426 protein-coding genes, 4 tRNA genes, 1 other RNA gene, 1 pseudogene, 5 riboswitches and 1 other annotated feature (2 of these 438 cut by a window edge) are annotated in these 461,373 nt (G+C 56.9%); of the genes and pseudogenes, 300 read left to right on the top strand and 132 right to left on the bottom strand.

Features of this window, described 5'->3' with window-relative positions:
* From SELSP_RS07370 to SELSP_RS07150, 45 genes are all read left to right on the top strand, one after another.
* Positions 1-11,141 carry the 3' portion of an autotransporter outer membrane beta-barrel domain-containing protein gene (locus tag SELSP_RS07370; protein WP_013740882.1) on the top strand. The gene continues 2,179 nt to the left of window position 1, outside the view, so the window shows 11,141 of its 13,320 coding nt (coding positions 2,180-13,320); its start codon lies beyond the left edge, outside the window; it ends in the stop codon at positions 11,139-11,141.
* A gap of 151 nt (positions 11,142-11,292) precedes the next feature.
* Positions 11,293-12,297 carry a phosphatase domain-containing putative toxin gene (locus tag SELSP_RS07365; RefSeq protein WP_006191794.1) on the top strand — a complete coding sequence of 335 codons (1,005 nt, stop codon included), beginning with the start codon at positions 11,293-11,295 and terminating at the stop codon, positions 12,295-12,297.
* A gap of 172 nt (positions 12,298-12,469) precedes the next feature.
* Complete coding sequence (locus SELSP_RS07360) at positions 12,470-13,495, top strand: branched-chain amino acid aminotransferase (protein WP_006191798.1); 1,026 nt, start codon at positions 12,470-12,472, stop codon at positions 13,493-13,495.
* 78 nt (positions 13,496-13,573) lie between these two features.
* A complete protein-coding gene (locus SELSP_RS07355) occupies positions 13,574-14,509 on the top strand; it encodes a DUF1848 domain-containing protein (protein WP_006191800.1) in 936 nt (311 codons plus the stop codon).
* Between the two features lie 68 nt (positions 14,510-14,577).
* The gene (locus SELSP_RS07350) at positions 14,578-15,348 is read left to right on the top strand and encodes a Fic family protein (protein ID WP_013740881.1); all 771 of its coding nucleotides are present in this window, start codon (positions 14,578-14,580) and stop codon (positions 15,346-15,348) included.
* A 102-nt stretch (positions 15,349-15,450) separates the two neighbouring features.
* On the top strand, positions 15,451-16,173 hold the full coding sequence (locus SELSP_RS07345; protein ID WP_013740880.1) for an MBL fold metallo-hydrolase: 723 nt from the start codon (positions 15,451-15,453) through the stop codon (positions 16,171-16,173).
* Complete coding sequence (locus SELSP_RS07340) at positions 16,170-16,748, top strand: peptidylprolyl isomerase (protein WP_006191808.1); 579 nt, start codon at positions 16,170-16,172, stop codon at positions 16,746-16,748. Before SELSP_RS07345 ends, SELSP_RS07340 begins: the two co-directional genes overlap by 4 nt.
* A 1-nt stretch (position 16,749) precedes the next feature.
* Complete coding sequence (locus SELSP_RS07335; RefSeq protein ID WP_211204957.1) at positions 16,750-17,058, top strand: GIY-YIG nuclease family protein; 309 nt, start codon at positions 16,750-16,752, stop codon at positions 17,056-17,058.
* A gap of 144 nt (positions 17,059-17,202) precedes the next feature.
* The gene (gene greA, locus SELSP_RS07330; protein ID WP_006191814.1) at positions 17,203-17,673 is read left to right on the top strand and encodes a transcription elongation factor GreA; all 471 of its coding nucleotides are present in this window, start codon (positions 17,203-17,205) and stop codon (positions 17,671-17,673) included.
* Between the two features lie 85 nt (positions 17,674-17,758).
* A complete protein-coding gene (gene lysS, locus SELSP_RS07325; RefSeq protein ID WP_407635839.1) occupies positions 17,759-19,240 on the top strand; it encodes a lysine--tRNA ligase in 1,482 nt (493 codons plus the stop codon).
* 45 nt (positions 19,241-19,285) lie between these two features.
* Entirely contained in the window at positions 19,286-19,525 is a 240-nt protein-coding gene (locus tag SELSP_RS07320; RefSeq protein WP_006191821.1) for a hypothetical protein, read from the top strand.
* Between the two features lie 465 nt (positions 19,526-19,990).
* Positions 19,991-20,359, top strand: coding sequence for a YlxM family DNA-binding protein (gene ylxM / locus SELSP_RS07315; protein ID WP_006191825.1), 369 nt, complete (start codon positions 19,991-19,993; stop codon positions 20,357-20,359).
* Complete coding sequence (gene ffh, locus SELSP_RS07310; RefSeq protein WP_006191827.1) at positions 20,349-21,719, top strand: signal recognition particle protein; 1,371 nt, start codon at positions 20,349-20,351, stop codon at positions 21,717-21,719. Before ylxM ends, ffh begins: the two co-directional genes overlap by 11 nt.
* Positions 21,720-21,794: 75 nt before the next feature.
* Positions 21,795-22,070 (top strand): 30S ribosomal protein S16, encoded by a 276-nt coding sequence (rpsP, locus tag SELSP_RS07305; RefSeq protein ID WP_006191829.1) that lies wholly within the window; start codon positions 21,795-21,797, stop codon positions 22,068-22,070.
* Positions 22,071-22,140: 70 nt separating this feature from the next.
* Positions 22,141-22,368 carry a KH domain-containing protein gene (locus tag SELSP_RS07300; RefSeq protein ID WP_006191831.1) on the top strand — a complete coding sequence of 76 codons (228 nt, stop codon included), beginning with the start codon at positions 22,141-22,143 and terminating at the stop codon, positions 22,366-22,368.
* Between the two features lie 112 nt (positions 22,369-22,480).
* Entirely contained in the window at positions 22,481-22,888 is a 408-nt protein-coding gene (locus tag SELSP_RS07295) for a YlqD family protein (RefSeq protein ID WP_006191833.1), read from the top strand.
* A complete protein-coding gene (gene rimM / locus SELSP_RS07290; protein ID WP_006191835.1) occupies positions 22,881-23,390 on the top strand; it encodes a ribosome maturation factor RimM in 510 nt (169 codons plus the stop codon). Before SELSP_RS07295 ends, rimM begins: the two co-directional genes overlap by 8 nt.
* Entirely contained in the window at positions 23,380-24,135 is a 756-nt protein-coding gene (trmD, locus tag SELSP_RS07285; protein WP_006191837.1) for a tRNA (guanosine(37)-N1)-methyltransferase TrmD, read from the top strand. Before rimM ends, trmD begins: the two co-directional genes overlap by 11 nt.
* A 90-nt stretch (positions 24,136-24,225) precedes the next feature.
* A complete protein-coding gene (locus SELSP_RS07280) occupies positions 24,226-24,828 on the top strand; it encodes a 3D domain-containing protein (protein ID WP_013740876.1) in 603 nt (200 codons plus the stop codon).
* Positions 24,829-24,938: 110 nt separating this feature from the next.
* Positions 24,939-27,347 carry a replication restart helicase PriA gene (gene priA / locus SELSP_RS07275; RefSeq protein WP_013740875.1) on the top strand — a complete coding sequence of 803 codons (2,409 nt, stop codon included), beginning with the start codon at positions 24,939-24,941 and terminating at the stop codon, positions 27,345-27,347.
* Positions 27,348-27,546: 199 nt separating this feature from the next.
* The gene (locus SELSP_RS07270) at positions 27,547-28,323 is read left to right on the top strand and encodes an isoprenyl transferase (RefSeq protein ID WP_006191847.1); all 777 of its coding nucleotides are present in this window, start codon (positions 27,547-27,549) and stop codon (positions 28,321-28,323) included.
* Between the two features lie 39 nt (positions 28,324-28,362).
* Positions 28,363-29,193 carry a phosphatidate cytidylyltransferase gene (locus tag SELSP_RS07265; RefSeq protein WP_013740874.1) on the top strand — a complete coding sequence of 277 codons (831 nt, stop codon included), beginning with the start codon at positions 28,363-28,365 and terminating at the stop codon, positions 29,191-29,193.
* 3 nt (positions 29,194-29,196) lie between these two features.
* Complete coding sequence (locus tag SELSP_RS07260) at positions 29,197-30,354, top strand: 1-deoxy-D-xylulose-5-phosphate reductoisomerase (protein ID WP_006191851.1); 1,158 nt, start codon at positions 29,197-29,199, stop codon at positions 30,352-30,354.
* A gap of 1 nt (position 30,355) precedes the next feature.
* Positions 30,356-31,393, top strand: a complete 1,038-nt coding sequence (gene rseP, locus SELSP_RS07255) for an RIP metalloprotease RseP (RefSeq protein WP_006191854.1) — start codon at positions 30,356-30,358, stop codon at positions 31,391-31,393.
* Positions 31,394-31,422: 29 nt separating this feature from the next.
* Positions 31,423-32,490 carry a flavodoxin-dependent (E)-4-hydroxy-3-methylbut-2-enyl-diphosphate synthase gene (gene ispG, locus SELSP_RS07250; protein ID WP_006191855.1) on the top strand — a complete coding sequence of 356 codons (1,068 nt, stop codon included), beginning with the start codon at positions 31,423-31,425 and terminating at the stop codon, positions 32,488-32,490.
* A gap of 92 nt (positions 32,491-32,582) precedes the next feature.
* Positions 32,583-34,289: a proline--tRNA ligase gene (locus tag SELSP_RS07245; protein ID WP_013740873.1), complete on the top strand. Its 1,707-nt coding sequence runs from the start codon at positions 32,583-32,585 to the stop codon at positions 34,287-34,289.
* A gap of 93 nt (positions 34,290-34,382) precedes the next feature.
* Complete coding sequence (locus SELSP_RS07240; RefSeq protein ID WP_006191858.1) at positions 34,383-34,604, top strand: DUF5348 domain-containing protein; 222 nt, start codon at positions 34,383-34,385, stop codon at positions 34,602-34,604.
* Positions 34,605-34,619: 15 nt separating this feature from the next.
* Positions 34,620-35,570, top strand: coding sequence for a patatin-like phospholipase family protein (locus SELSP_RS07235; RefSeq protein ID WP_013740872.1), 951 nt, complete (start codon positions 34,620-34,622; stop codon positions 35,568-35,570).
* 60 nt (positions 35,571-35,630) lie between these two features.
* Positions 35,631-36,656, top strand: coding sequence for a cupin domain-containing protein (locus tag SELSP_RS07230; RefSeq protein ID WP_006191863.1), 1,026 nt, complete (start codon positions 35,631-35,633; stop codon positions 36,654-36,656).
* Positions 36,649-37,131 carry a DUF697 domain-containing protein gene (locus SELSP_RS07225; protein ID WP_006191867.1) on the top strand — a complete coding sequence of 161 codons (483 nt, stop codon included), beginning with the start codon at positions 36,649-36,651 and terminating at the stop codon, positions 37,129-37,131. Before SELSP_RS07230 ends, SELSP_RS07225 begins: the two co-directional genes overlap by 8 nt.
* A 76-nt stretch (positions 37,132-37,207) precedes the next feature.
* Positions 37,208-37,651, top strand: a complete 444-nt coding sequence (locus SELSP_RS07220; protein ID WP_013740871.1) for a DUF1934 domain-containing protein — start codon at positions 37,208-37,210, stop codon at positions 37,649-37,651.
* 36 nt (positions 37,652-37,687) lie between these two features.
* Positions 37,688-39,343 carry an arginine--tRNA ligase gene (argS, locus tag SELSP_RS07215; protein ID WP_006191873.1) on the top strand — a complete coding sequence of 552 codons (1,656 nt, stop codon included), beginning with the start codon at positions 37,688-37,690 and terminating at the stop codon, positions 39,341-39,343.
* Between the two features lie 16 nt (positions 39,344-39,359).
* The gene (gene rpoE / locus SELSP_RS07210) at positions 39,360-39,701 is read left to right on the top strand and encodes a DNA-directed RNA polymerase subunit delta (protein ID WP_006191875.1); all 342 of its coding nucleotides are present in this window, start codon (positions 39,360-39,362) and stop codon (positions 39,699-39,701) included.
* A 98-nt stretch (positions 39,702-39,799) separates the two neighbouring features.
* Entirely contained in the window at positions 39,800-41,404 is a 1,605-nt protein-coding gene (locus SELSP_RS07205; protein WP_009645692.1) for a CTP synthase, read from the top strand.
* Positions 41,401-42,882, top strand: a complete 1,482-nt coding sequence (locus tag SELSP_RS07200; protein WP_006191878.1) for a protein O-GlcNAcase — start codon at positions 41,401-41,403, stop codon at positions 42,880-42,882. Before SELSP_RS07205 ends, SELSP_RS07200 begins: the two co-directional genes overlap by 4 nt.
* 91 nt (positions 42,883-42,973) lie before the next feature.
* Positions 42,974-43,486 carry a nitroreductase family protein gene (locus SELSP_RS07195; protein ID WP_013740870.1) on the top strand — a complete coding sequence of 171 codons (513 nt, stop codon included), beginning with the start codon at positions 42,974-42,976 and terminating at the stop codon, positions 43,484-43,486.
* A gap of 82 nt (positions 43,487-43,568) precedes the next feature.
* The gene (locus SELSP_RS07190; RefSeq protein WP_006191884.1) at positions 43,569-44,042 is read left to right on the top strand and encodes a MazG nucleotide pyrophosphohydrolase domain-containing protein; all 474 of its coding nucleotides are present in this window, start codon (positions 43,569-43,571) and stop codon (positions 44,040-44,042) included.
* 81 nt (positions 44,043-44,123) lie between these two features.
* Positions 44,124-44,295: riboswitch (cobalamin riboswitch) on the top strand.
* Positions 44,296-44,477: 182 nt separating this feature from the next.
* Entirely contained in the window at positions 44,478-46,067 is a 1,590-nt protein-coding gene (locus SELSP_RS07185) for an ABC transporter substrate-binding protein (RefSeq protein WP_006191888.1), read from the top strand.
* Positions 46,068-47,054: an ABC transporter permease gene (locus SELSP_RS07180; RefSeq protein WP_006191891.1), complete on the top strand. Its 987-nt coding sequence runs from the start codon at positions 46,068-46,070 to the stop codon at positions 47,052-47,054.
* A complete protein-coding gene (locus SELSP_RS07175; protein WP_006191893.1) occupies positions 47,051-47,899 on the top strand; it encodes an ABC transporter permease in 849 nt (282 codons plus the stop codon). The genes SELSP_RS07180 and SELSP_RS07175 overlap by 4 nt, the downstream gene beginning before the upstream one ends.
* 8 nt (positions 47,900-47,907) lie before the next feature.
* On the top strand, positions 47,908-48,726 hold the full coding sequence (locus SELSP_RS07170) for an ATP-binding cassette domain-containing protein (protein WP_006191896.1): 819 nt from the start codon (positions 47,908-47,910) through the stop codon (positions 48,724-48,726).
* Between the two features lies 1 nt (position 48,727).
* A complete protein-coding gene (locus tag SELSP_RS07165; RefSeq protein ID WP_006191898.1) occupies positions 48,728-49,333 on the top strand; it encodes an ABC transporter ATP-binding protein in 606 nt (201 codons plus the stop codon).
* Between the two features lie 232 nt (positions 49,334-49,565).
* Positions 49,566-50,717 (top strand): amidohydrolase, encoded by a 1,152-nt coding sequence (locus SELSP_RS07160; protein ID WP_013740868.1) that lies wholly within the window; start codon positions 49,566-49,568, stop codon positions 50,715-50,717.
* Positions 50,718-50,780: 63 nt separating this feature from the next.
* On the top strand, positions 50,781-53,405 hold the full coding sequence (locus SELSP_RS07155) for a heavy metal translocating P-type ATPase (RefSeq protein WP_006191906.1): 2,625 nt from the start codon (positions 50,781-50,783) through the stop codon (positions 53,403-53,405).
* 236 nt (positions 53,406-53,641) lie between these two features.
* Positions 53,642-53,819, top strand: a riboswitch (cobalamin riboswitch).
* 378 nt (positions 53,820-54,197) lie between these two features.
* The gene (locus SELSP_RS07150; RefSeq protein ID WP_006191909.1) at positions 54,198-55,196 is read left to right on the top strand and encodes a sirohydrochlorin cobaltochelatase; all 999 of its coding nucleotides are present in this window, start codon (positions 54,198-54,200) and stop codon (positions 55,194-55,196) included.
* Positions 55,197-55,264: 68 nt separating this feature from the next.
* Here SELSP_RS07150 and SELSP_RS07145 read toward each other — a convergent pair whose 3' ends face one another.
* From SELSP_RS07145 to SELSP_RS07135, 3 genes are read right to left on the bottom strand one after another with little or no spacing between them, the layout of a single operon-like run.
* Positions 55,265-55,657 (bottom strand): hypothetical protein, encoded by a 393-nt coding sequence (locus SELSP_RS07145; protein WP_006191910.1) that lies wholly within the window; start codon positions 55,655-55,657, stop codon positions 55,265-55,267.
* Positions 55,658-55,681: 24 nt separating this feature from the next.
* Positions 55,682-55,870, bottom strand: coding sequence for a hypothetical protein (locus SELSP_RS07140; RefSeq protein ID WP_006191911.1), 189 nt, complete (start codon positions 55,868-55,870; stop codon positions 55,682-55,684).
* Positions 55,864-56,232, bottom strand: a complete 369-nt coding sequence (locus SELSP_RS07135) for a type II toxin-antitoxin system RelE/ParE family toxin (protein WP_006191912.1) — start codon at positions 56,230-56,232, stop codon at positions 55,864-55,866. The genes SELSP_RS07140 and SELSP_RS07135 overlap by 7 nt, the downstream gene beginning before the upstream one ends.
* A 221-nt stretch (positions 56,233-56,453) precedes the next feature.
* On the opposite strand from SELSP_RS07135, the gene clpB reads away from it, so the two are divergent.
* The 15 genes from clpB (at position 56,454) to SELSP_RS07060 (ending at position 74,615) form a co-directional block, all read left to right on the top strand.
* The gene (gene clpB / locus SELSP_RS07130) at positions 56,454-59,027 is read left to right on the top strand and encodes an ATP-dependent chaperone ClpB (protein WP_006191917.1); all 2,574 of its coding nucleotides are present in this window, start codon (positions 56,454-56,456) and stop codon (positions 59,025-59,027) included.
* A 248-nt stretch (positions 59,028-59,275) separates the two neighbouring features.
* Positions 59,276-60,550: an HD-GYP domain-containing protein gene (locus tag SELSP_RS07125; protein WP_071585609.1), complete on the top strand. Its 1,275-nt coding sequence runs from the start codon at positions 59,276-59,278 to the stop codon at positions 60,548-60,550.
* 178 nt (positions 60,551-60,728) lie between these two features.
* Positions 60,729-61,901 carry an HD-GYP domain-containing protein gene (locus SELSP_RS07120; protein WP_155813665.1) on the top strand — a complete coding sequence of 391 codons (1,173 nt, stop codon included), beginning with the start codon at positions 60,729-60,731 and terminating at the stop codon, positions 61,899-61,901.
* Positions 61,902-61,991: 90 nt separating this feature from the next.
* Complete coding sequence (locus tag SELSP_RS07115; protein ID WP_006191924.1) at positions 61,992-63,365, top strand: HD-GYP domain-containing protein; 1,374 nt, start codon at positions 61,992-61,994, stop codon at positions 63,363-63,365.
* 156 nt (positions 63,366-63,521) lie between these two features.
* A complete protein-coding gene (locus tag SELSP_RS07110; protein WP_013740864.1) occupies positions 63,522-63,935 on the top strand; it encodes a DUF4418 family protein in 414 nt (137 codons plus the stop codon).
* Positions 63,932-65,122 carry an ABC transporter permease gene (locus SELSP_RS07105; RefSeq protein ID WP_006191929.1) on the top strand — a complete coding sequence of 397 codons (1,191 nt, stop codon included), beginning with the start codon at positions 63,932-63,934 and terminating at the stop codon, positions 65,120-65,122. The genes SELSP_RS07110 and SELSP_RS07105 overlap by 4 nt, the downstream gene beginning before the upstream one ends.
* Positions 65,122-65,790 (top strand): ABC transporter ATP-binding protein, encoded by a 669-nt coding sequence (locus tag SELSP_RS07100; RefSeq protein WP_006191933.1) that lies wholly within the window; start codon positions 65,122-65,124, stop codon positions 65,788-65,790. The genes SELSP_RS07105 and SELSP_RS07100 overlap by 1 nt, the downstream gene beginning before the upstream one ends.
* A gap of 379 nt (positions 65,791-66,169) precedes the next feature.
* Complete coding sequence (ftsH, locus tag SELSP_RS07095) at positions 66,170-68,161, top strand: ATP-dependent zinc metalloprotease FtsH (protein WP_013740863.1); 1,992 nt, start codon at positions 66,170-66,172, stop codon at positions 68,159-68,161.
* A gap of 80 nt (positions 68,162-68,241) precedes the next feature.
* Entirely contained in the window at positions 68,242-69,222 is a 981-nt protein-coding gene (locus SELSP_RS07090; RefSeq protein ID WP_013740862.1) for a biotin--[acetyl-CoA-carboxylase] ligase, read from the top strand.
* 61 nt (positions 69,223-69,283) lie between these two features.
* Entirely contained in the window at positions 69,284-70,054 is a 771-nt protein-coding gene (locus tag SELSP_RS07085) for a type III pantothenate kinase (protein ID WP_006191940.1), read from the top strand.
* Positions 70,051-71,007, top strand: a complete 957-nt coding sequence (gene dusB, locus SELSP_RS07080) for a tRNA dihydrouridine synthase DusB (protein WP_006191942.1) — start codon at positions 70,051-70,053, stop codon at positions 71,005-71,007. Before SELSP_RS07085 ends, dusB begins: the two co-directional genes overlap by 4 nt.
* A 23-nt stretch (positions 71,008-71,030) precedes the next feature.
* Positions 71,031-72,428: an aminopeptidase gene (locus SELSP_RS07075; RefSeq protein WP_006191944.1), complete on the top strand. Its 1,398-nt coding sequence runs from the start codon at positions 71,031-71,033 to the stop codon at positions 72,426-72,428.
* A gap of 6 nt (positions 72,429-72,434) precedes the next feature.
* A complete protein-coding gene (locus SELSP_RS07070) occupies positions 72,435-73,604 on the top strand; it encodes a cation diffusion facilitator family transporter (RefSeq protein WP_006191947.1) in 1,170 nt (389 codons plus the stop codon).
* Positions 73,605-73,792: 188 nt separating this feature from the next.
* Positions 73,793-74,422, top strand: coding sequence for a hypothetical protein (locus SELSP_RS07065; protein ID WP_006191949.1), 630 nt, complete (start codon positions 73,793-73,795; stop codon positions 74,420-74,422).
* Positions 74,423-74,524: 102 nt separating this feature from the next.
* Positions 74,525-74,615 (top strand) — tRNA-Ser (locus SELSP_RS07060).
* An 87-nt stretch (positions 74,616-74,702) separates the two neighbouring features.
* Here the strand turns inward: SELSP_RS07060 and SELSP_RS07055 are convergent.
* Positions 74,703-76,376: a DUF4127 family protein gene (locus SELSP_RS07055; RefSeq protein ID WP_006191952.1), complete on the bottom strand. Its 1,674-nt coding sequence runs from the start codon at positions 76,374-76,376 to the stop codon at positions 74,703-74,705.
* 113 nt (positions 76,377-76,489) lie between these two features.
* Here SELSP_RS07055 and rsmD point away from each other — a divergent pair, with 113 nt between their 5' ends.
* From rsmD to SELSP_RS06995, 12 genes are all read left to right on the top strand, one after another.
* Positions 76,490-77,062 (top strand): 16S rRNA (guanine(966)-N(2))-methyltransferase RsmD, encoded by a 573-nt coding sequence (rsmD, locus tag SELSP_RS07050; protein ID WP_006191955.1) that lies wholly within the window; start codon positions 76,490-76,492, stop codon positions 77,060-77,062.
* Positions 77,062-77,550: a pantetheine-phosphate adenylyltransferase gene (coaD, locus tag SELSP_RS07045; RefSeq protein ID WP_006191957.1), complete on the top strand. Its 489-nt coding sequence runs from the start codon at positions 77,062-77,064 to the stop codon at positions 77,548-77,550. The genes rsmD and coaD overlap by 1 nt, the downstream gene beginning before the upstream one ends.
* A gap of 51 nt (positions 77,551-77,601) precedes the next feature.
* Positions 77,602-78,087 carry an ATP synthase subunit B family protein gene (locus SELSP_RS07040; protein ID WP_013740861.1) on the top strand — a complete coding sequence of 162 codons (486 nt, stop codon included), beginning with the start codon at positions 77,602-77,604 and terminating at the stop codon, positions 78,085-78,087.
* Between the two features lie 43 nt (positions 78,088-78,130).
* Positions 78,131-78,874 (top strand): nickel pincer cofactor biosynthesis protein LarB, encoded by a 744-nt coding sequence (larB, locus tag SELSP_RS07035; RefSeq protein WP_006191962.1) that lies wholly within the window; start codon positions 78,131-78,133, stop codon positions 78,872-78,874.
* Between the two features lie 3 nt (positions 78,875-78,877).
* Positions 78,878-80,152, top strand: coding sequence for a nickel pincer cofactor biosynthesis protein LarC (gene larC, locus SELSP_RS07030; RefSeq protein ID WP_013740859.1), 1,275 nt, complete (start codon positions 78,878-78,880; stop codon positions 80,150-80,152).
* Positions 80,149-80,985, top strand: a complete 837-nt coding sequence (larE, locus tag SELSP_RS07025; RefSeq protein WP_006191968.1) for an ATP-dependent sacrificial sulfur transferase LarE — start codon at positions 80,149-80,151, stop codon at positions 80,983-80,985. The genes larC and larE overlap by 4 nt, the downstream gene beginning before the upstream one ends.
* Positions 80,986-81,199: 214 nt before the next feature.
* Positions 81,200-82,744 (top strand): ribonuclease Y, encoded by a 1,545-nt coding sequence (gene rny / locus SELSP_RS07020; protein ID WP_006191971.1) that lies wholly within the window; start codon positions 81,200-81,202, stop codon positions 82,742-82,744.
* A 105-nt stretch (positions 82,745-82,849) separates the two neighbouring features.
* Positions 82,850-83,380 (top strand): hypothetical protein, encoded by a 531-nt coding sequence (locus tag SELSP_RS07015; protein WP_009646514.1) that lies wholly within the window; start codon positions 82,850-82,852, stop codon positions 83,378-83,380.
* 139 nt (positions 83,381-83,519) lie between these two features.
* Positions 83,520-84,296, top strand: coding sequence for a TIGR00282 family metallophosphoesterase (locus tag SELSP_RS07010; RefSeq protein WP_013740856.1), 777 nt, complete (start codon positions 83,520-83,522; stop codon positions 84,294-84,296).
* Between the two features lie 177 nt (positions 84,297-84,473).
* Complete coding sequence (locus SELSP_RS07005; RefSeq protein ID WP_009646475.1) at positions 84,474-84,734, top strand: stage V sporulation protein S; 261 nt, start codon at positions 84,474-84,476, stop codon at positions 84,732-84,734.
* 37 nt (positions 84,735-84,771) lie between these two features.
* Positions 84,772-85,602, top strand: coding sequence for a PHP domain-containing protein (locus tag SELSP_RS07000; RefSeq protein WP_009646380.1), 831 nt, complete (start codon positions 84,772-84,774; stop codon positions 85,600-85,602).
* A gap of 80 nt (positions 85,603-85,682) precedes the next feature.
* Entirely contained in the window at positions 85,683-86,516 is an 834-nt protein-coding gene (locus SELSP_RS06995; protein ID WP_006191978.1) for an Asp23/Gls24 family envelope stress response protein, read from the top strand.
* 70 nt (positions 86,517-86,586) lie between these two features.
* Here the strand turns inward: SELSP_RS06995 and SELSP_RS06990 are convergent, their stop codons facing one another.
* Entirely contained in the window at positions 86,587-87,102 is a 516-nt protein-coding gene (locus SELSP_RS06990; RefSeq protein WP_006191981.1) for a DNA-deoxyinosine glycosylase, read from the bottom strand.
* A gap of 497 nt (positions 87,103-87,599) precedes the next feature.
* Here SELSP_RS06990 and SELSP_RS06985 point away from each other — a divergent pair, with 497 nt between their 5' ends.
* From SELSP_RS06985 to trpS, 10 genes are all read left to right on the top strand, one after another.
* On the top strand, positions 87,600-88,001 hold the full coding sequence (locus SELSP_RS06985) for a hypothetical protein (RefSeq protein WP_006191986.1): 402 nt from the start codon (positions 87,600-87,602) through the stop codon (positions 87,999-88,001).
* A 146-nt stretch (positions 88,002-88,147) separates the two neighbouring features.
* Positions 88,148-88,324, top strand: a riboswitch (cobalamin riboswitch).
* Positions 88,325-88,504: 180 nt separating this feature from the next.
* The gene (locus SELSP_RS06980) at positions 88,505-89,488 is read left to right on the top strand and encodes an ABC transporter substrate-binding protein (protein ID WP_013740855.1); all 984 of its coding nucleotides are present in this window, start codon (positions 88,505-88,507) and stop codon (positions 89,486-89,488) included.
* 36 nt (positions 89,489-89,524) lie between these two features.
* Complete coding sequence (locus SELSP_RS06975; RefSeq protein ID WP_006191989.1) at positions 89,525-90,163, top strand: MotA/TolQ/ExbB proton channel family protein; 639 nt, start codon at positions 89,525-89,527, stop codon at positions 90,161-90,163.
* Entirely contained in the window at positions 90,160-90,573 is a 414-nt protein-coding gene (locus tag SELSP_RS06970) for an ExbD/TolR family protein (RefSeq protein ID WP_006191990.1), read from the top strand. Before SELSP_RS06975 ends, SELSP_RS06970 begins: the two co-directional genes overlap by 4 nt.
* Before the next feature lie 3 nt (positions 90,574-90,576).
* Positions 90,577-91,302, top strand: coding sequence for an energy transducer TonB (locus SELSP_RS06965; RefSeq protein ID WP_006191993.1), 726 nt, complete (start codon positions 90,577-90,579; stop codon positions 91,300-91,302).
* Positions 91,303-91,306: 4 nt separating this feature from the next.
* Positions 91,307-93,349, top strand: a complete 2,043-nt coding sequence (locus SELSP_RS06960) for a TonB-dependent receptor plug domain-containing protein (protein WP_006191994.1) — start codon at positions 91,307-91,309, stop codon at positions 93,347-93,349.
* A 136-nt stretch (positions 93,350-93,485) separates the two neighbouring features.
* Positions 93,486-93,992, top strand: coding sequence for a hypothetical protein (locus tag SELSP_RS06955; protein ID WP_006191996.1), 507 nt, complete (start codon positions 93,486-93,488; stop codon positions 93,990-93,992).
* An 86-nt stretch (positions 93,993-94,078) separates the two neighbouring features.
* Entirely contained in the window at positions 94,079-94,381 is a 303-nt protein-coding gene (locus SELSP_RS06950) for a hypothetical protein (RefSeq protein WP_006191998.1), read from the top strand.
* Between the two features lies 1 nt (position 94,382).
* Positions 94,383-95,168: a HesA/MoeB/ThiF family protein gene (locus SELSP_RS06945; protein WP_006191999.1), complete on the top strand. Its 786-nt coding sequence runs from the start codon at positions 94,383-94,385 to the stop codon at positions 95,166-95,168.
* Positions 95,169-95,542: 374 nt separating this feature from the next.
* Entirely contained in the window at positions 95,543-96,634 is a 1,092-nt protein-coding gene (gene trpS, locus SELSP_RS06940) for a tryptophan--tRNA ligase (protein WP_006192008.1), read from the top strand.
* Between the two features lie 16 nt (positions 96,635-96,650).
* On the opposite strand, the gene SELSP_RS06935 is transcribed toward trpS, so the two are convergent.
* Positions 96,651-96,881: a type II toxin-antitoxin system MqsA family antitoxin gene (locus tag SELSP_RS06935; RefSeq protein ID WP_006192010.1), complete on the bottom strand. Its 231-nt coding sequence runs from the start codon at positions 96,879-96,881 to the stop codon at positions 96,651-96,653.
* A gap of 221 nt (positions 96,882-97,102) precedes the next feature.
* Positions 97,103-97,340: a binding site (T-box leader), on the top strand.
* Between the two features lie 47 nt (positions 97,341-97,387).
* On the opposite strand from SELSP_RS06935, the gene SELSP_RS06930 reads away from it, so the two are divergent.
* The 3 genes from SELSP_RS06930 to dtd all read left to right on the top strand — a co-directional run bounded on the left by SELSP_RS06930 (position 97,388) and on the right by dtd (position 100,536).
* On the top strand, positions 97,388-99,058 hold the full coding sequence (locus SELSP_RS06930) for a 2-isopropylmalate synthase (RefSeq protein ID WP_006192013.1): 1,671 nt from the start codon (positions 97,388-97,390) through the stop codon (positions 99,056-99,058).
* Positions 99,055-100,011 (top strand): alpha/beta hydrolase, encoded by a 957-nt coding sequence (locus tag SELSP_RS06925; RefSeq protein ID WP_006192014.1) that lies wholly within the window; start codon positions 99,055-99,057, stop codon positions 100,009-100,011. Before SELSP_RS06930 ends, SELSP_RS06925 begins: the two co-directional genes overlap by 4 nt.
* Before the next feature lie 87 nt (positions 100,012-100,098).
* A complete protein-coding gene (dtd, locus tag SELSP_RS06920) occupies positions 100,099-100,536 on the top strand; it encodes a D-aminoacyl-tRNA deacylase (protein WP_006192015.1) in 438 nt (145 codons plus the stop codon).
* Between the two features lie 64 nt (positions 100,537-100,600).
* Here dtd and SELSP_RS06915 read toward each other — a convergent pair whose 3' ends face one another.
* Positions 100,601-101,368 (bottom strand): DUF4931 domain-containing protein, encoded by a 768-nt coding sequence (locus SELSP_RS06915; protein WP_006192017.1) that lies wholly within the window; start codon positions 101,366-101,368, stop codon positions 100,601-100,603.
* 201 nt (positions 101,369-101,569) lie between these two features.
* On the opposite strand from SELSP_RS06915, the gene SELSP_RS06910 reads away from it, so the two are divergent.
* The 3 genes from SELSP_RS06910 (at position 101,570) to SELSP_RS06900 (ending at position 104,316) form a co-directional block, all read left to right on the top strand.
* A complete protein-coding gene (locus tag SELSP_RS06910; protein WP_006192019.1) occupies positions 101,570-103,237 on the top strand; it encodes a putative polysaccharide biosynthesis protein in 1,668 nt (555 codons plus the stop codon).
* Positions 103,234-104,106 carry a diacylglycerol/lipid kinase family protein gene (locus SELSP_RS06905; protein WP_006192027.1) on the top strand — a complete coding sequence of 291 codons (873 nt, stop codon included), beginning with the start codon at positions 103,234-103,236 and terminating at the stop codon, positions 104,104-104,106. Before SELSP_RS06910 ends, SELSP_RS06905 begins: the two co-directional genes overlap by 4 nt.
* A gap of 123 nt (positions 104,107-104,229) precedes the next feature.
* A tRNA-Leu gene (locus SELSP_RS06900) sits at positions 104,230-104,316 on the top strand.
* Between the two features lie 88 nt (positions 104,317-104,404).
* Here SELSP_RS06900 and SELSP_RS06895 read toward each other — a convergent pair.
* The 6 genes from SELSP_RS06895 to SELSP_RS06870 form a co-directional block, all read right to left on the bottom strand.
* Complete coding sequence (locus tag SELSP_RS06895) at positions 104,405-105,511, bottom strand: tyrosine-type recombinase/integrase (RefSeq protein ID WP_006192028.1); 1,107 nt, start codon at positions 105,509-105,511, stop codon at positions 104,405-104,407.
* A gap of 242 nt (positions 105,512-105,753) precedes the next feature.
* Complete coding sequence (locus tag SELSP_RS06890; protein ID WP_006192029.1) at positions 105,754-106,650, bottom strand: type II toxin-antitoxin system PemK/MazF family toxin; 897 nt, start codon at positions 106,648-106,650, stop codon at positions 105,754-105,756.
* 216 nt (positions 106,651-106,866) lie between these two features.
* Positions 106,867-107,811, bottom strand: a complete 945-nt coding sequence (locus SELSP_RS06885) for a hypothetical protein (RefSeq protein WP_013740853.1) — start codon at positions 107,809-107,811, stop codon at positions 106,867-106,869.
* A gap of 48 nt (positions 107,812-107,859) precedes the next feature.
* Positions 107,860-108,300, bottom strand: coding sequence for an ImmA/IrrE family metallo-endopeptidase (locus tag SELSP_RS06880; protein WP_013740852.1), 441 nt, complete (start codon positions 108,298-108,300; stop codon positions 107,860-107,862).
* A gap of 138 nt (positions 108,301-108,438) precedes the next feature.
* Positions 108,439-109,236, bottom strand: a complete 798-nt coding sequence (locus tag SELSP_RS06875) for a type II toxin-antitoxin system PemK/MazF family toxin (RefSeq protein ID WP_006192033.1) — start codon at positions 109,234-109,236, stop codon at positions 108,439-108,441.
* A gap of 28 nt (positions 109,237-109,264) precedes the next feature.
* A complete protein-coding gene (locus tag SELSP_RS06870) occupies positions 109,265-109,672 on the bottom strand; it encodes a helix-turn-helix domain-containing protein (protein WP_006192035.1) in 408 nt (135 codons plus the stop codon).
* A 142-nt stretch (positions 109,673-109,814) separates the two neighbouring features.
* Here SELSP_RS06870 and SELSP_RS11990 point away from each other — a divergent pair, with 142 nt between their 5' ends.
* Positions 109,815-110,033, top strand: a complete 219-nt coding sequence (locus SELSP_RS11990; protein ID WP_211204958.1) for a helix-turn-helix transcriptional regulator — start codon at positions 109,815-109,817, stop codon at positions 110,031-110,033.
* Between the two features lie 72 nt (positions 110,034-110,105).
* The gene (locus tag SELSP_RS12275; RefSeq protein WP_006192037.1) at positions 110,106-110,261 is read left to right on the top strand and encodes a hypothetical protein; all 156 of its coding nucleotides are present in this window, start codon (positions 110,106-110,108) and stop codon (positions 110,259-110,261) included.
* On the opposite strand, the gene SELSP_RS06865 is transcribed toward SELSP_RS12275, so the two are convergent.
* Positions 110,258-110,437, bottom strand: a complete 180-nt coding sequence (locus SELSP_RS06865; RefSeq protein ID WP_013740851.1) for a hypothetical protein — start codon at positions 110,435-110,437, stop codon at positions 110,258-110,260. The genes SELSP_RS12275 and SELSP_RS06865 overlap by 4 nt on opposite strands.
* An 82-nt stretch (positions 110,438-110,519) precedes the next feature.
* On the opposite strand from SELSP_RS06865, the gene SELSP_RS06860 reads away from it, so the two are divergent.
* The 15 genes from SELSP_RS06860 (at position 110,520) to SELSP_RS06785 (ending at position 119,270) form a co-directional block, all read left to right on the top strand.
* On the top strand, positions 110,520-110,783 hold the full coding sequence (locus tag SELSP_RS06860; protein WP_006192039.1) for a hypothetical protein: 264 nt from the start codon (positions 110,520-110,522) through the stop codon (positions 110,781-110,783).
* Positions 110,784-110,853: 70 nt separating this feature from the next.
* Positions 110,854-111,330 (top strand): hypothetical protein, encoded by a 477-nt coding sequence (locus SELSP_RS06855; RefSeq protein WP_006192040.1) that lies wholly within the window; start codon positions 110,854-110,856, stop codon positions 111,328-111,330.
* Between the two features lie 4 nt (positions 111,331-111,334).
* Positions 111,335-111,649 (top strand): excisionase, encoded by a 315-nt coding sequence (locus SELSP_RS06850; RefSeq protein WP_006192044.1) that lies wholly within the window; start codon positions 111,335-111,337, stop codon positions 111,647-111,649.
* Positions 111,646-111,957 (top strand): LysM peptidoglycan-binding domain-containing protein, encoded by a 312-nt coding sequence (locus tag SELSP_RS06845; protein ID WP_006192046.1) that lies wholly within the window; start codon positions 111,646-111,648, stop codon positions 111,955-111,957. The genes SELSP_RS06850 and SELSP_RS06845 overlap by 4 nt, the downstream gene beginning before the upstream one ends.
* Positions 111,958-111,971: 14 nt before the next feature.
* Positions 111,972-112,139, top strand: coding sequence for a hypothetical protein (locus SELSP_RS06840; protein ID WP_232362325.1), 168 nt, complete (start codon positions 111,972-111,974; stop codon positions 112,137-112,139).
* A gap of 115 nt (positions 112,140-112,254) precedes the next feature.
* Positions 112,255-113,190 (top strand): YqaJ viral recombinase family nuclease, encoded by a 936-nt coding sequence (locus SELSP_RS06835; RefSeq protein WP_006192048.1) that lies wholly within the window; start codon positions 112,255-112,257, stop codon positions 113,188-113,190.
* A gap of 25 nt (positions 113,191-113,215) precedes the next feature.
* Complete coding sequence (locus tag SELSP_RS06830; RefSeq protein ID WP_006192049.1) at positions 113,216-114,127, top strand: recombinase RecT; 912 nt, start codon at positions 113,216-113,218, stop codon at positions 114,125-114,127.
* A 72-nt stretch (positions 114,128-114,199) separates the two neighbouring features.
* Positions 114,200-114,763 (top strand): hypothetical protein, encoded by a 564-nt coding sequence (locus SELSP_RS06825; protein WP_006192051.1) that lies wholly within the window; start codon positions 114,200-114,202, stop codon positions 114,761-114,763.
* A gap of 4 nt (positions 114,764-114,767) precedes the next feature.
* Entirely contained in the window at positions 114,768-115,913 is a 1,146-nt protein-coding gene (locus tag SELSP_RS06820) for a phage replisome organizer N-terminal domain-containing protein (RefSeq protein WP_006192052.1), read from the top strand.
* Entirely contained in the window at positions 115,876-116,640 is a 765-nt protein-coding gene (locus SELSP_RS06815; protein ID WP_006192053.1) for an ATP-binding protein, read from the top strand. Before SELSP_RS06820 ends, SELSP_RS06815 begins: the two co-directional genes overlap by 38 nt.
* Positions 116,637-116,972, top strand: a complete 336-nt coding sequence (locus SELSP_RS06810; protein WP_006192054.1) for a DUF4406 domain-containing protein — start codon at positions 116,637-116,639, stop codon at positions 116,970-116,972. The genes SELSP_RS06815 and SELSP_RS06810 overlap by 4 nt, the downstream gene beginning before the upstream one ends.
* Positions 116,969-117,370, top strand: a complete 402-nt coding sequence (locus tag SELSP_RS06805; protein ID WP_006192055.1) for a single-stranded DNA-binding protein — start codon at positions 116,969-116,971, stop codon at positions 117,368-117,370. The genes SELSP_RS06810 and SELSP_RS06805 overlap by 4 nt, the downstream gene beginning before the upstream one ends.
* Positions 117,367-117,789 carry a RusA family crossover junction endodeoxyribonuclease gene (locus tag SELSP_RS06800; protein WP_006192056.1) on the top strand — a complete coding sequence of 141 codons (423 nt, stop codon included), beginning with the start codon at positions 117,367-117,369 and terminating at the stop codon, positions 117,787-117,789. Before SELSP_RS06805 ends, SELSP_RS06800 begins: the two co-directional genes overlap by 4 nt.
* 72 nt (positions 117,790-117,861) lie before the next feature.
* Entirely contained in the window at positions 117,862-118,371 is a 510-nt protein-coding gene (locus SELSP_RS06795) for a hypothetical protein (RefSeq protein ID WP_006192057.1), read from the top strand.
* 248 nt (positions 118,372-118,619) lie between these two features.
* Entirely contained in the window at positions 118,620-119,270 is a 651-nt protein-coding gene (locus SELSP_RS06785) for a phage minor head protein (RefSeq protein WP_232362326.1), read from the top strand.
* A gap of 56 nt (positions 119,271-119,326) precedes the next feature.
* Here SELSP_RS06785 and SELSP_RS06780 read toward each other — a convergent pair whose 3' ends face one another.
* Positions 119,327-119,950 carry a helix-turn-helix domain-containing protein gene (locus SELSP_RS06780; protein WP_013740850.1) on the bottom strand — a complete coding sequence of 208 codons (624 nt, stop codon included), beginning with the start codon at positions 119,948-119,950 and terminating at the stop codon, positions 119,327-119,329.
* 122 nt (positions 119,951-120,072) lie between these two features.
* Between SELSP_RS06780 and SELSP_RS06775 the strand changes: the two genes are divergently transcribed.
* The 37 genes from SELSP_RS06775 to SELSP_RS12185 all read left to right on the top strand — a co-directional run bounded on the left by SELSP_RS06775 (position 120,073) and on the right by SELSP_RS12185 (position 146,336).
* Positions 120,073-120,270, top strand: a complete 198-nt coding sequence (locus SELSP_RS06775; protein WP_013740849.1) for a hypothetical protein — start codon at positions 120,073-120,075, stop codon at positions 120,268-120,270.
* A 107-nt stretch (positions 120,271-120,377) separates the two neighbouring features.
* Positions 120,378-121,121 carry a BRO-N domain-containing protein gene (locus SELSP_RS06770; protein ID WP_006192064.1) on the top strand — a complete coding sequence of 248 codons (744 nt, stop codon included), beginning with the start codon at positions 120,378-120,380 and terminating at the stop codon, positions 121,119-121,121.
* A 2-nt stretch (positions 121,122-121,123) separates the two neighbouring features.
* Positions 121,124-121,312: a hypothetical protein gene (locus tag SELSP_RS06765; RefSeq protein WP_006192066.1), complete on the top strand. Its 189-nt coding sequence runs from the start codon at positions 121,124-121,126 to the stop codon at positions 121,310-121,312.
* Between the two features lie 79 nt (positions 121,313-121,391).
* The gene (locus SELSP_RS12485; protein ID WP_006192068.1) at positions 121,392-121,862 is read left to right on the top strand and encodes a hypothetical protein; all 471 of its coding nucleotides are present in this window, start codon (positions 121,392-121,394) and stop codon (positions 121,860-121,862) included.
* Complete coding sequence (locus tag SELSP_RS06755; RefSeq protein ID WP_006192070.1) at positions 121,862-123,112, top strand: PBSX family phage terminase large subunit; 1,251 nt, start codon at positions 121,862-121,864, stop codon at positions 123,110-123,112. The genes SELSP_RS12485 and SELSP_RS06755 overlap by 1 nt, the downstream gene beginning before the upstream one ends.
* The gene (locus SELSP_RS06750; protein ID WP_013740847.1) at positions 123,109-124,977 is read left to right on the top strand and encodes a phage portal protein; all 1,869 of its coding nucleotides are present in this window, start codon (positions 123,109-123,111) and stop codon (positions 124,975-124,977) included. Before SELSP_RS06755 ends, SELSP_RS06750 begins: the two co-directional genes overlap by 4 nt.
* Entirely contained in the window at positions 124,949-125,152 is a 204-nt protein-coding gene (locus SELSP_RS06745; RefSeq protein ID WP_327219986.1) for a CPCC family cysteine-rich protein, read from the top strand. Before SELSP_RS06750 ends, SELSP_RS06745 begins: the two co-directional genes overlap by 29 nt.
* A 57-nt stretch (positions 125,153-125,209) precedes the next feature.
* A complete protein-coding gene (locus SELSP_RS06740) occupies positions 125,210-126,073 on the top strand; it encodes a phage head morphogenesis protein (protein WP_006192074.1) in 864 nt (287 codons plus the stop codon).
* Between the two features lie 10 nt (positions 126,074-126,083).
* Positions 126,084-126,578, top strand: a complete 495-nt coding sequence (locus SELSP_RS06735; protein WP_006192076.1) for a hypothetical protein — start codon at positions 126,084-126,086, stop codon at positions 126,576-126,578.
* Between the two features lie 56 nt (positions 126,579-126,634).
* Positions 126,635-127,888 (top strand): DUF2213 domain-containing protein, encoded by a 1,254-nt coding sequence (locus SELSP_RS06730; protein ID WP_013740845.1) that lies wholly within the window; start codon positions 126,635-126,637, stop codon positions 127,886-127,888.
* Entirely contained in the window at positions 127,889-128,407 is a 519-nt protein-coding gene (locus SELSP_RS06725; protein ID WP_006192079.1) for a structural cement protein Gp24, read from the top strand. It abuts the gene before it with no gap.
* Positions 128,408-128,422: 15 nt separating this feature from the next.
* On the top strand, positions 128,423-129,439 hold the full coding sequence (locus SELSP_RS06720; protein ID WP_006192081.1) for a DUF2184 domain-containing protein: 1,017 nt from the start codon (positions 128,423-128,425) through the stop codon (positions 129,437-129,439).
* 11 nt (positions 129,440-129,450) lie between these two features.
* Entirely contained in the window at positions 129,451-129,705 is a 255-nt protein-coding gene (locus tag SELSP_RS06715) for a hypothetical protein (RefSeq protein ID WP_006192082.1), read from the top strand.
* A 3-nt stretch (positions 129,706-129,708) separates the two neighbouring features.
* A complete protein-coding gene (locus SELSP_RS06710; protein WP_006192083.1) occupies positions 129,709-130,185 on the top strand; it encodes a DUF4054 domain-containing protein in 477 nt (158 codons plus the stop codon).
* A gap of 44 nt (positions 130,186-130,229) precedes the next feature.
* Entirely contained in the window at positions 130,230-130,760 is a 531-nt protein-coding gene (locus SELSP_RS06705) for a phage virion morphogenesis protein (RefSeq protein ID WP_232362327.1), read from the top strand.
* Between the two features lie 4 nt (positions 130,761-130,764).
* The gene (locus SELSP_RS06700; protein WP_006192087.1) at positions 130,765-131,133 is read left to right on the top strand and encodes a hypothetical protein; all 369 of its coding nucleotides are present in this window, start codon (positions 130,765-130,767) and stop codon (positions 131,131-131,133) included.
* Positions 131,130-131,657, top strand: a complete 528-nt coding sequence (locus SELSP_RS06695; RefSeq protein WP_006192088.1) for a phage neck terminator protein — start codon at positions 131,130-131,132, stop codon at positions 131,655-131,657. The genes SELSP_RS06700 and SELSP_RS06695 overlap by 4 nt, the downstream gene beginning before the upstream one ends.
* A gap of 12 nt (positions 131,658-131,669) precedes the next feature.
* Positions 131,670-132,806, top strand: coding sequence for a DUF3383 family protein (locus SELSP_RS06690; RefSeq protein ID WP_006192089.1), 1,137 nt, complete (start codon positions 131,670-131,672; stop codon positions 132,804-132,806).
* Between the two features lie 18 nt (positions 132,807-132,824).
* On the top strand, positions 132,825-133,265 hold the full coding sequence (locus tag SELSP_RS06685; protein ID WP_006192090.1) for a DUF3277 family protein: 441 nt from the start codon (positions 132,825-132,827) through the stop codon (positions 133,263-133,265).
* Positions 133,266-133,279: 14 nt separating this feature from the next.
* Positions 133,280-133,738, top strand: a complete 459-nt coding sequence (locus SELSP_RS06680; protein ID WP_013740843.1) for a phage tail assembly chaperone — start codon at positions 133,280-133,282, stop codon at positions 133,736-133,738.
* Positions 133,739-133,746: 8 nt separating this feature from the next.
* On the top strand, positions 133,747-133,911 hold the full coding sequence (locus SELSP_RS12625; protein WP_006192092.1) for a DUF6889 family protein: 165 nt from the start codon (positions 133,747-133,749) through the stop codon (positions 133,909-133,911).
* Positions 133,908-136,823 (top strand): phage tail tip lysozyme, encoded by a 2,916-nt coding sequence (locus SELSP_RS06675; RefSeq protein WP_006192093.1) that lies wholly within the window; start codon positions 133,908-133,910, stop codon positions 136,821-136,823. The genes SELSP_RS12625 and SELSP_RS06675 overlap by 4 nt, the downstream gene beginning before the upstream one ends.
* A gap of 12 nt (positions 136,824-136,835) precedes the next feature.
* Positions 136,836-137,633, top strand: coding sequence for a phage baseplate protein (locus SELSP_RS06670; protein ID WP_006192095.1), 798 nt, complete (start codon positions 136,836-136,838; stop codon positions 137,631-137,633).
* A gap of 12 nt (positions 137,634-137,645) precedes the next feature.
* The gene (locus tag SELSP_RS06665; protein ID WP_006192097.1) at positions 137,646-137,972 is read left to right on the top strand and encodes a phage baseplate plug family protein; all 327 of its coding nucleotides are present in this window, start codon (positions 137,646-137,648) and stop codon (positions 137,970-137,972) included.
* A complete protein-coding gene (locus SELSP_RS06660) occupies positions 137,962-139,065 on the top strand; it encodes a hypothetical protein (RefSeq protein WP_006192099.1) in 1,104 nt (367 codons plus the stop codon). Before SELSP_RS06665 ends, SELSP_RS06660 begins: the two co-directional genes overlap by 11 nt.
* A gap of 9 nt (positions 139,066-139,074) precedes the next feature.
* Positions 139,075-139,626, top strand: a complete 552-nt coding sequence (locus SELSP_RS06655) for a Gp138 family membrane-puncturing spike protein (RefSeq protein ID WP_013740841.1) — start codon at positions 139,075-139,077, stop codon at positions 139,624-139,626.
* A gap of 16 nt (positions 139,627-139,642) precedes the next feature.
* Positions 139,643-139,963, top strand: a complete 321-nt coding sequence (locus SELSP_RS11980; RefSeq protein ID WP_013740840.1) for a PAAR domain-containing protein — start codon at positions 139,643-139,645, stop codon at positions 139,961-139,963.
* A gap of 2 nt (positions 139,964-139,965) precedes the next feature.
* Positions 139,966-140,313 carry a hypothetical protein gene (locus SELSP_RS06650; RefSeq protein WP_013740839.1) on the top strand — a complete coding sequence of 116 codons (348 nt, stop codon included), beginning with the start codon at positions 139,966-139,968 and terminating at the stop codon, positions 140,311-140,313.
* 2 nt (positions 140,314-140,315) lie between these two features.
* The gene (locus SELSP_RS06645; RefSeq protein ID WP_013740838.1) at positions 140,316-141,482 is read left to right on the top strand and encodes a baseplate J/gp47 family protein; all 1,167 of its coding nucleotides are present in this window, start codon (positions 140,316-140,318) and stop codon (positions 141,480-141,482) included.
* The gene (locus SELSP_RS06640) at positions 141,482-142,126 is read left to right on the top strand and encodes a DUF2612 domain-containing protein (RefSeq protein ID WP_006192106.1); all 645 of its coding nucleotides are present in this window, start codon (positions 141,482-141,484) and stop codon (positions 142,124-142,126) included. Before SELSP_RS06645 ends, SELSP_RS06640 begins: the two co-directional genes overlap by 1 nt.
* A gap of 11 nt (positions 142,127-142,137) precedes the next feature.
* Entirely contained in the window at positions 142,138-143,565 is a 1,428-nt protein-coding gene (locus SELSP_RS06635) for a gp53-like domain-containing protein (protein ID WP_006192107.1), read from the top strand.
* 46 nt (positions 143,566-143,611) lie between these two features.
* Positions 143,612-144,004 (top strand): hypothetical protein, encoded by a 393-nt coding sequence (locus SELSP_RS06630; RefSeq protein WP_006192108.1) that lies wholly within the window; start codon positions 143,612-143,614, stop codon positions 144,002-144,004.
* The gene (locus SELSP_RS06625; RefSeq protein WP_006192109.1) at positions 144,001-144,156 is read left to right on the top strand and encodes a CD1375 family protein; all 156 of its coding nucleotides are present in this window, start codon (positions 144,001-144,003) and stop codon (positions 144,154-144,156) included. Before SELSP_RS06630 ends, SELSP_RS06625 begins: the two co-directional genes overlap by 4 nt.
* A gap of 71 nt (positions 144,157-144,227) precedes the next feature.
* Positions 144,228-144,773, top strand: coding sequence for a phage holin family protein (locus SELSP_RS06620; RefSeq protein ID WP_006192110.1), 546 nt, complete (start codon positions 144,228-144,230; stop codon positions 144,771-144,773).
* Positions 144,770-145,324: an N-acetylmuramoyl-L-alanine amidase family protein gene (locus SELSP_RS06615; RefSeq protein WP_006192111.1), complete on the top strand. Its 555-nt coding sequence runs from the start codon at positions 144,770-144,772 to the stop codon at positions 145,322-145,324. Before SELSP_RS06620 ends, SELSP_RS06615 begins: the two co-directional genes overlap by 4 nt.
* A 151-nt stretch (positions 145,325-145,475) precedes the next feature.
* Entirely contained in the window at positions 145,476-146,114 is a 639-nt protein-coding gene (locus tag SELSP_RS06610; RefSeq protein ID WP_006192112.1) for a hypothetical protein, read from the top strand.
* Positions 146,115-146,215: 101 nt separating this feature from the next.
* Positions 146,216-146,336, top strand: a tRNA-OTHER gene (locus SELSP_RS12185).
* Between the two features lie 101 nt (positions 146,337-146,437).
* On the opposite strand, the gene SELSP_RS06605 is transcribed toward SELSP_RS12185, so the two are convergent.
* Positions 146,438-147,190 carry a TVP38/TMEM64 family protein gene (locus tag SELSP_RS06605; RefSeq protein WP_013740837.1) on the bottom strand — a complete coding sequence of 251 codons (753 nt, stop codon included), beginning with the start codon at positions 147,188-147,190 and terminating at the stop codon, positions 146,438-146,440.
* 236 nt (positions 147,191-147,426) lie between these two features.
* On the opposite strand from SELSP_RS06605, the gene tig reads away from it, so the two are divergent.
* The 22 genes from tig to SELSP_RS06495 all read left to right on the top strand — a co-directional run bounded on the left by tig (position 147,427) and on the right by SELSP_RS06495 (position 175,821).
* A complete protein-coding gene (gene tig / locus SELSP_RS06600) occupies positions 147,427-148,716 on the top strand; it encodes a trigger factor (protein ID WP_006192117.1) in 1,290 nt (429 codons plus the stop codon).
* Between the two features lie 61 nt (positions 148,717-148,777).
* Positions 148,778-149,386: an ATP-dependent Clp endopeptidase proteolytic subunit ClpP gene (gene clpP / locus SELSP_RS06595; RefSeq protein ID WP_174261621.1), complete on the top strand. Its 609-nt coding sequence runs from the start codon at positions 148,778-148,780 to the stop codon at positions 149,384-149,386.
* Positions 149,387-149,397: 11 nt separating this feature from the next.
* A complete protein-coding gene (gene clpX, locus SELSP_RS06590) occupies positions 149,398-150,675 on the top strand; it encodes an ATP-dependent Clp protease ATP-binding subunit ClpX (protein ID WP_006192120.1) in 1,278 nt (425 codons plus the stop codon).
* Positions 150,676-150,738: 63 nt separating this feature from the next.
* Complete coding sequence (gene lon, locus SELSP_RS06585; protein WP_006192122.1) at positions 150,739-153,072, top strand: endopeptidase La; 2,334 nt, start codon at positions 150,739-150,741, stop codon at positions 153,070-153,072.
* A complete protein-coding gene (yihA, locus tag SELSP_RS06580) occupies positions 153,062-153,685 on the top strand; it encodes a ribosome biogenesis GTP-binding protein YihA/YsxC (RefSeq protein WP_006192124.1) in 624 nt (207 codons plus the stop codon). The genes lon and yihA overlap by 11 nt, the downstream gene beginning before the upstream one ends.
* 49 nt (positions 153,686-153,734) lie before the next feature.
* On the top strand, positions 153,735-154,187 hold the full coding sequence (gene ahbA, locus SELSP_RS06575) for a siroheme decarboxylase subunit alpha (protein ID WP_006192125.1): 453 nt from the start codon (positions 153,735-153,737) through the stop codon (positions 154,185-154,187).
* Between the two features lie 12 nt (positions 154,188-154,199).
* A complete protein-coding gene (gene ahbB, locus SELSP_RS06570) occupies positions 154,200-154,694 on the top strand; it encodes a siroheme decarboxylase subunit beta (RefSeq protein WP_006192126.1) in 495 nt (164 codons plus the stop codon).
* Positions 154,694-155,878: a pyridoxal phosphate-dependent aminotransferase gene (locus SELSP_RS06565; protein WP_006192128.1), complete on the top strand. Its 1,185-nt coding sequence runs from the start codon at positions 154,694-154,696 to the stop codon at positions 155,876-155,878. Before ahbB ends, SELSP_RS06565 begins: the two co-directional genes overlap by 1 nt.
* Before the next feature lie 180 nt (positions 155,879-156,058).
* Positions 156,059-157,306, top strand: coding sequence for a diphosphate--fructose-6-phosphate 1-phosphotransferase (gene pfp / locus SELSP_RS06560; protein ID WP_006192130.1), 1,248 nt, complete (start codon positions 156,059-156,061; stop codon positions 157,304-157,306).
* Positions 157,307-157,517: 211 nt separating this feature from the next.
* Positions 157,518-158,204, top strand: coding sequence for a cell division ATP-binding protein FtsE (gene ftsE, locus SELSP_RS06555; protein ID WP_013740836.1), 687 nt, complete (start codon positions 157,518-157,520; stop codon positions 158,202-158,204).
* Entirely contained in the window at positions 158,194-159,081 is an 888-nt protein-coding gene (gene ftsX, locus SELSP_RS06550) for a permease-like cell division protein FtsX (RefSeq protein ID WP_006192137.1), read from the top strand. The genes ftsE and ftsX overlap by 11 nt, the downstream gene beginning before the upstream one ends.
* Positions 159,082-159,093: 12 nt before the next feature.
* Positions 159,094-160,239, top strand: a complete 1,146-nt coding sequence (locus tag SELSP_RS06545; RefSeq protein WP_006192138.1) for a murein hydrolase activator EnvC family protein — start codon at positions 159,094-159,096, stop codon at positions 160,237-160,239.
* 15 nt (positions 160,240-160,254) lie between these two features.
* A complete protein-coding gene (locus SELSP_RS06540; RefSeq protein WP_013740835.1) occupies positions 160,255-161,424 on the top strand; it encodes a S41 family peptidase in 1,170 nt (389 codons plus the stop codon).
* A 23-nt stretch (positions 161,425-161,447) separates the two neighbouring features.
* A complete protein-coding gene (locus SELSP_RS06535; RefSeq protein ID WP_006192141.1) occupies positions 161,448-161,699 on the top strand; it encodes a type II toxin-antitoxin system RelB/DinJ family antitoxin in 252 nt (83 codons plus the stop codon).
* A 2-nt stretch (positions 161,700-161,701) separates the two neighbouring features.
* Positions 161,702-161,965, top strand: a complete 264-nt coding sequence (locus tag SELSP_RS06530) for a Txe/YoeB family addiction module toxin (protein WP_006192143.1) — start codon at positions 161,702-161,704, stop codon at positions 161,963-161,965.
* Between the two features lie 203 nt (positions 161,966-162,168).
* Complete coding sequence (locus SELSP_RS06525; RefSeq protein ID WP_006192145.1) at positions 162,169-164,196, top strand: OPT family oligopeptide transporter; 2,028 nt, start codon at positions 162,169-162,171, stop codon at positions 164,194-164,196.
* Positions 164,197-164,309: 113 nt separating this feature from the next.
* Positions 164,310-165,170, top strand: a complete 861-nt coding sequence (locus tag SELSP_RS06520; protein WP_037367529.1) for an RpnC/YadD family protein — start codon at positions 164,310-164,312, stop codon at positions 165,168-165,170.
* A gap of 284 nt (positions 165,171-165,454) precedes the next feature.
* A complete protein-coding gene (locus tag SELSP_RS06515) occupies positions 165,455-170,335 on the top strand; it encodes a TonB-dependent receptor domain-containing protein (protein ID WP_006192148.1) in 4,881 nt (1,626 codons plus the stop codon).
* A 302-nt stretch (positions 170,336-170,637) separates the two neighbouring features.
* The gene (gene ileS / locus SELSP_RS06510; protein WP_037367532.1) at positions 170,638-173,754 is read left to right on the top strand and encodes an isoleucine--tRNA ligase; all 3,117 of its coding nucleotides are present in this window, start codon (positions 170,638-170,640) and stop codon (positions 173,752-173,754) included.
* A gap of 19 nt (positions 173,755-173,773) precedes the next feature.
* Positions 173,774-174,190 carry a tRNA (N6-threonylcarbamoyladenosine(37)-N6)-methyltransferase TrmO gene (gene tsaA / locus SELSP_RS06505; RefSeq protein WP_006192152.1) on the top strand — a complete coding sequence of 139 codons (417 nt, stop codon included), beginning with the start codon at positions 173,774-173,776 and terminating at the stop codon, positions 174,188-174,190.
* Between the two features lie 52 nt (positions 174,191-174,242).
* Complete coding sequence (locus SELSP_RS06500; protein ID WP_006192154.1) at positions 174,243-174,593, top strand: Hpt domain-containing protein; 351 nt, start codon at positions 174,243-174,245, stop codon at positions 174,591-174,593.
* 166 nt (positions 174,594-174,759) lie between these two features.
* A complete protein-coding gene (locus tag SELSP_RS06495; RefSeq protein ID WP_037367535.1) occupies positions 174,760-175,821 on the top strand; it encodes an HD-GYP domain-containing protein in 1,062 nt (353 codons plus the stop codon).
* 78 nt (positions 175,822-175,899) lie between these two features.
* On the opposite strand, the gene SELSP_RS06490 is transcribed toward SELSP_RS06495, so the two are convergent.
* Both SELSP_RS06490 and SELSP_RS06485 read right to left on the bottom strand, forming a co-directional pair.
* Positions 175,900-176,880, bottom strand: a complete 981-nt coding sequence (locus SELSP_RS06490) for a site-specific integrase (protein WP_013740834.1) — start codon at positions 176,878-176,880, stop codon at positions 175,900-175,902.
* 167 nt (positions 176,881-177,047) lie between these two features.
* Positions 177,048-177,932 carry a metal ABC transporter substrate-binding protein gene (locus tag SELSP_RS06485; protein WP_037367536.1) on the bottom strand — a complete coding sequence of 295 codons (885 nt, stop codon included), beginning with the start codon at positions 177,930-177,932 and terminating at the stop codon, positions 177,048-177,050.
* Between the two features lie 410 nt (positions 177,933-178,342).
* Between SELSP_RS06485 and pheS the strand changes: the two genes are divergently transcribed.
* The 7 genes from pheS (at position 178,343) to SELSP_RS06450 (ending at position 184,427) form a co-directional block, all read left to right on the top strand.
* Entirely contained in the window at positions 178,343-179,371 is a 1,029-nt protein-coding gene (gene pheS, locus SELSP_RS06480; protein WP_006192162.1) for a phenylalanine--tRNA ligase subunit alpha, read from the top strand.
* A gap of 17 nt (positions 179,372-179,388) precedes the next feature.
* Entirely contained in the window at positions 179,389-181,821 is a 2,433-nt protein-coding gene (gene pheT / locus SELSP_RS06475; RefSeq protein ID WP_006192163.1) for a phenylalanine--tRNA ligase subunit beta, read from the top strand.
* 19 nt (positions 181,822-181,840) lie between these two features.
* Positions 181,841-182,092, top strand: coding sequence for a cell division protein ZapA (locus tag SELSP_RS06470; protein WP_006192164.1), 252 nt, complete (start codon positions 181,841-181,843; stop codon positions 182,090-182,092).
* Positions 182,093-182,325: 233 nt separating this feature from the next.
* Complete coding sequence (infC, locus tag SELSP_RS06465; RefSeq protein ID WP_049781183.1) at positions 182,326-182,856, top strand: translation initiation factor IF-3; 531 nt, start codon at positions 182,326-182,328, stop codon at positions 182,854-182,856.
* A gap of 2 nt (positions 182,857-182,858) precedes the next feature.
* Positions 182,859-183,053 (top strand): 50S ribosomal protein L35, encoded by a 195-nt coding sequence (gene rpmI, locus SELSP_RS06460; RefSeq protein WP_006192168.1) that lies wholly within the window; start codon positions 182,859-182,861, stop codon positions 183,051-183,053.
* 31 nt (positions 183,054-183,084) lie between these two features.
* Positions 183,085-183,438: a 50S ribosomal protein L20 gene (gene rplT / locus SELSP_RS06455; RefSeq protein ID WP_006192170.1), complete on the top strand. Its 354-nt coding sequence runs from the start codon at positions 183,085-183,087 to the stop codon at positions 183,436-183,438.
* Positions 183,439-183,554: 116 nt separating this feature from the next.
* Positions 183,555-184,427: a TrmH family RNA methyltransferase gene (locus SELSP_RS06450; protein ID WP_006192172.1), complete on the top strand. Its 873-nt coding sequence runs from the start codon at positions 183,555-183,557 to the stop codon at positions 184,425-184,427.
* On the opposite strand, the gene SELSP_RS06445 is transcribed toward SELSP_RS06450, so the two are convergent.
* A complete protein-coding gene (locus SELSP_RS06445; RefSeq protein WP_006192173.1) occupies positions 184,415-185,116 on the bottom strand; it encodes a thiamine diphosphokinase in 702 nt (233 codons plus the stop codon). The two genes, SELSP_RS06450 and SELSP_RS06445, sit on opposite strands and share 13 nt — an antisense overlap.
* Positions 185,117-185,224: 108 nt before the next feature.
* Here SELSP_RS06445 and SELSP_RS06440 point away from each other — a divergent pair, with 108 nt between their 5' ends.
* The 4 genes from SELSP_RS06440 to dut all read left to right on the top strand — a co-directional run bounded on the left by SELSP_RS06440 (position 185,225) and on the right by dut (position 187,586).
* Positions 185,225-185,902, top strand: a complete 678-nt coding sequence (locus SELSP_RS06440; protein ID WP_006192175.1) for a metal-dependent hydrolase — start codon at positions 185,225-185,227, stop codon at positions 185,900-185,902.
* The gene (gene miaA / locus SELSP_RS06435; RefSeq protein WP_006192177.1) at positions 185,899-186,858 is read left to right on the top strand and encodes a tRNA (adenosine(37)-N6)-dimethylallyltransferase MiaA; all 960 of its coding nucleotides are present in this window, start codon (positions 185,899-185,901) and stop codon (positions 186,856-186,858) included. The genes SELSP_RS06440 and miaA overlap by 4 nt, the downstream gene beginning before the upstream one ends.
* Positions 186,827-187,060 carry an RNA chaperone Hfq gene (hfq, locus tag SELSP_RS06430; protein ID WP_013740831.1) on the top strand — a complete coding sequence of 78 codons (234 nt, stop codon included), beginning with the start codon at positions 186,827-186,829 and terminating at the stop codon, positions 187,058-187,060. Before miaA ends, hfq begins: the two co-directional genes overlap by 32 nt.
* A gap of 70 nt (positions 187,061-187,130) precedes the next feature.
* Positions 187,131-187,586: a dUTP diphosphatase gene (gene dut, locus SELSP_RS06425; RefSeq protein WP_013740830.1), complete on the top strand. Its 456-nt coding sequence runs from the start codon at positions 187,131-187,133 to the stop codon at positions 187,584-187,586.
* A gap of 12 nt (positions 187,587-187,598) precedes the next feature.
* Here dut and SELSP_RS06420 read toward each other — a convergent pair whose 3' ends face one another.
* Positions 187,599-189,356, bottom strand: a complete 1,758-nt coding sequence (locus tag SELSP_RS06420; RefSeq protein ID WP_013740829.1) for an Rqc2 family fibronectin-binding protein — start codon at positions 189,354-189,356, stop codon at positions 187,599-187,601.
* 168 nt (positions 189,357-189,524) lie between these two features.
* Between SELSP_RS06420 and SELSP_RS06415 the strand changes: the two genes are divergently transcribed.
* From SELSP_RS06415 to ssrA, 17 genes are all read left to right on the top strand, one after another.
* Positions 189,525-190,562: an ABC transporter substrate-binding protein gene (locus SELSP_RS06415; RefSeq protein WP_006192182.1), complete on the top strand. Its 1,038-nt coding sequence runs from the start codon at positions 189,525-189,527 to the stop codon at positions 190,560-190,562.
* A 79-nt stretch (positions 190,563-190,641) separates the two neighbouring features.
* Complete coding sequence (gene rimO, locus SELSP_RS06410; RefSeq protein WP_006192183.1) at positions 190,642-191,970, top strand: 30S ribosomal protein S12 methylthiotransferase RimO; 1,329 nt, start codon at positions 190,642-190,644, stop codon at positions 191,968-191,970.
* Between the two features lie 77 nt (positions 191,971-192,047).
* A complete protein-coding gene (locus SELSP_RS06405) occupies positions 192,048-192,542 on the top strand; it encodes a CinA family protein (RefSeq protein ID WP_006192184.1) in 495 nt (164 codons plus the stop codon).
* Positions 192,543-192,706: 164 nt separating this feature from the next.
* A complete protein-coding gene (locus tag SELSP_RS06400; protein ID WP_006192185.1) occupies positions 192,707-193,309 on the top strand; it encodes a hypothetical protein in 603 nt (200 codons plus the stop codon).
* A 113-nt stretch (positions 193,310-193,422) separates the two neighbouring features.
* The gene (gene htpG / locus SELSP_RS06395) at positions 193,423-195,378 is read left to right on the top strand and encodes a molecular chaperone HtpG (protein WP_006192187.1); all 1,956 of its coding nucleotides are present in this window, start codon (positions 193,423-193,425) and stop codon (positions 195,376-195,378) included.
* A 225-nt stretch (positions 195,379-195,603) separates the two neighbouring features.
* Positions 195,604-196,461, top strand: a complete 858-nt coding sequence (locus SELSP_RS06390) for an Rpn family recombination-promoting nuclease/putative transposase (protein WP_006192189.1) — start codon at positions 195,604-195,606, stop codon at positions 196,459-196,461.
* Between the two features lie 158 nt (positions 196,462-196,619).
* The gene (speD, locus tag SELSP_RS06385) at positions 196,620-197,393 is read left to right on the top strand and encodes an adenosylmethionine decarboxylase (RefSeq protein ID WP_006192191.1); all 774 of its coding nucleotides are present in this window, start codon (positions 196,620-196,622) and stop codon (positions 197,391-197,393) included.
* A 41-nt stretch (positions 197,394-197,434) separates the two neighbouring features.
* Positions 197,435-198,898 carry an aminotransferase class I/II-fold pyridoxal phosphate-dependent enzyme gene (locus SELSP_RS06380; protein WP_013740827.1) on the top strand — a complete coding sequence of 488 codons (1,464 nt, stop codon included), beginning with the start codon at positions 197,435-197,437 and terminating at the stop codon, positions 198,896-198,898.
* Between the two features lie 2 nt (positions 198,899-198,900).
* Positions 198,901-199,755: a polyamine aminopropyltransferase gene (gene speE, locus SELSP_RS06375; RefSeq protein WP_006192194.1), complete on the top strand. Its 855-nt coding sequence runs from the start codon at positions 198,901-198,903 to the stop codon at positions 199,753-199,755.
* Positions 199,742-200,623, top strand: coding sequence for an agmatinase (gene speB, locus SELSP_RS06370; protein WP_013740826.1), 882 nt, complete (start codon positions 199,742-199,744; stop codon positions 200,621-200,623). The genes speE and speB overlap by 14 nt, the downstream gene beginning before the upstream one ends.
* 43 nt (positions 200,624-200,666) lie before the next feature.
* On the top strand, positions 200,667-201,866 hold the full coding sequence (locus SELSP_RS06365) for a saccharopine dehydrogenase family protein (protein ID WP_006192197.1): 1,200 nt from the start codon (positions 200,667-200,669) through the stop codon (positions 201,864-201,866).
* Complete coding sequence (gene nspC / locus SELSP_RS06360) at positions 201,866-203,029, top strand: carboxynorspermidine decarboxylase (RefSeq protein ID WP_006192198.1); 1,164 nt, start codon at positions 201,866-201,868, stop codon at positions 203,027-203,029. The genes SELSP_RS06365 and nspC overlap by 1 nt, the downstream gene beginning before the upstream one ends.
* 139 nt (positions 203,030-203,168) lie before the next feature.
* Positions 203,169-204,515, top strand: a complete 1,347-nt coding sequence (locus SELSP_RS06355; protein WP_006192199.1) for an MFS transporter — start codon at positions 203,169-203,171, stop codon at positions 204,513-204,515.
* Positions 204,516-204,518: 3 nt separating this feature from the next.
* Positions 204,519-204,908: a fluoride efflux transporter CrcB gene (gene crcB, locus SELSP_RS06350; protein WP_006192201.1), complete on the top strand. Its 390-nt coding sequence runs from the start codon at positions 204,519-204,521 to the stop codon at positions 204,906-204,908.
* A gap of 112 nt (positions 204,909-205,020) precedes the next feature.
* The gene (locus tag SELSP_RS06345) at positions 205,021-205,761 is read left to right on the top strand and encodes an alpha/beta hydrolase-fold protein (RefSeq protein ID WP_013740825.1); all 741 of its coding nucleotides are present in this window, start codon (positions 205,021-205,023) and stop codon (positions 205,759-205,761) included.
* A 76-nt stretch (positions 205,762-205,837) separates the two neighbouring features.
* Entirely contained in the window at positions 205,838-206,791 is a 954-nt protein-coding gene (locus SELSP_RS06340; protein WP_006192203.1) for a serine O-acetyltransferase, read from the top strand.
* 164 nt (positions 206,792-206,955) lie between these two features.
* Positions 206,956-207,308: a transfer-messenger RNA gene (ssrA, locus tag SELSP_RS11975) on the top strand.
* Between the two features lie 140 nt (positions 207,309-207,448).
* On the opposite strand, the gene SELSP_RS06335 is transcribed toward ssrA, so the two are convergent.
* A complete protein-coding gene (locus tag SELSP_RS06335; RefSeq protein WP_006192206.1) occupies positions 207,449-209,698 on the bottom strand; it encodes an EAL domain-containing protein in 2,250 nt (749 codons plus the stop codon).
* A 269-nt stretch (positions 209,699-209,967) separates the two neighbouring features.
* On the opposite strand from SELSP_RS06335, the gene SELSP_RS06330 reads away from it, so the two are divergent.
* The 29 genes from SELSP_RS06330 to gatB all read left to right on the top strand — a co-directional run bounded on the left by SELSP_RS06330 (position 209,968) and on the right by gatB (position 241,280).
* The gene (locus SELSP_RS06330) at positions 209,968-213,363 is read left to right on the top strand and encodes a DNA polymerase III subunit alpha (protein ID WP_013740824.1); all 3,396 of its coding nucleotides are present in this window, start codon (positions 209,968-209,970) and stop codon (positions 213,361-213,363) included.
* Between the two features lie 20 nt (positions 213,364-213,383).
* Complete coding sequence (locus tag SELSP_RS06325; RefSeq protein ID WP_006192211.1) at positions 213,384-213,575, top strand: hypothetical protein; 192 nt, start codon at positions 213,384-213,386, stop codon at positions 213,573-213,575.
* Positions 213,576-213,627: 52 nt separating this feature from the next.
* A complete protein-coding gene (locus tag SELSP_RS06320) occupies positions 213,628-214,356 on the top strand; it encodes a pseudouridine synthase (protein WP_006192212.1) in 729 nt (242 codons plus the stop codon).
* Positions 214,353-215,615: a BaiN/RdsA family NAD(P)/FAD-dependent oxidoreductase gene (locus tag SELSP_RS06315; RefSeq protein WP_006192213.1), complete on the top strand. Its 1,263-nt coding sequence runs from the start codon at positions 214,353-214,355 to the stop codon at positions 215,613-215,615. Before SELSP_RS06320 ends, SELSP_RS06315 begins: the two co-directional genes overlap by 4 nt.
* 27 nt (positions 215,616-215,642) lie before the next feature.
* Positions 215,643-216,947 carry a 3-phosphoshikimate 1-carboxyvinyltransferase gene (gene aroA / locus SELSP_RS06310; protein ID WP_174261611.1) on the top strand — a complete coding sequence of 435 codons (1,305 nt, stop codon included), beginning with the start codon at positions 215,643-215,645 and terminating at the stop codon, positions 216,945-216,947.
* An 8-nt stretch (positions 216,948-216,955) separates the two neighbouring features.
* On the top strand, positions 216,956-217,621 hold the full coding sequence (gene cmk / locus SELSP_RS06305) for a (d)CMP kinase (protein WP_006192215.1): 666 nt from the start codon (positions 216,956-216,958) through the stop codon (positions 217,619-217,621).
* Positions 217,618-218,223 (top strand): lysophospholipid acyltransferase family protein, encoded by a 606-nt coding sequence (locus tag SELSP_RS06300; RefSeq protein WP_006192216.1) that lies wholly within the window; start codon positions 217,618-217,620, stop codon positions 218,221-218,223. Before cmk ends, SELSP_RS06300 begins: the two co-directional genes overlap by 4 nt.
* Before the next feature lie 83 nt (positions 218,224-218,306).
* Positions 218,307-219,137, top strand: coding sequence for a 4-hydroxy-3-methylbut-2-enyl diphosphate reductase (gene ispH / locus SELSP_RS06295; protein ID WP_006192218.1), 831 nt, complete (start codon positions 218,307-218,309; stop codon positions 219,135-219,137).
* Complete coding sequence (gene rpsA, locus SELSP_RS06290; protein WP_006192219.1) at positions 219,134-220,255, top strand: 30S ribosomal protein S1; 1,122 nt, start codon at positions 219,134-219,136, stop codon at positions 220,253-220,255. The genes ispH and rpsA overlap by 4 nt, the downstream gene beginning before the upstream one ends.
* A 110-nt stretch (positions 220,256-220,365) precedes the next feature.
* Positions 220,366-221,778: a DUF512 domain-containing protein gene (locus SELSP_RS06285; RefSeq protein ID WP_006192221.1), complete on the top strand. Its 1,413-nt coding sequence runs from the start codon at positions 220,366-220,368 to the stop codon at positions 221,776-221,778.
* The gene (der, locus tag SELSP_RS06280) at positions 221,775-223,103 is read left to right on the top strand and encodes a ribosome biogenesis GTPase Der (RefSeq protein WP_006192223.1); all 1,329 of its coding nucleotides are present in this window, start codon (positions 221,775-221,777) and stop codon (positions 223,101-223,103) included. Before SELSP_RS06285 ends, der begins: the two co-directional genes overlap by 4 nt.
* Complete coding sequence (gene plsY / locus SELSP_RS06275) at positions 223,100-223,690, top strand: glycerol-3-phosphate 1-O-acyltransferase PlsY (protein ID WP_006192224.1); 591 nt, start codon at positions 223,100-223,102, stop codon at positions 223,688-223,690. Before der ends, plsY begins: the two co-directional genes overlap by 4 nt.
* A 111-nt stretch (positions 223,691-223,801) precedes the next feature.
* A complete protein-coding gene (locus SELSP_RS06270; protein ID WP_006192226.1) occupies positions 223,802-224,275 on the top strand; it encodes an ACT domain-containing protein in 474 nt (157 codons plus the stop codon).
* On the top strand, positions 224,272-225,594 hold the full coding sequence (locus SELSP_RS06265; protein ID WP_006192227.1) for a homoserine dehydrogenase: 1,323 nt from the start codon (positions 224,272-224,274) through the stop codon (positions 225,592-225,594). Before SELSP_RS06270 ends, SELSP_RS06265 begins: the two co-directional genes overlap by 4 nt.
* Complete coding sequence (gene thrB / locus SELSP_RS06260) at positions 225,588-226,511, top strand: homoserine kinase (protein ID WP_006192229.1); 924 nt, start codon at positions 225,588-225,590, stop codon at positions 226,509-226,511. The genes SELSP_RS06265 and thrB overlap by 7 nt, the downstream gene beginning before the upstream one ends.
* Before the next feature lie 34 nt (positions 226,512-226,545).
* On the top strand, positions 226,546-227,772 hold the full coding sequence (locus SELSP_RS06255; RefSeq protein ID WP_006192232.1) for an HD domain-containing protein: 1,227 nt from the start codon (positions 226,546-226,548) through the stop codon (positions 227,770-227,772).
* A gap of 142 nt (positions 227,773-227,914) precedes the next feature.
* Complete coding sequence (locus SELSP_RS06250) at positions 227,915-228,454, top strand: gamma carbonic anhydrase family protein (protein WP_006192234.1); 540 nt, start codon at positions 227,915-227,917, stop codon at positions 228,452-228,454.
* Between the two features lie 14 nt (positions 228,455-228,468).
* Positions 228,469-228,888, top strand: coding sequence for a nucleoside-diphosphate kinase (ndk, locus tag SELSP_RS06245; protein ID WP_013740821.1), 420 nt, complete (start codon positions 228,469-228,471; stop codon positions 228,886-228,888).
* A 52-nt stretch (positions 228,889-228,940) separates the two neighbouring features.
* Positions 228,941-229,441, top strand: a complete 501-nt coding sequence (locus tag SELSP_RS06240) for a cob(I)yrinic acid a,c-diamide adenosyltransferase (RefSeq protein ID WP_006192236.1) — start codon at positions 228,941-228,943, stop codon at positions 229,439-229,441.
* 151 nt (positions 229,442-229,592) lie between these two features.
* Positions 229,593-231,671: an elongation factor G gene (fusA, locus tag SELSP_RS06235; RefSeq protein WP_006192238.1), complete on the top strand. Its 2,079-nt coding sequence runs from the start codon at positions 229,593-229,595 to the stop codon at positions 231,669-231,671.
* An 85-nt stretch (positions 231,672-231,756) separates the two neighbouring features.
* Complete coding sequence (gene ilvN, locus SELSP_RS06230) at positions 231,757-232,287, top strand: acetolactate synthase small subunit (RefSeq protein ID WP_006192239.1); 531 nt, start codon at positions 231,757-231,759, stop codon at positions 232,285-232,287.
* Positions 232,268-233,281: a ketol-acid reductoisomerase gene (ilvC, locus tag SELSP_RS06225; protein WP_006192240.1), complete on the top strand. Its 1,014-nt coding sequence runs from the start codon at positions 232,268-232,270 to the stop codon at positions 233,279-233,281. Before ilvN ends, ilvC begins: the two co-directional genes overlap by 20 nt.
* Positions 233,282-233,383: 102 nt before the next feature.
* Positions 233,384-234,646: a 3-isopropylmalate dehydratase large subunit gene (gene leuC / locus SELSP_RS06220; protein WP_006192241.1), complete on the top strand. Its 1,263-nt coding sequence runs from the start codon at positions 233,384-233,386 to the stop codon at positions 234,644-234,646.
* Position 234,647: 1 nt separating this feature from the next.
* The gene (locus SELSP_RS06215) at positions 234,648-235,142 is read left to right on the top strand and encodes a 3-isopropylmalate dehydratase small subunit (protein ID WP_006192243.1); all 495 of its coding nucleotides are present in this window, start codon (positions 234,648-234,650) and stop codon (positions 235,140-235,142) included.
* Positions 235,142-236,209 carry a 3-isopropylmalate dehydrogenase gene (leuB, locus tag SELSP_RS06210; protein WP_006192245.1) on the top strand — a complete coding sequence of 356 codons (1,068 nt, stop codon included), beginning with the start codon at positions 235,142-235,144 and terminating at the stop codon, positions 236,207-236,209. Before SELSP_RS06215 ends, leuB begins: the two co-directional genes overlap by 1 nt.
* 27 nt (positions 236,210-236,236) lie before the next feature.
* On the top strand, positions 236,237-237,898 hold the full coding sequence (gene ilvB, locus SELSP_RS06205) for a biosynthetic-type acetolactate synthase large subunit (protein ID WP_006192246.1): 1,662 nt from the start codon (positions 236,237-236,239) through the stop codon (positions 237,896-237,898).
* Between the two features lie 170 nt (positions 237,899-238,068).
* The gene (gene gatC, locus SELSP_RS06200) at positions 238,069-238,359 is read left to right on the top strand and encodes an Asp-tRNA(Asn)/Glu-tRNA(Gln) amidotransferase subunit GatC (protein ID WP_013740820.1); all 291 of its coding nucleotides are present in this window, start codon (positions 238,069-238,071) and stop codon (positions 238,357-238,359) included.
* A 12-nt stretch (positions 238,360-238,371) separates the two neighbouring features.
* Entirely contained in the window at positions 238,372-239,844 is a 1,473-nt protein-coding gene (gene gatA / locus SELSP_RS06195; protein WP_006192251.1) for an Asp-tRNA(Asn)/Glu-tRNA(Gln) amidotransferase subunit GatA, read from the top strand.
* Complete coding sequence (gatB, locus tag SELSP_RS06190) at positions 239,841-241,280, top strand: Asp-tRNA(Asn)/Glu-tRNA(Gln) amidotransferase subunit GatB (protein WP_006192253.1); 1,440 nt, start codon at positions 239,841-239,843, stop codon at positions 241,278-241,280. Before gatA ends, gatB begins: the two co-directional genes overlap by 4 nt.
* A 59-nt stretch (positions 241,281-241,339) precedes the next feature.
* Here gatB and rlmD read toward each other — a convergent pair whose 3' ends face one another.
* Positions 241,340-242,716, bottom strand: coding sequence for a 23S rRNA (uracil(1939)-C(5))-methyltransferase RlmD (gene rlmD / locus SELSP_RS06185; RefSeq protein WP_013740819.1), 1,377 nt, complete (start codon positions 242,714-242,716; stop codon positions 241,340-241,342).
* Between the two features lie 38 nt (positions 242,717-242,754).
* Positions 242,755-243,429 (bottom strand): HAD family hydrolase, encoded by a 675-nt coding sequence (locus tag SELSP_RS06180; RefSeq protein ID WP_013740818.1) that lies wholly within the window; start codon positions 243,427-243,429, stop codon positions 242,755-242,757.
* Positions 243,430-243,775: 346 nt separating this feature from the next.
* On the opposite strand from SELSP_RS06180, the gene SELSP_RS06175 reads away from it, so the two are divergent.
* The 4 genes from SELSP_RS06175 to SELSP_RS12335 are packed head-to-tail and all read left to right on the top strand — an operon-like array spanning position 243,776 to position 245,519.
* Positions 243,776-243,967: a glycosyltransferase gene (locus tag SELSP_RS06175; protein ID WP_006192260.1), complete on the top strand. Its 192-nt coding sequence runs from the start codon at positions 243,776-243,778 to the stop codon at positions 243,965-243,967.
* A complete protein-coding gene (locus SELSP_RS06170; protein WP_155813666.1) occupies positions 243,946-244,308 on the top strand; it encodes a hypothetical protein in 363 nt (120 codons plus the stop codon). The genes SELSP_RS06175 and SELSP_RS06170 overlap by 22 nt, the downstream gene beginning before the upstream one ends.
* Before the next feature lie 3 nt (positions 244,309-244,311).
* Positions 244,312-244,911: an HAD-IB family phosphatase gene (locus SELSP_RS12340; protein WP_006192262.1), complete on the top strand. Its 600-nt coding sequence runs from the start codon at positions 244,312-244,314 to the stop codon at positions 244,909-244,911.
* Positions 244,884-245,519, top strand: coding sequence for an NTP transferase domain-containing protein (locus SELSP_RS12335; RefSeq protein WP_013740816.1), 636 nt, complete (start codon positions 244,884-244,886; stop codon positions 245,517-245,519). Before SELSP_RS12340 ends, SELSP_RS12335 begins: the two co-directional genes overlap by 28 nt.
* 91 nt (positions 245,520-245,610) lie before the next feature.
* Here SELSP_RS12335 and mutY read toward each other — a convergent pair whose 3' ends face one another.
* Together mutY and SELSP_RS06150 are read right to left on the bottom strand one after the other, a co-directional pair.
* Positions 245,611-246,825, bottom strand: coding sequence for an A/G-specific adenine glycosylase (mutY, locus tag SELSP_RS06155; protein ID WP_006192264.1), 1,215 nt, complete (start codon positions 246,823-246,825; stop codon positions 245,611-245,613).
* Positions 246,826-246,879: 54 nt separating this feature from the next.
* A complete protein-coding gene (locus tag SELSP_RS06150; RefSeq protein WP_013740815.1) occupies positions 246,880-247,275 on the bottom strand; it encodes a C-GCAxxG-C-C family protein in 396 nt (131 codons plus the stop codon).
* A gap of 390 nt (positions 247,276-247,665) precedes the next feature.
* On the opposite strand from SELSP_RS06150, the gene pth reads away from it, so the two are divergent.
* The 27 genes from pth to SELSP_RS06015 all read left to right on the top strand — a co-directional run bounded on the left by pth (position 247,666) and on the right by SELSP_RS06015 (position 288,748).
* A complete protein-coding gene (gene pth / locus SELSP_RS06145; protein WP_006192266.1) occupies positions 247,666-248,322 on the top strand; it encodes an aminoacyl-tRNA hydrolase in 657 nt (218 codons plus the stop codon).
* On the top strand, positions 248,319-249,557 hold the full coding sequence (locus SELSP_RS06140) for a radical SAM protein (protein WP_006192268.1): 1,239 nt from the start codon (positions 248,319-248,321) through the stop codon (positions 249,555-249,557). Before pth ends, SELSP_RS06140 begins: the two co-directional genes overlap by 4 nt.
* Positions 249,558-249,639: 82 nt before the next feature.
* A riboswitch (cobalamin riboswitch) is annotated at positions 249,640-249,818 on the top strand.
* 167 nt (positions 249,819-249,985) lie between these two features.
* Positions 249,986-251,962 (top strand): TonB-dependent receptor plug domain-containing protein, encoded by a 1,977-nt coding sequence (locus tag SELSP_RS06135; RefSeq protein WP_006192269.1) that lies wholly within the window; start codon positions 249,986-249,988, stop codon positions 251,960-251,962.
* The gene (locus SELSP_RS06130; RefSeq protein ID WP_006192271.1) at positions 251,946-252,944 is read left to right on the top strand and encodes an ABC transporter substrate-binding protein; all 999 of its coding nucleotides are present in this window, start codon (positions 251,946-251,948) and stop codon (positions 252,942-252,944) included. The genes SELSP_RS06135 and SELSP_RS06130 overlap by 17 nt, the downstream gene beginning before the upstream one ends.
* 36 nt (positions 252,945-252,980) lie before the next feature.
* Positions 252,981-254,027 carry a radical SAM/SPASM domain-containing protein gene (locus SELSP_RS06125; RefSeq protein WP_006192272.1) on the top strand — a complete coding sequence of 349 codons (1,047 nt, stop codon included), beginning with the start codon at positions 252,981-252,983 and terminating at the stop codon, positions 254,025-254,027.
* Positions 254,017-255,027 (top strand): ABC transporter substrate-binding protein, encoded by a 1,011-nt coding sequence (locus tag SELSP_RS06120; protein ID WP_006192274.1) that lies wholly within the window; start codon positions 254,017-254,019, stop codon positions 255,025-255,027. Before SELSP_RS06125 ends, SELSP_RS06120 begins: the two co-directional genes overlap by 11 nt.
* Before the next feature lie 47 nt (positions 255,028-255,074).
* On the top strand, positions 255,075-256,094 hold the full coding sequence (locus SELSP_RS06115) for an ATP-binding protein (protein WP_013740812.1): 1,020 nt from the start codon (positions 255,075-255,077) through the stop codon (positions 256,092-256,094).
* A 10-nt stretch (positions 256,095-256,104) separates the two neighbouring features.
* Positions 256,105-258,051 carry a VWA domain-containing protein gene (locus tag SELSP_RS06110; RefSeq protein WP_013740811.1) on the top strand — a complete coding sequence of 649 codons (1,947 nt, stop codon included), beginning with the start codon at positions 256,105-256,107 and terminating at the stop codon, positions 258,049-258,051.
* A 27-nt stretch (positions 258,052-258,078) separates the two neighbouring features.
* Positions 258,079-259,191 (top strand): adenosylcobinamide amidohydrolase, encoded by a 1,113-nt coding sequence (locus SELSP_RS06105; protein WP_013740810.1) that lies wholly within the window; start codon positions 258,079-258,081, stop codon positions 259,189-259,191.
* Positions 259,192-259,218: 27 nt separating this feature from the next.
* Positions 259,219-262,911: a cobaltochelatase subunit CobN gene (gene cobN / locus SELSP_RS06100; RefSeq protein ID WP_006192282.1), complete on the top strand. Its 3,693-nt coding sequence runs from the start codon at positions 259,219-259,221 to the stop codon at positions 262,909-262,911.
* A complete protein-coding gene (locus tag SELSP_RS06095; protein ID WP_013740809.1) occupies positions 262,904-263,905 on the top strand; it encodes an ABC transporter substrate-binding protein in 1,002 nt (333 codons plus the stop codon). The genes cobN and SELSP_RS06095 overlap by 8 nt, the downstream gene beginning before the upstream one ends.
* A 26-nt stretch (positions 263,906-263,931) precedes the next feature.
* Complete coding sequence (locus SELSP_RS06090) at positions 263,932-264,744, top strand: nucleotide-binding protein (protein WP_006192285.1); 813 nt, start codon at positions 263,932-263,934, stop codon at positions 264,742-264,744.
* The gene (locus SELSP_RS06085) at positions 264,734-266,035 is read left to right on the top strand and encodes a nitrogenase component 1 (protein ID WP_013740808.1); all 1,302 of its coding nucleotides are present in this window, start codon (positions 264,734-264,736) and stop codon (positions 266,033-266,035) included. The genes SELSP_RS06090 and SELSP_RS06085 overlap by 11 nt, the downstream gene beginning before the upstream one ends.
* On the top strand, positions 266,028-267,302 hold the full coding sequence (locus SELSP_RS06080) for a nitrogenase component 1 (protein WP_006192289.1): 1,275 nt from the start codon (positions 266,028-266,030) through the stop codon (positions 267,300-267,302). The genes SELSP_RS06085 and SELSP_RS06080 overlap by 8 nt, the downstream gene beginning before the upstream one ends.
* A 106-nt stretch (positions 267,303-267,408) precedes the next feature.
* Positions 267,409-268,242 (top strand): ABC transporter ATP-binding protein, encoded by an 834-nt coding sequence (locus SELSP_RS06075; protein WP_006192292.1) that lies wholly within the window; start codon positions 267,409-267,411, stop codon positions 268,240-268,242.
* Positions 268,239-269,279 (top strand): FecCD family ABC transporter permease, encoded by a 1,041-nt coding sequence (locus tag SELSP_RS06070; RefSeq protein ID WP_006192293.1) that lies wholly within the window; start codon positions 268,239-268,241, stop codon positions 269,277-269,279. Before SELSP_RS06075 ends, SELSP_RS06070 begins: the two co-directional genes overlap by 4 nt.
* A 103-nt stretch (positions 269,280-269,382) precedes the next feature.
* Entirely contained in the window at positions 269,383-269,829 is a 447-nt protein-coding gene (locus SELSP_RS06065; protein WP_006192295.1) for an Hsp20 family protein, read from the top strand.
* Positions 269,830-270,031: 202 nt separating this feature from the next.
* Positions 270,032-270,820, top strand: a complete 789-nt coding sequence (locus SELSP_RS06060) for a CheR family methyltransferase (protein ID WP_006192297.1) — start codon at positions 270,032-270,034, stop codon at positions 270,818-270,820.
* Positions 270,821-270,856: 36 nt separating this feature from the next.
* Positions 270,857-271,825 carry a phenylacetate--CoA ligase family protein gene (locus SELSP_RS06055; protein WP_006192299.1) on the top strand — a complete coding sequence of 323 codons (969 nt, stop codon included), beginning with the start codon at positions 270,857-270,859 and terminating at the stop codon, positions 271,823-271,825.
* Between the two features lie 86 nt (positions 271,826-271,911).
* The gene (addB, locus tag SELSP_RS06050) at positions 271,912-275,346 is read left to right on the top strand and encodes a helicase-exonuclease AddAB subunit AddB (RefSeq protein ID WP_013740806.1); all 3,435 of its coding nucleotides are present in this window, start codon (positions 271,912-271,914) and stop codon (positions 275,344-275,346) included.
* On the top strand, positions 275,343-279,098 hold the full coding sequence (gene addA / locus SELSP_RS06045) for a helicase-exonuclease AddAB subunit AddA (protein WP_006192302.1): 3,756 nt from the start codon (positions 275,343-275,345) through the stop codon (positions 279,096-279,098). Before addB ends, addA begins: the two co-directional genes overlap by 4 nt.
* A gap of 461 nt (positions 279,099-279,559) precedes the next feature.
* Positions 279,560-284,344 carry a TonB-dependent receptor domain-containing protein gene (locus SELSP_RS06040; RefSeq protein WP_013740805.1) on the top strand — a complete coding sequence of 1,595 codons (4,785 nt, stop codon included), beginning with the start codon at positions 279,560-279,562 and terminating at the stop codon, positions 284,342-284,344.
* Between the two features lie 123 nt (positions 284,345-284,467).
* On the top strand, positions 284,468-285,400 hold the full coding sequence (locus SELSP_RS06035; protein WP_006192310.1) for an RpnC/YadD family protein: 933 nt from the start codon (positions 284,468-284,470) through the stop codon (positions 285,398-285,400).
* Positions 285,401-285,574: 174 nt separating this feature from the next.
* Positions 285,575-286,285: an energy-coupling factor transporter transmembrane component T gene (locus SELSP_RS06030; RefSeq protein WP_013740804.1), complete on the top strand. Its 711-nt coding sequence runs from the start codon at positions 285,575-285,577 to the stop codon at positions 286,283-286,285.
* A gap of 10 nt (positions 286,286-286,295) precedes the next feature.
* Positions 286,296-287,780 carry an ABC transporter ATP-binding protein gene (locus tag SELSP_RS06025; RefSeq protein ID WP_006192313.1) on the top strand — a complete coding sequence of 495 codons (1,485 nt, stop codon included), beginning with the start codon at positions 286,296-286,298 and terminating at the stop codon, positions 287,778-287,780.
* 22 nt (positions 287,781-287,802) lie between these two features.
* Positions 287,803-288,381, top strand: coding sequence for an MptD family putative ECF transporter S component (locus SELSP_RS06020; protein WP_006192314.1), 579 nt, complete (start codon positions 287,803-287,805; stop codon positions 288,379-288,381).
* Between the two features lie 148 nt (positions 288,382-288,529).
* Entirely contained in the window at positions 288,530-288,748 is a 219-nt protein-coding gene (locus SELSP_RS06015; RefSeq protein WP_006192315.1) for a hypothetical protein, read from the top strand.
* A 183-nt stretch (positions 288,749-288,931) separates the two neighbouring features.
* Here SELSP_RS06015 and SELSP_RS06010 read toward each other — a convergent pair whose 3' ends face one another.
* The 3 genes from SELSP_RS06010 to SELSP_RS06000 all read right to left on the bottom strand — a co-directional run bounded on the left by SELSP_RS06010 (position 288,932) and on the right by SELSP_RS06000 (position 291,963).
* Positions 288,932-289,819 (bottom strand): fructose bisphosphate aldolase, encoded by an 888-nt coding sequence (locus SELSP_RS06010; RefSeq protein WP_006192316.1) that lies wholly within the window; start codon positions 289,817-289,819, stop codon positions 288,932-288,934.
* Between the two features lie 180 nt (positions 289,820-289,999).
* Positions 290,000-290,989, bottom strand: coding sequence for a class II fructose-1,6-bisphosphate aldolase (fba, locus tag SELSP_RS06005; protein ID WP_006192319.1), 990 nt, complete (start codon positions 290,987-290,989; stop codon positions 290,000-290,002).
* A gap of 68 nt (positions 290,990-291,057) precedes the next feature.
* A complete protein-coding gene (locus SELSP_RS06000; RefSeq protein ID WP_013740803.1) occupies positions 291,058-291,963 on the bottom strand; it encodes an RluA family pseudouridine synthase in 906 nt (301 codons plus the stop codon).
* 216 nt (positions 291,964-292,179) lie between these two features.
* Between SELSP_RS06000 and SELSP_RS05995 the strand changes: the two genes are divergently transcribed.
* Together SELSP_RS05995 and SELSP_RS05990 are read left to right on the top strand one after the other, a co-directional pair.
* Positions 292,180-293,409, top strand: a complete 1,230-nt coding sequence (locus tag SELSP_RS05995) for an aspartate kinase (RefSeq protein WP_006192323.1) — start codon at positions 292,180-292,182, stop codon at positions 293,407-293,409.
* An 88-nt stretch (positions 293,410-293,497) separates the two neighbouring features.
* Positions 293,498-294,742: a pyridoxal phosphate-dependent aminotransferase gene (locus tag SELSP_RS05990; RefSeq protein ID WP_006192325.1), complete on the top strand. Its 1,245-nt coding sequence runs from the start codon at positions 293,498-293,500 to the stop codon at positions 294,740-294,742.
* A 63-nt stretch (positions 294,743-294,805) separates the two neighbouring features.
* On the opposite strand, the gene tkt is transcribed toward SELSP_RS05990, so the two are convergent.
* Both tkt and SELSP_RS05980 read right to left on the bottom strand, forming a co-directional pair.
* Positions 294,806-296,797: a transketolase gene (gene tkt, locus SELSP_RS05985; protein WP_006192326.1), complete on the bottom strand. Its 1,992-nt coding sequence runs from the start codon at positions 296,795-296,797 to the stop codon at positions 294,806-294,808.
* A 116-nt stretch (positions 296,798-296,913) separates the two neighbouring features.
* On the bottom strand, positions 296,914-297,795 hold the full coding sequence (locus SELSP_RS05980; protein WP_006192327.1) for a DMT family transporter: 882 nt from the start codon (positions 297,793-297,795) through the stop codon (positions 296,914-296,916).
* Between the two features lie 266 nt (positions 297,796-298,061).
* Between SELSP_RS05980 and SELSP_RS05975 the strand changes: the two genes are divergently transcribed.
* From SELSP_RS05975 to SELSP_RS05930, 10 genes are all read left to right on the top strand, one after another.
* Positions 298,062-299,003 (top strand): 2-hydroxyacid dehydrogenase, encoded by a 942-nt coding sequence (locus tag SELSP_RS05975; protein WP_006192328.1) that lies wholly within the window; start codon positions 298,062-298,064, stop codon positions 299,001-299,003.
* A 94-nt stretch (positions 299,004-299,097) separates the two neighbouring features.
* Positions 299,098-300,162, top strand: coding sequence for a DNA polymerase III subunit delta (gene holA / locus SELSP_RS05970; RefSeq protein WP_013740802.1), 1,065 nt, complete (start codon positions 299,098-299,100; stop codon positions 300,160-300,162).
* Positions 300,163-300,367: 205 nt separating this feature from the next.
* Entirely contained in the window at positions 300,368-301,024 is a 657-nt protein-coding gene (locus tag SELSP_RS05965) for a hypothetical protein (RefSeq protein ID WP_006192331.1), read from the top strand.
* Positions 301,024-301,932: a YitT family protein gene (locus tag SELSP_RS05960; protein ID WP_006192332.1), complete on the top strand. Its 909-nt coding sequence runs from the start codon at positions 301,024-301,026 to the stop codon at positions 301,930-301,932. The genes SELSP_RS05965 and SELSP_RS05960 overlap by 1 nt, the downstream gene beginning before the upstream one ends.
* Before the next feature lie 127 nt (positions 301,933-302,059).
* Positions 302,060-304,588, top strand: coding sequence for a preprotein translocase subunit SecA (gene secA, locus SELSP_RS05955; RefSeq protein WP_006192334.1), 2,529 nt, complete (start codon positions 302,060-302,062; stop codon positions 304,586-304,588).
* Between the two features lie 83 nt (positions 304,589-304,671).
* Positions 304,672-305,779, top strand: a protein-coding gene (prfB, locus tag SELSP_RS05950; protein WP_013740801.1) for a peptide chain release factor 2 whose coding sequence is annotated in 2 segments (ribosomal slippage) — positions 304,672-304,740 and positions 304,742-305,779 — 1,107 coding nt in all. Because the reading frame shifts where the segments join, the coding sequence is not laid out codon by codon here.
* A gap of 16 nt (positions 305,780-305,795) precedes the next feature.
* Complete coding sequence (locus SELSP_RS05945; protein WP_013740800.1) at positions 305,796-306,491, top strand: LmeA family phospholipid-binding protein; 696 nt, start codon at positions 305,796-305,798, stop codon at positions 306,489-306,491.
* Between the two features lie 5 nt (positions 306,492-306,496).
* Positions 306,497-308,551 (top strand): DUF5693 family protein, encoded by a 2,055-nt coding sequence (locus tag SELSP_RS05940; protein WP_006192337.1) that lies wholly within the window; start codon positions 306,497-306,499, stop codon positions 308,549-308,551.
* Positions 308,548-309,666, top strand: a complete 1,119-nt coding sequence (gene csaB, locus SELSP_RS05935; RefSeq protein WP_006192338.1) for a polysaccharide pyruvyl transferase CsaB — start codon at positions 308,548-308,550, stop codon at positions 309,664-309,666. The genes SELSP_RS05940 and csaB overlap by 4 nt, the downstream gene beginning before the upstream one ends.
* Before the next feature lie 177 nt (positions 309,667-309,843).
* The gene (locus SELSP_RS05930) at positions 309,844-310,224 is read left to right on the top strand and encodes a universal stress protein (RefSeq protein ID WP_006192339.1); all 381 of its coding nucleotides are present in this window, start codon (positions 309,844-309,846) and stop codon (positions 310,222-310,224) included.
* Positions 310,225-310,330: 106 nt separating this feature from the next.
* On the opposite strand, the gene SELSP_RS05925 is transcribed toward SELSP_RS05930, so the two are convergent.
* From SELSP_RS05925 to SELSP_RS05910, 4 genes are all read right to left on the bottom strand, one after another.
* Complete coding sequence (locus tag SELSP_RS05925; RefSeq protein WP_006192340.1) at positions 310,331-311,176, bottom strand: deoxyribonuclease IV; 846 nt, start codon at positions 311,174-311,176, stop codon at positions 310,331-310,333.
* Between the two features lie 34 nt (positions 311,177-311,210).
* Complete coding sequence (lgt, locus tag SELSP_RS05920) at positions 311,211-312,026, bottom strand: prolipoprotein diacylglyceryl transferase (RefSeq protein ID WP_006192341.1); 816 nt, start codon at positions 312,024-312,026, stop codon at positions 311,211-311,213.
* Positions 312,027-312,161: 135 nt separating this feature from the next.
* A complete protein-coding gene (locus tag SELSP_RS05915) occupies positions 312,162-313,010 on the bottom strand; it encodes a polysaccharide deacetylase family protein (protein WP_006192342.1) in 849 nt (282 codons plus the stop codon).
* 435 nt (positions 313,011-313,445) lie between these two features.
* Complete coding sequence (locus SELSP_RS05910) at positions 313,446-314,354, bottom strand: hypothetical protein (RefSeq protein WP_006192345.1); 909 nt, start codon at positions 314,352-314,354, stop codon at positions 313,446-313,448.
* 220 nt (positions 314,355-314,574) lie between these two features.
* Between SELSP_RS05910 and alaS the strand changes: the two genes are divergently transcribed.
* From alaS to SELSP_RS05880, 6 genes are all read left to right on the top strand, one after another.
* Positions 314,575-317,190, top strand: coding sequence for an alanine--tRNA ligase (gene alaS, locus SELSP_RS05905; protein ID WP_006192346.1), 2,616 nt, complete (start codon positions 314,575-314,577; stop codon positions 317,188-317,190).
* A 98-nt stretch (positions 317,191-317,288) separates the two neighbouring features.
* Positions 317,289-318,275 carry an HlyD family secretion protein gene (locus SELSP_RS05900; protein ID WP_013740798.1) on the top strand — a complete coding sequence of 329 codons (987 nt, stop codon included), beginning with the start codon at positions 317,289-317,291 and terminating at the stop codon, positions 318,273-318,275.
* A 25-nt stretch (positions 318,276-318,300) separates the two neighbouring features.
* On the top strand, positions 318,301-319,053 hold the full coding sequence (gene surE, locus SELSP_RS05895; protein WP_013740797.1) for a 5'/3'-nucleotidase SurE: 753 nt from the start codon (positions 318,301-318,303) through the stop codon (positions 319,051-319,053).
* A gap of 44 nt (positions 319,054-319,097) precedes the next feature.
* Positions 319,098-320,339 (top strand): adenosylhomocysteinase, encoded by a 1,242-nt coding sequence (locus SELSP_RS05890; protein ID WP_006192349.1) that lies wholly within the window; start codon positions 319,098-319,100, stop codon positions 320,337-320,339.
* Positions 320,340-320,354: 15 nt separating this feature from the next.
* A complete protein-coding gene (locus tag SELSP_RS05885; RefSeq protein WP_006192350.1) occupies positions 320,355-321,635 on the top strand; it encodes an amidohydrolase in 1,281 nt (426 codons plus the stop codon).
* A gap of 170 nt (positions 321,636-321,805) precedes the next feature.
* Complete coding sequence (locus tag SELSP_RS05880; protein WP_006192351.1) at positions 321,806-324,454, top strand: DNA translocase FtsK; 2,649 nt, start codon at positions 321,806-321,808, stop codon at positions 324,452-324,454.
* 183 nt (positions 324,455-324,637) lie between these two features.
* On the opposite strand, the gene SELSP_RS05875 is transcribed toward SELSP_RS05880, so the two are convergent.
* On the bottom strand, positions 324,638-325,123 hold the full coding sequence (locus tag SELSP_RS05875; RefSeq protein WP_006192352.1) for a DUF7004 family protein: 486 nt from the start codon (positions 325,121-325,123) through the stop codon (positions 324,638-324,640).
* 70 nt (positions 325,124-325,193) lie between these two features.
* A complete protein-coding gene (locus SELSP_RS05870) occupies positions 325,194-326,822 on the bottom strand; it encodes an SGNH/GDSL hydrolase family protein (RefSeq protein WP_006192353.1) in 1,629 nt (542 codons plus the stop codon).
* A 118-nt stretch (positions 326,823-326,940) separates the two neighbouring features.
* Between SELSP_RS05870 and cobO the strand changes: the two genes are divergently transcribed.
* The 18 genes from cobO (at position 326,941) to SELSP_RS05780 (ending at position 343,128) form a co-directional block, all read left to right on the top strand.
* Positions 326,941-327,480 carry a cob(I)yrinic acid a,c-diamide adenosyltransferase gene (cobO, locus tag SELSP_RS05865; RefSeq protein WP_006192354.1) on the top strand — a complete coding sequence of 180 codons (540 nt, stop codon included), beginning with the start codon at positions 326,941-326,943 and terminating at the stop codon, positions 327,478-327,480.
* Positions 327,481-327,576: 96 nt separating this feature from the next.
* Positions 327,577-329,229 (top strand): dihydroxy-acid dehydratase, encoded by a 1,653-nt coding sequence (gene ilvD / locus SELSP_RS05860; RefSeq protein ID WP_013740794.1) that lies wholly within the window; start codon positions 327,577-327,579, stop codon positions 329,227-329,229.
* A 15-nt stretch (positions 329,230-329,244) separates the two neighbouring features.
* Positions 329,245-329,727 (top strand): tRNA (cytidine(34)-2'-O)-methyltransferase, encoded by a 483-nt coding sequence (locus SELSP_RS05855; protein WP_006192356.1) that lies wholly within the window; start codon positions 329,245-329,247, stop codon positions 329,725-329,727.
* 63 nt (positions 329,728-329,790) lie between these two features.
* The gene (gene murB / locus SELSP_RS05850; protein ID WP_006192357.1) at positions 329,791-330,714 is read left to right on the top strand and encodes a UDP-N-acetylmuramate dehydrogenase; all 924 of its coding nucleotides are present in this window, start codon (positions 329,791-329,793) and stop codon (positions 330,712-330,714) included.
* A 175-nt stretch (positions 330,715-330,889) separates the two neighbouring features.
* Positions 330,890-331,342 carry a ribosome maturation factor RimP gene (locus SELSP_RS05845; RefSeq protein WP_006192359.1) on the top strand — a complete coding sequence of 151 codons (453 nt, stop codon included), beginning with the start codon at positions 330,890-330,892 and terminating at the stop codon, positions 331,340-331,342.
* Between the two features lie 18 nt (positions 331,343-331,360).
* On the top strand, positions 331,361-332,503 hold the full coding sequence (nusA, locus tag SELSP_RS05840) for a transcription termination factor NusA (protein WP_006192360.1): 1,143 nt from the start codon (positions 331,361-331,363) through the stop codon (positions 332,501-332,503).
* Position 332,504: 1 nt separating this feature from the next.
* A complete protein-coding gene (gene rnpM / locus SELSP_RS05835; protein ID WP_006192361.1) occupies positions 332,505-332,795 on the top strand; it encodes an RNase P modulator RnpM in 291 nt (96 codons plus the stop codon).
* Positions 332,796-332,814: 19 nt separating this feature from the next.
* A complete protein-coding gene (gene infB / locus SELSP_RS05830) occupies positions 332,815-335,271 on the top strand; it encodes a translation initiation factor IF-2 (protein ID WP_013740793.1) in 2,457 nt (818 codons plus the stop codon).
* Between the two features lie 15 nt (positions 335,272-335,286).
* On the top strand, positions 335,287-335,646 hold the full coding sequence (rbfA, locus tag SELSP_RS05825) for a 30S ribosome-binding factor RbfA (RefSeq protein WP_006192363.1): 360 nt from the start codon (positions 335,287-335,289) through the stop codon (positions 335,644-335,646).
* A gap of 5 nt (positions 335,647-335,651) precedes the next feature.
* Entirely contained in the window at positions 335,652-336,608 is a 957-nt protein-coding gene (locus SELSP_RS05820) for a DHH family phosphoesterase (RefSeq protein WP_006192364.1), read from the top strand.
* Positions 336,608-337,489 (top strand): tRNA pseudouridine(55) synthase TruB, encoded by an 882-nt coding sequence (truB, locus tag SELSP_RS05815; protein ID WP_006192365.1) that lies wholly within the window; start codon positions 336,608-336,610, stop codon positions 337,487-337,489. Before SELSP_RS05820 ends, truB begins: the two co-directional genes overlap by 1 nt.
* 29 nt (positions 337,490-337,518) lie before the next feature.
* The gene (locus SELSP_RS05810) at positions 337,519-338,484 is read left to right on the top strand and encodes a bifunctional riboflavin kinase/FAD synthetase (RefSeq protein WP_006192366.1); all 966 of its coding nucleotides are present in this window, start codon (positions 337,519-337,521) and stop codon (positions 338,482-338,484) included.
* A complete protein-coding gene (locus SELSP_RS05805) occupies positions 338,465-339,220 on the top strand; it encodes a WecB/TagA/CpsF family glycosyltransferase (RefSeq protein WP_006192367.1) in 756 nt (251 codons plus the stop codon). The genes SELSP_RS05810 and SELSP_RS05805 overlap by 20 nt, the downstream gene beginning before the upstream one ends.
* Before the next feature lie 95 nt (positions 339,221-339,315).
* On the top strand, positions 339,316-339,969 hold the full coding sequence (locus SELSP_RS05800) for a phosphatidylserine decarboxylase family protein (protein WP_009645926.1): 654 nt from the start codon (positions 339,316-339,318) through the stop codon (positions 339,967-339,969).
* Entirely contained in the window at positions 339,954-340,655 is a 702-nt protein-coding gene (pssA, locus tag SELSP_RS05795; protein ID WP_006192369.1) for a CDP-diacylglycerol--serine O-phosphatidyltransferase, read from the top strand. Before SELSP_RS05800 ends, pssA begins: the two co-directional genes overlap by 16 nt.
* Positions 340,656-340,692: 37 nt before the next feature.
* Positions 340,693-341,964 (top strand): glycosyltransferase family 2 protein, encoded by a 1,272-nt coding sequence (locus tag SELSP_RS05790; RefSeq protein ID WP_006192370.1) that lies wholly within the window; start codon positions 340,693-340,695, stop codon positions 341,962-341,964.
* A 56-nt stretch (positions 341,965-342,020) separates the two neighbouring features.
* Complete coding sequence (gene queD / locus SELSP_RS05785; RefSeq protein ID WP_006192371.1) at positions 342,021-342,398, top strand: 6-carboxytetrahydropterin synthase QueD; 378 nt, start codon at positions 342,021-342,023, stop codon at positions 342,396-342,398.
* 4 nt (positions 342,399-342,402) lie between these two features.
* Positions 342,403-343,128 (top strand): 7-carboxy-7-deazaguanine synthase QueE, encoded by a 726-nt coding sequence (locus SELSP_RS05780; RefSeq protein ID WP_006192372.1) that lies wholly within the window; start codon positions 342,403-342,405, stop codon positions 343,126-343,128.
* A 23-nt stretch (positions 343,129-343,151) separates the two neighbouring features.
* Here SELSP_RS05780 and SELSP_RS05775 read toward each other — a convergent pair whose 3' ends face one another.
* The 48 genes from SELSP_RS05775 to SELSP_RS05540 all read right to left on the bottom strand — a co-directional run bounded on the left by SELSP_RS05775 (position 343,152) and on the right by SELSP_RS05540 (position 399,757).
* Positions 343,152-343,943, bottom strand: a complete 792-nt coding sequence (locus SELSP_RS05775) for a tRNA 2-thiocytidine biosynthesis TtcA family protein (protein ID WP_006192373.1) — start codon at positions 343,941-343,943, stop codon at positions 343,152-343,154.
* Between the two features lie 94 nt (positions 343,944-344,037).
* Positions 344,038-346,047 (bottom strand): NAD-dependent DNA ligase LigA, encoded by a 2,010-nt coding sequence (gene ligA, locus SELSP_RS05770; protein ID WP_006192374.1) that lies wholly within the window; start codon positions 346,045-346,047, stop codon positions 344,038-344,040.
* A gap of 7 nt (positions 346,048-346,054) precedes the next feature.
* Entirely contained in the window at positions 346,055-348,322 is a 2,268-nt protein-coding gene (gene pcrA, locus SELSP_RS05765) for a DNA helicase PcrA (RefSeq protein ID WP_013740792.1), read from the bottom strand.
* Between the two features lie 102 nt (positions 348,323-348,424).
* Entirely contained in the window at positions 348,425-350,074 is a 1,650-nt protein-coding gene (locus tag SELSP_RS05760; protein WP_013740791.1) for a putative manganese-dependent inorganic diphosphatase, read from the bottom strand.
* Positions 350,075-350,169: 95 nt separating this feature from the next.
* Positions 350,170-350,805 (bottom strand): SagB/ThcOx family dehydrogenase, encoded by a 636-nt coding sequence (locus SELSP_RS05755; RefSeq protein ID WP_006192377.1) that lies wholly within the window; start codon positions 350,803-350,805, stop codon positions 350,170-350,172.
* A complete protein-coding gene (hisIE, locus tag SELSP_RS05750; protein WP_006192378.1) occupies positions 350,798-351,505 on the bottom strand; it encodes a bifunctional phosphoribosyl-AMP cyclohydrolase/phosphoribosyl-ATP diphosphatase HisIE in 708 nt (235 codons plus the stop codon). The genes SELSP_RS05755 and hisIE overlap by 8 nt, the downstream gene beginning before the upstream one ends.
* Positions 351,502-352,260 (bottom strand): imidazole glycerol phosphate synthase subunit HisF, encoded by a 759-nt coding sequence (gene hisF / locus SELSP_RS05745; RefSeq protein WP_006192379.1) that lies wholly within the window; start codon positions 352,258-352,260, stop codon positions 351,502-351,504. Before hisF ends, hisIE begins: the two co-directional genes overlap by 4 nt.
* A gap of 1 nt (position 352,261) precedes the next feature.
* A complete protein-coding gene (gene hisA, locus SELSP_RS05740) occupies positions 352,262-352,993 on the bottom strand; it encodes a 1-(5-phosphoribosyl)-5-[(5-phosphoribosylamino)methylideneamino]imidazole-4-carboxamide isomerase (RefSeq protein WP_006192380.1) in 732 nt (243 codons plus the stop codon).
* 11 nt (positions 352,994-353,004) lie between these two features.
* Positions 353,005-353,625 (bottom strand): imidazole glycerol phosphate synthase subunit HisH, encoded by a 621-nt coding sequence (gene hisH, locus SELSP_RS05735; RefSeq protein ID WP_006192381.1) that lies wholly within the window; start codon positions 353,623-353,625, stop codon positions 353,005-353,007.
* Between the two features lie 10 nt (positions 353,626-353,635).
* Complete coding sequence (gene hisB, locus SELSP_RS05730) at positions 353,636-354,220, bottom strand: imidazoleglycerol-phosphate dehydratase HisB (RefSeq protein ID WP_006192382.1); 585 nt, start codon at positions 354,218-354,220, stop codon at positions 353,636-353,638.
* A 1-nt stretch (position 354,221) separates the two neighbouring features.
* Positions 354,222-355,571 (bottom strand): histidinol dehydrogenase, encoded by a 1,350-nt coding sequence (hisD, locus tag SELSP_RS05725; protein ID WP_006192383.1) that lies wholly within the window; start codon positions 355,569-355,571, stop codon positions 354,222-354,224.
* Complete coding sequence (gene hisG / locus SELSP_RS05720) at positions 355,568-356,236, bottom strand: ATP phosphoribosyltransferase (protein ID WP_006192384.1); 669 nt, start codon at positions 356,234-356,236, stop codon at positions 355,568-355,570. The genes hisD and hisG overlap by 4 nt, the downstream gene beginning before the upstream one ends.
* 90 nt (positions 356,237-356,326) lie before the next feature.
* A complete protein-coding gene (locus SELSP_RS05715) occupies positions 356,327-356,851 on the bottom strand; it encodes an HD domain-containing protein (protein ID WP_013740790.1) in 525 nt (174 codons plus the stop codon).
* Positions 356,848-358,032 carry an ATP phosphoribosyltransferase regulatory subunit gene (gene hisZ, locus SELSP_RS05710; RefSeq protein WP_013740789.1) on the bottom strand — a complete coding sequence of 395 codons (1,185 nt, stop codon included), beginning with the start codon at positions 358,030-358,032 and terminating at the stop codon, positions 356,848-356,850. The genes SELSP_RS05715 and hisZ overlap by 4 nt, the downstream gene beginning before the upstream one ends.
* Entirely contained in the window at positions 358,019-358,357 is a 339-nt protein-coding gene (locus SELSP_RS05705; RefSeq protein ID WP_013740788.1) for a YerC/YecD family TrpR-related protein, read from the bottom strand. Before SELSP_RS05705 ends, hisZ begins: the two co-directional genes overlap by 14 nt.
* A gap of 174 nt (positions 358,358-358,531) precedes the next feature.
* The gene (locus SELSP_RS05700) at positions 358,532-359,815 is read right to left on the bottom strand and encodes an S-layer homology domain-containing protein (RefSeq protein ID WP_006192389.1); all 1,284 of its coding nucleotides are present in this window, start codon (positions 359,813-359,815) and stop codon (positions 358,532-358,534) included.
* Between the two features lie 39 nt (positions 359,816-359,854).
* Complete coding sequence (locus tag SELSP_RS05695; protein ID WP_013740787.1) at positions 359,855-361,186, bottom strand: MATE family efflux transporter; 1,332 nt, start codon at positions 361,184-361,186, stop codon at positions 359,855-359,857.
* Positions 361,187-361,325: 139 nt separating this feature from the next.
* On the bottom strand, positions 361,326-362,306 hold the full coding sequence (locus tag SELSP_RS05690; protein ID WP_006192391.1) for an ABC transporter ATP-binding protein: 981 nt from the start codon (positions 362,304-362,306) through the stop codon (positions 361,326-361,328).
* Positions 362,296-363,084: an ABC transporter ATP-binding protein gene (locus SELSP_RS05685; protein WP_006192392.1), complete on the bottom strand. Its 789-nt coding sequence runs from the start codon at positions 363,082-363,084 to the stop codon at positions 362,296-362,298. The genes SELSP_RS05690 and SELSP_RS05685 overlap by 11 nt, the downstream gene beginning before the upstream one ends.
* A gap of 18 nt (positions 363,085-363,102) precedes the next feature.
* Entirely contained in the window at positions 363,103-364,662 is a 1,560-nt protein-coding gene (locus SELSP_RS05680) for an ABC transporter substrate-binding protein (RefSeq protein ID WP_006192393.1), read from the bottom strand.
* A 41-nt stretch (positions 364,663-364,703) separates the two neighbouring features.
* Entirely contained in the window at positions 364,704-365,516 is an 813-nt protein-coding gene (gene nikC, locus SELSP_RS05675) for a nickel transporter permease (RefSeq protein WP_006192394.1), read from the bottom strand.
* Complete coding sequence (gene nikB, locus SELSP_RS05670) at positions 365,513-366,457, bottom strand: nickel ABC transporter permease (protein ID WP_013740786.1); 945 nt, start codon at positions 366,455-366,457, stop codon at positions 365,513-365,515. The genes nikC and nikB overlap by 4 nt, the downstream gene beginning before the upstream one ends.
* A 229-nt stretch (positions 366,458-366,686) precedes the next feature.
* A riboswitch (cobalamin riboswitch) is annotated at positions 366,687-366,936 on the bottom strand.
* 113 nt (positions 366,937-367,049) lie between these two features.
* Positions 367,050-368,051, bottom strand: a complete 1,002-nt coding sequence (locus SELSP_RS05665; protein ID WP_006192398.1) for a lysylphosphatidylglycerol synthase transmembrane domain-containing protein — start codon at positions 368,049-368,051, stop codon at positions 367,050-367,052.
* Positions 368,052-368,090: 39 nt separating this feature from the next.
* A complete protein-coding gene (gene folE2 / locus SELSP_RS05660; RefSeq protein ID WP_071585614.1) occupies positions 368,091-368,909 on the bottom strand; it encodes a GTP cyclohydrolase FolE2 in 819 nt (272 codons plus the stop codon).
* A gap of 10 nt (positions 368,910-368,919) precedes the next feature.
* Positions 368,920-369,594, bottom strand: coding sequence for a 7-cyano-7-deazaguanine synthase QueC (gene queC / locus SELSP_RS05655; protein ID WP_006192400.1), 675 nt, complete (start codon positions 369,592-369,594; stop codon positions 368,920-368,922).
* 17 nt (positions 369,595-369,611) lie between these two features.
* The gene (gene rpe / locus SELSP_RS05650) at positions 369,612-370,256 is read right to left on the bottom strand and encodes a ribulose-phosphate 3-epimerase (protein ID WP_006192401.1); all 645 of its coding nucleotides are present in this window, start codon (positions 370,254-370,256) and stop codon (positions 369,612-369,614) included.
* Complete coding sequence (rsgA, locus tag SELSP_RS05645; RefSeq protein ID WP_037367476.1) at positions 370,253-371,137, bottom strand: ribosome small subunit-dependent GTPase A; 885 nt, start codon at positions 371,135-371,137, stop codon at positions 370,253-370,255. The genes rpe and rsgA overlap by 4 nt, the downstream gene beginning before the upstream one ends.
* Before the next feature lie 21 nt (positions 371,138-371,158).
* Positions 371,159-372,940, bottom strand: coding sequence for a Stk1 family PASTA domain-containing Ser/Thr kinase (pknB, locus tag SELSP_RS05640; protein WP_006192403.1), 1,782 nt, complete (start codon positions 372,938-372,940; stop codon positions 371,159-371,161).
* Positions 372,941-372,951: 11 nt separating this feature from the next.
* The gene (locus SELSP_RS05635) at positions 372,952-374,346 is read right to left on the bottom strand and encodes a peptidoglycan D,D-transpeptidase FtsI family protein (RefSeq protein WP_006192404.1); all 1,395 of its coding nucleotides are present in this window, start codon (positions 374,344-374,346) and stop codon (positions 372,952-372,954) included.
* On the bottom strand, positions 374,339-375,592 hold the full coding sequence (locus SELSP_RS05630) for an FtsW/RodA/SpoVE family cell cycle protein (protein WP_006192405.1): 1,254 nt from the start codon (positions 375,590-375,592) through the stop codon (positions 374,339-374,341). The genes SELSP_RS05635 and SELSP_RS05630 overlap by 8 nt, the downstream gene beginning before the upstream one ends.
* Positions 375,579-376,298 carry a Stp1/IreP family PP2C-type Ser/Thr phosphatase gene (locus SELSP_RS05625; protein ID WP_006192406.1) on the bottom strand — a complete coding sequence of 240 codons (720 nt, stop codon included), beginning with the start codon at positions 376,296-376,298 and terminating at the stop codon, positions 375,579-375,581. Before SELSP_RS05625 ends, SELSP_RS05630 begins: the two co-directional genes overlap by 14 nt.
* Complete coding sequence (locus SELSP_RS05620; protein ID WP_006192407.1) at positions 376,295-376,747, bottom strand: FHA domain-containing protein; 453 nt, start codon at positions 376,745-376,747, stop codon at positions 376,295-376,297. Before SELSP_RS05620 ends, SELSP_RS05625 begins: the two co-directional genes overlap by 4 nt.
* Positions 376,748-377,500 carry a DUF3662 and FHA domain-containing protein gene (locus SELSP_RS05615; RefSeq protein WP_006192408.1) on the bottom strand — a complete coding sequence of 251 codons (753 nt, stop codon included), beginning with the start codon at positions 377,498-377,500 and terminating at the stop codon, positions 376,748-376,750. It abuts the gene before it with no gap.
* A 15-nt stretch (positions 377,501-377,515) separates the two neighbouring features.
* The gene (rlmN, locus tag SELSP_RS05610; RefSeq protein ID WP_006192409.1) at positions 377,516-378,568 is read right to left on the bottom strand and encodes a 23S rRNA (adenine(2503)-C(2))-methyltransferase RlmN; all 1,053 of its coding nucleotides are present in this window, start codon (positions 378,566-378,568) and stop codon (positions 377,516-377,518) included.
* Between the two features lie 4 nt (positions 378,569-378,572).
* Positions 378,573-379,904, bottom strand: coding sequence for a 16S rRNA (cytosine(967)-C(5))-methyltransferase RsmB (rsmB, locus tag SELSP_RS05605; RefSeq protein WP_006192410.1), 1,332 nt, complete (start codon positions 379,902-379,904; stop codon positions 378,573-378,575).
* Positions 379,905-379,913: 9 nt separating this feature from the next.
* Positions 379,914-380,744 carry a DUF116 domain-containing protein gene (locus SELSP_RS05600; RefSeq protein WP_009645200.1) on the bottom strand — a complete coding sequence of 277 codons (831 nt, stop codon included), beginning with the start codon at positions 380,742-380,744 and terminating at the stop codon, positions 379,914-379,916.
* Between the two features lie 33 nt (positions 380,745-380,777).
* Positions 380,778-381,719, bottom strand: coding sequence for a methionyl-tRNA formyltransferase (gene fmt / locus SELSP_RS05595; protein ID WP_006192412.1), 942 nt, complete (start codon positions 381,717-381,719; stop codon positions 380,778-380,780).
* Positions 381,716-382,183, bottom strand: a complete 468-nt coding sequence (def, locus tag SELSP_RS05590; protein WP_006192413.1) for a peptide deformylase — start codon at positions 382,181-382,183, stop codon at positions 381,716-381,718. The genes fmt and def overlap by 4 nt, the downstream gene beginning before the upstream one ends.
* 50 nt (positions 382,184-382,233) lie before the next feature.
* Positions 382,234-383,046 (bottom strand): amidohydrolase family protein, encoded by an 813-nt coding sequence (locus SELSP_RS05585; RefSeq protein WP_013740782.1) that lies wholly within the window; start codon positions 383,044-383,046, stop codon positions 382,234-382,236.
* A gap of 120 nt (positions 383,047-383,166) precedes the next feature.
* Positions 383,167-383,958 carry a class I SAM-dependent methyltransferase gene (locus SELSP_RS05580; protein WP_006192415.1) on the bottom strand — a complete coding sequence of 264 codons (792 nt, stop codon included), beginning with the start codon at positions 383,956-383,958 and terminating at the stop codon, positions 383,167-383,169.
* 8 nt (positions 383,959-383,966) lie between these two features.
* Positions 383,967-385,889 (bottom strand): DNA mismatch repair endonuclease MutL, encoded by a 1,923-nt coding sequence (gene mutL, locus SELSP_RS05575; RefSeq protein ID WP_006192416.1) that lies wholly within the window; start codon positions 385,887-385,889, stop codon positions 383,967-383,969.
* Positions 385,886-388,471, bottom strand: coding sequence for a DNA mismatch repair protein MutS (gene mutS / locus SELSP_RS05570; RefSeq protein ID WP_006192417.1), 2,586 nt, complete (start codon positions 388,469-388,471; stop codon positions 385,886-385,888). The genes mutL and mutS overlap by 4 nt, the downstream gene beginning before the upstream one ends.
* A 55-nt stretch (positions 388,472-388,526) precedes the next feature.
* Positions 388,527-389,861 carry a tRNA (N6-isopentenyl adenosine(37)-C2)-methylthiotransferase MiaB gene (miaB, locus tag SELSP_RS05565; RefSeq protein WP_006192418.1) on the bottom strand — a complete coding sequence of 445 codons (1,335 nt, stop codon included), beginning with the start codon at positions 389,859-389,861 and terminating at the stop codon, positions 388,527-388,529.
* A gap of 120 nt (positions 389,862-389,981) precedes the next feature.
* The gene (locus SELSP_RS05560) at positions 389,982-393,749 is read right to left on the bottom strand and encodes a PolC-type DNA polymerase III (protein WP_006192419.1); all 3,768 of its coding nucleotides are present in this window, start codon (positions 393,747-393,749) and stop codon (positions 389,982-389,984) included.
* Between the two features lie 9 nt (positions 393,750-393,758).
* The gene (locus SELSP_RS05555) at positions 393,759-394,388 is read right to left on the bottom strand and encodes a lytic transglycosylase domain-containing protein (protein ID WP_013740780.1); all 630 of its coding nucleotides are present in this window, start codon (positions 394,386-394,388) and stop codon (positions 393,759-393,761) included.
* 32 nt (positions 394,389-394,420) lie between these two features.
* On the bottom strand, positions 394,421-395,854 hold the full coding sequence (gene mutM, locus SELSP_RS05550) for a bifunctional DNA-formamidopyrimidine glycosylase/DNA-(apurinic or apyrimidinic site) lyase (protein WP_006192421.1): 1,434 nt from the start codon (positions 395,852-395,854) through the stop codon (positions 394,421-394,423).
* 13 nt (positions 395,855-395,867) lie between these two features.
* Entirely contained in the window at positions 395,868-398,471 is a 2,604-nt protein-coding gene (gene polA / locus SELSP_RS05545) for a DNA polymerase I (RefSeq protein ID WP_006192422.1), read from the bottom strand.
* Positions 398,472-398,527: 56 nt separating this feature from the next.
* Positions 398,528-399,757 carry a L,D-transpeptidase family protein gene (locus SELSP_RS05540; RefSeq protein WP_013740778.1) on the bottom strand — a complete coding sequence of 410 codons (1,230 nt, stop codon included), beginning with the start codon at positions 399,755-399,757 and terminating at the stop codon, positions 398,528-398,530.
* Between the two features lie 199 nt (positions 399,758-399,956).
* Between SELSP_RS05540 and SELSP_RS05535 the strand changes: the two genes are divergently transcribed.
* The 4 genes from SELSP_RS05535 (at position 399,957) to SELSP_RS05515 (ending at position 404,480) form a co-directional block, all read left to right on the top strand.
* Complete coding sequence (locus SELSP_RS05535; RefSeq protein ID WP_013740777.1) at positions 399,957-400,553, top strand: hypothetical protein; 597 nt, start codon at positions 399,957-399,959, stop codon at positions 400,551-400,553.
* A gap of 488 nt (positions 400,554-401,041) precedes the next feature.
* Positions 401,042-401,947, top strand: a complete 906-nt coding sequence (gene murQ, locus SELSP_RS05525) for an N-acetylmuramic acid 6-phosphate etherase (RefSeq protein WP_006192426.1) — start codon at positions 401,042-401,044, stop codon at positions 401,945-401,947.
* Positions 401,944-403,377, top strand: coding sequence for a PTS transporter subunit EIIC (locus SELSP_RS05520; RefSeq protein WP_006192427.1), 1,434 nt, complete (start codon positions 401,944-401,946; stop codon positions 403,375-403,377). Before murQ ends, SELSP_RS05520 begins: the two co-directional genes overlap by 4 nt.
* A 17-nt stretch (positions 403,378-403,394) precedes the next feature.
* On the top strand, positions 403,395-404,480 hold the full coding sequence (locus tag SELSP_RS05515) for a DUF871 domain-containing protein (RefSeq protein WP_013740776.1): 1,086 nt from the start codon (positions 403,395-403,397) through the stop codon (positions 404,478-404,480).
* A gap of 146 nt (positions 404,481-404,626) precedes the next feature.
* On the opposite strand, the gene SELSP_RS05510 is transcribed toward SELSP_RS05515, so the two are convergent.
* From SELSP_RS05510 to SELSP_RS05340, 35 genes are all read right to left on the bottom strand, one after another.
* Complete coding sequence (locus tag SELSP_RS05510; RefSeq protein WP_006192429.1) at positions 404,627-405,262, bottom strand: epoxyqueuosine reductase QueH; 636 nt, start codon at positions 405,260-405,262, stop codon at positions 404,627-404,629.
* Positions 405,259-406,263 carry a Holliday junction branch migration DNA helicase RuvB gene (gene ruvB / locus SELSP_RS05505; protein ID WP_407635838.1) on the bottom strand — a complete coding sequence of 335 codons (1,005 nt, stop codon included), beginning with the start codon at positions 406,261-406,263 and terminating at the stop codon, positions 405,259-405,261. The genes SELSP_RS05510 and ruvB overlap by 4 nt, the downstream gene beginning before the upstream one ends.
* Positions 406,264-406,287: 24 nt before the next feature.
* A complete protein-coding gene (gene ruvA, locus SELSP_RS05500) occupies positions 406,288-406,893 on the bottom strand; it encodes a Holliday junction branch migration protein RuvA (protein WP_006192431.1) in 606 nt (201 codons plus the stop codon).
* Positions 406,894-406,948: 55 nt separating this feature from the next.
* The gene (gene ruvC / locus SELSP_RS05495; protein WP_006192432.1) at positions 406,949-407,443 is read right to left on the bottom strand and encodes a crossover junction endodeoxyribonuclease RuvC; all 495 of its coding nucleotides are present in this window, start codon (positions 407,441-407,443) and stop codon (positions 406,949-406,951) included.
* Positions 407,444-407,487: 44 nt separating this feature from the next.
* The gene (locus SELSP_RS05490) at positions 407,488-408,219 is read right to left on the bottom strand and encodes a YebC/PmpR family DNA-binding transcriptional regulator (protein WP_006192433.1); all 732 of its coding nucleotides are present in this window, start codon (positions 408,217-408,219) and stop codon (positions 407,488-407,490) included.
* 43 nt (positions 408,220-408,262) lie between these two features.
* Positions 408,263-409,483: a tyrosine--tRNA ligase gene (gene tyrS, locus SELSP_RS05485; protein ID WP_013740775.1), complete on the bottom strand. Its 1,221-nt coding sequence runs from the start codon at positions 409,481-409,483 to the stop codon at positions 408,263-408,265.
* Positions 409,484-409,520: 37 nt separating this feature from the next.
* Positions 409,521-411,701 (bottom strand): transglycosylase domain-containing protein, encoded by a 2,181-nt coding sequence (locus SELSP_RS05480; protein WP_006192435.1) that lies wholly within the window; start codon positions 411,699-411,701, stop codon positions 409,521-409,523.
* Between the two features lie 90 nt (positions 411,702-411,791).
* Positions 411,792-414,167 (bottom strand): endonuclease MutS2, encoded by a 2,376-nt coding sequence (locus SELSP_RS05475; protein WP_006192436.1) that lies wholly within the window; start codon positions 414,165-414,167, stop codon positions 411,792-411,794.
* Positions 414,168-414,183: 16 nt separating this feature from the next.
* Positions 414,184-416,670, bottom strand: a complete 2,487-nt coding sequence (locus SELSP_RS05470) for a DUF3656 domain-containing U32 family peptidase (RefSeq protein ID WP_006192437.1) — start codon at positions 416,668-416,670, stop codon at positions 414,184-414,186.
* Complete coding sequence (scpB, locus tag SELSP_RS05465; protein ID WP_006192438.1) at positions 416,663-417,331, bottom strand: SMC-Scp complex subunit ScpB; 669 nt, start codon at positions 417,329-417,331, stop codon at positions 416,663-416,665. The genes SELSP_RS05470 and scpB overlap by 8 nt, the downstream gene beginning before the upstream one ends.
* Entirely contained in the window at positions 417,331-418,053 is a 723-nt protein-coding gene (locus tag SELSP_RS05460) for a segregation and condensation protein A (RefSeq protein WP_006192439.1), read from the bottom strand. Before SELSP_RS05460 ends, scpB begins: the two co-directional genes overlap by 1 nt.
* Positions 418,054-418,062: 9 nt before the next feature.
* Positions 418,063-418,689 (bottom strand): site-2 protease family protein, encoded by a 627-nt coding sequence (locus SELSP_RS05455; protein WP_006192440.1) that lies wholly within the window; start codon positions 418,687-418,689, stop codon positions 418,063-418,065.
* 13 nt (positions 418,690-418,702) lie between these two features.
* Positions 418,703-419,251, bottom strand: coding sequence for an NUDIX domain-containing protein (locus SELSP_RS05450; RefSeq protein ID WP_006192441.1), 549 nt, complete (start codon positions 419,249-419,251; stop codon positions 418,703-418,705).
* A gap of 10 nt (positions 419,252-419,261) precedes the next feature.
* Positions 419,262-420,977 (bottom strand): DNA repair protein RecN, encoded by a 1,716-nt coding sequence (recN, locus tag SELSP_RS05445; RefSeq protein WP_006192442.1) that lies wholly within the window; start codon positions 420,975-420,977, stop codon positions 419,262-419,264.
* A gap of 10 nt (positions 420,978-420,987) precedes the next feature.
* On the bottom strand, positions 420,988-421,443 hold the full coding sequence (gene argR / locus SELSP_RS05440) for an arginine repressor (RefSeq protein ID WP_006192443.1): 456 nt from the start codon (positions 421,441-421,443) through the stop codon (positions 420,988-420,990).
* A gap of 35 nt (positions 421,444-421,478) precedes the next feature.
* The gene (locus SELSP_RS05435; protein WP_006192444.1) at positions 421,479-422,330 is read right to left on the bottom strand and encodes an NAD(+)/NADH kinase; all 852 of its coding nucleotides are present in this window, start codon (positions 422,328-422,330) and stop codon (positions 421,479-421,481) included.
* Positions 422,331-422,341: 11 nt separating this feature from the next.
* The gene (locus tag SELSP_RS05430; RefSeq protein ID WP_006192445.1) at positions 422,342-423,157 is read right to left on the bottom strand and encodes a TlyA family RNA methyltransferase; all 816 of its coding nucleotides are present in this window, start codon (positions 423,155-423,157) and stop codon (positions 422,342-422,344) included.
* On the bottom strand, positions 423,138-425,036 hold the full coding sequence (gene dxs, locus SELSP_RS05425; RefSeq protein ID WP_013740774.1) for a 1-deoxy-D-xylulose-5-phosphate synthase: 1,899 nt from the start codon (positions 425,034-425,036) through the stop codon (positions 423,138-423,140). The genes SELSP_RS05430 and dxs overlap by 20 nt, the downstream gene beginning before the upstream one ends.
* Before the next feature lie 11 nt (positions 425,037-425,047).
* On the bottom strand, positions 425,048-425,935 hold the full coding sequence (locus SELSP_RS05420; RefSeq protein WP_006192447.1) for a polyprenyl synthetase family protein: 888 nt from the start codon (positions 425,933-425,935) through the stop codon (positions 425,048-425,050).
* Positions 425,919-426,170 (bottom strand): exodeoxyribonuclease VII small subunit, encoded by a 252-nt coding sequence (gene xseB, locus SELSP_RS05415; protein WP_013740773.1) that lies wholly within the window; start codon positions 426,168-426,170, stop codon positions 425,919-425,921. The genes SELSP_RS05420 and xseB overlap by 17 nt, the downstream gene beginning before the upstream one ends.
* On the bottom strand, positions 426,170-427,372 hold the full coding sequence (gene xseA / locus SELSP_RS05410) for an exodeoxyribonuclease VII large subunit (RefSeq protein WP_013740772.1): 1,203 nt from the start codon (positions 427,370-427,372) through the stop codon (positions 426,170-426,172). The genes xseB and xseA overlap by 1 nt, the downstream gene beginning before the upstream one ends.
* A gap of 67 nt (positions 427,373-427,439) precedes the next feature.
* Positions 427,440-427,862: a transcription antitermination factor NusB gene (nusB, locus tag SELSP_RS05405; RefSeq protein ID WP_013740771.1), complete on the bottom strand. Its 423-nt coding sequence runs from the start codon at positions 427,860-427,862 to the stop codon at positions 427,440-427,442.
* Positions 427,863-427,928: 66 nt separating this feature from the next.
* The gene (locus SELSP_RS05400; RefSeq protein ID WP_006192451.1) at positions 427,929-428,216 is read right to left on the bottom strand and encodes a DUF2273 domain-containing protein; all 288 of its coding nucleotides are present in this window, start codon (positions 428,214-428,216) and stop codon (positions 427,929-427,931) included.
* Positions 428,217-428,230: 14 nt separating this feature from the next.
* Positions 428,231-428,809: an alkaline shock response membrane anchor protein AmaP gene (gene amaP, locus SELSP_RS05395; RefSeq protein WP_006192452.1), complete on the bottom strand. Its 579-nt coding sequence runs from the start codon at positions 428,807-428,809 to the stop codon at positions 428,231-428,233.
* Positions 428,810-428,826: 17 nt separating this feature from the next.
* A complete protein-coding gene (locus SELSP_RS05390) occupies positions 428,827-429,222 on the bottom strand; it encodes an Asp23/Gls24 family envelope stress response protein (protein ID WP_006192453.1) in 396 nt (131 codons plus the stop codon).
* Between the two features lie 102 nt (positions 429,223-429,324).
* The gene (gene efp, locus SELSP_RS05385) at positions 429,325-429,882 is read right to left on the bottom strand and encodes an elongation factor P (RefSeq protein ID WP_006192454.1); all 558 of its coding nucleotides are present in this window, start codon (positions 429,880-429,882) and stop codon (positions 429,325-429,327) included.
* Between the two features lie 18 nt (positions 429,883-429,900).
* Positions 429,901-430,986 carry a M24 family metallopeptidase gene (locus tag SELSP_RS05380; protein WP_006192455.1) on the bottom strand — a complete coding sequence of 362 codons (1,086 nt, stop codon included), beginning with the start codon at positions 430,984-430,986 and terminating at the stop codon, positions 429,901-429,903.
* Positions 430,983-431,441, bottom strand: a complete 459-nt coding sequence (gene aroQ / locus SELSP_RS05375; protein WP_013740770.1) for a type II 3-dehydroquinate dehydratase — start codon at positions 431,439-431,441, stop codon at positions 430,983-430,985. The genes SELSP_RS05380 and aroQ overlap by 4 nt, the downstream gene beginning before the upstream one ends.
* A gap of 28 nt (positions 431,442-431,469) precedes the next feature.
* A complete protein-coding gene (locus SELSP_RS05370) occupies positions 431,470-431,760 on the bottom strand; it encodes an acylphosphatase (RefSeq protein ID WP_006192457.1) in 291 nt (96 codons plus the stop codon).
* Positions 431,757-432,983 carry a peptidase U32 family protein gene (locus SELSP_RS05365; RefSeq protein ID WP_013740769.1) on the bottom strand — a complete coding sequence of 409 codons (1,227 nt, stop codon included), beginning with the start codon at positions 432,981-432,983 and terminating at the stop codon, positions 431,757-431,759. Before SELSP_RS05365 ends, SELSP_RS05370 begins: the two co-directional genes overlap by 4 nt.
* A 51-nt stretch (positions 432,984-433,034) precedes the next feature.
* Positions 433,035-434,282, bottom strand: coding sequence for an endolytic transglycosylase MltG (gene mltG, locus SELSP_RS05360; protein ID WP_013740768.1), 1,248 nt, complete (start codon positions 434,280-434,282; stop codon positions 433,035-433,037).
* 597 nt (positions 434,283-434,879) lie between these two features.
* Positions 434,880-436,076 carry a helix-turn-helix domain-containing protein gene (locus SELSP_RS05355; protein ID WP_006193208.1) on the bottom strand — a complete coding sequence of 399 codons (1,197 nt, stop codon included), beginning with the start codon at positions 436,074-436,076 and terminating at the stop codon, positions 434,880-434,882.
* A gap of 96 nt (positions 436,077-436,172) precedes the next feature.
* Complete coding sequence (locus SELSP_RS05350) at positions 436,173-436,568, bottom strand: hypothetical protein (protein WP_006190507.1); 396 nt, start codon at positions 436,566-436,568, stop codon at positions 436,173-436,175.
* A 680-nt stretch (positions 436,569-437,248) separates the two neighbouring features.
* A complete protein-coding gene (locus SELSP_RS12270) occupies positions 437,249-437,740 on the bottom strand; it encodes a hypothetical protein (RefSeq protein WP_169311128.1) in 492 nt (163 codons plus the stop codon).
* A gap of 56 nt (positions 437,741-437,796) precedes the next feature.
* Positions 437,797-438,021, bottom strand: coding sequence for a hypothetical protein (locus SELSP_RS05340; RefSeq protein WP_006190514.1), 225 nt, complete (start codon positions 438,019-438,021; stop codon positions 437,797-437,799).
* Positions 438,022-438,708: 687 nt separating this feature from the next.
* Between SELSP_RS05340 and SELSP_RS05335 the strand changes: the two genes are divergently transcribed.
* Together SELSP_RS05335 and SELSP_RS12575 are read left to right on the top strand one after the other, a co-directional pair.
* Complete coding sequence (locus SELSP_RS05335) at positions 438,709-439,110, top strand: hypothetical protein (RefSeq protein ID WP_232362306.1); 402 nt, start codon at positions 438,709-438,711, stop codon at positions 439,108-439,110.
* A pseudogene (locus tag SELSP_RS12575) lies at positions 439,055-439,171 on the top strand (hypothetical protein); the annotation flags it as partial. The gene SELSP_RS05335 and the pseudogene SELSP_RS12575, both read left to right, overlap by 56 nt.
* Here SELSP_RS12575 and SELSP_RS12470 read toward each other — a convergent pair.
* From SELSP_RS12470 to dapB, 6 genes are all read right to left on the bottom strand, one after another.
* Positions 439,146-439,322 (bottom strand): hypothetical protein, encoded by a 177-nt coding sequence (locus SELSP_RS12470; RefSeq protein ID WP_013740765.1) that lies wholly within the window; start codon positions 439,320-439,322, stop codon positions 439,146-439,148. The pseudogene SELSP_RS12575 and the gene SELSP_RS12470 sit on opposite strands and share 26 nt — an antisense overlap.
* A 174-nt stretch (positions 439,323-439,496) precedes the next feature.
* Entirely contained in the window at positions 439,497-439,835 is a 339-nt protein-coding gene (locus tag SELSP_RS05330; RefSeq protein ID WP_006190522.1) for a DUF1292 domain-containing protein, read from the bottom strand.
* A 10-nt stretch (positions 439,836-439,845) separates the two neighbouring features.
* Positions 439,846-440,295: a Holliday junction resolvase RuvX gene (ruvX, locus tag SELSP_RS05325; RefSeq protein WP_006190525.1), complete on the bottom strand. Its 450-nt coding sequence runs from the start codon at positions 440,293-440,295 to the stop codon at positions 439,846-439,848.
* Complete coding sequence (locus tag SELSP_RS05320; protein WP_006190529.1) at positions 440,292-440,555, bottom strand: IreB family regulatory phosphoprotein; 264 nt, start codon at positions 440,553-440,555, stop codon at positions 440,292-440,294. The genes ruvX and SELSP_RS05320 overlap by 4 nt, the downstream gene beginning before the upstream one ends.
* A gap of 42 nt (positions 440,556-440,597) precedes the next feature.
* On the bottom strand, positions 440,598-441,632 hold the full coding sequence (locus tag SELSP_RS05315; protein ID WP_006190530.1) for an aspartate-semialdehyde dehydrogenase: 1,035 nt from the start codon (positions 441,630-441,632) through the stop codon (positions 440,598-440,600).
* A 33-nt stretch (positions 441,633-441,665) separates the two neighbouring features.
* Positions 441,666-442,457 carry a 4-hydroxy-tetrahydrodipicolinate reductase gene (gene dapB, locus SELSP_RS05310; RefSeq protein WP_013740764.1) on the bottom strand — a complete coding sequence of 264 codons (792 nt, stop codon included), beginning with the start codon at positions 442,455-442,457 and terminating at the stop codon, positions 441,666-441,668.
* Between the two features lie 433 nt (positions 442,458-442,890).
* On the opposite strand from dapB, the gene tnpA reads away from it, so the two are divergent.
* Entirely contained in the window at positions 442,891-443,352 is a 462-nt protein-coding gene (gene tnpA, locus SELSP_RS05305; protein ID WP_006193881.1) for an IS200/IS605 family transposase, read from the top strand.
* 161 nt (positions 443,353-443,513) lie between these two features.
* Here the strand turns inward: tnpA and SELSP_RS05300 are convergent, their stop codons facing one another.
* Complete coding sequence (locus tag SELSP_RS05300; protein ID WP_006190780.1) at positions 443,514-446,660, bottom strand: two-partner secretion domain-containing protein; 3,147 nt, start codon at positions 446,658-446,660, stop codon at positions 443,514-443,516.
* Positions 446,661-446,676: 16 nt separating this feature from the next.
* Positions 446,677-448,128, bottom strand: a complete 1,452-nt coding sequence (locus tag SELSP_RS05295) for a ShlB/FhaC/HecB family hemolysin secretion/activation protein (protein WP_013740763.1) — start codon at positions 448,126-448,128, stop codon at positions 446,677-446,679.
* Positions 448,129-448,434: 306 nt separating this feature from the next.
* Here SELSP_RS05295 and SELSP_RS05290 point away from each other — a divergent pair.
* A tRNA-Pro gene (locus SELSP_RS05290) sits at positions 448,435-448,511 on the top strand.
* 149 nt (positions 448,512-448,660) lie between these two features.
* Here the strand turns inward: SELSP_RS05290 and SELSP_RS05285 are convergent.
* Positions 448,661-449,455 (bottom strand): 5'-methylthioadenosine/S-adenosylhomocysteine nucleosidase, encoded by a 795-nt coding sequence (locus SELSP_RS05285; protein ID WP_013740762.1) that lies wholly within the window; start codon positions 449,453-449,455, stop codon positions 448,661-448,663.
* A gap of 136 nt (positions 449,456-449,591) precedes the next feature.
* Here SELSP_RS05285 and speD (SELSP_RS05280) point away from each other — a divergent pair, with 136 nt between their 5' ends.
* Positions 449,592-450,059 carry an adenosylmethionine decarboxylase gene (gene speD / locus SELSP_RS05280; protein ID WP_006190788.1) on the top strand — a complete coding sequence of 156 codons (468 nt, stop codon included), beginning with the start codon at positions 449,592-449,594 and terminating at the stop codon, positions 450,057-450,059.
* A 37-nt stretch (positions 450,060-450,096) separates the two neighbouring features.
* On the opposite strand, the gene SELSP_RS05275 is transcribed toward speD (SELSP_RS05280), so the two are convergent.
* The 4 genes from SELSP_RS05275 to SELSP_RS05260 are packed head-to-tail and all read right to left on the bottom strand — an operon-like array spanning position 450,097 to position 458,461.
* Positions 450,097-451,635 carry a tetratricopeptide repeat protein gene (locus SELSP_RS05275; RefSeq protein ID WP_013740761.1) on the bottom strand — a complete coding sequence of 513 codons (1,539 nt, stop codon included), beginning with the start codon at positions 451,633-451,635 and terminating at the stop codon, positions 450,097-450,099.
* Positions 451,636-451,653: 18 nt separating this feature from the next.
* On the bottom strand, positions 451,654-452,949 hold the full coding sequence (locus SELSP_RS05270; protein ID WP_006190791.1) for a DUF445 family protein: 1,296 nt from the start codon (positions 452,947-452,949) through the stop codon (positions 451,654-451,656).
* Positions 452,949-454,190: a DUF445 domain-containing protein gene (locus SELSP_RS05265; RefSeq protein WP_006190792.1), complete on the bottom strand. Its 1,242-nt coding sequence runs from the start codon at positions 454,188-454,190 to the stop codon at positions 452,949-452,951. The genes SELSP_RS05270 and SELSP_RS05265 overlap by 1 nt, the downstream gene beginning before the upstream one ends.
* A gap of 17 nt (positions 454,191-454,207) precedes the next feature.
* Positions 454,208-458,461, bottom strand: a complete 4,254-nt coding sequence (locus SELSP_RS05260) for a 2-hydroxyacyl-CoA dehydratase (RefSeq protein ID WP_006190793.1) — start codon at positions 458,459-458,461, stop codon at positions 454,208-454,210.
* Between the two features lie 364 nt (positions 458,462-458,825).
* On the opposite strand from SELSP_RS05260, the gene SELSP_RS05255 reads away from it, so the two are divergent.
* The 3 genes in view from SELSP_RS05255 to SELSP_RS05245 are tightly spaced (at most 21 nt apart) and all read left to right on the top strand, a layout consistent with a single transcriptional unit that may run on beyond the window.
* Positions 458,826-459,779: a magnesium transporter CorA family protein gene (locus SELSP_RS05255; RefSeq protein WP_006190797.1), complete on the top strand. Its 954-nt coding sequence runs from the start codon at positions 458,826-458,828 to the stop codon at positions 459,777-459,779.
* Between the two features lie 21 nt (positions 459,780-459,800).
* The gene (locus tag SELSP_RS05250) at positions 459,801-460,031 is read left to right on the top strand and encodes a hypothetical protein (RefSeq protein ID WP_006190798.1); all 231 of its coding nucleotides are present in this window, start codon (positions 459,801-459,803) and stop codon (positions 460,029-460,031) included.
* Positions 460,032-460,042: 11 nt separating this feature from the next.
* Positions 460,043-461,373, top strand: the 5' portion of a protein-coding gene (locus tag SELSP_RS05245) for an MATE family efflux transporter (protein ID WP_037367376.1). It continues 166 nt past the right edge of the window; only the first 1,331 of its 1,497 coding nucleotides appear in the window; it begins with the start codon at positions 460,043-460,045; its stop codon lies off the right edge, out of view.

The following is a 461,373-nucleotide window of genomic DNA, read 5'->3' as shown; positions in this document are numbered from 1 at the left end:
CCGTTCAAGCATTTGATTGGGACAAGATCAGCGTGGGCGATGCCTCGACATGGGGAAATAGTGGTGCGGCATCCAAGCGGGTCATTCTGTATGATGGTTCGACCATCACCTTGAATAACTATGGGCCATCCACTTCTAATGGGATAAGTGCGGATGGCAACTCCGAATATGGCGTCACAACGAATACAGGTACTCCAGGAGCAGTGGGGACGCCTGTTACTGCTACGCAGATCTACTTTGACCGCAACCAGTTTCAAAACGCAAAAGTGACGTATGATACGGATGCGTCGTCGCCAACGCTGCCGCCGGCAGGCGGTTTATATGGGGGTGCGATTTACGCGGGAACGTCCACGCTGGGCAATACGACGAGAAATAACACTCTTACGGTGGATGGACGCGATATCAATGGGCGCATCCTGTATGGCGGTTATACGCAATCGACGAGCGGCGATTCGACGGGCAACGAAGTCATCCTGAAGGATACGGTGTCAAGTTCGACTCATGCGACTATTTATGGTGGATGGTCGGAAAAGAACAATGCGACGGGCAATACGGTCACGTTGACCGGAGCGGCTGGTGGAAATACGAACTATTATCTGAGCGTTTACGGAGGCGGCGGAAACGGCAGCGGCAAGAATCATGTGACGGGAAATCTCCTGCAGGTGAAGGGCAAGGGGAATGAGGTCTATAATGTCGGAAACTTTGAAAAGATGAAGTTCGTCCTTGATACTACCGTTGCAGCAGGAGATACGATGCTTCGTGGTATCAATGCCGTTCAAGCATTTGATTGGGACAAGATCAGCGTGGGCGATGCCTCGACATGGGGAAACGGCAGTGTGGGATCGAAACGCATCGTTCTTTATACGGGTTCCACACTCACTTTGGATAATTATGGAACGTCTTCCTCCAATGGAGTGAGCGGCAACTTCGAATATGGCATTACGACGAATACAAGTACACCTGGGGCGGTTGGAACTGTCAGTGCCTCGGAAATCTACTTTGATCGAAACCAGTTTCAAAATGCAAAGGTGACGTATGATACGAAGCCGTCTTCGCCTGCATTGCCAGCGCCTAGCGTTTTGTATGGGGCCGGTATTTACGCTGGGACATCCACGCTGGGCAATACGACGAAAAATAACACCCTTACGGTGGATGGACGAAATATCAATGGGCGCACGCTGTATGGCGGTTATACGCAATCGACGAGTGGAGATTCGACAGGCAACGAAGTCATCCTGAAGGATACGGTGTCAAGTTCGGGTCATGCGACTGTTTATGGCGGATGGTCGGAAAAGAACAATGCGACGGACAATACGGTCACGTTGACCGGAGCGGCTGGTGGAAATACGAACTATTATCTGAGCGTTTACGGAGGCGGCGGAACAGGCAGCGGCAAAGATTACGTGACGGGAAACCTCCTGCAGGTGAAGGGCAAGGGGAACGAGGTCTATAATGTCAGGAACTTTGAAAAGATGAAGTTCGTCCTTGATTCTAATATTGCATCGGGAGATACGATGCTTCGTGGTATCAATACTACTCAGAATTTTGATTGGAACAAGATTGCTGTCAAAGGCATCACGTCGTGGGCGCCGGCTCTATCTGCTCATGGAGTCAACATTCCGACACTCACGCTCTACACGGGGGCAGGTTTCACACTGACCAACTATGCTCCGACCCTTGTCGGTACCGCAGGTGACTACGAATTTGGCAAGAAGGCGAATGTGACGGGTACGGGTACGGTGTCTGCTTCCGTCCTCACACTCGACGGCAACCGTTTCCAGAATGCCACGGAAACGCCGACGACGAGCAGCAGTACCGACATCCATGCGGGTATCTCTATCTATGGCAATACGACGAACCACAATACGCTGAATCTCAAAAAGAATGGTTCGACGCCTCTTACTTTCACCACGGCGCGTGCCGGCTATACGAAGGCTTTGAATGGCGGCTCGGATTTCAATACGCTCAATCTCCTTGACGGCGCTTCTGTAACGACGGGCTATGCAGGCTATACCGAAGGTCGGAATCTGCTTCTTCATCCGACGGATGAAGATGATCCGACAGCTGTCGACACCACGAAGAACGCCGATGCGAAGAACAATACCGTCAATATCAAGGGCGGCACGCTCAATGCGGGTGGCAAGCTCTATGGCGGATACATCGCGACGAATGCCGCACTTACGCCGCCGAACAATGTGTCGGCGGGCAACGCCTCGGGCAATACGATCAACATCGAGAGCGGCACGTTCGGCGGCAGCAACGAAATCTACGGTGGCTACACGAACGGTACGGGCAAGGCGACGGGCAACACCATCAATCTTGGCAAGAGTGATGGATCTTTGACGTCGACCACCCTGCAGAACGTCTTCCTCTATGGCGGCGCGGCGAGCGGCACGACGAACGACGTCTTTACGGACAACCTGCTCAATGTCAATGCGAAGGGATTGACGGTGCGCAACATCAAGAACTTTGGCAAGATGAAGTTCAACCTCGGCGGCATGGGGACAATCGCTCAGACCGATCAGCTCCTCACGCTCAGCGGCGGTGCGACGAATGGCCTCGATTGGGCGGGCGTCGAGGTCGTGCCCGGCAGCTATCATCCGTTTACACCGAGCACATACAACGCACGTCTCTTCACGGCGCTGCACAACGGCTCGGGCATCAGCTTCACGAAGGGCACGACAGACACCTACCTGCCGATCGGAGCCAAGGAGAAGATCGTCGGCGACTTCGAATACATCATCGACACGGCGACCGGCTCGGTTTCCGCGCAGGACGTCTACGTCGACGGCTTCCGCTTCCGCAATCATACGGCGACGTACAACGAGACGTCCGCACATGCGGAGGCATGGGCGGGGCGCACGGCGAGTGGCCAGACCGTCACGGACAACAAGCTCATCGTCACAGGCGGCACGCTCAATACGGCGGCTTACGGTGGACTCGTTGAGAACAAGAAGCATAAGACCGACGGCACGTTCCAGGATGCGGGCGATGCCAAGAAGAACGAGCTTGAAGTCGCGGGCGGCACGGTTGCCAATGCCTATGGCGCAAAAGTCATGACGGCTGCCGGCGAGGCCGAGGAAAATAGTGTCAAGATCACGGGCGGCACGGTCAACAATGCCTATGGCGTCGATCTCGCCCAAGCGACGAATACGAAAAATGCGAGAAAGAACAAGGCCGAGGTTGCGAACGGCAGCTTGAGCGGCTCTCTTTATGGTGCCCATACGGCGGGAAGCGGCTCTCTTTCGGAGAGCGAAGTCAAGGTCTCGGGCGGCACTATTGCAGGTTCCGTCTACGGCAGCGATGTCGCGACGGGCGCGGGAAACGCCACGGGCAGCAAGATCACGCTGACGGGCGGCACGATTACAGGCGATGTCTACGGCGGCAAGACTGCCGGCACGGGCGCGGCGACGGGCCATACGCTGAACCTCAATGGTGGCACCGTCGGTGGCAATGTCTACGGCGGACACGCGGCATCGGGCGCTACGACGGGCAACACCGTCAACCTCGGTGACGGCACGACGAATGCCGTCACCACCGTCACGGGCACGATCTCGGGCGGCAGCGGGACGACGGATACGGACAATGTTCTCAATGTCAATACCAATGCTACGGCGGGCAACATCGCCAATTTTGGCATGGTCAAATTCAACTTCAACGCGACCTTCAACCAGGCGAACCCCATGCTGAACCTCGTCGGCGGCGCGGTGACGAACTTCGACTGGAGCAAGTTCAAGCATACGGGCAACGCGCCGAGCGGGCAGTCCGTCCTCCTGCAGAACATGACGGGCATCAACGTCGACCACTACACGGGCGCGAAAGAAATCTCCTCGACCGGCACGCACGAATACACCATCGACACCGACACCAACACGGCGACGGCGAAGCAGATCCTCTACGGCGGTTACCAGTTCAAGGATGCCAATACGACACCGACGACAGGAAGTGCTCTGGCAGACATCTGGGCCGGCCGCTCCGTCATCGGCAACACGACAACGAACAACACGCTCACGATCAACGGCACGACGCATCGTGACGCCTACGGCGGCTGGACGGCAGGCACGGGTACGACGGCTGCGGCGAAGAACGACAGTACGGGAAACACCGTCAACCTCAAGGCAGGTACGGTGCGCACCATCTACGGCGGTTTCACCTCCGTGCAGACGGGAAGCGCCACGGGCAACAAGGTCACGATCTCGGGCGGCGCCGTCACGGGCGCAGGCTACGGCAAAGTCTACGGCGGCTACCTCTCCTATGCCTCGGCGACGGGAAGCGCCACAGGCAACACCGTGACCATCACGGGCGGCTCGATGACCGACGTCTACGGCGGCTTCACGAATGGCACGGGCGTGACCACGGGCAACACCGTCAACCTCGGCACGGCGACGAACGCCGTCGCCTCAGGCACGACGATCGGCACGATTTACGGCGGCAGCAAACCGACCGCCACGAACAACACGCTCAACGTCTACGACTCCGTGACCGCGGGCAACATTGCCAATTTTGACACGGTCAACTTCAAGGCGACGAGCAGCCACATCCAGACAGGCGACACCCTCCTGACCCTGAACGGTGGCGCGACGAGTCTCGACTGGAAGAAACTCCACGTCGACAACCTCGACAGCCTCAATGCAAGCGCCACGAGTGACACGATCTTGACGCTCATGCACCATACGGCGAACAACATCAACCTTGCGAACTACAGCACGACAGGAACGCGCGGCCGTATCCATTCGTCGGACTACGAAGCCGACATCATGACCGACGGCAACAGCGTGACGACCCAAAACATCTACCTCAGAGGATATCGCTTCCAGAACAACACGACGACTTATGCAGGCGGCACGGCCACGGACGCATGGGGCGGACGCTCGCGCATCGGCAACAAGGTGCAGAACAACAAGTTGACCTTGACGGGCGGCAGTGCGACGCTTGTCGCGCGCGGCGGACTCGTCTCGAACACCGAGTTGGATGCCCACGGCAACCCCAAGACCACGGGCGACGCCGAAAAGAACAGCCTTATCCTCAACACGGGCGCGAACACTCTCAACGCCTACGGTGCTGAGGTGCGCACGAAATCGGGCAGCGCGACGGAAAACACCGCCACACTCAATGCCGGCACAGTCAACGGCAATCTCTACGGCGCATCGCTGAGCGCTACGGGCGCGACGGGAAGCGCGACGAAGAACAAGGTCGAACTCCAAGGCGGCTCCGTCACAGGAAGCGTCTACGGCAGCCACATCGCTGACGGCGCGGCGACGGGCAGTGCGACAGCGAGCACCGTCACCGTCACGGGCGGCACGGTATCGGGCGACATCTACGGCGGTTTCACGAACGGCTCAGGTGCGACGACGGGCAACACCGTCGACCTCGGCGACGGCACGAACATCGGCGCGATCTCTGTCACGGGCACGATCCATGGCGGCAATAAGGCGGACGCTTCGGGCAACACCCTGGACGTCAAGACCAATGCCCAGGCGGGCAACATCAAGAACTTTGAAAGCGTCAAGCTCACCTTGAAGAGCAGTGCCTTCAACCCCGCGAATGCTCTCCTGCGACTCACGGGAGGTGCACAGACGACGGAGCTCGACTGGTCGAAGCTCGAAGTCGACACGACGGCTCTTGCCGCTGCGCCGAAGAGCTACGAAGCCTACCGCGTCAAGCTCATGGAGAACGCAAACGGCATCAGCTTCATGAAAGGCGCGACGAACACCTACGCCTCGCACGGCGCAAAAGAGAGAACCCAGGGCGACCTCGAGTACGTCATCGACACGGACAACCATACGGCGAACGCCGCGAATTCTATCGATCTTGAAGCATACCAATTCCAGAACAAGCAAAATGCCGCTTTCACGGCGGCGGACGGCACGAAAGCCGAAGCATGGGGCGGCCGCACGAAGGTCGGCAACAAGGTGCAGAACAACAAGCTGACCGTCTCGGGCGGCACGCTCACGCAGGCGGCTTACGGCGGCCTTGCCGAAAACTTCAAGCGCGACGATCACGGCAACCTCAAGACCACGGGCGATGCCGAAAAGAACAGCCTCATCCTCAACGCGGGTGCGAACACCCTCAACGCCTACGGCGCCCAGGTGCGCACGAAATCGGGAAGCGCGACAGAAAACACCGCCACGCTCAACGCAGGCACGGTCAACGGTAGCCTCTACGGCGCATCGCTGAGTGCTGCAGGCGCAACGGGAAGCGCGACGAAGAACAAGGTCGAGATCAAGGGCGGCACCGTCACAGGAAGCGTCTACGGCAGCCACATTGCCGACGGCGCGGCGACGGGCAGTGCGACAGCGAGCACCGTCACCGTTACGGGCGGTACGGTATCGGGCGACATCTACGCAGGCTTCACGAACGGCTCGGGCAAGACCACGGGCAACACCGTCAACCTCGGCGACGGCGAGCACAATCTCGCCGCAGGCACGAACATCGCGGGCACGGTTTTCGGTGGCAACAAGGCGGATGTGACAGACAACACCTTGAACATCAACACGAACGCGCAGGCCGGCAACATCAAGAACTTTGATCATCTGAACTTCAACCTTAACAGCCATGCGCTCACGCAGAGTACGCCCGTACTGCGTCTCAATTCGGGTGCGACAGGGAACCTCGACTGGAGGAAGCTCGACGTCAACGCCGAGAAGTTCAACGCGCCGATCAAGACATACGAAGCATACAATCTCGTCCTCATGGAGAATGCGAACGGCATCAGCTTCCAGCAGGGTGCGACGAACACCTATACGGCGTCGGGTGGTGTCAAGAGCACGACGAGCGGCGATTTCGAGTTCACGATCGACACGGCGAACCATACGGCATCGTCGACGCAGGTCATGGCCGCGGGCTTCAAGTTCAAGAACCATGCGGCGACGTACAACGAAATTTCCGCGCACAATGAAGCCTGGGCGGGACGCACGAACATTGGCAACAAGGTCGAGAAGAACACGCTCACCGTCTCGGGCGGCACGATCACGACGGCAGCCTACGGCGGCCTCGTCATCAACAACAAGCCCTCCGCTACGACGGGAGACGCCGAGAAGAACGCCGTCAACATCACGGGCGGCACCGTCGCCAACGCCTACGGTGCCCAGGTGCGCACGAAGGCAGGAAGTGCCTCGGAGAACACCGCCAAGATTTCGGGCGGCACGGTCAGCCACGTCTACGGTGCGTCGCTTACGGCTGCAGGTGCGACGGGAAGCGCCTTGAAGAGCCGAGTCGATGTCACAGGCGGCGCGGTCACGGGAGACGTCTACGGCGGGCAGATCGCCGATACAGGTGCGATGGGAAGCGTCACGGAAAGCCAGGTCAACCTCACGGGCGGCAGCGTGGGCGGCAGCGTCTACGGCGGCCGCACGAACGGCAGCGGCTTCGTCAAGGACAACATCGTCAACATCACGGGCGGCACGCTGCACGACGTTTACGGCGGTTTCGCGCAGGCAGGTAAGGCGACGGGCAATACCGTCAACCTCGGCACGGCGACGAATGCCGTCGCCGCAGGCACGAGCGTCGGCACGATCTGGGGAGGCAACAGCGGCGCTGCAGGCAACACCCTGAACGTCAACAGCCGCCAGGCAAATGCCGCAGACGTCAAGAATTTCGAAAACGTCAACTTCGATGCCGCGCACAACGTCAGCCACGGCGATACCCTGCTGAGACTGACGAATGGGGCGAACACATCGATCGACTGGTCGAAAATGAAGCTCAAGAACCTCGACGCCGTCACGGCAAGCCCCACGACGAACCATATCCTGACGCTCGTCGACAGTGTGAACGACGTCACATTCACGAACTATGATGCAGCGCGTGCCAGGGAGACCAAGAGGGATGGCGATTACGAATACGTCCTCAACACCGACAATGAGACGGCGACGGCGAAAAAGGTCGAAGTCATCGGCTACCGCTTCGCCAACAACCATCCCGTTTACAGCACGGGTGCGAATACGGAAGCATGGGGCGGCCGCACGAAGGTCGGCAACAAAGTCGAGAAGAACTCGCTCAAGGTCATGGGCGGCAGCCTTACGACGGCAGCCTACGGCGGCCTCGTGCAGAACCTTGAAGCCGGAAGCGGCGCGGGCGGCTACAAGACCAACGGCGATGCAGCAGAAAACACGCTCGAACTTCATGCCGGCGCGACCGTAGTTGACGGCTACGGTGCAGATGTCCGCGCACAGGCAGGCAACGCCACGGGCAACACCGTCGACCTCAAGGGCGCGACCGTCACAGGAAACCTCTACGCAGGCGCGCTCACGCACGCCTCGGCAAGCGGCGCCGCTACGGGCAACAAGGTCAACCTCTACAGCGGCACGGTCGCAGGTGACGTCTACGCAGGCTTCGCCGCCGGCTCCGGCACGACCACGGGCAACACAATCACCATTGGCGACGGCACGCACGATGCGAACGTGCACGTCACGGGCAAGCTCTACGGCGGCAACAAGTCGGCGACGGACAACGCCCTCGACATCAAGAGCAAGGGCGCCGCAGTCGGCAGCCTCGCCGGCTTCTCAAAAATCAAGTTCAACCTTGGTTCGAGCGTTGCCGACGGCGATACCGTGCTGACGCTCAACGAGAATACGACGCTTGACTACAGCACCGTTGAGAAGCCGACCGGCGGCAGTGTATCCGCATGGCTCGGCAACGTCATGCAGAAGAAGGCACACCTCTTCCAGATGGCAGCAGGCAAGACGCTCACCCTGAACGGCTATGCGCCGGCTACGGGCAGCGAGCGTGCAGGCGATGTCGAATACAGCCTCGTCACCGACAACAACGCTGCGGCCACCACGAGCGGCAGCCTTGACCTCTCGGCCTACAAATGGCAGAATGCCGACGTGAAGATCACGAGTGCCGTCCCCGATGCCTTCGGCGGAAAGACCGTCTATGGCACGAGCGGCGAGACCAAGAACAACAAGCTCACGCTCAAGACCGGTGCCGCCGTCACGAACGCCATCGCGGGCGACACGCAGACAGCGAACGGCACGGCGGAAGGGAACACCCTGACCGTCGAAGCCGGGACCGCGACGAACGCCCTCGGCGCGAAGACGAAGGCAGGCAAGGCCGTCAAGAACAAGGCCGTCCTCCAGGGCGGTTCCGTCACGAACCTCAAGGGCGCTGAGAGCACGAGCGGAGAAGCGGAAGAGAATACCGCCATCCTCCAAGGCGGCACAGCAGCCGATGTCGTCGGCGCACAAGCCGCAGGCGACGCGACGGAAAACAAGGCCGTCATCAAGGCGGGTGCCGTCACGGGCAGCCTCAAGGGCGCAAAGAGCGCCGCCAAGGCGAACAAGAACACCGTCGAGATCGAGGGCGGCAACGTCAGCGGCACCAAGATCATGGGCGCAGAAGCCAAGGACGCAGCCGAAGAGAACGTCGTCACCATCAAGGCGGCGACATCGAACGCCTCGACCGAGATCACGGGCGCACATTCCACGCACGGCAATGCCGCGAAGAATATTGTCAACGTGAATGCAGCCGTCTCCGGCACTCTCGTCGGTGGTTCTGCCGGGGTGAGCGACGCCACGGACAACGTCCTCAACATCAACGCGAACGTCACCGGCGACGTCTTCGGTGCGCGTGCACATCACGCTTCTCTCAGGAATACCGTCAACATCAAGGACGGCGTCACCGTCACAGGAAACGTCACGGGAGGCGCTTGCCTCAACGCCAATGAGAACACCATCAACATTGGCCGAGGTTCGACCGTCACAGGCAATGTTATCGGCGGAAACGGCTCCGTCGAAAATAAGAACAACATCATCAACCTCAAGGGAGGCACCGTCACCGGCGACATCATCGGCGGCGCAGGAGCATCCGCCGATAACAATACGCTCGCCGTCTATCACGACGAAGCGCACACTAGCCGGGCGCATGACTTCGACAAGATCAAGAACCTCCACTTCTACCTCGGTGAGAGCATCGCCAACGAGAACCCGACGCTCCTGCAGCTCGGCGTCGCAAACAAGGATATCCGCGGCGTTGATGTCGGTGTCGGCGTGATGGGACTTGCGCATGGCCTCAAGGTCAACGACGTCATCAGCCTCATGAAGGTCAACGGCGGAACGCTTACGACCGATGCGGACGGCGCCGTGCCGCCTGCGCCTGCGACGCTCATCAATCACGTCGAAGCCATGCATGGCGTATCGCTCCTCTACGGTTTCGACCTCATGAAGCGCGGCTCGGGCGAACTCATCGCCACTGTCACCAAGGCAGCCATCAGCGATCAGGCGAAATCCTTCGTCGAGACGAGGGCCGGCATGACCGACTTCATCAATCGCGGTGCGGATCTTTTGACCACGAGCGGCATGAGCGCCATCCGGAAAGGAGCTGAAAGCAACAAGGAAAAGGGCAAGTACGACCTCTGGGCCGTCATGAGCCGCGGTAGCATGAGCGTCGAAAGCGGCTCGCAGATCGATACCACGGGCTGGAATCTCAGCCTCGGCTGGGCGAAGGAACTCCGGAAGAAGGACGCGGCGATCGTCGTCAGCCCCTTCATCGAATACGGCAAGGGAAGCTACGACTCCCATCTCGACGACGGCACGCACGGCAGCGGCAAACTCAGCTACCTCGGCGCGGGAGTCCTCGCAAGGATGGAGAAGGAAGACGGCCTCTGGCTGCAGGGAACACTCCATGCAGGACGCGCGAAGAGCGACTACACGGGCAGCATCTCCGCCGGCACCGTATCGAACTACGACAGCTCCGACACCTATGTCGCAGCCGAGCTGAGCGTCGGCAAGACGATGAAGCTCAAGGGCGGTGACAAGCTCGACGCCTCGCTGCGCTACCTGTGGTCGTACCAGAGCGGCGGTGACGTCGCCATCAAGACGGGCAAGTACAACGACGTCTATGACTTTGCGGCGGTCAACTCGCACCGCCTGCGCCTCGGCACGAGGTACAGCCACAAGGAAAGCGAGGGCAACGAACTCTACGCCGGACTCTACTGGGAGTACGAATTCAGTGGCAAGGCGTGCGCGAGCTTCATGGGCTACGAAGCGCCCAGCCCGAGCCTCAGGGGCGGTAGCGCCCTTCTGGAACTCGGCTGGAGGTTCCAGCCGAAGGATTCGCGCGTCAGCTACGATCTGAATCTTTCCGGTTGGCAGGGCAAGCGCGAAGGCGTCACGGGGAGCGCCCATGTGAACTGGGCGTTCTGAGGAATGGACATGGAATAGAAGAATGAGGCGGGGCGGCTGCAAGGCCGCCCTGCTTTTTCATGCGGGCATCGTGCGTCGCACTTCGGTGACGGGGAGAGGGTTTGCACGTATGGTATAATAGGAACATGGAAAAGAAGGGAGATATGAAGAAATGCAGAGGAAAATGTGGATGAGTCTTTGCGCCGCAGTGCTTCTTGTCTTGGGAGCGATGTTTGGCATGGCGGGTCGCGCGTCTGCGGCGGATGCGCCGCCGCGCATGCGCAATGCCGGCTATATCTGGCGCATCGATGCCGATGATGTGCGGGGACTGCCGCGCAACTTCCGCACGATGGAGGACGAGTTCCATGCTCCTTACAAGAAGGACATGGACGATTCCTATGTGCCGACGCGCGAGGGGCTTGAGCGTCTCCATGCATCGGGCAGCGGAGAGTTTTCTGCGAGCGGCTTGCAGTCCTTGTTGGAAGCGCTTGCCGAGAAGACGCAGATGCCGATCTGCATCGTCGACCTGCGCGAGGAGTCGCACGGTTTCTTCGACGGAATCGCGGTCAGCTGGTACGGTGAGCACGATTGGGGCAACGTGGGCTTGACGCAGGAAGAGGCGCTCGCCGACGAGGCAGAGCGCATCCATGGCGCGGCAGGGCAGATGACGGCGGTTGCGCATCTCGGCGGGGAGAAGAATCCCCTCGATGAGCACGAGATCTTCGTGGAAGAGGCGCAGACGGAGAAGGAGCTTGTCGAGGCCGCAGGGCTTCGCTACAAGCGCATTGCGGCGACCGATCATATATGGCCCTCGCCCGCTGCTGTCGACGAATTTGTGCAGTTTTACAAGAGCATGCCCGAGGACGTTTGGCTGCACTTCCATTGCCAGGCGGGCGAGGGACGCACGACGGAATTTCTCGCGATGTACGACATCTTGAAGAATCCTGCGGTGCCCTTGCAGGACATCCTTTATCGTCAATGTTTGCTGGGCGGCAGCTATGTCGCGCATGTAGAGCCTGAGGGTTCGACGTATTGGAAAGTACCATACTATGCGGAAAAGGCGAAGCACATCGCACTTTTTTACCGCTATGTGCAGGAGAACGAGGGGGCGGGCTTCGCTGTCTCGTGGTCGGATTGGCTTCTGGCGCATGAGTCAGATGACGATGCCGATGAATAACTTTTGAAAAAGGGATTGACGGCGCAAAGAGTTCGATGTACTATATATTTTGCAGGATTACAGAAGGATGACTGTGACAGGGAATGGAGATTCCTCCTGAGGAAACAGATGTCTTTTTGCTGATTCGGAAATGTGTGCCTTTTCTTGTGGCACGAACTTGGGAGGAATCATCATGGAGAAGAAGGATATCGATTGGAGCAGCTTGGACTTTTCCTATCATGTGACGGAACAGCGCTACGTTGCCAATTATAAGAACGGCGCTTGGGATGAGGGCGGACTCACGGGCGACGACAAAATCGTATTGAGCGAGGATGCGGGCGTCCTGCAGTATTCGCAGTCGGTTTTCGAGGGACTCAAGGCGTACACGACGGAGGACGGCAGGACGGTCTGCTTCCGTCCCGATCTCAACGCGCACCGCATGTACGAGTCGGCGCAGTATCTTGAGATGCCGCCGTTCCCCGAGGACAGATTCCTCGATGCCGTGCGTCAGGTCGTCAAGGCGAATGAGGCTTGGGTGCCGCCTTACGGCAGCGGCGCGACGCTCTACATCCGTCCCTACATGTTCGGCTCAAGCCCCGTCATCGGCGTTGCACCGGCAGACGAGTACCAGTTCCGCATTTTCGTCACGCCCGTTGGCCCGTACTTCAAGGGCGGAGCGAAGCCCATTACGGTCAAGGTCAGTGACTTCGACCGCGCCGCGCCGCACGGCACGGGTCACATCAAGGCGGGGCTCAACTACGCGATGAGCCTGCACGCTATCATGACGGCGCATCGCGAGGGCTTTGCCGAGAACATCTACCTCGATGCGGCGACGCGCACGAAGGTCGAGGAGACGGGCGGAGCGAACATCATCTTCGTCGATGCGGACGGCAATCTCGTCGTGCCGAAGTCGCCGAGCATCCTGCCGTCGATCACGCGCCGCTCCATTACCTATGTCGCCGAGCATTATCTCGGCCTCAAGGTGGATGAACGCGAAGTGCTGTTCTCTGAAGTGCCGAACTTCAAGGAATGCGGCCTCTGCGGTACGGCGGCCGTCATCTCGCCCGTCGGCAAGATCAACGACCACGGCAGGGAGATCTGCTTTGCGAGCGGCATGGAGAAGATGGGTCCCATCACTCAGAAACTCTACGACACCTTGACAGGCATTCAGATGGGTCATATCGAAGCGCCCGAGGGTTGGATTTACGAGATCAAATAAGCCTTGTGCGAGGGGCGTATACGAGAAGCCGGGCGGGAGTCTTCCCCGTCCGGCTTCTTTGCGGGAAGGGGGAGAGCCATGATTTTGAATACGGGAAGCCGCACGGACATCCCTGCCTTTTATGCCGAGTGGTTCGTGCGGCGCCTGCGCGAAGGATTCGTCATGGCGCGAAGCCCCTATGATCCGCAGCGTATCACGCGCTATGTTCTCGATCCCGCCGTCGTTGATCTCATCGTTTTCTGCACGAAGAATCCCGCGCCGCTTCTCGCGTACAAGGACGCACTCGCATCCTTTCGCCAGTTCTGGGGTGTGACGATCACGCCCTACGGAAAGGATGTCGAGCCGGAGACGCCACCCGTCGAGGCGGCGATCGAGAGCCTTGCCGCCTTGTCGCGCATTGTTGGCAGACGCGCCGTGCATTGGCGCTATGATCCCGTATTCATTACAGAGAAGTACACGCTCGACTTTCACAGGCGGGCGTTTCGTCGCATGGCAGAGAAACTGTCGGGAACGACAGAGAACTGTGTCGTGAGCTTCGTCGATCTCTATAAGAAGACGCAGCGCAATTTTCCCTCTTTGCGCGAGGTCAGCGCAGAAGAGCGTCTCGCGCTCGGTGAGACCTTCGCGGCAGTTGGGCGGGAGTTCGGCATCAAGGTGCGCACCTGCCTCGAAGGGGACGATCTCGCGCCCTTCGGCATCGACACGCAGGGCTGCATGACGCAGGCTGTCCTCGAAGAAGCCGTCGGCTGCCGCTTCCATATTCCGCGGACGTCGGCGGCGAGAAAGGGCTGTGCGTGCCTCCTCGGCAACGACATCGGCGTTTACAATACCTGCGCCCACTTCTGCCGCTACTGCTATGCAAACGCGAGCGTCGCCGCCGTCAGAAAGAACCGCACCCGCCACGACCCCGCCTCGCCGCTCCTCGTCGGTCATGCAGAGCCGGGCGACATCGTGCAGGATGCAAGGCAGGTTTCGTATGTGGTGAAGAATGAGCAGCTGGGATTATTCGAGTGAGACGTGCGTTGCATGGGCGAAAGTATGGTATAATCATGGGGAAGGAAGTGAGCGCACGAGGCATGTGTATGGACAAATACGATGAAATTCTCTTGGCATGGCGGAATCTGAATATCAGGAATGTCGCCGAGCTTGAGGCGGCGCTCAATGGCTATGTCGTTCAGTTTGCTTATCATTCGGGGAAAATGGAAAATCCCAATATCACGTACCATGATACGCGCGAGATCTTCGATCACGATGGCGTCACGAATTTTACGGGAGATGTTCGGACGATCTTTGAGATACGCAATGCCAAAGATGCCAGCAATCTTGTTCTGGACGCCTTTGCCCGAAAAACGTCCTTGACGCCGGAGTTCATCTTGGAGCTTCATCACGAACTGACGAAGAATACGTACGATCCGCGCAGATGGCAGGTTGGTGAACGGCCGGGTGCTTTCAAGAAGCATGATTATGTCACGGGGAGATATGAGGTCGGCAGTGCACCGGAAGATGTGCAGACAGAGCTTGCAGATTTGCTTGATGAGATTCATCAGGATACGATTCGCACGAATGAAAATATTTTTACGGCCGCAGCCTACCTTCATGCGAGGTTTGAGAACATCCATCCTTTCGCAGACGGCAACGGTCGTGTCGGTCGACTGGTCATGAATTATTTCCTGCTGCGGAACAATCATCCGCCAATCGTTATTCATGAGGAGGATCGGAAACTCTACTACCAATCTCTCGAAGCCTTTGACGTCAAAGAAGAGATCGCCCCGCTCAAGCTCTTTTTGAAAGCGGAGCTTGTCAAGACATGGGATCGTCCGCGATTTTTGCGCCATGCGCATGTATCACGGTGAATGAGGGGAAAACTAGGGGAACGGGTGCAGAAGAGCAAAGATTTGTCTTTTCCCGTATTCTTCTGCTATAATGATACAGGCACTTCTGGAAGGAGGCAGCTTTTGGAGATTGCATATTTATTGAACAGCGGCTTTGCCGTGCGGCTTTCGCGCACTTTGCTCGTCTTTGACGACTACCTCGATCCCGCACAGGCGGTCGGGAGTCTCTTGACGGGGGCGGAGCACGTGTATTTCTTTGTGTCGCACGCGCATTTCGATCACTTCGACGCGCATATCCTCGACTATGCGTCCTCGGTCACGCGCTACGTCATGGCGGCGGAGATTCGGCGCACGAAGCGCGGCAAGCGGTTTCCCGAGGAAAAGACGGTGTATCTTGAAAACTACAGCTGCTATGAAGAAGAGGGGCTTCGCGTCGATACGTTTGACTCGACGGACACGGGCACATCGTTTCTCGTGGAGGTCGAGGGCAGGCGCATCTTCCATGCGGGGGACTTTAACTGGTGGCATTGGAAGGGCGATACGGAGGAGAACAACAAGTTTGCACGAAACGGCTTCATGAAGCAGATGAAGAAGCTTGACGGACTGACTGCCGACATCGCATTCTTCCCTGTCGATGGGCGGCTTGAGGAGTTCGCCGACATCGGCGCGAAGGAGTTCTGCGCACGCACGAACATCAAGGCGCTCGTGACGATGCACAGCGTCGGCTATCCGGCGTGGCATCCGGCGGCGGACTTCTTCGCCGAGGGGCGTGCCGTGCCGTATTGGACGCCGCTGGATGCGGGGGAGAGGCGGCGCTGGACGGCGGAAGGAGGATTCACACGATGAAGAAGGCTCTCGTTTTTTTGCTGGCGACGTTCGTCCTCTTTACGACGGGCTGCTCGGCAGCAGGCATGAATGACAAGGATAAAGGAGCGAAAAAAATGACAAATCCCATTGCAGTTTTTGAGACGAATCATGGCACGTTTGAAATCGAGCTTTTCGAGGACAAGGCGCCGATCACCGTGAAGAATTTCATCGACCTTGCGGAGAAGGGATTCTACGACGGACTGATCTTCCACCGCGTGATCGACGGCTTCATGATCCAGGGCGGCGATCCGAACGGCATGGGCACGGGCGGTCCCGGCTACACGATTCCTGATGAGTTCCATAAGGATCTGAAGCATGACAGCGAGGGCGTGCTGTCGATGGCGAACGCAGGGCCGAATACGGGCGGCTCGCAGTTCTTCATCACGCTCGCGGCGACGCCGTGGCTCGACGGGCATCATTCGGTCTTTGGCAAGGTCGTCAAGGGCATGGATGTCGTGCGCGAGATCGGCAAGGTTGACACGGATTTCCAAGACAAGCCGCTCGCGAAGGTCGTCATGGAAAAGGTCACGATTCGCCGTGAGGAAAAAGAGTGAGGTGAAGGCGTTCACTTACATCCTCGTCTGTGCAGACGGTACGCTCTACACGGGATGGACGAACGACTTGGAGAAACGCCTTGCCGCGCACAATGCGGGCAGGGGCGCGAAGTATACGAGGAGCCGCCGTCCCGTGCGGCTCTTTTACTATGAGGAGTTCGCGGAAAAGTGCGAGGCGCAGCGCCGCGAGTGCGAGATCAAGCGACTGCCGCGTGAAAAGAAGATCGCGCTTGCCGCGCATTTGCCGCAGGCGGGGCTTGACGTCGCGCTTTCGGCTGAAGCGGGGATTTTTAGCCGCGGCCTTCATTGACAAGGTGCGGCTTGCTACCTATAATGATAGGATATACGGGGCAGTATCAGACGGCGCTTCTTCCTGCGGGATGGCCGGGCACGGAACGTGCCTGGCGAGCCTACTCGCGGAGGAGTGCCAAGTGCCGGGAAAAGGGGAATTTTGATGGCAGAAAAGCGTGTAATGTTGACGGAAGAGGGCTACAAAAAGCTGCAGGAGAAGCTCGACTATTTGAAGAGCGTGCGGCGCATCGAGGTATCGGAGCGACTCAAGGCGGCGATCGCGCTCGGCGATCTCTCGGAAAACTCGGAGTACGACGACGCAAAGAATGAGCAGGCGTTCCTTGAGGGCGAGATTCTCGATCTTGAGGCGAAGATAAGAAACAGCGACATCATCCAGGGCGGCGCATCTTCCGACACCGTGCAGATGGGAAGCACCGTCGTCGTCAAGGACGTTGAGTTCGATGAGCAGGAGACGTATACGCTCGTCGGCTCGGCAGAGGCAGATCCGACGGAGTTCAAGATCTCGAATGAGTCGCCCGTGGGCGCAGCGATTATCGGCAAGAAGGTCGGCGACCGCGTCGACGTTCATGCGCCGGCAGGAATCATTCAGTACGAGGTTGTAGAAATCAAGTAAGCAAGAGATATATGAGTTAGGAGAGGAAATATTGGCTGAGAACAAGCAGCAGGACGCGACGCAGAAGGAAGATCTGAACGATCTTATGCGCGTGCGCCGCGAGAAGATGGAGAAGTTCCGCGAGATGGGCGTTGCGCCCTTTGGGCATCGCTACGAGGTCACGCGCCATGCGGACGAACTGCTCGCAGAATTCGCCTCGCTCGGCGAGGAGGCGGAGAGCGAGACAGAGGTCAGCATCGCCGGGCGTTTGATGGCAATCCGCGGTCATGGCAAGGCGAGCTTCGCCGTGCTCATGGATCTTTCGGGCAAGATTCAGATTTATTTCAAACTTGATGTTCTGGGCGAGGAAAAGTACAAGGAGTTTAAGCTCCTGGACATTGGCGACATCATCGGCGTTCGAGGCGTCGTCTTCCGCACGCGGCGCGGCGAGCTCACGGTGCGCGTCGATGACTTCACGCTTCTCTCTAAGTCGCTGCGCCCGCTTCCCGAAAAGTTTCACGGGCTGAAGGATGTGGAAATGCGCTACCGCCAGCGCTACGTCGATCTCATCATGAATCCTGAGGTCAAGGATACGTTCATCGCGCGCACGAAGATCATCCAGTCGATTCGCCGCTACCTCGACGAGCGCGGCTTCCTCGAAGTGGAGACGCCTGTGATGTCGACGATTGCGGGCGGCGCGGCGGCGCGTCCCTTCGTGACGTATCACAACGCGCTCGACATGAAGCTTTACCTGCGCATTGCGACGGAGCTGAATCTCAAAAGGCTCATCGTCGGCGGCTTGGAGCGCGTCTACGAAATCGGGCGCATTTTCCGCAACGAGGGCATCGACGTGCGCCACAACCCTGAGTTCACATCCATTGAGATTTATCAGGCGTATGCCGACTACAACGATCTCATGGACGTGACGGAGGGGATATGCTGCCAGGCCGCGAAGGACGTGCTCGGTACGACGGCGCTGACCTACGAGGGTACGGAGATCGACCTCTCGAAGATTCGCCGCATCAGCATGAACGACGCCGTGAAAGAAGCGACGGGCAAGGACTTCATGAGCGCCCAAACCGTCGAAGAGGCGCGTGCCATGGCGGATGCGATCGGCGTCGCCTACGAGGAGAAGCACGGCATCGGCGGCATCTTGAATGAGGCGTTCGAGGCGAAGGTCGAAGAGTCCTTGATCCAGCCGACGTTCATCACGGGTCATCCGACGGAGATCTCGCCCTTGGCGAAGCGCAATCCCGAAGATCCGCGCATCACCGATCGCTTCGAGTTCTACGTCTACGGGCGCGAACTTGCGAACGGCTTCACGGAGCTCAACGATCCGATCGATCAGAAGGAGCGCTTCCTTGAGCAGGTGAAGCAGCGCGAAGCTGGCGACGACGAGGCGCACCCGATGGACAGCGACTTCATCACGGCTATGGAATACGGCTTGCCGCCGACGGGCGGCCTCGGCATCGGCATCGATCGTCTCGTGATGCTCCTGACGGACAGCTCGTCGATCCGCGACGTGCTCTTCTTCCCGCACATGCGTCCTGAGGCCGCATCGCGTGCGCAGGAGAGTGCGGCCGAGTAACAGAGCGAAGTGCAGACGTTTTCACAAAGAAAGAAGGCTGATTGCATGAATATGAACGGGGTGCCGGAAGTCTCTTCGCGTCCGCTGAAGATGCGTTCGCAGGCGGAGGTCAAGGCGCAGTACGAGGTGAAGATCAAGAAGTACAACGAGCTGATGCAGGCGCAGGGCGACCACCGCGAGCAGCGCATGGAACTGTATGCGGAGATCAAGCTGCTCGGCTGGGTTCTCGGCAAGAAGGAAAAAGCGGTCATCGACGACCTCGGTTCGCATCACATCAATCGCTGAATGGAAAATATGAGATAAAGCATAAGGGACTGTTGTGCGCAAGACGTGCAGCAGTCCTCTTGTTTTCAAGGTGTTTGCGAAGATTCACAGTGTCCGATTTCGTTTTACTATGAAAGTCCAAGAAGTCAAGCCCGAAGGGCGCAGACTGATTGGGTAACTTTCATTAAGGGCGGCGCACAATGTCCACAAAGTGGACGTTTGTGCGTGTAGTTTACTATGAAAGTCCAAGAAGTCAAGCCCGAAGGGCGCAGACTGATTGGGTAACTTTCATTAAGGGCGGCGCACAATGTCCACAAAGTGGACGTTTGTGCGTGTAGTTTACAATTAACCACAGAAAAATCTTATCTGTCTGCCAAGGAAAAAACTTGACAGGACGCTTCGCCTTGCTTATAATAGCCTAGTCGGGGGAGATCCCCTGCGCATGTCCGTTTTGGAAACGTGCCTTGCAGGAAGGCGGGTGGAGTGATGCTCGAAAGACTCTTTCATCTGGCGGAACTGTTCGACATGTACGGCATGCTGCTCACGGAAAAGCAGCGGCGCTGTCTGGAACTTCATCTCTTCGGCGATTTCTCCCTCGCGGAGGTCGGCGAAGCGGTCGGAGTTTCGCGGCAGGCCGCTTACGATATCATTCATCGATCGGAGCAGGCGCTGGAAGGCTACGAAGAAAAGCTCGGCCTCTTGCGGCGTCTTGCCAAAGAGCACGAGGAACTTGCGGCGATCGGCGAGGCGATTCGCAAGCTGCGCACGGAAGAGAACGATGCCGCCATAGAGGCGGTCTTGCAGCGGATTTCGCGTCTTTTAGGGGCGCAGCGGGAGGTACAGCATGATTTTTGAAAGCTTGGCGGATCGCCTGCAGCAGACGTTTAAAAAGCTGCGCGGACATGGCAAGCTGACGGAGGACGACGTAAACGAGGCGATGCGCGAGGTGCGCATGGCGCTCCTCGAAGCCGACGTCAATTTCAAGGTCGTCAAGGATTTCATCAAGAAGGTGAAGGAGCGCGCCGTCGGGCAGGATGTGCTCGATACCTTGACGCCGGCGCAGGTCGTCATCAAGATTGTCGACGAGGAGCTCACGGAACTCATGGGAGGCACGCAGAGCCGCCTCAATATCTCGTCTGTGCCGCCGACCGTCATCATGATGGCGGGACTTCAGGGCGCAGGCAAGACGACCTCGGCGGGAAAGCTCGGCCTTTCTCTCAAGAAGCAGGGGAAGAAGCCTTTGCTTGTCGCAGCCGATATCTATCGACCTGCGGCCGTCAAGCAGCTCCAGGTGTTGGGCGAGCAGCTTGGCATCCCCGTCTTTTCCATGCCGCAGGGCACGGATGCCGTGACGATTGCCAGAAGTTCGATCGATCATGCGCGTTCGCACATCAACGATGTCGTGATCATTGATACGGCGGGTCGTCTGCACATTGATGAGAAGCTCATGCAGGAGCTTAAGGACATCAAGGCGGACGTCAAGCCGCACGAGATCCTGCTCGTCGTCGATGCCATGACGGGTCAGGATGCCGTGAACGTGGCCGAGAGCTTCAACGAGGGGCTGGGCATCGACGGCGTCGTCTTGACGAAGCTCGACGGCGACGCCCGAGGCGGTGCGGCGCTGTCGGTCAAGGCGGTCACGGGCTGCCCGATCAAGTTCGTCGGCATGGGCGAGAAGCTTGAAGCGCTCGAGCCTTTCCATCCCGATCGCATGGCATCGCGCATCCTCGGCATGGGCGACGTTCTCTCCCTCATCGAGAAGGCACAGTCCACGTTCGATGCGGAAGAAGCCAAGAAGATGGAGAAGAAGCTGCGCAAGGCGGACTTCACGCTCGACGATTTCCTCGCGCAGATGCAGAAGGTACGAAAGCTCGGCTCCTTTGAGCAAATCCTCGGCATGATTCCGGGTATGGGCGGGCTCAAGAAGCAGCTGCAGGGACAGGACATCGACCTCAACGGCAAGGAAGTGCGCCGCATCGAGGCGATCATCAAGTCCATGACGCCGAAGGAACGCGCGGACATCTCCATCATCAACGGCAGCCGCCGCAAGCGCATCGCGCTCGGCAGTGGCACGCGCGTACAGGATGTGAACAAGCTCTTGAAGCAGTTCAACGAAATGAAAAAGATGATGAAGCAGGTCAAGAAGATGCAGGGAGGCAAGAAGGGCAAGGGATTCCCCGGCCTCGGCGGCATGAAGCTGCCGTTCATGCACTGATCGGCTCATGGAAGATTCGTCGGCTGCGATGCGTCGCGGCTGACAAAAAAATTATCCTTTAAAGGAGGTGAAAACATGGCAGTAAAGATTCGTTTGACCCGCATGGGCGCGAAGAAGAACCCGTTCTACCGCATCGTCGTGGCGGATTCCCGCTCGCCGCGCGACGGTCGCTTCATCGAGATTCTCGGCAACTACGACTCCACGAAGGAGCCGGCCGTCATCAATGTCGATGAAGACAAGGCCATCGATTGGATGAGCAAGGGCGCACAGCCGACGGATACCGTCCGCTCCCTTTTCAGCAAGAAGGGCATCATGGCGAAGTTCGATGAGAAGAAGCGCTCGAAGAACTGATCGAGACGAGGCGACGGAGACGGCGTGAAAAGCCGCCTCCCGCAGCTTCTCTTGAGAAAAGAGGATCAGCATGAAGGAAGTCGTTGAAATCATCGCCAAGGCGTTGGTCGATCATCCCGAAGACGTCGTTGTCGACGAAAAACAGGAAGACCGCATGACATTGATCGAGCTTCATGTCGCTTCGGACGATATGGGAAAGGTGATCGGCAAGCAGGGCAGGATTGCGAAGGCGATCCGCACGGTTGCCAAGGCCGCCGGTACCCGCGAGAACAAAAAAGTCAAGGTCGACATCAATTAGTGAACTACGCGGCAGCATTCCCTTCCGGGGGTTCTTGCCGCTATTTCTTTAGGCGCACGGATGAGGTGACGGTGTTGCCTCTATCAGTTGCGCTCGATGAAGGAGAGAGAATATGGACAGCATTCAGGTGAAGGTTCCTTGCACGGTCAAGGCGAAGCTGACAGAAAAGCTCAAGAAGCGCATCATTGACGAGCTGGAAGACAGTCTGCAGAAGGTCGATCTCGAACTGCAGCAGATGGGCATCGAGGAGAAGCGCATCGTCTCTGAGGCGGCACAGCAGGACATCCAGCGTGCGCAGGCGGCGCGTCAGCACTTCGCCATCGAGCGTCAAAAGCGCATGGATTTCAAGGAGCAGGCACAAGCGAAGCTCGAAGAGACGAAGAAGCTCGCCATCGGCGCCGAAATCGTGCAGGGCACGCTGGAGCGCACGGCGGAGCTGAAGATCGGCTCGAACATGCGCGAGCTTATGAACGTCGAAGTCCTCGTCGAGGACGACAAGGTCGTTGCGATCCGTGGCTGACGGGCGCGTCGTCATAGGCAAGGCGGGTGCACCGCACGGCCTTCGGGGCGAAGTGCGCGTGATACCGCTGACGGATTTTCCTGAGCGCTTCGAGTCCCTGCGCGAGGTCTTCATCGGCGAGCGCGTTTTCCACGTCGAACACGTTCACTACCATCGCCAGTTCGTGCTGCTGACGCTCGCTGAATGCACGTCGCGCGAGGCGGCGGCAAAATTGACGGGCGAGCTTCTGCGTGTCGCGCGGGAAGATGCTGCGCCTCTCGCTGAGGGCGAGTTCTACACGTTCGACATCATAGGACTCGCAGTGCTCGATATGGCAGGGGAAAGGCTTGGAGAGGTCACGAACGTCCTCAAGACGGGCAGCAATGACGTCTATGTGGTGAAGAAGACCGACGGCGCGGAATTGCTCGTGCCGGCACTGAAGAAGGTCGTGCGCGAGATCGACATCGCCGGAGGATTTTTGCGTGTCGACTTGCAGGAAGAGTTGGAAGACCGTGCGGATTGACATCGTGACGCTCTTTCCCGCGATGTTTGAGGCGGTGTTCGGTGAGAGCATCATCAAGCGCGCGAGGGAGAAGGGGCTGCTCGACATACGTCTGACGCAGCTGCGGGACTTTGCCTTTGACAAGCACAGGCAGGTCGATGATTCGCCCTTCGGCGGCGGCAGCGGCATGGTCTTGAAGCCTGAGCCGATGTTTCGCGCCGTGCGCTCGATCGTGGCGAACAGTGCTTTGAGGCGGCGGCGCATCGTGCTTCTGTGCCCGAGCGGCGAGACGTTCACCCAGGCGAAGGCGAAGGAACTGGCGAAAGAGGAGCAGCTGATCTTCCTCTCGGGGCATTACGAGGGATTCGATGCACGCATCCATGCGCATCTGGCGGATGAGGCGATCTCCATCGGCGATTTCGTGCTGACGGGCGGCGAACTGCCCGCGATGGTCGTCGTCGACGCCGTGGCGCGCATGATCCCGGGCGTCCTCGGTTCGGAGGAGTCTGCGCCGACGGATTCTTTCTACGATGGCCTCTTGGAGTTCCCGCAGTACACAAGGCCGCGCATCTTCGAGGGAATGGAAGTGCCCGAGGTTCTTCTGTCCGGCGATCATGCGAAGATTCGCGCCTGGCGTCGCGAGGAATCGCTGCGCATCACGCGCGAGAGGCGACCCGAGCTTTTGAAGGGCGCGCAGCTGACGGAGCGAGAGAAAGCCTATTTGGCGAATCTTATGACGCAAGAAGAGAATTGTGAGAAAGATTAGTCGGGGCTAAAGGAAAACTTTGACGGAATATCGTTTTTTTGCTATAATAGTCCTCGTAGGAAAATCGGCTTTTCTGTGAGGTGGCGTCTATTGAGAAAAACGGTGATTTTTTCGACCATCCTTTGCATTTGTCTGCTCTTGTCGAGCGCCGCAGCCTTTGCCGGCGGCTTCCTTGTCAAGGAGGGCATGCGGGGCGACAGCGTGCGTGCCGTGCAGAAGCTGCTGATCGGGCGCGGCTATCTTGCGGAGGGGGAAGACGACGGCGTATGCGGCAAGAAGACGGTGACTGCCATCACGAAGTTCCAGCAGGAGAACGGCTTGGAGGTTGACGGCATCTGCGGACAGATGACGTACAGGGCGCTCTCGGGCGGTGAGGAGCCGCCTGTCATTGCGACTCCTGCAAGCCGCGGCGGCGGTCGTTCGCTGCTCGTGTCGGCGTCGGCATACAGCCGCTTCGATCCAGGTCTTTCAAATCATACGGCAAGCGGAACCTTGGTGAGAAAAGGTGTGATCGCTGTCGATCCTGCGGTCATACCGATGGGCACGCGCGTCTTTATTCCGGGATACGGCGAAGCGGTGGCCGAGGACATCGGCTCGGCGATTCGCGGCAATACGATCGACATCGCCTTTGAGACCGCAGAAGAAGCGATTCAGTTCGGCCGCAAGACCATCGAGATCTTCATCATGGATTGAGAAGGGCGTTTGCTGTTTTTGCAGCATGATGGCGGCAGAGCATCGGAAAGCCAGGCTTTCGGCGCGAAAGATTCGCGCCGGAAGCCTTTTTCTTGTGGGAGGAGAGTATTTTGCGAAGGGCGGAAGTCTTTGTCAATATTCCCGTGAAGAGCATAGCGAAGGCGTACAGCTATGCCGTGCCTGACGAGCTGTCTTTCCTTGCGGCGGGCTGGCGCGTATTTGTGCCTTTCGGCGGGCGCAGGGTCGAGGGCTTCGTCGTCGCTGTTCGGGAGAATGAAGGGGAGCGGACAGACTACGAGCTGAAGCCGATCCTCTCTGTTGTCGACGAAGAGGCATGGTTTACGTCCGAGATGCTGGAAACGGCACGTCGGATCGCGGACTTCTACCTGTGCTCGCCCGCTGAGGCGATGCGGCTCTTCATGCCGGGCAAGAGCGGCTTGAAGATCGAGGTCGAATATGAGGCAAAAGAGGGGGAAGAGCCGCCTTTGACGGGAGCGGCGCAGCAGGTCTTCCGTTCTCTCCGTGAAAATGGCGTCATGCAGCTTTCTGCTTTTCGCAAGGCGCTTCCTGCGCTTGCCGCCGAGATTCCCGCCCTCTTGGAAAAGCTCGTGCAGCAGAAATATGTGCGAAAGCTCTATCGGGCGCAGCAGCGCGACAAGGCGCGTTATGAGAATATCCTGTCGCTCGCGCGTCCGCTCGATGAGGCTGTGCTCGCCCGCTATCGAAGGCGGCGTGCACAGAAGCGTCTGTTGGAGCTTCTTGCCGCAGAGGGGGAAAAGACGGATGCCACCCTGCGCGAGGCAGGATTTTCCGCCGCTGTCCTTCGCGCGGTGCTCGAAGAGGGCGATGTGAAGAGCGAGAAGCGGCGCGCTCTGCGCGACAGCTACGGCGATGTGACGGGCGTCGGGGCGATGGTCGACCTGACGGCGGAGCAGAGGACGGCTGTCGATGCCGTGCTTCCCTACATCGGGCGGCGCGAGCATCGCGGCTTCCTCTTGCAGGGCGTGACGGGAAGCGGCAAGACGCAGGTCTATATCGAGACGGCGGCGGCCGCGCGCAGGGAAGGGCGCAGGGTCATCGTGCTCGTGCCCGAAATCGCCCTGACGAGCCAGATCGTCCTCGCCTTCAAGGGATCTTTTCCCGAGGACATCGTCGTCATGCACAGCCAGCTTTCTCTTGCCGAGCGAAACGACGCGATCTTCCGCGTGCGGCGCGGGGAGGCGGGCATCGTCATCGGTGCACGCTCGGCGCTCTTTACGCCCATCGAGGACGTCGGACTCATCATCCTCGACGAGGAGCAGGATATGTCCTACAAGCAGGACGAGGCGCCGCGCTACCATGCGCGTCCCATCGCCGAGGTCATGGCGAAGCTGCATCGCGCCGTACTGCTTTTGGGCAGCGCTACGCCGTCTCTTGAGACTTCGTACCGCGCGCGCTGCGGCGAGTTTACGCTCCTTTCTATGCCGGAGCGCATCGGTGCGAGACCACTCGCGCATGTCGAATGTGTAGACATGCGCGAGGAACTGCATCGCGGCAATCGCACGATCATCTCCGCACCTCTGCGTCAACTCATCGAGGAAACGATGGCGAAGAAGGAGCAGATGATCCTCATGCTGAACCGCCGCGGCTTCTCGACCTTCGTCATGTGCCGTTCGTGCGGCGCTGTCGTCAAATGTCCTTCCTGCTCGCTGCCGCTCGTCTATCATCGAAGCGGCAAGCTCCTGTGCCATCACTGTGACATCGAGCAGGCCGTGCCGCTCCTGTGCCCCGAATGTTCGAGTCCCTACATCAAATACTTTGGCTCGGGCACGGAAAAGCTGGAAGCGGAACTCAAGGCGCTCGTGCCGACAGCACGCGTCGTGCGCATGGACAGGGATACGACGGCGCGAAAGCTCGCGCACCAAGAAATCCTCACAGCGTTTCGCGAGAAGAGGTACGACATCCTGCTCGGCACGCAGATGGTCGCCAAGGGGCATGACATCCCGGGCGTTACGGCGGTCGGCATCCTCAGCGCCGATGCGAGCCTAAACATGCCTGACTTTCGCGCGGCAGAGCGCTGCTTCATGCTCATCACGCAGACGGCGGGCCGCGCAGGCAGGGGCGAGGCTGCGGGACAAGTCGTCGTGCAGTGCTACAGCCCCGAGCACTATGCGGTGCAGGCGGCGCTCAAGCAGGATTACGAGGCCTTTTACCGCGAGGAGATTGCCATACGCGAGCAGCTCTTTTACCCGCCGTTCAGCCGCCTCGTCAAGCTCATCGTGCAGCATGGGGAAGAGGAGGCGGCGCGTCAGGAAGCGTGCCGCATCCAGGAGAATTTCCTCGTTGCCTTCGCAGGCAGGGAAGGGCAGCAGATCATTGGCCCTGCGCCCGCTCTGATCGCCCAGTTTCGCGGCATCCATCGCTTCGTGCTTCTCATCAAGACGGCGGATCTCGCCGCAGTGAGGGAGTTCCTGCGCGGCGAGGGACTGGATAAGAGGAACGATGTGCTCATCGACGTCGATCCGATCATGACGATGTGAGGTGCATACCGGAGTACAGGAATATGATTTTTTTTGATGGTTCATTGTGGAATTTGTGCCGTCGCTGCTCGTGTCTATTCGCTATAAGCTGCTAAATATACTATGGATATGATCTTGCTTCCATGCTATAATGACTGATGAAGTATTTGCGGCAAAAGGTGAGCGTGAGGAAGACCCATGACTGGTAAGGGGAGCGTATATGTGGAAGAAGATTTTTGGCAAGTCCGCAACACAAAAGAATGAAGTGACTCCCGTCGATATCGAGCGCTCGCGCCTGCCGCGCCATGTTGCCGTCATCATGGACGGCAACGGACGCTGGGCGAAGGGGCAGGGATTCTTGCGCACGGTCGGTCATCGCGCGGGTGTAGATACGCTGCATGATATTTTGGATACAGCGATCGATTTGAAGCTGGAAGTTCTGACGGTCTATGCGTTTTCCACGGAAAACTGGAAGCGGCCGCACGACGAGGTCGACTTCCTCATGCGGCTCTTTTCCGAGTATCTCGATAAGGAAGAAAGGGAGATGCACGAGAAGAATGTGCGCATCCGCTTCATCGGGCGCGTCGATGAATTGACGCCCGAGCTGATTCGGCGCGTGCGCCATGCCGAAGAACTGATGAAGAACAATACGGGCGTGCACTTCTGCGTCGCCGTCAACTACGGCGGGCAGGACGAGATCTGCCGTGCCGTGCAGGGGTTGGCTGGGAAGGTACAGGCGGGGGAACTTTCGCCGGAGGAAATCACGCCGGAGCTTTTTCAGGCATCGCTTGATACGAAGGAATTGCCGCCCGTTGACCTTGTGATCCGCACGAGCGGCGACATGCGTCTGAGCAACTTCCTGTTGTGGCAGGCGGCGTATGCGGAGTTCTGGTTCACGGAAACGAATTGGCCGGATTTCAAGCCTGAATGCTTCATGGAAGCGCTTCGCGACTATGCGAGCCGCGAGCGGCGCTTCGGTGGAATCAAGGAAAAATAAGAGGAAATAAGGGGATCGCCCAACAAAGAGGTGCTTGACTTGCTTACAAGAATTATCACGGGCGTTGTCGGCATAGCGCTCGCAGCCTTCGTCATCATGCAGGGAGGTTGGCTCTATGCCGTTTTTGCCATTGTGCTTTCGTTCGTTGCATGGCACGAGTACGCGTCGGCGTTCGATCATTTGGGAAAGCCTCTCGCGAGACTTGTCGGCTTCATCGCTATCTCGCTCTTCGGCACTGCCGCCTGGCTGTGGGGAAGCGCGTGGCTCGTCGCAATCGCAACGTTTGCTGCGCTCCTCGTTTTTGCCGAGGCTGTCTTTCGCCATGAAACTTTTGCCGTCGATCAGGCGTGCTTTTCCATCGCCGGCATCGTCTACGTCGGCTTCTCTTTCGCGCATCTGATCCTGCTGCGCTTCCTGGCGCAGGATGTTGTTCTCGCAACGCCCGCCGGCGATATGACGCTCGGCTGCGCGTTCCTTTGGATCATGTTCCTCGGCACATGGTCGAGCGATACGTTCGCTTACTTCGCCGGCTCGTTCTTCGGCAGGCGCAAACTGTGCCCCGCCATCAGTCCGAAGAAGACGGTCGAAGGATTTCTTGGCGGCCTTGTCGGCACGACGGCAGTCGTCGCCGCGCTTGGCTGTGCTCTTGGCTTTTCCGTGCCGTTGATGGCGCTGCTCGGCGTGCTTCTTGCGCTCACAGCGACGGTCGGAGATCTCGCTGAATCCGTCATCAAGCGCTATGCGGGCGTCAAGGATTCGGGGCGGCTCATCCCGGGGCACGGCGGCGTCCTTGACCGCTTCGACAGCGTGATGTTCACCGCGCCCTTTGTCTATTATTTTATTCAAGTCTTCGGCTTGGCAGGAGTTTGATGTATGAAGAATATTGCAATCTTGGGTTCTACGGGTTCGATTGGACGCCAGACGGTTGATGTGGCGCTTGCACATCCGGAGCTTTTTAGTGTTTCCGTGCTCGCAGCGAACGCGAGCGACGAATTGTTGGAGAAGCAGATCGAAGCGCTCTCCCCTGAGCTTGCCGTGCTTGCCGACGAGGCGGCGGCGGCGAGGCTCAAGGCGCGGTACGGCGGCAAGACGCGCATAGAAGGCGGCCGCGACGCCTTCATCGAGGCGGCGGCATATCCGGCGGCGGACATCGTCGTCACGAGCATGATGGGGTTTGCGGGGCTTGCACCGACGATGAAGGCGCTCGAAGCGAAGAAGGACATCGCGCTAGCGAACAAGGAGACGCTCGTCGTCGCGGGCGAACTCGTCATGGCGAAGGCGCGTGAGATGGGCGCGGCGATCCTGCCCGTCGACAGCGAGCACTCGGCGCTCTTTCAGTGCCTGCAGGGCGAGGAGGCGAGATGCGTCGAGCGCATCATTCTCACGGCTTCGGGCGGCCCCTTCCGAGGAAAGACGCAGGACACGCTCAAGAAGGCGACGGTCGAGGAGTGCCTTGCGCATCCGACGTGGCAGATGGGGCAGAAGATCACGATCGACTCTGCTACGCTCGTCAATAAGGGGCTTGAGGTCATTGAGGCGCATTGGCTCTACGATGTGTCATACGATGCGATCGAGGTCGTCGTCCATCCTGAGAGCATCATCCATTCGATGGTTGGCTTTACGGATGGCGCCGTCATGGCACAGATCGGACCGGCCGATATGCGCCTGCCGATCCAGTACGCGCTGACGTATCCGAAGCGCCAGTCTTCGTCTTTCGAGCGGCTGGACTTTTCCAAGCTCGCGCATCTTTCTTTTGAAAAGCCCGACACGGCGACGTTTCGCGGACTTCCTCTCGCCTACGAGGCGGGGCGTGCAGGCGGCACGATGCCGTGCATCATGAACGCAGCGAACGAGGTGGCCGTCGCGGCATTTCTGGCGGGGAAAATCCGCTTCCTCGACATCTATGCGATCATCGAGCGCACGATGGAGAAGTGCGGCGTGCAGAAGGCGCCGACGCTGGACGATCTCTTTGCCGCCGATGATGAAGCGCGGCGCGTGGCGCAGGGCTTCCTGCAGAAAATAGGGGGTTGAGATGGTCGTAACGCTTCTAGCATCCATTTTCGTCTTCGGCATCCTCGTCCTCGTGCATGAGGTCGGGCATTTCGTGGCGGCGAAGCTCACGGATATGCGCGTCGACCGCTTCGCGATCGGCTTCGGACCGAGGATCGTCAAGTACACGCACGGCGAGACGGAATACTCGCTGCGTGCGCTTCCGCTGGGCGGCTTCAACGATATCGCGGGCATGGACGCCGCGAACAATACGGCGGGTGAGCGCGGCTATTGCGCGAAGTCGATTCCCGCACGCATGATCGTCATACTTGCCGGCTCTTTCATGAACCTTGTCCTGCCGATCTTCCTTTTCTTCGGCATCTTCTTTTTCGCCGGCGTTTCTACGCCTTCGAGCGAGCCTGTGCTCGGTACGGTGGTCGCGGGGCATCCTGCCGCCAGTGCGGGACTCCTTGCGGGCGACCGCATCGTCGCTATTGAGGGTGCGCCCGTGAACTCGTGGCAGGACATCACGAGCCTCATCAAGGACGCGGACGGCAAGGTTCTGCACGTCGAGTACGAACGTGCGGGCGAGCGTCAGACGACGAGCGTCATTCCTGCCTACAACGCGCAGGAGAAGCGCTCGCTCATCGGCGTCAGTTCGTCCGTCACGACGCGTATGCCGGGCTTCTTCGAAGCCGCCGAGCTTGCCGTCACGCGCACGGGCACGACGCTCATGATGATGCTCTCGATGCTCGGGCAGATGGTCACAGGCGCACAGCAGGCCGATCTCGCGGGGCCCATCGGTGTCGCGCAGATCGCAGGAGAGGCGGCGCAGATCGGCGTCGTGCCGCTTTTGAGTCTCACGGCTCTCTTGAGCCTCAATCTCGCGATCATCAACTTGTTCCCGATTCCGGCGCTCGACGGCGGTCACTTCCTGACGCTCGTCGTCGAGGCCGTGCGCGGCAAGCCCCTTTCGGCGAAGGCGATGCACTACGCGCAGATGTTCGGTGTATCGCTTCTCGTGCTCTTGATGCTCTACGCGACGAAGAATGACATCATGCGCATCTTCGTTGGCGGCTGATATTTTTGTTGAAAAAAGAAGGGTAGACCATGCAGATGAAGATCACGCGGCAGATCCATATCGGCGCAGTCGCCATCGGCGGCGGTGCTCCCGTCTCCGTGCAGTCCATGACGAATACGAAGACGCAGGACGCACAGGCGACGGTTCGCCAGATCGAGGCGCTCGCGGCTGCAGGCTGCGACATCGTGCGCCTCGCCGTGCCCGACAAGGAAGCGGCGGCGAATATCGGCAAGATCAAGGCGCAAACGAAGGTGCCGCTCGTTGCCGACATCCATTTTGACTATCGCTTGGCACTTCAGGCCATCGAGCAGGGCATTGACGCGCTCCGGCTCAATCCCGGCAATATCGGCGGAGCGGAGAACGTGCGCCGCGTCGCTGAGGCGGCAAAGGCTCGCGGCATACCGATCCGCATCGGTGTCAATGCAGGCTCGCTGGACAAGCGCCTTCTGGCAAAGTACGGCGGCATCACGGCGGAAGCTCTCGTAGAATCCGCACTGGAGCATGTGCGCCTGTTGGAGGAGCAGGATTTTCATGATATGAAAATCTCGCTCAAGGCGCATGACGTACCCTTGACGCTCGCGGCATATCGCCTGATGAGCGAGAGATGCGACTATCCTTTGCATCTCGGCATCACGGAGGCGGGCACTGTGCGCTCGGGCATCATCAAATCGGCGGTCGGCATAGGTGCACTTCTCGCTGAAGGAATCGGCGACACCCTGCGCGTATCTTTGACGGGCGACCCTATAGTCGAGGTGCGTGTCGCGCGAGAGATCTTGAAGTCCCTGGGGCTTAGGGATTATGGCCCGACGCTGATCTCCTGTCCGACGTGCGGCAGGACGGCCATCGACCTTCCTTCGATTGCCGAGCGCGTGGAGGAAAGGCTCAGCGGCATCGCGCGGCCCATCCACGTCGCCGTCATGGGCTGCGTCGTCAACGGCCCGGGCGAAGCGCGCGGTGCCGATGTCGGCATCGCGGGGGGCAAGGGCGTCGGTCTTGTCTTCAGAAAGGGCGAGGTCGTGCGACAGGTCAAGGAAGAAGAACTGGTCGAAGAACTGTTCCGCGAGATTGACAGTATCTTGGAGGAAGAGCAGGCTTGAGTAAAAGCGTCCGCTTGCCTTGAGCGGCAAAGCGCTTTCATAGACGGGGATGCGGCGAACGAAGCGCACGCCCTAAGAGGAGGAAGTTTTCATTGCTTACATCGAAGTTATACGCGCCGACGCTGCGCGAGGTGCCTTCCGACGCTGAGATCACGAGCCATCGTCTCATGCTGCGTGCGGGAATGATCCGCAAGGCGGCGGGCGGCGTCTATACGTATCTGCCTCTGGCGTGGCGCACGATAAAGAAGATCGAGCAGATCATCCGCGAGGAGATGGATGCGGCGGGCGGACAGGAGCTGTGCATGCCGATCATGCAGCCGGCGGAGATCTGGCAGGAGTCGGGGCGTTGGAGCGTATTCGGGCAGGAGATGTTCCGCCTGAAGGACTGCCACGGCCGTGAATTCTGTCTCGGCCCGACGCACGAGGAGATGATCACGACGCTCGTGCGCGATGAGGTGCGCTCCTACAAGCAGCTGCCGCTCCTTCTGTATCAGATTCAGAACAAGTATCGCGACGAGATTCGTCCGCGCTTCGGACTCATGCGCAGCCGCGAGTTCATCATGAAGGATCTCTATTCCTTCGATAAGGACGAGGCGGGAGCCGACATTTCCTACAAGAAAATGTACGACGCCTATACGAATGTCTTCACGCGCTGCGGACTGAAGTTCCGCCCCGTCGAGGCGGACGCGGGTGCGATCGGCGGCAATCACACGCACGAGTTCACGGTGCTCGCTGCCGCCGGCGAGTCAGAAATTGCGTGCTGCACGGCGTGCGACTATGCGGCGAACGTGGAAAAGGCAGAGCTTCTTCCCATCGACGCATCCGAAGAAGAGGCGCAGCCTTTGAAGAAGGTCGAGACGCCTGCCTGCAAGACCATCGAGCTTGTTGCCGACTTCCTGCGCGTGCCGCTCGAAAGGACGATCAAGGCGGTCGCCTTCCAAGATGAAAATGATGCCCTCGTGCTCGCTTTCGTGCGCGGCGACCATGAAGTCAACGATGTGAAGCTGCAGAATGCCGTAGGGGCGCTTGAACTGCGCATGGCGGATGAGGCGGCGATTTCGGCAGCGGGCGGTGTCGCGGGCTTCATGAGTCCCATCGGCATCAAGAAGGGCACGAAGATCGTCGTCGACAGCACGGTCATGAAGATGAAGAATGCCGTTGCGGGTGCGAACGAGGTTGACGTGCATTATACGGGTGTGAATCCCGTGCGCGATTTCACGGATGTCCTCACCGCAGATATCCGCTTGATGGCGGCGGGCGATCCTTGCCCGCATTGCGGTGCGCCCGTTGAGATCACGCGAGGCATCGAGGCGGGACAGGTCTTCAAGCTCGGCACGAAGTACAGCGAGGCGCTCGGCGCGACCTTCCTTGATGAGAACGGCAAGGAGAAGGCGCTCTTCATGGGCTGCTACGGCATCGGCGTCGGCAGAACGATGGCGGCGGCCATCGAGCAGCATAACGATGAGCACGGCATCATCTGGCCGCGTGCCATTGCGCCCTACGAGGTCGTCGTCGTTCCCGTCAATGCGAAGGCATCCGAGCAGCTGGCGCTTGCCGAAGAGGTGTATGAGATGCTTCTGGCCGCGGGTGTCGATGCGATTCTTGACGACCGCAAGGATCGCGCGGGCGTGAAGTTCAAAGATGCCGACCTCATCGGCTATCCGCTGCGCATCACGATCGGACCGAAAGCCTTGGAAGAGGGCAAGATCGAGCTGAAGGTGCGCCGCTCGGGCGAGAGCTGCGATTGCACGAAGGCGGAGTGCTTGGCGAAGGTACAGGAGCTTTTGAAAGATCTTTGAGTTTTTAGGAAGCGCAGATGTGTGAAGATGGGCGACTGAATTTATTAGTGCTTCTTTGATATGGGAGACTGCTGAGAAAGGAGTGGGAGCATCATGGAAGGAGAAATCCTCTGGAAGAAGGATCATTACGCCATACGTTACTTCGAGGATGGCGATGAACATCTGCAGTCGCTGGCATTGGGCGATGAGATCGAAGTCCTCGTCAACGACGCATGGAAAAAGGTGAAGGTGGAGGCGAAGAACGGCGAGTCGGTTCTCGTCGGCGTCGGCTATGGCGACGGCATCGGCTGCCAGGCGCGTTTTGAGAAGAAGTAGCCGGAGGCGATGAGTATGGAGAAGATGGGCATAGTGTTCGCCGGCGGTAACGGCAACAGCGCTTATCAGATGGGCGCATGGAAGGCGCTGCGCAGCTACGAGCTTGAATCTTCCGTCAGCGTCGTCTCCGGAACGTCTTTCGGTGCGCTGAACGCCATGATGTTCGCGAGCGACGGCTACGAGAAGGCGGAAGTCATGTGGCAGAATGCCGCGAAGCTCAAGATTTCCAACGTGCCGATCACGAAGCTCAAGGAGATCTACGACATCATCGTGACGAGCGGGCTTTCCGGCGTATCGTTCGAGCAGTTTCTCGCACTTTTCGGGCATGGTCTTTTCGATGAAAAGAGCTTCGCTGCGTTCTTGGAAGAGCATCTGGATCTTTCCAAGGTGCGTGAAAGCATCGAGCACATCTTTATCGGAGCAACGAAGTTTCCGACGGTCGAGCCTTCTTACTACGATATCCTGCGCTATCCGGAGAAGATGCGCAAGGTTCTTCTGACTGCGGCGAATGCTTTGCCGATCCTCTACTCGCAGCTGCGCTTTTCCAACGGCGTCGTGCTCTGGGAGGGAAGCTTCACCGATCTTTCTCCGCTCCTGCCCGTCTACGAGGCGGGCGTGCGGCTGATATTCGTGCTGCACCTGTCGCAGAGGAGCACTGTGCAGAAGAACCTTTATCCCGACGCGAAGATTTACGAGCTTTTTCCGCGCCCCGATTTCTCCGATCGCCCGGGCTGTGTCGATTTCACGCGTCTCGCTGTCGAAAAGCGCATGAAGGAAGGCTACGGCGATATGGTCGACTTGATTCAGAAGCTCATGAAGGAGGGCGTCGTAAGCTGTCCCATCGGTGATAAGATCAAGGAGGTCAAGGCGAAGGAAGGGGACTTCCTCAAGCAGGCGAAACGGACGGAGGATCGCGAAGCCGAGCGAAAGCGCAGTGAGATCATGGAACTTTTGACGGAAAAATGAGGCGGGCGGCGCTTTTCTGCTGCCGCTTTTCTTTTGAATTTGTGTGAAAGGTGGAGGCGCATGCGGTATGGAAGGGCTGTGGTCTGGCTTCTGACGGGAATCTTGGCAGGGATGTCACCGACGGTGCAGACGGTTGAGGCGGCGGAGGCGGCGGCTCAGTCGAAACCTCCGGCTTCGTCCGCCGCCCAAGGTGCGGACGGCAAGACGAATACTGCGGGGACGGCGATGGATGAGGCGGCGTGGGAAGCCGCCTTGGCTGCAGGCGCGACGGTCAGCGCCGTGCATGGGACGGTGACGCCGGATCCAGCTGCAGCGCAGGCGGCGCCGGATGCTGCGCCAGCGGCAAATGCGGGCGTAGCTCAAGCGGAGCGTCCTGCTGAGTCACCGACAACAAATGAAACGTCTGATGCAGCGCAGACGGCGCTGACGCCCGATGGAGGCGCAGCGATGCAGCAGGTGCAGTCTGCGCAGCAGATGCAGCAGGAAAGCACGGCCGTACAGATGACGCCGCCCGAGGTTCAGGCAGCAAAGACGACGGCAGTTCCGAATGCGGCAGCACGCGTGCAGGAAATCATGCAGAAGTTCCGACTCTCGGGCAATCCGCGAAGCGGCGCCTACAGCTGGGTCTACACGTCGCCGACGTGGACGGCGGAAGCCATCAGCCGCCCGGCGGCGGGCAGCAGTTACTTCCTGCTCGCCGGCTCGGAAAACCTGCGCTTCCAGTCCTTTGACTGCGATGAAGTATGGTACTTTCATGAAGGCTGCGGCATGAGGCTGACGGTGCTCGGCGCCGACGGCACGGTGCGCACATTCGAGCTTGGCGTGGGCGGCGCGGCTATGCCGATGGTTCTGATTCCCAGGGGACAGATCTTCGCGGCGGAGAACGTGGACTCTGCGGGTTACAGCTTCATCAGCTGCATGACGATTCCTGCCTTGGAGACGGCGGGAATCCGCGTCTGGCAGCGTGAGGAGCTTCTGGCAAAATATCCGCAGGCGAAGGAAGCGATCGAGCGCTACACCGATGCGCCGTGGGGAGCGGCTCGGACGCAGGAAACGGCACAGGCGGGAGGCGATATTCATGGCTGAAATGGTGCGCATGGAAACTTTGGAAGAGATTCGCGAAGGCTGCCATAAGAGCGTCAAGCGGTATGCCGTGCTGGGCGCGGCGAATGCGGTCAATCCGATTCCAGGACTCGACATCGGCGTTGATGCGGGACTCTGCCTGCGCATGATGGCGGATATGCGTGCGCGTTTCGGATTGTCGAAGGAAGCCGAGAGCAAGCTGCGCCACTACGATGTCCTCGTGCCGCTCGTTAAGAAGGTGTTCGACTTCGCGACGAAGGAGGGCGTGATGATCGTTTTGAAAAGCTTCGGCAAGCGCTACCTCGGCAAGACGACGGCGAAGTATGTGCCCTTCATCGGGCAGGGAATCGCAGCGGCTGCCGGGTATGGCATGATGCGCTGGTTCGCACGCCAGTACATCGAGGACTGCTACGAGCTTGCACGCTTGGCGCGTGAGAATGCGGTCACGATCGATGCGGAGGCGAAAGTACTTCCTTAGTCTTATGGAAAAAGGCTGGCAGACATGGTAGCCTTTATACTTGGATTTAGGAATCGACGGGAAGAGGAGAGACAGCGTGAACAGGGTGATCGTAAAAGTCACGGGAGAGCAGAAGGATGCGGCAGGCGATGTCAGCCGCATAGAGATGACGGCCATGGGCGAGCATTACTTTCGCAACGGCAAGCACTACATCATCTATGAGGACACATCCCTTGCCGAAGGCGCGCCCGCCTCGACGATGCTCAAGGTTGCGGCGGATTCCCTGACGCTGACGCGGCGCGGCGCCGTCGAGCAGAAGCAGTGCTTCTCGCCAGAGAGCGAGAGCCGCAGCCGCTACCGCACGCCCTTCGGCGATCTCGATCTTTGCGTTGCGACGCAGCGTCTTGATATCGCTTACGGCTCCGTCTCAGGTCGGATCGACGTCTCCTACGACATGCACATCAACGGCGAATGGCAGTCGGCGAACGAACTGCACATCGAGGTTGAGGTGGACGCATCGGAACGGCAGAAGCTGAACTGAGACGCCTTTTTCACGGAGAAGATTAGGAGGATTTTTTTGGACATCAAGGAACAGTTGAGCGCAGCCATTCGTCAGGCGGCGGAACAGGCGATCGCCGACGGCGTGTTTCCGGCAGGAGAGCTTGCCGACATCCTGCTCGAAGTGCCGCCGGACAAGAAGTTTGGTGATTTTGCAACGAACTTTGCCATGCAGTCGGCGCGCGTCTTTCGCATGAATCCGAAGAAGATTGCCGAGGAGCTTGTGTCGCGCATCGAGGGCGACTGGCTCGATCATGCGGAGATCGCAGGGCCGGGTTTCATCAATTTCTACCTCAAGGGCAATGTGCTCTATGATCTGCTTCGCCATATATACGAAGGGGGCGAGGCGTGTTTCAACCTGCCGCAGAAAGATACGGCGCGCATCATGGTCGAATATGTGAGCGCGAATCCGACAGGCCTGCTGCACGTCGGGCACGGACGCGGCGCAGCGGTCGGCAGCGCCCTCGTCAATCTCCTGCGAGCGGCCGGCTATCCCGTTCACAGCGAATACTACATCAACGACGCGGGCAATCAGATCGACAACCTCGCGGCATCGGTCAACGCGCGCTACTTGGAACTGCTGGGCAAGGAGACGGCCTTTCCTGAAAACGGCTACCACGGCGCGGACATCATCGACACGGCGAAGCGCATCGTGGAAGCGGACGGCGAGAAGTATCTCTCGCTGAGCGAGGAACAGCGTCTCGCCGCTTTCAAGGAAATCGCTCTGAAGGAAAAGCTTGCACAGCTGAAGGAGGATCTCGCCGCGTTCAACGTGACGTTCGACGAATGGTTCAGCGAACGCACGCTCCATCCCGAGGCCGTGCGCGACGCTTGTCAGACGCTCAAGGAGAAGGGAAAGGTCTACGACAAGGACGGCGCCCTGTGGCTGCGCTCGACGGATTACGGTGACGACAAGGATCGCGTCGTCATACGTGACAACGGCGTGCCGACGTACCTTGCAGCAGATATCGCCTACCATCGGAACAAGTTAGAGCGCGGCTTCGGCCATCTCATCAACATCTGGGGAGCCGATCATCACGGCTATGTCTGCCGCGTCAAGGCGGCGCTCGCGGCGCTTGGCTATGCGCCCGAGCAGCTGGAAGTGCTCCTCCTGCAGATGGTCAGCCTGTATCGCGGCGGCGAACTCGTGAAGATGTCGAAGCGCACGGGCGAGAGCGTGACGCTTGAAGAACTCATCGAGGAGGTCGGTACGGACGCGGCGCGCTACTTCTTCCTCATGCGCTCACTGGACAGCCAGCTCGACTTCGACCTCGACCTTGCGAAGTCGCATTCCAACGAGAATCCCGTCTACTATATCCAGTATGCGCATGCACGCATTTCGAGCATCTTCCGCCAGGCGGCCGACGCTGGAATCGAGACGGGCGGCGCACCCGAGTTTTCGCGGCTCATCGATGAGACGGAAATCGCCCTGATCAAGAAGATCGAGGAATATGCGGAAGAGATCGAGCGTGCGGCGAGAGAGCGTGCGCCGCACCGCATCGCGCGTTTCGCTTACGATACGGCGGGGCTGTTCCACAGCTTTTACAACAAGTGCCGCATCGTAGGCGTGGAGCCGGCACTCTCGGGCGCACGCTTGGCGCTTGTGGCGGTCGCGAGGAATGTCCTGCGCCATGCGCTGGGAATTCTTGGCATTTCCGCGCCGGAGAAGATGTGACAGGAAGCAGGAGGTCATGATTTTGGAAAATACGGATTACGCGAAGCGCTCGGAGACGGATGTGGCGCATGATATTTTGAGTGAAAAGAACGAAGCGATGTACTACAAGGATCTCGTTCTGGAGGTCATCGACAAGAAGCGAAAGCCTGTGCAGTCGCTTTCTCATGCGATTTCGGAGGTTTACACGCTGATCAATATGGACAGCCGTTTCCACTACGAGGGAGAGGGGAAATGGGGACTGACGGAGTGGAATCCGCCTGAAGTGAAGCGCACGCACGCCTCGCGCACGGGCGCTTCTTCCAGCCCCAAGACGTCGCGCCGCCGCGAAAAGCTCTTGGAGGGCATACAGGAGGAATAAGGCTTTTGTGGATGCAGCTTGGCAGAGCATTTGGCCGAGACTGCAGGTGAAGTCGGTCTTTTTCGCAGGATATGCCGGAAACAGGGCAGGAGGAAAAAATGGCAAAGTATATTTTCGTTACGGGCGGCGTCGTTTCGTCCCTCGGCAAGGGTATCACGGCTGCTTCCTTGGGGCGGCTCTTGAAGAATCGCGGCATCAAGGTCACGATCCAGAAGTTCGATCCGTATATCAACATCGACCCCGGCACGATGAGTCCATATCAGCACGGCGAGGTGTTCGTCACGGACGATGGTGCGGAGACGGATCTCGATCTCGGACACTATGAGCGTTTCATCGATATCAACCTCACGAAAAACTCCAATATCACGGCGGGCAAGGTCTACAACAACGTGCTGACGAAGGAACGGCGCGGCGATTATCTGGGCAAGACGGTGCAGGTCATCCCGCACATCACGAATGAGATCAAGCAGCGCGTCTACGATGTTGCGGCCGCTGACGGCGCCGACGTCGTCATCACGGAAATCGGCGGCACGGTAGGCGATATTGAGAGTCTGCCGTTTCTCGAAGCGATCCGCCAAGTCAAGAAAGAGGTTGGACGCTACGATGTGCTCTACATTCATGTGACGCTCGTGCCGTACATCGCGGCGGCGGGCGAACTGAAGACGAAGCCGACGCAGCACAGCGTCAAGGAACTTCGCGGCATCGGCATTCAGCCCGACATCCTTGTCTGCCGCGCGGAAAAAGAAATTTCGAGCGATATGAAGGAAAAGCTTGCTCTCTTCTGCGATGTGGACAAGAGCGCCGTCATTGAAAACCTCACGGCGCCGACGATTTACGAGGTTCCTCTGATGATGGCGAAGGAAGGCCTCGACAAGATTGTGCTCGAAAAGCTCCACATGGATTACAGCCCCGCGAACATGGAAGAGTGGGAGAAGATGGTCTTCAAGATCAAGCATCCCGCGAAGAAGGTCAAGGTCGCCGTTGTCGGCAAGTATGTGGATCTGCCCGACGCCTACATGTCGGTGACGGAGGCGCTGCACCATGCGGGCATCGCGAACGATACGGACGTCAAGATCGCTTGGGTCAATTCGGAGGCAATCGAGGCGGCGGACGTCGAGCTCAGCGAGGTCTTTGCAGGGTGCAAGGGAATACTCGTTCCGGGTGGCTTTGGCGACCGCGGCGTCGAGGGCAAGATTCGCGCCGTGCAGTACGCGCGTGAGAACGCGATTCCGTTCCTCGGACTGTGCCTCGGCATGCAGTGCGCCGTCATTGAGTTTGCGCGTCACGTCTGCGGCATGACAGACGCCCATTCGACGGAATTCAATCACGAGACGAAGCATCCCGTCATCGACCTCATGCTCTCGCAGAAGGACGTCGAGGACAAGGGAGGTACAATGCGCTTGGGGACTTATCCGTGCAAGCTTCGGGAAGGCTCGAAGAGCCTTGCCGCTTACGCGGAGGAAGAAATCAACGAGCGCCATCGCCACCGCTACGAGTTCAATAACGATTTTCGTGCCGAGCTTGAGCGTGCGGGGCTTGCCGTCGCGGGAACGCTGCCCGACGACAGCCTCGTCGAGATCGTCGAGGTCAAGAACCATCCGTGGTTTGTCGGCTCGCAGTTCCACCCCGAGCTGAAATCGCGTCCGAACCATCCGCATCCGCTGTTTCGTGATTTCGTGAAGGCGGCTCTTGAAGTGAAATGAGAATCTTCCTGACATTGCTCTTGGCGGCGCTTTTCTGCAGCGCCGCCCTTTTTTCGGAAAACGCTGCATTCGCCTCGACACTGGGGGAAAATGCACGGACGGCATCAGGGCGAAGGCCGGAGAGCGGCATCGTCGAAGGATTCTACGGCCGACCGTGGACGGAGGCCGAGCGGCGCATGATGCTGCACTTCTTGGGCGAGCACGGCATGAATCTCTACGTCTACGCGCCGAAGGACGATCCGTACCATCGCGAGAAGTGGCGTGAGCCGTATCCGCCGCAGGAGATGCTCGCACTGAAGCGCCTTGCCGCTGAGGCGCGGACTGCGGGCGTGGAGTTGGTCTTCGCTGTATCGCCGGGGCTTGACCAGCGCTTTTCGGGTTGGGCAGGCGAGGCGGATGAAAAGGCTATGCTGCGAAAGCTGGAATCTGTTCATGCGATGGGCGTTGAGCGCTTCGCCATATTCTTCGACGACATCGAGCACAAGGACGGCAGGGCGCAGGCGCTTTTCGTGAATCGCCTGAACGAGGAACTTCTGACGCGCCGCCTTACAGAGAAGCCGCTGCTCGTCGTGCCGACGGAATATTTCCTGCAGGATATGAAGACTGCCGGCGTGGCGAAGTCCTACACGCGCGAATTTGCCGCGCAGCTCGATGACGATATCGTCGTTCTGTTCACGGGAGAAGGCGTCGTGCCCGAAGGCATAAGCGCCGAAGATATGACGGAGGCCGAGCGCCTTTATGGACGGCCGCTCGGCATCTGGTGGAACTATCCCGTGACAGACTACTTGCCGGGAAAACTCGCGCTTGGCCCCGTACAGGGATTGGATGAAGCTGTGGCGGAGCGTGCGCCCATGTTCTTGATGAACCCGATGGAAAAGCCCTATCTTTCGCGCATCGCCTTGGCGACGGGCGCGAAATGGCTCTCTTCGCCCGACGCGTATGATGCGGAAAGAGCTTGGCATACCGCCATCCGTGAGCAATACGGCGGCTTGGCGGGAGCGATGGAACTTTTCGCGCTTCATTCGCGCCGCATGGAAAAGGATTGGGCACATACGGGCGCACTCGATGCGCCTTTGCTGAAAGAGCAGATGGAAGCTTTCTGGCAAAAGGTGGAGCGTGGGGAAAGGGCCGACAAGGAAGCGGAAGCTCTCGCAAAGGAATTTCATCGCCTGAAGCGTGCTGCCAAGCAGTTGAAGGAGAAGCTTCCACCGGAAACTCTTGCCGAATGCCTGCTGCAGCTCCAGCTCTTCGCTCAATATGCGGAGTCGGCGGAAACGTCCCTCGCGATGGTGAAAGCGCGACGCGAAGGACGCTTTGCGCACGAGACGGCGCTTTATCAAAAAATCAAGGACGTTCCAACAGAGCAGCAAAAAAAGGAAGAACCGCGTCTCTCCGAGCAGGTGCTCGCAGATTTTATTGCGAGGGCGAAATCGTGGCATGAAATGCAGGAGCATGGCGTAGGACGGAGGGACAACTAGTCGATCGGTCTGCGCCTTGATCTCTTGGGAGGTTATGCTAGAATATATTAAAGATGTATGGATGTGCATTTTCGTAGAGGAGGAGTTCTTTATGTCGTTTCTTGATTTGGCGAAAAAGCGCTATTCTTGCCGCAAGCTTTCGGCGCAGCCTGTGGAGGAGGAGAAGCTGCAAAAGATTTTGGAGGCGGGGAATCTCGCACCGACCGCCCACAACAATCAGCCGCTTCATATCTGGCTTCTTGAGAGCGCTGAGGCGATGGAGAAGGTTTCACAGACGACATCCTTCATCTTCGGCGCACCCGTCGCCTTTGTTGTGGGCAGCAAGGCGGATGATGCTTGGGTACGTCCCTTTGACAAGAAAAACTTCGCCGATGTCGATGCGAGCATTGTGGCGACGCATATGATGCTGGCGATTGAAGACTTGGGACTTGGGACGACGTGGGTCGCGCATTTCGATGCGCCGAAGCTCAAGGAGCTTTTCCCTGAGATGGAGGACTATGAGCTTGTGGCGATCTTCCCCGTCGGCTATCCAGCCGAAGATGCAAAGCCTTCGGCGCGTCATGCGGAGCGAGTAGGTATTGAGATGCTTGCGGATTGGCTTTGAGAGATCGCTGTTGCCCCGCTGCACGCATGTTGCGGCGGGGTTTTCCTTATGGAGCGGATTTTGTTGAATGCGAGGAGGACTTATGACATACGTTGATCAATTGCAGGATATTGTGCGCACGCTGCGCTCCGAACATGGCTGCCCATGGGATCGGAAGCAGACGCATGAGAGCATCAAGCCAGGCTGCATAGAGGAAGCGGTCGAGGTGCTCTGCGGCATCAATATCCTGAAGGAGACAGGAAGGGCGGAAAACCTGCGTGAGGAGCTTGGAGATCTTCTGCTGCAAGTGATCTTTCATGCGCAGCTTGCCGAAGAAGAGGGACTGTTCACGTTGGAGGATGTGGCAAAGGCTGCCGCAGAGAAGATGGTGCGCCGCCATCCGCACGTGTTCGGCAAGCCGGTCAAGGATGCGTCAGGCAAGCCACTGACGGAATGGAAGGAAATCAAGGCATGGGAGAAGTCCGGTCGAGAGTGGGAAGAGGACTACCTGCCCGATGCCTTTGCGGAGGCTGTGCAGCTTTTGCAGAAGGCGAAGGAGCGCAAGAAATTGCAGTAGAACTAGGCGCATGAGCGGTTTGGTTTCTCAACGCCCATTGACACCCTATTTATTCTATGATAGGCTGAATCCGAAAGTAACTTCATATTTTGCCGATCGGGTGCGCATAGCGCTCAATAGAGAAGCAGGTGAAAGACCTGTGCTGTCCCGCAGCTGTAATGCAGAGTCGACCTCATGATGCCACTGGGAAACTGGGAAGGCGAGGAAGATGAGGATGCAGAGCCAGAAGAACTGCCCGCTCGGAGCGCTGTTATTATTCCTGCGAGAGACAGGAAGGCGTGGCTTGTGTTTCGTGCGCCTTTTTGCTCTTTAGCAAAGAGGCTTTTTATATGTCTGGACGAAAGCGATGGAAGGAGGTGGATGGAAGGCGTAGAATGATGGAGCATCTACAGGAAGAGATATTATGAGTATTCAGTGTTATGGATGCGAGGAGGCATGAAAGTGAAGAAGTTTTGTATGTTTCTGCTGGCGGCGATGATGATTCTCACCGTCGGCTGCGGAGGCGCGGATCAGGCGAAAAACGAGCGCGCAGAGAAGGGTGAAATCGTGATCTCGGTCGGCAAGTATATGGTAGGCGAGGGCTTCGATCCGACGATGGGATGGGGGCTCTGGGGACCGGATCCGTTCCACAGCGCATTGATGGGACATGATGAAAAGAATCAGCTCATCAAGGAGCTGGCTACAAACGTTGAGCGTTCAGAGGACGGGCTGAAATATACCTTTACGATCCGGGATGATGCGAAATTCTCTGACGGTCAGCCGCTGACGGCAGAGGATGTCGTCTTTACCTACGAAACGGCGAAGAAGGCGGCCAGCGCCGTGGATCTGACCGCGATGGAGTCGGTGCGCGCCCTGTCCCCGACGCAGGTGGAGTTCAAGCTGTCACGCCCGTGGTCTGTTTTCCTCGAAACGGCGGCCTCCCTCGGCATTGTGCCGAAGCACGCCTATAAAGAAGGGTATGCGACGGCACCGGTCGGCAGCGGTCCCTGGAAGGTCGTCTCGTTCCAAAAGGAACAGCAGCTTGTGATGGAGCCGAACGAATATTATTACGGAGAAAAGCCGAAGCTGAAAAAGGTGACGGCGCTGAATCTGGGTGATGATGCTGTGCTTGCAGCAGCGCAGTCCGGACAGGTCGATCTCGTCTTTGCACCGCCCGAATTTGCTGAGGCAAGCGTGCCGAATATGAAATTGGTAGTGATGGACAGCATTGACAGCTTCTGCGTCAATATGCCGCAGGAGTCGGAGCATGACGAAAACGGCATGCTGGTCGGCAACAATGTGACGAGCGATCCTGCCATCCGCCAAGCACTGAACATCGGCATCGACCGCAAGACGATCATCGAGAATGCGCTCGGCGGCTTCGGAAAGCCGACGATGAATTTTGCAGAAGCTCTTTCTTGGGCGAATAACGATTTGCAGGAATCGGACAACCGCGTGGACGAAGCAGTGAAGATTCTTGAGGCTGCGGGCTGGGTGGATACGGACGGCGACGGCATTCGCGAGAAGAACGGGCAGAAGGCGGAATTCGTCATCAATGGCCGTTCCAATGACCTGCAGCGTTACAATACAGCGGTGGCGCTTGCACAGGATGCGAAGAAGCTCGGCATCAACATTATCGCAAAGTCGACGCCGTGGTCGGAGGCCCGCAAGATAGCGCGCAACATCCCGACGGTATGGGCGATTGGCGACTATACGCCGCAAGCAATCTACAATTATTTCCATTCCTCGCAGGTCGGGGTGAATGTCATCAACAACTCTGCCATGTATCGCAATCCGACGGTCACTGCGCATATCGATCGGGCACTTGCCGCTGCGACCGATGAGGAGATGCTGCGCGAGTTCCGTGCGGCACAGTGGGATGGCGTGACGGGGCCGAAGGTCGATATCCCTTATCTTTGGATTGCGACGGTTCAGGTGCCGTATTTCGTCAATAATCAGCTCGATCTCGGTCAGCTGCGTGTGGGTGAGCGCGGACAGGGCATGGGGATCCTTATAACACTTGACGAATGGCAGTGGAAGAAGTAAATGGATAAGAGAATCGTCTGCTTTCTTGGGGGCAATCTGTTTCGGCTTGTGCTCCTCCTGGCTGCGGTGAGCGTCATCAGTTTTATACTGCTCGCCAATTCGCCCATCGATCCCATCGACGCGTACTTCATCAATAAGGCGGCATCAGCGGAACAGCATGCGCTCATTGCCTCTTATTGGGGCTTTGACAAGCCGCCGCTCGAACGCTTCCTGCTTTGGGCGGGGAATATTCTGCATGGTGATTTCGGCACATCGTTCATCTATCGCGCCCCTGTACTCGAAGTCATCGGAGAAAAGTTTCGCCTTACGCTTCTCTTGATGATGACGGCGTGGACGCTGTCGGGCGCAATCGGCTTTGTTCTGGGCGTGCTCGCGGGAATGTACCGCGACAGCCGCCTGGACAAGGCAATTCAGGGATTTTCCCTTCTGTGCGTCTCCGTGCCGGTATTCTGGCTCGGACTCCTGTTCCTCATGCTCTTCGCGGTCAAGCTGCAGTGGTTTCCGCTCGCGCTTGCCGCTCCCATCGGAAAGCTGCATGAGGAGGTTACGCTGGCAGAGCAGATCCATCATCTGATTTTGCCGGCACTGACGCTCAGCGTCACGGGGATTTCTTCCATCACGCTGCAGACGCGCGAAAAGATGATCGAGGTGATGGGGACGAACTACATGCTCTTTGCCGAGGCGCGCGGCGAGAATCTTTGGCAGCGCGTGCGGCGGCATGGTTTGCGTAACATCCTGCTGCCTGCGATCACCTTGCAGTTCGCGTCCTTCAATGAGCTGTTTGGCGGCGCCATTCTCGCGGAGACGGTGTTCTCCTACCCGGGACTGGGCAGTACGGTCACGCTGGCGGGGCTGCGCGGCGATCTTGCACTGCTGCTCGGCATTGCAGTCTTCAGTGCAATCTTTATCTTTGTCGGTAATCTCATCGCCAACATTCTATATGGGATTGTGGATCCGCAGCTGCGCGAGGGGAGGGGGATGTCATGAACAAGGCGCTTCCCCTCGCGCAAAGCGGTCTGAGTGTCCGTCAGCGCCGACTCATCTTTGCCGTGTTTGCGATCCTGTTCATTTTGGGACTGCTCCTCTGGGGTACAACGATGGATGAGAGTTCCTATGCGGTCGACTTCGGGCAGAAAAATCTTGCGCCGTCCGTCCTTCATCCGTTCGGTACGGACAACATGGGGCGCGACATGTTTCTGCGCTCCGTCAAGGGCATGTCGATCAGTCTGCAGATCGGTTTTGCCGCCGCGTTTTTCAGCTCCTGCATCGCGCTCCTCCTCGGAACGTTGTCGGCGGCATTCGGCGGCAAGGTGGATCGCTTCGTTCTTTGGCTCGTCGATCTCTGCATGGGAATTCCGCACATCCTCCTCATCCTCATGATTTCGGTGATGATGGGCGGCGGAATCCTCGGCGTATCCATCGGCGTCATCGTCACGCATTGGCCGCGTTTGACGCGTGTCATCCGTGCGGAAGTCATGCAGCTGCGCTCGCAGCCCTATGTTCTGGCGGCACGTCAGTATGGCTGCTCGTGGTTTTCCATCGCGCGCCGGCACTTCGTGCCGCATGTTGCACCGCAGTACATCATCGGGCTTGTTTTGCTCTTTCCGCATGCGATCATGCATGAGGCAGCCATCAGCTTCCTCGGCTACGGCCTGCCGCTCGATATGCCGGCGATCGGCATCATCCTGGCGGAGTCCATGCGCTATCTGGCGCTCGGCATGTGGTGGCTGGCATTTTTCCCGGGCTTCTTGCTGCTGCTCGTCGTTCTGATTTTTGATCGTCTCGGCGAAGCACTGCGCGATATTCTCGACCCACAGTCCGGACAGGAATAGGAGGCTTTATGGGACAAGAACTTCTCGAAGTAAAGAATCTGTCCGTGTCGTTTCGCATGTATCAGAGCGCACTGAAGCATACACTGGTGGCAGGGATGTACGATGTCAATCTGTGCCTGGGTGCAGGAGAAATCCTTGCCGTCGTCGGCGCAAGCGGTTCGGGCAAGAGCCTTTTGGCGCATGCCCTGCTCGGCATCCTTCCGTACAACGCCGTGACGAGCGGCGAGATGATCTATCGCGGGACCGTGCTTGATGCGGCGCGTCAGGAAGAGCTGCGCGGACGGGAGCTGGCGTTGATCCCGCAGTCTGTGACACACCTCGACCCGCTCATGCGCGTCGGCAAAGAGGTATGCGGGCTCTACGGTTCGCCTGTCGATATGGCGGCGACCTTCCGGCGTCTGCATTTGGAGGAAAAGGTTCAGCGCCTGTATCCGTTTCAGCTTTCGGGCGGCATGGCGCGGCGCGTCCTCTTTTCGACAGCGGTTATCACGGACGCCGCTCTCATCATCGCGGATGAACCGACGCCTGGCATGGATATCAAGAGCGCCGTCGAGGCATTGCAGCTTCTGCGCGAGCTTGCCGATGCGGGAAAGGGCATTCTGCTCATCACGCACGACATCGATCTCGCCGTCGAAGTTGCCGACACGGTTGCCGTTTTCTATGAAGGCCGAACCGTGGACAGGGTTCCGGCCGCTGCATTTTGCGGCGACGGCAGCGATCTGCAGCATCCCTATACACAGGCGCTTTATCATGCCCTGCCGCAGAACAGTTTCAAGGTCTATTCGGCGCAAGAGGTGCGGCAGATGACGGAAGCGGGAGGTGCATGAGATGCTCGATGTGAAGAATCTCTCCTATCGCTATGGGATGAACGCTCCCGTTCTGCAGAATATATCTTTGCATATTGCAGACGGGGAGCGGCTCGCTCTTTTAGGATCAAGCGGGCGCGGCAAGAGCACGCTCGCGCTGCTCCTTGCAGGCTATCTGCCGCTGCAGGAAGGGTCTATTGCATTGGACGGTGCAGCCTTGCCGAAGGGCGGTTACAATCCCATCCAGCTCATCTATCAGCATCCGGAAAAGGCGATGGATCCGCGCTGGAAGGTGAAGGATTCCCTGAGCGAAGCATGGGATGTGCCGGATGAACTCCTCAGGGCGATCGGCGCCGAGCTTGATTGGCTCACACGCTGGCCGAACGAGCTCTCGGGCGGTCAGCTGCAGCGGCTGTCGATTCTGCGCGCGCTCAGTCCCAAGACGCGCGTGCTCATCGCCGACGAGATCACGGCAAGCCTTGATCCCATCACACAGGCGCAGATCTGGTCGGTCATCTTACAGGAAGTCGAAAGACATGATATGATCCTCATTGCTATCACGCACAACGAGGCATTAGCGCGGCGCATTTGCACGCGCCTGGTGCATGTCGATGATCTGCAGGCATGAATGAAAAACGGCATCTGTCCTTGACGGGTGCCGGTTTTTCTTCATGCCCCAAAAATTTGCTGCATGTGCAGATTATTTTGCTGCAGAAACTGTAGGTCTGTGCCGTGTGTGGATTTTTTTGATGTCTTTAGATGATACAGCGGGACGAGAAGATTTGTTGACAAAATGGGGCAGTCACTATATAATACCATATAATATACTAAACATATATGAATTAGAGAGGCAAAACATTATGTCAGCTATCGAAAACATCGAAGCATATATCGAGGAAGAATTTCAGTGGTTTCACCGCCATCCGGAGCTTTCCTATGAAGAAGTGGAAACGACGAAGCGCATCCGTGCTTCCTTGGAACGTGCGGGCATACGCATTCTCAAATTACCGCTTTCGACAGGAATTGTTGCGGAAGTGGGCGAGGGTGAGCCTGTCGTTGCCTTGCGTGCCGATATCGACGCCCTGCCCATCGAAGAGCAGACAGATTTGCCGTATCGCTCGGAGAATGAGGGACGCATGCACGCCTGCGGGCATGATTTTCATACAGCATCCGTTCTCGGTGCGGCGCTTCTGCTCAAAAAGCGCGAGATGGAGCTGAAAGGGCGCGTGCGCCTGTTCTTCCAGCCAGCAGAGGAGGCGCCGGGCGGGGCTAAGGTACTCATGGAGGCAGGAGCCCTGCGCGATGTACAGGCAATTTTCGGACTCCACGCGTCGCCCCTTTTGACGGTTGGCACGGTCGGCATATCGGAAGGTGCTGTCACGGCGGCAGTCGACCGCTTCGTATTTCGCTTCATCGGCAAGGGGACGCATGCCGCGCATCCGCAGCGCGGCATCGATCCGATTCCTTTGGCGGCGGGATTCATCCAAGCGGTGCAGACCGTCGTCGCGCGCAACCTTCATCCGTTTTCGGCAGGGCTTGTGAGCGTCACGCATGTCGCCGCGGGCAATACGTGGAACGTCATCCCTGAAGAAGCGCTCGTCGAAGGAACGACGCGCAGCATGGATGGAGAAGAACGCGCCTTGATTCGTAAGCGCGTCTGTGCTTTGGCCGAAGGTCTGGCACAGGCGCATGGCGCTGAGGTGGTGACGGATTGGTACGAAGGGCCGCCGGCGACGGCGAACGATGTTTTTTGGACATCGTTTTCCAAGCGGGTGGCAGAGGCGTGTGATTTGCAGGTTGTGTCTGCTCCGAAATCCTTGGGCGGTGAGGACTTTGCCTTCTATCAGGAGAACGTGCCGGGCTGTTTCGTGCTGGTTGGAACGGGATTGTCCGCTGCCATCCACAATCCGAGCTTTCGCGTAGACCCCGCTGCGCTCGCGCCGACGGCGCATTATCTAGCGGAACTTGTGCAAAGTGCGTTAAAGAAAGTGGGAAATGAAATTTGTTCTTGACAAACATCGCATCGACGTATATTCTGTTCAAATAGTCATAGGAAACGAGGAGGTGTTTTTCTTATGACGGAAAATGAAAAGTATCAGATCACGGGCATGTCGTGCGCGGCGTGCAGTGCGCGTGTTGACAAGGCGGTTCGTCATCTGGCGGGCGTGCGGGAGGTGTCTGTGAACCTTCTGACGAATTCGATGCTCGTAAGTTACGATGCGCCGCTGACGTCGGAGATGATCTGCGCCGCTGTCGAGCATGCGGGCTACGGCGCGAGCCTTGCTGCCGGCAAGGGGGCAGGACGGGCAAAGGATATGCGAGAAGAGCGAGAGGCGCTTGAAGATCATGAGACGCCGAAGATTCTGCGCCGCTTTATCGTGTCGCTCGTGCTCCTCGTGCCGCTTCTCTACGTTTCGATGGGGCACATGCTTCTTGCGCTTCCCATTCCGCAGGCGATGGAGAACAATGCGCTCGTCATCGGCCTTTACGAGCTTCTTCTCGCTGTCGCCGTCATGATCGTCAATCAGAAATTCTTCATCAACGGCTTTCGCAATATCTTTTCGGGCGGCGTGAACATGGATACGCTCGTAGCTCTTGGCAGTGCGGCGGGCTTCGTTTACAGTACGGGAAATCTCTTCTCCATGCTTCTCGCGGCGCGAGCCGGCGACTGGCAGAGCGTCGCTGCGGGCGGCATGGATTTCTACTTTGAGACGTCCGCGATGATCTTGACGCTCATCACGGTGGGCAAGTGGCTGGAAAGCCGCAGCAAGGGCAAGACGACGAATGCCATCAAGGGGCTCATGGATCTTGCACCCAAGACGGCGCGACTCGTAAGGGACGGCGAGGAGGTCGTTGTCGCCGCTTCGGAGGTCGCCGTCGGCGACGTCTTTCTCGTACTGCCGGGCGAGAGCTTCCCCGTCGACGGCAAGGTGCTCGAAGGCGAGAGCGCCGTCAATGAGGCGGCGCTGACGGGCGAGAGCCTGCCTGTGGACAAGGCGCCGGGCAGTCTCGTGAGCGCCGCCACGATCAATCAGAACGGCGCTTTGACCTGCGAAGCGCGGCGCGTCGGCGAGGACACGACGCTGCAGCAGATCATCGAGATGGTGCAGAACGCCGCCGCTTCAAAGGCGGAGATCTCGAAGCTCGCTGACAAAGTGTCGGGCGTATTCGTTCCCGTCGTCATTGTTTTGGCTCTTGCTACGGGCGCTCTTTGGTTGCTTCTGGGCGAGACGGCGAGCTTCGCTCTCGCGCGTGCCGTCAGCGTGCTCGTCATCAGCTGCCCCTGCGCCCTAGGACTTGCTACTCCGGTCGCCATCATGGTCGGCAGCGGCAAGGGAGCGAAGAACGGCATTCTCTTCAAGACGGCGGCTGCTTTGGAGGCGACTGGCAAGGCAGACTTCGTTGTGCTCGACAAGACGGGCACAATAACGGAAGGCAAGCCGCGCGTGACGGATCTCATGCCTGCTGCAGGTGTAGGAGAAGAAGAGCTTCTTTGCGTGGCGACCGCCTTGGAGGCGCAGAGTGAACATCCACTTGCCGTTGCCGTTCGACGCGAGGCAGAAGAGCGCGGCATTTCTTTCTCGAAGGTGCAGGATTTCCAGGCACTGCCCGGGCATGGCGTCACGGGCACGGCGGAGCTTTCGGGTGAACGTCGAGAGGTGATCGGCGGCAGCATGGCGCTGATGAAGGAGAAAGGGCTTCTGACAGCGGACATGAAGGCGGCGGCGGAAAAGCTCGCGTCGGAGGGAAAGACGCCGCTTTTCTTCGCCGCTGCGGATCGCTTGCTCGGCATCATCGCCGTCGCTGACGCCTTGAAGCCGGATAGCCGCGAGGCGATCGAGGAACTTCTGCGCATGGGCGTGCAGCCCGTCATGCTGACGGGAGACAACCGCCGTACGGCGAACGCGGTCGGCGTGAAGCTCGGCCTTTCTGCCATCGTCGCTGACGTTCTGCCCGACGGCAAGGAAGAGGTCGTGCGCCGTCTGCAGGAGAGCGGCAGGACGGTCATGGTAGGAGACGGCATCAATGACGCGCCCGCTTTGACGCGTGCCGATGTCGGCATCGCCATCGGTGCGGGCGCTGACATTGCCATGGATGCTGCCGACGTCGTCCTCATGAAGTCGTCGCTCAGGGACGTCGTCGCGGCCATTCGCCTTTCGCGGCAGGTCATCCGCAACATCAAGGAAAATCTCTTCTGGGCGTTTTTCTACAATGTCATCGGCATACCGCTGGCGGCAGGCCTTTGGCTGCCCGTGTTCGGCATCGTATTGAGTCCGATGTTCGGCGCGGCGGCGATGAGCCTTTCAAGCTTCTGTGTCGTGATGAATGCTCTGCGGCTGAACTTTTTTGACGTTTATGACGATAGGAAAGATAAGCGCAAGGTTTTGCGTGAACTGCCCGGCTTCCTTTTGCAGAAGGAAGCAGAAGCAGAAGCGGGAGCGGAAGAAGCTGCACAAATGCAGGCAGATGAAAAATTGGAGGCAAGTGTAATGAAAAAGACGATTTCTATCGAAGGTATGATGTGCGGCCACTGCGTCGCCCATGTGACGAAGGCTTTGGAAGGCATGAACGGCGTGGAAAAGGCGGAAGTCAGCCTGGAAAACAAGAATGCCGTCGTCACCTTGAGCGCCGACGTTTCAGACAAGGCTCTTTCGGCGACGATTGTCGATGCAGGCTACGAGGTTGTCGGTATCAGCTGACGGATGGTTTGCGCGTGTGCGCCTTCTCTGCAATGGGGGAGGCGCATTCGTTTCTTACCCGGGTTTCGCGCAGCAAAAACATTCCGCAAGGCTTGAAAACATTGGAGCTATGGCAACGGTGCATTGCAATAGCAAGGTTGATTGTAATAGCAAATCGGATAGTTTTCATAAAAGGTGTTGACAAGGGACGCGCATAGTGCTACCATAATACATGAAGTTCATGAGAACATAAAAACTTCATATCGATTGGGTTAGGTGTCGCAAGACTTAATAGGGAATCCGGTCAATGCCGGAGCGGTCCCGCCACTGTAACAGCGAGCGAATCTGCATAATGTCACTGGGGAGTTTTCCTTGGGAAGGCGCAGAGTAGCGATGACCTGGAGCCAGGAGAACTGCCTAGCTGACAATCACCGTTTGACCTGCGAGTGATGGGGAAGGGGATTATTGCGCAACGCAATGAATCCCGGCTGAAGGCCGGGTTTTCTTTTGTAGTGCCTCCCCTCCGAAACCCCTTCCCCTTCGCGGGCAAAGGGGATCCATTTCGGCGGAGAGTTTTCCCTGCGGCTTGGGCTACAGGGGAAAGCATTGCTCATATATTATTTCCGATCCAGTTCTCTTTTGCTGCTCTGCAGCAGCTCCGTGTGTGGAGACACGGAGCTTCCTTTTTCAAGACCGGTTTTTGTCTCGATGACTTGACATCGGGCGCAAAGCCTGCCATAATTTTTGAGGAGCACTCTTTGATGGGTGTTTCCCCATGTGCTTATGTTCTGATTTTCAAAGGAGAGATATTGAATGAAAAGGAATTTCAAGAAGATGCTGGCCATGTCGCTTGCGTGTGGCGCTGTCTTTGGCTTGGGGGCACCTTCCGTGGACGCGGCTTACATGCTGAATCCTGAAGTTACGGATGCGACTCCCGCGCTTCTTGAGGCATCGGAAATCGGTGCTTTGAAGTACGACAATCCCAAGATGCAGAACCTCCCGAACAAGGATGCCATCCTCGTCATGAGTTTCGGTACGACCTTCAAGGATTCGCGCGAGAAGACGATCGAGGCGACGGTCAAGGCGATTCAGGCAGCTCATCCGAATGTGAAGGTCGAGTTGGCGTTCACTTCGCATATCATCGTGGATCGTATCAAGGCCAAAGAAGGGCTTGATATTCCGACACCGGAAGCGGCGCTGAAGCAGCTCAAGAAGGATGGCTATACGCGCATTGCGCTGTGCTCGCTCGATGTTGTTCCGGGTATGGAATATGCCTACGACAAGGCGATCTTCAACGAGTACAAGGACAGCTTCAAGAGGATGACGCTCGGCACGTCGCTCATCTACTGGCAGGGTCAGGAAGAGCAGCGCGATGATGTCAAGGAAGCGCTCTCGGCGCTTTCAACGCAGTTCCCTGAGGTTGCTGATAATGAAGCTATCCTCATCATGGCGCATGGAACGCCGCATCCGGCAAATGCCTACTACAGCGTCATTCAGTCGGGGATCAACCGCATGCAGCTCAAGAACACCTACATCTACACGGTTGAGGGCTGGCCGGGCCTGGAGGATATCATTCCTGAGCTCAAGGCGAAGGGCATTAAGTCCGTCACGCTCATGCCGCTGATGATGGTTGCTGGCGATCATGCGAACAACGATATGGCTGGTAACGAGCCGGATTCGCACAAGTCCATCCTCATGAAGGAGGGCTTCAAGGTCAACACGTACATTCATGGCATTGGTGAAAACGGGCTCATCCGCGGTCTCTTCGTTGATCGTGCGAATGAAGCATGGGATATGCTCCAGTCCAAGTAAGAAAAACAACGATACATCTTCTTTCTATAAGAAAACGCCGCTCGGCTTGGTCGAGCGGCGTTTTTGCATCAGATATGGAAGAAATTCATCATCTTCATCGCGAGCTTCTTCGGTTCGGCGTCCTTGTTGCGCAGCAGGTAGGCGAGAGATCCGGCAAAGAAGAAGGCGGAGATGGGGACGAAGCGCCGTCCCTTCCTGAAGTTCGCCCAGACGAGGAGCTTCTGGAAAAGCGTCTCGATGTCCGTGCGTGTGCCGCCGTATCTCTTCATGATGCGCCGCAGCCGCCAGTCCGATGTGCAGTAGGCATAGATCGCGTCGATGAGTGCAGGGTCTTCGAGATGGTCGATGTACTCGTTGATGAGTGAGTTGACGAGCGTCGAACGTTTGAGCGAGCGGCGCATCTGCAGAATGAAGAGGGCGGTGAGAAGGCCGAGGGATATGAGGAGAATTGTGTTCAGCATATAGATTCCTCGCGTGTGTTCGGACTATACAGGAATGACAGTTCGGCTCTTGCGCGGTGGGTGCGGGGCGTTTGAAGCCACTGGCTTTTCGGTATGGGCGGGTGCGTCCTGTCGTGCAAGCTGCTCCTGATACCAGCCTTCGAGCGCATCGTATTCGCGCTTGAAGGCTGGGTCTTTGAGCTGCTCTTCAAGGTAGTCGTTCAAAGTTAACATGATAGATTCCTCCTCTGGTAGTCAAGACGATATGCTTTGGCACGTTCGATTTCTTCAATAGGGGTCTTTTGCGTTTTTTTAATGAATCCGTTTGTTACAATGGCAGTATTGCCGACAATGAAAAAGTAGAGGACTCGCGATATGTTGCCAGCAAATGTGGTGCGAAGTTCCATGATGCCATCCGTAAGCTCTTTAGAATCGGGAGCACGCAGCAAGTATCCTTTCGCTTCGAGCAGTTTTAATGAGCGGATGACTTTGGCGCGCATCTTATCGTCTAAAGTATCGAGAAAATTTGCGACGGGAGAAGAACCGTCGGCTTTTTGATAAAATATAACATTCATTGTCGAATCCTCTGGCCTCATGGAATTGCTTTGAAAGTGTCATTCCTGTCTTTACTATACCATAAACTGTTCTCGACATAAAGTCTGACCGACGGCATATTCTCTTGAAAAGAATTGGTCAAAAGGTCAAAAACTATTTGACTTTTTGACTTTTAGCGTTATAATAAGAAGTAGCAAGGCGAGGTGAAAGAGGCTTTGTTGTTTCTTAGGGAATCATCATTGATATATAGGAGGAAGAAATTATGGGTGAAGAAAGATATACGGAGAAGGCTTTGGCGGCGATGCAGACGGCGCAGCAGGCGGCGGCCATGCGCTATCAGCAGGAAATCACGTCGGCGCATATGCTCTATGCGCTCGTGCAGGAGCCGGAGGGACTGCTTGCAACGATCTTCGAGGACTGCGGCACGGATCCGACGATGCTGCGCGCGCGGCTGGAACAGGAGCTCAGCAAGCTGCCGAGCGTCAAGGGGCAGGATCGTCTGACGATGGGCATGGACATGGTGCGCGTCATCGGCAGGGCGCAGGAATATGCGAAGAGCATGAAGGATGACTACATCAGTACGGAACATCTGCTGCTCGGCGTTGCCGCTGACGGCAGCAATGAGGTGCAGGAGATCTGCCGCCAGTTCGGCCTTACGAAGAGCAGCGTCATGAATGCCGTCAAGAAGAACCGCAAGCAGAACGTCACGAGCGGCAATCCTGAGGAGGGCTACAAGTCGCTCGAAAAGTACGGGCGTGACCTCACGGATGCGGCGAAGAAGGGCAAGATCGATCCCGTGATCGGCCGCGATGAGGAGATTCGCCGTACGATTGAGATCCTGACGCGCCGCACGAAGAACAACCCTGTGCTCATCGGTGAGCCGGGCGTCGGCAAGACGGCGATCGTCGAGGGGCTTGCACGCCGCATCGTCGCGGGCGATGTGCCGGAATCTTTGAAGAATAAGACGCTCTACTCACTCGATATGGGCTCTCTCGTCGCAGGCGCAAAGTTCCGCGGGGAGTTCGAGGAGCGTTTGAAGGCGGTTTTGAATGAGATCGCGAAGTCGGACGGGCAAATTCTGCTCTTCATCGACGAGGTGCATACGGTCGTCGGTGCGGGTGCGGCTGAGGGCGCGATGGACGCAGGCAATCTCTTGAAGCCGATGCTTGCACGCGGCGAGCTGCGCTGCATCGGCGCGACGACCTTGAGCGAGTATCGCAAGTACATCGAGAAGGACGCGGCTCTTGAGCGCCGCTTCCAGCCGGTCATGGTCAGCGAGCCGACGGTCGAGGACACGATCTCGATCCTGCGCGGCATCAAGGAGCGTTACGAGGTGCATCACGGCGTGCGTATCCGCGACAACGCGCTCCTGGCGGCGGCGACGCTCTCCGACCGTTACATTTCGGACAGATTCCTGCCCGATAAGGCGATCGACCTCGTCGACGAGGCAGCGGCGAAGCTGCGCACGGAGATCGAGTCGATGCCGCAGCCGTTGGATGAGGCGCGGCGCAAGATCATGCAGCTTGAGATCGCCGAGCAGGCGCTGAAGAAGGAGACGGACGACGCCTCGAAGGAGAAGCTCGCGCATGTGACCGAGGAGAAGGAGGAGCTGCAGAAGAAGGAAAAGGAACTCAAGGACAAGTGGGAGGCAGAAAAGCAGGCGATCCTGCGCGTGCGTGCCGTCAAGAAGGAGATCGATCAGGTTAAGAACGAGATGGAGCTTGCCGAGCGCGACTACGACTTGAGCCGCCTGTCCGAGCTTCGCTACGGTAAGCTGCCGACCTTGGAGAAGCAGCTCAAGGAAGAAGAGGACGCCTTGGCGAAGAAGGCGGAGGACGATCATCTGCTCAAGGAGGAAGTCAGCGAGGAGGACATCGCTGAGGTCGTGAGCCGCTGGACGGGCATTCCCGTCTCGAAGATGCTCACGGGCGAGCGCGAGAAGCTCCTGCGACTCGAAGATGTGCTGCATGAGCGCGTCGTTGGACAGGACGAAGCCGTGCGCGTCGTCAGCGAGGCAATCCTGCGGGCGCGTGCGGGCATCAAGGATCCGAACCGCCCAATCGGCTCGTTCATCTTCCTCGGCCCGACGGGCGTCGGCAAGACGGAACTGGCGAAGACCTTGGCGGAGGCGCTTTTCGACGATGACCGCAGCATGATCCGCATCGACATGTCGGAGTACATGGAGAAGCATTCCGTCGCGAGGCTCATCGGAGCGCCTCCGGGCTACGTCGGCTACGAGGAGGGCGGTCAGCTCACGGAAGCCGTGCGCCGTCGCCCCTACAGCGTCATCTTGCTCGACGAGATCGAAAAGGCACATCGCGACGTGTTCAACGTGCTCCTGCAGATCTTGGACGACGGTCGCCTGACGGACGGCAAGGGGCGCGTCGTGAACTTCAAGAACACCGTCATCATCATGACGAGCAACCTTGGCTCGCACGAGATTTTGAACAAGGACTTCGAGGAAGCGCAGACGGCAGTCAAGGAGCTTCTGAAAGAGTACTTCCGTCCGGAGTTCTTGAACCGCGTCGACGATATCGTCGTGTTCAAGGGTCTCGCGCGTGAGCAGGTCAAGGCGATTGCCAAGCTCCTGCTGGAGAGCCTTTCCAAGCGTCTCCAGCACCAGGTGGGCATCACGCTCTCGTGGACGGAGGATGCCTTGGAACTGCTGGCGAACCAGGGATTCGAGCCGAACTTCGGTGCACGTCCGCTGCGCCGCCTGATTTCGCACAAGGTGGAAACGGCACTGTCGAAGGAGATTATCAAGGGCGAAGCGAAGGAAGGAGATGTCGTCGAGATTGGCGCAGAAGGCGGCGAGTTCACGTTCAAGACGCTCTGAGGAAAAGCAGAAAGCTGCATAAGCGGGTAAAGATGGGAGACGAATGCCTCCCATCTTTTTTTATGGCAAGCTCTTTTATGAAGGAAAACCGATCTTAGATAAGATAAGAAAAAAATAAAATTTGAAAAAAGTATAGCATTTAGTCCTAGGCGGTGTTATAATAGGACAAACAAACTAGTGAGGTGCGAAGAAGGGATGAGTTTATCGTGAAGCTGAAAAAGTATCCAGTAAGTCAGTTGCAGGAAGGAATGGTTATTGGCAGAGGCATTTATGAAGAGGATATGACGGTCATTTTGTCGGAGGGAACGGTTCTTGATCGTCAGATGATTTCTTTACTGGAAAGCCGCGACGTATACTTCGTTCATGTGCGTGATGATATCGCGCCTGTGCCTCCTGTGCATCAGGTTGACAATGTGAAAATCGCTCTGGCAGATGTGGCGGCGGCCTTGGGCGGCTCGCGGGCAAAGTCCGGCAGAGCTCTCTTGCCCACGCTGAACATCGTGCCTGAAGCGTCTTCTCCCGACAAGGACGCCGCCTTGGCGGAATTCATGCGGGAGGTGGCGGACACCGTTGCCGTGAAGCCTGTGATTCGTCGGAGGACTGCCCGTTCTGTCGTGCAGACGGGGATTGCCCCGCAAAAGGACGCTTCTCTTGAGTCTGCTTATGTGAGCCAGTACAAGGATCTTTGTCTTAATCTCTCGATGCTTTACGAAACGACGCGCACGAGCGGGCACATCGACAAGGCGGCGGTGGAGATCCTAGCGCAGCAGGTTCTGCCGCTTTGCTCAAGCGCCAAGGCGATGACGCACATTTACAATGTGAGGATGAAGGGCGACTACGCGCTTCATCACAGCGTGCGCGTCGCCATTCTCGCAGGTCTCATGGGGCAATGGCTAAAGATGATGCAGCGCGATCGGCTGCGCCTCGTCATGGCGGCGCTCCTTCTTGATATTGGCTCCACACGCATAGCGCCGGGGTTTCTTAAAAAGGTGGGCGGCTATACGAAGGAGGATCGTGTCCTCATGCAGAAGCACACGCGCCTCGGTCATGCGCTCGTCATGAACTCGGCATTTGCTTCAGACGCGCAGATTGCTGGGGCAGTGCTGCAGCATCATGAGCGAAACGACGGCTCGGGTTATCCGGATGCCGTAAAGAAGGAGCAGATCTGCGACTTTGCACGCATCCTTGCCGTTCTCGACAGTTACGATGCGATGACTTCGAGACGCTCCTACGCCAAGAGGCGTTCGCCCTTCGATGTCTTTTCTGCGTTGTCCGATGAATTTGTCGCAAACCATCTCGATGCGGCTTATGGCCTGCCGTTCATCCGCCACGTCTGCAATTCGCTGAACGGCAACTGGGTCAAACTCACGAACGGCGAGACGGGCAAGATCGTCTACATCGATGAGTCGCGGCTTGATGCATTGCCGATCGTGCAGACGATGGACGGCGCCTTTGTCGACCTCAATACGCTGAGCAGCATACGCATCGAGTCCATGCTCGCGAGCGAAGAGATGACACATTGACTGGTTTCCTGCGCGCCCTGTTATCTGGCGAAAACAGTAGCATTCAGAAAGGAATCATGATATAATCTAATGCGACGATTGTAGGGATTTTTGGGCGGAGAAAGAAAGGCAGTCGGATACCATCGGACGCGGACGTTTCGATGACGTGCTCGACTGCCTCGCCATGGAAGGGTGCAGGATGATGTTGAAGAAGTGTTCCATCGGCCGCCTGCGGGAAGGCATGATTCTTGGACGGGATGTATACAAGGACGATATGACGATCCTTTTGGGCGAAGGAACGGTGCTCACGTCCAAGATGCTCGATTCCCTCGCCGATCACGACATCTTTTCCGTGTATATTCAGGCGGAGGACGAGGAGGAAGCGATCTCGGCGGCAAACCCGCCGTTGCTCGGGGAAGATGAGGAGCGGGGCGAGATTCCTGCCGAGGCAGCTGAGGAGATGCCTGCGAAGGTTGTGCCGAAGAAGGAGAGGCTTCAGGATGATTCCTATGTGCGGCAATATGACGAAGTTTTTGCTTTGTTGAAGAAGTTCTATGCCGACACGAGGACGGCCTCGCGCATTGATGCGGAGGCTGCTCGCTCGCTGACGCGGAAGTTTCTGCCGTTGTGCGAAAGCGCGAAGGCGATCGTGCAGATTTATAATATGGAAACAGAAGAGGATTATCGCCTTCACCATAGCATGCACATTGCCATTCTTGCAGGACTTATGGGGCAATTCCTCAAACTGCGCGCGTCGGAGAGGGAACGTCTGATTATGGCGGCCTTTCTCCTAGACATCGGCACGACGCGCATCGCGCTGGAGTTCCTTGAGATACAGGGATATTACAGCGATGCGGAGCGCAGGCTCATGCAGAAGCATGTACGCTTGGGTCAGGAACTTCTTGCTCGGTCTGCGTTTGGGACGGATGAGCAGATTGTCGGCGCTGTGCTGCAGCATCATGAGAGAAACGATGGCTCGGGCTATCCGGCAGGACTGAAGAAAGAGCAGATATGCGGCTTTGCCCGCATCCTTGCCATTGTGGACATCTTTGATGCGATGGCTTCCAATCGTGCTTATAAGAGAAAGCGGTCGCCTTTTGATGTGTTCAAAATTCTTGCCGATGACATCTTGAAAGGCCGCTTGGATACGGAATACGGCGTCTCGTTCATCCGTCATATCGGTCAAGCCTTGAATGGCTGTTGGGTCAGGCTCAGTGACGGAGGTGTGGGCAAGATCGTCTATATCGATGAATCGCGTCTCGATGCGTTGCCGGTCGTTCAGACAATGGAAGGGGACTTCCTTGATCTGAACACGAATGGCAATATCAAAATCGTGTCCTTGCTGACGAGTGAGGAAGTGCAGGGAGCATGACGGGTCTTTTTCGTTGTTTTGGAAAAATTGCTGGGGAATGGATGAGAGAAGTCCCTCGATTTGCAATGGTTCGCAAGGGAGTGCAAGTGGATGTTGAAGAAGTATCCCGTTGACCAGTTGGAAGCGGGCATGGTCATTGGGCGAACGGTATATGCTGAGGATATGTCCGTCCTCTTGGGCGAGGGGACAGTGCTCGATGAGCAGCGAATCGAATATCTCGATCAGAGGGGGATTGTTTTCGTCCGTATTTTGATGCCCGATTCGGATGAAGTGATTGCTGACGCCGAGCCTCCGCAGGCGAAGAAAGAGAAGGCGATTCCGAACGCGCAGGAACAGACGGCCATGGAGGTGGTGGCTGCTGCAGAAACCGCGAAGAAGGAAGCGTTGGCCAAACTCAAAGCGCGCGCGACTGAGCGGGCGGCACAGACGAAGGAAGAGCCGAAGGAAGCGGGGGTGCGCGATGATGTGCCTTTGCCGGACGCAGCGGCGGAAGAGAAGCCGGACAACCGACCAACCTCGAAGTCGGGCATTGTGCTGCGCGAAACTTCTGTGCTCGAAGCGGCGTACATCGAGCAGTATGAGGCGTGCTTTGAGGAATTGCAGGGCTTTTTCAGTTCGGTGCGTGCAACAGGCCGCATCAATACGGCAGAGGCGGAGGCGATTTCACGCAACTTTGCGCCGCTTTCCTCAAGCGCGAAAGCAGTCACGCACATTTACAATATGGAAACCATTGGCGAGTACCAACTGCATCACACGATGCGCGTCGCGGTTCTAGCCGGACTCATGGCGCAGTGGCTCAAGATGTCGGCGCAGGAAAAGCAGCGATTGATTTTGGCGGCATTCCTCATGGATATTGGCTATACTTCGTTCGCACCGAACTTTCTCAGGAAGATTGCGCGCTATACACCCGAGGAGCGACGACTCATGCAGAAACATGCGCGTCTGGGTTACGACATCGTCTCACGCTCCTCACTGCAGCTTGACAAGCAGGTCGTGGAGGCTGTTCTGCAGCACCATGAGCGCAATGACGGATCGGGCTATCCGCAAAAGATGAAGAAGGACGGAATTTGCAGATTCGCGCGAATTCTCGCCATTCTGGACACCTACGATGCGATGGCGTCGCGCCGTTACTATGCGAAAAGGCGTTCTCCCTTCGAGGTCTTTTCCGTTATTTCGGACGAGTGTATTGCGGGACGACTGGATGCGGAGTATGGCATCGCTTTCATCCGCAACTTTTCCAGTACGCTTAACGGCAATTGGGTCAAGCTTTCCAACGGCGAGGTGGCGAAGATCGTCTACATCGACGGCTCGCGCATGAATGCGCTTCCCGTTGTGCAGACGCTAGATGGACAGTTCGTCGACCTCAATACGATGCTGAGCATCAAGGTTGAATATCTTTTGGCGAGTCCTGAGGCGGAAAAAAAGGAAGGTGCCGCAAAGGAAACGGCGGCAGGCGGCATGTAAATATGATGATATGCTCTATTGAAGGGCGCTCCCGAACGGAAGTATGATTCTGTTCGGGAGATTTTTTTGCAGAACCGTAAGAGAATTATTCTTGAAAATAATTATCGACTTTGCTATGATGGGAGAAATGTTTTGCAGAAGAAAGGGGAGGTTCCCTTGGAAAAGAAGTGGAGGTTCAAGATCACGGACATCCTGCTCTTGCTCGCAAGCGGTGCGTTTCTCGTCGGCATGCGCACGTTTCTCGCGCCTTGTGCGCAGCAGGCGGATGGCAGGTGGATGGTGTGCCACTGGGCGGGCGAGGCGCTCACGGGTGTTGCTGCAGTGCTCTTTGTCATCTCGCTGCTGCACGCTTTGATTCCTCGCGCCCAAATCAAGATGGGGCTGTCTCTGGCGATGATTCCTGCAGCGGCGTTGGCGTTCCTCCTGCCGGGAACAATGATCGATCTTTGCATGATGGAGACGATGCGCTGCCATACGGTGATGCAGCCTGCGGCCAGGGCGATTTCCGTCGTGTTGATCTTGCTCGCCTGCCTGGATGTTTATTGCTATCGGAAGGGGGATGACCGATGAGCTTCGCACGCTTTCTTGCCGTGCGGAACTGCCGCAGGAATCCTTCGCGCACCGCCGCGCTGGGGCTGGTGGCAGCGCTGCTCGCCTTGGCGCTCTTCGGCGGTTCGCTCGTCGTCTTGAGTTTGCAGAATGGCCTGAATCGCTTTCAGGAGCGTCTGGGCGCGGACATTCTCGTTCTGCCCAAGGCGGCGCAGGCGGACGGCGGCCTGGAAGGCGTGCTCGTGCAGGGAAAGCCGCTTCAGTTCTACATGGAAGCCTCGCGACTTGCAGAAATCGCGTCCCTGCCTGGCGTCGAGCGCGCCGCGCCGCAGTTTTTCCTGACGTCGGCAAATGCTGGTTGCTGCTCCGTAGCGGTGCAGCTGATCGGCTTCGATCCGGCGACGGACTTCACGATCCGGCCGTGGCTTCTGGAGAGCTATGCGGGTGACGTTGGCTATGGTGACATCCTCTGCGGCAGCGGCATCTCCGTGCCCGCAGACAGGCGGCTGAAGTTTTACAATGTGCCGTGCCGCGTCGTCGGCCGCCTGAGTCCGACGGGAACGGGCATGGATATGGCGGTCTACGCGAATATGGAGACGATCCGCGCCATGATGAAGAATGCGGCGGAGTTGGATTTCGCATCGTTTCAGGGCGTCGATCCCGAGCAGGCGATTTCCGCCGTGCTCGTCAAGACCGCGCCCGACTTCAGCCCCGAGGCCGTGGCGCAGGCGATTTCCGCTGCCTATCCCGATCTCGCGGCGCGGCCTGCGCACGGCATGGTTCGGAGCGTGGAGGCGGGACTGGGCGGTGTCACGGGGACGGTCGGCATCCTGCTCTTCGTGGTATGGCTGCTGTGCATCGGACTTCTGGCGCTCGCCTTCCGACTGGTGTTCGCGGAGAGACGCGGGGAGTTTGCCGTGCTCCTCATCAGCGGCGCAAGGAGAGGCGTGCTCGCGCGAATCGTCCTCGCCGAAGCCCTTATCGTGTCCTCTCTTGGCGCGGCGGGCGGCGTCCTTGCGGGCGCTTTCGTGCTGCTGCCTTTTGCCGCACTCTTGAAGGACAGCTTTGCGCGGCCGTACCTTCTGCCCGACGCTTCGGGCATCGCTCTTTTGGCGGCAGGGGCTTTTTGCGTCTCCGTTCTTTCCGCCGCGCTCGCGGCGCTTTGGACGGTGCGGCGCATGGATGTGACACTGCGGGAGGATATGTGATGGAACTTCGAGCAGAAAAGATCAGCCGGGATTTCCTGCGGCCGAGTGCGCCGCAGGGCTTCTTCATGGCGGTCGAGAAAACGGACTTTTCGCTGCGTGCGGGTGCCTTGATCGCTATCACGGGACGCTCGGGCAGCGGCAAGAGCACGCTTTTGAAAATGTTGGCAGGCCTCATGGAGCCGGGCACGGGACGCGTGCTCTTAGATGATACGGACATCTACCGACTGGAAGAGGCGGAGCTTGCCCGGCTGCGCAATCGGCAGATCGGCCTCGCGCCTCAGACGCTCATGGCGCTCTCCAGCTTGACGGTGCAGGAGAACGTGCTGCTGCCGTGCTCGCTCTACGGCGAGGCGCGAGAGGCGAAGCCGCGCGCCGAACAGCTCATGGAGCGGCTCGGCATCGCGCATCTCAGGTGCGCCGATCCGACGGAGCTTTCGGGCGGCGAGCTGCGCCGCTTGACGTTGGCTCGCGCCTTGGTGCGCGACAGCGCTGTCCTGCTGCTCGACGAGCCGACAGGCGATCTCGACGACGAAAATACGCGCCTCGTCCTCACGCTGCTGCGCGAAGAGGCGGCGCGCGGCAAGGCAGTCCTTCTCGTGACGCATGAGCGTGAGGCTGCGGACTACGCCGATCGCCTCTATCGCATGGAATCGGGAAGATTGGCGTAAATTTGCCCCATCGTGAAATATTCGAATATCGTGCGAAAGGGTTTGTATAACACCTGTTTTAATGCTATAATGAAACGCTGTAGAGGTTTTTTGTTATGTGAGTCAAAAGGCGCTTTCGTCGCCTTTTGCTGAAACATGATATGGGGATTTTGGCGAAATGCCGTGAGTTTCCGGCGTTTCCTTAAGGAAACACTGATAGATTCAGCCCCCCATCTTCACACATCTGCACTGTCCTCTCGTCGTCAACAAATCCTCGACGTAGCACCGCTACGCCTACGGTTTGTCTCCTAGATAGGAACAGCGCATCTGTGCAAATCTGGGCGACTTCATTTTATCAGCGTTTCCTTAAAGCATTGTTTTGGAACAGGAGGATGACCGATTGAATAAACTTTTTCGCAGTGTGGTGTTCTATCTGCTGATCATCTTGATCGCCATCTCCGCGATTGACTATTTTCAGACGCGTGAGGTGGTGACGAATGAGGTCAACTATTCGGATTTTCTGCAGCAGGTGCAAAATGGTGAGGTCGCGAAGGTCACGCTTGAGCACAACGTTGTCAAGGGTACGCTGACGGACGGCACGGAGTTTTTGACGATCACGCCCGATGCGCCGAATCAGGATACGAACTTCCTCAAGACCCTGCAGGAGAAGAATGTCGAGATCAAGGCGGAGCGCCCGGCGGAAACGCCGTGGTGGTCGACGATGTTCTCTTCGATCCTGCCGATCCTTCTCTTGATCGGCGTCTGGTTCTTCATCATGCAGCAGACGCAGGGCGGCGGCGGCCGCGTGATGTCTTTTGGCAAGAGCCGTGCGCGCATGACGGCGAGCGACAAGATGAAGGTCACGTTCGAGGATGTGGCGGGCGCAGACGAGGCGAAGCAGGAGCTTGAGGAGGTCGTTGAATTCCTCAAGCATCCGAAGAAGTTCAACGACCTCGGCGCACGCATCCCGAAGGGCGTGCTGCTCTACGGCCCTCCTGGCACGGGCAAGACGCTGCTCGCACGCGCCGTTGCAGGCGAGGCGGGCGTGCCGTTCTTCACGATCAGCGGCTCGGATTTCGTCGAGATGTTCGTCGGCGTCGGCGCCTCGCGCGTGCGCGATCTCTTCGATCAGGCGAAGAAGAACGCGCCGTGCATCGTCTTCATCGACGAGATCGACGCCGTCGGCCGCCAGCGCGGCGCGGGCGTCGGCGGCGGTCACGACGAGCGCGAGCAGACGCTCAATCAGCTTCTCGTCGAGATGGACGGCTTCGCGGCCAATGAAGGCATCATCATCATGGCGGCGACGAACCGCCCCGACATCCTTGATCCCGCGCTTCTGCGCCCCGGCCGCTTCGACCGCCAGATCGTCGTCGACAAGCCCGATGTGCGCGGCAGGCTCGCGATCCTGAAGGTTCACTCGAAGGGCAAGCCTCTGACGGGTGATGTCGACCTCGACATCCTCGCGCGGCGCACGCCGGGCTTCACGGGCGCGGATCTGTCGAACCTCGTGAACGAGGCGGCGCTCCTGACAGCGCGGCGCGACAAGAAGCGCATCGGCATGAACGAGCTGGAAGAGTCCATCGAGCGCGTCATGGCGGGGCCTGAGCGCCGATCGAAGGTCATGACGGACAAGGAGAAGGAATTGACGGCGTATCACGAGGGCGGTCATACGCTCGTCGGTATGCTCCTGCCGAACGCCGACCCCGTGCACAAGGTCACGATCATTCCGCGCGGCAGGGCGGGCGGCTACACGCTGATGCTGCCCAAGGAGGATCGCTCCTATGCGACGCGCTCGGAACTCATGGACAAGCTCAAGGTCGCGATGGGCGGACGCGTCGCCGAAGAGGTCGTCTTGAAGGAGATTTCGACGGGCGCTTCGCAGGACATCCAGCATGCGTCGCGCATCGTGCGCAGCATGATCACGCAGTACGGTATGAGTGACGTCTTGGGGCCGATTTCCTACGGAGAGAGTGCCGAGCATCAGGTGTTCTTGGGACGTGATCTCAATCATCAGAGGAACTACTCGGAAGAGGTCGCGAGCGAGATCGACAAGGAGGTGCGCCGCTACATCGATGAGGCGTACGAAGCGTGCCGCAAGATCATCATCGACAACCGCGACAAGCTCGACCTCATCGCACAGGCTCTGATCGAGCGTGAAACGCTCGAAGCTTCCGAGCTGGAGGAACTCGTCGAGACGGGAAAGATCACGGAAAAGGACAAGAAGCCCGAAGAGGATGTGAACGAACCCGACGATCACGACGGCGTGATCCTTGAGCCTCTGCACCGTCCTGCGGACGCCGATCTTAGAAAGCCGGTGGAAGAGGCGGCGGAGGAAGAAGTGGAAGTGAAGGAAGTCGCGCCCAAGCTCAATGTGACGCGGCATGACGGATAGGAGAAGTCGGGAGGACGCCCGCACTTCAAAGACAGAGGGCTGTTTCCAGGAAACAGCCCTTTTCGTCAGGAGGGATGATTTTGCGCTCCAGGATTTTAGAGCTTTTGCGCAAGGCGGGCGAAGAGTATATGTCAGGCGAGGAGATCGCCAAGAGGCTCGGCGTTTCGCGCACCGCCGTCTGGAAGCACATCAAGGAGCTTCGCGAGGCTGGCTATGGGATCAAGAGTCGGTCGAGAAGCGGCTACGCCTTGGAGGAGACGCCCGACTGCCTGTTGCCTGGGGAGATCAAGAACGGCCTTAGGACACGCTTCATCGCCAAGGACATCGTCTTTTTTGAAGAGATCGATTCGACGAATCAAGTGGCGAAGCAGCTCGCACAAAAGGGCGCAGCGGCGGGTACCGTCGTCGTGGCGGAGTCGCAGGGCAAGGGGCGCGGACGCTTGGAGCGTTCGTACTTCTCGCCTGCGGGCAAGGGCATCTGGTTTTCAGTGATCCTGCGCCCGCACATCCTGCCGCAGGAAGCGCCGAAGTGCACGCTTCTTGCCGCCGTCGCTGTGGCGATGGCGATGAAGCGGTTTGGCCTTCAGGCAGAGATCAAGTGGCCGAACGACATCCTGCACGAGGGGAAGAAACTCACGGGCATCCTGACGGAGATGAGCGCCGAGATCGACCGCATCAATTACATCGTCATCGGCACGGGCATCAATGTCAATATGGAGGAGGAGGAGTTCCCCGAGGAACTGCGCGACAAGGCGACGTCGCTTTCCATCATGAAGGGGGAGAGATTGCCGCGCGTCGCCTTCTTCCAAGCGGTTCTCGAAGCGCTCGACGAGCTTTGCATCGTGCTGGAAGAAGACGGATTCGCGCCCATCATCGCGCGCTGGCGCGAGTACGCCGTGACGCTCGGGCAGGAGGTTCACGTCATCGGCGCCATAGGCAAGGACAGCTTCGACGGCAGAGCGGTCGACATCGATGAAGAGGGTGCGCTGCTCGTTGAGGCGGAGGGCGGCGTGCGCCGCGTGCTCGCGGGCGACGTGTCGATTCGCCCGAAGAAGGCGTAGATCATGGGGAATGTGCCTTTTCTAGCCTGCCTAGGGGCAGCGCAGTCTGGGAGGATGGAGAATGTTACTTGTTTTTGACATAGGAAACAGCAATATCGTGATGGGCACCTACGAGGGGAAGAAGCTCCTGCGCCATTGGCGTATCTCGACGGACAGGCAGAAGACGGGCGACGAGTATGGCATGCTCATCAACAACCTCTTCGCGTATCAGAACATCCGCATGGAGCAGGTGAGGTCGATCATCATATCGTCCGTCGTGCCGCCTCTGATGGTGCCGATGATCAAGATGTGCGAGCGCTACTTCCACATCCATCCGCTCGTCGTGGGGCCGGGAATCAAGACGGGCTTTCGCATTTCCTATGAGAATCCGCGCGAGATCGGCGCCGACCGCATCGTCAACGTCGCAGGTGCTTTCGAGCAGTACGGCGGGCCCTTGATTGTCATCGACATCGGCACGGCGACGACCTTCGATGTCGTCGCGCCGAACGGCGACTTCCTCGGCGGCGTCATCGCGCCGGGGCTGTCGAGTTCTGCGGACGCGCTCTTCCAGCGTGCCGCGAGATTGCCGCGCATCGAGCTGGTGACGCCGAAGCGCATCATCAGCCGCAACACGGTCAGCGGTATGCAGGCTGGCATCATCTACGGCTACGTCGGGCAGATCGACGAGATCGTGCGCCGCATGAAGAAGGAGATGGGCTACGACGAGATCAAGGTCATCGCGACGGGCGGCTACGCACGCATGGTTTCACGCGAATCGAAGACGATTGACAAGATCGATCATTTCCTGACGCTCACGGGACTTCGCGTCCTCTATGAGAGGAACGCTGAATGAGGCTCGGCAGGCTCGATTTTCCCGTGCCCGTCTTTCTTGCACCGATGGCGGGCGTGACGGACATGGCGTACCGCATTCTCGTTCACGAGATGGGCTGCCCGCTCGTCTACACGGAGATGGTCAGCACGAACGGCATCAACTACCGAAACGAGCGCACGCTCAAAATGCTTCAGACCGATCCGCGCGAGCGTCCTCTGGCCATGCAGCTTTTTGGCAATGAGCCGGAAGCCGTGGCGCGTGCCGCCGCCTATGTCGAGAGCCTCGGCGTCGCCGACGTCATCGACTTTAACATGGGATGTCCCGCGCCGAAGATCGTCAAGAACGGCGAGGGATCGGCGCTGCTCCTCGATCCTGTGCGTGCCGAGCGCATCTTGAAGGCATTGAAGCGTGCTGTCAAACTGCCCGTGACGGTGAAGATCCGAAAGGGCTGGGACGCGGCGCACGTCAACGCGGTGGAGATTGCCGTGCGCGCCGAAGCGGCGGGCGTTGACGCCATCGCCGTGCACGGCAGGACGCGCGAGCAGTTCTACAGCGGCGAGGCGGATTGGGCAATCATCCACGCCGTGAAGGAGCGTGTCGCCATTCCCGTCATCGCGAACGGCGATGTCCGAAGCGTCGTCGATCTCGTGCGCATCTTCGAGGTGACGGATGCCGACGGCGTGATGGTCGGCAGAGCCGCGCAGGGGAATCCGTGGATCTTTCGTGAGATGGCGGGCTTCTTGCGCACGGGCGAGGTCGCTGCGCCGCCGACGGCCTCCGAGCGGCGTGCGCTCATCCTGCGCCACCTCGACATGCTGCTCGAAACGAAGGGCGACTACGTTGGGCCGCGCGAGATGCGAAAGCATGCGACGTGGTATACGCGCGGCATGAAGAACGGTGCGCGTCTCAGAGAGCTCTTCAATCGCGCGGAAACGAGAGCGGATTTCGCCGCGATCTTGGAAAATTTGGCATAAGGCGTTTATAGAAAGGTGATATTATGGCTGAAACGAAGGACAAGAAGAAGGAACTGCCTTGGAGTGCGTACTCCGAAGCTGAGAAAAAGGAACTTGAGACGCTTTCCAAAGGCTACATCGAGTTTTTGACGAAGTGCAAGACGGAGCGCGAGAGCGTGCGCGAGATCATCCGACAGGCGCAGGCGGCAGGCTATGAGGATCTTGAAGAAATCGTGCGTTCCGGAAGGAAGATCGCACCTGGCGCGAAGGTTTACTGCGCCTACATGAAGAAAGCGATCGCGCTCTTTCATGTAGGCACGGAGCCGCTGGAAAACGGCCTGGCGATTCTCGGCGCGCACATCGACACCTGCCGCCTCGACGTGAAGCAGAACCCGCTCTACGAGGACAGCGGCCTCGCTTACCTCGATACGCATTACTACGGCGGCATCAAGAAGTACCAGTGGGTTACGGTGCCGCTCGCGCTGCACGGCGTCGTCGTCAAAAAGGACGGCACGGTGCTCGACGTCGTCATCGGCGAGGCGGCATCGGAGCCGACCTTCTGCGTGACGGATCTCCTCGTGCACCTGTCGCAGGAACAGCTCAAGAAGTCGGCGGACAAGGTCGTCGAGGGCGAAAAGCTCGATGTGCTCGTCGGCACCTTGCCGCTCGCCGGGGAGGAAAAGGAGGCTGTGCAGAAGAATGTGCTCCGTCTGCTGCAGGAAAAGTACGGCATCGAGGAAGACGACTTCCTGTCGGCGGAGCTTTCCTTCGTGCCCGCAGGTGCGGCGCGCGAGATGGGCTTCGACCGCAGCATGATCCTCGGCTACGGGCAGGACGACCGCGTATGCTCCTACACATCGCTCGCTGCCATGCTTGAGACGAAGCCCTCGAAGCGCACGGCGTGCTGCCTGCTCGTCGATAAGGAGGAGATCGGCAGCGTTGGCGCGACGGGCATGCGCTCGCACTTCTTCGAGAACATGCTCGCCGAACTCATGAATGCGCTCGGCCAATATTCGGAACTTGCCGTGCGCCGTGCGCTCGCCTCGTCCAAGATGCTCTCGTCCGACGTTTCCTCGGGCTATGACGCGCTCTACGCCGAGGCCTTCGACAAGCGCAACGTCGCCTACCTCGGGCGCGGCATGGTTTTCAACAAGTTTACGGGTTCGCGCGGCAAGTCCGGCTCGAATGACGCGAATGCCGAATATCTGGGCGAACTTCGTGCCATGCTCGATGCGCGCGGCGTGCGCTACCAGTCCGCCGAACTCGGCAAGGTCGACCTCGGCGGCGGCGGCACGATCGCCTACATCATGGCGCTCTACGGTATGCAGGTCATCGACAGCGGCGTCGCGGTGCTTTCGATGCATGCGCCGTGGGAAGTCACGAGCAAGGTCGACGTCTACGAAGTGAAGAAAGGGTACGCCGCGTTTCTCGCGGAGGCATAAAGCGGCATGTACGAAGTTCTTTTCCGCCGTTTCGTCAAGAACCATGACAAGACAGCGCTGCCCGAGGTGCGCTTTGCCTACGGGAACTTGAGCGGCCGCGTCGGCATCGCAGTCAATTTCCTCCTCAGCGCCGTCAAACTTGCGCTCGGCCTCATGAGCGGCGCCGTCTCCGTCGTCGCCGACGCCGTGCACAACCTCGCCGATGCAGCGGCGTCCATTGCGACGCTCCTGGGCTTTCGTCTCGCGGCGAAGCCGGCGGATGCCGAGCATCCCTTTGGGCACGGCAGGGTCGAGTACATTGCGGGCTTCTGCATCGCGGGGCTGATCCTTCTGATCGGCTTCAAGCTATTGGAAGCTTCCGTCGAGAAGATCCTCGCGCCAGAACCGCCCGAGGTGAGCGTTTCGATGCTCGTGATCCTCACGGCGTCCATCGCACTGCAGCTTTGGCTCGGCCGCTTCAACAAGACGATCGGCGAGCGCATTGACTCGGCGGCGATCCGTGCGGCGGCGGCGGACAGTCTGAACGACTGCATCGCGACCGTCGTCGTCGTCGCCAGCCTTGCGTTCCATTATGCGACGGGAATCGACATCGACGGCTGGGCGGGCGTCCTCGTCGCGCTCTTCATTCTGCACAGCGGCTGGGAGGCGGCGCGCGACACGCTGCAGCCGCTCCTCGGGCAGCCGCCCGATCCCGCGCTCGTCGAGGGAATTGAGAAGACGGTGCTCAAGCACCGCGCGATCACAGGCGTGCATGACATCATCATCCACGACTACGGCCCGGGGCGCATCTTCGCTTCGGTACACGCCGAGGTGCCTGCTTCGATGGACTTCCTCAAAGCGCACGAGATCATCGACGGAGTCGAAGAACTTCTGCGCAGGAAGTATCACATCATCGTGACCGTCCACATGGATCCCGTCGTCACGGACAATCCCGAGGCTGAGCGTGCACGCGCGGAGGTGGAGGCCATCATGCACGAGAACAAGCTGGGCGAATCCATCCATGACTTCCGCATGACGACGGCGAAGGGCGGCGGCAAGAAACTCATCTTTGACGTCGAGGTCGCGCCCGAATGCAAGATGACGAACGAAGATGTGCGTTTCTTCCTCGCGCGGGCAATCGAGGAACGTCATCCCGCCTACCATCCTGTGATTCGCGTCGACCGCTTCTTCTGCTGAGCAAAGACCTTTCCTTTAGGAACTGCCGATAAATTCAGCCTCCCATCTTCAAAGATCCGGGCGATCTCGACTTATCCGCGTTTCCTTAAAATTTGGGTGGTTTAGGCAAAGAAGCAGGAGTTTAAGCCTTGATGAAGAATAAAAATATTTGGTGTAGGCAATCATTTTGAAATCAGGAGGCAGAAAATATGAAAAAATTCCTTGCTGCTGCGCTTTTCGCGTGTTCGCTCTTCTTGGCGGCGCCGCAGGCGCACGCATATTCCGAGCTGGATCTCCTTGAGGGGAACTGGTACGACGACAACGGCAATCTCTTTGCCATCGTGCGCGACGGCAGGCTCAATACCTTCCGCATGGATATGATCACGATGGCGGGCAGCCCCGGCAATTTTGCTGCAGCCGTGCAGGTGCAGGAACCGAACGGCTTCCGCAACGTGCCCGTCGAATATTCCAATGCGGCGGCAAACGACAAGGAGAAGAACAACCCGTTCTTCCGTCCGACGGTGCACTTGAACGGCGTCAATGTCCACAAGGAATGGTTTCAAGTCCCCGACAGCGCCTATGATTACCTTGACGGTCATTGGTACGACGCGGATAATAATCTCGTCGCCTTTTTTAGGAGCGGCACGTTCAACACCTATCCGATGACGTTCCTGAGTTTCTATGGCGTAGGAAACCACTTCGACAGCATCTTCAAGATCAACGACCACGGCACGGAGAAATATTTCGCGCTGTCTTTGCATCCGACGACTGCCGGCATGAGGATCTCCATCCGCATGTTGGGTGTCGATGATTGGTCGTATGCCTCTTTGCATCAGTAAAAAGGCAAAATTTCGGTTGACAAGGCGGCATGGGTCTGTTATTATATCTTATGTCGCCAGCTTGCGGACAGATTTTTCGTAGCTTGCGCGTCAATCGCATACGGAGTGGTACTCAAGAGGCTGAAGAGGACGGTTTGCTAAATCGTTAGTGTGGGCAACTGCAGCGGAGGTTCGAATCCTCTCCACTCCGCCATTGAAAAATATAACCGCCGATTTTGTTCGGCGGTTTTTTCATGTCCGTGGGATTTGACATCTTATGCAGAATCGTTCCGTTGAATCGTCACTGCACGGCGATGAAGGGCGTCGTTTCCAGATAAATCTCGAAGGTGCGCGGCCATGGGAAGCTCATGTCGGTTTGGAGATCATAGACGGTGAGTTCGGCACTTTCGCCGCCGGGCAGATGGATACGGAAGGGGCGGCGGCAGGCTTTCGTACTCTTGAAGGTCTGCAGGCGATCGCTCATCGCTTTTCGGAGCATCGCAGTCGCCGCGAGGTAGTCGCGTTCCAAGTCGAGGTCGTAGACGTTTTTTGTGCCGTTTTTCTTGAGGTTCGTATTGACGAGAGTGATGACGTCTTTGAGGTAGAAATAGTCTTCCAAGAAACGATTGTTGAGCAGTTTGAGATTCGCTGCGTGAAGTGCGAGAACTTCATCTCGCGTCGCCGCCTTTTCGCGTACGGCGGTAAAAATCGCTGCCTGCGAGAGCGCTGTGCCGACGGAGTTGCTCGCCGTGTTCCAACCGGCATAGGAGCGAAGTCCTTCGATGGGAGCGCCGCGCTCGATGAGGAGCGGCAGCAGCGTTTCCTCGGCTGCGAAGTGGCGGCTGAGGTCTACGAGAGCGACGGGCGTGCCCGAGGCGAGGTATCTTTCGATGCGCTCGACGCTTTTTCGGCGCGAGGAGAGGGTTTCTTCTGAGCCTGCGCTGATGAAGAGTACGAAGTCGGCGCTCGCGGCGGACGCCGTACATTCGCCGCCGAAAACTGCGATTTTTTCCCGCGCCGTTTCGCGCAGGGAAATCGCCATGAAGGGCAGGATTTCGTCGGGTGCTGATTCGTCATTCCAATCGAGAAATATCTGCGGACGGTGACCGCTTTTGGAGGCAGAGATGACAGCGAGGAGCGTCAGCGCGAGTTCGTCTGCGCCGTGGACGATGGCGGCTTTTTCCTTTGGAATTTGTTCTTCAATGAGAAAAGCCTGCAGATGGCGCTTCTCGATGTTGGGGATGCTGTACTTTTCGCCGTCGTCCTGTCCGATGAGGAGTCGTTCCAGTGTTCCTTCCTTGACAAGTTCGATGAGGGCACGGGAGAGGTGTTCGTTTTGCTCGAAGAGCGCGAGGTACTGCGCGAGGCTTGCAGGGTTGATTTTTTCTTCCAGCTCCTGCATCTTCGCCGCGTCCTCGGGATCGCCGCAGAGCGCATAGTGATCGGCGAGGCGCGAGTAGGCGAGGAGGTACTTGTTGTCGTAGTAGTCGTCGATGCTCGCGGGCGGAATCATGCGCGGCAGGATGGAGAAGGCGTAGAGGGGAACCGTCGGATGTGCGGCGTGCAGTTCGCGCAGGTAGGCGATGAAGGCTTCGATTTCGTCGGGCGATTTGTCCGCCTCACGCGCCGCGAGCAAACCGCCGTAGAGAAGCTGGTCGATGGAGATGATGGCGGCGTCGCTCTGCGCCAGATTTTCGCGCAGCCACTTCTGCGCCTCCTTCGTTTCGCCCGGCATCGTGTAGTAGTCCTGCATCTCGTAGGGCAGGGCGGCAATCTCTGTGCCCGCGACATCGGCGGCGTCGAGCACGAGTTGGCGGCACGGCGGTCTGCCGTCGAGCGGCACAAGCACGATGCGACCCGTCTTTTCACGAACGGCGTTGAGCGGTGTGCCGCCGTAAGAAGGGCGCAGGAAAGCGTGGAAGAGCGAAAGGACGCAGAGCGCGAGGACGGCGAGATACAGCAGTCGCTTTTTCAAGGAAGTTCCTCCTAAGACAATTCGATTTTTCAATATTATAGCATAGCGCGGTTCACGAAACGAAAAAAATATGATAGAATATAAAATGTTATGCTTGACTTCGAGGTGGGATTATGCGTATCATCACGGGCACGGCGCGTGGCTGTCGCCTGAAGACGCCCAAGGGCGAGGCGACGCGGCCGACGGCTGACCGCATCAAGGAATCGCTTTTCAACATCCTCGGTCGGCGCGTCGAAGCGGCGCACGTGCTCGATCTCTTTGCGGGGACGGGGGCGCTCGGGCTGGAGGCTTTGAGCCGCGGCGCGGCGTCGGCGCTCTTTGTCGATGAGAGGACGGCTTCTCTGATCGAGGAGAATGCCGCCAAGACGCGGCTTTTGGAGCGCGCCGAGGTCGTGTGCGCCGACGTCCTGCGCATCTTGACGCGCCTCGGCGGCGCGGGGCGTTCCTTCAACTTGATTTTCTGCGATCCGCCATACCGGCAGGGGCTTTGGGAGAAGGTTCTTTCCTCTGTGGATAGAGAAGGACTGCTCGCGCCCGGCGGCTGCATGATCGTGGAGCACGGTGCGGAGGAAGAAGCGCTTCCGGCGCTCGAAAACCTTCGTTGCGTGCGTGAGGAGAGGTATGGAAAGACGACGCGACTGCGCTTTTTTTGCGTGGTCGGTGAAGATCGAGGAGGCGAGTCTTGATGATCAAGGCTGTATGCTCGGGGAGCTTCGACCCTGTGACGAACGGTCATGTCGATATTTTCGAGCGAGCGAGCCGCATGTTTGATGAGCTTATCGTGGGTGTTTTCCACAACATCCGAAAGACGCCGTTCTTCACGGTGGAGGAGCGTTTGGAACTTCTGGCAGAGGCGACGCGCCATATCCCGAACCTGCGCGTCGGTGCATTCGAAGGGCTGCTGCCCGAATACATGCGCGAGGTTGGAGCGACCGTCATCGTGCGCGGCCTGCGCTCCGTCACGGACTACGAGTATGAGCAAAAGCAGGAGCAGATGCTCAAGTACATCGCGCCCGACATCGAGACGGTGTTTTTGCTCACCGATCCGCGCTATTCCTTCGTCAGTTCCTCGGGCGTGCGGGAAATTGCAAATTTTCACGGGCGCGTGACAGGACTTGTACCCGAGTGTGTAGAATTAGCTATAAATAGGCGTTTTGAAGAGGCAGCTCATTGAAGGAAGATGTTTCCTCATATCAATATTTTTGAAAAGAAGGCGGGCAGAAATATGGCTGTAAAAAATATTTTAGATTCCATAGAAAACCTTGTTGTCGAGTCGAGGCGCATGCCTTTGATGAATAAGAGCCTCATCGACGAGACGGATCTCATCCACCTCGTCGACGAGCTGCGCCGCGAATTGCCTTTGGAACTGCAGAAGGCGGAGCGGGTCATGCAGGAGCGTCAGGAGATCCTCGACCGTGCGAACGACGAAGCGGCGGCACTCATCGAGAAGGCGAAGAAGTACGCGGCGGAGCTTGTCGACAAGAACGAGATCGTCATGCAGGCGGAGGAGAAGGCCAAGGCGATCATGCAGCAGACGAAGGAGCAGGAGCGCGAGATCATGGAAAAGACCATGGCGAATGCAAAGCAGCTCAGGGACGATGCTGACCAATATGCGAACCAGGTCTTTGATCATCTGATCGGCAACCTCGGCAACGCGCTGCAGGTCGTGCAGCAGGCAAAGGACGATCTGAACCACGGCCCCAGAGGCTGACGAACGGAGAAGAAGGCGCTGTGCAAGACAGCGCCTTTTGTCTATGCGACGGAGAGAAGCCGCAGATTTTCCTGCGAGGCTTTCTGTGCAGGAAAATCCATGCTATGAGGTGAGATTCGTGGAGCAGAAGGAATTGGGCTTCGCCGCTGTCGATACGGGTCGCGAGAAGCGTCAAGGATTTGCCGAGGTCGTCTACGGCGCGGGCAAGACGGCGGAGCAGATCGCCGAGATTTTGAAGACGCTGCTCGCCGAGAGCGAGGGCAACGTCATGGCGACGCGCGTCGACGCACAAAAGGCGCGGGCGGTGCTTGCCGCCTTGCCTGAGGCGCACTACGATGAAGTTTCGCGCATCGTTTACGTCGAGCGCAAGGCGCAATGCGAGGATGCAGCGCACCGCATCCTCGTCCTCACGGCGGGCACGAGCGACATCCCCGTCGCCGAGGAAGCTGTGCTGACGGCAAGGCTCATGGGAAACGACGTCAGAACGATCTACGATGTCGGCGTTGCGGGCATCCATCGCCTGCTCGCCCATAAGGAGGAACTTATGTCGGCGAACGTCGTCATTGTCGTCGCCGGCATGGAGGGGGCGCTCGCGAGCGTCGTCGGCGGTCTCGTCGCGCGGCCCGTCATCGCCGTGCCGACGAGCGTGGGCTACGGCGCATCGTTCCATGGGCTGACGGCGCTTCTTTCCATGCTCAATTCGTGTGCGACGGGCGTCGCCGTCGTGAACATCGACAATGGCTTCGGTGCGGGTGCGATGGCGAGCCGCATCAATCAGACGAGGTGAAATATGAGAGCGATATATTTGGATTGTTTTTCAGGACTGAGCGGCAACATGCTGCTCGGTGCGTTCCTTGCGGCGGGAATGCCGCTGGAAACGCTGGAAGCCGAGCTGCGCCGCCTGCCGATGGCGGAAGAGTTTCGTTTGAAGGTCAGTTCCGTGAAGAAGAACGGCATCGCCGCGACGTATGTCGACGTCGAGCTTTTGGGCGAAGGTCATGAACACGAACACGCGCATGAGCATAGCTGCGAGCATGACCATGGCCATGCAAATGAAGGAGCTGTGCCTTTGCATGAGCACAGCCATGAACACCATCACCGCACGATGCGCGATGTGCGTGCGATTCTTGAACGCTCGTCGCTTTCTGCTGAAGTCAAGGAGACGAGTCTCAAGATTTTCGGCGTTCTCGCGCAGGCGGAGGGCAAGGTGCACGGCATGATGCCGGAGGACGTGCATTTCCATGAGGTCGGCGCTGTCGATTCCATCGTCGACATCGTGGGAACAGCGATCTGCCTCGACTATCTTGAAATCGAGAAGATCTTTGTTTCCCGTGTGAATACGGGAAGCGGCACCGTGCATACGCAGCACGGGCTTATGATGGTGCCCGCGCCCGCGACGGCGGAACTACTGCGCCTTTTCCCCACCTACCATGAAGGCGCGGCGAAGGAATTGACGACGCCGACGGGTGCCGCCGTTCTCGCCGCACTCGCTGAGTTCTCCGATCATGTGCCCACAGATCTTCTGACAGAGTGCATTGCCTACGGTGCGGGCACATGGGATCTCGAACTGCCGAACGTCGTGCGGCTCTATATCGGCGAGTGCAAGGGCGGCGGCAAGCGCGATCTCTCGCTCATTGAGACGAATATCGACGACATGGACGCGCAGCTCTTCGGCTATGTGAGCGAGCGCCTCTTCGCCCTCGGTGCGCTCGACGTCTGGACGACGCCCATCTACATGAAGAAGAATCGCCCGGCGCACATGCTGTCTGTCCTCGTGGCGGAAGACAAGAAGGCGCAGTGCCTTTCTCTGCTCTTTTCGGAGACGACGAGCATCGGCATGCGCGTGCTGCACGTCGATGAGCGCGTCGAGGCTGTGCGCCATACAGCGCTCGTCGATACGCCGCACGGCAAGGTGCGCTGCAAGGTCAGCGCCTACGGCGGCAAGATTGTCTCACTCTCGCCCGAGTATGACGACTGCCGTGAGATTGCTGCGCGTGAGGGCATTCCTCTGAAGCGCGTGCGCCAAGAAGCGCTCGACGATCTGCGCGAGCGGCTTGGCGAATGATGGAAAAGGAAAAGGAAAAGGAAAGGGAAAAGGAGGAAACACTCTCCTACCTGCTGCAGTCCTACGGCTCTGCCGCCGTCGCCCTGTCGGGCGGCGTCGACAGCGCCGTTCTGCTCATGGCGGCGGTGCGCACGCTCGGCGCGGCGCATGTCGCCGCCGTCACCGCTGCGTCCGAGCTTTTGGCTGAGGGGGAGCTAGAGGACGCGAAGCGATGCGCATCTCTTGCGGGCGTTCCCCTGACGATTCTGCCGGCGGACGACCTCGCCTCGCCCGACGTCGCAAGGAACGACGAGCGCCGCTGCTACTACTGCAAGAAGCGCCGCTTTGAAATGCTGATCGCATGGGCAAAGGAACATGGCTTCCGACGCGTTCTCGATGGCACGAATGCTGATGATGCGGGAGACTATCGCCCGGGACTCGCCGCGATAGAAGAGCTTGCCCCTTTCGTCGCCTCGCCATTGAAGGAAGCGCGGTGGACGAAGTGCGACATACGCGAAGCGGCGAAAGCGTGGGGCGTCCCCGTGTGGTCGAAGCCCAGTGCCGCTTGTCTCGCCTCGCGCGTCGAGTATGGTGTCGAGTTGACGAGAGAGCGCCTTCGTGCGGTGGAAGTCGCAGAAAATGCCCTGCGCCGTTACATTCATGGTCAACTTCGCGTGCGCTGCCACGACAGACTCGCACGCATCGAGATCGAGCCGGCCGAGTTCGATGTTTTCTGGCGGCATCGGGAAGAGGTGGAAGATGCTGTACGGTCGGCAGGCTTCACCTATGTGACGCTCGATCTTCGCGGCTACCGCATGGGCAGTCAGAATGAAGGTCTGGATATGGATTCTTAGGGAGTGTATCGCGTCAAAAAGAGGGATTTTCCTGCCGGATTTGTGGGATTTTTCTCTGATGACAGCGTTGAACCTAGGACTTTGGAGGATATTCTTGACAGGACATGGGAAACAGCATACAATAGGAAAGTATAGTTTTTAGCCACATACGAAAAACATATCATAGAAGGAAGAGTCAAAGAAGAGTCTTGGCGAATCCTGAACGACCTAGGAGGTGTTAGTTATCATTGAGATAGTTTTGGCGGTCATCCTCTCGTTGGTCGCCGGCGTGGGCGGCGGTTATCTGCTGCGCAAGAGAGCTGCGGAGGCGCAGATCGGCTCTGCCGAAGATGAGGCGAGGCGGATCGTTGCCGAGGCGGAGGCCAAGGGCGAGTCCAAGAAGAAAGAGGCTTTGCTTGAGGCGAAGGAGGATATTCATCGGCTCCGCCAGGAGCTTGATCGCGATACAAAGGATCGGCGCAGTGAGCTGCAGCGGCAGGAACGCCGCATTGTGCAGAAGGAAGAGAATCTCGACCGCAAGCTCGATTCCTTGGAGAAGAAGGAAGAAGTCCTCTTGAGCAAGGAAGCGAAGATCGACCGCACGCGCGCGTCCATCAATGAGCTTCGCGACAAGCAGAAGGAAGAGCTGGAGCGCATTTCGAGCCTGACGGCGGAGGAAGCGCGCACGATGCTCCTGACGGAGGCGGAAGAAGAGCTCAAGCACGAGAAGGCTCTGATGATCAAGGATTACGAGCAGCAGGCGAAGGATGAGGCGGACAAGCGTGCGCGCGACATCGTTTCACTTGCCATCCAGCGCTGTGCTGCCGATCAGGTGGCGGAGACGACGGTTTCCGTGGTCTCGTTGCCGAACGATGAGATGAAAGGTCGCATCATCGGACGCGAGGGGCGCAACATCCGCACGCTTGAGACGCTGACAGGAATCGACTTTATCATCGACGATACGCCCGAGGCTGTCATCCTTTCGGGTTTCGACCCGGTGCGTCGCGAAGTGGCTCGCATCGCACTGGAGAAGCTCGTGACAGATGGGCGCATCCATCCGGCGCGCATCGAGGAGATGGTCGAGAAGGCAAAGCGTGAGGTTGACCAACGCATCAAGGAAGCGGGCGAGCAGGCGACGTTTGAAACGGGCGTACACGGGCTTCATCCCGAGCTTGTGAAGCTCCTCGGACGTCTGCGCTATCGCACGAGCTACGGACAGAACGTGCTCAACCACTCGATCGAGGTCGCTCATCTCGCTGGCGTCATGGCATCGGAGATCGGCGCTGACGTGATGCTCGCAAAGCGCAGCGGTTTGCTGCACGATGTGGGAAAGGCGGTTGATCACGAGGTCGAGGGATCGCATGTGACGATCGGCGCCGATCTTGCGAAGAAGTACCGCGAGCACAAGGACGTGATCAACGCCATCCATGCGCATCACGGCGATGTGGAGCCGACGACGGTCGAAGCCGTGCTTGTCGCGGCGGCGGACGCCGTGTCGGCGGCAAGGCCGGGCGCGCGCCGCGAGAGTCTGGAAGCGTATCTGAAGCGTCTGACACGTCTCGAAGAGATCGCCGAGTCGTTCGATGGCGTCGACAGTTGCTTCGCCATCCAGGCGGGGCGTGAAGTGCGCGTGATGGTCAAGCCCGAGAAGGTCGACGATACGGCATCGGTAGCGCTCGCGCACGACATCGTGAAGAAGATCGAGTCGGAGCTTGAATATCCGGGTCAGATCAAGGCGACGATCATTCGCGAAACGCGCGTTGTTGATTACGCCAAATAGTTGTATAATAGGGGTGTTGGGAGGATGCTTCTCAGCACCCTTGGTTTTTAGAAAGCGCGGCGCAAGGCGTACCGCGAGTATTCTGGCTGTGATTAGGGAAACGAGGTGTTTGCTTTGGGCAGATTCATGACAAGTGCGAAGAAGCCGAACAAGGATGGGATCAATCTGTTGGTGTCCATTCTCGTCTGTTATCCGGAGATCGGCATGGTGAGCTATGAACCGGAAAAGGAGGCTCTGTACTTCTCCTTCACCCTGACGAAGGTTCCTCCGCGGCAGGAATTCGAGGAGACGGCGGCGTTTCTTGAGGAAAGTATTCTCACATACCACGACCTTGAAGGGTTGATTCCGGGGGAGATTGATTTTTCCCTCGAAGGGCAGGGGAATACGGCGTTCTTTCGTGTCCTGCGCGATGTCCGCACGCTTTCCCGTGGCGAGATCGCCCTTCTGGCAGACCTCATGTACGAACGCTTCGGCGACGCACTCGTTTCCGATGAGACGCGCGACGGCTACGAGGAGGACAACTTCCTGCGCGAGGAGGCGATCGACCATATCATCGGCAGCCTCAAGGGCAGTCGCATGTCTGACCGCATGATCGGCATCCGCGAGGAAGGCCGCGTTATGGTGTTCAATAAGTAAGCCGTCCGGCAAAAAGAAAATATGACGCAAGCGGCAGGAGTGCCGCTTGTCGTTTGTTGAAGGCGCGTGAGTACGAGAACGTGTCCACAAGATTCGTGCCCGTGGGGAAGACCTCGGGCGCACGAGAGGTGGTTATGTTTTGAGAGTCATGCTGGTTGGAGATGTTTGCGGCAGAGCGGGCAGGGAGGCGTTCAGTCGCTTCACACCGGGAATCCGCAAGGAAAAGGCGGTGGACATCGTCATCGTCAACGGGGAAAATTCTGCGGGGGGCAAGGGGTTTACGCGCAAGTCGCTCGATGCGCTCTACCATGGGGGCGCCGACGTCGTGACGTCGGGCAATCATGTCTGGGACAAGAAGGACGTTTTGGAGTTCATCGACGACGAGCCTTTTCTCATCCGCCCCGCCAATTACCCAGACGGAGCGCCGGGGAAAGGCTATTGCATCTATCCCCATCGCGCGAAGAACATCGCCGTCATCAATATGTCCGGCCGCGTCTTCATGCCCGACATGGATTGTCCGTTTCAAAAGATCGAGGGAATCCTGCGCGAGATTCGTGACGAGGCGGACGTCATCTTTCTCGATTTCCATGCGGAGGCGACTTCGGAGAAGGCTGCGATGGGCTGGTATCTCGACGGACGCGTCAATGCCGTCGTCGGCACGCATACGCATGTGCAGACGGCGGATGAGCGCCTTCTGCCGGGTGGTACCGCCTATATCACGGATCTCGGCATGACGGGGCCGTGGGACTCGGTGCTCGGCGTGCGCGTCGACCGCGTGCTGGAGAAGTTTACGACGTGCCGCCCCGTGCGCTTTGAGGTGGCGGAAGGTCCTGTCGTCTACAGTGCCGTGATCGTCGAGGTGGACGATGCGACGAATCGGACGCTATCCATCGAGCGCATCATGAAGAAGGGCTAGAAAAGTGCGGATAAAATGAAGATGGGCGGCTGAATTTATCCGTGCTTCCTTGTCAGCAGGATTTTTCTTTTTTGTATAGAATACATGGAGAGATAAGTTGTACGGTTCTTCTGATAATGAATGAAAAATCTGAATCGGCAGAAAGACGCTGCAGGGATTTTGGGAGGGAAGGCGATCATGGAAGTCTTGAAGGTTTCAGCGAGGTCGAATCCGAACGCTGTCGCGGGGGCTTTGGCCGGAGTCATTCGGGAATCAGGCGCGGCCGAGATGCAGGCGGTCGGTGCAGGCGCCCTGAATCAGGCCGTCAAGGCAATCGCCATCGCGCGCGGCTTTGTCGCGCCGCACGGCATCGATCTCGTCTGTGTTCCTGCTTTCGCCGATATCGAGATCGACGGCGAGGAGCGCACGGCGATCAAGCTCATCGTGGAGCCGCGTTGAGGGCTTTGCATGGGTTCAGCAAGGGAGTGAGGTTCCAGTGTCCAGCGATCTGCATACGCATACGTCATATTCCGACGGAAAGATGACGCCCGAGGAACTTGTGGCGGCGGCGAAGGAAGCGGGGCTTCGCTACATCGCAATCACGGATCATGATACCGTGGACGGCGTCACGCATCTTTATGAGGAAGGGCTTTTGCCTGCGAAGGGCATCGGCATCATACCGGGCATTGAGTTCAGCGCCCATCATGAAAAACGGGAAATCCATATCCTCGGCTACAATGTCGACATCTATCGCCGCGATCTCCTCGACCGTCTGAACGATGTGGGAGAGGCGCGTTGGAGTCGCTTCGCTGAGATGGTGGAGAAGCTGCAGGAGCTTGGCTACGGCATTACGGAAACGGATGTGCTGAAGGTAGCAGGCACGAGCAAATCCATCAGCCGCTCGCACATCGGACGGGCGCTCGTGCTCAAGGGCTGTTTTTCCAGCGTGCGCGAGGCGTTTGACGCCGTGCTTTCCAAAGGTCGTCCCGCTTATGTCTCACACTATCGCTTAGAGCCGGAAGAAATCGTCGCGCTGATCAAGAATGCGGGCGGTACGCCCGTCCTCGCTCATCCGAAACTTGTCGGCGACGACGCGCTCGTAGAGCATGTGCTCGACCTCGGCATCGAGGGCATCGAGGCGTTTTATCCGCAGCACGATACGGTCGATACGCAGCGCTATCTCGGTATGGCAGAGCGCCGTCATCTGCTCGTGACGGGCGGCTCGGACTTCCACGGCTTTGCTTCGCGCTATCCGCAGGAACTCGGCATCTTCACGGTGGAGGATTCGTTCGCGGAGAAGCTGTATAAGCCGAGAATGAACCTTTAGAGAGGTCGAGTTTCCTTTTTGTAAGGATTTCGCAGGAAATTCCCTCGCTTTAGTTTCTTAAAGAAGCAGGAGAGAAAGATATGGACGTCATAGCATTCGTAGGCCCGAGCGGCACAGGCAAGAGCCACCGCGCCTTGCTCGTGGCGCATCAGCATCAGGCGGACGCTATCATTGATGATGGCATCCTGATCAAGGACGGCAAGATTGTCGCCGGCTCTTCCGCCAAGATGGAGAAGAGCAAAATCATGGCGGTGCGCCGTGCCATCTTCACGCTTCCCGGACATGCGGAAGAAGTGCGCTCTGCTATCGCCGAGTGCAGGCCGCATCGCATCCTCGTTCTCGGGACTTCCGAGAACATGGTCTACAAGATCGCGCGCATACTGAAGCTGCCGACGATCGAACAGATCATCCACATCGAAGACATCGCGACGCAGCGTGAGATGCAGAAAGCGCGGGACAGCCGACTGAAGCAGGGCAAGCACATCATACCCGTTCCGACGATCGAGCTGAAGCCTCATGCTTCGGGCTTTCTCATCGATCCCATCCAGTCCTTTTTCCGCCGCAACCGCACGCGCCGCCGCAAACTCGGCGAGAAGTCCATCGTGCGCCCGGTATTCAGCTATTATGGCAAGCTCATTATCGACGATCTGGCAATCCGCGAGATGGTCGTGCGCATCGTACGTGAGAAGGAATACATTTCGAAGGTCGGTTCTGTGCGCGTGCGCCACGTCTGGAAGGGCGACGAGGATCGCGGCCTTGAGATTTCCTGTTCTGTCGTGCTGACCTACGGCAGCCATATTCCTACACTCATCAAGGAGACACAGCAGCGTGTGAGAACGAAGGTCGAATACATGACGGGGCTTTTCGTGCGCGAGGTCGACATCATGGTGCAGGCGCTTTATATCGAAGCGTAAGCTGTACGCACAACATTCGTTTTGTGGACGCTGTGCGCCGCCTGCTCATCGAGAAGAAAAGGCGCTCCCCTTACTCTTCGAGGGGGAGCGCCTTTTTCCATACTTTTGCGAGATCGTCGAAGCGCCAGCGCGCGTTGGCGGCGCTCGTCGAGGGCAGTGCATGAAAGGTGAGATCGTCGCGTTTTAGAAGTGGCTTGTTGGCACGGCGAAAAGTATCGGCCGATTTGCCGCCGTTCAGGCAGAAGGTGGAGAGGCGCGGATAATGCGCGAGGAGCGCGGTGAAGTCGTTGGGCTTTGCCGCGCGAATCGCTGAGTCCAAGCTGCCTTCGCGCTCGCACGAGGCGATGGAGTCCCAAAGCGCGATATGGTGGCGGAGCAGCATCTGAAGCCGTGCCGCATAGTCCTGCGGCGGCTCACCGCCCTCCAACAGATACGCCATGAGCCGCCAGAAGCGATTCTGCGGGTAGGCGTAGTATTGCTGCGCCCTGAGCGACGCCGCGCCCGGCATCGAGCCGAGAATGATATGCGTGCAGTTTGCGTCGATGCTCGGAGGAAAGCCGACGCAGGTGAAGGGAGAAGCGGGCATGAGCAGGACTCCTTTGCAGTGGAATTTGACGAATCTGCCTTTACGTCGTATAATAAGCGTAGAAAGGGTGCTACTGGTAACGGTCAGCCCGAGACAGTTTTAAAGGATTGAGAATCCCCGCCTAACTTTTGTCGGAGCAGGCGGGGATTCTTACGCTTTTAACGCTACGATGCAAATCGTAACGAGAAACACCAACGATAAAAAATCGTACAGGGTTATAAGCAGCGCCCTGCTGAGCCGTCCAAGAAGCAAGTCCAAAGGGCGCGGCTGATTGGCAAACGGCTCGTATGCGAAAACGTCCCAAGAATGCAAGCGCAAAGCGCGCCGCATGATTGGCTGACGTTGACCGCCAAGGAGGGCTAAGAATCGACCGCCACCGTTGTAGTAGCACCGTCTATATTATAGCACACATCCAATATTCATGGGAAGATTCCCGAAAAGGAAGCGCCTTAAGGAATTCTCCGATTCTTTCGACATAGAAATTGGAGGTGTTTTCTATGAACATGATCGAGAAACTTGGCGGACATGGCCTCGCATCTGCTGTAGGCGCGGTGCACAAGAAGAAGTCCGAGGCGGCACAGGATGCTTTTTCCGCCATCCTGCGGCAGATGGAAACGGGCGGCGGTGCGCCTCGCGGCGAAAATTCTGGCGATAAGAACGAGGAAGAAACGACGACCGTGACGAAGGTGATGGCAGACGGTTCCGTGCTCGTCACCGTCTATCGTGGGACGGAAATCATTTCGGAGAACAAGACGAAGGCAACGACTGCCGAGAAGGATTCAACGGTCATCAGCACGAGGACAGAGCACATTGGGGGCGTGAAAGAAGCTGAGTTGAACGGTCGAACTGGTGCTGCGAGCGGAGCGAGTGCAGCGATGCTTCTGCAGTCGTTGGGCTGAGGATAGCTTTCATAAGAGACGAAGCGAAGGGGCTGCCAAAAGGCAGCCCCTTGTCGTTCTCGCCGAAGTGCATTGACAAGCCATAAGTTTTGCGGTAGCATAGGCGGTGAATCAGTGTATTCATAATTTCATGAAGGACAGCGGAAAATCTCCGCTGTGGAGCAGGTACCCGCAAGGGTTTAAAAGAAAATCCGGATATGCCGGAGCGGTCCCGCCACTGTGAGGGGAGCGAAGCTGCAAGGATGTCACTGGGGCGTTGTCCTGGGAAGGCGCAGCCGAGCGATGAACCGAGCCAGGAGAACTGCCTGCTTGACAATCACCGTTTGACCTGCGATCGATGGGAAGGGGATTCTTCTGTGCCTGTGTGCGCCTTCGTGCCGCTGCAGGAGGGAGCTTTTCTCTTCGAGGGAGGAAGGCTCTTTTTTATGGATGATTTTCCTCGCAGAAAGTTGGATTTCACCGCTATCGAAGCTCTGTCACAGGCGGTGGGAGGAGGAAAGGGTTTGAAGAAAAGTTTCTTTGTCCTAGTCATAGTCGTCGTTTGCCTGCTGCTGACGGCGTGCCGTACAGCGCCGGAGGCGGCGCAAGGCGGTGCGGGAAGCTATACGGTCACGGACAGCCAAGGGACGGTCGTCACCGTGCCGGCAAAGCCGCATCGCATCGTCACGCTTTCGATGAGCACGGACGAGGTCATGCTCGGTCTCGTGCCGCCCGAGGATATGGCGGCGGTAAACGGCCTCCTCGATGACCCCGTAAGTTCGAATGTTGTGGAGCTTGCGAAGAAGGTGGAAAAGCGCGTCGGCAATCCGACAGTGGAAGAACTCGTCGCACTCTCGCCCGATCTCGTCATCGTGCCTGACTGGGGGGATCTCGCCATCGTGCCGTCGCTTCGTGAAGCGGGGCTTACCGTCGTCGTCTGCAAGGGCGCGAGGAATCTCGCCGAGATCAAGGAGACGATCGTGCTTCTCGCACAGGCGGCAGGCGTGTCCGAGCGCGGGGAGAAGCTCCTTGCGATGATGGACGAGCATCTCAAAGGCATAGAGAAGAAGGTCAGCGCCATCCCCGAGAGCGAGCGCAAGACCGTCGTCTTGATTTCCTTGATGTCGGGTTATGGCGGCATCGGCTCCAGCTTTGACGACGCCTGCCGTTATGCGGGCGTGAAGAACGGCAGGTCGGCGCTCGGCATCCGCGACGGGCAAGTCATGACGAAGGAGCAGCTCGTCGAGATCAATCCAGACATCCTCTTCGTACCGACGTACAATGACCATGGGAAATTCGACGTCGACAAGTTCCGCAAGGAATACTTCGACGACCCATCCCTGCAAACGGTCAAGGCCATCCGCGAGCATCGCCTCGAAGAACCGACGGAAGCCTACATCTACAACTGTTCGCAGGACTTCGTGCTCGGCGTGCAGGAAATCGCCTATTGCGCATACGGAGACGCCTTCGCCCAAGGGCGTGAAGAGCATCTCTCGGCGGTGGAATAGAAGAGTACTTTTATGTAATTTCAGGAGGATTTTTTCATGGACGCAATTATGACAGGCATAGAGTTTTTCCACAAGGGCGGCTCCATCATGTATGTACTGCTCCTTTGCTCGATCTTCGTCGTGACGATCGGCATCGAGCGTGCGATGTACTTTTCGCGCATGGACACAGGACGCGCCTTTACGCGGGAGTTTTATCAGTGCATGGCGAACGATGATTTTGCGGGGGCGAGGAAACTTGCCGAAGATCATCGCGGGGCGCTTGCCAACATTCTTTTCGGGGCGATGAAGCTCGTAAAGAAGGATTCGTCTCGCGTCTCCTCCTACATGGAGATTCAGTCGGGCATCGTGCTGTCGAAGCTTAGGAAGCGTCTCTATTATTTGAGCGTCATCGTGACGATGGCGCCGCTTCTGGGACTTCTCGGCACGATCAGCGGCATGATCTCGGCATTTTCCGTGTTCAACCTTCAGTCGGGACAGGCGACGGCGATCACGGGCGGCGTCGGCGAGGCTTTGATCGCGACTGCCATGGGGCTTTGTGTCGCCATCATCGCACTCTCCGTGCACGCGTACTTCACGCAGCGCATTGAGAGCATTGTGACGGATATGGAGCAGTGCTTCTCACTTGTCGAGGGTGCGAAGGATGCGCTTTCTTCCAATGAGGGGGCGGCGCGATGAGGCTCAGGGACAGGAGGGGCTTCGACAAGCCCGAGATCATCATCATCCCGATGATTGACATCATGTTCTTCCTTCTCGTCTTCTTCATGCTCAGCACGCTCTACATGGTGAATCTCAAGACTGTCGACGTCAATATGCCGAAGGCGGCAAACGTGGAAACGCAGATGCGCGTGACTTATGTCGTCACGATGAAGAAGGACGGCAGCCTTTTCCTTGAGGATCAGCCCATCGCGGAAAAGACGCTTCTTGAGCGCGCCAAGGCGGAGAATGCGAGAAACGGCAACTTCTCCCTCGTGCTGCGCGCCGACCAGGACATTGACTATGGCATGGTCTATGCGCTCCTCGACAAGTTCAAGGGGGCGGGCATCACGCGTTTCGGACTTGCCGGCGAAAGTGCAGGGGGCAAGTGACGTATGGAGAATACGAGAGATAAGTACAAGGCTCTCCTCGCGTCTCTCGGTGTGCATCTCATCATCTTTTTTATCGCGGCGGCTGTCGGCGTCTTTTCCATGGCGACGATGAAAGAGAAGAGCGATAACGTCGAGGTCGTCATCTATGACGAGGCGCAGGATGAGGGAAGCGAAGGCGGCGGCTCGCCGCCGCAGGTAGAAGCGGCGCCGGCCGTCGACGAGGTCGTGATACCCGACAAGACTTTGCCTCCGATCGATCAGAAGCCTCCCGAAGAGTCGGATAAGCCGAGTCAGAAGCGAGAAGCGCGTGCGGGCAATCCACTGGGACAAGGCGGTGAAGGAAAAGGCGTCGGCACGGGCATCGGCGATGGCAAGGGGCCGGGCACGGGCGGCACGGGGACGGGAGTCAGCCAGTCTGAGCCACCGCCTGAGCCGCCGCCCCCGCCACCTCCTCCGCCGCCCAAGGAGCGCATCGAGGCGAGCCTTCGCTCGGAAGCGCGACCTGACTATCCTCCTGATCTCATCGAGGAAGATGTCGAAGGCAGCGTTACGATCAAGATCTTCGTTGCGTCCGACGGCTCGATCGAAGATGTCGCCGTCATCTCGTCCTCGGGCTACGCCGAGATGGACAGTGCGGCGGTAGCGGCAGGCTACCGCTTCACGTTCAATCCCGGTGACGGCGGTGCGCGCGGCGTCTGGACGAAGACGTTTCATTTCCGTTTGAATTGAATTTATGAAAGAAGGATATATTTTGCAAAGCGAGAAGAAGAAGATGCTCACACTCGCCATCGCGGCTGCATTTATGGCGACATCCGCCCCCGCTTGGGCGGCGCAAATGCCGCAGCAGACGAGTGAGGCAGCAAAGGAAGAGTCTTCTGCTGCGCCAGTGGCAGCGGCAGAAGACGATCATGCGCTCGAAGATACCGTCGTGACGGCGACGCGCCGCGAAAAGCGCGACATTGACGTGCCGGCGGCAACCGTGGTCATCACAGGCGAGGCCATCAAGGAGAGCGGCGCCGCCGATGCGGCGGACGCGCTCGCCAAGGTCAACGGCTTCGCCTACAAATCCTTCGGCCCTTCCGGTGCTTCGATGGGAACGATGAACAACGAGCTGAACGTGCGCGGCTTCAAGAGCGGCACGCTCGTACTCATGAATGGCAGTCCCATCTCATGGCGCGGCAAGTACAACCTCGACCAGATCCCTGCCGACCAAATCGAGCGCATCGAGGTCGTCAAAGGCTCGGGATCCGTCCTCTACGGCAGCGAAGCGATGAGCGGCATCGTGAACATCATCACGAAGAAGGGCGCGAGCAATGCGGCGCATGTCGGCTTCGGCAATTTCGGACAGCGCCAGTACGGTGTGAGCGCAGGCGACGAGCGCTTCGGCGTCTACTACAATTACGACAAGTGGGGGCATCTGAACGGCCTTGCCGAGACAGATGTCATATCTGCGAAGTTCAACGGCTCGACGCGCACCGACTTGCGCGATGTGGAGAAGACGAGCGCGGGATTGACATATCATATCAATCCTCAGCTTGATTTCCTCTTCGGCTATTACAAGACGGAAGCGACCTATCTGCGCTTCGTCGACCGCGTGGATCGAACCTCCTCGGGCGTGCGCCTCGGCGACCCGTTCCATGCACGCACCTACACGACGGAGCAATACGTGAGTCAGCTCAATTACCATGATCATGCGTGGAAGGGCAGCCTCTACTTCAATACGGGGACGGTGGAAGCTAAGGGGCCGACAGAGATTTCGCGCACGGGTGCGAAAACGCCCGGCGATTGGTACAACACGCGTGAGCGCAATACGACGTACGGCGTCGATCTGCAGCGCACATGGAAGCCCGATCCGAAGGCGACCGCCGTACTCGGATTCAGTTTGGAACACGAACTCTACAAGGCGCTCCCTGCGCCGTCGACGAAGAACCCCGCGAGCTATATGCGCAACAACTGGGGCGTGTTCGGACAATGGGAGCAGAAGTTCACAGAGCGCGACACGGGCATCTTCGGCATGCGCGAGACGTGGACGACAGCGGCGATGCGCGATGAGAACTACCATAATTTCAGCGCTTCCGGTCAGTGGCTGCACAAGCTCGACCACGAAAACAGCCTCTATCTTTCCGTCAGCCAGTCCTTCGTCATGCCGAAGTTCGCGCAGATGTATGGTGCGAGCAGCCGACTCGTGCCCGCGCCGGATTTGAAGCCGCAGACGGGTGTTACCTACGAGATTGGCTGGAAGGCGAAGCACGCAGGGCATACATGGAAGGCGGCGCTCTTTCACATGGACGTGAAGGACAACATCACGGCGACATGGAAACCGCGGGATAATAGGTATCAATACACGAATGAAGATTTTCGCAACACGGGACTGGAACTTTCGTGCGAGACGCAAGGAAAGCACGGCTTTTCGTGGAACTGGGGAGTCACATGGCAGAACCCCGAGACGAAGGGCAGCAAGGGCACGGATTGGGAACGCACCTTTGGCAAGCTGCAGCTTACGGGCGGCGTTCTCTACAAGAGGGGCAAGTGGAGCTCGTCGCTCACAGGCTCTTACCTTGCAGGCCGCGTGCAGTCGCCTTCGAGCGAGCCGTCCTATGCGTGCAAGCCGTACTTCCTCACGAGTTGGAGCACGGCGTACCGTCCCGACGATAGAAGCGAGATACGCCTGACCGTGGAAAACGTGCTCGACCGCGCGGATGTGACTTCGCATACGGGTGCGAACTACCGCGTTGCGCCGACGAACTTCATGCTGAGCTGCAACTATACATTTTGAGGAGAGTTTCTGATTTCCCCGTGGATAGAGTGACTGGAAAAGGTACGGCAGAAAAACTTTGGGGAGGTGAAGCATAGGCACAGAAAAACGTAGATTGGCTGTTTTTACTGTTGTATAGGAGAAGGAGTGTATTTTCGTGAAGTTGAAAAAGATTGCCGCAAGTTTGCTGCTGGGCGCGACGCTCGCCGCTGGGAGCGCCGTATGCGGCGCGGAAGGGCTCGATTGGATCACGCCGCAGGACATGTCGCTCGGCGGCGTAGAGCCGGGGATGTCGCTCGACTATGTGGAGAGCATCTACGGACCAATGAAAGACGTGCAGTCGCATTACGTCGATCATCTCTTCGGCTATGGCGACACCGTGAAGATCGTGCCCTCGGCGGACGGCATGAGCGTGAAGTCCGTCCTCGTCAAGGGAAACAACGGCTGGGCGACGCCCGCAGGCGTGACCGTCGGCATGGACGCCTCGATCCTGCAGAAGATTTACGGCACGGGTGCAGTCGACTCGACGAAGCATAAGAAACACCGTATGCCGGGCTACGACTACTACACGTATTGGCAGACAGACAATCCGTTTCACTATCTGACCTTCGGCGTCAAGAATGGCAAGATCGCCTTCATCAAGGTCGGTTTGATGCAGAAATAAGATATGGAGATCCGCATAGAGATCTCGAAAAAATCGCTTGATGATGCCGTCGTTATTTCGCATCGTTTGTAAGGGAGGAACCCATCATGATGGAAAAGGAATGGTTGCTGAACAATCCACATCTGACGGCGGAAAAGATGAGCCCGATTGAGGAGCGCATCCCTGCGGCTCGCGCGGAGGTGCATGAAGGTCTTTCGCGTGCGAAAGGCATCCTCGGGGAAGAGGGCTACAAGAAGTACCTCGCGCCGCTGCAGAATCTCGCGAAGAGCGGCACGACGCTCCTCGTCACGGTGCGCACAGCGCGTGAGCGCACGATGCTCGTGAAGGAGTGCCTGCCTGCTTTGAAGGAAGCCTTCGGTGCAAACGTCGTCAAGGTCGTTGCCGTCTGATATGGGCGATGAGGAAATGCACACGCAGCAGTTGACGCAGGAAGAGCGCGAGCGGTATTCGCGCCAGATGCTGCTTGCGGGCGTTGGCGAGGCGGGGCAGCAGAAGCTTCTCGCCTCGAAGGTTTTGATTGTAGGCGCGGGCGGGCTTGGCTCGCCTGCGGCGATGTATCTCGTGGCATCGGGCGTCGGCGAGATCGGCGTTGCCGACGATGATGACGTCGACATCTCCAATTTGCAGCGCCAGATAGCGCATCGGTCAGCGGATGTTGGCAGGAAGAAGGCGGATTCGATGGCGAGAGCGCTTGCCGCGCTTAATCCCGCTGTGCGCGTTAACGTCTATCGGGAGAGATTCTCTGAGGACAATGCTGAGGATATTCTCTGTGATCGCAGCTATGATTTCGTTCTCGACTGCACAGATAATTTCCTTGCAAAGTTTCTCATCAATGACGCCTGCGTGCGTCTGCATAAGCCTTTTTCTCATGCGGGAATCACGGGATTCAGCGGGCAGATCATGACCGTCCTGCCAGGAGAAAGCCCGTGCTATCGCTGCATTTTTGAGGATGTGCCCGAAGAGGGAAGTGTGCCGACGAGCCGCGAAATCGGCGTTTTGGGCGCAGCGGTAGGCGTCATGGGATCTTTGCAGGCGGTCGAAGCCGTCAAGTATATTCTGGGCATCGGGGATCTTCTTGTCGGGCGATTGCTGATTTACGACGCGCTGACGATGAAGTTTCGTGAGGTGGAATTGCCAAAGCGGAATGAATCGTGCACGGCATGCAGGAACGCTTGATTGTGAAGAGATGAAGGAAAATATCGCAAGGCAGAGCGAGACGGCGAATGTACATGGCGATGTGCATTCGCCGCCTCGCTCACTTCTCTTCGGGCTTGACCTCTTGGATTTTCATAGTAAGCTATACGCACAAACGTCCACTTTGTGGACATTGTGCGCCGCCCTTACATGAAAAAGCCAATCGCTCTGCGCCCTTCGGGCTTGACCTCTTGGATTTTCATAGTAAACTACACGCACAAACGTCCACTTCGTGGACATTGTGCGCCGCCCTTACATGAAAAAGCCAATCGTTCTGCGCCCTTCGGGCTTGACCTCTTGGATTTTCATAGTAGAATAAGTAGTGACTTGTAAATCAAAGGAAAAGAGGCTTTCGCATGAAGAAAATCATATTGACAGGCGACCGTCCTACGGGGCGGCTTCATCTCGGACATTACGTCGGCTCGCTCAAGCGGCGCGTTGAGCTGCAGAATTCGGGCGAGTACGATGAAATATACATCATGATCGCCGATGCGCAGGCATTGACCGACAATATGGACAATCCTGAGAAGATTCGTCAGAATATCATCGAAGTCGCGCTCGACTACATGGCATGCGGACTTGATCCGGCGAAGACCGTGATGTTCGTGCAGTCCGAAGTGCCGCAGCTCTTCGAGATGACGGCTTACTATATGAATCTCGTGACGGTTTCGCGCCTGCAGCGCAATCCGACGGTCAAGGCGGAGATTCAGATGCGCAACTTTGAGACGAGCATCCCCGTGGGATTTTTCACCTATCCGATCAGCCAGGCGGCAGACATCACGGCGTTTCAGGCGACGACCGTCCCTGTGGGCGAGGATCAGGAGCCGATGTTGGAGCAGACGCGCGAAATCGTGCGCAAGTTCAACGAGGTCTACGGCGAAACCCTCGTCGAGCCGCAGAGCCTGCTCGCCTCGCAGAAGGCGGCGATGCGTCTTCCCGGCACGGACGGCAAGGCGAAGATGTCAAAGTCTCTTGGCAACGGCATCTACATCTCCGATTCGGCGGCGGAGGTGAAAAAGAAGGTCATGTCGATGTACACCGACCCCGACCATATCCGCGTCGAAGATCCCGGCAAGATCGAGGGCAATACGGTCTTCACCTATCTCGACGTCTTCTCGCGTTCCGAGCATTTCGAGAAGTTCCTGCCCGAGTACGAGAATCTCGACGCCTTGAAGGCGCACTACAGCCGCGGCGGCCTCGGCGACGTCAAGGTCAAGAAGTTCCTCATCGCGGTATTGGAAGATGAGCTGGCGCCGATCCGCGCACGCCGCAAGGAGCTTGAAAAAGACATCCGCGCTGTCTACGCCGTGCTCGCCGAAGGCAGCGAAAAAGCGCGCAAAAAAGCCGCCGCAACGCTCGAAGCGATGAAGGCGGCGATGAAGATCAACTATTTCCAAGACGAGGAATTGATTGCTGAGCAGGTAAAGCGGTTTACAAGCGAGGCGTAAGGGAAAAAAAGTTTTGTCATGCGGCGGTTTGATAATTCACGATGACGATTTCCGTCATGTTGTGGCGGACGTCTTGCGCAATGCGGAAAAGCTGCTGCATGACTTCAGTCGAGTAATAAGTTTCGCCGCATTGCTCGCAGATTTGTGAAGGGACATTGCGAATTACGATGACACAGTTTTCAAGATCGACCGTGAAAGTGGAGAAACCATCTTTTGTCGTTCCCTTGCAAAAAGTACAGTTTTTCATGTGAAGCCTTCCTCTTGACAAAGACGCCGAATTTCTTCAATTTTTATTTCGTCCATGTGCGGTTCTTCCTGTCTAGGTTAATATGTGCTTTTTTTCAGTATAGCACCTTTCTGTTTAATATAGAAGAGCGGTTATTGAAGATGCGTCCGAAGTGCTAGGAGGAATTTTCTTCTTGCACAGTGACAACATATATGCTATCCTATAGAGCATAACTTCAAATTGCAAATGCGTTGCAGAGGAATAGTAGGCGTCGTGGAATGGATAGAGAGCCGCTGGTTGGTGGAAAGCGGAGAGGAAGCGCCGTCGAACTCGCCTTGAAGCAGCTCGCTGAAACCGACATGGAGTAGGCGGAGCCGGTGCCTGACCGTTAGAGCAGGAGGATATGATGGTATCCGTTAAAGTGCGCGCTTCGGCGCGAAATTGAGTGGTAACACGTAAGCATTGCCTTTCGTCTCTTTGGGGATGAAAGGCTTTTTTTATGAAGAGGCATGTAGGAGGCGTTATTTATGAAGAATTTCACAAAGTACGAGAAGCAGTATTTTCTGCCGCCTGAGATAGATTTGAGCTGGCTCAAGAAGGAGCATCCGACGAAGGCGCCGACGTGGTGCAGCGTCGATCTGCGCGACGGCAATCAGGCGCTGATCATTCCGATGAGTTTGGAGGAGAAGCTGGAATTTTACAAGATGCTCGTGAAGATCGGTTTCAAGGAGATCGAGGTGGGCTTTCCCGCAGCGTCCGATACGGAGTTTGCGTTCCTGCGCCGCCTCGTAGAGGACGATCTGATCCCCGACGACGTGACGGTGCAGGTTTTGACGCAGGCGCGTGAGCATATCATCAAGAAGACGTTCGAAGCGCTCGACGGCGTGAAGAACGCCATCGTCCACGTCTACAATTCGACGTCGGTGCCGCAGCGCGAGCAGGTGTTTCACAAGTCAAAGGAAGAGGTCAAGGAGATTGCCGTCGAGGGAGCGAACCTCCTCGCGGAGCTTACGGCGAAGGCGGGCGCTGACTACCGCTTCGAGTATTCGCCCGAGAGCTTCACGGGCACGGAGCCGGAGTATGCGCTTGAAGTCTGCAACGCCGTGCTCGACGTCTGGCAGCCGAAGCCGGAGCGCCCTGCCATCATCAACATCCCCGTGACGGTGCAGCTTTCGATGCCGCACGTCTACGGTATGCAGGTCGCCTATATTTCGCAGAATCTCAAGTACCGCGACGCCGTCCGACTGTCCCTGCATCCGCACAACGACCGCGGCTGCGGCGTGGCGGATTCGGAGCTGGGCATCTTGGCGGGCGCGGAGCGCATCGAGGGCACGCTTTTCGGCAACGGTGAGCGCACGGGCAACGCGGACATCGTGACGCTTGCCATGAACCTCTTCGCGCTCGGCGTCGATCCCGAGCTGGACTTTTCCAACATGCCCGAGCTTGTCGAGCTTTACGAGCGCGTGACGCGCATGAGCGTCCACGCGCGTCAGCCGTATGCGGGCGAGCTGGTCTTCGCCGCTTTCTCCGGCTCGCATCAGGACGCGATCGCCAAGGGCATGAAGTGGCGCGAGGAGAAGCAGCCGAAGTTCTGGAATGTGCCGTACCTTTATATCGATCCGAAAGATGTCGGGCGCGAGTACGACGGCGACGTCATCCGCATCAACAGCCAGTCGGGCAAGGGCGGCGTCGGCTATCTCTTGGAGCAGAAATTCGGGCTTGATTTGCCGAAGAAGATGCGCGAAGATCTCAGCTATTTCGTCAAGGGCGTTTCCGATCGCGGACACAAGGAGCTTCTGCCCGAAGAGGTGCATGAGCTTTTCCAGAAGGAGTACGTCAATGTCGATGCGCCTGTGCGGCTCGTCGATTTCCTGCTGCGCAAGGCGCCGGATGGCATACGCGCGGGCGAGGTGCACATGGAAATCGAGGGCAAGCCCGTGACGTACCAGGCGCGCGGCAACGGCCGCCTCGACGCCATCAGCAACGCCTTGCAGGAAAATCTTGGCATTTCCTATAAAAATCTGACGTACAGCGAGCACGCGCTTGAAATCGGCTCAACTTCGCGCGCGATGGCATACATCGGCATTACGGCGGAGAACGGCAAGGTCACATGGGGGGCAGGAATGGATACGGACATCATCACGGCATCGGCAATGGCGCTCGTCAGCGCCATCAACCGCATGAAAGCGGGAAAATGAGGACACTTGCGACCATCGTCCTCACAAGTATCGTGACGACGTTTTTGCTCGCGGCGCTCTCTGCAGGCGCTTTCGTCTATGTTGTCGACGGCTACTTCGTCGACCTCGCCTTGGAGCGCGGCAGCGGCGGCGATCCGTTGGCGCCGCCCGTCATCGCCGCGAGTCTTTCCGACCCCAATGTCCATCTGCCGGAGAAGCCTGAGGCGAAGAGCGAGGATTGGACGCTTCGCTCCTTTGACGGACTGCATCTTGCGGCGACACACTTTTCGCCCGCTGCACCGAGTCATCGCTGGGTCGTGCTGCTGCACGGCTACGGGCGCAGTCAGGCAGATGCGTGGGATTATGCCGAAGCGTACATCGAGCACGGCTATCATGTCCTGACACCGGATTTGCGCGCTTCGGGCAAGAGCGAGGGCAAATATGTGACGATGGGAACGTTTGAAAGCCGTGATGTTGTCGCATGGGTTTCGCGCATCGCCGAGGTTGACCCTGCAGCGCGTGTTGTGCTGCACGGCGTTTCCATGGGAGGGGCGACGGCGCTTCTCGCGGCAGGGCGGGACGATGTGCCGCAGAACCTTGTCGCCGTTATCGAGGACTCGGGCTATACGAGTGCTGAAGATATGTTCGTGCGCAAGATGGAGAGCTTCAACCTGCCGGCATCCGTCATCATGCGCGGCATGGATTACATGAGCCGCGAGAAGACGGGCGCTGCGCTCTCTGACGCCTCGGCGCTCGACGCCGTGTGCCGCATGAAGGCGCCGACGCTCTTCATCCACGGCACGTCCGACCTGCTCGTACCTTACAGCATGATGCAGGAATTGGCGGCGGCGTCGAGCGCACCGCAGAAGGAAGTGCTGACGGTCGAGGGCGCGTGGCATGCGGCGGCGAAGGCGAAGGATCCGGAGAATTACTACCGCCATGTATTCGCCTTTGCCGATCGCTGGACGAATTGAGATTTGGACGGCGGGCGCTGCTTAGACTTTCGGCTTTGCGGGTGTTTTGCTGTTGGCGCGGTTTTTGCTGTAGGAAGGAATGAGTTTATGCGGGCAGTCGTGACGAGGGTGAAGGAGGCCGCCGTCTCCATTGACGGCGCAGTGACGGGCGAGATCAAAGAGGGCTTCCTCGTCCTTCTGGGCGTGGGGCCGGCAGACGGGGAAGAAGAGGCGAAGCGCCTCGCAGAAAAAATCTGCCGTACGCGCGTCTTTTCTGACGCGGCGGGCAAGATGAATCTCGCGCTCGAAGATGTCGGCGGCGCGCTCCTCGTCGTCTCGCAGTTCACGCTCTACGCCGACCTTTCGAGCCGCCGCCCGGGCTTTTCCAAAGCCGCGAAGCCCGCGATTGCCGAGCCGCTCTACGAGAGTTTCATGGCGCATTGCCGCGCTCTGGGATTTCGCGTCGAGCACGGCAGTTTCGGCGCAGATATGCAGGTCACATCGGTCAATGACGGGCCTGTGACGCTGCTTTTTGATACGGAGTGAGGAAAGCCCGCAGTTTGTCGGAACTGCGGGCTTTCCCTTTTGCAATCGCTGTCGTTTTCGTTTGCTACTTTTCGCTGAAATAGATTTTCCGTACATTGTTTCGCAAATCCTCCAAGTTGCTCGGGCGAAAGCGGATGTTGTAGCCGATGAAGAGGGGGGAGGTAGCGAATCTCGGCATGATTTTGGCGCGCAGGACACCCCGCTCCTGGTAAAAGAAGATGTTGTAACTGTTGCATCGCTTGTTGAAGTGGTGCATGAGATAGTCGACGGCAATCTGTATGTCGTCGGCTACGGTGTCCAGGGGTTCGTTCGTCTTGGGCACGACATTGAATTCGCTGAAGCCGATGCGCGGGCATGTCGCGATGTTGAAGTCGACGTCGTTTTTCTCGTGTATGGTCAGCCCCTCGAATTCCAAGGGGTCGAAGGTCAGGTTTTCGTTGAGCGAGTGGAAGCCGACGATCTGCATGTGGGGGTGACGCAGCGTACCGCCCGAGAGAGGGCCGAAATTCTTGAAGAAGATGACGGTCTCGTACTTTCCTGAATTCTGCATCTTTTGCCAGTGATGCACGCCGAAACGAATGAGGCGGTGCATGTGCTCGGCGGAATAGTCGGGCATGTCGGAGTGACAGACTTTGCTCTCGATGAGAACGAACTGGTCGGCGTCTTCGATGACGTTGTACTTGTTCTTGAGCAGCACGAGGTCGCCGTCCGTATCGACGATGCCCGAGAGATTTTCGCGGTCACAGAAAGGACACGGAGCGGTCTTGTTGATGATGTTTTCCGGCTTCTTCTTGCCGAGCGTCGTATTGAAACCGATGAGATTGATTTCCATAGAGAAGACACCTCAAGTTTTGTAACAAAATCGACCTAGTATATTTCCGGCAGAAATGGTATAATTCCTACGTTGAGCCTTAGGGTGCAGAAGATGCATCATTCCCCTTATTATATAGAAATTCGTACATTTTTGCAAAGCGGCTTTTCCATATCTCGGATTGCAGGGAAGAATCGACGAGGGGAATTGGGCAGTTAGGCGGTGTTTCGTATCAGCAGTCAAAAATCTACAGGCAAGAGCAAGGCGGAGAGTTTCCTCAAGGGAACTTTGATCTTGACGGTGGCAAGCTTCGTCGTGAAGGTCATCGGTTCCTTGAATTGGATTTTCGTTTCGCGCATCTTGGGCGGCGAGGGCATCGGGCTTTATCAGATGGCTTTCCCGATTTATTTTTTCGCCATGAGCATTTCGCAGGCGGGTGTGCCTGTCGCCATATCGATCATCACGGCGGAGCGCGTCGCCTTGAAGGACGTTTTCGGCGCACGGCGCGTATTCCGCATATCGATGACCTTGATGGTTTTTACGGGGCTTTTGTTTTCCCTTTTGACGTACTTTGGCGCAGGTTGGCTCATCGAGTGGCAGTTCATTCGTGATCCGCGCGCCTATATGGCAGTCGTGGCGCTCTCGCCGACGATTTTCTTCGTGACCTTGCTTGCAAGCTCGCGCGGCTATCTGCAAGGCTGGCAGCGCATGACGCCGACGGCGGTTTCGCAGATCGTCGAGCAGATCTTTCGCGTGCTCACGATGGTGCTCTTCGCGAGCCTTCTACTGCCGATGGGACTCGACTATGCGGCGGCGGGCGCGAGCCTCGGCGCGTTTGCCGGTGCTATCGGCGGACTTCTCGTGCTCGTCTACTATCATTGGAAGCTCGACAAGGACATCGAGCGTGAGTACGGCCCGAATCTTGCGCCGCCACAGGGGGAAGCGCCAGCGCCTCTCGGGGCGATCGTCCGACGCATCTTCTCACTCGCCCTGCCCGTGTCGGCGGCGAGCATCATGCTGCCGATCGTGTCGAACCTCGACCTTCTGATCGTGCCGCAGCGTCTTGAGGTCGCGGGCTATACGGTGCCGCAGGCGACGGAGCTGTTCGGCTACCTCACGGGCATGGCGGTGCCGCTCGTCAACCTCGCGACAATCCTCACGGCGTCCTTGGCGGTGAGCATCGTGCCGGCGATTTCGGAGGCGCGAGCTTTGAAGGACACGCAGCGCGTCTACAATCAAACGGCGGCCGCCGTGCGCATATCGAACTTCGTTTGCTTCCCTGCATTCGTCGTCGTGTTCGTGCTCGCGACGCCGATCTCGACGCTCATTTACAATGCGCCGGGCGCGGGTCCCGCCGTGCTCGTCTCGTCGTTTTCCATCGTGCTCCTCGGCCTGCATCAGGTGTCGACGGCGGTTCTGCAAGGACTCGGGCATCCGAAGATCCCGATGATCAACATGATTCTTGCCGCTGCCGTCAAGGTCGCCCTCAACTGGATTTTGACGGCGATCCCTTGGCTCGGCATCATGGGCGCAGCTTGGGCGACGGCGGCGGATATGGGGGTTGCCGCTGTCATCAACCTTTACTTCATCGGGCGTTACATCGGCTATCGCATGGAGCTGCTGCAGCTCTTTAAGACGATGGCGGCGGCTGCCTTCATGGCGGGCGCTGTGTATCTCTTCTACAGCTTTGTCATGAGTACGCTCGCCGTCAATGCCGTGGCGACCTTCGGCTCGGTGTTCGTCGGCGTCATCGTCTACGTCGCGGCGCTGATTCTCGTGCGCGGACTGCTCGAAGAGGATATGGCGCGCATTCCGTTCATCGGCTCTTTGAGCATTCGTTTTTTGCGCCGCATTGGCATTTTCCGCAGCGTTGAGGGGGCGAAGGGATGAGAAAGTTTCTGCTGATCTATAATCCTGTCTCGGGCAATGCATCGTTTAAGCAGCGGCTCGATGAAATGATCTGGCGCTTCCAGAAACTTGGTTGCATGCTTGTCCTCTACCGCACGGATCGCGAGCTTACGAATCTCGCGCTCTATGTGCGGGAATCCGAGGCCGAGGGGGTGCTTGTCGCGGGCGGCGACGGCACGGTGCATGAGGTCGTCAACGTGATCGTGCGTGAAAAACTTGCGGTTCCCCTGGCGATCATTGGCAGCGGCACGTCGAACGATTTTGCGACGTACCTCGGTCTTGCAGATGGCTTGGAAGCCTATATCGAACGCATCCTTGCGCACAAGACGATGCGCGTTGATCTCGGGCGCATCGGGGAAGAATACTTCATCAATGTTGCGAGCGCCGGCGTCATGACGAATATCGCGCATGAGGTCGATGTGCGACTGAAGAACACGCTGGGCAAGATGGCGTACTACCTGAAGGGCATCAGTGAACTGCCGAAGTTCCGGTCGGTGAAGTTTTCCATCGAGGCGGACGGCGAGATGCGTGAGGAGGAGGGCTTCCTCTTCGTCATCGCCAACAGCGGCATCGTCGGCAGTTTCAACAACGTGGCAGCGCACGCGAGCATCGATGACGGCAAGTTCGATTTGCTGCTCGTGAAGAAGTGCAGTCTGCCGGAACTCGTCGCTCTGACGGCGGAGATCGTTTCGGGCAGGGGAATTTCGGAGAAGAACGTGCTGTATTTGCAGGCGAGCGAGTTTCGCATCGCGGCGGATGCACCCCTTTTGAGCGATGTGGACGGCGAGCAAGGGCCGCCTCTTCCCATGCACGTCGAGGTTGTGCCGCGTGCGATCGAGCTTTTCATCTGAAGTTTGTGAAGCGTGCATTCGTAACCGTAAATCCGCAACGCGGCAGCCGCTCAAAAACTCTTGACGCTCCTATTGACAAAACCACAAGAGAATGGTATCATTTCTTCTGTTACCGCATCATGTGCCGAAGTGGCGGAATTGGCAGACGCACTTGACTCAAAATCAAGCGTAGTTCCCTACGTGCCGGTTCGAGTCCGGCCTTCGGCACCATAGAGATTTCAAGGTTTCCGAGTATTTTGCTCGGAAGCCTTTTTCTGTTCTATTTTTATTTTTGACATCATTTTTGACATCATGGGATTTATCGGCCGTATTTCTCTTCACACTTGATTACTTTCTCGGTGACACCCTCCTGCATCTGCTCCGTATTATGCACATATCGATCCATGGTGAAGGAGGCTGATGCGTGACCGAGACGCACCTGTATCTTCTTCGCGCTGATCTCCTGCTCTGCGAGGAGCGTAGCGTGTGTATGGCGGAAGGAATGGAAGCGGAGGTTGGCGGGGAGCTGCAGCCGCTTCTTGAGGTCGGCGAAGAGATGTGTCACAGCGGTCAATGTGATTGGCTGCGTCTCGTCGCGCAGAGAGCGGAAAATGTAGCTGTCCTTTGTGAGAGGGACACCCTGTCGCAGGAGGATCGCCATGAGCGTCTTCCTCCACGCGAGGAGATTCTGCACGGCAGCAGGGGAGAGCGTGACCGTGCGGGCGCTGTATGCCGTCTTTGTTGTGCCCTCGTACTCCTCGGCTGCACGTTTGCGTGCCTTTGAGACGCGGATCGTCGCTGCCTTTTCGTCAAAATCCGACCAGCGCAGCGCGACGATCTCACCCCGACGCAGGCCTGTATCCCAGGCGAACTTAAAGAGATGCTCGGCCTGTGATCCGCGGATCGCGTCAAGGAGCGCGTGATAGATCTCCGGTGTGACAATCCCCGCAGTCGTCGTCTTGTGCTTCGGCTTACGGATGTACTCCATCGGGTTGTTCTCGATCAGCTGCTCGAATTTTGCCGTCCGAAAGATTGACTGGAGCAGCGTATAGACTGCCTGCCTCGTCCGATCGCCAGCGATCTGTGCAAGGACATGCTTCAGCAGGGCGGGCTTTACATCGGAGATCTTCATGGTCGGCGGGATTTGCGGAAGGATGTGGCGATTGAGAAAGCCCTGATAGGTGGAGAGCGTCGATGCCTCGAGTTTATCCACGTCGCGCTTCATGGCAAGGAACTCGTCGGCGAAGCGGTGGAACGTCTCGACCTGCAGGAAGTCCGAGATGTTCGCATTCATGATGCGCCGCCGCTCAGCCTCAAGTTCCTGCAGCGTGTAGGCGTAGAAATAACGCCGTACCTTCTCGCCCGTGATCGGGTTCTCAAGAATGACGCTCGACTGATAGCGTCCGTCTTTGCGTTTGCTGGGCATAATAAAACACCTCCGAAGATTCGTTGTGGAATAATCCCCGAAGGTGTGATATACTTTGTCTTGATTACGGCAGGTACATCTCCTCGGGGATTACTTGTATCGTCGCTCATCGTGTTGGCGCACGGTGGGCGGTTTTTATTTGGAAAATGAAAGAGGCGTCAGCTATTGCCAACGCCTCTTTGGATAGAAAACTGAACCCTTACGGGTAAGATACTTACATTATAGCAGGTATATAGTTTCTGTCAAGGCGTTATGCGCTTATTTAATTTTTTGAGAACCTGAGCAAATTTTACAGAATCCATGTAGAGACGTGGTTCATTTGAGGTTTTGGGCTTCTCTATACGAATTTTACTGATATATCGTATTTGATTCATGACCACTTGGCAACCCTTTTTATACCCGTGTATTGCGCCAATACCAAGATCAACATTTACGGGATGCGCATGCTGCCCTCTTGTCTGATCGTAGGAGCTGATCGGCGCGACGAGGATCACACCGGAGCGCGGATTGTTGCCCTTCTCCAGCACAACAGCATAGTGCCGACCACCGAACTCGCCGCCCACATTGAATCCGAAATCTACGAGGATAATCTCTCTTTGCTTATATGCCTTCAGTGAACGTGGTGAGAATGTGTCCTCCCGTTGCAGATATATCGCCCATTTTGTAATCCAGTCGATGAGAATCAGGGCTTTCTTGATCGGCTTCTTTATAAGGACTTCCTTGAATGCTTGAAAAGCAATAGCCGATTGCCGTTCTTTTGTTCTTCGCATCGTAACGGATGCCTCGAGGAGTGGAGATACAAACGCTGAGAAATCGAGAACCTCCGCACGCATCTCTGGGGAAAGATCTTTTAGTGTGACCGTCGTACCATTTTGTGTAGTCACATGAATCAGTGAGAATATCACATGAATCGTTTTCTCAATATTAGCATCAATGATAGCGATGGCGTTATCATAGTTTGTGTCAAAAGAGGATATACCATCATGCGTAACAATCATTTTCTCTAAAGCGGTTCTTGTCTGTTTGAAAATTTGTGGGTTTGCTGCATAGACCTTTGATATTCGTACAAAATAGGTACTGAAATCAGTATCTGCTTTGATCTCGACATGTTTATGAACAGAAATCTTTACCTCTTGCATAGTATCGCCTCTTCCTTATATATATACCATCTTCAACTCAATAAGCTCCTCTGGCACCCCGACAGATCGTGCGAGTTGGTATACAGTACATTCTGGATACTCTCGCAGCAGATCGTCAGGGAGAAGAAGCTCGACAGTACCTCGAAAACTCCATATTGAGTAAAACCTACTCTCATAGAGCTCTTGAGCGTTAATGCCATAGAGAGGATCCAAAGATCAATCGTCGGTATCAGCATCATCGTCGGAAATCATCTCTTGATCACTTGCTTCCGGTAAAGCTGGCTTATTTATATCTGTCAGTAGATTCTCGATATGTGAGATCATTTCATTCGTCTTGTTGCGTTCTTCTGTGGGTGCGGCAAGCGATGGATAAATTCTGACACCTGCGTTGAATAGTTTTATTATATTTTCGAGATTGCGCGACAACTTAGCTTCTGACTCTGCATCGAGATCGAGTTCCTGATTTTTATTAATACACTGTATTGCAGAAACACACAAGGAATGATGTACATCTTTGAGGTCACATAACATCTTATTTTTAAGATTGATCTTCTCAAGATCTGCTTTCGTATGCTGAATCTTCAAGTAGGAATTGTAAATATCATATATTCCGTCAACGATTATATTGACTATTTTCATAGCCGATACAGGGACGAGTAGGTACAGCCATGAAGAGCCTGCCTCTACACCATAAAACTTGACAGAGCCACATTCTTTAAGTTTCGGGGACGAAAAAAGCACATCAAAAAATGCCGAAAAATCTTTTGCAAGTAGCCCTATTTCGGACAGGCCGATTTCAACAGGTAATTTTATAGAAATAGTGTTTTCTACCTCCTGCGGGAGAATAGATTCAGCTAATTCTAAAATAGCATCACACTTTATTGAAATCTTTTCCAGGCGTGAATAAAACCCTCTAAAGTCGTCCTCCTTAACAACCACCATGTCTGAGGTATATATAGCAGCTAGTTTAGGGAAGTCGTTATATAGACTGATTATATGAGGCTCTAAACTCGGAATTTTTTTCAAATTATGTAGGTATGTTAATACTGTGTGCATGTTATTGACTTCAAGCATGTTATTGTCTGAATGATATCTATCTGTCCGTATAGATAGAATTGGTCGATTTTCTGTAATGATTTTTCTTACTTCGCTCAGTCGCATAATAGATCTTCCTCTCTATCAAAATACATTTCTGATCCACAGTGCTCCCTACCAAACCTGTGTATCAATAAACCTTCCCAATAACAGATGTACCTCGCGGGGATCAGGGCGGCGTTGGTTGATGATGCACGTCACCTCGTCGCTGTCTATGTCGGTCGAGTACGCGAGTAGATGAGCGGCGTACTCGTTCGCTTCGCTTTCAAGACGGCTGGAAACGTAGAATGTTCGGTCGGGATGAAGATAATAGCCGTATCCTGCGTGCAGACGTGCGTGTCCGAGTTCGTGACATACTGTCACTTTCTCCGCTGCGTAGCAGAGTTCGTCATTCAATACAATATATTTTCGTCGCAGTACGTTTACCAGAAATCCTCGTATATCATCGGGCAGAGGAAGCCGTACGACCGTTATGCCGAGATCGCTCGCAAGTTGGAACGGGTTTCCCGTGCGGTATTTGTTGACGAGATTCTTGACACGGAGCGGAATGTTCATCGGCTTCACCTCTTTTGCGGTGGTGATTATAGATAACAAAAAGACCTCTGCCGAAGCAGAAGCCTTTTTGTGTTACACCGTAACATTTCTCGTATTATTTGGGAGTCAAGCCCAATCTGTACACATATATTACACGTTTTAGAATGGTTTGTCAAGGCGTTCTGCTTCTATGTAATTTTGGTGAATCATTTTGCATATGTCAGACATGATGTCAGGTGGAATACAAATATCATATAGATGGTCGTTCCTCTTCGTCGGCGTAATGATTCGTTGCTTGCTGACCGTAACAATTTGATGCGTATCAACGATCGAACCCTTGTTCATCTTTTCGGCAAAAGCGATAAGAGGATCTATTCGCCGATGCAGTTTCTGTTCAAACGCTTTCAAGAACACGGGGAGTTGTTTCAACTGTGTTTGTTCGTCCATAGATGAAAGTTTATGAACGCTATCAAGAATATCATGCAGCACAGGAGAGCCGAAGGATATGTCAAGCTGCTTTGCCGCTTTCAGGATAATCAGTTGTGAAATGGGGATTGGCAGTTCGTATTCCCAAGGCTTAACACCTTGCTCTATATGGCGCAGCTTTTTGGAAATCATAGGAACAATCGTTATAAGCCCGTCCTTCTTTCGATTGTCATTATCGAGGACAATACCGTAATGAGGACCGCCAAGCTCATGCCCAATGCGAAACCCGAGATTGATAAACACAATTTGTCCGCGTTGAAACCGAGGAAGATAGGAAGCGTTGAATGTTCTTTCATTTCGGATGAACGTAAGGTATTGCTTCAACCACATAATGAATTTTACAGAGAGATCATAATTATTACGAATCATATCTTTTAGATACGCTGCGTAGTCATGAAAGACTTCGCGGCGATATCGCCTGAAATCCTCTTTATTTGATATGTCGCGTAGGTGCTTCTTGCTAAAACTCATACGATATTCCCTCCCTGTGTCTTGTGGGTCAATCCTTCTTCCGCTTATTTTGCCTTTTCGCATCCCAAAAGACGAACTCAAGAGCATTACGCAGCTTTTGTTGATCCTCTTCACTGAGGTTGTATGTATCGCCATCAAACATGACTTCCGTCTTGTTGAGAAACTTCGCGAGATCGTTCAGGTCGCGTTTGGAGTGGGGGGAGGTGGTGTCATAATGATCTGGTGGAGTGGTTGACTGTTCTTCATTGCGTACTAATGCAGATAAAGAAGTACCGGTTGCCTTTGCGATTAACTCCAATGTTGAAAGGCTCGGATTATACCTATCTTTTTCAATATCTCCGATATAGGAGCGAGATAATCTTGTTTTTTTAGCAAGTTCCATTTGTGTCAATCCGGCAGCTTTTCGTGCTTCTTTGATTTTCTCGCCAATGCTCATTACTCCACCTCTTTATGTGCGGTCATTCCGTCTTTTTTCATTATATAATATTTTTGACGGAAATGCTATTGACAAAATGACGGAAATACACTAGAATCTATATAGACGGAAATACAAGTAAATAAAAAGGGGGGTGATGTACGTGAGACAAATCGAAACCGTCATTAAGGAGGCTAGGAAAGAATCTGGAATGACGCAGTATCAAATTGCTGATGCCGTAGGAGTCTCAAGAGCATATTATGCGGATGTTGAGCGAGGACGCTATACTCCAAGCCTTAAGTTGCTTTTGCGTCTTTCTGTACTCCTCAACATTGATCTTAATTTTTTAAAGCAAAATGACGGAAATACAAGCACTTGTTGAGCGGATAGAGAACCCACCCCAACGAGCACTGCAAGGAGGAAGCCGTGAGCGGGACAGAGAGGAGGTGAGGAGATGGAGCGTTCTGAAAAAGTCGCCATGATGGAGACATTCACAGAGCTGACGCGTGACCTCATTCAGCTGATGAAGGAAGAGAAGGATATTCAAGCAATCAACCCCGACCTCATCCGTGAGATTAGGGAGAATGTCCGGGAAATATTAGATTTTTAGGGGTTCTTCACGGTCTCCATAATCTGCCTGTAGGCATCGCAGATTGTTTTGATTTTGTGGGCATTTGCTTCGTCGATTGCTTCGAGGTCACTATTTGGACTAGTGTTCTCGAATGTCAGAATCTCTTTGTTCAGAAGAGTTGTGAGGATTGTTGTTGTGGTTTCTTTGATGTCCATTGTAACTTCTCCCTTCATTCCCGGACATTCAAAGTCATTGTACCACGGCAGGGATGGAGCAACAACGGAGGAGGTGAGTTAATTGCCAAAAGAAGATTACGGCGAACTGGGAAACCAGTTAGCTCATGCAAAGACCAAAGAGGAGTTTGTTGCGATCGGAATGCAGCTGTTTCAAACGCCGGCATTCAAGAAAAAACAGGAAGATGTGCTCTCTAAGGAGTGGGAGCGTCGTCAAAACAAAGGGGGCACGAAGCACCGTCGAAAGAAACACCTTATACTTCTGTTCTGGTTGATGGGCGCTGTTCTGATTGTTTCGTTTATTTGTCTGAGTCTGTTGCATATGTGAGGAACGCGTAGCGAGGAACGAGTAAGAAATCCTTACAAGTTCATTGTAAGGCAAGGGAGGGAGATAGAACATGACCAAGATTGCCCCGTCGACGGCAGCCAGCAGGTACTATTTAGCCCGCATGGCGGCAGCCGGGAAGAACGAACGCTTGAGCAGCCGAGAGGGTGCGAGCGAGGAGACGGGCATCGACCGGAAACGGATGCAGCGTATCGAGATCGGGACGCTCAATCCGTACCCCGAGGAGGTTCTGCTGATGGCAGACACCTACCATGCGCCGGAGCTCCTGAACTATCACTGCTCGCAATGTTGCCCCATCGGGCAAAGAACCGTACCACGGGCGGAGGCAAGTGAGCTCGACCGCATCACGGTGAAGTTCCTGAACGCGCTCGATGCAATCAGGGATTCCGACAAGGAGCTGCTGCGGATCGCGCAGGACGGCACGCTCTCGGCGGATGAAGTGCCGCAGATGGAGCACCTGTTGAGCGGCATCCAGCGGATCGTGACAGTAGCACTTGAGATTCAGATCTATCTCGACAAGAGGAGGTGAAGGGATGGAAAAAGACCTTATCCCGACATGGGAAAAGGCGGTACTCAACGTTGAGGAGGCATCCGCCTACATGGGCATCGGTGTGGAGCAGATACGCGCCCTTGCACACGCGGCACGGCACGGCATGGGCGACTTTCCAGCTTTCTGGGTGGGCAAGACGATCAAGGTGTCGCGTCGGGCTCTCCTGCAGTGGCTCGATGATGTGGCGGTATCGCATCGCGACCTGCGCAAAGCCGCAGCGATGGTCGAAAACGCGAAGCAGATGAGCGAGCCGCGAGGGCGTGGGCGTCCGCGCAAGAGAAGGGAGGCGATTGCATGAGCAGCACGAAAGTGATTGCGGGATGTTGCATCGCGGGTGCAGCGATCCTGCTCGCGGGGGCTTGCAGTCAACAGGAGACCAACACGGCTCCCGTGCTGGTCGAAGAAGTCTACGTCGTCAAGCCGGGCGATACGCGCTGGGACATCGCAGAGACGTATCGCCGCAAGAATACCGGCACGCGCCGCTGCATCCTCGAATACAAGGCAGGCATGGAGGAGCTGAACCCGTGGCTGATGGAGCGCAAGGGAATGATCTTCCCCGGGGATGAGATCAAGGTGACGTACTGGGTGAAAGGAGACGCTGAATGAAGGGAAAATGGTTTGTGTCAAGCAACCTGATCGCGGGCATCATGATGTATCAGGCGCAGCGCATCAAGGACACTTCCGCCGTCGATCACAGCGGCAACCGTGAGTATGCGGGAAGTTGGCATGAGGACAAGGCAGATGCGCAGGCGGTCGCCGACGAGCTGAATGCGAAGGAGGAAGCATGAAGCACCCGGGGCGCGGATGCCTTATCTGCAAAGAAAAAGCGCCTTGTGCGGTGACCGCCGCACAAGGCGCAGAAGAATAAATCATCTGTGCTTATTGTAGCACAAGGAGGACAAAATGGCAAAGCTTATCATGACGGTCGCCGAGATGGCAGACGAAAAGAAGTGGCTTGCAGCCCGCCGCGAAGGCATTGGCGGCAGCGACGCCTCCATCATCGTCGGGCTGAATCGCTGGAAGTCGCCCTTCCAGCTCTGGCTTGAAAAGACAGGAAAGGCTGAGGCAGAAGACCTCAGCGGAAACGAGTACGTCTACTGGGGCAAGGTGCTTGAGGAAGCGGTCGCGAACCGCTTCTGCGAGCTGACAGGGAAGAAGGTGCAGCGGCGCGGGCTCTTGCAGATGGACGAATATCCCTACATCCGCGCCAGCATTGACCGCATGGTCGTCGGAGAGAATGCAGGTCTTGAGTGCAAGACCTGCAACGGATTCGCCGCCAAGGAGTGGGAAGACGACGAAGTACCTGCCGCCTACTATGTGCAGTGCCAGCACTACATGCTGGTCACGGGCTGTGAGCGGTGGTACATCGCGGTGCTCATCGGCGGCAACCGTTTCGTCTGGAAAGAGATCCCTCGCAATGACGATGAGATCGCCCTCCTGCTTCAGGCAGAGATTGATTTCTGGCACAAGGTGGAAACGGGCATCATGCCCGAGGTGGACGGCAGCGAGAGCTGCAAGGAAGCTCTTGCGTCAGAGTTCCGAGGGGGCAACGCGGAGCCACTGACGCTTCCAGGTATGGCAGTGGGTATCATCGAGCAAATCCATAAAATCGAGGATGCGAAAAAAGACCTCGAAAATAACAGCGAGTTCTATAAGAACCAGCTCCGCCAGCTGATGGGCGACTACGAGCTCGGCTACGCGGGAGATTACAAAGTCACATGGAAGACTCAGGCAGGGCGCACGACCATTGACAGCAAGGCGCTCAAGGCAAAAGAGCCTGCCATCTACGCCGAGTACGCGAAGCAGGGCAAGCCGATCCGTGTCCTGCGGATCAGTTGATGGATAAAGAAGGGAGATAATCATCATGGCGAGTGTAAAAGGCGGCGCGATCCAAAAAGCACAAGAACAGAGAATGGCAGTCCAGCAGGGCGCACGTTCCATCAAAGACCTCATCGTGTCGATGGAGGGGCAGATTGCCAAGGCACTGCCCTCCGTCCTCACCCCGGAGCGATTCACGCGCATGGTGCTCACGGCGCTCAGCACAAACCAGAAGCTCCGCGAGTGCACGCCGCAGAGCTTCCTCGGCGCGATGATGCAGGCGGCGCAGCTCGGCGTCGAGCCGAACACGCCGCTCGGGCAGGCTTACCTCATCCCGTACAAAAACAAGGGGATCCTCGAGTGCCAGTTCCAGCTCGGCTACAAGGGGCTTCTGGATCTGGCGTATCGCAGCGGAGAGGTCACCATCATCCAGGCGCACGAAGTCTACGAGAACGACGTGTTCGAGTACGAACTCGGGCTCGAACCAAAGCTCCGGCACGTACCAACGACGGGCGAGAAGGGGGCGGTCACGCACTACTACGCCATGTTCAAGACCAAGAGCGGCGGCTACGGCTTCCACGTCATGAGCCGCGCAGAGGTGGATACTTTCGCCCGGAAGTACAGCCAGGCATACAAGAAGGGGTATAGCACCCCATGGACAACGAACTTTGACGAGATGGCGAAGAAGACCGTCCTCAAAGCGTGCCTCAAGTACGCGCCAATCAAGACAGAGTTCACGCGCGCACTGAGCACCGATGAGACGATCAAGACAGAGATCGCGGCAGACATGACGGCTGCTGCAGACGAGACGGACTACATCGAGGCAGAGGCGGTCGAAGTAAGCGAGGATGATCCGCCGACAGAGGAAGCCGCGCCACAGCCGAACAAGTTCATGAGCGCAGCGCAGGACGATGTGCCGCCCAATGTGGATTCCGAGACGGGAGAGATCACGGGCTGACAAGAGGTCGGCAAAGGGAGGCACGTACATGCCTCCCTTTGCGGCGCAGCACCAGAGAAAAGGAGGATCACCATGAACATCACCATCAAGAAGATCAAGGCGGCTAAAGGAAAGCTGGTCTTTGAGTACGACAAGAAGGAGGACGGGAACATCCCTGCCAGCGCACACAAATCGACGTTCGAGGAAGCCCCGGAGCCTTCGTTCTGGTCGGCATTCGGATATCTCCGCGCCGATGTGTGCAAGATTCTCGAGGTAGACCCAGGGCAGTACGCCAGGCGCATCGTTCCGACGGGAGTCAGCTACTCCACGGACGCCAACGGCTACGAGGGCGCAATCATTACCTGCGAGTACCACATGCCCCAGTCCGGGACGATGACCACGATCAACACGCCGTTCTTCCGGTTTCCGCAGACAGATGAGCAGGTGGGACTGCCGAGCTACTTCGACGAGGAGACAGAGAAACACCTGCATGACCTCGTTCACGAGGCGGTACGCTATCTCGAGGGGCATCGAGGGCAAGTCGGACTGTTTGACGATGAGGAGCAGGATCCGCGCAACGTAACGCCCGAGGATTCGCCCGTGCGCCTTGCAGCGATGGGACGCAGCGGAACAGACATTAAGCAGATCGCGGGGTAAGGAAATGGCTGACAAGCGGTACTACTGGATCAAGATCAAGTCCGACTTCTTCGATCTCCCGACCATCGACTGGCTGCAAGACCAGAAGAACGGCTGTGAGTACATCGTCCTTTACCAGAAGCTCTGCCTGCTCTCGGCGAACAGCGGCGGCGAACTGGTGCGCAAGGTCGGCGATATGATCATCCCATACGACGTCAAGAAGATCGCCGAGGTCACGCGCTTCAAGTTCGACACGGTGGTCGTCGCGATGGGACTTTACAAGAAGATCGGGCTGATCGTGGAGCGTGAGGATGGCGTGTTCGTTGTCGCAGGCATCGGAGAGATGGTCGGCAGCGAGACAAAGTGGGCAGAGAAAAAGAGACTGCAACGGGACAAAGGCGGGGACAATGTCCCCAGATTGTCTCAAAAGATCGAGGACAAAAAAGGACAAAGCGAGGACAATGTCCCCCGCCGTGTCCCTACCGATGTCCCTCAAAGTGCGGGGACATTGGGAGGGACACATGAGAGGACAGACATAGGGACACAGCAAGGGACAAGTGCGCCTACTTTGTCCGGGAAGAGTATAGAGATTAGAGATCAGAGTATAGAGCTCAGAGAAAAGAGAATAAATAAACAAGATATAGCTGCAGCAGCTGCAGCAGCTATAGGCGTAAGTAATAATACATACACGCGCGAGGCTCCTACCGGAGAAGACCGTGCGGAGATCATACAGGCATTCTGCAACAATTTTCAGCCTGGAGCAGGGAACATGGTGATTGAGCAGCTGCACGATGCCATCGACACCTACGGGCGGAAATGGTGCATGGAGGCGATCCGCGAGGCAGCGGCAAGCGGCGGCAGGTCGATCCAGTATGTGCTCCGCATTCTCCAGCGGTGGGAGCGGGACGGATTTAAGGCAGAGCGCAAGAAAGGCGGAAAAGACTATGGCACAGGTGTCATTCAAGGCGACATGGCGAGAGATGGTGCGGAGAAATCCGCGTATGCTGCGTACCTTGACGGAGATACGGTCAAGAAAAGCCCGTATGATCTGGGAGGCGCGTCCGAGGAGGGCGGAGATTCTGCAGACGATCGGAGTACCCAGAGAGGCGATCCGGACGGCACGCGGGCTTCTCATGGCAGCGGAGGCAGAGGAGACCAAGCGAGCGCATGACGCAGCATGTGCAGCGTGCCCGTACCGCGTGGAGGACTGCCACGAGTGCCGCTACAACGGGCGGGCGTTCCAGGGCGAAAGATTCCGCAACCCGCTCCTCTCGTGCATCCCGCCATGCGGCAAGTACAGGACGCAGCAGGAACAGCGAAGAATCGAGAAGCTCATGGGAGACGGCGGTATCGGCGAGCGGTTCCGCTCACGCAGCTTCGCGACATTCCAGGCGACGCCTGCGACCAAGCCGGCGGTCGATCTGTGCAAGCGGTTCTGCGCGGCGGTAAAGCGCGATCCCAAAGTTCCGGGGCTGCTGCTCAAGGGAAACTGCGGGACGGGAAAGACGCATCTGGCGGTGGCGATCCTGCGCGAGACAGCAGAGGCGGGCATTCCGGGGATGTTCGTGGTAGTCCCCGACCTGATCGCGAAGATGCTGGCGAGCTTCGACGCAAAGGATGGCAAGGCAGGGGCTCTCGTCGAGACAGCAAAGAGTGTGCCGCTCTTGGTTCTCGACGACCTCGGCGCGGAGAATCCCAAGCCGTGGGTGGTGGAGCTGGTCTACGTGCTCATCAACCACCGATACGAGCACATGCTGCCGACGATCATCACGACGAACTACGACGGCACAAGGATCGGGACAGTGTTCGGCAAGCGTGTCCAGAGCCGGCTTGCAGAAATGACCGTGCCCGTGAACATCCGGGCGGAGGATTATCGCATGAGAGGCGTGACAGCATGAACATTCACTACCTGTCCCATCCGTTCAGCGGGGATGAGGAGAAGAACCGAGCAGCGGCAGAGGCAATCCAGAGAGAGCTGCAGGAGCGATATCCGCATGTGGTCTACGTCAACCCGCTGGCGAATTTCAAGGCGCTGGCAGGGATGGATTATGACAAGATCATGGGATACTGCCTCGATCTTCTGGACAAGTGCTGCGCGGTCACGATGACGGGGGACTACCGCGCCAGCAAGGGATGCATGATCGAGCTCGCATACGCGCGGAAGAATAACATTCCCGTGTTTTTCTACGATGCACAGAAGCATGTGTACGTCGAGGAGGCAGCGCAATGAACCACTTCGTAGGAATCGGACGCCTGACACGCGATCCTGATGTGCGATACACGCAGAGCGGCAAGGCAGTCGTGAGCTTTACGCTGGCGATTGACCGCCGCAGGAGCGGGGATGGCAATCAACAGGCGGACTTCGTCGCCTGCGTCGCATGGGAGAAGACCGCCGAGGTTATCAGCCGGTATTGCACGAAGGGAAAGAAGATCGCCGTCGAGGGACGCATCCAGACACGCAGCTACGAGGCAAAGGACGGGACGAAACGCTATGCGACGGAGGTCGTGGTCAATAACATGGAGTTCTGCGACAGCAAGGGCGGCGGTACGAGTTCCACAGCACCACCCGAGCAGCAGGGCATGTTTGAGGGGAGCAGAGCGGTGGCCGACTCTGATATACCATTTTGAGTACCTATACCGCCGTCGTTCTCGGTGATCCAGTCGCGCAGGGACGCCCGCGCTTCTCGCGTCAAGGGGGATTCGTCAAGGCGTATGACCCTGCAAAGAGTCGTGACTACAAGAGCTACGTGCGGATGATCGCAGCGCAGCACGCCCCTGTGACCCCCGTAGAGGGCGCAATCGAGTTCTCCCTACGTATCTATCGCGCCATCCCTAAAGGGATGCCGAAGTACAAGCGTGAAGCGGCGAAGGAAGGGCGGCTGCGGCCAGTAACGAAGCCCGACGTGTCGAACGTCCTAAAGGGCGTAGAGGATGCACTCAAGGGCGTGTGGTACAAGGACGACAGCCAGATCGTTGGCTACGGAGTGCTCGGGAAATGGTACGATGAGCGTCCGAGGATCGAGATCATGATGCGGGAGCTGGAGTAATCCCAAGGAGCAGAAACAAGGAGCGCGGAGCGATTCGCGCTCCCTATCTCGTTATGGAGCGGAGGGAATCAGGTGCGCAGTTACAACGATTACGAAAAGACGGTATACGGGTATCTCCGGAACTATCACCAGTTCAAGGGGCAGCTTGCCAGCCTCCGCATCGAGATCGAAGGCGTGGAGGAGCAGATACGCAGCATCGGGGATGCGAAAATATCGAAGTATGGCGATGCACCCATCGGCGGGTACGATGAGCTATCCGAGGTCGAACGCGCCGTCGTCCGACGCATGAAGCTCGAAGGCCGTCTGCCGATCCTGCGCGAGAACTACATCCGCATCCAGACGCTCCTGCGGCGGATTGACAATGCGCTCCAGATGATGGGGGACGCTCACCGCACGATCCTGTGCAGAAAGTTCATCGATGGGGAGCGGTGGTATCAGGTGGCACAAGCAACGGGCTACAGTGAGCGCAGCTGCCAGTATCTCGCACAGGAGGGGATCCGCACGCTCGCACAGATGATGTTTCCTGAGGCGGGCGGAGGACAGCGGAGCCTTGACTTCGTATTTCTGGGAGGTTGTGGATAACTCAGGCGGCAAAATTATTGCGCGTTTTTTGCGCATTCTTTGCGAGATTTTTGCGCACTTTCTGCGCGTTTTTCGCCGGCAAATGCGGTATGATGGTAATGTCGAAAATTGCATAGAGCGCAAGCAGTCCTCGCCGTATCGGTGGAGGGCTTTTTTGATTGAGTTTATGTCTATCATCGAGTAATATAAGATTGGAGCAATAAAAGCAGTCTATGAGAGAAAGGCGGCACCGCACGATGATAGACATAATGGGGATCATCAAAAAAATAACCTCGACCTATGGGCGAGGCAAAACAATGTATGATGCTCTACAAAAAGAGATGCAAGGAGAAACGGGCGCACGTGTGTCCTCCCTTGCCCGGTCAGCCCCATATCTTTTGACAATACTCTCTGCAGAGGATGCCAACAATATAGCACTTTACGTCATGCAGGAGAACCAAAAAGGACGCAGGGCTGAATCTATTGCGAAAGACCTTGAGAAAATGCTTCCTGCCCATGCAAAAAATAAAGCTCTTTTGATTGCACGAACGCAAGCGTCTATTGCAGACACAGCTTTGATGCAGGCGCGAGCGGAAAAAATGGGGCTTCATTGGTACGTTTGGAGGGCGTGCGGAGGCAGAAAAGGTGATGGGAAGACAAGGGATAGCCACCGTAAAATGAGTGGGATTGTTGTTAATTGGAACGACCCACCCGCGCCAGAAACATTATTTCCGTCAACGAATGCGGAGGATTATGGACACTACCACGCGGGCTGTTGCCCGCTCTGTCGCTGCTATGCCGAAACTGTCGTGGATGAAGATTTGCTAAAGTACCCCGTGAAAGTTCACATCGGCGGTAAAATCTATAAAATGACGAAAAAAGAGTTCCGTCAAGTCATGAATAAGCCTGTTATCCACTAATACATAATAAAAGCGCTTCGTCAACACGAGGCGCTTTTATTATGTATATGGTATCTTCAAAATGGAATGTCGTCGGGGTGATCACTCAAATATTCATCAATAAATGAATCTACCTCGCCCGAGGAATTAAGAAGTAGTAGATATAAATCATCAATTTTCTTTATAGAGTCTTTATTCGCTATGAATGAAAATTTTCTATATATGAAAATAAAAAGGGCGATATCCACTTCACCTTCTGGGGAGATTAGCTTTGCAATAAGGTATCCTCCCCCCCTGTAGTAAGCAAGGTAGGATTCTCGGGCAGAAAAACTATAGCCGTCATACCTCGAGAAATCTTCTAGATTGAATGTGTCTATCGGATCGAACCAAGCCTCGTCTGGGTCAAAAAAACCTGCATCGGCAGCAGTTCTCCATTCTAAATAATTACGCTCTGTATCTAATAATAATTTTTCTATGAGTTTGTGTAGCTTTGATTTTTGACCATCGTTATTTAACAGTTCGTCTAGGGTTATCTCAAACAATTTGGCAAGCTTGTTCAAGGCTTCTGGGTCATTTGGAGCCACGTTATTATTTTCATAATAGCTTATTGCGCGTTGAGTAACTCCCAATTCTTTGGCTACGTCTGTTTGAGTTAGATGATGCTTTTCTCGTAAAGCTTTCAATTTTTCACCGAATTTCATAGGAATCACCTCTTTATACATATTATATACACTCACCGCTTGTTTAGCAAAGAAAAAATAAAGAAAAAAACGTATTGACTGTATAAACAAAAAAGTATATACTGCAAGAGGAGGTGAGAGAAGTGAAAATCATAAGACCGAATGTCCGATTGAGCCTCAGACTTGGCGGGCTTGCAAAAGCTCACAGCGCCATGAATGGGATTTCAACGGCGGAGTATGTCGGCAATCTGGTGTATGACGACTTGAAAAAGCGTTATCCGCAGTGGATGGAAGACGTGCCGAGAGAGGAGGCGTATTTGCCTCTGAACGCAAAAAAATAGAGTGAGTTTGCTTTTGACCGAAACAACTCACTCTATATGTTCACAACCTCGAAAGGATTGTATAGTCATTATAGCATCCTTTCGAGGAAAATGGAAGGAGAATTGTAATGGCAAACGAATTGCAGGTTTTTGAGAATCCAGAATTTGGTACGGTTCGCACAATCATCAAGAATGGTGAACCGTACTTTGTTGGCAAAGATGTCGCTTCAATCTTGGGCTATACAGCAGAAAGAAACGCGATTGCTGCACATGTTGATGAGGAAGATAAGCTGACGCACCGTTTCAGTGCGTCAGGTCAGAACCGCGAAATGACCATCATCAACGAATCGGGACTTTACTCGCTCATCCTCTCCTCAAAGCTCCCCGCCGCGAAGAAGTTCAAACGTTGGGTCACATCGGAAGTCCTGCCATCTATCCGCAAGACAGGCAGCTACACGGCGAAGCACGCGAAGCCCGACGATGCAATGCAGTCCAAGCGGCTTGAAGTCATGGAGCGGAACGCCCGCACCCGCGCGGCAAACCTGCTCCTCAAGATTGCTGAGCGCACGAACATCCCCGAATACAAAGCCGTATGCAACGCGAAAGCCGCCGAGATGGTCGCGGGTGAGATGTTTCTCCCTCTGCCCGTTGCAGAGCGCCGAACGTATTCCGCGACGGAAATCGGCGCAATGTTCGGCGTGTCGGCAAACAAGATCGGCAAGTTGGCGAATATGCACAAGCTCAAAGTGCCGGAGTACGCGAAGTTGTTCTACAGTAAGTCCGAGCACAGCGTCAAGGAGGTCGAGACGTGGCGGTATTATGACAGCGTTGTTCCCGTCTTTGAGAAGATTTTTGGACGAGAGGCGGTGTAGTCATGACAATGGAGCAGCTTGCTATGCGTCACGCCATTCCGAGTGAGCCTGTTCGCGATATGATTGCTTGGCTGATGGCGCATCACCTTGCCGTAGGAGATGTCTTGATTACGGGCATTATCATTTACCACTACGGTTTTATCATGGGCAAACGTGCAGACCGTGCCCGCCGCAAGTACGGAAAGAAGTAGACAACAATTTCACAATGAACCCGCTCATTCTGGGCGGGTTTTCTTATGCCTATATCAAGGGAGGTGGTGAGTGTGTAGTATGGCAAAAGGGCATGACAATCTAATCCCCGCATCGCAACGAAGCAAGGATGAAGCTAGGGGAAACGGGCAAAAAGGCGGAATTGAGAGCGGCAAATCTCGTCGCCGCAAGAAAGCGTTGCGGACAGCCCTCAAAGAAGCAGTCTCGCTCACATTGAAGGACTTGCATCCAGACCTCAGAGAAGGGATAATGCTTGCTGCAAACATCAAGGACGAGGAGCTTACAATCGCCGATGCGGTTATTGGCGGAATCATTCGTACCGCTTGTGGGGGCAATCCGCAGATGGTGAAGATACTCCTTGATACCATCGGTGAGAGTGCGGATATTCGTCTCAAAGAACGCGATGTGAAACTTAGAGAGAAAGCCGCTGTGCTTGCAAACGGGGGATCGAACAAACCAAAGGAGCAGTCGACCATGGTGCAGCTGGTGCAAACCCTACAAAAAGCGCGTGAGAAGAGGAGGACACCCTGATGGAGTTTCGCGACTGGGGAATCAAGGCACTGGACTTCATCGAAAAGCCGATTGAGGAGGATGCCTTCATCAATATCCTTGAGGGCAGCGTCCGCAGCGGAAAGACCGTCGCCATGATTCCGAAGTGGCTGAACTACATCATGACGGGCCCGCCGGGGCTGCTCCTCATGACGGGTGTGTCCAAAGACACGATCTATGACAACGTGCTGAATGATCTCTTTGACACCATCGGCGAGGAGAACTATCACTACAACCGCCAGAGCGGATCGCTGGACGTATTCTGGCGGGACGCGGACGGCGAGCACGTACGGCGCATTAAGGTCGTCGGCGCGAAGGACGAAGGCTCGGAGAAATTCATCCGAGGAAAAACCCTTGCAGGGGCGTATTGCGATGAGCTGACGTTGATGCCCGAGCGGTTCTTCAAGCAGCTCCTCAACCGCCTCAGCGTCCCGGGCGCGAAGCTCTACAGCACAACCAATCCAGATTCACCGATGCACTACCTCTACAAGGAGTACGTCACCAGCGACGAGAAGCTGCGCGACGGTCTCGTGAGCGTGGTACATTTCGAGCTGGACGACAATCCGAATCTCACGGACGACTACAAGACGAACATCCGCAGCTCTTATTCGGGGATGTGGTTCAAGCGCATGATTCTTGGGCTGTGGGTGCTGGCCGAGGGCGTTATCTATGACATGTTCAGCGACGACCTGCTCTTTGACGATGCGGAGTTTACGAACACTCTCAAAAGCACATGCCGGCGCCATATCGCCTGCGACTATGGCACAAAGAACCCGATGGTCTTTCTCGACATCTACGACGATGGTGATACGATCTGGATCCCGGCTATGTATTACTGGGACAGCCGCAAGGAACAGCGACAGAAGACTGACGCGCAGTATGCGGATGACCTAGAAAGGATGCTCGGCGAGGAGTATCCTGATTTCATCGTCATCGACCCATCGGCGGCGAGTTTCAAGCTTGAATGCCAAGGCCGCGGATTTCGCGTCAAAGATGCGGATAATAGTGTCAACGATGGTATCCGCGAGGTGGCGAAGCTCCTGACGAAGAAGAAGATACGCATGCATCGCACGCGCTGCCAGCCGATGATCGACGAATTCCAAAGCTACGTTTGGGATGAGCGTGCCGCTCGAATGGGCGAAGAGAAGCCCGTCAAGAGCAATGATCATGCGCTTGATGCCCTTCGCTATTACGTTCACACGATGCTGCCGAAATGGAGGCGGAGAGAATGAGGAAGAAGAAAAAGACCGCCGCACGGCAGCAGAGAACGAACGATTCGTTTCAGAATCCGATGACGCGCACGGGTGTGTTCATGCCGAATCCGCTGGAGACGACGGAGTACCCGCTCACGCGGTTCACGCGGGACTGGCAGACGATCAACGCGCTCTATCGCTCCCACTGGATCGTGCGCCGCATCATCGACGTTGTCCCGGAGGACATGATCAAGAACGGGTACCACGTCCTGACACAGCTCTCTCCCGACCAGATCAAGAAGATCGTCCGCTGTGACCGCACGACGCGCACCAGCCGCCGTATTCTCGAGGGACTGAAATGGGGGAGGCTCTACGGCGGCGCAGGGGCGCTCATCATGATCGAGGGACACGAAAACCAGCTGGATCAGCCGCTGGACTACGACACGATCATGCCGAGCTCGTACAAGGGGCTGCTCGTCCTCGACCGCTGGTCGGGAGTGACGCCCGAGGATAAACTCGTCAGCGATATTTCGGATCCTGAGTTTGGCATGCCGGAGTACTACACCGTATCGAGCGACGCGCTCACCGTCGGGATTCGCGTGCACCACAGCCGCATCCTTCGGTTCATGGGGCGGCCGCTCCCGTATCTTGAGCAGCTCGCAGAGACCTATTGGGGCGCATCCGAGCTTGAGCACGTCATCGACGAGCTCAAGAAGCGCGACAACGTCAGCTGGAACATTGCCATGCTGACGTTCATGGCGAATCTGCGCGTGATGAAAATGGACGGTATGAGTCAGGTGCTTGCCGTCGGCAATGAGCAAGCGCAGATGCAGCTCTACAACACTATCCAGGGCATGAACGCCATGATGAACAATAACAGCCTGCAGGTGCTCGGCGAGAACGACAGCTACGAGACGCACCAGTACACCTTCGGCGGCATAGGGGAGACCTACGACCGCTTCATGATGGACGTCGCAGGCGCAGCAGAGACGCCAGTGACAAAGCTGTTCGGACGCAGCCCGGCGGGGATGAATGCCACGGGCGAGAGCGATATGCAGAACTACTACGACACCATCGAGGAGAAGCAGGAAGCAGAGCTGCGGCCTGTGTATGACAAGATTCTGCCGATCATGTTCATCTCGACGCTCGGCGGGATTCCCGACGATTGGGACTACGAGTTCAATCCCATTCGTCGCCCGCGTGACGATGAGATGGCAGACCTCGCCTCAAAGAATACGGACAGCGTGACGAAGGCGTTCCAAGCCGGCATGGTCAGCCAGCGCACGGCGCTCAAGGAGCTGCGGCAGCAGTCCGAGATGACGGGCATGTGGTCGAATATCACAGACGAGGACATCGAGAAAGCCGATGATTCCGTTATGCAGCCCGATGAGGGTATGGGCGAACTGATGGGCGGCATGTTTGGCGGCGCGCAGGAAGCGGAAGAGCCGCAGCCACAGAGGACGAGTGACGCGAAGTGGGACGAAGAGAAGCACCCGAGACGAGAGAACGGACAATTCGGTACGGGCTCGACAAATACCGAAAAAAGTGATAGTGTAAGACCAAGCCCTAATGGCGCGAACCGTTTGCAAGTGCGCGGCTTTGCCAATAAACAGCGGTTGATGAACCACTGGAAGAACGGCAGAACTCATCGGGAGGAATACCCAGGGCTCACGATGGAACAGTACGTCGAGCGCGCGGTGCGTCTTGCAGAAATGCCGACGGGCAGGGATATCCTCGGACACATCGACAAAGACGGAATCGTGGTGCGGTACGACCGCAAGGAGAATGATTTCGTCAAAGCCAACGTCAAGAAAGGCATTCGCACATTGTTCAAGCCCGTGGATGGTGAAGCATACTACATAAAGGCACGAAAGGATGACATCGAGCATGGCGGAAAGGATTAAATGCCCCGTGTGCGGGAAATTCGAGTTCGAGGAACGTGACGACTTCGAGATTTGCGATGTTTGTTATTGGGAAAACGATGACTTGCAGAGACGTAACCCAGACATGAGCGGCGCAAACCGAATGTCGCTCAACGAAGCCCGACAAGCGTACAAAGAGGGCAGACAAATTCGATAACATGAACCGTCTCGAAAGAGGCGGTTTTTTGATGCCTGTTTTTGAGGAGGCGCTCGTATGAATCAGCCGCTATGGATGCCGAAGCGCACGATCGAGGCAGCATTTCGCCGTGCGCTTCTCCGAGTTGCGCGCGGGATGGTGCGGAGTATCGATGGAACTGATGATCCTGTGCTCATCGCTGTAGCGCTCGAACGTTTTTCTCAATCGCCCGAGTTCGCGCGGCTGTCGGAAGCAATCGCCATGAAGATGGTGACGGGGCTCTTCGACGACACCGGGCGCACGTGGCGCGAGGCGGCGCGAAACAATGGCAAGGGCAGAGAGATATACGAAGTCCTGCGAAAGGAGCTCCAGGGAACTCGTGGCGCGCGCGTGCGAGCACTCGTGCGGGAAAATGCCGCTCTCATCAAGACGTTGCCGAAGACTATCGCCGATGATATGGCGTCCTATACCGCGCGCGAAGCGATGAAGGGGCGTAGGGCGGCGGATATCGCCGAGGAGATTCAGAGGGTGTTTCCGGAAAAGACGCGAGCGCGCGCGGAGCTGATCGCCAGAACGCAGGTATCTATGGCACAGACCGATCTCGTGCGGTCGAGAGCGGAAGACCTCGGCCTTGATTGGTATGTCTGGCGTGCCTGCGGCGGCAATCAGGGAGACGGCAGGACGCGAACCAGTCACCGCCACATGAGCGGTGTGCTCGTGAGATGGAGCGACCCGCCCGCACCCGAAGACCTGTTTCCGCGATACGGCGCAGACGGCAGGCGGTACAGCAATAAGCTCGGGCATTATCATGCGGGCTGCTGCCCGAACTGCAGGTGCTACCCTGAGCCTGTGGTCGATCTGGATGTGCTGAAATTCCCGATGCGCGTGTATCAGAATGGCCGCATCGAACGGATGCAGAGAAAGCATTTTGAAGGGACGTGATTGAGTGAGCATGGAGCGTATTATGCTGGGGCTCAAGTCGCTATCTATGCGTCTGGATGCGTACGCTATGCGACATGGATTGACGTTGGACGTAGCGCATTCGAAAGATCCTGATCCAAAGAATTGGCGTACAATCAATGGCTCGAAGGTACATCTGACAGAGGGAAAAATCGACGGTGGCGCAGGCGGCAAGTTCAGCGGTAAAGCGTGGACGGGTAAAACTCAGCATGAGTTTACACCGAAGGAAACGACGAAGAAGTCAAAACCCACATCAAAGAAGAGCACACCGGCAGAAAAGGTGATGTCCTATATCAACGAACAGGTAGGCGTTGATTTGACCGGGCATCGCAATACGAAGCGCGAGAAACGCGGCGAAGTCATTATTAAGTGGAGCGAGCTCAACCAGAGCCAGCAGAGCAAGATTAAGGGTCTCGCAAACACTTACGGGCGCTTCGAGCTTATAGAATGTGGTGGCTGGGGGATGCAGATAAAGCCGAAAAAGTAAAACCGTCTCAACATAGGGGCGGTTTTCTTATGGCCATTTGAAGGGAGGAATGCCCGTTGAGAGCATTTTATGGGGCGCGTTTTTCGCCCCACATGACGAGGACGCCCGAGGGATTTCTCGTGTGCCACAGCGTACCGATTTGCCGAACGGGTATGCAGGAGTATCTGCCGCAGGAGCTCGGCGTCGCGGATGGCGGCGGAGGATTCCTCAAGGTGTACCGCGAGGAAGATGAGGTGTTCAAGCCCTCGGCAGTCGCCTCGTTTGAGGGCAAGCCCGTGACCGACGACCATCCGCCTGTCGGTGTGGATGCGTCAAACTACGCGAGCTACACCAAGGGAGCAGTCCAGAACGTCCGACGCGGCAGCGGGGCGGACAGGGATAAGCTGATTTGCGATCTCGTCGTGTACGACGCCGCGCTCATCGCCAAGATTGACGCGGGCAAGCGGGAAATTTCGTGCGGCTACGAGTGCAAATACATCGAGAGGGACGACGGCGCGTATTGCCAGGAAGACATCATCGGCAATCATGTCGCTGTCGTCGAGGAAGGGCGCGCGGGGCACGAAGTGGCCATCCGCGACGCCAAGGCAACGCCAGAAGGAGGAAAACAGATGGCAAGAAAGGGCAGTATTCTGCATCGGATGTTTGCCGCATTTGCGAAGGATGCAGAGCCGGAGGAAGTCCGCGAGGCGGCACGCGCTGTCGATGAGGCAGAGGGCGGCGAGCCCGAGGAAGCGCAGGAGATGCACGACAAAGATGTCAAGGCGCTCATGGATGCGGTCGCCGCGCTCAACGCAAAGGTGGATGCGCTCACCGCTCCGCAGACGCAGGACGACGACCCCGACGAAGAGTCGGCCGAGAAGCCGGAGGAGACCGAGGCGCTGGACGACCTCGAAGAGGAGCTGGAAGAGGGCGGCGATAAGCCAGCCGAAACGGAGGACGATGAATCCGAGGAGGAGAGCGTGACCGTGCCGCCCGAGCAGCTCGAAGAGGATGAGGATCCCGAGGATGTGCCGGCAGACGAAAAGAAACCTGTGGCTGTGGCAGACCGCGCGCTTGCGCTGTCGGTGATCCGCACCATGCGACCGTTCATCGCTGCCATGCCGCCGCGTCAGCAGAAACGTGCGTCGGACGCACTCTCGCGCACGCTCAAGAAGGCGATGCGCACCAAGGACACACAGCCACTCGCGGGTGGTTATGCGGCACTCGCACGTCGCAAGACGACAGATGCCGCAGCATTGGTACAGTCCATGCGTGCCTACGGCGAGAACTGCCGCAAGCGCAACCCGCACTGCAAGAAGGAGGAGAAGTAAATGCCGGGAACTACGATTGGAATCAATATGACCTATGGCTATCCGGGGCAGGCATCGCGACAGGGTGACGAGGTTAGCCGCACGCGCCCCGTTGCCGCAGGAGCGACGGACATCCCGTTCGGCGCGCCCGTCGTCCAGAAGGACGATGGCTCTGTCGCTCTCTTTGGGGCGACGAATACCGCTGCGGACTTTGCAGGCATCGCCATGCGCAAGGTCAAGTCGGCGAAAGTCTACCCCTATCAGAACTTCGGCTATTATACGGCGGGCGAGCCGTGCGATGTACTGCAGCGCGGCGGCATTTCCGCTACTTGCGCATGGGGTACGCCGAAGGTCGGCGCGAAGGTTTACGTCCGCACGAAGATCGTCGGCGGCACGAGTCCTGCAGGCGCAAAGGTCGGCGACCTCGGCGCGGTGAATGAAGCGGGCAACTGCATTGAGCTTACGGGCGTGAAGTGGTCGAGTACGGCGGACGTGCGCAGCGTCGCAGAGCTCACGATCGTCACGCGTCAAGGCGTGTAAGGGAGGAGAAGCGATATGAAGAATAAACAGTACAATCTTGCGGTCGCGCCGCAGCGCACCGGCTCGCCGCTTTTGACGATGGATGCGGCGACCGTATCGAGCGGACTTGCATTCCTTGAGAGCGAGCTCGAAAAGCTCGATCCGCTGCTTCGCGAGCCACTGACGAGTACGACCTATCCGCGCGACATTGAGATCGAGAGCGGCGGCGGCTGGGTTGAGGCAACGTCCGCCTTTAACGTCGAGTACAGCGTCACGGGCGGTCAGGCAGACGGTGTCGGCGGTATCCAGAACGCCGTGCGCAGGATACAGGCGGACCTCTCGAAGGATCTCTACAAGGTGCTTCCGTATGAGGTCTCCATGTCCATCAAGATTCAGGATCAGCTGCGCGGCGCTGTCACGGGGCGCAGCATCGAGGACATCTACAACGATGGTATCCGGCTCGACTATGACAAGTACATGGACATCAACACTTACCTCGGGCAAGAGGCATACGGGACGACGGGGCTCCTGAACGACAAGCAGATCACGGCGACGGCGGTCACGGCGGGCGCGAGTGGTCAGACGGACTGGGCACACAAGACCCCGACCGAGATCCTGAACGACATCGACGAAGCGATCATCGCCGGATGGACGGGCGCGCAGTACGACAACAGCGCCATCCCGAATCACATCCTCATCGATCCAGCGAATTTCGCGTACATCAACCGCACGATGGTCAGCGTCAACGGCTACCCGACGCCCGTCTCCATCATGCAGTACCTTGTCGACCACAACATCGCCAAGGCAAAGGGCGTCGACCTCGTGATCGCCGAGTGCAGGTTCTGCATCGGTGCCGGCATCGGCAAGAAGAACCGCATGGTCGCCTACGTCAACCAGCGCCGCTTTGTGGGGATGGACGTACCCGTACCGATGAGCCGCGTCATGACGCAGCCGAACGTCAATACGGCGTCTTATGACAGCCTGTATATGGCGAACGTCGGTCAGGTCAAGATTCACTACTTCGAGCCGTTCATTTACCGTGACGGTATTTAAGGAGACGCAGCATGATTAAACTCGTGGCAAAGCAGAAAATCGGATTTCGCAATCCCGAGACGCAGGAGATTGTGACGGCAGAGCCTTACGCATTCTCCACGCTCCCCGACTGGATCGAGAAAGACCCGATGTATGGGTGGGCGCTTGCGGACGGCGCGATTGAGGTCAGCAGCGAGCCGGCGCGGGAGGCTGCGGACAAGCAGGAGCCAAAGCCCCCGAAGAAGACCGGCGGCGCTCCGTCGCAGGAGAATGATAAGAAGGAGTAAGCCATGATGTATGAAGGCCTTGATGTCTTCGGTATCATTGCCGCTGCGTCGAATATCCGCACGGGCGGCAATCCCGCTTACACGGCAGAGGATTTCCTTGCCGCCTATCCGCAGTTCGGCGCGGGCGCCGTTCCGGGTGTCGTCCTTGCAGCCTGGCTGAATATGGCGCACGCCTCCATCCACAAGAATCGATACCACGATGCCTGGGAAATCTGCATGGGGCTCTACATCGCGCATTGGCTGACGCTCTACATGGAGTCGGCGGTAAGCGCCGACGACCCGCTGCAAAAGAAAATTGCTGCGGGTCTTGCGAAGGGTCTGCAGAACTCGAAGAGCGCAGGCGACATCTCGGTATCGTATGACTTCTCATCGATTCAAGAGGATTTTGCGGGCTGGGGGGCATACAAGCTGACTGCTTTCGGGCAGCAGTTTGTCACCTTGGCGCGAGTGTATGCGATGGGGGGAATGGTCGTATGGTAAGCGGCAGCACGTCCGTCAAAAAGTCCGGAAGAGGCTTCTCTGTCATGCTCGGAAAGGTCGAAGCCTTGACGAAGAAACGCGTGCTCGTCGGCATCCCGCAGGCAACGGCGAGCCGCGGCGAGGACGGCGTAAACAATGCAGAGCTTCTCTACGTCCATACGCACGGCGTACGTGCTCCGCTCATGCGCGAAAAAATGCAGACGAATCTTGACGCGGGAATGCTTTACAGCGCAGCGCATAGCCTTTTTGTTCATACGTTCGGTAGCCCTGCATGGGCAATCCCGCCGCGCCCTGTGCTTGAGCCTGCGATCAAGGACAGCAGGGAGGCGATCGGCAAGAAGATCGCGGGGGCATACCGTGCCGCTATGCGAGGCGATGCGGTGGGCGCAGAGCGCGGGCTTGAGCTCGCCGGTACGGTTGCCGCAAACGCCGCGCGCGCATGGTTTGAAAACCCCAAGAACAAGTGGCCGCCGAACTCGGAGCAGACGATCAAGCGGAAGGGCAGCAATCGCCCGCTCATCGACACGGGGGAGATGCGAAAGGCCATCACCTATGTCATAAGGGATTTGGGGTGAGCGTATGGCGGTTGATGTTTCTGAAATCGTTCATGACCCCGATTTTTGTACGACGTTCATCGTCATTAAGCAGGGAGAGCCCGAGTGGGTGCGTGGCGTACTGCAGACAAAAACGACGGGGATCACGGTCGAAGGCATCGTGCAGCCGTCGTCGAGCAAAGACCTCGAACTTCTCGATACCGCAGATCGTGTGAATGGGATGAAGACCTTCATCACGGACGAAGTCAGCCTTGACGTATCCGGTACGGAGAAAACATCGGATATCTGTGTCTGGAAAGGGCAGTGCTACAAGCTGATTCAGACCTTTGACTATGCCGCCAACGGTTACTACAAGGCAATCGGCACACTCATGGGAGAGGAGATGAGAGGATGACCTACGTGGAGCTGCAGGAGCTCTTCTGGGGCGAAGTGGCTGCCATTACGGCGTACATCATTAAGAAACCCGATAAATTCATTCGCTGGCGCTATCCCGAAAGCGGCGCGCCCGATTGGAAAGTTGGCGATGACGTCCTCTTCCTGTCACTCGTCGAAGCCGATGACGACTATGCCAAACAGCGGGATAGTCAATATCGTGCAGATAACGGAACCGTCTATCGAGATACCGCGAGAACGCGTGTGTGGGAGCTGCAGGCGACCGCATATGGGCGAAAATCCTATGAGCTCGCAAATCTCCTCAAGGACGGCTTTTTTTATGAATCGGTACAGCATCGGCTCTCTCGGTGCGGCGTGTTCCTCGTACCGAATCTGCCGACGTGCATACGAATCCCCGATCTTTTCGCGGGGAAGTGGTGGGACAGATGGGATATTACCCTGCGATTCAACGAACTTTATCGCCTCAAGCCGGAGGATGTCGGACGTATTGAACGCGTCCGCATCGGCGCGCAGGCGAATCCATAAGGAGGGAAAACTATGGCACTCAAAAACGTGCTGCCGCTTGACCCCGTGGTCAATATCATCGTCAATCTTGCCGCCGTTTCGGCGACGCGCAAGAAGTTCAACCTCGCACTGCTCATGGGCGATGTTGGCACGGTCGCTGACTTTGCTGATAAGCGCATCGTGACTTACGACAGCCTCAATTCCATGCTGCAGGCTGGCTTTACGACCGAAGACCGCCTGTATAAAGCAGCGGCGCTTATCTTCGGGCAGCGAAAGAAGCCGCCGATCATCGCCATCGGCAAGGTCGAGAACAAGGAGACGCCCGTCAAGACTATCCAGGAATGCCGTCAGGTGGATTCGGAGTGGTACGTGGGCATCTACTGCGGCGATATGACGGATGCGCAGATTCTCGCGGTGCAGGAGTACGTAGAAGTCTGCACGCCGTCCACGATGTTTGCCTTTACAACGGCGGACGCCAAGGCGAAGTCGAGCGAAGGCGGCATCTTCGGTACGCTCAAGAGCAAGGGGTACCGCCGCATCATCGGGCAGTATTCCACGGCGCATAAAGATGCCATTTGCGCGGTGATCGGCTGGGCGATGGGCGCGATGAGCGCGGCCACGATCAATAGTGCCTTCACGCTCGCTTACAAGCGCGAGGTCGGCGTACAGGCGGAGAACTACATGCAGCTGTTCACGTCGAACGATCTGAACAACATCAAGAAGAACTACGGCAACGTCTACATCAATCGCGGCAACTACTACGACATCTTTGAAGAGGGGCGCGTCAGCGACGGTTCCTGGTTTGATGAGATCATCTATCTCGACAAATACAAGAACGACATGCAGCTCGCTATCATGGACTTGCTCGTAAACTCGAACAAAGTGCCGCAGACCGAAGCGGGCATGGGGCGTATCAAGACGGCGATCAAAGAGGTATGCGACGACATGAACCGCATCGGCTTCATCAAGGAAGGCGTCTGGAAGGGAGAGGAGCTGATGGCGCTCGAATACGGGCAGGTGCTCCCCGGCGGCTACCTCATCCAGAGCGAAGCGATGGCAGAGCAGTCGCAGACCGAGCGCGATGCTCGCAACGCGCCGCCGATCTATGTGTCGCTGAAGCTCGCAGGTGCGATTCACCACGTCACCATTCAGGTAGACGTCAACCGTTAAGCAAAGGGAGGGAAAAGAATGCCAAAGCACAGTACCTATTCATTCACCGATATCAACGCAACCATCCGGTGCCCCGGGTATGGTTCGTATTCGGTGCAAGGAGAGGGCGTCGGCGATGTCAATGTTTCAAAGAACACCGAGCGCACGGTACACGACGTCGCTGCCGATGGTTCCGTCATGGCAAGCAAAATTGCGGGCAATAATGGCAGCGTCACGATTAATGCCCAGCAAACGAGCTCCCTGCATAAATTCCTGCAGGGGCTTTTCAATTACTGCTGGCAGGCGGATACGTCGGAGTGGACATCCATATCGATGACCATTGAAGCGCCGAAGATGGGCAAGACCTATTACTGCACAGGAGGTAGCTTTGTGAAGGAGCCGGATGAGCCGCTGCAGTCGCAGGGTCAGCGCGTGGCGTGGAGTATCCTGTTCGTCGATATTCAGCGCATTCAGCTTTAATGGGAGGAAGCCAGATGAAGAGAGAAACGAAGAAGATCGTCGAGGTCATGGGGCGCAAGTTTGAAATCCGCGCCTTTGACGCTTTTACGGGCAGCTACATCGCTTTTACGCTCATGGAGAAAATGCTGCCGATGGGCATGGAAGAAAAGGTGAAGAAGACGCTTAAAGCGGAGGGCAAAGATGTCGACGCAATGCCTACGCCGAATCGTGCGCTCATGAGCAAGGGCGAGTTCATTGCCTTCCAGAAGGATTGCCTGTCGGTCGTCGGCGAGGTCCTGCCGGCAAGGACGGCGCCGCTTCTCAATGACAACGGCAGCTGGGGCGTCGAGGATATGGCGGACAATACGATGCTCGTCCTGCTCTTGACGATTCATGCTCTGGTGTTCAATATCGCTGGTTTTTTTACCGAAGGCGGCTTGAAGGAATTGATGGCGGGCGTCCAGGCTTTGATCCCTGCGAATATCAAAATATAAATGCCTGGGTGTATGCGCCCGTTATCGCCGAGAGATGGCAGCAGCATGAGCTGTGGGACGGGACATACACCTTCGGCGATTTGCTTGATATGCACGAAATCCTTCTCGTCGAACAAGAGAATCGTCGTCGCGCTGAAGCGTATGCTGAGAGAGAAAGGGGGGCGAATACATGATTGGCGAGATGATCCAGGAATATCTGGTGGGGCTGGGCGCAAAAGTGGATCGCCCCGGCTTTCAGCAAGCGGAAGCGACGATCAAGAATCTTGACCGCACGGTAGAAACGGCGACGGGGCACATGGCGACGAACTTTGTCAAGGCCTCCGGCATTATCTCGGCGGCGATCGTGAGCGTCTCGACGGCTGCCGCCGGATTGATGAAGTCGGCGGCGGAGCAAGACCTTGCCATGCAGAAGCTCTCGCGTCAGATGATGGTATCGAAGGACGCGGCATGGACGCTGAAGAAGGCCACGGACGCGCTCGGCGAATCCATTCAGGACATCATGCTGACGCTGGAGCTGATGGCACGTTTCGAGAAGCTGACTGCCGACGGAAAGAAGATGAAGGTCGGCGGAGATTTTGCGGAGACAATGAAGAACTTCCGCGATCTCATGTTTGAGTTTACGCGGCTTAAGCAGGAAGTCAGCTATGCGATGACGTGGGTAGGATACTACCTCATGAAGTATCTGAATCGACCGCTCACAGAAGCCCGCGAGAAGTTCCGCAGCTTCAACGATGCGTTCATCAAGAACATGAGCGTCTGGACAGAGAAGGCTGCGCGCGGTCTGGTCTATATCATCAACATCGGCAAGCACTTTCTTGAACTCATCTGGGATGTCGGGAAAGCACTTGGCCGCATGTGGGACGGCTTCCCGAGGGGCGTCAAAATAGCGACAGCTGCGATTGCGGCTCTTGCGCTCGTGATGAAGGCGACGCCTCTCACGCGCATGATTATGCTCGTCGGCTCGCTGCTGCTCCTGATTGACGATTATTACGGTCACATGGAGGGCAAGCAGTCTGCTTTCGGTGAGTACTGGGATAAGCTCAACGAGTACATCGAGGTCGCAAAGGGCAAATGGGAAGAGTTTAAGGCTTTCGCCACGCCGTTTTGGGAGCAGTTCGTCGAATTTTGTTCGACGGCGAAGGACAAGATTTTCGATTTTGCCCGAGGCTTGGGCGATTTCCTTGATCGTGTACGGGATTCCGGAGAGCTGCAGGAGTTTCTTGCCATCATGCAAGATCTCGGGAGCGCGATCTGGGAGCTTGCAACGACCTACATCAAGACATGGCTGGAGAATGTGCAGCTGCTTTATGCGTCGATGGAGAAGCACGGTGGTCTGGACAGTATGCGAAACCGACTGCAGAAGCTGTGGGAAGCATTCAAGGCCATCATCCGCACGATCTCGTCCCTGATTCACTGGTTCGCACGTCTGCTGGACGAGATTCGGCGAACCGAGGAGTACCGGGAGCTCATTGATGCCGTGGGCGAGCTTTGGAGCGCCATGGAAGGCCTGTTGGACGTAATATACGATTTAGTCGGCATCGCATTTCGTGGGTTATTCGGCGAGATGAGCAAGGCGAATCGCGTGTATTCGTTCCGGGACGCGGTTCGCGCCGTGATGAAGGTATTCTCGCTTGTCGTGCAGCATGTCGCGCGAACCATCAGGCAGCTCAAGGATTTGTTCAAGGTCATCCGCGATAATAAATGGTTCCGTAAGTTCTGGGAAGAAATGGGCAAGGCGATCGACAAAGCCATCGAGAAGACGGGCGCGTACGGTCGCGCGCTGTTGGCACTGAGTAAAGGCGATTTCAAAGGCGCCTTGAAGATCGTCGGGGAAGAGCTTATGGATGCGAAACTTCCCGGTAAAGGAAAGGGGCCAACGCGCGGCGATAAGGACGGCAGCCGCGAAGAGCGCGCCGGTTATATCATGCAGAAGCTCATGAACATGGGCTACAGTCAAATCCAGGCAGCGGGTCTTGTGGGAAACTTCCTGCAGGAAAAAAGCGATCTGGATTACTCGTACGATGACGGGGCACGGCGCGGTATCGGCCAGTGGATGGGCGAGCGCTACCATCGTCTGGCGAAATTTGCCGAGGAAAACGGCTATGCCTCGTGGGATGATCTGGATGCGCAGATCGCTTTTACCGATTGGGAGCTGCACAATACGCATACAGATGCGTTGGACGCTCTGCGGGCGGCGAACACGACGGGAGAGGCGGCGAAAGCCATCTTCGATCTCTACGAGATCCCACTGGACGAATTTCTGCCGAATCGGCAGGATTATGCGGCTGACGCATACGGATGGCTGGAATCCATACCGTTACGTGCAGGCGGCGGGGCAGAAGACTCTAAGGAAGTTAACCCTGAGTATTACCAGAAATGGGATAGCCAAAATGGTATGGTGTCATGGGATAACGATACGTATACCGACGTACATGACTTCCGTCAAGAAACTATCGATTTCTTGAATGAGTTCGGAGCTGTCGCCAATCAGTATGGCGTAAAACCAATTATTACAGGCGGGTCCGAAAAGAAAGGGCATAGGTACAACGGGTGGGATTCCCACGCCAACGGGTACAAAGTCGACATATCCCCTGAGGACATTACAGGGAAAGTCTATGAAGCTCTTGTTGAACTTGTCAAAAAACACAACGGCATCTTAATGGATGAGGGGGATCACTTCGATATTACAATTTACGGCCCTGGGAATGAACGCGGTACCGGAGGCTGGGGTGACGCTTCGTCAGATGGCTACGACGATGGATTCATGGAAACGGCTGCCCGCACGGGCGGCTACACGCAGAAAATCTACAACGTACTGGCGGACTTGGCGCAAAAGCGTGATCCGGTCCTCTACAACGGTCTTGTGGCAGGAGGTTATCAAAGCGATTATGCTCGTTATGCGCGAGGGGGAAGCAGCAATGTTGTCTACCAGGTAAATGTCGGGGGCGTGACGGTCAATGGCACGGACAAGAGTGCCAAGGATATCGGCAGAGAGGTCGGCGACGCGACCATGCGCCAGTTGGAGCAGCGCGGCGAGCATATCCTGCGCAGCCGCACGATGGCGGGGGCGCCGGTGCTCGTTTGAGGAGGTGATGAGATGGGCGTGAAGCGGGGGCTGTCGGTCGATGGCATTATATATTTCTCTGATCTTTTGGAGTCGAAAAAAGAGCCGGATTGGATGGAGTTCGGCGTGCAGATTGGCAAGCTTTCCGGGCATTATGAGATCATTGATTTTTTGACGGGCTACAAGAACATGGATCAGTTTCTTTTCCGTACGCCCAAGTGGCCGATTGGGGGCATGTACTTTGACGGCATCATGAGAACAGAGCATGTAAGCCGCATACGGCCAACGGAGTATCCTGTACAGACGGGGGCGACGATGACGGATCATGCGCTTGTGGAGCCGGCAGAGGTCACCATCGAAATCATGATGACGGATGCGAAAGCGTCCAGCTATATGCAAAATCCGATGCTTCCGCAAGGGTTCCCCATCAACCCGCCTATTTTCGACCACTGCTGGCCGGATTTGGGCGGCGTCCCGGATATGCTGACCATGGCGAAGGACGGCCGTTCGGCGCGCGCCTGGATGAATCTCCGGAAGCTGCAGGTGCAGCGTATTCCGATCACAGTGGAAACTCGCCTGCAGACGTATCACAATATGTTGATCGAGGAGCTTTCCGCGCCCGACGACGTGATGACGCTGCATGCGCTGCGCTGTACCGTTCGCCTGCGTGAGATTATTTTCGCGCAGGTGGCGCAGACGGAAACGAGTGCCCGCGCATCAGCATCGGCGGAGGAAACATCGTCCGGTCAAACGCCTGTGCAGACGGGCGAGGGTATCGATAAGACTGCTGCGCGTTCTATTCAAGATGCGGGCGGGGAGATTTTTGCCTAGGAGGTGTCTGTTGTGCTCGCAATCATCCCGTTTCAGGGGATTCCGAATCATAAATTCAGCGCGAAAGTGCCGATCGATGGCGGCAATACGCTCCTCAGGTTCCGCATAACGTATAACGATCTCGCGAAATACTGGCTCGTGGATATCTATAAGGGCGATACACTCGTATATGCAGGGCTGCCGCTTGTGCCGGGGCAGAACATCTTGGAACAAGTCGGTTATCTCGGCATTGGCAGCGCGCGAATCGTGCCCAGGAGCCGAGTGAAAGAACAATGGCCGTCCATGGCAACGCTGGAATCCGATTGGTATGTGCTGTGGGGTGATACGGATGCCGGATGAAAATGCGCTCGTAGACCCCGAGACTACAGGGCAGGAATCAACGCCGGACATGGAAGCGGGAGAGGAGCCCGTACAGAAGGAGAAGCGAAGAGGCCGTCTTTACGGCAGGAAGTGGAAAATTTCGATCTACAAGCCGTCCTACAAGAAGGATGAAGACGGCAATGTCACGGAAGAGCGAGATCCGGAGCATGATACAGAGATGGATGTGTCCTTGCTCAAGTGTGAATTTCAAACTAAGACCACGACGGAAACAGCTGTGCAGGTCTGCACCCTCGTCGTCTACAACATGAATGCGGCAACGGAGAAGGAGGTCATTGAAGAGGGCTTCCAGATTTCGGTTTTTGGCGGTTACACCGAAGGCCAGTACGGCGAAATCTTTACGGGCGATATTGTACAGATTTTCCGTAATCGCGAAAACGGCATAGATTACCGTTTGGAGATCATTGCGCTGAAAGGCGCGCTTAGCCTCTTCACGAATCACGTGCGCAGCACCATCGCGGCCGGCAGTACGCCGCGTGATGTAGTGCATGCCGTAGCAGGACAGGCAGACAAGCGGATTGGTGTCGGTGAGGTAAGTGAAGAACTGCCTGAACAGACGCTGCCGCGCGGCAAGGTGCTTTTCGGCACACCTGCGAAGTACCTGCGCGACATCTGCACGTGGAACGATGCCGTATATTGGGAAGGAGAAGACGGCAAGCTCGTCCTGGAAACGGTCGAGCAGGAAATCCCCGTGGATAAGGTGCTCGTGCTCACACCTGCAACGGGGCTTGTGGGGACGCCCATATACAGCGATCAGGGCATCCAGATCAAGATGCTCTTAGATGCGCGCATCAAGCTGCGCAGCATGATCAAGATCGACAACGAGATCATCCAGAGGCAGGCAATCCAGATTGACGCCTCCGGACAGCAAAAGAGCGACCAGCTCCCGCAGACGGCGCAATTTGACCAGGATGGAGAGTATCAAGTGTTTTCTATTGAGCACCGCGGCGATACCTGGGGTGATGAGTGGACGACGACTGTCGTCGGCGTGAGCCGAAATGGGCGCATGAGCCTGCTGACGGCAGTGAACAAGCCGGGGCAAACACTGAAATGAGGGATGGTTATGATAAAGCTATCGGAGCGCGTAGGCGACGCGATCGAGAGGAAGAAGCGTGAACTGGATGCCTTGAGCGCCGACCTGCGCGTAGCTGCGCCCGGCATCATTCGGTCGGTGGACTACGAGCGCCAGACGTGCACCGTGCAGCTTGCCATACGTGAGCGCATGAATTTCGCTGGCACTCTGGAATGGGCGGAGATCCCAATCTTGCCGGATGTGCCATTCTTCGTGTATTCCGGCGGTGGCTATTGTCTGACGCTCCCCATCAAGCCCGGTGATGACTGTCTTGTGGTCTTTGGTGATAACTGCATAGACGCCTGGTGGCAGAATGGCGGCGTACAGAATCAAGTTGAAAAGCGCAGACATGACCTCTCAGACGGGTTTGCCCTTGTCGGGTTCCGCAGCCAGCCCGGTGTTGTCGGCGGCTATTCGGCAGGCACGGCGCAGCTGCGCAACGAGGCGGGCGACGCTTATATCGAGATCAGCGGCGGCAACATTAACATCCGTGCAGCAGGAGCGGTAAACATCAGCGCAGCGCACATCGGGCTGAATGACTAGTGGGGAGGGAGCGCATATGCCCGCAGTAACAAGAATCGGAGATACGACGACAGGCGTCTGCAACAAGGGGCTGCCCTGCTGCCCGCACGGGAGAACAGGGACGGATGCGACAGCAAGCCCCAATGTGACGGTGAACGGCATCCCGCTCCATCGTCTGCATGATACGGGGCCAACGAACTGCCCGCACGGCGGCACTTTTGAGAGCGTCGTCGGGAGCAGTACGGTCACCTGCAACGGGCGACGCGTCGTCCGCATTGGGGATACGACCGTTTGCCAAAGCTGCGGACAGAGCGGAACGCATACCAGCGGCAGTCCGAACGTGACGGCAGGAGGGTGAAGATGAGATACCGTGCACTTGACGAAAATGGCGACTTCACCCTTGGCAACGGGCATGCCTATATCGAGGGGGCGGACGCTGTAAGGCAGGCGGTGTTGACGCGCCTGCGGCTCCTCATCTATGAGTGGTGGGAGAATATTGAAGACGGCGTACCGTACTGGCAAAAAATCATCGCGAGCCGTGATGTAGAGGCCGCAGAGCGAATCATTCGCGAGCGCATCCAAAGGACTCCGCATGTCCTGTCCATTTTGTCCTTTGACCCGGAATGGGATAACGAGCGCCGAACGCTGACAATTCGCGCCGCAATTCAGAGCGACTACGGCGCGTTCAGCATTGATGAGGAGGTGTGATCGTGGCGTACTTTGCCCCATATGTTGACGATGCCGGGCTCCATGTGCCGACGTATAACGACATCCGTGACGACCTCCTTGCCAAGTTTCAGGAGATTTATGGCAACGACCTCTATCTCGGCAACGATTCGCAGGACTATCAGATGATTTCAGCGTTCGCGCTCAAGACCTACGACACGATACAGCTGCTGCAGATCGTCTACAACAACCACAGCCCGAAGACGGCTGTCGGCACAGGGCTGTCGAGTCTCGTGAAGCTCAACGGTATACGGCGAAAAGCTGCCAGTTACTCAACGTGTGTGCTGACGCTTACGGGAAAGCCGGGGACAGTTATCGCCGCAGGCGTGGCCGAAGACGACCAGCGCCGTAAATGGGAGCTGCCGCAAGACATCAAGTTTGAAAGCGAGTCGTTGGAGGTGACCGCACGCTGCAGGGACATCGGCGCGATTGAGGCGCCCGTCGGTACGATTACGAAAATCAGTAATCCGCAGTATGGCTGGCTCGCTGTGACTAATAAGGTTCCGGCGGTCAAAGGGCGTGCTGTCGAAACCGATGAGGAGTTGCGCCGCAGGCAAGAACTATCGACGGCAGTCCCGAGCCAGAACATGGTGGACAGTACGCTTGCCGGTATTGCGAGCGTGGCGGGTGTTACGCAGTATAAAGTGTATGAGAACGATACAAACCATACGGATGACAACGGTGTCCCCAGTCACAGTATTGCAGCTGTCGTTGAGGGCGGACTGGATGCGCAGGTCGCCGAACAAATTTATCTGCGAAAAGGACCCGGCTGCGGTACGCACGGGACGACGACGGCAATCTACATCAATTCGGATGGGCTGAAAAATGAAATCCGATTTTTCCGTCCGATCTACCAAAAGGTCGCTGCTAAGGTCACCGTAAAAAAGTACGCGACCTATACGACGGCGGTTGAAACAGCTATCAAGCACAATATTTCAACGTACATCGAGCGGCTCGGCATCGGCGTCAACGTAACGACGACAGGTGTCCTTACGGCGATCGCCGCCGCGGTTGATGACGCCTTGCGCCCGTCTTTCGCACTGCAGTCTGTGCAGCTAGGGCGTGCAGGCGGCGCACTTGGTATCGCCGATGTCGTGATTCCGTACAATGCTATTGCCAAGAGCGGCGCTGTTACGGTGGAGGTGGTTTGATGCCCATTATGGATTCGTACGTCAATTTAATCACCTCGCAGCATAGGGGATGCGAGAAATTCGTGCGGACGGTAGAAGCGCTGCTCACACCGTCCGAAGATATTTTCAGTCTTGCTGTATATCTTGATGACGAATACGATCTGAACTACGCTACCGGGGTGCAGGAGGATACGCTCGGCGTGCTCGTCGGCGCGAATCGGGTATTGGAGTATCAACCGGAAAAAGGCGTATCGCCTGTATTGGACAATGCCGCTTATCGGAATCTCCTGCGCGCGCGGATTGCAAAAAACCTATGGAAAGGCGGTATCTACGACATCAAGGAGCTGTGGAATACGCTCTTTGGCAAAGGTATCATCATCCAGGATAATCAGGATATGACGATTGACGTACTTACCATCGGTATTTACGATCAGATCACAAAAGAGATGGTCAAACAAGGGCTCATCATCCCGAAGCCGCAGGGAGTGCATGTGAACTACTATTTTGCGAGCCGAGTCGTATTCGGCTATGATCTCGAAACGGATACGATTAAGGGCTACGATCATGCAGATTGGATGAACTCTGTGCCAGAGGCATCCTTTGCGTATGACGTAGATAACCCGAGGACGGGCATGGACGGCTATGACGATAGCTACTGGACATAAGGAGGATCCGTATGGCAAAGACAAATTTTCAGATTTTCAACGAAGAGAACGCACCGGAAAGGACGTACAACGATTCGGAATATAAGGAAGCCACGCAGCGCCTCGGCGGTGTCATGCCCGGTATGGCACTCTCTCGTATGCACAATAAGATGTACTATCAGTGGTCCGCGATGTGCAAGGCGATCGCCAACCTCATCGTCAATCACGGGCACGACTGCATGGATAGCGATGTGGCAGGGATCACGCGTTATCTTGATGAGACCATCACGAACGCAGCGGATACAGAGGTCAAAAAGCACCGCACAAAAACGCCGCTCGATCACCCCGACGGCAGCGTGACGACGGCGAAGCTCGCCGACAAATCCGTCACAAGTGCGAAGCTCGCCGTATCCGCCGGCGAACTGGGCGCCTACACCAAAGCCGAAACCGATGCGCGGCTCAATACAAAGGCGCCGCTCAGCCACGGACACCATATCCCGACGCCTGAAGCGGCAAACAATACGCGCTTTTTGCGTAACGACAACTCTTGGGCAGCGGTCACGCCGGGCAACATCGGTGCGTACACCAAGACGGAGACCGATGAGCGGCTCGCTAGCAAAGCGCCCCTTGCCTCACCGGCACTCACTGGTACGCCGACGGCACCGACAGCAGGACGCGGCACAAATAGCACACAAATCGCAACGACCGCGTTTGTAGTGCAAGCCATCACAGCCCTTATCAACGGCGCCCCAGGAGCACTCGATACGCTACAGGAGCTTGCAAAAGCGCTTGGCAATGATGCCAACTTTGCGGCGACTGTCACCAACGCGCTGGCGGGTAAGGTCGCCAAGTCAGGCGATACAATGACGGGGAGACTTACCGCTCCGTCCGTGCTTGTCGATGACTGGTTTAGGGCGCTTGGAGACTGTGGCCTCCTCTTTGAGAAATATGGCGGCGGCTGGCACATGACAGACAACGAGTGGATCCGTGCCTACAACGGCAAAAACATCTACACCACCGGCAAGATACGCTGCAATGCCGGCTTTGAGGGTAGCCTCCGTGGCACGGCGGATAATGCCAATAAACTTGGGGACAAATCGCTGCAGTGGATGCTTGAGCAAATTAAGGCTGCCAACACGGGTATCGTCGCGAGCAATTTGCAGCAAAATGGGTGGATCAAATTTGCCAATGGGATAATACTGCAATGGGGCTCGTGGGGAGAGTCGGTGCAGGAAAAATCGCAATGGTTTACATTCCCTCTCGCGTTTCCGTCTAGATGCTTTAAGGCGATTGTAGGTACATCCCTTTTGCAGGAGCACATCAACGCAGATTTAGGTTACCAGGTGATCGCACTTGAGCGCACGCGGGCCAAGATAATGACGCAGCATTTTAGTACTCATATCTTAAATGTACTTGGGCAAATAAAAGCTGCACCGGAATTTATTGCGATCGGCATCTAAACACCGATCGCAAGGTAATCTGTAGTTTAAAAAGGGTGATGTAAAAATGGAAAACGAATACCTTGCCAAATTTGACGCCGATGGTCGGCGCGAAACGACCGTCGTCAGAGGCATACACTACACCACAAAGGAGGAGCGTCAAGCGTATATCGACGACGGATATATCCCCATCTCGGATGAGGATTACCAGCACTACATCGGTAACCGTGGCGCAGGCGACAACGGCACGGGCTACATCCGCGACATCAAGACGGGCAAGCCCGTCTCCGCGCCGCCCGCGCCTGCCGTGGATGAAGAGCCGCAAGAGCTGCCCGTCGATCCCGAGCGTCTCGCCGTCTACGAGGCTATGGCGGCGCAGGATGAGCGCCTTGCAGCGCAGGCAGAGCGCATCGCAGCGCTCGAAGCCGCGCTCAAAACGAAGGGAGGTGACAGCAAATGAAGAAGTGGGCTTATATGATCCCCATTTATGCGTATCTCGTGCGTGCAGGGAAATGGGCGATCAGCGAAGAGGACAAGCAGGAGGGACAGAAGGTCGTCCCCGAGGTCTATCGCGATGACGTCGCCGCCTATCTCGCCGAGCACGCGGCGTAGGACGCGTAAGAAAAAAGAGCCGCTGTAGCAATACGGCGGCTCTTGTATTTGTAGAGAGGAGAGGATAAAGTTTGAACTGGACAGATTTTACTGCGGTTCTGCAGCGACTGCAGGAGGGATGGGGGGCCAAAATCGGCATATCCATCGCGTGTATGGTGGCTGTACAAGACCATGCACAAATCTTTGTGGCGTTTTTTGCGCTCGTATGCGTTGATCTCGCTACGAAGTGGATAGCGCTGTCGAGGCAGTATCTCGCAGACAGTGGACATCCGGCACCGACGCTCTGGCAAGCGCTTTGGCACATGCGCGCGGCTCGTCATGCCGGCTACATTCGCAGCGATGCCATGCGCACGCGCTTTGTGCATAAGATGCTGACCTATGTCGCTGTCGTCGCAGCTGCAGCATTGCTTGATTTCATCCTGCTCAAAACGCACGCGCCGACATTTGCTGTAACCATCGTCGTTGGGTATCTCGCCCTGACAGAATTTGTGTCGATTTTAGAGAACATACAGAAGTCGGGCATCGAGGAAGCAGGCGCATTAGTCGAGATGATCCGCAAGCGCGGTGGGCTTGGAACAGATAAGAAGCAGGACAACGAAAGGAGAAACGACAAATGAAAGTACTCATTAACGCAGGACACGCGCCGAACGGCATCCCCGATCCCGGTGCGGTGGGACCGACGGGCTTGCGCGAATGCGATGTCGTTTGCAACATCGCGCACATGACCGTGGACTATCTCATCAAAGCGGGCGTGCAGGCAGACTTTATCCAAGACGACAGCCTTGAAGCGATCTGCGACACGGCAAACGACGGCGACTATGACTTGCTGCTCTCGATCCATTGCAACTCGTTTGACGAGAGCGCTCACGGCATCGAAGTCTGGACATCGCGCGGCTGGACGAGAAGCGACGACTTTGCCACGCTGCTCATGGCGCAGATGAGTGACACATTCCCCGATCTCACCGTCCGCGACGACTGGTCGGACGGCGACGTGGACAAAGAAGCGGGGCTGTACGTCCTTCGCAACTCGGACTGCCCGGCGGCGCTCTTTGAGCTGCCGTTCATCAGCAACCCCGACGAAGAGGAATGGCTGCGTGAAGCCGACAACCAGCATGAAGCCGCACGTGCATTTGCACGAGCTGTGACGGATTACGCACAATGTCAGTAGCATGTTGACTGTCAAAGGCAACGCTTTCTTAGGGGCGTTGCCTTTTCTATGCAGGATTGACATGAACCTATAAGTATACTTTACAATTTCTCCGTAAAAGTTGAAAGTTTCGGGGGGAATTTGTATTTTGTGACGATTGGGAGGGAGCGAGATGCAGAACATAGTTGTGCAGAACATCCTTACGTGGATTCGAAAGCATAAAACCATGATAAAGATCGGGCTGTCGCTGGGAACATTGCTGATGTTTGTCGTGTTCGTTTTTTGGCTGTGTGGGGATCTTGTCGAGCGACAAAAGGAAAATCCTGCCGCCGTTACACAGGAGCAGACGCAGGATGCAAAAGCTCTGCAGCAGCAGCTTGACATCTCGCGCAAGAATGCCGATGCGCTGCGCCGCGAACTTGCCGCCGCACAGGCGGGACAGCGTGCGCCTGCAGCGACATACTATGTCAATGCGCCGACAGTCGAGCGGGCGGCGCAGACAGTTGAAAAGCAGATCAAGGCAGACGATCCGACACTGCCACGGGCGGCGCGGGAGAAGTCCGATCGGACAGTCGTGACACCGATCACGAAAGACAAAGAAGGCAAGGAACTGCCGCCGAATAAGCAGAAGGTCGATATCTACAAGGTGAACCTGCGAAAAGACCATCGCGTGAAAGCGGGTGCGACGATGATGGACGGCAAGGCATACGCCACTGTCGGCTATGAGCAGGGACGCTTCGAGGCACTTGTGCATCTTGATGGTGCACGGGTGCGGGGCGGCAGCGTGATGTATAATGTGGTTGAGTGGTAGGGAAAGCGCCCCGGGGCTTCGGCTTCGGGGCATATTTTATTTGACATCTTTTTGACATCCTGTCATGGTTGCAAACAGAGTAATACAGGCTCATACGGGAAGCCAGGAAGTCGCGCACTTTAAGAGTTTCCGCGTATTGAGTGTTTGCAAAAACGTGTAAAAAGAAACTCAAAATCAAGCGTAGTTCCCTACGTGCCGGTTCGAGTCCGGCCTTCGGCACCATAGAGATTTCAAGGCTTCCGAGTATTTTGCTCGGAAGCCTTTTTACGGTTTTTTACAGCCTATTTGACAGCTTGTGCGGGACAAAAGAAGAAGCCTGCGGGCTATTTTGCAGGCTTCTTCTTTTGCATTTTTGCGTGTTCGTCGAGGATTTTCTGCATGGCATCCGCCTTCTTCTCGACGCGCTTCTCGTAGTACCAGGCGCCGATGACGAGGAGGACGGCTGCGATGCATACGAGGACGAGGCGCGTCGGGTCGGGGTTTTTAAGTACGGTATCGTGCCCGATGATCGCCTCGATGGCGGTCGAGGGAAATTTGCCGACGAAGGAGGAGATGACGTAGTCCCTGAGACTGATGGCGCTCAGAGCGCCGAGCGCGTTCAGGAGTGCCGATGGGATATAAGGCACCATGCGTGCGATGAGCATGACGGTGAAGCCGTTCTTGCCGCTGTAGGCGTCGACCTTCTTGAGTCTAGGGTGCTTGGCAATCAGCTGTTCTGCCGAGGCGCGGAAGAGAAAGCGCAGCAGCAGGAAGCTGATTGTGACGCCGACGGTCTCAGCGATGACGGAGAGGACGATGCCGGGCACAATGCCGAAGATCAGGGTGTTCGCTGTGGAGAAGATGATGGCGGGCGGAAAGCCGATGGCATTGACGAAGAGCACGAGCCAGAAGCTGAAAAACATCGCCCAAGAGCCGAAAGAACGGATGTATTCTGCCGTCGCAAGGAGATCGCCGCTCTTTAAGACTTGCCAGAGTTCGGGAAAAAACGTTGGATTGGCAAGGTGGATTGCATAGAGGAGAGCGCACGAGAGGAAGAGGGCGACGAGCTTGACGATGTTCATGGGATTCTTGAGCATGGACAGCCTCCTTCGATACAATAGAAAAGACGGCTTCATTATAGCAGAGATTCGGTGGTTTTGCACGCGGCAAACCGCGAGCATCGAATGAATAATCCGTGGGAGAAATGCTTGTATTTCCTATTTGAGTATGGTATCATGAATAGTATGGCAAAATGGGATTGCAAGGGGATTGCTCTTGCTTTTGTCCCTTGGAAACCATCGATGAAGGAACAATTAGGAGGGTATTTCATACTATGAAGGTTACTGCAGAGAAGATGGACAACCACGAGGTCGTGCTGACAATAGAGGTAGAAGCGGAGGTCTTGAAGAAGGCCGAGGCGAAGGCTTGCAAGGATCTTGCGAACCGCGTGAGCATCCCGGGCTTCCGCAAGGGCAAGGCGCCGCGCCATATCATCGAGCAGCGCGTCGGCAAGCAGGCGATTCTTGATACGGCATTTGACGCCGTGGCGGACAAGGCATTTGCCGATGCCCTGAAGGAGCAGGATGTGACGCCCGTTTCGCACCCCGATATCGAGGTCGTGACACTGGAAGAAGGAAAGGATGTCGTCTTCAAGGCACGCTTCACGGCAAAGCCCGAGGTAACGCTCGGTGAGTACAAGGGCATCCAGGTTGAGAAGAAGGTCGATGAGATCACAGATGAGGACATCGACAAGGAAATCGAGAGCATGCGTCGTCGTCGCAGCCAGATGGTCGATGCCGCCGAGGGCGCTGAGGTCAAGAACGGCGACCTCGTGACGCTCGACTTCAAGGGCTTCGTTGACGGAGAGGCATTTGAAGGCGGCGAGGGCAAGGACTATCCGCTCGAAATCGGCTCGAACCGCTTCATCCCGGGCTTTGAGGATCAGCTCATCGGTGCGAAGATCGGCGAGGCGCGCGACGTCAATGTGACGTTCCCCGAGGAGTACCACTCGAAGGATCTCGCAGGAAAGCCCGCAAAGTTCGAGTGCACGATTCACAGCATCAAGGAGCGCCAGCTGCCTGAACTCGGCGATGAGTTTGTCAAGAAGGTCAGCAAGTTCCAGACGGTCGACGAGCTTCGTGCTGACATCCGCAAGAACCTTGAGCATGCCGCGCAGCAGAAGGCAGATAACGACTACAAGGTCGCCGTCATCGAGAAGGCGACGGAGAACATCACGGTCGACATTCCTGCCGTCATGATCGAGAACCGCGTGACGATGATGATTCAGGAGATGGCGATGCGCCTGGAGCAGCAGGGCATGAAGCTTGAGCAGTACCTGCAGTACGCGGGCACCGACCTCAACCAGATTCGCGAGCAGTACAAGAAGACGGCTGAGGAAAACGTCAAGACCGACCTCATGCTGGAAGCTGTGGCGAAGGCTGAGGACATCAAGGTCGAAGGCAAGGATCTCGACGACGAGGTTGCGGCGATGGCACTGACCTACGGCGCGACGCCGGCGCAGGTCCGGAAGGTCGTCAAGGAGCAGGGCCGCATCGGCGATCTCATCACGACAGTTCTCAGAAAGAAGACGTCGCAGTTCATCTTGGACAATGCCGCGAAGTGATGTCACGTTCTTTCACGGTCGTTGACGTCGTCATATATGGAGTGATTGCATGAACAGCTATATGAACAGTTATGTTCCCATGGTGGTCGAGCGGTCGAATCGAGGAGAGCGCGCCTACGATATTTATTCGCGTCTCTTGAAGGATCGCATCGTCTTCGTCGGCGGGCCGATCGACGACAACGTCGCGAATGTCGTCGTCGCGCAGCTCCTCTTCCTTGAGTCGGAAGATCCCGATAAGGACATCCACCTTTACATCAACAGCCCGGGCGGCGTCGTGACGGCAGGCCTTGCCATCTACGACACGATGCAGTACATCCGCCCCGACGTGTCGACGATCTGCATCGGGCAGGCGGCGAGCATGGGCTCTTTGCTCCTGACGGCGGGCGCGAAGGGCAAGCGCTACGCGCTTCCTTTGGCACGCATCATGATTCATCAGCCTTTGGGCGGTGCACAGGGACAGTCGACGGATATCCAGATTCAGGCGAAGGAGATTCTGCGCCTCAGGGAAGTCGGCAACGACATCCTTGCCAAGCACACGGGGCAGCCGCGTGAAAAGCTCATCGCCGACACGGAGCGTGACAATTTCATGACGGCAGAGGAGGCGAAGGAATACGGTCTCATCGACGAGGTCATCACGCGTCCTGTCAAAATCGAGAAGCCCAAGGAGTAAGAGGTGGTATCATGTTGAAGTTTGGGGATGAAAAGGGTCAGCTCAAGTGCTCCTTCTGCGGCAAGTCGCAGGAACAGGTAAGAAAACTTGTGGCAGGTCCGGGCGTCTACATCTGCGATGAATGCATCGAACTTTGCAACGAGATCATCGAGGAAGAGTTCAGTGAAGATATCGAAGTGGAACTCAAGGATGTGCCGAAACCGAAGGAGATTCGCCAGATCCTCGACCAATACGTGATTGGGCAGGAGGAAGCGAAGAAATCGCTTTCCGTTGCCGTCTACAACCACTACAAGCGAATCAATCGCACGCAGGGCAAGGCAGACGAGGTCGAGCTGCAGAAGTCGAACATTCTCATGATCGGCCCGACGGGCAGCGGCAAGACGCTCTTGGCGCAGACGCTTGCTAAGATCCTCAACGTACCGTTCGCCATCGCCGATGCGACGTCTTTGACGGAAGCCGGCTACGTCGGCGAGGATGTGGAGAATATCCTCTTAAAGCTCATACAGGCGGCCGACTACGATGTGGAGAAAGCGGAGAAAGGCATCATCTACATCGACGAGATCGACAAGATCGCACGCAAATCGGAGAATCCGTCCATCACGCGCGATGTCTCGGGCGAGGGCGTGCAGCAGGCGCTCCTCAAAATCTTGGAGGGAACGGTGGCTTCCGTACCGCCGCAAGGCGGGCGCAAGCATCCGCACCAGGAACTCATTCAGATCGACACGACGAATATCCTGTTCTTGTGCGGTGGCGCATTCGACGGCATCGAGAAGATCATCGAGGCGCGTCTTGGCAAAAAGAACATGGGCTTCGGCGCGGAAATCGAGTCGAAGGTGGAGCGCAACATCGGGGAAACGCTGCGCCACATCCTGCCGGAGGATTTGCTGAAGAACGGCCTGATTCCCGAGTTCATCGGGAGACTCCCGATCGTTGTGACGCTCGAAGCGCTCGGTGAAGATACGCTCGTACGCATCCTGACTGAGCCGAAGAACGCGCTCGTCAAGCAGTATCAGAAGCTCTTGGAGATGGACGGCGTGAAGCTCGATTTCGACGAAGAGGCGCTTCATCTGATTGCAAAGGAAGCCTTGAAGCGAAAGACGGGGGCGCGAGGTCTGCGCTCGATCATCGAGAGCATCATGCGAAACGTCATGTACGAGGTGCCGTCGGTCGACGGAGCTTCGCACTGTCGCGTCACGAAGGAAGTCATTTCGGACAAGAAGGATCCTGTGCTGACGATTGACAAGGCGAAGGCGAAGACGAAAGGCACGGACAAGGAAGCATCGGCTTGAGCATCGAAAGGGGGCGCTGCGGCAAGCAGCGTCCCCTTTTTTCTATATTCAGGAGGATTGTTTATGTCGGAAATACGTAAGCTGCCGCTCCTGCCTCTGCGTGGAATGATTGTGTTTCCATTCATGATCATCCATCTCGACGTTGGCAGGGAGCGCTCCGTGGCAGCCTTGGAGGAAGCGATGGTGCGCGATCGTCAGATCCTGCTCGTGGCGCAGAAGAATGCGGAAACCGATGAGCCGGGAGAGAAAGATCTCTACGATGTCGGCACGATCGCCGAGGTGCGCCAATTGCTGAAGCTTCCGGGCGGCGCTCTGCGCGTGCTCGTCGAGGGGCAGAAGCGTGCGGCAATCGAAGCGTATGACGAGATGGAAACCTTTGCCGAGGTGACGGTCGTCGAATACGCCGAGGTCGTGGAGGAATCCATGGAGATGGAGGCTTTGACACGCGCCGTCGTGCATGAATTCGAGCAATGGGTGAAACTCAGCAAGAAGATTCCCGCCGAGACGCTTGTTTCCGTGGCGATTCTCGACGATGCGGGACGCTTGGGCGACCTCATCGCCAGCCACTTGAGCCTCAAGGTTGAGGACAGGCAGGCGCTCCTTGAGCAGATCAACATCAAGAATCGCATGGAGCTTCTCTACAAGATTCTGGCACGTGAGCTTGAAGTGCTTGAGATGGAGCGCAAGATCGGCATGCGCGTGCGCAAACAGATGGAAAAGATCCAGAAGGACTATTACCTGCGCGAACAGATCAAGGCGATTCAAAAGGAGCTGGGCGACGAGGACGACAAGGCGGCGGATATCGAAGCGTACCGCAAGAAACTCGCCGAAGGCGGCTATCCCGAGGACGTACAGAAGACGATCGAGAAGGAAATCCACCGCATGGAGGGGCAAGCGAGCATGTCCGCCGAGATGGGCGTCATACGCACCTATATCGAGATATTGCTTGAGCTTCCATGGATGATTTCCTCGGAGGACAACATCGACATCAAGGCGGCGGAAACGGTCTTGAACGAGGATCACTACGGACTCAAGAAGGTCAAGGAGCGCATCCTCGAATACCTCGCCGTCCACCAGCTCACGAAGGAGCAGCATGCGCCGATCCTGTGCCTCGTAGGCCCGCCGGGTGTTGGCAAGACGTCTCTGGCAAGCTCCGTGGCGCGGGCGACGGGCAGGAAATTCGTTCGTGCGTCTCTGGGCGGCATCCGTGACGAGGCGGAGATTCGCGGACATCGCCGCACCTACGTCGGTGCAATGCCGGGACGCATCATGGAAGGGCTGCACAAGGCGGGCACGAAGAACCCCGTATTCCTGCTCGATGAAGTGGACAAGATCGCCATGGACTACAAGGGCGATCCGTCGGCGGCGCTCCTCGAAGTGCTCGATCCCGCGCAGAACACGACGTTCAGCGATCATTACGTCGAGCTTCCCTTCGATCTTTCCGAGGTTCTTTGGATCGTCACGGCGAACAGTCTCGCGAATATCCCGCGCGCCCTGCGCGACCGCATGGAGCTCATCATGCTGTCGAGCTACACCGAGCAGGAGAAGCTGGAAATCGCCAAGCGCTATCTCGTCGGACGCCAGCGCACGGCGAACGGCCTGAAGGCGCGTGACCTGCAATTTGGCGAAGGCGTCATCGAGAAGATGATCGTCGAGTACACGCGTGAATCGGGCGTGCGCGAGCTTGAGCGCACGATCGGCCATGTATGCCGCAAGGCGGCACGGCTCATCGTCGAGGGCGAGAAGAAGTCCGTGCGCGTGACGAAGAAGAATCTCAGAGACTTCTTGGAGCGTCCGAAGTTTCTCAGGAAGAAGGCGGAGAAGAAGCCCGAAGTCGGCGTGGCGACAGGCATGGCATGGACGGAGGTCGGCGGCGACATCCTGCCGACGGAGGTCACGGTGCTCGCGGGCAAGGGCAAGCTGATCTTGACGGGACAGCTCGGTGATGTCATGCAGGAGTCGGCGCGCGCGGGGCTTTCCTACATTCGCAGTCGGCAGGAGAAATTCGGCATAGACGGCGACTTCTACGAGAAGCGCGACATCCACATCCATCTGCCTGAGGGCGCGATTCCGAAGGACGGCCCGTCAGCGGGCATCACGATGGCGACGGCGATGATTTCGGCACTGACGGGGCGAAAGGTCAGAAGTGACGTCGCCATGACGGGGGAGATCACGCTGCGCGGACGCGTGCTCGCCATCGGCGGGCTGAAAGAAAAGGTCTTGGCGGCGTACCGCGAAGGCATGACGCGCATCGTGCTGCCGAAGGAGAATGAGCGCGACATCGAAGACATTCCGCAGGAGGTGCGCGAAAAGCTCGCCTTCGTGCCCGTGGAAACGATGGATGAGGTTCTCGCTGAGGCGCTCGTGCCGCAAAAGGGGGGCGCACATGCCAGATAGGGTCACGATCACGCAGGGCAAGTACATTGCTTCCGCCGTAAAGAAGGAGCAGTATCCCGAAGTGCGTCGCAGGGAGATCGTCTTCATCGGACGCTCGAACGTAGGCAAGTCGTCGCTCATCAACTCGCTCGCACGCACGAAGAATCTCGCTCGCGTCTCGGGACAGCCCGGCAAGACACAGACGATCAACTTCTACGAGCTTGGCGCGAAGATCGAGGGGGAAGACGAGCGGTGCGACTTCTACCTCGTTGATCTGCCAGGCTACGGCTACGCGCGCACGGCGAAGAAGAACCGCAAGATTTGGTCGCGTTTCATCGAGGCGTACCTGCTGCAAAGCGAGGATTTGCAGTTCGTGTGCCAACTCATGGACATCCGACACGAACCCATGGCTTCGGATATTGAGATGTTTCAATGGCTGGTGGCGAAGGGACTGCCCGTGCTCGTCATAGCGACGAAGGCGGACAAGCTGAGCCGCAACGAGCAGAAGAAGAGCATCGCTGCCATGCGAAGGGCGCTCGGCGTCGCGGAGCTTGATATCCTGCCGTATTCTTCGGTAAAAAATGAAGGGCGTTCAGAATTGCTTGACGCGATAGCGAACGTTCTGATAGAATGAAGGAAGGGTGTATTGCCAGAAATTCCCCAGAGAAAATGAGGGTGAAAATATGTTGACAGCTTTTGACAAGAAGCTCCTCAACGTCTTGCAGGCCGGCTTGCCCATCAGCAGCCGGCCTTTTGCTGACTTGGCGCAAGGCTTGGAGTCGGACGAGAAGACCGTTCTTTCGCGCGTGAAGGAACTCAAGGAGCAAGGGTATCTTCGCCGCATCGGGCCGTTTTTCGACTCGGCGAAGATGGGCTACCGCGGCACGCTCGTGGCGCTTCGCGTGAGGCCCGAGGCGATGAAAAGCGTGGCGGAGGCCGTGAATCGCCATGTGGGTGTGACGCACAACTACGAGCGTGAGGGCAGGTACAACCTTTGGTTCACGCTGCTCACGCCGAACGAGGAAATGCGCCGCAGGATTCTCGCGGAGATTCGAGCGCTTCCCGGGGTCGAGGCTCTGTTGAACCTTGCCTCGCACAAGAAGTACAAGGTTAACGTGCAGTTCAAGCTCGGATAGGGGGGCGTCACGATGGAAATGCTCGATGAAATCGACAGGAAGATCACGCGTGCCATGCAGGGGGATTTCCCGCTTGTGGAAGAACCGTACAAGGAGATCGCAGCCAAGGTGGGCATCGGAGAGGAAGAGCTTCTGCTTCGTCTGCGCCGTTTCAAGGAAAACGGGCAGATACGCAAGATGGGAGCCGTGCTTCAGCATCGCGCGGCGGGCTTCACGGCGAACGTTCTGAGCGCATGGGTCGTGCCGCCCGAGCGCATGGACGAGATCGCGCGATGTATGTGCGAAAGCCCTGCGGTGTCGCATTGCTACGACCGCGATACGGCGGAAGATTGGCCGTACAACGTCTACACGATGATTCATGCGAAGAGCCGCGCCGAGTGTGAGGAGATCGCCGCTGCGCTCGCGGCAGAGTGCGGTCTTGAAGAGCGCGTCATGCTCTACTCCGTCAAGGAGTGGAAGAAGACGAGCATGCGTTATTTCTGTGAAAATGAAGAGGGTTTGGCATAATGGTATCAGAAAAGATGCGGGAACTCGGCACGAAGAAGTCGACGATCCGCGAGATCTTTGAGTACGGCAGGAAGCGAGCGCAGGAGGTGGGGGAGGAAAACATCTGCGATTTCAGCCTCGGCAATCCCAATGTCCCTGCGCCCGACTTCATCAAGCAGGCGGTTCTTGCAATCATGACGGAGATGGAGCCGCAGGCGGTGCACGGTTACACCATTGCGCCGGGCAATCCCGCCGTGCGCGAAACGCTCGCCGCGAGTATCAACGAGCGCTTCGGCACGCACTTTTCGGGCAGAAACCTCTTCATGACAGCGGGCGCGGCGGCGGCGATCACTGTGTGCTTCAAGGCGCTCGCCGAGGAAGGCGACGAGTTCATCGCCTTTGCGCCGTTCTTTCCCGAGTATCGCTGCTTTGTTGAGTCCGTCGGTGCGAATCTTCGCGTCGTGCCTGCCAAGACGGAGGATTTTCAGATCGACTTCGTCGCCTTGGAGGAGCGTCTTTCTCCCAGGACGAAGGGCGTCATCGTCAATTCGCCGAACAATCCGAGCGGCGCCGTATACTCTGAGAAGACGATCAAAGAACTTGCCGCACTCCTTCGCAAGAAACAGCAGGAATACGATCATCCGATCTTCCTCATTTCCGATGAGCCGTATCGCGAGATCGCTTACGGCTGCGAGGTGCCGTACATCACGAAGTATTACGAGAATACGCTCGTCTGTTATTCGTACAGCAAGTCCTTCTCGCTTGCAGGAGAGCGCATTGGCTACATCGTCGTGCCCGATGAGACGGTGGATTTTTCGAGTGTCTACGGCGCTGTCGCAGGTGCGGCGCGCGTCCTCACGCATGTGAATGCGCCATCTTTGTGGCAGCTCGTCGTCGCGCGCTGCGCGAGGCTGTCCTCGGATATAACGCCGTACGAGAAGAACGGCACGATGCTCTACGAGGGACTCGTACGCGCGGGCTTCTCGTGTGTCAAGCCGCAGGGCGCATTCTACCTCTTTCCGCGCGCACTGGAGGCGGACGACTATGCCTTCTGCGAGCGCGCCAAGAAGTACGACCTTCTGCTCGTCCCCGGCACGGATTTCGGTTGCCCCGGACACTTCCGCGCGTCCTACTGCATCAAGGAGCAGACGATCGAACGCTCACTGCCGCTCTTTGAGAAGCTGGCGGAGGAGTACGGCATTTGAAATATGCATCGGGCAGGCGCGCGATTCGTCTGAATCGACACTTGACGATGCGAGATTCAGAACTTTCTTCCCTCTGCCTGGTATCTGCGGCAGGAAAATTGTTTTTTTGACAGAATTAGAATAGTATGTTCAATATGAAGCAATAAAATTCATGCGCAAAATGGAAGAGGGGGCTTTTTCATGATTGGAATCAAGAACGTCATCGCCATTATCTGTGGCGGCGGGCCTGCGCCCGGCATCAACAGTGTCATTTCCGCCGTGACCATCGAGGCCGACCGTCATGGCTGGGATGTGCTCGGCATTTACGACGGCTTTTCACGCCTCGCACGCGGCGAGAAGAAGTATGTGCGCCTCGACATGGAGCGAGTGAACCGCATCCACCTGACGGGGGGCTGCATCCTGCAGATGTCGCGCTACAATCCGACGAAGAAGGAGTCCGATCTGCGCACGGTCGTCGATACCCTGACGGAATTGGGCGTCACGCATGTCGTGACCATCGGCGGCGACGACACGGCGTACAGCGCCATGGCGGTGTCGAACTATGCGCGCCAGATCGGCAAGACGATCAACGTCGTCCATGTGCCGAAGACCATCGACAACGATCTGCCGCTGCCCGAAGGCATTCCGACATTTGGCTTCGAGACGGCGCGTGCCTTTGGCACGGAGGAAATCGAGAACCTCATGGAAGACGCACGTACGAGCAACAACCGCTGGTACTTCACGATTGCTATGGGGCGTACGGCGGGACACTTGGCGCTTGGCATGGGGCGTTCGGCAGGGGCAGCCTTGACGATCATCCCCGAGGAGTTCGCAGCGGAATCCATCCCCTTGCAGCAGGTTGTCGACATCATCACAGGATCGATCGTCAAGCGTTACTTGACGGGGCACAACTACGGCGTCGCTGTCATCGCCGAAGGCGTCATCGAGAAGATTGCACCGGAGGACTTCCAGAAGCTCGGCAACCTTGTGCTCGACGAGCATGGCCATATCCGCTATGCGGAGCTTGACTTCGGTGAGATCCTGAAGCAGGCAGTGCTCGCCGAGGTCAAGAAGATCGGCATCAAGATTGCCATCGTGGACAAGGAAATTGGCTACGAATTGCGCTGTGCCGCACCGATTGCCTACGACATCGATTACGCGCGCTCCCTGGGATACGAAGCTGTGCAGTTCCTCATGCGCGGCGAGTCGGGAGCGCTCATCACGCTGCAGGACAATCAGGCGAAGCCGCTCTTCTTCGACGAGATCAAGGATCCTGAGACGGGCAAGACGAGGGTGCGCAAGGTCAACATCGAGTCCGTCCATTACAAGATCGCGCGCGGCTTTATGATGCGCATGGAAAAGGCAGACCTCGACGATCCCGGCCTTGCCAACGCCTATCACATGGAAAAGGAAGAATTCAAGGAGAGGTACGCGTATCTTTTTGAATGAACAGGATGAAAATTTGATGAAAGATCGCCGATTCTGTATGGTTTCGGCGACTTTTTATTCTCGTACTATAATTAAGGAAGTGAAATTGGAAGAAATGTGGTATAATAGACACAAATGCCAAAAATCGGCGCTTGGGAATCGCTGATAAAAAAGTCCGTCTGATCGGTGCTAAAATTATCGGTGTTTCCTTACGATGGGGGAATTCACTGCAATGATTTATATGAAGGATGTTTCCAAGGTATATGACAACGGCACGGTGGCGCTCGACCATGTGAATGTCAGGATCGAGAAGGGGGATTTCGTCTTTCTCGTGGGGGCGAGCGGTGCGGGCAAGTCGACCTTCGTGCGCATGCTGCTCCGGGAAATTCTGCCGACGAGCGGCAATCTGCGCGTCAACGGGCACGATATGATGAAACTTCGCCCGAAGGATGTGCCGTACATGCGGCGTGGCCTCGGCGTGATCTTCCAGGACTATCGCCTTTTGCCTGACAAGACGGTCTACGAGAACGTCGCCTTTGCCATGGAGGTCATCGAAGCGCCGCGCCGTCTCATGCAGCGCAGTGTCAACGCCGTCCTCGACATCGTGGGACTGCGCGAGAAGTGGAAGAATTTCCCGTCGCAGCTTTCGGGCGGCGAACAGCAGCGCGTGGCCATTGCGCGTGCCATCGTCAACGATCCCGCGCTCATCATCGCCGATGAGCCGACGGGCAATCTCGATCCCGATACGTCGTGGGAGATCATGGACATCTTCCGCCGCATCAATGATGCGGGAGCGACGATCGTCATGGCGACGCACGACAAGAACATCGTGGACACGATGAAGAAGCGCGTCATCGCCATCGAGGGCGGGCGCATCGTGCGCGACGAGGCGAAGGGGGGGTACGGCTATGAAGCTTAGGACGACGGAGTATTTCGTGCGCGAGGTCTGCATATCGATTAAGCGCAACAACTGGATGTCGTTCGCCTCCATCAGCACGGTCGCCGTATCGCTCTTCGTGCTCGGCATGTTCCTCATCATCGTGCTCAACATGAACCGCATGGCGTCGATGCTTGAATCACAGGTGCAGATCAACGTCTATTTGGACGACAAGCTCAAAGGATCGGAAATCGACGATCTCGAAGACGACTTGAAGAAGATGCAGGGCATTGAGAGCGTGCAGTATGTGAGCCGCGAGGACGCCATCGTGCGCTTGCGGGAAAGGCTCGGCGACCAGAAGTATCTGCTCGATGCGCTCGGCGACAAGAATCCTCTGCCGAACGCCTTCGAGGTCACGGTCAAGCAGCCGACGATGGTGGAGACGGCAGCGAAGGCAATCGAGAAGTTCGGCGGCGTCGAGTCGGTGAAGTACGGGCAGGACGTCGTCGAGCACCTCTTCGACATGACGCGCCTCGTGCGTATCTTCGGCTTCACGCTCATGCTGCTCCTGGCGGGCGCGACGCTCTTCATCATCTCGAACACGATCCGCCTGACGGTCTTCGCGCGCCGCAAAGAAATCGCCATCATGAAATACGTCGGCGCGACGGATTGGTTCATACGCTGGCCGTTCCTCTTGGAGGGCGTCGTGCTCGGCTTCTTCGGCGGCATCCTCGCTTCCATCGCGCTTCGAAGCATTTACGGGCTGATCACGGCGAAGGTTTACAGCACGCTGGCATTTCTGCCGCTCATACCGCAGTACCCGTTTGTCAACTTCATCAGCCTCGTGATGGTCTTGAGCGGCATGGGCATCGGCGCCTTGGGCAGCACGATTTCCTTGAAGCGATTCCTCAAGGTATAGGAGGCTTTTCTCATGGTTTTTTATCCCGCAGGAGGGAAAAAGGGGAAGAAAGCGGCAGCGGCGTTTCTTTCTGCCGTCTACTTGATGACGCTTGCGCCGCTCGCGCAGGCCGAAACCTTAGAGGAGCAGCGCGACGCGCATATCGAAAAGGCGGAGCAGGCGCAGAAGAAGAAGAACGAGATCGAGTCGAGGATCGAGGGGCTTTCCGAAGAGAAGCGTGCTGTCGATGAGGCGGCAGACGAGGCGACGAAAGCCTACAAGGACGTGAAGAAGGAACTTGACGCGACCGAGGCGCGCATCGATGAGAACGAAGACAAGCTCAAGGTATTGAACAAGGATTTCGTCGTGAAGCGCGACCAGCTCGCCAAGCGCGTGCGCGACATCTACATCAACGGTCAGATCAACTATCTCGACGTCCTCTTCGGCGCGAAGGACTTTCAGGACTTCTTCACGCGCATGGATCTCTTGAAGCGTGTCATTCAGCAGGACTACGACCTCGTGCAGGTCGTGTTTGCAGAAAAGACCGCGATCGAGACGTCGCAGAAGGAATTGGAAAAGGACAAGACGGCGAAGGAAAAGCTCGTCGCGTCCGCTGCCGACCGCAAGAAAGAGGCGGAGAAAAAGCAGGCGGCAAAGCAGGCGATCATTGACAAGATGGAAACGGATCGCGCGACGCAGGAACGCATCATCAACGAAAACCTCGCGGCGTCCAAGGAAGTCGAGCAGATGATACGAAACAGCCGCTATCAGCCCGCGTCTCCCGCCCTTTCGGGCGGCGGAGCGCTCAACTGGCCGCTTGGCGGACCGATCACATCGCCCTTCGGTTGGCGCGTCCATCCGATCACGGGCGCGAGCCGCTTCCATTCGGGCATCGACATCGGCGGCGACTACGGCGATACGATCCATGCGGCTGGCGCGGGCATCGTCTCTTATGCCGGCTGGATTTCGGGCTATGGCTACGCCGTCATCATTGACCACGGCGGCGGCATATCGACGCTTTACGGGCACAACCAAGCGCTCCTCGTCAGCGAGGGGCAGAGCGTCTCGCAGGGACAGGCGATCGCCGAATGCGGTTCGACGGGTAATTCCACAGGGCCGCACTGCCACTTCGAGGTTCGTGTTGACGGCGAACCTGTCGACCCCATGGGGTATCTTTGATAGGTGGAGGATATTTTGAAAAAGAAAACGGTTTTCCTGCTCGTCATCGCGACGGCTGTCGTGATGCTCAACGCGACCATCTTCGCCTTCTATGCCCTGATGGGATTCAACGCTCAGAAGACGAAGGACGTCCTGCGCTTTTTCGGCGCTCTGCGCTTCATTGAGACACAGTATGTGCGCGACGTCGACTATACGAATCTCATCGACGGCGCCATCTCGGGCATGGTCAAGACGCTTGACGATCCCCATTCCATCTATCTCGATCCCAAGATGTACGAACTCATGCGCTCGCATACGGAGGGGAGCTTCGGCGGCGTCGGCATCGTCATGGGCTTCAAGGACAACAAGATCACGGTCATTTCCGTCATGGAGGGGACGCCGAGCGAGGCGGCGGGCATTAAGACGGGCGATGAGATCATCGCTGTCGACGGCACGCCGACGAATGAGATTGAGCCGGAAGAGGTCGTGCTGCACATTCGCGGCGAAATTGGCACCGATGTGACGCTTAAGATTCGCCGCGCGGGTGAAGAGGATAAGGACTACGTTGTGCGGCGCGCGACGATCCAGGTGCATACGGTCGCAGGGCAAATGCTGCCCGATACGGACGGCATCGGCTACATCCGCATCGCGTCGTTCTCCGAGCATACGGCAGATGAGTTCAAGGATGCCTATCATGCGCTGGAAAAAGATGGCGTCAAGGGCATGATCATCGACCTGCGCGAGAACCCCGGCGGACTTGTGACGAGCTGTGTGGCAATCGCCAATATGGTCGTGCCGAAGGGGCCGGTCGTCTCCGTCGTGCAGAAGGACGGAACGCGCGAAGAGTATAAATCGGATCTTTCCGAAGAGAAATATCCGCTCGTCGTACTCATCGATGGCAACAGCGCCTCGGCGAGCGAAATCCTCGCGGGCGCACTGCAAGATACGGGCGCGGCGACGATCGTCGGCGAGACATCGTATGGCAAAGGCTCCGTGCAGGTCATCTTGCCGCTCTACGATGACGATGCGCTGAAGCTTACGATTGCCAAGTACTACACGCCGTCGGGCAGAAGCATCGATGGTACGGGCATCGAGCCGGACGTCCGCGTCGAGCCGCAGGCGGACGGTGCACAGGACGTGCAGCTCTTGAAGGCGATCGACGTCATGAAGGGCAAGCTTGCCGGCATTGGTGCAAATGTAATATAATCAAGAAGAAGGGGGATGAGATTATGGCACAGATTTGTCTAAGCATTGATGATGATGTGAAGCAGGAGGCAGAACAGGTGTGTGAAGACATGGGGATGTCCATGTCTACTGCAGTCAACATCTACCTGAAAAGGCTCGGCAGAGAAAGGCGCATCCCTTTCGAAGTCATGGCAGAGCCGGTTTCGTCTTCAGAAAATACGGCGATTCTGGATCGGAGGATTGCGGACATAAGAGCGGGAAGAAATGTGTCTGAGCATGAACTCATCGAGGTGTAGCGGTGCGAAAAATATGGCATGACGAGGCGTGGGCTGAATATATCGAATGGCAAACCAAGGATAAGAAAACGTTGAAAAAGATCAATAATCTCATCAAGGATATCGATCGAAATGGGTATGATGGTATAGGAAAGCCGGAGCCTTTGCGCGGCAACTGGAGCGGCTTTTACAGCGTGCGCATCGATGAGAAGAATCGGCTTGTCTTTCAAATATCCGATGGCATGTTGGAGATTGCTCAATGCGGCTCTCACTATGGAGACAAATAAGAGCGGTATGTATGAGATGGATATTATGATGAATCGCTGTGCCAAATTGCGCAGCGATTTCTTATTTGGGACAAATGAGGAAAATGGATTCATTTTTACGATTTTTATATAAATTTTGCTATATGTTCTATAAATATGTGCTATAATAGATAGGCATCCATTCGCCTGCTTCATGGGCGCAAATTACTATAGGGAGCGATACTATGAAAAATGAACACAATGAGTTTATGCAGCATGAGCTGCGACTGCCCGAGCTTACCGTGCGCGGCATGCTCTTGGGCGCCGTATTGACCGTGATCTTTACGGCATCGAACGTCTATCTGGGGCTGAAGGTCGGCCTGACGTTCTCGTCCGCCATTCCGGCAGCTGTCATCTCGATGGCCGTCCTCAAGATGGCGAAGGATTCCAATATCCTGGAAAACAACATGGTGCAGACGCAGGCCTCAGCGGCCGGCACCTTGTCCGCGATCATCTTCATCATTCCGGGCATGCTCATGATTGGCTACTGGCACGGCTTTGAGTTCACGCAGACGCTTCTCGTCGCGGCCTGTGGCGGCTGCCTGGGCGTGCTCTTTACGATCCCCTTGCGCCGCGCCATGGTCGTGCACAGCGACCTCGCTTATCCCGAGGGCGTTGCGGCGGCGGAGATCTTGAAGGTCAATGCGCATGATGAAGATGGCAAGGGCAAAGGCACAGGCACAGGGCTCAAGGAGATCTTGTCGGGCAGTTTCGTCGCAGGTATCATTGCACTTTGCACGAGCGGCTTTCAAGTGCTGTCGGGTGCGCTTTCCGTATGGATTCCCATCGGGCGCGGCATGACGCAGTTCCCCATCGGCTACTCGTCGGCTCTCGTCGGCGCGGGCTACCTCATCGGTATAGCGAGCGGTCTCGCCATGCTCGTCGGCATCCTCATCGCTTGGGCGGGCTTCGTTCCCTTCTACACGATCACGAGTACGCCGCCCGACGGCGTGACGATGCAGAAGTTCGCTGCCGCCGTCTATCAGGAGCGCGTGCGCCTCATCGGTGCGGGTGCCATGGGTGTCGCCGCCATCTGGACGCTGATTACGCTCGCGCGTCCCGTCATCGACGGCATGAAGGAATCGCTTGCCGCCATGCGCATGCCCGAGACGATCAAGGACAGGCATCGCATGGACATCGACATGTCGATGAAGAGCATCGGCTTCGTATTCCTGCTGACAGTCGTCGGTCTTCTCGCCGTATTCTACGCTTTCGTCAGCCCCGAGGGACTGCCAAGTGGTCAGGTGCTCGCCTTCACGCTCGTCGGCGTCGGCGTCGCCGTCTTCATGGGCTTCTTCGTCGCCGCTGCCTGCGCTTATATGGCAGGCCTCGTCGGCACGTCGTCGAGTCCGATCTCGGGCATCGGTATTCTCGGCATCATCGTTGCCTCGCTCGTCATGTACGCGCTTTGCTCCTCGTTCGGCATCTTCGCTTTGCCGGGTGGTGAGAAATTCGCGACGGCGACGGCGATTTTCACGACGTCGATCATCCTTGCCATCGCCTGCATCTCGAACGACAACATGCAGGATCTCAAGACGGGTTGGCTCGTCGGTGCGACGCCGTGGCGTCAGCAGGTCGCGCTTCTTTTGGGCTGCATCGTCGGTGCGCTCGTCATTGCGCCTGTGCTGAACCTCCTCTATGAGGCGTACGGCTTCGTCGGCGCCTTGCCACGCGAGGGCATGGATCCTTCGCAGGCGCTCGCCGCGCCGCAGGCGGTGCTCATGAAGACGATCGCCGAGGGAATCTTCTCGAACAACCTCGCATGGGAGTACATCTACATCGGTCTCGGGCTTGGTGTCGTCATCGTGCTCGTCGATCTCTTCCTGCGCCGCACGACGAGGAATCTCATGCTGCCGCCTTTGGCCGTTGGCATGGGCATCTACCTGCCGCCGAGCATCCAGACGCCGCTCGTCATCGGCGCTGTCCTTGGCTATGTGCTCGACAAGGTGCTGAAAGACCGCGGTGCGGAAGAGGGCAAAGCGGCGCGCCGCCGCGGTACGCTCTTCGCCTCGGGACTCATCGTCGGCGAATCCATCGTCGGCGTCGCACTCGCCGGACTCATCGCCATATCCGTATCGAGCGGCGGCAGCGAAAGCCCGCTGGCACTCGTCGGTGCCGATTTTGCTGACACGGCGGAAATGCTCGGCCTCGCCGTCTTCGCACTCGTGGTCGTCATTCTGAGCCGCGTCGTGCTCGCGAAAAAGAACGGATGAATGATATTCCCGTATGCAAACAGCCCGACGGATTTTCGTCGGGCTGTTTGCATGTGGAACTTTATGATATAATGAGGGAAGGGAAAAGGATTTTCGGCAAGATGGAGCACCTTATGGACAAAGAGAAGAAAGGCAGACAGTATCAAGATACGGTCTTTCGCATGTACTTCAACGAGGAAGAGCGACTGAAAGAGGTTGCGGGAGCGCTGCATGGAAGATCCTACGAGGAAGAACCGCTGAAAATCGTGACGCTTGAAGGAACCTTCCTGTCACAAATCAAAAATGACATCTCATTCTTGCTGGCAGGACGTCATCTGATTTTCATGGAACATCAAAGCACTGCAAATCAAAATATGCCATTGCGCTGTCTATACTACGTCTGCGAACAATTACGGCAATACATTCCAGCGAAGAAACTCTACCAGAATACTCCGATCAAGCTCCCTGCACCAGAATTTCATGTATTCTACACGGGAAACAACGATATGCCCGAAACCTGCCAGATGAAGCTGTCGGATGCTTATGTGAAGACAGATGAAGAAATTCATTTGGAATTAAAAGCAAATTTCCACAACATCGCCTATGACAATGCGAAAATACTCCTGCAAAGAAGTCGGTCGATCCACGACTACAGCTTCTTCATTGCTCGAATCAAAAGAAATATGGCAGCGGGTATGGAGAGAGCACAAGCAATCCGCGAAGCCATGCGGTACTGTGAAGAAAGTGACATCATGAAAGAATTTCTGCAGCAGCATGAAAGGGAGGTCGTCGATATGGTGAATTTTGAATGGAATCAGAAGGATTTTGAAGAGGCCATCCTGGAAGAGGGCATGGAGCGCGGACGTGAGGAGGGGAAGGTCGATATGGTCTTGGAGATGCTGCGTGACAAGCTGCCGCTTGAGACGATCGCGCGTATATCAAAGTTCTCCATGGAGCGCGTGCAGGAGCTTGGCAGGATGCACAGCTTGCTTTGAGCAGGCAGCGTGAAACGTAGATGAACTTTCGATATTCGTAATTCCCGCAAGAATCATAAGAAGAGGGCTGTCGCATACACGGTGCGGCAGTCTTTCTTTTTCATTAAAAAGTGAATGAGATTCAAATTTGTGAATAGAATAGAATTTTTTTCATATTTTTTGCCCCAAAGGGTAGATTTATTCTCAAAGCGTGATATAATGAATGAGAATCAGAGTTGGTTTCATAAATTTATAGGAAGCACGGCATCGATCCGTGCTTTCCAAAGCATCGGAGGGAAACGCAAGTGAAAGAAATCACCGTTCGGAGAAAGAACGCGTTGGCGTTCGCTGTCGCGCTCCATCTCATGCTGCCTCTTTGTACGGCACAGGCGCATGAAAGTGCGGGGGGGGTAGACGTTCAGACGGGATCCGTTGACGTCGAAGCGAACGCCGCGAAAGAGGATGCGAAGTACGAGTCGCAGTCTACGACGATCATCACGAAAGAGGACATCGAGAAGAAGCAGGCGAAGTCCGTCGAAGACATCATCTTCGACGAGACAGGCATGACGCGCAGCGTCGACGCCATGGGGCGCGTCACGCTCTCGATTCGCGGCGCGGAGCCGCGCCATACCTTGATCCTCGTCGACGGGCAGCCCGTCATGGGCGACTTCGCCAAGTACACGGGCGCGGGCGACGAGCTGCAGCGGCTCGGCACGGAGAACGTCGAGCGCATCGAGATCATCCGCGGGGCGGCGAGCGCGAAGTACGGCGCCGACGCCATCGGCGGCGTCGTCAACGTCATCACGAAGGCGGCGGCGAAGCGTGCGGGCATGCAGGTCAACCTCGAAGGCAGGCGCGTCAAGGGCGACTCGAAGATCCCCTATACGAACTTCTTCCTGCGCGCCGACTCGGGCGACATTGGCAAGCTGCGCGTCGCAGCCTACGGCGGCAAGCGCGACGTCATGCCGATTTACAGCACGGAGACCTTTGGCGGGCTCATCAAGGGCGGCGACTCTTATGAAGACGAGGAAAGCCGTGTGCGAAACTCGCTGCGCTACTATGGCGACATCAAGAATATCGGACTTGTCGCATCCTACGATTTCGATAAGAATCATAGTCTCTCCTTGAATGTTGATCATACGGCAGAGGATATGGAGCGCTTCGTCAAGCGCTCCAACTCTGGGGGGGAAGGTTTGCAGCAATTCAAACGCGAACTTGACCGCAGCACATATCGCCTCTCGTATGCGGGGCGCGGCGGCAATTCGGATTGGAATGTCTCTCTCGACTATGCAAAGATGAACGAGGACGACACGACGCTGACCTCGGACTATATCAATTCTCCCTATGAAGGCAAGAACACGCTCAACTATATCGACGACCTCATGCATCAGCAATGGAGCCTCAAGGCATCGGCAAACACCCAGATCCATCGCGATCATCTGCTGACCTACGGCATTGGCTACACGCAGGAGAAAGGCGAGGGCAGCCGCATCAAAAACGCACCGAACAGCCATACGCGCATGATCGATCCGTGGGATTACGATAAGAACCTTTATACGAGAGGCGGCGCGGGGGAGCCATCTTCGCGCGTGCACGACTATGCGATGACGCGAAATGAAGCGGGAGTGCCTAAGTACGATAATGAATACGAGTGGTATGGGCATAAGGATGCTGCCGGACGCTCACTGGAGCCAATCTATACGTATCAGGACTATTTGAAATATGGCTCTCAGGGCTATGATAAAGACTGGAATCCGGCGCCGCCGGATGTTATGGCGCGGCTTATGGCGTTCGGTCAGCAGCTGCTTGATGATGCTCGCAACCATGATCTGACTCATATTGATACGCCGACTTCGGCAATCAATCACTACTATGATCAGGAATTTGCCAATTATGATCGTAAAATGTTTGGACATGCGATGCTTTGGAACGGAAAAGCGTTCAATGAGGAATTTGATGCGCGGCAGAACCGATTGACGATTGGCAGTGTGGAGATCAAGAAGCAATATGTGTTTTTGCAGGACGCATGGCAGGTCAATCGGAATACTTTGCTCTCGCCAATTCTGCGCGTCGATCACAGCAGCCTTTTCGGCACACATGCGACGTTCAATATCGGCATGACGCACAACATCGGCGGCAAGGCGAACCAGCGCTTCAAGGCGAACCTCGGCACGGGCTATACCGAGCCGGGCATGGGGGAGCTTTACTACAACTGGGAGATGTATGCAGGCTCGCCGATGGGACTGGAACGCGCACGCCTTGGCTACTATTTTGTCGGCAATCCGAACTTGAAGCCCGAGAAGTCCCTCAATTTCGATCTTGGCTATGAGGGCGAAAGCAAGGATGGCAGGGACAGCTACCGTATCAATGCTTTCCACAATCGCATCGACAACTATATGACGACTTACTTCACCGGCTATCTGATGGATTTCCATCCGGAAATTTCCGCTGATGCCAGATGGCTCATGCCGCCCGATATGATTTACAGCTTCAAGAACATCGGCAAAGCGGAGATCACAGGTCTTGAAGCAGAGTATAACCATCGCTTTGACAAGCATTGGTCGGCGAAGCTCGGCTATACCTATCTTCATGCCATCAACAAGAGCGATCCGAACATGCCGGATCGTTTGCTCGATCGGCCGCAGCACAAGATCGACCTTGGCGTGACCTACGAGAACCAAGGCTGGCGTGCGACGCTCTGGGGGAACTATTATGTCAACATGCTAGACAGCAACAGTGTTGCGAACAACGGCAACTATTACGACTGGGACGGCGTGGCAAAAAAGTGGCATTATAACTTCGCCGAGGGCGGCAAGCAGACGTACGAGAAAAAGACTTTCGGTATCTGGAACTTCATCCTGCAAAAAGACTTCGGCAAGGACGCGAGCGCCTATATCGGCGTCGACAATATCTTCAACCATCGCGACGACGACCGCGCCTTTCAAGAGCGCACGTACCGCATTGGCGTGAACTTGAAGTTCGGCCCCGATGCGAGCACGGGGGCGGGCGGGCGCTTCAAGAAGGAAGAAGTGCATCTTCTGCCCGAAGATGCATGGTTCATCCAAAAGCCGTTCGATACGACGAAGGAAAAGGGCGTGCGTGTCATCGGCGATTATCGCTGGCGTTGGAACGCCTTTACAGGCAAGGAAAAGCCGTCTGAAGCGCGTGTCACGACCACAGCGAGCGTAAGCGACGGCGCGTATAAAAATTACCTCGAAAAAGCTGAGCACGGCTTCGAGCAGTGGCTGCGCGTTGGCGTGGATGCGAGGATCGATGCGAACACGAACCTCACTATTTTGGGAAGCGCTTCGGGCGCAGAGGGTGTCGGCACCGATACCGATGTCGCCAAAAGCCGTGGACTCAACCATGTGCGCCTTGACGAGGCGAACCTCACCGTACATGCGAACGACTGGGACTTCTCGCTTGGCCGCATGACGGAGCCGATGGGCGTCACAGGCTACTACTTCGGCAAAGAGTACGACGGCGGACGCGCCGTATGGACGGGCGCCCATACGCAGGTGCGTCTCGGCTACGGCGACTTCCGGCACTCGACAGGCGTCACAGACTCCGCCTATACGCACGCGACGCGTCAGAGCTTCGTGCGCGGCGTGACTAAGGAAGAATGGCTGGGCTATAAAGCGACCGCGATCAACAGCCGTACGACGGACGCCGTTCCGTATTATCCGAACTACAGCACGCTCATTAAGGATACCCCGGGCTTTGACGGACTGTATCAACGGCTCGTCAAGGCGCAGAGTTTGGCAGAGCAAAAGCAGATTCTTGACGAGTATCTGAATGTTGTCAAACAGGATAATCCCAAAGCATATCAGAAATTGATGGATCGGTTGTCTGAGAAAGGGAGAATCCAGCACGATGACTTCGCATGGTACAAGGTGACCGTGAGGGACAAACATGGCAACGTCGTCGGGACATATCTTTCACAGGAAGAAAGTCCGCAGTTGAAGAAGCTGCATCCGAGGGCAAGCCTTTCTTATCAGGACAGATTCAATCGCGAGAAGATGGAGGATGTCACCCGTAAAGCGTGGGAGTCGGCAGAGGCAAATCTGGAGACGACGCGGACGCGGGTGGAGAAGCTTGATAATATCGACGGTCATCCGGACGGGGTTTATAATCTGACCTATGAGTTCTACGGCTATGGAACATATCACGGAAAGAAGCCGATCCTTGGCTACAATTTGAAGATGAGTGATTTGCAACCCGGAGATTTCAGATCGATGACGAAGGATGAGGCAAAAGAGCGCACCATTCGTTCTTCTTGGGATAAAAGCGCTTACCACGGGGTGCAGTCGTTGAAACGCAATCCGGATGACCCCGATAGCGGATTTACATTAAACGGGAAGATTCCGGCAGGCAATAAAAGGGGTATATCGCATCTCGGTCAAACGATCATCGACTATCTAATTGATGATTATTATTGGGGTCCGGAGGACAAGAGCGCTCTGCCGCTTAATCTGCTGAAACGCGCGGGCTATTTTGTACTGCAAGTTGGCACGATACTTGAGCGCGACCAGATCCCTGCGCTCAAGCAGGCGTTCTATGTGCAGGCACGTCACGAACTCTCGCCAAATCTCGGCGTCGCCGCTTGGTATCTGCGCTCGGTCGGCAATGACTCGCATCGCTTCCTCGCGGCGAACGGCACGGGAAATGATGTCAGCACCTTCGACACGCTCGCGAATGTCGTCGGTGTCGGCGCGAAGTGGCAGCTCTCGAAGAATGCCGCGCTATCCTTCGACTACGGCGTGAATACGACCGACTTTGGCAAGTACATGAACGGCCACACGCGCTATGAGCACAAGAGCGGCACATCCGACTTCGCGATCAAGGGCAGGGAAACCGGCTCTGCACCGAGATTCTGGGTCATGCGGCTCGATCTCGGCAAAGCCGATACGAAAGTGCCGCACTCGTGGAATGCATTCATCGACTACAAGCGCTTCGAGCACGGCTCCTTCTTCGGCGGCAACGGCACGGAAGCGCTGCCCGACCGCTACCTCGACGGCATCAAGAGCTTCACCGTCGGCGCGGGCTATGTGCCGATGGAAAACCTCCTCGTCGAAGCCTTCTACACCTTCGGCGCCAAAGGAATCGGTGCACGCGACACCCTCTACGGCCCCGAGCACTTCAGCCTCGGCGACTACGCAAGGGTGCAGCTCACCTATCGCTTCTAATAACTCGGCGAAAGCGATGAAGAAAGACAGCAGACAGCCCGACATCAATCCGTCGGGCTGTCTGCATGTCTGGTTTTAAGGCATATAGGCGCAGAGTGATGGGGTACTTGTCCTGTTTTCGATTGCGATTGACCTTGCAATCGACTGCAGTTCTTCTCGGAAGATAACACTTGGCTTTTTTGTCATTTTGCGTTATCATTAGGGTTGGAAAAAAGGATATGAAATGCTGAAAAAAGCTGGCAGGAAAGTGCGCCTTCATCCTGTTTCGGGATGGAGGATTTTTTATAGGAGGGAAAATCTTGCTGTATAAGAAGGTAGACACGACGTTGAATTTTGTTGAGCGCGAGAAGGAGGTCGAAGACTTCTGGAAATCGCACGACATCGCCCAGAAGGCGATTGACCAGCGCGCAGGCAAGGAGAATTTCACGTTCTACGATGGGCCACCGACGGCGAACGGCAAGCCGCACATCGGTCATGTGCTGACGCGCGTCATCAAGGACATGCTGCCTCGCTACCAGTCGATGAAGGGAAAGCGCGTCCTTAGAAAAGCGGGATGGGACACGCACGGCCTGCCTGTGGAGCTTGAGGTGGAGAAGGCGCTCGGACTCGACGGCAAGGATCAGATCGAGAAGTACGGCATGGAGCCTTTCATCAAGAAGTGCCGCGAATCCGTCTGGAAGTACAAGGGCATGTGGGAGGAGTTCTCCGACGTCGTCGGCTTCTGGGCCGATATGGAGCATCCGTACATCACCTATGAGAACGACTTCATCGAGTCGGAGTGGTGGGCGCTCAAGGAGATCTGGAAGCGCGGCCTGCTCTACAAGGGCTACAAGGTCGTGCCGTACTGCCCGCGCTGCGGCACGCCGCTTTCCTCGCACGAGGTCGCGCAGGGCTACAAGGACGTCAAAGAGCGCTCCGCCATGGTCAAGTTCAAGGCGAAGGGGGAGGACGCGTATTTCCTCGCCTGGACGACGACGCCGTGGACGCTGCCGTCGAACCTCGGCCTCTGCGTCAACCCCGACGTGACCTATGTGAAGCTGCGCGTCGGCGATACCGTCTACTATCTCGCGGAAGCGCTCGTCGATGCGGTCTTCGAGGGCGTCGAGGGCGAGCGCGAGGTTCTCGCGCGCATGAAGGGCAAGGAGCTTGAGCATCGTGACTATGAGCCGCTCTATCCGTATGCGCAAGGAAAAATCAAGAAGAAGGCATTCTTCGTTATATGCGACGACTATGTTACGACGTCTGACGGCACGGGCATCGTCCATACGGCGCCGGCGTTCGGCGAGGACGACAACCGCGTGTGCCGCAAGTACGACATGCCCTTCGTGCAGTTCGTTGACGCAAAGGGCGAGATGACGGCGGACACGGACTGGCCGGGCGTCTTCGTCAAGGACGCCGATCCGCTGATCTTGCAGGACTTGAAAGAGAAGGGACTTCTCTTCAAGGCGCCCGTCTTCGAACACAGCTATCCGCATTGCTGGCGCTGCGACACGCCGCTCGTCTACTACGCGCGCGAGTCGTGGTTCATCAAGATGACGGCGGTGCGCGACGAACTCATTGCGAACAACGATACGGTCAACTGGATCCCTGAGAGCATCGGCAAGGGACGCTTCGGCGACTGGCTTGAGCATGTGCAGGATTGGGGCATCAGCCGCAACCGCTACTGGGGTACGCCGCTCAATATATGGGAGTGCGGCTGCGGCCATCAGCATTCGATCGGCTCGATCGAGGAGCTGAAGTCGCTGTCGGACAACTGCCCCGAGGAGCTTGAGCTGCACCGTCCTTACGTCGACGCCGTGACGATTCGCTGCACCGAGTGCGGCGAGGAAATGCACCGCGTGCCCGAGGTCATCGACTGCTGGTTCGACTCCGGCTCCATGCCCTTTGCCCAGTGGCACTATCCGTTCGAAAACAAGGAGATCTTCGAGCGCCGCTTCCCCGCGGACTTCATCTCCGAGGCGGTCGACCAGACGCGCGGCTGGTTCTATTCGCTCATCGCCATCTCGACGCTGCTCTTTCACAAGGCGCCGTACAAGAACGTCATCGTCCTCGGCCATGTGCAGGACGAGAACGGCCGAAAGATGTCGAAGTCGAAGGGCAACGCCGTCGATCCGATGGATGCGCTGAGGAAGCACGGTGCGGATGCGATCCGCTGGTATTTCTATGAGAACAGCGCACCGTGGCTGCCGAACCGCTACCACGACGGCGCCGTGCAGGAAGGGCAGCGAAAGTTCATGGGCACGCTGTGGAATACCTATGCCTTCTATGTGCTCTATGCCAATATCGACAATTTCAATCCGCTCGATCATGCGCTCGACTACGAGAAGCTCGCCGTCATGGACAAGTGGATTTTGTCGCGCCTCAACACGATGGTCAAGGCGGTCGACGAAAATCTCGCCGCTTACAAGGTCACAGAAGCGGCGAAGGCCCTGCAGAGCTTCGTCGATGAACTGAGCAACTGGTATGTGCGCCGCAGCCGCGAGCGCTTCTGGGCGAAGGGCGAGGGCGAGGACAAGGTCAATGCCTATATGACGCTCTACACGGCACTCGTGACGACGGCGAAGGCCGCCGCGCCGATGATTCCTTTCATGACGGAAGCCATTTATCAGAACATCGTCTGCAGCATCGACAAGGAGGCGCCCGAGAGCATCCATCTTTGCGATTTCCCTGCCGTGCATGAAGAGTATATCGACGCATCGCTGGAAGACAACATGGAGATCGTCCTTGAGATCGTCGTCTTGGGGCGTGCAGCGCGAAACACTGCAAACATCAAGAATCGCCAGCCCATCGGCAGGATGTTCGTCAAGGCGGCGCACGCGCTCGACGATTTCTTCCGCGAGATTGTCGAGAGTGAGCTGAACGTCAAGGAAGTCGTCTTCAAGGACGACATGGAAGAGTTCCTGAGCTACAGCTTCAAACCGCAGTTCAAGATCTTGGGACCGAAGGTCGGCAAGAGGATCGGCGAGGTCAAGGCGGCTCTTTCAAAGGTCAACGGACACGAGGCGAAGGACGAGCTTGACCGCACGGGCAAGCTGAAGCTCGCGCTTCCTTCGGGTGAAGTCACGCTGGAGGCCGAAGACGTCGAGGTGTCGATGGCGCAGACGGAAGGCTTCGTCACGGAGCGCTACGGCGCAGTCACGATTGCCCTGGAGACGACCTTGAGCCCTGCGCTCATCGAGGAGGGCTTCGTGCGTGAGATCGTCAGCAAGGTGCAGACGATGCGCAAGGAGAACGGCTTCGAAGTCACCGACCACATCAAGATCACGGCGGGAGGCAACGAGAAGATTGCAGCGCTCATGGCGAAGAACGAGGAGTACATCAAGCGCATCACGCTCGCCGACGCAATCTCCTATGAAAAGGAGCCGGAAGGCAAGGCGTGGAACATCAACGGCGAGAAATTGACGCTCAAGGTCGAGTGAAACGAGGGGAGGAAGCTGGATGGAATTGCAGCGCATAGGCGTGGTGCACAGTCCCTACAAGAGTTTGCAGCAGATACCGCGCCAGGGATTTTTCAGCGAGGAGGAGTCTGTCATCGAAATCGACGAGGCGTATGCGCCCGCCTTGGAGCATGTCGAAGAGAGCGAATGGCTCACGGTGCTCTACTGGGCGCACCTCGCCGAGCGCGACCGTCTCGTGACGACGCCGCCGAGCGGCACGCGTTCCTGCGGCGTCTTCGCATGTCGCTCGCCGCATCGCCCGAATCCCCTGTCGCTCTGCGCCGTGAAACTTCTGCGGCGCGAGGAAGGGCGGCTCTTCGTGCGCCATCTCGACGCCTTGGACGGCAGCGCTGTCATCGACATCAAGCCGTACGTCGATGCGGTTGGTCTGGCAAGCGGCAAAAGCGGCGGCATGTGACTTGGACGCGCGGAATGGTTGATTGGAAGCGTTGGCGAAAGGAGGATGTTCCTTGAAAGAAGAGACGTGCAGGGCGGCGGGCATCGACTATGCCAAAGGTTTGGAGCGTTTCATGGGAAACGAGGCGCTTTACCTTGAATTCCTGTCGAAGTTCCTCTATGATGGATCGTTTCAGGAATTCTGGGCAGGTATCGAAATGGGCGACATCTCCATGGCGGAGAAGGCCATCGATACGTTGAAAGGGACGGCAGCGAATCTCAGTCTCGTCAAACTCTCGGCGCTGGCGGATGCGATCGGCAAAGAGCTTCGCTCGGGCAAGGAGGTGGAGAAAATTCGGCCTTTGATTTACGAGGTGCGTGAAATCCACGAAAAGGTATGCGACGCGATTCGGCAGAATGGGTAAAAAGTCGTTTCTTACAAAAAGGAAAGAATTTCCCAGTACGATAAAGGATTTCCGACTTTTGTAGAGAATTAAGCATAGAGGAAGTATTCGGATGGATTCCGAATCGATTTATGTACGGAAGAAACGCGATTATGATATATGCCGTTTCCCAAAGGAGGAGTTTGCTTTGAAAGCCGTATCCATCGAGGATCTGCATCCTGGAATGACCTTGGCGCGCACCATCGTCAACGACAACATGATTGTCGTGCTCTCGGAGAACACTGTTCTGACGAAGCCGCATATCACGCGTTTGGGATTCTTGAATATACCGGCCGTCTATGTCAAGGACGACTTCGAACTGACGACGACGCCTGTCGTCGGCGAGCCGCTGACGCGCAGCCATGCTTTCGTCGCTGAATATAAGGAAGTCGTCTCCGAAGCGCAGGACATCTTCAGCTCCGTCGCCAAGGACAACGAGGTGCCCGTCGAGCGTACGACGGCGATGGTGCAGCGAGATCTCGCACCCATGTCGAAGCAGAGCGGCGCCATCGACTATTTGTATGAACTCAACCACCTCGCGAGCGACGTCTACAATCATTCGCTGCGCGTCTCCATCCTCGCGGGCGTCATCGCCAAGTGGATGCGCATTCCGCAGAAGAAGACGCATGACATCATCATGGCGGGCTTCATGCACGACATCGGCAAGACGAAGTTTACGGAGCGTCTCTTGGAAAAGAACATCCAGACGCTCAAGGGCGAAGATCTTGAAGCATACCGCAATCATGCGCGCGACGGTTTCAATATCCTCAGTGCCAACAAGGACGTTTCTGAGGGCGTGCGTCTCGCAGCCTTGCAGCATCACGAGCGCATGGACGGATCGGGCTTCCCATCGGGACTCACGGGCAAGGACATCCATGAGTATGCGCGCATCATCGCCGTCGCGGACATCTACGACAACATCACGACGGAGCGCGAAGGTTATGTGAAGCAGACGCCGTTCAGTGCCATCGCGCAGATTTCCGAGGACATGTTCAGCAAGCTCGATCCTGCTGTCTGCATGCCGTTCCTCAACAACATCAAGCATGTGTTCCTCGGCTCGACCGTCACCTTGAGCAACGGTCTCCAAGGCATCCTCGTCGGCTATCCCGAGGACTTTGCGGCGCATCCGCTCATTCGCATCACGCAGGATCAGGTCGTCGATTTGAATGAGCACAAGAATATCAAGATTATCGAGTACAATCCGAAATAAGGAGGCTTCCACCATCGGAAGCTCTTGCTTGGACGAAGCAAATAAGGAGGAGGATATGCCTGAGGCATATCCTCCTCCTTATTTGCCGTACATGCGTGCGAGTGGATTGTCCTTGAAGATGTTTCCCTGCTCGATGTAGCGGTGCACCATCTTCTCTGATTTGTGGCGCGTCTGGCGCATGATGGTCAGAGCATCGACGTCGTGCTGCGCGGCGCTCGTCGCGAAGCCTCGGCGCAGGCTGTGCCCGGCAAAATCCTCCTCGCTGAGCCCGGCTTTCTTGATGTACTTCTTGACGATGAGCGCCACGGACTTGTCCGAGAGCTGCGTATCGCGCAGTTCACGATTGCGCTTGAAGGGGCGGAAGAGCGGGCCTTTCTTGATGCCGCTGAGGGAGAGCCACGCGCGGAGCGCACGCACGGCGCAGATTTCCTTGTCGGGCGCATAGGGGATGCCGATATAGCTTCCCTTGCCGAGTTGGTCGCCCTTCGATTTGCCGATGAAGACGACCATGCCTTCGGCGGAGAAGCTGACATCCTCGACCGTGAGCGCGACGAGTTCCGAGCGGCGGAACGCTCCTGCAAAGCCGAGGAGGAGCAGCGCCTTGTCACGAATCGAGGCCTCGTCCGTGCCGAAGCCGTCGGCGATCAAATAGAGCGTCTCCAAGAGGATCGGCGCCTTGCCGTGCTGGAACGTTCCCTTCTCCCTGCGGATGGCGGACATGGCGTTTCGCACAAGTCCTGAGTGGGCGGGATTGTCGCGCTTGTAGCCGGCGGCGATGTGGTTCTCTGAGATGGCGGTGACGCGGCGCGAGACCGTGTTCGCCTTCGCATTGTCTGCGAGGTCGTTGATATAGTTGACGATGGTCTCCGGTTCTGCGGGCAGGGAAGCAATCTGGTGATGCTCGCACCAGTCGGCAAAATCGTTCCAATCGCTCGCGTAAGATTTGATCGTATTGAACGATTTGCTCTTCTGCATACGCCGCTTGCTCTTGGCGGAAAGTTTCTCGTTCTGCTCGACCTTCTGGTTCTTGGCGAGCAGGAAATCGTCGCGTACATCCATCACAAAACACCTCATGCGTCAAAGTTCATTCAGCAGTATAACCATTATACAGGAATCTCGGATTTTTTCCAGATGGAAAAAGCGGACGCAGCTCGATGGATTCGAGGTGCGTCCGCTTTCTTTTCGGGAAAGTTCGTGAAGTCGGCTTCTTCTCTCGCAGTGCAGGCTTACTGCAGCGCCGTCTTCAGCGTTTCCATGTTCTTCTTCATGGTGTCGATGTAGGCATTGAGTGCCTGATCGTTCGCCTCGCCTGTGACGACGGGATCGAGCGTGTAGATCTTCGCGCCCGTTTCGCGCGCGATGGTTTCAGCGGCGCTCGGCGAGTACTGTGGCTCGGTGAAGAGAACCTTGACGGGCAGTTTCTTGACCTGCTCGATCGTCGCCTGCAGCTCTGCGGGTGTCGGCTCCGTGCCCGGCTCGCGCTCGACGACGCTGATGATGTTGAGGCCGAATTCCTTGGCGAAGTAGGGGAAGGCTTCGTGGAAGGTCACGATGTCCTTGTTCGGCACGGTGTCGAGTTCGGTGTGCATCTCGGCCTTGAGCGCTTCGAGCTTCTTGATGTAGGCGGCAGCGTTCTTTTCGTAGGCGTCGGCGTGCTTGGGATCGGCCGCCTTGAGCTGCTCGGCGATGTTCTTCACCTGCAGGATGGCGTCGGTGACGCTGAGCCAGACATGTGGATTCTCCTCATCGTCGTCTTTCAGAAGCTCGATGCCCTTGGAGGCGTCGATGATCTTGAGGTTCTTCTGCTGCTCGACGACCTTGTCGAGGAAGCTCTCCATGCCTGCGCCGTTGATGACGAAGGCATCGGCTTTTTCGAGCGTCTTCATGTCCTCGGTCATGAGCTGGTAGTCGTGCAGGCAGCCCGTCTGCGGCTTCGTCATGTTGGTGACGGTCACGCCGTCGACGCCCTGTGTGATGTTGATGGTGGCGACGTACATGGGGTAGAAGGACGTGACGATGTGGAAGGAGCCGTCCTTGCCGCCTCCCGCCGTGTTCGTGCCGCCGCATCCTGTGAGGAGCAGGCAGAGGGCAGTGAGCAGGCAAAGGAACATGTTTTTGCGTTTCAAAATAATGACCTCCTGTGCATGGGGAAACGTCATGAACGATTTCCCATGAGTAGTAATTTTACTATTTGATAGAATAACACAGGAAAGTTCATTTGACAAGATTATTTTTCAAAGGTATGTATCAGGGGGCTTTCCGTGGGAGATTTTATTCTTGGAGTTCTTGCCTTCATGGCGTGCTCGCTTTATCTTAAAAATTTTCCCTCATAATTTACATCCATCAAAAGATTTGCCTTTTCTTCCCTTCTGTAATATACTTTTATCAGTATTGCAACAATAATGAACGGCTGGGCGCGAATGCCCCGAAGTGCTTGGGGGCAGCGACACGAACCTTCGCCCCTTGGCGGGGGCGGGGGTTTTTGCTTTGCCGTTTTGCAGCTTGGGAGGTCATTTCATCTATGGAAGGCAAGATAGCGAAGATTCGCGAGGACGCCGTCGCAGCCATCGAAGCGGCGGGCGTGACGCTCGCAGATCTTGACGGCATCCGCGTCAAGGTGTTCGGCAAGAAGGGCGAGCTGACGGCGATCCAACGCGGCATGGGAAAGCTCGACCCTGCAGAGAGGCCGCGTCTCGGGCAGATCGTCAATGAGGCGCGCGCGGCGATCGAAAGCGCGTTGGAGAAGAAGCGTGCGGCGCTTGCCGAAGAGGCGCTTGCCGCGAAGCTTGCAGGCGAGAAGATCGACGTGACGCTTCCCGGGCGGCGCGAGCCTCTGGGGCATCTGCATCCTTTGACGGTCACGATGGAGCGCATCAAGAGCATCTTCATGGCGATGGGCTACAGCGTCGAAGAGGGGCCGGAAATCGAGCGTGACCACTACAATTTCGAAGCGTTGAACCTGCCGAAGGATCATCCGGCGCGCGATATGCAGGATTCCTTCTACATCACGGAGGACATCCTCATGCGTACGCACACCTCTCCCGTGCAGGCGCGCACGATGCAGGCGCACGAGCCGAATTCGCCGATCCGCATGATCGCTCCCGGCCGGGTCTATCGCCGCGACGATTACGACGCGACGCATTCGCCGATGTTCACGCAAGTCGAGGGTCTTGTCGTCGACAAGGGCATTCGTTTCTCCGACCTCAAGGGAACGCTCGAAGACTTCCTGCGTCAGATTTTCGATGAAAAGGCTCGCGTGCGCTTTCGTCCGAGCTTCTTCCCGTTCACCGAGCCGAGCACGGAGGTTGACATCTCGTGCGTCATGTGCCACGGCGAAGGCTGCCGCGTCTGCAAGGGCACGGGATGGCTGGAGATTCTCGGTGCGGGCATGGTGCATCCGAACGTCCTCAAGATGAGCGGCTACGATCCCGAGAAGGTCGCGGGCTTCGCCTTCGGCATGGGGGTCGAGCGCATCGCCATGCTTTCCTACGGCATCGACGATCTGCGGCTTTTCTATGACAACGATGTGCGCTTCTTGCATCAGTTCTGAGGGGGAGGAAAAGTTTCATGCAGGTATCGATCGAATGGCTTCATGACTATATAGACTTCAAGGAGACGGCGGAAGAACTGGCCGACAAATACACGATGGCGGGCGTGCCCGTGGAAAATGTCGTGCGTGCGGACAGCGGACTGGACAAGGTCGTCACGGGACGCATCGAACAGCTTGAGCCGAATCCCGATTCCGATCATCTTCTCGTTTGCCGGATGAATGTGGGGCAAAAGGAACTCGTCACGATTCAGACGGGCGCGGACAACGTGCATGAAGGGGACATCGTTCCCGTCGCGCTCGTCGGCGCGCATCTGCCGAACGGCTTGAAGATTGCGAAGGGCAAACTGCGCGGCATCGTGTCGAACGGCATGCTTTGTTCCGCCGGCGAGCTGAAGCTCGATGAATCGAAGCTGACAGAGGAGCAAAAGAACGGCATCTACATCCTGCCGCCCGATACGCCCGTAGGGATTCCGGCGAGCAAGGTCTTGGGACTCGACGGCGTCGTCTTGGAATTCGAGCTTACGGCGAACCGCGGTGACTGCTTCAGCGTCTTGGGGCTTGTGCGCGAAGCTGCCGTGCTCACGGGAGGCGAGGCGAAGTTCCCTGAGATTCGCGTCGAAGAAGACGCCTCCGTCAGGGCTTCTGACCTCATCGAGATCGGCATAGCGGCGCCCGAGCTTTGCAGCCGCTTCTCCGCGCGCGTCCTGCAGAACGTCAAGATCGCGCCGTCGCCCGCATGGATGGCGAAGCGGCTGGAAGATGCAGGCATCCGCGCCATCAACAATGTCGTCGACGTCACGAACTTCGTCATGCTGGAGCTCGGCCAGCCCATGCATGCCTACGATTGGGCGCAGATTGCGGGGAAGAAGCTCACGGCGCGGCTTGCGGCAAAAGGGGAGGAGCTTCATACGCTCGACGATTCCTCGCGCCGCGCCAAGGGAACGGAACTTGTCATCGCCGATGCGGAAAAGGCTGCGGGTCTTGCCGGCGTCATGGGCGGTTTGGAATCGGAAGTCACCGACGCGACGCAGACCGTCGTCCTGGAGGCCGCTGCGTTCAATGGCGCGAGCATCCGCCGCATGAGCCGCGCCCTCGGCCTTCGCTCCGAGGCGTCGGGGCGCTTCGAGCGCGGCGTTGACGTCGCGCATACGGTGCGTGCGCTCGATCGTGCAGCGCAGCTCCTGCAGCAGATGGGCGCCTGCACGGTTGCCTCGGGCGTCGTCGACGTATATCCGACGCCCAAGGCGCCTGTGGAAGTCACTTTCACCGCGGCGGCGGTCAATGCGCGTCTCGGCACGGAGATCGAAGGTGCGGAGATGAAGCGCATCCTCGAAAAACTCGGCTTCGCCGTGCGCGAGGAGAGCAGCTCGTACATCGCATGCGTGCCCTCGTGGCGCAGCGATGTGACCTTGATGGAGGACATCTCTGAAGAAGTCGCGCGCATCCACGGCTACGACAAGATTGCCGCGACGCGCCCGCGCGGCGAAGCCGTGCAGGGACGCCAGAGCGAGCGGCTCTCATTCATCGGCCGCATCAAGGAGATTCTCACAGGACTCGGCATGACGGAAACCGTGTCCTTCAGTTTCACGCATCCGAGCATGTTCGACAAGATGCAGGTGCCGCAGGCGAGCGCCCTGCGCCGCGCCGTGCCGATCATGAATCCGCTGACGGACGAATATCCGCTCGTGCGAACGACGCTCCTTTCCAGCCTCTTGGAAAACGCACAGCGCAACTTCTCGCGCAAGAACGAAGATCTGCGCCTCTTCGAGGTCGCGCCGATCTTTGTGCCGAAGGAATTGCCCGTGACGGAGCAGCCCGAGGAAATCGTGAAGCTCGCAGGGCTTCTTGCAGGCAGGCGTCATCCGATCGGCTGGAATCAGGACACTGAAGCCGTCGACTTCTACGATGTCAAGGGTGTCGTAGAAGAACTCCTCGCGCGTCTTTCTATCGCCAATTATACGGTGGAAAGCGGCGAACACTTCGCGCTGCATCCGGGGAAGACGGCATTCTTCAAGAAGGGCAGGGAGGTCATCGCCGTGCTCGGCGAGGTGCATCCTGCTGTCCTGAAAGCGCTCGGTATCCACAAGAAGGCATACATCTTCGAGATGGACGTCGAGACCTTGCTCAAGTATCGCGCGAAGAACTTCCGCTATGAGCCGCTGCCGCGCTTCCCCGCGATCTCGCGCGACCTCGCACTGCTCGTCGACGAGCAGACGGACGCGGCGCAACTCGCACGCACCATCGAAAAGAGTGCGGGCAAGTTCTTCAAGGATCTGCACCTCTTCGACGTTTACACAGGCGAGCAGGTCGCCGAGGGCAAGAAGAGCATGGCATTCAGCGTCGACTTCCAGTCGGCGGACAAGACCTTGAAGGACGAAGAAGCCGACGAAGCCGTAGCGAAGATCTTGGCGGCGCTCCAAAAAGAATGCGGCGCTGAGCTTCGCGCCTGAAGAGACAGCGGGTGAAACGATGGAAAAGAAGAAGGTAGTCGTTGAGATATTCGGCGAAGTGTATCCGCTCAAGAGCGATGAACCTGCCGACTATGTGCGCCAGCTTGCCAAGCTCGTGGATGACAACATGCGCGACGTCGCTAAAAAGACCCGCAGTTTCTCGGGCACGAAGATCGGTGTGCTCGCCGCCCTGCAGCTTGCCGATGAATACTACAAGCTGAAGAAGGATTACGACGAACTCTTAGCGCTTTTGGAAGAGCCGAAAGGGTAGGCTGGGAAGCCGCGCGATTCATCGACGAGATTCGCAGCTCGCTGCGCTGCATTTTGAAAAAATGTCTTGACGCATACGGTTTTCTATGATAACATAGGCAAGTAATTCAAGAAGAGGCCGCCGCTTCTCACCTGCCGACATGCGTCGAGCGGGTCTTATATGCAGGTTTTGCAAAGGAAGGGGTGGCGTCTGCCGCCCTTTTTATTTGCTCGTTCACCAGGAGGTGTTTTCCCATTAGCAGGGACTCTTTAAGAATCAACGAAGAAATCCGCATTCGCGAGGTACGCGTCACGAGCGCGTCCGGCGAGCAGCTCGGCATCATGGCGACACGCGATGCCTTGCGCATGGCGGAGGAGCAGCATCTCGATCTCGTCGAGGTTGCGCCGAAAGCGAAGCCTCCTGTCTGCCGCATCATGGATTTCGGCAAGTACCGTTACGAGCAGCAAAAAAGGGAGAAGGAGGCGAAGAAGAAGCAGAAGATCGTCACGATCAAGGAGGTCAAGCTGCGCCCGAACATCGAGCAGCATGATTTCGACGTGAAGCTCAAGAATGCTCTTCGCTTTCTGGAAGAAGGAAACAAGGTCAAGGTCACGATCATGTTCCGTGGCCGCGAATTGTCGCATCCGGAGCTTGGCCGAGAGGTCTTGAACAAGGTGGCCGACCGGCTCAAGGAGCTCGTTTCCATCGAGCGCGATGCGAAGCTGGAGGGCAAGAACATGACGATGATTCTCGCCCCGAAGGCGCAGACTAAAGGAGGAAAATAAACATGCCAAAGGTAAAGACACGCAGAGCCGCTGCCAAGCGCTTTTCGATAACGGGTTCCGGTGAGTTCAAGCGGAACAAAGCGTTCAAGAGCCATATCCTTGAGAAGAAGACGAGGAAGCGCAAGCGCAACCTGCGCAAGGCTACGCTTGTCGCCGCCGCTGACCACAGGCGCGTGCGCGATATGCTGAACAAGTAAGATTCGAGCGAAGATAATGGAGGAATAAGATATGCCAAGAGTAAAATCCGGCGTTACGGCGCATCGCCGCCATAAGAAGATTCTGAAGCTCGCCAAGGGCTATCGCGGCGCAAAGAGCAAGCAGTTTAAGAAGGCGAACGAGACGGTCATGAAGGCGCTCTACTATGCGCGTCGTGATCGCCGCGCGAAGAAGGGCGAGTTCCGCAAGCTCTGGATCGCCCGCATCAATGCGGCTGCACGCATGAACGGCATTTCCTACAGCCGTCTCATCAACGGCTTAACGAAGGCCGGCGTCGAGGTCAACCGCAAGATGTTTGCCGATCTTGCCGTGCACGATGAGAAGGCGTTTGCCCAGCTCGTCGCCATTGCCAAGGAAAATCAGTAAGAAGATGACGAAAGGGGAGCTTTCCATAGCTCCTCTTTTTTTATGAAAGCCAAGAAGTCAAACTCGAAGGGTGCAGACTGCTCGGGGAACTTTCTGTAAGGGCGGCGCACAATGTCATGAAAGTGGATGTTCGTGCGTATAATATCTACAATTTCCGCGGAGGAACGATGGAAAAGATCGAGAGCGCACAGAATAAGAGGATCAAGTGGATTGCGAGCTTGAAGAATGCCAGGCGGCGAAGGGAAGAAGGCGTCGTCGTCGCCGAGGGCGTGCGGCTCGTCGAGATGGCGGCGGAGGCGGGCTGGACGACGCGCTTTTGTCTCGTCACAGCCGAGGCGGCGCGCGAGGAGCGCGCAGAGCGCATCCTCGCGCGGCTGGAGTCCCTCGGCTGCCCGCTCGCTGAGGTGACGCCCGAGGTCTATATGAAGGCGAGCGACACCGACGCGCCGCAGGGCATTTTGCTTGTACTGGAAGAGCGAGGAGCGAGTCTTGCGGCTCTTGCGATGCGGCAGGAAATGCACGTCGTCGTGCTCGATGGCGTGCAGGATCCGGGGAATGCGGGAACGATCGTGCGCACGGCGGATGCGGCGGGCGCGGATGCCGTCGTCTGTCTGGCGGATACGATCGATGTGTTTTCTGCCAAGGCGGTTCGCGCAAGCATGGGATCTGTCTTTCATGTGCCCGTCGTGCGGAACGTGTCTCGCACGGCGCTGTGCGAGTTCCTGCAGCAGGGACGCGTGCGGCTCTTGGCTGCCGATCTCGATGAGGCGGCACAGCCGTACTATGCGGCGGATTACAGCGGCCGGCTCGCGCTCGCCTTCGGCAACGAGGGCAACGGCGTGTCGGACGAGGTTCGTCGTATGGCCGAGGCAAAGCTCTTCATCCCGATGTTCGGCAAGGCGGAATCGCTCAACGTGGCGACCGCCGCCGCCCTTGTGCTCTACGAGGCGGCGGGCGTGCGCCGCGGCTTTCGGCGTCATTGCCAGTAGAGATAGACGGCGAGCGTACCCGCTTGCAGGCTGGCGCGGAAGGAGGAGCTTCCTTCCGCCAGTTCGTTGCTCACGGCGTAGGGTTCTTCCTGGCGCAGGACGGCGCCTTCGAGCGGCCATTGTGTTCCCGCTAGAGAGACGCCGCGACATTCGCCGCCCAAGGCGAGGAGAGAGATAGCCTTGGGCGTTTGCTTTGCGGTGAAGGAAAGGCTGTCTTCTTCGTGCAGGAAGAAGCACGCTTCCTGCTCGTCCGCCAGAATCATCGGGATGCCGCTGAAGGCGCAGGAAAAGAGCGTGCTCATGGCGTGATCGAAGCGGCCGCCGAAAGCCCCCGTGAGCAGGAGAAACGTGTCGGGGGCTTTCTCCTTGATTTTGACAAGTGCGAGCTGCGTGTCCGTGAGATCCTTCTTGACATCGAAGCGCTCGCAGGGGACGCCTTCGGCGAGCGCCCAAGACCAGGCGGCGGGCGAGGCGCTGTCTGCGTCGCCGAGCAGGAAGTCGGGTACGCATTTCATCGCGTGGCAGAGATCGACGCCGTGATCGATCACCCAGAGCTTGCCGCGCCGCGCCCTTTGCAGCCAGTCGGCGGCGGGCGGGCGGCCCCCTGTGACCAAGGTGCAGATATGTGCGGGAAGCGCCCGAGAGAACGCGATCGTGCCCTGCGGCAGGGAAAATTCATGGGAGTGCATGTTTTTCCTCCTCCATTTCCGTTTGTAGGAAGGTTTTTCAACTTTTTTGTTTAATTATACAATATATAGCTTTTTTGTGCTCGACTAAAATGGGAGGAGTCAAATGCGATGATCAAGTATACGTATTACGGGCACGCTTCGTTCTTGCTCGATGACGGCACGTCGAAGGTTCTGACCGATCCGTTCCTCACGGGAAATCCGCTCGCTGCAATTCAGGCGGATGAGGTGGAGTGCGACTACATCTTGCTGACGCACGCGCACGGCGATCATCTCGGCGACGCACCTGCCATCGCCAAGCGCACGGGCGCGATGGTCTTGGGTATTCCAGAGGTGCTCGACGTCTGTTTGCAGGCGGAGAGCGACATCAAGACGCACGGCATGAACATCGGCGGCTCGGTCAAGCTGCCCTTCGGCAAGGTGCGCATGACGATGGCGCTGCACAGCTCGGGCGTCGCGGGCGGCATCGCCTGCGGCTACGTCATCCAGATCGGCGGCATCAACGTCTACTTTGCCGGTGATACGGCGCTTTTCAGCGACATGAAGCTCATCGGACAGAAGGATCCGCTCGACTACGCGGTTCTGCCCATCGGCGACAATTATACGATGGGACTTGAGGATGCGGCTCTTGCCGCACAGTGGCTCAACACGAAGAACGTCATACCGATCCACTACAACACTTGGCCCGTCATCGCACAGGAAGCGGGGCGGTACAAGGAAGTGACGGAGGGCATGACGCGTGCCGCCGTGCATATCGTAGAGCCGGGCGGTACGTTGGAGCTTGCATGAAGAAGGCGCGGCTCGTCGTCCTCATAGGGCCGACGGCGGTCGGCAAGACCGCGCTTTCCCTCGCGCTTGCCCGACGGCTTGATGCGGAAATCATCTCGGGCGATTCGATGCTCTTTTATCGGGGCTTCGACATCGGCACGGCGAAGCCGACGAAAGAAGAGTTGAGTGCCGTGCCGCATCACTTCATCGACATTCTCGCGCCTGCGGCTTCGTTCAACGTCATGGACTTTCAGCGCCTCGCGCGGGAGGAGATCGGACGCATCGCCGCGCGCGGCAAGCTGCCGCTCGTCGTCGGCGGCACGGGGCTTTACATCAAGTCGCTCCTGGAAGGGTACGTTTTCAACGAGACTTCGGGCGATCGCGCCTATCGTGAAAAGTTTGAGAGGCTGGCACAGGAAAAGGGCAAGGCGTTTGTCCATGGCCTTTTGCAGGAAGCCGATCCGGAGGCGGCGGCTCGTCTGCATGTCAACGATTTCCGCCGCGTCGTGCGTGCCTTGGAGGTCGCTTCCTTGGGAAACGAGCATATCTCCGAGCAGCGCGAGGCGGCAGGCGGGGAGCTTGCTTACGACGCCTATGTCATCGGACTGCGGCGCGAACGGCAAGCGCTCTATGCACGTATCGAGGAACGTGTCGATGCGATGTTGGAGGCAGGTCTTGCCGACGAGGTGCGCTCTCTCTTGGCGGAAGGCGTACCTCGTGACTGTCCGGCGATGAAGGGCATCGGCTATCGCGAGATGCTTGCCTATCTTGCGGGAAGCATGGACTTGCCGCTTGCCGCAGCGGAAATCAAGAAGGCGACGCGCCATTTCGCGAAGCGCCAGCTCACTTGGTTTCGCAAGATGCCGTATGTACATTGGTATGCGGCGTCGCAGGGGGAAGAGCTGCTGCTGGAAAAAATTTGTACGGATATAAGGAGGTCTTTCCATGCCGGTAAAACCGCTGAACTTACAGGATAATTTTCTCAATCAGATGCGCAAGGAGAACCGGGCAGTCAGCATCCATCTGCTCAACGGCTTCCAGATGAAGGGATATGTCAAGGGCTTCGACAATTTCACGGTGATTCTTGAGGTGGCGGGCAAGCAGAATCTTGTTTACAAGCACGCCATATCGACGATCGTGGCGACGAAGCTTGCGTCGGCCGGCGAGGTGGAAAAATAAGAAGAGCCTTCTCCCGCAGAGGGGGAAGGCTCTTCTTCGTGATGCGGCGAAGATCTTAGGAGGAAATACTTTGCGAAAGCGTGGATTTGAAATCATCAAGGCGTATGAAGCGGCGGGTCTTTCCCTGCCGCAGAGAAAGACGGCGGCGAGCGCGGGCTACGATCTCGCGGCGGCAAAGGACTGCGTATTGCCGTGCGGCAAGGTGACGATCGTGCCGACGGGACTCAAGGCGTACATGCAGAAGGATGAGTATCTCGGACTGCACATCCGTTCTGGAATCTCGCTCAAGCATCAGCTCATGCTCGTCAATGCGCAGGGAATCATCGACGCGGATTACTATGACAACGAGGAGAACGAGGGGCATATCATGGTGGCGATCCTGAATCTCGGCGCGTCGGATTTTCATGTGGAGAAGGGCATGCGCATCGCGCAGGGCATCTTCTACAAGTATCTCGTCGCCGATGACGACGAGGCGGGCACGGGCGAAGCGCGCACGGGAGGTTTCGGCTCGACGGGCAAGCGCTGAAGCGGGCGGCTGTCAGCGCTCTTCGAGAAGCAGTCTTGCCGCGTCTTCTGCCGAAGGCGTCACGTAAAGCGTCTTCTGGCGCGTGAAGATGACGAAGCCCGGACGTGAGCCGGAGGGCTTTTTTACATAGCGTCGGTAGGTGTAGTCGACGGGCACGTTCGAGGAATCCTGCGCCTTGCTGAAGTGTGCAGCGAGGAGGGCGGCGTGGTGCAGGCTCTCTTCGCTCGGCTCTTCGCCTGAGAGGCGCAGGATGACGTGCGAGCCGGGGATGTCCTTGGCGTGCAGCCAAATGTCGTCGGGTGCCGCCGTGTGGAAGGTCAGGCGGTCGTTCTGGTAATTGTTCTTGCCGACGAGGATGCTCTTGCCGTCCTCGGTCACGAAGCGAAAGGGAGCGGAAGGCTTGTCCTGCCGCTTTTTTTTCGTGCTCTCCTTGAGGAAGCCGCTTTGAATCAGCTCATCTTTGATCTCTTCGATTTCGGGCAGTGTCGAGGAGGCGGCGAGGGAGCTTTCGACGCTGGAGAGATAGCGGATGTTTTCCTCGCAGAGTGCGATCTGCCCGTCGAGCAGCTTCTGCGCACGCTTGAGCTTGTCGTACTTGTGGTAGAACGCCTGCATGTTCTGACTGAGCGTCAATCTCTGGTCGAGTTTCAGCGTGATCTTTTCGCCCGCTTCGCTGTAGATGTTGTCGACGGTCAGCGAGGCGTCGGCGTGGTCTTCGTAGAGATGCGCGTACGTCATGAGATTGTCACCAAAGATTTTGTAGTCCTCGGCGTTTTCTGCTTGGCGAAGCTCTTCCTGCAGGATGCCGAGCTTGTTTTCGGCACGCGTGAGTTCGGTCTTGACGAATTTCTTCAGGCGATCCTTTTCGGGCGGCGTGTAGGCTCCCGCAAGCTGCGTGGCTTTTTCGAGCATCGCGCTGATCGTGGGAAAGGAGAGCTGCGTGCTTTCTGCCGGGAAGTAATGGAGAGGAAAGGGTGAGGTCGCGAGCACCTTGCTGTTCTTGTCAAGAGTGAGGCCGGGCGCAGCTTCTTCCTCTATGCAGGCAGCATAGACTTCAGCGAGGGCGCATTGCAGCGCTTCCTTGTCCTTTGCGTCCAAGTCGGCGCAGCTCATCTTCTCGGGCAATCCGGCAGAAAAAATGACCTCGCGGGCGCTCACCGGGCCGAATCCCAGACAGATGTTCAAAAGTCCTTTGCAGAGCGTCGCTTCCGCATCTTGTGCGAGGCGTTCGACGATGACGTCGGGCTTCACGGTGCGCAGGTCGAGCTTTTCCTGAGCGGGCGGCGGTGCGTATTCGCGTGCGGGCAGAATGAGGCGCGTGCGGCTGTTCGCGCTGCCGACTTTCTTGAGAGCGTCGATGACGACGCCGTCCTGCACGAGGATGATGTTGCTGTACTTGCCGATGAGTTCGACGATGAGCGTCTTCGTGACGATCTTGCCGCCGGCCGCGAGGGAGTCGAAGTCAAAGCAGAGGATGCGGTCGAGCGAGTGCTGGCGGATGTCGGCGATGCGGCTTCCTTCGAGCTGCTTGCGCAGAACCATGCAGAAGAGCGGCGGTTCAGCTGGATTCTCGGGCGGCTTCGTCGCGAGGAAGACGGCGCTTGCCTGAGGGCTTGCCGCGATGTGCAGCAGGTGATTCCTGCCGGGCTGGCGTATGCTCAAGAAGACGGAGGCTTTCGTCGGCTGCGTGATCTTGTCGATGCGTCCGCCTAGCAGCGCGGCGCGCAGTTCCCTGACTAAGGGCTGTGTGGAAAATCCATCGAGGCTCATGGTCGTCACCTGTTCTTTCGTAAACTTAATGTTATGATAGCATATATATGCTATCATGTATAGGCAGTTGTATAAGTGCGGCATTTTATGTATAATGTACCCAATGATATACTTTCAAGGAAGCGCTGAATCTGTCGGCGCTTCGATAAGAACCAAGGAGGGAAAGCGATGCGACGATATACATCCCTGCTCCTCGTGGCGTTCATGCTGGTTCTTTTGATCGCGACGATTTCGGACAATTTGGCGGGGCATGCGGACAGGACGCGGCGGGAGCGACCTCAGCAGTCCGTCACGGTATATACGACCTTGCCGCCCGAGCATGCGGGAATCCTTGCTGAAGGATACGAGAAGGCAAAGCGCGTGCAGGTGAACTTCGTTCCCGTAAGTTCGGCCGAGGTCTTGCAGAAGCTGCACCAGGATGCCGCGATTGGCAAGGGCGGGGCGGATCTCGTGCTCGCCGATCGTGCGACATTGGAGAAGGCGGCGGCAGACGGTGATCTGCAGCCGTACGTCTCGGAGAGCACGGACTCGGTCAGCGCGTCCTTCAAGGATGCGTCTGCTGCGTGGACGGGCATCTGGTACGATCCCGTCGTATTCTGCGCTAACCGCGACTATGTGCGGACTGTGCCGCGCGTGCCCAATACGTGGACGGAACTTGCCACGATGCAGGGGATGCGCGTCGGCATTACCGACTTTTTTGCGGCGGATGCGTCGGCGAATCTCTTCTTCTCCATGATGTCGCAGTTCGGCGATGCGGCGACGTATGACATCCTGCGCGGCATACAGCCCAAGGTCGTGCAGTATTCCAAATACCTTTCGACGCCCGTGCGCATGGCGGGCATGGGCGAGGTCGACATTTCCATCGCCGTGCAGAGCGAGGTCATGCGCTACATCCATCAAGGCTATCCCTTGCAGATCATCTACCCCGAGGACGGCACGGCGTACACGCTGACGGGCGTGGGACTGGTCGAGGGAGCAAAGAACGAGGAGCAGGCAGAGGCCTTTGCGGAGTGGCTGCTGAGCGATGAAGCGCAGCTCACCCTGCAGAGCCGGGAGTTCTTCTTCGTGCCGCTCAATCCTGTGACGATCGCCTATAAGTCTTTTCCGGGGAAAGACGTCGTGCTCTTTTCCAAGCCGCAGGAGTTCAGCCCGAGCCAGCGTCACGATCTCTTGGATCGTTGGGTGAAGGAAGTGCGGCTGCAGTAAAAGATGATGGTGGGAGGAATCTATGGATTCCTCCCCTTATGCTTGATATACCTTGAATATACCTTGAGGGGGAAATTTTTTGAAAGCAGGATTCATCAGCCTCGGCTGCGCCAAGAATCTCGTCGATACGGAAGTCATGCTCGGTATCTTGCAGGACAACGGCATCGAGCTTACGCCCGATCCGGCAGAAGCGGAGATCATCATCGTTAATACATGCGCTTTCATCCAGTCGGCGAAGGAGGAATCCATTACGACGGTGCTCAATATGGCGGAGTACAAGGAAACGGGCTGCTGTCGTTCGCTCATCATCGCAGGCTGTCTCGGGGAACGCTATCATCAGGAGCTTTTGGACGACATGCCCGAGGCCGATGCCATCATTGGCACGGGCGCATGGAACCGCATCATGGAGGCGGTGCGTGAGACTCTGGCGGGCAACCGCATCGTCTTGGCAGGAGAGAATGAGATTGTTTACGATGCGAAGACGCCGCGCATTTTGACGACGCCTGCTTACTCCGCTTACGTGAAGATCGCCGAGGGCTGCGACCATCGCTGCGCCTTCTGCGCTATTCCGCTGATTCGCGGACGCTTTCGCAGCCGATCGATGGACGATATCAAGCGCGAGGTCACACGCCTTGCCGCCGAGGGCGTGCGGGAGATCATACTCGTCGCGCAGGATTCGACGTATTACGGCAAGGACATCTACGGCGAGCCGTCCTTGGCGCGTCTCTTGCAGGAGCTTGTGAAAATCGAGAAGGTCGAGTGGATGCGTGTGCTCTACTGCTATCCGAAGAATTTCACCGATGAACTCATCACGACGATTGCGCAGGAGCCGAAGATATGCAAGTACGTCGACTTGCCGCTGCAGCATGCGCACAATTCGATCCTGAAGTCGATGCGTCGCCCCGATACGCAGGAGGAGGTTGTGACGCTTCTCAAGAAGATTCGCGCGCGCATACCGAACGTCGCTGTTCGCTCTACCTTCATCGTGGGATTTCCTGGCGAGACGGATGCGCAGTACCAGACGCTGCGCCGCTTCCTCATCGAGCAGCGCTTTGAGAAAGTGGGGATCTTCACCTATTCGCAGGAGGAGGATACGCCTGCCGCTTCCATGATGCGCCAAGTGCCCGAGGATGTCGTGCAGGAGCGTTACCATGATCTCATGAGCGTGCAGTGTAAGATTTCGGAGGAACTGAACCAAGGGCTTGAGGGCAAGGAGCTTGACGTGCTCGTCGAAGGCCGCGACGAGGAGCAGCCGAATCTTGCCTTTGGGCGCTCCTATCGCGAAGCGCCGGGCGTCGATGGGCAGATCTTCATCGAAGGCGATGCGGTGAGCCGGCCGGGCGACATCGTGCGTGTGCGCATTGTGCAGGGCTTCACCTACGATGCGGTCGGTGAGCTTGTCGAGTGAGGGTACGGTTTGTACGATGTATGGGCGGCGACGCTTAGGAAACGAAAGGCGGAAGGATTTTGGAAGGGTGTGCAGGCATGGCCGAGGAAAGGGAGTCGTTGGAGGCGCTTGTCGGACGACTGCTGCGTGAGTGCGGCAGGACGATCGCCTGCGCCGAGTCGTGTACGGGCGGTCTTCTGACGAGCCGCCTGACCGATGTCGCGGGAAGTTCCGCCTATGTCATGGGAGCTGTCGTATCTTATACGAACGAGGTCAAGGCCTCGCTCGTCGGCGTGCACGAGGCGACGCTCAAGGCGTTCGGTGCCGTGTCCGAGGAGACGGCACGAGAGATGGCGGAGGGCGTGCGCCGTGCGATTCCCGCCAATATCGGCGTTGGTATCACGGGCATCGCGGGGCCGGGCGGCGCGACGGCAGAGAAGCCCGTGGGGCTTGTCTATATCGCTGTCGCCGCTGAACACATGACGCACGCAGTGCGTCATGTGTTCAGCGGCTCGCGTGCAGAGGTCAAGCGTCAGTCGACAGAAGTTGCGCTCGCCATGGTGCGAGATCTGCTTCTAGACGTTCCGCATTGAATGGAACACAAATTTTGTCATACGGCCTTTTAGACAAGTTTCAGCCTTTATCGCTGATTATTTAAGCGAATGTAAGGAGGCTTTAGATTTTTCGTTGTATGATGGCATGAACAGCAAGAGGTAACTCTGCCGATATTTTGGGAAATTGGGAAAGGAGATTTTTTATGAAGCTGAAGAAGATTTTTGCTGCAGCCTTCGCCTTTTGTGCGATGTTCGCAGCGACAGCGGTGATGCCGCAGACGGCGGGCGCCGAGCCTTACACCTATACGAACAAGGAGGAAGGCTACAGCATCATGTGTCCGACGAAGCCGCTCGGCGTTCTGCCCGCAAGCGTGCTGCATGAGGATGAGAAGGGCAGCGTGCTCGTCTTCGCCAACGACGGCTACAAGATCAACAAGGCTTGGGTCATCGTTCCTGACGGTTTCGCCAAGGGGGATCTGCCCGATCTCACGAAACTCTCGCAGAAGGATGAGGCGCTTCTCCTCACGCAGTTGAAGGAAAACAGCGCCTATGCTGTCGTCGATATCATACCGATTACGGCAAAGACGAAGGGCGTCTTCGCCGTGACAGCGAAGACTATCATGGTCGATACGGACGGAGACGGAGAGCTTGACACCGAAGCGACGGCGGACACGCAGATGGCAGTCGTCTTCCTGCGCTCGGAAAAGGGACGCGCCTTCAAGATCGAGTTGATCGACAACCCCGAAATCACGGCGAAAAACGTTTCGGAATTCCGCGCGGGCATTTCGACGCTCCAAGATTTGTAATTTGTGCGGAGGATATTGACTTTTTGACCTTTATGTAGTATGATAATGCACGGGATGAACGGCGCATAGCGCAGTTTGCCGCCCGTGCATTTTCATGTAAAGGAGATTTTTTCATGGCAAAGGTACAGCATGAATTTCAGGCAGAAACAAAACAGCTTCTCGACTTGATGATTCATTCCATCTATACGAATCACGAGATCTTTTTGCGGGAGCTTATTTCAAACGCGTCGGATGCGCTCGACAAGCTGCATTTCGCCGCCTTGACGGACAGCGCTTTGCGAGAGGGCGATGAGAGTGCGGAGATTTTCCTCGTGCCGGATGAGGCGTCGCATACGCTTTCTATCTCGGACAACGGCATCGGCATGACGGAGGAGGAAGTCGTCGAGAACATCGGCACGATTGCGAAGTCGGGAACGAAGGCGTTCTTGGAGCAGCTGCAGCGTACGAAGGAAGAGAACGGAGCGGTTGACGAGAAGGAACTGATCGGTCAGTTCGGCGTGGGCTTCTACTCCGCCTTCATGGTCGCCGAGAAGGTCACGATCCTCACACGCAAGGCGGGCGAGAAGCAGGGCATACGCTGGGAATCGACGGGCGACGGCACCTACAGCATAGAAGAGTGCGACAAGGAGAAGCACGGCACGACGATCGTCATCACGCTCGCCAAGGAATACTACGGTGCGGAGGCTGAGGAGAACTTCCTCGACAAGTACAAGCTTGAAGGTCTCGTCAAGAAGTATTCGGACTATGTGCGCTACCCGATCAAGATGAGTTTCGAGATCGAGGAAACGCCGAAGGATGAAGACGGCAAACCCATCGAAGGCGCGGAGAAAACGAAGCGCACGGAGGTGCGCACGCTCAATTCCATGACGCCGCTCTGGACGAAGAACAAGAGCGATATCAAGCCTGAGGAATACAACGAGTTCTTGAAGAATCAATTCCACGAGTGGGAAGACCCGATGGAGATCTTCCACACGAAGGCGGAAGGCGCGGTCGAGTACACGGCGCTGCTCTTCATTCCCGCGCACGCGCCCTTCAACCTCTACCACACGGACTTTGAGCCGGGCGTGCAGCTTTACTCGCGCCACGTCTTCATCATGGACAAGTGCAAGGATCTCCTGCCCGATTACCTGCGCTTCATGAAGGGGCTCGTCGACTCGCCCGACCTCTCGCTCAACATCTCGCGCGAGCTTCTGCAGCAGAGCCGCGAACTCAAGACCATCGGCAGGAATCTTGAGAAGAACATCCTGAAGACGTTGGAGCGCACGCTGAAGAACGAGCGCGAGAAGTACGAGAGGTTCTGGGCGGAATTCGGCAAGTCGCTGAAGATCGGCATTTACAACAGCATCTACAGCGGCGAGAACACGGCCGACAAGCTCAAGGACTTGCTGCTCTTCCTCAGCTCGAAAGAAGGCAAGCTCGCAACGCTTAAGGAGTATGTCTCGCGCATGCCAGAGAGCCAGAAGGAAATCTACTATGCGACGGGCGCGGACAAGGCGACGATCGAGAAATTACCGCAGATGGAACTTCTGCGCGAAAAGGGCATCGAAGTCCTCTACCTGACCGATCCCGTCGACGAGTTCACGATTGAGACGCTGCGCGAGTATGAGGGCAAGAAGTTCCACTCGATCAGCCGCGGTGACTTGGATCTTGACGATGCCGAGTCGCAGGAGGCGAAGAAGGAGACGGAAGACATCCAAAAGAAGAACGACGATCTTCTGAAGGACGTCAAGGAAGCCTTGGGCGACCGCGTGGCGGAAGTCAAGCTGACCTCGCGTCTCAAGTCGAGCGCCGTCTGCCTCGTGGCGGACGCGATGGGCCCGAGCCTCTCGATGGAGCACACGTTCTCCGAGATGGACAACCCGATGTTCAAGGCGCGCCGCATCCTTGAGATCAACCCGCACCATGAGATTTTCACGCGCCTGCAGGCCTTGCACGAAGCAGGCAAGGAAACGGAGGACTTCAAGGACTACTGCGATCTTCTCTACACGCAGGCGCTGATCATCGAAGGCATCCTGCCCGAGAATCCCGTAGACTTTGCGAACAAGCTTGCGAAGCTTATGGCGAAGTGAGGAAAAATAATGTGATAAGTGACGGATGCGAGTGAAGCAGTCGCTTATATAAAAATGAAAATCCCCGAGAAGTCCAATTTTCTTGGGGATTTTTCTATGTGAAGAATCGAGTGAGCTGCACATGCAACCGTTAGTTTTTTGGACATTGTATGCAGGTTGTTGCTGCAGCAATTCTTGGCGGAATGCGGCAAAATGTAGTATAATACAAATAAGGAAGTGAGGAAGATGTACCGCATCAAGCCGTGGGAAGACTTGACGATTCAAGATGATTACATGTTCAAACTCATCATGGGCGTCAAACGGATATGCCTGAACTTGCTGCAAGGAATTCTCCGTGTGGAAATCAAGGACATCCATTATCTGGAAACAGAAAAATCCATGAGCGCACGCTATCAAGGCAAGGGTGTTCGCATGGATGTCTATGTGCGCGACGATGCTAATACAGTATACAACATCGAAATGCAGGTTTGTATGCTTGAAGGGGAAAGTCTTTTCAAGCGTACGCGCTACTACCAGTCAATGATTGATGCCGATCTCTTGGCGGCAGGTGCGGACTATGACGACTTAAACAAAACCGTTATCATTTTTATCTGTCCTTTTGATCCTTTCAGCAAGGGGCGGCATATCTACACTTTTCGCAATCTATGCGTGGAGGATAAGAAGCTTGAGCTTTCTGACGGGGCAATAAAAATTTTCTTAAATGCTAAGGGTACGCTGAATGATGTGGATGAAGGAGTCAAAGCGTTTCTCGATTATGTGAACGGTATCGTATGCGACAATCCTCTTGTAAAGGAAATTGACGAGGAAATTCGGCGAATCAAGAAAGAGAACGAAGAGAGGGTGAGTTACATGACTTTCGCGATGAAAATGATGGAGGAAAGGAAAGAGGGTTTCAGGGAAGGGGAACGTCAGGGTCTTGCCAAGGGCAAGGCTGAAGGAAAAGCCGAAGGAAAAGCCGAAGGGATGGCGCTTTCTATTCGCAGCATGATGGAGAAATTGAACTTTTCCATGGAAAAGGCGATGGATATTCTGCAGATTCCTGCAGCGGAACGTGCCAAATACGCAGCGCTCGTCAAAGGGTGAGTTGTCCTCCAGTTTGCTGTGATGAAGTCTTGTCAAAGCACGAAATTTCCATTATAATAAGGCAGAGCTAGCAAAAACGAAAATGAACGGCAGGTGACGCAGCGATAGCTCGTTATCTGCCTTTTCTTGTCAGCCAAGGGAAGGATGGGACGTGCGGGTTGGAAGGAAAGCTGAAGTTATACGGGTTCAATAATCTGACGAAGTCTTTGAGCTTCAATATCTACGATATTTGCTACGCGAAATCGCAGCGTGAGCAGCAGGACTACATCAAATATATTGACTCGCAGTACAACTCAGAGCGCTTGACGAAGATCCTCATGCGCGTGACGGAGATGATCGGCGCACATGTCCTGAGCATCTCGAAGCAGGATTACGATCCGCAGGGCGCGAGCGTGACCTTCCTCATTTCGGAAGAGGATGCAGCGGGGCACAAGAAGCCGCTGCTGAATGACGAGATTGTCGCGCACCTTGACAAGAGCCATGTGACCGTGCATACGTATCCCGAGTTCCACCCCGAGACGAGCATTGCGACGTTCCGTGTCGACATCGACGTGGCGACGTGCGGCGAGATCACGCCTTTGAAGACGCTCGACTACCTCATCGGCAAGTTTGATTCGGATATCATCACGATGGATTACCGCGTGCGCGGCTTCACGCGCGATGTGACGGGAAAGAAGCTCTTTATGGACGACAAGATGTCGTCGATTCAGGAGTATATCAAGTCGGAGACCTTGGCGACGTACGATGCCATGGACATCAATGTCTATCAGGCGAATATTTTCCACACGCGCATGCTCATCAAGGAGATCGAGCTGCAGAATTACCTCTTCAATACGGATATTTACGAGATACCGCCGAAGACGCGGCTCGCGATCAGCAACAGTCTGCGGCGCGAGATGATTGAGATCTACAGCGGCAGCAATGTATTCTGAGTGGGGCTTTGCGCTTTGCTCTTTGGGAGGAAAGAGAAGGATTGGAAGCATTCGACTACTATACGCAGGACAGGGCGCCTGTTCTTGAAGCTCTGGAGCGCTTCAAGAGCAGGCGCGTCGTGCCTTTTGACGTGCCGGGGCACAAGCGCGGACGCGGCAACGCGGAGCTTGTGGACTTTCTTGGCGAGAAGTGCCTTTCCGTCGACGTCAATTCGATGAAAATGCTCGACAACCTTTGCCATCCCGTATCGGTGATTCGCGAAGCGGAGGATTTGGCGGCGCGGGCTTTCGGCGCGGCGCATGCCTTCTTCATGGTCGGCGGCACGACGAGTTCGGTGCAGACGATGATTCTGACGGCGGCGAAGCGCGGCGAGAAGATCATCTTGCCGCGCAATGTGCATCGAAGCGTCATCAACGCGATGATCCTCTCGGGCGCTGTTCCTGTCTATGTGAATCCACAGATGGATCGGCGGCTCGGCATCGCGCTCGGCATGAGGCTCGCCGATGTCGAGCGTGCGATCGAGGAGAATCCGGACGCGAGGGCGATCTTCGTCAACAATCCGACGTATTACGGGATATGCTCGAACATCCGCGCCATCGCCGATCTCGCTCATGCGCACGGCATGCTGCTCCTCGCCGATGAGGCGCACGGCACACACTTTTACTTCCACGATCATTTGCCCGTTTCCGCCATGGCGGCGGGGGCGGACATGGCGTCGGTGAGCATGCACAAGTCGGGCGGCTCTCTGACGCAAAGCTCGCTCCTTTTGATCGGTGAGCGCGTGCACGAGGGCTATGTGCATCAGATCATCAACCTCACGCAGACGACGAGTGCGTCGTACCTTCTCATGGTAAGCCTCGATATCTCGCGGCGTAACCTTGCGATTCGTGGGCGCGAGACGATCGATAAGGTCATCCGTCACGTCGAATATGCGCGTTCTGAGATCAACGCCATCGGCGATTACTATGCCTATGCGAAGGAACTTGCCGACGGCGACGCCGTCTTCGATTTCGATGTCACGAAACTTTCGATCTTCACGCGCTCTCTGGGGCTTGCGGGCATTGAAGTCTACGACCTCCTGCGTGACGAGTACGATATTCAGACGGAGTTCGGCGATATGGCGAACCTCCTCGCTTACGTCTCAATCGGCGATCGCCCCAAGGACATTGAGCGTCTCGTATCCGCGCTTGCCGAAATTCGCCGCAACTATAAGAAGCCGCCGAAAAATATGCTGGAGGTCGAGTACATCAGCCCGAAGATCGTCTGCGGCCCGCAGGAAGCGTTCTACGCTGAGAAGGAGGCGCTTCCCATCGCCGAGACGGCAGGGCGCGTCGCGGGCGAGTTCGTCATGTGCTATCCGCCGGGCATTCCAATCCTCGCACCGGGCGAGCTTGTGACGGCGGACATCCTCGATTATATCCGCTACGCGAAGAAGAAGGGCTGCTCGCTGACGGGGCCTGAGGATATGGAGATCCGGCGGCTCAACGTGATGAAGGAGACTTAGGCATGAATCTTTGGTTTACGGAGAAGCACACGAAGAATGCGGGCTTTTCCATCAAGGTCGATCGGCAGATCTACTCGGGCAGGAGCGACTTTCAGCGCATCGACATCTTCGAATCGCCGGAGTTCGGCCGCTTTCTGACAATCGACGGCTACATGATGCTGACGGAGAAGGACGAGTTCATCTACCATGAGATGATCGTGCATGTGCCGATGTGCGTCAATCCCGAGGCGAAGCGCATCCTCGTCATCGGCGGCGGCGACGGCGGCACGGTACGCGAGCTTCTGCGCTACAAAAGCGTCGAGCGCATCGACCTCGTGGAAATCGACGAGATGGTCGTCGAGGCATGCCGCGAGCACTTGCCGCAGACGGCGGCGTGTCTTGCAGATTCGCGCATTCGCTTCTTCTTCGAAGATGGACTGCGCTTCATTCGCCAGCCTGAGGACGAGTATGATTTGATCCTCGTGGATTCGACCGATCCTTTCGGGCCGGGCGAGGGGCTTTTTACGAAGGAGTTCTACGGTAACTGCTTCAAAGCTCTGCACGAGGACGGCATCATGGTCAATCAGCACGAAAGCCCGTTTTACAAGGACGACGCCTATGCCATGCAGCGTGCGCACAAGCGCATCGTCGAGTCGTTCCCCATTAGCCGCGTCTATCAGGCGCATATCCCGACGTATCCGTCGGGGCACTGGCTCTTCGGCTTCGCGTCGAAGAAGCGTGCGCCCATCGAGGGTGTTGATTGGCAGCGTTGGAAGCGGCTCGGCATCAAGACGCGCTACTACAATACGAAGCTGCATATCGGCGCTTTCGCCTTGCCGACCTATGTGGAGGAGATGCTGCGCGATGTTGAAAGATAATGTAGAAACTTTTCTGGGCTGCGACACATCGTATGAAGAGTCGCGCATCGTGCTCTTCGGCGCACCTTTCGATTCGACGACGTCGTTTCGCCCGGGCACGCGCTTTGCGAGCCGCACGATGCGTGCCGAGTCGTACGGGCTGGAGACGTACAGCCCATATCTCGACCTTGATATGGAGGAGACGCGCGTCTTTGACGGCGGCGACTTGGAGCTTTGCTTTGGCGATACGGCTCGCGCCCTGGGGCAGATCGAGGACTTTGCGCGGAACCTGCTCGCCGATGGCAAGAAGCCCTTCATGATCGGCGGCGAGCATCTCGTGACGCTTCCCGTCGTGCGTGCGCTCGCTGAGCGCTACGAAGATCTCCATATCGTGCATTTCGATGCGCATACGGATCTGCGCGATGATTACTTGGGCGCGAAGCTCTCGCACGCGACGGTCATGCGTCGCGCCTGGGATATCTTGGGGGACGGACGCATTCATCAGTTCGGCATACGGAGCGGCGAGCGCGCGGAGTTCCTCTGGGCGAAGGAGCACACGCATTTGCAGCGCTTCGATTTCACGGGGCTTGAATGGAGTCTCTCTGAACTCATGGGAAAGCCCGTGTACTTGACGCTCGATCTCGATGTGCTCGATCCGAGTGGTTTTCCCGGCACGGGCACGCCCGAGCCGGGCGGCGTGAGCTTCCTCGATCTTCTTCGTGCGCTCCGAAAGACGCTGCGGCTCGACCGCATCGTCGGTTGCGACATGGTCGAACTGTCGCCGCACTACGATGCGAGCGGCGCATCGACGGCGGTGGCCTTGAAGCTCCTCCGAGAGATGCTTCTCGCTTGGGAAGAGCCGGCAATTCGCGGAGCAGAGATGGTTTGATGCGGGCGGCGAACGCCCTTGAGTTGACGACAGGAGGAAAATCATGGGAAAGGCTTTGATCATCGGCGCGGGCGGCGTCGCAAGCGTCGCCGTGCACAAGTGCTGCCAGAACAGCGACGCCTTTGAGGAAATTTGCATTGCGAGCCGCACGAAGGCAAAGTGCGACGCATTGAAGGAAAAGCTCGCGGGCGGCAAGACGAAAATCACGACGGCGCAGGTGGATGCGGACAAGACGGACGAGCTCATCTCCCTGATTGAGCGGGAGAAGCCCGACGTCGTCTTGAATCTCGCGCTGCCGTACCAGGATCTGACGATCATGGACGCGTGCCTTGCGACGAAGACGCACTATGTCGATACGGCAAACTACGAGCCGGAGGACACGGCGAAGTTTGAATACAAATGGCAGTGGGAGTACAATGACCGCTTCAAGGAAGCCGGCATCACGGCGCTGCTCGGCTCGGGCTTCGATCCGGGCGTCACGGGCGTCTTTTCCGCTTATGCCTTGAAGCATCACTTCGATGAGATCAACTACATCGACATTCTTGACTGCAACGCGGGCGATCACGGCTATCCGTTTGCGACGAACTTCAATCCCGAGATCAACATCCGCGAGGTTTCGGCGAAGGGAAGCTATTGGGAAGACGGCAAGTGGGTTGAGACGGAGCCGATGGAGATCAAGCGCGTTTACAACTTCCCCGAGGTCGGCGAGAAGGACATGTACCTCTTGCATCACGAGGAGCTGGAGTCGCTCGCGATCAATATCCCCGGCATTCGCCGCATCCGCTTCTTCATGACGTTCGGCGAGAGCTACCTGCGCCACCTCAAGTGCCTGGAAAACGTCGGCATGACTTCGATCGAGCCGATTGAGTTCGAGGGCAAGAAGATCATTCCGCTGCAGTTCCTCAAGGCAGTTTTGCCCGATCCCGCGAGCCTTGGCCCGAGGACGAAGGGCAAGACGAACATCGGCTGCATCTTCCGCGGCAAGAAGGACGGCAAGGAAAAGACGTACTATGTCTATAACGTCTGCGATCACGAAGCGTGTTACAAGGAAGTCGGCTCGCAGGCGGTTTCCTACACGACGGGCGTGCCCGCGATGATCGGTGCGATGCTCGTGATGAACGGCACATGGAAGGGCGCGGGCGTCTATAACATCGAGCAGTTCGATCCCGATCCGTTCATGGATGCGCTGAATCGCTGGGGCTTGCCGTGGCAGGAGAGCTTCACGCCGGAGCTTGTCGATTGATGGGCGAGGCTTTTGGGAAATTCGAGAAATACGCAGAAATTTTCCATTCTGTGCCGACGCCCGCCTACGTCGTCATGGAGGATCTTCTGCGCAGGAATCTCACCGTGCTGCGTGACTTGCAGCAGGAGACGGGCGCACATGTGCTTCTGGCACAGAAGGCATTTTCGATGTTTCACTTCTATCCGCTCATTGCCGAATACCTCGCAGGTTCGGCGGCGAGCGGCCTCTTTGAGGCACGTCTCGCATACGAGGAGATGAAGGGCAAGGAGAACCACGTCTTTTCGCCGGCGTTCAAGGAGGCGGACATGGCGGAGATCGTCAAGATTGCCGATCACATCGTATTCAACTCCTTCGCCCAGTGGGAAAAGTACGGCGAGTTTGCCTTGAAGCACGGCTGCGCGTGCGGCTTGCGCATCAATCCCGAGTATTCGACGCAGGAGCACGCGATCTATGACCCATGCTCGGCCGGCTCGCGTCTCGGCGTCAAGCTCGGTGATTTTCGCCCCGACAAGATGGAAGGATTGACGGGACTGCACTTTCATACACTTTGCGAGCAGGGGGCGGGGCCGCTGGCGGAGACGCTCGAAGCCGTTGAGGAGAAGTTCGGCGCATGGCTGCCGCAGATGGAGTGGATCAACTTCGGCGGCGGACACCATATCACGCGCGAGGACTACGACATCGACCTGCTGAAACAGTGCATTATGCGTATGCAAACGAAATACGGACTCAAGGTCTATATCGAGCCGGGCGAGGCGATCGCGCTCGATGCGGGATTCCTCGTTGCCGAGGTGCTGGAAATCGTTGAAAACGATACGCCTGTCGCCATCCTCGACACGTCGGCGGCGTGCCACATGCCCGACGTCATCGAGATGCCGTACCGCCCGCCCGTTCTGGGTGCGGGCGAGGCAGGGGAGAAGCCCTTCGCCTATACCTTTGCGGGGCCGACGTGCCTTGCAGGCGACACGATCGGCACATACTCGTTCGATGCGCCGCTTGCTGCCTCCCGCCGCATCGTCTTCGGCGACATGGCGATCTATACGATGGTGAAGAACAACACCTTCAACGGTATGCCGCTGCCCGCGATCGTCGCCGTCGATGAAACGGGCGCATGGCAGGTCGTGCGCCGCTTCGGCTACGAGGATTTCAAGATGCGCCTGTCCTAGGAAGAAGCGCCGTCGTTCGCGATGGCGCTTCTTTGCGTCCTGTAGGAAAGACTTGACCTGTGGTGCATAGGTGGTACAATAGAGGGCGACGCCTTTGTTCAGGGCGGAGAAGATATGATTTTATTTTCAAAGGAAGTGGATGTTTATGCTGCGTCGTTTGGAAGAATTGCCCATTGGCTCTTTTCACTACAAGATGCTCCTTGTCACGGGTCTGGGATGGCTCTTTGATGCGATGGATACGGGGCTGATCGCCTTCGTTCTGCCGCTCTTGGTCAAGGATTGGGGGCTGAGTCCCGCGCAGGCGGGCTGGATCGGCTCCGTGGGACTTATCGGCATGGCGCTCGGTGCGGTCGTGGCAGGATCTCTGGCTGATCGTTGGGGGCGCAAGAAGGTCTTCACTGCGACGGTTCTGCTCTACAGTGTATCGACGGGGCTTTGCGCCCTGGCTTGGAGCTATGAATCGCTGCTCGTCTTCCGTTTCCTCGTCGGCTTCGGCCTCGGCGGCGAACTGCCCGTCGCCGTCACGCTCATGACCGAGTATGCGCCGACGCGGCTGCGCGGGCGCTTCATCGTCCTTCTTGAGAGCTTCTGGGGCGTCGGCTGGCTCGTCGCCGCCTGCATCTCATATCTCTTCATTCCAACGTTCGGCTGGAAGCTCGCGTTCCTCCTCGGCGCTCTGCCTGCACTCTATGTGTTCCTCATCCGCCTGCACTTGCCCGAATCCGTTCGCTACCTGCTCGCGAAGGGGCGCGTCGAGGAGGCGAAGGAAATCGTCTGCCATCTGGAGGAAAAGCTCGGTCTCGCAAACCGTCCGTTTACGGCAGATGAACTATTGCCGAGAGAGAGCGGCAGAGAGACGGGATTTGCCGCTCTGTGGCAAAAGGGCTTCCGTCTGCGCACGGCGATGCTCTGGCTGACGTGGTTCGGCATCGTCTTCAGCTACTACGGCATCTTCATGTGGCTGCCGTCGCTCGTCTACGCGCAGGGCTTCGCCGTCGTCAAGACCTTCGAGTATGTGCTGATGATGACGCTCGCGCAGCTGCCCGGCTATCTTGCTGCCGCGTGGTTCGTGGAAGTCATCGGACGCAAGTATACATTGTCCGCATTTCTGCTCTTGTCGGGCGTTTGCAGCTACTTCTTCGGCGCTGCCGAATCGTCGTCGGCGCTTCTCGCCTGGGGCGCGGGCATGAGCTTCTTCAACCTCGGTGCATGGGGCGTCATCTACACCTACACGCCCGAGCAGTACCCGACGGCGATGCGCGCGCTCGGCAGCGGCTGGGCGGCGGGCTTTGGACGCATCGGCGGCATGATCGCGCCGATGCTCGTCGGCGTGCTGCTCGCCGGCTCCGTCGGCATTGAGACGATCTTCGCTCTGTTCGCGTCCGTATTCGTGCTGATTTCGATCGTCGTCATCGCCTGCGGCAAGGAAAGTAAGCAGAAGACGCTCGAAGATCTCTCCGATGTCCGCGAGGCGCATGGAGCGTAAGCGATGGGAGTGCAGTATATCGTTGTCTTTCTTGGCGGCGGCCTCGGCGCTGTCTGCCGCTATTTGGCGACCTCGTTTTTCGCCGTGCGCTTCGGGTCGGCATTTCCTTACGGCACGCTCTTTGTCAACGTGTCAGGCAGTTTCCTTATGGGACTTCTTATCGGCGTTTTGCCGCTTTTGCCGCGCGGCGCGCTTTTGCCTGAGAACCTGCGCTTTCTGCTCGCTGTCGGTTTCCTCGGCGGCTTCACGACGTTCTCGTCCTTCAGCATGGAGACGCTGACCTTGCTGCAGGGCGCGAATGCGCTTTCAGCGCTCTGGAATGTACTGGCGAACGTCGCCTTCGGTGTGGCGGCGGCATGGGCGGGACTCTTGCTCGTGCGCGCTGCACTGTAGGCGAGGAAAATAGAAACGGCTGCTGCAAATTTTTGCGGCAGCCGTTTCTTCTTGTCACGACAGGCGTTGTATAGTATAGTTATGATTAGGGAACAATGGGGAGGGGATGTATATGGAAACGAGAGTGGATCGCTGGTACAGCGAACGGCTGCAGAAAGAAATGACTGTCCGAACGTATGGGACAGACGGCACGCCCGTGCTCGCCTTCCCGCCGCGAGAGATGCTTTCCGATGCCTATGAAGCGGCGGGCGTAACAGAAACGCTCGCACGCTGGCTCGACGGGCGCATGATCCGGCTCGTGACGGTCGATACGATTGACTCCGAGAGCTGGTTCAGTGCGGATGATCGTGAGTGGCGTGCCAATCGGCAGGAGGCTTACTACGAATATGTTGCCGAAGAAGTCGTGCCCTTTGTGCGCTCGCTGAGCGATTGGACGCGCCTGCCCCTCTCCGTTGGCTGCGGCTTCGGCGGCACTCATGCGGCGATCCTCTTCCTGCGCCGCCCCGATCTTTTTGCGGGACTTATCTCGCTTGCCGGTTCTTACGACGCCAAGACGTTTTTCGGCGGTTGGCTCAATGCACGGCTCTACGACAATTCACCGCTCGACTTCCTGCCCAATATGGCGAACGAGCATCCCTACGTTGAGATTTACAACGCGAGGAGGATGGTCTTCTGCACGGGGCAGGGCGAGGGGCTTGATGAGCCACGCCGCACGACGGATCTCCTGCGCTCCGTGCTGCACGAGAGGGGCATAAACGCATGGGTTGACTTCTGGGGGGCGGACGTCGACTATGGCTGGGAATGGTGGAAAAAGCAGCTTGTATACTTCCTGCCCTACGTGCTCGGCAGGTGAAGGAAGACTTTGTTCTTAGGGAAGAGAGAAGCAGCGGCAATGCGCCGCATTTTCTGAAAGAAAGAGAAGTGAAGAAATGGCGGACATCATAGCGGAAAATTTGCACGGCGTCATCGGCGACATCCTCGCCGACTACAAGACGGATCGCATCATCGACAAGATGGACGTGTTCTGTCGTCCCGACAAGAAGTCGGTCATCGATATCCTCGACAAGCTCGTGCGCATCGTCTTTCCCGGCTACTTCAAGGACGAGCACTACCGTGTCTACAGCGTCGAGAACAATATGACGATGGTCATGGAAGATGTCGCTTATCTGCTGAACAAGCAGATTGCCATCGCCCTGCCGTGCAAATGTGCGTCTATGCAGTCGGAAGAGGTCATTGCCGATCGCGCGCAGGAGATCACGCTCGCCTTCTTTCGTGCCATACCGAAGATTCGCTCCTACATCGAACTGGATGTTCAGGCAACGTTCGAGGGCGATCCCGCAGCGTCGAGCGAGGCCGAGATCATCTACTCCTATCCAGGTCTTTACGCGATCTGCGTGCATCGCCTCGCGCATGAGCTTCATGTGCTCGGCGTGCCCGTAATCCCGCGCATCATGTCGGAGCATGCGCACAGCCGCACGGGCGTCGACATCCATCCAGGCGCGATGATCGGCAGGAGCTTCTTCATCGATCATGCGACGGGCGTCGTCATCGGCGAGACGACAGAGATCGGCGAGCATGTGAAGATATATCAGGGCGTGACCTTGGGGGCGCTCTCGACAAAGGGCGGCCGCTCCCTGAAGGACAAGAAGCGCCACCCGACGATCGAGGATCATGTGACGATCTATTCGGGCGCCTCGATCCTTGGCGGCAAGACCGTCATCGGCAAGGGCGCAATCATCGGCGGCAATGCTTTCATCACGAAGTCCGTCGCGCCGGGCACACAGATCAGCGTGAAGAATCAGGAACTACGCTACGACAAGTCGCGCGACGAATTGGAACAGGTCGATTTCGAGGGAGAAGCTCCGTGGTTTTATGTGATATGAGCGGCGAGAGGGCGGCGGGATTGCTGTCCCTCGTGTTTGCACAAGAACGATATGGCTTTGGAAAAATATTTCTTGCAAAATTTCCGAAAATGCGGTATACTACGTATTCAAGCTGAGAAGGTTCATAAGAGTCTTTTCAGCATGCGCTTCATGTGCATGCCAACGGGGACGTAAAGGTTTCGACGGGGGTAGATGGTGCATGGGCAGCGAGCCGGGGGGTCACCATCCCGTCAGCAAGGTGAAACTTTTATTTAAACATAAAAGCAAACGAAGACTACGCTCTGGCGGCTTGACGCCAGCCTCTGTCCGCTTAGCTCCCGCCTGAGCGGATAAGAGGACAACTGCGGGATACCCGAGAGCTGATTTTCGCAGGCTCGAAGGGGAAACTTTTGCGGAATCGGATGACGGAAGCCTGTCTGTGGGCGTTCAGATTCTTAAAGCAAACCACAGACTGCGCTCGGAGAAGCCGATGAAACAATGCTTTCGGACAGGAGTTCGATTCTCCTCGTCTCCACCAGAAGGGAAGCGGTAAGGCCGCTGGGATAAAGAAGAGGACGTCTGCGGAATTCGTACCGCAGGCGTCCTCTTTTCGTGCTTGCACATCGGCTTCGATGATCGATGTGCGGGGGCGTGTCTTTTTGTTCGTCCAAGGGCATTCTACTTCGTCGTCTTTTCCAGCAGAGAGAAAAAGTCCGAAATCTCCATCGGCCGGTGAAAGTAGAAGCCTTGGATATAGTCGCAGCCTGCCTCAAGAACGGTCTGAAGTTCCTGAGCCGTTTCCACGCCTTCGACGCAGACCTTCTTGCCGAACTTATGGCAGGAGTAGACGATGCTTGATATGAAGTCGCTGCTGTTCTTGGAATACGCCATTTCCTTCATCAAGCTACGATCGAGTTTTACGATGTCGGACGGGTGCTTCAAGAGAAGCTCCAAGGAGGAATATCCTGTGCCGAAGTCGTCGAGCGCGAGACGAATGCCGAGGTCGCGGCACGCTTCGATGAAGGTCTGCAGAGTGGCGGGGCTTTCGTTGTAGTTCGTTTCCGTGAGTTCCGCGACGAGATTCTTGCCGTCCATTTCGTGGCGGTCAAGGGTCTGACGCATGAAGGGCAGGAACTCGGGATCGAGCACTTGATGATAACTGACGTTGAAGTTCAGGGAGAAGTTCGGATTCGTGCGGCGTATGCGCTTGGCATGGATGACTGCCTGCTCGAAGATCCAGCGTCCGACAGCGCGGATCTGCTGGGTGCGCTCCAAGATGGGGATGAATACGGCAGGCGATATGTTCGTGCCCTCGTGTGACCAGCGGCACAGAAGTTCGCCGCTGACGATGCCGAAACCGTCGGTGGTGACTGTCGGCTGGATGACCGTGCGGAAGTTCGTGCAGCCGCGTTCGACATCCTCGTTGATGGCGAGCAGGAAGCGACTCAGGTTCTTGCGCGTTTCGAGATTCTGCGGGGAGAAGAGAGCGTATGGCTCATCCGGCGATTCTTTCGCCAGATCCAGCAGGCTCAGCATGTTGGCGATGATTTCGCCGCATGCCGTGTCGCTCGGAATGTCTTTCATGAGAGCGAGAGAGGAGGGCGTCTGTACGGCGAGACCGTAGATGGCGTAGAGGTTGCGCACGGTCAGATTGATGAAGTCGAGGATCACCTTCGGATCTTCTGTGATTTCGGGCGAAAGGATGGCGAGGAAGCGCAGACCGTCGAGGCGGTAGATCAGAAGGCTGTCGCGGAAGCGGTTCGTGAGTCCTGCTGCGATGTCCTTGAGAAGTGCGTCAGAATGGCTTCGGCCGTGCATCTCGTTGATTTCACGGAAGTTGTTTAAGCGGAGGCCGATGAAGGAAAGGGAAGAATATTCCTTCTGCAGTTCCTGCAGTTTGATTTCCGCGCCTTTCTCACGCGCGAATCCTGTGATGGGATCGACGACGAAATCGAGTGCGAGGCGTGAGATGCTGCCGGAAAAAAACAGCGGCTTCTCGCGCGCCGCGTCCCACTTCAGGATGCCGCAGCAGCGAATCCAGAATTCGGTTCCCGTTCGATCCGTCACACGGTAGCGAAGATCGTGGACATCCCGTTTGCTCTCGATGATGTCTTTGATGTCCGCCCGATAGGTGGCGAGATCGTCGGGGCGGCGGATGCATTTTTCCCATTCACCGAGGAAATTTTTGACGATGTTGCTCTTGAAGGCGAAGGCGTCGCGCATCTGATCGTTGATATAGAAGAGATTCGACTGCATGTCACCGAAGTAGATATATTGGTCGGCAAGTTCGATGGAATCAAGAAAGTTCGGAAAGTCAAAGAGATTTTCTCGGAGGAAGGCAGAAAGGACGCCCTTGTCGGCATCGGCATCGATTTCTGCGGCCACGCCCCCCGCACTGCGCAGGACATCTCTCATGCGGATGACGCGCATGACGAAGCGACCGACGAGGTACAGGGCTGCCGTGATGTCGTGCGCGTTTTTCCAGTCGGGCACGTCGCAGGTGATGAAACCCGTCGGTTCGCCGTCTCTGAAGAGCGGGACAGCGGACAGGGAATGGAGATCGAGTGAGGCGAAGCATTGACTGGCAAGGGGCTGTTTCGCGGCAAAGGCCTGCGTATCCTTGAAAAGGACATGCCTGCCGTTCATCAACCTGTCGCTCGTCAGGGCGACGGCGGCGCGTACAGTCTCCTCATCGGGCTGTTGGTATGGTTTCGTATCCTTGGCACTCCACGTATATGTAGGTGTATAGTGTTCGTTCCTGCATTCGAAAATTATGATGCGATGCAAAGAAAAGGCATCGCCCATGGTTTGGAAGAGCGAGAGAATCCCCTCGTCAGATTCTTCCGTGTCGACGATTTTTTTTAAGAAAGTCGTAGAGAGTTCGCGTTTCTCACAGAATTCATCGAGCCATTCTGAAACGGAGTCCATGATTCTTTCCAACCCCTTCGCAGCATTTATTGTACAATACCATTATACATGAATTTTCCCCAATCGTCCATTCTTTATAGGAAAAAAGTTTTTATTTATTGGGAATCTTCAAATGATGCTGTTTCAGTACGCCTCGTGAAGTTTCTTTCGTTGTGCGGATCTGCTGTAGGCCATCTGCAGCACACTATAGACATGCTTTGCGCTTTCCTCTATAATGAGAAGAACCGAGAGGTTGATTGAAATATGGAAGAATGATGGAGGAGGCTGCCATGACGAAGATTCCTTTTGCGCATTTGCACGTTCATACATGCTACAGCCTTCTCGACGGTGCGAGCCGCATCCCAGAGCTTATCGCACGCACGAAGGAGCTTGGCATGGATTCCGTCGCGATCACCGATCACGGGGCGATGTACGGCGTCATTGATTTTTATAAGGAAGCGAAGAAGCAGGGAATCCGTCCGATCATCGGCTGTGAGGCGTATCTTGCGCCTGAGTCGCGCTTTGACCGTACCGAGGTGCGCGGCACGCGCTACTATCATTTGATTCTTCTTGCGGAGAATGATGAAGGCTATCGAAGCCTCGTGAAACTCGTTTCGCTCGCCAATACGGAGGGCATGTACTACAAGCCGCGCGTCGACAAGGATATCCTGCGCAAGTACCATAAGGGACTCATCTGCCTCAGCGCCTGCGTGGCGGGTGAGATTCCGCAGGCGATTCTGCGCGGCGAGCGAGAGCGCGCGGAAAAGCTCGTCGAGGAGTATATCGACATCTTTGGACGAGAGAACTTCTTCCTTGAGATTCAAGACCATGGAATCCCCGATGAAAAGACGGCGTTCGCGGGCGTCATAGAGCTGGCGGAGAAGTTCGGCGTCGGACTCGTGGCGACGAACGACATCCACTATGTGCATAAGGAGGACACGGAGGCGCACGACGTCCTGCTCGCGATTCAGACGGGCAAGGGCGTCCATGATCCGACGCGCATGCGCTATGCCGAAGGGGAGTTCTACATGCGCTCGCCCGAGGAGATGCAGGAGCTTTTCCACGATCACCCGGAGGCGCTCGCCAATACGCAGAAGATCGCCGAGCGATGCAAGGTCGACTTCGAGTTCGGGCATCTGCATCTGCCGAACTTTCCTCTGCCAGAGGGAATGACGGACGATGCCTACTTGAGACAGCTCTGCGAGGAGAATCTGTCCCTTCGCTATGAAAAGATTACGCCCGCCGTGCGCGAAAGGCTCGACTACGAGCTTTCCATCATCCATCGCATGGGCTATGACAGCTACTTTCTGATCGTTTGGGATTTCATCAAGTATGCGCGCGGCGAGGGCATCGCCGTCGGCCCCGGGCGCGGCTCGGCGGCGGGCAGCATCGTCGCCTATCTCCTGGGCATCACGAACCTCGATCCCCTGAAGTACGAATTGCTCTTCGAGCGTTTTTTGAATCCGGAGCGCGTGACGATGCCCGATATCGACATCGACTTCTGCTACATTCGCCGCGAGGAGGTCATCGACTATGTGAAGCGCCGCTACGGCGCCGATCATGTCGCGCAGATCATCACCTTCGGCACGATGGCGGCGAAGGGCGCGATCCGTGACGTCGGGCGTGCGCTCGAAATGACGTATGCGAGCGTCGACCGCGTGGCGAAGGCTGTGCCGTCGGAGCTTGGCATCACGCTCGACCGTGCGCTCGCCGATTCGCAGGATTTTCGCAGCATCTATGAGGAGAGCGACGAGACGAAGCGGCTCATTGACTTCGCGCGCGACCTTGAAGGGCTGCCGCGCCACTCGTCGACGCACGCGGCGGGCGTCGTGATCGCGCGAAATCCCTTGACCGACTATGTGCCTGTGCAGGTTTCCGACGGCACGCTCGTGACGGAGTACGATAAGGATCACGTGGAAGAACTCGGCCTTTTAAAAATGGACTTCCTCGGTCTGCGCACGCTCACGGTCATCGCCGACGCCTTGAAGAACATCAAGAAGAGCCGTGGCGTCACGATCGACATCGACACGATGCCGCTTGAGGACGAAAAGACAGCCGAGATGCTCTGCCGCGGCGATACGGGTGCGGTCTTCCAGATGGAATCGGCGGGCATGACGAATCTCGTCAAGGACTTGCAGCCGAAAAACTTCCAAGACCTCATCCCGACGGTCGCGCTCTACCGGCCGGGTCCCTTGGGCAGCGGCATGGTGACGGATTTCATTGCGGGCAGGCACGGCAAGAAGAAGGTGACCTACCTGCATCCTCTCTTGGAGCCGATCTTGAAGGAGACGTTCGGTGTCGTGCTCTATCAGGAGCAGGTCATGCAGGTCGTGCAGGTGCTCGCGAACTTCACGCTCGGGCAGGCGGACATCTTGCGCCGTGCCATGGGCAAGAAGAAGCATGAAGTCCTGATGTCGCAGCGCGAGACGTACATGAAGGGAACGCGGGAGAACGGCATTGATGATGCTTTGGCAGAAAAGATCTTCGATCTTCTGACGCATTTTGCCGACTACGGATTCAATAAGTCGCACAGCGCGGCGTACGCGCTCGTGGCGTGGCAGACGGCGTACTTGAAGGCGCATTATCCGCAGGAGTTCATGGCGGCGATGCTCACGAGCATCATGGATACGAACGACAAGGTCGGCGTCTACATCGAGCTTTGCCGCCGCATGGGCATCAAGATCCTGCCGCCCGACGTCAACGCGAGCGAGGCGAATTTCAGCGTCGACGGTGCGGCCATCCGCTTCGGTCTCGCCGCCGTGCGAAATGTCGGCGAGGCGGCAATCAAGAGTCTCGCCGCCGTGCGCGAGGAAGGCGGCGCTTTCACGTCGCTCCTGGACTTCTGCACGCGCGTCGATATGCGCACGGCAAATAAGCGCGTACTTGAAAGTCTCATCAAATGCGGTGCGTTCGACTCGCTCGGCGCGCACCGCTCGCAGCTTCTTGCCGTCTTGGAGCGCGTCATCGATGTCGCTGCACGAAAGCATGCGGATGCAGCGAGCGGGCAGATCGGCCTTTTCGGCGAGGCGGCGATGCAGGAGGCTGAGGACGTCGCGCTTCCCGACATCGATGAGGCAGACTCGGTGCAGCGACTCGCGTGGGAGAAGGAGAACACAGGCTTCTTCATTACAGGACATCCGCTCGATCGCCATGAGAAGAAGATCAAGAATCTCGTGCCCATCGGGGATATCTTAGACGGCAAGAAAAAGGAGCGCCAACTCGTGCGCATCGGCGGCCTCATCTCCTCGGCGAAGCGGATTGCGACGAAGAAGGGTGACACGATGTGCTTCTTGGAATTGGAGGACTACACGCATTCCGTCGAAGTCGTCGTCTTCCCAGCGGTCTTCTACCCGCATGTGAACCTCCTTGTTCCCGATGCGGCCATCGTCGTGCAGGGGCGCGTGAATTTCACGGATGACGGCGTCAAGGTGCTTGCTGATACGATTACCGCGCTCGACGATTATCGGCAGGACTATTACATCACGCTTGCTGCAGAGCACGAGGAAGCGGCTGCGCTCGATGCGCTCTACGGTATTTTCGCGATGCACAGGGGCGAACATGTCGTCTTTTTGAATCGGAAGGGACGTTGGCAAAAGTTGGAGCCGCAGTATTGGCTCGACGCATCTCCCGCCGTCGTGCAGGAAATCGAGGCCTTGCTCGGCAAAAACTCGGTGCTGCAGAGATAGCGCCGAAGGAGGAAATTTTCATGTGGACATCGATCTTTGTGGCTGCAACGAAGGGGCAGGCGGAGAAGATCTGCGAAAGGCTGGAGGCGGAAGGCATATTGACGGATCGGAAATCCGTCGGCAGCCAGCGCAAGGCGAACTTCGAGATACGCGTCCTCGCCTCGGAAGTGGAAGAGGCGCGCGACATCGTCTGCAATATGGCGAATCTCTGAACGAGGTGCGCGTCGGATGCGTCCAATAAGAGTTTACGGGTAAGGGTGAAGTATGGAAGAACGATTGCAAAAAATCATCAGCCGCGCGGGCGTGGCGTCACGCCGCAAGGCGGAGGAACTCATTGCGGCGGGGCGCGTGACGGTAGACGGCGCGGTGGTGCGTGAGCCGGGAACGAAGGCGGATGCGTCAACCGCACGCATCGAGGTGGACGGCAAACGGATTCCAGCAGAGGAGCGTCTCGTCTACTTCTTGCTGAACAAGCCCAAGGGCTGCGTTTCGACCGTTTCCGACGAGCGCGGCAGGCGCACGGTGCTCGACCTCCTGCCCGTGAAGAACGTGCGCGTCTATCCGGTGGGTAGGCTTGACCAGAATACGGAAGGGCTGATTCTTCTGACGAATGACGGCACGCTGACGCAGGCTCTTCTTCATCCGCGCTTTCTCGTGCACAAGACGTACCGTGCGAAGGTGGCGGGCGAGCTTACGCCCGAGGCTCTGAAGAAGCTCCGAAGCGGCATCGAGCTTGCGGACGGCATGACGGCGCCGGCGGAGGTGCGCGTCTACGGCGTGACGGAAAAGGGGCTCAGCGATGTCGAAGTCACGCTGCACGAGGGCAGGAATCGTCAGGTGCGCCGTATGTTCGAAGCCGTGGGATGCGACGTGCGCGCCCTGAAGCGCACGCGCTTTGCGCAGCTCACGCTGGACGGCGTCAAGCGCGGCGCTTCGCGCCCGCTGACGAAGGCGGAGGTCGAGGCGCTCTATCGTCTCGCAGAAGAGCGATGAGTGCGCGGCGCGTCCTCGTCGTCGGCGCGGGACCTGCGGGTTTTATGGCGGCGGCCAAGGCGGCGGAAGCAGGCGCTTCCGTGCTCCTTTTGGAGAAGATGAAGCAGCTCGGCCGCAAGATGATGATCACGGGAAAGGGGCGCTGCAATATCACGAATGTTGCGCCCGTCGCCGAGATCGTCAAGAATATTCCGGGCAACGGTTCTTTTCTCTACAGCGCCCTGCACGCCTTTGACAACGAGGATGTGCGGGACTTTTTCCGAGAACTTGGCGTGGAGACGAAAGTGGAGCGCGGCGGGCGCGTCTTTCCCGTCAGCGACCGCGCCGCCGATGCGGTCGAGGCACTCGTCCGGCACCTTCATGAGCTTGGCGTGAAGATCGAGACGGAGGCGCGCGTCGCTGAGATCCTCGTGGAAGAGGGACATGCGGCGGGCGTCGTGCTCGCGAGCGGCGCGAAGATGCGTGCCGACGCTGTCGTTCTGGCGGTGGGCGGCGCGTCATACCCGGGCACAGGATCGTCGGGCGACGGCTATGCAATGGCGCGCGCGTTGGGGCATACGATCACGGATGTCTTGCCGTCGCTCGTGCCGCTTGTCACGGAGGAGGACTGGGTCAAAGAGGCGCAGGGGCTGTCCCTGCGCAACGTGCGCGTGACGCTTCTCGCCGACGGCAGGAGAATCGGCGAGGAGTTCGGCGAGATGATGTTCACGCACTTCGGCGTGACAGGGCCCATCGTTCTGTCTTTGAGCCGCATGGCGGCGCAGGCGCTTGCGGCGGGGAAATTCGTGGAGCTTGTGCTCGACTTGAAGCCCGCCCTGACGCCTGAAGTCTTTGCGGCGCGAGTGCAGCGCGACTTTGAAAAATACCGGAACAAGGCGCTGAAGAATGGTATGCGCGATCTTTTGCCCGGGAAACTCATCGCGCCCGTGCTCGATGCGGCGTATTTGTCTCCCGAAAAGCCCGTGCACGACTTGCGTCGCGAAGAGCGCATGAGAATCTCCGAGGTGATCAAGCATCTCGTGCTCACGATTGAGAAGACGCGGCCTCTCGCCGAGGCCATCGTGACGGCGGGCGGCGTCTCGACGAAGGAGATCGATCCCAAGACGATGGAATCAAAGCTTGTGCCGGGGCTTTACCTTGCCGGCGAGGTCGTCGACGTCGACGGCTTCACGGGCGGATACAACTTGCAGGCAGCATTTTCCATGGGGGCGGCAGCGGGACGCTGGAGCGCCGCTCGTGCGGGAGAGGCAGAAATTTGAAAGCATGATTTTGAGGGGAAGATGTATATGGCTGAAGGAAAAGAAATCCGTCCGGCAAAGAGGGGGCTGACGGGGAAGATCCGCGTGCCCGGAGACAAGTCCGTTTCACATCGCAGCGTGATGTTTTCCGCCATAGCGAAGGGGCAGGTACACGTCCGAAACTTCCTCGAAGCGGCGGACTGTCTTTCGACAGCGGCGTGCATGAGGGCGCTCGGCGCAGGCGTCGAGCGGCAGGCGGACGGTTCCCTCCTCGTCACGGGCGTCGGCCTGCATGGCTTGAAAGAGCCGCAGGGCGTCCTCGATGCGGGAAATTCCGGCACGACGCTGCGTCTTCTGCTGGGGATTCTTGCGGCGCAGCCGTTTTTCTCGGCGCTTACGGGCGACGCATCGCTCTCGCGTCGCCCCATGGGGCGTGTCGTCGAACCGCTCACACGCATGGGGGCTGCGATTCGGGGGCGCGGTTCGGATCGTTTCCTGCCGCTCGCCGTACTGCCGCATGAGGGATCGCTTCGCGCGATGGACTATGAAAGTCCCGTCGCGAGCGCACAGGTGAAGTCGGCGGTGCTTCTTGCGGGTCTTTATGCGGAAAGAGCGACTTGTCTGACGGAGCCGGCACTTTCGCGCGACCATACGGAACGTATGCTCAGCGCCTTCGGTGCAAGGATTGAGCGCGAGGGGACAAAGGTGACGATCGAGCCGGCCGACGAACTGTTTGCGCCCGAGGAAATCTGTGTGCCCGGCGACATCAGCTCTGCCGCGTACTGGCTCGTTGCAGCGTCTCTGATTGAGGGAAGCGACATCATCCTGCAGGATGTAGGCGTCAATCCGACGCGCACGGGTATTCTCGATGTATTGTCCGACATGGGTGCGAATATCACGATTTGCAGCGAGCGTGAAAGCGGCGGTGAGGCGCTCGCTGACATCCGCGTGCGGTCGGCGGCTCTTCGCGGAGCATCATTTGGCGGCGAGATCATTCCGCGCCTCATCGACGAGATCCCGATCCTCGCTGTCGCGGCTCTCTTTGCAGACGGCGACACCGTGATTTCAGGCGCGGCGGAACTGCGCGTCAAGGAGACCGACCGCCTTGCAGCGGTGACGGCAGAACTCAATCGTTTCGCCCCGGGGGCTGTCGAGGCGAAGGAGGACGGCATGGTCATCCATGGCGGGCGCACGCTTTCGCCAGCTTCCTGCCGCACCTACGACGATCATCGCATGGCGATGTCGCTCGCCGTGGCAGGCGCCGTAGGAGAGGGCGTGACGCTCGATGCGCCATCCTGCGTCAATATCTCATATCCATCCTTTTATCAGACATTGGATGGACTTGTGCAATAGGGGGAAAGATGATGGCAAAGAAACTCGTGGTGGCGATCGACGGGCCGGCGGGCGCGGGCAAGAGCACGGTCGCTCAGCTCGCTGCGAAGGAACTCGGCTACACTTACATCGACACGGGCGCGATGTACCGCGCCGTCGCGTGGAAGGCACTCAAGGCAGGGGAGCCTCTGACAGATGAGAAGATTCTCACAGCCGTCGCCGATATCGCGGTCAGTCTGCGCTATGATGGGAAGCGGACGCAGGTATTCGTCGACGGTGAAGAGGTTACGAACGAAATCCGCACGCCTGCGATCAGCGCCGTCGTATCGCAAGTGGCGCGCCTGGGGCCCGTGCGCGAGAAGATGGTCGAGCAGCAAAGGCGCATGGCAGACGCGGGCGGCGTGCTCATGGATGGCAGGGACATCGCCACGCATGTTCTGCCGAACGCTGACGTGAAGATTTTCCTCACGGCCTCCTTGGCGGAGCGTGCAAAACGCCGCTGGAAGGAGATGCAGGAAAAGGGCTACGTCATGACGCTCGCAGAGCTTGAAGCGGACATCGCACGGCGCGACAAGGCGGACAGCGAGCGCGAGATCTCGCCGCTCGTGCAGGCGCCGGATGCAGACCTGCTCGATACGACAGGCATGGATATCGCCGCCGTCGTGCGTGCTATCGTAGAAAGGTGCGGCAAATGATTTACGCTCTGTTGAAAATCACTTTTGCCATGTTCTTTTCCATTGTTTTTCGCGCCAAGATCGAGGGCAGGGAAAATATGCCGAACGAAGGGCCTGTGATCTTGGCGGCGAATCACATGAGCAACTGGGATCCGCCGCTCTTGGCGACGTTTCTCGCGCGTCCCGTCAGCTACATGGCGAAACAGGAACTTTTCTTCAATTTTATCGCGGACTACATCTTGAGGAGTTGTCACTCGTTTCCCGTCAAGCGCGGTGCAGCGGATAGGGGCGCGATCAAGGCGGCTCTCGCCGAACTCAAGAAAGGACGCTGCCTCGGTGTTTTCCCGCAGGGAACGCGCAGCCGCCACGGAGAGAGGAAGAAGGCGGAGCCGGGCGTCGCGCTGCTCGCGGCCATGGCAAAAGCTCCCGTCGTGCCCGCCGCCATCATTGGCACCGACCATGTTTTTGCCAATGGCGGCTTCCTGCCGAAGCTTCGCGTCATTTATGGAAAACCCTTGATGTTCCAAGGAGAAAAGCAGGATAAGCAGGCGCTGCAGGATTTTTCGCAAAAAATAATGGATGAAATTTACGCAATGATAAAAAATGATAGCATAAGTGATTGATTTTATGCTATAATATAGCGTAGATTGCAGAAATAGGGAGAAACTGCCTTTCTGCGATACATTGGATATTTGGTGGTAGATATATGGAAGTATTTCTGGCAGAATCCCTTGGCTTCTGCTATGGCGTGAAGCGTGCGATTAAACTTGCGCGCGAACAGGCCGCACCCGACGGAACTTCCTGCACGCTCGGTCCCATCATCCACAATCCTCAGATGGTTTCGCGTCTGGCGGAGGAGGGCGTCGGCATGGTCAATGCCTTGCCCGATATGGAGAAAGGGACGGTCATCATACGCTCGCATGGGGTTGGTCCCCTCGTCTATGATGAAGCGAAGGAGCGAGGGCTTTCTCTCGTCGATGCGACGTGTCCGCATGTGAAGAAGGCACAGTCCACGGCGCATGAGCTTTTTCAAGAAGGGTATTCTGTCGTTATCGTAGGGGAGAAGCTTCATCCGGAGGTCAGGAGCATCTTCGAATGGGCAGGCGGCGATGCCGTCATCGTGGATTCCGTCGAGGGAGCCGAAGCTGTCGCACCATGTGCGCGCTTGGGCATCGTCGCGCAGACGACGTTTTCCGGTGCGAAGTTCAAGGAGATCGTACTCCATCTGCTGGACAAGTCGAACGACGTGCGCATCGTCCGTACGATCTGCACGGCTACGGATCAGCGTCAGGAGGCAGCGATCAAGCTTGCGCGGCAAGTGGATCTGATGCTCGTCATCGGCGGCAAGAACAGTGCGAACACGACGCGCCTCGCGCAGTTGTGCGCCAAGGAATGCCAAACCTATCATATCGAGACTGTGGCGGAGCTGCAGGACGAATGGTTTGATAAAATCAAAAAAATTGGTATTACAGCCGGGGCTTCAACTCCGGACTGGATTATCAAGGAGGTATATCAAAAGTGCAAGAACAGGACATGAAGAGTTTGCTTGAGGCTGAAGAGGAGTCCATGCAGGAGGTAAGGGAACACGATGTCGTCAAGGCTACGGTCGTCGCTGTCGACGATGGTCAGGCTTATGTCAATATCGCTGGTCTCAAGGCGGACATCCCCATCTCGAAGAGGGAGCTTGCCTCGCCTGAGCCGGATTCCGCTAAGGATGTCGTGAAGGTCGACGACGAGATCGAGGTCTTCGTCGTGAGTCTCGGCGGCGAGAATGGCGCTACGGTTTCCAAGGTTCGTGCCGACCGTATGGTCGCATGGAAAGAGATCGAGGCGCTGAAAGAGGACGGCCAGACGGTTCAGGCGCAGATTACGCAGGTCGTCAAGGGCGGTCTCGTCGCGTCTGTCAGCGGTCTGCGCGGTTTCATTCCCGCGTCGCAGATGGAGCTTCACTTCGTCAAGGATCTTTCCATCTACGTCGGGCAGACGGTGGAAGCCCTGCCGATCGAGATCGACATCCGCAAGCAGCGCCTCGTTCTTTCGCGCCGCAGCCTCCTGGAGGAAGAGCGCGAGAAGAAGCAGGAAGAGGTCTTCTCGAAGCTTGAAGTCGGGCAGATCATCCGCGGTACGGTCAAGCGTCTCGTCGAGTACGGCGCCTTCATCGACATCGGCGGCGTAGACGGACTTGCGCATATCTCGGATCTCGCATGGCATCGCGTGAAGCAGCCGTCCGACGTTCTTTCCGTCGGCGATGAGGTCGACGTCTATGTGAAGAACTTCGATCCCGAGACGAAGCGTATCTCGCTTTCCGTCAAGGACACGATGCGCGATCCGTGGCTCGACAAGGCGGAGCGCTATGCAGAGGGAACGCACATCAAGGGCAAGATCATCAAGCTCACGGATTTCGGTGCCTTCATGGAGATTGAGCCGGGCTTCGATGGCCTGATTCCGATGGGCGAGCTTGCTGACCGCCGCATTGCGCGTGCCGACGAGGCTGTGCAGCTCGGCGACATCGTGAAGGTCAAGATCCTGCACATCGACATGAAGCGCAAGCGCATTTCGCTCTCCATCACGAGGGCACAGCGGGATGCCGAGGTTTCGGACGTTTCCTACTACAAGGACGAGCCTGTCACCCACGAAGAGGGCGGCGAGGACTGAAGGATCAAGCCTCATAGCTGAATAAGTAAGAAGTCGGGGAGTGATGAATATTCATCACTCCCTTATTCATCAGAGCGGGGCATGTCCCCGGGGAAAGTCAGAGGAACAGCATGTTGTCAGGGGAAATCATACGCGTAGCGCCGGGAAGCTTGGCGGAAGAATTGGAGCTTGCAGCGGGAGACAAGATCCTTGCCGTCAATGGGCAGGAACTGCGCGACATCATCGATCTGAGCTTTGCTTTCGCCGAAGAGGAGATCGAGCTTCTCGTCGAACATGCAGACGGTGAGCAGGAATTGCTTGCCTTCGACAAGGACTATGATGAAGAACTTGGCGCAGAGTTCGCCTCCGCCGTGTTCGATGGTATACGATCGTGCGGCAACCGCTGTTACTTCTGCTTCGTCGATCAGGTGCCGCCTGGCATGAGAAAGAGTCTGTCGGTCAAGGATGACGATTATCGCATGTCGTTCCTCTATGGCAACTTCGTCACGCTGACGAATATGCGCGAAAAGGATTTCCAGCGGATCGAACGCTATCACCTGTCGCCGCTCTTCGTTTCCGTCCATGCGATGAATCCCGATCTGCGCGCCGCCATGCTCAACACGCGGCGGGCGGCCGAGATTGCAAACCATCTCGATCGCTTGGAGGCGGCGGATGTCGAGTACCATACGCAGGTCGTGCTTTGCCCAGGACTCAACGATGGCAGGGAGCTTGACCGCACGGTGGAGGAATTGATGGCCAGGCGACCGCACGCGCTGTCGCTCGCCGTCGTGCCCGTCGGGCTCACGCGCTTTCGCGAGGGATGCTATCCGCTGCAGATGTTTGACCGCAAGGGTGCGGCCGCCGTCATTCACCAGATTGCATCATGGCAGCGGCGTGCGCGAGAGGAGACGGGCAATAGTTTCGTCTACTTGGGCGATGAATTCTACTTTCTCGCGGGCCTTCCCGTGCCGCCTGTGGAGGAATACGATGGTTTCCCGCAGCTCGACAACGGCATTGGGCTTGCGCGAAGCTTCATCGAGGAATGGAAAAATACCTTGCAGAAGCTGCCTGCGCCCGAGGGATATGAAGAGCCGCTGCATCTCGTGATCCTCTCGGGCACGTCTGTCGCACCGCTTTTCGAGGAGCTTGTGGCTGGGCTTTCTGTACCAGGGCTTCGCGTTCGTTGTCTCGGCGTAGAAAACGATTACTTTGGCAGGACGGTCAATGTTTCGGGACTTCTGACGGGTGAGGACATGCTGCGCGCACTGCGAGAGATTGCCGATGCGCCGCAGGGCGTTCTCCTGCCTGAGTGCGCCCTGCGCACGGGCGAGAACGTTCTGCTCGATGATATGACGCTCGATGCATTTCGCAGCGCCGTGCCGCACCTTCGCGTCGAGACGGCGCAGGGCGGCGGCGATCTCGCGCGCGCCCTTCTTGATTGGGCGCATTATCGAGGGGCGTCGGATGATGAGGCCTCGTATATGTGGCAGAGCAACGCGGCGTATACGAAACCGAGGAAAGAGGAAAAGGAGAGGATGGAATGAGCAAGCCGATCGTAGCGATCGTGGGACGTCCGAACGTGGGCAAGTCCACGCTCTTCAATAAATTGGGCAGGAAGCGCGTGTCCATCGTCGATGATCTGCCGGGCGTCACGCGCGACCGCATCTACCTTGATGCCGAATGGCTCGGCAAGGAATTCACGATGATCGATACGGGAGGCATCGAACTCGATACGAGCGATGTCATCCTGCGCTCGATGCGCCAGCAGGCGCAGATCGCCATGGAGGAGGCGGACGTCATCCTCTTTCTCGTTGACGGTCGCGCAGGTTTGACGCTTGCCGATGAGGAAGTCGGCAAGATGTTGCGCACGACGAAGAAGCCCGTGCTCTTGGCCGTGAACAAGATTGATTCGCCAAAGCAGGAGTCGGACGTCTACGAGTTCTACAACCTCGGCCTTGGCGATCCCGTGCCGATTTCTGCGACGAACGCCATGAACCTCGGCGATCTGCTTGATGCTCTCGTGGCGCTCTTTCCCGAAGGGGCAGAGGAGGAGAAAGAGTCGGATGAGATCAGCATCGCCGTCATCGGCCGTCCGAACGTCGGCAAGTCCTCGCTCGTTAATGCACTCTTGGGTGAGGAGCGCGTCATTGTCAGCGACGTCGCGGGCACGACGCGCGACGCCATCGACACGCACTTTATGGCGGAGGACACGAAGTTCATTCTCATTGACACGGCGGGCATGCGCCGCAAGGGAAAGATCGATGCGCCGATCGAGCGCTACAGCGTCATGCGAGCGCTTCGCGCCGTCGACCGCGCCGACGTCGTGCTCGTCGTGCTCGACGCCACGGCGGGCATCACCGAGCAGGACAAGAAGATCGCGGGCTATGCCCATGAATCGGGCAAGGCGGTCGTGCTCATCGTGAACAAGTGGGACATCTACGAAAACAAGGATGAAAAGTCTACGCTGCGCTTCACGGATGAACTGCGCATAGAACTCGGCTTCCTGCAGTACGCACCCGTCCTTTATACTTCGGCTCTCACGCACCAGCGCGTCGCGCGCGTCACCGATCTCGTCAAGTATGTGGCGGATCAGGCGTCGATGCGCGTCAAGACGAGCATCCTGAACGACCTCGTGCGCGATATGATCGCCGTGAATCCGCCGCCCGCGCACAAGGGTAAGCAGCTCAAGATCCGCTACATGACGCAGGCGGACATCCGTCCGCCGAAGTTTATCGTTTTTGTGAACGAGCCTGAGCTCATGCACTTCTCGTATCTGCGCTACATTGAGAACAAGCTGCGCGAGAGCTTCGGCTTCGAGGGGACGCCGCTGCGCCTCATCGTGCGCGGCAGGGAGGAGGAAGAGATATGACGCTTTTCGCCTGCATCATCGCCTACCTTCTGGGTTCTGTGCCGAACGGTCTGCTTCTTTGCCGCGCCATCTGGCACATTGACATCCGCGAATATGGCAGCTGCAACATCGGCGCGACGAATGTTTACCGCACGCTGGGCAAGGGGCCGGGAGCGCTCGTCTTCGCGCTCGATTTCCTCAAGGGATTCCTCGCCGTCTATATCGCCATGCTTCTCGTCGGCACGCCGCTTTCCATGGTCTTGGGCGGCATCGCCGCTATTCTCGGACACTCGGCGTCCGTCTTTTTGCGCTTCAAGGGAGGCAAGGGCGTCGCTACGGGGCTGGGCGTCATAGCGATGCTCATGCCGGCGGTGACGGGCGTCGTCTTCTTCGCGTGGCTCGTCATCGTGCTCGTCACGCGCTACGTTTCGCTCGGCTCCATCGTCGGCGCGGCGCTCGTGCCCGTGCTCGCATTCTTCTTCGGCTGCCCAACGGAATACACGGTCTTTGGCGTCCTCGCCGCCGTTCTCGTCATCGTGCGTCACCATACGAACATCACGCGCCTCTTGAATGGCACGGAGAGCAAGATCAAGGCGGGGCATCGTTGAGAGGGAGTATTTGAGAATTCTTTTCTCGCAAAATGTCTATAGGGACTGTACAATAGTGTTGGACAATGGTATAATTCCAAGCGTGGAATTTATGCGGCAGGAGGAATTTTTATGCCAAGAGAACGCAAAGAAAACACGGAACAGAAGGCGCAGAGTGGATTCTTCCTCGTGCAGGAGCAGATCTTGCCCGAGGCGATCAAGAAGACAATCCGCGTGAAGGAGATGCTTAAGCGCGGTGACGCACGCACGATCAACGAGGCGGTCGACAGTATGGGATTGAGCCGCAGCGCTTATTACAAGTACAAGGATTATGTCTTTCCTTTCTATGAAGCGAGCCGCAACAAGATCATCTCGCTGACGCTCCTCTTGGAGCATAAGAAGGGCGTCCTTTCGAGCGTGCTCAATACGATCTCGGCGGATTCGGGCAGCGTTCTGACGATCAATCAGGGCATCCCCCTGCAGGGTGTGGCGAATGCGACGGTTTCCATTGAGACGGCGAACCTCTCGGTGGATCTTGAAGCGCTTCTCGACAAGCTGCGCATGGTGGACGGCGTGAAGCGTCTCGAAGTCCTCGGACAGGCATGATGAAAGGTGAAGAGATGAAAGAGATCAAGATCGGCATGCTGGGCTTCGGCACGGTCGGCACGGGCGTCGTGCGCGTGCTTCGCGAGAACGAGCGCGAGATCACGGCGAAGGCGGGCGTGAAGCTCACGCTGAAGTCCGTGCTCGTGCGCGACGCGAAGAAAGAGCGCCCCTATATGGAGGGGCTGCATCTGACCGAGAATGTGGATGAAATCCTAAACGATGAGGAAATCGACATCGTCATCGAACTTCTTGGCGGCATCCATCCGGCGCGCGAGTACATGCTGGTCGCGATGGAGAAGGGCAAGAACGTCGTGACGGCAAATAAGGACGTCGTGGCGCAGTTCGGCAAGGACATGTTCGAGGCGATGGAAAAATACGGCGTGGACTTCCACTTTGAAGCGAGCGTCGGCGGCGGCATTCCCATCGTCATGCCGCTGAAGCAGTGCCTGACGGCGAATCGCGTCACGGAAATCATGGGCATCATCAACGGCACGACGAACTACATGCTCTCGCAGATGGCAGAGAACGGCTCAGACTACGACAGCGTGCTCAAGGAGGCTCAGGCGAAGGGCTATGCCGAGGCGAATCCTGCGGCTGACGTCGAGGGTCTCGACGCAGCGCGCAAGATTGCAATCCTCGCGTCCATCGCATTCAATACGCGCATCCGCTTCGAGGATGTCTCCGTCGAGGGAATCACGAAGGTCACGCCCGAGGACATTGAGTACGCAAAGGCTCTCGGCTATGTCGTGAAGCTTCTGGCCATCGGGCGTGACTGCGGAGAGGCGGGCGTCGATGTGCGCGTGCACCCCGTATTCCTGCCGAAGGCGCATCCGCTCGCCTCCGTCAACGACGTCTACAACGCGATCTTCGTGCGCGGCAACGCCATCGGCGAGGCGATGTTCTACGGACGCGGTGCAGGCTCTTTGCCGACGGCTTCAGCCGTCGTCGCCGACGTCATCGACATCGCGCGCGACATGCAGCTCGATACGTTCGGGCGACTGCACTGCACATGCTATGCGCACAAATCGCTTTGCCCCGTGGAGGAAACGAAAGCGTCCTACTATGTGCGCCTTCTTGTCGATGATGAGCCGGGCGTTCTCGCTGCCATTGCGACGGCATTCGGCAACCACAAGGTCAGTCTGAAATCCGTCATTCAGACGAGACGATATAAGGAACGTGCGGAAATCGTCGCGGTCACGCATGTCGTCAAGCACAGGAAGATGCAGGAGGCGGCGGCGGATCTTGAGAAGCTTGCTGTCGTCAGTGAGATTCGCAGCATCATCCGCGTGGAAAATCCGCAGGAGGACGGCGCATGCTGAATCGAACGATCCGCGTTCGCGTGCCGGGTACGAGTGCGAACTGCGGGCCTGGCTTCGACGCCATAGGGGTCGCCTGTACGATCTATAACGATCTGGAGCTTACGCTGAAAGGGGAAGAGGGGCTCGTCATCGAAATCGAGGGAGAGGGTGCGGCCAATATCCCCGCTGATGAGCGCAACATTGTCCTTCGCGCCATCCGCACGATCTTGAAGCGCGCGCACCGGGAAGATGAGGTCAAGGGCTTCCATATCCGCATGACGAACCACATCCCCTTATCGCGCGGTCTTGGCAGCAGTGCGGCGGCGATCGTTGCAGGACTCAAGGCGGCGAACGCCCTCTTAGGCAACCGCTTTTCCAGGCGCGAGCTCCTGCAGATGGCGACGAACATCGAAGGTCATCCCGATAATGTGGCGCCCGCCATTTTTGGCGGCTTCACGATCAGCGTCGTCACGCGCGGCAGGGTCGAATGCTTCTCTTTGATGCCTCGCATGCCGTTGAAGCTCGTCGTCGCCGTGCCGGAGTTTCCGCTTTCGACGCGGCTTGCCAGAAGTGTTCTGCCCGAGCAGGTGAAGATGAAGGATGCCGTTTTCAACGTTAGCCGTGCGGCGCTTCTTGTCGCTGCTTTGACGAAGGGACAGCCGCGTTTTTTGCGCAACGCCTTCGCCGATGCCCTGCACCAGCCGTACAGAGAAAAGCTCATCCCCGGCATGAAGGACGTCTTTCGTGCCGCATGCCGGGCAGGTGCGCTCGGCGCAAGCCTCAGCGGCGCGGGGCCGTGCCTCATCGCCTATACGCTGGAGAATGAAGAGTCGGTGGGACAGGCGATGGTTGAAGCCTTTAGAGAGCATGAAATCGAGGCACACGCACTGCAGCTTTCTCTTGATGCGCATGGTGCGAGAATTTTGAAACATCGCTGACGCAGGAAATGTGTCGAAGGTGAAGGAGTCGTGTATGCGTGAGGAGGAGTTCGTCAAGGCAGTGGAAGGGGCGGGAGGTACGGTCTACCTCGTCGGCGGCTGGGTGCGCGATCATCTTAGAGGCGCAACGCCGCGGGATAAGGACTTCGTCATCACGGGGCTGGAAAGGGAGGCTTTCGCAGAGCTTTTCCCTGCAGCTTCTCTCATCGGTCACGCCTTTCCTGTCTATCTCGTAGAAATCGACGGCGTACGCTCGGAAGTTTCCTTCGCGCGTCGCGAGAGGAAATCGGGGCATGGCTATCGCGGCTTTGCCGTAGATTTTGGGGCGGAAGTCACGATCGAAGACGATCTCTTTCGCCGCGATACGCGCATCAACAGCATGGCTTATCGTCTGCCCGCGATGGAACTCATCGATCCCTACAGTGGACGGAGTGACCTTGCGCATTGCGTGATTCGCGCGACGTCGCATCATTTTTCCGAAGACCCCGTGCGGGCTCTTCGTGCAGCGCGTCAAGCGGCGGAACTGGGATTTGTCATCGAAGATGGCACGCGGACACTGATGGCGGATTGTGCGACAGAGCTTGAGGAAGAACCGACAGAGCGCATTGTGCACGAGCTTTCGCGTGCGCTTGCCGCGCCGCAGCCCTCGCTTTTTTTTGAAGCTCTTGCGCACGCGAGCCTCTTGGAATCGGTGTTCCCGGAAATCTTCGCCCTGAAGGGAAAGACCCAGCCGCCCCAGTATCATCCCGAGGGCGACGCCTACTGCCATACGATGCAGATCGTCGATGTCGTAGCGCGAAAGACGCAGACGATCGAAGCGCGCTTTGCCGCTCTCGTGCACGACATCGGCAAAGGGAAGACTCCCGAGGAAATGCTGCCGCATCATTACGGGCACGAGCAGCGCGGACTCCTCGTACTCGATGCGTGGAACAAGCGCATGACCTTGCCAAAATCGTGGCTTATGGCGGCGTACTTCGTCATCAAGGAGCACATGCGTGCACCGCTTTTGAAAAAGACGGGAAAGATTGCCGATCTTTTGCTTGCGGTCGAAAAATCGGGGCTTTCCTTCGCCGATTTTCGTCGTATCATCTGCGCCGACCATGGCACTTTGCCGTACCATTTGGTGCATGGGGAAGAGCTGTTGCGGAAAATGCTTCAAGTGCGCGGTACGGAGGCGCCGCCCGAACTTCGCGGCGCGGACGTGGGGAAATGGCTGCGTGAAGAAAGGGTGCGACGCTTGGCGCAGCTGCTTCCAACATGAGGTCTGCTATGAAGTGCGCTTTTGAAATGGATTTGTCTGAGGTCTGAGTCGGCATGAATGCGGGCGTCTCCTTTACAAGCGCGAAAAAATTCCTTATAATAGTTCTGTCCGATAAGGGAAGAAGGAAAAGGGAGGGGTTCGCATGGCAGTCATCCTGCCTTACAAAGGCAAAGTGCCGAAGATCGACCCGACGGCGCTCATTGCACCGAACGCTACGATCGTCGGCGATGTGACGATCATGGAAGGGGCGAACATCTGGTTCAATGTGGTCATCCGCGGCGATCTGCAGCCCGTCGTCATCGGCAGGTACACGAACGTTCAGGACAATGCGACGATCCATGTCATGGGCGATGCGCCGACGATTGTCGGCGATTATGTGACGATCGGCCATAACACGCTGATTCACTGCAGCAAGATTGGCAACAACTGTCTGATTGGCATGGGATCCACCTTGCTCGGCTACACGGAGATCGGTGAAAATACGATCATCGGAGCAGCGACGCTTCTGACGCAGCACAAGAAGATTCCGCACGATTCCCTGGTCTACGGCAATCCATCGCGCATCATCCGTGCGCTACGCGAGGACGAGGTCGAGGCGGTTCATGCCTCGGCGATGAATTACTGCAAGCTGGCCCGAGTCTATCGGGAGGAGCGCGAAGCGCGGGAACATCAAGGGAAGTAAAAGGAGATATGAAGATGCAGGAAAAGACTTTGGTACTCATCAAACCGGACGCTTTCGAGAAGCAGCACACGGGCGATATCATCGCCATCTATGAAAAGGCGGGACTCAAGATCCTCGCGATGAAGCTCATGCAGATGACGCCGCGCGTGGCGCAGAAGCACTACGCCGAGCATATCGGACGCCCCTACTATGCGGAGCTGGAAGAATTCATGACGTCTGCACCGCTCGTCGCCATGGTGCTCGCAGGTGATGACGCCATCGCACGCGTGCGCGAGATCAACGGCAAGACGAATCCGGCGGAGGCCGCCGAAGGAACGGTTCGCAAGCTCTACGCCGAAAGCGTTGGCAAGAACGCCGTCCACGCTTCCGACAGCCCTGAGAGCGCGGCGCGCGAAATCGCCATTTTCTTCAGCGCGATCGAAGTCCTCGACTGATATTTTCCTGCCGCATGATTTCTGAAAGTTTGACAGCATTGAGGTGAAAGAGATGGGCGTTTATACGAAGACAGGTGACAAGGGGCAGACGAGCCTATATACGGGCGAGCGTGTCGATAAAGATGCGCTGCGTGTCGAGACGTACGGTTCGGTCGATGAAGCGGGATCGGCGCTCGCCATGGCGCGCGCTTTTGCGACAAAGGAAGCGGTGCGGGAGAAGATTCTCGTGCTGCTCAAGAAGCTGCCGCTTCTCATGGCCGATATCGCGAGTCTTGGTGAAAAACCGATGATTACGCGCGAGGATTCGGAGATGATGGAGAAGGACATCGATGCCATCGATGCGAAGCTGCCGAAGCTCGCGCACTTCCTCATCCCCGGCGATACGCAGGCGGGCGCGATGCTCGATCTTGCACGCACGTCCGTGCGCCGCGCTGAGAGACGCTTCTGCGCCTTGGCGAAAGAGGCCGATCTCCATGAGGAAGACCGCGTCTTTCTCAACCGCCTCTCCGATTACTGCTTCATGCTGATGCGCTTGGAGGAAGCGGAAGATTGAGCAGAGGAACGTGAAGGAAGAAGAGATGCCGCCATCAGGCAAGGGTCGCTTGATGGCGGTATTTTTTTGGAAAATTATCTCGCTGTAAAAAGCAGGATATATCTCATTTTCAGAGAATAAAGAAAACATAAAATAACGAGGAGTTGATCAAATGAAAGAGTACGCAAGCACGAATATCCGCAATATTGCCCTTGTCGGGCACGGCAAGTCGGGGAAGACGAGCATCGCGGAGGATTGCCTTTTCAATACGGGGGCGATCAAGAGGCGCGGCAGCATCGCCGACGGGACGATGGCTTCGGACTATGAGCCGGAAGAGACGCGGCGCGAGCTTAGCATACAGACCTCTCTGCTCGCCTGTGAATGGCTCGATCATAAGCTCAATATCCTTGATACGCCGGGTTATCCGGACTTCGTCGGCGAGGTGAAAAGCGCCTTGCAGGCGGCGGACAGCGCTCTCGTCGTCATCTCGGCCGTCTCGGGCATCGAGGTGGAGACGGAGAAAGTCTGGCGTTATGCGGAAGCGCTGGATTTGCCGCGCGCCTTCTTCGTCAACAAGATCGATCGCGAGCACGCCGACTTCCAAAGCGTCGTCAATGAGCTGCGCCTGCGCTTCGGTACGGGCGTCGTGCCGATCCAGCTTCCTGTCGGCAAGGAAGCGGCTTTCCAGGGCGTCGTCGATCTCCTCGCCATGACGGTTCGCATCAAGGAGCGCGATAAGAACAACTGCGTGGCACTCGATGAGATTCCCGAATATATGAAGGACGAAGTGGAAGAGGCGCGGCAGACGCTCATCGAGGGTGTTGCTGAAATAAACAATACTCTTCTTGAAAAATACATCGAGGGCGAGACGCTTGATGAGCGCGAGGTGGCAGAGGCTCTGATCGAGGGCATCGAGACGGGCAAGATTTTTCCTGTACTCTGCGGCTCGGCTTCCTTGAATGTCGGCATGCACGCGCTCCTCAACGATATGGTCGAATATTTGCCGGCGCCAACGGATCGAACGGTCGTGGGAACGCTGCCCGGTGGCGAGGAATTGGCGGAGCGCACGCCAGGCGATCCTTTTTCCGCGCAGGTTTTCAAGACGATCGTCGATCCGTTCGTCGGACGCTTGAGCTTCATCCGCATCTTTTCGGGCGAGATGAAGAGTGACGCCTCGTATTGGAATATCTCGACGCAGCAGATGGAGCGCGTGAGCACGCTTTACACGATGCAGGGCAAAAAGCAAATCGCTGTTGCCAAGGCGCATGGCGGTGACATCGTCGTCGCGGCGAAACTGCAGAATACGCGCACGTCGGATACTTTCGCATCGAAGGAAGCGCCGCTCTCCTACGATGCCATCGAATTCCCCATGCCGATGCTTGCGCAGGCTGTCTATGTGAAGAAGAAGGGTGAGGAGGACAAGGTCTTTGCGGCGCTCGCCAAGGAGTGTGAGGAAGATCCGAGCCTCAAGCTCGAAAAGGATGCGGAGACGAAGGAGACCTTGATTCGCGGCATCGGCGAGGTTCATCTTGAGGTCCTGCAGGAGAGGATGAAGCGCAAGTTCGGCATCGAGGCGATCTTCGCCGAGCCGCGCATCGCCTATCGCGAAACGATAAGGAAGAGCGTCAAGGCGGAAGGTAAGCACAAGAAGCAGAGCGGCGGACACGGCCAGTACGGTCACGTCATGCTGGAGATTTCGCCGCGCGATGCGGGTACGGGAAACGAGTTCACGGAGAACATCTTCGGCGGCAGCGTGCCGCGCCAATATGTGCCCGCGGTGGAGAAGGGGACAGCGGAGACGCTTGCCGCCGGCATCCTCGCAGGCTACCCCGTCGTCGACGTGCGGGTCAACCTCTACGACGGTTCGTACCATACGGTCGATTCGTCGGAAGTCGCCTTCAAGACGGCGACGGCAATCGCCCTCAGAAAGGGCATTATGGAGGCTGCACCCGTGCTTCTTGAACCGATTTACGAGATGTGCGTTCAGGCACCCGAATACTATATGGGTGACGTCATGGGGCAGCTCAATGCGAAGCGCGCGCGCATCCTCGGCATGGAGATGATCAGCAAGGATACGAGCGAGGTGCGCGCGCAGGTGCCGCTCGCCGCGCTGCACAAGTACGCGACGGAACTGCGCTCCCTGACGCAGGGACGCGGCACCTATACGCTGCGCTTCTGCCACTATGAGGAAGTGCCGGAGAAGACGGCGCGTCAACTCATCGAAGCGGCGAGGGAGCGAAAGGAAAAGTAAGGAAAAAATCTTGTTGACAAACCGAAGCGATGTTGCCATAATGTATACATGTTTACACTAGGGTTATGCGTTGGGAGGATTTCAGATGCGACATGTGCTTTCCATACTCGTGAGGAATCAGTCCGGCGTACTTGTCCGTGTTGCAAGCATGTTTTCGCGGCGGGAGTTCAATATCGACAGCCTGTCTGTCGGTGTGACCGAGACTGCGGAGTTTTCCAGGATCACCGTCGTCGTGCATGGCGATGAGGAGCTGATCGACCAGATGATGAAGCAGCTCGAAAAGCTGCCCGATGTCGTCGAGGTGCAGGCGCTCCTTTCCGCCGCCTCGGTTTTCCGCGGCATGACGCTCATCAAGGTCAGGGCGGACGATACGAATCGTCTCGATGTGCTCAAGATGGCGGAGATTTTTCGCGCACGCGTCGTCGATGTGCAGCCGACAACCTTGATTTTTGAAATCACGGGAGATGATGCGAAGGTCACGGCATTCCTGCAGCTTCTTTCGCCCTACGGCATCCTGGAAACGATCCGCACGGGTCTCATCGCTCTCGAACGCGGTGAGCATACCATTTATCAAGATTGTGAGGAGAGAGAGTATTATGGCAAAAACTTATTATGATCAGGACGTGAACTGGGAGGTCATGAAAGGCAAGACCGTTGCCATCATCGGCTACGGCAGTCAGGGGCATGCGCATGCGCTGAACCTCAAGGAGAGCGGCGTCAACGTCGTCGTCGGTCTTTACGAGGGCTCGAAATCCAAGGCCGCTGCCGAATCTCACGACCTCAAGGTTCTGCCAGTCGCTGAGGCGGTCAAGCAGGCGGACGTCACGATGATCCTGATTCCGGACGAGAAGCAGGCGGACGTTTACAAGAACGAGATCGCCCCGAATCTCAAGGCCGGAAGTGCTCTCGCCTTCGCACATGGCTTCAACATCCACTTCCAGCAGATCGTTGCGCCGGCGGATATCGATGTCTTCATGGTCGCGCCGAAGGGACCAGGCCATCTCGTGCGCCGAACCTTCACGGAAGGCGGCGGCGTTCCAGTGGTCTTCGCAGTCTATCAGAATCCGACGGGAAAGTGCTTCGACGTTGCGCTCGCCTATGCGCGCGGCATCGGCGGCACGCGCGCCGGTGCGATCGAGACGACCTTCAAAGATGAGACGGAGACGGATCTCTTTGGCGAGCAGGCTGTTCTCTGCGGCGGTGTCTGCGCTCTGATGCAGGCGGGCTTCGAGACGCTCGTCGAGGCGGGCTACAAGCCAGAGATGGCATACTTCGAGTGCTTCCACGAGATGAAGCTCATCGTCGACCTGCTCTACGAGGGCGGTATGGCGAAGATGCGTAAGTCGATTTCCGACACGGCGGAGTACGGCGACTACATGGCTGGCCCGCGCATCGTGACGCCTGCAGTCAAGGCGGAGATGAAGAAGCTCCTGAAGGAGATTCAGGACGGCACGTTCGCGCGCAACTGGCTTCTCGAAAACCGTGCCGCCGGCCGTGCGAACTTCCTCGCCGAGCGCCGCATTCATGCCGAGCACCAGATTGAGAAAGTCGGCGCCGAACTGCGCGGCATGATGAGCTGGCTCAAGGATCAGAAAGAGCTTCAGTTCTGATTTTGAACGACCATAACTTTTGAATCTTGGAACGGCTTACACTCCTTTATGGTATAATGAGGTGTAAGCCGTTTTCTTTCGACTTATCCAGGAGGAAATTTCATGGGAATGAATATGACGGAGAAGATTCTCGCGCGTCATGCAGGACTTTCGCATGTCGAGCCAGGGCAGCTGATTACCTGTCAGCTTGACATGGTGCTCGCGAATGACATCACGGCGCCGCCGTCGATCAAGGAGTTCGAACGCATCGGCCGCCCTGTGTTCGACAACGAGAAGATTGCGCTCGTGCCCGATCACTTCCAGCCGGCGAAGGACATCAAGGCGGCGGGACTCGGCAAGATCGTGCGTGACTTCGCGAAAAAGCACAAGATCAAGAATTATTTTGAGATCGGTCGCGTGGGCATTGAGCATGTCATCCTGCCTGAGTTCGGTCTTGTGGGACCGGGCATGCTGACGATCGGCGCGGACTCGCATACCTGTACGTATGGCGCATTGAACGGCTTTTCGACGGGCGTCGGCACGACCGATCTCGCCGTCGGCATGGCGACGGGGCGGGCTTGGTTCAAAGTGCCTGAGACGATCGAGGTGCATCTGACGGGAGAGAAGCCTGCCGATGTCAATGGCAAGGACGTAATCCTAACGCTCATCGGCATGATTGGTGTCGACGGCGCACTCTACAAGTCACTGGAATTCACGGGTGAAGGAGTCGCCGCACTGACGATGACGGATCGTTTGACAATTGCCAACATGGCGATTGAAGCGGGTGCGAAAAACGGCATCTTCCCGTTCGATGAAAAGACGAAGGAGTACGTTGAAGGCCGCGTCAAAGGCGCGTATGAGCCTGTGACCTCGGACGCTGATGCGAAGTATTGCCGCACCGTCGAAATTGACCTCTCATCTCTGCGTCCCGTCGTTGCTTTCCCGCATCTGCCGGGCAACACGAAGCGCGTCATGGACATCGCTGAGCCGATCAAGATCGATCAGGTGGTCATCGGCTCCTGTACGAACGGGCGCTTGGAAGACCTTGAGATTTCCGCAGGGCTATTGAAGGGGCACGAGGTGCATCCCGATGTGCGCTGCATCGTGATTCCGGGCAGTCAGGCGGTTTATCAGGAGGCGATGCACCTCGGCTACATCGACGTCTTCATCGATGCGGGCTGCGCCGTCGCTGCGCCGACGTGCGGTCCTTGCCTCGGCGGCTATATGGGTATCTTGACGGCGGGCGAGCGCTGCGTTTCTACGACGAACCGCAATTTCCGCGGGCGCATGGGGCATGTCGACAGCGAGGTCTATCTGGCAGGCCCGCATGTGGCGGCTGCGAGTGCCATCTTGGGCAGGATCGCCGCGCCGGAGGAGGTAAAGTGAGATGAGTTTGCAAGGAAAAGTCTGGCGCTACGGCGACAATATCGATACGGACGTCATCATTCCCGCGCGCTATCTGAACAGCTTCGACCCGAAGGAGCTGGCGGAGCACTGCATGGTTGACATTGATGAGAGTTTCGCGAAAAACGTGCAGGAAGGCGACATCATGGTCGGCGGCAAGAATTTCGGCTGCGGTTCGTCGCGCGAGCACGCGCCCGTCGCCATCAAGGCCTCAGGGATCCCCGTGATCATCGCGGCAGATTTCGCGCGCATCTTCTATCGCAACGGCATCAACATCGGCTTGCCGCTCCTGGAAATCGGCGATGATGTGGAGAAGATCAGCGCGGGCGACGAGCTGCGCGTCGATACGGAAACGGGCAAGATCGAGAATCTCACGACGGGTGACGTCTTTCAGGCGCATCCTCTGCCGGGATTCGTGCAGGAGATCGCCGAAGCGGGCGGCCTGATCAATTACATCAAGGAAAAGGGGGCGCTCTGATGGCAAAGAAGATCGTGGTGATACCGGGCGACGGCATCGGCAGAGAAATCACGGATGCAGCCGTCGCCGTGCTGAAAAAGACAGCGGAAAAGTTCCATCTGGCGCTCTCCTATGAGGAGCATGATGCGGGCGGTACGGCTTACGACAAGTGTGGCACGCCGCTGCCGGAGGCGACGCTTGCCGCCGCGCAGGCGGCGGACGGCGTGCTCTTCGGCGCTGTCGGCGGCGACAAGTGGGATGCGGTAGAGCCTGCTCTGCGCCCTGAAAAGGCGATCTTGGGTCTTCGGAAAGGTCTCGGCCTTTACGCAAACCTGCGTCCCGTGAAGGTCGCTGATGCACTCGTCGAGTATTCACCGCTGAAGCCCGAGCTTGTCAAGGGCGCTGACCTCGTCATCGTGCGCGAGCTGATCGGCGGCATCTACTTCGGCGAGAAGTGCGAGTCGGAGATCAAGGACGGCCACGAGAGGGCATGGGATCTCGAAAACTATTCCGTGTCCGAAGTCGAGCGCATCGCAAAGCTCGCGTTCGAGACGGCGAAGCTGCGCCGCAGCCATGTCACGAGCGTTGACAAGGCGAACGTGCTTGCGACCTCGCGCCTCTGGCGGCGCACGGTGGCTGAGGTCGCGAAGGACTACGCGGATGTCGGGCTTACGAATCTCTATGTTGACAACTGTGCCATGCAGCTTGCCGTGCGTCCGACGCAGTTCGACGTCATCGTCACGGGCAATCTTTTCGGCGATATCCTGTCGGACGAGGCGGCGGTCGTCGGCGGCTCCATTGGCATGATGCCGTCGGCGAGCATCGGCGAAAAGACGAGCCTCTTCGAGCCGATTCACGGCTCTGCGCCCGATATTGCGGGCAAGGGCATTGCCAATCCCGTCGGCACGATTCTCTCGGCGGCGATGCTGCTGCGCTATGCGCTCGCCGAAGAAGAAGCGGCGCAGGCAATCGAAACGGCCGTCGATGCGGCGCTCGCCGACGGCTGGCGCACGGCAGACCTCTGGAAGGACGGTTTCAAGAAGGCGAACACCGAGCAGATGGCGGAAGCGGTGCTCGCGAATATATAAGCGCGGTCAGGAAAGGAGAGGCTTTGCATGAGAGGCGCGAAAGCAGTTGTCGAATGTCTGAAGGAGCAGGGCGTCGACACGATCTTCGGCTATCCGGGCGGCATGAACTTGCCGCTCTACGATGCGCTTTACGATGAAAGAAATATTCGTCAGATCGTCACCTCGCACGAGCAGTGCGCAGCGCACGCCGCCGATGGCTATGCGCGTGCGACGGGCAAGGTAGGCGTCTGTCTTGCGACATCGGGGCCTGGCGCGACGAATCTCGTGACGGGTATCGCCACGGCGTTCATGGATTCCATCCCCATGGTAGCAATCACAGGGCAGGTCGATACGGGGCTTCTGGGGCGCGACGCCTTTCAGGAAACGGACATCCTCGGCATCACGATGCCTGTGACGAAGCACAATTTCAAAGTCAAGGACGCGGCGAAACTCATACCGACCCTGCGCGAGGCGTTTGACATCGCGCGCAGCGGCAGACCCGGGCCTGTGCTCGTCGACATTCCGCGAGACCTCTTCTTTGCCGACGTGAAGTACGAAAGCTGCATCTATGAAGAGAAGACGCCCGGAAAACCCGACGCGGACTTCCTCATCTGTGCGGCGGAGGCGGCGGAAGCGATTCGGCAGGCGCGAAAGCCCGTCATCATCGCGGGCGGCGGCGTCATCTATGCAGGAGCCTCGAAAGAGCTGGCCGCTCTTGCTGAGCACTACGGCATCCCTGTCGTGCAGACCTTGATGGGTCTTGGTTCTCTGCCGCAGTCGCATCCCCTGTGCGTCGGCTTTGCCGGCATGCATGGACACAAGGCGGCGAATCATGCGATTGCCGAATCCGATGTCGTCATTGCGCTCGGCAGTCGCTTCGGAGACCGCCAGACGGGCAATGTTGTCAAGTACATGAAGGGCACGACGTTCATCCATGTCGACATCGACCCGGCGGAGATCGACAAGAACATCCCAAGCTCCATCGGCCTTGCGGGCGACATGAAGACGATTTTGCATCTCTTGATGAAGCCGGAATCCCTGCACCATACCGAGGAATGGCTTAAGAGCATCCGTCAATGGCGTACGAAATACGCCTACGACTACGACGCGGGAGATCTGAGCGTGCCGTGGGCAATGCATCATGTAGCGCTCGCTACGGCAGGTAAGCCGTACTCATTTGCGACCGATGTCGGACAGCATCAGATGTGGGCGGCGCTTCACCTGCGGATTGAAGAGCCGAGATCGTGGCTGACCTCGGGCGGTCTCGGCACGATGGGATTCGGCTTGCCCGCCGCCATGGGGGCGCAGGTCGCCTATAGCAGGAGCCGTCGCGTCATTCATATCGCAGGCGACGGCGGCATGCGCATGACGGGAAACGAGCTGTATACGATCGCAAGGCTCAAGCTTCCCGTGATTTCACTCGTCATGGACAACTGCGCTCTCGGCATGATCCGCCAGCTGCAGAAGGTCATGTACAAGGAGCGCTACATTGCCTGCGAACTCGCACATCCGATGGACTTCGTCACCTACGCCAAAAGCTTCGGCATAGAAGCCGAAGCCGTGCAGACGCAGGAGGAGTTCATCCGCGCGTTCAGCCGCGCCATGCAGGCCGACGGGCCGCGTGTCATCGTGCTGAAACTTGCGAAGAGCTTCGTCGAGCCGATGATCAAGGGCGGCGCCAGACTCAATGAATTTGTCGAATTTAAATAGAAGAAGCCTCATCCCTTATATTGCAAGGGGTGAGGCTTCTTTTTATGGTGATTTGTCTGCGATTTACCGGAGATTTATCTGCAAACCGTATTCATCTGCATGGCTTGAGCGAAAGAGATGTGCTATAATGAAAAGCGTGTGACGACAGTTATTGTATGGATGGTGAGAAGATGAAAGTTACGGAGAAGGATTTGGCGGATGTCGCCATTTTGTCGCGCCTCTCGATTGCTGAGGGGGAGAGGGACAAGTATCTTGGCCAGCTCGACGCCTTTTTGCAGTATGTCGAGAATCTTGACGGCGTCGATACGGCAGAGGTTCAGCCGACGACGTATGCCCTGCCGATGCAGAATGTCTTTCGTGCCGACGAGGTGAAGCCTTCGCTCGCACGAGAGGCGGCGCTTTCCAATGCGCCTTTGGCGGACGACGGGTATTTCAAAGTGCCGAAGATTCTGGAAGGCTGAGGAGGAACCTAGGTGAAACTTTACGACAAGGCGGCGCATGAGCTTCATGATCTGCTGCAAAGGAAAGAAATCTCCTCGACCGAACTGACGAAGGACGTGCTCGCACGCATGGACGAGGTCGAGGGAGAAGTCGGGGCATATTTGACGCAGACACGCGAGACGGCGCTACGAGAGGCAGCAAGCGCCGATGAGAAGATCGCGCGCGGCGAGCAGATCGCCTTTTTGGAGGGCATCCCCGGCGCGATCAAGGACAACATCTGCACGAAGGGCGTCAAGACGACGTGCGCTTCCAAGATCTTGGAGAATTTCGTGCCTCCCTACGATGCGACGGTCATGGAAAAGATCGCCGCAGAGCATCCCGTCATCTTAGGCAAGCTCAACATGGATGAGTTCGCGATGGGCGGTTCGACAGAGAATTCCGCCTATCAGAAGACGCATAATCCGTGGAATCTCGACTGCGTGCCCGGCGGCAGTTCGGGCGGCAGCGCGGCGGCTGTCGCTGCAGGTACGGCCATCTGGGCGCTCGGCTCCGATACGGGCGGCTCGATCCGCCAGCCGGCGTCGTTCTGCGGCATCGTCGGCATGAAGCCGACGTATGGCCGCGTCTCGCGCTACGGACTCGTCGCCTATGCGTCGTCGCTCGACCAGATCGGCCCCGTGACGCGCGATGTGACGGATTGCGCGCATGTGCTGAATGTCATCGCCGGACACGATGTGATGGATTCGACCTCCAGCACTGCGCCCGTGCCCGATTATACGAAGGCGCTGACTGAGGAAGTGAAGGGCCTCAAGATCGGTCTGCCGAAGGAATACTTCGTCAAGGGAATGGACGCTGACGTAGAAAAGGCGATCCGCAAGGCGATTGCGGATTTTGAGGCGATGGGCGCTGAGGTCACGGAAATCACTCTGCCGCATACGGATTATGCGATTTCGACATATTACCTCATCGCGCCGGCGGAAGCCGCGACGAACCTTGAGCGCTACGACGGCGTGAGCTACGGTGCACGCGTCGACGGTGCGGACATCGTCGAGATGATGACGAAGACGCGCAGCGAGAAGTTCGGCGAGGAGGTCAAGCGCCGCATCATGATCGGCAACTACGCGCTTTCGGCGGGCTATTACGATGCGTACTATCTCAAGGCGCTGAAGGTGCGCACGCTCGTGCAGCAGGATTTCACCGACGCCTTCAAAAAGGTCGATGTCATCATGGCGCCGACGGCGCCGACGCCGGCCTTCAAGATCGGCGAGATGGTTTCCGACCCGCTGAAGATGTATCTGCAGGATATTTGCACCGTGCCTTTGAACCTCGCAGGTCTGCCGGGTATTTCCGTGCCCTGCGGCTACTCGGCGAAGGGCATGCCCATCGGTCTGCAGATCATCGGCAAGGCGCTGGCGGAGGAAACGATTCTGCGCGCCGCCTATGCTTATGAGCAGGCGCATTCCTTCCATGAGGACAGGGCGGAGATCGGAGGGACGAAGGCATGAATTACGAAGCAGTCATCGGTCTTGAGATTCACAGCGAGCTCAAGACGAACACGAAGATTTTCTGCGGCTGCGCCACGAAGTTCGGCGCCGAGCAGAATACGCATGTCTGCCCCGTTTGCCTGGGGCTGCCCGGCGTCCTGCCCGTGCTCAACAAGCGCGTTGTCGAGTTTGCCATCAAAGCGGGTCTTGCGCTCAACTGCACGATCAACAAGTACAGCAAATTCGACCGAAAGAACTACTACTATCCCGATCTGCCGAAGAACTTCCAGACTTCGCAGTACGATCTGCCGATTGCCGAGCACGGTTACGTCGATATTGAGACGGAAAATGGCACGAAGCGCATCCGCATCCTGCGCATCCACATGGAAGAGGATGCGGGCAAGCTCGTCCATTCAGGCGCGACGATCACGGACTCTCTGACATCGAACGTCGATTACAACCGCACGGGCGTGCCGCTCATCGAGATCGTTTCCGAGCCAGACATGTCGACGCCCGCCGAAGCGCGCGCCTACATGGAGAAGATCAAGTCGATCCTCGAATACATCGACGTTTCCAACTGCCGCATGGAAGAGGGAAATCTGCGCGCCGACCTCAATATCTCGCTTCGTCCCGCGGGGGAGAAGACGCTTGGCACGAAGGCGGAGATGAAAAATATCAACTCCTTCAAGGCGGTTGAGGACGCTCTTTCCTACGAGATTGAGCGCCAGGAGGAAATCCTCGAAGACGGCGGTCATATCGTGCAGGAAACGCGCACATGGGATCCCGAGCGCGGCGTCACGAAGTCCATGCGCTCGAAGGAAGAGGCGCATGATTACCGCTACATGCCGGAACCGGATCTCGTGCCCATCGTGACCACGGAAGAGGAAATCGAGGCGTACCGCAAGGGTCTGCCCGAGCTGCCCGATGCACGCCGCGAACGCTACATGAAGGAGTTCGGCCTGTCGGCTTACGATGCGGGCATCATCACGGCGTCGCGGGCGATGGCGGAATACTTCGAAGCCTGCCTGGCGGGCGGCGCCGACGCGAAGAGCGCGGCGAACTGGATCATGGGCGACCTTGCAAAGAACCTCAATGCCGAGGGCAAGACGATTGAGGAATCGCCGGTCGAAGCCTCACGCCTCGCGCAGATGCTCGCGCTCATTGAAAAGGGCACGATCTCGTCGAAGATTGCCAAGAAGGTTTTTGCCGAGATGTGGACGTCGAGCGACGCGCCCGAGAAGATCGTCGAGGACAAGGGACTCGTGCAGATCACGGACACGAAGGCGATCGAGGCGATCGTCGATGCCGTCATCGCCGCCAATCCGAAGCCTGTCGCCGACTACAAGAGCGGCAACAAGAAGGCGCTCGGCGCTCTCGTCGGCCAGGTCATGAAGCAGTCGAAGGGCAAGGCGAATCCGCAGATGGTCAACCAGCTGCTCGCGGACAAGCTGAGCTGATAAAGTGTTTGAAGGGGCAGTGCATGAGTCGGATCTGACTCATGCACTGCCCCTCCTTTTTACAGCAAGTCGTTTCGGATGAGTTTTGTGACTGCTTCTACATGTGAGGTTTGCGGGAACATGTCTACCGGCTGTATTTCCCTTGCCGAATATCCGAGTTTTGCCAAAATCGCTAGATCTCTCGCCAGCGTTGCGGGATTGCATGACACATAGACAATGCGGTCGGGGCGCATGCCGGCGAAGGTTTTCAAAACGGTTTCCGTACAGCCGGCGCGCGGCGGATCGACGACGATGACATGGGGACGAATGTTTTCGTGACAGAGGCGCGGCATGAGCTCTGTGGCGTCGCCGACGAGGAAAGCGGCATTCTTTATGTGATTGTCGCGTGCGTTCTTCTTCGCGTCCTCAATCGCCGGCTTGACGATCTCGATGCCATAGACGCGATGCGCTTTTTGTGCCAGGAAGAGCGTGATGGTTCCCGTACCGCAGTAGGCGTCGATGACGGTCTCTTTGCCGCTGAGGTCGGCGTATTCAAGCGCCTTTTCGTAGAGGACGGCGGCTTGCTCCGTATTGACTTGAAAAAAAGATCGCGCCGAGATGGAAAAGCGCAGTCTGCCGATGCGGTCGGGAATCGTCGGCTTTCCCCAGAGGAGTTTCGTTTCGCGCCCCAATATGACATTGTTGCGGTACGTTTGGATATTCTGCTGCACGCTCTTGAGATTCGGCACGCGCTCTCTGAGAAGGCGCGTGATTTCTTTTGCTTTGGGCAGATCCTTCGTCGCCGTGACGAGGACGACCATGGCCTCGCCGTTTTCTCCGATGCGGCCGACGATGTGGCGCAGGACGCCCGTGTGGCGATCTTCATCGTAGACGGGAATGTGCAGGCGCTCGACAATCTCGCGCATGACGTTGACGATGGTGTTGTTGCCGTCCTTTTGAATCCGACAGTCCCGCGTGTCGATGATGTCATGCGAGCCTTTGGCAAAGCAGCCGATGACGGTTTTCCCGCGCTTTTTGCCTACGGGAAACTGCATCTTGTTGCGGTAGAGCCACGGCTCTTTCGCACCTAAAACGGGCAGCACCTCGATGCCGGAAAGTCCTCCGATGCGCTCGACTGCATCGACGACCTGCTGACGCTTCCAGTGCAGCTGCCCTCCGTAGGAGAGGTGCTGCAGCTGACAGCCGCCGCATGAGTCGTAAATCGGACAAGGAGGCTCTGTGCGCTCAGGACTTTTCTCCAAAACCTCTACAAGTTTTCCGCGTGCATACGTTTTCTTGACCTCATCGATGCGTGCGAGCACGCGCTCGCCGGGCAGGGCGTCAGGCACGAAGACGGTGAAGTCTGCTGCGCGTCCCACGCCCTCGCCGCTCGTGCCGAGCGTTTGGATGGTGATTTCGTATTTTTTTCCCTGCTGCACGGGGATTTCTTTTTTCATCGCTTCTCTTTCCTTCGATTTCATCGAATATTCACGTCTCAAACGCTGCAGGCGTCAATGTCCACCTTCTCCAAGAGTTCCGACGGTTTTTTGAGCAATACCTTGGCGCCGCTTTCTATAAGCTCCTTCTCGGGACGGAATCCCCAGAGAACGCCGATGGGCAGGAATCTCGCGCGTACGGCGGTTTCCATATCGACCGAGGTGTCGCCCAAGTAAGCGACCTCTTCGGGCTTTGCTCCCAGAGTTGCGGCAATCTCCAGAGGAACACTCGGATCGGGCTTCTTCGGATGACCGATTCGGCCGCCGATCACCTCGTCGAAGGTGTTCTGTCCGAAGAGCATCTTCACGATGGTCAGCGCCGCGTCGTTATGCTTGTTCGTGCAGACTGCCAATGGTATGTGGCGTTTCTTCAGCTCTGCAAGAATTTCTTGCACGCCTTGATAGGGGTGTGTCTTTCGGAGCAGATGTTCCTTGTAGATCGCCTTGTATTTCGCGAGGGCTTCTTCGACAAATTCGGCAGAGGCCGCTTGCTCTTTCGGCAACGTACGCTCTATGAGCTTCATGGAGCCATTGCCGACGAAATAACGGTACTTTTCGACCTCGTGCGTGGGAAAGCCGTAGCTTTCCAGCATGAGGTTCACGCTGTCCGCCAAATCCTCCAAGGAGTCGATGAGCGTGCCGTCGAGGTCGAAAATCACAGATTTATATTGCATGGGAACCACCTTTCTGCCTTCGTGTTGAACATGTAACTGCGCGCCTTGCATAAACCCGGACGATGGGACTGCGCCTTCGGCTTGGCATCTTGGGACTTCACGCTAAAATTTTGCTCTTTTCCTTATTCGCGCAAAGCCTCCTTTTCCCTGCAAAGATGAGAAGCTGCTGCATGAATCGGATCGGACGGCAGCTTTACGAAATCGTCGCTATGGATGCAGATTCTTGTGGACTTGCTTGATTGCAATAGCAAATTGCATAATTTCCTTTTTCGTATGGTCGCTTGCTTTTCCAAGTACAATGGATTAACATGGAAGAAGCTGATGAGAGGAGGCGGAGTGTTTGTCAATGAAGACATATCCTTTCCTTGTTTCCGTTTGCATCACGACGTACAAGCCCGATTACACAGAGCTGGGATTGACGTTGGAATCTATTCTGCGGCAGAAAAATTGTTCTTTTGAAATCATTATAGCGGACGATGGGAAGAGTACGACGCATATTGCCGCGCTTGGGACGCTTTGCCGAACGCTGAGGTGGTGATGGGCGAGTATCTAGCGTATTTTGCAAGTTCGGATGCGATGATTCTCGACAGCGTATCGTTTATGGCAGAGTATTTGTACGTTCACAAGCCCGCGTTGTTCCTCACGCGTGAGGGTGAACGCTTCAACGAGTTTGGCGAGACGATCGCTTCCGTCCTCTATCGTGTGGCAGGAACGGACTCCGCTTCTGTCGAGCACTTTCTTGACGTGCTGCTGGAAAGCGATCCGCTGAGAGAGACACGGGAGAATTTCTTCCGGCAAGTTCTTGACTATGCCGACGATCACGGCAAATCGGCGATGCAGTTCATTTATGACGACATCGTGCATGCGATTGGAGTTTGAATCATGACGAAATTTATCTTCGACCTCGACGGGACGGTCACAAAGGAAGAAACGCTTCCCATCATCGCCAAGCATTTCTCTGTGGAAGAAGAGATTGAAAAGCTCACGAAGCAGACGGTCATGGGGCATATTCCCTTCGTCGAATCGTTCATTCGCCGCGTCTTTATCTTGGGAAAACTGCCGATTGATGAAATCAACGTGCTTTTGGCGGATGTGGCTCTCCATGAGGAGGTAGCGGACTTCATTCGTCGGCATCGTGAGAACTGCGCCATCGCCACGGGAAATCTTTCGTGCTGGGTCGCGAAGCTCGTCGAGCGGCTGGGCTGTGAGGTCTATTGCTCTGAGGGGCAGATTGAGAATAATCAGGTAGTCAAGCTCACAGATATCCTCAAGAAGGAGAGCGTCGTCGAAAAGTATCGCGCCGAGGGGCATCGTGTCGTTTTCATCGGCGACGGCAACAACGACGTTGAGGCGATGCGCGCTGCCGATGTCGCCATCGCCTCGGGGCTTACGCATGCACCGACGGCGAGTGTCATTTCCGTGGCGGATTATCTCGTGTTGAATGAGGTGGCATTATGCAGGCAGCTAAATCAGTTGTTATAAGCTGCGCGGGCATCGGCTCGCGTTTGGGGCTGGGGACGACGAAGGCTCTGATCAACATCCACGGGAAATCCTTGATCCGCTGGCAGTTGGAGCTTTTCCAAGAGGCGGAGGATATCCGTGTCGTCGTCGGTTTCGGGGCGCATGACGTTATCGAAGAGGTTCGTCAATATCGTCCCGATGCGATCTTTGTATTCAATCACAGTTATTTTGAAACGAAGACGGGGGCGAGTTACTGCTTGGGGGCGAGGGACGGCAATGCTTACGCATTGGAGTATGACGGCGATCTTCTCGTGCATCCTGACGATATGAAGAAGCTTTGGAGTGCAGAGGGCGAATGGATCGCCTATGCGGATCAGATGTCGGATGACGCCATCTTCGTGCGCGTCAATGAGCGCGGTGAGGTCTTGTCCTTTTCGCGGGAGTCGGGAGACTATGAATGGACGGGTCCGTGCTGTTTGAAGCGGGAGCACATCGCCTATACTTCAGGGAATGTATACAACCAGCTTGAGCCGCATCTTCCTCTGCCGGGCATCAAGATTCGTGTTTGCGATATTGATACGTACGGCGACTATGAGCGCGCTTTGAAATTTGTGGAATCGTGGGATTGAGATGCAGGAGAAAAAGAGCGCGGGAGAGAGCGCTTTTTATTCTCCTGTCACTTTTACGAGGTAGATTGCCGCTGAAGTTTCGAGCAATGGCTTAGGGCAGCTCAACCGATGATCGGATATACGGGAAATAGCTGCGGTAGGCGGCGGGCACGCTGTATGTGTCGGCGATCTCCCGCGCTGTCGCCCAGAGGAGGGGCGGCGTTTTTTTCTGAATGTCGTAGGGGGAGGCAGCTTCTTGAAGCAGCAAGCGCTTAGGCTGTGCATTTGGGGTGGTGCTTTCGCTTGAAGCAGGTGCGGATGTCGGAACAGACGTCCCGCCTTTGCTCAAAGGCTCGGCCAGTTCGACGCGCCAACCGACCATTTGCCATGTGATATGGGAGAAGATGTGCTGTGCGGCGGGGAGTGCGTGAAGTTTTGCGGGGATAAGGCCGATGGCTTGTAGCGCCTCCTCCGCTTCTTTCTTTTTGAGGTGTCCTTCCATGGCAGGGAAGCCCCAAAGCCCCGCGAGAAGTCCTTGTGCGGGACGCTTTTCGAGGGCTATTTTATCGTTTTTCGCCAGCAGGAAGATCGTGAGTTTTTCCGTGCGCCGCCTTTTGGGCGGCGTTTTTTGGGGCAATTCCGCCTGCAGATTGGCTTCCTTGGCGAGGCATAGGCGTTCAAGCGGACAGGAGGGACAGTGCGCTGCGCCGCGCGGCAGACAGATGAGGGCGCCGAGCTCCATCAAGGCTTGGTTGAAGTTTCCGGCATCTTCGGGCAGGCGAGCGATCAGTGCTTCCTCGACAGCGCGCTTCGTACTCTCTTTCAAGATGTCGGCCGGGCAGGCGAGGAGGCGCATGATGACGCGCAGCACGTTGCCGTCGACGGCGGGACGGCGCTCGCCGAAGGCGATGGAGGCGACGGCACCTGCTGTGTAGCGGCCTATGCCGGGCAAAGCGAGCAGGCCGTCGAAGTGCGCGGGGATCTCGCCGCCATGGTCGCTGCAGATGAGACGCGCGGCAGATTGCAGATGGCGCGCGCGGCTGTAGTAGCCGAGACCTTCCCATAGTTTCATCAGCGTGTTTTCATCAGCTCGGGCGAGAGCGCGTACGTCGGGCAGCGCGGCGACGAAGCGTTCGAAGTATGGTTTGACCGCCTCGACGCGCGTCTGCTGCAGCATGATCTCGGACACCCACACGCGGTACGGTGTAGGCTCCTCACGCCACGGCAGTGCGCGTTTTTCGCTATGAAACCAGCGCAAGAGAGGCTCGGCGATCTCGTCGAGCGTTTCTATGTTTTTCAAGATGTTTTCCTGCGGTCTTTTTGCCATCGAAGTCTCCTCTGGTCATGGTGCTGCGCTGTGATACGGATGAGCGGCATAGGGTCACTTTGTTTCAGTCAGAAGTGCCGCAAGCTTTTGGCACATGTCAAAAACAAGTCCGTCACAGTTTTCTTTGCGTGCAATGCCTTTTTCTTCTGCGGCGGCGAGAAGACATCGGCAGTCCGTCGTGCCGTGGGCGGCGAGGAAGTCGTCAACAAGCTTCTTCGCCGTTTCCTTATCCTTGCCCGCTTTGCCGAGGATCATCAGCGCGGCGGTCAGCGTGCCGCAGGCGGATCCGTGCATCATGCCCGCGCCGAAGAACGCGCCGAGAGCGTCGGCTTCTTCTTTTTCCATGCCGATTTCGGCAACAAAGGGCACGAGGAGCGACTGCGCACAGTTGTAGTGACGGCCGCCCGGCTCCTGTCGTAGAAGTTTTGCTTCTTCTAGATGATGATTCATGATGATTTTCCTCCTTGCATTTTCTATAGGAATCACTGATAAATTCAGCCGCCCATCTTCACACATCTGCGCGACCTTATTTATCAGCGCTTCCTTTATTCTACCCGCTTTTTTCCTCGTGCGCAAAGGTTGTTTTGACAAGGCGCATTTCATACGGTAGAATCGTGGTAGCAGACTTGCCGCAGCGTTTTGCGGCGAGGTTTAAGGAAGCACTGATAAATTCAGCTACCCATCTTCACACATCTACACTGTCCTCTCGTCGTCGACAAATCCTCGACGTAGCCACTGCTACGCCTGCGGTTTGTCTCCTAGACAGGAACAGCGTATCTGTGCAAATCTGGGCAACTTCATTTTATCAGCGATTCCTTTAGAAACATTCGGAGGAATACGATGAAGATCATTGCCGGCCTCGGAAATCCTGGGGCGGAGTATGCACGTACGAAGCACAATGTCGGATTTATGCTTGTCGACGCCTTGGCTGAAAGACTTGGTGTCGATGCTTGGCGTGAGAAGTTCAACGCGCTTACAGCCGAAGGGCGCATCGGCGCACAGAAGGTGCTGCTCGTCAAGCCTTTGACCTATATGAATGAGAGCGGACGCGCGGTAGGCCCTCTGCTCGATTGGTACAAGCTCGCTCCTGAGGATTTGATCGTCGCGCACGACGACATGGACATCGCAGCGGGCACGATTCGTCTGCGGCGCAAGGGAAGCGCGGGCGGTCATAACGGCATCAAGTCGCTTCTCGCGCACATCGGTTCGGAGGACTTCTCGCGCGTGCGCATTGGCATCGGGCGACCCTTGCCCGGTTGGACGGTCGTCAAGCATGTGCTTGCGCCGTTTCCCGCAGACGACGCGCCGAAGATTCAAGAGGCGATTTCTTATTTATTGCCCGCCGTCGAGTGCATCGTGACGGATGGCATCGACATGGCGATGAACCGCTACAACCCGCGCAGGAAGAAGGCGGCAAAGCAGGAAGCGCAGGAGAGGGAAAGCGCGGAGAAAAGCAGCGCTGTACCGCAGGCCGAGAGGCAGGAGGGCGAAGCATGAAGGCGGAAATACGTGCGCTTTACGCCGATGAGGATGGGGCGATCTTCGATGCGCCGGGCATCGCGGGACTGGGGCGCTCGGGCAATACGCTCTTGCCGCTTACTCCTGCCGATCTCATTCCGCTGCCCGAGTCGGCGGACTTGATGTTCCTGCCCGATCGCGCGGCGATGGGAATGACGGCGACTGGCGAAATGCTGCCTCTGGCGGGACGCGCCGTCGCCGCCATCCTGCCTGCAGGCTACACGAGACTCTTTCTTCCTGCCTTTCAGCGAGAGGAAGGGGCTGAAAGGCTCGCTCTCTACGGTTATACGGCTGTCGTGCTCTATAAGGATGATCTCTATGCGGCGGCTCTCTATACGGATGAGAATACGAAGTGGGATCCCGTATACTACAACACGCGAGAGCTCAAGAAACTCGTGCGCCGCGTCGAGAAGGATCTGCCGGGCAACCGCATCGTCGAGCAGGTGGCGGGCTGCTCCTTGAAGTGGCACTGCTGCACGGCGCAGAATCTCTTTTACCGTCGCTGGGAAGCGGGCATACCGACGTCGCCTGTCTGCAACGCGAACTGCTTCGGCTGCATCTCCCTGCAGCCCGCCGAGTGCTGTCCTTCGCCGCAGAGCCGCATCGCGTTCCGCCCGACGCCCGAGGAGATCGCGCAGGTCGGCATCTACCACCTTTCGACTGCGCCCGACGCCATCGTGAGCTTCGGACAGGGCTGCGAGGGCGAGCCATCGCTTGCGGCGGATGCGATTGCGGCAGCCGAGCGCCTGATTCGCGCTGAGACGAAGCGCGGGCAGATCAACATCAACACGAATGCCGGCTATACTGAGGGCATCCGAAAGATCGTCGATGCCGGTCTTGACTCCATGCGTGTGAGCATCATCAGCGCCATCGAGGAGAGCTATGCGGCGTACTACCGCAGCAATTACACGCTCGCCGACGTCAAGGAGTCGATCCGCTACGCGCTTTCGCACGGCGTATATGTGTCGCTCAATATGCTCTTCTTCCCGGGCTTTAATGACCGCGCCGAAGAACTCGAAGCGTGGCGCGGCTTCTTTTGCGAATTGCCCGTCAACATGGTGCAGGTGCGCAACCTCAATGTCGATCCCGACGCCTTCCTTGAAATTATGCCCGAAGCGCAGGGCGAGGCGGTCGGCGCTAGAGAGTTTTTGGAACGGCTCAAGAGGGAGTTTCCGCAACTCGTCATCGGCAGTTTCAGCCACTATGTTGAATAGAGAAATTTCCATAATAAGAATGATTCCTATAGAATTTATTTTCTTGACATAGGGATAAATCAGTGTTATCCTGTTATAGAAATTTTATATCGTTGGATCAGGTGTCGTAAGACTTAATAGGGAATCCGGTAGAAGCCGGAGCGGTCCCGCCACTGTAACAGCGAGCCAGCCTGCAAGGAATGTCACTGGGGCAATGCCCTGGGAAGGCGCAGGTGCGCGATGAGCTGGAGCCAGGAGAACTGCCTGATGGACAATCGCCATTTGACCTGCGAGTGATGGGAAGGGGATTAAGGAAGCGCCGTTTGGCGTTTCTTCGGTTGCACGAACGCAATCCTCCCGGCGAAACTGCCGGGAATTTTTTGCACCGCCCTTATGCGCCTTTTCTGCTTTGCAGGAGGGGCGCTTTATTTTGGGAAAGGGTGATGTAGATGAAAGGCAAGAAACATCTGACATGGGCGGTGCTTGCGGCAATCGCGGGCGTGAGCTTTGCAGGCGAGGCGTATGCGGCGGAAAATGCGGCGGCAGGAAAGGCGGCAGCGAAAACGACGCAGGTGCAGGAACAAAGTGCGGAAACTGCAGAAAGCGGCGGTCATGATCTGCCCGATACGCTCGTGACGGCGCAGCGCAGGCGAAAGAGTGATCTCGATACGCCCGCGACGACGACAATCATCACAGCGAAGGATATTGAAAAAGCGGGCTATCGCAACGTATTCGAGGCGATCGACCAGCAGATCGGCTCAACGAGTACATCCTATGGCGAGGCAGGGCAGGATTTCGGCTTTGCTGCCGGCCGCATCACGCTGCGCGGCTATGACAGGGGTACGCTCGTCATGGTCAACGGCGTGCCGATGAATCTCAAGAATTACCCGAGTACTGAAAATATACCCGCCGCGATGGTCGAGCGCATCGAGATCGTCAAGGGAGCTGCATCTACACTCTACGGCGGCGAGGCTATGGGCGGTGTTATCAATATCATTTTGAAGAAGCCGAAGGAGGGAGAACCAGAATTTCAAATAAATCAAACGGTTGGAAATTATTTCAAGAAAAGTGAAGCAACCTATATGGGAGATCGTATCATCGTCGATGTGAGTCGTGAGTGGTCAAAGGATCTATCGCATTCCAACGGCTTTGGCATTGATAAGATCTCATGGGTTGATTGGTGGGTCGGCAAGGGAAAGAAAAGCCGTGTGGGACTCATCGCACAACTGACCGAAGAAATATCTCTGAACTACAACTATATGGAAGGTGATATTACCCGCGGGGGAATCCAGTACAGGAAGTCAGGAAATACTCTTGTTCCTACGGGGGTGAAATATAATTATCGCTATAATGATCGCCGCCATACAGCTAGTCTGGTTTACCAAGGGAAAGAAAATGGCATCCACGCTGTTCTTGGTTATAACTATCGTCAGGTAGATGGGTATGACTATATCAAAAATCAAAAAAATGACAGCAACGCAACGATGGATGGTCAGATTTTCGACTTGCAAAAGAACTGGAAGATTGGAAAAGATTCGCTGGTTTTGGGCTATTCTTATAAGCGTGAGGGCATCGATACGCCGGCGAAAGAGCGTACGGCTGTGCGCACGGGAAATGCGCTTTATGCTTCATACAGCAAGCAATTCACGCCACGTTTCAATTTCACACTCGGACTGCGTGGTGAATGGATCAATGATCCCGAGGAGGATCAAAGCGTCTTTATGCCGCAATTCCAGACGAATTATCAATTCGATCGCAATACAGCATGGTACATCAATGTTGGCAAAGCATTTCAGATGCCGACGGTAGATGATAGCTTCCGGTATAAGAATTTCAATCCGACAGGTCTTAAGCCTGAGAGCGGCTGGACGTATGAAACCGGCATTAAGATTAGGCGTGGCAATGATCTGTGGAAAGCTGCTGTCTATCATATGGATATGAAGAATAAGATTGGCTGGGCTCTGAATCCGGCTACGCAGCAAAATTACGCAGTGAACAAGGGCGATTTTCGCAATACGGGATTTGAAATCGAATATACGAAACGCTTCAATGATACATGGAGCTTTAGCCTTGGTGCAGGATTCTCCAATCCTGAAATCAAGGATCCTTCGGGAAGTAAAGGCTGGGTACAGGATGCAGGACGCATCGAAGGACTCGTACGTGTTGATTATAAGATGAAAAAATGGCAGGGAAATTTGAACCTCAAATATCTTGGAGATCGTGAATATACGGCTCAAAGATATGGGGCAGCACAAGATGTGCCGGATAAGCTGCAGCTTAATATGAATGTTATCTATACAGCCGGCAAGAATGATACGGTGACGCTTGGTATCTACAATCTCCTCGATCGCGAGAACTATTCGAACCGCTACGGCAACCTCGATTTGCCGCTGAACTTCCGCCTGACCTATGCGCATACGTTCTGACGCATGGCGGCGCGGCGTGGTGCCGGCGCTCCTTCTCGCTGTCACCGTCCTCCTCTGCGCATGTGCGCGCGGGGGAACGGCGGTGGAGGAAGAAGCGGGCGATTTCTTTTGCGGCACAGACGATATGGGCACGGAGATCGTGCTGCATGAGAAGCCGCAGCGCATCGTCTCGCTCAATCTCGGTACGGATGAAATTTTGCTCGCGCTCGCGCCGCCTGAACAGATTGCGGCGCTTTCCTCTTATGTGGATGATGCGGGGCTTTCGTGCATGGCAGAGGCGGCGAAAGCTGTACCCGTCAAGCTACACGACAAGAGTCCTGAGCGCGTGCTCGCACAGCATCCCGACCTTGTGCTCACGACGGACAGCGTGCCGAAAGAGCTCGTAGCGAGTATGCGCGATCTGGGTCTGACGGTCTTTGTTTCCAAAACACCCAAGAGCATCGAGGCGGTTTTTCCGCGCATCAAGTCCATCGGCAAGGTGATTGGCAGGGAAGAGGAAGCGGCGGCCTTGACTGGAAGGCTGCATGAGCGCTTGGCGGATGTGACGCGGCGCACGGCGGACATTCCCGAAGACGAGAGGCCGATTGTCGTCGCTTTCGCTTTCAGCGGCGTCTTCGGGCGGCGCGACGACCTCTTCGACGATATGTGCCGCCATGCCGCGCTCAGAAACGGCGCAGCGATGGCGGGTCTCACGAAGGACAACAGCATCTCCATGGAGCAGGTCGTCGCGCTCGACCCCGACGTGTTCCTGCTGCCGTCATGGAGTGCCGAGGGGGAAAAGACGGAAGAATTCCGTGAGAAGCTGCGCAGTGACCCGTTGTTCAAGCATGTAAAGGCGGTGCGTGAGAACCGCCTCTACTGCGTGCCCGATACGTACCGCTACAGCGCTTCGCAAAATGCTGTCGAAGCCGTCTATGTGCTGGCAAAGACCGTCTATCCCGAGCGTTTTGCCAATGAAGACGGCGCGAGTGCAGGAAATTGATGCTTGATATGCAAGCGTGCCGGAAAGGGGCGAGCGATGGGGCTGAAGATGCTGGTGCTGAGCCTGACGGGAGACTGCAACCTCGCTTGTCGCTATTGCTATGCAAGCGGCCAAGCGAGGCGCATGATGGCATGGGAAACGGCGCGGCGGGCTGTCGAGCTGGCTGCCTCTGGCGGCGATCCGTTCCTCCTGCAGTTTTCGGGCGGCGAACCTCTGCTTGCATTGCCGCTCCTTGCGCGTATTGCCGCCTATGTGCGCGATCATCGCATCAAGGCGCGCATGGCCGTTCAGACGAACGGCACGCTGCTGACGGAAGAGGCGGTGAATATCCTATGCGATTCCAACATGGGCATCGGCGTGAGCCTCGATGGCAGGCCGGCAGTGCATGATCGCCAAAGGCAATATTCGGACGGCAGAGGTTCTGCCGCTGACGTGGCGGCGGGCATCGAGCGCCTTGCGCGGCGTGGCGTCGGCATCGGATTGACGTGCGTCGTGACGGCGGAGAATGTCCACAGCCTGACCGATGTCGTCGATATGGCCTATTACTTCGGCAATGTGCATCGCGTCGGTTTCGACCTCCTGCGTGCGCAGGGGCGCGGCACGAACGCCGCTTTGCCGCGAGAAAGCGATATGGCGGCGGCGATGCGCGAGGTTTTCGCTCGGCGCGAGGCGCTTTATCGCTTGACGGGACGCCGCCTCGCCATATCGCAGGAGGAGCAGGCGAGAGACATCGCAGGGCGCGGCGGGAGCGACTTTTCCCACTGCTATGCGATGAACGGCGAAGGCGTCCACGTCGACGTCGATGGCGGCATCTACGCTTGCTCCTCTTTCATCGGCGATAAGCGCTTCTTCCTAGGCAATGTTATGCAGGGCGTGAATTTGCGTCGTCTGCAGGAAGTATCTGCCAAGATGCAGCGGAGCATGGATTTTTGCCGACGATGTCACGATTTTGCCGCCTGCGGAGGCGGCTGCTTCGCGCGCTGGCTGGGAATGGAACAAGAAGAGCCGTGCGCGGCGGAATGTGCGTTGAAGAGGGCTGCAGCATCGGCAGTTTTCGGAAAGGAAGGGTATCGTGCGGAGTAAGGTCTTCATGCAATCGTCGCTCCTCGTTGTCGTCGTTTTGCTGCTTTTTCTGACAACATCGTGCGGCGGCGAAAAGAATGTGGAGGAGCAGTCTGCGAATTCTTCGACATCGTATTCGGTGACGGACATCACGGGGCGCACGATACATTTCGACACTCCGCCGCAGCGCATCGTCACTTTGTCGGCGACCTTGGATCAGATCGTTCTCAGCGTCGTGCCGCCTGAAAGGCTTGTCGCCGTTCATTCGAGCATGAAGGAATCCGTCAATTCCAATATGGTGGAGCTCGCTTCGCAAATACCTGAGACGATACATCAGCCGAGCGTAGAATACATCGTCTCCCTTCATCCGGACGTGGTTCTTGTTGCAGATTGGCAGTATATGGAACTTGCCGATCCGCTGCGCGATGCAGGACTGAAAGTCGTCATCGGCAGAGGCCCGCATAATCTCGCAGAGGTCAAGGATCTCGTGCGCCTTGCGACGGAAACCATCGGGGAGAAGAGAAGGGGTGAAATCTTGCTCAAGAAGATGGATGAAAAGCTGGCGGAGATCAAGGCGAAGGTCGACGCCATTCCACAGGAGAAGAGGAAGAGCGTCGTGTTCCTCTCGCTCATGCCCACGTACGGCGGCAAGGGATCGAGCTTCGACGACGCCTGTCACTATGCGGGCGTCATCAACGGCGTTTCCGCCTATGGACTGCGCAACGGGCAGGAAGTGACGAAGGAGGTGATTCTATCCATTGATCCCGATGTGCTTTTCTTGCCCGATTATCCGTGGAAGGGTCAGGAATGGCTCGACGCATATATTCGCAGCTATACCGAGGATCCGGCGCTTCAAACACTCAAGGCGCTTAAAAATCACAGCCTTGTATCGCCGCGTTCGTCCTTCCTCTACAACTGCTCGCAGGACTTTGTCTACGGCGTGCAGGAAATCGCCTACAGGGTTTACGGCGACGAGTTTTATCTGCCGGCCGATGCGCATATTTCGGCAGTCGATGAGTGAATGTGCCGAAAGATAGATTCCAAAATCTGGAGAAAGGGAAAACCTGCATGATGAAAAAGACGTATCCCTTTTCTGCCATCGTGGGGCAGGAAGAGATGAAGAAGGCGCTTTTGCTCAATATCGTCATGCCGTCCTTAGGCGGCGTGCTGATTAAGGGTGAGAAGGGGACGGCGAAGTCGACCGCCGTCCGCGCCGCCGCGGGGCTGCTGCCCGCCATGCGGGCGGTGGCGGGCTGTGCGTGCCGCTGTGACCCTGCGGCGCCGGAGTTTTTTTGCGACGATTGCCGCAGGAAGGCTGAAGCGGGCGCACGCATGAAGGAGGAGAGCGTTCCCATGCGCGTCGTGGAGCTTCCCGTCAGTGCGACGGAGGATCGCGTCGTGGGCACGCTCGATATAGAGGCGGCGATTCGTCATGGCAGGAAGGAGTTTGAGGCGGGCATTCTCGCGGAGGCAAACCGCAGCATTCTCTATGTCGATGAAATCAATTTGCTCGACGATCACATCGTCGACATCCTGCTCGATTCGGCGGCGATGGGCATCAATACGGTGGAGCGCGAGGGCATTTCCTATGCGCATCCTGCACGCTTCGTGCTCGTGGGCACGATGAATCCCGAGGAGGGCGACATACGCCCGCAGCTGCTCGACCGCTTCGCCCTTTCGGTGACGGTGACGGGTGAGCGCGAGGCGAAGGATCGCATCGAGGTGGTGAAGAGGCGCATCGCTTATGAGCAGCATGCGGAGGGCTTTGCCGCTTCCTACAGGGAGCAGCAGGAGGCATTGCGCGAGCGAATCGAAAGGGCGCGTGCTCTCCTCAAAAGCGTCGCCGTGGCAGATAGAATGCTGGAAAAGGCGGCGCACATCTCGCTCGCGCTCGGCGTCGACGGACACCGCGCCGACATCACGCTCATCAAGGCGGCGATGGCGAATGCCGCCTTCTCGGGGCGCACGGAGGTCGAAAAGGAAGATATGAAGGCCGTCAGCCGCCTCGTGCTCGCGCATCGTCTGCGCCGCCGCCCCTTCGAGGAGGGCGAGGTCGACTGGTCTGCCGTGGATGATGTACTGGTTTGAGGAGATGGGCATGGAATATCCGCGCTATCCGTTTACCGCTGTCGTCGGTCAGGAGCAGGCAAAGAAGGCGCTTCTTCTCGCGCTCGTGAATCCGCGCACGGGCGGCTTGCTCATTTCAGGCAATCGCGGCACGGCGAAATCCGTCCTTGTGCGTGCGGCAGCGCCGTTCACGCCGACAGGGAGTCTCGTCGAACTGCCGCTTGGCGCGACGGACGATATGGTCTTCGGCAGCCTCGATGTGGATGCGGCACTGCGGAACGGCGAGCGTCGTCTGCGCCATGGACTCCTGCATCGCGCGGCGCATACGCTCATTTACATGGACGAGGTGAATCTCCTGCGCGAGGAGGTCTTGAAGTCTGTCTTAGAGAGCGCGTCGGCGGGGATGTTTTCCTTGGAGCGCGACGGCGTATCGGCGGTCGAGGAGATAAGCTGTCTGCCTGTCGGGACGATGGATCCTGCAGAAGGCGTGCTCTCGCCCGTGCTGCTCGACAGCTTCGGCATGTTCGCGGCGATGGATGATGTGGAAGAGACGGAGCAGCGTACTGAGATCGCGCGGCGCGTGCTCGCTTTTGAGCGTGCGCCAAAAGCTTTCTGCCGCGCGTATGCGCAGCAGGAAGCCGAGCTGCAGCAGAAGGCGGCACGAGCGCGAGAGATGCTTCCTGCTGTGGAAGTTTCCCGTGCCATCCTGCATCTCGCTGCGCAGTACGCCGCACGTGCCCTTTGCGTGGGAAATCGCGCCGAAATCTATCTCGTGGAAGCGGCGCGCGCCTTGGCGGCGCTCGCCGGGCGCATCTATGTGATGCCGCAGGACATTGAGGAAGCGGCGCTCTTCGTGCTCGCGCATCGCATGAGCCGAAAAAAGGAGCAGCGCGAAGAGAGCAGCAGACGGCAGAGAGAGCCACAGGAATCGCAAGCTGAGCCGCAGGAAGAGTCGGAAGATGAGGCGGATGATGCGCCGCAGGAGGAGCGCCCGGACGATGTTTTGACGAGAGATGCGACGGGCGGCGAATCGAAAGAGCAGGAAGATGATAGAGGAGAATCGCAGGAAAAAGAGGCGCAGGCCGACGAGGAGCAGGCGTCGCCTGCGGATGGCGATTCGGGCGGCGAAGATAGAGATGAGACGCACTCCATAGAAGCGGTTATGGCGCGGCTTTCTCTCCTGCGCGAAACGGTGTGCGTGAGGAAGGGCAAGAGCGGCAGACGAGCCATCGTGCAGCTTGACGTGCCGGCGGGACGTCCTTGGCGCACATCGCTGCCGCGCACCGGACGGCGCATCGACCTCGCCTTTGCCGCTACGCTTCGCGCGGCGGCGCCCTATCAGCGCCAGCGGCATGGCGAGCAGGCCGTCGTCATACGCGCTGAGGATCTGCGCGTGTGGATTCGGGCGCGTCGTGCCTCTGCGAACATCCTCTTCCTTGTCGATGCGAGCGGCTCCATGGGCGCGAAGGAGCGCATGAAGATGGTGAAGGGCGCGGTGCTCGCCCTCCTGCGCGAAGCGTACCAAAAGCGTGACCGCGTGGGACTGATCGCCTTTCGCCGCACGAGCGCCGAGACGCTCTTGCCGATGACGCGAAGCGTGGAACTGGCGGAAAAGGCGCTGCGTTCTTTGCCGACGGGCGGCAAGACGCCGCTCGCGGAAGGACTTGCCGCCGCGCTCAAGATGATGGATGAGCTCAGTCGCAAGGAAGGCGCGGAGACGGTGCTCGTGCTCGTGACAGACGGCAGGACGAATGTTTCTGCAGCGGGGAAGGCGAAGGAGGAGGCGCTGCGCGCAGCGGAGGAGATCGCGCGAAGAGACGCGCACTGCATCGTGCTCGATACGGAGAAGAACTTTCCGAAGGTGGGACTGGCGCCTGAGATTGCGCAGCGCATGAATGCCGGCTACGCCACGCTGGAGCGCCTTTGTGCCGAAGGCGTATTGGAAGTCGTGCGGCGTTTTCGCGATATGCAAGAGTGATGGTGCGTGATGGAGGGGCAAGAGCAGATGGAATTGGCAAGACTGACGACGGGCGACGTCGCTTATCACTATGACAAGAGCATCGTTTTGGTTTTCAGCGGGCGGCGCAAGGTACTCAGCACTTCGCTTTACAACGGCGGCTACCATGAGGATTTCGAAGCGGTGTTCAACCGCGATATGACGCAGGGATCGGGAATGCCCTGCGAATCCTTTGCACCGACGTACGTCGAGAGCATGAAGATCGTGGCGGAGCGGCTCGGTCTTGCACCGGAATTGACCTCGGGCATGGGTACGGCGGCGCACATGGAAAACGCCTCCATCGTGTCGCGAAGCTACAAGGAACTGACCGTGACGGCGATCGTAACGGGCGGCGTGGAAACGAACGGCGGGCGCGTCGGCGATCCTGCGTCTTACTACAAGACGGCGGAGAAGAAATGCGGCACGATCAACATCATGCTCGTCATCGACGCCGATCTGCCGCCCGGAATTCTTGCGCGTGCTCTCGTGACCTGCACGGAGGCGAAGACGGCGGCGCTGCAGGAACTCATGGCGCCGAGCCGCTATTCCACAGGACTCGCCACGGGTTCGGGCACGGATCAGACGATCGTCGTCGCCAACAGCGAATCGCCGCTCTTCTTCGAGGGTGCGGGCAAACATTCCAAGCTCGGCGAGCTCATCGGTCTCGCCGTCATGGCGGCAGTCAAGGAAGCGCTCAAAAGGCAGTCGGGTCTTACGCCCGCGCAGCAGCACGACCTGCTGCGCCGCCTGCGCCGCTTCGGCGTCACGGAAGAAGCGCTGTGGCAGCGATATAAGGAAGAGGCGGGCGCAAATGCCTTAATCAAGGCGCAATTCATCGCAGCTTTGGAAAAAATGACCGCTGTGCCGGCGCTCTTCCCCTTGGGCGTGCTCTTTATCCATCTCTATGATGAGCATCTTTGGGGACTGCTGGAAAAGGAGGAGACTTGGGAAGCAGCCGAAAAACTGCTGAAAGAGATGGCGGCAGCGCTTCGCCTGAAGACGCAGGAGGGCATGCTCATGCAGGAAGATTATATGGAGTCCCTTGCGATGCTTCTCGTGCGTGCCGTCGTCGAGCGTGCGGCTCGGGCAGTTTCGGAGGAAACGGATGCAGATGATGCATGAAGCAGTGAACACGAGAGGTGCAGCAAAATGAAGATCGCAGTCTATACGAATATTCAGCGCGTCTTTGCGCTCGTCCATCGCGTGCAGGAAGCGTGCGTGTCGGCAGTTCCCTCGCTGGCGATGGCTGTCCGCCTAGCGGATGGCATGGATTCGTGGCGCGAGGCGCAGGAGAAGGCCGATGTCACACTGTTCCTGTGGATGGGCACAGGGCTGGACAATCCCTTCCTGCAGCAGGCGTCGCGCACTTTACAGAAGAGCCGTGCGCCGCATTTGATTCTCGTGGACAATGCCGAGCATGACAAGGTCAGCTATGGCTTCTCGGCAGAGGAAATCGCTCTCGCCTGGCAGTATTTCCGCTACGACGGCGAGGAGAATATGAAAAACTTTCTGCTGCATCTTGCCAAAAAGTTCGGGCTTTCCGCTGAGCCGGAGCCGCCGCGCACGCTGCCTTGGCACGGCATATACCATCCCGATTGGCATGGCGATTGCCAGGACATTGAGGGATATCGTGCCGCGCATTGCCGTGACGGCCGGCGGACGATCGGCGTCATCTTCTATCGTTCGGAATGGATCGCGGGGGACTTCACCTATCACACGGCATTGATTCGTGCGATAGAGGCGCAGGGACTCAATGCCGTCGCGGTCTTCTCCAATTCCTATCGCGACGAGCGCGTGGAGTCGCCGACGCTCTTCGACGCCATGAAGCGATACTTCTGCTGCGAAGGGGAGACCGTCGTCGACGCAATTATCACGACGATGAAGTTTTCCATCAAGGCGGGCGGCACGCGCATCGAAGATCTCTATGCGCTCGGCGTGCCGCTTCTTGAAGCGTATACGGTGCTTGCGCCCAAGGAAGAATGGGAAAGGTCGCCTGCGGGACTCGACCCGATGGAGGTGTCCTTCAGCGTCTGTATGCCGGAGTTCGACGGCGTCCTTCATGCCGTGCCGATTGCGGCGAAGGTGCTCGATGAGACGGGAACGCCTCGCTATGCGCCGCTTGAGGAGCGTATGGAGCGTCTGGCGCGAAAGGCGAAGAAGTGGGCGAATCTGCGCCATAAGGCGAACGAGGAGAAGAAGATAGCCATCGTCTTTCACAACTATCCGCCGACGAATGCGAATATCGGCAGTGCGGCGGGGCTTGACTCGCCAGAGAGCGTGCGCCGCCTCCTCGCGAGAATGCGTGAGGCGGGCTATCGCGTCGATTTCGTGCCGGAGAGCAGCCAAGAGCTCATGGATATTCTTACGAATCACGCGACGAATGACCGCCGCTTCATGAGTGAAGAGCGGGTAAAGAATGCCGACGGACAGCTTACGGCGGCGCAGTATGAAAGATTCTTCAAGGCGCTGCCGCAAAAGGTCAAGGAACATCTGAGGAAGGATTGGGGCGAAGCGCCGGGCGAGGTGTTCAACTACGACGGCACGCTGCTCGTGCCCGGCACGCTCAACGGCAATATCTTTCTCACGGTGCAGCCGCTGCGCGGCTTCGGCGAGGATCCGGGCAAGCTGCTGCATTCGCCCGACGCCGCGCCCACGCATCACTACATCGGCTTTTATCACTGGCTGCGCGATCTGTGGCAGGCGGACGCCGTCGTCCACGTCGGCACGCACGGCTCCTTGGAGTGGCTGCCTGGCAAGAGCACGGCGCTCTCGAACGAATGCTATCCCGACGTCTCGCTCGGTGATCTGCCCGACGTATATCCCTACTGGATCACGATTGTCGGCGAGGGCATACAGGCAAAAAGGCGCGGCGCAGCGTGCCTCATCAGCCATCTTTCGCCGCCGATGCAGCTCGCGGGCGCTTTCGACGAGCTGCAGGAGCTTGAGCAGGCGCTCGACGAGTACGTTCATTTCCGTGCGGCTCAGCCTGACAATCTGGCAGTGGTACAAGAAATCGTGCGCGAGAAGGCGGCGCTCTGCCATTTCGAGGATTCCATCGAGGAAGGCGAGGATTTCGACGCCTATGTCGCTGCTCTGCACAATTATGTGACGGACATCAAGAACATGCAGATCCGCACGGGACTTCATATCCTCGGGCAAGTTCCGGAAGCTGAAAAACTCTTGGATCTCGTGCTCGCGCTCGTGCGCGTCGAGCATGGCGGCGAGCCGTCACTCCTGCGTCTCATCGCCAAGGAAGAGGGCTACGATTACGAAGAGCTTTTGGAGCACAGCGAACGCATGACGGAGGACGGCATGACGTACGGCAGAAAGCTCGATGCGATGGAAGACGTCATGCGCCTGCTTCTCGTGCGTATCGCCGCGCGCGCCTACATGCCGCAGGCAGCGAGAGAAGTGTTGGCTTTGGAACCGTTCGCCTCGTACAGTGCGGCAGGCAGGGAAGGACTTCTGGCGGCGCTCGGCGAAGTTACGGAGAAGATCGTGCCGCGCCTTCTGCGCACGGAGGAGGAGCTGACGGGCACGCTCCGCGCCCTTTCGGGCGGATACATCGAGCCGGGGCCGGCGGGAGCGCCGACGACGAACGGCGCAGACGTCCTTCCGACAGGACGCAACTTCTACGGACTCGATCCGCGCTGTCTGCCGACGCCCGCGGCGTGGGAGTACGGCAAGGAACTGGGCGATGCGCTCGTCGAGCAGTATATCAGCGAGGAGGGACGCTACCCAGAGGCGGTCGGCATCGTCTTCTGGGCAGGCTCAAACATGCGCAGTCATGGACAGTGCATAGCCGAGCTGTTCTACCTCATGGGCGTGCGCCCCGTCTGGCAGAGACCGTCGCAGCGCGTCGTCGGGCTTGAGGTCATCCCTCTCGCCAAGCTCAAGCGGCCGCGCATCGACGTGACGGCGCGCATCAGCGGTCTCTTCCGCGATGCCGTGCCGAACGCCATCCGCTGGGTCGACGAGGCTGTGAAGCTTGCAGCAGCGCAGGATGAGAGCGCAGATGAAAATTTCGTGCGCAAGCACATCCTCGCGGACACGGCATGGCTCGAAGAGCAGGGCGAAGAGCATACTCTCGCTTGGGAACGCGCCTCGTGCCGTATCTTCGGCGACCCGCCGGGCGCTTACGGCGCGGGCGTCGGCGACCTTTTGGAGTCGAAGGCATGGCAGACGCTCGACGATCTTGCGGCTGTCTACACGCGCTTTTCGGGCACGGCTTACGGTGCGGACGGCATGGCGCGCGGCTACGATCCCGAGCTTTTCCAGCGGCGCATGAAGGAGCTTGATGTCACGGTCAAGAACGAGGACACGCGCGAGACGCACATGTTCAGCTCGGACGATTATAACGCCTACCACGGCGGCATGATCGCCACCGTGCGTGCGCTCACGGGCAAGGCGCCGCGCTCTTACAGCGGCGATACAAGCGACCGTCAGCGCATCGTCGTGCGCACCGTCGCCGCAGAAGCCGAGCGGCTGTTCCGCGGCGAGGCGATGAATCCAAAATTCATCGAGGGCATGAAAGAGCATGGCTACAAGGGAGCTTCCGACCTTGCGAATTATCTCGCGCACAGCTATCAATGGGATGCGACGAGCGCCGTCATGGAGGATTGGATGTACGAAGGATATGCGCGCAAGTATGTGCTCGATGCGTCGATGCAGGAGTGGCTGCAGGAGGTCAACCCCTGGGCGCTGCACCGCATGGCGGAAACGCTGCTAGAGGCGGAGCAGCGCGGCTTGTGGAAAGCGCGTGAGGAGACGAAGGAGGAATTGCGCGAGCTGTTCCTCTCCATCGAGGGCGATTTGGAAGAGAGGGCGGAACAAATTGTATAAGACAAAGAAGTATCCGCGATTTGCCGCAGTTGTCGCATGCTCCGTGCTCCTTTTTGCGCTCTTTCTGACGGGCTGCATGGGCGAAAAGGAGGAGGCGTCGAGTGCGTACCGTGTGACCGATGCGGAGGGAACTGTTGTCGAGATTCCGCATAAGCCCCGGCGCATCTTGACGATCAGCGCGGGCACGGACGAAATGATGCTCGGTCTTGTCGAGCCGGAGCGCATGGCGGCAGTCAATGACTCGCTCGCGGACGAGAAGCATACGAATGTGCCGTGGGTGCGCGGGAAAATTCCCACGGTCATCACGCGCAGTCCGTCTGTCGAGCAGGTCGCCGCGCTCTCGCCCGACCTCATCATCGTCACGCCGTGGCTCTCGCGCGAAAACGCCGACGCCATGCGCGATCTTGGCGTGCCGGTCGTCGTCTGCCGCGCGGCGGCGACTATGGAGGACATCCATGCCAACATCCGCCTCTTTGCAGCAGCCGTCGATGAAAAGGAGCGTGGCGAACGACTGATCGCGAAGATGGAGGAAAAGCTCGCGGAGATCGAAGAGAAGATGAAGGATGTTCCCGAGGAAAAGAAGCACAAGAGCATCGCGCTCATTTCCATCATGCCCAACTACGGCGGCGCCGGCTGCACCTTCGATGAGCTTTGCAGCCATACGGCGTCGATCAATGCAAAGGCTGCCGCAGGTAACCGCATGGGGCAGGAGATGACGAAGGAGCAGATCGTCGCGGCGAATCCCGACTACCTTTTTTTGCCGAGTTATGAGGACGCGGAAACGCGTGAAGAGAATTACGGCAGGCAGTACATGGAAGATCCGTCTCTTCAGCAGATGACAGCCGTGCGGGAAAAGCAGATCGGTCATCCGTGGGCGCGTTACGTCTACAATCTTTCACAGAACATCGTCTTCGGCGTGCAGGAAACGGCATGGATTCTTTACGGCGACGCTTTTCGCCAGTCACGGCAGGAATTTCTCTCGGCGGTGGAGTAAAGATGTAAAGAAAGGGGGCCGCAAGCTTGAAGAAGATTGCGTTTTACGGCAAGGGCGGCATCGGCAAATCGACGACTGCCGCCAATGTATCGGCGGCGTTTTCGCGCGGGGGAAAGAAGGTCTGTCAGATCGGCTGCGACCCGAAGAACGATTCGACGCGGCTTCTCCTGGGGCGTATCGCGCCGCTCACTGTGCTCGATGCAGAGCGCAGCAAGAAGGGCGCGGCGCTCTCTCTTGCAGAAATCGCGCACGAGGGGTGGAACGGTGTGCGCTGCATTGAGGCGGGCGGCCCTGAGCCAGGCGTCGGCTGCGCGGGGCGCGGCATCATCGTGGCGCTCGAAAGGCTCAAGGCGCTCCATGCATTTGACGATGTCGATGTCGCCATCTACGATGTACTCGGCGACGTCGTCTGCGGCGGCTTCGCCGTGCCGATACGAGAAGGCTATGCCGAGGAAATCTACATCGTTTCCTCGGGGGAGCTCATGTCGCTCTACGCGGCGAACAACATCGCCAAGGGCGTGCGCCGCTTCGCTGCGCGAGGCGTCGTGAAGCTCGGCGGCATCATCGGCAACGGGCGCGATGTCACACGCGAGAAGGAGCTTTTGGAAGCCTTTGCCGCACGCCTCGGCACAAAGCTCATCGCCTACATCCCGCGCTCTGTCGCCGTACACGAGGCGGAGATCCATCGGCAGACGCTCATCGCCTACGCGCCGGATTCCGCACAGGCGAAGGTTTACGAAGAACTTGCGGCGGCGATTGAGGGAAATAAAAACCTAGTCATCCCCAAGCCGATGGCGTTTGAAGAGTTGGAAGATCTGGTGGAAAGCTATGGGAACTGAAGCGAAACGTGTGGTGATGCGCCGCACGAATTGCAGCTGCAGTATGCCGGGCGTCTGGCGTGCGCTTTCCTTCGTGCGCGGCGCTCTCGTCATCTTCCACAGCCCGCGTCCGTGCGCTCACATCGCCCACGGCATGGATGTGGGAAGTTTCCATCGCCTTCGTGCGGCGGGAACGAAGGTGCGCCTCTCGCCTGTGCCGCTTCTGACAAGCTCGTTGTCGGATGCAGAGGCGATTTTTGGCGGCGAGGATTGTCTGCGCGAGTGCATACGCTTCGCCGCAGAAAAATATCAGCCGCAAGCGATATTTATCGCCAATTCCTGTGTGAGCGGCGTCATCGGCGACGATACGTGCGCCGTGGCTGAGGAGATGGAGCAAGAGCTTGGCCTGCCCGTCAGCGCCGTCTCGGCGCACGGCTTTCTTGACGGCGAGTATTATGCAGGCTACCTTGACGCTGCACGCGTGCTCGTCGATCGCTTCATGAAGCCGGCAGAGCGCCGTGCGGGAAGCGTCGTGCTGCTCGGCGACTGCGGCGGCGTCCACGGCGAGTACGTGAAGGAATTGTGCCGCTTGCTCGGGATTCTTTCCCTGCGCGTCGAGGGGCAGTTTCCGTCGTATCTCGCCCTGTCTGAGATGGATGTCGTGCCGGCAGCGGAGCTTCTCATCGTGCTCGGGCGGCGAAGCGACGAGAAGCAGGCGCTTCTCGTCGACTTGGCGCGGCACATTCATGAGCGTTTCGGCACGCCGTACCTTGCCGATGTCTATGCGGTCGGCTCGGAGGAAACGAAGGAGTGGCTGCGTGCGGTCGGCAGGCTTTGCGGCAGGGAAAGGGAAGCGGAAGAAGCGATTCGCGCGGAAGAAGCGGCGTTTCAACGCGCCGTGGACGAGGTGCGGCCGACCCTCGCAGAAAGGCGCGTGACATTCGCCATCGGGCGCGACCTCGACTGGTTTCAGCCGAAGATCATCATGCGCCTTCTGAAGAAGGCGGGCGTAGAACTGGCGGGCGTCGTCCTCCTTGATTCGTTCCTGCCCGGACGGCGCGAGGTCATGGAAGAAGAGGTCGCGCGTCTGACGGATGCGCCGATCGCCCATGAGGGAAGCCGCGAGGCGGAGGCGCTTTTCAAAGCGGCGGATTTCGTCCTGACGACGCACGAGCTTACCGACGCAAGGCTGCGGCAGATCTTCCTCGCGCTCATGCCATCCGTCGGCTGGTCGATGGAAAAGAAGCTCCTGCGCGATATGGTTCATATCGTCTGTCGTCACGAAAGCCGGGGAGGTCTGATCTATGGCTGAGCAGGAAAGGCGTTTCGATGATGTCTGCGCTTGGACGGACAGCTGTGCGCTCGCGGGCGCGATGGCATTTTTTGCCGCCTGGCAAGACGCCGCCGTCATCGTCAACGGCCCCATGTGGTGCCATTACTTCGCGCTGCGCCACGTCGAGCATGGCGTGAGCGATGCCGTGCGACGCATAGGCTGCACGCAGCTCGACAACGATGCCATCGTCTTCGGCGCGGAGGACTATCTGCTGGAAGCCCTGCAGCCCTATATCGCTGAGCCGCCGCGCCTTTTGGCCATCGTCAGCAGCTGCGCCGCAGGACTGATCGGCGATGATGTAGCCGCCATCGCGCGGTCGGCGGGCATTGCAGCGCCTGTCGTCGCCGTCGACAGCAGCGGCCTTGCGGGCAGCTTCGCCGCAGGCTGGAGCAAGGCTGCATGTGCGGCAATCGAAGCGCTTCTGCCCGAGAAGAAGGAGGAGAAGCCGCATGGCGTGAACCTTCTCGGCATGACGGCTAGCTACTGCAACGGGGCGAACGACGCGCGAGAACTTTTGCGTCTTTTGCATTTGGCGGGCTATGAGGTGAACGCCGTCCTCGGCTGCGGCGAGACGGCGGAGGAGCTGCAGCATCTGCCTGCCGCCGCGCTCAACATCGTCGTGCACAGGGAGTTGGGACTCGCTCCGGCAGAGATGCTCGCGGAGCGCAGCGGCACGCCCTTTGTCGCACCGCTGCCGCCTTACGGCAGGGCGGGCACGCGGCATTGGCTCGAAGAGATCGCAGGCGCTTTGCCCGCGCCGCGCGAAAAGGAGGTACAGGAAGAACTTTCGCGTGTGGAAAAGGAAGATTTTCTGCGCCTGAACGAAATAAAGAGCATGTGGGGCGAGCTTTGGTTCGACGAGGCGCTCGTGCGTGCGCCATCCTCCATGGCCTGGGGGTTGGCAAGAGCCTTGCGCACGGAGTGGGCGGACGTGCGCTGCCTCGCTGTGGCGGCGGAGGCAGCGGAAGCGGCAGATGCCACTGGGATCGCCGACGAGGTTTTTTCTGAAACGCGTACGGCGGAGCTGGCGCAGTTCCTCACCTCCATGAAGAACGGGCTGCTGTTCGCGAGCAGCAACGAAGCGGCGCAGGTCGCGCCGCAGCACGCGCAGTTCCTGCCCGTCGCCAGTCCTGTGCTCGACCGCATTCAGCTGACGGATGCGCCGTTCATGGGACTGCGCGGCTCGCGCTTCATCGAGGAGCAGCTCTGGAACGGTCACATTCTGCGACGACAATGGATGTTATAGATGTCATAAAGGAAACACGGATAAATAAAGTCGCCCGAATGCCTGAAGATAGGCAACTGGATTTATCCGTGCTTTCCGAGCAAAGGAGCGGTGGAATTTGCAGGAAATGATACGGGTTGCGGGCCTTTATGCGGGCTATGAGCGGCAGGTGATCTTGGAGAACGTCTCGTTCGGCATTGCAGCGGGCGAGATGGTCGGTCTCATTGGGCCGAACGGCGCGGGCAAGAGCACGCTTTTGAAGACGATGCGCGGCATCTTGGCGCCGCTCGCGGGCGAGATCTCTGTCATGGGACAGAGAATCGGCGATTTGCCGGCGAAGGAGTTTGCGAAGAGCGCCGCTTATCTGCAGCAGCATCTGGAGATGACGTTCGATTACTCGGCGCGCGAGGTCGTGCTCTCGGGGCGCTATCCGTATCTCTCGTGGTGGCGGCAGGAGCAGGCGCACGATATCGCCATCGCTGAGGCGTGCATGGCGTACACGGGCGTCGCGGAACTGGCGGAGAAGCCGCTTCAGGCCATGTCGGGCGGACAGCGCCAGCGCGTGCTGCTCGCCAAGGTGCTCGCGCAGCAGACGCCCGTGCTCTTTCTCGATGAGCCGGCAACGGGACTGGACATCATCTATCAGGAGGAAATCTTCCGTTTTTGCCGCGAACTTTGTGCCGCGGGCAAGACCGTCGTGCTCGTCGCGCATGAGCTTTCCCTCGCCGCACGCTTCTGCTCGCGCCTCCTGCTCATCGGGCGCGGTGCGCTCCTTGCCGACGGTCTGCCGCGCGAGGTGCTGACGGCAGAGCTTCTGACACGCGCCTACGGTGCGCCCATCAAAGTCGTGGAGAATCCGCTGACGAATCATGCTGAGGTCTTCACGGAGGCGGAGAAGGGTGCAGGCAGGAAATCACATCTCCTGCAGGTCATCTTGGGAAGGGAGGAGGCAGCGTCGTGAAAAAGAATTACGAGAAGAGAAGCCTCTTCTTTTGGCTTCTTCTGCCGTGCCTCGTCGGCTTCGCCGTCGTCCTGTCGATGAGCTCAGGGCAGTACGACATCTCAATGGAGTGCGTGCTCGCAGCTTTCTCCCATGCGGCGGGTCTGCCATTCTTTTCCGATGTCACGGTTACGCCCGAGCAGGAGGCGGTGCTCTGGCACATCCGTCTGCCGCGCACGCTCGTCGGCCTCATGGTGGGGGCGGGGCTGGGCATCTCCGGTGCAGTGCTGCAGGGCATCTTCAGCAACCCGCTCGCCGATCCCGGCATCATCGGCGTATCGAGCGGCGCTTCCGTCGGAGCTGTGCTCGCCATCGCGCTCGGCGTCTCCGCTGTCAGCGTCTTTTCGCTGCCTGCTTTCGCCTTCACGGGCTCCATGCTCGCCGTGGGGCTTACCGTGTCGCTTTCCATGCGCCACGGGCGCATTCCTGTCATGACGCTCCTGCTCTCGGGCGTCGTCGTCGGCATGTTCCTCGGCGCGTGCACGGCGGCGATTCTCACGGTCATGAACGAGCAGAAGATGCAGCAGTACCTTTTCTGGACGATCGGCGGCCTCGACTATCGCCGCTGGGATCATGTCCTTCTGGGAATCGCGCCGATCAGCGGCGGCGTCTTCCTCATGCTGCTCCTCTCACGCCATCTGAACCTCCTCGCATTCGGCGAGGTCGAGGCGCGTGCCGCAGGCATGCCCGTGACCTTCTTCCGCCTGCTCTTTCTGGCGCTCGCGTCGCTGACGACGGCGGCGGGCGTCTGCATCAGCGGCAACATCGGTTTCGTCGGACTCGTCGTGCCGCACATGATGCGCCTCCTGATCGGCCCTGACCATCGGAAGCTGCTGCCTGCAAGCCTCCTGGCCGGCGGCATATTCCTCGTCGTCTGCGACTCCTTGGGGCGCATCCTGCTTCAAGGCATGGAGATCCGCGTGGGCATCATGACGGCATTTATCGGTACGCCGTACTTTCTCTATCTGCTGCGCCGCCACATGAAGCTGACCTCTTGATTTTTCCCTCGACAACCTTGTCCGTCGCTTGAATTTTTTAGCAAAACACCGTATAATATAAGAAATGAGAATAGGACGTGAGTGTTGATCGGAGGGAAACGTCATGATTCGCAGCATACCTTTCAATTTCCGAAACAATGCGGAGAAGACGCGCGATACGGTGGAGCGCGTGGTGGACTTCATCATGGAGCAGCCGCTCAATCCCATTGGCAAGGTGACGGGGGCGCTCGCTTCTTTTCGCTGCGACATCCTCGATGAAGAAAATTACTATGAGATTGAAGCAGAACTGCCCGGCGTCCTCAAGGAAGACGTCTCTCTGACCTACGAGGACGACAAGTATCTGACGATTGCCGTGGAAGTTCCTGAGCGCGAGAACCACTTGAAGTATCTGATGCGCGAGCGCCGCACGGGTCGCTTCGAGCGTTCCTTCGCCGTCGACGGCATCAAGTGGGAGGAAAGTGCGGCTTCGATGGAGAATGGCATCCTCAAGGTTGTCCTGCCGAAGCTCGGCGTTGAGGACATCAAAAAGAACAGCATAGAGATCAAGTAGGCTGAGGGTCATCATGGGCTGCTGCTCAGTGCAGCAGCCTTTTAGCGCGTTCATGAGAAAAACAGGATTCTTTCCCTTTGTGTAGAATTAAAAAGAGTAAGGTGTGTCATCTCGCTTTGAAAAGCGGCTTGGCACTTTTCGCAGAACGAAACGAGAGGCGGCGGCGTACGCGATGTCCCCGCCGGCAGGAGGTAAAAGGAATATGTTGGACGATCAGGATTGGGGCGCATTCAAGCGGAAGCTCAAGGCGAAGACGGAGATCGACCTTGATCTCTACAAGGAGCCGCAGATGAAGCGGCGTATCGGCAGTCTTGTGACGCGCAAGGGCTACGATTCGTATACGAAGTATTTCGATATGGCGACGCAGGACAAGACGGAGTTTGACGCCTTCATCGAATATCTGACGATCAACGTCTCGGAGTTCTTCCGCACGCCGGAGAAGTTCTCGAAGCTTGAGACGGACGTCATTCCCGATTTGTTGACGCGCTCGCCCAAGCTCAATATCTGGAGCGCGGGCTGCTCCATTGGCGCTGAGCCGTATTCTCTGGCGATGATCTTGAAAGAGATGACGCCGGGCAAACAACATCGCATCCTCGCGACGGATCTCGACGTCGAGATCATTGCCAAGGCGAAGAGGGGCGTCTACACGGACAACGAGCTCAAGTGTGTCGAGAATCCGCGCCTCAATAAATATTTCACGAAGGGAAGCGACGGTACGTTTGCCGTGCATGAGGACATCAAGAAGCTCATCGAGTTCAAGCGTCACAACCTTTTGAAGGATCCCTTTGAGACGGGCTTCGATCTGATTCTCTGCCGCAACGTTGTCATCTATTTCACGGAGGAAGCGAAGTTCGACCTCTACACGAACTTCTTCCGCGCACTGAAGCCCGGAGGCATCCTCTTCGTCGGCGCGACGGAGGCAATTTTGAATTTCCGCAAGATCGGCTACACAAGTTACCAGCCTTTCTTTTATCAGAGACCGCTGGCGTGAGCGAGGCGGCATCTTTGAGGAAAGGGGGCGGGGCAGGTGTTTGCAAACGAGAAGATCGAGTGCATGAGCCGTGATGATTTGCGGGATTTGCAGCTTGTGCGCCTGAAGAAGGCGGTCTCTTGGGCGAGTGAGAAGAGCGCCTTTTATCGCACGAAGTTTGCAAACGGCTGCGCGTCGCAGATTGAGAAGCTGGAAGACATCGAGAAATTGCCGTTCACTTCTCTGCCCGACATTCTCGCGACATCGCCGTTCGATTTCCTCACGCTTCCCTTGAGCGGTGTCCTGCGCATCAGCTGCCGCAATCATACGGGCGCTGTCGTCAAGATGTATACGAACGGCGACATTGCGAGAAACGTCGACATGCTGACGCGTGCTCTCGCAGCGACGGGCGTCCATCGCGCTTCTGTCGTCGGCATTCTCGGCGACATGTCGGACGGACGGCTGCTCGATTTGCAGATGGCGGCGGAGGTGATCGGCGCGACGACCGTGCTGCTCGGCGAGGACATGCAGTCGGCGGTCGAACTCGTGCGCCTGACGGGTATGGATACGCTCTTGGCGAGCCAGCCGCTCGTCATGCAGCTCATCGTGCACGCGCAGATGAAAAACATCGAGCCGTCGACCTTGCCCATAAAGACGGTCGTCTGTCTGAACGAGGCGATCTCGAATCCGATGAGACGCCATATCTCGGATCGGCTGCAGACTGAGGTGCATGACCTCTTCGCTTCGACGGAGCTGGGAACGGCGGGTCTTTTCTATCCGTGCGGCAAGGGGCAGGGGCATCATGTGCAGGAGGATTACTGCTACACGGAGCTCATTGAGTTCAGCGGCGCGAAAGTCATTCACGAGCCGGGACGCATGGGTGAGCTTGTCGTCACGATGCTCGCTGCAGAGGCGATGCCGCTCATACGCTACCGCACGGGGCAGGCGGTCATGCGGCTCGACGAGCCGTGCGGCTGCGGACGTGCCTTCGTGCGCCTTGCGACGCCGTTCGGCTTGACGCGCTGAGTCGTTTGTATGACAAAAATGCCGCGGGCATCTTTTATGCCGCGCGGCATTTTTCTTTGGCACGAATGGGAAACGAGGGAGAAGATATGATCGAGTTCATCTTGGGGCGTGCGGGAACGGGAAAGACGCACGCCTGCCTCTCCAGCATGGCGGAGCGCATGAAGGCAAAGCCTATGGGCAGCGCCCTCGTGCTTCTCCTGCCCGAACATGCGACGTATCGCGCAGAGCGCCGCCTCGCCGCCATGATGGCGGGTGCGGGCGAGGGATTCGTGCGCGGTCTCGTGTTCGGCTTCAAGCGCTTTGCGCGTCATGTGCTGCAGGAGACGGGCGGCGCGGCAGCCGCACGCATCACGAGCGTGGGCAAACGGTTGCTGCTGAAGCGCATCCTCGCCGAAGAAGGCGAGAGCCTGCAGGCATTCGCGCGTGCGGCGAAGCAGCGCGGTTTCACGCAGACGCTGGAAAGAGCCATGGAGGAGATGCGCAGCTACGGCATCGACGGCGACGCCCTGCTGCAGGCGCAACCAGCGCTCGCTGACGACGATCTGTGCCGGAAGCTCGCGGATCTCGCGCTCATCTACAGCCGCTACAGAGAGAAGATGGCGGGGCGCTACAACGATACGGGCGACATGCTCGACGCGCTTGCCGAGAAGATTCCTTCCTCGCGCCTTTTGGAGGGGGCGGAGGTATGGGTTGACGGCTTCTCCTTCTTCAACCCGCAGGAGAGAAAGATTCTTGCGGCGCTCTTCCAAAAGGCGAAGAATGTGCATATCACGCTGACGTTCGATCCGACGGACGAGGCGGCCATGCAGCGCGAGGGCAGTCTCTTCTATCGGCAGGCGCAGACCTTGCAGCAGCTGCGGCGATTGGCGCAGGAGATGCAGATTCCCGTGCGCGTGCGCAGCTTGGAGGAGAGGCGGCGCTTTCAAAGCGATGCGCTCGCCGCCATCGAGCGCACGGCGTTTTCCTTCCCTCTCGTACCGCAGGCAGGGGCGGCGGGCGTCGCGCTCGTCGAGGCGGCGACGAGGCGGCTGGAAATGGAGGCGGCGGCTGCTGACATCGTGCGCCTGTGCCGCGAGAAGGGACTGCGCTGGCGCGACATCGCCATCTTGACGCGCGACGAGGCTGCCTATGGCGACATGCTCGCTCTGACGCTTGAGGACTGCGGCATCCCGTACTTTCGCGACAACAAGCGTGAGGGTGTCCATCATCCGCTCGCCGAGCTCGTGCGCTCGGCCTTCGAGGTGCTGCGCGGCTGGCGCTACGATGCCATGTTCCGCGCACTGAAGACGGGCTTTTTCAAAAAGACGCGCGGTCAGATCGACCTGCTTGAAAATTATGTGCTGGAATTCGGCATTCGCGGCTCGAGCTGGACGATGGAAGAGGATTGGCATTGGCATCGCCGCCGCAGTTTGGACGAGGAAGAAGAGGGCGCGACGCAGAAGGAAGCGGAGCGCCTCTGTCAGATCAATTCCTGCCGCCGCGCCGTGGCAGAGCCCCTGCAGGAGTTTGCAGCGCAGGTGAAGGCGGCGTCGACGGTGCGTGGCTACGCCGAGGCGCTTTATCGTCTGCTGCTCGCGCTCGACGTGCCGCAGACGTTGGAGCGGTGGGCGGACGAGGCCGAGAAGGCGGGTCGCCTCGCTGAGTCGCGTGAGCATCGTCAAATCTGGGACGACGTCATCTCCCTGTTGGAACAGATGGCAGAGACGAGCGGCGACGAGACGATCAAGGTGCGCGAATTTGAGGACGTCTTGGGCGACGGGCTTGATGCCCTGCAGATTTCCTTGATTCCGCCGGGACTCGACTATGTGACCGTCGCTGACTTCGACCAGAACAGCGTCGAAAATGCACGCGCCATCTACATTCTCGGCGCGAACGAGGGCGTCATGCCGCGCCGCAGCCAGGAGAAGGGGCTGCTCTCCGATGCTGACCGGCTGCATTTGAAGGAGGCCGGGCTGGAGCTTCCGCAAGGCTCCGTCGAGGGAAGTTTCAACGAGAGATTCCTGCTCTACAAAGGATTCACGGAAGCGCGTGACTATCTGTGGGTTTCCTATGCTCTCGCCGATACGGAGGGAAAGGCTCTCCTGCCCGCCTCTCTGCTCGGGCAGATCCGCACCGTCCTGCCTGCCGTCTCTTTGCAGACCGTTCCGTTGGAGGGGGCGGAGCGCCGCCTCTTTGCGGGCGGTCGTCAGGCGGTGACGGCTCTGGCGGCGGCGCTGCGCAGCTACCGCGAGAAGGGGACGCTTGATCCTTTTTGGTGTGACGTCTACAACTGGGCGTTGGGGGAGAGAAAGATGAGCATTGTCCTGCAGAAAGTGCTGCAGGGCATATTTTCGCATGCTGCGGCGGAGCTTTTGCCCAAGGAGCTGGCGGCGGCGCTCTACACGAAGAATCGCCGTCTGCGCGGCAGCGTCACGCGCTTTGAGTCATTCCGCGCCTGTCCCTTCCAGCACTTCGCACGCTATGGCCTGCATCTGGCGGAGCGCCCCGCGCATGGCTTTCGCACACTCGACCTCGGCGTGCTGCTTCATGCGGCTCTGCGCGAATTTGGCGAGCGGCTGAAAAAGGACGGCAGACGTTGGCGCGACGTAGGTGAAGAGGAGTGCGGCGAGATCCTGCATGAGATCCTTGGCCTGCTTGCGCCGCGGCTGCAGAATGAAATCCTCTTGAGCTCGAAGCAGTACGAGAATCTCCTCGTGCGCATCGAGGAGACGGCGAAAAAGGCGCTCGTGCGCCTCATCGAACTCGATGCGGCCAGCGAGTTCCGCCCCGTCGCCTTCGAGCGTTCCTTCGGACGCGGTGCGGGCAGCCTGCCGCCGCTGACGTATGCGCTCGCTGACGGCTCTTCGCTCGAAATCACCGGACAGATCGACCGCATCGACATGGACGAGGCGGGGCGCTACTTCCTCATTCTCGACTACAAGACGGGCGCGGCATACATCAACCTCGTCGAGGTGTACTACGGTCTGAGGCTGCAGCTTCTGACCTATCTGCTCGTCGCCAGAAATTTCCTCGCGCACACCGAGGAAAAGGAACTTCTGCCCGCAGCGATGCTCTACTGCTTCTTGAAGAATCCGCTCGTCACAGCGCCCCATCGCATCGATGAGGCAGAGGCGAAGAAGCTTCTGCAGGGGCAGCTCAAGATGCCCGGCTGGGTGCTCGCGGACGCCGACGTCATACGCGCACTCGACAGCACCTTCAGCTTCACGAAGGTCGCCTTGACGAAGAAAGGCGAGATCGACAAACGGAAGCTCGATTACGTCAAGACGGAAGAGGAGTTCGCCATCCTGCTCGACTACATCGCCTACATTCTCAAGGATACGGGAAGGCAGATCCTCTCGGGCGAGGTGCGCGCCCTGCCGTACCGCCTCAAGGACAGGACGGCATGCCGCTTCTGCCCGTACATCGCCGTCTGCGGCTTCGACCCGCTCGTGCCGGGCTTTTCCTATCGGTGGCTACAAAGCCACGAGGATGCGGAATTGATGGACAGCATGGAATTGAAAGGACAGGAGGATGCCGAATGAGCGACGCACGCAAATGGTCTGCGGCACAGCTACGGGCGATCGAGGAAAGGGGCAAGAATCTGCTCGTCGCGGCGGCCGCCGGATCGGGCAAGACCTCGGTGCTCGTCGAGCGCATCATCCGCCGCATCCTGCAAGGGGAGACGGACGTCGATCGCCTTCTCGTCGTCACCTTCACGAACGCCGCTGCCGCCGAGATGCGCGAGCGCATCGAAGCGGCTCTCGCGCAGGAAATCGCCAAGGGCACGGCGTCGCCGAAGCTTGAGCGCCAGCTGGCGCTCCTTTCCAACGCCTCGATTTCGACGCTTCACGCCTTCTGCCAGAACGTCATTCGGCGCAACTTTTCCGTCATCGACCTCGATCCGAAGTTTCGTCTTGCAAACGAGCAGGAGAGGCGTCTGTTGCAGCAGAATGCGCTCGAAGAAGTCTTTGAAAAAAAGTATGACGAAGCACAAGAGGATTTCCTTTCCTTTGCCGCCGCTTACGGTACGGAGCACGGCGATGAAGCTCTCTATGCCATGGTATTGCGCCTCTATGCCTTTTCGTGCAGTCAGCCCTTTCCCTCGCGCTGGCTCGATTCGCTCGCTGAGAGCTTCGACCTCGCAGAGCAGCAGCGTCTTCTCGATACGCCGTGGGCGCAGTCCGTGCTCGCGCAGATTTCTTTTGAGCTTGCTGCCGGTCTCGCCGCTATTGAGCGGCTCGTCGAGAAGGCGGCGGCGCTCGGCTATGAGACGTGCCATGCTGCATTGGAGGGGGACGAGAAAATCCTTAAAGACCTGCTCGACGCCTTGGCGGCAAGGGATTGGGAAGGACTGCGCCAGGCGTTCTCTTCGTATGCTCATGCGAGGATGAGCTTCCCAAAAGGCATGGACGAGGAGGAAAAGGAGGAGGCGAAGCGTCTCTTTACGCAGCCGCGCGATCGCGTGAAACAGCGTCTCAAAAAACTCAGGGAGACGTATTTTCATGCGACGGAAGAGGAGCTTCTCGACGATCTTCGCGCTCTTTCGGGCATGGCTCATGCCATCGTCGATGTCGTCAAGGATTTCACCGCCTCTTTTCAGGCGGCGAAGAAGGAGCGCGGCGTCGTCGATTTCAACGACTTGGAGCATTTCGCGCTCGCCGTCCTCTGCGACAAGGATGCATCGGAGGGAGAGCTTCGCCCCTCGGCGCAGGCGCTCGCCCTGCGCGAGAAGTATGAGGAAGTCATGGTTGACGAGTATCAGGACACGAACGGCGTGCAGGAGGCGATTCTCTCCCTCGTCGCGCGTGATGACAACCTCTTTGCCGTCGGCGACGTCAAGCAGAGCATCTATCGCTTTCGTCTTGCCGACCCGCAGCTCTTCCTCAAGAAGCAGCGCGAGTATCCGACCTTGGGCGAGAAGTATGCACGCATCGACCTCTCGGAGAACTACCGCAGCCGCGCGGGCGTGCTTGCGGCTGTGAACTGGATCTTCTCGCAGCTCATGACGCCCGAGGCGATGGAGCTTACATACGACGATGCCGCGGCACTGCACTTTGCGGCGCTCTATCCTGAAGATTCGCCAAAGAGCCTTGCGGGTGCGGTTGAGCTGCATATCATTGAGAGTGACGCCGAATCGTCTGTTGAGCCTGAGGAAGAGGACGAGGAAAAGGCGGAAACTTCGGCTGTGGCAGATGGCGGTGCAGAGACGCCGGAGGGAGAAGAGGAAGAAGAGCTCAAGGGTTTCGCTCTGGAGGCGGCGTTCATCGCACGGCGCGTGCGCGAGCTGATGGAAAGCGGCGCTCTCGTCGCCGACAAGGACGGCTATCGTCCGCTGCGTTGGCGTGACATCGTGATCCTCCTGCGTGCTGTGCGCACCAAGGCGGACATTCTCCTCGAAACGCTGCGCGATGCCGACATCCCCGCGTATGCGACGCTCGATGCCGGCTATTTCCAGGCGACGGAGGTGCGCGTCGTGCTCGCCGTGCTCGCCGTCATCGACAATGCGCGTCAGGACGTGCCGCTCGCGGCGGCGCTCTGCTCGCCGATCGTCGGACTGTCGGTCAGCGAGTTGGCGGAGCTTCGGCTCGCCGCGCTCGAAGAGGACATCTTCGGCGCGCTCCTCGTCGTCAATGACCCTGCAGCGAAATTCTCTGCATCTTTGCGTGAAAAGGTCGACGCCTTCCTGCGGCTTCTCAAAGGTTGGCGCGACCTCGTGCGGCGCGTCAGCGTGCCCGAACTCATCTGGCAGATTTACCGTGACACGGGCTACTACGACTACGTCGGCGGCATGGCGGGCGGGCTTCTTCGCCAAGCGAACCTGCGCATGCTCGCAGACCGCGCACGCGACTATGAAGAGACGAACTTTCGCGGACTCTTCCGCTTCCTGCGCTTTATTGAGAAGATGCAGCAGATGGAAACCGACCTCTCCGCCGCACGCACGCTCGGCGAAGGAGAGGACGTCGTACGCATCATGACGATTCATAAGAGCAAGGGCCTGGAATTTCCCGTCGTCATCGTCGCGGGACTCGGCTCGAAATTCAACATGCAAGACGCTTCGCAAGACCTCCTCATGCACCGTGAACTGGGGCTTGGACTCTACCGCACGGAACGCGAGAAGTCGCTTCGCTACTCGACGTTTGCGCGGGAGGCGGTCGCCGAGCGCATCAAGCGCGAGAGCAAGGCGGAGGAACTGCGCGTCCTCTATGTGGCGATGACGCGTGCGAGGGAAAAGCTCATCCTCGTCGGCTCGACGAAGAAGCTTGCTGCGTGCGCAGAGGGCTGGTGCAGTTTCGTCACGCAGACGGAGCGTGCGCTTCCCGCCCATGCGGCGCTTGCGGCAAACTCCTTCCTCGACTGGCTCGGCATGACCGTCGCACGCCATGCGGACGGCGCACCCCTTCGGGAGAAGGCCGCGCTCCTCGAAAAGCGCGTTGCGCCCGAAGGCGAGGACGACTCGCGCTGGCAGGTGGAAATCGTGCCGGCCTCTGCTGTCGCGAGCGTCAGCGCCGCCGTCGCCGAAGACAACGAATTGTTCGAGAAACTGCGCAGGGGAGAGCCTTTGGAAGCGAGCGAGGAGAAGGACGATGTCGAGCAGATGCTCGCTTGGCAGTACGCGCCGCACGGCGTCGATAACGTGCCGGCGAAGCTCTCCGTCACGGAACTCAAGCGCCGCTTCTCCGTCGAAGATGCGGCGGAGGAGAAGGCCTATATACCGTTGAAAGAAGTGCACGGCAGTTCCAAGAATGTATTCAAACGCCCCGATTTCATGCAGGAAAAGGCGGGACTTTCTGCGGCGGAATACGGCACGCTTATGCACGCAGTATTGCAGCATATCGACCTCGCGGGAGACACTGGCCGTGAGGGTCTGGAAAAGCAGCTGGCGAATATGGTGGAAAAGGAGCTGCTTCTGCCCGAACAGGCGAAAGCCGTCCGCCTCGACGCCGTCGCATCCTTCCTGCAGTCGCCGCTCGGCACGCGCATGAAGAAGGCACGGCGCCTCTGGCACGAGCTTCCCTTCAGCCGCCGCCTCGAAGCGCACAGCTTCTATCCCGAGGCCGAACCCGAGGCGCGGATCTTCGTCCAGGGCGTCATCGACGTGCTCTTTGAAGATGAAGCCGGTGCACTCGTGCTCTTGGACTACAAGACGGACAAGAACACGCGTCCCGCAGCCGTGCGAGAGAAGTACCGCCTGCAGATCGAGATTTATACGGAAGCCGTGGAAGCAATTCTAGGCCGCAAGGTGGCGGAGCGCTGCCTCTACCTGCTGCAGGACGGCAGTGTCGTGCAGCTGTAGGGAAGAGGATGGCATCATGAAAGAAATGAATGCATCTATCGAAGTTCCCCATGGAGCAGGAGCTTGGCAGGATGCACAGCTTGCTTTGAGCAGGCAGCGTGAAACGTAGATGGACTTTCGATATTCGTAATTTCCGCAAGAACCATAAGGAGAGGGCTGTCGCATACACGGTGCGGCAGTCTTTCTTTTTCATTAAAAAGTGAATGAGATTCAAATTTATGAATAAAATAGAATTTTTTTCATATTTTTTGCCAAAAAGGGTAGATTTATTCTCAAAGCGTGATATAATGAATGAGAATCAGAGTTGGTTTCATAAATTTATAGGAAGTACGGCATCGATCCGTGCTTTCCAAAGCATCGGAGGGAAACGCAAGTGAAAGAAATCACCGTTCGGAGAAAGAACGCGTTGGCGTTCGCTGTCGCGCTCCATCTCATGCTGCCTCTTTGTACGGCACAGGCGCATGAAAGTGCGGGGGGGGGGAGACGTTCAAACGGGGTCCGTTGACGTCGAAGCAAACGCCGCGAAAGAGGATGCGAAGTACGAGTCGCAGTCTACGACGATCATCACGAAAGAGGACATCGAGAAGAAGCAGGCGAAGTCCGTCGAGGACATCATCTTCGATGAGACAGGCATGACGCGCAGCGTCGATGCCATGGGGCGCGTCACGCTCTCGATTCGCGGCGCGGAGCCGCGCCATACCTTGATCCTTGTCGACGGACAGCCCGTCATGGGTGACTTCGCCAAGTACACGGGCGCGGGCGACGAGCTGCAGAGGCTCGGCACGGAGAACGTCGAGCGCATCGAGATCATCCGCGGCGCGGCGAGCGCGAAGTACGGCGCCGACGCCATCGGCGGCGTCGTCAACGTCATCACGAAGGCGGCGGCGAAGAATGCAGGTCTGCAGATCAACCTCGAAGGCAGGCGCGTCGCCGGCGACTCGAAGATCCCCTATACGAACTTCTTCCTGCGCGCCGACTCGGGCGATATCGGCAAGCTGCGCGTCGCAGCCTACGGCGGCAAGCGCGACATCATGCCGATTTACAGCATGGAATCCTTCGGCGGTCTCCTCAAGAGCGGAAGCTCTTATAAAGACGAGGAAAGCCGTGTGCGAAACTCGCTGCGCTACTATGGCGACATCAAGAATATCGGACTTGTCGCATCCTATGATCTCGATAAGAATCATAGTCTTTCTTTGAACCTCGATCATACAGCAGAAGATATGGAGAGCTTCATCAAGCGATCGAACTCCGGGGCAGAGGGTCTGCAGCACTTCAAGCGTGAGCTTGACCGCAACACCTATCGCTTCTCGTATATGGGGCGCGGCGGCAATTCGGATTGGAATGTCTCTCTCGATTATACGAAGATGAACGAGGACGACATCACGTTGACCTCGGACTATATCAATTCTCCCTATGAAGGCAAGAACACGCTCAACTACATTGACGACCTCATGCATCAGCAATGGAGCCTCAAGGCGTCGGCAAACACCCAGATCCATCGCGATCATTTGCTGACCTACGGCATTGGCTACACGCAGGAGAAGGGCGAGGGCAGCCGCATCAAAAACGCGCCGAACAGCTATACGCGCATGATCGATCCGTGGGATTACGACAAGAACCTTTATACGAGAGACGGCGCCGGTGCGCCATCTTCGCGCGTGCACGACTATGCGATGACGCGAAATGAAGCGGGAGTGCCGAAGTATGACAATGAATATGAGTGGTATGGATATAAGGACGCCGCCGGACGCTCGCAGGCACCGCTCTATACATATCAGGACTATCTGAAATACGGACCTTATGGAACGGATGGCGGTGGAGCGCCGCCGGAGGTTATGGCGCGGCTTATGGCATTCGGTCAACAGTTGCTTGATGATGCTCGAAACCATGATCTGACGTATATTGATACGCCGGAATTTGCAATCTATAACTACTATGACAAGAATTTTGCCAATTATGCTCGTAAAAACTTTGGACATGCGATGCTTTGGAACGGAAAAGCGTTCAACGAGGAATTTGAGGCGCGGCAGAACCGATTGACAATCGGCAGTGTGGAAATCAAGAAGCAATATGTATTTTTGCAGGACGCATGGCAGGTCAATCGAAATACGTTGCTTTCGCCAATTCTGCGCGTCGATCACAGCAGTCTTTTCGGCACACATGCGACGTTCAATATCGGCATGACGCACAACATCGGCGGCAAGGCGAACCAGCGCTTCAAGGCGAACCTCGGCACGGGCTATACCGAGCCGGGCATGGGGGAGCTTTACTACAACTGGGAGATGTATGCAGGTGCGCCGATGGGACTTGAGCGCGCGCGCCTTGGCTACTACTGGGTCGGCAATCCGAACTTGAAGCCTGAGAAGTCCCTCAACTTCGATCTTGGCTATGAGGGCGAGAGCACAGATGGCAGGGACAGCTATCGTATCAATGCTTTCCACAACCGCATTGACAACTATATGACAACCTACTTCACGGGCTATCTTATGGATTTCCATCCGGAAATTTCCGCTGATGGCAGATGGCTCCTGCCGCCCGATATGATTTACAGCTTCAAGAACATCGGCAAAGCGGAGATCACAGGTCTTGAAGCGGAGTATAACCATCGCTTTGACAAGCATTGGTCAGCGAAATTTGGCTATACCTATCTTCATGCCATCAACAAGAGCGACCCGAACATGCCGGATCGTTTGCTCAATCGGCCGCAGCACAAGATCGACCTTGGCGTGACCTATGAGAACCAAGGCTGGCGTGCGACGCTCTGGGGGAACTACTACGTCAACATGCTCGACAGCAACAGCGTGGCGAACAACGGCAACTATTACGACAGTGACGGCGTAACAGGAAAATGGCACTACAACTTCGCCGAAGGCGGCAAGCAGACGTACGAGACAAAGACCTTCGGTATCTGGAACTTCATCCTGCAAAAAGACGTCGGCAAGGACGCGAGCGCCTATATCGGCGTCGACAATATCTTCAACCATCGCGACGACGACCGCGCGATCAACGAGCGAACCTATCGCATCGGCGTGAACTTGAAGTTCGGTCCCGATGCGAGCACGGGGGCGGGCGAGCGCTTCAAGAAGGAAGAAGCGCATCTCATCCCCGAAGACGCATGGTTCATCCAAAAGCCCTTCGATACGACGAAGGAAAAAGGCGTGCGTGTCATCGGCGATTATCGCTGGCGTTGGAATGCCTTTACGGGCAAGGAAAAGCCGTCCGAAGCGCGTGTCACGACCACCGCGACCGTAAGCGACGGCGCGTATAAGAACTACCTCGAAAAAGCCGAGCACGGCTTCGAGCAGCGGCTGCGCGTCGGCGTGGATGCGAGGATCGATGCGAATACGAACCTCACCATTTTGGCAAGTGCTTCGGGGGCTGCGGGCGTCGGTACCGATACCGATGTCGCCAAAAGCCGTGGACTCAGCCATGTGCGCCTTGATGAAGCGAATCTCACCGTACATGCGAACGACTGGGATTTCTCACTCGGCCGTATGACGGAGCCGATGGGCGTCACAGGCTACTACTTTGGCAAAGAGTACGACGGCGGACGCGCCGTATGGACGGGAGCCCATACGCAGGTGCGTCTCGGCTACGGCGACTTCCGGCACTCGACAGGCGTCACAGACTCCGCCTATACGCACGCGACGCGCCAGAGCTTCGTGCGCGGCGTGACCAAGGAGGAATGGCTGGGCTATAAGGCGGCCACGATCAACAGCCATACGACGGGCGCCGTTCCGTATTATCCGGACTACAGCACGCTCATTAAGGATACCCCAGGCTTTGACGGACTTTATCAACGGCTTGCCAAGGCGCAGAGTTTGGCAGAGGAAAAGCAGATTCTTGACGAGTATCTGAATGTTGTCAAACAGGATAATCCCCAAGCATATCAGGAATTGATGAGGCAGTTGTCCGCGAGCGGGAAAATAGTGCACGATGACTTCGCATGGTACAAGGTGACCGTGAAGGACGAACATGGCAACGTCGTCGGGACATATCTTTCGCAGAAAAGTCCGCAGCTTGAGGCATTGCACATGGAAGATAGCTTTTCCTATCAAGACAGGTTTGATCGCGCGAAGATGGAAGACGCTGCCCGAGCTGTGTGGAATTCAGCGGAGGCGAATTTAGAAGCGACGCAAACCGAGACGAAGGAATATAGCGGCATGGCAGGGCTCCCCGATGGAAACTATACTTTGACCCATGAATTCTACGGCTACGGCACATATCATGGGAAGAAGCCAATTTTTGACTATGATTTGAAGATGAGTGATTTGCAGCCCGGGGATTTCAGACCGATGACAAAGGATGAGGCGAAAGAGCGTACCATTCGTTCCGCGTGGGATAAAAGCCCTTACCACGAGGTGCTGGCAGAGAGAAGATATCCGGACGCTCCCGATATCTCAACTACAGTAAACGGGAAGATTCCAGCAGGTAATAAGAAGGGTATATCGCATCTCGGTCAAACGATCATCAAGTATCTGATCAATGATTCTAACTGGGGTCCGGAGGACGCGAGCGCTCTGCCGCTCAATCTGCTGAATCGTGCGGGCTATTTTGTACTGCAAGTCGGCACCGTTCTCGAGCGCGACCAGATCCCTGCGCTCAAGCAGGCGTTCTATGTGCAGGCGCGTCACGAACTCACGCCGAATCTCGGTGTCGCCGCTTGGTATCTGCGCTCGGTCGGCAATGACTCGCATCGCTTCCTCGCGGCGAACGGCATGACGAACGATGTCAGCACCTTCGATACGCTCGCGAATGTCGTTGGTGTCGGCGCGAAGTGGCAGCTCTCGAAGAACGCCGCGCTTTCCTTCGACTACGGCGTGAACACGACCGACTTCGGCAAGTATATGAACGGCCACACGCGCTACGAGCACAAGAGCGGCACATCCGACTTCGCGATCAAAGGCAGGGAAACCGGCTCTGCGCCGAAATTCTGGGTCATGCGGCTCGATCTCGGCAAAGCCGATACGAACGTGCCGCATTCGTGGAATGCGTTCATCGACTACAAGCGCTTCGAGCACGGCTCCTTCTTCGGCGGCAACGGCACGGAAGCGCTGCCCGACCGCTACCTCGACGGCATCAAGAGCTTCACCGTCGGCGCGGGCTATGTGCCGATGGAAAACCTCCTCGTAGAAGCCTTCTACACCTTCGGCGCCAAAGGCATCGGCGCACGCGACACCCTCTACGGCCCCGAGCGCTTCAGCCTCGGCGACTACGCAAGGGTGCAGCTCACCTATCGCTTCTAAGGACGAAAATCGAGAAGAAGACGTCAGACAGCCCGACGGCAATCCGTCGGGCTGTCTGCATGTCGCGATTTATGCTATAATAGGGACAGGAAAAAGGACTTTCAGCGAGACGGAGAGACTGCGATGGAAAAAGAGAAGAAAGGCAGACAATATCAAGATACGGTCTTTCGCATGTACTTCAACGAAGAAACGCGACTAAAAGAAGTCGCCGGAGCACTGCATGGAAGATCGTATGCAGAAGAACCGCTGCAAATCGTGACACTCGACGGAACATTCCTGTCGCAAATCAAAAATGACATCTCATTCCTACTGGCAGGACGCAATTTGATCTTCCTTGAACATCAAAGCACCGCAAATCAAAATATGCCACTGCGTTGTCTGTATTATGTCTGCGAACAATTACGACAATACATTCCTGCGAAGAAACTCTACCAGAATACGCCTATAAAGCTTCCTTCACCGGAATTTCATGTATTCTATACAGGCAGCGGAAATATGCCGGAAACCTGCCGAATAAAGCTGTCAGATGCGTATAAGAAAACGGGCGAAGAGATCCATTTGGAGTTAAAAGTAAACTTCCATAACATCGCCTATGACAATGCAAAAGTACTCCTGCAAAAAAGCCGGTCGATTCATGACTACAGTTTCTTCATTGATCGAATTAAAAGAAATATGGCAGACGGTATGGAAAGAGCGCAAGCAATCCGTAAAGCCATGCAGTACTGTGAGGAAAGCAATATTATGAAGGAATTTTTGCAGCAGCATGAAAGGGAGGTCGTCGATATGGTGAATTTTGAATGGAACCAAAAAGATTTTGAAGAAGCCATCCTTGAAGAGGGCATAGAGCGCGGTTTAGAGCGCGGACGTGCTGAGGGCATGGAGCGCGGCATGGAGCGCGGCATGAAGCGCGGACGCGCTGAGGGCATGGAGCAGGGGAAGGTTGATATTGTCTTGGAAATGCTGCGTGACAAGCTGCCGCTTGAGACGATTGCACGCCTATCGAAGTTCTCCATGGAGCGCGTGCAGGAGCTTGGCAGGATGCACAGCTTGCTTTGATCCGGCAGTGCAAATTTCGGTGTGGATTCCATTTTCGACGGAGCGGCACAAAAGACTCATCTGGGTTAAGAAAGAGAACAGTTGCCAATACGAGAAAAAATTGATACAATGAATAAGGCGATGGATGGTTTCATCTATCGCCTTAAATGTTGTTTGGGGAAGAGGTCATGCCTGATGCTGACGAAGAAGCGCAGGACGCTCGATTTTCGTACGATCTTATATCTGAATATCCTGCTGATGTTCTTCTTGATCATTTCCGGCTCGGAAGCGGTCTTGCTTTGTTCCTTTGTGCTTTCCGCCGTTGCTTTGGCGGATACGGGCGCATGGCGGCAGGCGGCGAGGTACAGCGTCGGCTTTGCGGCGCTCGCAGCGGTGCAGTATGCGCTCGGCATGGCGCTGGAGGCGGGCGTGCAAAACACCGTCGTATTCTTGGTGCAGATGGTTCTCTTCCTCGCTTTGCGCGTCTATCCCTTTGTTGGACTCGGATTTGCGCTGAAGGAAGGAAAGAATATCGCGGAGATCACGACTGCGCTTGATCGGCTGCACCTGCACAGTGGCGTTGTCTTGAGCATCGTTGTGATGATCCGCTATCTGCCGGCGATGGCGGCGGATTTTCGCGTCATCCTTGACGCCATGCGTTTGCGCGGTATTCCCATCTCGCTGAAGTTCGTCGCGTTTCATCCGATGAAGGCAATCGAGTACCTGATCGTGCCGATGCTGTTTCGCAGCGAGAAGATTACGGAGGAGTTCTCGGGTGCGGCTCTCGTCAAGGGCTACACATCTGGTGCGCGGCGCACGTCGTACTTCGATGTGCGTATGACGGCGAAGGATACGGCGATGCTCGTCATTTCGACTGCTTCGCTCGTTCTATGTACGTTTGTATGAGGGAAATCGCATGATTGATCTGCAGAATGTCGGCTTTCAATATAAGGAACAGGGGCGGAGGAGCATCTGTGGCAACACCTGCACGATTCATCGCGGCGAAGTCGTCGTCATAGCGGGCGAGAGCGGCTGTGGCAAGTCGACGCTCCTGCGCTCGATCAATGGGCTTTGTCCGCACTTTTACGAGGGAGAAACGGCGGGCACGGTGCTGCTCGACGGCAAGGACTGCCGCGATATGCGCATCGGCGACATTTCGCGCATGGCGGCGACAGTGTTTCAGAATCCCGACAATCAGTTTTTTACCCTCGATGTCTTGTCCGATCTCGTGTTTTCGTGTGAGAATTTCGGCGTCGCGCCGGAAGAGATCGAGCACCGCCTGCGCACTGTCACGGAGATGCTGCGGCTTGACCGCTTCTTGGGGCGCAAGCTTTCGGCGCTTTCGGGCGGGGAGAAGCAGCGGATCGCGATCGCTTCGGCGTTGATGCTCAAGACGGACGTTCTGCTCATGGACGAACCATCGGCAAATCTTGATTATCCATCGATCGAGGAGCTGCGCGGTCTGCTCGCCTCGCTCAAGGCGCATGGCTGCACGATCGTCGTCGCCGAGCATCGTCTTTATTATCTTTGCGGCATTGCGGATCGACTGTTCCTCATGCAGGACGGCACGATTCGTCGCGTGTACGAGGGTGCGGATCTATCGTCGCTGACGAATGAAGCGCTACACGAGGCGGGTGTGCGCGGCGTCGATCCCTTCGGCGAGACGGACGCCGTGCAGCCGCCCGCAAAGAGGACGGCTGCGCCGCTCTTGTCGCTCGCAGATATGTCCTTCGGCTATGCACAGGACAAGGATGTATTGCAGGGGCTTTCTCTGGACATCTATGAAGGCGACCGCGTCGCTCTCTTGGGCAGGAACGGCTGCGGCAAATCGACGCTCGCGAAGGTGATCTGCGGACTGCTCAAGGAGAGGGCGGGCGAAGTTCGTGCGGCGGGTGAGGTGATTCCCTGCAGCAGGCGCAGCCGCGCCGTCAGCTATGTGATGCAGAATGTGGATTTTCAGCTGTTCGGTTCGAGCGTCTATCATGATCTCCTGCTCGGTGCAGAAGGTGCGGCGGACATCGACGCGCGCATCCGCAAGGTTCTGGAGGATTTTCGTCTCACGCCGTGGCTCGACGAACATCCGACGCGGCTCTCAATGGGGCAGAAGCAGCGGCTCGTCATTGCCGGTGCATGCCTGTTGGGCAAGCGCGTCGGCATCTTTGACGAGCCGACGAGCGGTCTTGACTACCGCAATATGCGGACGGTATGCTCGCTGATCGGCGAATTTACCGGGGCGCGCAATGCCGCCGTCATCATCACGCACGATGCGGAGTTTATCATGAACTCGTGCAATCGCGTCGTCCTGCTTGAGGACGGACATATCGCCGAGGATTTTCCCTTGGGGGCGGACGGGGCGCTCAAGCGCGTGTTTACGGAACGACTGCAGCGCGTTGGCGAATGAATGGAAGTTTGGAGGAGAGGCAATGAAAGCATGGAAAATCAGTGATTTTGTTTTGATTGGTATCTTGGCGGCGGTCTACGGCGTACTCGTCATGGGCATCGGCGCACTCACGGTATTGATGGCACCGATGATGCACGCTCTGAGTCCTGCCGTCATCGGTGTACTTCTCGGTACGATCGTGCTTTTTGTCGCGAAGAAGATTCCGAAGTTCGGCGCACTGACCTTGTTCATCGGCATCAGTACGGCGCTCTTCGCGGGTTTTTCGGGCATGATGTACGTGCCGTTCGTCGGCACGGTCACAGCAACGGCCTTCGTCGTCGATCTCATCGTCCATCGGTTCGGCTGCAGGACGCCGATCTTGGCGGTCGGCTACGGTTTGATCCAGAGCGCCTACGTCTTCGGCGGTGCGATTCCGCTGCTGTTCTTCTTGGAGCAGAATATGGCGAAGTGGCAGGCAGCGGGCATGGATATGCAGTTCATCGAGAAGATGGTCGCGCACAGTACGGGGTGGTTCTTGGCGGCGGGCATGGCCATCGCCTTCGCGGGCGGCTTCATCGGCATCTACCTCGGCAGGCGGGTCTTGAAGAAGCATTTGAAATAGGAGTTTGTGTAATCTGCACGCATATATGAAAATGGATGACAGAGGAAAAAAATGCTTAACAAAACGTGCGTCAGCGGCTATAATATAAGTAGAAAGAGGATTCAGAACCTTCGTTCATTCAGAACTTTCATGGAAGGAGGTTTTCCGAATGGATGTCCAGGTGGAACGGCTGCACCGTGTGAAGCCGCTTGCGCCGATTTCCTTTTTTGAAGAAACAGCGCGGCGCGAGAAGAAGCAGGAGACGCATGAGGCGAGGAAACCTCTGCGCGGTACGGAGTCGGACGCTTACAGCGTGGAGATTTCGGCAGCGGGCAGGCGTGCAGCAGCGCGCAGCGAGGCAGGGGGTATGATGGTGGAAGGTTTTTGATGATTTTGCGGGATAATGGGCAAAGCCCCGCTTGAGCGCCTCTCGAAAGAGAGGGCGCTCAAGCGGGGCTTTTGACTGTTCACTATACAGGATACGTTCTCCGGCGAAAGGCGCTCGGTGATGCCGCTGTCGATTTCATGCGTTGTATGCGCGGCAGGGGCATACTGGATGATCTGCGCCTTCTCAGGTGATCGAGGCCCTGTAGATGCCGTCGATGGCGGTCTTCAAAACCTTGTCGAACTCGGCGTCGCTCTGGCTTGCGCGAAGATCCTGGGCGAGGGCGCGTGAGAAGCTGGCGATGAGGCCACGATTCTTGGCGAGTTTTTCATTGGCCTCATCCTGCGGGTAACCGCCGCTCAAAGCGACGATGCGCACGACGTGCGGATCCTTCATGAGTTCTTCATAGAGATTTTCCTTCGTCGGAATCGTGACTTTGAGCATGATCTTGTCGGCAGCGGGAAGATTCGCCACGTTCGCCTTGATTTCTTCGAGCATGATGGCTTCCGCTTCTTCCTTCTTGGCGCAATGGATGTCGACTTCCGGCTCCAAGATGGGGACGAGTCCCTTGGCGATGATTTCTTTGCCGACGGCGAATTGCTGCTCGATGACGGCCTTGATGCCCTCTTTGTTCGCCTCCTTGATGACGGAGCGCATCTTTGTGCCAAAGATGTGGCGCTCTACGGCGCGGTCGAGAAGGGCGGAGAGTCCGTCGATGGGCTTCATGAGCTGTACGCCGTCCTTCTCGGCGGCGAGTCCCTTGTCAACCTTCAAAATCGGCACGATGCCTTTCTTCTCCCACAGGTAGTCCGCCGTATAGAGGTCGTCGATCTTGCGATCCATCGTGTTTTCGAAGAGGATGGCCGCGAGAATCTGCTCCTTTGTGAACGAAGGACTTTTGATGATGCGCGTGCGCATCTCATGAACGCGCGTGAACATCTCCTCGTCGTTGGAATAGGCGCTCTCGTCGACGCCGTAAGCCTTCAGCGCCTTCGGTGTCGAACCGCCGCTCTGGTCGAGGGCGGCGATGAAACCCTTGCCGCTGGTCATGCGATTGAGCTGCTCTTGATTCATTTTGCATACCTCCTTAAATCGTTTCCAGTTCTATTATACCTCTATGCATGCAGAAAGTAAACGAAATTGAAAATAAATATCAAAATATAAAAATCGTGCAGAAAGCTGCTTTCTGCACGATTTTGGAAGAACGTTTATGGAGGCGGTGCACAATGTTCGTAAAGCGTCTGTGCGTTCAGCTTACTTCAAGAGCGCCATGACCTCTGCGGCCTTGCCGTCGGAGCCGAGGACTTCCTTGATCTTGTGCTCGACGAGTTCGCGGATGTAGTCGCGTCCCGGTGCGATGTACTGGCGCGGATCGAAGTGCTCGGGATGCTGCTGATAGTGCTCGCGGATGCCCGCCGTCATGGCGAGGCGCAGGTCGGAGTCGATGTTGATCTTGCAGACCGCCGACTTCGCCGCCTTTCTCAGCTGATCCTCGGGGATGCCGATGGCGTCAGCGAGGTTGCCGCCGTTGTCGTTGATGATCTTGACGTACTTGGGAATGACGGACGAGGCGCCGTGCAGTACGATGGGGAAACCCGGCAGGCGCTTTTCGATTTCCGCGAGGATGTCGAAGCGCAGTTCGGGCGGCACGAGTACGCCCTGGGCATTCTTCGTGCACTGTTCGGGCTTGAACTTGAAGGCGCCGTGGCTCGTGCCGATGGCGATCGCGAGGGAGTCGACGCCCGTGCTCGAGACGAATTCCTCGACCTCTTCGGGACGCGTGTAGTGCGCATCTTCGGCGGCAACCTTCACATCGTCCTCGATGCCCGCGAGCTGTCCAAGCTCGCCCTCAACGACGACGCCATGCGCATGGGCGTACTCGACGACGCGCTTCGTAAGTTCGATGTTCTCCTTGAAGCTCAGGTGCGAGCCGTCGATCATGACGGAGGTGAAGCCGTCGTCGATACAGGATTTGCACGTCTCGAAATCCGGGCCGTGGTCGAGATGCAGGGCGATGGGCAGATCCTCGCATTCGAGTGCAGCCTGTACGAGGTGCTTGAGGTAGGCGGGCTTCGCATACTTCCTTGCACCGGCGGAAGCCTGCAGGATGATGGGGGATTTCAGTGCAGCCGCCGCTTCGGTGATGCCCTGGACGATCTCCATGTTGTTGACGTTGAAGGCGCCGATGGCGTAGCCGCCCTCGTGGGCTTTCTTGAACATTTCTTTTGTTCCGATGAGTGGCATGATCTCAACCTCCTATGAATAGATGATACTCGTTTACCGTTTCATTATATCATAATTTAATGAAAGCGTCATGAATCTTTTGTGAAAAGAGAAAAATTACTGCAGATTTCGGGGAAAAAGGCGGACATATCTGCAGGAAAGGGTGCGTGCACGGTGATTTCTTTGCCGCTTATCGGGTGACGAAAGCGCAGGCGATGGGCGTGCAGCGCTTGACGGGCGATGCGATCCGTTCTGCCGCCGTAGAGGTCATCGCCGAGGAGCGGATGAGCGAGGTGCGCGAGGTGGACGCGGATCTGATGCGTGCGTCCCGTCGCCAGGCGAAGCGCGAGAAGCGAAAGCCCGCCGCGCTCTGCAAGCGTCGCATAGTGCGTGACGGCACATTTTCCGGCAGGCGAAACCATGCGCTCGATGATGCTGCCGGGGCGGCGCGCGATGGGCGCGTCGATCGTGCCGCAAGGCTCGGGCAGTTTGCCTTCGATGACGGCGAGGTAGATGCGCTCGATTGCATTATGTGCGGACAAGAGGTGCTGCACGTGCGCCTCCTTGGCGATGAGCACGAGTCCGCTTGTCTGACGGTCGAGGCGGTGCACGGGATGAAAGGCGTGCTTTTCGCCGTGCGCTTCGTAGTGAAAGAGCACGGCGTTGGCGAGCGTATGACGGTACTCGCCGCCCGTCGGATGAACGAGCATGCCTGCAGGCTTGTTGACGATGAGAAGCGCCGCGTCCTCATAGAGAATCTCGAGCGGAATGTCTTCGGGCGCGATGCGGCTCTCTTCCGCCAGATGCCAGCAAAGCTCATCGCCGCTTTTGATGCGGATTCGTGCGGCGTTGGCGGGGAGTCCGTTCAGCGAGAACGTGCCCGAACGCCGCAGTTTTTTCCAGAGCGTCGTGGAGAAGCCGCACTCCTTTTGCAGAAACTCCCGAAGCGCCATACAAGTCAGTCCTTCCGGCACGACAAGCCGCGTCTTTCCCATGCAATCACTTCCTTTTCCAGCAATATAGCATGGAGAAGCATGGTTGTCCATTTGCATTTTGTATTTTTTTGTTTCTCGCTAGACGTGGACATGAAATTCTTGTATAATATAAGGCGGTCAAGCTCATTTCTTGAGATTTTGTAACGAATGACCATTCTCAAAGGACATTTTTGCTCGTGACATTTTTCTTGTCGACGGGCAATCTAGGAGGAAGTTATGGCTCTGATCGTAAAGAAGTTTGGCGGCAGCTCGGTTGCCACTACGGAAAAAATCAAAGCGGTGGCGCGGCGTGTCCTCGACGGCATGAAGCCCGAGGACAAGGTCGTCGTCGTCGTCTCCGCCATGGGAGACACGACCGATGATCTCATCGAGCTGGCGCGCGGCATAGACAAGAATCCGTACCATTATGCGCGTGAGATGGACATGCTGTTGACGACGGGCGAGCAAGTTTCCATCGCGCTCTTGGCGATGGCGTTCTGCTCGATGGGGCATAAGGCGATCTCCTTGACGGGCGCGATGGTCGGCATGGGCACGAACTCCGTGCATACGAAGGGGCGCATCGTAGGCATTGAGCCGAAGCGCGTCGAGGAAGCGCTCAATGAGGGAAATATCGTCGTCGTTGCAGGCTTCCAGGGCGCTGACTCCTTCGGTGATCCCGTGACGCTCGGACGCGGCGGCTCAGATACCTCGGCTGTGGCTCTTGCGGGCGCTCTCGCTGCGGACAGCTGCGAGATATTCACGGATGTGGACGGCATTTACTCTGCCGACCCGCGCCTCGTCCAAGGTGCACGCAAGATGCAGGAGATTACTTACGACGAGATGTTGGAAATGGCGCGTCTCGGCGCGGGCGTCATGCAGCCGCGCTCCGTGGAAATGGGCAAGCACTTCGGCATTCCCATCCATGTACGCTCGACGTTTACCGAGAAAACCGGCACGATGATCAGGGAGGCTTATACAATGGAAGAGAAGGATTTTGAAATCAGGGGGCTGGCACACGACGACAAGGTGGCAAAACTCGCCGTCATGGGTGTGCCGAACCAGCCGGGCGTCGCACATTCCCTCTTTTCTGCGCTCGCTGACGCCAATGTGAGCGTGGACATGATCGTGCAGAGCGTGCGGAACATCGAGCATAACGTGACGGACATGGTCTTCACGGTCGCCGTCGACGATCTCGAAACGGCGCGTGAAATCGTCGAGGATGTCAAGAAGAAGCTCAACGCCGTGTCGGTTCTCGTCGAGGAGAACGTCGCGAAGGTTTCCATCGTCGGCGTCGGCATGCTCGGCAACCCCGGCATCGCGGCGCGCATGTTCGGCGCCCTGCAGAAGGCGGACGTCAACATCGACATCATCAGCACGTCGGAAATCAGCATTTCCTGCCTGATCACGAAGGACAAGCTCAAGGAAGCGGCGAACGCGATCCACGACGAGTTCTTTCCGCGCGATTGAGCGGGAAAGATTCGATGAAGAAATAAGGGAGCGCCGATACATCCGGTGATTCCGCAAGAAACAAGGCGAGAGGGAGGCTTCATATAAAATGAGCACGAAGATGGCAGCATCGCATACGGAAAACAAGGTTCTGAACGACGTGATTTTTGCCGCGAGCGGCGCGGCGACGGCGGCGGCGAAGGAGCATGGGGCAGAGAAGATCACGAACGCCACGCTGGGTGCGATCTTTGGCGAGGATGAAAAGCTCGCCTGCATACCGACGGTCGAGAAGGTGCTGCGCGAGCTGCCGATTCCCGAAATCATCGCCTATGCGCCCGTCGCGGGTCTGCCTGCATATCTTGAGAGCGTGAAGGACATCGTCTTCGGCAATCATCGGCCGGAAGGCTATGTCGAGGCCGTCGCGACGGCAGGCGGCACGGGTGCCGTCCACCACGCGATCGAAAACTACTCGGAGATCGGCGAAGCCGTGCTCACTGCCGATTGGTTCTGGGGCCCTTACAACGCGCTCTGTCAGAACATCGGGCGGCGCTTGGAGACATTCCAGCTTTTCGACGAGGGGCTCGCCTTCAATGCCGCCGCTTTCACGGCGAAGGTGGAGGCGCTTCTCGAAAAACAGGATTCTCTCCTCATCATCCTCAATACGCCTGCGCACAATCCGACGGGCTATACGCTTTCCGATGAGGATTGGGATGCGGTTCTTGCGACCGTAAAGGCTCATGCGAAGAAGGGCAAGCGCATGAGCGTTCTTGTTGACATCGCCTACATCGAGTACAGCGGCACGAAGGAGGAGACGCGCGGCTTCATGGAGAAGTTCGCGCATCTTCCCGAGAATGTATTCGTCATGTTCGCTTTCAGCATGTCCAAGGGGTATACGCTCTACGGACAGCGCACGGGAGCAATCGTCGGTCTTTCCGCAAGCCGCGCCGTCATTGAGGAATTTTCGGACGTCAACAAGTTTTCGAGCCGTGCGACATGGTCGAACATCAATCGCGGCGCGATGGCGCTCCTGGCAACGATTCAGCAGGATGCGGCGCTTCTCGCCGCGTACGAGAAGGAGCGCGATGCGCTCTATCAGATCGTGCGCTCGCGCGGTGCGCTCTTCATGAAGGAGGCGAAGGATTGCGGCCTCAAGGCTCTGCCGTACAAGGCGGGTTTCTTCCTCGCCGTGCCTTCGGAAGATCCGCAGGCTGTGGCGGACAAGCTGCATGACGATCTCGTCTTCGCCGTTCCCTTGAAGCGCGGCGTGCGCATCGCCGTCTGCGGTGTCGCCACGAAGAAGGTCGAGGGGCTTGCCGCGAAGGTCAAGAAGGCATGGGATTTCGTGGGCAAGTGAACTTTGTTCGTTGATGCACGCAAAAAGGAGCTGCGCGAGGCAGCTCCTTTTTCTTGTGTGCGATTATTTTTCCAGAACCTTCTTCATCGTCGCGACGACGTTTTCCTTCGTGAAGCCGAACTTCTTGAAGAGGACGCCGGCGGGGGCGGAAGCGCCGAAGCTGTGCATCGTGACGGTCGCACCGTCGAGTCCTGTGTAGCGTTCCCAGCCGAAGCCAACGGCCGCTTCGACGGCGACGCGGGCGCGGATGGATTTCGGCAGGACGCTTTCCTTGTATTCAGCGGATTGCTGCTCGAAGACGTCGACGGACGGCAGGGAGACGACGCGCACGGCGATGCCGTCTTTGGCGAGTTCTTCCTGCGCCTCGATGGCGAGCGATACCTCAGAGCCGGTGGCGATGAGGATGCCCTGCGGTGCCCCCTTTGCTTCGGAAATGATGTAGCCGCCCTTCATGGCTTCCTTGGAGCTTCCTGCAAGCTGCGGCAGATTCTGGCGCGTGAGCGCGAGGACGGTTGGCGCATCCTTGCTCGTCACGGCGCTGTACCAAGCGGCGGCCGTTTCCGTCGCGTCGGCAGGGCGGAAGACGTTGACATTCGGCGTCGAGCGCAGCATGGCAAGCTGCTCGATCGGCTCGTGTGTCGGACCGTCTTCGCCGACGCCGATGCTGTCGTGCGTGAGCACGTAGACGACGGGCAGCCCCATGAGTGCGGCGAGGCGCAGCATGGGCTTCGTGTAATCGCTGAATACGAAGAAGGTCGCGATGTAAGGCAGGACGCCGCCGTGCAGCGCGAGGCCGTTGGCGATCGCCGCCATGCCGAGTTCGCGCACGCCGAAGTGCAGGTTGCGTCCCGCACGATCCGTGCGGCTGAAATCGCCTGCGCCGTCCATCACGGTCTTGTTCGACGGCCCGAGATCTGCGCTGCCGCCGATGAGCTGCGGCACGATTTCCTTGAGACGCTGGATCATCTTGCCCGACAAGGCGCGCGTCGCGGCGGGCTTGTCCTCGTACGCCCAGAAGTCCTCGCTCTTGAGCAGCGCCGCAGCATCGACAGGCGCGTGGAACGCATCCCAGCGAGCCTTCTCCTCGGGGTACTTCGCGCAGTAGGCGGCAAAAAGCTCGTTCCACTTCGCCTCAAGAGCCGCTCCCTCAGCGGCGAGCTTCTCGTAATGTTCGTAGACGGCGGCAGGAACGCAGAAGCTCTCGGCAGGATTTTCCCAGCCGAGGTTTTCCTTGAGCGCGCGCAGGTTTTCTTCGCCGAGCGGTTCGCCGTGGGCGCTCGCCTTGCCTTCTTTGGCGGGGCAGCCGAAGCCGATCTTCGTTTTGATCGTGATGAAGGACGGCCGCTTCTTGTCTGCCTTCGCCTCTTCGATCGCCTTGCCGATGGCGGCGAGATCCGTACCGTCCTCGACCGTGAGCGTCTGGAAGCCGAAGGCCGCCATGCGCTTTTCCACGTTTTCGGTAAAGGCGAGGTCGGTGCCGCCCTCGATGGAGATGTTGTTGCTGTCGTAGAGCACGATGAGCTTGTCGAGCGCGAGCGTGCCCGCGAGCGAGAAGACTTCGGAGGAGATGCCCTCCATCATGCAGCCGTCGCCGCCAAGGGCAAAGGTGTAGTGATCGACGATGGGGAAATCCGGCTTGTTGAAGATGGCGGCGAGGTGCGCTTCAGCAATCGCCATGCCGACCGCCATGCCCATGCCTGCGCCCAGAGGCCCTGTCGTGGCTTCCACGCCCTTCGTATGACGGTACTCGGGATGGCCAGGCGTCAAGGATCCGTCCTGGCGGAAGTTCTTGAGGTCGTCGAGCGTCAGCCCGTAGCCGAAGAGGTGCAGCAGGGAATAGAGCATGGCGGAGCCGTGCCCGGCGGAGAGGATGAAGCGGTCGCGGTTCGCCCAGTTTGGATTCTTGCCGTTGTGCTTCATGTGGTGCGCCCAGAGTTCGTAAGCGATCGGGGCTGCGCCGAGCGGCAGGCCCGGATGGCCGGAGTTCGCCTTCTGCACGGCGTCCGCCGAAAGTGCACGGATCGCATTCACACAGGTGGTGTCGATATTGCCCATAGATTTCTCCTCCTTGAAATCGTCGTTTGTTGACCTCTTTCATCATACATGATTTATTTGGAAATGTATAGCGCGAGAGGAAAGTTTTGCAGAAAGTCATGCTGCAAGATACTGCGTCAGCGCTTGTTGAGAAGCGCGATGGAGAACAGGATCAGCACGACGCCGACCGATTCGGTGAGGCCGAAGGGGACGGCGAGCAGCGCGGTGGAGAGGAGTACGGCGGACAAAGGCTCGATGGAACTCAGGATGCCGATGGTGCTCGGCTGGATGTATTTGAGGCTTTCGAGATATGACCAAAAGGCGATGACCGTACCGAAGAGGACGACATAGATGAATACGGCGACGGAGGCGGCGTCCAAGACGCCGGCGAAGTTCCATGGTGCGCGAAAGGGCATGAGCAGGAAACCGCCGAGGAGCATCGCCCAGCCGATGATGAGAGGCGAGCGGAAATTGTCCAGCAGCCATTTGGGCTGTATGGTGTAGATGGCAGCGCAGAAAGCGGAAGCGACGCCCCAGAAGAGAGCGATGGGCGGGATGGCGAGAGTCGAGAGACTGCCGCGCGTCAAGATGAGGAACGTGCCGACGAAGGCGAGCAGCACGCAGCCGCTCTCGCGCAGCGACGGCAGGCTGCGGCTCTTCAGGGTGAGCCAGAGGACGACGATGATCGGCATCAGGTACTGCAGGACGCTCGCCGCTGCCGCGTTGCCGTGCTCGATGGAAGAAAAATACGTGTACTGCACGCCGAGCATGCCGAACAGGCTGAAGAAGAGAAGCCGCTTCGCCGCCGTGCGGTTTCGCCAAACGGAGAAGATGCTCTCGCGGTTCTTTGCCGCATCGAGCAGCAGAAGCAGTATGCCTGCGAGCGTCATGCGCATCATGACGAGCCATTCGGTGGAAAATCCTTTTTGCTGCAGCAGGAATTGCGCGGCAACGCCCGAGCCGCCCCAGAGCAGCGCGCCGAGCGCCACGAGCGCGACGCCTTTTTTCGATGGATTCATGGTATTGCTCCTTGTCTTTCGTTTCGTCTCTGACTATAGCATTTTTGGGGGTAAAAGAAAAGGGAACAGAAGCGTAGGTTTTTAGGAAGCTGGGAAGGCAGATAAAATGATGTCGTGAAGCCAGGAAGCGGAAAGTTTATGCGCGCTTGCTCATGCCGATGGGATGAATTTGACAGGCCGATATGCTATAATGGAAGCGCAATATCGGATGCGGGGTAAGGGGAGGCATCCAAACATTCTTGGCAGTCAAGAAAGGGAGGATTCGCATGAAACTCGTAATCACGGAGCCGCTGGGGCTCTCGGAGGCGCAGGCGGAGGCGCTGAAAAAGGAGTATCTGCCTCAAGACCTTGAAATGGTCTACTGCAATACGCCGCCGCAGGACGACGCGGAAAAGGCGGCGCGTGCCAAGGGGGCAGAGCTTGTCATGCTCGCGAACATGCCGTTCAAGGAAAACGTCCTGCAGGAGCTTTCGGACGTCAAGTTCCTGAGCGTCGCCTTCACGGGCGTCGACCATGTGGCGATGGACTACTGCAAGGCGCATGACATCGTCGTTTCCAACTGCTCGGGCTACGCCAATGAGGCGGTAAGCGAGCTTGCCATCGGCCTGGCAATCGGACTCTACCGCAAAATGCTTGCTGCAGATGAGGCGGTGCGTGCGGGCAAGACGCGCGCCGGACTTCTCGGCATCGAGCTTTCGGGCAAGAAGTTCGGCGTCGTCGGTGCAGGCGCCATCGGCAGGCGCACGATCGCGCTCGCGCAGGCGTTCGGCTGTGAGGTGTACTACTACAACCGCAAGGAGGCGAAGATCGACGGGGCGAAGTATGTGAGTCTCGACGAGCTGATGGAAGTCTCGGACATCGTTTCGCTGCATGTGCCGCTGACGGCGGAGACAAAGGGGCTGATCGGCGAGAAAGAGATCGCCAAGATGAAGAAGACGGCGATTCTCATCAATACGGCGCGCGGTCCCGTCGTCGACAGCAAGGCTCTGGCAGACGCCCTCAAGGAAGGCCGCATCGCGGGTGCGGGCATCGACGTCTTCGAGGGCGAGCCGCCGATCGCGGGCGATCATCCGCTGCTTCATGCGCCGAACGTCATCCTCGCGCCGCACGTCGGCTTTGCGACGCAGGAGGCGATGGAAAAGCGTGCCGTCATCGCCTTCAAGAATGTGCAGGCGTTCCTTGCGGGCAAGCCGCAGAACGTGATGTAAGGGCGCAGATTTTTAGCAGATTTTTATAGGAAGCGTGCAGAAGCTATGGCTCTTTTGTTGCCATAGCTTCTGTTTTGACGGATGGGGTGAGGCGTTGAAGTACGGGCCGTTCATGGCGGCGCTCCGCAAGGGAGAGCCGAAGCATGTCTACCTGCTCGCGGGCGAAGAGCATTACTATATCGAGAAGGCGAAGGCGGCGATCTTGGAGCGCCTCTTTCCCGCGGGCGAAGGTCTGCGGGACGCTCTGGAAGAAGCCGCGCCCGACATGGACGCCGACGCGCTCATCGGCCTCTTGGAAACGGTGCCGTTCTTCGTGCCCAAGCATGTCGTGCTCGTGCAGGACAGTCCTCTTTTTCGCGAGAAGAAGCGCCCAGCAGCGGACGGCGAGGAGGCGAAGGCAGCGAAAGGGAAGAAGGGCGACGCGGACAAGAAGGAGGAGCGCCTGCTGCATCTTCTTGCCGACATGCCCGACTACGCCTATGTAATCTTCCTCTGCGCGGGCAAGGCGGACAAGCGGCGCAAGGCGTACAAGACGGTTGAAGCGGCGGGCGCGGTGCTCGATGCCGATGCCGTGCGCCCGTGGGAGATCGGCGACTGGCTCGCGGGAAAGCTCGCCGAGATTCACAGGGAGTTTGACCGCGAGGCGCATGCGTACTTCATGGGCGCCGTCTCCATGATGCATGAAGTCTCGCTCTCGTATCTCGACAAGGAGTTTGAAAAGCTCGCGCTCTATACTGCGGAGAAGCGCATCGGCAGGGCGGAGCTTGCCGCTGTGTTCTCAGGGCTGCCCGAGGTATCGTCGTTTGCGATGATGGACGCGGTGAGCGAGAAGGACGTGAAGAAGGCTCTGACGCTTCTGCGCCGCCAGACGGCGGACGGCGTGTATGCGCCCGTGCTGCTTGCCCTGATGGTGCGCCATGTGCGCCAATTGTGGCAGGCGAAGCTCCTTCTGGCGCAAGGCGTGCGCGGCAAGGCATTGGGCCCTTCGATGAAGCTCAATCCCTTCATCGCGGAGAAACTGGGACGCGCGAGCATGAAGTTCTCCGAGCCTGTTTTGAAGCGGGCGATGCTCTCGCTCATCGACGCCGACTATCTGCTCAAGACGGGGCGGGGCGGCGCGGAATTGTTGGAAGATGCCGTGATCTCGCTGTGCCGTTGACCGAGGAAAAGCCGCCCCGTGCGCGGGGCGGCTTTTCTGTGCGGCTGTAAGTCGAATGTATCCGTGTTTCGCATGGTCTGAAGAATTGACGATGTGCTACGGTTGGATTGTTTCCTTTGACAAGCCGTTTTTCGTGTTATAGAATCGAAGGGAAACTGTTGCGTGCTTCAATGAATCCATATCATCTTGAAAGGGACGGTGAAAAATGCGGTTCTATCATGGTTTGTTGGTGATGTTCTTTCTCGGAGTTTTTCTTGTCTTGCCGATGGCGGCAGAGGCACAGGGCGCTTTGGCGTCTGAGGACTTCACCGTCAAGGGTATAGCGCTCGGCGACTCGGAGGAGAAGATGCTCGCGGCTTTCGGCAAGCCGGATTTTGACAAGGAGCGCATGGTCTGGGACATCCACATGCGTTACTATGCATTCCCGCATGGCTACGAGGTCGGCGTCGCCGTCGATACGGGCAAGGTCGCGGACATGCTCGTCAAGAGCAAGGACTATACGGCGCGTGCAGGCGTGCGCTACGGTGCGACTGCGTACAAGATTCGCACGACGTTTGGCGAGAAGGAGCGCACGTTTCTTGATGGCAGCGTCTGCTATGTCTACGAAAATCCGCAAGATCAGCGCCAGCGGCTCATCCTCAGCGTTGATGCGACGGATGGGAGCCTCTGCTCGTGGCGCTTGACGAGCCTGCCGCTGACGGAGGAAGAGGCGGACGCTCTGACGGACGAGGAGCGAAGCGAATGGGAGAACACGGATCTCCATGCACTTTCCATGGAAGGCAGGGATATTGACATGAATGCCATGACAAAAGATAAGACGCCGACACTTCGCTGGGAAGGCCACGAAAGGGAGGCGTCTTGATGCTCCATCTCAGGAGTTTGACATTGAAGGGCCGTGTTTTCCGCTATCTTGGCATCCTGCTCGGCTGCCTTATCAGCAGTTCTTCGATCAACCTCTTCGTCGTGCCCGCGCACCTCTTGTCGGGCGGCATTGCGGGCATTGCGATGATCTTCTACTATCTCTTCTCGCTTCCCATCGGCGTGCAGATGTTTCTCTACAATCTGCCTCTTCTCGCGGCGGCGTACAAGACGCTCGGGCGCGAGTACACGCTCGACATCGCTTTTGGCACGATCCTCTTTTCCTTCTGCGTCGATGCAACGCGCTTCCTGAATGTCTATGCGCCCGTGCCCGATACGATGCTTGCGGCGATCTTCGGCGGCGTGCTGAATGGCATCGGCTATGGCATCATCTTCCGCATGAACGGCAGTTCGGGCGGCTTCGACATCGTCGCCGCCATCGTGAAGAAGTATTACTCTTTGAACATGGGCAGCGTGATCTTTGCCTTCAACTGCGTCATCATGCTCTTGGCCGCCGCGCTCTTCGGCGTCATGCCCGCGCTCTACACGCTCATCTGCATGTTCATGAATTCTGCCGTGACGGATCGGGTCGTCGCGGGCTTCAACAGCCGCAAGGTCGTGCTCATCATCTCCGACCATGTGCAGCCGATTTCGGAGGCGATCATCTGCGAGGTCGGGCGCGGCGTGACGTTTCTGCATGGGCAGGGTGCGTTTACGCGCAAGGAGCGCAACGTGCTCTTCCTCGTATGCTCGCTCACGCAGATCAGCAAGGTCAAGCTCATCGCGAATCTCATCGACAAGAACGCCTTCATGATCGTTCTTTCGGCGAACGAGGTCATGGGCAGGGGCTTCACGATGCCCGGAATGCATCTGAAGGCGATGCTTAAGGAACGAAGCAAGAGGATTTTTTGACTTATGGGCGATTGTCTGCTAGAATCATTAGGATAGATGTTCAATACTTTCGGAGGGACGCCGCAAGGCGCTCTCTATCATCAGTCTGCGCCGCGAAGGCGGCTGCGGGAACGAGGAGTGATACGGATTGCTCGGATTCATCAAGCGATTCCTGGGAGATAACAACGATAAGGAAATCAAGCGGATGCGCGGCATCGTCGACGTCATCAACGGTCATGAAAAGGCGCTCGAAAGCCTCAGTGACGATGCGCTTGCAGGCCATACGGGAAAGTTCAAGGAGCGTCTCGCAAACGGCGAGAGTCTTGACGATATGCTTCCCGAGGCGTTTGCCGTCGTGCGCGAGGCGTCGAGGCGCGTCCTTGGCATGCGTCATTTCGACGTGCAGATGATCGGCGGTATCTGCCTGCACGAGGGCAAGATTGCGGAGATGCGCACGGGCGAGGGCAAGACGCTCGTCGCGACGCTGCCCGTCTATCTCAATGCGCTCGAAGGCAAGGGCGTGCACATGGTCACGGTCAACGACTATCTCGCACGGCGCGACAGCGAGTGGATGGGGCGTGTCTATCGCTTCCTCGGACTCTCCGTCGGCCTCATTGCGCACGACATGGACTTCCCTGAGCGAAAGCTCGCCTATGCGTCCGACGTTACCTTCGGCACGAACAACGAGTTCGGCTTCGACTACCTGCGCGACAACATGGTCATCCATCCGCAGCAGATGGTGCAGCGTGACCTCCACTATGCCATCGTCGATGAGGTCGACTCGATTCTCGTCGATGAGGCGAGAACGCCACTCATCATCTCAGGTCCCGGGCAGAAGTCGACGGACATGTACGCTGTCATGGCACGCGCCGTCGCTCAGCTCAAGGAGGGCGAGGATTACAAGCTCGACGAGAAGCAGAAGACCGTTGCGCCGTCCGATGAAGCCGTCTTGAAGGTTGAGCGCATCGTCGGCATCAAGAACCTCTACGCGCCTGAGAATCTGGAGCTTTCGCACTGCTTTACGGCAGCTCTGCGCGCCAAGGCTCTGATGAAGCGCGATCGCGACTACGTCGTGCGCGACGATGAGATCATCATTGTCGATGAGTTCACGGGTCGTCTCATGGTTGGCCGCCGCTATTCGGACGGACTGCATCAGGCGATCGAGGCGAAGGAAGGCGTGAAGATTCAGCGCGAGAGCCAGACGCTCGCGTCGATTACCTTCCAGAACTACTTCCGCATGTACGATAAGCTCGGCGGCATGACGGGCACGGCGAAGACTGAGGAGGACGAGTTCCTCAAGATCTACAAGCTGCCCGTCGTCGTCGTGCCGACGAACCGTCCCGTGCAGCGCGTCGACGAGCCGGACGCCATCTACAAGACGAAGCGTGCGAAATACCGTGCCGTCGGACAAGCGGTCGAAGAGATTCACAAGACGGGACAGCCGATCCTCATCGGCACGACATCCATCACGCAGTCGGAAGAGCTCAGCGCCATCTTGAAGCAGCACGGCGTCGAGCACAACGTCCTGAATGCCAAGTACCACGAGAAGGAAGCGGAGATCATCAAGGACGCAGGTCAACGGGGCGCCGTGACGATCGCGACGAACATGGCGGGACGCGGCACGGACATCCAGCTCGGCGATGGCGTGCAGGAGCTCGGCGGCCTCTACATCCTCGGCACGGAGCGCCACGAATCGCGGCGCATCGACAACCAGCTGCGCGGCCGCGCGGGTCGCCAGGGAGACCCCGGCCGCTCGAAGTTCTACTTGTCGCTGGAAGATGACCTTCTGCGTCTCTTCGCATCGGACAATATCGCCTCCATCATGGATCGGCTCGGCATGGACGAGAACGATCCGATCGAGCACAAACTCATCACGCGTTCGATCGAGCGTGCACAGAAGAAGGTCGAAGCCAGAAACTTCGACATCCGCAAGCACGTCCTCGAATACGACGATGTCATGAACCAGCAGCGCGAGGTCATCTATGCGGAGCGACGCAAGATTCTGCGCGGCGAAGACCTCAAGGAAAACATCTTCTTCATGCTCGACAAGATCATCGAGAGCGAGATGGATCAGTACGCGAACGCGAAGCTATATCCTGAGGAGTGGACGCTCGACGGACTCATCGAGGACGCGGAGAAGATTTACGCGCCCGAGGGCAAGCTCAAGAAGGAAGAGCTTGAGGCGATGAGCCGCGACGAGCTGGAAGAAACGCTCAAGAAGACGGCGCACGAAGCATACGCGGCGCGTGAGCAGCTCTTCGGCGAGGAGAACATGCGCGAGCTTGAGAAGGTCGTCATGCTGCGCGTCGTCGACAATCATTGGATGGAGCATCTCGATCGCATGGACATGCTGCGCGAGGGCATCAACCTGCGCGCCTACGGGCAGAGGAATCCGCTCGTCGAGTACAAGATCGAGGCGCTCGACATGTTCGAGGCAATGGAAGCTGCGATTCAAACGGACATCGCGAAGCTCATGTACCGCGTGAGCATTGTGACGCAGGAGCAGCAGCAGCTCCAAGACCGCCTGCAGACGGCGCGCGCCTCGCACGGCGAGGAATCCAGTGCCGCTGAGACGAAGAAGAAGCCGCAACGCAACAAGAACGACATCGGGCGCAACGATCCGTGCCCGTGCGGCAGCGGCAAGAAGTACAAGAATTGCTGCGGCAGGAACAAGTGAGACAGAGCTTTCCCGCGTGCGGGGGAGCAGCGATAAGGAATAGATTTCCCGCGAGGGAAAGCACTACGTAAGGATGTGACAAGATGCTCGAAGATTGGAAGCCGGAGATTTTGGCGATGCAAGCGAAGCTCAAGGAAATGGGGGATTCACTTTGACGTCGCCAGAAAGGAAGAAAAGATAGCCGAACTCGAATACAAGATGGGTGAGCCGACCTTCTGGGACAATGCGGAAGAGGCGCAGAAGATCAATCAGGAACTTGCCGCTATCAAGGGAAGCGTCGACAAGTACAAGGAGATCGTTTCCAAGACGGACGATGCACAGGCGCTTCTTGAAATGGCGCTGGAAGAAAATGATACGAGCCTTGAGCCTGAAGTGCAGACGGAGTTTGAGACCATCAAGACCGCCGTGCGCGAGCTGGAGCTCGAAGTCCTCTTGTCCGGCCCTTATGACGCGAACAATGCGATCCTCACGCTGCACGCGGGCGCAGGCGGCACGGAGGCGCAGGACTGGACGCAGATGCTTCTGCGCATGTACGGCAGGTGGGCGGAGCGCCACGGCTTTTCCGTCGTCACGGCAGATCTGCTGCCCGGCGATGAGGCGGGCGTCAAGAGTGCGACACTCTTCATCAATGGGCACAACGCCTACGGGTATTTGAAGTCGGAAAAGGGCGTGCATCGCCTCGTGCGCATCTCGCCCTTCGATTCCAATGCGCGTCGTCATACGTCGTTTTCTGCCTGCGACATCATGCCCGAGATCGACGATGCCGTCGAGGTCGCGATCAATATGGCGGACGTGCGCGTCGACACCTACCGCGCTTCGGGTGCAGGCGGTCAGCACATCAATAAGACGTCGTCCGCCGTGCGCATGACGCACATGCCGACGGGCATCGTCGTGCAGTGCCAGAACGAGCGCTCGCAGCTGCAGAACCGCGAACAGTGCATGAAGATGCTGCGCGCCAAGCTCTTTGAATTGGAGCAGGAGAAGAAGGAAGCCGAGATCCAGAAGCTCGAAGGCGATCAGCAGAAGATCGAGTGGGGAAGCCAGATCCGTTCCTACGTATTTCAGCCCTACACGATGGTCAAGGACATGCGCACAGGCATGGAGACGGGCAACGTGCAGGCGGTCATGGACGGCGATCTCGACGCCTTCATCGAGGCCTTCCTCGCGGCGAAGGCGAATCATGAGATTTGAGATTTAAGGTGATGTTTTGCGCAAACTTTTGATGCTTGTTGCAGGCGCTGCGGCAATCCTTCTCGTCTTTGGCGAAACTTTGCTGCCCGCATGGGCGCGGCAGACAGCAGAGACGATGCTCAGGGATCGCGGGGCAGAGAGCGCCGAGGTGACGGTTGAGAGCACGCCCGGCATCCTGTTCCTCTTGGGACAGATCGATACTCTCAAGATTGATGCAAAGGGGTTTCGCATCGGCGATTTGCGCATGGAGCGCGTGCAGCTGACAGGAAGCGGCGTGCATTTTTCGTCGCGAGATCTTTTCCTCGATCACCGCGTGCATCTCATTTCTGCCAAGGATTTGAAACTCACGGGCGTCGTTTCCGAGGATGCTCTGCGCAATCTTTTGGCGAAGCGCATCGACAAGCTTGACAACATCAAGGTGACGATTGACGAAGATGGCGTGCATGCGACAGCGGAAGTGAAGATCTTCGGGCGCATGGCGGATGTCGTGCTCGAAGGGAAGATCGTCGAGGACGCGCAGGCGCTGTACTTTCACATGACGCGGCTCGACATCAAAAACGCCTTGATCGGCAAGGCAAATCTCGGCGACATTTTCGGCGACATTCAGATCGCGAAGCTCGATGCACTGCCTTTGAAGACGCGAATCGAGAGCGTCGAACACAGGAAAGGCGCCATCGTCGTGCGCCTCTCTGCCGGAGGGAATGAGGAGTAGGATACATGAAGCAATTTCAATACAACAAGGTGCTCATCGCCTTCATCTTCGTCGGCCTTGTCGCGGCGCTCCTCATCGATGTCGCACGCTGGCGTGCGGAGGAGGTCAACAAGCAGGTCGATCTCGCCATTGACTACGAAGATCTCGTGCAGCTTGCCGAGCAGGAGGGGAAACCTGTCCCTGAAGTGCTGCAGGCGGCGAAGGAAGCGGGCATCACGTCGCTCGCTGTCTACGAGACGACATTCAAGAAACTCAACGCAAATGGAAAGGCGACGGCGCTCGCGGGAAGTGAACTCGTAGCCAATTACCATGCAGGGATCTTGACCGATCCCGCGTGGCGCACCCTCATTGAGAACGGTACGATCAAGGGATCTGACGTCTGTGTCGTCGGGCATGATGCGCGTACCTACAAGGAGGTCAAGGAGGACTTGCTGCGCCGCCTGGGCGCTGCTCGTGTGAACGCCGTCACAGTCAACGGCGTGGAAATCCTCGTCGTCAAGGCGAATTACGAAACCTTCCTCAAGATGGATCTCGGTATGCCGACGGACGAGATGCAGGCGGTCAATGACGCCGGCTTCTTCGTGCTCGCACGTCCGACGAATTATCTGGGCTGCACGCCCGACGACGTCGATGCCGTGTTCCGCCGTCTGGAAAACTACCGCATCTCGGAAGTCGTATTCTCCGGCTCACAGATGCTCGGCGCTCCGAAGTCGCTGCAGACGACGATCGATCACTTCAAGGAGCGCAATCTCGTCCTCGGACTTATCGAGGATACGACGCAGCTGCAGTTCTACAAGCAGGACGGGCTTTCCGAGATCTCCAAGGGCGTCGGCTACGACCATGTCGCGCGTCTTTACACCATCCCGAAGGACGAGCAGCCGAAGCTCAAGATTGAGACGGCGGTCGAGCGTTGGGCGAACACGGACATGGAGCGCAACATTCGCATCAACCTCCTGCGCATTTACGAGAAGCCTGCGCCCGGCATGACGCTCTTCGAGACGAACATGCACTATATCAAGGCGACGGCAGAAGCCGTAGAATCACATGGCTTCGCGCTCGGTCCTGCAGGGACGTTTGAAAACTGGTATGCGCCGCGTCCTCTGCGTGCCGTGCTGATGCTCGGCGTAGCGGCTGCTGTCGTGCTCTACATCTCACTGATCACGCACCATCTGCAGCCGAGGACGCTCTACGCGCTCTTTGCTCTGTTGGTGTTCGTCTTTGCCGCCCCGATCCTCATGGGCAGTGGCGCGAAGATGCGGATTCTCGCGGCGTTTTTGAGCGCGAACCTCTTTCCCGCGCTCGCCGTGATATGGCAGCTCGACCGCATTCGCACCATGGAGCCCGATGCGAAAGCGCCGCTCTGGCGCATCATCGGAACGGCTGCCGTCGCCCTTTTTGTTACAGGGGCGCTCTCCTATGTCGGCGCGGCATATCTGTCGGGAGCGCTCGCTGATGTCGAGTACTTCCTGGAGTTCAACATCTTCCGCGGCATCAAGCTGACGTTTGTCCTGCCCATCGTCCTCGTCGCCATCGCATTTTTGACGCGTTACGACGTCTTTGATGGCAGAATGGCGGAGGGACAGGGCGCGCTCACGCAGCTTCGCCAGATTCTCGATATGCCCGTGAAGCTCAAATCCCTTCTCATTTTCGTGCTCGTGACTCTTGCCGCCGTCGTATTCGTCGCACGTTCCGGTCATACGTCGGGCATGCCCGTCTCGGGGCTTGAGCTGAAGTTCCGTGCCATCCTGGAGCAGGCGTTCTATGCGCGCCCGCGCTCGAAGGAGCTGATGATCGGCCATCCGGCCTTCATGCTCGCCGTCCTCGCGTGGTGCCGCAAGTGGCCGACAATGCTGCTCTTTGCGCTCGTGCTCGTAGCGACGATCGGTCAGGGATCGATGGTCGAGACCTTTGCGCACATGCGCACGCCCGTCTACATGTCCTTTGTGCGCGGCATTGGCGGCATCGTCCTCGGCTGTGGCATCGGCGCAGCTCTCATGGTGCTCGTGCACCTCGCGCAAATGATACTATCTTCGGCAAAGGAGCGTTTCTCAAAGGAATGAGCAACATCGTAGTATCCGGATATTACGGCTCGAAAAACGCCGGTGATGAAGCCATGCTCGCCGCGATGATCGAGGTTCTATCCGAACTGGACCCGCAAACGAATATCACGGTGATCTCAGCGAACCCTCCGGATACGAAGCGCCGCCACGGTGTTGAGGCTGTTTCATGGCTCTCGTTTTCCGATATATGGAAGGCTTTGCGCGCTTCTGACCTCCTCGTGTCGGGCGGCGGCAGTCTGCTGCAGAATGTCACGAGTCGCCGCAGTCTCTATTACTACATGGCGATCATCGTCCTTGCCTTTCTCGCCCGAAGGCCTGTCATGCTCTACGCGCAGGGCATCGGCCCGATCGAGGGCTTCTGGGCGCGCACGATGATGCGGCTCATCGGCAACGGCGTGCGCCTCATCACCGTGCGCGACCACGGCTCTTTGGCAGAGCTTGAGGCCATGGGCATTCATCGCCCTAGGATCGTCGAAACTGCCGATCCGGTGCTCGCCATCAATCCCGTTGCGAAGGATATGGGATGGCAGGTCTTGCAGTGGAACGGCGTGACGGACGACAAGCCGCTCGTCGGCATATCCGTGCGCGAGTGGAAGGGCTGGCAGCGCTACAAGGAAGCCTTCGCCGAGGCGGCCGACCGCATCGCCGTCGAGCTTGGTGCGAATCTCGTCTTTCTGCCCATGCAGTATCCCGAGGATGTCAAGACGGCGGAGACGATCGCTGCGATGATGAAGCAGGAAGCCATCGTTCTCGACGGCGAGTTTTCGACGGCAGAGCTTCTTTCACTCGTCGGCAATATGGATTTGCTCATCGCGATTCGCCTTCATGCCTTGATTTTTGCGGGCGTCATGGGCGTGCCGCTCGTCGGCGTATCGTACGATCCGAAGATCGATCGTTTCCTTGACTCCATCGGTGAGACGCCCGCCGCGAAACTTGAGACCATCACGGCAGATGAACTCATGGCGGAAGTGCGGCGCAAGTGGCAGAGGCGCGATACGCTTTGCGAGAAAAATGCCGCCCTCCTGAAAGAGCTGAGGAGACGCGCATTTCAAAACGCTGAGCTTGCCGTGGGAATCTTGCGAAAAGGCGCGCCTTCTTTGGAGAAGAAGAATTGAACGAAGTGCAGGAGGAGAGCTGTCGTTGGAGTCATCACGCATTCCAGCGACGGCTTTCTTTACGGTGCAAGAAAATATCGGAAAATTTTTCAGAAAAATACCAAAAGAGAAAAGGAATTTTTGCTTTGATATAGAAGTAGACAACAGAGGAAAAAAGTTCGCTTGGAGGTGTTTTATATGGGCAGCATCAACAAAATTCTCGTGCCGGTCGATGGTTCTGTCAACGGCTGCAAGGCCGTGGATGAGGCGATCGCCTTTGCAGAGAAGTGCAATGCAAGTCTCGATTTCGTCTATGTGGCGAGCAACATCAACAAGGATATTCCGAGCCATCTCGTCTTCGACCGCATCTGGGAGAAGATCCCCGAGAACATGAAGGCGACGCGGCATGTTGAGACGGGCAACGTGCCGAAGGCGATCCTGAAGATTGCCGACTCGGAAAAGAGCGACATGATCATCATGGGCAGCCGCGGTCTCGGTCTCTTCAAGGGCGCCTTGATCGGCAGCGTCAGCCAGAAGGTCGTCGAAGAGTCGAAGGTTCCCGTCATGGTGGTAAAGTAAACGGCGGACAATAAGCAGGATAAAAAGTCCCCGGACAATGTCCCGGGGACTTTTTGCGTATGCGATATGGATGGGTGATATGCCTTTGCGGAAGGCATCCGTCGCTCTATGCTCTCTCCCTGAGCATGGCAATCTCCCTTGCATATCCTGCATCGTCGTTCGGCGTTTCCAAGATGAAGGGCAGATGGCGAATCTTCGGGTGACGGATGACGCGCGTCAGGGCTTCGAGTCCGATTTCTCCCTCGCCGATGCGTGCGTGACGATCCTTGCGGGCGGCGCGGACGTTGAGGCTGTCGTTGAGATGGACGGCATGGAGGCGGGAGAGGCCGATTACACGGTCGAATTCTTCAAGTACGCCGTCGAGATCGTTTGCGATGTCATATCCTGCATCCCAGACATGGCAGGTGTCGAGGCAGACGCCGAGCCGTTCCTTGCAGTCTGTGCGCTCGATGATGGCGGCGATTTCCTCGAAGCTGCGCCCGATCTCCGTTCCTTTGCCCGCCATGGTCTCCAGGAGCACGATCGTCTTTTTCGCCGGATCGAGGACGTCGTTCAAAAGGTCTGCAATAAGCTCTATGCCTTTTTCTGCGCCCTGCTGCACATGGCTGCCGGGGTGGAAGTTGTAGAGCGTGTTCGGGATATGCTCAAGGCGTGCGAGGTCATCTGCCATCGCCTCGCGTGCGAAGGCGCGCAGAGTATCCTTGGCGGCGCAGGCATTCATCGTATAGGGCGCATGGGCGACGAGCGTGCCGATGCCGTGCTCTTCGCGATATTTGCAGAAGGCACGTACGTCCTCCATGTCGAGCGGCTTCGCCCTGCCACCGCGCGGGTTGCGTGTAAAGAAGGCGAAGATGTCGGCATCGAGGTTCACTGCGGCCTTTCCCATGGCGAGATAGCCGCCGGCAGACGAAAGGTGACAGCCGATGTGAAGCGTATGGTTTGTCTTTTGCATGTGGTAGGGACTCCGTTTCATTGAGGTGGGATGCTCATGCGTGGGCGGCACGCTTGCGATTTTTCTTCTTCGGTGGTTCTGCCGTATGCTTTTTGAAGCCGAGCCAGAGGAAGAAGGCGAGTGCGATGGCAAAGGCGACGAGACTCGTCATCTGTGCGGATTTGAACAGTCCAAGGACGAGTTCGTTGTAGTCGCCGCGCAGGTATTCGAGGAAGAAGCGTGCGGCGGAGTAGAGCATGACGTAGAGAGCGAACGCCTGTCCCTTCGCATGATTCGTCGCGCGAAAGATGAGGAGAAGCGCGAAGATGAAGATGTCAAGCTGGCATTCCCAGATTTCCGCCGGCCACAGGGGCTGATTGCCGTAGGTGTGGAAGGCGAGCGTCGTCTCGGGATAGAGGATGCCGAAAGAGGAGCCGGTCGGTGCGCCGAAGGCGTCGCCGTTCAGAAGATTGGCCGAGCGGCCGAGCGCTTGTCCGAGGATGATGGCGGGTGCTACGATGTCGGCGAGCGCCCACGTGTCGATGCCGTGACGGCGCGTGTAGAGGATGCCGACGACGGCGCCGAGCAGCACGCCGCCCTGGATCGCCATGCCGCCCTGCCAGACGTTCAAAAGCTCCGTCAGGTGGTTCTGGTAGTAATCCCAATCGAAGAAGAAGACGTCCCAGAGCCGTGCGCCTAAGAGCCCCGCAACGCCGCAGTAAATGCCCATGTCGACGATGTGACTGTGGTAGCGCCCGTCCTGTTTGGCGAGGAAGTAGGCGACGCCCGTTGCCAGAATGATGCTGAGGCTCAGGATCAGCCCGTAAGCGCGCACGGGAAAGTCGCCGATGAAGAACAAGTATTGGTGCATGAGATGCGCCTCCGTTGAATCGTTATTTTTAGGCTACAAGGATTGTATCATTTTACGACTTGCTCTGTCTACTGTTTGCGATATTGTATTCACTTATGAAAAACACCCCCGGAACGGGGGCGTTTTTTGTACGGGTCAGGGTGTAGGAATGAAGCGTGCGCAGGTATCGTGACCGCCGCTCAGAAGTTCCGCGCGCACGTTTTGCAGACGGGAGCAGATGGGTGTGAAGAGGAGGCGCAGCTTGAAGCGCAGGAAGGAGTGGGAATTGGAGCCAAAGATCGGTATGCGGTTGAGCGCGTACTGGTCATCGCCGGGATGGTCGAGTCCGTAGTTGACGGTGAACGCCGTGCGGTAGCCGGCTTCCCTTACGACACGCTGCACTTCGTCATTGTAAGCGCCGCAGGGGTAGGCGATGGAAGTGACCTTTTTATTGAGGTGCGATTCAATCGCTTTCTTAGAGTCGACGGCTTCGTGCTGCAGAGCTTCGGCAGAGGGAAGCTCGCTGAGCGCGACATGGGTCATCGTGTGGCACTCGATGTCGATGATGCCTGAGTCCTGCATTTCTTGGCAGATTTCCCATGTGAGATAGTTCGGATAGACGTTCAGATAGTCCGTGATGATGAAGATGGAACCTTTAAGCCCGTATTTTTGCAGGATAGGGTAGGCGTTCTTGTAATTGTCGATATAGCCGTCGTCGAAGGTGAGGAGGATGGGCTTTTCGGGCAGCGGGGCGCCGTTTTCGAGGTGATCGGCAAGTTCGTTCGGCGTGATGGGATGGTAGCCGTTTTCGGCGAGATACTGCATCTGCGCTTCGAACTCGGGTGTGCTCAACGTCAGGGCATTGTGGTCGCGGTCGTTGATCTGGTGGTAGTTGAGAACGGGAACGCCGCCTTGGAAGCTGGTCGAGCATAAATATGCTGCAGCGAGGAGCAAGACGAAGAGTGAAAGTATGATGGCAAGAATTTTTTTCTTTGATGTATGCATGGAGAACACGTCCTTGGTTTGTATGGCCCGCCATGAGAATTCGGGAGCGAGTTCTCGTGGCGGACCAATCGACTGATTTTACCATGAAGTCCCAAGAGGTCAAGCCGCAGGCGCAGACCTCTTGGCTAGGCTTCTGTAGGGGCGGCGCACAATGTCCACAAAGTGGACGTTTGTGCGTGTAGTTTATTATGAAAGTCCAAGAAGCCAAGCCAAAGGCGCAGGCTGATTGGGTGACTTTCATTAAGGGCGGCGCACAATGTCCACAAAGTGGACGTTTGTGCGTGTAGTTTGTGATAGGTTTTCGGCTGTCAAGAAGGTGCACCAGATGTATAGCGAAGCCATGCTTCTAGTTTGTCGACGTAGAAGGAGGAAAGTTGAATCAAGATGGTGAGGGGACTCATCGGCGATTCTTGCAAAGCAGACTTATGCGAAAGACTAAGTCTCGCTGTCGAAGGACTGCATCGGCGCACCCTTGCGAGGTTTTGGCAGGTTGCGGTAGGCGCGTGAGGCGCTGAAGAAGCGCGTGGCCACGGTCATGCTTGCGGGATCGAGGTTTTCGACGGAACGCTCCGCTGTGCTTGTAAGTTCGCGGTACTTTGCTGTTTGTGTGAACTTTGCCCATGCCGCTTGCAGAGCGCGTGCCATGATGAATTCGATGCCCGTCGTGTCCTCGGGCTGTTGCACGAAGGCTGAACTCGTCTTAGGCGGAGGGGCGCTGCCTGTACGTTTCTCAACTGCGGCGGGGGTGCTTGTCGTAGATTGTGCCTTGGAGATTGTTTTCGTTGAGGTTTCTTTTGCTGTGTTTGCGCTCATCGCGCTCGTTGGATCGAGTTTCCAACGCGTGCGCGGCTTCGGCGTACCAGACAAATCGCGTGCAGAAGCAGAACTTGCTGACGGTGTCGTGCGGCTGGAAGCCGTGTGAGCGGCTGTTTCTCCTGCTGCATCCTTTTGCCGTGCGGCATTTCCGGCTTCATTAACAAGGCCGCTCGCTATGAGAAAGGCTTCGCTTGCCTCTTCCTTCGAGGTTGCCGCTTCGAGCTTTTGCACGAGTGCCTCGCGAGCGTTTTGTGCAGTGCGCGCCTTGGTGTAGAGTCCCGTGTCGGAGCGTTTGAGGAAACGCATCTCGTCTGCCATGAGTTCGTCACCGTTCAAAAGCTTCTGCTGGATGATGCGACGCATGGCGCGACTTGCACCGTCGAGCTCTTCCATTTGCGACTCGTCATCCGCAGCCTCCTGAGGCGCTTGATCCTTGAGCGCTCGCCTCGCTTTGCCGCTGTAATCAATCTTCATGCCAATGTTCTTCTGCTTCACATAGGCATTGACCTTGTCGCTCTCGTCAAACATGCCGAAACCCCTCCTGCAGCTTTTCCTACCTGTAATTGACATATAGGCTTATTATACCATGGAGAAATACATCTGTAAATTGTTTGGGCACATACACCTTAGGCTTGACTTCTTGGACTTTCATGGTTAATATGATATAATTACTCATTAGTATGAGATGCAGTGAGAGTTTATCCGCGTTTAGCGGAATCTCTGATGGAGGTAGGTTCTTTTGAAATACATGACAGGAAATGAATTGCGCGAAGCGTACTTGCAGTTCTTTGCGGAGAAGAAGGGACATCTGCGTTTGCCGAGCGCTTCGCTCATCCCTGCAAACGATCCGACGCTCTTGATGATCGGCGCGGGTATGGCGCCGTTCAAGCCGTTCTTTACGGGCAAGATGAAGCCGCCGCGCACGCGCATCACGACGAGCCAGCGCTGTGTACGTACGGGAGATATTGAGAACGTCGGACGCACGGCGCGTCATCAGACGTATTTTGAAATGCTCGGCAACTTCTCTTTTGGAGATTATTTCAAAAAAGAGGCGATTCCCTGGGCGTGGGAGTTCCTGACGGATGTCTTGGATTTGCCGAAGGAGAAGCTTTGGGTCACGGTCTATCCGAAGGACGATGAAGCAGCCGCCATCTGGAGAGAGCAGCCCGGCTTCCCACAAGATCATATCGTGAAACTCGATGACAACTTCTGGGAGATCGGCCCCGGCCCTTGCGGTCCTGATTCGGAAATCTACATCGACCTTGGTGAAGAGCGCGGCTGCGGCAGTCCGGACTGTGCTGTCGGCTGTGATTGTGACCGCTACCTCGAAATCTGGAATCTCGTCTTTACGCAGTTCGACCGCACGGAAGACGGTCAGTACAATCCGCTTGAGCACAAGAATATTGATACGGGATGCGGTCTTGAGCGATTGGCTTCCGTGCTGCAGAATAAGAAGACGAACTTCGAGACGGATTTACTCTTTCCCATCATCGAATACGCCTCGAAAGTATCTGGCGTCGTTTATGGCGAAAATGCGGAGAAGGACGTTTCGCTCAAGGTCATCGCTGACCATGCGCGCAGCATGGCGATCATGATCATGGACGGCATTCTGCCGTCAAACGAGGGCCGCGGCTATGTTCTGCGCCGCATCCTGCGCCGCGCTGTGCGCCATGGGCGCATCCTCGGCATCCATGACAAGTTCTTGGAAGGCGCGATTGACGCTGTTGCTGAAATCTACAAGGGTGCAGCAGACTTTGAAGAACTTGCTGAGAAGAAAGAATACATCAAGAAAGTCATCAGCATTGAGGAGGATCGCTTCGCGGCGACGCTCGCACAGGGCATGGAACTCTTGAACGGTCATATTGAGGACTTGAAGCGAGAAGGCAAAAAGGTGCTTCCTGGTGAAATCGGCTTCAAACTCTACGATACGTATGGTTTCCCATGGGAAGTCACCGACGAGATCCTGCATGAAAACGAAATGGAACTTGACAAAGATTCCTTCGAGAAAGCAATGGAGGAGCAGCGCGAACGTGCTCGTGCCGCGCGGCAGGAAAATCAGCGCGTCGCCGTACCTGACCTCTCGGGCATCGATACGTCACATCTCTGCGTCGATGAGAACGCGAAGGAATCGACCGTCGTCGCCATCTGGAAGGACGGTGTTCTCGTCGATGAGCTTGCCGACGGCGAGGAGGCGGGCATCATCCTGCAGTCGACGCCTTTCTATGCAGAAGGAGGCGGTCAAGTCGGCGATGCCGGACTTTTGGAGACGGAATTCGGCCGCGTGCAGGTTGCCAACGCCAAGAAACTTCCCGACGGCACGGTTTATCATATCGGTTATGTTGAAGAAGGCATGTTGAAGGTTGGCGACCATGTTTCCATCCGGATTGATTGGATGAAGAAGCTGTCGTCGGCGCGCAACCATACGGCGACGCATCTCCTGCAGGCCGCGTTGAAGCGGGTCGTCGGCGATCAGGTCAATCAGGCCGGCTCCTTGGTCATGCCCGAACGCCTGCGCTTCGATTTCTCCAATTTCGAGCCTGTGACGGCGCTGCAGCTGCAAGAGGTGGAGCGCCTGGTCAATGAGCAGATTCTCATGGCAAAGCCTGTGGAAATCGCGCAGATGGAAATTGACAAGGCGAAGAAACTCGGCGCTATGGCGCTCTTCGGTGAGAAGTACGGCGATGTCGTGCGTGTCGTTTCCGTGCCGGATTTCAGCATAGAACTCTGCGGCGGCTCGCATGTGAAAAATATCGGCGAGATCGGCATGTTCAAGATTGTCAGCGAGACAGGCATCGCTTCTGGCGTGCGCCGCATTGAGGCTTTGACAGGCAGGGCGGCCATCGACTACATGAATGAGAAGGCGGAGACTCTCGCCGCAGCCGCGCACGCGTTCAAATGTCGCGATGATGAAATTGTTTCCCATATTGAGAGCACATTGGCAGAGAACAAGAAGCTCAAGCAGGAAATCGCTTCTTTCACGAAAGAACGCGCCATGGGAGATGTCGATACGCTGCTCGCGCAGAAGAAGCAGATAAAAGATCTTTCCTTTGCTTCGGGCATCGTTGAAGCCGATAATATCGACGATCTGCGAAAGATTGCCGACATGCTGCTCGATCGTCTGGAAAGCGGCGTGGTCGTGCTTGCCGCCGCGCACGAAGGGAAAGTCAGCCTCGTGGCGAAGGCGAGTGACGCAGCTGTGGCAAAGGGCGCTCATGCGGGCAACATCGTCAAGGCGGCAGCAAAAATCGTTGGCGGCGGCGGCGGCGGACGAAAAGAGATGGCGCAGGCAGGCGGCAAAGAACCTGCTAAGATGCCGGAAGCTTTGCAGGAAGCCGAAAGGGTTCTTGCGGAACAGCTTGCTTAACGCGACTGTTTGGCCAAGTCTCGTGCCTGCACACGCTGTTCGCAGTTCCGACGGGAAACTTTCCTTGGAGGGATTCCCATGGAGCAGAGGTGATCTTCGTGGAAATAGATGTTACGAAAAAGGCAATACGATTTTTGCAGTTCAGTCTGCTCGGTCTATTGACGCTCGCTGCCCTCACGATCGGCGGCATTTGGCTCTACCAGCGCTCGCATAATATTGTGACACTTGAAGACGCCCAGGTGAAAAGTGCACTCGTGCCAGCAAAAGCAAAGGCGGATGGCACGATAGCGGAAATTCTGGTCGCCGACGGCGCTCATGTGGAGGCAGGGGACGTCATCGCGCACATCAAGGTCAATGTCACGGATGAGGATATCGCCCAGTTGCAGCAAAATGTCACGTTAGCGAAACAAAGCTTGGAAAACTTACAGAAGGGAATCGCTGTCACGCAGCCCGTCGTGAATGAGGCGCCGAGCGCTGCGGTCGATACGGAAGCGGCACGCGCACGCATGGAGCGAATGAACGAACTCTATGCGATGGGCGCTATCAGCGCCGTGAAGCGCGATGAAGCCGAGGCCGCCTACAATGCCGCTGTTGCTTCCAGTCAGGCTCACGCACCTTCATCAAGCTATCGCACCGTCCTGCAGTCCGCTTCGCCGGAACAGATTAAACAAGCAGAACTGTTTTTGAAGCAGGCGGAAATCGCCTTGGCAAAGGCGCAGCAGGATAAAGCGGGAACAGATATCATTGCGCCCGCTTCCGGAACGCTTTATCTAGCCGAAGACATCGCCGCCGAAAGCAAGATCAGTGCGGGGCAAACCTTTGCAAACATCGGCAATGCCAAGGATTTGTGGCTTGAAGCTATTTTGAACGATGATCAGAAAACGAAAGTGCGCCTAGGGCAATTCGCTTCCTATCGCTTGGGTGGACGCGACATACAGGGTACGGTGCAGGATATAGAGGAACCCGATGCAGACGAGGGGGATGAGACGGTATCCGGCAAAGTCCGTGTGCGCATTTCTGTTCCCGAAGAGACGGGAGAAGGAATACAGCCTGGGATGAAGGTCTCTGTGCGCTTGTCGCCTTGAATGAACGATGGAAAGGACGGATGTCTTGCGTATACTATTGACGAATGACGACGGTGTAGAAGCTGCCGGAATAGAGGCGCTCGTGCGCGTGCTCTCGCCGCACCATACAGTCGTTGTAGCTGCCCCGGCCTTTGAGCAAAGCGGCATGTCCCATGCAATCACGGTCAAGAAGTGCATCCGTCTCGATCGGTATCGCCCTTTGGAAGAGCGATACGGCGTGGCGGCATATCGGATCGAGGGTACGCCGGCGGACTGCGTGAAGCTTTACCTTGAAGCAATTTCTTCCGATATATATCCGGAGTATGTAATCTCCGGCATCAATCACGGAGCGAATCTGGGCACGGATGTGCTTTATTCCGGCACAGCCAACGCCGCGATGGAAGCGTATCTGCATGGAATCACGGCGACGGCCGTATCCCTCGACATGAAGTCCGAAATCTCGTATGATACAGCTGCCAGACTTATGGAGGAGAATCTTTTTTCGCTCTTTTACGAAGAGGGAAAAGTGAACTTTTACAATGTAAATTTTCCCAAAAAATTCGGCGAAAATGGTCCGCAGTTCGTATTCACGCAGCTTGGCCGCCGCAATTACATCAATGCATTTCAAAGGATGGAAGATGTGGACGGGAAGGAATGCTATTTTCTAGGCGGGGAGATTCTCGACGAGGGAAACAGCGACGCAACGGACATCGCTGCCGCAGAGCGCGGCTACATCTCCGTCACGCCGCTTCAGACTGATCTGACGGATTATCTCTATTTGGAGAAACTGCTGCGCTGAAATTGCCGCTTTGCAGGAAACGATTTTTAGGAGGAGCAACGCACATGGAATCAATGATCAAAGACATCAAACTCGCGCCGTCGGGTCATGACAAAATCAACTGGGTCAAGAACTTCATGCCTGTCATGGAAGCCGTCAACAAAGAATTTTCCGTGACGAAGCCCTTTGCAGGCAAGAAGATTGTCATCACGCTGCATCTTGAAGCAAAGACAGCGTATTTGGCGTTGATCATGAAGAACGCCGGCGCAGAGGTTGCCATCACGGGCAGCAATCCGTTGTCCACGCAGGATGACATCGCGGCGGCGCTCGTCGAAGATGGGCTTCATGTCTTTGCGACGCACGGCTGCACGGACGAAGAGTATGAGCAGTACATCGACAAGGCTCTTGACCTTAAGCCTGACATCATCATCGACGACGGCGGCGACCTCGTGAATATCCTGCATACGAAGCGCCGCGAACTTCTGCCGAACATCCTCGGCGGCTCGGAGGAAACGACGACGGGCGTACATCGTCTGCATTCTCTCGCCCGTGCGGGCAAACTTGAGTTCCCGATGATTGCGGCGAACGACGCCTACTGCAAGTATCTGTTTGACAACCGCTATGGAACGGGGCAGTCAACGTGGGACGGCATCATGCGCACGACGAACCTCTGCATCACGGGAAAAACCGTTGTCATTGCCGGTTACGGCTGGTGCGGCAAGGGCGGCGCCATGCGCGCTCAGGGTCTCGGGGCGAATGTCGTCATCACGGAGGTCGATCCCATCAAGGCGATCGAAGCTGTGTTCGATGGCTTCCGTGTCATGCCTATGGACGAGGCGGCGCGCATTGGCGACATCTTCCTGACCTTGACGGGCGATAAGGATGTCATTCGCAAGCATCACTATGAGGTCATGAAAGACGGCGCTATGATGGCGAACTCCGGTCACTTCGATGTGGAGATCAACATCCCCGAGCTTGAGGAAATCTCCGTATCGCGCCGTACCGTGCGCAAGAATATCGAGGAATTCAAGCAAAAGGACGGCAGGAAGCTCTACCTTCTCGCCGAAGGCCGCCTCGTGAACCTCGCAGCAGGCGACGGACATCCGGCGGAGATCATGGATCTGTCCTTCGGCGTACAGTTCTTCTCAGCGCTTCATATTCTCAATCATCATGCAGAACTTGAAAACAAGGTCTACCTGATGCCGGACGAAATCAATACGAAGATTGCCGAACTCAAGCTCAAGGCTTCGGGCGTAGCCATTGACCATCTGACGGACGAGCAGAAGGCCTATCTCGGACTTGCCTGAGCAGAGGTGCACGATATGAAAATATTGATTTCCAATGCGCATGTTCTTCATCCGGACGGCAGCGTGCGGGAAGGAAATATCGCAATCGAGGGAAATAAGATTGCAGCAGTCGGAGAAATCCCCGCTTCGTGGCAGCCGGAGCGCACGATTGACGCAAAGGACAGGCTTGCTGTCCCAGGCTTTGTCAACGCCCATACGCATGCATCTATGACGCTTCTTCGAAGCTATGCGGACGATATGAAGCTCATGGATTGGCTGCAGCAAAAGATTTGGCCGATCGAGGCGAAGATGCGCAACGAAGACATCTATTGGGGCGCAATGCTCGCCGCCGTCGAGATGATACAGGGGGGCACGACGACCTTCGCCGACATGTACGGGCCTGATATGGAAAAGGTCGCCGAAGTCGTAGCGGAATCAGGGCTTCGCGCCATTCTTTCGCGCGGCCTGATCGGTGTGGTGCCCGATGCAGACGAAAAGATTGCAGAAAATGTGGCGCTCTTCAAAAATTGGCATCAAAAAGCCGAGGGGCGCATCACCGTGATGTTCGGGCCGCATGCGCTCTATACGTGCCCGCCCGATTATCTGCACAAGGTCGCAGAGGCGGCAAAGTCGCTTGGAGCGGAAATCCACATCCACATGTCAGAAACGAGGGGAGAGGTGGAGGAATGCCTCAAGCAATACGGCAAGCGCCCCTTTGCACATGTCGCCGCCACAGGTCTTTTCGACAACGGCACATTGGCAGCGCACTGCGTGCATCTTGACGACGAAGATATTTCCATCATCAAGAAGTACGGCATCCGTGTCGCGCACAATCCCGGCAGCAACATGAAGCTCGCGAGCGGCATCGCTCCCGTGCCGCGCCTTCTTGCGGAAGGCGTCTGCGTTGCTCTCGGTACGGACGGCGCGTCGAGCAATAACAACCTTGACATGCTTGAGGAAGTAAACCTTGCCGCCATGCTGCACAAGGTGGCGAGCTATGACCCCGAGGCTGTGCCCGCAGGAGAAGCGCTGCGCATGGGGACGGCGTACGGGGCAAAGGCTGTCGGTCTTTCTGATGTAGGGCTCTTGAAAGAGGGTTATAAAGCGGACATCGTCCTCTTCGATATGACGAGTCCCGCATGGATGCCGCGTCACGATCCCGTATCGCTGCTCGTCTATTCTGCCAATGCATCTTCGGTCGACACAGTCATCGTCGACGGACGAATCCTCATGGAGAAACGCGAGCTCCTGACGCTTGATGAAGAGCGCATCCTGTTTGAAACGAAGCGCCGCGTCGAGCATCTTCTTGCACATTGATTTATCTGCAGAAGCATATCCTCTGTAGGCAGGTCGTTTTGATTTTTACAGCAGCCCTTCACGGGCTGCTGTGATTTTAGATAGGTGATGTCGTTTTGAAAAAGAAAGGTTCCAATAGCGATAGAGGGAACAGCAAGAGGAAATCCCGTACGAAAAACAAAAAAGAGCCGATGACGACAACTGCACCTAAGGGCAGACGCTATGAAATCATCGGTCTTCTTCTTCTTGCCGCAGGCCTCATATCCATCGGGGGACTGCTTGATTGGAACGTTGGTTTCATTGGCCTTTATTTTGCTAAATTCCTCCGCTATCTTTTCGGTTTGGGTGCTTGGGTCGCTTCCGGCGTCATACTGCTCATAGGCACGCAGTATGTGACGAAGCATCGGGGTATCGTTTATTCCACGCACTTTTTCGGCCTCATAGGACTCTTCGTTTCTTTGCTTGCTATCCTCCATCATTTCCTCGTACCTGTAGGGGCGGAAATCCTGCCCGAATATCTGCCGAACGCGGGCGGTCTTCTAGGCGGCGGCCTGCTCTTCTTCATCCGCAAGTTTTTCGGTGCGACGGGAGCCATCATCCTCTTGTGCACGGGTACGGTTGTTGCCGTCCTGCTCTCTACGACATGGTCGCTTGCCCTTGGGATGCTGCGCACGAAACGGCAGGCGAAAGCAGGAATCGTCAAAGCGAAGGATACGCTCTCCGTCGCCCAGCAGAAGGTGACACAGGCGGAAAATATCTTTGAAGAACATGTGCGCGGAAGAATCAAAAGCTCGTTTTACAATCAAGACAAAGACGAAGCCTTTGAACAGGCGTTTGCAGCAGAAGCGAGGAACGTCGCTTCGGGCGAAGATGTACAGCCGACGTCTTTTCCATCCTTTGCTGCACAGGAAGCATCTGTCATGCCGCAAACGCAGGAGGAGAGGGACTTTCTGACGGCTCTTGAACCTCCTGCCGCAGGGGAAGAGACGGCATCTTTTGCTTTTTGCGAGACATACGATAAGAATGAGGTATTGGCAGAAACAGAGCAGGAAGAGGGAGCAGAAAAAGAAAGGACAGCAGAAGAGCTGCCGTCCTTTTCCATTGAATATGCCTCGAATGAAACGGAAGAGCAAGAGGAAATCATCGCAGAACCACCGCCGGAAATCCCTGACGACTTTGATGTCGTTCCCTTGCCGAAAGACGTACCTATGGCAGTGGAGGTGCAGGACAAGCGCCTCGCCATGATGCAGCCGGCAGTCTCCACACAGTCCATGACGGCGACCTTGCCGCAGGAAACCCTTGCAGCACCATCGGTGACAACCCCGTTGCCTTCGACCATGCCGGCTGCTGTCTCAGCGGCAAAACCGCGTGAAGAAGAGCCGCAGCCGACGGAAAGGCCCTATGAGCTGCCAAAAGTGGAAGAAATACTCGCAGCCGAAGTCAAGAAGAAGAACTTTGAACTGGAACGGGAAATTGCCGAAAACGCGCAGACTTTGGCGCAGACCTTAGAAAACTTCAAGGTCAAGGCGAAGATTATCAATGCATGCCACGGACCTGCCGTTACGCGCTACGAGCTCGAACCTGCGCCCGGCGTCAAGGTCAGCAAGATTACGAATCTGGCGGATGATCTGGCTCTGAGCCTTGCGGCATTTTCCGTGCGCATAGAGCCTATACCGGGAAAAGCCGCCATCGGCATCGAGGTGCCGAACAAGGAGCTTGAGGGCATCCGTCTGCGTGAAGTCTTGGAAAAGCCCGCCTTTGCGACGGCCAAGTCGAAACTCACGGTCGGCTTGGGCGTCGATATTGCAGGACAAGGCATCTTTGCCGACCTCGCCAAGATGCCGCATCTTCTCGTTGCCGGCGCTACGGGATCAGGAAAGTCGGTCTGCATCAACACGCTCATCACGAGCATCCTCTTCAAAGCGAAGCCGGATGAAGTGAAGTTCATCCTCATAGATCCCAAGATGGTTGAGCTTTCCAACTACAACGGCATACCGCATCTGATGGTTCCCGTTGTCACGGACGCAAAAAAGGCGGCCTCTGTCCTGAACTGGTCGGTACAGGAGATGGAAAAGCGCTATGCCAAATTTGCCGAGACCGGCGTACGCGATATGGAACGCTTCAATGCGGCGAAACCCGAAGAGAAGATGCCTGCCATCGTCATCATCATCGATGAGCTTGCCGACCTCATGATGGTCGCACCGCACGACGTGGAAGATGCCATCTGCCGCCTTGCACAGAAAGCGCGCGCAGCGGGAATTCATCTCGTGCTCGCAACGCAGCGCCCGTCCGTCGATGTCATCACGGGCATCATCAAGGCGAATATTCCGTCACGCATATCGTTTGCTGTGTCCTCGCAGATTGATTCGCGTACGATTTTGGATATGAGCGGCGCTGAAAAGCTGCTTGGAAAGGGCGACATGCTTTTTTATCCCGTCGGATCGGCAAAGCCGCAGCGCGTGCAGGGGGCTTTCGTCAGCGATGAAGAAGTGGAGAGACTTCTCGACTTCATCCGTGGACAAGGGCAGCGGATGGAGGAAAATCAAGAGATTATTGAGTACACGGAGAATGCCGCTATGGAAGCCGATGACGGTAAAAAGGATGCGGCAAAGGAAAAGACCGATGAACTTCTCGGCGATGCGATCGAGCTTGTCATGAGTTCCGGGCAGGCATCGACATCAAGCATACAGAGGCGTTTCCGCATCGGTTATACACGCGCCGCCCGCCTGATTGACACGATGGAAGAGATGAAGATCATCGGACCGAGTCTCGGCAGCAAGCCGCGCGAAATCCTTGTATCCTCGGAGGAAGCCGAAGCGGCTTTGAGAAAAATCAGCTGAAAAGCACTACGATAAAATGTTGCAGATTTTCCTTTTAGAAGGGAGATTTGCAACATTTATTTTATGTCCTCAAGGAATTTTGGATAAACACCTGCTGTCAACTCTAAAACCCATCTTGCAATTCATAATATAACGAGGCGATAAAAATCCTTGTTTGTCTATATTCCGAACATGTGCTTTTGACTAAAAATCGCGTTCCGCACAAAGACGATCAATTGTTCGCCAGTCCATACCGCGCATAAAGTTCGCGGCTTCATGAACGGGCTGATTTTCAATAAGCAACTTATGTACGCCAAGCCTTTTGATGCGTTTACCAAGTCTTGTATTTGCTTTGTTTTCCTCAGATATCATTGCCATGTAAAGGATCGAAAAAAGCTTTTCCACCCGTAGTGCATCTGTTCCATACGTTTCGGACAGGATATGAATATCATCCAGAACGCGCTCGTCTATTTGCGATCTCGTCCGTTGGTATACTTTAACATAGTCGCCATACACTTTATCAGCGCCGAATTGTTGAGCAAGGCTCTCCAACTGTGAAAAATATTCTTCATCCCGCGGAGGTTTACGCTGCCCGGAAGCATCCGTGAGATAGACACACCAATCATCAAAACTGCCTCGATCATATTCCAGGAACGAGCCATCAAAAAAACGCCTTACAACTTGTCCCATGTTTATACATCCTTTCAAAAAGTTGGCATAAGCGCAGGGTGTTCCTTAGAAAAACGCTAATTATATTCTCTTATTGTCGCAGTAAATCTCGCCGACGGTTGATGATCTCCGCCATGAGCATCTTGCCGCGAATATCGGGATGAAGGCCGTCTACGGAAAGCTCCGGCGCCATGACAGTATGATTCGCATCATAGAAGTAAGGTTCCAGATCGACGTAATACTTCTGGTTGCGGATATAAGCATTGACTCGTGCAAGTTTTTGCTGCCACAGAGGATCGGTATCTGCATGGAAGGCGCTGCGGATATTCTTCGGGTTGATGGGCATGAGCGTGAGGAAGATCGGTCGGATGTCGTTCGCCTCACACTTCTTTTTGATAGCGTCGAGATCGGAGATGATTTGTTCGGCGCTGATTTCTTCGGCTCGCAGACTGTTCGATCCTGTGAGTATCAAAAGGTTGTAGGGATGGAAATATAGAACGTCTTTCTCAAAACGGAGCATCGACGTATGCGCCGTATCGCCGCTTCGTCCAATGTTGACAGTGGGAAAATCAAGGTAGGTTGTGAAACTATACTCAAGGTCAATGGGGGAAAATGACAATGCTCCGCCGCCATGCGTAATGCTGTCGCCGAAAGCGGCGGCAAAAATGCGACTGTTTTTTTCTTTTACGGTAAATTTCTCCACGTCCGAATATGTGCCGATCGTATTGCCATTTGCGTCAATCGCACGCACGCGCCAATAATATTCTCCGGCATAGGGACGCGGGTATTCGTCGTAACAGCTGAAGGCGCCTTCAACCTTTTGCGCCCATTGACGATTTTTGGCAGGCTGCGTATTGTTGTTTTCGTCGGATGCAGGAGGAGTCACCATAAGCTCAACTTCATAATTCTCACAGCCGTTCAGAGGTATCCATTGATAAACGGGATAAACAGGTTCTGTCGCATTCGGCATTTGATCGAAGTTGTTGATCAAGGGTTTCGTTGGCAGCGGTTCATCGGCCTTGATATAAATCGGCTCAGCCTTGGAGAATTCGCCAATCGTTTCATGGTGGAAGCCCAGCGCGCGCACACGCCAATACAAGATGCCCGTCTCGCCATTTACAAAAGATGTAAGATCGACCTGATAGCCATTTGTAAATATCTGCTTCGTACTGTAAAGATGATTCTTGCGCGACATTGCTGTACCGCCTTCGGCGTCGGGCTTGTCCGAGAGAATTTCCAGTTCGTAGCAGACGGCTCCGGGAATGCTGTGCCAGACGAGGAACGGCTTGCGGCTTGCCGGATGGTCTTTCGTGTATTCGAAGATGGGACGCGGCCGCAGCGGCTCTTTGAAATTTGGATTTTCAACGACATTGGAAGGAGGTGTGAGCTGCCCGAACATCCCGAATGCCGTGATGCGGTAATACATGGGAATCGGCGTCGCGGGCATCTCGTAGGAAGCCTTGAAGGTCAACTCAGACTCAAAGGCATGGTATTCCGGTTCGCCTTCAACAAGTCCCGTCGTCTTGGAAAGCGCTTCGATTCGATAGAAGCATGGATAGGGAAGCCTTTTCCATGAAATCACGACATGGTCGCCCTTGTTTTCAAAAATTGGGTCGAACGGTATGTTGCGCAGGCCGAGCACATCGGTTTTCTCCGTCAAAAAAATACAGAGAAAAGTAAAGAATAAGATGACGAAGGTAAACAAAAGAAATTTTTTCATAACAGCACCACAAAAAGGAAATAAAGGTTATAATAATAACTAAAGTATTAGTATACCATGTTTTTACTTTGCGGAATAGACAGACGAGAAAAAACTTATGCGTTAAAGGAGATCTGTGATGAAAAGAAAAGGACTTGTTCTCGTGCACACGGGTGAGGGAAAAGGGAAGACGACGGCGGCAATCGGTCTTGCTGTGCGCGCTTGGGGGGATGGCTTTCGCATTCTGATTTTGCAATTTATCAAGGGAAGCTGGAAGTATGGCGAACTTTCCGCGCTCAAGGCTCTTGCCGAAATTGACGGACGCATAGAAATCCGTCCGACGGGCATAGGATTTACAAGGAACGCTTCTTCAGAAGAAATGGCGGTACACAGGGAAAAAGCGCGGACGGCACTGCAGGAAGCCTTAACGGAAATGACGAGCGGGCAATGGGACATGATCATCCTCGATGAAATCAATTATGCCTTGAACTTCGGTTTGCTTGAGGAGCAGGAGGTATTGGAACTTTTATCGCAAAAACCCACAGAGCTTCATCTTGTATTGACGGGGAGGCACGCCTTGCCGGCCATCATAGACTGCGCCGATCTCGTGACGGAAATGAGACTCATAAAGCATCCGTTTCAAAAGGGCATACGTGCGCAAAAAGGAATTGAGTTCTAAGTCTCGATAAACTTCTTGAATGTAAAGGCAAATTGCGATAAAATCTAGGGTATGTTTCGTGAAAAATTGTGTTTTTTATAGATAGGCGGGATACTTATGAGAAGTGATGTTGTAAAAAAAGGGGCGACGCGCTGTGCGCATCGATCCTTGTTCCATGCGATGGGCTATGGTCCTGAGGATTTGCAGAAGCCGCTGATTGGCATTTGCAACTCATTTAATGAGGTGATTCCTGGGCATATCCACTTGCGCGAGATTGCTGCGGCGGCGAAGCTCGGTGTGGCTGCCGCTGGCGGTACGCCGTTGGAGTTTCCTGCCATCGGTGTTTGCGACGGCATTGCCATGGGGCATACGGGAATGAAGTATTCGCTCGCCAGCCGCGAACTTATCGCCGACTCCATCGAGTCCGTGGCAATGGCATCGGGCTTTGACGGACTCGTGCTCATTCCAAACTGCGACAAAGTCGTGCCCGGCATGTTGATGGCGGCGGCACGCTTGAATATTCCGGCGATCGTCGTCAGCGGCGGACCGATGCTCGCGGGACGCTTCCACGGACAGGATGTCAGTGTCAGCCAGTCTTTTGAAGCGGCGGGCAAATTTGCCGCAGGACTCATTGACGAAAGCGTCATGGAAGAGCTTGAAGAGCAGGCATGTCCGAGCTGCGGTTCCTGTGCCGGACTTTTTACGGCAAACACGATGAACAGTTTGACGGAAGTTCTCGGCATGGGGCTGCCGGGCAATGGCACGATTCCCGCGGCTTATACGGGAGCGCGCAGACTCTTGGCGAAACGTGCCGGCGCCGTCATCATGGAACTCATCAAAAACGATGTGAAGCCGCGTGACATCATGACGCGCGAGGCCTTTGAAAATGCCATCACGGTGGATATGGGCGTGGGAGGCTCTTCGAACACCGTGCTTCACCTGACTGCCATTGCCCATGAGGCCGGTATAGAGCTTCCAGCGCCGCTCTTCGACGAAATCAGCCGCCGCACGCCGTATCTGACGAAGCTCAGTCCAGCAGGGAAGCATCACATGCAGGATCTCAATGAGGCGGGCGGCTTGCCCGCCGTCATGAAGGAGCTTTCGCGCAAGGGACTCATTCATCTCGACGCTTTGACCGTCACGGGCACGGTAGCAGAGCGCATCAAGGATGCGAAAATCGTGCGTCCCGATGTCATCCGCACGGTCGATGACCCTTACCGCAAGCAGGGAGGCCTTGCGATTTTGCAGGGAAATCTGGCACCGGACTACGCTGTTGTCAAAGCGTCAGCTGTGGCTGAAGATATGCTCGTCTATAAGGGAACGGCGAAATGTTTTTCCTCGGAAGAGGCCGGCGTCAACGCCATCATGGCGGGTGAGATTCATGACGGTGATGTCGTCGTCATACGCTACGAAGGCCCGAAGGGAGGCCCCGGCATGCAGGAGATGCTGAATCCGACGGCCGTCATCACAGGCATGGGGCTGAAGGTGGCGCTCATCACGGACGGACGTTTCAGCGGGGCGAGTCAGGGAGCCTGCATCGGGCATATCTCACCCGAAGCCATGGCGGGAGGTCCCATCGCGCTCATTGAAGACGGTGACATCATCTCGATTGACATTCCCAATCGCTCGCTGCGCTTGGATGTCAGTGATGACGAACTTGCGCGGCGCAAGGCAGCATGGAAGAAGCCGGAACCGAAGATTAAGACAGGCTACCTCGCTCGCTACGCCAAACTCACGACATCGGCGAGCACGGGCGCTGTTCTGCAATAAGCACGGGAGGCATTCTTGCATATCGTTTTGATTGAGCCGGAGATCCCCGGCAATACGGGAAATATCGCGCGTCTCTGTGCTGTCAGCGGTATAGAACTGCATCTCGTCAAACCTTTGGGATTTTCGGTCGAGGACAAGTATCTGAAGCGTGCGGGACTCGACTATTGGCACTTGGTGAAGGTGCATTATCACGAAAATTTCTCCGAGGTTCTGCGTCTTTTTGCAGGCCGACAATTTTATTACTGCTCAAAAAAGGCGCCTCGATCTTACGATGCTGTATCTTATACCGAAGATGACTTCCTCGTTTTCGGCAAAGAAACAGCGGGGATTCCTGAAGCTTTGCTTGAAGAGCACTGGGAGGACTGCATACGCATTCCCATGCGCCTTGGAGCGCGTTCCTTGAACCTTTCGAGTGCCGCTGCCATCGTGGCCTATGAAGCCATGCGTCAGATTGGTTTTCCAGGGCTCGAATCTTCCGGACATTGGCATGAAAATTGAGGAAAACATGATGGGAAAACTTTTGCTTGCAGTGGTGAAAAAACGTTTTTGAGATGGGGCTGAATGGATTTGCAAAGCAATCAGAAATTTGTTGACGAGATTCGCAGTCGAATGGCACCGGAGCATATCCTCTTAAATGAACCGATGAAGGAGCATACGACATTTCGGATCGGCGGGCCGGCGGACTGTTTGATCTTGCCTGCATCCATGGAAGATGTGGCGTTCGTTTTCCAATGTTTGAAAAGACATGATATTCCCTTTGTGATCCTTGGCAATGGCTCAAACGTGCTCGTATTGGACAAGGGGATTCGCGGAGTCGTCATCAAGTTTAATTCTCCGATTTCTGCCATTCGGAAGAAGAATAATACACTCACAGCAGGGGCAGGTGCGCTTCTTCGTGATGTATCGGAATTTGCGGCTGAAAACAGTCTTTCCGGCATGGAATTTGCCTGTGGTATACCAGGAAGCATAGGTGGAGCCGTATTTATGAATGCCGGGGCTTACGACGGAGAAATGAAGAACATCGTTTCTGCGGTTCGCGCGATTTCTCCAAAGGGGGAGATCGTGCAGTTTGCGGCAAATGAATTGGATTTCGGCTATCGTCACAGCATATTTCAAGAGAACGGCTGTGCAATCTGCGAGGTTGACCTGACTCTTGCGTCAGGCAATGCAGAGGAAATCAAAGAAAAGATCGCCGGTTTCACCGAACGCAGGGAAAGCAAGCAGCCATTGGAGATGCCAAGTGCCGGCAGCACATTCAAGCGCCCTGAAGGACACTATGCGGGAACTTTGATTGAACAAACAGGACTCAAGGGCTTCACTGTCGGCGGAGCGCAGGTTTCTGATAAACATGCAGGATTCGTCGTGAATGCGGGGGACGCCACGGCGAAAGATGTGTTGGAGCTTATCCGGCAAGTACAAGACCGTGTGTTTGAAAAGCACCACGTCAAGCTGTTCCCCGAAGTTCGCATCTTGGGGGAAGCGTAAATCCGGTTTGCATAGATTTCACTGTTTACATTTCTTTCGATTGATGGTACAATGATGAGAGTCAATTTAAGTCGTTTGTATGAAGAGTGGGCGTTTGCCCACTCTTTAATCTTATGCACAAGAGCCCGTTTAACACAGCGGGCTGCAATATGCGCGGCAAAAGAGGAGGGCTTTTGTGGCAAAACACATAGAAGAGGCCGTTGAGGCTATCGTACAAGAGATCGTTCAGGATTCCAACTTGGAAGTTGTCGATGTCGAGTATGTCAAGGAGCGCGACTGGTATTTGCGCGTCTACCTTGATAAAGAAGGCGGCATTGAGATTGACGACTGTCAGAGGGTCAGCGAAACGCTTGAGCAGATTCTTGATGAAAAAGATTTGCTGACGGAGGCATATATCCTCGAAGTATCGTCTCCAGGGCTCGACCGCGTCTTGAAAAAAGCGCGCGACTTTGAACGCGAGCAGGGGAAAGCGGTAGATGTGACATTCTATGCGCCTGTCGACGGCAAAAAGACGTGGGTAGGAACGCTTACAGGATACGACCCGGGAAAGAATGCCATCGTGTTGGATGGGGAAAAAGAATTGCCTTTGGAAAAAATAGCACAGGTGCGTCTGCACATAGATTTTTAAGCATTGGGAGGAAGAGCTTTGGCCAGCAGGAAAGAGAAGGTAAAGAAGAAGGATAACGACGGGGATTTTTTGGAAGCCGTACATGCCTTGGGAAAGGAGCGGGGCTTGGAAGCAGAGGTGCTTTTCGCCGCAATCGAAGCGGCTTTGAGTTCTGCTTACCTGAAAGACTTCAAGACTGCCGAACAAGTGCGCGTCGCCTTGGATCGCATGACAGGAAAATACCACGTTTATGCAACGAAAACTGTCGTTGAAGAGGTTGAGGACGACGCCCGACAGATTTCTCTTGCAGATGCGCGCGCCGTCAATCCCAATTATGAGGTTGATGACAAGATCGAACTGGAGGTGACTCCTGCAACGTTCGGGCGCATTGCCGCACAGACGGCGAAGCAGGTCGTCGTGCAGCATATCCGCGAAGCGGAACGCGGCATCGTCTATGAGGAATTTTCCAATCGTGACGGCGATATCGTCACGGGTCGTGTGCAGCGCGTAGAAGCAAAGAATGTATTCATCGACCTCGGCAAAACGGAAGCTGTCCTCACAGCGACAGAGCAGATCCCGGGGGAAGAGTACCACCACGGCGATCGCATCAAGGCATATATCATCGAGGTCTGCAAGACGGTCAAAGGGCCGCGGGTTCTCGTATCGAGAACGCATCCAGGGCTTTTGAAGAGGCTTTTCGAGCTTGAAGTTCCCGAGATTCAAGAAGGTGTCGTGGAAATCAAGTCCGTGGCGCGCGAGCCTGGCATGCGCTCAAAAATCGCCGTCTATTCCAAGGACGAGAATGTCGATCCCGTAGGCTCGAGCGTCGGTCATAAAGGGATGCGCGTGCAGGCGATCGTCGATGAGCTGAGAAATGAAAAAATTGATATTGTCAAGTGGAATCCCGAGCCTGCAAAGTTCATCGCGAACGCCTTGAGCCCTGCAAAAGTCATTTCCGTGGCAATCAATGAAGAGGCGAAGGAGTCGCGTGTCGTGGTGCCCGACTATCAGCTTTCTCTTGCCATCGGCAAGGAAGGACAGAACGTCCGCTTGGCGGCCAAACTGACAGGCTGGAAAATCGATATCAAAAATGAAGAGCAGGCGGCGGCAGAGACGCTCGATGAGTCCATGAGCGTCATCGAGGTTACAGGCGAGGAATCCTTTACGGCTGAGGGCGACTGACATGAAAGGCCAGAAAAATATTCCGGAACGCATGTGCTTGGGCTGTCGTACGGTTCATCCGAAAAAGGATATGATTCGTGTCGTCCGAAGCCCGGAAAATGTATATTCCGTAGATATGACAGGCAAAAGCCCTGGACGGGGAGCATATATTTGCCGAAACGAAGAATGTTTCCGCCGTGCAGAAAAGGAGCATGGCTTTGAGCGGGCTTTCAAGAGCAAGATGGAAGTCGCCATATACGAGACGCTGAGAAAAGAAATTTTCCAAGATGAAGTGGCGTCTAAAGAAAGCTGATATCAGCGGGGGTGGATCGATGTCGAAGTATAGAGTTTATGAATTGGCAAAAGAGTTCCATACGGAAAGCAAAGTTGTCCTTGATATTTTGACGCGCAATAAATTCCGTGTGGCAAACCATATGAGCAGCGTTGGCGAAGAGGAGCGGGCGGTAGTTGCACGCGCTTTTGCACCGAAGAAGACCGTCTCTGACGCACCGAAGGCGCCTGTGACGGATGCAGCAAGAAAAGCGTCTCAAAATAAGCCGAGACAGCAAGCCCAAGGTCAACCACAAAAGAACGCGAATGACCGCAAACAGAATCGTAGCAGCAACGGCTCTGCTTCTGCTGCAGCGACGAACCGCCCGCGTCAAGGCGGTGCACCTCAGCAGAAACGCGGACAGGGAGCGGCCTCCTCAAACGGCTCCAACGCAACGAAGCGACCTCCGCAGGACAAGCGCGGCGGCAATACCAACCAGCGCAACAACAACGCACAGGGCAGCAATCGAAATCGCAGCGGCAATGCCGCAGGTGCTGGCAATGCGAATAATGCGGGTGGTTGGAATAATCGCGGCGGTGTCAACAATCGCGGCAAGTTTGGCAATAAGAACAATCGCGGCCGCAACAACCAACGCCAGAAGCAGCAAGCTCCCAAAGTGGAGATCGCCCATCCGACGCACATCAAGGTTGGCGAGAGCATTGCCGTCAAGGATCTTGCGAGCAAGATGAGCTATACGGCGACCGAAGTCATCAAGAAGCTCATGCTCATGGGCATCATGGCGACGATCAACCAGGAAATCGACTATGAGACAGCGGCGCTCGTTGCCATCGAATTCGGCGTCACCTGTGAGGAATTGCCGCCTGAGACGGATCCAACGGAGATTCCTGAGATCGAGGATGATCCCAAGTCGCTCGTCGTTCGTCCGCCGGTCGTAACCGTCATGGGACATGTCGATCACGGCAAGACGTCGCTCCTCGATGCCATTCGCAAGACATCCGTTTCGACGCACGAGGCGGGCGGCATCACACAGCATATTGGTGCATATCAGGTCATGTGTCAAGGGAAGAAGATTGTCTTCCTTGATACGCCTGGCCATGAGGCGTTCACTGCCATGCGCGCGCGCGGCGCACAGGTTACGGACATCGCGATCCTCGTCGTCGCCGCAGACGACGGCGTCATGCCGCAGACCGTCGAGGCCATTAACCATGCCAAGTCGGCGGGCGTGCCCATCATCGTCGCGATCAACAAGATCGACAAGCCCGGAGCGAATCCCGAGCATGTGAAGCAGGAGCTGTCCGAGCACGAGCTCATTCCTGAGGACTGGGGCGGCGATACCATCATGGTGCCTGTTTCCGCAAAGCAGAAACAAGGCATAAACGATCTTCTTGAAATGGTTCTCCTTGTCGCTGAGGTCAAGGAACTCAAGGCAAATCCGAATCGTGATGCGCGCGGCGTCATCATTGAAGCGCAGCTTGACAAGGGTCGCGGTCCGGTAGCGACCGTCCTCGTGCAGAACGGTACGCTACGGATCGGCGATTCCATTATCGCCGGCACGACCTTCGGCAAGGTGCGTGCGATGATCAATGATCGCGGGGAGAACGTGAAGAAAGCGGGGCCGTCCGTCCCCGTAGAAGTACTCGGTCTTTCCGATGTTCCTGAAGCGGGAGACGTGCTCGCATCACTTGACGAGAAGCTCGCACGCTCCATTGCAAGCAAGCGCATCGAAAAGAAGCGCACCGAGCTCATCCGAAGCAAGAAAGTCTCTTTGGATGACCTCTTCCAGCAGATTCAGGACGGCAACATCAAGGATCTCAACATCGTCATCAAGGCCGATGTGCAGGGTTCTGTGGAAGCATTGGCAAACTCCTTGCTCTCACTCAATAAGAACGACGAAGTGCGCGTCAATATCGTGCATTCCGGCGTCGGCGCCGTCAATGAGTCCGATGTCATGCTCGCTACTGCCTCCAACGCGCTCATCATCGCATTCAACGTGCGTCCTGACGCCAACGCCCGTCGTGTGGCGGATGCGGAAAGCATCGATATCCGTACATATCGCGTCATTTACGATGCGTTGAACGATGTCAAGGACGCCATGTCTGGCATGCTCGCACCGAAGTATAAGGAAGTCGTGCAGGGCAAGGTGGAAATCCGCCAGGTCATGAAATTCTCCAAGGCGCTCGTTGCAGGCTCCTATGTCCTCGAAGGAAAGATCACGAATTCCTCGAAGATCCGCATCCTTCGCGACAACATCGTAGCGTTTGACGGCGAGCTCGATTCTTTGCGCCGCTTTAAAGATGATGTGAAAGAAGTTGCGGCCGGCTACGAATGCGGCATTACAATCAAGGATTACCGCGATTTCCAGGAAGGCGATATCATCGAGGCGTATACGATGGAAGAGATTGAGACATCCATCACGGAAGCGAACAAAGAAGCTGCAAAGAGACGCGATCAACAGGAGCAGACGAAGAAGGATTCCCCCGCTGAAAACGATGCTTGAAGGATGTGAGAAGAATTGAGCCAGCTTCGCATAGAAAAGGTGCAGGAACTGATGAAGCAGGAAATCAGTCAGATTATCCTGCAGGAGTTGAAAGATCCGCGCATTGGCTTTGTCACTGTGACGAAAGTGGAGATGACTGGAGACCTTCGAGAAGCGAAGATTTTTGTGAGCATCATGGGAAAAGATGAGGCCTTGAAAGATACCTTGCAGGGACTCAAAAGCTCCTTGGGATTCATTCGGCGAGAAATCGGCAAACGCATACGACTGCGCTTTACGCCGGAGATTTCCTTTGCGCTCGACGATTCTCTTGCCTACAGCTCGCATATTCAAGAACTGTTGATAGGATTGAACAGGAACGACAAGACGGAAGAGTGAGAACTATGCGGATTTCATTAAAAGAAGCCGGCACATTGCTTCAGGAAGCGCAGAACATCGTCATTACGGCGCATGTCAATCCCGATGGAGACGCCATCGGATCGTCCTTGGGGGTCATGCACTATTTGCGCGATCTGGGAAAGCAGGTGCGCGTCGTCATCGATGACGATATCCCGAGGAATTTCGCCTTTCTCAATGCCTGTGATATCATCGAAAAGCCGACAGTTGCTGAAACTGGCGAAAAAGAGCCAATCGACCTGCTGCTCATTCTCGATACGAGCATTGATCGCATAGGCGATGTGATGGAGGCCTTTTTGCCGACGCGGATCCTCAATATCGATCATCATGTCACGAATGCTCTTGCTTGTCCGGCGGTCTATCTCGACGCGGACAGCGCGGCAACGGCAGAAATCATCTATCAGTTGCTGCAGGAAATGGATGCAAAAATCACGAAGGACATCGCTATGGCAGTCTATACGGGACTGGCAACGGATACGGGATTTTTCCGCTTTCCCAATACGACGCCCTTCACCATGCGTGCAGCAGCCGACCTTTTGGAACGCGGTGCAGAACCGGGCATCATATCGGAAGCCGTTGAAGCGAAGCCGTTTGTGCGCGTAATCAGCATGGCAAAGGCGCTCGAAGGGGCGGAGCTTCTTTTCGGCGGCAAACTTGCAGGCATCTTTCTCGATCGTGCTGCAGCTGAGTCGCTTGATTCCACAGAAGGCTTGATCGACTCTTTGCGCGTCATCGAGGGCACGGATGTTTCCGTTCTCTTGAAGTGGAAAGAGGACGGTGTTTTCCGCATCAGCATGCGTTCCAAAAAAACGAACGTCAGCAAGGTAGCTGCGGCCTTTTCTGGCGGCGGCCACGAGAGAGCGGCTGGCTGTACGCTCAAAATGAATTTTATCGAAGCGAAAAGGACAATTCTCGAAGCGCTTGAGAAAGCGATGGAAACGTGATGGCAGCGGGCTTTCTCAATGTGCTGAAGCCTCCGGGCATGTCCTCGCATGATGTTGTGGGACAGGTTCGCAAAATCTTCCATACGAAGCGTGTGGGGCATGCGGGAACCCTTGATCCGGGCGCCGCAGGCGTCCTGCCCGTCGCTCTTGGCAATGCTGCGCGGCTTGTCGAGTACATGTCCTCAACCGATAAATCTTACCGGCTGGAGTTGCTGCTTGGCTTTTCTACAGACACGGGCGATGACAGCGGCAAGATCATCGAGTGCGTGGAAGACTTCACCTTGCCGAAACGAGAGGAACTGCTTGCCTCTTTGCAAGATTTTCTCGGCGTCATCCAACAGCGTCCCCCCGTTTATTCAGCAATTAAACTGCAAGGGAAGAGGGCATATCAGCTCGCACGCGAAAATCAGACTGTAGAGATGCCCTTGCGACAAGTGACGATTCGTGCTTTGCGCCTTATTGCATTCCATGATTCACGCATCGTTCTCGATATGGACTGCTCGAAGGGCACCTACGTGCGCAGTTTTTGCCGTGATTTTGGCGAGAGCCTAAAGATTCCCGCCACGATGGGATTTCTGCTGCGCACGCGCGTCGGCAATTTTCATCTACATGACGCCTTTTCCTTGGAAGAGCTTGCACGCTCAGGTGAAGCTGCGCTCCTTCCCGCGGAGAAGGCCGTCGAGCATCTGCCGCGCTTCGACATGCCGGAACATCGCATCACGGCTTTCGTCAACGGACTCTCGACGGGCAACATAGATTTCGACGCCGAGGAAAGCATCCTGCGTGTCTATGGAAGAAACCGCTTCCTTGGCATGGGACGCTATGAGGCGGCCAAGCGAGAGCTTTATCCGATCAAGGTCTTCCGAGAGATGTCGGATTGAAGGCGTTTTGATTACAGGGAGTTTGATCCATGCTGCGATTTTCAAAAATCAAACATCTATCCGATTCCTACCAAGGAATCGTCATTGCACTGGGAACTTTTGACGGCGTCCATATCGGACATCAAAGCATATTGCAAAGAGCGAGGGAACTTGCAGCTGACATCCATGGCGTCAGTATGGCGTTTACTTTCCAGGAACATCCGCTCTCTGTCATTTTCCCCGAGCGCGCTCCAAAGATGATTCGCAATACAGAGTCAAAGGAAGCAATCATAGAAAAGCTCGGCGTGGACATCCTCATGAATGTTCCTTTTACGAAGAATTTCGCAGCTATATCAGCTACAGGTTTCCTCAAACTGCTGCAGGAGAATTTTTCCCCTGCTTATGTCGTCGTAGGTGCGAATTACACCTTCGGCTTCCAAGGAACAGGTGATTCTGCATTCTTACAGCAGCGGGGGGAAGAATTTGGCTTCGTATCCCGTATTGGAAATTCCGTGCTGCGTGATGGGAAGATGGTGAGCAGCACTCGGATCCGCTCCTTGATTGCAGAGGGAAATCTTGATCTCGTCAATCAATATTTAAAGTGGCCGCTTGACTATACAGGCATTGTTACGTACGGAGAGCAGCGCGGACGCAAGCTTGGCTTCCCGACTGCCAATATTGCTTTGGATGATTCTTATGCGCTTTTGCCGAACGGCGTCTATGCTGTCCGCGTGCATTTCAACGATGCTGTTTATCCGGGCGTCGCCAATATCGGCTCAAATCCTACCTTTGAAGAAGTGGAGCGTCGTTTGGAAGTTCACCTTATGCAATTTAACGGCAATCTTTATGGCCAGAAAATCTGCGTGGACTTCTTGGGAAAACTCCGTGACGAAAAGAAATTTCCCGATGTAGACGCGCTGGTGGCACAAATTCATCGCGACATCGAACAGGCGCAGCATTTTTGGGATATGCCCGTTCATGTGGGAGGTATGCCGTATGTCGAAAAAAAAGGTTGATATTTTAGGCGTACATGTCGATTCACTGACGATGGGCGAGGCAGTCAAACGGATTCAAACCTTTATCGAAGAAAGAAATTCCGTCCTCATCGCTACGGCGAATGCAGAAATGCTCATGCGGGCAACGTATGATTGCGAGTTAAAAAACATCTTGAACGATGCTGCTCTCGTCGTACCCGACGGTGCGGGGACGGTTTGGGCTGCACGCCATCTCGGGCATCTCATGCCGGAACGTGTCGCAGGCTACGATCTTGCCCAAGAACTCATGCGCAAAGCTCCTCAGAAGGGGTATCGTCTGTTTTTCTTCGGCGCTGCTCCGGGCGTTGCAGAAAAGGCAAAGACGAAAGCGGAAAAACTCTATCCGGGCATTGAAATTGTCGGTGTTCGGAACGGCTTTTTCTCCTCAGATGACGAGCCTGAAATTCTGCGTGAGATTCAGGAGGCGAAGCCTGACATACTGCTCGTCGCATTGGGCGTTCCGAAGCAGGAGAAGTGGCTTGCCGCACATTTGCAGGAACTTGCCGTTCCTGTATCCATGGGCGTCGGCGGAACTTTCGACGTTATGGCGGGCGTCATGAAGCGTGCGCCGCACTGGATGCAGAAAGCGAAGCTCGAATGGCTCTTTCGCGGGGCTATGCAGCCGAAGAGAGCGGGGCGGCTCATGGCATTGCCGCGCTTCGTATTCAAGGTCATGGCATACAAAAAGAGTGGACAAAGAAAGGGCGCTCGTCTATAATTAGTAAAAGAAGTTTTCTGATATGCTGAATCTGCAGAGATGCTGAGTATCTGCAGATTCTTGTGTTGCATAGATATTGTATGGAGGTAATGCCTATGTCGATATTCCCGGTTGTTCGCGAGGGATATGTCTTCATCCTCAGTGCCCTCGTTCTCGGAGGGATTCTCGGATTGGCAGTGCATCCGTATCTTGCAATACCGCTTGTCGTTCTTGCTTTTTACTTTGCTTACTTTTTCCGCAATCCGAAGAGGGAGATTCCCTCAGATCCTCTTGCCATCGTTTCACCGGCAGATGGAACCGTACAGGAGGTCGTCTCGCTTGATGACGATGATTTTCTCAAGCAGCGGTGTAAAAAGGTCGTCATTTTCCTCTCCGTATTTGACGTTCATGTGAACCGCAGTCCCATCGAGGGCGAAATCAAGATTCAAAAATATGTTTGCGGCCGATTCAAACCAGCTTACAAAGATTCCGTGGGGTTTGAAAATGAACGCCATATGATCGGCATAGAAAATCCGCGTCTGCGCGTAACGGTCACGCAGATTGCCGGTATCTTGGCACGACGTATCGTTTCTTGGGTCACGCTGGACGATGTACTGGAAAAAGGCGAACTGTACGGATTGATCCGCTTCGGTTCGTGCACGGAACTTGTCGTGCCCGAGGAAGTGGAGATTTTTGTAAAGAAAGGCGACAAAGTGGTCGGCGGCGAAACCGTGATCGGGAGGCTCAGTGAGACATGTATAAAAGCTTGATTCCCAATATATTGACTTCAGCCAATCTGGTACTAGGGTTTTGCTCGATTCTTTCCACATACAACGCCAATTATACTTGGAGCACCGTATTCATCCTGCTCGCACTTGTCGCCGACGGCTTGGATGGAAGGGCGGCACGCTTCTTCGGCGTGAGCAGTGAGATTGGCAAGGAGATGGACTCTCTGTGTGACCTCGTTTCTTTCGGCGTCGCGCCAGCTTTTCTCGCCTATACCTACTGTCTCAAGGATCTCGATTACTTTGGCTGGGCGGTTGCCATCGCCTTCGCCCTTTGCGGCGCTTGGCGCTTGGCTCGTTTTAATGTGAATGTCGCTGTCGTGCACGGTTTCTTCATGGGGCTTGCAATTCCAGCGGGAGGCTGTCTCGTTGCAACGGCCATCTGGTTTTTCCGTTCCATTGGCATGGAGACGTCATCCCTTGAGCCTGCATTTCCTCTCGTGATGATCGTTGTCGCCTACCTGATGATCAGTGAGGTGCACTATCCGGACTTCAAGGGGAAGGGAGAAAAGATCTTTCTTGCCTCAAAAATCTTCGCCGTACTCTTTTTTGCCGCGATCCTTTTCCTCGGACGCGAAGCAATCGTGAGTGCTGTTCTCTTTGCCGTTTTCAGCACATACTCTGTCTTTGGTCTTTTCAATTTCAGCTTGTCGCTGCTTTTTCGGAAATAAGACATCATTTGTCGCGAAATAAAGGGGAAAGACTTTTATGAATCATGTGTTTGACATCGTGATGGTTCCTTTGCAGGTCATCATACTCTTGTTCACACTGTACTACTTTTTCATCGGTTTCTGTGGCATGTGGCGCAGAAAGGAAAACAAGATCCTGACGCCGAAAAAAACCTTCGCCGTCATTATCGCCGCGCACAACGAAAGTGCTGTCATAGGGCAGCTGCTGCAAAATCTACAATCGTTGGATTATCCAAAGACACTTTACGATGTCTTTGTCATCGCCGACAACTGCGACGACAACACGGCAGAAATTGCACGCGGTTACGGCAGCATCGTCTGTGAAAGGACGCATCCGACGAAAAAGAGCAAGGGCTTCGCCATGGAATGGATGTTCGAGCGCCTCTTCAAGATGGAAAAGAAATACGATGCCGTCGTCGTTTTTGATGCGGACAATCTCGTGCACCCACGCTTCCTTATGGAAATGAACAACCGACTTTGCAAGGGCGATCGCATCATTCAAGGATACCTTGATGCCAAAAATCCTTACGATACATGGGTGGCGGGGACATTCGCCATCGCTTTCTGGGTCATCGACCATATCAGCCATTTGGCAAAGACGAACATCGGGCTTTCCGCTGTGCTCGGCGGTACGGGCATGTGCATTACGACGGACGTCCTTGAACGCTACGGTTGGCGTGCCACATGCCTGACGGAAGACATGGAATTTACGATGAAATCCTTGGCGGAAGGAATCAAGACGACATGGGCGCACGATGCCATTGTGTACGATGAAAAGCCACTGACATTCATGCAGTCATGGCGACAGCGCAAACGTTGGGCACAAGGACAATTCGACGTGGCGCATCGCTACATTCCGAAGATGCTGCGAGAGGGGATCAAGCGTCGTGACATACGCATCTTGGATGGTTGTCTCTACCTCCTGCAGCCACACTTCTTGATGATCTCCACCTTCTTCATCGTTATCAGCTACATACAATCAGCATTTCCGCCGTTCTACACGAACATCTACAATATCATTCCTTCCCAGCTCATGACGGCGATCATGCTCGGTCAATACATCTTGCCCATGATCATCCTTCTCAAGATTCAAGTCAAATGGAAGGCTTGGTTCTACATGCTGCTTTACCCCGTATTCATCTATTCGTGGGTACCCATCATCTTCCTCGGTTTCATCCATAGAAACGAACATGAATGGAGTCATACGCAACATACGCGAGCCATGAGTTACGACGACATCGTCGGTAACGTAAAGAATACGACGATGGGACGAGATGTATCCAATCAATAAGCATTGACAGGCTGCCGCAATCTCTGCGGCAGCCTGTTTTCCAAGGAGCGATTTTTATGTTTGAAATCAAGGTCGAAGAAGAATTTGAAGCGGCACACCGCATCGTGAATTATCCAGGAAAATGTGACCGCCTGCACGGACATAACTGGAAGGTAGAACTGAAGATTTCCGGCAGCAGATTGGATGAATTGGGGATGCTCATAGACTTCAAGGCGGCGAAAGCAATGCTCCAAGAAGTCGTCAATTCACTCGATCACCGCTTCTTGAATGAGCTCGAACCTTTTTCAGAAATCAATCCAACGGCAGAGAATATCGCTCGATATATCTACCAAGAGCTAAAGCAACGTGAAATATTTTGCAACGACTCCGTGCATCTTGCTGCCGTCTGTGTCTGGGAATCGCCACGCGCTTGCGCGACATACACCGAGGACTGAACGTATGGAAGAGAACATCCTCGAAATATTTTCCTCCATACAGGGAGAAGGAAAGTACATCGGTGCCCGGCAAGTATTTTTGCGCTTTGCGGGCTGCAATATCAAATGCAGCTTCTGCGATACTGCATTTCAGCCTGCCGCTTCCTGTCGCGTGGAAGCGATTCCGGGATGCGGCGAGTATGAAGAATTGCCCAATCCATTGTCCGTTCAGGAAGTTGCGGCAAGAATCCGCGCCTTCGTAGTGCCGGTACGTCATCATTCCATCAGTCTGACAGGCGGGGAGCCGCTTCTTCATGCTACCTTCATCCGTGCGCTTGCTTCTGAGGTAAATGTGCCGTTCTTCCTCGAAACGAACGGCACGCTCTATGAAGAGATGGCAAGCATTCTCGACATAACTTCCTACATCAGCATGGATATCAAATTGCCTAGCGTCACGGGAAAGTCTCTATGGGAAGAGCATCGTCGCTTTCTGCGGCTACTGCACAATCATGACACCTATGTAAAGATCGTTGTCGCAGAAAATACGGAAGAAGAGGAGTTTCAAGAGGCGGTGCATCTCGTCGCGCACATCGCACCCCAGATCCTCTTCGTAATACAGCCCGCAACGCCATTTGGCAGCGTGCATGCACCAACGGCAAAAAAACTTCTGCATCTGCAAGAGGAAGCCGCCGAACATCTGGCAAATGTCCGCGTCATCCCACAGGCTCATCGCATGATGGGGTTGCTCTGACCGCGAGATTTTTCGACCTGTACTCATTTTTCAGGTACAGGATTTTTCTTGTATGTGCGGTATGTTTCCAACATTTCATCTCGCGTCTGCATGCGCGGCCACAATTCTCCGACGGCATTTTCGCGCATGGAAGCAGCTAAATGATGGTAGATTTGCGGATCCTTTTTCTCCCATGAAGAAATCAGCTCTTTGACCTCCTGGCGCATCGTTGTTCCATCGAGCGGACATGGAGAGGGGATAGGGCTGAAGCCGTGAACAGCAATCGCATCACGAATTTCTGATTCACGGAAATAGACGAGTGGACGAATGACCGTGATGCCGGAGCGATCAAGATACGTTTTGGGCGTAAATGTATGAATTTGTCCCGAATACAAGATTCCCATGAGCAATGTTTCCACCGCATCATCGTTGTGATGCGCATAAGCCACCTTGTTGCACCCATGCTCCTGCGCATAACGATTGATTGCGCCGCGCCGAAAAAATGCGCAGGTAAAACAAGGATTTTTCTCCGGCGTCTCCTCGATGGTGCCAGCTATATTCACCGAAACGGCTTCAAAGGGAATGGAGATCTCCTCGCAAAATGAAGCGATGCGCGCAACAGGAAAATCTTCCGTGAATTGCGGATCGATCGTCAAGGCGCAAAGAGAAAAATTCTTCTTCATACGTTTCTGCAGGATGGCTAACGCATACGCAAGAAATATGCTATCCTTGCCGCCTGAAATCCCAATCAGGATGCGATCGTCGTCTTCGATCAGCTGAAACTCGACAACGGCTCGCATGAGTTTGCTGAAATAAAGTTGCGGGATATTGTTCACGATAGGTCTCCCATCTTTTCTAAGAGTTTTATTTACTTCCGATAAGTATAAATTATCGGAAGTAAATAGCTGTTTTGTTTATTAAGGCACAGTCTTACTTCCGGCCAATCAGCTGAAGGAATTCTTCCTCCGTCAAGATTCGAATCCCCAGCTGCTCCGCCTTCTGCAGCTTGCTGCCGGCATTTTCTCCCGCGACGAGGCAGTCCGTCTTCTTGGACACAGAACTTGTCACGCGTCCGCCGTGCTGCTCGATCAACTCCGTGATTTCCCTGCGCCCGAAATGACGCAGCGTGCCCGTGACGACGAAGCTCATATCGGCCAGTTCGTCGCCCTGTGCTGCACGCTCTTGTACTGCCGTTGCGACACCGAGCTGCTGCAGTTCGCGGCAAATCTTTGCATTGCCTTCGTTTTGGAAATACGAGCGGATGGCAGCGACGCTCGTTTCGCCCATATCACGCACCGCGAGAATCGCTTCATCGGATGCATTTTCCAAAGCCTCCAAGGTCTTGAAATGCTGCATGAGAGCGGCAGCTGCCGCCTTGCCGATGCCGGGGATACCGAGTCCCGTCAAAAGACGCTGCGGTTCGTTCTTCTTTGCCTCTTCGATGGCTGCAAGCAGCTTATCCGTGTTTTTTTCCTTGCCGACAACGCCTTGGGAAATCAGCTCCTCCCGATGCTCCTTCAAGCGGAAGATGTCGACGATCGTGTGAAGGAACCCTTTTTCAATCAAGGCGGCGATGTTCTTTTCGCCCAAGCCCTTGATGTCCATGGCGTCGCGGCTCACAAAATTCAGGATGTGGCTCTCCACCTGCGCCGGACATGCTTGATTGATGCACTTGACGTCGGCGGAATCCGCCTCTCTCTCGGCCTTTGCGCCGCAGACGGGGCAGCGATCGCCGATCTTGAACGGCTCCGTTCCCTCGGGGCGTTTCTCCTTTACGACCGCCTTGATCTTCGGAATGATCTCCCCCGACTTGTAGACGACGACGGTATCGCCTACGCGCACATCGAGATCGTCGATGAAATCTTGATTGTGCAGCGTCGCGCGCTCGACCGTCGTACCGCAAAGGCGGATGGGATCGAACGTCGCCGTCGGCGTGATGCGCCCCGTCCGGCCGACGGAAAGCGTGATGCTGCGCACGACGCTTTCCTTTTCCTCGGGCGGGTATTTATAGGCAATCGCCCAGCGCGGCGCCTTGGAAGTAGCGCCAAGGCTCTCCCTTTGCGAAAAATCATTGAGTTTGACGACAGCGCCGTCGATGTCGTAGGGCAGATCGCCGCGCGAGGCGCCGATCTGCTCGATGGCATCCCAGACCTCCTCTGCCGTGCGGCAGACGTGAAAGGCATGAATGACCTTGATGCCCTGCCGGTTCATGAAGTCGTAGGCTTCGACATGCGTTTGGAAATCCTTGCCGCGCACCGCCTGCAGATTGAACACGAAGAGGGACAGTCCCCTCTCCTTCGTGATGCGGCTGTCGAGTTGGCGCAGAGTGCCCGCCGCACAGTTGCGCGGGTTGGCGAAGAGCTTGAGTCCGATAAGCTGACGCCTCTCATTGACCGCCTCAAATGCCGCCTTCGTCATGTAGACCTCACCGCGCACCTCGAAGTAAGGCAGCGGCTCCTTGAGTTTCTGTACGACGTCTTTGATGACCTTGGCATTTTCCGTGACGTCCTCGCCCTGCACTATGCCGTCGCCGCGCGTGATGGCACGGCTCAGCGTCCCGTTTTCATAGCGCAGGGCAAGCGAAAGTCCGTCGATCTTTTCTTCGACGACGAACACAGGATTTTCCATGCGCGCCTCTATATCGCGCACGAAAGCTTCGATTTCCTCGCGAGAGAATACATCCTGCAGGGAAAGCATCGGCACGTCGTGGCGCACGAGCGTGCCTGCCGTGCGCTTCGCCGTACCGCCGACCTTCTGCGTCGGCGAGTTTTCCGTGATAAGCTCGGGGTATTCCCTTTCAAGCGCCTTAAGCTGCAGCATAAGCTGATCGTATTCATAATCGCTGATTTCAGGATTGTCATCGTTGTAGTAGCGCACATTGTGGTGACGTATCGTGCGCCGCAACTGTGCAAGCTCTTTTTTGACTTCTTGAATATCCATACGAACCTCAGACTTTCTCGATGGGAGCATACTTCTGCATGAGTCCCTTGATGCCGATTTGCGGGAAGGCGATCTTCAGCTCGACTTCTTCGCCTTCCCCCTTGACCGAGACGACTGTACCGACACCCCATTTGCCATGACGAGCCTTGTCGCCCGCACGCCATGCCACTTCCATGCTCGGGCGAATTGCGGCGGACGTGGCAGGACGCACCTCGCGAGGGGAAGAAGGTACAGGAGAAGGCGATGCAGAAGGGGCTGTCGTCCGCTGCAAACTTTGCAGAATCTCGAAGGCGGACTGCGGCCTTCCCATGCCCCGCGACTCTAAAAACGCGCTCCGCCCAAAAGCCTGTGCCTTTTCCAAATACGTTTCGGGAATCTCCGCGAGGAATCTCGACGGCGGATAGACATTCCCCTTGCCGTAAAGCGTCCGATAGCGCGCGTAGCTCAAGTAGAGCTTGCGTTCAGCGCGCGTGATGCCGACATAGCAGGTGCGGCGTTCTTCCTCGATTTCGCTCGGCTCAAGCAGCGTGCGCGCATGGGGAAAGATACCCTCCTCCATGCCCACGAGAAAGACGACGGGGAACTCCAAGCCCTTTGCCGAATGAAGCGTCATGAGCGTCACGCGGTCGTCCTCCATGTTCGCTGTATCGACATCGGAGACGAGTGCGATCTGGTTGAGGAAATTTTCCAAAGTCGGCTCTTCCTCCGTCTTTTCAAATTCTCGCGCCACGCCGACGAATTCTCGCAAGTTCTCGATGCGCGTCTGCGCCTCGGGCGTATCCTGCTTCTCCAAATCCTTGATATAACCCGTATCGTCAAGCAAGGCTTCGATAAAGGAAGAAAGCGGCATAGCGGCAAGTTTGCCCATGAGGTCAAAGAGAAGCGCGGCGAAGGCTTCGAGCAGATTCTTCGTGCGCGTCTTGAATCCCATAGCTTCGAGCGCTTCGGGACTCGACAGGACATCGAAGAGGGAGTCTTCACGCATGGCGGCATACTCCGTGAGCTTGGCGATCGTCGATGTGCCGATGCCGCGCTTGGGCACGTTAATGATGCGCAGGAGGCTCACGGTGTCAAACGGGTTGTAGAGGACGTGCAGATAGGCAATGATGTCCTTGATTTCCATGCGGTCGTAGAACTTCAAGCCGCCGACCATCGTATAGGGAATCCCCGCCGTCATCATGGCCTCTTCGAGGACACGCGACTGCGCATTCGTGCGGTAAAGCACGGCGATATCGCCATAATCGACGGAAAAGAGCGTCTTCTGCTTCTGCACGGTATCTACGACGAATCTTGCCTCGTCGCGCTCGTCATTCGCCTGATAAAGGGCGATCTTCTCCCCTACAGCGTTTTCCGTCCAGAGCTTCTTCGGCTTGCGGTTCTCATTGTTTCGGATGACGGCATTGGCTGCGGCCAAGATATTCTTCGTCGAGCGATAATTCTGCTCAAGTTTGATCGTCTTCGCCTCGGGAAAGTCCTTCTCGAAATTCAAGATGTTGCTGATGTCCGCGCCGCGCCAGCCGTAGATGGACTGATCTGCGTCGCCGACGACGCAGAGATTGTGATGACCGCCTGCCAGAAGCGTTGTGAGCCTGTACTGTGCGCCGTTCGTATCCTGATATTCGTCGATGAGGATGTAGCGGAAACGCCGCTGATACTTTTGACGCAGTTCGTCGTTATTTTCCAGAAGGTCGACGGCGAGCAGCAGGAGATCGTCAAAATCCAAGGCGTTGTTCTCGCGCAGCTTCTTGTCATACAGGCTGAAAAGCTCCGCAATCTTCTTCGCATGGAACGTATCCGCCTGCCGCGCGTAGGCGCGCGGCCCGAGCATGAGATTTTTCGCGTTCGATATGGCGTTCTGCACCTTTGCGGGAGCAAATTGCTTGTCATCGAGATTCAGCTCCTTGAGGCACGCCTTGATGACGGTCTTGGAGTCTGACGTATCGTAGATGACGAAATTTTTCTTGTAGACTTCGCCCGCTTCAATCTCACGCCGCAGAAAGCGTGCGCAGAACGAATGAAATGTGCTGAGCCAGACATCCTTGCCCAAGCCGCCGATCATGCGATCGACGCGCTCGCGCATCTCTGCCGCCGCCTTGTTCGTGAACGTGATTGCCAAGATGCTGTAGGGCGGCACGCCGTGTGCCAAGAGATTGGCGATGCGACAGGTGAGCACCTTCGTCTTTCCCGAACCGGCGCCCGCCATGATGAGCAGCGGGCCGTCGATATGCGCGACAGCTTCCCGCTGCATGGGATTCAAGCCCTGAAAAATATCCACTGTATCAACCTCGCAAACATCAGCAGCATACATGTTTGATTGCAGCAAAGGAAACGGCTGCCGCAGATATACTGCAGCAGCCGTTCCTGCCTTTTACAGCTCTCACTGCTTTTTGATCAATTTGACGGCTTCCGAAAGGGGCGGGATGATCTGCTTCTTGCGCGACATGACGCCGGGCAGATAGATGTGCGTGCCGCTGGCATCCTTGTGGAACGCCTCGCCGATCAACGTCTTGGGCGATCCCGTGTAGAGCAGATACGTCCCTTCGGCGATGATGTCCGTGACCATGACGAGGCTCATGTCGTAGCCTTCCTTCTTGCAGACGTCCGCCATGCTCTTGACAATTTCCGCCTCGATATCCATGACTTCCTTCGTGTCCATGACGGAAATCTGGCTGACGATGATGCGGTAATCGCCAATCTGGAATTCCTTCATATCGTTCTTGGTGATTTCCAAGGGCGACATGTTGCCGATGCCCGATCCCGCCTTGAGCATTGCCATGCCATATTCCATGATATCGACGCCGGCAATCTCCGCCAGACGTTCCGCCGTCTTCTTGTCGTATGGCGTGCAAGTCGGCGACTTGAAGAGCACCGTATCGGAAAGAATCGCCGAGAGGAGCAGACCTGCGATCGACGGCGGGATGTCAACATCTCTGTGCCAGTGCATGTTCGCCACGATCGTCGCCGTGCAGCCCACAGGCTCTTGACGCGTGAAAATCGGCTCGCTCGTCTGGATGCCGCCGAGACGGTGGTGATCGATGATCTCAAGAATCTTCGCCTCCTCGATGCCCTCGACTGCCTGTCCGCGCTCATTGTGATCAACCAAGATGACGCGCTCGCGCTCCGGTACCATGAGCATGTCCTTGCTCACGAGCCCGACGAGCTTGCCATTTTCCACGACGGGATAATTGCGGTAGCTGTACTGCTCCATCGTTCCCTTGATGTCGCTCAGGAGGTCGAGCGGCTTGAAGGCGACGATTTCGTCCTGCATGATGCGCTTGACGGGGACGCACTGGTTGATGAGCCGCGCACAAGTATAGGTGTCATAGGGCGTGTTGATGATGAGCATGTGGCGCTCCTCGGCTTCCTCGATGACGCTCGGCGACACCCTGCCGTTGCCCGTGACGATCATGCAGTCGATTCCCTGCTTCAGGCAGTCAATCAGAGTCTCGTCCCTGCGGTCACCGATGAGGACGACGTCGTGCTCCTTGACGACATCCTGAATCATGCTGATGCTGCCCGCCGCGATGCGCACATTGCCGCGAATCTTGCCGCCCTCATCGCCGTTGACGATGACCTCACCGTCAATGACGCGGATCACATCGCGGAAGGAGACGCCCGCGTCGGCGAGATTCTGCATGCTGAGTTCCTTGAAATAGCGCTGCGCGAGGTCGCTGACGGTCACGATGCCAATGAGCCGCTCGTCCTTATCGACGACGGGAACCGACTTCAGATCGTTTTCACGCATGATTTCACCGAGATGACGCAAGCTGTCCGTTTCCTTGACGACAGTCTTGCAGTCGAGCGTGATATCCTTCACGCGCGGATAGAGATCGGTGATGAGAAGCGGCTGTTCCACATGGAAGTGGTTCAGAGCAAATTTCGTCTCCTCGTTGACCTTTCCCGCACGCGCCGGCACAACATTCTCGCCCATCGCCTGCTTCAGATGCGCATAGCCGATTGCGGAGCAGATGGAATCCGTGTCCGGATTGCGATGCCCTATCGTATAGATCGGTTTCGTATTTTTCATCGAAAAGAAGCCTCCCGTTTTCAGATGATATATGATGATTTCCATTATATCCTACGATACACACGAAAAGCAAGCCCGCATCGGCAAGATAGAAATCATATCTTGCCGATGCAGGCCGCATGTACGATCTTTTTCTCCTCACCGTCGAGCAGGAGCGAGTGATGCAGCATCGCCTCATCGAATCGGCCGACGGCGCACGCGCCCAAGCCCAGTGCCTCAGCCGTCAGATAGAAATTCTGCCCGATATGACCGACATCAAGATAGATGTACTCGTAGACCTTGCGCCCGTACGTGCGAATGCCGCGCACAACGTCTGCGACCCAGAAGAAGATTGCCGCGCTTTGACGCACCATTGCCTGTTGCTCGAAGGCGGTGAGCATTTCCTCTGGAGCATCTTCAGAAAGAGTCAAACGCTTCAGTGCATGTTCCACAGGCATAAATTGATAAAAGTCTGTGGGCACATTTTCTACATTCTGCAGATACAACAGGGTTGTCAACGGATGGAGCGCCGCTGCCGACGGGACATTGCGCAGCGTGCGCCCTCCTTGTGCGATCATCTTGACGCCCTGCGTGCACCATAAGAGATAAGAAAGCTCCTGCAAGGACAGAGCCTCCGCCGTGTACTGCCTACGGCTTGCGCGAAGTTCAATAAGCTCCAGGAAGTTGATTTCCCGGTCAGGCAGGAGGTCAGGTTCGGGCAGCTGCAGGACATCGCCCTTTTCCTCACACATCGGGACGCACGCCGTCCTTTCCTGTGAATTGGTGGTAGCTGCCGCCGCTCCTGCGGTTCATAAGCTCGACGAAGAGTTCATCGGGCACGATGTTGTGGAACGCGAGAAGCACGAGGCAGTGATACCAGAGATCGCCCATCTCGTAAAGGATGTCGCTCTTTTCCATATTCTTTGAGGCGATGATGGTCTCTGCCGCTTCTTCGCCTACCTTTTTCAAGATCTTGTCCTGTCCCTTGTCGAAGAGATAATTCGTGTAGGAACCTTCAACGGGATGAACGCGCCGCTCCTGGATGACATGATAAACGGCATTGAGCACTTCTGCGAGCGAAGTCTGCGGCTCGTCGCCGATGACGGCGACGCCCTTCTCGTCCTTGCCCAGCCTGCGTCCGCTGAAGCACGAGTATGTGCCCGTATGGCACGCGACGCCCGCCTGATGCACGCGCACGAGAAGCGTGTCTCCGTCGCAGTCGTAGGAGATTTCCTTGACCTGCTGCACGTTGCCCGAAGTCTCCCCCTTGCGCCAGAGCTTCTTGCGCGAGCGGCTGTAGAACCATGTGAAGCCTGTTTCCAAAGTTTTCTTCAGCGATTCCTCATTCATGTAGGCGAGCATGAGAACCTCGCCGTTTTCCTCCTGCACGATGGCGGGGACAAGACCTTTTTCGTCAAAATGTATCATGGAAATATCAATCGAAGTATTCATAATCTGACCTCCACTCCACGATTCTTCAGATAATCCTTGACTTCCCTTATGGTAAATTCGCCATAGTGGAAAACCGAAGCGGCAAGGACGGCGTCCGCCTTCCCTTCCGTCAGTACATCATAAAAATGAGAGAGCTTCCCCGCGCCGCCCGAGGCGATGACGGGCACAGGGACGCTTTCAGAAACAGCGCGCGTCAACGCGATGTCGTAGCCATCCTTCGTGCCGTCAGCGTCCATGCTCGTCAAAAGGATTTCTCCTGCGCCCAAAGCGACGCCCTTCTTCGCCCAGGCAAGGCAGTCCATGCCTGTCGGCGTCCTGCCGCCATTGATGTAGACCTCCCACTCGTTTTCCCCGCTCTTTCGCGCGTCGATGGCGAGGACGATGCACTGCCTGCCAAAGCGCTCCGCGCCGAGGCGCAGAACCTCGGGATCTTTCACGGCGGCCGTGTTGAAGGACACCTTGTCCGCACCCGACTTCAACAGCCTGCGGATATCCTCGGGCGTGCGTATGCCGCCGCCGACGGTGAACGGGATGAACATCTCGGAGGCGCAGGCCTTGGCCACTTGGACGATGGTCGAACGCTCCTCGTGCGACGCCGTAATGTCGAGGAACACCAGCTCGTCCGCCCCTTCTTTGTCATAGCGTGCCGCCAGCTCGACGGGATCGCCCGCATCGCGCAGACCGACGAAGTTCGTACCCTTGACGACGCGCCCGTTTTTGACATCGAGGCAGGGAATGATGCGCTTCGTATACATTTTACCCCTCCTGGCCGGCGATTTCAATGGCTTCCTGCAAGTCAAGCGCCCCCGTATAGATGGATTTGCCGACGATCACGCCGCAGACGCCATCGGCTTCCAACGCCTTCAGGCGACGGATGTCATCGAGAGAATTTACACCGCCCGAAGCGATGACCGCTGCGCCGCTCTCCTTGGCGAGCGCGATCGTCGCCTCCGCGTTCACGCCCGACAATGTTCCGTCACGAGAAATGTCGGTGTAGATGATGGTGCGAACGCCTGCATTGACCATGCGCTTTGCCAACTCGCCCGCTTCCACTTCGCCGGAAACGCCCCAGCCATCGACGGCGACGATGCCGTCCTTGGCGTCGATACCAACGATGATGCGCTCCTCGTACTTTTGGCAGGCCTCTTTCACAAGCGCGGGATCCTGCACCGCCACGGAGCCGAGGATCACGCGACTCACACCGAGAGCCAGCACCTCTTCGATGTTTTCGAGCGAACGGATGCCGCCGCCAAGTTCAACAGGGATGTCTACAGTCCCCAGGATGCGCTCTACCGCAGCGAGATTCATCGGCTTCTTCGCCAGAGCGCCGTCCAAGTCGACAAGGTGCAGGAAGCGTGCGCCGGCGCTCTGCCACTTCATCGCCATTTCCTCAGGATGATCCGAAAAAACCGTCTCCTGGGCAAAGTCCCCCTTGAACAAGCGCACGCATTTTCCATTTCTTATATCAATCGCCGGAATGATGAGCATTCTCCCGCCCCCTAAGCATTCACAAAATTCTTCAGGATCGCGCTGCCGACCGCTCCCGATTTCTCGGGATGGAACTGGACGGCCTGAACATTGTCCTTCGCTACTGCCGCCGTCAGGCATTCGCCGTACATCGCCTGCGCCGTGATGATCTGAGGCTCTTCGGGCACAGCATGATAGCTGTGAACGAAGTAGACGTAAGAACCTGCACGGATGCCGCGGAAAAGGCCAATGCCCGGCTGCCCCTCATGACGTTCCGCAAAATCCAAGGAGTTCCATCCCATGTGCGGAATCTTCAGCCCAGGCGCCTCGATGCGGCGCACCCTGCCGGAAAAGACGCCAAGTCCTGCAGCGTGTGGCGATTCATCGCTGCCTTCGAAAAGGATCTGCAGGCCGACGCAGATGCCAAGAAGCGGCTTTCCCGCTTCTATCTCATGCCGTATCACAGGGATCAACCCCGTCGCTTCCAGACGCTTCATGCAGTCGCCGAATGCGCCCACACCCGGCAGGACGAGCTTCTCCGCCACCGCAATTCGTTCTGCATCGTGCGTGACCTCCACTTCTGCACCACTATGGAGGAGCGCTTTTTCCACGCTGAAGAGGTTTCCTACGCCGTAATCAATGACCGCAATCATGCAAATCCTCCTATAAAACACCCTTGCTCGACGGCACGCCTTTGACGCGCGGATCCTTGGCGACGGCAAGGCGCAGCGCATGAGCGAGCGCCTTGAAGATCGCTTCGATCTTATGGTGCGTATTCCTGCCATAGAGCACCTTGGCATGAAGCGTGATGCCGGCATTGAAGGCAAAGGCACGCAAAAACTCCTCCGTCAGCTCCGTATCGTAGCTGCCGACGACGGGCGTCATCTCGCCCCCATCGTAGACGAGGTATGCCCTGCCGCTGATGTCGAGCGTCACGAAGGCGAGCGCTTCATCCATAGGCAAGTAGAACGACCCGTAGCGTGCAATGCCCGCCTTGTCGCCCAGAGCCTCGCGAAATGCCTGTCCCAAGGCGATGCCGATGTCCTCGACGGAATGATGTCCGTCCACCTCGGTATCGCCATGACAAAGGATGTCCAGGTCAAAAAGTCCATGTACGGCGAAAAGGGTCATCATGTGGTCGAAGAAGCCGATTCCCGTATTGATGGAGCACTTGCCTGTGCCGTCAAGGCCGATGCGAAGCGCGATTTCCGTTTCATTTGTCTTTCTCTTGACCTCGGCTTGGCGCATGTCAGTCCTTCCTCTCCTTGCTGCGCAGACGTACGGCATTGGCATGGGCGTGCAGCCCCTCCGCCTCCGCCAGACGTATGATGTCCGCCTCCACATCATGCAGGGCGTCCTTCGTATAGGAAATGATGCTCGTGCGCTTCATGAAGGTCTCGACGTTGAGCACGGAATAGAATCTCGCCGTGCCGCCCGTCGGCAATACATGGTTGGGACCCGCGAAGTAATCGCCCAAGGGTTCCGGAGAATATGCGCCGAGGAAAACGGCTCCCGCATGGCGCACATAGGGCAGAAGCTCGAACGGCTGCTTCGTCAGAAGTTCCATGTGCTCAGGCGCGGAAATGTTCGCGTATTCCAATGCTTCCATGATGTCATCGGCGATGACGATGAGACCGTTGTTCTCGATGGACGCTCTGGCGATATTTTCCCTCGGCAGCCCTTTCAGCTGTTCCTCCAGCAGAGCCTCGACCTCATGCGCGAGCTTTGCGCTCGTCGTGATGAGGATGCTTGACGCCAGAGTGTCATGCTCCGCCTGACTCAGCATATCGGCTGCCGTATAGGCGGGATCTGCCGTCTCGTCGGCGACGATGAGGATCTCGCTCGGGCCGGCGAGCATGTCGATGTCACAATGGCCGTAAACAGCTTTCTTCGCGAGCGTGACGAAGATGTTGCCGGGACCCGTGATCTTGTCGACGCGCGGAATCGTCGCAGTGCCGTACGCCATGGCGGCGATTGCTTGTGCGCCGCCGATCTTGTAGACCTTGGACACGCCCGCAATCTTCGCCGCAAGAAGCACATAGGGATTGATCTTGCCGTTTTTCGGCGGCACCATCATGATGATCTCGCCGACGCCTGCGACGGCAGCCGGAACAGCGTTCATCAAGACGGAGGACGGATACGCCGCCGTGCCGCCCGGCACATAGATGCCCGCGCGGTCGAGCGGAATCAGCGACTGCCCGAGAATTGAGCCTTTTTCACGGTACGTCAGCCATGAATTTGCTTTTTGTTCTTCGTGGTAGCTGCGCACATTGTGCGCGGCTCTTTGTAGCGATGCGACGATTGCCGGGTCTGCATTTTTTTCCGCTTCGGCAAATTCCTCTTCCGACACTTGAAAATCTTCGGGGGAAAAATCCGTGCCGTCGATGAGCTTCGTGTACTTGATGACGGCTTCATCGCCATGACGGCGCACGTCCTCGACGATGCGCACGGCGACTTCCGCCGCCGTGAGATCGGCGCCGAAGATCTTTCGGTTCGCCTCGCGAATCTTTGGATTGAGCTGCACCTCATCGAAGGGCGGCTTCACCAAGAGCTTCCGTATTTTATCTTTACCGAGCTCTTTTGCCGATACAATCTTCATGATTTTGCTTCCCCGCTTTCCAACGCACTGCGCAAATCTTCGACCAGGCGGTAGATCCGCTCAAACTTCAGCTTGTAGCTCACGCGATTGACGATGAGCCGCGCCGTCGCATCCATGATGTGCGCGATTTCCTCAAGATTGTTCTCCTTGAGCGTCGTGCCCGTTTCCACAATGTCCACGATGCTCTCGGAAAGCCCGACCAAGGGACCAAGCTCGATGGATCCATTGAGCTTGATGTATTCCATCTGCATGCCTTTTTTTGTAAAAAACTGCTCCGCTATATGAGGAAACTTCGTAGCGACGCGCGTATGCGCATAGTCGGCGAGCTTTGCTCTCCTCTGCGCTTTATCGACCGCCATCATCAGATGGCACTTGCCAAAGCCGAGGTCGAGGACTTCATAAACGTCCTTTTCCGCTTCCGCGAGGACATCCTTGCCAATGACGCCGATGTCCGCCGCACCGTATTCGACATACGTCGGCACGTCCGCCGTCTTCGCGACGATGAAGCGAATCTTCTTTTCCTCATTGGAAATGATGAGCTTGCGCGATTTCTCTTCCAGTCCCTCCGCCGTATAGCCGACGCGGGAAAAAAGCTCTTTGGACAGCCCAAAAAGCTTGCCCTTCGGAAAAGCAATCGTCAAGTAGTCCTTTCCGTTTATATCCATCAATTACACCTCGAATCACTAAGGAAGCGCTGATAAAACGAGATCGCCCGGAAGTGTGAAGACGGGCGGCTGAATTTATCAGTGCTTTCACTAATTCAGACTGTCCGCCTGCCGCAGCAACTGCAGTTCCATCGAATCTTCGGCTGTGGGCGAAGCGTGGTGCAGACGCACGACGGACGCTTCCCTGCTGCATCCCAAGAGACGCAATTTCTCACTGCCGATTTCGGCATGATGATAATAGACGTAAAGTGCATGACGCCAAAAACCGAAGATGCCATCGCGCGAGACAGTCGCATGACGGTGCGAAAAATGCGGCAGAAAGCGGTTCAGGAGAACGACGGCGACCTTTCCCCAAAGGCCGAGGTCGCCTTTCACGCGCCCCACATCGTGCAGGAGAGCGATGCGCACGAGAAAAATTTCGTCCACGCCGTTTTTTTTGTGTGCCAATTCCAATGCCGTATACGCCGTATGAAGCGCATGACGCTGATCGATGAGGTCCATCGCATAGAACAGCACACGCTCCCCTTCGTCAAGAAACCGGCGCACAAAAGCATGATCGCTTTCATTCAGATGCGCTGTGAGGGCATGGAGGAATTGCAGAACCCTCTGTTTCATGAAATGTAGATGAGCTCTTTATAGCCCTTGGATTTTCTGTACTCGTCGGCCTTCTGCTCTGCCTGCGCCTGAAACGCCGTTTCGCATGTCTTCCCCTGCTCACGCAGTTTCCTTGCCTCTTGCAGCGCTTCGGGCAGTTTGTCGTGTGCATAGGCGATGTAGCAGTCTTTGGATGGCAGGATTCGCTTTTGACTCTGACGCTCCTTTGCAAGAAGCAGGCGCTCGATGCCCAGCGCGAAACCCGTGGCGGGGCAAGGATTGCCGAAGCCCGCAAGCAGTTGGTCGTAGCGCCCGCCGCCGCATATAGGATAGCCCATCCCCGGGGCGTACGCCTCGAACACCATCCCCGTATAATAATTCAAGTCGCGAATCACACCGAGATCGAAAGAGACGTATTCGGCGACGCCGTATTCCTGCAACAGGCGATAAATCTCCGACAGATTGTCGAGCGCCCTTCGCCCTTGCTCGTTCAATACAATACTGTAGGCTTCGTGCAGGACATCCTTCTTTCCGTGCAGCGTGGGAATTCGCTTCATGCCCTCCTTTGCCGCAGCGGGAAGATCCGTTTCCTCCACGATTGCGGCAAGCTCTACGAGATCGTGCCGCTCCAGGGCAAATGTGACGCGCTCCTGCTGCGTCTCGGTGAAGTGCATCTGGCGCATCATGCCGCCGATGAAGTCGACCTGCCCGAGGCAGACTTGAAAATCCTGCAGCCCTGCCGCGCGGATGCCTTCGATGGCCAAGGCGATGACCTCGGCATCAGCCGCGACGGCGCTTGTGCCAATGAGCTCAACGCCGCCTTGATTGAATTCGCACTGCCGCCCCGCCTGCGCCTGCTCCGAGCGGAAAACGTTGCTGATATAGGCAAGTTTCAGCGGCAGAGATTCCTCCCTCATGCGGCTCGCGACAAGACGCGCGATGGGCGTCGTCATCTCGTGGCGCAGCGCCAGTGTCCTGTTGTCCTGAGCGAAGAGTTTGAACATCTGCGGTTCCAGGCAGCGCCCATTTCCCATCGTCAAGGTGTCAAGGTACTCGATAGCAGGCGTCGCGATCTCATCGTAGCCCCAGAGACGAAAAAGCCCCATGAGTGCCGCTTCCACATGGCGCTTTTCCTGCGCCTCCTGCGGCATGAGATCCCGCGTTCCGTAGGGAATCCCAAAAATCCATTCATTTTCGGACATCTTCATCCACCTCTTGCCTATTTTTTTCGTCCTTTTTCTGCCGCATTCTCTCGAGCACAAGTTCGTAGCCGTCGGCGCCGTAATTCAGGCAGCGCTTTACGCGGCTGATCGTCGCCGTACTGGCTCCCGTTCGCTCCACAATCGCATCGTATGTATTCCCCCGCCGCAGCATGGACGCCACTTCGAGTCGCTGTGCCATCGCCTTGAGCTCGGCGACCGTGCAAATGTCCTCAAAAAAAGCATAGCTTTCCTCTGTATTGCGCAGGAGCAAGACTGCCGCCATAAGCTGATCGCTCAACTCATTGCGCAGCTTTTCATTGATCATACCCATCCCGTCCTTTTTGTTGAAGCAGCAGATTCTTTAGTGCTTTACTCTGTGAAAACGATTTTATTATAGCATTGATTTTTATATGCTGCAAGTAATTCCTGCAAACACAGACAAAAATTCGAGAGGCGGTGAAAATCGCCTCTCGAATTTTTGTCTATGCGATATGGGGAATCAGAAGAAGTAGCGGATGCGGGACCAGAGTTTCTTTACATCTCGCCCATTGTCCACGATATTCTCGCCATCAAAGTAGGCAACATAGCCGACGATGTTCTTCGCGAACGTATACTCGCCACCGACTTCCCAGCCCTTCCAGCTGGCCTCAGCCCCCGAGAACGTCGGCGCGACGACGCTCATGTTGCCGAGATGACGGTAGGCAGCGTAAAGGCCGAAGGAGCCGTGGTCAGCCTTCGAAGCGCCCTTGTACCTAAGCTCGGCATTGTAGTTGCGGTTGAACTTCTTGTCGAGGTCGCCCTTCGTGTTCTCTCCATAGTACCCGCTGAGCTTGACATTCTTGTCAAATTTGTAGCTCGCGCCGACGCCCCAGATGCCAAGATCGTTGCTGCCGTATCTTTTCGTTTCGGGAGTATAGTTTTCGGTATCAACTCCTCCGATATGGACGTACTCTCCCGTGATGTCAAATTTGCTGCTCGGGCGGAAGGTCAGCGCCGCCTTGCCGAAGTCGCCAGTCGATTTGAAAGGATAAATATCTGAGCCATCAGGCGTATAGCGAGCAACAAACCTGCCCTTGCCGATACGGCCTCCCGTCAGAACCGCCGTGACCTTGTCGCCCGCATAGGTGACCTGTCCGCCGGAGATACTGTCATCCAAGATGACGCCCTGCTCCGTCCACACAGGAAACATGCCTGCTTCAATCGTCCATGCGCCGTAGTGACCTTCGACATTCGCCTGCTTGAGCTGCATCGAACCTGCCGTATCGGTCTTCATATCAGCGCGGCCGTCGATTCGAGCGCGCACGAGCCAGTGATCGTTGATTGTGGCGACGGGCTTCAAGCGAAGTTCCAAACGGTTCATAGAAGAATCCGATCCATCATGGAACATCGTCTTTTTAGCCGTGTAGCGCATCTCGCCGCCCCACTTCACGTTGTCGATGCGGTCTTCAAGGTTGGCGACGCGCACGCCGAGGTTGCTGAGCTCTGCGGAGAACTCGGCTGCGAGGCGGTCAATCATTGCCTTCTGCTGTGCATTGGCCTGATCTTCCTTCGCCATTGCCTTGGCGACCATCTGCGCCATCTCATAGCGCGTGATCTCATTCTCGCCGCGATACGTGCCGTCGCCATAGCCCTCGATGACGCCTTCATCAGCAAGCTCAGCCACGGCATCGTAGGCCCAATGATCCCTAGGCACATCGGCGAAGGGATTCGCCGCCGCAAAGGCGGAAACTGTCGTGCAGGAAAGTGCCGCAGCAAGCGCTGCCGTCAAAAACTTCTTGTTCATGAATGAAATTCCTCCTAAATGTTTCATAAATAAATCATGTTAATCCTTGCCCATCAGCTCTGCGACACGCACGCGCCGTACGAGGAAGCCCGATGCCGCTGCGCGTAAGCATTGGTCAAAGGCGAGCGCAATCCATGCGCCCAAGATGCCAAGCCCCATGCCATAGAGCAGGAATGCAGTGAAGATGGGACGCAGAAAAGTCACGCTGACAAAGTAGCACATCGCCACCTGACCCGTTTTGCCGCTGCCGCGCAGGACGCCGGCAAAAATCAGCGCCAAGGCCTCAGGGAAGCTCACTGCAGCCACGAAGAGCATGATGGGCGTTCCCATGGTGATGACCGCAGGATCGCGGTCGTAGAAACCGATGATGGAAGTTGGGAAAACTGCCGTCAATACTGCGGCGAGCAGAGAGAATGCCAGCCCCCACCGGACGCCTGCACGCAGGTAGGCGCGCCAGCCGTGTATGCGGCGTGCGCCGCAGGACTGGCCGGCAAGCACCATGCTCGCCTTTCCCATACCTTGAGCAAAGCCATAGTAAAGGTCGCAGAAATTCATGCAGATGCTGTGTACGGCGAAGGGAATCGTACCAAGTTCCACAGCCATGCGCGAATAAAGCACCATGCCGACGCGCTCGCAGCCCATCTCGCCGAAAATTCCGGCGAAGAGGCGGCCAAATTCTCGCAAGAATGGCAGATCGGGAAGAATCTTCTGCACTTCACGAAAGATTCCCAGGCGAAAAAGCGCGACGAGCGTAGCAAGGAAAGCAAATAACGAGCCTAGAAGCGTAGCAATTGCCGCGCCCTCGACGCCAAGCGCCGGAAATGGCCCGAGACCGAAAATCAGGAATGCATTGCCTATGACATTGATGACATTGCTCGTCACATTGACAGCAAGCACGAGCGCCGTATTGCCGAAGCCGATGAGCACTGCCTGCAGAAGTGTCGCCATGGACAGAAAGAAGACTGCCGCAACGGCAATCGCCGCATAGCTGTGTGCAAGAGCGAAATACTCCTCTTTTGCTCCCATGAGGAGAAGCACATCGTCTACGAAGAGAAAGGCTGCAAAGTGCATGACAGCAAGAACCGGCATCGTGATGAACACCGAATGCAGAAGAGCCTCCCCCGCTTCTTGCCGTCTTCCCGCCCCGACATGACGTGCCACCAAGAGCACGATCACGGAGGCAAAGGAACGCGCAACGGTCAGAAGCACCATGCGCGGCTGCTCGAAGACGCCGATTGCCGCAATGGACAGCGTGCCCAAGGCGCCGACCATGACGAGATCCGCCATGCCCAAGAGATTCATGAATACGCCTTCCATGGCGGCAGGCATAGCGATTGCGAGATACTTGCGATCGTGAGCGGTCAATGTCATAAATCGTCCCAAGCCCCTTTGCTTCCAGCTCGTCACATAATTACCGTTGCTGATTATACAACAAAGCCTTCCTTGCAACAAGACGATAATAAAAATCTTTTTCTTTTTAAGAATATCATCGTCAACTGCACGATTCGTTTCAGGCGCCCTTTGTCTCTTCTTGATCTTGTGCAAAAAGGTGACATGCTACGATATGACCCGGTGCAAGCTCCCTGCGCTGAGGCTTCTTTTCCTTGCAGACCGGCATGCACTTGTCACAGCGATTCTGAAAAGGACAGCCCTTGGGCACATCGAGCGGACTTGGAATCTCGCCGCGAAGAAGCTGAACGTCCGCCTTGCCCTTGGGCTGCAGCGGAAAGACCGACTTCATCAAGGCCTGCGTATAGGGATGCTTCGCCTCAGGCAGATCCTTTGCGCGCAGGATTTCGACGACATTGCCTAGATACATGACGACGACGCGGTGCGTGAGCAACGCGACGAGCGCCAGGTCATGGCAGATGAAGAGGATGGAGATGCCCTTCTCCTTCTGCAGTTTTGCCAGAAGTTCGACGACCTTTCCCTGCACGGAGACGTCGAGCGCACTCGTCGCCTCATCGCAGACGAGGATTTCCGGCTCAAGCGCCAGCGCACGTGCAATGCCGACGCGCTGCCTCTGCCCGCCGCTCATATTGCCGGGATAACGCTCGGCAAATTCTGCGGGAAGTTCGACGAGGTTCAATAGCTCCTTCGCCTTTTCCGCTGCACTCGTCTTCAAAAGTCCGAAGTTGCGCAAAGGTTCGGCAAGGATGTCCTTGATCTTCATCTTGGGATTGAACGCCGTACCGGGGTCTTGAAAGACCATCTGGATGTTGCGGCGATTCTGCCGCGCTTCTTCTCCCGTAAGAGATGTGATTTCCTTGTTCTGAAAGAAAATCTTGCCCTCCGTCGGCTTATGAAGCTGCATGAGCGTCTTGACCAGCGTACTCTTGCCGCAGCCGCTCTCGCCCACGATGCCGAGAGTTTCCCCCTTGCACAGGGAGAAACTCACATCATCGCAGGCCGTGAGCGCACGGCCGTCAGCTGTGGGGAAACGCTTCGTGATATGCTCGATGCGCAGGACTTCTTCGTTTTTAACTGGCATACGACATACCCCCGATCTGCGGCACGGAATGCAGGAGTTCCTTCGTGTAGTTCGCCTGCGGGTTTTCGATGATCGCCTCAGACGTTCCCTCTTCCACGACGTGCCCGTTCTGCATGACCATGATCTTGTCCGACATATAGGTGGCAACGCCTAGGTTGTGCGTGACGAGGATGATGGCCGTGCCGTCCTCGCGGCAGATTTTCATCAGTTCCTTGACCACCTGCGCCTGTGTCGTGACGTCGAGTGCCGAAGTCGGCTCATCTGCCAAGAGGAGCTGCGGCCGAAAGAACATCGCCATGGCGACGCCGACACGCTGGCGCATGCCGCCTGAAAGCTCAAAGGGAAAGCTGTCCATGATGGTATCGGGGTTCGGAAGCTGCATCTTGTCCAGCATTTCCTTCGCCTCTTTTTCCGCCTTCTGTGGGTCCATCGAGCTGTGCTCCAGGATGTACTCGACAAACTGGCTGCCAATCGTGCGTATGGGATTCATCATGCTGCCGCTGTCCTGAAAAATCATCGAGATGTTGCGCCCGCTGATGTCGCGCCACATCTTCGGCGTATTTTCCAGCATGTTCACGCCGGAAAAAATGATCTCGCCTTCATTCACGCGCCCCTCGTGGGGGAGGCAGCCCAAGATCGCGCGTATGACGCTGGTCTTGCCGCTGCCGCTCTCGCCCACGAGTGACAACACTTCACCGGAATCGAGGGAAAAACTTATGCCATGCACCATCTCGGTGCCGGCATATTGGATATGGAGGTTCTTGACCTCAAGAAGCATATCGTTCTTCCTTTCTCCTTACTTCGCCGGGCGAATCTTGTTCGTGATCCAATAGTAATCGGACGGATACATCGTCGCACCCGTGATCTTCGTCGAGCTGATGATGTTCGTCTCAGGATAGCCGAGGAAGAGCGCAGCTGCATCGTTCAAGAGGATCTGCTGCATCTCGATCATGAGCTGACGGCGCTTCGCCGGATCAAACTCGACAGCAAGAGCCGCGCACTTTGCATCGTACTCGGGGTTGCTGTAGCCCGAACCGTTCTGCTGGTTGTCGCCGTCCTTGTTCGTGCGCCAGTACCAGTTGAGATAAATCTCGGGATCGCCCGTATTTGCCGTGATGATATTGGAAATCAGCAGGTCATACTCGCCGTTGATACCGATCTTGTCGAGCAGATTGTAGTCGACCGTCTTCACCTTGATGTCAAAACCGATCTTCTTGCCGTCCGCCTGCACGGCTTCCGCATAGATCGGCAGTTCGGCGCGGCTGTTGTAGATGATGAAGTCGACGCTCAGAGGCTTGCCGTCCTTGTCGCGGATGCCGTCGCCGTCCGTATCCTTCCAGCCTGCCTCATCAAGCAGCTTCTTGGCACGCTCGATATCGTAGTGGTTGGGGTCGGAAAGCTGATCAAAACCATAATCAAGGGAAGGAGGAACAGGAGCCTTGCCTTCGATGAAGGTGCCCTTCAAGATCACTTCGTTGTACGATTTGCGGTCACACATGCTGATGAACGCAGCGCGAACCTTGGGATCGCCGAGGATGCCCTTTTCGTTGATGCGCGCGAGCACCGTGCGCAGCGAGGCAATCTTGTCGACATGATACTTGCTCGTATCGTTGAACAAGCCAACGTCGCCCGGGGCGATGTTCACAGCCATGTCCACTTCACCGGACTGGAGCGCCATGGCGCGCGTATTCGGATCGTCGATCGAAGGAATCTCCACCGTTTCGAACGGCACCTCGCCGTCCCAGTAATTGGGATTCTTCTTCATGACTGCCTTTTCCTTGACGAAGGATTCGCAGACGTAAGGCCCCGTGCAGATCGGTCCCTGCTTTGCAAAGTCGCGATCCTTTTCCGCCGACACATCGACGATGAGGAAGAGCGGGTCGGCGAGGTAGCCGGGCATACTCGGCGCCGGCTTGTCCGTCGTGATGATGAGATTCTGTCCTTCCGCCTTCATCTCCGTGTACTTGAAGAACGTCGCGGCGCGCGTGTTCTTGGCAAAGGCGCGCTCGATGGAGGCCTTGACAGCCTCTGCCGTCAGCGGGTTCCCGTTCGAGAACTTCACGCCGTCGCGGATCTTGAACGTCCACGTGAGCTTGTCGTCGCTGATCGTCCATTTCTCTGCGAGCCACGGCTGGATGTTCATCTTCTCATCAAACTTCGTCAGCGTCTCGCCCATACCGTAGCGCATGACGACCCAGCCGAAAGCATTTTCCGTCGGCTCAAGAGAGTCCGCGAAGTTCGTCACGCCGACGCGCAAGGTATCCTTCGAAGCCTCTTTGCCGCCGCAGCCTGCGAATACCGCCACGGACAAACACGCCGCCATGGCAACAGAAAGCAACTTCTTCCACTTTTTCATTAAATTTCAGCCTCCTAAAATCATAAGACATCGTAAAACCATCAGCTTGCCTTGTTTGGATCAAGCCAATCGCGCAGCGCATCTCCCCACAGATTGAACACGGCGACGACGAGGACGATGGCGGCGCCGGGGAACAGCATGAGCCACGGCGCCGTCTGCAGTGCCTGCCTGCCTTCGTTGAGCATGAGTCCCCATTCCGGCGTCGGCGGCTGCGCGCCAAAGCCTAGGAACGAAAGACCTGCCAGCTCCATCATCATCGCCCCGATATCGACGGCTGCCGTCACCAGTATGATGGAAAGGATATTGGGCGCGATATGGCGGAAAAACATCTGCACGGGACGCGTGCCGTTCGTCACAGCCGCCGCGATATAATCCTGCTGGCGCACCTTCAGCGTCATGCTGCGCGCCAGGCGTGCATACTTCGTCCAACCGACGGCGACAAGAGCGAGGATGGCATTGACCACGCTGCCGCCCATCATGCCCGCAATGGCAATCGCCAGCACGATGCCCGGAAAGGCGAGGAACATATCGGCAAGGCGCATGATGATCGTATCCACCTTGCCGCCGACATAGCCGGCAACGACGCCGATGGCAGAGCCGATGCCGGCGATGAGGATGACGACCGTCAAAGACATGAACACCGATATGCGCGCGCCGTAAATCACGCGCGTAAAGAGATCGCGCCCGAGTTTATCCGTTCCGAACCAATGCTCGGCGGAAGGCGGCAGAAATGCCTGCTGCATCGACGACTCATAGGGATCCTGCGTCAAGATGAAGGGCGCGAGAAGCGCTGTGAGGAAGATCAACCCTGCCAATATGGAATAGAAGCGCAGGAGCTTTGCGTCCTTGCTCATGGCCTCTCCCCCTTCTTCAGGCGCGGATCAAGATACACATAGGACAGATCCACAAGGAAGTTGACTACCATGTAGAAGATGGCTGTCCAGAGAACGAATCCCTCCAACAACGGATAGTCTCGCATCTCGATCGCCCGCACCGCCAGGCGGCCTATGCCGGGCCAGCCGAAGACGATCTCGACGATCGCCACACCGCCCAAGAGCCAGCCTAGAGCCAAACCGAAGAGCGTGATGAGCGGCAAAAACGCATTGGGCAGCACATGGCGCCACAGAATGCGCTGCATGGACAGACCGCGAGCCTTGGCGCCGATGACGTAATCCTGACTGAACTCTTCGAGCACGGCGATACGCACCTGCCTCGTATACTTGGAAGACAGGAGGATCGCCAGGGTTGCAGACGGAAGAATCAACCCTTCCAGAGTGACCTCGCCGCCCGAAATCGGGAACAGTCCCAATTTCAAACCGAAGACGAAGAGAAGCAGCAAGCCGACCCAGAAGCTTGGCATCGAAACGCCGAGAAAGGACACGCCGCGAATCAAATAATCCGGCCAACGGTTGCGATATAAAGCTGCGATGACTCCGCAAGGCACAGAAACGACGAGCATCATCAAGGTTGCTGTTCCTGCCAGAAGCAGCGTGCCGAGAAGATTCTGCTCAAGCTTTTCGGCAACCGGCATCTTGGCGGAATAGCTCATGCCCATATCGCCATGCAGCAAGCCGGAAAGCCAGTGCAGATACTGCTCATGGAAGGGACGGTCAAGCCCCAATTCGTGACGTGTCTTTTCGATAGTTTCCTGCGACACCATCGTATCGCCAGTCTCCAGGATCATCTCTACAGGATCACCGGGAGCGAGATACGTCAGACCGAATGTCAAGAATGTAACGCCCAAAAGCGTGATGAGCATCTGACACAGGCGACGTATCAAATCTTTTCCTTTCAATGCAATACCTCATCTCCTTAAAAATCATATAAAAAAGACATTTGCGACCGAATCCTCAGAATCGGTCTCTATAAGGAAACGCCCAGCTATCCGGCATTTCCATAAAAAAACGCATGTCCGTCAACCAAGACAAGACATGCGGATTTTTCCTGCAAGCGCAAAATACCACGGGTATATTCCGCCAACGAATATACCCTGGCATCCATCTCCTCATCTCTCGTAAGTCAAGCAATGAATCTTATCATAAGCAGGCTTTCTGGCTCTCGGATCATCGTTTGTTTCCGTCTTCCCGGATTTTCCCCAGTGACATGTCAGGAAGTGCCGACGCATTCAGCACTTTCATAAGAAACAGCGATTCCAGCGTTTCCCATGGAAACAAATTCCCCGATTACAGCTGCGGGACAGCATGGGTCTTTCACCCATTTTCCTCTCATCGCTCGCCGATATACATCGGCGACACTTATGACGTCTGTATGAATTTTTGAGAAAACAATTACTATCGGTAATTATATAGCAAAGTTCCTATCATGGCAAGCGCACGAAAAAATTTTCTTTAAGAAACATTATTTCTCCTTGCGATATACCTGTACGCTCAGCCATCCTCCTGCTGCTCCATCTGGCGATGCATAAAATCTCTGCCAAATACCTTGAGCGTGTAGTAAAGACCGATGAAGAACGGGATGTACTCGGCGATGAGCCGCCAGCAAACGGCGAGGATGCCGACGGTGCCTGCCGGTACGGAATCGGCAAAGAGCAGGACGAATCCGCCCTCCGCGATGCCGGAACCGCCGGGCGTCGGCGTGAAGTAGAGCAGCATGTTGAGGAAAATCATGCGCCCCATGACCGTGTACCAATCGGCTTCTGTCACGCCGAGTCCCAAAAGAAGACACGGAACGATGGCATAGATGAACATGAGACTTAAGCCTGATTCAAAAAAGATGCGAAGCATGCTCTTGGGCGAGGACGCGAGGAGATGCACACCCATCTTGAGATCACGATAGAAAGAGAGCAGCTTTTTGCTGCGCTTCGCACTCAGTCGCTTCGTCAGGCGCAGGATGATGTAGTCGAACGCATTCGCGCGAAAGGCAAGCGCGATGAGTGCGATGATGACGAAGGCGATGACGGAGACGAGCATCAGCGTATGATTGTCCACGCCAGGCAGGATGCCTGCGTCGTGCAGGAAAATGAACGGCATGCAGCATATAAGGAAGAGGATGGACACGAGGGTTCGCACGATGACAAGCACCGTCGCCTTGCCCGCCGGTACGCCTGCATGACGCAGGAACATGAGCTGCGCCACAGCGCCGCCCGTTGCCCCCGGCGTCAGAAGCGCGAGGAAGTAGTTGCCGAAGACCACCTGCACCGCCTGTCCCAGCGTGATGTGCTCGCCCGAGATCTTCACGAGGTGCATGAGGCGCGTGCCGTCAAGCGTCAGACCAAGGCTCACGCAGAGGAGCGCAAGGGCGATGGACCACGGCTGGAACGCTGTGAGATTTTTCAACGTATGAATGTCGACCGTCGAATAGATGACGGCGCCCGAGATGAAGAAAACGAGCAGCAGCGGTACGATGAAACGCTTGCAGAACACCTTCATTTGACACCTCCTCAGAGCGGCCCGACGCAGTTTCTCAGATCATTGCTCTTTACCGGCTGTCCTCGCCTCGCAATTCACATATTCTTCGTGGCTCGCATAGGCGCTGTGATTGTGAATCGACTCAAAATTCTCGCAGGAAAGCGAGAACCAAAAGAGTCCGGGCAAGGGACGTAGGGCGAGCACGAGGTCGCGCAGGATGTCCTCGACAAACTTTGGCTGCTCGTATGCTTTTTCCGTCACATACTTCTCATCTTCACGCTTCAGCAGCGGATAGATCGGGCACGACGCCTGCTCTTCCATGAGCGCGGCGAGATCCTCGATGAAGATGCACGGCGCGGGCGGCTTGAACTCGACGACTGCTTGCAGAAGACTCCTCTGATTGTGCGCACCGTAGCGCGAGATCGCCTTGCTGCACGGGCAGAGGGATGTCGCAGGCACGGTGACGCCAAGACGGAACGACATCGCCTCGCCCGCACGCTTTTCGCCCTCAAAGAAGCAATCAAGGTCGAGCACGGATTTCTTGCCGCTTGCCGGCGCTTCCTTCTCGATGAAATACTTGAAGGAAAGGCGCAGCTTCGCCGTCTCTGCTTCAAGACGATGAAGCGCGTCCTGCAGCATGGCTTCCATCTCTTCTTCCGCTACGGGCTTGTCGCACCACTGCTGCAAGATTTCCAGGAAGCGGCTCATGTGCGTGCCCTTGTACTCCTTTGGCAGGGAAACCGTAAAGCGGATGCGCGCTGTGACTTGCTGGAAATCGCCCGCCTTCGTCTTGATGCGAAACGGCAGATGGGCGTCCTTGATGCCGACATGCTGTATGTCGATGCCGCGCATATCCGCGCTTTTCTGTATGTCTTTCATCATCGTTTCTTCAGCGCTTTTCATACTCGATCGGGTCTTTTATGCCGGCAGCCGCGAAGCCCTGCAGGCGCAGTTTGCAGCTGTCGCAGACGCCGCACGCCTTTTCACCGCCGCTGTAACAGCTGTGCGTAAGCTCCAACGGCACGGCAAGACGCGTCGCCAAGCGCACGATATCGGCTTTGGACAAATTCTGCAGGGGCGTGACGATCTCGATGCGCTTTCCTTCGGAGGCCGCTTCCGTCGAGTAGTCCGCGACGGCCTGAAAATGCCGAATAAATTCGGGACGGCAGTCGGGATAGCCCGAATAGTCGACGCTGTTGACGCCGATGTAGACGGAGCGCGCGCCGATGGTTTCGGCATAGCCGAGCGCATAGCTCAAGAAGATCAGATTTCTTGCAGGCACGTAGGTCACGGGAACCGACGTGCGCGAAACGTCGCCCTCGGGCACGGCGATGCTGTCGTCCGTCAGCGCCGAGCCGCCGATCGCTTCCATGTTCGTCTCGATGATCAAATGACGATTCACTTTGTAAAAAGCTGCAATCTTCTTCGCGCCTTCCAGCTCGATGCTGTGACGCTGATGATAGTCAAAGCTGATGGGATAAAGTTCTTTCCCCTGCTCCTTTGCGACGGCCATGCAGGTCGTCGAATCAAGTCCGCCCGAAAGCAGCACTACCGCCTTTTCCATTCGCGTTTCCTCCTCCCTCAGCCGCGAATCGCCTGAATCGCTTTTTCTATATCGCTCGCCCCATAGACGGCAGAGCCTGCGACGAGGATGTTCGCCCCCGCCTCTCTCACGAGCGGCGCTGTCTCGGCATTGATGCCACCATCGACCTCGATGTCGAGAGCGAAATCATTTTCTTCTGCCGTATGACGCAGAAGCGCGATTTTTTCGAGCATCGACGGAATGAACTTCTGTCCGCCGAAACCCGGATTGACCGTCATGATGAGCGCCATGTCGATATCTGCCATAAGTTCTTCGAGCATGACGAGCGGTGTCGCAGGATTGAGCGCGACGCCCGCCCTGCAGCCGAGAGATTTGATCTCCTGTACGAGGCGATGGGCATGACGCACCGCCTCGATATGAAAGGTGATGACGTCCGCACCGGCCTCGGCGAAGGAAGCGATCTGCGCTTCCGGACGCTCGACCATCAGATGCACATCAAAAACCGCCGCAGAGCATTTGCGAAGCGACTTCACGACGGGAGCGCCCAACGTGATGTTCGGCACAAAAGCGCCGTCCATGACATCGATATGGACGTACTCCGCCCCAGCAGTTTCAATGCGCTGCACCTCATCGGCAAGATGCGCGAAATCCGCCGAGAGAATCGACGGCGCCACTTGAATCATCGATATACCTTCTTTCTCTGTACACTCTGCTGCAGCATTTCCAAATAGGAAGCATAGCGTGAGTCTTCAATTCTTCCCGCCTGCACAGCTTCTTTGACGGCGCAGCCCGGCTCGTGGCTGTGCGTGCAGGGCTGAAATCGGCAAGCGCCGAAAAAGGAACGAAATTCAGGGAAGAGCCCCGGGAGCGCACAAGGCTCGATCTCAGCAAGCTCCGTAGCGCTGAAACCCGGCGTATCGACGAGGAATCCTCCGGCGAACGGCAGAAGCTGCGCCGTTCGCGTCGTATGCCTGCCGCGCTTGATCTTCTCGCTGACAGCGCCCGTAGAAAGGGCAATGCCCGGCGCGAGGCAGTTCAAGAGAGAGGATTTTCCTACACCCGATGAGCCGGCAAACACGCTCGTCTTTTCCTCGACAAGAGACTGCATGTCTGCCACGCCTTCCCCTGTAACAGTGGACAGCAGGCATACGGGATAGCCGATTTCGCGATAGAGCGCGGCGAGGGCAGGAATCTCCGCCTCATCGCCCTCCAGCAAATCCATCTTGTTGATGCAGAGGACGATGCGTTCGATCTTCGACCACTCGGCAAGCACGAGAAAACGGTCGATGAGCACGGGATTAATATCCGGCTCGCGTGCGGCGAAGACGAGGACGACCTGATCGATATTGGCGACCAACGGGCGGCGCAAAAGACTCTTTCGCTCACAGCGCCGCTCGATGACGCCCGCGCCGCCTTCTGTAAGCTCAAGCTCCACATCATCGCCCGGCACGACGGCAATGCGTTCCTTTTTCAGGCGGCCTCGCAGCTTCGCCTCTACAAGTCCCTCTCGTGTCGCCACGTAGAAGAAACTGTTTTGCGCTCTGAGCACTTTTCCCTGCAACAAACCGTCCTCCTCTCCCACTTGCTAGCGGTTCGACTTGCCGCCGCTTGCGTCCTTGCTGGGCGTCTTGTCGCCTGCATTGTCGTCCGACGCGCGCTCCTTCGTCTTCGAAGACTTCTTTTCCGTTTCGGCGGCAAGCACAAGGTCGACCGCCGTACCTTCTTCCACCTCGCTGCCTGCCGCCGGGCTCTGCCGCACGACCGTGCCTGCCGCCTGCGAACTCGCTTCCTTCGTGACGGAGCCTACATGAAGTCCGCGGTTCTTGATCGCTTCCTTGGCGCTTGATTCCGCGCCGCCAACGACGCTCGGCACGGAGACCTTGCGCGGACGCTCGCCCTTGCTGATCACGAGGTCGACGACCTGCCCCTTGCTGATCTTCGATCCAGCACGCGGATCTTGCCCGATGACGCTCCCTGCAGGCTGCGAGGAGAACTCTTCCGTCACGACGCCGAGTTTCAGACCCGCTCCGGTCAGCTTGCTCTCCGCCGCTGACTTCTGCATCCCCTTGAGTTCCGGCATACTGACCTCCTCGCCCCCCTTGCTCACGTAGATGGTCACGAGGCGCTCTTCCTTGACCTTCGAGCCTCCCTCGGGATCTTGCTTAACGACCTGCCCTGCCGGTATATTGGAATCGTACATCTCCGCGATGTCTACGCGCAGTTTCTTGTCCTCCAGCTTCTGCTTGGCGACGGCCAGCGTCTGTCCCGTCACATCGGGAACGACGACTTCCGCACCGCTCCAAAACTTTCCATAGGAAAGGAATGCGCCGGCAAAGAAGCCAAAAAACAATACGAGGAACAGAATGAAAAGGAAGGCCTTGGAGCGGTACGCCTTCTTCGCTGCACCGCCATGCCCGACATCCGGAACATGTACGGAAGGCTGCGCTTCCTGCCCGTGTCTTGACAAAAGAGATGAATCGACCTCGGCCTCGCGCACGCGCGGCAATACCTGCGTCGCATAGGGATCGAGCAGCGACGATGCCGAGCCGCCAAGCATCGCCTCATCCTGCGCGATCTGCCGCACGACGGTTTCACTGTCGGGCCGCCGACTTGGATCCTTTGCCATCAATTCCGCAACGAGAGCCTCGACGAATGGCGGAATCGACGGGTCGATGGCGCAGACGGAAAGAGGCTCTTCCTGCAAGTGCTTCAAGGCGATGCCGACGGGCGTTTCGCCCGTGAAGGGCAACTCGCCCGTGAGCATTTCATAGAGAACGACGCCGAGGGAGTAGATATCTGACTTCGGCGTGATCGAAGCGCCCTTCGCCTGCTCCGGCGAAAAATAATGCACGGAGCCAACGATGTTGCCTGTATACGTCGACGTGACCGAACTCACGGCGCGAGCGATGCCGAAATCGGCGACCTTGATGCGCCCGTCCTCCATCACGAGGATGTTGTGCGGCTTGATGTCGCAGTGGACAAGACCGTTCTTGTGCGCATGGTGCAGAGCCTCAGCAATCTGACGCGCAATGGCGAGCGCCGTGGCAACGGGCAGGCGTCCGCCCGCATCAAGCTCTTCGCGCAGGGTCTGCCCCGAAACGTATTCCATAACGATGTAGTGGGCGTTTCCCTCCTGCCCGACATCGTAGATATTGACGATGTTGGGATGCGACATCTTCGCGGCTCCCTGCGCTTCAGCTTGAAAGCGTGCTACAAACTCGGCGTCACTCGCGAATTGGGCGTGCAGCACCTTGACCGCGACCGTTCGATCGAGCAGTTTATCGTGCGCCTTATATACATCAGCCATGCCGCCGCTTCCAACAAGCTCCACAAGCTCATAGCGATTGCCTAAAATGCGTTGTTCCATGGCACTGCCTCCTAATCATCTTGCAACTTTTCCAACAGCTTCCGTGCGATTGGTGCAGCTTCTGTGCCGCCTCCGCCGCTGTTTTCCACAAGGATGGCAAAAGCCACCTTTCGACCTTTTATTTCCGCCGAGCCGATGAACCACGCATGATCCTCGCCCGAATTTTCCGCCGTGCCCGTCTTGCCCGCTACGCGCACGCCACGGAGTGCCGCCGCCGTGCCCGTGCCTTCCTGCACGACCTCCTCCATGAATCCATGAATCAAGGAGGCGCGCGCCGCCGTCGTAGCCTCGAACCACTTCTCGCTTCGATGCTGTTCGAGTGTGATGCCGTTGGGCGTCACGACACGTTCGACCATGTAGGGCTTCATTACGACGCCGTCATTTGCAAACGCTGCGGCGAGCAGCGCCATGTGCAGCGGCGTGACGAGAAGCGTGCTCTGCCCGATGCCGATCTGCGCCGTATCTCCTTGACCGAGGGAAGCGAAGTTGGGCAGATGCGCTGCCGCCTCCGCCAATTCGCCCTGCGCCGTCTCCTCAAAGCCGAAGCGCCGGAAGGCGTCCGCCAGTTTCTTGCCGCCCAGGCGCAGCGCAAGCGAGCCGAACGTTGTGTTGCAGGACTCGATCAAGGCGTGCTCCACATCGATCCTGCCGTGCACAGCGCCGTGGCTCTCGTGGATGACCGAATCCCCCACTTTGAGCGCCCCCGTGCAGTCAAAGACCTCCTTGCTGTTCGTGACGCCGTTTTCCAACGCCGCATCGAGAATCAATGGCTTGATGGTCGAGCCGGGCGGATAAAGACCTTGCAGCGCACGGTTTACGAGAGGACTTTCCTTGTCCTGCCTCAGGCTGTCCCACTGCGCTTGAATATCGGACGGATCGAACGAGGGACGCGATGCGAGCACGAGAACCGCCCCGCTTTCCGCATCGAGCATGACGACAGCCCCGCGCCGTTCTCCCAGCGCCTCGTATGCCGTTTCCTGCAGTGCGGCATCGAGTGTCAGATAGACGTCGTCGCCGCGTGCGGAAGAGAAAATCTGCGCGAGCGGTCCCAGTCGCCCGAGAAGTCGGCTGTGTCCGGAAAGCTCTGCCCCCTTATAAGTCTCGATGCCCGTGCTGCCGATCGTATCATCAAGATAGCCTGTGACCGGCGCCATGATCCGCCCGTAAGGATAGCGTCTCTCCCCTACGTTCGGGCTGAGCGCGAGAACTTCACCCTTTCGATCAAGGATGCTGCCGCGCAGCACGCTGTCCTCGGCGAGAGCTGCGCGGCGATTCAGCGGATGCTCTGCGAGCCGATCCGCTTCCCAGACCTGCAGATAGACGACATAAAGCGCCAGGCAGGAGAATGCTAGGAGCAGGATGATGGCTGTGCGCAGGATATACCTTGTATTATTTCGCTCAACCATGTCGATTCTCCTTTTTGGAAAGCACAGTCAAAATGCCGAGCAGCATGAAGCTGGCGATCATGGAACTGCCCCCGTAGCTTACAAAGGGAAGCGTGATGCCCGTCAGCGGCAAGAATTTCGTCACGCCTGCGATGATGATGAAGGCCTGCAGGAGAAATACGACCGCGATGCCAGCGGCAAGCAGAATGCGCGTCTCTTCCCGGCAGGCGAGCGCTATGCGTATGGCACGATAAAAAAACAGGGCAAAGACGAGCATGACGCCTAAGGAGCCGAGCAACCCCAGTTCTTCCGCAATCGCCGCAAAAATAAAATCCGTATGCACCTCGGGAATCAAATTGGGATGACCGTGTGCAAAACCCGCGCCCCAAACGCCGCCCGAGCCGAGCGCAAAGAGGGACTGAACGACTTGATAGGCGCTGCCCGAAGGATCGCTCCAAGGATCGAGCCAGATGTTGAAACGCACGCGCACATGGGAAAAGAACGAGTAACTGAGCGCGGCTGCGCCCAGAAAGAACGTGAAGGCAAGCGCCACATAAGATTTTCGACCCGTAGCCATATACGTCATGGAAACAGCTATGCCAAAAAAGAGCAGAGCCGAGCCGAGATCGCGCTGCACGACGAACATCAGGATGGCGATGCCCCAGATCAGTAGGAGCGGTGCAATGAAGCGAAGCACGGGCAGCTTCAGCCAAAGAAGCCTGTGCCTGGGCAGCGTCAATACCTCCCGATGCTCCGTCAGATAGGCGGCAAGAAACATGATGATGACGATCTTGCCAAATTCCGAAGGCTGCACGGCGAAAGGGCCAAAGACGATCCAGTTGCGGCTGCCGCCGATCTCCGTGCCGAAAAAGAGCGCCGAGCACAGGAGCAGAAGGCAGAATACGCCCAGAAGATATGGATAGGAAAGGAGGCGAAGAAACCTCTCTCCAAGAAAGACGAGGACAAGATAAACGATCAGACCGAGCAGCAGCCAACGCATCTGTGTCAAAAAGAGCGCGGGCTTCAAGCGTCCGATCATGATGAGGCCGAGACTTGCGAGCAGCATAGCCGCAGGGAAAAGCGTCAAGTCCGTTCCATCTCGTCTGCCCAAAATAAACTGCGTGAAGAATGCACCGACGATGACGGCCGCAAGCCAGGGCAGCAGCAAAAGGTCCGCCGTCAGACGATGTGCAAGAAGCAGTACGCCCGTGCCCAGCAACAGGATGCCGAGCGGAGGCAGCAGCAGGTGCAGCTTAGCCTCTTTCATCGCATTCCACCACGATGGCTGTGATATTGTCGAGTCCTCCTGCCAGAAGCGCCAGCTCGACGAGAGTCCGTGCCTTATCCGCAGACTCTCCCTGCAGAGTCTCGCGAATGGCGGCTTCTCCAACCATATTTGTCAACCCATCCGAGCACAGGAGAAAGATGTCGCCCTCCTCGGGCGTGAAGCTTCCCGTATCGACGACGAGTTTTTCTTCCACGCCGACCGCACGCGTCAGAAGATTCTTTTTCGGATGATTCCTCGCCTCCTCTTCCGTGATAGAGCCTCGCTCGACGAGATCCTGTACGAAAGAATGGTCGCGCGTGAGCCGCCTGAGCACACCCTTTCGCAGAAGATACAGGCGGCTGTCGCCCACATGCGCCCAATACGCCGCATTTTCCCTATACTGCAAGGCGACGACCGTCGTCCCCATGCCCTTTCGGGCTTCATTCGCCGCCGCTGCACAGAGAATCTTGCTGTTCGCTGCCTGTACGGCGTGAAGCAAAGCTTTCTCGCCGCATTCATGCACAGCATCGGAAAACATCTCAGCGAATACATCAACGAGCATCGCGCTCGCCACTTCTCCTGCGGCATATCCCCCCATGCCGTCCGCCACGACATACGTATCAGGCGGTATGAAGGCGCATGCATCCTCGTTGCTCTCGCGCACCTTTCCCCTGTCCGTCGCTTTCGAGACTTTCAAAAAAATCACCTCTCAAACCTCAGTGTCACAAAGCCGATGCGTATGAGATCCCCCGGCTTCAGATAAGCCTTTCCCTGCAGGATCGCATCGTTCAGATACGTGTGGTTCATGCTGCCCATGTCCTCGATAACATACTGATTGTTTACAAGACGTACGACAGCATGACGGTGCGATACGAAGGAATCGGGAATGCGGATGTCGTTGTCGGCACTGCGCCCGATCGTCAGTCCCTGCGTGAAGGCGAAGCGCTTGCCCAAAAGCGCTTCATCGCCTGCCTCCACGACGCTGAGCACGGCTTCGTCAGGCAATATCTCACGCGGCTTTATTTCCTGCTGCAAGGCCTTGGCGTCTTCAAACATCGCCTGTGCCAAGCGCGCGATAAAACGAAAGAGCAGCAGCAGGACGCCGTATTGAAAAGCTACGCTCAGAACGCGCAGCAAAAGCTCTGAACCCGGCAATCATATCACCTCATAGCGCAGGACGGAATTCCCAATCTGAATTTCATCGCCATGCCGCAGCCATGATTCGAGCACGGGACGCCCATTGAGAAGCGTGCCGTTCGTGCTGTCCTCATCTTGCAGGAGATGGCGATGCCTTTCATAGCGGATGGAGGCATGGACGCGCGAAGCGTTGGGATCGGTCAAGATGAAATCGCTTCGTTCCCGTCTGCCGAGAAAGATCTTTTTCTCGCCGAACGCAAGGTAAGAGTCGAGATCCTCCCCTTCCACAACCGTGAGCGAAGCGATCTTGTACTCCGTCGGCAAATCGAGCGGCGCTTGGAAAGACGGCCTCTGCAGGACGATCGTGTGCTGCTCCTTCACCGCCTGCGCCACGCGCTGCACCATGTCAGAATATGACGCCTTCACGCGGCACAGGCCGAGAGAAAGTTCCGCATCCTTCTGGATGTTGATGGCAAGTTTCCCGTCCATGAAGGCATCGAGCAGGATGACTTTTTTTTCCGCCAAGATGTGAAGATCATCGAGGAAGCGCTGTGACGAAAGATGGTGGCAATCTTCCTCGTTCATAAGGATCGTATAGGCATTGGGCAAAATCCATTCTTTCTTTCCTTTTTTCGCCCGCCGCTTCGCGTTCGCGATTTCTTTTTCGAGCTTCTTCTCCACCTCGATCGGTTCAAGGGCGCTGCCAAACTTCTTATTGAAAAATCCTTCGATATGATTTTCCAAAAATGTTTCCCATTTGGTAAAAGCCATGGAATCCCTCACAATCTATTGCTTCTCTTCACTCTCGGACATGTGACGGTTGCGCAGTTGTCCGCAGGCCGCCTGTATGTCAGCGCCCATCTCCCGACGTACCGTGGCCGTGATGTGACGGCGCGTGAGCGCACGACAGAAGGCTGCGGTGCGCTCCTCGGATGGCCGCTCGAAGCCCCGCTCCTTCACGGGATTGATGGGAATAAGGTTGACGCTTGCAAGCTGTCCTGCGAGAAGTTCGGCCAATTCCTGGGCCTCCCGCTCGCCGTCGTTCACGTCGCGGATGAGGATGTACTCGTATGTGACGCGCCGCCCCGTCTTTTCCGCATAGCGTTTTCCTGCCGCGACGACGTCCGACAATGGATACTTGCGATTGATCGGCATGAGTTCGGAACGAATTTCCTCGCGCGGCGCATGGAGCGAGATGGAAAGCGTCAGAGGCATGCCCTCTTCGGCAAGGCGGTCTATAGCGGGAACGATGCCCGAAGTGGACAGCGTGATGCTGCGATAGCTGATGTTCAGCACATATTCTTCATGCAGCAGGCGCAGGAAATTCACGACATTTTCATAATTCATCAAAGGCTCTCCCGACCCCATCAAGACCATGGTGTCGACCTTCCCGCCTTGCGATTTCAGCATCTCCTCGATGAAGAGAACCTCGGCGAGCATTTCCCCCGCCGTCAGATCACGCGCCAATCCGTGCAGGGTCGAGGCGCAGAAGGAGCAGCCCATATTGCAGCCCGCCTGCGTCGATATGCATATACTGTTGCCGTAAGGCTGGCGCATGAGCACGGCTTCCACGGCAGCGCCGTCAGAAAAGGCGAGCAGGAACTTGCTCGTCCTGCCGTCGGCGGCATCGAGCCTCGTGCGCAAAAGAGGCGTGTCGATCGTGTACCTCGTCTCAAGTTCTGTGCGCAGGGACTTTGGCAGATTCGTCATGTCGGAAAAACGCTTCGCACATTTCTTGTAGAGCCATTCCGCCACCTGCCTCGCGCGGTATTTTTCCAAGCGCAGGGCAGCGAAATCCTCCTGCATCGCTTCGAGCGTCATGCCGAAAATGTTCTTCATGCATTCACCTTCTTCTCATGCGGGCGATGAAGAAGCCGTCCGTGCCGTCTCGCTGCGGATAAAGCTGCAGCATCTGTTCAGGGCGCTTTTTCAGCGGCAGGAGTTCTCCTGCATTCTCCAAGCTGAACTCTTCGTGCCGCGCGAGGAAGTCTTCTACGACGGCTTCATTTTCCTCGCGCTCGATCGTGCATGTGCTGTAGACGAGCACGCCGCCGCTTTTCACGGCTTCCGCAGCAGAGCTGAGAATTTCCCGCTGCAATCGTGCGAGAGCGGCGAGGTCGTCCGGCCTCTTTCGCCAACGTGCATCGGGCTTTCGCCGCAGGACGCCGAGTCCCGAGCACGGCGCATCGACGAGCACACGGTCGGCCTGGCGCGGAAAGCGCCTCCCCGCCTCGCGCGCATCGAGGAGCAGCGGCTCCACCGACTTGATGCCGAGCCGCTCGCAGTTTTCCGCAATGCGGCGCATCTTGTGCTCATGCACGTCGAGTGCGACGATGCGTCCACAGTCGCCCATAGAGGCGGCGATATGCGTCGTCTTGCCGCCCGGCGCACTGCAGACGTCGAGCACGAATTCGCCCGGCTCGGGCGCGAGGACGTGCGCCACGAGCATCGAGCTTTCGTCCTGCACCTGAAAAAGCCCCTGCTGCAAAGATTCCAGAGCGTCGAGAGAGCCGTGACGAAGGAAGAGGATTCCTTCGGGCGTCCAAGCGGAAGGCTCCGCCTCCACGCCCTCTTTCGAGAGGCGTTCGAGGAGCTTGTCCCGCGTAATCTTCAAGGTGTTCGTACGCAGGGAAAGCGTCGCCTGCGCATTGTCAAATTCGCAGAGCGCCCTTGCCTCTTCATAGCCGAACTGCTCAATCCAACGTCGCACGAGCCACTCGGGATGCTGCAGGGACAGGGCGAGATTTTCCGCTTCATGCGCCTTGCCCGTCGGGAATGCCGCTTTTTCCGGTTCACGAGCCGCCGTGCGCAGAACGGCGTTGACAAACTTCACCGTGCCCGCATGGCTGCAGCGCTTCGTCATCTCCACCGCCGTATTGCAGGCGGCGGAGGCAGGCACGCGCGCAAGGAAGAAAAGCTGGTATATGCCCAAACGCAAAATATCCCGCACCATGGGCGGGATCTTGGAAAGCGGACGGTTCAAGTAGCGCCGCAGAATCCAATCGAGCGTGCCGCCCGCCTTCGCCGCGCCGTAGGCCAGTTCCGTTGCAAATCGGCGATCCACTTCGGAGAGTTTCGCGGCACGCAAAGACCGCGCCAATGCCACATTGGCATAAGCGCCCTTTTCATTCACTTCATGAAGCGCCTTGAGCGCCGTCTCCCGCGCCTTGTCCATAGCTCCTCCTCATTTTTGCCCGTCACCTTCGTCTTCGGGCACATTCTTCTCCTTCTTCGCCGCATCGTCGTCAATCAAGAATTTCTTGATTTCCTCACGCACCTTCTCAATATCGACGTGCGTATTGAAGCACGGGCCGTTCGGCCGTATGTTCAGAACGCCGACGGCCGGAAGAGGGTAAACGTCCTGTATGCCGCTCGTCAAATCGCGTTCGCAGGCAATCGCCATGACCGCCTTCGGGCGAATCTTCTTGACCGTCTGGCGCGCGAGCGTGCCTCCCGTCACGATGAAGAAATGGAAGCCCATCTCATCGGCAAGATTCACGAGAGCGCCGACGTCGCAGCCGCCGCAGCGCTTGCAGTTGTGCGGGTCGCGCGTAATCTTGTGCGGGCACGTCGCAAGCTGCAGGCAATGCGGCGTGACAACGAGAAGCTCGTTCGCATGCACCTTGATGCCGCGATGGTGGATAATCTGGTTGCTGACCTCGATGAAGGATCGTTCGATGCGTCGCCGGTTGAAGCCGAAGACCTTGCCGATCATGATGGCTACGGGAAAGAGCAGATTGATCAGCGTGTACGACTGTTTCTGAAAAATATGCAGAAACGGCAGTCCGAGAATCGCTCCGACCATGCTCAAGATGCCGAAACCCGTGAGAAACACGACGCTCGCGAAGAAGATGCCGAGCACGAGCGGCAGATAGGCATTGATTTCAAGCAGACCGAGGTAGCTCACGCGCCAGACGGCATAGGCGAGAAACGTCATGCAGAGGAAGCTCAGTGACAGAAGTGCCATGAAGAGTCTCTTGTGCGGGCGCTCAAGCCCCGGTATCACAGATGTCAAAACGATTCCCTCCTTTCCTCAACGCAAAATGCATCATTCTGCATCGAAATCGAAACGTGCGGGCAGCTGAAGCCCGTGGCCGCGCACATAGTCTCCCGCCGCCATCTTCTTCTTGCTCGGTGCCTGCACTTCCAGTATTTCCAGCATCCCCTCGCCCGTGCCGACGAGAAGTCCCTGCTTCGTCAAGGAAACGATTTCGCCGGGTTCTGCCGTGCCATCGGCAAGGCGCGTGCGCCAGATTTTGAACTTCTGCCCCGCCAGCATCGTGTAGGCACCCGGCCACGAGTTCAGGCCACGCACGAGATCATGAATCTCCTGCGCCGATTTCTTCCAGTCGATGCGCCCCACCTCCTTGTCGAGAAGCGGCGCATAAGTGGAAAGCGCATCATCCTGCGGCGTGCGCTTGAGTGTTCCCTCCGACAAGGAAAAAATTGTCCTTTCCAAGACATCCGCACCGAGCTTCATCATCGCATCGTGCAGTTCGGCTGCCGTCATCGCCTGCGTGATCGGCAGCGTTTCCCGCATGAGCATATCGCCCGTATCAAGACCTTCGTCCATGAACATCGTCGTGACGCCCGTCTCCTTCTCTCCGCGCACGATCGCCCACTGCATCGGCGCCGCACCGCGATAGCGCGGCAGGAGCGAAGCGTGGACGTTGATGCAGCCCAAGGGAGGCAGAGAAAGAATCTCCTTCGACAAGATCTGCCCGAAGGCGACGACGACGATGAGATCCGGCGCGAGTCCGCGCAGGATGTCGACGAAATCCGGCGCTTTGACGCGCACCGGCTGATAGACCGCGATGCCATGTTCCTGAGCGAACACCTTGACGGGCGGCGGCAAAAGCTTCTGCCCGCGCCCCTTGGGTCTGTCCGGCTGCGTCACGACGGCAACGACATCGGAAATCTCCACGAGACGCGCGAGACACGGCACGGCGAAATCGGGAGTTCCCATGAAAATCACACGAAAGCGCTTCATGACTTTTGCTCCTCTTCCTTGCGCAGGCTCTGCGCCACGTCGATGAAGAGCACGCCTTCCAGATGGTCAAGTTCATGCTGGATGCAGCGCGCCAAAAGCCCCTTTGCCGTAATGTGCTTGCGCTTGCCGCGCCGGTCGAGAAACTCGACCTTGACCTTCGCCGCGCGCTCGACCTCGCCGAAAATTCCGGGCACGCTCAGGCAGCCTTCCGAATCCGTTTCGCTTCCCTCACGAAACGTGATCTTCGGATTGACGAGCTCGATGATTCCATCGCCTATATCGATGACAACCATGCGCAGAGCCTCACCCACCTGCGGCGCAGCGATGCCGATGCCGTTCGCCTCGTACATCGTTTCCGCCATGTCATCGAGCAGTTTCCTGAGCCTTGCATCGACACGTTCCACGGGAGCGCAGATTTCCTTCAAGACAGGCGCTCCCGCCTTCTTTATTTCCAACAACGACATGCCTCATTTCCTCCAAAAGCTATGATTCTGAAAATACCGACCCTCGAACCTCACGACAGACCCAGCCCATAGATGCGATTTGCAGCGGAAAAGAATACCTTTTCCCACTCTTCCTCGGGAACGATCTCTTTCATGAATCGTATGTAATCCGCCAAATTAGCCAAGGGCCAGTCCGTACCGAACATGATGCGGTCATAGCAGTCGAGGTATTCCAACCAATCCGTCAGCATGCGCATATACCCTTGCTTCTTTCGATAAAATCGCTCGGCGTCAACGATCTTTCCCTCCAAAAGTCCCGAAAAGTCCACCGCGACGTTGGGATTCTTCTCCACGACGCCCACGGCGTCCAAGAGCCACGGGTTGCCAAAGTGGCACATGATGAACTGCACGCGCGGCCAGCGCACGGCAGCCTCATCGAGCACGAGCGGATGACTGTATTTTAAAAGGCCGTCCGTGGAAGCTGTCAGACCCGTATGGATGGCGACGGGTTTGTCGTACTTTTCTGCCAGCGCATAAAACGGTGCGAGAGCTTCTTCGTAAACGTAGAAATGGCGATAGCCCGGATAGAGCTTGATGCCGACGCATTGCCTGCGCTTGAGGTTTTCCTCGACGAGCGCAATCTGCTCCTCTGGCGAGCGCTCCTCGCCCAAGGTGTCAAGACCGATGCAATAGCTGAGAAAAGCCGGGTAGTCATGCTCCTTTGGCTCAAGGCTCTTGTTCCCCATGACGACGCCATGCACGATGCCGAGACGCTGATAGGCGTCCTCCAGATGCTCTGCTGTATTTTCATGCCCTGCAGCAAGGGCGATCTCATCAAAGTAATCTTCCTTGCAAAAGTGCAGGTGCGCATCTATGATTTTCATAAAGTATATCCTTTCGCATAGCGAGAGCCTTTCATTCTGCCGAAAGCTCCTTCCTATCATAGCACAAGACGCGTGAGAAGAAAAGAAACGGAAGTTACAGCAGCATGGATAAACTCTTCGCTACACATCGAGCACGCCGTAGTGAACGGGACTGTATTTTCCACCTGCAATATGGGAAAAGCCCAGGCGTGCGAATTCCAGGCTGCGGCTGTTTTCCTTCAGCACGACGCGCCGTCTCGCCACGCGGCACGCTTCGGCTACGGCGGAAAGGGAGACGGGCGCGGATTCCGCCAGAAGGCGCAGCGGCGCGAGCTGCACGCTGTCCTTCAGAGGATGCCGGAACATCGGGTCGAAGTAGACGACATCATAAGAATCATCGGGAAGCGTTCGCAGAAAATCCTCATAATCTGCCCGCCGCACCTCAACTCGACGCATGGCGGCGTGCAGATCGTAATTTCCTGCCGAGAAGTGCGCGAGTCCATGTCGCACAATCTCATAAATCAACGGGCTTTTCTCAAGCGCCGTCACCTTGCCGCGCTCTCCTGCGATGAAGCTCGCCGTGATGGAATCGGCGCCGAGACCGAGCGTACAGTCAAGCACCGTGTCCCCCTCGCCGATTCCCATCGCTTCCACCATATGATCCTTTTGCCCGCGCCCCAGTTCCCTGACACGCACATGCGCCATATTGGGATGGAAAAACAATTCGCCGTCGGACGTTTCCAAACGCAGGCCGCCCTTCTTCACCACGAGAACGAAGAGCGCTCCGTACTGCACCCGCAAGTCCTCATACGATATATGCCTGCGCTTGACAAAGGGGATTCCCAGCCGCTCTGCAGTCTCTTGGGCGAGCAGGCAGTCCGCCGGGCGGCTCTTGTAGCCCGTCGTGACAATCGCCAAGTTCTTCTCTTCCATCCTGCACCTCACGTCCGTTTGAACATCTTCGCCAATTCTTCACTGCTGAATTTCAAGATGGTCGGGCGTCCATGCGGGCATGTATAGGGACGCGCCGTCTGCGAAAGCTCCTCCAAGACGATCTGCATCTGGCGAAAATTCAGCTCGTCGCCCGATTTGATGGCTGCGCGGCATGCCATTGTGGCGAGGCACGCATGGCGAATTTCCTGCGCCGTCGTCTCGTGCATGTCATAGAGTCTCGCGAGGATTTCGCGAATCATATCCTCCGCTTCGGATACGGGAACGTCCGCAGGGACTTCCTTCAAGCGGAAATCGCGCTCGCCGCAGGCCTCCATGTCAAAGCCCAGACGGCGGAACAGCTCTTGATTCTCCGATACGAGCGCGGCTTCCCTCGCATCGAACGACAGGATCGGATGCACGAGAAGCTGCTGTGACGGGATGCGCTCCGCCATGGCGGAAAACTTGTCATAAAGGATGCGTTCGTGCGCCGCATGTTGATCGACGATGTAGAGGCCGTCCTTGTCCTTCGCGATGATATAACAGAGATCGACCTGCCCGATCGGCGTGATGCCACCATGGTAAAGACCGGCTTCCGACACGTCGGCAAGCGGCATCTCTGCGGTGCTTCCCTGCGGCTTATATGCCGCGTCCCGCGCCTCGCGCACGAGTCCTCCGTCAGCGGGGACGCCGTCGTGTGCGCTGTATGCCGCACCTTCGCCCTTGAGGACACTCTGCGCTTCAGCGAAACTCATCGCCGGCTGCGCGGGTGATGCTTGGTAAGGATTCTCCGTATATCTGATACCAAAAGAGGTCTTGGCCGAACCATTCCCAGCGAAATCTTCCTCCTCCGATGCCTGCGTGGCTGCGACAAACTGCATCGGCTCCATCGCATAGCGGCGCTCGACATTCTGCACGGAAGCCGCCACGTCCTCAAGCGTCTGCCCGACGGGTCGGATGGCGTCGACCACCGTTTTGTAGACCGCCTTGAAGATGCGCCCCTCGTCCTCGAACTTCATCTCGCTCTTCTGCGGATGGACATTGACATCGACGGAGCGCTGCGGCACAGCGATGTTCAGGACGACCATGGGAAAGCCCGATTTCGGCAGGAGCGAGTGATAGGCGTTGTCGATCGCCTTGGCAATCGCCTTGTTCGATATGATGCGGCCGTTCACGATGAAGGTCTGCCAAGCGCGGCTGCTCTTGAGCATCGAAGGCTTCGTGATGTAGCCTGTGATCTTGACATCCTCATCCTCAAAGGAAAGCGCCAGAAGTGCGTCGGCGGCCTGTGAGCCGTAAATACTGCGAATGGCATCAAAGAGCGAACCGTTTCCCGGCGTCATCGCTGCCGTCTTATTGTTGCTGATGAGACGAAATGCTATGTCGGGGCGCGAAAGCGCGAGCTTCGTCATAAAGTCGCTGATGCGCCCGCCTTCCGTATGCGTCGTCTTGAGGAACTTCTTGCGCGCGGGCGTATTGAAGAATAGATCTTCGACCTGGATCGTCGTGCCCAGACTGCAGCCCGTCTCGCCGATGTCGTGCGTGACGCCGCCGATGATGCTCACTTGGGTACCAAGTTCTTCGCCCTCTTTTCGCGTGCGCATACGGAAGCGGGAGACGGCGGCTATCGTCGGCAAGGCCTCGCCGCGAAAGCCGAGCGTCCTCAAGGAATAGAGATCGCCGACCTCCTGAATCTTGCTCGTCGCATGACGCTCGATGGCAAGTTTCGCATCCTCCAGGCTCATGCCGCAGCCGTTGTCCGTCACGCGCATGAGGCTCGTGCCGCCCGCCATGATTTCCACTTCGATCTTCGTCGCTCCCGCATCGATCGAATTTTCTACAAGTTCTTTGACGACGGAGGCAGGGCGCTCCACGACCTCACCCGCCGCAATCTTGTTGATCGTATTGTCGTCGAGCACATGAATCCGGCTCATCGCTTTCCCTCCTCTCCCTTCACCTGCTGCTGCAGACGGTACAGTTCATTCAAAGCTTCCAACGGCGTCATGGCCATGACATCGAGCGACAGAATGGTATCACGCAGGGACGGGGCGAAGAGCGAACCCATCAAGGCGGCTTCTTCCTGCGGCGCCGCTTGCTCAGGCGCTTTCGAGGAAACGGCGATGCCCGCGCATTGCTCGATTTCATCGAGAATTTCCTGCGCCCTCTGCGTGACGTTCTTTGGCAGACCCGCCAGACGCGCCACATGGATGCCGTACGACTTGTCCGCGCTGCCCCGGATGATGCGGCGCAGGAAAGCGACCTTCGCGCCGCGTTCCTTGACCGCGATGCAATAGTTCTTTATGCGTTCGTCTTCCATATCCGTCAGTTCATGATAATGCGTGGCAAACAGCGTCTTGGCATGAATCTTGCTGCGCATGTATTCGACGACAGCGCGCGCGATGCTCATGCCGTCAAAGGTGCTCGTCCCCCTGCCGATCTCATCCAGAATCACGAGGCTGTCCTTCGTCGCGTACTTCAAGATCTGCGCCACCTCGTTCATCTCGACCATGAAGGTGCTCTGCCCGCTGACAAGGTCATCGCTCGCCCCGATGCGCGTGAAGATGCGGTCGACAGGAGAAAATGTCATCTCCTTCGCCGGCACGAAGCTGCCGCTCTGCGCCATGAGCGTCAAAAGGGCGACCTGGCGCATGTAGGTCGACTTTCCCGCCATATTCGGCCCTGTGATGAGCATGACCTCGCATTCTTGATGGTTTAGTTCGGTATCATTCGGCACGAAGAGGTCGTTCGTGAGAATGCGCTCCACGAGCGGATGCCTGCCGTCGCGAATGGAGATTTCCCCATTTGCTGCGAGTTTGGGACGCACATAGTTATAGTTGTTCGCAGCTTCGGCGAGACTTGCGAGCACATCGAGGACGGCGATGTGCTGCGCCGTCTGCTGGATGCGGCTCAGATCCGCCTTGATTGTCTCGCGGATCTCCGTGAAAAGGCGGTATTCGATCTGGACGATCTTTTCCTGTGCGCCGAGGATCTTCGTTTCAAACTCCTTGAGTTCCTCCGTGATGTAGCGTTCGGCATTCGCCAATGTCTGCTTTCTTATATAGCGCTCGGGCACGAGATCGGCGCCGCTGCGGCGCACCTCGATATAGTAGCCGAAGACCTTGTTGTAGCCGATCTTCAGAGTTTTGATTCCTGTGAGTTCTTTTTCACGCTCCTCCATCTGCTGCAGCATCTTCTTGCTGTCGTGCGAGATATGGCGGTACTCGTCGAGTTCCGCATCATAGTTTTCCTTGATGATGCCGCCTTCTCTGAGGGAGATGCCCGGCTCTTCCACGATCGCACGCTCCAAGAGCGATACGATTTCTTCAAATAGCGCGACGCCGCCCTCTGCTTCGCGCAAGAGCGGCGCAGAGACTGCGGCAAGCCGCGCCTTCAAAGGGGGCAATGCCCCGAGCGACAGCTTCAGCGCGACGAGATCTCGCGCATTCGCCGTGCCCACTTCGATGCGCGTCAAAAGGCGCTCGAAGTCAAAAATTTCCCGACAATGCGCCTGCACATCCTCGCGCAGGGAAAAGTCTGCGGCAAACTCCGCCACGCCGTCCAAGCGCCGCTCGATCTTTTCGCGGGAAAGCAGCGGATATTCGAGCCACTTGCGCAGAAGGCGGCTTCCCATCGCCGTTTTCGTGAAGTCGAGGACATCGAGCAAGGTATCCTTCTTGCCGCCGTCACGCAGATTGCGGATGATCTCCAAGTTGCGCAAAGTATACGTGTCGAGGACGAGGTTTGCGCTCGCATCGAGGTAGATCAGGCGGTTGATATGCGAAAGATCTGTCTTGACCGTCTCATGCAGATAGTCAAGCAGGACAGCGACCGCCTTTTGTGCAAATTCACGCCGCGGCAAGGAATCCTTGTCAAAGTGCTGTGTCAGACGCAACTTCCAATCGGGGAATACAGCCTTTCGATGCGTCAGGGCGCACTTCGGCATCCGAAGCGCGAGGAATTCGTCGAGTTCATCGCGAAAAGCAATCTCGCCCATCAGGATGAGTTCCGGCATCATCAGGCGATAAAGCTCATCGAAGAGCATCTGCCGCGCGGCCTTTCCCTCATAAACGCCGTAGAAGCACTCGCCCGTCGAAACATCGGCGGCGGCGAGTGCGAGCGCTTCCTCTTCCTCAAAAATCAGAGCTATATAGTTGTTCTGCGCATCGTGCAGCGAGGATTCCGCGAGCACTGTGCCGGGCGTGACAATCTTTATGACCTCGCGCTTCGTAAGCCCCTTCGCCTTCGGGTCGCCGATCTGCTCGGCGATGGCGACCTTGTAGCCCTTGTTGATGAGCTTCGCAATGTAGCTCTCAGCGGCATGGTACGGAACGCCGCACATCGGCGTCTTCTCCTTGTTGCCGCTGCGGCTCGTCAAAGTCAGCCCAAGTTCCCGAGAAACGAGCTTGGCGTCATCGAAGAACATCTCATAAAAATCGCCGAGCCGAAAGAACAGTATCTCGTCGGGATGCCGGTTCTTCGTTTCCAGATACTGCTGCATCATCGGTGTGAGTTCCATAAAGCCTCCTAAAGCGCTCTCGAACAAGAAAAGGGCAGCCTATGCCGCCCCCGCCCTACTGCAATTCACCCTTGAGCACCCATGTCTGCGGCTGCGTGATGCGCACGCGCACAATGTCGCCCTCAGTTTCCTGACCCTTTTTCCGCCACAGAACGATCTTGTTCGTCCCCGTCCTGCCCGTCCACACATCCTCATCGGTACGGCTCGGCCCTTCCGCCAGAACCTCCTGCACCGTTCCTTTGAGCGCCGCATTCTTTTCCAAACTGATTTCATTCTGCACCTCCATGAGACGGTGCAGACGTTCCTTCTTGACGGAATCTTCCACCTGCGCCTCCATCGTCGCAGCCGGGGTGCCCGAGCGCTTCGAGTAAAGGAACGTGTAGGCGGCGTCGTAGCGAATTTCCCGCAGGAAGTCGAGCAATTCCCCAAAATCCTCCTCTGTCTCGCCCGGAAAGCCGACGATGAGATCCGTCGTGAGACTTGCGTCCGGAACAGCCGCACGAATCCGCTCGACGAGAGAACGATAGGCGTCCTTTCGATAGACGCGGTTCATCGCCCGCAAGATTCGATCAGAACCATGCTGCACGGGCAGATGGAAATGTGGACAGATGTGCCTGCCTTGACGTACTGCATCTATGACAGCATCGCTGAGATCCTTGGGATGCGAGGTCATGTAGCGCACGCGCTCGACGCCCTTGACCGCATCGACCATGAGCAGAAGCTCCGCAAAGCTCGCAAGCTTGTGATCCCTGCCGTAGGAGTTGACATTCTGTCCCAGGAGCGTGATTTCCTTGAAGCCCTGCGCTGCCGCCTCTTCCACCTCGCGCACGACGTCTTCCGGCCTGCGGCTATGCTCGCGGCCGCGCACATAGGGAACGATGCAATAGGTACAGAAATTATTGCAGCCGTACATGATGGGCACCCAAGCGGAAAGCCGTCCCGTGCGCTCGATCGGCACGTTCTCGGGCAGCGGCGCATCGCCCAAAAGCACATCGACGACAGGACCGCGCCTTGCGGATTCAAGCTGGCGAACCGTCGCCTTCAGCTCATGCACCTTGTTCGTTCCAAGCACGAAGTCGATGTGCGGTGCACGGCGAATCAAGGCTTCGCCTTCCTTCTGCGCCATGCAGCCCGTGATACCAAAGATGAGCGCGGGATTCGCGCGCTTGATATGCTTGATCTCGCCGATCTTCCCGTAGACCTTGTCCTCCGCCGTCTCCCGCACACAGCATGTATTCAGAAGAATGAGATCGGCGCGCGCCATATCCTCCGTGCGCTCGTAGCCAAGCGTCGCCAACTGGCCTTCCATCCGCTCCGCATCGGAAATATTCATCTGGCAGCCATAGACGCCGATAAATGCTCTCTTCTTCTGCAAGATACCATTTCCCATGAAAAATTGACGTACTCCTTACAAAACTGAAATCTGCGTATCATTATATAGTATTTTTCTTGAAATGTCATATTATTTTCTCATGACGTTCCAAGAGGTCAAGCCGAAGCCGCCTCCTAACTACATGAAAAGTTCCATCTGATCGCTCGCATCCATATCGGCAAGGCAGCCGTGCGCCTGCAGCGCATCAATGCACGTCTTCGATACTCCCGTGCGCTTCTTAATGTCCTCAATGGACGTGAAAAGTCCGTCCTTTCGCGCCTCGACGATGCTGCGCGCGGCGGAAGCTCCAACGCCGCCCAAGGAGGCGAGCGGCGGTAGGAGGGACTTCTCGTGGAGTACGAAGCGCTCCGCTTCGGAAGCGTAGATATCGACGCGCTCCATAAAAAAGCCTCGAAGATACATCTCCCAAGCAAGCTGCAGGACGATGATCGTCGCTTTTTCCTTGATGTCGGGTGCTTCCTTCGCCTCCAATGCGTCGAGCTGCTTCTTCACATAGTCCTTGCCGCGCGCCACGACATCAGCGTCAAATTCCGCCGCACGAATCGAGAAATAGGCCGCATAGAAGGCGAGCGGATAATGCACCTTGCAGTAAGCGATGCGCCAAGCCATCATGACGTAGGCGGTCGCGTGGGCGCGCGGGAACATGTACTTGATCTTCTGACATGCCTCGATGTACCATTCGGGGATACCCCCCTCGCGCAGGATCTTCACCGTCGCTTCCTTGATGCCCTTGCCCTTTCTGACCGATTCCATCGTCTGAAAAGAAAGGAGCGGATCGATGCCGCTGTGAATCAAGTACATCATGATGTCATCTCGCGCCGATATGGCTTCGCGCAGGGTGCATTGACCGCTGCGGATAAGATCCTGGGCATTGCCGAGCCAAACGTCCGTGCCGTGCGAGAAGCCCGAGATGCGCACGAGGTCGCTAAAGCACGACGGATGCGTATCGTCGATCATCTGGCGCGTGAAGCCTGTGCGAAATTCGGGAATGCCGAACGTGCCCGAATTCGCTCCAAGCTCCTTGGGATCGAGCCCCAGCGCCTTCGTCGAAGAAAAGATGCTCAAGGTCGCCGGATCGTCGAACGGTATCGTCTTGGGATCGCGGTGCGTGAGGTCTTCGAGCATCTTGATGACCGTCGGGTCATCATGTCCGAGGATGTCGAGCTTGACGAGACGGCTGCTGATCGAGTGATAGTCGAAATGCGTCGTGATCGTCGTCGTGTTCTTGTCGTCGGCGGGACGCTGGATCGGCGTGAAAAAGTGCACGTCCATATTGCGCGGCACGACCATGATGCCCGCAGGATGCTGTCCCGTCGTGCGCTTGACGCCCATGCAGCCGGCGGCGAGACTCGCGATGTAGGCATTGTGCTTCTTGACGCCCTTCTCCTCAAAGAACTTCTTCACATAGCCGAACGCCGTCTTGTCGGCGACCGTGGCGATCGTGCCCGCACGGTAGACATTGTCCTTGCCGAAAAGCTCTTCCGTATACTTATGCGCCACGGGCTGATATTCGCCCGAAAAATTCAAATCAATATCAGGAACCTTGTCGCCGTCGAACCCGAGGAACACGGCGAACGGGATGTCATGTCCGTCTTTCAGAAGCTCCGTGCCGCAGACGGGGCATTTCCTGCTCGGCAGATCGTAGCCGCAGCCGACGGAGCCGTCCTCGACAAACTCGCTGAATTTGCAGTGCGGGCAGCGCCAATGCGGCGGCAAAGGGTTGACCTCCGTGATGTCGGTCATCGTCGCCACGAAGGACGAGCCGACCGAGCCGCGCGAGCCGACGAGGTAGCCGTCATCGTTCGACTTCTTGACGAGACGTTGGGCAATGAGGTAGAGCACCGAGAAACCATGCCCGATGATCGGCGTAAGCTCCTGCTTCAAGCGGGCTTCGACAACCTCGGGCAGATTCTCGCCGTAGAGGGAACGCGCCTTGCGGTACGACATATCGCGGATTTCCTCCGCAGCGCCCGGAATCATCGGCGAATAAAGTTCATCGGGAATGGGCTTGAACTTCTCGATCATGTCGCTGACCTTGCGCGGATTCGTCACGACCGCCTCGTAGGCGGCCTCTTCGCCCAGATAATCAAACTCGGCGAGCATCTCCTCCGTCGTGCGCAAGAAAAGCGGCGGCTGCAGTTCCGCATCCTCGAAGCCCTTGCCCTTCATGAGAATCGCGCGGTAGATCGCATCCTCGGGATTGAGAAAATGGACGTCGCATGTAGCGATGAGCATTTTCCCGAGTTTTTTCGCCAGCTCCGCCACCTTGAGATTGATGCGCCGCAAATCCTCGTCATCCTTGATATGCGGGAATTTGTCGCTTCGCACGAGGAATTCATTGTTGCCGATGGGCTGGATCTCAAGGTAATCGTAAAAACTCGCAATTTCCAAAAGCTCCTCTTCAGGCTTCTGCGCGACGATGGCGCGGATCAGCTCGCCCGCTTCGCAGGCAGAGCCGATGATGACATCCTCGCGGTATTCCTCAATGATGTGCTTGGGAAGGCGCGGCTGACGATGCAGATATTTCAGATGCGACAGCGACACCATCTGATAGAGATTACGCAGACCATTCAAGTTCTTTGCCAAAAAAATGATATGATTCGCGTGTTTCTGCTCAAAATCCTCCTGGACAAGATAGCCTTCCATGCCGTAGATGACCTTGATGTCGAGCTTGGACGCCGCCTTGGCTGCATCGGGAAACGCCTGTACGACGCCGTGATCGGTGATGGCGATGGCAGGCCAGCCCCAGGAAGCCGCCGTCTTGATCAGCGTTTCCGCTGAGACCACGGCATCCATGTTGCTCATGCGCGTATGCGCATGAAGCTCGACGCGCTTGACCTCGGACTTGTCCTCGCGCTTCGGCTTTTCCACTTTCTGCATCGAATCGACAAAAAGCATGAACTCGTTCTGGAACGTGTCAAAGCGAATCGCGCCCTTGACTCGTACAAGCAGCCCTTCTTTCACGGAAGCCAGTGCCTTGTCGTATACCTCCTGCTCCTTTTCCTTGAAGAACTTCTTGCAGCTGATACCATTCGTCGCATCGGCGAGATCGAAGAGCAGCAGCTTCGTGTTCGTCTTGAACTCCCGTGAGCTGACGCGCCCGATCGTACCTGTCAGGATGACGTTCTTCATCTCGCCGTCAGTGTCGTCGATGGAAATCGCTTCGCCCGTAAACCTCTTGCCAAAAATCAAGTCTGCGCCATGCCCCGCCGTCCGCGTCATGGACGCTGACCGATGCGCAGAAGCCGCAGCCGCTTTTTTCGGCTGCGCCGCAGAAGGCGCCGCGGCAGACGCTTCTTTCTTCTGCCGCAAGTTTTCCTCATAGACGCGATCCATCACGAGGTCGCCCTCCTCTTCCAGGATGTCGTATTCCTCGTCAAGCGCTTTGTACGAAACGGTGCAGCGAATCGTGAGCATCTTCTCGATGGCCTTCTGCAGGAGATTCGGCACATCGTGCGCGCGCAGAATCTCGCCCGAAAGCTCGCCCTTGACCTCAAGGAGCAGACTGCTCCTATCGAAGATGCGCTTTGCATTCTTGAGCAGATGGAGCACCGTCGGATTGCCGTTGGCGGCAACGAGGCAGAGCTCCTTCCATGCGCGCTCAATGGAAGCCTCAATATCGAGAACGTCCTGATAAAACACAAGATTCTCGATCTGCACCCGCTTCTTGATGTAGGCGCCCACATAGTCGAGGAGTCTCGTGCGGATGAATTCCTGCGTCTGCAGCAGAATCTCCCAGGAGTTCCCTTTCAGGGAAATCTCCACATGCTTGACGACGGCAGCAAAGAGAATCTTCTGCTCCGCTTGCGTAAGCTCAATGCCCTGCGTGAGTTCGCGCAGGATATTTCTTTTTTCCGGAACAATACATAGCTTCTTCTGCATCATACGCCTCGTTCAATCTTCCCTATCGCCATAAAGCTCCAAATACTTCTGCCTGTTCTTCAGAACACTCATCACATAGGCGCGCGTTTCCTCATAAGGTATGGCGGAAACCTCGCGAAAATCCATGCCCCAATGATTTTCTTCCATCCAATCGTGCACATTGCCGCGTCCGGCGTTGTACGCTGCCAGAGCCAGCACGTCGTTGCCCTCGAACTCCTTTTCCAGCGAAGCGATGTACCATGTGCCGTACTCGATATTCTTCTGCGGTTCATGCAGTTCGCCCGGATTGTACTCTTGATCGTCGATTTGCTCGGAAATCCACAGCGCCGTTTCCGGCATCAGCTGCATCAGGCCGACGGCGCCGCGATGCGATTTTGCTCCGCTTTGAAACTTGCTCTCCGACAAGATCATGCCCGCTACGAGAGAACTGTCTACCTTGTACTTTGCGGCGTAATGCTCGACAACCGAGCGATATGGGTAGGGGTAGATGTACTGACGCTGCATGGATTCCGACTGCATGGCGAAAAAAAAGGAAAACGCCATGCACAGGATGACGACGCCAAGGAAGAAGGCGGCAAAACGACGATTCGTCTCCTGCCGTCTCTGCCTGACGCGCCTGTAAAAATCGTTGTCCTCCGCCATGCAAGCTCCCTCTTCCCTCCGTGCGGCGCATATCAAAGCGCCGACAGCCTTTCCCATGCCGCCGCTGCCTGCGCAGCCGTCTCTTGCAGCGTGCCATCGTTCTCGATGATGCAGTCGGCACGCTGCCTTTTCTCCTCCAACGGAAATTGCGAGCGAATCCTTGCCGCCGCTTCCTCCTCAGTATAGCCGTTGCGCTTCATCAGACGCGCCAGCTGCGTCTCCTTCGACACAGAGACGAGCCAGATGAAATCTGCCATGCGATTCCAACCCGCCTCAAAGAGCAGCGGCACATCGAGAAAGATGATTTTTGCGCCCTTTTTCTCGAGAGCGGCAATCTTTTTCCTCACGCTTGAAGCAATCAACGGATGTGCCGCCCCATCGATCCAGCGCCGCTCCTCGGGATCGGAAAACACTCGCGCCGCAATCTTTTCGCGGCAAAGACTGCCGTCCTCGGCCAAGATCTCTTCACCGAAATGCTCGCGATAGGCGTCCCAAAGAGGTTTGTGCGGCTTCGCCAGATTGTGCGCGATCTTATCGGTATCAATGACGTGTGCGCCAAGCTTCATGAGCTGGCGGCTGACCGTGCTCTTGCCGCTCGCGATGACGCCAGTCAAGCCGATCAATCTCAGCTTGCCGTCGCGCAGCGGCTGACAATGCGGGCAGAAGTGCGTGCCGCGCCCGCCCACACGAATCTTCTCGATCTTTGTGCCGCAGACGAGGCACGGCTCTCCTTCCCGATGATAGACGCGCAGCTTTTGCTGATGGAAGCCCGACTTGCCCTCGCCGTCCACATAGTCGCGAAACGTCGTGCCGCCGTCTTCGATGCCTTCAGCGATGACCTTGTTGATCGCCTGCCAAAGACGGAATGCCTCGTCGTGATTCAGCGTATGCGCTCTTCGCAGAGGATGGACGCCTGCAAAGAACAAGGCTTCATCGACATAGATATTGCCAAGTCCCGCCACCTTGCCCTGATCGAGCAAAAAGCTCTTGATGCGCTGACTGCTCTTCTGCATGGCGTCATATAAATACGATGCATCAAATTCCTCGGTCAAAGGCTCCGGTCCCATGCAGGAAAATGCAGGAAACGCCTTCCTTTCCTGCGGCTGCAGCAGATGGATCTCGCCGAATGTCCGAACGTCTTCAAAAAAGAGACAACTTCCATCGTCCAGATGAAAGATGGCACGCACATGTCTGCCGGTCGGCGTGTCGGCATCGCGCCGATAAAAGCGTCCCGTCATGCGCAGATGGAGCAGCAAGGTTTCCCCGCTCTCCAGAGGCAGCATCAGATACTTGCCGCGCCGCTCCAAGCAAAGGATGCGCTGCCCGCGCACACGCGAGCGGAACGCCTCGACCTCTGGGAATCTTATCGTTCGCGGCAGAAGCACATCGACCTCCGTGATACGCCGTCCCGCCGCAACTTTTTCCAAAGAACGCCGTATGGTTTCAACTTCGGGAAGTTCCGGCATTCATCTCATCCCCTTATTTTGCTGCCGCCCAGTTCTCACCCGTATGAATATCGACCGAAAGCGGCACGGAAAGCTGCACGATATTTTCCATAGCGTCGCGCACAAGTTCCGCAACCTGCTCTTTTTCGTTCTGCATGATTTCGAGCACAAGCTCATCGTGCACCTGTAGCAAGATGCGGCTCTTGAATCCGCCTTCTTGGAGCGCGCGATGCGTCTTGATCATCGCGAGCTTGATGATGTCGGCAGCCGAGCCTTGAATCGGCGTGTTCATCGCCATGCGCTCCGCCAGCGTCCGCTGGTTGTAGTTGGAGCTTTTGATGGCGGGCAGGTCGCGCCGTCTGCCAAAAATCGTCGTGACGAAGCCGTCCTTGTGCGCCTTTTCCACAACCCCATCGATAAAGCGCTTGATACCGCTGCACTTTGCAAAGTAACTCGCAATATAGTCGGCAGCCTCCTGCCGCGAGATATGGAGATCCTTGGAAAGTCCATAGTCGCTGATGCCGTAGACAATGCCGAAGTTCACGGCCTTCGCCTTGCGGCGCAAATCCGTCGTGACCGCTTCCATCGGCACGCCGAAGACCTCGGACGCCGTTCGCGCATGAATATCCTGCCCGTGCAGGAATGCTTCCAAAAAGTTCTTGTCCTCAGAAAGATGCGCGAGGATGCGCAGCTCGATCTGCGAGTAATCGGCGGACATAAGGGCGTCATAGCCGTCGCTCGGTTCAAAGAGCGCACGGATCTGCCGTCCCTCTTCCGTACGCACGGGAATGTTCTGCAGATTCGGCTCTGAGCTGCTCAGACGCCCCGTCGCCGTGACCGTCTGATTGAAACTCGTATGGATGCGCTTCGTGCGCGGAGAAATCAAGCCTTCCATGCTGTCAAGATACGTCGACTGCAGCTTCGTCCAGAAGCGGTACGAAAGGATCTTTTCCAGAATCGGATGGTCGAAGCGCATGGCTTCAAGCACCTCGGCATTCGTCGAGTACCCGGTCTTCGTCTTCTTCGTTCCCATGGGCGGCTGCAGGTCAAGACGCTCAAACAGCACGGCAGACAGCTGCTTGGGCGAATTGATGTTGAACTCGCCCTTCGCCAAATCATAAATCTCCGCTGTCAAGTGGGCAATCTGGGCGGAAATCTCTCGGGATTTTTCATGCAAGGCCACCCGATCGACATAGATGCCTGCCTGCTCCATCGCAGCGAGCACCTCCACGAGCGGAAACTCCATCGTCTCATAGAGAGAAAGAAGCTGCTGCTCTTCCAAACGCTCCTTCAGCACAGGATAGATCTTTTCTAGCAGCACCGCACACCATGCTGCTCCCAAAGCTCCTTCCCGTGCAGCTTCCGCAGCGTTCACAGAAGGAAGGTATGTAGCTGCGAGGCTTGCCATATCGTATTGCGAGGCGGCAGGAGCCAGCAAATATGCAGCAAGAGAAACATCGAAACAAGGAGTGAAGCCCATGCCGCAATGAAGGAACGGCTTGTATTCATGGACAATCTTCTGAATGTCCTCTTTTTCAAATAACGAAGAGAAACAGGCCAATTCCGCCGCTTCAGCGAGCAGAACCTCGCCCCCCGCGCATAAGACGAGATGCCGCGCCTCCATGTCAGGAACCTTTCCCTCGAAGCAGGCGGCAATCGAAAAGAAGCCTTGTTCTTCCGCTTTTTCTGCAAAGGCTTTTTTGGCTTCTTCATCATCCATCGTATGCAGGGAAAGCTCCGGCGCAGTTTCTTCCCGCACTCCGTCTGCCGCTGCAAAGGAGGCGAACGCGGTCGCCAAAGATTTCATCTCGTACCGTTGGAAAAAAGCCTGCAATTCATCGCCCCTAGGTTTCATCACATACGAATCGGGGGCAAATGCCAAAGGCATGTCGCAGCGAATCGTCGCCAAGTCTTTGGACAGAAAGGCCTTTTCCTTATTTGATGCGAGATTTTCTTTGAGCTTCTTACCCGAGATTTCCGCCAAGCGTTCGTAGACACCTTCCAAGGAGCCGCAATCGATGAGGAGCTTCTTCGCCGTCTTCGGGCCGATGCCCGGAACGCCTGGGATGTTGTCAGAAGCGTCCCCCATCAAGCCCTTCATATCAATGAGTCCCTTTGGAGGGAAGCCGTACTCTTCCAAGAACAGCTTCTCATCGTAAAGCAAAAGATCCGTCATACCCTTGCGCGTAAATAGCACACGGATATTTTCCCGCACGAGCTGCAAGGCATCGCGGTCGCCCGTCACGACGAGGACGTCCACGTCCTCCCGCGCTGCTTTCACGGCGAGCGTCCCCAAGATGTCGTCAGCTTCATATCCCGCCTCTTCAATTAATGGCACACCCAACGCGGCAAGAAACTCGTGCAGCATGGGAATCTGGCTCGAAAGCTCGGGCGGCGTAGGCTTGCGCGTCCCTTTGTACGCCGCAAACATCTCATTGCGAAAGGTCTTCTTCCCCTTGTCAAAAGCTACGGCAAGATAGTCAGGCGCATATTCGTTCAGCAGCTTCTGCAGCATATTCGCAAAGCCGTATACCGCATTCGTGTACGCGCCGTCCGCCGTCTGCAAAAGCGGCAGCGCATAAAATGCGCGGTAAAGAAGACTGCTGCCGTCGACAAGGATAAATCGTTTGCTCAACAATGCTCACCTCATTGCAAATCGCGGCGGATTTTTTCGATGGCTTCCCGAATATGGAGTCATTTTTTTGCAGAATCCATCGCATCCGCCTGTCCTTCGCGATAGATTCGCGTCGTTCTCGCCGCGACAGGACGGCGCTCCTGCGTCTTGGCGCTTTCCGCCGTTTCCTCGCCGCTCTTCATTGGCTCGCTCTCAACGCTGTCCTTCGTCTCGACGACTTCCTCCTTCGTCGAAGCGGCGGGCGTCTCCTTTATAGATGTCAGCTCGTAGACGCCGCGCTTGCTCAAACCGCCCTGCAGGTGAAACAATACGCCTGCATCTTCCGCGTTGAAGAAGAGCGACCCCTTCTTTTCGTAGCCGATCGCCTTGCCGTACTTCGTCCCCAACGTGGCAGACTTGGAATCCCATGTCACAAGCACCTTGAGCTGTTCGGCAATCTTGTCTGCCGGAAGATATACGATGTCATCCTTGATCAGAGCTTTGTCGCTCATCGATTTTCCGTTGACGGACAGATTATATACCCTGGCGACGTATGTGGGCTGACCGTCAGACAGTTCGATCTTCCGCTCGATTTCCTCGTCGGATTCAAATTTATCCACGCCGTAGCCTGCAAGCCACTTCGCTACTGTCTCGACATCAAGCGGCTGATATCCATAACCATCGGGATAGATATAGTAAACGATCATGTTGTCCTTGATCTTATCGATGACGATGCGCTGATACATGATTTCCACGGGCGTACCGACGCTCGCATAATCATAGACCTCCTCGACGTCGGCCTCCTTCATGCGGATGCAGCCATTGGAGACGTAGCTGCCGATGGATTCGGGATGATTCGTGCCGTGGATGCCGTAGTTTCCCCAGACCTGCATCCAACGATAGCCCAAAGGATTGCCTTCCCCTGAAGGAATCGTGTTCTTGGAATCGCCGGGATCGACCCATGTAGGATTTTCCTCCTTTGTCAAGACGGAAAAATAACCGACGGGCGTCGGCGTAGAAAGTTTTCCCAATCCCACAGGATAGAGGCGGATCTTTTCATTGTTCTTGTAAACGCCCAGGGAGCGCGCGGCCACATTGATGATGATCTTGTAGGGGTCTCCCGTCTTTTCGGCAGCGGCAGATTTGACTTCCGACGCATGCACTTTCTCAGGCTCGGGACTCTCCGCCGAAATATCCTTGACCCATGCGCCGTAGGAGGAACCTTGCTCCTTCTCCGTCGCCCCTGCCCATCCGGACACGCCGGAAAACATCGAAAGACAGACAAAAAAAGCCGCGATTTGCTTAAACATCATTGCATCGTCCTTTTCTTCAAAATAGCTTTCATAAAAGATGCTTTCATTATAGCACAACCGCGCCCTATTTTCACTGCCACTGGAAAAAGCTTTGCACAATAGCCAATAAATTTATCCTCGGTAAGAAATGATACAACATTTCCCCCGTAAATAGTGTAATATAACAGTAGCTTTAATTTTTACGGAGGTATGAGCAATGAGTGCATTTTTAGGGCCGATTCATTTTCGCATGTATGAGAAAATCCAGTCACAGGAAAAGCTGACGAAGACGATTGCCAATCTTGCCATTGAAAAAGGTTGGATGAGCGCAGAAGAGTCGGCCGCTTATGTAAAGGAAGAGTCGCGGCCGCTCGAAACGATCATCGATCTGGCGAACATCCATGGCTGGCTGCTGGGCAAAATCGAGGATGCCGAATCCCGCTATGCCGCTCTTGTGACGAAGCTTCTGAAGCAGGATGCAGAACGCTTGGAGGACATGAAGCGAGCCGCCTTCGCCTTCGGGGCTGAAACCGCTGTGGAAGAGTCGCGGCCGAGCGCCTTGTTCAATGCCATGGACAGCCTCATGCTCGACGGCATGCCGTGCGACGGCGCCTGCATGGTCATAGATTCGTCCGACGAAAGCTTCGCATGGGAACTGCGTCTCGACGTGCACCGCGCTTTCTGGCGGGAAGCCGGCGGCGACCCGGCCAATTACTTCGCACTGCGCAATGAAGTCGTTGCGGGCTTCCTTTCAAAATCCGACAAGCGCGTCGTGACGGAAGACGAACACACTTATCGCTTCGTTGCAAGGTGAAGCAGACTTTCGAATAACGCCTGCTTTTCCATATAAAGATGGTTCTAGCTTCATAAGATTGCAAAGCGACTTCTGCTATCGAAAACTTGCGGGAGTTGCTTTGCGGTTTTAGGAATTGCCGGATTTATTCTACTTTCTTTACCATAGCGTGAACCCCCAAGAGGTCAAGCCCAAAAGGCGCAGACCGATTGACTAGGTTCCTGAGGATTTTCTCAGAAAAATTTTACATTACGTTCTTATCAAAAATTTATTGAACTTTTTTGATAATTCTTTGTGAGGAAAAGAGGATTTCCGTCTTTTATGTCAAAATAAAGAAGTTGAAGAAGGTTGGTTCTTTAACCATGAATCCCAAGAAGTCAAACCGAAGGCGCAAACCGATTGGGTAACTTTCATGAAAGACAGCGCACAATATCTGCAAAGCGGACGTTTGTGCGTGTAGTCTAAATTCCTTCTCAACGATAAAAAAGAATTCGAGGTGCTTTGCCTTCATGATCGATCTTGACAGGCTCACGACGGAGCAACGCAATGCGGCGACGCTTCACATCGACGAGCTTTCTGTTTCCGACATGCTGCGCACCATCCATGATGAGGACAGGAAAGTCTTCGAGGCTGTGGAAAACGCCCTGCCCATGATTGCCCGGGCGGTGGAAATCATTGCGGTTCGTCTAAAGAAAGGCGGCCGCCTTTTTTATCTAGGCGCAGGCACGTCAGGCAGGCTCGGCATTCTCGATGCCGTCGAATGCCCGCCGACCTTCGGCACAAATCCCGAACTCGTACAGGGCGTCATCGCGGGCGGTATGAATGCTGTCTTCCGTGCACAGGAGGGAGCGGAAGATTCCCTCACGCTCGCACAGGAGGCTCTCAGAGAACGAGGCCTTAGCTCTTCAGACGTGCTCTGCGGCATCGCAGCTTCGGGTCGCACGCCCTACGTCGTCGGCGGCCTCGACTACGCGCGCTCGCTCGGTGCGGCGACCATCGCCGTCGCCTGCACGCCCGGCTCCCCCATCGCCGCACTCGCTGATGTCGCGATCACGGCGGTCACCGGCCCCGAGGTCATCACAGGCTCGACGCGGCTCAAGGCAGGTACGGCGCAGAAAATCATCCTCAACATGCTCTCCACGGGCGCGATGATTCGTCTTGGCAAAGTCTACGGCAACCTCATGGTCGATGTCAAAAGTTCCAACGCCAAGCTTGATGAACGGGCGCGGCGCATCGTCATCGAAGCGACGGGAAAAAGCCGCGCTGAGGCGGAAGAAGCGCTGGCGAAGGCTTCGGGCAGTGCAAAACTCGCCATCCTCATGCTCCTCGCTAATCTTCCTGCCGAGGAGGCGCAGCGGCAGCTTGCCGCCGCCGACGGCTATATCAGACGCGCTCTGAAGGGGGAATCTTCATGAAAGCCGAAGCGCTTGCAAAGGAAATCCTCCGACTCGTCGGACCTGCCGCCAATATCTGCAAGGCGGCGAACTGCATGACGCGCCTGCGCCTTGAGCTCAAAGAGCAAATGCCCGATCTCACGCAAAAGCTCCAAGCGCTCGACGGCGTATTGGGCACGCATACGAGCGGGAGAGAGCTGCAGATCATCCTCGGTCCCGGCCGCGCCGCCTCCGTGACAGCGTGCTTCAAGGAATTGCTTGAACAAGAAGCTGCAGCCGCGACGACAGAAATGCCGTCTGCGGACACCGCTGCCGGAAGCGATGCTGCAGATGCGCCGTCCGTACGTCAGGCCGCACAAAACTCTGCTGTCGGCGACGGCAAAGCACTGCATGAAGCCATACGGAAGAAGAATGCAACGCCCGCCAAGCTTTTCTTGAAGCGCATCGCCAACATCTTCATCCCGCTGATTCCTGCCTTCATTGCCTGCGGCATCATCACGGGGCTTTTGAACGTCGCGCTCAAGACTTTTCCTGCGCTTGCCGCGACGCCTTATGCCGCACTTCTCGGGCTCATGGGAAATGCCGTCTTCTTCGGCATGAACATCCTCGTCGGCGTCAACGCCGCGAAGGAATTCGGAGGATCGCCCATGCTTGGCGGCACGCTCGCCGTCATCCTCTCGCATCCGGGACTCGCTGCCATTTCCTTAGATGGTTTCTCCTTCGTACCGGGGCGCGGCGGCATCATCGCCGTCCTCCTCGTCACGGCCCTCGCGGCATGGCTCGAAAAGAAGCTGCACCGCCATGTGCCAGAGATGCTCGACCTCTTCCTCACGCCGCTGCTCGTGCTTCTCATCGCAGGTCTTGCCGCCCTCTTCATCCTGCAGCCCTTGGGCGGCGTCCTCTCCGAGTGGGTCGGCCAAGCTGCGACTGCAGCCATCGACAAGGGCGGCGCCTTGACGGGCTTCGTGCTTGGCGCGGCGTGGCTGCCGATGGTCATGCTCGGCGTACATCAGGCATTGACGCCCATTCATGCGGAGCTTCTCTCACGCTACGGCGTGACCATCCTGCTCCCCGTGCTCGCCATGGCGGGCGCAGGTCAGGTCGGCGCAGCGCTCTGCGTCTATTGCCGAACAAGAAGCGCCTTCCTCAGGAAGACTGTGGCGACGGCTCTTCCCGTCGGCGTTCTCGGCATCGGCGAGCCGTTGATCTACGGTGTTACACTGCCGCTCGGACGCCCCTTCCTTGGGGCCTGCATCGGCGGCGCGTTTGGCGGTGCCGTGCAGGCGGCCTTCATGGTCGGCGCCGCCGCCATGGGCATCTCCGGATTGCCGCTCGCCGCCGTCACGGACAAAGTCGCCATTTACCTCATCGGTCTTCTGACCGCTTATGCCGCAGGCTTTCTCGCTACTTGGCTGCTCGGCTTCCAAGACCCCGAAGAGCCATCAAACTAATGAAAGGAGGCATTGCCATGCAGACAGGAATCTCCATTTATCCCGGCCTTGACAACACCCCGAAAGAAAATCTTCAACTCATTGAGTCTGCCGCCAAACTTGGCATCACGCGCATATTCACCTCCTTGCATATCCCAGAGACGGATCACAGCGCTCTCAAGGAGGAATTCAGCACCATTGTGCAGGCGGCCCGCAGTCACGACATGGAGATCATCTCCGACATCTCGCCTGAGACGCTCGAACTTCTCGGCATGCGCCACTTCTCTCTCTCAGCATTCCAATTCATGGGCATCCATACCCTGCGCATCGACTACGGTTACGGTGCTGCCCGCGTCGCTGAGCTGAGCCGCAACACCCAGAACATGCGCATCCAGCTCAACGCTTCGACGATCACGGGCAAGTTCCTCACGGATCTCCTGCAGGAGAATGCGAACTTCGACAACATCGACGCGCTGCACAATTTCTACCCACGCGAAGGAACGGGGCTTGCCGAGGCGACGCTCGTGCGCAAGACGGCGATGCTGCACAAGGCGGGCATCTCAGTCGGCGCTTTCGTGCCGTGTCATTTCCGCCGGCGCTCGCCGCTTCGCTGCGGCCTGCCGACGCTCGAAATGCACCGTGACTTCCCGCTTTCCCTCGCCGCGCGGCATCTCGCCGCCATCGGCATGGATTCGATCTTCATCGGCGACTCCCTGCCGTCGCAAGGGGAGCTTGAAACGCTCGCCGTCATCAAGGAGAACTGCGTGACCATGCGCGCCGAGCTTTCGCTGCACGAGCCCGTGCAGGAGGATCTTCTCGCTCACGTCTTCACCGCAAGGCTCGACGAGGCGCGTGATGCCGTGCGTGCTCAAGAGAGCCGCGCCCTGCTCAAGGAGATGGGGAAAGACATCCTGCCGCAAAACCAAAAGATGCGCCCCTATGGCGCCATTACGCTTGATAACAAGGACTACGGCAGGTACATGGGCGAACTGCAGATCATCAAGCACCCGCAGCCCGCCGATGCCCGCGTCAACGTCGCGGCGCTCATTCCCGAGGAGGAGCAGTTCCTCATCAACTACATCATTCCCGGCAAGAAGTTCTCCTTTCATCTCGATGATGAATAGCCCGCTGAACAAAAACCAGTACATATTTGCATCAAAAAAACTTCCGCCAAACCTTTCGGCTTTTGGCGGAAGTTTTTAGGAAGCGCTGATAAAATGAAGTCATCCCGATGTGTGAAGATGGGGGGCTGAATTTATCAGCGCTTCCTTCATTCTGCGGCTTGAGCTGCCTCTATCTCCTGCTCCTGCATCTGCAGCGCCAGCTTCCTCGCTTTTGCCTGCTTCTTCCTTTCCTTGCGGATCGCTTTGCTGTAGCGCTCCTCTTCGCTGAAGATGCAGCCGCAGTACGGCTGACGGTAGAGTTCCAACTCGTGACTGATGTCGATTCCTTCCTGCCAGCCCGGGCGGAAGTCTTCGTAATAAAATTCGATGTCGTATTTGCGAGCGAAGAACTCCGCTGTTTCGCGCATGAGATCATGCTGCTGATGAATGCTGTAGAAAAGCGTGCTCGTAAATGCCTCAAAGCCATTCTCGCTCGCATAGCGCGCCGCCTCTCCCAAACGCCATGTATAGCACATGCGGCAGCGGCCGTTGGGCAGACGCTCGGCTAAGAGCGCACGCTGCAAGAAGTCGCGCAGCATGTAATTTTCGTCCGTCCGTATTTCCAGCTCCACCTTGGCGGCAAATTCCTTCGCTGTCTTCAGACGCATATCCCACTCCTTGTACGGGTGGATATTGGGATTGAAGAAGTAGCCGACAGGCTCAATGCCGTCCTGCCGAAGTTTCTTGACAGGATAGCACGAGCATGGCCCGCAGCACATATGGAGCAAAAGTTTTAAGCTCATTTTCCTTCCCCCACATAGGGCACGCCGAGATGCTCATAGGCGGCGCGCGTTACGATACGGCCGCGCGGCGTGCGGTTGATGAAGCCGAGCTGCAGGAGATAAGGTTCGTAGACGCCCTCGATCGTGTCGCTCTCCTCGCTGATGGCGGCTGCCAGGGTTTCGAGTCCCACAGGGCCTCCCGCGAACTTTTGAATCATCGTCAAAAGCATGCGGCGATCCGTATGGTCGAGACCGATACGGTCGACTTCCAGTCGATCGAGAGCCGCATCGGCGATTGCAGCGGTGATCGCCGCGGCTCCTTCGACCTGTGCGAAATCGCGCACGCGCTTCAGCAAGCGGTTCGCGACGCGCGGCGTGCCGCGCGAACGGCGTGCGATCTTCTCCGCCCCGCTCCTTTCGATGGAAATCTGCAGGATCTCAGCCGCGCGCTCGATGATATGCATGAGTTCGGACGGCTCGTAATACTCCAGACGTGAGATCACGCCGAAGCGATCGCGCAGAGGAGCGGCAAGCGCCCCTGCCTTCGTCGTCGCGCCGACCAGTGTGAATGGCGCGATGTCAAGGCGGATGGAGCGTGCACTCGGCCCCTTGCCGATGATGATATCGAGCGCGAAGTCCTCCATCGCCGAGTACAGCACCTCCTCGACACTTCTGGAAAGCCTGTGTATCTCATCAATGAAGAGCACATCGCGCTCGCCGAGATTCGTCAGGAGCGCCGCGAGATCGCCTGAGCGCTCGATGGCAGGTCCCGATGTGATGCGGAAGTTCACGCCCAGCTCGTTGGCGATGATACCCGCGAGCGTCGTCTTGCCGAGGCCGGGCGGTCCATAGAGCAGCACATGGTCGAGCGCCTCACCGCGATTCAATGCCGCCTGCACGAAGACCTTGAGATTTTCCTTTGCCTTCTTCTGCCCGATGTACTCAGCGAGCTTTCGCGGGCGCAGGCTGTACTGCCACGTGTCCTCTGTCCGTTCGTCCTGCGCAATGATGCGCCCTTCCATTTCCTCCATGCCGCCCCTCCTTTCTCAGCGATGTTGGGCAAACTCCTTCAGCGCAAAACGAATCAGCGCCTCAGCGTCCTTGCAGTCTTTGGCACGCCGCAGGATCGGCGTGAACTCCGCCTGCGTGTAGCCGAGCGAGAGGAGCGCGGCGCCCGCCTCGGCAAGCATCGTATCTTCGACAGGCTCTTCGAGCAAGCCTTCCTCGACAATCGCTTCGTGCTCCGTCATAAATCCCTTCATCTTGTCCTTGAGTTCTAAGATGATGCGTTCCGCCGACTTCTTGCCGATGCCCGGCGCCTTCGTCAAAATGTCCGCCTTCTTGTTCCTTACGGCAAGGCAAAGGTTCTCGGGCGTGATGTTCGATAAGATGCCAAGCGCCGCCTTGGGACCGATTCCCGTAACGGAGATGAGCATTTGAAAAAGCTCGTACTCCTCCTCGGAAAAGAAGCCGTAGAGCGTCATGGCGTCCTCACGCACGGCGAGATGCGTGAAGAGCGTCACTTCTTCGCCCATGTGCAGGCGACCATGCGTCGCGCCCGAAATGAAGACGCGGTAGCCGACGCCTGCAACATCAAGAAAGCAAAAATCAAGGGAAAGGCGCGCGACCTTTCCCCGCAGGAAACCGATCATGAAAATCTCCTAAAAATTATTAAACCGCAACAATCGCTAAGTTCATCCATGCTCCCTACAGGCGATTGCGCCAAGCGGCGCTCGCCATGCAGTGCGTCGTGCAGATGGCTACGGCAAGCGCATCCGCCACATCATCGGGTTTCGGCGGTTTCGCGAGGTGCAGAAGCTTTGAGACCATGTAGATGACCTGTTCCTTCCGCGCCTTGCCGTAGCCCGTCACCGCCTGCTTGACCTGCAGCGGCGTATGCTCCGCGATCTCCAAGCCGTTCTTGGCCGCAGCCAGAAGCACGACGCCGCGCGCCTGTCCGACGGGGATCGCCGTCGTGACATTGCGGTTGAAGAACAGCTGCTCAATGCCCATGACATCGGGCTTGTACTCCTTGATCAAGGCGTCAAGTCCATCGTAGAGCTTCATGAGCCTATCTTCCATGCGAGCCTTTGGACTCGTCGTCAGAGCGCCGTATGCGTGCGGCACGAGGCGGCTTCCCTCCGAGGACACGAAGCCAAAGCCGCAGATCGCCGTGCCCGGATCAATGCCCAGCGCAAGCATGTCTTCTCCTTGATGAAAACTGCACGACCGCGCCTTCTGCGGACTTACTCTTCATCAAACTCATAGTTGCTGTAGACATTCTGCACGTCATCGTTTTCCTCAAGGGCATCGATGAGATTCTGCATCTTTTCCGCATCCTTGCCCTCAAGCTTGACGGTCGTATCGGGAACCATCGTGATCTCCGCCGATGCCGTCTCGATTCCCTTCTCGCCGAGTGCTGCCTCGATTGCGTCATAGTCAGCGGGATCCGCCGTGATTTCGAAGACATCGTCCTCCGCCTTGAAGTCCTCCGCGCCCGCATCGAGCACGATGCCCATGAGTTCGTCCTCGTCCTCGAAGGTCTCCTTCTCCACAATGAACACGGCCTTCTGCTTGAACATCCAGCCAACGCAGCCCGTTTCGCCGAGATTGCCGCCATACTTCGAGAAGATGTGGCGCACATCAGCGGCGCTGCGGTTGCGATTGTCCGTCAGGATGTCGAGCATGATGGCGGAACCCGCCGGCCCGTAGCCTTCATAGGTCAGTTCCTCATAGTTGCTTCCCTCGGCAGCGCCAAGCCCCTTCTGTATGGCGCGCTGGATGTTGTCCTTGGGAATGTTGTTCGCCTTCGCCTTGGAAAGCGCGAGCTTCAGCCGCATATTTCCCGTCGGATCGCCGCCGCCCATGCGCACAGCGATGGTTATCTCCCGGCCGATCTTCGTCGTAATCTTGCCGCGAATCGCATCATTCGCGCCCTTTTTCCTCTTGATGTTCGCCCATTTGGAATGTCCTGACATAAAACCTTGCAACTCCTTATTTTGAATAGCGTAGCCCTTTTCTTCAAGCCTTTACAAGCCGATAATGCTTCTTCTTGCCCTTCTTGACGAGCGCCGTGCCATCGGAGAAATCTTCCTCCTGCAGGCGATAGTCGGCATCCGTGACCCGCGCATCGTTGAGCGTGACGCCGCCTTGCGAGATGAGACGCCTGCCCTCGCTCTTCGAGGAGAAAACGCCGTTCTTTGCGAGGATGTCAAGAAGCTTCGCGCCCATCTCCTCGGCGGTCAGTGTGAACGTCGGCAACTCCGCGGATGCCGCGCCGCGGCCGAACATCGCCTCGGCCCCCTCCTTCGCCTTCTTCGCTTCCGCCTCTCCATGCACAAGCTTCGTGACCTCATAGGCGAGCACCGTCTTGGCCTCGTTGATCGCCGCATCCCTGAGCGCGCCCAAGCGGCGCACCTCTTCCATCGGCAGGAAGGTCAAGAGCGCGAGGCATTTTTCAACGTCGGCGTCATCAATGTTGCGCCAGTACTGGTAGAAATCGTACGGCGATGTCTTCTCGGCGTCGAGCCAGAGGGCGCCGCCCGCCGTCTTGCCCATCTTCTGACCGTCGCTCTTCGTGAGAAGCGTGAAGGTCAGTCCGTAGGCGGGTTTCGCTTCCTTCCTGCGGATCAGCTCGACGCCCGCGATGATGTTCGACCACTGATCGTCGCCGCCCATCTGCAGTTTGCAGCCGCAGCGGTGACTGAGTTCCAGAAAGTCGTAGGCCTGCATGACCATGTAGTTGAATTCGAGGAAGGTCAGCCCCTTCTCCCAACGCGTTTTGTAGGCTTCAGCAGACAACATGCGGTTCACGGTGAAATGTGCCCCAACCTCGCGCAGAAGTTCGATGTAGTTGAGCTTCCTCAGCCAATCGCCGTTGTTGACCATCAGCGCCTTGCCCTCAGAAAAGTCGATGAAACGCGCGATCTGCTTCTTGAAGCAGTCGCAGTTATGCTCGATATCCTCATCCGTCAACATCCTGCGCATGTCCGTGCGCCCCGAAGGATCGCCGACCGTTCCCGTGCCGCCGCCCACGAGGCACACGGGACGATGCCCGGCACGCTGCATGTGCGACATCGCCATGAGTCCGAGGAAATGTCCAACATGAAGACTGTCCGCCGTCGGGTCGAACCCCGTGTAGAAGGTCACGCTCTCTTTGCCGAGCAGTTCGCGCACGCCTTCTTCATCTGTGCATTGAGCGATGAAACCGCGCTCTTTCAAAACATCAAAAACATTTGCCAACGAACTCTTCCCTTCTTTTCTCATCCTTCAAAGCACATCAATCTCTGCCCTTAGAAACGCCTGCGCCCGGCTCAGGTCCTGCACCCGGCTCAGGGAGCGAAGGCTGCTGCGCGGGCGGAGAATCGGATTGCGGTGCACCGTCTCCCATAGTTCTGCCGCCTGCCTCGGGCCTTGGCACATCCTTGGCATCCTTGCCATTCTTCGCATCCTTGGCATTCTTTTCCTTCTTATCTGTATGCTTCTCGTCCTTCACAGATTTTTCGTCCTTGATCTCGCTGACACTTCCTGCGGTATATGAAACACCGTCAAAGTTCTTTGCAGGTGTGCCCGCGAGAACCTTCTGCATGAACGCCTTCCACATTTCTGCTGGCGCCATGCCGCCCGACATCACGCCCATCGACGTGTTGTCGTCGTTGCCGATCCACACGCCCGCCACGAGATCGGGCGTGTAGCCGACGAACCACGCATCGTGATAGTTGTCCGTCGTACCTGTCTTGCCCGCGGCAGGACGTCCGATGTTCGCACGCGTTCCCGTACCGTGCTGCACGACGTCCTGTAACATGCTCGTCAAGGCTGCTGCGCTGCTTTCCTTGATGACGCTCTTTTGCTTAAGCTCCGCCTGTTCAAGAACCTTGCCGTTGCGGTCGAGAATCTTAATGATGGCGACAGGCTCGACGTGTATGCCCTTGTTCGCAAACGTCCCGTAAGCGCTCGTCAGTTCCAGAGGCGTCACGCCCTTCGTGAGTCCGCCGAGCGCTGTCGAGAAGTTCTTGTCGTTGCGCTCACCGTCAAGCACAAGAGTCGTTATGCCCATTTCTTGCGCATAGTAAATCGGCTTTTCTATGCCGAGCTTCTGTGCAATCTTGACCGTAGGCACGTTGAGCGAGTAGCGCGCCACCGTGCGCAGTGTCACCTTGCCGCTGTAATTGCCGCTGTAATTCTTCGGCGACCAGCCACCGATCTTGATCGGGCTGTCGTCAATGATGGTATCGGGGGAATAATTCGCCTCAAGCGCCGCTGCAAAGACGAAGGGCTTGAACGACGAGCCAGGCTGACGCTCCGCCATCGTCGCGCGATTGAACTGATCCGTGCCTCGGCCGCCGACCATCGCCTTGATGTAGCCCGTGTGCGGATCGATGGCAACGAGTGCCATCTGCGGCTGCTGCACTCCATTGCCGTCCGTGCGCTGTACGGCCACGGTATGCGCGGCCTCTTCCGCCGCTTTCTGCATCGTCATGTCGATCGTCGTGTAGATCTTCAAGCCTTCCTTATAGATGGCATCGGCGCCGTATCGGTCGATGACCTTCTGCGTGATATAGTCGATGAAGTACGCGCCCGTCGTATCCTTCGCCTGTGTCTTATTGGCAAGCGTCGGCTTCTCTTCCGTCGTCTTGCGCGCCGTCGCATGATTGATGTAGCCGTACTTTTCCATCTGATCGAGCACGACTTCCTTGCGTTCCTGTGCGGCGTTGAAGTTGTTGAACGGCGAATAGTAGTTGGGGCTCTTCGGTATGCCCGCAAGCATCGCACATTCGTTGAGATCAAGATCCTCGACGTTCTTGCCGAAGTACGTCTTCGCCGCCGCCTGCACGCCATAAGCGCCCTGTCCGAAGTAGATTTGGTTCAGATAAAGCTCCAAGATCTCCTGCTTCGTATACTGGCGCTCGATCTGCAGGGCAAGGAACACTTCCTGTACCTTGCGCTTGAACGTCCGATCCTGCGTCAGGTAAGCATTTTTTGCGAGCTGTTGCGTGATCGTTGAGCCGCCCTCGGAGATCGTCCTGCCCGTGACGTTAGCATAGACGGCGCGCAGAATGCCGCGCAGATCAACGCCTGTATGTTCATAGAAGCGGTTGTCCTCGACCGCGACGAATGCGTTCTGCAGATTTTTCGGAATCTGCGCGAGCTTTACCGGCTCACGATTCTCCGTCGCATGAACATTGGCGATCTCGTTGCCGTTGATGTCATAGATATGGGACGACGCCGGCGGACGGATATCCTCAACGAGATTTTCTTTCGTATTCATGCTCGCCGTCAAGAAGCCGCAGCCAATGCCGACAAGCATGACAAAAAGGATGATGAGGAAACCCACGAGAGCGCGCACAACATTGCCGCCGCGGCTTTTCTTCTTCGGCGGCGGCTTCGGATTCGACTTCGGTGCCAGGCGTCTCTGCAGCTGCTGCCGCGAGGCGCGCGTCGCATCGGTACGTTTTTCCATGAAGAAGCTCCTCCTGCTCTATTCAACGATATGCTTTTCATTATACTGCAACGAAAGTGGCAGAGCAAGACATTATTGCCCGCTCTTCCATCACTGCAAATCGACGAGCGTCGCGCCCGTGCCGCCCTCGCTGATGTCGGCGAAGTTGAAGCGAGCGACGCTCTTGTGATGCTTGAGATAATCGTGAATGCCCTTTCTGAGTGCTCCCGTCCCCTTGCCATGGATGATGAGAACCTGACCGAGTCCGCCGATGACGGCATCGTCGAGGAACTTGCCGAGCACTTGCTCCGCCTCGTCGACCATGAGCCCGCGCACATCAATCTCGCGATGCAGGTTCGCCGTCTTCTGCAGAAGCGCACCCGCACCCTTCGTGCCGCCGCTTCCTTTCGCGGCGGGCTGCTCCTTCCTCGCACGTTCGACAAAGCGGCAGTCTCCCGCCTTGACATACGTCTTGAGGCTGCCTAGCTGCACTTCGATATTTGCGCCTTGGATCTTGAGCACCGTCGCCTTTTGGTCGAGCTTTCGCACATAGACGACATCGCCGACAGCGAGCTTCTGCATGTCGATCTTCTCTTTGTACGCCTTGCCGGGGAGAAGTCCCGTGCGCGAGCGCTCCGCCGCTTCCTGCAGTTTCTCCCGCGCCTCCTGCATGGCACGGCGGCGGCTCTCTATGCCGAGGTCGTCGAACTGCGCCTTGAGGCTCTTGATGATCTCCTCCGCCTCACGCCGCGTGCGCCGCACGAGATTTGCGCTCTCCTGCCTCGCCTTCTTGAGCATCTGCTCCTTCTTCTCGCGAATCTCATCCTTCAGCGCCTGCGTCTTTTCCTCAAGCTTCGCCACGCGCTGCTGCCTTTCCATGATGTCGGCGTTCCTCTGCTCGTACATGAGCTTTTCGCTTTCGAGCTGGTTCACGACCTTCTCGAACTGCGCATGATCAGCCTTGATGAATTGCTGTGCACGCAGGATCGCCGCTTCCGAAAGGCCGAGGCGGCGGCTGATGGCAAAGGCGTTGCTTGCGCCCGGCATCCCCGTCAGCAGACGGTACGTCGGGCGCAGCGTCTCGACGTCGAATTCCACACAGGCATTCTCTATGCCCTCGCGCGTAAAAGCGAACGTCTTCAGCTCCGAGTAATGCGTCGTCACGATCGTTGAGGAGCCGCGTGCGAGGAACTGCTCAAGGATCGCCATGGCGAGAGCCGCCCCTTCCTCGGGGTCGGTTCCCGCGCCGATCTCATCGAGCAGCAGGAGATCCGTGCCCTCGACGCATTCCAAGAGTTTGACCAGATGCGACATGTGCGCGGAAAATGTACTGAGGCTCTGCTCTATGCTCTGCTCGTCGCCGATGACCGTATAGACATTCGTATATACAGAAATCTCAGATCCTGCGGCGGCGGGGATATAGCATCCTGACTGCACCATGAGCGCAAAAAGTCCGATAGTCTTCAGGCTGACCGTCTTGCCGCCCGTATTCGGTCCCGTGATGAGCAACATGCGATACGCTTCTCCAAGCGCGATGTCAATGGGCACGACCTTTGCCGCATCGATCAGCGGATGACGCGCGGCGACGAGCTTCGTCCTTCCCTCGCGATTGATTGCAGGGCGCTTCGCCTGCATATCGGCTGCAAGCTTCGCCCGCGCGAAGATGAAGTCAAGAGAGGCGAGTATGGCACAATTCCCTTCGAGAACACTGCCATTCTTGCCGACCTCCTGCGAGAGAAGGCGCAGGATGCGCTGCACCTCGGTCTTTTCTGCGAGCGCAAGCTGCTTGAGATCGTTGTTGAGATCGACGAGAGCCATCGGCTCGATGAAAAGCGTCGCGCCGCTCGCCGACTGGTCGTGGACGATGCCTGGAAAGCTCTGGCGATACTCCTGCTTGATCGGTATGACGTTTCGCTCCGCACGCTGTGTGATGATGGCGTCCTGAAAGAATTTCTGATACTCCGTGCGGTGCAGGATGGCTTCCATCTGCTCCTTCGCCCTGCGTCTGCCTGAACGCAGTTCGCGCCGTATGCGCGAAAGCTCGACACTCGCGTCGTCGAGCAAATTGCCGTGTTCGTCGACGCTGTTTTCCAGCCTGCGCTCCAACTGCCCGAGAATCTCGATGCCCTTTGCCTGCTCCTTGATGAGCGGCAAGTCCATCTCCACTTCTTTGAAGAAGCGCTTGACGGCTCGCATCGCGCGCATCGTGCTCAAAAGATCGGTAAAATCGCCGAGATCGAGCACGGCACCGCGCTCGGCCTTTGCCAGAGACTCGCGGATGTCGAAGACACCGCCCATGGGCGGCGAGGAAAAAGCCGAGAGGCGAACCGCCTCCTCCGTCTCGCGCAGAAGCTCCTCCACCTCAGCAAAATCGCCCGACGGAAGGACGGCTCGCGCCTTTTCCTTGCCGAGGACGGAGCCTGCCTTCGCTTCCAGCATCGCGCGAATCTTGTCGTACTCAAGCGTGTCGAGTGTTTCCTTTTCCATACATTACCTTTCTCTTTTACTGCACGCCGCGGAAATAATGGCCGCGCGTCACATCCTTGCCCTCAAGCTCCTTCAGATATTCCTCCTGCTCCTTGATGAGCGTGCCTGAAAAGCGGCTCCATTCCTTGTAGAGGCGCACGCGTCTTCCCAGCTCCGCCGCTTCCATGAAGCGCCCGTCGATGCGTAAAAAAGAGATGCCGCGCGGCGCAAACTCCATCGCATGAAGCAGCATCGAAAGGCGCTTGCCGTTGAGGACGTGCATGTGGCATGACTGGTCGAATACGAGCGGAAATTTCATGTCCTTCCTGTCCAACAAGGCGTAGCGCGTCTTTCCCTTGCAGCACGGCATCGAACACGAGCCTGACGCTGCATTGCCGAGGAAACTGCCCAAGGCGCAGTATTCAGATACCATGAGTTCAAGATTTCCCTCGACGATGCACTCGACGGGAAAAGGTGCACGCACGGCAAGCGCCCCCGCCTGCTCCAGCGTAAGCTCGGGCGAAAGAACGGCGCGGCTCGCTCCCATTTCTGCAAGCTCCGCAAGAGCCCGGCAGTTGATGACGGGAAGCGACGCATCGGCATAAAACTTCAGCCCCGCCTCGCGCACGACGCGGAGCGTGCCGAAGTTGTGGACGCTGACGGCGTCGGGCGAAAGGCGCACGAAACCCTCGACGAGTTTTCTCCATGCCGTCATGTCGCGGCGCAGCACGAGGCGCGGTGTGTTGAACACGATGGCGCATCCTGCGCCGCGTGCGAGCTGCGCCGCCTCCGCGTAGTCGCGCAGGGGAATCGCACGATGATGGTAGGAATCGCCGCCGAAGACGATCTCGTCAGCGCCTGAGCGCAGCGCCTCGCGCACGCCGGCGAGCGTGTCCGTCGCCGCCGCGATACGCGCCTCTCCCCTGCGTCCGGCGCGGGCAGGCACTTCTTCATAGCGGAACGCAGGCAGGGCGGCGCGGCGATAGTGCGCCATGCGCTCTTCCTGCAAGGCAGCGAACGCTTTGCGCCGCGCCTCGTTGATCTCGCTGACGGGAACCATCACGCCATCCTCCATATCGAGGGAGACTTCCCCCAGGGAAAAGATCGTCGTACCGATGCGGCGCAGCTGCTTTTCAACGGTCGCTGCATCCAACGGTCGCTTCTTTGCAGATTCTGCACGAAACCCCGTCTTTGCCTGCGCTGCAAAACCGTCCCGATCATGCAAGGCGATGGAAAGGGACTCACCTAGGCGTACACGGACATGCGCCGCCACGGGCACGCGCCGCACGGGAGCACCTGTGCGGAAAAAGCCGCGCGCCTTCTCCATGAGATGTGCATCGAACACCTTGAACACGCGGTCGTGCGGCTTCACGGGCGCATCGAGAGGCAATGTGACCTCCTCGCCCGTCTTCGCCGAGAGACAGGAGCGACCCTTCTTGTCGCGGAGATCCGTCACCGTCGCCGTCTTCCTTCCACCGACCTTGACCCAGAAATCCAGCTGATCTCCCTCGGCCAGATCACCCGAGAGCTTCAGCTTCACGCGCCCCGCCGTCCTGTCATTTTCCAAGACGCGTCCGACGAGAAGGCCGCGATTGTTCGGCCGGGAATCGCTCATCATCGTGCGCCCCGGACGTTCCTTTAGGTAGGCCGTCGTGAAATCGCGGTTGAAGATCTGCGCGAGCGCCTTTTCATCCTCTGCCGCGCTCGGCAGTCCCCTGCCTGCCTCGACGGCGTCGATGGCGCGGCGATAGGCGTCGACGACGACAGCGACGTACTCGGGACGCTTCATGCGCCCTTCGATCTTCAGCGAAGCGATGCCGCTCTCCAAGAGTTCCGGCAAAAGCTCAATGGTTTTCAAATCCTTGGGCGAGAGCAGGAACTGCCCCGCATCCTTGCCGAGAACATCCGCGCCCGTCTCATCGACAAGCGTATAGGGCAGACGGCACGGCTGTGCACAGCGACCGCGATTGCCGCTCCTGCCGCCGATCATGCTGCTCATCAGACACTGCCCCGAGTAGCAGACGCAAAGCGCCCCGTGCACGAAGGTCTCAATCTCCACCTGACAGTGCGCCGTGATATAGCGGATATCCTCCAGCGAAAGCTCGCGCGAGAGCACGACTCGCTCAAAGCCCATCTCCTGAAGAAGGAGCACGCCTTCCAGATTGTGCACGGTCATCTGCGTGCTCGCATGCAGCGGCAGACCAGGAGCCGCCTGACGCGCGAGCCGATAAACGCCGAGGTCCTGCACGAGCACGGCGTCCGCGCCAACCTCGTAGAGGAAGCGCAGGTAGCGGGAAAGTGCCGCCATCTCCTCGTCGCGCACGATGGTGTTGACCGTCACATGCACGCGCACATCACGGCTGTGGGCGAAGGCGATCGCCTCGCGCATTCCCTCTTCGTCGAAGTTGTCCGCATAGGCGCGTGCGCCGAACATATTGCCTGCCAGATAGACGGCGTCAGCGCCGCTTTCCACAGCGGCCGTCAACGCCTCCCTGCTCCCTGCCGGAGCCAATAATTCAATCAATGTTTTCCTCCGTATGCAAGGCGTCGTCAATCTCCTCCGCACGTTCTGCGCCATCTTCCGTCAACGCTTCCGGCGATTCTTCCTCCTCGATCTGAGCCTCCCCATCGGCGGCGAGCAGCTCAAGCTGCACGTCGCCTTCTTCCGCAACCTCTTCCAAGGCCGGCAAAGCAGGCAGGTCGCTCAGTGCATTGAGTCCGAAGCACTTGAGAAAGACGTCCGTCGTACCGTAGAGGATCGGCCGCCCTAGAACAGGCTTCCTGCCCACTTCTTCGATAAGCTCCATCTCCAGGAGTTTCTGCAGTGCTCGCTCAACGCGCACACCGCGGATGTGCTCAATTTCCTGCTTCGTGATCGGCTGCTTGAAGGCGACGATCGAGAGCGTCTCCAAGGTCGGCGTCGTGAGTTTCCTGTCCTGCACCTCTGCAAGCTTCTGCACATAGGCATGACACTCGGGGCGCGTGACGAGCTGAAAGCCTCCCGCGACGCGATGCAGCATGAGGCCGCTCCCACGCTCCTCCAACGTCTTCGCGTAAAGCGCCAAAAGCTCAGCCAGGCTCTCCTCGTCAACCTGCAGGATTTCTCTGAGCTGCACTGCCGTCACCGGCTCGCCGCGCACAAAAAGCAGCGCCTCCAAAGGCGCCTGCATTTCTTCCATAAACATCAGTGATCACTCGTCCTTAGGCAAACAAGAATATCGCCAAAAAGATCACCCTGGCGAATCACGACGGAATGGAGCTTGATCAGCTCCAACAGCGCAAGAAAGGAAACGATCAGCTCCGCACGCGTGCCCGACGGGAATGCGGCGGCAAACGGCATCTGCCCTCCCTCGCGGTCGAGGAGCACGAGGATGTCCTCCATCTTTCCCTGTATGCTGTAGGCGTCGGGCGCTACGAGTGCCTTCGGGATCGTGATCTCCTCGCGCACCTCCATGGCGATGCGAAAGGCGTCGACGAGCAGGGCGACGGACATTTCCTCCGGTGGCAGGCGGCGCACGGGAAGCGGCAGCGGCTTTCGCGCAAACACCCTCTCCTGCAGCGCGGCAAGGCCGTCGAGTTCCACGCTGACGCGGCGGAAACGTCGGTACTCCAAGATGCGCTCCACAAGTTCCCTGCGCGGATCTTCCTCCTCTTCCTCCGCCTTTTCTTTCGGCGGCTTCGGCAGCATCATGCGCGACTTGATCTGCAGGAGCGTCGCCGCCATGACGATGAATTCGCTCGCAACCTCGATATCGAACTCCTGCATCTCTTCAAGGTAGTTCATGTACTGCTCGGTCAGAACCGCCATCGGGATATCGTAGATGTCGATCTTGTTCTTCTCGATGAGGTGCATGAGGAGATCCATGGGCCCTTCAAAAGCATTGAGCCGTACCGTATACTTGTCCATGAGAGCAAATCAGATGAGCAGACCGACGACCGCCGCGAGCGTGGAGTAGAGCGCCCAGGAGACTGCGCCCAAGAGGCGCGCGAACGGCCCGACCATGATCAGCAGGATGAGAATAATGAACGTGTAGCGTTCCAGACGCATGAGTTCATACGCCCAGCGTCCCGGCAAGAATGCCATGAGTACGCGCGAACCGTCAAGGGGCGGCAGCGGTATCATATTGAACACAGCGAAGTTGACGTTGATCAGCGCGAGAAGCTGCATGACCGTATAAAAGCCCTGCGATACAGGCAGACCGAGGCGCGCGTAGACAGCAAAAAAAAGCATGGCCAGAAATGCTATGACAAGGTTGGATGCCGGCCCTGCCAGAGCCACGAGGACTTCGCCCTTGCGCATGTCGCGAAAATTCCTCGGATTTATCATCACGGGCTTCGCCCAGCCGAAATGAACGAGGAACAGCGTCAAAAGCCCGATGGGATCGATGTGCGCCTTGGGATTGAGCGTGAGCCTGCCCATGAGGCGCGGCGTCATGTCGCCCATGGCTACGGCGACGCGTGCGTGGGAATACTCGTGCACGACCATGGCAATTAAAATTCCCGGGATACCCGCGATGAACCACATCAAATCAGAACCAAACATATTCCGCCTCCCGTCAGTGTTTCGCTTTGCCGAACGCCGTCATGAGAATCGCTGTCACGGACTTCGCATCGAAGATCTCGCCGGATTTGACGCGCTCTACGGCCTCTTCGAGCGGCATCTTGACGACGTGGATGAACTCATCGTCGTCCGTATGCTGCTCGCCTTCCTGCAAATCGTGCGCGGCGTAGATATGGATGTACTCATTGGAAAACCCGACGGTCGTGCCGATCGTCGTGAGCTTTTCCCAATGCTTTGCCGTGTATCCCGTCTCCTCGGAAAGTTCGCGCACGGCACACACGAGCGGATCTTCCTTCGGAGAATCGAGCTTGCCCGCCGGAATCTCAAGCGTGACGCGGTCGACGGGATAGCGGTACTGGCGCACGAGCAGCACCGTACCGTCCTCGAACACGGGCAGGACGGCGGAAGCGCCGGGATGCCTGACCCACTCGCGCACAGCTTCCCTGCCGTTCGGCAGCGCCACCGTATCGCGTCGAACATGGAGCAGGACGCCGTCGTAGATGTTTTCACTCCTGAGCTTTTTCTCCAACAAATCTTCGTACATATTTTCCCCTTTATTTCGAGAAACTGCGGCTGATTTCAGCGCGTTTAATTCTAGCATTATCCACCATTTCCCGCGCATTGTCAAGCGCGGCCGCCGTGATGTCGCTGCCCGACGCCATGCGTGCGATCTCGTTGATGCGCTCGCCCTCGGCGAGGAGCTGCACTTCCGTCAGCGTGCGCCCCTCCTGCGTCTCCTTGTGGATGTAAAGATGCGCGTCCGCCATGCAGGCAATCTGCGGCAGATGCGTGATGCAGAGGACTTGTCTGTGCAAAGCGACCATGGCGATGCGTTCGGCGACCATGCGCGCCGTCTTGCCGCCGATGCCCGTGTCGATCTCGTCGAAGACCATGCTCGGCGGCGAATCATCATTCGCGGCCGAAACAGCCTTGACGGCGAGAGCCACGCGCGAAAGCTCGCCACCCGAGGCGACGTCCTGCAGCGGCTGCTCCTTCTCGCCCGCATTCGCCGAGAAGAGCATGACGATGTCGTCCGCTCCCGTTGCACTGTAGTCTGCTGCACGGAGCGCGATGGAAAAGTGCGCCTTCTCCATGCCGAGAGCCTTGATCTGCTCGCCGACGTGCGCGGAGAGCGCCTTGGCAGCGGCAGAGCGCAGTTTCGTGAGCTTCTGCGCCTCCTCTTTCAGCGTATCCGCCGCTTTCCTCAGTGCAGCCTTCAGGTCTTCCAAGTCGACATCGTAGGTCTCGATGCGCTGCAGTTCCGCCTTGACCTTCGCCAGATGGGCGAGCACGTCCGCCGTCGTCGCACCATACTTGCGGCACAATTTGTCGATGACGCTCATGCGGCTTTCCAACGAGTCGAGCCGATGCGGATCAAACTCCATGTCGGAGCCGTAGTCGCGAATCTCATACGACGCTTCCTGCAAGTCGCAATAGGCGTTTTCCACCATCTTGCAGGCATTGTCCAACTCATTGCCGAAGCGCGAGAGCGATTCGAGGTTCTTCTTGACCTTGCTCAGAGCCGCGAGGACGTTCAGCGCCTTGCCTCCCACATCGCCGTTCAAAAGAGCATAGGATTCCTCGACGAAGCCGGAAATCTTCTCGGCATTCGAGAGCTTCTTGATCTCTGCCTCGATGCGCTCGTCCTCGGCCTCCTTCAAATCGGCCTCCTCGATTTCCTTTTCCTGCCAATGCAGGAGATCGAGGCGTTCCGTCGTGTTCTTCGCTTCCTCCTCCTTCGCCCTGAGCTGCTTCTTGCAGTCGTTCCAAGCGGCGAAACTTTTCTGATAGACATCGCGCTGCTTTTCAATGGCGGCATCCGAAGTGTCGAGGAGGAGCAGTTGGTTTTCGGGGCGCAGCAGCGCGAGATTGTCGTGCTGCCCGTGGATGTCGACGAGATAGGCGCCAAGCTCTTTTAGCAGCGCGAGCGTCACACGGCAACCGTTCAGGAGGACGGAACTTTTCCCCTTGTGCGAGACTTGGCGCGTAATGATGAGCTCGTCATCTTCCACAGGAATCGCCTGCTCCTCAAGGAGACTCTTCAATGCAGTCTGCGCTTCCAGATCGAAAACCGCCTCGACACGCAGCCATTCGCAGCCGCTTCGTATGGCGGTCGCCGCGAGACGCTTTCCCAGCACCGCGCCCAAGGCGTCGATGAGGATGGACTTGCCCGCGCCCGTCTCACCCGTCAGGATGTTCAGCCCCGCACCAAATTCGATTTTCACATGCTCCAAAAGGGCAAAATTCCAAACCGTCAATGTCTTTAACATGATGTTCCTCTCACTGAGCGAAGAATTTCTCCATGCGCCGCACGACCTCGGGCGCCGCCTCCCGAGGCTTGACGACGACGAGGATGCTGTCGTCGCCCGCCACCGTGCCGACGATCTCCTGCCAAGGCGTATGATCGAGGACGGCGGCGACGGCATTGGCAGCGCCGGGCAGAGTCTTGACGACGATGATGTTCTCACTGTAATCGAGAGAAACGACGGAATCGTAAAAGAGGCGTGCCATGCGCTCCTTGGAGAGCACGGCCCCCTTTTCTTTCGGCAGCGCATAGCGATAGCGGCCATTCCCCGCCGGCACCTTGACGAGCATCATCGTCTTGATGTCACGCGACACGGTCGCCTGCGTCACGTCGATCTGACGCGCACGCAGCGCCGCTGCCAATTCCTCCTGCGTTTCGATGGCAGTGTTTTCGATAATTTCACGAATGATCGCGTGACGCTTGACCTTCATGCTCTTCCCCCGTTCTCTCGAAAGCGCGCTTTCCCTCAGGCATTGTCCAGAAGTTTTTCCTTCATCGTGCGGTAATAATCCTTGTCGCCGAATTTCACAATGCGCGCGGGATTTTTCGCCTTGCGCACGATCACCTCATCCTCATCAGCAATCTGAAACGACTTCTGTCCGTCGAAGGTAACAAAAATATCGGAATGTCCGGCCTTGATGCGCATGCGCACCGTATCGTCCTCGGAAATCACCATAGAACGGATGTCAAAGGTATGCGGGCAGATAGGCGTGAGGACAAGCGCCTTGACGTGTGGATTGACGATCGGCCCGCCCGCCGAAAGGGAGTACGCCGTCGATCCTGTCGCTGTAGAGACGATCAGGCCGTCCGCCTTGTAGTTCGCGATGCGCGTATCGTTGATGGAAAGTCCGAAACGCAGCATACGCGCAAGCCCGCCCTTCGCCACCACGATGTCGTTGACCGCACTTCCCTTGTAGCTCTTCTTGCCATGATGGACGACGTAGCCCGAGAGCATGAGCCTTTCCTCGATGTGGTACTCCTTGTCGAGGATCTTCTGCAGCTTCGTCTCTATCTCATCCAGTTCGATGTCGATGAGGAAGCCGACCGTGCCGAAGTTGATGCCGCAGACGGGAACGGTCTGCTCGTAAACGCGGCGGCAGACATTCAGAAGCGTGCCGTCGCCGCCGATGCTCAGCGCCATGTCGATCGGATGACGGTTGATGTTCTCGATGCCGTACGCCTCGTGCCCTAAGAGCCTCGCCTCCTTCGCTGGAAGCAGCACGCACACCCTCTTATCGGCAAAGAAAGCGAGGACGCGATCGAGGATCGCACGAATATTCGCCTTCGTCACATTGGGAAAAACCGCTATGGTAAACATCAAATCCCTGCCTACTTGTCCAATTCCGTATGCGCCTCTGCTACGACGGCGACGATTTCCTCTTGTGAAACGCCCGGCGCGGCAGACTCTTCTCCTGTGCCAACGAGGTGCATAAGGTACTCGATATTGCCCTCCGGCCCCTTGACAGGAGAATAAGAGAGCTCTCGAATGTAAAATCCCGCTTCCTGCGCGGCACGAAAGACGTCCCGGATCACGGTCTCATGCACATGCGGATCGCGCACGACGCCCTTTTTGCCGACGTTTTCGCGCCCTGCCTCGAACTGCGGCTTGATCAGAGCCGCGACTTCCCCCTGCGGTTTCAGCAGGGAGCGCACCGCCGGCAGCACCTTCGCGAGCGATATGAAGGCGACATCGATGGATGCGAAGTCGACGAGCTCACCGAGCGCCTCGGGCGTCACATGGCGGATGTTCGTGCGCTCCATGTTCTTCACGCGTGCGTCCGTGCGAAGTTTCCACGCGAGCTGACCGTATCCGACGTCGATGGCGTAGACCTTCGCCGCGCCGTTCTGCAGGGCGCAGTCCGTAAAGCCGCCCGTCGATGCGCCGATGTCCGCCATCGTCTTTCCCGCAAGTGAAATGGAAAAGGCTCTGAGAGCCTTTTCCAGCTTCAACCCGCCGCGGCTCACATAGGGCATCTCCTCGCCTAAAAGGCGAAGCTCAGCCTCAGGTTTCACGCCCGTCCCCGCCTTTTCGACCTTCTTGCCGTCGACGAGCACCCTGCCTTCCATGATCATCGTGCGCGCGCGCTCGCGGCTCGCGGCAAGGCCGCGCTCGACGAGCAGAACGTCAAGCCGCTCCTTCGCCATCGCGTGCTCCCTTCCATGCCGTGAGGATGCTTCTTGCCATCTGCTCAGGCTGGAGCCCTGCCATTTCCAGAAGCTCCTGCGGCTTGCCCTGCTCGATGAATGCATCGCCGATGCCAAAGCGCACGACGGGAATGAGAAGACCTGCGTCTGCCAAGGCTTCGAGCACGGCGCTGCCGAAGCCGCCGGCGAGCGCATTCTCTTCCATCGTCACGAGCATTTTCTTCTCATGCGCCATGCGATGCAGCAATTCTTCGTCCAGGGGCTTTACGGTGCGCATGTTGACGACGGCGGCAGAAAGCCCATCTTCCTTCAGAAGCTTCGCCGTCTTTTGCGCCGCATCGACCATGCTGCCGACAGCGAGGAGTGCGATTTCTCCCTCCTCCTCCAAGACTTCCGCCGCAAGACTCTCCAACGGAGTGAACGGTTCTTCCAACGCCGCGCCAATACCCTCGCCGCGCGGGTAGCGCAGAGCTACCGGACCTTCTAAGGAAAGCGCCGTCTTGAGCATGCGTCCAAGCTCGTTCTCATCCTTGGGCGCGAGCACCTTCATGTTCGGCAGGTGGCGCAGATACGAGTAGTCGAAGACGCCGTGATGCGTCGCGCCGTCCTCTCCGACGAAGCCTGCGCGGTCGAGCGCGAAGACGACGTGCAGGTTCTGCAGACAGACGTCGTGCAAGATCTGGTCGTAGGCACGCTGGGCAAACGTCGAATAGAGCGCGAGCACAGGCTTCCTGCCCGCCGCCGCAAGGCCTGCGGCAAACGTCGTCGCATGCTGCTCAGCGATGCCCACATCGAAGAAGCGCGTCGGATACTTCTCGCCGAACGTGCGCAGACCCGTGCCGTCGGGCATCGCCGCCGTGATGGCGACGACATCCGCATCCTCTTCGGCGGCTTCCAGCAAAGCCTTGCCGAAGACACTCGTGTACGTCGGCTTCGCGCCCGCCTTCTTCAGCGTCGTGCCGTCGGCAACGTCGAATCTGCCGATGCCGTGGAACTTGTCCGGCGCCTTTTCCGCCGGCGCATAGCCCTTTCCCTTGCACGTCTCCACATGGATGAGCAGGGGACCCTTTAGCTGTTTCGCCTGCTCGAACACATCGAGCAGAAGGGCGATGTTGTGCCCGTCCAAGGGGCCGATGTAGTGAAAGCCCATATCGGTGAAGAGGCCGCCCGGCACGAGCGCCGAGCGCACGCCGTCCTTGATGTGCTCGGCCGTCCGGTAGACGCGCTCGCCGATGTGCGGGATGCTCTTAAGAAAGTTCTTGATATCCTGTTTCGCACGGTGGTAGCCCGGTGCGACGCGGAAGCGCGACAGATACTCGGACATCGCGCCGACGTTCGGCGCGATGGACATGCCGTTGTCGTTCAGAATCACGATGATGTCCTTGCCCAGTGTCCCCGCATTGTTCAGTCCCTCGAACGCTTCGCCTCCCGTCAGTGCGCCGTCGCCAATGACGGCGGCAATGCGGTACTGCTCGCCCGCGATGTCACGCGCCGCCGCCATGCCGAGGGCGGCCGAGATCGACGTGCTCGAATGACCTGTGCCGAAAGCGTCGTAGACGGACTCCTCGCGCTTGGGGAAGCCCGTGATGCCGCCTTTCTGGCGAAGACCGACGAATGCCTCGCGCCTGCCCGTCAGAATCTTGTGCGCATACGCCTGATGACCGACATCCCAGACGATCTTGTCCTCCGGACAGTCGAACGCCCTGTGCAGGGCGAGCGTAAGCTCCACCGTGCCAAGGCTCGGGGCGAGATGACCGCCCGTTTGAGAAACCGTTTCGATGATATAGCGGCGCAGTTCTCTCGCCAGCTGCGAAAGCTCATCGAGCGTGCAGCTTTTCAGTGCGTGCGGTTCGTTTATGCGTTCCAACAGCTGTCCCATATCCATCCGCCTCACTTTTTCCGTCCGAGCAGAAACAGCGCCAAATCCCGCAGGAAGGCAGCGCGTTCGCCAAAGATGTCGAGCGCCACCACGGCCTCATCTACTGCATCCTCAGCCAATTTTTTCGCCTCTTCCAGGGAGGTCAGCGTCACATACGTCGCCTTCTCGTTGCGCACGTCACTGCCCACGGGCTTGCCGATCGCCGCCTCGTCTCCCGTGACGTCGAGGATGTCATCCGTGATCTGAAAGGCCAGCCCGAAGCGCTCAGCATAAAGCGTCAGCGCGGCGAGTTCCTCCTCCTTCGCGCCCGCCAGAATCGCGCCCGAGCGTATGGCGGCGCAAAACAGTGCGCCCGTCTTGCCCATGTGAATCTTTCGAAGGGCTGCCAGATCGAGACGCCTGCCCTCGCCCTCCAAGTCGAGAACCTGCCCGCCGACCATGCCGTAAGGGCCGGCCGCGCGGCTCATCTCGGAGACGACGGTGACGAGGGTTTCAGGGGCAGCGCCCTCTTGGCGCAGCATGACCTCGAAGGCGAGCGTCAACAGAGCGTCGCCCGCGAGCACCGCGATTCCATCGCCAAAGACCTTGTGGTTCGTGGGCTTGCCGCGTCGATAATCGTCGTTATCCATCGCGGGCAGATCATCGTGAATCAAGGAATACGTATGAATCATCTCGATGGCGCATCCCGTCGTCAAGAAGGCCGCGCCATCCTTGCCGACGGCATCGGCCGCCGCCATCAGGAGCACGGGGCGCAGGCGTTTGCCGCCCGCCATGAGGCTGTATTCCATCGCCTTTTCCAGCGTCTCATCATACGCGGGCACTTTCTTCAGCTCGCGCAGAAGTCCCTCTTCCACCAAGTCGGCACGCTTTTTCCATTCCGCCTTAAAATTCACGTGCATCCCCCTCAATCTCCAAGCGAAACTCCTCGACCGCGCCGCCCTTTTCCTTGAGCACGACATCCATCGCCTTTTCCGCACGATCGAGCGAAGTCATGCAGAACTTTGCAAGCTCCACGCCCTTCGCATAATTCTCCATGAGCTGTTCCAAGCTCAAATCGCCGCTTTCCATCGCCTGCACGAGTTCTTCCAGCTCCGCGAGTGCTTGCTCAAAGGACGGCGTCTTCTTTCTCGGCATCATAAACCTCCTTCTCGCAAACCTCCGACGACGGCGTCGAAGCTGCCGTCGGCAAGGCGCACGAGGATCCCATCTCCAGCGGCAAGCTCCTTTACACTGCGCACGGCCGCACCATCTTTCTCCACAACGCTGTAGCCGCGCCGTATGACATGCAGCGGATTGAGCATCTCAAGCTTTTCCGCTGCGACCCGAAAGGCGTGCTGCTTTTCCAGCAGGGCGCGGCGCATCCCGCGGTCGAGTGCTTCTGCCGCCATGTCGAGCCTTTGACGACGATCGGCTAGGAGCGCCTGCGGCGGACGCTTCAGGAAGAAGCCGCCCAGACGCTCCACGCGCTCACGCTCGTAGTAAAGACGGCTCTTCACCGCCTTTTGGAGACGCATCTCACATTCGCCAATGCGGCGGAAGAGCGCCGCCGTCTCGGGTACGGCGAGTTCCGCCGCCTGCGAGGGCGTCGCCGCACGCACATCACTCGCATAGTCGGAAAGAGTCGTATCCGTCTCATGACCGACGGCAGAAATGACGGGAATCACGGAGTCATAGATCGCACGCACGACAGGCTCCTCATTGAACGCCCACAAATCTTCCGCCGATCCGCCGCCTCTGCCGACGATCAAAAGGTCGACGGGGTACTTCTCATTGAAGAAGCGGATGGCGGCAGCGATCTCAGCCGCCGCGCCCTCGCCCTGCACGAGCGTCGGATAAAGAACCAAGCGAATATTCGCATCGCGCCGCTTGGAAACGCGGTAAATGTCGCGCAGCACTGCGCCCGAAAGGGACGTCACGATACCGATCGTGCGAGGAAACGGCGGCAGAGGCTTCTTGTGGTCCTCATTGAAAAGCCCCTCGGCGGCAAGGCGAGCCTTCAGCTGCTCGAAGGCGACGCTCAGTTCTCCCGCCCCCACGGGCAGAAGGCGCTCGACATAGAGCTGATAGACGCCGTCGCGCTCGTAGACGGAAACCTCGCCCGTGGCTACGACCTTCATGCCGTTTTCCGGCTGAAAACGCAGAAGCCGCGCACGGCTCTTGAACATCACGCCCTTCAGAGACGCCGTCTCATCCTTCAGCGTGAAATAGCAATGTCCCGAAGCGTACATCTTGTAATTGGACAGTTCGCCCTCGACGGAAACATTGCGCAGCAATCCTTCCACCTGGAACATGCTCTTGATGTACTGCGTGAGCGCGGATACGCTGTGAACCGTCAAACCGCCGCCTCCTTCCGAAGTCGTCATAAGGAAAGGGGCTGTCGCGCAAAAGGCAACAGCCCGAGAATCACCTTGCCAGTCCGCCCAAGATCCCGTTGACGTAGCGGCTGGAATCATCCGTGCCAAATTTCTTCGCCAGCTCGACCGCTTCGTTGATGGCGATGCCGACATCCACCTTTTCCGCGCCGTACTTCATCTCGTAGAGCGCGATGCGGACGATGTTGCGATCGACGCCTGTCATGCGGTCGAGCTTCCAATCATGCGTGGACGCGGCGATCTCCTCATCGATGGCGGCGAGATGCTCGCGCGTACCGCGCACGAGGGAAGCTGCATAGCTATAATCCCGCTTCGTCTCAACGGGCATTTCCTCAACCGCCGCATCGAGCGCCCACATCTGGCACGCCTCTTCGGAAGCCGCCTCCGACGGCGGATTGAGCTCCAGTTGGAACAACGTCTGAAGCGCCGCCTCGCGCGCCTGTCTACGACTCATAAAACAAAACCTTTTCCTTTCCTGTCGCTCAAAAGACAAAGCAACGAGCTGCTTCCGCATCCAGTCTCATTCCCTGAAGCGATGCTGCCGATAACGCTGCCGATAGGGAAACATCTCATCAAAAAAATCTTCCACATCGCGCAGACGAATATCATGATCGATGCGAATGCCAACGAGCAGCCCGACAAGGCAGCAGAAGAGCACGAAGAACGTCTGCCAGAAGCCGAAGATAAGTACAGCGAGACCAAAAAGCGCCCCGAAAAACACGCCGCCGATCTTGCCGCGATGCGGCAGGAGCACGGGCGCGTGCGCTTCAAAAAAAGCCTTGAACGGGCATGTCTTTTCCTCACCCATCTGCCTTCCTCCTGTCAAACGACGCGCTTCTTCTTCGTCAGCGGCGCATTGGAAATATCTTCAACGACAATGTCCAGCGAAAACTCATCGACGCCCATCGTTTCCTGCATAGCGCGGCGAACCTCCGTGCGAATATCGTCGGAAACAGCGGCGGCATTCGCCTCCTTGCCTATGACGATAGCGAGGCGAAGGGAGATCTGTGCCCCGTCCTTCGCGGCCTTCTTCACGACGGAAACCTTCACATGGAGACTCCGGACGCCCGGAACGGTCTGCACTGTCTGCTCCACGAGATTGTGGACGGCGCCGAGCGAGACGCCGACATCGCCCACCTTGCCATGGAGCACGAGGAATTCGCCGCCCTCCCGTTTATCTGAGCCACCCGAAAAGCTGCAGCCGATCAGATGTATGCTTAGAAGAAATACAAGGACGCCTCCCGCAACCAGCTGCCATTGCTGCGCTCCCATCAGGTAGCGGTACTCGTTGAGCAGGATCGGTTCGGGCACGATCTGCAGAGCAAGCGCCACGACGCCCAGCGAAAGGCACGCGACGGCGAGCGCGTAAAGGAACAAAAGAAAGCGGTTGATGATCCCCATGAACTTTCCTCTCCTCCTCAGTGGACGCGCGCGTCCTCTTCCTCTGTTTCCTCAGCGAAGCTCACGCCCTGCACATGGACATTGACTTCGACGACGGTCAGCCCCGTCATGTTCTCGATCGCCTTCTTGACGTTTTCCTGCACAGCGATGGCTACATCGGGAACGCGCGCGCCGTACTTCACGATCATGTAGAGATCGACCGCCGTCTCCTTCTCGCCGACCTCGACCTTCACACCCTTCGTGAAGCTCTTCTTGCCGAGCATTTCGGCGATGCCGCCGGCGATGCCGCCGCTCATGCCCGCGACGCCGTCAATCTCCGTCGCGGCGAGTCCCGCGATGATGCCCACGACCTCGTCGGCGATGCGGATCGAACCGATCGCACCCTTCTTGCTCATGCTGACTTCCTCTGCCATGGAAAATTCCTCCTTCAAAACACATTGCACACCGCCCGGTCGGGCGGCAGATGCAGAAAACACATCGTATGCCGCCTTATCAGCAGCAGATGCAAAAGAAAATCAGGCACGTTCGATATAATTGCCCGTACGCGTATCGATGCGCAGGACGTCACCTTCATTGACGAAGAGAGGCACGCGCACGACGTAGCCCGTCTCGACTGTCGCCATCTTTGTCGCGCCCGTCGCCGTATTGCCCTTGACGCTCGGCTCACACTCCGTGACCTTGAGATTGACAGATGTCGGCAGCGTGATGCCAATGATGCGATCCTTGAATGTCTGCAAATTGACTTCCATATTTTCCTGCAGGTAGTTCAGGGCGTCGCCGAGCTGATCCTTACTCAGTTCCGTCTGCTCATAGTTCTCCGTATCCATGAACGTATACATGCCGTCGGCTTCATAGAGGTACTGCATCTTGCGCGTATCGAGGCGCGCCGCAGGCATCTTTTCGTTCGGGTTGAACGTACGCTCGACGACGGCTCCCGTCTCGACGTTCTTGATCTTCGTGCGCACGAACGCCGCACCCTTGCCCGGCTTCACATGCTGAAACTCGACAACCTGCCAAACGCCGCCGTCAATCTCGATCGTGAGACCTGTACGAAAATCTGTGCTTGAAATCATTTGTAGCCCTCCAGTAACCTATCCTTGCGTTATCTCAATCAGGTGCTTTGCCGCCTTCGTCAGCGGCACGCCGCCCCGCTTCTCCAGGAGCACCGTATCCTCGATGCGCAGTCCTCCCCAGCCCGGCAGATAGACGCCCGGCTCCACCGTGACGACCGTGCCTTCCGCGAGATGCTCCGCCCTGCTCTTCGGCGACAGGCGAGGCTCCTCGTGAATCTCCAGACCGACGCTGTGACCGAGTCCATGACCGAAGTTCTCGCCATAGCCTTCCTGCGTGAGGAAATCGCGCACGATTCGGTCAGCCTCCTTGCCTGGGATGCCAACATAGAGACTCTTTACACCGAGGATCTGCGCCTCAAGCACCGTGTGGTAAAGTTCCCTGTGCTTTTCGGACGCTTCGCCCAAGACGACGGTGCGCGTGATATCGGAATGATACCCTTGGTAAACAGCACCATAGTCCATTGTAACAAATTCGCCCGCAACAAGCAACTTTTCTGATGCAGTTCCATGCGGCAGGCTGCCGCGCACGCCCGATGCCACGATCGTCGTGAAGGCGGGACGTTCCGATCCATGCTCGCGCATGAATGCCTCCAGATGCGCGGCAACCGCACGCTCCGAGATGCCGGGACGCAGGAACTGCAGCACGTCGTCGAACGCGCGGTCGCTGATCTCCACGGCTTTTCTCAGGCAGGCAATCTCCTCGGCATCCTTGACCTCGCGCAGCGGCTCAAGCGCAAGGCTGATAAAATTCTCTTCCTGCCAGGCGGGCAAGAGCTTCCGAAACGCTTGGAACGTATCAAAGGAGACGGCTCTTCCCTCGAAGCCCAGCGAGCGGCAGCCAAGCTCCTGCACCGCCTTCGCCGCCTGCTGCCAAAGCCCCGCCTTCTGCTCGACGACCTCGAAAGCGGTTTCTGCCTTCGCCTGCTCCATATAGCGGAAATCCGTGAGCAGCAATTCGCGCTCCGCCGTGATGAGGAGAAGCGAGTCGTCGCCCGTAAAGCCGCTGAAGTAGCGCAGGTTCACGACCTTGCTCACGAGCATCGCCTCGACGCCCTTCTCTTTCATGAGGGTGCGCAGACGCTCTACGCGCTTTTCCGTGCTCATCGCCTCGCCCCCTTCTCCTTCGCGTCAAGCTTCATCAAAGCGATTTCGAGCGCCCCCAGATAGCTCTCCGCACCGAAGCCCGCAACCTGTCCCATGACGACGGGCGCGATCACCGACGTATGGCGGAACTCCTCGCGCCGATGGATGTTCGACAGATGAATCTCGATGACGGGCACGGAAACGGCGGCGATCGCATCGCGCAGAGCGATGCTATAGTGCGTGAAAGCGGCGGCGTTCAGCAGGATGAAGTCCGCACTGCCCTCGGCATTCTGCACGGCATCGACGAGCGCCCCCTCATGATTCGACTGAAAGAACTCGATTGCCGCGCCCGCTTTTGCCGCACGCTCCCGCAGTGCCTCGTTGATGTCTGCAAGCGTCGCAGCCCCGTAGATTTCCGGCTCACGCTTTCCGAGAAGATTAAGATTCGGACCGTTCAGCACTAAAATTTTCGACAAGATTTCTCCCCCCGTCGTTTCCATCTTTTTAATAGCGAATCACAAAATTCTGCTCATCCGCCGCTTCCCGCTCCTCTGTGACAAGACCGCTGACACGGATGTAGCCGTTGCCCTGCCAAATCCTGTTCCAAAGCGCCTCGACAGCCTCGGCTTGACCCTGCACCTCCATCGTGACGGAGCCGTCCTCCATGTTGCGCACCCAGCCGCAAAGGCCAAGCTCCAGCGCATTCTGCTGCACGAAGAAGCGAAAGCCGACGCCCTGCACGCGCCCCTCGGCTCTGGCAAAGAAGCGCACATTTTCCTTTTCCATCACATTCATCCTTTCTCCCTGCGGCGGCGCAGGATGGCGTATTCCTCAACGGGCTGCTCCATGCGCAGATGCACGATCTGCTGCGCGTGAGCTGCCGTCGAAATAGGCTCGCCCGCATCGTCCCTCATCTCCGTCAAGCGCTGGCAGAACGTCTCGCGCGTCGGCTGGAACACTTCGATCTCCTGTCCGACCTTCATATTATTGCGCTGCTCGACCGTCGCCATGCGCGTCCTTTCATCGTAATGGCGCACGAGTCCGATGAAATCCGCCGTCTGCTCGTACGAAGCGCTCGCATAGATCTGGTCGCCCCCATCGGGCACATGATCGAAGAAGCCGCTCGTGTAGATGCGGTGCGATACCTTCTGCAGCTCTTCGAGCCAAGAATCGCGCAGATGGAACGCCCGCCCCTCATCATAGGCGGCGTCGATCGCCTCGCGGTAGACCTTCGTGACGCTCGCCGCATAGTGGACGCTCTTCATGCGCCCCTCGATCTTCAAGCTGTCGAGTCCCATGGCGCAAAGCTCGGGCAAAAAAGGCAAGAGGCACAAGTCCTTGGAATTCATGATGTAGGTGCCGCGCTCGTCCTCCTCAATGGGAAAGACCTCGCCGGGGCGACTCTCCTCCACAAGCCCGTAGCGCCAGCGGCACGCCTGCGCACACGCGCCGCGATTCGCATCGCGCCCCGTGAGGTAGCTGCTCAAAAGGCAGCGCCCCGAATACGATATGCACATCGCGCCGTGCACGAACATCTCCAACTCAACCGTAGAATGCGCACGGATCGCGGCGATCTCGGCACACGAAAGCTCGCGTGCAAGCACGACGCGCTCAGCGCCGAGTTTCTGCCAAGCGTCAACCGTTGCCCAATTCGTATTGTTCGCCTGCGTGCTGATATGAAGCGGCACAGAGGGAGCAAACTCACGCGCAAGCGAGAAGACGCCAAGGTCGGAGACAAGCAGTCCGTCGACATGAATCTCAGCGAGGAAGGAAAGGTACGCCGGAAGCCTATCCAAATCCGCATTGTGTGCGAAGATATTGAGCGTCACATAGACCTTTCTGCCAAGCGCATGTGCAAAACGCACGCCTTCTTCCATCTCCGCCTCGCTGAAGTTGCCGCCGAAAGCGCGCAGTCCGAAGCTCTTGCCTCCCAGATATACGGCATCCGCACCATAGATAAGCGCCATCTTGAGCTTCTCCAAGTTGCCCGCGGGGGAAAGAAGCTCCGGCTTTTTCATGCCCCCATCGCCTGCGCGGCAAGACGGGGCACGATTTTCCGTCAAATTCATCTAGCGCACCTTATGCACGATGGCGTCGTGCTCCTCGTATGTATGGGAATAATAGTTATGCCCCTCCCTGTCCGCGACGAAATAGAGGTAGTCTGTCTTCGCCGGCCAGAGCACGGCCTCGATGGACGCCGTGCCGGGATTGGCGACGGGGCCGGGCGGGAGGCCTCGGTGCTGGTAGGTGTTGTACGGCGAATCCATCTCCGTGTCCTTGAGCGTCACATCCTCCTTCGGCGCATCGAGCAGGTACTGCAGTGTCGCATCTGACTGCAGCGGCATGCCGATGGCGAGCCGCTTCAAGAGAACCTGCGCGATGATTGCGCGGTCTTCCTCGTAGCGCGCTTCCTTCTCCACGAGCGAAGCAAGAATGATCAGCTCATAGATGCTCAGATTTTCCTCCTTTGCACGCTCGCGCATCTTTCGCGTGAGCCGTTGGTCAAAATCGCGCGACATCATCGAGAGGATGCCGTCGACCGTGATGTCGCCGTCGACCTCATACGTATCAGGGAAGAGAAAACCCTCGGCATAGTAGCGCGCCTTATCGTTCTTTTCTATATAATCGTAGGGCGCATAATGCTTCGCCGCCTTCAGGAACTCCTCCTTTTTCACGACGCCCTTCGCATCGAGGCGCTTGGCGATGTCCTCGACGGTGAAGCCCTCGGGAATCGTGAAGCGCACCTGCACCGTCTGTCCTTCGACCAAGGCCTGCAGCACATCGCGCGGCTCCATGTTCGTATGGAGCGCATACGTGCCGACCTTGAAAGCGCCGTCCGCGCCGTTCATCTTCGCCGCCAGCCAGAACTTGAAGCGGCTGCGTATGACGCCGCGCTTTTCGAGCATTCCTGCCACATCATCAGCGCTCATGCCTGTGCGAACCGTGACATAGACGTCTTTCTGCTCCTCTGAGACAGGCGTCGCCGGCGAAAGAGCGTAAGAAAAGAGCCCGAGCAGCAAGAAAAAAAGAAGCGCAGGCGGCAAAATGTACTTTTTCATATATCCCGTCCAATCTTCCGGCGGAAAGCGGCGCAATTCCTCGAAGGAAAGGCTCTTTGCCCACGAGAGGAATATTTCCTGCACCCACACCACACAGATGAGGAAAAGCGCCAGAGCCTTGCCAAGATATGCCAAAGCCGCAGTTCCGAGACTCTTTCCCGCTTGATCTTTCTCAGGTGAATCAGAAAGCATCCCCTTGAAACGCTCGACCCATGGCGCAAGAAAATCCGGCAGCCGCAAAAAAACATCCCCTTCCATTCTATTTCCAATCCCATTATACGCAATACCCGTGAAAATTACAACAGGCATAGAAAAAGGGCTCTTTGTCAAGAGGTACGGTGAAATTTTTTTCAAAATAGTTTATGCGGTTTTGGATCGGCGAGCTTGGCGGGCTTTGTTGTTCAGCAGGAATATGATGCGGCGACTCGATTTCCTGCGGTCATTTTAGCTTCCTCCTTGTTGACTGCTTTGATGGAATCCGTTACCATAGGTTCATAAGAGGCAGTTCCTCTCGGCTGTAGGTGGCTTTTGGCAGCAGGCTGGGTTTGAAGGGAACTGTCTTTTTCATTGGCGGCTTCACGAGCCGCTGCGGCCTTGTATCCCGTAAATTCGCAAAGTAACTTCCGCTGATGTAAGTCTATGGGATTTAGTCTAAGAAAGCCGATAGGAGTAAGTGCGAGAAGCATCAGAATTTGTATGCAATGGATGACCTGAGCACAATATCGTCTTAAAAGCGACCGAACCATAAGGGATAAGCTAGAAAGAAGGACATGCTTCGCACTCCGAAAAGCGAGGCTTTTCAGAGTAAGTTCCACCCTGGCGGGATTTACTATGAGAAAGATGTGCAGCGCAAGATCAGCCCTTTAGAAGTCTAGGAGACTGCACGACATCTTCCGGCGCAACATACGAGATGCCCAAAAGAGCAGCCAGTTCCTCGGAAAAAGCGAACGTAAACATCTCATAGGGAGACTTGCCGCTGTAAATGTTGCGACGGACGCCATTGATGTGCGAAAAAATCAAATTGACGGTATCCTGTGTGAAATGGTCGAAAGAAGACCCCTTCGGCACAATATCGCGAAAAAGCGTGTGATTCTTCTCAATTTGCGCCTTCTGGTAAGACTGCATGGGATCGCAGAAAAAAAGGCAGGCCTCCTTTTCCCCCTCAAGATTGTTCTCAAAGGCGAAAACATCGGAGAACTCTCCACCGTTGTCCGTAAGCATCACGGGCATAAGGGCAGGAAAAGCAAAACCGCCTGCAGTCAAAGTTCGTTTGACCTCTTGGAACTTCAAGGCAGCCTGCACAGCCGTCTTGTTTTCGAGCAGAAGCCCGAACATGAAATTGAACGCAGTGAAGTGGACGGTGAGGATGACTTTGCCGCCTGAAACTCCGATAACGGTATCAAGCTGCGTATGTGCGCTAAGCCCTTCCCGTTCCATATGAGCGAGGAAATCCGCATAGGTGCGTTCCTTCTTTATGGCAGAAGGAACGACATCCGCCCGCTTCTTTTTGCGAGGCTTGAACTTTACGGCGCGTGGAAGGTGAATCTTGGAAGCCGAATAATATCCCTTGGAAAAATGCCGATAAACTGTGCTGAGAGACACATTGAGCTCTGGGTGAGAAGCGACGATATGATAAATGTGCTGCCCCTTCTCAATGCAAGAGGAAATGATGCGATCCTGCTTGTAAAAAGACGCACGGTTCAACGGAATGCCTTCGCGTGCATCGTGCAGGAGCGCTTCGTATTCGGCATGTGCCTGCGGAGCGACATAGAGAAGGCGGAGGAAGCGGCAGTTAGCAGAACGGCGCTTGGGGCAGGCGTTGCAGACGAAGGGTGCCTTTTCGAGCAAGGGGCAGAGTTCGTCTGTTTGCACGAACGCATTGCGGTGCTCTTTGCGATGTCGCTTCACTTCGTAAGATATGGTGGTAGGATCTTTCTGAACGAGCAGGGCGATCGCCTTGAAGGACAATCCCCTGTCGAGCCCGTTCATGATTTCCTGGCGGTCTTGTGCAGTAAGGTGCTTGTTCTTCTTGTTGTTGTCTGCTTGCTTCATGATGACAGCCTCCTTTGTGTAGAGAGATTTCTCACACTAAATTCAGCCATAAATTCTTCTCAGAGTAAATCCCGTTAGTGACCTATTATGTGGGATTTACTTTGGAAATTTACCCGCCTTGTATCCTTCTTCTTTTTGCAGTTTGAACTTGACAAGATCTTCTTCGGTCTTTATACTAGAAGCAAAGAGGTCAAAGAACCTTTTACCCTCCAGGGGCAATTGAAGCCCGGCGGACTGGTAAAAGGTCTTGGCCTTTCTTTTATTTACATACAGCGTGCTCCCTCCCATTACGTTATTGATATACCATACATGATCTGTACTTCTTGTCCTCCCGCTTCCATAACCGCGCCCATAGATCGATGTGATAATTGACCAATAGACTTTCCATAACGCGAATAGGTTTTGATCTTCTCTCTTTGCCGCTAAAAAACGAGAAAGCTGCTTGGCAAAATATTGTTCATCCTTCTGTAGCTGTTGTTCTTCATGATTCATTTCATTTACCTCACCTTGCACGAAATTATTGCTCCGAGAAATAATTTTTGATATAATGCGAGGTAGTTAAAGCATCGACGAGCACAAGCCCCACACCTCGCACGGAGGTAGTGCGCTTGGCTTGATCGGTGCTTTTTCGTGTTGACAAACTCCTCTTCTTCGGCTATCTTATAGCTAAGGAAGCTGTTCGTTTGCTCTTCCAGGGAGAATTGGACTCCGTCGGATGTGAGAAACAGGACAGCTTTTTCTTTATGACCTTCTTGTTGACTTTTCCTATAAACTTTGCTATCGTAGCCCTGTAAAGGGGTGTTCCTCTCAGTTGCGGATAGCGTTATCCGGGGGGCTGGGATAGAAGGGAACGCCTCTTTCGTCAAAGCATCTAAGAATTGCCTCCGTCAGGGGAATCGCCCCTTTCCGATCGCACTCCTTGGATGCTTTTTATATGTCGGATGTTCCATTGACAAAATCCCTTTCTGTCCTTATACTTTGTATCAAGAAGTCTGCTGTTTTCGGCTGCCAGGGGGAATTGGACCCCGGCGGGAGCTGAAAACGGCAGCTTTTTATTGGTCGATATTGACAAAAGCCGCTTGTGTCTTTATACTTTGCTTATGAGGCAGCTCGTTTCTTTCCCCAGGGAGAATTGCACTCCGGCGGATCGAGAGAAACGGGCAGCTTTTTCTTTATCTGCCGCGTCCTGCATCTTCGATCGCGCGTTCGCGTGCGGCAAATTCCATCGCCCACGGCGTATCTTCGTATTCTTTTGCCGCGCCCTCGTACCAGCTCGCCCATGCGTCGACCTTGGCAAGGTCTTCGGCAGTCTCTTCATCGAAAGGCGCGAGACGCGCGAGATCGTCGTAAAAGATATGCGCTGTCTCATGCAGAAAGGTGCTTTCGTCGGCTGCTTCAAAGAAGCTGACGAAACGGCTGCCTTCTTGCAGCACGGAGAACGGTCCTTGAATCTGACCTCGGGATTCTTGATGTTGCTGATAGTAAGTTTTCCCGTCGGCGTCCTTGACACCGGCGAGCATTTCGCGTATAGTAATGGCATCAGAGGAAGCGTTGTCTGGCCTCCCAGCAGGTGAAATCCCTGTTGAGGTGGCAGCGCTTCCTCCTTTGTTTGTATGTACATCTTCAAGAAACACATCATACACGTTTACATCTGCTGGCATCAAAGTGATGACGCCTTCCTGTTCTTCCGCAACGATTCGGATTGTCTTCAGTTCTGTTCCTATGCGCACGGGTACATAAAATCTATGGATATGCGCGACCAGTACTGTGCCGTGAAAGGCTTCCCTGTCGCGCGTGATACGCGCTCTGCCCATGTCGCGGCGTGAGCGGCGAGGACGCTTGCGGCGCTCTTCGCCCTCGCATTGCCGCCTTGCAGCGTCTTCTCGACTTCTTTGTAGACGCGGCTGCCGTCTTTGCCGAGCAGTTCTTTCAGTTCTTCCGCCATCTGCTATCCCTCCTTTTCTCTCTGTATCATTCTTATAGTAGAAATTTTCTGAGGCTTCCTTGACACTGGCGAAGATCTCGCGTATAGTGGTGGCAGTAGAAGAGTTATCTGGCTCCACAAGGGGTAAACTCCCCGCTGGGGCGTTAGCTCTTCTTTTTTGTCTCTGATTATGTCATGTCTGCTGATAGCAAGACTTCCCGTCGGCAGCCTTGACACGGATGAATATTTCTCGTACACTACTCGTAGAAAGTCTTCCCGCCGTCCCTATCACAGGTGAGATTCCTGCTAGGGGGCGAGAGGTCTTTCTTTTTTTCTGCACCGTGCTGCCTGTTGATAGCAAGATTTCCCGTCGATATTCTTAATGCTGACGAGTATTTCGCGTATATTGACGGTAGTGGGAGCGTGCTACTGCGTGTTTATACTAACCTTGTAAGGGTGGGCATCGACGCGGGATCATGCTCTTTCAGTTCCTCGGTCATCTGCTGTCCTCCCTTTCTCTCTTCCTCTATTGTAAATGCTTGCAGTATTTAAATACTGCACACTTTCCGACGAACATGAATTTTTTCACGAGACTTTGTTAAAGGGCGAATTTTCCTGTATACTGGGAGTGAACCAGGTGCTATGACGGAAAGGAGCATTGTCATGAAATACATATCGGGGCTTCATGCGCTCAACATTCCGTGCCGTTTGGAAACGGGCGGCGATTGGCATACGCTGTCTTTGTCATGGGAAAACATTCCTTTATGGAATACGGAGAAATCGCCGTTTGGCACGGAAGGGATCGAACAGCATCACAGCCTTATGGGCAAAAAAGGGATTTTCTACATTGCGAACCACATCCGAGCCTGCCTCGATCTGCTCTTGACAGGAGATTTCTCCAATTTACAAGGCATGCGCCGCGATTATATCTGCACGGATATTTATGACGCAGATATTTTTGCCGCAGTTTGGAAACTGCGCGAAACAGCACACTGGACAGACATCGACCGATTCATGGAAAAGGAGTATCGAATGAAGTGGATTCTTTTCAGAAATGAGCAAGAGGCGAATGAATACCGCACAAATGCGTCATATAGAAATCATGCGTAATTTCTTGACAGAACTCAACAAGGAAACCGATACGTTCATCTTGAAAGGCGGAACGAGCCTTCTTCTTGCTTATGGACTGGATCGTTTTTCCGAGGCGCTGGACAAGCGTACTTCTTCTTGGGCGAATGAAAGATCACTTCCTCCGCCGTGCGCTTCTCAATGCAGGCATCAGGAAGATTGTCGACATACACAATAAACTCCTCCGGCATCATAAAATACCTTCTTTCCGTCAAGCTAAAAAAGATGTTACGTTGATACAAAATGTATCTTCGTAACATCTTTTTTTAGCTTATGTTACTTAGACACAAAATGTATCCCCGTAACATATAGAATAGAACCAGAAAAGCCGACGCCTCATGAGCGTCGGCACTTCCTCGCATGGATCGTCAGTCTTCCTCTTCGTCATCCATCAGCGCATCATAAGCACGCTGCACGGCGTCAAATTCCTCGTCCGTAGGCTCGACGTATTCCTCTTCGCCATCATCGCCCATGATGACCTTGGCGATGAGGACGTCCTCATCGTGCTCGCCGCAGCCGCAACCGCAGCTGTGCGCATGCTCCTCTTCCTCTTCCTCATCATGGATGCCGATGAGCAGCGCGAATTTGTCATCACCGACAGGAATGATCATTTCCTCGCGGTAATAGTAGCTATTTCCCTCTTCGTCCGTCATCTCGACAATAACGTCCGCATCCTCATCCAGAATTTCTTTTTCCTTGTCCGACATATCTTTTTCCTCATTTCTCTTCTGGGACTGCGCCGACGCGCATCCCCAGATTGTCCAAATATCCCTGCAAGATGAACACGGCCGCCATCTTGTCTATGACCTTGCGCCGCTTGGCGCGGCTCACGTCGGCCGCGATCAGCGAGCGTTCCGCTGCCACGGTCGAAAGTCGCTCGTCCCAAAAGACGACCTGGCTGCCTTTGAACTTTTTCTGCAGCCTCTGCGCGAAGTCGCGCACAACATCGCAGCGCTCGCCCTGCGTGCCGTTCATGTTCTTCGGCAAGCCGACGATGAAGGTGTCCGTCTCGTAAAGCTCCATCAGTTCTTTGAGACGCGCAAAATCCTTGTCCCACGACTTGCGCCGAATCGTCTCGACGCCTTGCGCCGTGAGACCGAGCCCATCGCTTGCGGCGACGCCGATCGTACGGTCGCCGACGTCGAGCGCAAGAACTCGCTTCCTCACGCCTTCTTCTCCCGATGCGCCTCGATATAGAAATGCACGAGCTCTTCCAAAAGCTCGTCGCGCTCCAGCTTTCGTACCTTGCTGCGCGCTTCCTTGTAGCTCGTCACATAGGCAGGATCGCCGGAAAGAAGGTATCCGACAAGCTGGTTGATCGGATTGTAGCCCTTTTCTTCCATCGCTTCGCAGGCTTCGCGAATGATGACCTCAGCCTTGTTTTCTTCCGCGCCAAAGCGGAACATCATCGTTTCATCGCTGACCATCTCTTGCTGTCCCTCCCATCGGAAATGCTCGCATCTGCATCTTCAGCCGATCATCTCATGCTCGATCATGTACTCGGCGATCTGCAGCGCATTGAGCGCCGCGCCCTTGCGGATCTGGTCGCCGCAGACCCAAAGGTTCAGACCGTGCTCTACCGATTCATCGAAACGGATGCGCCCGACCTCGACGTCGTCCTTGCCCGAGGTGAAGAGCGGCATCGGGTAAGCCTGCTCGTCGGGATCGTCGTTTAGGGCAGCGCCGGGGAAGGCGGTGATCGCCTTTCGCGCTGCCTCGACGCTGACCGCTTCCACAAATTCGATGTTGACCGACTCCGCATGGCTGCGGTAGACGGGCACACGAACCGTCGTCGCCGTCACGCGCAAGTCAGGCTCAGAAAGAATCTTGCGCGTCTCGTCGATCATCTTCATTTCTTCCTTCGTATAGAGATTTTCCTTGAAGATATCGATCTGCGGAATCAGGTTGAAGGCTATTTGATAGTGCTTCTTGAGCGATGCGCCCGGCAGAATCTCCGCCTTCACGGGCTTCTTCGCTACGATGGCCTCGACCTGCTCCTCAAGCTCCGCCATCGCCTCCTTGCCGCCGCCCGAAACGGCCTGATACGTCGAGACGACGACGCGCTTGATGGGCGCGAGATTGCGAAGCGGCTTCAGCGCCATGACCATGATGATCGTCGAGCAGTTCGGATTCGCGATGATGCCCTTGTGCTCCTTCAAAGCCTCGGGATTGACCTCGGGCACGACGAGCGGCACATCCTTGTCCATGCGGAACGTGCTCGAATTGTCAATGACAACAGCACCCGCCTTCACAGCGGCAGGTGCAAATGTCTTGCTCGCGCCGCCGCCCGCAAAGAGCGCGATGTCAATGCCCTCGAAGGAATCCTCGCGCGTCTCTGCCACCGTGTATTCCTTGCCCATAAACGCGATCTTCTTGCCCGCCGAGCGCGAGGACGCAAGCAAGCGAAGCTCTGCAAAAGGGAACTTGCGCTCTTCGATGAGGTTCAGAAATTCCTGCCCCACGGCGCCCGTCGCGCCCATGATTGCCACATTATATTTCTTCATGCTGCCATCTCCTGTAATTTTTCCCTGCCGACATCAATCGAGCAGCTTCTCCAAGCCGACGACGAGACCCGCAAGATCCCTGACCTTCTTGCAAGCGAGCACAACGCCCGGCATGAACGACTCGCGGTTGATGGAGTCATGGCGGATCGTCAGTGTCTGACCGAGACCGCCGAAGATGACCTCCTGATGCGCAACGAAGCCGGGCAGACGCACGCTGTGAATCCTCATGCCGTCGACCTCAGCGCCGCGTGCGCCCGGAAGCTTCTCCTTCTCATCGGGATGCCCCTGCCGCACGGACGCACGCGCCTCCTTGATCAGTTCCGCCGTCTGCAAGGCCGTGCCCGACGGCGCATCAAGCTTGTTGTCATGGTGCAGCTCGATGATCTCGACGTGCGGCATATACTTCGCCGCCTGCTGGCTCATGAGCATCATGAGGACTGCGCCGATGGCGAAGTTCGGTGCAAGAAAGACCGGCGTCTTCTTCTCCAACGACAGCGCTTCGAGCTGCGCCTTTTCGTCCGCCGTCATGCCCGTCGTGCCGATGACGGGCGAGACCCCTTGCTGCACGGCGAGCGTCGCGTTGGAAAACACGACGTCCGGCCGCGTGAAATCCACCATGACATCCGGCTTTGCCTCTAAGAGCGCCTGCGCGAGATCCGTCGCCACCGTCACGCCGCATTTGCCGCAGCCCGCGATCTCTCCCGCATCCCCGCCGCCATGCACGTCGACAGCAGCGACGAGGGAAAGCTCCGCATCCGCGAGCACTGCCTTGACGACAGCCTGTCCCATGCGGCCGCAAGCTCCGCTGACCAACACATTTACCAAGATATGCGCCCCCTTCAAGCAAGCCTTGCGAAAAACGTGCAAGACCAATGTGCATCTATTGTATATGAAGCAGATGGAAAAAGTCAATGTATTTTCTTATTGTCGTATGCCTGTCCATGTAACAAACGCATAGAAAGAACGGCTTCCGCGAAGATTCGAAAGCCGTTCTTTTGTTCTTTTTACCATGAAGCCCCAAGAGGTCAAGCCGAAGGTGCAGACCGATTGGCTAGGCTTCTGTAAGGGCGGCGCACAATGTCCACAAGGTGGACGTTTGTGCGTGTAGTTATGGGTCGTGACCCAGTGTCGCATGCAAAGCATGCGACACAGTAAACCACCCGCTATGCGGGTGGAAGACAAATGGTTATACCAAAAACACCTTTCCGGGTAGTATACTAAGGTTGTTCAAGCCAGTATACAGAAAGGAAAGGTGCTTATGGCACAGAAAGCTAATAGTTTATCGCATACAAAGTGGCTGTGCAAGTATCACATCGTGTTTACGCCTAAATACCGTAGGAAAATCATCTACAATCAGTATAAAGCGAGCATCCGTGACATTTTAAGGCAACTTTGTGCATATAAAGGTGTAGAGATTTTGGAAGGACACTTGATGCCCGATCATGTGCATATGTTGGTAAGCATTCCGCCGAAACTTAGTGTATCACAATTTATGGGATATCTCAAAGGGAAAAGTGCGTTAATGATATTTGACAAACACGCCAATTTGAAATACAAATTTGGCAATCGGCACTTTTGGGCAGAAGGATACTATGTGAGTACGGTTGGCTTAAATGAAGCAACCATTCGCAAGTATATCCAAGAGCAAGAAAGGCATGATGTTGCGATGGATAAGTTGAGTGTGAAGGAATACGAAGACCCTTTTAAGGGTAGCAAGTAGTACAAACGCCCTTTTAAGGGCGGTGACGAGTCAAGAGCAATCTGGCTTGAACGTAGTGAAAGCCAGCGTCTTTAGACGCTGGCTGGTAACTGCCCCTTATAGGGGCGAGCAAACCACCCGTTTGACGGGTGGTCATGATTTATACTGCGTCAAGCAGAAACTTACCCTGCGAAATGCACTGCATCCTGCGGCTCTTCTGCCGTCGGCATATTGGCGGAGGCGCTTTCCGTCGTCGTCAGACGCATGGCGTCGCTGTTCGCCTGCTGCGTGCGGTTGCTTCCTTCCGTCTTCGCTTCCTGCACAGCGCCGTAGGCATCGAGGACGGCGACCTGAAGCGCGTGCTTCTCCTCTGTCGTCAGCGTGTTCATCTCGTTGATCGCCTGGATCATGCCCGTGACGACGCCCGCTTTCTGGCGGCTCGATGCGTTCGGAACATTGTTGATCTTCCCGACGGCTTCAGTGAGTGCCTTGCCCTGTGCCTCTGTATCCGCCGCCGAGGCGATGATATCCTGCGCCTCGGACTTGCCCGCCGCGATATTCTCCTTGTCCTGCTCGAAAAGCTGCGCGTTGTCCGGCGTCAGCGGGAACAGGGGCGAGGAAGGCTCCTTGGGCGATGTCACAACACTCACGCGCGGCGCTGCAATCTCTACACCCCCCTCGATGATATGCGAACCCTCGTCACGCTGCATCGTGAAGGAAGAACCGTCCTTGCGGACGAGATCGGCTGCATATTCGTTCATGGGCTTCTGCGACTTGACCTCGGTCGTCTTCCAAGCGTTCAGTCCTCCCGTCATAAGGCCGAGATCGTCGGCTTCCACCTTCGAGCGCCACAGCGACAAGTTCGTGTCCTTCGTGACCATCGCCTTGCCCGTGCTGTCGTCGTAACTCTCGGCGGCGACAAAGAAGGCCTCCTTCGCCTTGATCTCACTGCCGTTGACGAGGTTCACTGCACCGCTCCTGCTCATATAGGAAGGCGTTTCGATCTTCGTGCTGTCCATGTGAAGCGTCGTACCCTTCGTCAGGTAGAACTTGCCGTCATCCCCCTGTTTCATCTGCCCCGAATGGATGCTCGCACGCGCAGCGTCGATCTCCGTCTTCTTCAAGGCGACCTGTCCACCTTGAAGATCAGCATCACCAGCGTAATCAGAGTAGTCCATCGCATTCGCTTGACTCTTGAGCTTTACGTCCTCAAGATAAAGCGTATTGCTTGTCTCAGCCGTCGGATATATCTCTCTGAACGGATAGGCGGTACGCGTCTCGTTTGCCGCCGCTATATCGATCTTGCCCGCCTGCACCGAGGAAGCTTTCATCTGCGTCTTGCCACCCCAGATTTCTACCACGCCTCCGGTCTCAATCGTCGCGCCACGCATATCCAAGGCATTGCTCGTATCACTCTTGATTTCACCCGTATATCCATCGGCCGTTTCCTCTGAATTCATTTCTCTCAGCGCAGAGACGGAAACGTCTCTAGTCGCTTTGATTTCGACGTTCGTCAAGGAAACCTTGCCGCCTGCGACATCAGCGTAGACGTCCGGCTTTTCATGAGTATCCCATGAAGCACGATTGGCATGAATTTTTGTACTGCTGATACCGACGGTATTCTCGGCGTTCGCCTGCATTTGAAACTCTTTCGTATGAACATAACTCTCTGCCATCGGCTTCTCGCGCCTTTCATGAAGCGAATGGAACGCCAACGCATTTACCTCGGATTCCGAAGCAAGTTCAGAGTTATTCATTTCAATTTTGCCACCGCGAATCCACAGGCGGCTAAACCAAGAAGGATCTGAGTTTTCATTCAGCAGTCTGGTATTTTCCAAACGAACAGCATTATCTTTTCCCGCATACAGCGTCTTTTCAGATTTTAATTCATTCGCGTGTGCTGTGGTTCTTTCTTCGTGCTTCCAATCGCGGGAAGTATAGGCTTCGATTTCGATCTTGCCTGGCGTTTTAATCGTCGTATTCTTAAGCTCCACCTTGCCGCCATAAATCTGGGTGCCGTGCAGATTGCCTTCAACGTCCAAGCCGTCTGCCTGCACGACATTCGCGGCCGTCGCCTTCGTCAAGGAGGTTTCCTTTTCTACGCCGGCATCTTCCGCATAAGAATCTTCCGAGCTTGCAATGGCAACGACGGAAAGATTCCCCTTCGGCATACGGAATTTCGCACCGTCCATATTGACTGTTGCGCCGCCGATGTTCACTTCTGCATCACGATCTGCATCGGAGGTCACCATACCGTGGAATGCTACATCGTTGCCCTGCACCGTAGAAGCACTCTTGCCCTCATTGACGACCTTCGAGAAGGCAAAGACATTCAGATGCGCTTCGTCTGCACCTGCTGCAAACTTGAAGTTCACATCCTTGGCTACATCCACCTTGCCGCCGAGCATCTTGATCTGATCGCCTGTGACCTTCGTATTTTTGACTGTCAAGGTATTTGTCGACGCAGCCGTCATCGTCGTGATCTCATCCGTTGCCGTTTTTTCTACCTGTCCCTTTGCAATGCTGCATATGAAGATGTCTTTCCCCGCCAGCTCTGCCCCTTCGAGATGGACGCTTGAAGCGTTCATCTCAAGATATTCTACGCCGGAAACCTTGCCGCGGAAGTCGATCGTATTGCCGGCTTCCGTTTCAAGGCTTCGCTTCGTACCGCCTTCAGTATTTTCCTTATAGGCATAGATGTAAAGTCCGCCATGCTCGGCACTGTCCGCGACGAAGGTGACGCCGTCGGCAACGGTGACCTTACCCGCCGTGAGCGCGAGAGAGCCACCATTATGGATGTTGAACTGTGCGCCCGTATCCACGCGTAGTTCTTTCGCGCCCTGTGCGCCCTGCTTCAGCGTCCATTCGCCCTGCCCCTTGGGGCGGTTGAATTCTGCCGTGTCCATATTGAGCGTCGAGAGCGTCAGATTCGTCACGTCGAAGTTTGCCGTACCGCCGATGTGGATGCCGTTCGGATTGACGAGGAAGAGCGGCTTTGCGCCCACCTGCGTCATCTGTCCAAGCAGTTCCGACATCTGTGCGCCCGTCACACGGTTCAAGAGCGCGGCGTTCGTCGTATTGAAGTGCAAGGCTTCTCCCTGCGCGATATTGAATGCTTCCCAGTTGATGATGCTGTTCGTCTGCGGCGTGATGGTCGCGCCGTTCGCCACGTTGGCGATCGCATCGTTCGCGCCGAAGTTCGCGGCATCAACATTGACGGAGCCGTTCTCGACCGTGCCTCCCGTCGGCATCGCCAGAGCCGATCCTGTGAGGGCGAGCGTGACAAATGCGGCGAGAGATCCTTTCTTGAAGCTGTTTTTCCATTTCATCGAAGTGTTCCTCCTCTTAGAAGTCCATGCTTGCCATCAAGTTCCAACGACGACCGTTCTGCTTCGCCGATGCGAGGTCATAGTCCGCGTCGCGCAGAATCTTCGCGTAGTCCAAGGAGAGCGAGAAGCCTCCCTTCACATCGTTATAACGTACGCCGAGACCTGCCGAGGCAATGCGATCGCTGGAAAAAGCCGTGCCGGTATGACGATCGGTGTTGTTCGCAAGGCTCGCGAAGTCCGTGAAGGCGATGAGACGCGTATTCTTGGCGATCTCGGGACTGTAGATCTCAAGGCTGCCGACGATGCCCTTGTCCGCGCCGATAGCTCGCTCGTCGAAGCCGCGCACGCTCATCTGTCCGCCCGCGCCGATCTGCTCAATGGCGACGACGTGGTTGTTCGTATACTGCGCCTGCAGACGAAGCACACCGATCCAGTCGCTTGTCGAGCGCACCTGGTAGTTCGCACCCGCCCTGAAAAGCGTGAAATGCGTGTCACTGCCGGGCATGACGCGCTTGTAATCCTTGCTGTCGCCCATGAGGTTGTGGGCAATGCCGATGTTGTAGCGGAAGACGCTGTTCGGCTGCCGCTCGCTGTGGATGAAGTTCGCCGATGCGAGAAGTACGCTGTATTCGGTGTCGTAACCGACGGGCATACCTCCGAAGCGAAGATTGTAGTCGGCCTTGTTCCTCTTGTAGGACAGGCCAAAGTCGAAGATGTCTTTCTCACGCGAGGTGTAGGCGATATTCTGCTGGTAGTGCAGGTCAACACTCGTACTCTTGCCGCCCATGTTGAGGTCATAGAGGCCGCTGACGCTCCTGAAGCCGTCAAGATGGACATCACCGTAGCCTGCGTTGAGAAGGACAGCTCCCTGCTGAGAGGGCAGAAGGCGGCGATAGGAGATCGCACCGACCTTGACATCAGACATCTTGCTCGGCGAGGTCACGAAGGACACGCCGAAGGTGTCTGCGGCATGGGAGAGGTTCGTATTCACATAGCTGAGTCCTGTGCGCCATTGTCCGGTATACTCCGTTCCCGTGTTGCTGACACTGACGCGGAAGTGATCGCTCTTTTTCTCCTCGACGTTGATCGTGACATCATAGGCTCCCGCACCTGCCGGGCGGAACTCCGTAGCGAGCACGAGCGCCCCCGTGTCATTCACCGCCTGGATCTGCATCGAGAGTTTGCGGATGTTGACGCGCTCCTTCTTGAGCTCGGGCAAAAGCGCCTTGACATCATCTTCTGTCATACGCTTCGTGCCGTTGACGGTGATGCGGCTGACCGAGACGACCATCTTTCCCGTCGAGACGCCCGCATCACGCTTCTCCGCGCCGTCACGCGCAGCTGCCGTCGATGCGGCAAGCTCCTTCTCCGCGCTCGTGCGCGAATCCATCGGCGCTGCGCCCGCCGTGCCCGTGAGCACGCACAACCCGCCCGCGACGAGGAGTGCCGCGAGCTTCTTGTCTGACATTCTTTTCACTCGTTCATCCATCCCTTCTATGCTTCCATGCTATCTAGGCAATCCCTCGCGGACATCCAACATACAATATGGAGGAAATTCCCTATTGTTCTTTATTATAGCATAGAAGTCCCCCCCCGCTAGACATTGTTAAAAATTTTCTCAAATAAATTAGATTTTTCCATATATATCCATAAATATATATGCCCGTCAAGCCAATGCGCCTTTCTCGATAACGATACTGCACTTGTCTGCAAAAGAATTTTTCTTTTCCCTATTGCATTCTTTGAAATCTCATAGTATAATAGCTAATGTTGTCGGGATGTGGCTCAGCTTGGTAGAGCGCATCGTTCGGGACGATGAGGTCGCAGGTTCGAATCCTGTCATCCCGACCATTTCGAAAAAAGAGAGAGGCTTCGACAAGATGCGAAAGCGTTTTGTCAAAGCCTCTTTTTTATGAACATGCAAGACATCAAGTCTGAAGAGCGCATACCCCGGGAAGCATCTCCGCCATGCAGATGCTCAGAACGCATCCGCTGCAAGTTCAACGCTTCTTCATATACGCTTCGGCAACAGCAAGGACATATTCCTGCAACGCGGCGCCGACAGCGAGATCCCAATCGACGTCGCCCGCAAAGACCGTGTTGGAAACGACGCGGATCGTGAGGAACGGCACATCGTACGTCTGGCAAATTTGCGCGACGGCATCGCCTTCCATCTCCTCGACCGCAGTGCCGTAAAAATCGTGCAGAAAGAGCACACGGTCGACCTGGCAGTTCCAGCTGTCCGCCGTGCCGATGACGCCCTCCGTCACGCTTCCCTTCTTGTAGGAGTTCCTGAGCGCGAGCGCCGTCCGAAAAAGCTCCTCGTCCGCCTTGTGGCAAACCTCCTGCGTGAAGCGACGCGCTTCCTTGTCGTAGGCAAAGACGCCAAGCTTGTCGAGTGCCTCTTCATCGACACCCTCGCCGCGTGCGCGAAAGTGCGATTTCCACGCCGATATGTTGACCGTTTCCCGGCCTATGACGATGTCGAAATTCTTCAAACTCGGATCGTGCGCCCCGGCTGTTCCCTGATTGATGACGGCGCAGGGATGAAAGAACTCCATGGCGAGCGCCGTCGTCGCCGCCGCATTCGCCAAGCCCCACTGCGTGCGCGAAACGGCGAGAGGCACGCCATGGTAATTGCCCGAGGCGAAGTACCATTCGCCGAGCCGATATTCCTCCAGAGCGTCGAGCTGCTCGACTATATGGCTCGTTTCCACCTTCATCGCACCTTGAATGAGCAAGGGCGGCTTCCCCTTGTATGTCTTGCCCGCCCGATCTGATAATCCTCCTGCCATCTTCTTCCCTCCGTAAAATCCTCTCAATTTCTGCAAATGCGAAATAGTATACGCCTCTAACTTTACATTGTCAACTAAATCCTTTATAATGGAAGTAACTAGCTTTTCGACTTTACCATAAAGGAGCGATTTCCTCTTGAAGATCATCGCACGGCATCTCACTGCCGACTTATACAACTGCAAAGAAAACAAGCTGCTCGACATGGAGATGACCGTCGCCTCCTTGAGGCGTCTCACCGAAGAAGCCGGCCTTCACATTCTGCAAGTCGACACGCAGGTGATCGAGAAAGGTCATTTCGTCGTCCTCCTCGCACTCAAGGAAGGCCATCTTGCCCTGCACACCTACACGGAGCTCCGCTACGCGGCAGGCGACATCTTCCTCTGTGACGCGGACGCCGAGCCTGAAACGCTCTTCAAGGGTCTTAGGAGTTTCTTCAAACCCGAGAAGATTCGCACGACCTTCCTCAAGCGCGGCGACTTCGGCAAGGCCAAGGACATGAAGCCAAAGATCAAGTCACGCGTCGCGCCGCTTCGGCGCATCCACAACACGGGCGCCAAGGTCATCCGACTTCTCGCGCGCCGCAACCGCAAGAAGAACTTTTGAAAAAAGGCTGCCGCCGGCAGCCTCTTTTATTTCGCCTTCATTTATAGGCGGGAAGATCCGGCTCGATCGCCGTCGCCGCCTTGTAGTCGCTCTCGGACTCCGCCATCTTGCCCGACAGGCGATAGAGATAACCGCGGCGATAATAGAACTTGGCATTGCCCGGCTCCAACCGGAGCGCCGCCGTATAGTCGTCGATGGCCTTCGCCTTCTCGCCCATATTCTCCAATACACCCGCGCGATTCGCGAAGAACGCAGCATTCTTCGGCTCAAGGCCGATTGCTGCATCAAGGTCGGCGAGTGCTCCGTGGACATCATTGAGCTGGATCTTTTCAATCGCGCGCAAGTTGAGAAGATCTGCGTTCTTCGGATCGATCTCCAGAGCCCTCTCGATATCGAGGAGCGCCTCTTCGTTCCGATCCATCAGACGATAGGAAATCGAGCGCTCGATGTAGATGGGAAGCACATCCGACGCGTGTTCCAATGCATGCGTATAATCAACGACGGCTTCATCAAGCCGACCGAGTGCACGATAACTTCCCGCACGATTAAAATAAATGAGCGACGTCTGTTCGGCGGGCACCCTTTCCAAAAGATGCGTGAAATCTGCAATCGCCTCTTCGTGCTTGCCCAGACGCTCAAGGCAGACGCCACGCCGGCTCAAGGCTGGAGCATTTTCCTTTTCGAGCGTCAATGCCGCCGTATAATCGTCCACGGCAGAAGCAAAATCCTGCTTCTGTTCCTTCGCCAAGCCGCGCTCGATATAGGCGCGCAGTTTGAGAGCGTCATCAGCTTTTTCGAGCACATGCGTGTAGCCGTCTATGGCATCATCGAAGCGCCCCAGACGATAGAGCAAGGAAGCGCGATACATCTGCGCCCCCATATCGTTCGGCTGTAAGGCAACGGCTCGATCCATGTGCGCGAACGCCGTGCCGCTGTCATTTTGGGCAAGCGCGGTCAGCCCCATCTCGAATTCAATAAGCGCATTCTGAGAATCGAAAGACTGCGCCGTGAGAAAATCCTTCTGCGCCTCCTCATAGCGCTTCATATCGCGCAAGACGATGCCGCGATTGACGAAAGCCGTCGGATTTTCTCCATTGATTGCAATCGCCCTGCTGAATTCTCTGTAGGCAGCATCGAGATCGCGCTTTTGGTAGCTGGCAATTCCGCTCTGAATTGCGGCGAAGTCCGGCGATTGTCCAGCGACTTCCCCCTGCTCTTTCGGAAGTTCCTGCGCCATCTTGCCCGCATCCGGCTTCGGCAGCGTCTGCGCCGGCTTTGCTGCATCTCGCGAAGCAGCAGCATTGGATGCAGGCTTTTGCTCACGGCGATCCTCACGCACGGGTTCTTGCTTTTGCTCGGGCGGGTTCTTCGGCTGCGTTTCCTGCACCTGCTTCTGTTCTTCCCGCTGCTCTGCTTTCGGCTTCTGCGGTTCGACAGGCGCGGCCGGCGTGAACGTTCCCAGCGTGCGTGCAAGCGCATCATCCACCGCAGAAGCCGCAACCGGCAAACATCCGCACCAAGCCGCAGAACCTGCCAGAATAGCAGCCAAAGCTGCCGTCTTCATCCCTTTTTTCACGAAATCACCTCATTATATTCAATGGACAAGCTGCAATAAAACGAAGATGACAAGCCCCAGACCCGCGCCAACGATGGATCCATTCATGCGAATCCACAGGAGATCAGGCTCCACCTTGTCGTAGACGAGATGGTTGAGCTGCTCGTCCGTCAGACGCGCGAGCACGTCGCGCACGATGACGGCGACGAGATCCTGCGCCGCGAGCGCCGAACGCGCCGCGAGATCGTAGAGCAGACGGTCGATCGCACGCTGCATCTTCTCATCCTTTCCGACGAGCGCAAGCGCACGCCGCAGCTCTTCGACGAGGACAGCAGAGAATTTCTCGCGCAAGAGAGGAAGTACTGTGTCAAATCTATGCCTGCCCCGCGCCAAGAAGAAATGCTTCTGCACAAACGCCAAACTTCGCTCGATCGCTTCTTCAAGCGGCAGCCCTCTGAGCATGGCGTCGCGCAGCTCCAGCGAGAAGGCACGAAACTCCTCGTCGGCACAAAGCTCCTCCGCCTTCTCATAACATACTGCAAGAAATTCCCTCTGCAGCGCCGAATCCTTCTCGGCCAATTCCGTCAGTACGGTCAAGGCCTGATGGCGCACGAGGTGAGCGAGATCGGCGAAGTTTACGACGTCCGCGATCTGCCCGATGCCGAGCAGGAACTTGTCCCAAGTGCTCCTGGCATTTTCCTTCGCATAGTTGAAGAGCAGGTCCTCGACCCTTCGGGAAAACTCAGGGGCAGCAGCTTTCTCGGCAAGAAACTGCGCCGCCCGCGCGACGAGCACATGGTCGCGCTCATCGTCGCGCATCCAGCGTCCGATCAAAGAAAAAATTTCTTCGGGACGCGACCGCTTCAGTTCGCTGCGCATCTCGTCCGCAAAGGCATTCGCCTGCTTCTCGCGATCGATGTGCATGGCGAAACTGCGCACATAGTGCAGGAACTGTGCGACGAGCTTTTCCTGCACATCCTCTCGCCGAAGAAACTCAAGCAAGCGAGCGACGAGGTCGATGTGCTGCAAGGCTTGGAAAATCTTGCGGCGTGAAAAAAACTCCTTCTGCACGAGCGTGACCGAAGCTTCGATAAAGGACTCGCGGCGGCGCGGCAAAAGCGCCGTATGCCACGGGAAGCCCAGCGGCTTCTTGAAGAGCGCCGTCACGGCGAACCAGTCGGCGATGCCGCCGACGAGCGCAGCGTCGGCACAAGCGAGAAAGCCTCGCGCCAAGAGACTCTTCGGATATGCGATGACCAACGCGAGCGCCAAGAAGAATACGACAGCGGCAAAGAGCAGCGTCTTGTCCGCCTTGTTCCACGAACGCCAAAACATCAGCCCACCGCCTTTTCCACAAAGTATGCGATGAGGAAAAGTGCCATGCCCGCCATCGCTCCAACGACGGAACCATTGATGCGAATCATCTGCAGATCGTCATCGACGCGGCTCTCCACGAAGGCGATGAGCTCGTCGTCGGAGAAATCCTCCAGCCGTGCCTTGACCATCTGCGTGATGAAAGCGTGATGATCGTTCAGCTCCGCTTCAAGAAGATTCTTGAACATGGCGTCCGCACGCCTTTGCAGACTCTTCCTCTTGATGAACTCGTCAATCTTGCCGTCTACAAGAAGAAAGAACGGTTCGCGCCAAAAGGGCGTCTCCCCCTTGGCGTTGCGCTCCAGCCAAAGGGCAAACTGTTCCGAAAGATCGATCCGTTCGAAGGACGTTTCCTTCCACTTTGCAATCGCCTGTTTCAGCGAATCGTTTTTGCCGAGGGAATGCAACAGTGAACGGAATTCTGCTGCAAGGCGCTCATACGCCTCTCCCTCGCCCTTGAGCATGGAGCTGATATAGGCGTCCATGTGCCTCACCGCGATTTCCCGCAAGCGCTCATCACTCAAATCCATCGCCTGAATGACTGTCGCTCGAAGCGATGCCTGTCTTTCATACCGCTCGCGCAGCTCGCGAATGTTTTCCAGCAGCACCTCCTGCATCTTCGCGTCATGCAGCGTTCGGCGCACGGCGCGAAGTGCCACATGCAGGATGCGTGCGCTATTCGTCTCTTCGGCAAGCATGTCGAAGAAGCGCAGCAGGAATTTTTCCAAAGGAAAACTCTTAAAGCTCTCACGAATCGCCGGCCAGATGCGCTCGGCTACATGCGCCGCATCCATCGTCTCAGCCGCACGCAAAAGTACGGCGAAGGAGATGTCTTTGATCCGCTCGCGCCCGCCGCGCTCTTCAAGATAGGCGACGAACATCTGCGCCATGTCGATCTTCCTCGCTACAGCCATGATGTTCGCCGCACTCAGAAGATCGTTGGCAGCATAGTCGACGAGCGCCTGCATGATGCGCGTGCGATTCCGGCGCAGGATATCCGTGCGGTAGGATATGCCCAATGGTTTTCGGAAGATCGCCGTGACGGCGAACCAGTCGGCAAGTCCGCCGACGGTCGAGGCGAGGAACGCCGCCTCCAGAAGATCCCAGAAGAACCCGCTGCCGACCATAGGCAGGACGGCGAGCGTGCCGATGACGCTGACAGAAAGCGCGAGCGTCGCCTTATACTTTTTCTGCAAGACCATATCGTTCACCGAAACCGTCAGCGCCGCTCAGCGTCGTTCGCCGGAACAGAGACGCGATGCGGATTCCGCTCCTTGGCGACGGCCAGCATCAACTTGATGCGGTTGAGCTGATTGACCTCCGAAGAGCCGGGATCGCAGTCAATCGCCACGATGTTCGCCCCCTTGTAATCACTTCGGAGACTGTGAATGACGCCCTTGCCCGTGATGTGGTTCGGCAGGCAGCCGAAGGGCTGCAGGCAGACGACATTCGGCACGCCCTCATGGATGAGCTTGACCATCTCACCCGTGAGGAACCAGCCCTCGCCCGCCATATTGCCGAGCGACACATGCTTCTTCGCGAGACGCGCCGTTTCACCAATCTTGTACGGCGGCGTGAAGCGACGGCTCTTCTTCAGCGCCTTTCTCATAGGGCGGCGGAAGAACTCGACGAGGCTGATAAACATCTGCGCAAACAGCTTGTCCTTGAGCCTGCCCGCAAAAAGCTCGCGCTCGACGATGGAATCGTACGCCATATAAAGGAAGAAGTCCGCAAAGTCCGGCATGACGACCTCGGCACCCTCCTCGATCAAGACCTCCTCGATGTGGTTGTTCGCCACGGGATGATACTTGACGAGAATCTCACCGACAATGCCGACTTTCGGCTTCCAGATCCCCTCGACGAGCGGCAGAGCATCAAACTCCTGCACCATGCGCCTGACCGTGTCCGCATACTTGAAATAGCTTCCATCCATAAGCTCGGCAAGGCACTTTTCATGCCACTTTTCATACAGCCGCTCCGCCGCTCCCCGCTCCTTCTCGTACGGCAGTGTCGCATTTCTCAGCTTTTGCAGCAAGTCGCCGTAAAGGAACGCCTTGATCGCATCGACGAAGCAGCTTCGGTCGAGAGAAAACGCATCCGTTTCGAGTCCCCAACACGCGAATACAGGCACCTGCGGATAGCCTGCATACTTCAGCGCTTGGCGCATCAGTGCCATATAGTTCGTCGCACGGCACGGTCCGCACGTCTGAAACAGCAGGATCGACGTGTGATCGGGATCGTACTCGCCCGATTTCAGCGCGGCGAGCAGCTGACCGATGACGACGATGGCGGGATAGCACATGTCGTTGTTCACATAGCGCAGCCCGAGGTCGATCGCTGCCTTATCCGGCAGAGCCGGCACGACGACCTTATAGCCATGCTTTTCGAGCACCGGGCGCACGAGGCTGAAATGAATCGGTGCAAGCTGCGGCGCGAGAATCGTATGCGTGCGGCGGCACTCCTCCGTGAAGCGCGGACGCTCCTCGGCGGCCGCTGGCTGAAACGGCGTCTTCCTGCGGCGTGCGAGAGCCGCGATCAAAGAGCGCAGGCGTATGCGAGCCGCACCGAGGTTGCTGACCTCGTCGAGCTTGATCATCGTGTAGATATGATGATGGCTTTCGAGAATCGACTTGACCTGCCCCGTCGTCACAGCATCGAGTCCGCAGCCGAAGGAACTGAGCTGGATGAGCGTCAAGTTTTCATGCTCGGCGACGAAATGCGCCGCGTGGTAAAGGCGTGCGTGATAGCTCCATTGATTGACGATGTTGAGTCCCGCACCCTTGACCGGCAGATGATAGACGGCATCCTCCGACAGGATGGCAAGACCGTAGGAAGCGATCATGTCGGATATGCCATGATGAATCTCAGGGTCAATGTGGTACGGCCTGCCGACGAGCATGACGGCAGGCTGCTTCGTGCGCTCGATCTCGCGCAGAATGCTCACGCCGTAATCGCGCACGTCCTGCTTGTAGTTCTCAAGTTCCGCGTAGGCAGCGAATGCCGCCTCCTTGATCTCGCCCTTAGAAAGACCTTCGGAAGCGCCGAGTTCCTCAAAAAGGCGCTCAACCATGCGCTTCTTGTCGTCAAGCGGCAAAAAAGGCTGCAGAAACTCGATGTTCTTTTCGCGCAGCACGTCCATATTGGCGCGGATATTCTCTGCATAGGACGCAACGACCGGGCAGTTGTAGTGATTGTCGCCCGGATGCTGCTCGTCGATGACATTGAAAGGGATGCACGGATAAAAAATCTTTCGGACGCCCTTTTCCACGAGATCCATGATATGCCCGTGCACAAGCTTCGCCGGATAGCATAAGGAATCCGACGGCACCGTCGCCATGCCCTTGTAGTAGAGCGCCGCCGACGACTTGTCCGACAGCACGACCTCGTAGCCAAGCTGCGTGAAGAAGGTGAACCAGAAAGGATAGTCCTCGTACATGTTGAGTCCGCGCGGTAGCCCGATCGCACCGCGCGGCGCGGCGGCGCCCGTCAGCGGCTTGTAGTAGGCGAAGAGGCGCTTGTACTTGTAATCGTAGATGTTCGCCGTCTCCCGCTCCTCGCGCTTCGCCTTGCCGATGCCGCGCTCGCAGCGGTTGCCCGTGAAGTACTTGCCGCCGTCGCTGAACTTCTGCATGGTGATCAGGCATTGATTGCCGCAATGCCTGCAGCGGTACGAACTGGTCGATACAGAAAAGTCTTCCAGCGCATCGGCAGCGAGTATCGAAGAGCGCTCAAGCCCCTCCTCCTGTGCGAGAATCGCCGCGCCATACGCGCCCATGAGACCCGAGATATCGGGACGCACGACATCACGCTCGATGAGCTTTTCCATCGAACGCAGGACAGCATCGTTGTAGAATGTGCCGCCCTGCACGACGATATGCTCGCCAAGCTCCTTGACATCCTTGAGCTGCATGACCTTAAAGAGCGCGTTCTTGATGACGGAAAAAGCGATGCCTGCTGATATGTCGCTGACCGCCGCTCCGTCCTTCTGCGCCTGCTTGACCTTGGAATTCATGAAGACCGTGCAGCGCGTGCCGAGATCGACGGGCGCTTTCGACTCCATCGCCATGGCGGCGAACTCCCCCGCCGTCATGTTGAGTCCCTGCGCGAAATTCTCGATGAAGGAACCGCATCCCGCCGAACAGGCCTCGTTGAGCGTGATGTTGCCGATGCTGCCGTCCTTGACGAAGAAACATTTCATGTCCTGCCCGCCGATGTCCATGACGAACGTGACCTCGGGGCAAAACTCCTGCGCCGCACGCAGATGGGCGAACGTCTCAACCTCGCCCGCATCCGCGTGAATCGCCGCCTTGACGATCGCCTCACCATAACCCGTCGTAAGTGCGCCCGCGATGTACGTCCTTTCGTTCATCGCAGCGTAAAGCCCCTTCAGTTCACGAATGACCGTATGAAGCGGCGACCCTTGGTTGCTGCCGTACGACGTGTAGAGAAGCTCGCGCTCCGTACCGATCGCCGCGAGCTTCGTCGTCGTCGATCCGGCGTCAATGCCGATGTAGATCGGCCCTTCATACGCGGCAAGATCGCCGCGCCGCACCTTTGCGCGGTCATGGCGCTCCTTGAATGCCGCATAGTCCGCCGCATTGGAAAAGAGCGTGAAGTCCGCCTGCCGCGTCTCCTTCGCCGCCACGTCGCGCGCCTTCTCCATGCTCTCTTCCAGGCGCGCCATATCGACGACCTCAGTCTCCTCCGAGAGTGCCGCACCGAGCGCGACAAAAAAATTCCCATCGGGTGCATCGACGACGTTCTCGGGGGCAAGCTGCAGCGTCTCGATGAAGCGTTGTCTGAGAACGGGAAGGAAGTGCAGCGGTCCGCCGAGAAACGCGACATTGCCCGCAATCGGACGCCCCTGCGCGAGATTGCTGATCGTCTGATTGACGACAGCCTGAAAAACGGAAAGGGCAATGTCCGCCTTTTCCGCACCGTCGTTCATCAGAGCCTGGATATCTGTCTTGGCAAAGACGCCGCAACGAGAAGCAATCGTATAGATCTGCTTCCCCTTCTCCGCGAGTGCATTGAGTCCTGCCGCATCCGTCGAAAGAAGCGACGCCATGTGATCGATGAAAGAACCCGTGCCGCCTGCACAGACGCCGTTCATGCGCTGTTCAGGCGCATCGCCGAAGTACGTCACCTTGGCGTCCTCGCCGCCAAGCTCAACGACTGTATCCGTCTCGGGAATCAGCGACCTCACAGCTGAAGCGCACGCGATGACCTCCTGCACGAAAGGCAGCCCGATATGCTGTGCGACGCCCATGCCCGCCGAGCCGGTCAGTGCAAAAGAAAACTTCTCACCGCCGACGATCTTCTTGAGGCTTGCCAGATTCTCGCAGAGGGAAGCGCCGATCTCGGAAAAATGGCGTGCGTAGTTTTTGAACACGATCTTCTTCTCATGATCGAGGACGACGAGCTTGATCGTCGTCGAGCCGATGTCGATCCCCACATCAAATATAGAATTCATGAACTCACCGCCTAAAATCTAGGATAATATATGCTGGAAATATCGGCAGACCGACCTGCCGCAACGTATGATTCAGTCTCAAACCCATTCTTGTATTTTAACGCTTTTTCTCTTGGGATTCAAGGATAATTGTTTCCCAAAAACGCCAAAAACGTACTTAAACAGTTGACGAAAGCGCTTCTCTGGAGTAAGCTAAAAGAATCATCGTTGTTCGTATTTGTGTTAAGGAAAGCTGGTGAGGAAATGGACGGAGATCACCCTAGTTGCACGACAAATAAAAAGAAAACGCTCGGAATCCTCCTTTTTTCTCAAAGCATCCTGCTTTTGAATCCAGGGAGGTTCCACGAAAGGAGACTCCCTGTCTATGCTCAAAATCTTCAAGTCCCTTGAGAGCGGTCCTCTGCAGCCACTGACGCTCAAGACACTCGAAAAGGGCGCATGGATCAACATCATCGACCCCACGCCCTACGAACTCAAGGTTGTCAGCAACCTCACAGAAGTCGAGCCGGATTTTCTGCGTTCCGCACTCGATGACGAGGAGCGTTCCCATACGGATGTCGAGGACAACTCCGTCATGGTACTGACCAATGTCCCTGTCATGCGCGGCCAGGACAGCTATGACACGTTGCCGCTCGCCATCATTCTGACCGATGATTACTTCATCACAGTCTGCCTAGAGGATACGCCCGTCCTATCGGAATTCAACGAGAACACGGCGAAGCTCTTCCGCACGTTCAAAAAGACGCGCTTCCTCTTTCAGATCCTCTACAAGTCGGCGACCTTCTATCTGCGCTACCTCAGGCAGATCAACAAACACTCGGACGAAATCGAGCTGAACCTGCGCCGCTCGATGGAAAACAGCGACATTCTGCGCCTCCTCGAACTGCAGAAAGGCTTGACCTATTTCAGTGCAGCCCTGCGCTCCAACGGTGCCGTGCTCGACAAACTTCTGCGTCTGCGCTCCAACCAAAGTCTGACGCCCATCATCAAAATCTACGAAGAGGACGAAGACCTTTTGGAAGATGTCATCATCGAGAACAAGCAGGCACGCGAGATGGTCGAACTTTATAACAAGATTCTCGCGCGCATGTCGGATACTTTCTCTTCTATCATCTCGAACAATCAGAACCTCGTGATGAAATTTCTCGCTGCCATGACGATCATCCTCGCGATTCCGACGGTCATATCGAGCTTCTTCGGCATGAACGTCCCCGTCCCTCTGGCAGACGACTCGACGGCATTCCTCTCCATCGCCATCCTCGCTGCCGTCATCGCCGGAGCGTCATCGTATGTCCTATGGCGCAAGAATATGTTTTGAAGCTACGAATCGGAGGCAAGTATGGCATCCCTCATTGAATCCGAGCTAAAAAGCGGCCTCATCTTCGGTGACGCAGAAAACGCCGAATACGTCTACATGCCCGCGAGCGAGATCGGCGTCAAAGATCCTGTCTGCGTCTACGAAATGGGTGATATGCGGGACGATGTAGACATCAAAGAAGCACTGCGGCTTATAAGAATCCGCAGCCTGCGCCCGAGCACACATCCAAGGCTCGGAAAAAGCTCGTGCTAGAATCGAATTTTATGGACAAGATTCTTGGCAAACTTCGTGCTTTGCGGCATCGCGAGCGGATTTACGGCGTGCACAATCCGCTCACTTATGACTTTCTGCATCACAATCTGCACCACCTCCACGTCCTGCTCTTCCATAGCGCCGATCAGCAGGATTTTACACGCGGGGCAATCCCACGTCAGCTGCTCGTCTTCATGCTGCCGATCCTGCTCTCGCAGCTCCTGCAGCAATTCTACACGATTGCGGACACTGCCCTCGTCGGGCAGGTACTCGGCGCACAGGCGCTTGCCGCAGTTGGCACAGCGAGCCTCATCCTATCCGTCATCGTCAATTTCTTCATCGGCTTCTCGGCGGGACTCAGCGTCCTCGTCTCCCACCTCTACGGCAAAAAGGATTATGCGCGTCTCAGCGCACTCGTACAGAGCATCTTCATCACCGTCGCGTTGTTCGCCGCTCTCTTTACGGCGGCCGGCATCATCCTGACCGAGCAGCTGCTCGCGGCACTCTCCACGCCCGCCGAACTCATCCCGGCAGCGAGCCTCTATCTGCACACCATGCTCTACGGTATCCTCGCACAGCTGCTCTACAATACAGCGAGCGCCATCCTGAGAGCGCTGGGCAATACGACGAGCGCTCTCCACTATCTCGCCGCCGCTGTCGTGCTCAACATCGCGCTCGACGTCGTGCTGCTCATCGTCATTCCCTGCGGTATTGCAGGCGCGGCAGCCGCGACCGTCCTCGCGCAGTATGCAGCGGCGCTGCTCGCCCTGTGGAAACTATTCCATCTCCACGGCACATGGAAACTGCGCTTTAGCCGCCCCTTCTTCGCTTTGAGCCATCTCCTGCCCATCCTCAGCACAAGCATTCCCGCGGGGCTTCAAGCCGTCTTCATGAGCCTTTCCTCCCTCGTCATCCAGACGTACATCAACTCCTTCGGCTACGCGGCGATGGCGGGCATGACCGTCTATGCACGCATCGAGGGATTCCTCTATTATCCGCTCTTTGCGTTCGGCATCGCGCTCACAAGTTTCATCGGGCAGAACGTCGGTGCACACGACCTTACGCGCGTGCGGGCTGGACTTCGCATAAGCCTTCGCCTCGCGGCGGGCGGAGCAATGGGCATGGCGCTCATCGCAGGTCTGGCGGCGCCTGCGCTCGTCTCGCTCTTCACCGACGATCCCGCCGTTGCTGCAAATGCACTTGATGCCGTTTACTACACGTTCCCCTTCTACTGGCTCTACGGCATCAATCAGATCTACATCGGCGCAATCCGCGGTCTGGGCGACACTCTCTATCCCATGATGACTGCACTCGCCGCCTACTGCTTCTTCCGCGTCGCATG

This window comes from Selenomonas sputigena ATCC 35185 (genome assembly GCF_000208405.1).
Taxonomy (GTDB): Bacteria; Bacillota; Negativicutes; order Selenomonadales; family Selenomonadaceae; genus Selenomonas; species Selenomonas sputigena.
Note: the sequence above shows the minus strand (reverse complement) of the source record. Positions and strands in the feature narration are given on the sequence as shown.

Coding starts and splice junctions, on each gene's coding strand:
- SELSP_RS05800 (WP_009645926.1), top strand. CDS start 339,316: ATGTCGATATTCCCGGTTGTTCGCGAGGGATATGTCTTCATCCTCAGT.
- SELSP_RS06925 (WP_006192014.1), top strand. CDS start 99,055: ATGAGGACACTTGCGACCATCGTCCTCACAAGTATCGTGACGACGTTT.
- rseP (WP_006191854.1), top strand. CDS start 30,356: ATGGTCGTAACGCTTCTAGCATCCATTTTCGTCTTCGGCATCCTCGTC.
- SELSP_RS05515 (WP_013740776.1), top strand. CDS start 403,395: ATGCAGACAGGAATCTCCATTTATCCCGGCCTTGACAACACCCCGAAA.
- SELSP_RS06420 (WP_013740829.1), bottom strand. CDS start 189,356: ATGAGCCTCGATGGATTTTCCACACAGCCCTTAGTCAGGGAACTGCGC.
- SELSP_RS06080 (WP_006192289.1), top strand. CDS start 266,028: ATGGCTGAGCAGGAAAGGCGTTTCGATGATGTCTGCGCTTGGACGGAC.
- SELSP_RS06180 (WP_013740818.1), bottom strand. CDS start 243,429: ATGCAATATAAATCTGTGATTTTCGACCTCGACGGCACGCTCATCGAC.
- SELSP_RS05690 (WP_006192391.1), bottom strand. CDS start 362,306: ATGCCAGTTAAAAACGAAGAAGTCCTGCGCATCGAGCATATCACGAAG.
- SELSP_RS12275 (WP_006192037.1), top strand. CDS start 110,106: ATGGAGCGTTCTGAAAAAGTCGCCATGATGGAGACATTCACAGAGCTG.
- rpmI (WP_006192168.1), top strand. CDS start 182,859: ATGCCAAAGGTAAAGACACGCAGAGCCGCTGCCAAGCGCTTTTCGATA.
- SELSP_RS05270 (WP_006190791.1), bottom strand. CDS start 452,949: ATGTTTTGGCGTTCGTGGAACAAGGCGGACAAGACGCTGCTCTTTGCC.
- ftsE (WP_013740836.1), top strand. CDS start 157,518: ATGATTTATATGAAGGATGTTTCCAAGGTATATGACAACGGCACGGTG.
- SELSP_RS06700 (WP_006192087.1), top strand. CDS start 130,765: ATGGCGGTTGATGTTTCTGAAATCGTTCATGACCCCGATTTTTGTACG.
- SELSP_RS05260 (WP_006190793.1), bottom strand. CDS start 458,461: ATGAATTCTATATTTGATGTGGGGATCGACATCGGCTCGACGACGATC.
- SELSP_RS05540 (WP_013740778.1), bottom strand. CDS start 399,757: ATGTTTAAGCAAATCGCGGCTTTTTTTGTCTGTCTTTCGATGTTTTCC.
- SELSP_RS06485 (WP_037367536.1), bottom strand. CDS start 177,932: ATGTTCCTTTGCCTGCTCACTGCCCTCTGCCTGCTCCTCACAGGATGC.
- miaA (WP_006192177.1), top strand. CDS start 185,899: ATGAAGAAGGCGCGGCTCGTCGTCCTCATAGGGCCGACGGCGGTCGGC.
- SELSP_RS05635 (WP_006192404.1), bottom strand. CDS start 374,346: ATGGTTGAGCGAAATAATACAAGGTATATCCTGCGCACAGCCATCATC.
- SELSP_RS05480 (WP_006192435.1), bottom strand. CDS start 411,701: ATGGAAAAACGTACCGATGCGACGCGCGCCTCGCGGCAGCAGCTGCAG.
- SELSP_RS05320 (WP_006190529.1), bottom strand. CDS start 440,555: ATGGTCAGCGATGAAACGATGATGTTCCGCTTTGGCGCGGAAGAAAAC.
- ilvC (WP_006192240.1), top strand. CDS start 232,268: ATGGCAAAAACTTATTATGATCAGGACGTGAACTGGGAGGTCATGAAA.
- addB (WP_013740806.1), top strand. CDS start 271,912: ATGATCGAGTTCATCTTGGGGCGTGCGGGAACGGGAAAGACGCACGCC.
- SELSP_RS06450 (WP_006192172.1), top strand. CDS start 183,555: ATGAAAGTGGATGTTCGTGCGTATAATATCTACAATTTCCGCGGAGGA.
- SELSP_RS06265 (WP_006192227.1), top strand. CDS start 224,272: ATGATGAAAGGTGAAGAGATGAAAGAGATCAAGATCGGCATGCTGGGC.
- dxs (WP_013740774.1), bottom strand. CDS start 425,036: ATGGGACAGCTGTTGGAACGCATAAACGAACCGCACGCACTGAAAAGC.
- larB (WP_006191962.1), top strand. CDS start 78,131: ATGCGACGGAGAGAAGCCGCAGATTTTCCTGCGAGGCTTTCTGTGCAG.
- SELSP_RS05560 (WP_006192419.1), bottom strand. CDS start 393,749: ATGATGCAGAAGAAGCTATGTATTGTTCCGGAAAAAAGAAATATCCTG.
- SELSP_RS05585 (WP_013740782.1), bottom strand. CDS start 383,046: ATGAAAATCATAGATGCGCACCTGCACTTTTGCAAGGAAGATTACTTT.
- SELSP_RS05995 (WP_006192323.1), top strand. CDS start 292,180: ATGGCTCTGATCGTAAAGAAGTTTGGCGGCAGCTCGGTTGCCACTACG.
- SELSP_RS06650 (WP_013740839.1), top strand. CDS start 139,966: ATGAGATACCGTGCACTTGACGAAAATGGCGACTTCACCCTTGGCAAC.
- SELSP_RS06320 (WP_006192212.1), top strand. CDS start 213,628: ATGGAAGAACGATTGCAAAAAATCATCAGCCGCGCGGGCGTGGCGTCA.
- ispH (WP_006192218.1), top strand. CDS start 218,307: ATGGAAGTATTTCTGGCAGAATCCCTTGGCTTCTGCTATGGCGTGAAG.
- SELSP_RS05700 (WP_006192389.1), bottom strand. CDS start 359,815: ATGAACAAGAAGTTTTTGACGGCAGCGCTTGCTGCGGCACTTTCCTGC.
- alaS (WP_006192346.1), top strand. CDS start 314,575: ATGACAGGAAATGAATTGCGCGAAGCGTACTTGCAGTTCTTTGCGGAG.
- pfp (WP_006192130.1), top strand. CDS start 156,059: ATGATTGGAATCAAGAACGTCATCGCCATTATCTGTGGCGGCGGGCCT.
- SELSP_RS06845 (WP_006192046.1), top strand. CDS start 111,646: ATGAGCAGCACGAAAGTGATTGCGGGATGTTGCATCGCGGGTGCAGCG.
- SELSP_RS06815 (WP_006192053.1), top strand. CDS start 115,876: ATGGCAGCGGAGGCAGAGGAGACCAAGCGAGCGCATGACGCAGCATGT.
- SELSP_RS06975 (WP_006191989.1), top strand. CDS start 89,525: ATGGACGCAATTATGACAGGCATAGAGTTTTTCCACAAGGGCGGCTCC.
- SELSP_RS07365 (WP_006191794.1), top strand. CDS start 11,293: ATGCAGAGGAAAATGTGGATGAGTCTTTGCGCCGCAGTGCTTCTTGTC.
- def (WP_006192413.1), bottom strand. CDS start 382,183: ATGTCGTTGTTGGAAATAAAGAAGGCGGGAGCGCCTGTCTTGAAGGAA.
- SELSP_RS07340 (WP_006191808.1), top strand. CDS start 16,170: ATGAAGAAGGCTCTCGTTTTTTTGCTGGCGACGTTCGTCCTCTTTACG.
- nikC (WP_006192394.1), bottom strand. CDS start 365,516: ATGAGCAAGGACGCAAAGCTCCTGCGCTTCTATTCCATATTGGCAGGG.
- SELSP_RS07185 (WP_006191888.1), top strand. CDS start 44,478: ATGAAAGTGAAGAAGTTTTGTATGTTTCTGCTGGCGGCGATGATGATT.
- SELSP_RS05925 (WP_006192340.1), bottom strand. CDS start 311,176: ATGCAAAAGACAAACCATACGCTTCACATCGGCTGTCACCTTTCGTCT.
- rpoE (WP_006191875.1), top strand. CDS start 39,360: ATGATTTTGGAAAATACGGATTACGCGAAGCGCTCGGAGACGGATGTG.
- rpsP (WP_006191829.1), top strand. CDS start 21,795: ATGGCAGTAAAGATTCGTTTGACCCGCATGGGCGCGAAGAAGAACCCG.
- SELSP_RS06675 (WP_006192093.1), top strand. CDS start 133,908: ATGATTGGCGAGATGATCCAGGAATATCTGGTGGGGCTGGGCGCAAAA.
- SELSP_RS05510 (WP_006192429.1), bottom strand. CDS start 405,262: ATGAGCTTAAAACTTTTGCTCCATATGTGCTGCGGGCCATGCTCGTGC.
- amaP (WP_006192452.1), bottom strand. CDS start 428,809: ATGGGGATCATCAACCGCTTTCTTTTGTTCCTTTACGCGCTCGCCGTC.
- pknB (WP_006192403.1), bottom strand. CDS start 372,940: ATGGAACAACGCATTTTAGGCAATCGCTATGAGCTTGTGGAGCTTGTT.
- pssA (WP_006192369.1), top strand. CDS start 339,954: ATGTATAAAAGCTTGATTCCCAATATATTGACTTCAGCCAATCTGGTA.
- SELSP_RS07350 (WP_013740881.1), top strand. CDS start 14,578: ATGGACAAATACGATGAAATTCTCTTGGCATGGCGGAATCTGAATATC.
- pth (WP_006192266.1), top strand. CDS start 247,666: ATGAAGATCATTGCCGGCCTCGGAAATCCTGGGGCGGAGTATGCACGT.
- SELSP_RS06150 (WP_013740815.1), bottom strand. CDS start 247,275: ATGAATCATCATCTAGAAGAAGCAAAACTTCTACGACAGGAGCCGGGC.
- rplT (WP_006192170.1), top strand. CDS start 183,085: ATGCCAAGAGTAAAATCCGGCGTTACGGCGCATCGCCGCCATAAGAAG.
- SELSP_RS06400 (WP_006192185.1), top strand. CDS start 192,707: ATGAAGCTGAAGAAGATTTTTGCTGCAGCCTTCGCCTTTTGTGCGATG.
- trpS (WP_006192008.1), top strand. CDS start 95,543: ATGAAGAAAATCATATTGACAGGCGACCGTCCTACGGGGCGGCTTCAT.
- SELSP_RS06625 (WP_006192109.1), top strand. CDS start 144,001: ATGAAGAAGTGGGCTTATATGATCCCCATTTATGCGTATCTCGTGCGT.
- SELSP_RS12340 (WP_006192262.1), top strand. CDS start 244,312: ATGACGAAATTTATCTTCGACCTCGACGGGACGGTCACAAAGGAAGAA.
- SELSP_RS05715 (WP_013740790.1), bottom strand. CDS start 356,851: ATGAAACAGAGGGTTCTGCAATTCCTCCATGCCCTCACAGCGCATCTG.
- SELSP_RS07355 (WP_006191800.1), top strand. CDS start 13,574: ATGATTTTGAATACGGGAAGCCGCACGGACATCCCTGCCTTTTATGCC.
- SELSP_RS06340 (WP_006192203.1), top strand. CDS start 205,838: ATGGCGGACATCATAGCGGAAAATTTGCACGGCGTCATCGGCGACATC.
- SELSP_RS05295 (WP_013740763.1), bottom strand. CDS start 448,128: ATGTCAGACAAGAAGCTCGCGGCACTCCTCGTCGCGGGCGGGTTGTGC.
- xseB (WP_013740773.1), bottom strand. CDS start 426,170: ATGCCGAGAAAGAAGACGCCGTCCTTTGAGCAAGCACTCGCGGAGCTG.
- SELSP_RS05695 (WP_013740787.1), bottom strand. CDS start 361,186: ATGACATTGACCGCTCACGATCGCAAGTATCTCGCAATCGCTATGCCT.
- queC (WP_006192400.1), bottom strand. CDS start 369,594: ATGGAAAAGGCGGTAGTGCTGCTTTCGGGCGGACTTGATTCGACGACC.
- SELSP_RS06710 (WP_006192083.1), top strand. CDS start 129,709: ATGATGTATGAAGGCCTTGATGTCTTCGGTATCATTGCCGCTGCGTCG.
- gatC (WP_013740820.1), top strand. CDS start 238,069: ATGAAAGTTACGGAGAAGGATTTGGCGGATGTCGCCATTTTGTCGCGC.
- ruvC (WP_006192432.1), bottom strand. CDS start 407,443: ATGCTTGCGCTGGGCATTGATCCGGGCACGGCGATCTGCGGCTTTGGC.
- SELSP_RS06030 (WP_013740804.1), top strand. CDS start 285,575: ATGCTGACGAAGAAGCGCAGGACGCTCGATTTTCGTACGATCTTATAT.
- SELSP_RS05435 (WP_006192444.1), bottom strand. CDS start 422,330: ATGTTTACCATAGCGGTTTTTCCCAATGTGACGAAGGCGAATATTCGT.
- SELSP_RS05355 (WP_006193208.1), bottom strand. CDS start 436,076: ATGAAGCAAGCAGACAACAACAAGAAGAACAAGCACCTTACTGCACAA.
- rlmN (WP_006192409.1), bottom strand. CDS start 378,568: ATGAAGAACATTTTCGGCATGACGCTCGAAGCGATGCAGGAGGATTTC.
- SELSP_RS05285 (WP_013740762.1), bottom strand. CDS start 449,455: ATGGCAGGAGGATTATCAGATCGGGCGGGCAAGACATACAAGGGGAAG.
- SELSP_RS06520 (WP_037367529.1), top strand. CDS start 164,310: ATGGACAAAGAGAAGAAAGGCAGACAGTATCAAGATACGGTCTTTCGC.
- rsmB (WP_006192410.1), bottom strand. CDS start 379,904: ATGGACAAGGCGCGGGAGACGGCGCTCAAGGCGCTTCATGAAGTGAAT.
- pheS (WP_006192162.1), top strand. CDS start 178,343: ATGGAAGGCAAGATAGCGAAGATTCGCGAGGACGCCGTCGCAGCCATC.
- SELSP_RS06140 (WP_006192268.1), top strand. CDS start 248,319: ATGAAGGCGGAAATACGTGCGCTTTACGCCGATGAGGATGGGGCGATC.
- SELSP_RS05810 (WP_006192366.1), top strand. CDS start 337,519: ATGCTGCGATTTTCAAAAATCAAACATCTATCCGATTCCTACCAAGGA.
- leuB (WP_006192245.1), top strand. CDS start 235,142: ATGGCAAAGAAGATCGTGGTGATACCGGGCGACGGCATCGGCAGAGAA.
- SELSP_RS05455 (WP_006192440.1), bottom strand. CDS start 418,689: ATGTTTGGTTCTGATTTGATGTGGTTCATCGCGGGTATCCCGGGAATT.
- SELSP_RS06640 (WP_006192106.1), top strand. CDS start 141,482: ATGCCCATTATGGATTCGTACGTCAATTTAATCACCTCGCAGCATAGG.
- SELSP_RS05450 (WP_006192441.1), bottom strand. CDS start 419,251: ATGTACGAAGATTTGTTGGAGAAAAAGCTCAGGAGTGAAAACATCTAC.
- SELSP_RS07165 (WP_006191898.1), top strand. CDS start 48,728: ATGCTCGATGTGAAGAATCTCTCCTATCGCTATGGGATGAACGCTCCC.
- ilvB (WP_006192246.1), top strand. CDS start 236,237: ATGAGAGGCGCGAAAGCAGTTGTCGAATGTCTGAAGGAGCAGGGCGTC.
- SELSP_RS07225 (WP_006191867.1), top strand. CDS start 36,649: ATGGCTGAAATGGTGCGCATGGAAACTTTGGAAGAGATTCGCGAAGGC.
- clpX (WP_006192120.1), top strand. CDS start 149,398: ATGTTGAAGTTTGGGGATGAAAAGGGTCAGCTCAAGTGCTCCTTCTGC.
- SELSP_RS06215 (WP_006192243.1), top strand. CDS start 234,648: ATGAGTTTGCAAGGAAAAGTCTGGCGCTACGGCGACAATATCGATACG.
- ruvB (WP_407635838.1), bottom strand. CDS start 406,263: ATGGAAGGGCGCATCATTGCGCAGGACGAACGGACAGAGGACACGTGG.
- SELSP_RS05400 (WP_006192451.1), bottom strand. CDS start 428,216: ATGGGTGAGGAAAAGACATGCCCGTTCAAGGCTTTTTTTGAAGCGCAC.
- nspC (WP_006192198.1), top strand. CDS start 201,866: ATGGGCGAGGCTTTTGGGAAATTCGAGAAATACGCAGAAATTTTCCAT.
- SELSP_RS06335 (WP_006192206.1), bottom strand. CDS start 209,698: ATGGACTCCGTTTCAGAATGGCTCGATGAATTCTGTGAGAAACGCGAA.
- SELSP_RS06905 (WP_006192027.1), top strand. CDS start 103,234: ATGAGAAAGTTTCTGCTGATCTATAATCCTGTCTCGGGCAATGCATCG.
- SELSP_RS06240 (WP_006192236.1), top strand. CDS start 228,941: ATGGGCGTTTATACGAAGACAGGTGACAAGGGGCAGACGAGCCTATAT.
- SELSP_RS06810 (WP_006192054.1), top strand. CDS start 116,637: ATGAACATTCACTACCTGTCCCATCCGTTCAGCGGGGATGAGGAGAAG.
- SELSP_RS06545 (WP_006192138.1), top strand. CDS start 159,094: ATGGTTTTTTATCCCGCAGGAGGGAAAAAGGGGAAGAAAGCGGCAGCG.
- SELSP_RS05930 (WP_006192339.1), top strand. CDS start 309,844: ATGGGCAGCATCAACAAAATTCTCGTGCCGGTCGATGGTTCTGTCAAC.
- SELSP_RS05960 (WP_006192332.1), top strand. CDS start 301,024: ATGCTCCATCTCAGGAGTTTGACATTGAAGGGCCGTGTTTTCCGCTAT.
- SELSP_RS05370 (WP_006192457.1), bottom strand. CDS start 431,760: ATGAATGTGATGGAAAAGGAAAATGTGCGCTTCTTTGCCAGAGCCGAG.
- folE2 (WP_071585614.1), bottom strand. CDS start 368,909: ATGAAAGACATACAGAAAAGCGCGGATATGCGCGGCATCGACATACAG.
- cobN (WP_006192282.1), top strand. CDS start 259,219: ATGAAGATCGCAGTCTATACGAATATTCAGCGCGTCTTTGCGCTCGTC.
- SELSP_RS06985 (WP_006191986.1), top strand. CDS start 87,600: ATGAACATGATCGAGAAACTTGGCGGACATGGCCTCGCATCTGCTGTA.
- SELSP_RS05630 (WP_006192405.1), bottom strand. CDS start 375,592: ATGAAAGAGGCTAAGCTGCACCTGCTGCTGCCTCCGCTCGGCATCCTG.
- tsaA (WP_006192152.1), top strand. CDS start 173,774: ATGGAATTGCAGCGCATAGGCGTGGTGCACAGTCCCTACAAGAGTTTG.
- SELSP_RS06880 (WP_013740852.1), bottom strand. CDS start 108,300: ATGAACATTCCGCTCCGTGTCAAGAATCTCGTCAACAAATACCGCACG.
- SELSP_RS06970 (WP_006191990.1), top strand. CDS start 90,160: ATGAGGCTCAGGGACAGGAGGGGCTTCGACAAGCCCGAGATCATCATC.
- SELSP_RS06125 (WP_006192272.1), top strand. CDS start 252,981: ATGGGGCTGAAGATGCTGGTGCTGAGCCTGACGGGAGACTGCAACCTC.
- SELSP_RS06655 (WP_013740841.1), top strand. CDS start 139,075: ATGATAAAGCTATCGGAGCGCGTAGGCGACGCGATCGAGAGGAAGAAG.
- SELSP_RS05520 (WP_006192427.1), top strand. CDS start 401,944: ATGAAAGCCGAAGCGCTTGCAAAGGAAATCCTCCGACTCGTCGGACCT.
- SELSP_RS06490 (WP_013740834.1), bottom strand. CDS start 176,880: ATGGATGTACGCGACGATTTCCTGCTCGCCAAGAACCAGAAGGTCGAG.
- SELSP_RS05580 (WP_006192415.1), bottom strand. CDS start 383,958: ATGGAAGAGAAGAACTTGGCGATTGTCACGACGGGCTACAAGAGCCGC.
- SELSP_RS06470 (WP_006192164.1), top strand. CDS start 181,841: ATGGAAAAGAAGAAGGTAGTCGTTGAGATATTCGGCGAAGTGTATCCG.
- SELSP_RS07190 (WP_006191884.1), top strand. CDS start 43,569: ATGACATACGTTGATCAATTGCAGGATATTGTGCGCACGCTGCGCTCC.
- SELSP_RS05885 (WP_006192350.1), top strand. CDS start 320,355: ATGAAAATATTGATTTCCAATGCGCATGTTCTTCATCCGGACGGCAGC.
- hisB (WP_006192382.1), bottom strand. CDS start 354,220: ATGCGCCAAGCCGAGGTCAAGAGAAAGACAAATGAAACGGAAATCGCG.
- SELSP_RS05265 (WP_006190792.1), bottom strand. CDS start 454,190: ATGGTCTTGCAGAAAAAGTATAAGGCGACGCTCGCGCTTTCTGTCAGC.
- SELSP_RS07270 (WP_006191847.1), top strand. CDS start 27,547: ATGTGGAAGAAGATTTTTGGCAAGTCCGCAACACAAAAGAATGAAGTG.
- SELSP_RS06175 (WP_006192260.1), top strand. CDS start 243,776: ATGAAGACATATCCTTTCCTTGTTTCCGTTTGCATCACGACGTACAAG.
- SELSP_RS06680 (WP_013740843.1), top strand. CDS start 133,280: ATGAAGAGAGAAACGAAGAAGATCGTCGAGGTCATGGGGCGCAAGTTT.
- SELSP_RS05300 (WP_006190780.1), bottom strand. CDS start 446,660: ATGAAATGGAAAAACAGCTTCAAGAAAGGATCTCTCGCCGCATTTGTC.
- SELSP_RS06745 (WP_327219986.1), top strand. CDS start 124,949: ATGACATCGAGCATGGCGGAAAGGATTAAATGCCCCGTGTGCGGGAAA.
- clpP (WP_174261621.1), top strand. CDS start 148,778: ATGAACAGTTATGTTCCCATGGTGGTCGAGCGGTCGAATCGAGGAGAG.
- SELSP_RS06960 (WP_006191994.1), top strand. CDS start 91,307: ATGAAAGAAGGATATATTTTGCAAAGCGAGAAGAAGAAGATGCTCACA.
- SELSP_RS06915 (WP_006192017.1), bottom strand. CDS start 101,368: ATGGAAATCAATCTCATCGGTTTCAATACGACGCTCGGCAAGAAGAAG.
- SELSP_RS05890 (WP_006192349.1), top strand. CDS start 319,098: ATGGAATCAATGATCAAAGACATCAAACTCGCGCCGTCGGGTCATGAC.
- tnpA (WP_006193881.1), top strand. CDS start 442,891: ATGGCACAGAAAGCTAATAGTTTATCGCATACAAAGTGGCTGTGCAAG.
- dtd (WP_006192015.1), top strand. CDS start 100,099: ATGCGGGCAGTCGTGACGAGGGTGAAGGAGGCCGCCGTCTCCATTGAC.
- mutM (WP_006192421.1), bottom strand. CDS start 395,854: ATGCCGGAACTTCCCGAAGTTGAAACCATACGGCGTTCTTTGGAAAAA.
- mltG (WP_013740768.1), bottom strand. CDS start 434,282: ATGGAAGGGGATGTTTTTTTGCGGCTGCCGGATTTTCTTGCGCCATGG.
- fmt (WP_006192412.1), bottom strand. CDS start 381,719: ATGAAGCGCTTTCGTGTGATTTTCATGGGAACTCCCGATTTCGCCGTG.
- SELSP_RS06740 (WP_006192074.1), top strand. CDS start 125,210: ATGAATCAGCCGCTATGGATGCCGAAGCGCACGATCGAGGCAGCATTT.
- SELSP_RS12470 (WP_013740765.1), bottom strand. CDS start 439,322: ATGATGCCGGAGGAGTTTATTGTGTATGTCGACAATCTTCCTGATGCC.
- greA (WP_006191814.1), top strand. CDS start 17,203: ATGGCAGAAAAGCGTGTAATGTTGACGGAAGAGGGCTACAAAAAGCTG.
- cmk (WP_006192215.1), top strand. CDS start 216,956: ATGATGGCAAAGAAACTCGTGGTGGCGATCGACGGGCCGGCGGGCGCG.
- addA (WP_006192302.1), top strand. CDS start 275,343: ATGAGCGACGCACGCAAATGGTCTGCGGCACAGCTACGGGCGATCGAG.
- SELSP_RS07085 (WP_006191940.1), top strand. CDS start 69,284: ATGTTACTTGTTTTTGACATAGGAAACAGCAATATCGTGATGGGCACC.
- SELSP_RS06830 (WP_006192049.1), top strand. CDS start 113,216: ATGGCGAGTGTAAAAGGCGGCGCGATCCAAAAAGCACAAGAACAGAGA.
- SELSP_RS07070 (WP_006191947.1), top strand. CDS start 72,435: ATGTACGAAGTTCTTTTCCGCCGTTTCGTCAAGAACCATGACAAGACA.
- SELSP_RS06865 (WP_013740851.1), bottom strand. CDS start 110,437: ATGGACATCAAAGAAACCACAACAACAATCCTCACAACTCTTCTGAAC.
- SELSP_RS06635 (WP_006192107.1), top strand. CDS start 142,138: ATGGCAAAGACAAATTTTCAGATTTTCAACGAAGAGAACGCACCGGAA.
- SELSP_RS06715 (WP_006192082.1), top strand. CDS start 129,451: ATGATTAAACTCGTGGCAAAGCAGAAAATCGGATTTCGCAATCCCGAG.
- rpsA (WP_006192219.1), top strand. CDS start 219,134: ATGAAGAGTTTGCTTGAGGCTGAAGAGGAGTCCATGCAGGAGGTAAGG.
- ndk (WP_013740821.1), top strand. CDS start 228,469: ATGCAGGAAAAGACTTTGGTACTCATCAAACCGGACGCTTTCGAGAAG.
- SELSP_RS06965 (WP_006191993.1), top strand. CDS start 90,577: ATGGAGAATACGAGAGATAAGTACAAGGCTCTCCTCGCGTCTCTCGGT.
- SELSP_RS07200 (WP_006191878.1), top strand. CDS start 41,401: ATGAGAATCTTCCTGACATTGCTCTTGGCGGCGCTTTTCTGCAGCGCC.
- SELSP_RS06250 (WP_006192234.1), top strand. CDS start 227,915: ATGGCAGTCATCCTGCCTTACAAAGGCAAAGTGCCGAAGATCGACCCG.
- SELSP_RS05475 (WP_006192436.1), bottom strand. CDS start 414,167: ATGGAAAAGGAAACACTCGACACGCTTGAGTACGACAAGATTCGCGCG.
- SELSP_RS07135 (WP_006191912.1), bottom strand. CDS start 56,232: ATGAGGCCAGAGGATTCGACAATGAATGTTATATTTTATCAAAAAGCC.
- scpB (WP_006192438.1), bottom strand. CDS start 417,331: ATGTTTATGGAAGAAATGCAGGCGCCTTTGGAGGCGCTGCTTTTTGTG.
- SELSP_RS07195 (WP_013740870.1), top strand. CDS start 42,974: ATGTCGTTTCTTGATTTGGCGAAAAAGCGCTATTCTTGCCGCAAGCTT.
- SELSP_RS05555 (WP_013740780.1), bottom strand. CDS start 394,388: ATGGCGGAGGACAACGATTTTTACAGGCGCGTCAGGCAGAGACGGCAG.
- tkt (WP_006192326.1), bottom strand. CDS start 296,797: ATGGGCAATATCGACACCACCTGTGTGAATGCGATCCGTGCACTTTCG.
- SELSP_RS07170 (WP_006191896.1), top strand. CDS start 47,908: ATGGGACAAGAACTTCTCGAAGTAAAGAATCTGTCCGTGTCGTTTCGC.
- SELSP_RS07180 (WP_006191891.1), top strand. CDS start 46,068: ATGGATAAGAGAATCGTCTGCTTTCTTGGGGGCAATCTGTTTCGGCTT.
- fusA (WP_006192238.1), top strand. CDS start 229,593: ATGAAAGAGTACGCAAGCACGAATATCCGCAATATTGCCCTTGTCGGG.
- larC (WP_013740859.1), top strand. CDS start 78,878: ATGAGAGCGATATATTTGGATTGTTTTTCAGGACTGAGCGGCAACATG.
- SELSP_RS06805 (WP_006192055.1), top strand. CDS start 116,969: ATGAACCACTTCGTAGGAATCGGACGCCTGACACGCGATCCTGATGTG.
- SELSP_RS06015 (WP_006192315.1), top strand. CDS start 288,530: ATGGATGTCCAGGTGGAACGGCTGCACCGTGTGAAGCCGCTTGCGCCG.
- SELSP_RS06705 (WP_232362327.1), top strand. CDS start 130,230: ATGCTCGGAAAGGTCGAAGCCTTGACGAAGAAACGCGTGCTCGTCGGC.
- rpe (WP_006192401.1), bottom strand. CDS start 370,256: ATGATTCAAGTGGCGCCGTCGATTCTCTCGGCGGATTTCGCGCATCTT.
- SELSP_RS05790 (WP_006192370.1), top strand. CDS start 340,693: ATGAATCATGTGTTTGACATCGTGATGGTTCCTTTGCAGGTCATCATA.
- SELSP_RS05980 (WP_006192327.1), bottom strand. CDS start 297,795: ATGAATCCATCGAAAAAAGGCGTCGCGCTCGTGGCGCTCGGCGCGCTG.
- SELSP_RS06695 (WP_006192088.1), top strand. CDS start 131,130: ATGACCTACGTGGAGCTGCAGGAGCTCTTCTGGGGCGAAGTGGCTGCC.
- SELSP_RS06355 (WP_006192199.1), top strand. CDS start 203,169: ATGTTTATGCTGCGTCGTTTGGAAGAATTGCCCATTGGCTCTTTTCAC.
- hfq (WP_013740831.1), top strand. CDS start 186,827: ATGCCGGTAAAACCGCTGAACTTACAGGATAATTTTCTCAATCAGATG.
- hisA (WP_006192380.1), bottom strand. CDS start 352,993: ATGCTCATCATTCCGGCGATTGATATAAGAAATGGAAAATGCGTGCGC.
- SELSP_RS06720 (WP_006192081.1), top strand. CDS start 128,423: ATGAAGAATAAACAGTACAATCTTGCGGTCGCGCCGCAGCGCACCGGC.
- SELSP_RS06525 (WP_006192145.1), top strand. CDS start 162,169: ATGAAAAATGAACACAATGAGTTTATGCAGCATGAGCTGCGACTGCCC.
- SELSP_RS07105 (WP_006191929.1), top strand. CDS start 63,932: ATGAGCTTCGCACGCTTTCTTGCCGTGCGGAACTGCCGCAGGAATCCT.
- SELSP_RS07295 (WP_006191833.1), top strand. CDS start 22,481: ATGGACAGCATTCAGGTGAAGGTTCCTTGCACGGTCAAGGCGAAGCTG.
- yihA (WP_006192124.1), top strand. CDS start 153,062: ATGCCAGATAGGGTCACGATCACGCAGGGCAAGTACATTGCTTCCGCC.
- SELSP_RS06885 (WP_013740853.1), bottom strand. CDS start 107,811: ATGCGACTGAGCGAAGTAAGAAAAATCATTACAGAAAATCGACCAATT.
- dusB (WP_006191942.1), top strand. CDS start 70,051: ATGAGGCTCGGCAGGCTCGATTTTCCCGTGCCCGTCTTTCTTGCACCG.
- SELSP_RS06075 (WP_006192292.1), top strand. CDS start 267,409: ATGATACGGGTTGCGGGCCTTTATGCGGGCTATGAGCGGCAGGTGATC.
- cobO (WP_006192354.1), top strand. CDS start 326,941: ATGAAAAGAAAAGGACTTGTTCTCGTGCACACGGGTGAGGGAAAAGGG.
- lysS (WP_407635839.1), top strand. CDS start 17,759: ATGCGCGTGCGCCGCGAGAAGATGGAGAAGTTCCGCGAGATGGGCGTT.
- leuC (WP_006192241.1), top strand. CDS start 233,384: ATGGGAATGAATATGACGGAGAAGATTCTCGCGCGTCATGCAGGACTT.
- SELSP_RS06835 (WP_006192048.1), top strand. CDS start 112,255: ATGGCAAAGCTTATCATGACGGTCGCCGAGATGGCAGACGAAAAGAAG.
- SELSP_RS06130 (WP_006192271.1), top strand. CDS start 251,946: ATGCGCATACGTTCTGACGCATGGCGGCGCGGCGTGGTGCCGGCGCTC.
- SELSP_RS07005 (WP_009646475.1), top strand. CDS start 84,474: ATGGAAGTCTTGAAGGTTTCAGCGAGGTCGAATCCGAACGCTGTCGCG.
- coaD (WP_006191957.1), top strand. CDS start 77,062: ATGATCAAGGCTGTATGCTCGGGGAGCTTCGACCCTGTGACGAACGGT.
- SELSP_RS05705 (WP_013740788.1), bottom strand. CDS start 358,357: ATGATCAATGAAAAGCTGCGCAATGAGTTGAGCGATCAGCTTATGGCG.
- SELSP_RS06895 (WP_006192028.1), bottom strand. CDS start 105,511: ATGCCCAGCAAACGCAAAGACGGACGCTATCAGTCGAGCGTCATTCTT.
- hisIE (WP_006192378.1), bottom strand. CDS start 351,505: ATGAATACTTCGATTGATATTTCCATGATACATTTTGACGAAAAAGGT.
- SELSP_RS06995 (WP_006191978.1), top strand. CDS start 85,683: ATGGACGTCATAGCATTCGTAGGCCCGAGCGGCACAGGCAAGAGCCAC.
- truB (WP_006192365.1), top strand. CDS start 336,608: ATGGCAGCGGGCTTTCTCAATGTGCTGAAGCCTCCGGGCATGTCCTCG.
- SELSP_RS07120 (WP_155813665.1), top strand. CDS start 60,729: ATGATGTTGAAGAAGTGTTCCATCGGCCGCCTGCGGGAAGGCATGATT.
- SELSP_RS06690 (WP_006192089.1), top strand. CDS start 131,670: ATGGCACTCAAAAACGTGCTGCCGCTTGACCCCGTGGTCAATATCATC.
- SELSP_RS06630 (WP_006192108.1), top strand. CDS start 143,612: ATGGAAAACGAATACCTTGCCAAATTTGACGCCGATGGTCGGCGCGAA.
- SELSP_RS05380 (WP_006192455.1), bottom strand. CDS start 430,986: ATGAGCACGGAAAAGCGCGTAGAGCGTCTGCGCACCCTCATGAAAGAG.
- SELSP_RS05615 (WP_006192408.1), bottom strand. CDS start 377,500: ATGGCTTTTACCAAATGGGAAACATTTTTGGAAAATCATATCGAAGGA.
- SELSP_RS07150 (WP_006191909.1), top strand. CDS start 54,198: ATGAAAAGGAATTTCAAGAAGATGCTGGCCATGTCGCTTGCGTGTGGC.
- ispG (WP_006191855.1), top strand. CDS start 31,423: ATGCAGATGAAGATCACGCGGCAGATCCATATCGGCGCAGTCGCCATC.
- hisD (WP_006192383.1), bottom strand. CDS start 355,571: ATGAAGATTGTATCGGCAAAAGAGCTCGGTAAAGATAAAATACGGAAG.
- argR (WP_006192443.1), bottom strand. CDS start 421,443: ATGAAGGTCAAGCGTCACGCGATCATTCGTGAAATTATCGAAAACACT.
- SELSP_RS05250 (WP_006190798.1), top strand. CDS start 459,801: ATGGCATCCCTCATTGAATCCGAGCTAAAAAGCGGCCTCATCTTCGGT.
- SELSP_RS06440 (WP_006192175.1), top strand. CDS start 185,225: ATGATCAAGTATACGTATTACGGGCACGCTTCGTTCTTGCTCGATGAC.
- SELSP_RS06890 (WP_006192029.1), bottom strand. CDS start 106,650: ATGCAAGAGGTAAAGATTTCTGTTCATAAACATGTCGAGATCAAAGCA.
- SELSP_RS06010 (WP_006192316.1), bottom strand. CDS start 289,819: ATGAATCAAGAGCAGCTCAATCGCATGACCAGCGGCAAGGGTTTCATC.
- SELSP_RS06270 (WP_006192226.1), top strand. CDS start 223,802: ATGCCAAGAGAACGCAAAGAAAACACGGAACAGAAGGCGCAGAGTGGA.
- SELSP_RS07140 (WP_006191911.1), bottom strand. CDS start 55,870: ATGTTAACTTTGAACGACTACCTTGAAGAGCAGCTCAAAGACCCAGCC.
- SELSP_RS05755 (WP_006192377.1), bottom strand. CDS start 350,805: ATGTGTGAGGAAAAGGGCGATGTCCTGCAGCTGCCCGAACCTGACCTC.
- fba (WP_006192319.1), bottom strand. CDS start 290,989: ATGCCACTCATCGGAACAAAAGAAATGTTCAAGAAAGCCCACGAGGGC.
- SELSP_RS05910 (WP_006192345.1), bottom strand. CDS start 314,354: ATGTTTGACGAGAGCGACAAGGTCAATGCCTATGTGAAGCAGAAGAAC.
- SELSP_RS07175 (WP_006191893.1), top strand. CDS start 47,051: ATGAACAAGGCGCTTCCCCTCGCGCAAAGCGGTCTGAGTGTCCGTCAG.
- SELSP_RS06255 (WP_006192232.1), top strand. CDS start 226,546: ATGCGTGAGGAGGAGTTCGTCAAGGCAGTGGAAGGGGCGGGAGGTACG.
- SELSP_RS06615 (WP_006192111.1), top strand. CDS start 144,770: ATGAAAGTACTCATTAACGCAGGACACGCGCCGAACGGCATCCCCGAT.
- crcB (WP_006192201.1), top strand. CDS start 204,519: ATGGGAGTGCAGTATATCGTTGTCTTTCTTGGCGGCGGCCTCGGCGCT.
- SELSP_RS06000 (WP_013740803.1), bottom strand. CDS start 291,963: ATGGGAAAGACGCGGCTTGTCGTGCCGGAAGGACTGACTTGTATGGCG.
- SELSP_RS05315 (WP_006190530.1), bottom strand. CDS start 441,632: ATGAAGAAATATAATGTGGCAATCATGGGCGCGACGGGCGCCGTGGGG.
- SELSP_RS05340 (WP_006190514.1), bottom strand. CDS start 438,021: ATGGCGGAAGAACTGAAAGAACTGCTCGGCAAAGACGGCAGCCGCGTC.
- SELSP_RS06135 (WP_006192269.1), top strand. CDS start 249,986: ATGAAAGGCAAGAAACATCTGACATGGGCGGTGCTTGCGGCAATCGCG.
- SELSP_RS05870 (WP_006192353.1), bottom strand. CDS start 326,822: ATGAAAAAATTTCTTTTGTTTACCTTCGTCATCTTATTCTTTACTTTT.
- rlmD (WP_013740819.1), bottom strand. CDS start 242,716: ATGAAAAAAGAAATCCCCGTGCAGCAGGGAAAAAAATACGAAATCACC.
- SELSP_RS05390 (WP_006192453.1), bottom strand. CDS start 429,222: ATGGCAGAGGAAGTCAGCATGAGCAAGAAGGGTGCGATCGGTTCGATC.
- hisG (WP_006192384.1), bottom strand. CDS start 356,236: ATGGATATAAACGGAAAGGACTACTTGACGATTGCTTTTCCGAAGGGC.
- SELSP_RS06870 (WP_006192035.1), bottom strand. CDS start 109,672: ATGAGCATTGGCGAGAAAATCAAAGAAGCACGAAAAGCTGCCGGATTG.
- gatB (WP_006192253.1), top strand. CDS start 239,841: ATGAATTACGAAGCAGTCATCGGTCTTGAGATTCACAGCGAGCTCAAG.
- SELSP_RS06035 (WP_006192310.1), top strand. CDS start 284,468: ATGGAAAAAGAGAAGAAAGGCAGACAATATCAAGATACGGTCTTTCGC.
- SELSP_RS05430 (WP_006192445.1), bottom strand. CDS start 423,157: ATGGCGAAGGAGCGGCTTGACGTTCTGCTCGTCGAGCGCGGCCTTGCC.
- SELSP_RS06085 (WP_013740808.1), top strand. CDS start 264,734: ATGGGAACTGAAGCGAAACGTGTGGTGATGCGCCGCACGAATTGCAGC.
- tig (WP_006192117.1), top strand. CDS start 147,427: ATGAAGGTTACTGCAGAGAAGATGGACAACCACGAGGTCGTGCTGACA.
- SELSP_RS06345 (WP_013740825.1), top strand. CDS start 205,021: ATGGAAACGAGAGTGGATCGCTGGTACAGCGAACGGCTGCAGAAAGAA.
- SELSP_RS07230 (WP_006191863.1), top strand. CDS start 35,631: ATGCGGTATGGAAGGGCTGTGGTCTGGCTTCTGACGGGAATCTTGGCA.
- SELSP_RS06950 (WP_006191998.1), top strand. CDS start 94,079: ATGATGGAAAAGGAATGGTTGCTGAACAATCCACATCTGACGGCGGAA.
- lgt (WP_006192341.1), bottom strand. CDS start 312,026: ATGCACCAATACTTGTTCTTCATCGGCGACTTTCCCGTGCGCGCTTAC.
- pheT (WP_006192163.1), top strand. CDS start 179,389: ATGCAGGTATCGATCGAATGGCTTCATGACTATATAGACTTCAAGGAG.
- ilvN (WP_006192239.1), top strand. CDS start 231,757: ATGCGACATGTGCTTTCCATACTCGTGAGGAATCAGTCCGGCGTACTT.
- SELSP_RS06040 (WP_013740805.1), top strand. CDS start 279,560: ATGAAAGTGCGGGGGGGGGGAGACGTTCAAACGGGGTCCGTTGACGTC.
- SELSP_RS06670 (WP_006192095.1), top strand. CDS start 136,836: ATGGGCGTGAAGCGGGGGCTGTCGGTCGATGGCATTATATATTTCTCT.
- SELSP_RS07065 (WP_006191949.1), top strand. CDS start 73,793: ATGAAAAAATTCCTTGCTGCTGCGCTTTTCGCGTGTTCGCTCTTCTTG.
- ahbB (WP_006192126.1), top strand. CDS start 154,200: ATGGAAATGCTCGATGAAATCGACAGGAAGATCACGCGTGCCATGCAG.
- SELSP_RS06850 (WP_006192044.1), top strand. CDS start 111,335: ATGGAAAAAGACCTTATCCCGACATGGGAAAAGGCGGTACTCAACGTT.
- SELSP_RS05915 (WP_006192342.1), bottom strand. CDS start 313,010: ATGCATACATCAAAGAAAAAAATTCTTGCCATCATACTTTCACTCTTC.
- ftsX (WP_006192137.1), top strand. CDS start 158,194: ATGAAGCTTAGGACGACGGAGTATTTCGTGCGCGAGGTCTGCATATCG.
- rnpM (WP_006192361.1), top strand. CDS start 332,505: ATGAAAGGCCAGAAAAATATTCCGGAACGCATGTGCTTGGGCTGTCGT.
- csaB (WP_006192338.1), top strand. CDS start 308,548: ATGAGCAACATCGTAGTATCCGGATATTACGGCTCGAAAAACGCCGGT.
- htpG (WP_006192187.1), top strand. CDS start 193,423: ATGGCAAAGGTACAGCATGAATTTCAGGCAGAAACAAAACAGCTTCTC.
- ligA (WP_006192374.1), bottom strand. CDS start 346,047: ATGGATATTCAAGAAGTCAAAAAAGAGCTTGCACAGTTGCGGCGCACG.
- SELSP_RS07145 (WP_006191910.1), bottom strand. CDS start 55,657: ATGCTGAACACAATTCTCCTCATATCCCTCGGCCTTCTCACCGCCCTC.
- murQ (WP_006192426.1), top strand. CDS start 401,042: ATGATCGATCTTGACAGGCTCACGACGGAGCAACGCAATGCGGCGACG.
- SELSP_RS07100 (WP_006191933.1), top strand. CDS start 65,122: ATGGAACTTCGAGCAGAAAAGATCAGCCGGGATTTCCTGCGGCCGAGT.
- SELSP_RS06855 (WP_006192040.1), top strand. CDS start 110,854: ATGACCAAGATTGCCCCGTCGACGGCAGCCAGCAGGTACTATTTAGCC.
- SELSP_RS07040 (WP_013740861.1), top strand. CDS start 77,602: ATGGCTGTAAAAAATATTTTAGATTCCATAGAAAACCTTGTTGTCGAG.
- SELSP_RS06825 (WP_006192051.1), top strand. CDS start 114,200: ATGAACATCACCATCAAGAAGATCAAGGCGGCTAAAGGAAAGCTGGTC.
- SELSP_RS07300 (WP_006191831.1), top strand. CDS start 22,141: ATGAAGGAAGTCGTTGAAATCATCGCCAAGGCGTTGGTCGATCATCCC.
- SELSP_RS05680 (WP_006192393.1), bottom strand. CDS start 364,662: ATGAAAAAGTGGAAGAAGTTGCTTTCTGTTGCCATGGCGGCGTGTTTG.
- SELSP_RS06535 (WP_006192141.1), top strand. CDS start 161,448: ATGGCACAGATTTGTCTAAGCATTGATGATGATGTGAAGCAGGAGGCA.
- SELSP_RS06685 (WP_006192090.1), top strand. CDS start 132,825: ATGCCAAAGCACAGTACCTATTCATTCACCGATATCAACGCAACCATC.
- SELSP_RS05760 (WP_013740791.1), bottom strand. CDS start 350,074: ATGAAAAATACGAAACCGATCTATACGATAGGGCATCGCAATCCGGAC.
- SELSP_RS05965 (WP_006192331.1), top strand. CDS start 300,368: ATGCGGTTCTATCATGGTTTGTTGGTGATGTTCTTTCTCGGAGTTTTT.
- der (WP_006192223.1), top strand. CDS start 221,775: ATGAGCAAGCCGATCGTAGCGATCGTGGGACGTCCGAACGTGGGCAAG.
- SELSP_RS05940 (WP_006192337.1), top strand. CDS start 306,497: ATGAAGCAATTTCAATACAACAAGGTGCTCATCGCCTTCATCTTCGTC.
- SELSP_RS06330 (WP_013740824.1), top strand. CDS start 209,968: ATGACGAAGATTCCTTTTGCGCATTTGCACGTTCATACATGCTACAGC.
- hisZ (WP_013740789.1), bottom strand. CDS start 358,032: ATGTCCGAAAATGAATGGATTTTTGGGATTCCCTACGGAACGCGGGAT.
- SELSP_RS06025 (WP_006192313.1), top strand. CDS start 286,296: ATGATTGATCTGCAGAATGTCGGCTTTCAATATAAGGAACAGGGGCGG.
- SELSP_RS06315 (WP_006192213.1), top strand. CDS start 214,353: ATGAGTGCGCGGCGCGTCCTCGTCGTCGGCGCGGGACCTGCGGGTTTT.
- ilvD (WP_013740794.1), top strand. CDS start 327,577: ATGAGAAGTGATGTTGTAAAAAAAGGGGCGACGCGCTGTGCGCATCGA.
- SELSP_RS05875 (WP_006192352.1), bottom strand. CDS start 325,123: ATGGGACAAGTTGTAAGGCGTTTTTTTGATGGCTCGTTCCTGGAATAT.
- SELSP_RS05820 (WP_006192364.1), top strand. CDS start 335,652: ATGCGGATTTCATTAAAAGAAGCCGGCACATTGCTTCAGGAAGCGCAG.
- SELSP_RS06610 (WP_006192112.1), top strand. CDS start 145,476: ATGCAGAACATAGTTGTGCAGAACATCCTTACGTGGATTCGAAAGCAT.
- SELSP_RS06115 (WP_013740812.1), top strand. CDS start 255,075: ATGATGAAAAAGACGTATCCCTTTTCTGCCATCGTGGGGCAGGAAGAG.
- SELSP_RS05975 (WP_006192328.1), top strand. CDS start 298,062: ATGAAACTCGTAATCACGGAGCCGCTGGGGCTCTCGGAGGCGCAGGCG.
- SELSP_RS06390 (WP_006192189.1), top strand. CDS start 195,604: ATGTACCGCATCAAGCCGTGGGAAGACTTGACGATTCAAGATGATTAC.
- SELSP_RS07235 (WP_013740872.1), top strand. CDS start 34,620: ATGGAGAAGATGGGCATAGTGTTCGCCGGCGGTAACGGCAACAGCGCT.
- SELSP_RS06325 (WP_006192211.1), top strand. CDS start 213,384: ATGTGGACATCGATCTTTGTGGCTGCAACGAAGGGGCAGGCGGAGAAG.
- ahbA (WP_006192125.1), top strand. CDS start 153,735: ATGTTGACAGCTTTTGACAAGAAGCTCCTCAACGTCTTGCAGGCCGGC.
- SELSP_RS07115 (WP_006191924.1), top strand. CDS start 61,992: ATGTTGAAGAAGTATCCCGTTGACCAGTTGGAAGCGGGCATGGTCATT.
- SELSP_RS06765 (WP_006192066.1), top strand. CDS start 121,124: ATGACAATGGAGCAGCTTGCTATGCGTCACGCCATTCCGAGTGAGCCT.
- SELSP_RS06300 (WP_006192216.1), top strand. CDS start 217,618: ATGATTTACGCTCTGTTGAAAATCACTTTTGCCATGTTCTTTTCCATT.
- SELSP_RS06755 (WP_006192070.1), top strand. CDS start 121,862: ATGGAGTTTCGCGACTGGGGAATCAAGGCACTGGACTTCATCGAAAAG.
- infB (WP_013740793.1), top strand. CDS start 332,815: ATGTCGAAGTATAGAGTTTATGAATTGGCAAAAGAGTTCCATACGGAA.
- SELSP_RS12335 (WP_013740816.1), top strand. CDS start 244,884: ATGCAGGCAGCTAAATCAGTTGTTATAAGCTGCGCGGGCATCGGCTCG.
- larE (WP_006191968.1), top strand. CDS start 80,149: ATGATGGAAAAGGAAAAGGAAAAGGAAAGGGAAAAGGAGGAAACACTC.
- plsY (WP_006192224.1), top strand. CDS start 223,100: ATGACGCTTTTCGCCTGCATCATCGCCTACCTTCTGGGTTCTGTGCCG.
- nusB (WP_013740771.1), bottom strand. CDS start 427,862: ATGAGTCGTAGACAGGCGCGCGAGGCGGCGCTTCAGACGTTGTTCCAA.
- mutY (WP_006192264.1), bottom strand. CDS start 246,825: ATGGCAAAAAGACCGCAGGAAAACATCTTGAAAAACATAGAAACGCTC.
- thrB (WP_006192229.1), top strand. CDS start 225,588: ATGCTGAATCGAACGATCCGCGTTCGCGTGCCGGGTACGAGTGCGAAC.
- SELSP_RS07260 (WP_006191851.1), top strand. CDS start 29,197: ATGAAGAATATTGCAATCTTGGGTTCTACGGGTTCGATTGGACGCCAG.
- speE (WP_006192194.1), top strand. CDS start 198,901: ATGAATCTTTGGTTTACGGAGAAGCACACGAAGAATGCGGGCTTTTCC.
- SELSP_RS07320 (WP_006191821.1), top strand. CDS start 19,286: ATGAATATGAACGGGGTGCCGGAAGTCTCTTCGCGTCCGCTGAAGATG.
- SELSP_RS06660 (WP_006192099.1), top strand. CDS start 137,962: ATGCCGGATGAAAATGCGCTCGTAGACCCCGAGACTACAGGGCAGGAA.
- SELSP_RS06415 (WP_006192182.1), top strand. CDS start 189,525: ATGCGACGATATACATCCCTGCTCCTCGTGGCGTTCATGCTGGTTCTT.
- SELSP_RS06605 (WP_013740837.1), bottom strand. CDS start 147,190: ATGCTCAAGAATCCCATGAACATCGTCAAGCTCGTCGCCCTCTTCCTC.
- SELSP_RS06725 (WP_006192079.1), top strand. CDS start 127,889: ATGCCGGGAACTACGATTGGAATCAATATGACCTATGGCTATCCGGGG.
- SELSP_RS06285 (WP_006192221.1), top strand. CDS start 220,366: ATGTTGTCAGGGGAAATCATACGCGTAGCGCCGGGAAGCTTGGCGGAA.
- SELSP_RS05365 (WP_013740769.1), bottom strand. CDS start 432,983: ATGAAAAAGCCGGAGCTTCTTTCCCCCGCGGGCAACTTGGAGAAGCTC.
- murB (WP_006192357.1), top strand. CDS start 329,791: ATGGATTTGCAAAGCAATCAGAAATTTGTTGACGAGATTCGCAGTCGA.
- SELSP_RS06365 (WP_006192197.1), top strand. CDS start 200,667: ATGGGAAAGGCTTTGATCATCGGCGCGGGCGGCGTCGCAAGCGTCGCC.
- SELSP_RS06735 (WP_006192076.1), top strand. CDS start 126,084: ATGGAGCGTATTATGCTGGGGCTCAAGTCGCTATCTATGCGTCTGGAT.
- SELSP_RS07075 (WP_006191944.1), top strand. CDS start 71,031: ATGGCTGAAACGAAGGACAAGAAGAAGGAACTGCCTTGGAGTGCGTAC.
- SELSP_RS06780 (WP_013740850.1), bottom strand. CDS start 119,950: ATGAAATTCGGTGAAAAATTGAAAGCTTTACGAGAAAAGCATCATCTA.
- SELSP_RS06020 (WP_006192314.1), top strand. CDS start 287,803: ATGAAAGCATGGAAAATCAGTGATTTTGTTTTGATTGGTATCTTGGCG.
- SELSP_RS06990 (WP_006191981.1), bottom strand. CDS start 87,102: ATGCCCGCTTCTCCCTTCACCTGCGTCGGCTTTCCTCCGAGCATCGAC.
- SELSP_RS05535 (WP_013740777.1), top strand. CDS start 399,957: ATGAGTGCATTTTTAGGGCCGATTCATTTTCGCATGTATGAGAAAATC.
- clpB (WP_006191917.1), top strand. CDS start 56,454: ATGGGTGAAGAAAGATATACGGAGAAGGCTTTGGCGGCGATGCAGACG.
- SELSP_RS05350 (WP_006190507.1), bottom strand. CDS start 436,568: ATGAATCATGAAGAACAACAGCTACAGAAGGATGAACAATATTTTGCC.
- SELSP_RS06110 (WP_013740811.1), top strand. CDS start 256,105: ATGGAATATCCGCGCTATCCGTTTACCGCTGTCGTCGGTCAGGAGCAG.
- SELSP_RS06405 (WP_006192184.1), top strand. CDS start 192,048: ATGGCCGAGGAAAGGGAGTCGTTGGAGGCGCTTGTCGGACGACTGCTG.
- SELSP_RS05490 (WP_006192433.1), bottom strand. CDS start 408,219: ATGTCAGGACATTCCAAATGGGCGAACATCAAGAGGAAAAAGGGCGCG.
- SELSP_RS06750 (WP_013740847.1), top strand. CDS start 123,109: ATGAGGAAGAAGAAAAAGACCGCCGCACGGCAGCAGAGAACGAACGAT.
- speB (WP_013740826.1), top strand. CDS start 199,742: ATGTTGAAAGATAATGTAGAAACTTTTCTGGGCTGCGACACATCGTAT.
- SELSP_RS07360 (WP_006191798.1), top strand. CDS start 12,470: ATGGAGAAGAAGGATATCGATTGGAGCAGCTTGGACTTTTCCTATCAT.
- SELSP_RS07155 (WP_006191906.1), top strand. CDS start 50,781: ATGACGGAAAATGAAAAGTATCAGATCACGGGCATGTCGTGCGCGGCG.
- ruvA (WP_006192431.1), bottom strand. CDS start 406,893: ATGATCGGTTTCCTGCGGGGAAAGGTCGCGCGCCTTTCCCTTGATTTT.
- lon (WP_006192122.1), top strand. CDS start 150,739: ATGTCGGAAATACGTAAGCTGCCGCTCCTGCCTCTGCGTGGAATGATT.
- mutL (WP_006192416.1), bottom strand. CDS start 385,889: ATGAGCCGGATTCATGTGCTCGACGACAATACGATCAACAAGATTGCG.
- SELSP_RS05880 (WP_006192351.1), top strand. CDS start 321,806: ATGACGACAACTGCACCTAAGGGCAGACGCTATGAAATCATCGGTCTT.
- recN (WP_006192442.1), bottom strand. CDS start 420,977: ATGTTAAAGACATTGACGGTTTGGAATTTTGCCCTTTTGGAGCATGTG.
- SELSP_RS07240 (WP_006191858.1), top strand. CDS start 34,383: ATGGAAGGAGAAATCCTCTGGAAGAAGGATCATTACGCCATACGTTAC.
- SELSP_RS05330 (WP_006190522.1), bottom strand. CDS start 439,835: ATGTCGGACAAGGAAAAAGAAATTCTGGATGAGGATGCGGACGTTATT.
- SELSP_RS05665 (WP_006192398.1), bottom strand. CDS start 368,051: ATGAAGGTGTTCTGCAAGCGTTTCATCGTACCGCTGCTGCTCGTTTTC.
- SELSP_RS11980 (WP_013740840.1), top strand. CDS start 139,643: ATGCCCGCAGTAACAAGAATCGGAGATACGACGACAGGCGTCTGCAAC.
- SELSP_RS07160 (WP_013740868.1), top strand. CDS start 49,566: ATGTCAGCTATCGAAAACATCGAAGCATATATCGAGGAAGAATTTCAG.
- SELSP_RS06930 (WP_006192013.1), top strand. CDS start 97,388: ATGAAGAATTTCACAAAGTACGAGAAGCAGTATTTTCTGCCGCCTGAG.
- ylxM (WP_006191825.1), top strand. CDS start 19,991: ATGCTCGAAAGACTCTTTCATCTGGCGGAACTGTTCGACATGTACGGC.
- SELSP_RS06105 (WP_013740810.1), top strand. CDS start 258,079: ATGGAATTGGCAAGACTGACGACGGGCGACGTCGCTTATCACTATGAC.
- ffh (WP_006191827.1), top strand. CDS start 20,349: ATGATTTTTGAAAGCTTGGCGGATCGCCTGCAGCAGACGTTTAAAAAG.
- SELSP_RS06935 (WP_006192010.1), bottom strand. CDS start 96,881: ATGAAAAACTGTACTTTTTGCAAGGGAACGACAAAAGATGGTTTCTCC.
- SELSP_RS06820 (WP_006192052.1), top strand. CDS start 114,768: ATGGCTGACAAGCGGTACTACTGGATCAAGATCAAGTCCGACTTCTTC.
- mutS (WP_006192417.1), bottom strand. CDS start 388,471: ATGGAACTCACACCGATGATGCAGCAGTATCTGGAAACGAAGAACCGG.
- SELSP_RS06060 (WP_006192297.1), top strand. CDS start 270,032: ATGTTGGACGATCAGGATTGGGGCGCATTCAAGCGGAAGCTCAAGGCG.
- SELSP_RS06445 (WP_006192173.1), bottom strand. CDS start 185,116: ATGCACTCCCATGAATTTTCCCTGCCGCAGGGCACGATCGCGTTCTCT.
- SELSP_RS12485 (WP_006192068.1), top strand. CDS start 121,392: ATGGCAAAAGGGCATGACAATCTAATCCCCGCATCGCAACGAAGCAAG.
- SELSP_RS05805 (WP_006192367.1), top strand. CDS start 338,465: ATGTCGAAAAAAAAGGTTGATATTTTAGGCGTACATGTCGATTCACTG.
- queD (WP_006192371.1), top strand. CDS start 342,021: ATGTTTGAAATCAAGGTCGAAGAAGAATTTGAAGCGGCACACCGCATC.
- SELSP_RS05685 (WP_006192392.1), bottom strand. CDS start 363,084: ATGCTTCTTGAGGTCAAGAACCTCCATATCCAATATGCCGGCACCGAG.
- SELSP_RS05780 (WP_006192372.1), top strand. CDS start 342,403: ATGGAAGAGAACATCCTCGAAATATTTTCCTCCATACAGGGAGAAGGA.
- miaB (WP_006192418.1), bottom strand. CDS start 389,861: ATGGGAAATGGTATCTTGCAGAAGAAGAGAGCATTTATCGGCGTCTAT.
- SELSP_RS06565 (WP_006192128.1), top strand. CDS start 154,694: ATGGTATCAGAAAAGATGCGGGAACTCGGCACGAAGAAGTCGACGATC.
- SELSP_RS06875 (WP_006192033.1), bottom strand. CDS start 109,236: ATGAGTTTTAGCAAGAAGCACCTACGCGACATATCAAATAAAGAGGAT.
- SELSP_RS05420 (WP_006192447.1), bottom strand. CDS start 425,935: ATGCACGTGAATTTTAAGGCGGAATGGAAAAAGCGTGCCGACTTGGTG.
- hisF (WP_006192379.1), bottom strand. CDS start 352,260: ATGTATACGAAGCGCATCATTCCCTGCCTCGATGTCAAAAACGGGCGC.
- SELSP_RS07125 (WP_071585609.1), top strand. CDS start 59,276: ATGGTTATTGGCAGAGGCATTTATGAAGAGGATATGACGGTCATTTTG.
- aroA (WP_174261611.1), top strand. CDS start 215,643: ATGGCTGAAGGAAAAGAAATCCGTCCGGCAAAGAGGGGGCTGACGGGG.
- SELSP_RS06945 (WP_006191999.1), top strand. CDS start 94,383: ATGGGCGATGAGGAAATGCACACGCAGCAGTTGACGCAGGAAGAGCGC.
- SELSP_RS06065 (WP_006192295.1), top strand. CDS start 269,383: ATGATTCGCAGCATACCTTTCAATTTCCGAAACAATGCGGAGAAGACG.
- SELSP_RS06770 (WP_006192064.1), top strand. CDS start 120,378: ATGGCAAACGAATTGCAGGTTTTTGAGAATCCAGAATTTGGTACGGTT.
- hisH (WP_006192381.1), bottom strand. CDS start 353,625: ATGATTGCGGTCATTGATTACGGCGTAGGAAACCTCTTCAGCGTGGAA.
- efp (WP_006192454.1), bottom strand. CDS start 429,882: ATGATTTCAAGCACAGATTTTCGTACAGGTCTCACGATCGAGATTGAC.
- SELSP_RS07205 (WP_009645692.1), top strand. CDS start 39,800: ATGGCAAAGTATATTTTCGTTACGGGCGGCGTCGTTTCGTCCCTCGGC.
- SELSP_RS05255 (WP_006190797.1), top strand. CDS start 458,826: ATGCTCAAAATCTTCAAGTCCCTTGAGAGCGGTCCTCTGCAGCCACTG.
- SELSP_RS06785 (WP_232362326.1), top strand. CDS start 118,620: ATGGGGATCATCAAAAAAATAACCTCGACCTATGGGCGAGGCAAAACA.
- SELSP_RS05990 (WP_006192325.1), top strand. CDS start 293,498: ATGAGCACGAAGATGGCAGCATCGCATACGGAAAACAAGGTTCTGAAC.
- rsmD (WP_006191955.1), top strand. CDS start 76,490: ATGCGTATCATCACGGGCACGGCGCGTGGCTGTCGCCTGAAGACGCCC.
- SELSP_RS05460 (WP_006192439.1), bottom strand. CDS start 418,053: ATGGACAAGTATACGGTACGGCTCAATGCTTTTGAAGGGCCCATGGAT.